This is a genomic window from Rhizobium sp. NZLR1b (assembly GCF_019685155.1).
Lineage (GTDB): Bacteria > Pseudomonadota > Alphaproteobacteria > Rhizobiales > Rhizobiaceae > Rhizobium.
In genome coordinates, this window is the sequence record NZ_JABDWC010000003.1 from 114404 (window position 1) to 458985 (window position 344582).

The following is a 344582-nucleotide window of genomic DNA, read 5'->3' on the forward strand; positions in this document are numbered from 1 at the left end:
ACGGCGGTGGAAAGCGCTGCTTTTTCGGCCGTCATCTTCGAAGTGCGCGGCAATCCCGCCCATTTCGGTCTGACCGAAAGCCGCAGGCTCAGCCTTCGGGCGCGTGCTGCCCGCCGTCCGCTCTTTATTGTCCGTCAAGCCGGGGCGGAGGAGGCGAGCAGCGCGGCCTTCCGTCTGCATGTCGAGCCGGCCCCGTCCGGTCTGCGGCCATTGCCGGATGGATCGAAGCTTTCCGGCAGCATCGGCAATCCGATTTTCCGTCTGACGCTGGAGAAGAGCCGTAACCCGGCCCCGCTCTCCTTTTTTCTGGAGTGGAACCCCCATGAACGCGAATTTCTCCCTGTCGCCGAACCAAACCTCGTTCGTCCTCCAAGCGAACAGTCAACGGATTCTAGCGCTCAGCTTCCCGCATCTGCCAACGGACCGAATCGCCCGCAGGCGGTGGGGGCTCTCCTGGCGTTCGAAAGGGCGTCCTGAGACGCCGCCTATCGTCTGTTCCGGCAAGCTCAACAATGCGATGCGGCTGACGGCTCTGGACGAGTTGGCCGAGAGGCTGGGCCTGAAGAAGGAGCAGGGCGTTGCCGAAGCGCGCGCCATGTACCCATTGCTCGAGGTCGCGGAAGAGGATCCGGAGGCCGACCGCCGGTTGCTGGAGGCCATTGCCGACTGGTGCGACCGCTATACGCCGCTGGTGGCGTTCGACGGCAAGGACGGCCTGTTTCTGGATATTAGCGGCTGCGCCCATCTCTTCGGCGGGGAAAGACGCTTCTCAAGGATGTGTTGTCGCGGCTTTTTCATATGGGGTTCGATGCGCGCGGGGCGATCTCGTCGTCGCCAGGCCTTTCCTGGGCCGCGTCGCGCTTCGGGCAAGGCGGCGTGATCGAGGACGAGGAAACGGAGCATGTGCTGCTGCCCTTGCCGGTCGCGGCCTTGCGGCTGGAAGGACGAACCGTCGATGCCCTGAAGAAGCTCGGTCTGAAATATGTCGGCGACGTCATCGATGCACCGCGGGCGCCGCTGACCCGCCGGTTCGGCCCGGGGCTGCTTCTGCGTCTCGATCAGGCGCTCGGACGTGAAGAGGAGCCGGTCTCGCCCCGGCGTCCGGTTGCCAGTCTCTCGGCCGAAAGCCGCCTGATCGAGCCGATCGGGACGGAAGAACAGATCCTTGCCGTCACCAGGCAGGTCGCCATGTCGCTGCAGCCGTCGCTGGAGGCGCGAGGCGCCGGCGGGCGGGTGTTCGAACTGGTGCTGTTCCGGGTCGACGGCAGGGTCTTTCGTATCTCCGTCGGCGCTTCGCAGCCGCTTCGCGAACCAAAGTTCATTGCCGGGCTTTTTTCCGAGCGATTGCAGGCGGTCTATGACGATCTCGATGCCGGCTATGGTTTCGAAATCCTGCGGTTGAATGTGTTGCGGCATGATCCCTTCAACGAGGCACAGGCTGATTTCGAGGGCGACCGCCAGGGAGAAATCTCGCTTTCGGCCTTCGTCGATCGGGTCTCGGCCCGGCTTGGCGCGGATTGCCTGCAAAGCTTCCAGCTCCGCGAGAGCCATGTGCCGGAACGCGCCGTCATCACGGTTCCTGTGATGGATAGTCTTCCCAGGCGGAAAGCGGCGCAGGACATCCAACTTCCTTTCCGCCAAGAGCGTCCGCTACGGCTCTTTGCCACGCCGGAGCCGGTCGAAATCATGCTTGCCGAAGTGCCCGATGGCCCGCCGCAGGTTTTCCGCTGGCGGCGCATGCAGCATCAGGTGGCAAGAAGCGAAGGGCCGGAACGGATCGCCATGGAGTGGTGGATCGACGGGGATGACGCCGAGGCGCGTGACTATTTCCGTATCGAGGACGAGACCGGACATCGCTTCTGGATCTATCGTCGCGGTTTCTACGGCCGGGAACTTGATCCCCGCTGGTTCATGCACGGTGTGTTTGCATGAAGAGCGGGTCCGCATTTTTCGAGATCGGCGTGAGAACGAATTTTTCGTTTCTCGAAGGCGCCGCCAGTCCGGAAGAGATGGTCGTGCAGGCCGCTCATCTCCGGCTCGGCGGTCTCGGGATTGCGGACCGGAATTCGGTTGCCGGCGTAGTCAGGGCGCATGCGCAGGCGGAGCAGCTCGAGGAGAGATACAAGAACCGCGATGCGATTATGGCCCAGGCGGAGAAGCAAGGGAAAAAAGAAACGATTCTCCATCCGATCCGGGTTCAGCCGGGCGCCCGCCTCGTCTTTTCCGATGACACGCCTGATATCCTCGCCTACCCACGCAATCGGCGGGGCTGGGCAAATCTCTGCCGTCTTCTCAGCGCCGGCAATCTGAAGGAAGAAGCGGTCAAGGGAAGCTGCATTCTCACGGAAGCGGAGCTGATGGAATGGGGGGACGAGATGATGCTTGCGCTCGTTCCCGATCGCACCCTTATCGATCATCAGGCGGGTCAGTCGACGCTGGAAGATTATCTGGAACGATTTCGCAGACGGTTCCGCAAGGCTTTTTTTATGGCGCTGGCGCCAGCCTATGACGGCCGCGACAGGCAGGTCTTTGCGGTGCTTGCCATGCTTGCGGCACAAAATCGCGTGCCGCTGATTGCGACCAACCAGCCGCTTTATCATCATCCTGAACGCCGGCCGCTTTCGGATGTGGTGATCGCGATCCGGGAGCATATACAGATAGCGCAAGCCGGATTCCTGCTGGCGCCGAATGCCGAGCGCTACCTCAAGGATTCACGTGAAATGGTCCGGATCTTCCGGGACTATCCTGGTGCGATCGAAAATAGCCAGGCCTTCTTCGGCAAGCTGAGCTTTTCGCTGAAGGAATTGGAGCATAATTATCCACCTGAAAACGATCCCGGCGAAACACCGCAGCAGACGCTCGAGAGGCTGACGAGGGCAGGAGCCGCAAGGCGCTATCCCGAGGGTGTTCCGCTCAAGGTGGCGACGCAGATCGATTACGAGTTAAAACTCATCGGCGACAAGAACTACGCTTCCTACTTCCTGACGGTTCACAGGATCATCCAGCACGCCCGTTATGACCTCAAGGTCTTGTGCCAAGGACGCGGATCGGCGGCAAATTCGGTCATCTGCTATTGTCTCGAAATTACGGAAGTCGATCCTCAAAAGAGCACGCTGCTGTTCGACCGTTTCATTTCGATGGATCGCGACGAACCGCCGGATATCGATGTCGATTTCGAGCATGATCGGCGCGAAGAGGTCATCCAGTTCATCTACAGAACCTACAAAAGAGAACATGCCGGGCTGACGGCGGGGGTGACCACCTACCGTACCCGTTCGGCCGGCCGCGAGGTCGCCAAGGCCTTCGGGCTGTCGGAGGATGTCCAGTCGGCGATCAGCAGCCTCATCTGGGGCTGGTCGGAGGATAATCTTTCCGAGAGGGATGCAAAGGCGGCTGGTCTCGATATCAAGGATCCGGTCACCAGGAACGTGCTGAAATATGCCTCCGAGCTTCTCGGCTTTCCGCGCCACCTCACCCAGCATGTCGGCGGCTTCGTCATCACGCGGGACCGGCTCGATGAAGTGGTGCCGATCATGAAGACGGCAATGCCGGATCGCTACATGATCGAATGGGACAAGGACGATCTCGACAATGTCAAGATCCTCAAGGTGGATGTGCTGGCGCTCGGCATGCTGACCTGCTTGCGGAAGGGTTTTTCGCTGCTTGAACTGCATTACGACGTGAAGAAGACGCTCGCAGATCTCGGCAACAGGGAGCATGGAGACGAAGGCAGGCCGGTTTACGAGATGATGGGCCGGGCCGATACGCTTGGCGTCTTCCAGATCGAGAGCCGGGCGCAGATGAGCATGCTGCCGCGTCTTAAGCCGAAGGTATTCTACGACCTCGTCATCGAGGTGGCGATCGTCCGGCCAGGACCGATCCAGGGCGATATGGTACATCCCTATCTGAAGCGCCGGGAGCAGCGGGCCAAGAATATCCCGATCGAATATCCGAGTAAGGAGCTGGAAGCGGTTCTGGAAAGAACCCTCGGCGTGCCGTTGTTCCAGGAGCAGGCGATGCAGATCGCCATCACAGCTGCAGGCTTTGCGCCTGGAGAAGCCGACAAGCTTCGCAGAGCGATGGCGACATTCAAGCGAACCGGCACGATCGGCAATTTCGAGAAGCGGTTCCTCGAGGGAATGGTCTCAAAGGATTATGCCCCGGAATTTGCACAGCAGTGTTTCAACCAGATCAAAGGCTTCGGTGAATATGGTTTCCCTGAAAGCCATGCCGCCTCCTTTGCACTGCTGGTCTATGCCTCCTCATGGCTCAAGGCCTATTATCCCGACGTCTTCTGCGCGGCGATGCTGAATTCCCAGCCCATGGGGTTTTATGCGCCGGCGCAGCTGGTGCGGGATGCACGCGAGCACGGGGTAAAAATCCTGCCGGTCGACATCAACGAATCCGACTGGGACTGCGGTCTGGAAGCGGCCGCTTTCGATCCGAATGCCATCGATTTTCGCCACCATGAGATGCGCGGGGTCATCAAGGCACGGCACGCGGTGCGGCTCGGCTTTCGGCAGATCAAGGGCGTTTCGGATAAAGAGATGGAGCTGCTCATCAGAAATCGAGGCAAAGGCTACAGCTCCGTTCGGGATCTCTGGCTGCGGTCTGGCCTGCAGAAATCCGTCATCGAGCGACTGGCGGATGCGGATGCGTTCCAATCCCTCAAACTATCACGACGCGACGCGCTCTGGGCTGTGCGGGCGCTGGATGTGAAGAGCGCCGCCGAGGAGCTGCCGCTTTTCGAGCAGGCCCGTCATCTCGACCTCCAGATCGAGCCTGCAACGAAGCTGCCTGAAATGCTGCCGGGAGAGCAGGTCATCGAGGATTATCGTTATCTCTCGCTGTCGCTGAAGGCGCATCCGGTCTCCTTCCTGCGCGAGGAATTGCGCAAGGTGGGCGTGACGCGCAATGTCGATCTTTTAAAGGTCGCAAACGGGCATCGGGTGACGATCGCAGGCCTCGTGCTGGTGCGCCAGCGGCCGGGTTCGGCCAAGGGCGTGATCTTCATGACGCTTGAGGACGAGACCGGGGTGGCCAATGCAATCGTCTGGAACAAGATATTCGACACATACCGTTCGGTTGTGATGGGCGCCCGGCTGGTGAAAATCCGCGGCAGGCTGCAAAGCCAGAGCGGTGTGATCCATACCGTCGTCGAGCATATCGAAGACATGACGCCGACGCTCGGTATCCTGCAACGCGAGGCCCGGCGTTTCGGGGTCTGCGAGCGAGCAGACGAAGTGCTGAGACCGGGAGTCGATCAGCGGCAGAAAAAGCTTGCACAAGAGAGGGCGGAGCTGGAAAAACGGATGGCTGCCACAGACAGCAATTCCGGCGCAGCGGAAACCGCTGTGGTGATGCCGCGCGGCCGCAACTTCCATTAATAAATATCGCACCGATCAGGGCCATGCGGTGCGCCTTCATCTGCTTTCTGGCTGCATCCCCCTGGAACCGCTACATAATCACCAGCGATATGCCTGTGGCCCGATTCGGACGCCGCTGTTCTCTGATGCGGGGCTCGAATTTTTTCTTGACAGCCACCATCTTCTTTAGCAGAAAACACGATAGTCAGTGTCATGTTTGGAATGAAGACGTGCTTGTCTGCAGCTGCAATTATATAACCGACAAGGAAATCCGGGAGGTTATCACCAACCTTCTCGACGAAGACTGTTGGCAGCTTATCGTGCCGGCGAAGGTCTATCACGCCATGGAAAAACGCGGTCGTTGCTGTGGCTGCTTTCCAAACGTCGTCGACATCATTGTGCAGACAACCGAGGAGTATCATGCCCGTCGCCACTCGACGGAGGCCGAGATATTTGATTTCATGTCCCGCTTGAAGCAATTCCATGAGGAAAACAGGAGAGCGGACATTGAAAGGCGACAAAAAGGTCATCGAGCGGCTTAACGAGGCGTTGTTCCTCGAGCTCGGGGCGGTCAATCAATATTGGGTTCACTATCGTCTGCTTGAGGACTGGGGCTACACCAAGCTCGCCAAAAAGGAGCGCGCCGAATCCATCGAAGAGATGCATCATGCCGACCGGCTTGTTGCCCGCATCATTTTCCTCGAAGGCCATCCCAATCTGCAGACCCTTGCGCCTCTGCGCATCGGCCAGAACGTCAAGGAAGTGCTGGAAGCCGATCTCGCCGGCGAATACGACGCCCGCGCGGCCTACAAGAAATCGCGCGATATCTGTCACGAGGCCGGTGATTACGTTTCGATGAAGCTCTTCGAAGAGCTGCTGATGGATGAGGAAGGCCATATCGACTTCCTCGAAACGCAGCTCGATCTGCTCGGGAAAATCGGCGAGAGCAAATACGGCCAGCTCAACGCCGATTCCGCCAACGAAGCCGAATAGTATTCGATGACAAGCCGGCCGCCTGGGCGGCCGGTTCCGCATCTGACGGTATCAGCTGCCGACCCGTCCGATCATCCGGTATCGATCAGTCTTCCGACTGCAATGCTGCCAGATGCTGGAATTCGGCCACCACCTGGTCGTAGACGCTGCGCTTGAAGGAAACGATCAGCCCCGGCAATTCCTGCATCGGCTTCCATTCCCAGGAATCGAATTCCGGCTCGTGGCCGCCTGGCGGCGGGTTGATGGCGATCTCGCTGTCGTCGCCGTCGAAGCGGAAGGCGAACCAGCGCTGCGTCTGGCCGCGGAACTTTCCCCTTAGCCCGATACCGATCAGTGCCGGCGGCAGATCATAGTTGATCCAGTCTCTCGCTTCGGCAAGCAAGGTCACCGTCTTGATGCCGGTCTCCTCGTAGAGTTCGCGGTAGGCGGCGTCCAATGGATCCTCGCCCTCGTCGATGCCCCCTTGAGGCATCTGCCAGAGCTGCGGCGAGCCGTCATAATCCGAATTGCCGTCGGGAATGCGTCGTCCAGCCCAGACAAGGCCAGCGCGGTTCAGGATCATTACGCCGACGCAAGGGCGGTAGGGCAGATCCTCGGCTTTCACGGTCGCCTGGCTCATCTTCTTCTCCGTTCAAGGATTTTCTCGGGAATTTCAGGGGTTACGGGGATCGGTGGAAAGGGCGGCGACGCCGACGATCTCGATGCCGCGCATCGCAGCCTCCTCGCTCCATTTGGCGATGGCGTCAACACTCTCATCGAAAGCCGAAGCGACGCCGATTGCCTGGCCGTTCTTGCGGGCAATGCGCTCGAGCTCGTCGAGCTTCTTCAGGACGGCGTTGATATCGAGCTGGCCATCGAGCTGCAGATCGGCGAAGGCATAGGGCAGTTCGGTTCCCTTGGCGACCGCCGCCGTCTTCGACTGCGCCGACGTGCCGTCATCGAGAAACAGCAGGCCACGTTTGCCGATATCGCGCATGACAGGTTCCATGGCGGTGGAATCGGACAGGAAACGTCCGCCGAGATAATTCATGACGCCGGTATAATTGGTGATCTCGCCCATCGCCTTGTGCAGGTTCTCGATATTGCGGGCGGGCGGTTTCGTGGTCAGCAGCGTTTCCGGACCGGGATCATTCGTCGGGTAATCAAACGGCTCGAGCGGCACTTGCAGAAGAATTTCGTGGCCGCCGCGGCGGGCTTCCTGCATCCAGCGCTGCAGGCTGTTGCCGCTTGCGGCAAAGGCAAAGGTGATTTCCTCCGGCAATTCAGCGATGGCGCGCTGCGTTCCGGTCTGGCTGAGCCCGAGGCCGCTGACGACGATGGCGATGCGGACACCGCGCGCGCCGGACGCGGGACGGGCATATTGATCCATCGGCCGCCGGCCATCGGGACCGACGATCGGAAGCCTGCCAAACGGGGTTTGTTCGAGCAGTGCTTCATTCGGCTGGGCCGCCATGCGCGGATCCTGGCCGATCTGCATGGCATCCACCAGCACCGGCCCGCTGCCATCGCGCGGGCGGGGGCTGTATTTGGTGACGACGGAGCCGTCGCCGGTGACCATCTGTTCGACAGTGGCGCCTGAGCGCGGTTCGGCGCGCGGCATGCCGTCCGGCGTCTTTGTGGCGGTTGTCGTCGGTGGCGGAGGCGTATTGGGGGGCGTTGCGGCTCGTTCTGCCGCTGGTGGTTTGGTGCGTTCGAGCCCATCGCCGCGAAACGCCGTATAGAGGGAAAAGCCGCCTATCGCGAAAAGACAAAGACTGGCGGCGATGCGGCCCAGGCGCAAAACACCCGGCCGCCGGCTGCCGGTTTTGCGGTTGCCGCCCAAAGGCGCATGCAGGTCCGTTCCCAATTTTTCGCCCGCTCCAAAACCGGGAAACAGCAGAAAGGGTCAAGGCCGGGCAACTCGCCCGGCCTTGAGGTGATCATTACTTGGCGACGACGGCTTTGTCAGGGTTTGGCGGGAAGGCCGGATCGGTCTTCTTGCCGCGCAGCAGATCGAGCGCGTAGTTCAGCTGAACGTCGTCCTTCGGGTCCGGCGGCACATAGGCAACCGAGCCCGAACCTTCGTCCGTCTCGCTCTGGCCCTTGATATGGCCGCGCAGACTGGATTCGCCTTCGGTCACCATCTTGCCCTGCAGTTCCTGCGGCAGCGGCTCCTCGACCTTGATGTCGGGGGTGATGCCGGTGCCTTGGATCGAGCGGCCCGACGGCGTGTAATAGAGCGCCGTGGTCAGGCGCAGCGCGCCGTTTTCGCCGAGCGGGATGATCGTCTGGACGGAGCCCTTGCCGAAAGAGCGTGTGCCGAGAACGGTGGCGCGGCGCAGATCCTGAAGAGCGCCGGCGACGATTTCCGATGCGGAAGCCGAACCGCCGTTGATCAGCACGATAACCGGCTTGCCATCCGTCAGGTCGCCCGGACCGGCATTGAAGCGGCGGGTTTCATCGGGATTGCGGCCGCGCGTCGAAACGACTTCGCCACGCTCCAGCAGGGCATCGGAGACATTGATCGCCTGGTCGAGCAGGCCGCCCGGATTGAGCCGCAGGTCGAGGACATAACCTTTCAGCTTGTCGGCCGGAACGGTGTCCTTGATCTTCTTGATCGCCTTTTCCATATCAGGATAGGTCTTCTCGGTGAAGGAGATGATGCGGAGATAACCGACATCGTCCTCGACACGCGACTTGACGGCCTGGACGGCGACGACGTCACGGACGATCGTCAGCTCGATCGGCTTGTCGGCGCCCTTGCGGATCAGCGTCAGCTTGATCGGTGTGTTGACGGCGCCGCGCATCTTCTCAACGGCGTCTTCCAGCTTCAGGCCGCGCACGGACTGGCCGTCGATCTCGGAGATATAATCGCCGGCGAGAACACCGGCCTTGGCGGCGGGCGTATCGTCGATCGGGGTGATGACCTTGACGAGGTCGTCTTCCATGGTGACTTCGATGCCGAGGCCGCCGAACTCACCCTTCGTCTGGGTGCGCATGTCCTCGGCGTCCTTCGCATTCATATAGCTCGAATGCGGATCCAGCGAGGAGAGCATGCCGTTGATGGCGTTCTCGATCAGCTTGTCTTCAGCCGGCGGCGTCACGTATTGGGCGCGCACTCGCTCGAAGACATCGCCGAACACCGAGAGTTCCTTGTACGTCGAGGATCCGGCCGCTTCTGCCGGCGCACCCGCCGAGTAAATGACGCTCATTGCGGTCGCACCCATCAATGCGCCGACCAGAACAAAAGAAGCCCTACGAATCATTGCGTGCCTTTCCAGTGTCTTTGGCGGTCCACCATGGTCGGGAATCGACCGGTTTACCGTCCTTTCGAAATTCAATGTAAAGCGTTGGCCGGTCCGTTGCCAGCGCCAATGCAGTTGCGCTTGCCACTCTTTTCGCACCCATCACGGCGAGCGGCTCGCCGGAGAAAACGAACTTTCCCTGACGGGTATTGATCGTATCCATTCCCGAGAGAACCAAGTGGTACCCATCGCCGGTGTCGAGGATGATCATCTGGCCGTAACTGCGGAAAGCGCCGGCGAAAACCACCAGCCCATCCGCAGGCGCCGTCACCACCGTCTCCGGATTGGTGGCGACCGTCATTCCCATGGCCTCGTGCCCGGTGCCGTCGGCATCGCCGAACTGGCGCAGGATATCGCCCGCGACGGGCACCTCCAATTTCGCCTTCAATTCTCCGAAGGGATATGCGGGCGCAATGCGGTTTTTATCGGGCACGCCGCTGTCGGCCAAGGCCTTGGCCTGGGCGCGCTGCTCGTCCGTCATCAGCTTGCGGTTCTCCTCCGCCTGGCGGGCAGCGGCAGCAGCGTCGCGCACCGAAGCGATCTCGGATTCCATAGAGGCGACAAGGCCTTCAAGGCTGGTCGCCTTGCCCGCCAGCTCCTCGGAGCGTTTTCTCTCGGCGGTGAGTTCGGTGGCATTGCTGCGGCTGAGCTTGTCGTTTTCGGCAAGCAGCAGGTCCATGCGCCGCTCTTCCTCGATACCGTTCGTCATCGTCGCGGTCAGGCCGGCCTTCTCGGCGGTACTTGCGGTCTGCAATGCGGCGAGGCTTGCAAGGTCTCCGGCAAGCTTGTCAGTCTCCTTGCGGATACCGGGCACGACGGCGCCGAGCAGGATGGCGCTGCGCACCGAGGCGAGCGCGTCATCAGGGGTGACGAGCAAAGCGGGCGGTGGGTTGCGGCCCATGCGCTGGAGGGCTGCCAGCACCTCGGCCAGGAGGCCGCGGCGCTCGTGCAGGGAGCGGCGGATGCCATCCTCCTTGACGCCGAGATCGGCAAGCTTCTTCTCGCTTGCCAGGATCTGCTTGTCGAGCGCCTTGCGGCGGGCCGCGGACTCGATCAGTGCCTGGCGGATGCTTTGCGCGCTCTTTTCCAGATCGGCGATGCTCTGTTTAAGCGCACTCACCTTGTCGGAGGAGAGGCTGATCGTTTTCGACAGGGTTTCGAGTTCGGTACGGGTCTGATCCCGTTTGGCGGCCAGTTCGGCGGCCGGATCGGGAGGCGCCGGCTCACCTGCCGGCTGCGGTGCCGATTGTGCTGCCTCGGGGGCGGCATCTTGCGCCAGGACGATGAAGGGATTTGCCGACACGGCAATCACCGCCACGCCGACCCCGGCTGCGATAGCCGGCAGGATCATGCGGTATCGCCTGGTTGCTTCTCTCGTCATGCGTGTTGGGGCACTTTCTCAAAACGCGTGCAGACTAAGCTGATTTGGCACGCTTTGCCAGAAAGTTTGAAGCATAACAGCCGGCTGACAGAACACGGCTGCGTGACAATGCGAATTGCCGAGCGGCGGGGAATCAGACGCGGTGATAGGGGTGGCCGGACAGGATGGTCACGGCGCGATAAAGCTGTTCGGCGATCAGCGTGCGCACGAGTTGATGCGGCCAGGTCATCTTGCCCAGGCAAAGCGTGGTGTCGGCACGGTCGTAGAGGGATGGATCGAGGCCGTCGGCGCCGCCGATGGCAATGGTCAGCTCGCGTTTGCCCTGGTCGCGATAGGAGCCGAGCAGGTTTGCGAAGGCTTCGCTGTCAAGCGCCTTGCCGCGTTCGTCGAGAAGGATGAGGATGCTGCCATCGGCAAGCGATTTCAACAGCAGCGCCGCTTCCTCGCGCTTGCGGGTTTCCCCGTTGGAAGCACGGCTTTCGGCAACTTCGGCAATACGGGACAGTTCGAGGCCGACGGCAGGGCCGGCCTTGGCGAAACGGTCGAAATAACGGGCCGCAAGATCCTTTTCGGGGCCGGATTTCAGCCGTCCCACCGCAAAAAGACCAACTCGCATTCATCCGCTCCTGCTGATGCGGCACATCTTGCGCACAAGGCGTCACCGGCCGGCTTCTGATGTTTTCCGGCCAGTCAATGCCACGTTTCAGGCGTCGGGCAGAATGCCGGACCGCCTGTCAGTGCCGTGTTTCTTCATCCATATCCGGAGCCGCCCACATCTTTTCGATGTTGTAGAATTCGCGGATTTCGGGACGGAACACGTGCACGATAATGTCACCGGTGTCGATCAGGACCCAATCGCCGCCTTCCTGACCTTCGACGCGGGCCGTACCGAGGCCGTCGTCCTTCAGGTCGGTGAGCAGATGATCCGAGATCGCCATGACATGCCTGCTCGAGCGGCCGGAGACGACGATCATGTAGTCTCCCAGCGCCGATTTTCCGGCAATGTCGATGGTGACGATATCTTCAGCTTTGGAGTCCTCGAGGCTGGCGAGGACGGTTTCTAGGGCGCGGGCGGCGGCATCGGCGCCACGTTCCGCACTCTTCGGGATAACGGCGAACGTTTTTCCCTTGGCGTGTACTGTTGTCAGTGCTTTCCCTTTCCTGGAATGACAAACCATGCACAACACAGATCCGATCGAGACCGGACCATGGTTAAGATAGGCATCAAACCACTAATGTTTCAAGACGCGCTAAGATACAGAACGGTCGAAAATCCGATCTGGCGTCCGAATTGAAGAATATTGCCGCTCGGGCTGCTTGTGCGGCCGGTGTACAGTTTCCGTACCACGGCGTAAAGTGCGGCAAATTTCACGATTTCACGATTCGATGACCGATCCAGCCGCAAAAACCCTCGTGCCCGTCCTGCGAATCAGCTTCCCGGATGAGGATCGGCTCGGCCATGGGAAGATGGAGCTGCTGGAGCATATCCGCCAGACCGGATCGATCTCGGCGGCGGGGCGGGCGATGGACATGTCCTATCGCCGCGCATGGCTGCTGGTCAGCGAGATGAACCGGATGTTCTGCGAGCAGGTGGTGGAGCCGCAGCGCGGCGGGCAGAAGGGCGGTGGCGCAGCGCTGACGCCGTTCGGCGAGGAATTGCTCGAGCGTTTCCGCCGGATGGAAAAAACGATGCGCACGAGCCTTGCCGGCGATCTCGCCTGGCTCGAGGCCAAGCGCAACCTGCAGCAGCGACACGGCTGATCAGGCCTCCAGGGCCACGGTCTTGACGACGGCGAAGACGACACTTCCCGGTTGGAGATCGAGACGCTCGCAGGAGAGTGTGGTGATGCGGGAAAGAATGATATCGCCGCCGCAATCAAGCCGGATTTCCACCGTTCCGTCCTCGTCCGACGATATCGCCGCGATCCTGCCTTCGAGAATGTTCAGCGCGCTGAGGCCCTCGGGTCTGGTGGTCGCCAGCATGACGTCGCGGGACGGAATGCGGATGCGCACCGGTCTGCCTGAAGTAAGGGCCCCACTGGGGATATGCAGCCGGCAGGATTTCAGGGCGACCACCGACAGGCGGTGCAGCGCATCGAAGCTTTCGACCGTGCCTTCCAGCAGCGCACCCGCCTCGCGCCGGTCGGAGGCGGTGGAAAAGCGGCTCAATATGTCGACGGCCGGGCCGGTCGCTTCCACCTTGCCGTCGCGCATGACGACGACCTGGTTTGCCAGCCGCGCCACCTCGGCGATCGAATGGCTGACATAGACGATCGGGATTTCCGTCTCGTCGCGCAGCCGCTCCAGATAGGGCAGGATCTCGGCCTTGCGCGCCTCGTCGAGGGCGGCGAGCGGCTCATCCATGAGAAGCAGGCGGGGCGCGGAGAGAAGGGCGCGGCCGATGGCGACACGCTGCTTCTCACCGCCGGAAAGTTTTGCGGGGCTGCGTTCCAGCAGCGGCTCGATACCGAGCAGGTCGACGATGTGATCGAAGCTTTCACCGCGTGCCGTTCGGGCCGCGAACCAGTGGCCATAGGCGAGATTGGCCCGAACGCTGAGATGCGGGAAAAGCCGGGCCTCCTGGAAGACATAACCGAAGCGGCGGCGATGTTTCGGGACGAAGATGCCGGTTGCTGTTTCGGTCAGGGGCTCGCCGTCGAGGACGACGCGGCCTTCGTCCGGGCGGGCGAGGCCGGCGATGATGCGGATCATCGAGGTCTTGCCGGAGCCGGAGCGGCCGAACAGCGCGGTGACGCCGCGTTCGGAGGTGAAGGCGGCGTCGAGCGAAAAGGTGCCGAGCCTCTGTTTTGCCTCGACGATCAGCGTCATTCCGGGTCGATCCTTTGGCCGGCGAGACGGGCGAGGAATTCGGAGGCGAGCAGCGCGGCCATGGAAATGACGATGGCGACGATTGTCAGGCGCAGTGCGCCGGCATCGCCGCCCGGCACCTGGGTGAAGGTGTATATCGCTGCGGACAGCGTCTGGGTTTCGCCCGGGATGTTGGAAACGAAAGTGATCGTCGCGCCGAATTCACCCATTGCCTTGGCGAAGGAAAGGATCATGCCGGTGATGATGCCGGGCAAGGTCAGCGGCAGGGTGATCGTTAAAAACACCCAGGCGGGACCGGCGCCGAGCGTTCCGGCCACTTCTTCGAGCTTGCGGTCGACCGCCTCGATCGACAGGCGGATGCTGCGCACCATCAGCGGAAAGGCCATGATGGCGCAGGCGAGCGCCGCACCCGTCCAGCGGAAAGAAAAGACGATGCCGAAATACTGGTCGAGCAGGCTGCCGATCGGACCACGGCGGCCGAACAGGATGAGGAGAAGGAAACCGGTGACGACAGGGGGCAGGATCAGCGGCAGGTGAACGATGCCGTTCAACACCGACTTGCCCCAGAAGCGACCGCGAGCAAGCAGCAGGGCGACGAGGATGCCGAAGGGCAGGCTCGCCAGCATGGCGACAATAGAGACACGCAGGCTGAGCAGGATCGCCGTCCATTCCTCATTGCTCAGGCCCAATATATTCAAATGCAGCTATCTCCAAGATCGAAGGCTCGCTCAGGCGAGCCTCAGTTTGACGACAAATCTCGCTCCTTCTCCGACGTCATCCTCGGCCTTGTGCCGGGCAGATGCTCGGGACAAGCCCGAGCATGACGAAAGAGGAGTTGCCGACTTTGAACCTATGTGAGCCTTCACGCTAAGCTGTCACTGTTGATTCCGCAATCAATTCAGCCCATCATTTCAGGACAGTAAAACCCTGCGCCGTGAAGAAGGCGGCTGTCTTGTCGGATTTCAGGAAGTCGAGATAGGCTGTTGCGTCCGGATTCTTGCTCTCGGCAAGTATGGCGATCGGGTAGATGATCGGCGGATGCGAATCGGCCGGGAAGGTGCCGACGATGGCCACACCCTTATCGGCCGCGGCGTCCGTCTGGTAGACGATGCCGTAAGGCGCTTCGCCGCGGGAGACGAGGGCGAGAGCAGCACGGACGCTTTCGGCGCCGGCGACCTTGGTTTCCACCGATTTCCAGACGCCGAGTTTTTCCAGCGCGGCCATGGCGTATTTGCCGGCCGGAACCGATTTCGGCTCACCCATGGCAAGCTTGTCGTCGCCCAGGAGCCCGGCAAGATCGAAGCCCTGCTTGATCTCGACCGGTTTTGCCTTGTCCTTTTCGGCAACGAGCACGATGCTGTTGCCGAGCAGGTTGGAACGGGTGTCGACCTTGATGAGGTTTTTCTTGGCGACGTAGTCCATCCAGTCGAGGTCGGCCGAGATGAAGATATCGGCGGGAGCGGCGTTTTCGATCTGCTTGGCGAGCGCCCCGCTTGCCGCATAGGAGGCAACGGCCTCCTTGCCGCTCTCCTTGGTCCAGGCGGCATTGACGGCGTCGAGCGCATCCTTGAGGCTCGCCGCCGCAAAGACGGTGAGCTTTTCGGCCGCGCCGGCGGGCGCTGGAAGCGCTGCTGCGCCAAACCAAAGCGCGGCGAGCGCGACGGTTGCCAGTTTCATCCATCGGCGGCGGTCTTGCATAAATCATTCTCCAAGGTTCGAAATATTGCGACGAATATAACGGGTAGCGCGCCTTGGCTAGGGATATATCCGGAAAAATATAGCGCACCGGCCGTCTCGTTCGTAGGAACCCAATGCTTCAAACATTCGGCGAGTGCATGGCTTGGACGCAAAATGGGATCTATAGAGCCGGAATATCCAGGCTGCACTTTTGTAAACTTCAAGAATTCTCCGGCGGCAGAACCATGCTCCGTTGATTCCGCCGATAAAAACGGCAGCGCCAAAGCGGCCTATTCGGACAGGATTGCAGTTGGTGCATTGCTGCAATGCACCAATCGATATTCACCTTCGTGCGGAATATGATAAAACACGAGCATCGAAGCGGCGACCTCCTCCTCCCATAGCCGCTCGATAGGGTCGACAACACTCCTCCTCCCAGTTGTCGATCGAGTTTATAAGCCCGACGGATCCTCCCCCGTCGGGCTTTCTCGTTTTCGAACCTTCCTTGAAATTTATTCGGCTTGGCCGTGCGACGAGCCGTTGCGGATTGCCGTCGAGCTCAGGCCGGAGCGCGGCCCGTGGATGAAGGTCCAGGCCGGGGCCTGCTTCTTCCAGAGAATACGGGCATCATCTTCGTCGACACGGGCGAAATCGAAGGTCCGCGTCATTTTCGAGGAGAGGTAGGAGAGCGTCGCGCCCGGCCGGTCGATCACGGCGATCGGGAAGGTGCGGACAATTTCCTGCCATTTCTGCCATTTGTGAAAGGTCTGCAGGCCGTCGGCGCCCATGACCCAGATGAAATGCACATGCGGATTGCGGGCCTTGACGCGGGCGAGCGTATTGGCGGTGTAGCTGACGCCGAGTGTCTGTTCGAAGGCGGTGACCTTGACGCGCGGATCGGCGGCAACACGTTCACTTTCGGCAATACGCTCGGTAAGCGGTGCCAGCTGGTTGCGGCTCTTCAGCGGATTTCCGGGGGTAACCATCCACCAGAGCTGGTCGAGGCCGAGCCGCTTGATGGCGATCTCGGCAACGAGCGCGTGGCCCTGGTGCGGCGGATTGAACGAACCGCCGAACAGACCGACGACCATGCCGCGCTCGCTGTGCGGCATGCGGAGATAATGCCGGTCCAAACTCTCCGCCGTCACGTCAGGGCCGCGTCTGTCCGGCGCCGTGCACCCGATATTTGAAGGAGGTGAGCTGTTCGACACCGACGGGGCCGCGAGCGTGCATCTTGCCGGTGGCAATGCCGATCTCCGCACCCATGCCGAACTCGCCGCCATCGGCAAACTGGGTCGAGGCATTGTGCAGCAGGATCGCCGAATCGACTTCGGTGAAGAAACGCGCGACGACGTGGGGATCCTCGGCGATCACCGCCTCGGTGTGGTTCGAGGAATAGGTCTGGATATGGGCGATCGCGCCCGATATGCCGTCGACGACGGCAACCGAAATGATCGCGTCGAGATATTCGGTCGACCAGTCCTCTTCCGTTGCGGGCTTCAGGCCGGGGGCGACCTTCAGCACGGTTGGCGAAGCGCGGACCTCGCAGCCGGCATCGATGAGAACCTCGAGCAGCGGCGTCAGATGCGTGCCGATCGCCGCACCGTCGACGAGCAGGGTTTCGGCCGCGCCGCAGATACCGGTGCGGCGCATCTTGGCATTGACGACGATCTTCTTCGCCATCTCGATATCGGCCGAGCCATCGACATAGATATGGCAGAGGCCTTCGAGATGGGCAAAAACCGGCACCCGGGCCTCGTTCTGCACGCGGGCGACCAGGCTCTTGCCGCCGCGCGGCACGATGACGTCGATTGCCCCGTCCAAACCGCGCAACATGGCGCCGACGGCGGCGCGGTCGGTGACCGGGACGAGTTGGATAGCATGCTCTGGAAGTCCTGCCGCCTTCAGACCTTCGACAAGGCAGGCATGGATCGCCTGCGATGAACGGCGCGAATCCGAGCCACAGCGCAGGATGACTGAATTGCCCGCCTTGAGGCAGAGGGCGCCGGCATCAGCCGTGACGTTCGGCCGGCTTTCGAAGATGACGCCGATGACGCCGAGCGGCGTGCGGACGCGCTCGATCTGCAGGCCGTTCGGCCGGTCCCAGGCGGCGATGACTTCGCCGACCGGGTCGGCAAGGGCGGCGATGGCGCGGAGCCCCTCGGCCATCTCGGCGACGCGTTTGTTGTTCAGCGTCAGCCGGTCGACGAAGGAGGCAAGCGTCTCGGTGCCTTCGATGTCCTGCAAATCCTTGACGTTCTCGGCAAGAATCTCAGCCTTGTTGGCCAGGATTGCATCGGCCATGGCGTTCAGCGCCCTGTTCTTCGCCTCGGCGGACGCAAAGCTCAGCGGTCGTGCGGCAGCCTTTGCCTTGCGGCCGATGTCATTCATCAGCGCGTCAATGTCAGGGCTTGGCGCAACGGTATCAAGCATAGCTCGCGTCCTTCTTCTGCCTTTCCGATTTCGAACCGACCTGTGCGGTCATCACCATGTCGTCACGATGGACCATGGCCGCGCGGCCGGGATAACCGAGAATGGCCTCGATCTCCGCCGACTTGCGGCCGGCAATCCGGCGGGCGTCCTCGGCGTCGTAGCTGACCAGGCCGCGGGCGATCTCGCGGCCGGCGGGGCCGATGATCGCCACCGGATCGCCGCGGCTGAACAGGCCGGTAACGCTGCGCACGCCGGCGGGAAGCAGGCTCTTGCCGGCCCCGAGTGCGGTGACGGCGCCGTCATCGACATGCAGTTCGCCGGCCGGCTGCAGCTGTCCGGCGATCCAGGTCTTGCGGGCGGTCACCGGTGTGCCGGACGGCGCGAACCAGGAGGAACGCGCGCCGTTTTCGATCGCCGACAGCGGGCTGTCGGTCTTGCCGGAGGCGATGATCATGGCGCAGCCCGATGTCGTCGCTATCTTGCCGGCATCGATCTTGGTGCGCATGCCGCCACGCGAGAGCTCGGAGGCTGCGCCGCCGGCCATCGCCTCGATCTCCGGGGTGATTTCGGAAATCGTCTCCAGGAAGGTGGCGTTCGGGTCGAGATGCGGCGGCGCGGTATAGAGGCCGTCAATATCGGAAAGAAGGATGAGCAGGTCGGCGCCGGTCATCGTCGCGACGCGGGCGGCCAGGCGGTCGTTGTCGCCATAGCGGATTTCGCTGGTGGCGACCGTGTCGTTTTCGTTGATGATCGGCACGGCGCCGATTTTCAGAAGCTGATTGATGGTAGCCCGCGCATTGAGATAGCGGCGGCGCTCCTCGGTATCGCCAAGCGTCAGCAGGATCTGGCCGGCGACGATCTCGCCGCGCGACAGGCTCTCCGACCAGGCGCGCGCCAAGGCGATCTGGCCGACGGCGGCAGCGGCCTGGCTTTCCTCCAGTTTCAGCGCACCCGAGGGCAGGTCGAGCACCGAGCGGCCGAGCGCGATTGCGCCTGATGACACGACGAGCACATCGATGCCTTTGGCCTTCAGGCCTGAGATATCGGCGCACATGGCGTCGAGCCAGGCCTTCTTCAGCCCGGCCTTTCGGTCGACGAGCAGGGCCGAGCCGATCTTGATGACGACGCGGCGATAGCGGCCAAGCGGCTTACGGCTGGTCATCGGCTCCATCCTCGCCAACGTCCTCAGCCTCATCGGTGACAACAATGTCGCGATGGCGCTGCTTCAGCACCTTGGCCGGCTTTTCCTCGGCATTTTCCTCGACGATGATGTCGCGCAGCGCGCGCAGCACCTCGGTCATGCCCTTGCCGGTGACGGCCGAAATCTGGAACGGCGTCTTGCCGCAGGCCTTGGCCAATTCCTTGGTCTTCTTCTTCAGTTCGGCCTCGTCGAGCACGTCGATCTGCGACAGCGCCACGATCTCCGGCTTGTCCGTCAACTCGTTGCCATAGGCTTCGAGCTCGTGCTTCACCGTCTTATACGCCTTGCCGACCTTTTCCTCCTGGGCGGAGACGAGGTGCAGCAGCACGCGGGTGCGCTCGACATGGCCGAGGAACCGGTCGCCGATGCCGACACCCTCATGGGCGCCTTCGATCAGGCCCGGAATGTCGGCCAGAATGAATTCCCGTTCGTCGATGGTGGCGACGCCGAGATTGGGATGCAGCGTGGTGAAGGGGTAGTTGGCGATCTTCGGCCTGGCGCGAGTGACGGATGCAAGGAAGGTCGACTTACCGGCATTTGGCATGCCGACGAGGCCGGCATCGGCAATCAGCTTCAGCCGCAGCCAGAGGGTCTTTTCCTCGCCGGGCAGGCCGGGATTGGCCCAATCCGGCGCCTGGTTGGTCGAGGTCTTGAAATGAGCGTTTCCGAAGCCGCCATTGCCGCCATGGGCGAGGCAATAACGCTGGCCTTCGACGGTGAGATCGCAGATCAGCGTTTCCCGGTCTTCCTCGAAGATCTGGGTTCCCACGGGAACCTTCAGCGTCACGTCGCTGCCATTGGCGCCGGTGCGGTTTCTGCCCATGCCATGGGTACCGATCGTCGCCTTGAAATGCTGCTGAAAGCGGAAATCGATCAGCGTGTTGAGGCCGTTGACGGTCTCGACCCAGACATCGCCGCCACGTCCGCCATCGCCGCCATCCGGGCCGCCGAACTCGATGAATTTCTCGCGCCGGAAGGAAACACTGCCCCCGCCGCCGTCTCCGGATCGAATATAGACCTTTGCTTCGTCGAGAAATTTCATTTTACTTCCAGTATCCGGTGGCAGTTGGACGGCCCGTCTTGGCCCATTCGATATAGGCGGTTCCGACGGAGGTCAAAGATTATCGTGAATTTTGCGAGCTATAACATACAGTACGGCTTTGGTCTCGACGGCAGGTACGATCTCACGCGCATTGCCCGGAGCCTTGAGGGCGCCGATGTCATTGCGCTGCAGGAGGTGACCCGCGGCTTCTCGCGCAACGGTTTTGCCGACACGGTGGCCGACATTGCAGCCGTGTTTCCCGACCATTTCTGGGTGTATGGACCGGCCTGCGACATGTTTGTCGAGGTTGATGAAGGCAGGCGCCAGCGGGTGCCGGGCACGCGCTTCCAGTTCGGCAACATGGTTTTGTCGCGCTGGCCGATCCTTTCGACCCGAACGCTGCTTCTGCCGCGCAGCCGGACGGTCGGCAAGATCAACCTGCAGCGCGGCGCAACCGAGGCGGTGATCGCGGCACCCGGCGGGGCGATCCGCGTCTATTCCGTCCATCTCGACCACGTCTCTCCAGACGAGCGCATCGCCCAACTGCAATTCCTGAACGCCCGTATCAACGCTTTCGTTCAGGAGGGTGGATCGCTGACCGGGGGCGGCGAATTCGATCTGCCGGAGCCGCCGCTGCCGGAGGATTACGTCATCATGGGCGATTTCAACATGGAGCCGGAATCGCCGGAATATTGCGCCTTTGCCCGCGCCGTCGGCGGATATTACGGCCGTATCGCCAGGATCGGCACGCCGGTCGACGCCTTTGCGGCGCTCAAGGCCTACCGCCCGGAGAGCTACAGCTGGATGAATCCCGAGGATCACGGCGAACGCATGCATCTCGATTATTGCTTCGTCAGTTGCGGCCTCGAGGGCCGGTTGAAATCCGCCCGGATCGATACGCAATCCGTTGGCTCCGATCATTTCCCGCTATGGGTCGAGATCGGCAATTGACGGAGACGCCGCCGCGGGGCGGCGACATCTCCTTTTTGATTAAGCCACCTTGCGCGGCTGCAGCATGCCCGGCTGCAGCACGGTTTCGATGTGCGAGACCATGGTGTTGCGGGCGAAACAATAGATTTCGCCGCAACCCGTCATGCGGAAACCGAGCTTCTCCTGCAAGCGCAGCGAAGCCGGGTTGTCGGAGAAGACGCCTGAATGGATCGGCGTCTCCGGCATGCGGCGCGAAAAGCGCTCGATGATCGCCGCCACCGCCTCGCTCATATAACCGCGCCGCCAGTAGTAGCGGTTCAGCCAGTAACCGAGGTGCCAGCGGCCATGCCGCAGCTCGATGGCGACGTTACCGATATGGACATCGTCCTTGCCGGTGATCGCCAGCGGCCAGTCCGGCAGGGCGCCTGATGTGACCGGGACCAGCCAATCCAGCGCATCCTGCCGGTCGAACGGCGCGGGTACGCGGGACAGCATGCGCGTGACGGCGAAATCGGACAGCGATTCCGCAATCGATGGCGCATCGCTCAGCCTGTGAGGGCGGAGCGTCAGCCGGGCGGTCGAGATGACAGGCGCGGGGCCTGGCATCATCGGCTTGGTCTCCGGCCTTTGCAGCGCGGTCGTGCTCATGCGATGTTCCCCCAGCTTCTGAGGGACATCCAGGTCTTGCGGTCGAGCCTGTACCATTCCACAGGCACGTTGCTGCCGAGCGCCAGCGAGGCGGCGAGCCCCGAACCCTGGAACTGGAAGCCGCACTTCTGAATGACGCGGCGCGAGGCGACGTTCATCACCCGGCAACGGGCGTCGATCTGATCGACGTCCTGACGGGTCCTGAACACCATATCGACCAGGGCATGGCAGGCCTCGGTCGTATAACCCTTGTTCCAATAGGGCTCGCCCAGCCAGTAACCAATCTCGACGGTTCTGCCGTCGGCATGCGGCTCGACGCCGCAGCAGCCGACGAAGGCGCCGTTTTCGGCTTTGGTGATCGCATAGACGCACTTGCCAATTTCGCCATTTTTCGTGCGACGCACGAAGTCAGCAGCATCATCGGCGGTATAGGGGTGCGGCATACGCGATACCATGGTGGCGACTTTGGCGTTGTTGGCGAGATGGGCAAGGGCGTCGATGTCTTCTTCGTGGGGCGCGCGCATGACGAGCCTTTCCGATAACAAGACAGGGCAATCGGTCCTTAACCGTTCCGGCCTCAGCCGTTCTTCGGAAGACACCTGGTCTTCCCGGGGCGACCGTGATTGGTCTACCCTTAACAATTCGCCTTGCATGGTTCAGTCCTCCTGTTTGGACAAAGAAAAAGGGGAGATGGCGCCCCATCTCCCCTGTTTTCTAGACTGAACCTGATACGGACAGCCGGGTCGATGAGACGCCGGCTGTTTTTGAGCGCTACCGGCTTATTCCGCTGCTTCCGCTTTCGGCATGACAGACACGTAGACGCGACCGTTGGCCTTGGTTCGGTAGTTCACATTGCCGGCGGTAAGCGCAAAAATCGTGTGATCCTTGCCGAGGCCGACGTTGGAACCCGGATGCCACTCAGTACCGCGCTGACGCACGATGATATTGCCTGCGATGACGGCTTCGCCGCCGAACTTCTTCACGCCAAGGCGCTTGGACTGAGAATCGCGACCGTTGCGCGATGAACCGCCAGCTTTTTTGTGTGCCATTGGAGTTCTCCTTTAAACCCTGTCCCGTTGATCTTACTTGGCAGCCACGATGTCCGTGATACGGACGACCGTGTGATGCTGACGATGGCCGCGCGAACGCTTCGAATTCTGACGACGGCGCTTCTTGAAGGCGATGACCTTCTTGCCGCGGTTCTGTTCGACGACTTCTGCCTTGACAGAGGCGCCGGTTACGAAGGGCGCACCGATCGCAGCGTCGGCGCCTTCGCCGATCACGAGCACTTCGGTGAATTCAATGGAATCGCCAGCGGTGGCTTCCAGCTTTTCGATGGTCAGCACGTCGTTGGCTGCCACACGGTACTGTTTACCGCCGGTCTTGATGACTGCGAACATTTTTTATCCTTTCATGTTCGTTCCAGCTCTCCCCGCTGCTTCAGCAGGGTGGCCGTCTTTTTATCAGTCGAAGTTAAGCAGGGATTTCAGAGGCTAATCCTCGAATTCGTCCTGCCGATGAAGCCCCGCGCGAGCGCGGGACGGCCGAGGCACGGATTACTCCGAACCTAGTGCGCAGCCGAGATACGCGAGTGACAAAAAGGTGTCAAGGCAAAAGGATGGAATGCTTCGACTTTTCGGCTTGCCAACCTGTCATAGGCCCGTTATGAGAACGCCCGCGCCGAACAAGCGCCGACCAGACCGCGGAGAGGTGGCAGAGTGGTCGAATGCACCGCACTCGAAATGCGGCATACCTGCAAGGGTATCGTGGGTTCAAATCCCACCCTCTCCGCCATAAGTTCCCGGGCGTCAACGCCAGCAATTTTTGAACGTCGGCATAGCTGGTGTCACTGGCCCAGCACCTTCTTCACCCAGGCTCCAACCTCATCGCCGCTGCTCATATCTGCCTGCACCAGCCCGTCGATCGTGAAGGTCGGCGAGACGTGGATGCCGTTTTGCCGGGCGTATTTGCAGTGCCATTTGATCTCCCGGTCGAGATTCGGGATTGCGAAGGCGTCCTTCAGCTTGATGCCGCTGTAGCCTTCCAGGCGCTCGATGATCTGGTTCGGTGTCACGTCCATGTTCGCGCCGCCGGCATGACGCTCGAATTCGAATTCCTCGCGATGCGCGGCGATGGCGGCCATCACCTTCCTGGCGGTGTCTTTGCCGCCTTCCAGCGTCGAGGCGGCGATGATGCAGCGGACGAGGACGCCGGAATACATGTGCCACGGCTGCGACTGCAGGCGGATCTTGACGGTGATCTTGTCTTCGCCAGCCTGGCTGAGCAGCGCATCGAGCTTGTTGAAGGCTCTGACCGAATAGGGGCAGGTCGGCTCCAGGAAGATTTCGAAGATACGCGGTCCGGTTCCCCAGGTGAGCGGGTCGGCCTGCCACTGGGCGCCTGTCATGGAATTCCTCTCCGAAAGATAAGCTATCCCGAGCGACTTAGGTCAGCAGGCTCCAGAAGCCATGCTTCTTGCCGTGCCGACGCTTCAGGTCTGTGACATAGGCGTCATGGGATTTGGCGTTGCCGAAGTCGTCGATATGAGGGGCAAAGGATGCGCAGTCGGCAAGATGCCTCGCCGCGTATTTATAGCGGCTGGACCGGCCGCTATCGAGAGTGAAATCGATCATGGAGCGCAAGACGAAGGTTGCTGCGAGCGGATGTTTCTCCGCCAGAACCTCGGCAGCCGGCGGCATCAGCTCATAGAGATCGCCGTCCAGTTCCGCCTTCCGCCTGATCACCAGTTTCGCTGCCTCGGCAGGTGCCGGCCAATTCAGGAAAAACGCCAGTGCCCGGTGAATATCCGGGAAAGCCTGGGCATGGACGAATGCCTTCTCTTCGGCTTCGAGATCGTCGAAATCCGGCAGTCGCTTGAGGAAGGCCTTGAGATGCTGGTGATGCAGCGATTGCTCGAAACACGTCCATCGATAGGCCTGCGCCTCGTCCGCGCGCCCCAGGGCCTCAAGCGTCGCGATGTGAGCCAGCTGCCATTCGAGCGGGATATCGGCCAAGCTTCTCGTATCGACCTCACCCAACACCGCAAGCGCTTCTTTCGCCCGCCCGGCGGTGAGCAGACGATCGGCGATTTCGGCCGCTACAATCGGCGTGCTGCGTGTTTCCGCGGGTTGCTGAGCGATGTAGGCATCGACATCCCCCTGGGCATCGGCAATCTCCTGCAGGGCAATGCGCACCGTCAATTCCCGGCTCGTGGCGTAGATCTCATCCTCGTAAACCGAGCCTGCGCTGCCCCAGCCGATGACCTCGCGCTTGTCCTTCGCCGGTTTGTCTTCCGGTTCCTTGGCCCATTGGACAAGAAGATCTTTCAAGCGATCGAGGCCATCATGACCGAGGGCTGGCGTCATCGCTGCAATCAGGTTTTCGTACAGACCGTAGCCATCGTCCTGCACGGCTCTGAACACCTTGTCGGCCAGGACGTCGATCTCGATCTTTGCGGATGCCGCGATGGCGCCGGCATCCTCGCAAGCCTGCCGAAAGCTTTGGATGAGCGACTCGCTGCCGGCGTTGGATCTCTCGAAAATCGAATCCGCCAGGGCGAGGAACTGCCAGATCAGCTCGAAGGCCTCCTCGGGATTATCGGCGGCAACGCTCTCCGTGATCGTCTTGCGCTGGGTTTCCAGGTCGCTCTTCAGCGCCTTCACTTTGTGCCAGTTGATGAAGGTGCGAGCCCGGGCAATGCTGGCAAGCCGCTTTCGCACCTCCCGTGCGATCTCGACGCTGCCGTGATTGCCGGCAAGCTCCATTCGAAGCCGTCGCTTGTGGGCGGCGCTGCCCGTACTGATTTCGATCAGCAGTTCGGCAAGGCGCTGCGCGCCGAGAGGTTCGAGATTCTTCGCATTGAGTGTTGTCTTGGCTGCCATCGGTCATCGCTGTCGTTTCTGCGATGACCCTATCCCGGAGGCGCTGCGAGGCCAAGGTCTGGAAGTGTGTGCAAGGGGATAATCCCTTGGTACCTAGGTATTATCTAAAAACTAACGCTGCCTCGTAACGACTCCTAAAGCCGGTTTTGGCACCTTGTTGGCTGTCGAATATTGCTTCCAAATTTTCCGCTGGGGTTAATCATGAGTCATAATAGAGACGCCTGGGTCAGCCAGCGCGCTTATTCATTGTGGGAAGCAGAAGGCAGGCCGGATGGGCGTGGGGAAAGTCATTGGGCGCAGGCGCTGAGGGAGTTCGAGCAGCTGGAGCTGACGAAGGCCTCGCCGGATGGAAACGATCTCATCGAGAAGCTGAAGGCAGCTGGGCGGCTGATGCGGATCTTTGACGAGGCGGATCCCGCCGTCGACAACGATCGGCAGCTGAAAGCGGTCCGTTAGGCCGTATTACAATTTCCCGGGTTGCCGAAATATTCAGCGGCATTCCAGGCGGACGATCGGTCAGACGTCTTGCCACTTCAATGAAGCCGGCATCGAGGAATACCGAAAGCGTTGCCGAGATCGGCCACCCTCAAGGCGTGGACTTGGTTGACATCGCCCGTCACCATCCGTGACGCGCGACCCTTCCCAAATCTACTGGCGGGCGGCCCAGCCGAGGCCGCGGCGCAGGATGAGGGGCATATAGGGATGGTCGAATTCGGCGGCGACATGGCCGAGAGCGGAATAGAAGATGCGGCCGGCGCCGAAATGGCGCTTGAAGACGACGGGCATCACGACATTGCGGGCTGCCGGATCGTATGCGCCGGTGAAGGTGGTGGTCGCCAGGATTTCGACTGTCGGATCATAGTGCAGATAATATTGCTCCGAACGGTAGTCGAAATCGGGAATGCCCTCCATGACCGGATCGTCCTGGCGGGTGACCGCAACGCGGAAGTCGATGATATTGCCGGGATGGGCGACCCAAGTGACGCCGGAGACATAGCGGAAAGGGGCGCTTTCCTTGAAGGATGTGGCGAGCGCGCCGTGATGGCCGGCAAGCCCGAGCCCGCCGCGCACCGCCTCGACCAAGGCGCTCGCATGGGTTTTTTCGAGCGTTTCGCCGGTGATGATCGGCACCAGCAGATCGAGCTTCGCCAGCGTCGGAGACCCGAATATGCCGAGATCGCCGGTGACCTCGATCGCAAAATCGTCCTCGCGCAGCAGGTCGGCGACGATATGAGCGCATTGCTCCGGCTCATGGCCCTGCCAGCCGCCCCAAACGACCAATGCCTTCCTCATTCGCGCTCTCCCTGGCTGATGGCCGCGGACGTTGATCATCACATGGCGGTGCAAGCCCCTTAGATCGGGCACTTATGCAAATCACGCGAATAATTCTGAATGCCGCCGGTCTGGCGCAAATCGCACGGGTCGCGCCGGCTTCGGCATTTGACGTATTGTTCGTTCACGCTTATCGCAATTCCTTCTTTTTATTGACGTCTATCTCGTCTAGGCTTCTTTCGTCTTTTTCTAATAATAAGGGTGGTGCATGGCAGGGGAAACGGTTCTTGTCGTCGGCGGCGCCGGCTATATCGGCTCGCATACGTGCCTCGATCTGGCGAACAAGGGCTATAAGCCTGTCGTCTTCGATAATTTTTCGAACGGCCACCGCGAGTTCGTCAAATGGGGGCCGGCCGAGGAAGGCGATATTCGCGATCGCGCCCGGCTGGATGAGGTGCTGGCCAAGCACAAGCCGGCGGCGATCCTGCATTTTGCGGCGCTGATCGAGGTCGGCGAATCGGTGAAAGATCCGGTCTCCTTCTACGAAAACAATGTGGTCGGCACTTTGACGCTGTTGTCGGCGGCGCAGGCGGCCGGCATCAACGCCTTCGTCTTCTCCTCCACCTGCGCGACCTACGGTCTGCCACAGAGCGTGCCGCTCGACGAAACCCACCGGCAGGTGCCGATCAATCCCTACGGGCGGACGAAATATATCGTCGAGCAGGCGCTTGCCGACTACGATCAATACAGAAGCCTGCGCTCGGTGGTGCTGCGCTATTTCAATGCGGCCGGTGCCGATTTCGAAGGCCGGATCGGCGAGTGGCACCAGCCTGAGACGCATGCGATACCGCTGGCGATCGACGCGGCACTTGGCCGCCGCCAGGGCTTCAAGGTGTTCGGCAGCGATTACGAGACCCGCGACGGCACCTGCGTGCGCGACTATATCCACGTGCTGGATCTTGCCGATGCGCATGTGCGCGCCGTCGAATATTTGCTGAAGGGCGGCCAATCCGTTGCGCTGAACCTCGGCACCGGCACCGGAACGACGGTCAGGGAATTGCTCGGCGCGATCGAGGACGTGTCGAACAGGCCTTTCCCTGTCGAGTATATCGGCCGGCGCGAAGGCGATTCGCATACGCTGGTCGCCAACAACGACAAGGCGCGCGACGTGCTCGGCTGGGTGCCGCAGTATGATCTCAGTCAGATCATCCGCTCCGCCTGGAACTGGCATGCAAAAACCAACCAGCATTGAGCCCAGAATTGAGAAGGTTCGCCGGCCGAACATCCTGCTGATCACCGCGGACCAGTGGCGCGGCGATTGCCTGTCGGCCGTCGGTCACCCTTGCGTGAAAACGCCCAATGTCGATGCGCTGGCACGCGAAGGCACGCTCTTCCGGCGGCACTATGCCGGGGCAGCGCCCTGCTCGCCGGCCCGGGCCACGCTCTATACCGGCCTCTACCAGATGAACCATCGCGTCTGCCGCAATGGTTCGCCGCTCGATGCCCGCTTCGACAATCTGGCGCTGGCCGCCCGGCGGGCGGGATACGACCCGACGCTGTTCGGCTATACGGACACGGCGCCCGATCCGCGCGGGATGGATGCAAGCGATCCGCATCTGACGACCTATGAAGGCGTGTTGCCGGGCTTTACCTCACGCCAGCTGCTGCCGGAGCATGAAAGGCAGTGGCTCTCCTGGCTGAGGTCGCGTGGGCATCAGGACGCCGTCAGCCGCGACATCCACATTCCCGTCGGCGCGCGGGCCGGCGACATTTCCGACGCGGCGCCGGCCTATTCCAGCGACGAGACCCAGACGGCCTTCCTGGCCGGCGAGTTTGTTCGCTGGCTCGGCGAACAGGATCGGCCGTGGTTCGCGCATGTCTCGTTCTTGCGGCCGCATCCGCCCTTATCCGTGCCGGAGCCGTTCAACCGGATGTTCAAGCCGGGCGAGGGGCCGGCCTTTGCGCGTGCGGAAAACCGCGAGGCGGAACAGGACGCTCATCCCTATCTCGCTTATGCCATGCGGAGTTCTGACAAAGGCAATTTTATCCGCGGAGCAACGGGGCTGCTCAGCGGCTGGAGCGGCGAGGATTTCGCCGCGATCCGGGCGATCTATTACGGCATGATATCAGAGGTCGATGCGCAGCTCGGCCGGATCTGGCAGGCGCTGAAGGATGCGGGCGCCTGGGACGATACGCTTATCGTCTTCACCTCCGACCATGCCGAGATGGCGGGTGATCACTGGACGCTCGGGAAGGGCGGCTTTTTCGACGGCAGCTACCAAATTCCGCTTGTCATTCGCGATCCCGCAAGCGGTGCAGCGGGCCGGGTCGCCGACGAATTCACCAGTGCCGCGGATATTTTTCCGACCCTTTGCCAAAAGCTCGGCATCGACGCGAAGAACGGCCTCGACGGCCGGTCGCTGATGCCGTTTGTCGACGGCGGGAGCGGGCAGGGCTGGCGGGACGCGGCATTCTGGGAATTCGATTTCCGCGATATCGCCGCGGGCGAGGCGGAGCGGCATTTCGGGCTGAAATCCAATCAATGCAATCTCGCAGTAATCCGCGATGCGCGGTTCAAATATGTGCATTTTGCCGGCTTGCCGCCGCTGCTCTTCAATCTCAGCGACGATCCGATGGAGCTCGACAATGTCGCGGCGGATCCGGCCTATGCGGCGATACGGCTCGAGTATGCCGAAAGGCTGCTGTCGCTCCGGGCGCGGCATCTCGATCAGACGCTCGCCTATACCGAGCTGACGGAAAAAGGGCCGGTGACGCGCCGGCCCTGATAGAGCTTTGTCTTCATGCCATTCCGGACGCAAACCGTGCGTGGAACCGCTTGTTGTTTACCCGAGATAATCGCGCTTGCCGATCGGCGCACCCTGGTTGCGCAGGATGGCGTGGGCGGTGGTGACGTGGAAATAGAAATTCGGGAGGGCGAAGGCGGTGACATATTCATCGCCCGGAAGCACGATGCCGCTCTTGCCCGGCAGGGTGATTTCACGCGTTTCCGTGCCCTCCAGCGCCTCCTGGGAGAAGCTGGCGAGATAGGCTTCGGTCTTTGCCAGCCGTTCGCGCAGCTCATCGAACGTCTTCTCATTGTCCTCGAACTTCGGGGCGTCTGTGGCGGTCAGCCGGGCGAGGGTGAATTTGGCGCTGTCGCTGGCGCGCTGATACTGGCCGGAGAGCGGCAGCATATCGGGCGCAAGGCGCGCGGCGACCAAGATGGCGGGATCGATTTTCTTTTCCTCTGCGTAGGCTTCGGCCTTGTCGAGATAGGTTTTCAGGCTGGCGAGGCCGCGCTGGAACATCGGAACGGTGAGGCGATAGATCGAAATGGACATTTGTCCTGTCTCCAAAATCTTTAAATGACCGGCCGCGTCGAGGATATCGAAGACGCCTGCGGCCGCGGTCTTGTCTTCGAGCCTTCCATAGATGGAGGCGGCGTTGGTCTTTCACAACAGAGGCAATGCGGGCGCTGATGGTGACGTCCGCGGCATTGCGCCTTCATCTATATCTCGTCGCCGCGAAAGAGGCTTGACGTCGTTCCCAGAAAATGGAATGAATATTCCGAAGAGCAAATTTTACGGTTTGTTTGTTCCGTTTTACACGGGACACCGCGGGAGAGGCGGCGAGAAAATTGCGGCTCCAGGGCAATGCCCGGAGCTCCGGCGTGAGGAGGGTGCAGCCGGGCACCGCTTTGTGGAGGAAGTGAAAATGAAAAAGTTTATCCTGGGCACTGCGATGGCGCTCGTCATGTCGACGGCGGTCCACGCGGAAACCGTCGGCGTTTCGATGGCGAAATTCGACGACAACTTTCTGACCGTTCTGCGCAACGGCATGACCGATTATGCGAAGACGCTGAGCGGTGTGACGCTGCAGGTCGAAGACGCGCAGAACGACGTTTCCAAGCAGCAGAGCCAGATCCAGAATTTCATCGCCTCCAAGGTCGATGCAATCATCGTCAACCCTGTCGATACCGATGCGACCACGGCGATGTCGAAGCTCGCCGCCGATGCCGGCATCCCGCTGGTTTACGTCAACCGCCAGCCGGTCAATGTCGATACGCTGCCGGAAAAGCAGGCCTTCGTCGCCTCCAACGAGCAGGAATCCGGCACGCTGGAAACCAAGGAAGTCTGCCGTATCCTCGGCGGCAAGGGCAAGGCCATCGTCATGATGGGCGAGCTTTCCAACCAGGCTGCGCGCATGCGCACCCAGGACGTCCATGACGTCATCAAGACCGATGAATGCAAGGGTCTGGTGATCGTCGAAGAGCAGACCGCGAACTGGGATCGCACCCAGGGCGCCGACCTGATGGCCAACTGGCTCTCCAGCGGCATCGAATTCGACGCCGTCATCTCCAACAACGATGAAATGGCGATCGGCGCCATCCAGGCGCTGAAGGCGGCCGGCAAGGACATGACCAAGGTCGTCATCGGCGGCGTTGACGCCACGCAGGACGCGCTTGCCGCCATGCAGGCAGGTGATCTCGACGTCACCGTGTTCCAGGATGCCGCCGGCCAGGGCAAGGGCTCGCTCGATGCGGCGCTGAAGCTCGCCAAGGGCGAAAAGATCGACAAGAAGGTCTATATTCCCTTCCAGCTCGTCACGCCTGCCAACGTCAAGGACTTCGTCACCAAGAACTGAGACGAGTGCCAACAGGATGCGGGCAAAGCCCGCATCCTTTCCGCCTGTCCGTATCCGGAGGAGATGATATGGCCGTCAGCCCGACAACCATGGCCGCCGTGCGTGCGAGCGGTGCAGTTCCCAATGCGGAATATCTGTTGAGCGCCGAGGGCGTTCGCAAGGAATTTCCGGGTGTCGTCGCCCTCGACGACGTGCAGTTCCGGCTGAAGCGCGCCTCGGTGCATGCGCTGATGGGCGAAAACGGCGCCGGCAAATCGACGCTGATGAAGATCCTCGCCGGCATCTACATCCCCGACAAGGGCGATATTCGCCTGAAAGGGATCGAGATCCAGCTGAAATCTCCGCTCGACGCGCTGGAGAACGGCATTGCCATGATCCATCAGGAACTGAACCTGATGCCGTTCATGACGGTCGCAGAAAATATCTGGATCCGCCGCGAACCGAAGAACCGCTTCGGCTTCATCGATCACGGCGTGATGCATCGCATGACCGAAGAGCTGTTTACCCGGCTCAATATCGCGATCGATCCCGATATCGAGGTCCGGCACCTCTCGGTCGCCAACCGGCAGATGGTCGAGATCGCCAAGGCGGTTTCCTATAATTCCGACGTGCTGATCATGGACGAGCCGACCTCGGCGCTGACCGAGCGCGAGGTCGAGCATCTTTTCCGCATCATCCGCGACCTCAGGGCCCAGGGCATCGGCATCGTCTACATCACCCACAAGATGAACGAGCTTTTCGAGATCGCCGACGAGTTCTCCGTTTTCCGTGACGGCCGATATATCGGCACGCATGCCTCGACCGATGTTACCCGCGACGACATCATCCGCATGATGGTCGGGCGCGAGATCACCCAGATGTTTCCCAAGGAAGAGGTGCCGATCGGCGAGGTCATGCTCTCCGTCAAGGATCTCTGTCTCAAGGGGGTGTTTCGCGACGTCTCCTTCGATGTGAGAGCCGGCGAAATACTCGGTGTGGCCGGCCTTGTCGGCTCCGGGCGGTCGAATGTCGCCGAAACGCTGTTCGGCGTGACGCCGGCAAGCTCCGGCTCGATCGAACTCTACGGCAAGCCGGTGACGATTTCTTCGCCGACCGAGGCCATCCGCCACCAGATGGCGTTCCTCACCGAAGACCGCAAGGACACCGGCTGTCTGCTGATCCTCGATATTCTCGAGAACATGCAGATCGCCGTGCTCCAGGACAGATACGTCAAGGGCGGCTTCGTGCAGCAGGGGGCGCTCGAGGCGACCTGCGAAGACATGGCAAAAAAACTCCGGGTGAAAACGCCTAACCTTTACGAGCGGGTGGAAAATCTTTCGGGCGGCAATCAGCAGAAGGTGCTGATCGGGCGCTGGCTGCTGACCAATCCGCGGATCCTCATTCTCGACGAGCCGACGCGTGGCATCGATGTCGGCGCCAAGGCGGAAATCCACCGGCTGGTCACCGAGATGGCGCGAAACGGCGTCGCAGTCATCATGATTTCGTCCGAGATGCCTGAGGTTCTCGGGATGAGCGACCGCATTATGGTCATGCATGAGGGGCGCGTGACCGGGTTCCTCAATCGCGATGAAGCAACGCAGATCAAGGTGATGGAGCTGGCCGCGCAGTGATGCGCCGCCCGCGATCGCCCAAGGGAGGTTTGACATGACTACCAAGGCAGCAGAGGGAGCGGCTCCGCTCGCAACCCGGCAAAGGCGGCGGCGTTTACCGACCGAGCTGAGCATTTTCCTGGTGCTCGTCGGCATCGCGCTCATCTATGAAGCGCTCGGCTGGATGTTCATCGGCCAAAGCTTCCTGATGAATTCGCAGCGCCTGACGATCATGATCCTGCAGGTCTCCGTCATCGGCATCATCGCCGTCGGCGTCACGCAGGTCATCATCACCGGCGGCATCGATCTTTCCTCGGGCTCGGTCGTCGGCATGACGGCGATGATCGCGACAAGTTTCGCCCAGTCGTCGACCTGGGGGCGGGCCGTCTTCCCCTCGCTGACTGACTTGCCGGCTGTCGTGCCCATCCTCGTCGGCCTGCTGATCGGGGCGGCGGCGGGTCTGGCGAACGGCGCGCTTATCGCCTACACGAAAATCCCGCCGTTCATCGCAACGCTCGGCATGTTCGTTTCGGCCCGCGGTGTCGCGAAGTGGTATACGAAGGGACAGCCGGTTTCCGGGATCACCGAGCAGTTTCACTTCATCGGAACCAAAGCCTGGCCGGTCGTCGTCTTCCTGGTCGTTGCGCTGATCTTTCACATCGCGCTGCGCTACACCCGCTATGGAAAGTTCACCTATGCCATCGGCGCCAACCCGCAGGCGGCGCGCGTTTCCGGCATCAATATCGAGGCGCATCTCGTCAAGGTCTATGTGATTGCCGGATTGCTTGCCGGCCTTGCCGGTATCGTCACGGCGGCACGCGCGGAAACCGCACAGGCAAGCATGGGCGTCGGCTATGAACTCGATGCGATCGCCGCGACCGTCATCGGCGGCACCTCGCTCACCGGCGGCGTCGGGCGCATCACCGGCACGGTCATCGGCACCATCATCCTCGGCGTCATGACCTCCGGCTTCACCTTCCTCAGGATCGACGCCTATTACCAGGAGATCGTCAAGGGTCTGATCATCGTCGCGGCTGTGGTCATCGACGTCTACAGACAGAAGAAGCGCCGCAAGCACTGATCTCAGATGATGCGATCCGATGGTTTTTGCGGGGGCTTCGGCCCCCGTTCCGTTTTTGGCGCGTGAAGACGGAATTTATAAAAAAGAGGTGGCGAATTCCGTCAGCTTTTCTATTCTGGTCTTCATTCTCGCCCGATCGGGCAGCGCAGGAAGATAGATGCAATTCGTATTTGACGGTCACAACGACGTTCTCCTTCGACTTTGGACACATTCAAAAGACGGTAGCGACCCGATTGCGGAATTCGCAGACGGCACGACCGTCGGCCATATCGATGCGCACCGGGCCAAAAAGGGCGGACTTTCGGGCGGTCTCTGCGCCATCTATATTCCCTCGGGCGATCTCGTCTTCGCCGATCCTGATGCCGATGGCCGTTACATCACGCCGATGGCGGCCCCTCTTGATCCGCTGCCTTCCCTTGCCATTGCCAATGAAATGGCGGCGATCGCGCTGCGGCTCGACCAGGCGGGTGCTTGGCGGCTCTGCCGGACGGTGAAGGATATCCGCGGCGCCATGGTCGACGATATTTTCGCCGCCGTCCTACACATGGAAGGCTGCGAGGCGATCGGCGCCGATCTTTCGGCGCTTGAAGTGTTTTATGCGGCGGGGCTGCGGTCGCTCGGGCCAGTCTGGAGCCGGCACAATGTCTTCGGCTACGGCGTGCCCTTCGCCTTTCCGATGTCGCCGGACACGGCACCCGGCCTGACCGACGCCGGTTTCGCTTTGGTGAGGGAATGCAATCGCCTCGGTATCCTGATTGATCTTGCCCATATCACCGAGAAGGGGTTCTGGGACATAGCGAAGACGACGGACCAGCCGCTGGTCGCCAGCCATTCCAACGCCCATGCGCTGACGCCGGTCGCGCGCAATCTGACGGACAGGCAGCTCGATGCAATCCGCGAAAGCCGCGGGCTCGTCGGCATCAACTATGCCACCGCCATGCTGCGTCCCGATGGGCGTTCGGACGGCGATACGCCGCTTGCCGACATGATCCGCCACATCGACTATCTGGTGAACCGCATCGGCATCGACTGCGTGGGCCTCGGATCGGACTTCGACGGCGCCACTATTCCTGAGGAAATCGGCGATGCAGCGGGCAATCAGAAGCTGATTGCCGCTCTCAGGGAGGTTGGTTATGCTGAGGCTGACCTGACCAAACTCGCCCGTGAAAACTGGCTTCGCATTCTGGCAAAGGCTTGGCGGGAAGACCGTGCCTAAGCCTTTCGTATCCAATCAAAAAACAAGGGGAACGGACCATGATGATCACCAAGCTCAGCCGCAATTTCCGACTGCTTTCCGCGGGAGCGGCACTTTCGCTGCTGATGATGGCAGCACCCGCCGCCTTCGCCGAGACGCCCAAGGATACGCTGGTCGAGGGTTTCGCCATTGATGACATCATCACGATGGATCCGGGCGAGGCGTTCGAGCTCTCGACCGCCGAAGTTACCACCAACAGCTACAGCCTGCTCGTCCGTCTCGACATGGACGATACATCCAAGGTGAAGGGCGATCTGGCCGACAGCTGGAGTGTTTCCGATGACGGTCTGACCTATACGTTCAAGCTGAAATCGGGCCTGAAATTCGCCTCCGGCAACCCGATCACCGCCGGAGACGTCGCCTGGTCGTTCGAGCGCGCCGTCAAGCTCGACAAAAGCCCAGCCTTCATCCTCACCCAATTCGGCCTGACCGGCGACAACGTTACGGAAAAAGCCAAAGCGGCCGATGCCGGCACCTTCGTGTTCACCGTCGACAAGGCCTATGCGCCGAGCTTCGTGCTCAACTGCCTGACGGCAACGGTCGCTTCCGTCGTCGACAAGAAGCTGGTGATGGAGCATGTGAAGGCGGTGACGCCCGATGCCGAGCACAAATACGACAGCGATTTCGGCAATGAGTGGCTGAAGACCGGCTATGCCGGCTCCGGCGCCTATAAGCTGCGCGAATGGCGCGCCAATGAAGTGGTCGTTCTGGAACGCAACGACAATTATTACGGCGACAAGGCAAAGCTCAACCGCGTCATCTACCGCTATATGAAGGAAAGTGCTGCGCAGCGGCTGGCGCTCGAAGCCGGCGACATCGATATCGCCCGCAACCTCGAGCCTGGCGACATCGACGCCGTTTCGAAGAATGCCGACCTCGCAACGACGAGTGCGCCGAAGGGCACGATCTATTATGTCAGCCTGAACAACAAGAACGAGAATCTGAAGAAGCCGGAAGTCCAGGAAGCCTTCAAGTATCTGGTCGACTATGATGCGATCGGCGCAACTTTGATCAAGGGAATCGGCGAAATCCATCAGACCTTCCTGCCGAAGGGCCAGCTCGGCGCGCTCGACGAAAATCCCTACAAGCTCGATGTCGCCAAGGCCAAGGAACTGCTCGCCAAGGCAGGCGTACCGGACGGTTTCTCGATCACCATGGACGTGCGCAACACTCAGCCGGTGACCGGTATCGCCGAATCCATGCAGCAGACGCTGGCGCAGGCCGGCGTGAAGATGGAAATCATTCCGGGCGACGGCAAGCAGACGCTGACCAAATACCGCGCCCGCACTCACGACATGTATATCGGCCAATGGGGGTCGGACTATTTCGACCCGAATTCCAATGCCGATACCTTTACCGGCAATCCCGACAATTCCGATGCCGGCACGGTGAAGACGCTCGCATGGCGCAATACCTGGGAAGCGCCGGAACTCGACAAGCAAGCCAAGGCAGCGCTTCTGGAACGCGACGCTGCAAAGCGCGCCGCCATATATCAGGATATCCAGAAGAAATATCTTGAAAACAGCCCCTTTGTCTTCATCTTCCAGCAGACCGAGGTGGCCGGCTACCGCAAAAGCGTGAAGGACTTCAAGCTGGGTCCGAGCTTCGACACCAATTTCGTCGGTCCGATCGCCAAGGAATAGTCCGGCAGGATTGGCCGCTTGAGCACCGTCGAAACGACACAGGCGGCGCGGCCCCGAAAGGGCCGTGCCGGCGCCTTCGCAAAGGCGCTGGGGCGGTTCCTGTTTGCCGCCGTCACCACCTATTTCGGCCTTCTGGCCGTCACCTTCTTCATCGGCCGCGTTGTGCCGATCGATCCCGTGCTCGCCATTCTCGGCGATCGCGCCCCCACCCATGTCGTCGAGCGCGTGCGCGAGGAGATGGGCTTCAACCTGCCGCTCTATCAGCAGTTCTTCATCTATATCAAAGGCATACTGTCCGGCGATTTCGGTAATTCGGTGCTGACGACCAATCCGGTCATGGTCGATATCCGCCGTGTCCTGCCGGCAACCATCGAACTCGCGACACTCGGAACGCTCATCGGCGCCTTCGTCGGCGTGCCGCTCGGCGTTCTCGCCGCCGTGCGGCGCGGCAGCATCGCCGACCAGGTCGTGCGCGTCGTCGGCCTGATCGGTTATTCGGTGCCGATCTTCTGGCTGGCGCTGATTTCGCTCGTCATCTTCTATGCGCGGCTGCGCTGGGTGGCGTTTCCCGGCCGCATCGACATCGTCTTCGAATACACGTTCACGCCGATCACAGGCTTGTATCTGCTGGACAGTGCCTGGCAGGGGCAATGGGATGTGTTTTACGATGTCTTCCGCCACATCATCCTGCCTGCATCGCTGCTCGGCTATTTCTCGCTCGCCTATATCAGCCGCATGACGCGCAGCTTCATGCTGAACGAGCTTTCCCAGGAATATATCGTTGCCGCGCGTGCCAAGGGGCTTTCGGAAACGCGGGTGATCTGGGGCCATGCGCTGCGCAATGCCGCCGTGCCGTTGGTCACCGTCATCGCGCTTTCCTATGCCGGCCTGCTCGAAGGATCGGTGCTGACCGAGACCGTCTTTTCCTGGCCGGGCATCGGGCTCTACATCACCAATTCGCTGCAGAACGCCGACATGAATGCCGTGCTCGGCGGGACGATCGTCATCGGCACGGTCTTCATCGGCATCAACCTTCTGTCCGATCTTCTCTACCGGACACTCGACCCGAGGACGCGAAACCGATGACGGTTCCCGCCAGCCCATCCCAGCCGATGAGCCGCCGCGAATGGCTGCTTTCCGACCGGCCGCAATCGCGCATGCAGGCACGGCTCGGCCGCGCCTACGTCACCTGGCGGCAGTTCACGGCCAACAGGCTCGCCGTCGTCGGCCTGCTGATCATCATCGCGCTGCTTTTCATCGCCGCTTTTGCCGATTTGCTCGCCACGCACAATCCCGTCGTTGGCGATCTGCGCAACGCCCGTCTGCTGCCGCCCGGAACGGGGGAATTCCTGCTCGGCACTGATGACCAGGGCCGCGACATCTATTCGCGGCTGATTTATGGATCGCGATTGACGCTGTTCGTCATCGTGCTCGTCGCGGTCATCTCGGCGCCGATCGGTCTGATCGTCGGCACGGTATCGGGTTATGCCGGAGGCTGGGTCGATGCGACGCTGATGCGCATCACCGATATTTTCCTTGCCTTCCCGAAGCTGGTGCTGGCGCTCGCCTTCGTTGCCGCGCTCGGTCCCGGCATTCAGAACGCGATCATCGCCATCGCCATCACATCCTGGCCGCCCTATGCCCGCATCGCCCGCGCCGAGACGCTGACGGTCCGGCGGTCCGATTATATCTCGGCGGTGAAGCTGATGGGCGCCTCGCCGTTCCGCATCATCCTGCGCCATGTCATGCCGCTCTGCATTTCCTCGCTGATCGTGCGCGTGACGCTCGACATGGCGGGCATCATCCTGACCGCCGCCGGTCTCGGTTTTCTCGGCCTCGGGGCGCAGCCGCCGCTGCCGGAATGGGGGGCGATGATTGCCTCGGGACGGCGCTTCATCCTCGATCAATGGTGGGTCGCGGCGATGCCCGGCATCGCCATCCTCATCGTCAGCCTCGGCTTCAATCTGCTTGGCGACGGCCTGCGCGACGCGCTCGATCCGAAGGAAAGCGGCCAATGACGACACTTCTGACGGTTGATAAGCTCAAGGTCAGCTACCCCACGCGCACCGGCGTGATCGAGGCCGTGCGCGGCGTCTCCTTCACGCTCGGCAAGGAAAGACTCGGCATCGTCGGCGAATCCGGTTCCGGCAAATCGCAGACCGGCAGGGCGATCATGGGGCTGACGCCGAAACATGCTATCGTCACGGCCGACCGGCTGGATTTCAACGGCATCGACCTGATCGAGGCTTCCGCCGGCGAAAGACGCAGGCTGCGCGGCAAGCGCATCGCCATGATCCTGCAGGATCCGAAATATTCGCTCGATCCGGTCATGACCATCGGGCGGCAGATCTGCGAAACGCTGCGTACTCATGAGAGGGTCGGCAAGGCGGAGGCGCGCGAGCGCGCGCTCGCCATGCTGGAAGCGGTGCAGATCCGCGATCCGAAACGTGTCTTCGACCTGCATCCGCACGAGGTTTCGGGCGGCATGGGGCAGCGGGCGATGATCGCCATGATGCTGATTGCCGGGCCTGAATTGCTGATTGCCGATGAGCCGACCTCGGCGCTCGACGTGACGGTGCAGCTCGACGTGCTGAGAATCATGGACAGGCTGGTGGCGGAGCGCGGCATGGGGCTGATCTTCGTTTCCCACGATCTGAGGTTGGTCTCGTCCTTCTGCGACCGGGTCATCGTCATGTATGCCGGAAAGATCGTCGAGGAGCTCGCGGCCGCCGATCTCAAACATGCGCAGCATCCCTATACGAAGGGATTGCTGAATTGTATGCCCGAGATCGGCCAGAGCCGTCATCCGCTGCCGGTGCTCGATCGCAGGCCGGAGTGGGCGGCATGAGCGCCGCTCTTGAGGCCGAAAATCTCAGCGTCGTCTACGATCAATTCCACGCGCTGAAGGATGTCAGCGTCACGGTCGAGCGCGGCGAATCCTTCGGTCTCGTCGGCGAGTCCGGCTCGGGAAAATCGACTTTGCTGAGGGCCGTGGCCGGGCTGGCGCCGATCAGCGGCGGGGCGATCAACATCGACGGCGAAGCGTTGAAGGGCTCGAAACGCAGTAAAATCTTCTACCGCCGCGTGCAAATGGTCTTCCAGGACCCGTATGGTTCGCTACATCCGCGCCAGACGATCGACCGGCTCCTGCTCGAGCCGCTGGCGATTCACGGCATCGACGACGGCGAGGCGCGTATCGCCCGCGCGCTCGACGAGGTCGGCCTTGGCAACGGCTTCCGTTTCCGCTACCCGCACCAGCTCTCCGGCGGCCAGCGGCAGCGTGTGGCGATTGCTCGGGCATTGATCGTCGAACCGTCGATCCTGCTGCTCGACGAGCCGACCTCGGCGCTCGACGCCTCGGTGCAGGCCGAGGTGCTGAATCTCTTGGAGCAGATCCGACGCGACCGCAAGTTGACATTCGTGATGGTGAGCCACGATCTCGGCGTCATCACCCATATGTGCGAAAGGTTGGCCGTGATGCGCAACGGCACTGTCGTCGAACGGTTGAGTTCGGAAGAACTGGCAAGCGGCGCGGTTCGGGAGGACTACACGAAAAATTTGATGATCGCCAGCAAGGGGTTTGTCAAAGCCTGAAAGACAATCTTTTCAACCCGTTGAAAAGAAGGGGTCAGGGTCGGCGTTAAGGATAAGACTTCCCTAAAAGACGACCATTCAACTAGACTATTGACAGTTGCCCTGCTTCTGTCATGATCCTGTTAACGATTGTTAGCTTTCGTGATCGATGGAGGTTGAGGCATGTTCTTTCTCGGCGGGATGACCATGGGCTACCTAGATCCTCCGGTCAAAGCCGATCGCAGGGAACAGATTTCGGTATCTCTTCCCGCGGAAAAGGACCGCCGGCTGATCGACACGTCTTCCAATTCGCCGCAAAGCGAGAACGCCGTCGAGCGCTCGTTGATCTGGGCATGGCGCGTACTCTGCTAAAATGGCGGGCTGCTAAAAGGACTGGTTGAATTTTCTCCTCCGTTCGCGCTGGACGGAATTTTATCTCTACCTACTTGATAGAGAAAATACGAATATCAACGCGAGCCGCACAACCGGCCGCACGAAAACAACGGAGGCGACATATGGCAGATCTGGGTATTTCGCATGCTCACGTGAACCAGTATGGTTCCATCCCGGCCAAGAAGGTGCTCACCACGCGCCATAGGCTTCAGACGCTGCTTCATGGAGCGATCTTCACCGCGGCATTCCTGTTCGTCGTCGCCATGGTTTGCGGGGTCGTCGGGTAATCGGCAAATGGCAGGCGCCGGTGATGCCGGCAGCTGCGGGCGGTTTTCGCCCTTATTGAATTCCGGAACATCTCATTCGGCGTTCTCCCGACACTCGAATGTCAAAGGCGAGTTGCCATAAGGGGGCATCTTTCTCTGGTTGATCGAAGCCGATCCCATCATCATTCTTCCGTCCTTCTTTCATTCATCGAAAACGGCCGCATCGACCTTGTTGGTGCGACCGGAATCGATGAGTTCCTGCCTGCCGGCACCTTAGTGCCGGCATTTTTGAGCCTACCGCCCAGATCAGCTCGCTGAGGGTGGCCGGTGCTTTTTGACTTGAATTATTTCGATACTGTCCAAATTTTCGACATGGCTTTCGCGGAGAGGTATCGATGGTCCCAATACCCGTCGGGCCGCGTCCTTTGCCAGAGCTCAGCCCGTTGCATAGCTTGGCCCAAGTGTCGTTCACCCCGGCTTCATCGATCTTTGAAGAATGGGGCTCCGTTCATGTAGCAGTCATGATAAGCAGTGCAAAAGGCTGCGCAAAACAGCCATAACTTCGTTTGGATCCAGAACCGAACCCATGTCTATTTCCAATCTTTCTCCGAGCCTTCCGCGCGAACCCGAGATTAAGCAGATCGATCATAACGATTCGATCCGCTCGACCTATCTTGCCATCGAGGACATCAAGGCGATGGGCGATGCGGTCGCCCGCAACGGCGTCGACCAGCTGCCGGCTTTCGCCCCATTCGATTTCTTCGCGCGCCATAAGGAAAACGAGAAGGAAATTCTGCGCGTCTACCGGACCACGGCGACCGACGTCGAAGCAGGCGAGACGATCACGCCGGCGGCAGAATGGTTGCTGGACAATCATTATATCGTCGAAGAGGCGATCCAGGAGGTGCGGCGCGACTTCCCCCGCCGCTTCTATCGCGAATTGCCGACCATGGTCGTCGGCGGTGTCGAGGTGCCGCGCACCCTCGTGCTTGCCTGGCTCTACGTCGCCCATACCCATAGCACGATCTCGCAGGAAAGCCTGACGGCGCTGGTCGACGGTTTTCAGGCCAGCGAGACGCTGAGGATCGGCGAACTCTGGGCATTGCCTTCGCTCGTGCGCTACGTGCTCGTGGAAAACCTTCGCCGCATTTCCAGCCGCGTCGAAGCCAGCCGCCGCCTGCGCCGCCGCGCCAACGAGGCGGCCGACGAATTGGTGCGGCTGACCGATCCGGCCGGGGCGGCGGCCTACCTGAAGACGCTGGAACCGCTTGCCGAGGACAATACTTTCTCGACACAGTTCCTCTATCGCCTTCGTGACGGCTCGCAGACGTCGAGTCTCGCCATCACCTGGCTCGACGAGCGGCTGGAAGAACTCGGCCGCAACAGCGAAGAGACGACGACGGCCGAACACAGCCGCCTTTCTTCCGGCAACGTGACGATGGGCAACATCATCCGCAGCCTTCGCGAGATCGACGATGCCGAATGGTCGGTCTGGGTCGAGCAGGTAAGCCATGTCGACAAACTGCTCTGGGAGCATTCCGATTACGGCATCCTCGATTCCGGCTCGCGCAACAAATATCGCAAACAGATCGAAAAGCTGGCCAAACGCTCGCCGCTGACGGAAATGGAAATCGCCCAGCTGGCGCTCGACATGACGGCTGCTGCCAAGGCCTCCGACGAGCCGCAGCCGCATGAACCGAATGTCGGCGGTTTCCTGTCCGGCGCGCAGCGGCCGAAGCTGGAGGCGCGGGCGAATTATCGCCCGACGATCATCCAGCATTTCGTGCGCGCCGTGCGTCGGTTCAACTGGCTGGCAATTGCCGTGCCCGTCATGCTGCTGATGATCATCGCCATGGCGATCGTCGGCCGGTTCATGGCGAATGCCGGCATGGGGGCGATCGAAATCGCCCTGCTGCTGATCATGTTCTCAGTGCCGGCGTCGGAAGGGGCGACGGGTCTCTTCAACACCGTGCTGTCCTTCTTCGTGACGCCGGCGCGCCTCGTCGGATACGAGTTCAAGGAAGGCATTCCGGAGGATGCGCGCACATTGCTCGTCGTGCCCTGCCTGATCTCGAACCGTGACAGCGTCGACGACCACGTGCGCAATCTTGAGGTTCATTATCTTGCCAATCCGCGCGGTGAGCTCTATTTCGCGCTGCTCAGCGATTGGCCGGACAGCGAGGCCGAGGAAACGCCCGCCGATCTCGAGGTTCTCGACTATGCCCGGCGCGAGATCGCCAATCTTTCCGCCCGCTATGCCTATGACGGCAAGACGCGTTTCTATCTGTTGCATCGCCGCCGTCTCTACAATCCCTCCGAAGGCGTCTGGATGGGTTGGGAGCGCAAACGTGGCAAGCTGCACGAGCTGAACATGCTGCTGCGCGGCGACCGCGACACGACCTATCTGCCCGGCGCCAACACCGTGCCGGCCAAGGTGCAATATGTGATGACGCTCGATGCCGATACGCGCCTGATGCGCGATGCCGTCACCAAGCTCGTCGGCAAGCTCTATCATCCGATCAACCGGCCGGTCATCAATCCGAAAACCGGCCGTGTCGAAAGCGGCTATGGCGTGCTGCAGCCGCGCGTCACCCCGTCGCTGACGACGGGCAAGGACGCATCGGTCTTCCAGCGCGTCTTTTCGATCAACCGCGGCCTCGATCCTTACGTCTTCACCGTTTCCGACGTCTATCAGGATCTGGCCGGCGAGGGCACCTTCACCGGCAAGGGCCTTTATCATGTCGATGCCTTCGAGGCGTCGCTGAAGGGTCGGATCGATGAGAACTCCGTGCTCAGCCACGATCTTCTCGAAGGCTCGATGGCGCGTTGCGCCCTCGTCACCGATCTCGAACTGGTTGAGGATTTCCCGATCCGCTACGAGGTCGAGACCTCGCGTCAGCATCGCTGGGCGCGTGGCGACTGGCAGCTGCTGCCCTATATGTTCAATCCGAAATACGGTGTCACGGCACTCGGCCGCTGGAAGATGTTCGACAATCTGCGCCGCTCACTGACGCCGATCGCCTGGTTCTTCGCCTCCGTGCTCGGCTGGTATTTCATGAGCCCGCTCGGCGCACTGATCTGGCAGATTCTGCTGATCTTCTGCCTCTTCGTCGCGCCGACGCTGTCGCTGATCAACGGCATCATTCCGCGCACCAGCGATATCATCGCCCGCGCCCACCTCTATACGGTCTGGTCCGATATCACGGCCGCCAATGCGCAGGTTGCACTGCGTATCGTCTTCATCGCCGATTCGGCCGCCATGATGGCCGATGCGATCGGCCGCTCGCTCTACCGCCTCTTGGTCAGCCGCAAGCTGATGCTGCAGTGGCGGACCGCCGCCAGCGTTCACGCCAGCGGCCAGGGAACGCTGATCTCCTATTACAAAGGGATGTGGCACGCACCGGCGCTGGCGCTGCTGGCGCTTGGGTTTGCAGCCCTCCCCGGCGGCAGCGCCTTCGTCGTCGGCATTCCCTTCGCTCTGTTGTGGATCCTGTCGCCTGTCGTCGCCTGGTATGTCAGCCAGTCGGCAGAGACCGAGGACCGGCTCGAGGTCGCCGATTCGGTGTCGAGCGAACTGCGCAAGATCGCCCGACGCACCTGGCGTTATTTCGAGACCTTCACCACGGCCGAGCAGAACTATCTGCCGCCGGACAATATCCAGGAAACGCCGCATGTGATTGTTGCGGCGCGCACCTCGCCGACCAATATCGGCGTCTATCTGCTCTCGGTCGTTTCCGGCCGGCAATTCGGCTGGTTCTCCTTCGAGGAGACGCTCGAGCGGCTAGAGCAGACGATTTCGACGATCGACAGAATGGAGAAATTCCGCGGCCATCTGTTCAACTGGTATCACACCGATACGCTGCAGACGCTTGGGCCGCGTTATGTCTCGGCCGTCGACAGCGGCAATCTCGCCGGCCATCTGATCGCCATTTCGTCGGCCTGCCGCAACTGGGCCGAGGCGCCGTCCGCTCATATGCAGGGCAACCTCGACGGCGTCGGCGACACAGCCGGCATTCTCGGTGAAGTGCTGGCCGACCTGCCCGACGACCGCAAGACCGTGCGGCCGCTGCGCCGGCGCCTGGAGGAACGCATCGTCGGCTTCCAGAATGCGCTTGCCGCCGTCAAGCGCGAGCATGAATTCGCCTCGATCCGCATCATCAATCTCGCCGTTCTCGCCCGCGACATCGAGAAGCTCGCCGCCAATCTCGACCATGAGGTCAAGTCGAAGCAGAGCGAAGAGGTCACCCAATGGGCGGCCTCCCTGGTGAAGGTCTGTGAGGCGCATATTTCCGACAGCACCTTCGACCTTTCCAAAGTCGATGCGCTGAGGCCGCGCCTGGTGGCACTGCGCGACAAAGCCCGAGATCTGGCGTTCTCGATGGATTTCGGCTTCCTGTTCCGGCCCGAGCGGCGCCTGCTGTCGATCGGCTACCGCGTCGAAAGCGGTGAACTCGACCAGGCCTGCTACGATCTTCTCGCCTCGGAATGTCGCCTGACCAGCCTGTTCGGCATTGCCAAGGGCGATCTGCCAACGGAGCACTGGTATCGCCTCGGCCGCCAGGTCGTTCCTGTGGGGTCGCGCGGCGCGCTGGTCTCCTGGTCCGGCTCGATGTTCGAGTATCTGATGCCGCCGCTGGTCATGCAGGAGCGCGGCGGAGGGATTCTCAACCAGACCAACAATCTGGTCGTCGTCGAACAGATGAATTACGCCCGCAAGCTCGGAATTCCGTGGGGCATCTCGGAAGCGGCCTTCAATGCCCGCGACCATAATCTCAATTATCAGTACACGAATTTCGGCGTGCCGACGCTCGGCCTGAAGCGCGGCCTCGGCCACAATGCCGTCATTGCGCCTTATGCATCGCTGCTCGCCAGCCAGTACGACCCGCCGGCCGCGCTCGAAAATCTGCAGAGGCTGCGCAAGGTCGGTGCGCTCGGCAAGTTCGGCTTCCACGATGCCGTCGACTTCACGCCGACGCGCGTGCCGGAAGGCAAAAAATGCGCTGTGGTCTATAATTATTATGCCCACCATCACGGCATGTCGATCGCCGCCGTCGCCAACGTCGCCTTCAATGGTCATCTGCGCGAGCTCTTCCACGCCGATCCGGTCATCGAGGCAGCGGAGCTTTTGCTGCAGGAAAAGGCGCCGCGCGACATTCCGGTGATGAGCGGCAAGCATGAATCCGACACGCCGGCCAGCATCCAGGACGACCTGCTGCGGCCGGAGATCAGGAAGATCAGCGATCCGGCTTCGCGTGATCGCGAACTCGTGTTCTTGTCGAACGGCCATTATTCGCTGATGCTGACGGCTACGGGCGCCGGTTATTCCCGCTGGAACGGCCTCTCCGTTTCCCGCTGGAAAGCCGATCCGACCGAAGACCGCTGGGGCAGCTTCATCTTCCTGCGCGATACGGCCACGAATGAATGGTGGTCGACGACCTCGGAGCCGAAGGGCGTCGAAGGCGAAAAGATCAAGGTCGAATTCGCCGACGAGAAGGCGCAGTTCACCAAGACGGTCGGCGACCTCACAAGCGAGGTAGAGTGCATTATTGCGACCGAGCATGATGCCGAGGCCCGCCGCGTCACCCTGCTCAACATGGGTGGGGAAGACCGTTTCATCGAAGTCACCTCCTATCTCGAACCGGTGATCACCTCCGACGATACCGACAATGCGCATCCGGCATTTGCCCGGATGTTCGTCAAGACCGAGATCGGCAAGCGCGGCGACGTCATCCGCGCCGAACGCAACAAGCGCGATCCGAACGAACCGAACATCAGCATCGCCCACTTGATCGTCGACAATGCCGGCGACACCCGCCACACGGAATTCGAGACCGACCGGCGCAAATTCATCGGCCGTGGCCGCAGCCTTGCCGATGCGGCAGCCTTCGATCCGGGCGCTACGCTTTCCGGCAGCGACGGCTTCATGCTCGATGCGGTGATGTCGCTGCGTCGCACCGTCCGCGTGCCGGCCGGCAAGAAAGTCAGCGTGATCTTCTGGACGATCGCTGCGCCAAACCGCGACGAAGTCGACAAGGCGGTCAATCGCTACCGTCATCCCGACGCGTTCAACCACGAGTTTGTGCAAGCCTGGACGCGCACGCAGGTGCAGATGCGCCATGTCGGCGTTACCTCGCAGCAGGCAGCGGCCTTCCAGCATCTCGGACGCTACCTCGTCTATCCCGACATGCAGCTGCGCAAGGACGAGGCGACCGTCGAGGCCGGCCTGCAGTCGCAATCGGCGCTTTGGCCGCTGGCGATCTCCGGCGACTTCCCGATCTTCACGCTGCGCATCAACGACGACATGGATCTCGAGATCGCCCGCGAGGCGCTGCTGGCGCAGGAATATCTGCGTTCGCGCGGCGTCACCGCCGATCTCGTCATCATGAACGAACGCGCCTCTTCCTACGCGCAGGATATGCAGCACGCGCTCGACGCAATGTGCGAAAACGTGCGCCGCATGGGCCAGGCCGACGGCTTGCGCCAGCATATCTTTGCTGTTCGCAAGGACCTGATGGAGGAGAGCACCTATCACGCGCTGATTGCGGCTTCCCGCGTCACGCTGCATACGAAGAACGGCAAGGTGGTCGACCAGATCGGCCGCGCCGTGGCGCTGTTTGCGCCCTCCAAGGAGGAGCTGCAGGAGATGGAACGGGCCGAGCGCAACAAGGCCCCGGTCAAGCGTGTTGCGCCGGTGCCGCCGCCTGTCGTGCCCGCCGTCGTCATCGAGGAGGAAGGCGATCTCGACTTCTGGAACGGTATTGGCGGTTTTGCCCGCGATGGACGCGAATATGTCGTTCGGCTGCCCGGAGGTCACGCGACGCCGCAGCCGTGGATCAATGTCATCTCCAATGACAGGTTCGGCTTCCACGTGTCGGCTGAGGGCTCCGGCTTCACCTGGAGCGCCAATTCGCGCGACTATCAGCTGACCTCCTGGTCGAACGATGCGGTGGTCAACCGTTCCGGCGAGGCGTTCTATTTGACCGATCTCGAGAGCGGTGCCGTCATGACGCCGTTCGCAGCGCTTTCCGGCCGGCCGGACATCCGCTTCGAAACCCGTCACGGGCTCGGCTATTCGGTCTTTTCCAGCATTCAGAACGATATCGCTCTCGAGCTGACGCAGACGATCGACCGCGAAAGGCCGGTTAAACTGCAGCGCCTGCGCTTGCGCAACACCGGTTCGACCAGCCGCAAGCTGCGTCTCTACGGTTATGTCGAATGGATCCTCGGCAGCAATGCGGCACGCACGGCACCGTTCATCCTGTCTAGATATGACGAGGAGACTGGGGCGCTGTTTGCCACCAATCCCTACAGCATCGATTATTCCAGCCGCACCGCCTTCTTCGCGGCGAGCGAGGCCCTTTCGAGCTTCTCGGCAAGCCGGCGCGAATTTGTCGGCAAGGCGGGAACGATCCACGCGCCGCAGGCCGTTACCTCCGCCGCCGCCCTTTCCAGCACGGCCGACCTCGACGGTGATCCGGCCGCAGCGCTTGCCATCGACATCGAGCTCGGCGCCGGTGAGGAGCGCGACTTCACCTTCTTCCTCGGCGATACGCCGACGGAGGAAGAAGCGCGCAGAGTCATCGCCGAGATCCGCAAGGCCTCGTTCGACGATGCCGTCGAGGCGAACCGAACCTTCTGGCGGGATTTTACCGGCAGGCTGCAGATATCGACGCCAGATCGTGGAATGAATAATCTCGTCAACACCTGGTTGCCCTATCAGAGCCTCGGCTGCCGCATCATGGCCCGCACGGCCTTCTACCAGGCAAGCGGCGCCTTCGGCTTCCGCGATCAGCTGCAGGACACGCTGGCCTTCGTGCTGCACGAACCCTCCCTCGCCCGCGGGCAGATCCTCAATGCCGCGTCACGCCAATTCCGCGAAGGCGACGTGCAGCATTGGTGGCTGCCCGGAACGGGTGCGGGCGTGCGCACGTTGATCTCGGACGACGTCGTCTGGCTCGCTTACGCGATCCATCATTATTGCAGCGTCACCGGCGATAGGAGCGTGCTCGACGAGCAGATCGCCTTCCTGGAAGGGCCGGCTCTGCTCGAAGGCCAGCACGACTCCTTCTACAGGCCGGAGATTTCCGAGGACAAGGCGAGCGTCTACGAGCACGCGGCGCTGGCGCTCGATCTCGCCATCGCCCGCAAGGGGGCAAACGGCCTGCCGCTGTTCCTTGGCGGCGACTGGAACGACGGGATGAACCGCGTCGGCGTCGGCGGGCGCGGCACCAGCGTCTGGCTCGGCTGGTTCTTGGCGGGCGCATTGCGCTCCTTTATTCCCTATGCCGAAGAGCGCGGCGACACGGCCCGCATAGAGCGCTGGTCGGCGCATCTGATCGAGCTGAAGAAGGCGCTCGAAACTGCGGCCTGGGATGGCGGCTACTATCGCCGCGGCACATTCGACGACGGTGCGCTGCTCGGCTCCAGGGAAAGCCCGGAATGCCGGATCGATTCGATTGCGCAGTCATGGAGCGTGCTGTCGGGCGAGGGTGATCCGGCCCGCGCCGTCACAGCGATGGACGCTGTGCTCGACCAGCTGGTCGACGAGGATGCCCGGATCATCCGGCTGTTCACGCCGCCTTTTGTCAATTCCGCCAGGGATCCCGGCTATATCAAAGCCTATCCGCCGGGGGTGCGCGAAAACGGCGGACAATATACCCACGCCGCAACCTGGGTGGTGATGGCGTTGGCGGAGCTGAAGCGGGGCGATGATGCCTTCCGTTGCTTCCAGATTCTCAACCCGATCACCCACGCGCTCGACAAGGCTTCGGCGGAGCAATACCGGGTCGAACCCTATGTCGTGGCTGCCGACGTCTACGGCCATGAGCCCTATACGTCGCGCGGCGGCTGGACCTGGTATACCGGCTCCGCCGGCTGGCTCTACCGCGCCGCCGTCGAAGGCATCCTCGGCATCCGGCTGAAGCGCGGCCGGCTCTATGTGCGGCCGTCGCTCCCGTCGGAATGGGACGGTTTTGCGGCAGAGGTGGAGCAGGGCGGCGGCAAATACCGCATTTCGGTCTCAAAAGCGTCCAATGACAGCGGCTACACTCTGACGATCAACGGCTGCGAAATCACCGATCCCGAAGAGGGATATCCGCTCGGATAACAGCGTTCTCCACGCTGAAAAACACGGCGATTCGCGGCGGCCAAAAGGGAACCCTTTTGGCCGCCGTCGCGTTTGCAAATCGGATGACAAGGAGACACCCATGGCTAGCACGCCGACCCAAGCCATCGTCACTGGGCGCAGTTCCCTATCCGCCGCCGCGCCAATACGTGATACAAGGCTCGACGTCTTGCGCGGCGTGGCGCTGATCATGATCTTCATCAACCATGTTCCCGGACAGATCTTCGAATATCTGACGACGAAGAATTTCGGTTTTTCCGATGCTGCAGAAGCCTTCGTGCTGATCTCGGGCATTGCCGTCGGCCTTGCCTACGGTTCCGGGTTCCGGCCGGGCAACCGGCTGACGATGGCGATCAAGGCGGTGAAGCGCGCCTTCACGCTCTATCTCGCCCACATGATCACCACCTTCATGACGCTGGCGCTGTTTATCTGCGGCGCGTGGCTGTTTCACCGGCCGGGCTTGCTGGTCGAAATCAACATCCTGGCGGTGCTGATGAACCTGAAGGAAGGCATTCCGGCGTTGCTGCTGCTCGGCCACCAGATCGGCTATAACAATATCCTGCCGATGTACGGCGCGTTGATGTTGATGGTGCCGATCATCCTGCTTTTGAATGCCCGGAGCCCGTTGCTGGCGCTCGGCGTTTCCGGCACGGTCTGGCTGCTTGCGGGCATCTACCAAGTGGCGCCGCACAACATGCTGATCGAAAGCTACTGGTTCCTCAATCCGCTTTCATGGCAGTTCCTGTTTTCGATCGGCATCGTTTCGATGCTGCATATCAAGCGCGGCGGCACCATCCCCCGGCATCGGCTGCTGCTTGCGGCCGCTGCCGGTTACGTCGCGCTGTCCTTTGTCTGGGTGACCGGCCAGCTCTGGGTCTTCGGCAATTCGCTGGCCGCACTTGGCCTGCCGACGGTCATCACCGGTTTCGACAAGACCTTCCTGTCGCTGCCGCGTCTGTTGCACGTGCTGGCACTGACCTATCTGGTCATCAGCATTCCGGCGCTCTCGCGCATTCTGCGCCGTCCTGCAGACCATCCGCTGGCGATCCTCGGCCGCCATTCGCTGAACATTTTCGTCGCCGGCACGATCCTCGCCATGATTGGCCAGGTAGTGCTCTATATTACCAATAAGGATCCGCTGGTCGGTCCGCTCTTGGTGATCGTTGGTATCGCGACGCAATTCGCCTATGCCTATTATCTCGAACGCAAGCGCCAGCAGGGCAAGGTCAAGGCGAAACTGGTCACGGAGCTCGCCAGCGTCCCGGTGCCCGTCCGCATTGGCGGAACGGCCAACGTCTATCGCCGCAACGATCGGAAATAGGCTTTGGATATGCCTGTGAGATGAAGGGAGCTGGCGGCCGATGGCCGCCGGCTTAGTTTTTGTGAACAAGGATGTTCACCAGCTTGCCCAGAGGATCGCGCACATAGAAGCGCCTGACGCCCCAGGGCTCATCGGCCGGGCCGTATTCGATGGGAAAGCCAGCCGCCGACATTGCCTTAAACACGGCGTCGAGGTCGTCGACCTCGATCGAGAGATCCGGTACCGGCGTTCCGGAGCCACCTTCGCTGGCCACGCTGAGTTGAACGGTCATCGAGCGCGGGGCGCCGAACGTCGCGATCCATCCGTGATCCATGATGACGTCAAGACCGAGGATATCCTGATAGAACCGCCGGGCCATGGTGATGTCAGGTGCCTGGACATTGGCAACGATGCGCAGGACCTTCATGGTTTTTCCCTTCGGTAGTCGGTATCAAACCGGAAATTAGGAAGATCGGTAGGGTGGTCAATCGGTTTGGCTTGGAATCGAGACGTTGCTGCGTGTGAGCCCCTTCTGCCCTGCCGGGCATCTCCCCCACAGATGGGGAGATCAGCCAGTGGTTGGCCCTCAATTCCTCTCTACTGCCGTGCGGGACATCAGTTGGTCATTGTTTGGGGAAACCATCGCGCCAGCCGATCTCCCTCCTTGTGGGGAGATGCCCGCCAGGGCAGAGGGGATATCCACACGGCACAGTGCCAATGCATATCGTCCACGGCGGTATTCGGATAAAGCAAAGTCTTAAAGCGTGTCGTAGGAATGCCGTTCGATGCAGCCTCTTAACCCAGCCCAACAAAAAAGGCCGAAAGGGAGTTACCCTCCGGCCTTTGTTTGAAACCCAAGCCGATCAGGCGGCTTCGGTGGTATGGGCCTTGCGGACCTCTTCGTCCGTCAGGATACCGCTGGCGCGCAGCAGGGCGGCGAAGCGGCCGTTGCTGTGGCTGAGTTCGTCGAAGCTACCCTGTTCGACCACGCGGCCGTCGTCTAGGAAGAGCACCATATCGGCTTCGCGGACCGTCGACAGGCGGTGGGCGATGATGAAGGTGGTGCGGTTCTGGCGCAGGTTGTCGATTGCGGCCTTGACGCGGTTTTCAGTCTCGACGTCGAGCGCCGAGGTCGCCTCGTCGAGCACCAGGATCGGCGCGTCCTTGAGGATAGCGCGGGCGATGGCGATGCGCTGACGCTCGCCGCCAGAGAGCTTGTTGCCGCGTTCGCCGACATGCGTATCGTAGCGATCCTCACGGGTCTCGATAAAGTCGGCGGCAGCGGCGGCTTCGGCCGCACGGCGCATGTCCTCTTCGCTGGCGCCTTCACGGCCGAGGCGGATATTGTCGCTGATCGAACGGTTCAGCAGGCCCGCATCCTGGAAGACGGTGGCGATGTGACGACGCAGCGACTTGCGGGTCACCTTGGTGATATCGGTGCCGTCGACAAGGATCTGGCCGCCTTGGGCGTCGTAAACACGCTGCAGCAGGTTGACCAGCGTCGTCTTGCCGGCACCGGTCGGGCCGACGATCGCGACCGTCTGGCCTGCCTTCACCGAGAAGGAGACATTGTGCAGGCCCTGCGAGCTGTTGCCGAAGCCGAAGGAGACGTCGCGGAATTCGATCGCACCCTTGACGTCCTTGATCTCGCCATTGCCGGCCGGTTCTTCGCGTTCACGCACCGAGTCTTCGAGCGCATAGAATTCCTCGAGCTTGGAACGGGCTTCGAAAATCTGCGTGGCGAACTGGCGCATCAGGTCGAGGCGGCCGATCAGCAGGTTGGCAAAGCCGATGAAGGCGATGACGTCGCCGACGCGCAGCTGGCCGGCCTGAACAAGCATGGTGCCGATGATCAGGACCACCATCATTGCAATGGTCGACGCCATGCGGTTCAACGCGCTGGCGATCGCCCACCAGTCGAGCACCGGATACTGGGCTTCGAGCAGGCGGTCGGCAAAGGATTTCAGCGCCTTGGTTTCAGCCTCGATGCGGTTGTAGCTGTGCAGGACAGACACGTTGCTGATCGAGTCGCTGACATGCGAAAAGACGGTGTGATAATGGTTTTCGACCGAAGCCTGGCCGTCTTTGGTGCGGCTCATGACGACGCGACCGATCATCCAGTAGGCGACGGCGAGCACCATGAGCACGGCGGAAAGGCGCAGGTCCATCGCCATTGCCGTCGGTATCAGAAGGGCAAGCGCGATAACCGTCGACAGGTGGTTGCGCATGAATTCCAGCCAGAGACCGAACAGCGTCTCGCAGGCGCGCAGCAATGTATGCAGCGCGTTTGAGGTGCCGCGCTGATGGTGCCAGCCAAGCGGCATGGAGATGATCCGGCCGAAGGCTTCCGTCAACAGCGTCGCGCGCCGGCCATGGGCCAGCCTGTCGGCCTCGCGGGCGACCAGGACGAAGGCAACCGTGTTGAAAACGGCGAAGGTCGCCCACATGAAAAGGATGGGCTTGACCTCACCCTTGCCCGAAATCGCATCGATAATGCGACCGAACAGGATCGGCTCCGCAATGGTAATTGTCGCCAGAACGATGTTTGCGACCACGACCAGGGATACGCGCAGCTTGTAGGCGCTGAGATAGCGCAGAGCTCTTGCATAGACCTTGAATAGCGTCACGTCGAACCTCTTATGCATCTGCGAAACGGGATGATGCGATGCTACAAAAGGTTACCTGAACCGGCGATTAACGGAGTATTCAGGGTCCATCGAGGCGACGAGTAACCCGATCGCATTATCGTGGGATTCGACGAGATGACTATGGCGCTGAATTTTCTGCTCGGTTATATCCCTGCAACAATTTGCGCTTGCATTTTAATAAATATTTAGCGCAGCATTAAATTAGAGACTGCATTTTTTGAAGAAGACCGTTTCGCGACCAATTTGAAAAGCCGCCGACGGCCTCGATGCGGGCATCCGTCCGGGCAAGGGGCATTTTGTGAATATTAATTTGTTAATTCAATTGCTTATCATTCTGGAAGAAACGTCAAATCCTCAGGCCGTGGTTACCGAGCTGGAGCAGGTCATCCAAGATTGCGGCTTCGAATATTACGGCCTACGGCGCCATTTGCCGCAGAATCCGGCGCAGCAGAATCCGGAACCCTGGGCTGCGGCGCTTGCCGGCCGCTGGCCGCAACAATGGCCGCAAATCTATACCGCGAAAAAATATGTGCTGATCGATCCGATGGTGCGCTACCTCGCTCATGCGCAGCGGCCCTTCCGCTGGCGGGAAAGCCTGGCAGCATTCCGCAAGGATGCGCAGAAGCGTCGGATGGAGCAGATGATGGTCGATGCTTTCGGTCACGGACTGGAAGACGGTTATATCTTTCCGATCCACGGACGGAACGGCATTCTCGGCAACCTCAGTCTCGCCGGCAAGCCGATCGAGCTGTCGCCGGTGGAGATCGCCCTTTTCGAGGCCGTGGCACGCAAAAGCTTCTGGCGATTGCTCGAGCTGAAGGATGAGGCGGAGGCGCTGGAAACCGTGCTGCCGGCCGACACGCCGCTGACGCGACGCGAAATGGAGATCCTGCATTATCTCGCCGAAGGCATGACCTCGATGGAAATCAGCAAGATGCTGAAGATCTCAAACCACACCGTCGACTGGTATATGAACGGCTTGCAGAACAAGCTGAAGGCGAAAAACCGGCAGCAGGCGGTGGCGCTTGCCTTCCGTCACCGCTTGATAAGCTAGAGCATGATGCCGAAAGGATGAGCGGTTTTCATGCTATGCCTTTGATTTTGATAAGAAATACGATTTATGCCGATCCGGCCTGACATCATCAGCATTTAGAATGGCGAGAAATTGCATTTCGCAGTCGCAAGAGAAATTGAACTTCCTGTAACAAGAAGTTAAGAATTTCCTTCGCGGGTGCAGCATGCCCGCGTCTGAACGCCTGAGGAGACCGTTTTGCCCATTTCCAAGATACTCGTTGCCAATCGCTCCGAAATTGCCATTCGCGTGTTTCGCGCGGCCAACGAGCTTGGAATAAAAACCGTGGCGATCTGGGCGGAGGAAGACAAGCTGGCGCTGCACCGTTTCAAAGCGGACGAAAGCTATCAGGTCGGCCGCGGCCCGCATCTTGCCAAGGACATGGGCCCGATCGAAAGTTATTTGTCGATCGAGGAAGTGATCCGCGTCGCAAAGCTCTCAGGCGCCGATGCCATTCATCCAGGTTATGGCCTGTTGTCGGAAAGTCCCGAATTCGTCGATGCCTGCAACAAGGCCGGCATCATCTTCATCGGCCCGAAGGCCGATACGATGCGCCAGCTCGGCAACAAGGTCGCAGCGCGCAACCTGGCGATCTCGGTCGGCGTGCCTGTGGTGCCGGCCACGGGGCCGTTGCCGGAGGATATGGCCGAAGTGGCGAAGATGGCCGAGGAGATCGGCTATCCCGTAATGCTGAAGGCCTCCTGGGGCGGCGGCGGTCGCGGCATGCGCGCCATCCGCGATCCGAAGGATCTGGCCCGTGAAGTGACCGAGGCCAAACGTGAGGCGATGGCCGCCTTCGGCAAGGACGAGGTCTATCTGGAAAAGCTCGTCGAACGCGCCCGCCACGTCGAAAGCCAGGTTCTCGGCGATACACACGGCAATGTCGTTCATTTGTTTGAACGTGACTGCTCGATCCAGCGCCGTAACCAGAAGGTCGTCGAGCGCGCGCCTGCGCCCTACCTCTCGGAAGCGCAACGCCAGGAGCTTGCCGCTTATTCGCTGAAGATCGCCTCGGCGACCAATTATGTCGGCGCCGGCACCGTCGAATATCTGATGGATAGCGATACCGGCAAATTCTACTTCATCGAGGTCAATCCGCGTATCCAGGTCGAGCATACGGTGACCGAAGTCGTCACCGGCATCGACATCGTCAAGGCGCAGATCCACATTCTCGACGGCTTTGCGATCGGCACGCCGGAATCGGGCGTTCCCGCTCAAGCTGACATCCGCCTGAACGGTCATGCGCTGCAGTGCCGCATCACCACCGAGGATCCGGAGCACAATTTCATTCCGGATTACGGCCGCATCACCGCCTATCGCTCGGCGTCGGGTTTCGGCATCCGTCTCGACGGCGGCACCTCCTATTCGGGCGCTATCATCACCCGCTATTATGATCCGCTGCTCGTCAAGGTCACGGCCTGGGCGCCGAACCCGTCCGAAGCGATCAGCCGCATGGACCGGGCGCTGCGCGAGTTCCGTATTCGCGGCGTCGCTACCAACCTGACCTTCCTCGAAGCGATCATCGGCCATCCGAAGTTCCGCGACAACAGCTACACGACACGTTTCATCGACACGACGCCGGAACTCTTCCAGCAGGTCAAGCGCCAGGACCGCGCGACGAAGCTCTTGACCTATCTGGCCGACGTCACCGTCAACGGTCATCCCGAGGCCAAGGACAGGCCAAGGCCGCTTGATAACGCTGCCCAGCCGGTGGTTCCCTACGCCAATGGCAACACGGTCAAGGATGGAACGAAGCAACTGCTCGACACGCTCGGTCCGAAGAAATTCGGCGAATGGATGCGCAATGAAAAACGCGTGCTTCTGACCGACACGACGATGCGCGACGGCCACCAGTCATTGCTCGCCACCCGCATGCGCACCTATGACATCGCCCGCATCGCCGGCACCTATGCGCATGCACTGCCGAGCCTTTTGTCGCTCGAATGCTGGGGTGGCGCCACCTTCGACGTCTCGATGCGCTTTCTGACGGAGGATCCGTGGGAACGCCTGGCGCTGATCCGCGAGGGCGCGCCGAACCTTCTGTTGCAGATGCTTTTGCGCGGCGCCAACGGCGTCGGCTACACCAACTATCCCGACAATGTCGTCAAATACTTCGTCCGCCAGGCAGCCAAGGGCGGCATCGATCTCTTCCGCGTCTTCGATTGCCTGAACTGGGTCGAGAACATGCGGGTGTCGATGGATGCCATTGCCGAGGAGAACAAGCTCTGCGAGGCGGCGATCTGCTATACCGGCGATATCCTGAACTCGGCCCGTCCGAAATACGATCTGAAATACTATACCGACCTTGCGGTCGAGCTTGAAAAGGCCGGCGCGCATATCATCGCGCTCAAGGATATGGCCGGCCTCCTCAAGCCTGCGGCTGCGAAGGTTCTGTTCAAGGCGCTGCGTGAAGCGACCAGCCTGCCGATCCATTTCCATACGCATGATACATCAGGTATTGCGGCCGCGACCGTGCTTGCCGCCGTCGATGCCGGCGTCGATGCGGTCGATGCGGCGATGGATGCGCTATCCGGCAACACCTCGCAGCCCTGTCTCGGCTCGATCGTCGAGGCGCTGCGCGGTACGGAGCGCGATCCGGGCCTCGATCCGGAGTGGATCCGCCGCGTCTCCTTCTATTGGGAAGCGGCGCGTAACCAATATGCCGCCTTCGAAAGCGACCTCAAAGGCCCGGCCTCGGAAGTCTATCTACATGAAATGCCGGGCGGCCAGTTCACCAACCTCAAGGAACAGGCCCGCTCACTCGGCCTCGAGACCCGCTGGCATCTGGTGGCGCAGGCCTATGCCGATGCCAACCAGATGTTCGGCGATATCGTCAAGGTGACGCCGTCCTCCAAAGTGGTCGGCGACATGGCGCTGATGATGGTCTCCCAGGACCTGACAGTTGCCGATGTCGTCAGCGCCGACAAGGAAGTCTCCTTCCCGGAATCGGTGGTGTCGATGCTGAAGGGTGATCTCGGTCAGCCGCCCTCAGGCTGGCCGAAAACGCTGCAGAAGAAGGCCCTGAAGGGCGACAAGCCCTATACCGTGCGGCCCGGCTCCTTGCTCAAGGAGGCCGACCTCGATGCTGAGCGCAAGGTCATCGAGACGAAGCTGGAACGTGAGGTCAGCGATTTCGAATTCGCCTCCTACCTGATGTACCCGAAAGTGTTCACCGACTTCGCGCTTGCCTCCGATACCTACGGCCCGGTTTCGGTGCTGCCGACGCCGGCCTATTTCTACGGGCTTGGAGATGGCGAGGAACTGTTTGCCGATATCGAACGCGGCAAGACGCTGGTCATCGTCAACCAGGCGATGAGCGCGACTGACAGCCAGGGCATGGTGACCATCTTCTTCGAACTCAACGGCCAGCCGCGCCGCATCAAGGTGCCGGACCGGGCCCATGGGGCAACAGGTGCAGCCGTCCGCCGCAAGGCGGAACCGGGCAATGCCGTCCATGTCGGTGCGCCCATGCCGGGCGTCATCAGCCGTGTCTTCGTCTCTCCAGGTCAGGCGGTCAGTGCCGGCGACGTGCTCGTCTCCATCGAGGCGATGAAGATGGAAACGGCGCTGCATGCGGAAAAGGACGGGACGATCTCGGAGGTGCTGGTGCGGGCCGGCGATCAGATCGACGCCAAGGACCTGCTCGTCGTCTATGGCGCTTGAGCAACGGGCGGGCGATCGTCGCCGAGAGGCTTCGTTCTGCTGTCCAACGACTGCGGCCAATCACCCGATTGTGTATGATCGGGCGGTGAAAAGCTGATTTTTCGACGAGTTGGCAGTCTCCTTGCCTTGCCCGGCGAGGAGACTTTCTCATAGACTTGCGCTCCCACCATCCGCCCCCAAGACCCATCAGGAAATCATCTCCATGAGCAAGTTGAAGATTGCCGTCATTGTCGGCAGCACGCGTATTGGCCGTTTCGCCGAACATCCGGCCAAGTGGATTGCCGAGCTGGTCGGCCAGCGCTCCGATCTGGAAGTCGAAGTTCTCGATCTTATCGACTATCCCATGCATTTCTTCGGCGAAGCGCGCGCCACCACAGCGGAAAGCGACTCCGCCGAGCGCTGGAAGAAGAAGCTGCGCGAATTCGACGGCTTCATCTTCACCGCCGCCGAGTATAATCATGCTCCGACGGCCGTTCTGAAAAACGCGATCGATCTCGGCGAATTCATCCAGAAGCCGGTCGGTTTTGTCGGTTACGGCGGCGTCGGCGGCGCACGTGCGGTCGAGCAACTGCGTTTGATCTTCGTGGAAATGGGCGCCGCTTCCGTCAAGACCGGTGTCCACATCGCATTCAGCGAATATCTTGCCGTTCTCAAGGAAGGCAAGAGCCTTGGCGATTACGCCCATCTCAACGAGGCTGCCAAGAACCTGCTCGATCAGATCATATGGTGGGGCAATGCGCTGAAGGCTGCGCGCGCCGTCGTCACGGCCTCCTGATTGGAGTTCCAGCAATGCCGGGATGGCCGCATCCCGGCATTGCTTCAAATGTCGTAGGTATGCGCCGCGTTGATCGTCGAGATGAAGCGCTTGGTGCGTTCGCGCTCCGGCGCAGTGAAGATCGCCCTGGCGCTACCCGTTTCCACCACGCTTCCGGCTTCCAGAAAGACGACGTCATTGGCGATCTTCGAGGCAAGCCTGAGATCATGAGTCGCCATCACCATGGTCGTGCCTTCGCGGGCAAGCTGACCCAGCACATCGACCACTTCTGCCGAGAGTTCCGGATCGAGCGCCGAGGTCGGTTCGTCACAGAGAAGCACGCGCGGCGACGGCGCCAAGGCGCGAGCGATCGCCACACGCTGCTGCTGACCGCCCGAGAGCGTCGAAGGCCATGCATCGGCCTTGTGGGTCATGCCGACCTTGGTCAGCAACTCCATCGCCCGCTCGCGCGCCCTTTCCCTCGGCCATTTCAGGACTGTCACCAGGCCCTCCATAACATTCTCAATCGCGGTCTGATGCGGGAAGAGCTGGAAGTTCTGGAAGACCATGCCGGTCTGGCGGCGGATCTTCTGGATCGCCTGCCAGCTCGTTCGTTTGCCCGGCGCAAAGGCCAGCGTTTCCTCTCCGAGGCGGATGGAACCGGCGGTCGGAATTTCGAGCAGGTTGATGCAGCGCAGCAGCGTGCTCTTGCCGCCGCCCGAAGGCCCGACCAGGGCGGTGACGCTGCCTTCGGGAATGCGGATGCTGATATCCTTGAGGATGACGGCGTCGCCGAAGCGCTTTTCGATGTTGGAAAGCTCGATCATGCATTTGCCTCCAGCATGCCGCCATAACGCGCGAAGCGGCGTTCCAGCCGCACCTGCAGCTGCGAGAGGACGGAGCTTAGGGCAAGATAGATCAGCGCCGCCTCGATATAGAGGATCAGCGGCTCATAGGTGGTGGCCACGATGCGCTGCGCCGCCTGGAAGAGCTCCGGCACGGTGATTGCGGCGGCAAGCGAGGTGTCCTTGACCAGCGAAATGAAGGTGTTCGACAGAGGCGGCACGGCGACGCGGGCGGCCTGCGGCAGGATGGTGCGGCTCATCGCCTGGCGCCAGCTCATGCCGATCGAATAGGCGGCTTCCCACTGGCCCTTCGGCACCGAGGAAATGACGGCGCGGATGATCTCGGAACTATAGGCGCCGATATTCAGCGTGAAGCCGATCAGGGCGGCTGGAAAGGCGTCAAGCAGGATGCCGAGGCTCGGCAAGCCGTAGAAGATGACGAAGAGCTGAACGAGCAGCGGCGTGCCGCGGATGACCCATACATAGAAACGAGCGACGGCGGAAAGCGGCGCCGGCCCGAAGAGTCGGGCGATTGCGGTGGCGAGCCCGAGGGCCAGGCCGAAGACGAAGGACAGCAGCGTCAGCGGAATGGTGAAGATCAGCCCCGCCCAGAGGAGCGAGGGCAGCGAATCCGCCATGAGTTGGAGCCAGTGCGGCAAGGGGCGTTCCCTCTCGTCAGTTGGGTGGTGATATCTCGAATACCCCTCCCCAACCCCTCCCCACAAGGGGGAGGGGCCATTCTTGAGTGGGACTTACTTCGAAACGTCCTGGCCGAAATACTTGTCGGCGATTTTCTTGTAAGTGCCGTCGGCCTTGATGTCGGCAAGCGCCTTGTTGATTTCGGCAAGAAGCTCCGGCTCGTTCTTGCGGATGATGATGCCGGAATAATCGGCATTTTCCTGCTCTGCGGCGATCTTCACCGGCGCGTCCGGCTTGTGCTTCTTGAAATCGAGGAAGGAGAGGCTGTCGTTAATCGTGGCGTCGGCGCGCTTGGTCAGCACGAGCTGGATCGATTGATCGAAACCGTCGGTGCCGACGAGTTCGGCACCGGCTTCGGTTGCGATCTTGCCGAAATTGCTGGTCAGCGATTGGGCGGATTTCTTGCCCTTCAGATCGGTGAAGGTCTTGATGCTGTCGTCGCCGTCGCGGATGATCAGCACGGCCTTGGAAGCGATATAGGGTTCGGAGAAATCATATTTCTGTTTGCGGGCTTCGGTGATGCCGACCTGGTTGATGACGGTGTCGTAGCGCTTGGCGTCGAGGCCGGCGATCAGGCCATCCCACTTGCCCTCGACGAACTCGGCCTTGACGCCGAGTTTGGCAGCGATCGCTTCGCCGATCTCGACGTCGAAGCCGACGAGCTTGCCGCTTTCGTCATGAAAGGTGAAGGGCGCGTAAGTGCCTTCGGTGCCGATCTTGAAGACGCCGGCCGATTTGATGGCGGCGAGGTTCTCGCCGGCATGGGCAGGCAGGAGGGCAGCAGCATGAATGAGGGCAGCGGCGGCGACGGTTTTCAACCAGTTCATTGTTTTATCCATCCTTGGGAGGTTGTCATCGGATGAGCGATAGTTCGCAGAAAATTAGGGCGTCGGAAGCGTAAAAAACTGCGAATAAAAGCAGCAACTGCAAATATTTTTCTCAAGCGGCCGGTTAAACCGTGAATCCTGTAAAAACCGGCTCCATCCGCCAACCAGGCTGTCCGGATTCCACTCTGGTCGTAGAGCTTTGTTTCAGACCGTTAGGAAACGTGTGTTTATGCATGTTGTGCGCATGATCATAAGTGTTTATGCACGTTTCTGGTTCCAATGATTTCGACCCGGTAAAAACATGCAGGATTTCCTATTGCGCGAGCGCCAAGGCGTGATTTCCGACAGGCTGCGGATCAACGGCCGCGTGCTGGCGACGGAACTTGCCCTCGAATTCGGCGTCTCCGAGGATACGGTGCGCCGCGATCTGCGGGAGATGGCCGCAGCAGGGCTCTGCGAGCGGGTCTATGGCGGCGCACTGCCGGTCTCGCCGGCGCACGGGAACCTGACGCAGCGGATGGGTTTTGCGGCTGACCGGAAACAGGCACTGGCGCGCGCTGCGGCACAGCAGATTGCCGCCGGTTCGACTGTATTTTTCGATGCCGGCAGCACCAATCTGGCGATTGCCAACGCATTGCCGGCCGAACTGGCGCTGACGGCTGCGACGAATGCGCCGGCGATTGCCTCCGCGCTGATCGATAAGCCTGCCGTCAACGTCATCCTGATCGGCGGAATGGTGGACCGGCAGACGGGCGGTTCGCTCGGCGCCAAAGCCTTGCGGGATATGGAACAGCTTGCGCCCGATCTCTGTATTCTTGGTGCCTGCGGCGTCGATCTTGAGGCCGGCATCACGGTGTTCGGTTTCGAAGATGCCGAGTTCAAGCGGTATGCGGCGTCGAGAAGCAGAAAAGTGCTGGTGGCGGCAACTTCGGAGAAGTTCGGCACGGCTGCCCCGCACAGCATCCTGCCGGTTGCTCATTGTGACTGCCTGGTCGTCGAGCACGATGCCGATCCGGCCATACTCGCCGGTTATCGCGAGCGCGGATGCAGAACTGTTATCGCCGAGAAAACGAACTAGGCGGTTGTCATAGAGTTTAGGGAAACCGGGCGCGTACAAGCCCGGCAATGAGGAAGACCGAGAAATGGATAGTCATGTGAATGCGTCGCCGGGAGCGCGGAGCGGCTTCGTTACCAAAAGCAGGGCGGCGGTTTCCCTGCTTTTTCTGATGAACGGCTTCGTCGTCGGCTGCTGGGCGCCGAAGATCCCGGATTTTGCCGAGCGCCTGGCGCTCTCCAAGTTCGAACTTGGGCTGATGATCCTGGTCTTCGGCGTCGGCTCGCTGGTGATGATGCCGATCGCCGGGGCGCAGATTGCCAAACACGGCTCGCGTGTCGTCGTTCAGGTCCTGGCTGTCTGCGTGCTGCCATTGCTGCTGGCATTGACGCTGGCGCCAAATGTCGTCACCGCGGCAATTTCGCTCTTCCTGTTCGGCGGCTTCATCGGTGCCATGGATGTGGCGATGAACGCCAATGCGGTGTCGGTGGAGAAATCCATGCGCCGCTCCATCATGTCGTCCTGCCACGCTTTCTGGAGCCTTGGCGGGCTGATCGGCTCAGGCCTCGGCGGCATCGCGATCTCCAAGCTCGGCATTCTCGGTCATGCCGAACTGGCGACGGTGCTGGCGGCGATCTTCCTGGCTATCTCCTGGCCTATGATCCTTGCTGATCCGCCGCATCCCGACACAAGGAAGGAAAAGACAAGACTGCCGATGGTGCCGCTGCCGTGGCTGCTCGGTTTGATGGCCTTGTTCAGCATGGTGCCGGAAGGCGCGGTACTGGACTGGGGTGCGCTCTATCTCCGGCAGGAAATGGATGCATCCGTGGCGCTTTCCGGCCTTGGTTTCGCAGCCTTTTCGGCGACGATGGCGATTATGCGCTTTGCCGGCGACCTGGTGCGCGACCGCCTGGGCGGCGTCAAGACGCTGCGGATCTGCACCTTGTTTGCCATCGTCGGCATGCTGCTTGCAGGCCTGGCGTCCAACGCCGAGATCGCCATTCTGGGCTTTGCCTTTTGCGGCATCGGCATTTCCAACATGGTGCCGATCGCTTTCTCGGCGGCGGGCAACATTCCCGACCTCAAGCCCGGCATCGGCATCTCTGTCGTTACCACCATGGGCTATTCCGGCATGCTGGTTGCGCCGTCCTTGATCGGCTTCGTCGCCGAGCATATCGGTTTCGCCATCGTTTTCATGGCGCTGCCGGTGCTGCTCCTTGTTGTTCTCCTGCTTTCCAACCTGGCCCATTATGCCGATGGAGTCTCCGGAGGCGGCCACTAGATCAGGATGATTTTAGGTCGGGACGGCCTAAAATCTCAATCCTGTTCTGAGCCGCCTCCCAACAAAAGTGATATCAGGGGCGGTTGACAAGAAAGCGGTCATGATCCACCTGAAGGGCACTGTTCCTAAAGCGCGTCGCAATCTCTCGGATTCTCTTCTTGCGCTTTAGGTTCTTATTTTTACGCATGTCGTTATCGCAAAACCGCTGCACACTTTTGCGCGACATGCTTTAGGGGTGCAAAAACTCTTCATGTCCTCAGCCGCCGATTTTGATCCGAAACCGCGCCGCGCTTCTATTGCCGTCGATGTCGGCGGCGTCATCGTCGGCGGCGGGGCGCCGGTCGTCGTGCAATCGATGACGAACACCGATACGGCCGATATCGATTCGACCGTTGCGCAGGTCGCTGCCCTCCACCGGGCGGGCTCGGAACTGGTGCGCATCACCGTCGACCGTGACGAGAGTGCGGCCGCCGTGCCGAAGATCCGCGAGCGGCTGTTGCGGCTCGGAATGGACGTGCCATTGATCGGCGACTTCCATTATATCGGCCACAAGCTGCTTGCCGATCATCCTGATTGTGCCGAGGCGCTGGCGAAATACCGCATCAACCCCGGCAATGTCGGCTTCAAGGACAAGAAGGACAAGCAATTCGCCGAGATCATCGAGATGGCGATCCGCTACGACAAGCCGGTGCGCATCGGCGTCAACTGGGGCTCGCTCGATCAGGATCTGCTGACGGCGCTGATGGACAGGAATGCCGAAGCCGGTTCGCCGCTTTCGGCCCGGCAGGTGACGCGCGAGGCGATCGTACAATCGGCGCTGCTTTCGGCAGCCCTTGCCGAAGAGATCGGCCTGCCCCGCAACCGCATCATCCTGTCGGCCAAGGTCAGCCAGGTCCAGGACCTGATTGCCGTCAATTCCATGCTCGCCGAACGCTCCAATCATGCTTTGCATCTCGGTCTGACCGAGGCCGGCATGGGCACCAAGGGTATCGTCGCCTCGTCGGCGGCGATGGGCTTCGTACTGCAGCACGGCATCGGCGATACGATCCGCGTGTCGCTGACGCCGGAGCCGAACGGCGACCGCACGCGGGAAGTCCAGGTGGCGCAGGAGATCCTGCAGGTCATGGGCTTCCGCCAGTTCATTCCTGTCGTTGCCGCCTGTCCCGGCTGTGGACGCACGACGTCGACGGTGTTCCAGGAGCTTGCCCAGAACATCCAGAACGACATCCGCAAGAACATGCCGATCTGGCGCGAGAAATATCCTGGCGTCGAGGCGCTGAACGTCGCCGTCATGGGCTGCATCGTCAACGGTCCCGGCGAAAGCAAACATGCCGATATCGGCATTTCGCTTCCGGGCACCGGCGAGACGCCCGCGGCGCCCGTCTTCATCGACGGCCGGAAGGCTCTGACGCTGCGTGGCCCCCATATCGCTGCCGATTTCGAGGCGCTTGTCGTCGACTATATCGAGAAGCGTTTCGGTCAGCGGACGGCGGCGGAATGAGCGACCGCAAGTTCGGATGAGCCGGTACTGGTCGCCAATCGTCAGCAAGCTGCAGCCCTACGTCGCGGGGGAGCAGCCCCGTATTCCCGGACTGGTCAAGCTCAACACCAATGAAAATCCCTATGGGCCGTCTCCAACGGCGCTCGAGGCGATCCGGCAAGCTGCGGACGATCGTCTGCGGCTCTATCCGGACCCCGCCGCCACGGAATTGCGCCAGACGATCGCCGCCCGTCACGGTTTGACGGCGGAAGAAGTCTTCGTCGGCAACGGTTCCGACGAGGTTCTCGCCCACGCGTTTCAGGCGCTGTTGAAACACGAGCGGCCGCTTCTCTATCCAGATGTGACCTACAGCTTCTATCCGACCTATAGCCTGCTATACGGCGTCGAGACGGTCGAAGTGTCTGTCGATGACAGGTTTCAGATCCGGCTGGCAGATTACGACAGGCCGTGCGGTGCGATCATCATCGCCAATCCGAACGCGCCGACCGGCATCGGCCTGCCGCTTGCCGACATAGAGGCGCTTATCGCCGCCCATCCGGATGCGGTCGTCGCGATAGACGAGGCCTATATCGATTTCGGCGGTGACAGCGCTATCCCGCTCATTTGCAAATATCCCAATCTGCTTGTCGTTCAGACCTTGTCCAAATCGCGCTCGCTTGCGGGTCTGCGCGTCGGCTTTGCGCTGGGGCGGCGGGAACTGATCGAGGCGCTGGAGCGCGTCAAGGACAGCTTCAATTCCTATCCGCTCGATCGCCTGGCGCAGGTTGCCGCGACGGCGGCAATCAAGGACGAGGCGTGGTTCGAGACATGCCGAAAGATGCTCATTGCCAGCCGGGACGGTCTCGTCCGGGAACTCGAAGCGCTGGATTTCGAAGTGCTGCCGTCTCAAGCAAATTTCGTTTTTGCAAAGCATGAGAGCCAGTCGGGTGCAGCGCTTCAAGCGGCTCTGCGGGAGCGTGGTGTTCTCGTCCGGCATTTCGCCAAACCGCGTATTTCGGAGTTTCTGCGCATCAGCATCGGCACGGACGAGGAATGCGCGCGCCTGGTTTCGGCTTTCAAGGAAATATTGTCGGCGTGATCCGACGATTCAGCTCTTCCGGTCGGCGATGAAATGCGCGGTGGCGATGAGGGTCGAGGCGCGGGCGCCGTAGGGGGCAAGCAGTGTCTCGGCATCGCGGACATGCTGATGGAGTTGGGCTTCGGCCCATTCCATGCCGCGTAGCGCTACAAGCGTTCCCTTGCCGCGGGCTGCATCTTTGCCGGTCGCCTTGCCCATGGTTGCAGTGTCCGAGGTCAGGTCGAGGATGTCGTCAGCCAGTTGGAATGCAAGTCCGATCTTTTCGCCGAAGGCGCGCAGGCGGCGGCGATCTTCCGGCGGGCTGGCCGAGATGAGGGCGCCGGCTTCGCAGGCAAAGCGGATCAGCGCGCCTGTTTTCATCGCCTGCAGGCGGATGATGCCGGCCTCGTCAGGCGCTTGTCTTTCTGCCGCGAGATCGAGCGCCTGGCCACCGGCCATGCCGCCGAGACCGGCGGCGCGAGCAAGAGCCAGCACCAGCGATGCCTTGCTCGTTTCGGGAAGGGCTGTTTCCGGCGTGGCGATAATGTCGAAGGCGTAGGTCAGCAGGCTGTCGCCTGCGAGGATCGCGGTGGCTACGTCGAATTTTTTGTGTACCGTCGGTTTGCCGCGGCGGAGATCATCATCATCCATGGCCGGCAGGTCGTCATGCACGAGCGAATAGCAGTGAACGCATTCGAGTGCAGCGCCGACGCGAAGCGCCGCCGCGGCGTCACCGCCGAGAAGGGCGGCACTTTCGACGACGAGGAATGGGCGCAGTCGCTTGCCACCGTTCAGCACGGCATAATGCATGGCGTCGCGCAGCGTCTCAGGTCTGACGATTTCATCGGAGAGAGGGCTCGGTGACAGCAATGCGTCGAGCAGCGCCTCGATCTCGCGGGCGTTGTTCTTCAGCCTCGTCTCGAAAGTGTCCCGGTTCGCGTCCATGGGCGCTGTTTGGCATGAGCGCCCCGGGGCTTGCAACGGAATTGTCGATGGCGCAGCAAGATTTGCCACGCACTCTGGCATAAGCTCCGTACAGGCGCTATGACAACGACAGGGGCGAAATCGGACTGGGGAACATTGGATATAGCGCCGGAGAGAGAGGACAGCGTCGACATGCCGGCTCGTCGGCAATGGTTCGGAGACCGGCGTCTATTGAAACGCATTGTTCTTTCCGTGCTGATCGTGCTGATCCTTCCCTATGCCCTGATCTTTTTCTATCTGCTGCCGTTCATTCACCCGGTCTCGACGTTGATGCTGCGCGATCTCGTGCTGCTGCGCGGTTACGACAGGCAATGGGTGTCGCTTGATGACGTCGCCCCGGCTCTGGTGCAGTCGGTGATGATGTCAGAGGACGGGCAATATTGCTTTCACGGCGGCGTCGACTGGGCGGAAATGCGGATGCTGGTCGAGGATACGCTGAAAGGTCAGGCGACGCGCGGCGGCAGCACCATCCCGATGCAGACGGCTAAGAACCTCTTTCTCTGGAACGGCCGCTCCTTCGTGCGCAAGGCGATGGAGCTTCCGCTCGCTGTCTCCACGGATTTCGTCCTGTCGAAACGGCGGCTGATGGAAATCTATCTGAACATCGCCGAATGGGGTCCCGGCATTTACGGCATCGAGGCTGCGGCCCAGCATCATTTCAAGGTGCCGGCGTCGAAACTGACGCGACGCCAGGCATCGCTGCTTGCCGTTTCATTGCCGAACCCGATCGACCGCAATGCCGGCAAACCAGGACGAGGCCTTCGTCGGCTTGCCGGCGTGATCGAGAGGCGCGCACAGGGCTCGGGCGATTACATCAAGTGCATCTATAGGTGAGATCGGAGCTTATGGTTACAGCGCCGCGCGTCCTTCAGACGCGTACAAGGGCGCTTTAAAGCCTTGAATTGCTGCATAAGTTTGTCCTTGAATCGATCACGCTTTAAGGAATTATGCAGGAGAAGGACCAAACGTCATCTGACATTCTTGGTTCTGCCATATGGGCGAATGCAGTCCAACTGGAGCCCCTGAGTCGCCCATGACCATTACGACGCTTTCGCAAGAGCTTCTCTGTTACTCGAAGACACACAATCCGAACCCGCCTGCGCACCTCGGCAGCCGCTATCGCAAGGTCGGCGGTTTTCTGCCGGAAGCCGGCAATACCATCGTCTGCCATCTCGACAAGGGCTCGCAGACGCAGGCGGCGTTGATCGAGGCGCGTGAGAGATATCTGGCGATGCCCGAAGCTCCACAGTTCCTGTTCACGCCGATCTCCAGCCTTCACATGACGCTGTTCGAAGGGATCATCGAGACCAGGCGCCGGCAGGATTGCTGGCCGGGCGATCTCCCTCTCGAGACGCCGATAGACGACATGACGGAACTGCTGGCGGCGCGGCTTGAGGGTTTTTCGATGGCCGAGCCCTTCAAGGTGGCGATCGTCGAAGCTCGCCCGTCGGGCCTGCTCGTCGACGGGGTGACGGAGAACGACCGCAAGGTCATGCGCGCCTGGCGCAACGCGTTTGCTGATCTTCTGGGCTACCGCCAGCCGAACCAGGAGGACTACAAGTTCCACGTGACATTCGCCTATGCGATCGAACGGCTGGAGGATGAAGCCTTGCCGCGCTGGCAGGCAATGCTCGACGAGGTCGCCGACGATATCCGCCGCAACGCCCCTGTTTTAGAACTGGCACCGCCGGCATTCTGCGTGTTCGAAGACATGAACCATTTCCACGAATTGCTGATTTTCGATTTCGACGCCTGAACGGGAGAGGCTCATGACTAGACCGACGCTCTACATCGCCAACAAGAATTATTCCTCCTGGTCGTTCCGACCCTGGATGGCGCTGACGGGCGTCGGCATCGATTTCGAGGAGGTGCTGATCCCTTTCGACGACGCGGGCGGCAATCCGAATATCAAGGCGGTCTCTCCGACCGGGCGCGTGCCGCTTCTGCAGCATGGCGCATTGAAGGTCTGGGAATCGCTGGCGATCATCGAATATGCCGCCGAGCTTTATCCGGACGCCGGTCTTCTGCCCGCGGATCGTGCCCAGCGGGCGCTCGCCCGTTCGGTTTCGATGGAAATGCTCTCAAGCTTCCGGGCTCTGCGCGGCGCCTGCCCGATGAATATCCGCCGGCCGAAGGCCAGGATCGCGCTGCCGGATGGGGTCGAGGCCGACATCAGCCACATCGAGACGATCTGGCGGGATCTGTTACAGCAATCCGGCGGGCCGTTTCTCTTCGGCGCGTTCGGGGCCGCGGATGCGATGTTTGCGCCTGTCGTCAACCGGTTCGAGATCTATGACCTGGTCAGCGGGGACGACACGCTGGCCTATATGGCGACCATGAAGGCGCATCCGGCCTGGCGCAAATGGGAAGAGGCAGCCCGCGCCGAGGCTTGGATCGTGCCGGAAGACGAAGTCTGATACGGAATCATCGGCTTCGCAAAAAATACGCATGGGGACTGGTCAAGGCCACCCCTTGCATGTATAAGCGCGCGAAATTCCGAAATCGCGACATGTCCGTTTCGGCCGCCGGTGTGGCCGTGGGAATGTTTTGCCCGCAAGTGGAGTAAGAGAAATGGCTGTACCGAAGAGAAAAACAAGCCCGTCTAAGCGCGGTATGCGCCGTTCGGCAGACGCCCTTAAGGCTCCGACCTACGTCGAAGACAAGAACTCCGGCGAACTGCGCCGCCCGCACCATATCGACCTGAAGACCGGCATGTATCGCGGCCGCCAGGTTCTGACGCCGAAGGAAAGCGCATAATTTCCGATCCGGCTTGTCCGATCGAAGTTGCAAGGCCGGCCTCAAGCCGGCCTTTTGCTTTTCGGCGATATGATATTTGCAATGACTTGCAGTGTGGCAGCGGTTTGCGGCAGTATTCTTCCAGCCCGCTACAGCGCCGTGCGTCTTTTCAGGCGCGCAAAGGACGCTGTAGCACTTTGAATCGACGCAATATGCTTTGCGAAAATCGAATCTGATTTGCGCAAAGCATATTGCGCTGGGAGATTGCCGATGATCGCCGCCATGCCTCTGATGATTATCCCGTTTATTCTCTACAATCTGGCGATGCTGGGCCTGATGGGCGATGGCGGCATTCCTGCCCTGCAGCATGATATCATCGTGCTGTCGATGATCTCGGGCGCGATATGGAGCATGGCGCTCGGCGATCTCATTATCGTCATAGCGCTTGTCGTGCTGTTCTTCGAAATCCTGAAGGCAACCAGAACCGGGCCTGGCAACCTTATCAACCACATGCTGTCGATGCTGGTTTTCATCGCCTTCCTGGTCGAGTTTCTACTCGTCAGGGACGCTGCGACGCAGGTATTCTTCATTTTGATGACGATCGCTTTGATCGATGTGATCGGCGGCTTTGCCGTCTCGATCCGGAGCGCCGGGCGAGATGTTTCTATCGGCTTATAGGTTGTCGAGCTTGTTCTGAAGGGCGCGGAGCTGTTCCTTCAGCTCATCGATATCCTTAGCCTCGGCCTTGCGGCTTTCCTTGGCGGGTGGCGTCATGAAGGGCGAGAACATCTGCATGGCCTGCTGAAACAGCTCGGTGTTGCGGCGAACCTGGTCCTCGACCATCTGCATCGGCAGTTGCAGGTTCTTGCCGAGAGGTGTTTCGCCCAAGGCGCGGTTCACCTGCTCGCGCATCTGAGACTGCTGTTCGGCGAAGGCGCGCATCGAATGTTCGAGAAAGCTCGGCACGACCATCTGCATCTGGTCGCCGTAATAGGTGATGAGCTGGCGCAGGAAGGAGATCGGGAGCAAGGTGTTGCCGGTCTTCGATTCCTGTTCGAAGATGATCTGGGTCAGCACCGAATGGGTGATGTCATCTCCGCTTTTTGCATCCTGGACGGTAAAATCTTCGCCCTTCTTCACCATCTCCGCCAGGTCTTCCAGCGTGACGTAAGTGCTGGTGCCCGTATTGTATAGCCGGCGATTGGCGTATTTCTTGATTACGATCTGACCCTCATGCTTCGCCATATCAGTCTCCTGGACCCCCGTCTGAATTATGGATATTCCTCCACTTCAGACTGTAAACGCAAAAGAAGGCCGGTGACAATCTCTTTGTGCGATGCGGCAAACCTTTAACAGAGCAGATGAATCGGGCTTTCGCAGGCTCTGCCGAAAAATGACCGCAGCCGGTCTTCGCGTTTGACTTGCGCTCCAAGCTTTGCCAGTTTCCTCTTATGTAAGTGAGACGAAAACGAGGAGCGTCCCCATGAGCAATTCATCCATCGTCATCGCCAGCGCAGGTCGAACAGCAGTCGGCTCGTTCAACGGCGCTTTCGCAACGGTTCCCGCGCATGAGCTCGGGGCGGCCGTCATCAAGGGTGCGCTCGCGCGCGCCGGCGTCGATGCCGGCGAAGTGGATGAGGTGATCCTCGGCCAGGTTCTCGCTGCCGGGGAGGGCCAGAACCCGGCTCGCCAGGCGGCGATTAAGGCCGGAATTCCGAATGAAGCGACGGCCTGGGGCGTCAATCAGCTCTGCGGTTCGGGTCTGCGCGCCGTCGCGCTCGGCATGCAACAGATCGCCAACGGCGACGCCAAGATCATCGTTGCCGGCGGCCAGGAATCCATGTCGATGGCGCCGCATGCCATGCATTTGCGCGGCGGCGTCAAGATGGGCGACGCGAAGATGATCGACACGATGATCAAGGACGGCCTGACCGATGCCTTCCATGGCTACCACATGGGGATCACCGCCGAAAATGTCGCGCGTCAGTGGCAGCTTTCGCGCGACGAGCAGGATCGGTTCGCCGTCGCCTCGCAGAACAAGGCGGAGGCGGCGCAGAAGGCCGGCCGCTTTGCCGACGAGATCATCCCCTACATCATCCAGACGCGTAAGGGCGACGTTACGGTCGATGCCGACGAATATATCCGCCACGGCGCTACGCTGGAGGCGATGGGCAAGCTGCGCCCGGCCTTCGATAAGGAGGGCACCGTTACGGCCGCGAATGCGTCCGGCCTCAATGACGGTGCGGCCGCAGCGGTGCTGATGAGCGAAGCGGAGGCGGTCCGGCGCGGCATCCAGCCGCTCGCCCGCATCGTTTCCTGGGCAACGGCGGGCGTCGATCCGCAGATCATGGGCACTGGCCCGATCCCGGCTTCCCGCAAGGCGCTCGAAAAGGCCGGCTGGTCGGTCGGCGATCTCGATCTCGTCGAGGCCAATGAGGCTTTTGCAGCGCAAGCCTGCGCCGTCACCAAGGATCTCGGATGGGATCCTGCGATCGTCAACGTCAACGGCGGGGCGATCGCCATCGGCCATCCGATCGGCGCTTCCGGCGCGCGCGTTCTCAATACGCTGTTGTTCGAAATGAAGCGCCGCGGCGCCAAGAAGGGCCTTGCAACTCTTTGCATCGGCGGCGGCATGGGCGTCGCCATGTGCTTCGAAGCGCTTTAAAGTAGCATACGATCCGTCATTGATTGAAAATCTCGCCACAAGGCGGGGCAAAAACAAAAAGGGAGCGGAACATGAGCAGAGTGGCTGTGGTCACCGGCGGTACGCGTGGAATCGGCGCGGCCATATCCATGGCGTTGAAAAATGCCGGATACAGGGTTGCTGCCAATTATGCCGGCAACGACGAGAAGGCCAAAGCCTTCCATGACGTTACCGGCGTCCCGGTGTTCAAATGGGATGTTTCGGATTACCTCGCTTGCGGCGAGGGGATTGCCAGGATCGAAAGCGAGATCGGGCCGGTCGAAATCCTCGTCAACAATGCCGGCATTACCCGTGACGCGATGTTCCACAAGATGACGCCGCAGCAATGGCACGAGGTGATCAATACCAACCTCACCGGTCTGTTCAACATGACGCATCAGGTCTGGACCGGCATGCGCGACCGCAGCTTCGGCCGGATCGTCAACATCTCCTCGATCAACGGCCAGAAAGGCCAGATGGGTCAGGTGAATTATTCGGCAGCCAAGGCGGGCGATCTTGGCTTCACCAAGGCGCTGGCCCAGGAAGGCGCGGCCAAGAACATCACCGTCAACGCCATCTGTCCCGGTTATATCGGAACGGAAATGGTGCTTGCCGTGCCGGAAAAGGTGCTGAACGAACGCATCATCCCGCAGATCCCCGTCGGCCGTCTCGGCGAGCCGGAAGAGATCGCGCGATGCGTCACCTTCCTCGCCTCCGACGATGCCGGCTTCATCACAGGTTCGACGCTGACGGCCAATGGCGGGCAGTTCTTCGCCTAAAGTACATCTCGCAAAACTGTATTGTCGTTTGCGATTACGACATGCGTGACTTTCCGAGTAGATCAGCGGTGGATTGAAGCAAGAGCGCGTCCCGTCGGATGCGCTCTTGCTTATTTCATGCCCCATGCCCGCGCGAGCAGCAAAGAAAAACGGGCGCCGAAGCGCCCGTTGGGAGTCCGATATGCTTTTTGCCGATCAGCAACGGGCCTCGTAGCGGCGGCCGTAACGGTCGCGATAGACGCAGTAGCCGCGGCGTTCGACCGAGTGGCCGATGAGAGCGCCGGTCAGACCGCCGGCAACGGCGCCGACCGCAGCACCACCCCAGCTGTTGGTGACAACACCGCCGATGACCGCACCGGTGCCGGCGCCGATCGCGGTACCTTGCTCGGTCGCTGTGCAGGATGCCAGAGCGCCAACGAGCGCACCAATAAGAACAATCTTCTTCATCATGTCGTAACTCCCCAGGTTTGTTGGCCTTTAGACGCGGCCCATGAGTACAAGAATAATGATAATCACGAGAACTAGCCCCAAACCGCCGGAAGGTCCATAGCCCCAGCCACGGCTATAACCCCAATTCGGCAAGGCTCCGATCAAGAGCAGAATGAGGATAACAAGAAGTATTGTGCCAAGCATGGTGTGTTTCCTTCATTTCATCGGCAATTTGAATGGACGAGAAACACGTATTGGCGATTTTTGTTCCCGGTTAAGCCAGGAAATGTCATGCGTCCTGACCTCCGCCTATCGGAAATTTGCTCGTATGGTTAAAAAGGCGTTTAAATACAATATGTTGCGGTGAACAAAGCGAGAAAGTCCCGATGTCGCCGATTCGTCAGCGATTCGTTCCGTTTTTGATCGGTGCGCCGCCATTGACCATCCCGAGTTAACCGCATCTGAATCCGCCTTGCTAAAGCTTAACGCCAACACGACGAGGCGGAACGGGACATCCGCTACCGATCCGCATCTAGCGCGCCGATTGAAATCCGGCCACCAGATATTGCCGTGAACAGAAGGCGAAACCAATACAGTCGGCGATTCGTCGCCGATTTGTTCGGGCTTTGGTCGACAGGTTAATTACGGGCGCAATTTTCGATTGTTCGTCGCAGGACAGACTCGTCTTCTACGACAGCGAAATACAAAAGGGGAGGGAGTCCAGCGATTCAGCATCTAGTGGGAAAAACTGATTCAAAATCAATACTTAGCCGTGAACAAAAGCTGAATCAGCGCGAGTCAGCGATTCGTCGCTGATTCGTTCTCACGCTGTTCCGAATCGGAAATTCGGGTGTTCCGCAAGACTCGCAAAGGTCGTAATCCCAGAAGCAATTTGAAATCTGCCCTTGCGTTTGCGGTGACAGCTGTCCATGTGTTCTCTAGCTTCCATGAGAAGCCGAGATTTTCCTGGGGGCGCCCGCCCTCATTTGCATGGACCCATGATTCTGACTTCGCAGCCGACTATTCTGAGTGGACGCGGTGTGACCGCGGTGCTCGGGCCGACCAATACCGGCAAGACCCATTATGCCATCGAGCGCATGGTCGCGCATGGGAGCGGCGTGATCGGCCTGCCGCTCAGGCTGCTGGCGCGCGAGGTCTATACGCGGGTGGTGGAGAAGGTCGGCGTCCAGAATGTGGCGCTGGTTACCGGCGAGGAAAAGATTTCGCCGCCCAATGCGCGTTTTTCGGTCTGCACCGTTGAGGCGATGCCGCGCGAGACCAAGGCCGCCTTCGTCGCGATCGACGAGGTGCAGCTCGCCGGCGATCTCGAACGCGGCCATATCTTCACCGACCGCATCCTGCATCTTCGCGGCCGTGAGGAAACGCTGCTGCTCGGCGCGGCGACGATGCGGCCGATCCTGCTGCAGCTTCTGCCCGGCATCAATATCGTCGAGCGGCCGCGGCTTTCGCATCTTTTTTACGCCGGGCAGAAGAAAATCACTCGGTTGCCGCAGCGCTCGGCCATCGTTGCCTTCTCGGCCGACGAGGTCTATGCCATCGCCGAGCTCATACGCCGGCAGCGCGGCGGTGCGGCCGTCGTGCTTGGCGCGCTCAGCCCGCGCACCCGCAACGCGCAGGTGGCACTTTATCAGGCGGGCGATGTCGAATATCTGGTGGCGACCGATGCGATCGGCATGGGCCTCAACCTCGATGTCGATCACGTTGCCTTCGCCCAGGACCGGAAATTCGACGGCTACCAGTTCCGCAATCTCAATCCGGGTGAACTCGGTCAGGTCGCTGGGCGCGCCGGGCGGCACGTGCGAGACGGTACCTTCGGCGTCACCGGACAGGTTTCGCCGTTCGACGAAGAGCTGGTGCAGCGCATCGAGGGGCATGAATTCGACAACGTCAAGGTTTTGCAGTGGCGGACGACCGAGATGGACTTCTCCTCGATTCCATCGCTGCGCGCCAGCCTCGAGGCAGGGCCGCGCGTGCCGGGGCTGACGCGGGCGCTGCCTGCGGTCGACCAGCAGGCGCTCGAACAGCTTTCGCGCTACCCCGAGATCGTCGGTCTTGCCGACAGGCCTGCCCGCGTCGAAAAACTCTGGGAGGCTTGCGCGCTTCCCGACTATAGGCGTATCACCCCGGCACAACATGCCGATCTTATCTCGACCCTCTTTTCCGATCTCGTCCGCTATGGCACGGTGAACGAGCAGTTTCTCGCGGAGCAGGTTCATCGCTCCGATCGGACAGATGGGGAAATTGACACGCTTTCGGCGCGAATCGCGCAGATAAGAACCTGGACCTATGTTTCGAATCGGCCCGGTTGGCTTGCCGATCCGACACACTGGCAGGAAAAGACGCGGGAAATCGAAGATCGATTGTCCGACGCGTTACATGAAAGGTTGACGAAACGCTTTGTTGATCGCAGGACATCTGTGCTCATGAAGCGCCTGAGAGAGAATGCGATGCTGGAAGCTGAAATCAGTGTGAATGGCGATGTCTTCGTTGAAGGACATCATGTAGGGCAATTGAGCGGATTCCGTTTCACGCCGGTGACGGGAACGGACGGGCCGGATGCCAAGGCGGTTCAGGCTGCGTCGCAGAAAGCGCTCGCGCTCGAATTCGAGGCCCGTGCGGCTCGAATCCATGCCGCGGGCAACAGCGACCTGGCGATCGGCTCGGATGGGTTGATCCGTTGGATCGGCGACCCGGTGGCGCGGCTTTCGGGCAGCGATCACATCATGCGTCCGCGCGTGATTCTGTTGGCCGACGAGCAGTTGACCGGCAATGCCCGCGATCATGTCGCCGCCCGGATCGAGCGCTTCGTCAATCATCATATTAGCACGGTGCTGAAGCCGCTCGATGATCTGTCGCGCGCCGAGGACCTGCAGGGTCTTGCCAAGGGGCTGGCCTTCCAGCTCGTGGAGAATCTCGGCGTGCTGTTCCGCCGCGACGTGACCGAGGAAGTGAAGTCACTCGACCAGGAGGCGCGAGCCTCCATGCGCCGTTACGGCGTGCGTTTCGGGGCTTATCATATTTTCGTTCCGGCACTTCTGAAGCCGGCGCCGGCCGAGCTCATCACCCTGCTCTGGGCGCTGAAGAACGACGGTTTGGACAAACCGGGCTACGGCGATCTCATTCCGGTGCTTGCCGCCGGCCGTACCTCCGTCGTCACCGATCCGAGTTTCGAGCGGATGTTCTACAAGCTTGCCGGCTTCCGGTTCCTCGGCAAGCGTGCCGTGCGCATCGACATCCTCGAACGGCTTGCCGATATCATCCGTCCGCTGCTGCAGTGGAAGCCGGGTCAGAACAACCGTCCGGAAGGCGCCTATGACGGCCGCCGCTTCACGACGACGACAGCCATGCTGTCTATCCTCGGTGCGACGCTCGAAGACATGGAAGAAATCCTCAAGGGCCTCGGTTATCGCGCCGATGCCGTGAAGGCGGAAGAGGCATCGGCACATCTTGCGACGCAGGATGCGGTTTCGGCACCGGCTGCCGCCGCCGAAACGCCCGCGGACGAGGCGGAAAAGGCCGATCACGATGACGCCGACGGGGCAGCGGACGAGATTGCCCCCGAGCCATCGGCAACCGAGGCGGTTTCGGCTGACGTCGACACGGCTGTGGCAGAAGCGGTCGAAACCCCCGCTCCTGATGAAGCGATCGAGACGTCCGCTCTGGCGGAAGCCTCCGTTCCCACAGATGCGGCTTCCGCGTCTGTGGAAGCGGTATTGACTCCCGAGGAAGCGGCATCCGCTTCCGGGGAAGCCGGCGAGCCGGCGGAACCGAAGCCGGTTCTTCTGTGGCGCCTCGGCGGCCGCAACGACAATCAGCGCCAGGCGCGCGGCGGGCATGGCGAACGCCGTGGCGGCCAGGGCCAGGAGCGCGGTCAGAACCAGGAGCGCGGCGACCGCAATCGCCGGCCGGGCGGTGGTGAAGGCGGCGAAAGCCGCGACAACAATCGTCAAAACCGCGGCAAGGACGGCGGCAATCGCGATGGCGGCCGGCCGCAGCAGGCAAGAGGCGATCGCAACCAACCACGGGGCGACCAGCCGCGCAGCGACCGGCAGGACCGCAAGGATCGCGGCGAGCGAAATGACCGCAACGATCGCAACAACAATCGCGGCGGTTCGCAGCCGTTGCGCTTCGAGGCCAAGCCGCCGCGCAAGGAAAAGCCGATCGATCCGGATTCACCTTTCGCCAAGCTCGCGGCTCTCAAGGAGCAGATGAAGAAGTAGTCATGAGCGGGGAGACACAGCCGACAAGCGGTTCGCGCCAGCGCATCGATAAGTGGCTGTTCTTCGCGCGCATGGCGAAGTCGCGCTCGCTGGCGCAGAGCCACATCCAATCGGGCCACGTGCGCATCAACGGCGAGCGCTGTAAGCATCCGAGCCAGATGGTCAAGCCGGGCGACCGTATCGAGATGACGCTGGAGCGGCGCGATCTCGTTCTTCTCGTGCGCCTCGCCGGCGAGCGGCGAGGGCCCTACGAGGAGGCACGGCTGCTTTACGAAGACCTGTCGCCGCCGCCCGATGAGGCAAAACGTCTCACGCCCTACGAGCAGGCGATCCGGGCGACCGGCACCGGCCGTCCGACCAAAAAGGAAAGACGGGCAATCGACAGGCTGATGTCGGACGAGGATTAGAAAACTCTGTCTGCGGCGGCGGCTTTTGCAGGTCGTTTATCCTTGAAATCCGGCGTTAAAGCCGATACGTCACTGACAACCTGCCGGAAGCGTGCTTGCCTCCCAAGCCTGCCCACGATTTTCCTCCGGCACGGGGATAGGCGCGACGTTCCAGGTTGCCCGGCCCCATTCGCATGGAATCCTGGAGTTCTTCATGACCTATGTCGTGACCGACAATTGCATCAAGTGCAAATACACCGATTGCGTGGAAGTCTGCCCTGTCGACTGCTTCTACGAGGGCGAGAATTTCCTCGTCATCCATCCTGACGAATGCATCGATTGCGGCGTCTGCGAGCCTGAATGTCCCGCCGAGGCAATCAAGCCCGACACCGAGCCGGGCCTCGACAAATGGCTGAAGATCAATACCGAATATGCCACCATCTGGCCGAACATCACGGTCAAGAAGGACCCATTGCCCGAGGCCAAGGACATGGATGGCGAGACCGGAAAGTTCGAGAAATATTTCTCCGAGAAACCCGGTTCCGGCGATTGAGACGGCGGCCATATTCGGTCGCCGGATTCGGGCGGCCGCGGGGCGAAACGTTTTAAAAGCTGCGGGAGGCATATGGGTGACATGTGTTGCCCGCATGACTCAAGCGAAGCAAATTATTGATTTCCTCATATTTTTATGATAGGTTTCGGCTACTGTTCCATTTGTGGCATGACGCATGCCCAAAACCATCACGAAAGCAAAACCAATCCGCACGCGGTTTCCGTGACATATCAACGCTTTGAGCGCCGGGTCCCAAGATCGCGCGCAAGAAGTTCTTTGCTTTTGCCCGATGGGACCAGAGTGAAGTCACCCGACGGATACTACCGTCTCACCCGGGCCTGACTGACCCGGCTCCGGCCGCCGCCGGAAGCGTAACAGGGAGTTTTTGAATAGAATGACGACTCAGCAGAAAAAGCCTTCCACCGCACGCCATGGCTTCAAGACCGGTGAATCGATCGTCTACCCCGCTCACGGCGTCGGTACCATCACCGCTATCGAAGAGCAAGAAGTTGCCGGCATGAAGCTCGAACTTTTCGTTATCGATTTCGAAAAGGACAAGATGCGGCTGAAGGTTCCGGTCGCCAAGGCGATGAGCATCGGCATGCGCAAGCTTTCGGAAACGGATTTCGTCGAGCGTGCATTGAAGGTCGTGCAGGGTAAAGCGCGCGTCAAGCGCACCATGTGGTCGCGCCGTGCCCAGGAATATGATGCCAAGATCAATTCCGGCGACCTGATTTCCATCGCTGAAGTCGTGCGCGATCTCTATCGTGCCGAAAACCAGCCTGAACAGTCCTATTCCGAGCGTCAGCTTTATGAGGCTGCGCTCGACCGCATGGCGCGCGAAATCGCCGCCGTCAACAAGATGTCGGAAACTGAAGCCGTCCGCCTGGTCGAGACCAATCTCAACAAGGGTCCGAAACGCGGCAAGGCGATAGAAGAAGACGACTCACAGGACGAAGCCGCATAAGGCGACCCTGTTTTTCCCCTATCAAAAAACCCGGCTTGCGCCGGGTTTTTTTTGGAACTTTTTTTCGACTGCCGCGTTTAACACACGTAATTGCGGACTGCTCGCAGGGCAATGGGCCTCGACGGGCGAACTGTCATTCCGTCAATGTTCGATGAGGAGCGGATCATGCCTTTTCAATATTGCCCATCCGGCAACGTGAAGAAACAGGTCCGGCCCGGCCGTCTTAACGGCACATGATAAGAAATAGGGCCTCCCCCTGAAAAGTCCAGGGGCGAGGCCTTTATGCATTCAGAACCCCATTCAGTCCGGACAGCGATGTTCCGGAAGGTACGTTTTATTGTTCATTTAGGGCGAGAGGCCTATTTCAGGAGATCGAAATGAAGAACATGTCTGCAGATCGGCGCATGATCAAAATCGCGATGGCCGCCCCCTATCTCGCCCGTCAGGAAGAGCACGATCTCGCCATTCGTTGGAAGGATCACGATGATCGCGGCGCGCGCAACCAGATCGCCATGGCGCATATGCGTCTCGTCATATCCATGGCGGGTAAGTTCCGCAATTTCGGCCTGCCGATGAGCGATCTCGTGCAGGAGGGCTATGTCGGCCTTCTGGAGGCTGCCGCTCGCTTCGAGCCGGAACGCGACGTACGTTTTTCCACCTATGCGAGCTGGTGGATCAGGGCTTCGATCCAGGATTATATCCTGCGCAACTGGTCGATCGTGCGCGGCGGCACGAGTTCGGCACAGAAGGCGCTTTTCTTCAATCTGCGTCGTCTGCGCGCCAAGCTCGCCAAGGGTGACACGCAGCTGACTCTGCAATCCATTCACCAGGAAATCGCCGCGGCGCTCGGCGTCAGCCTCTCCGATGTGCAGACCATGGACGCCAGGCTTTCCGGCAATGATGCCTCGCTGCAGGCGCCTTCGGTCTCCGGCGATGCCGAGAGTGCGGAGAAGATGGACTTCCTCGTCAGCGATGATCCCCTACCGGACGAGCAGGTTTCCAACATGATCGACGGAGAGCGGCGCCGCGTCTGGCTCGCCTCGGCGCTGACACATCTCAACGAACGCGAAATGAAGATCATCAGCGCCCGGCGTCTGGCGGAAGACGGTGCCACGCTCGAAGAACTCGGCGCCGATCTCGGCATTTCCAAGGAACGTGTGCGGCAGATCGAAAGCCGGGCGATGGAGAAGCTCCGCAGCGCGCTTGTCAGCGCCGATCCGCATATGGCGGCTTACGCCTGAACCGAAACTATTCCCTGCAGCAGCACAGACTGGCCCGGCGCAAGCCGGGCTATTTTTTTACTCGGCGATGATCTTGACGCGATCGCCTGGTGAAACGGCTGCACCCGTGGGCAGGGCGTTGATGAGTTTGAAGAGATCGAGCTTGCGGTCGGTACCCATCATGCGGGCGGCGAGCGTCGAGATGTTTTCACCCAGACGGACGGTGACGACGCGGATGCGCAGCGGCTTGAGCGAGGCTGCCTCTGCCGGCGTCATGCGTCGGAAACTCGCACGCAGGACATTGGCCGTTGGCTCAAGGGCGTCGCTGCCTTTCGGCACGGCGGTGAGGAAGCGGAAGATCTGCGAATTGTTGCGGATCACGGTGACATCGAAATCCCAGCGGTCGGCGCTTGCCCGCGCTGTGGCTGCTTCCATTCCGTTGATGGTGACCGGCTGGATGGTCGACGGGTCGAGGCCGGTCACCCAGCCGCTGGAGATATAGTTGGTGAGGCTCTGGTTCTGATTGTCGGCGACGCCGTCGAAGCGGACGGCGATGTCGTTCGGGCCGGTGGCCATTACGGCTTCGACCTTGTTGTCGATGTGGAAGTCCGGCGGCACGTCGAAGCGGATGCCGAGGCCGCCGTGCAGGAAGGTCTGGCCGCGCACATAGCCTTCCTCAGGGCTGTCGCCATAGAGCAGGCCGTCGATGCCGTCGAGATAATAGTCGCGGCCCTTGTCCCCGACCGAACCCTCCTGGCCGAAGGCCCGGGCATGGGTGCGGGCAAGCTCGATGCGCTGCGCCGAATTCGGATGGCTCGACAGGAAGTCCAGGCTCTGGTCGGCTTCGGGATCGACCGACATGAAGCGACTGTAAGCCGCCATGGAATCGAGGAAGCGGGCAGCGGAATAGGGGTCGTAGCCGGCTTCGCCAAGCATGCGCACGCCGATGACATCGGCCTGCAGTTCCTGCTGGCGTGAGAAGGCGGCGAGCCGCAGCTTGCCGCGGGCCAGCGCCTGCTTGCCGGCGATATCGCTGGAGAGAACCTCGGCGACGACGCGGCTGGCGATGACCTCAGCCTCCTCGCGCTTCTGCCGCTCGATGCCGTGGTTCGCCGTCACGTGGCCCATCTCGTGCGATAGCACGGCGGCGACTTCCGAGGCGTCGTTGGCAAGGGCAAGCAGGCCGCGGGTGACGTAGAGATAACCGCCGGGCAGCGCAAACGCGTTGATCGCCGGCGAATTCAGGATGGTAATGCGGTAGGATTGGCTCGGATTTTCCGACACCGCCGTCAGCGCGCCGGCGATGCGGGCGACGAGGCGCTCGGTCTTGGCGTCCTTGTATTCGCCGCCGTAGCTTGCGACGATGCGTGGATGCTCACGGGCGCCCATCGCCGCGCGCGGATCGTTCTTCTGCACCTCGTCGACGATCTGCGGATTGGAAGAAGGCGAGACGCTCGGCTGGTAGGATTGGTCGATCAGCGTTTGACAGCCATTCAGCGCCATTGCGACGGCCGAAAGCAGCATCAGGCGACGCGCGAAACGCCGCGGCGCGGAGATGGCATCACTGGAAAGCGCGGGCGATTTCCACGTCGTCAAGCTGTCCAGTCTGGTTCTCCGCATCATGTCGCTGTCTTGCCGGTTTGCCGCAGATTGGCACCGACCGTGGCAAGGGGAATTCAACAGGTGCGCACCCCTGATCTCGCGCTGCACAATCGGCCGATACAAGTCCTTGCTGTAGCTGATTTATGCATCGGTTGCATAGCGAGACTCTGTTTAAATGTGGCGCCGTTGCATTTTAGCCAGCCTCGATCGTGAGGCCTTCCCTTCGCTCGGATGAAATTATGGCGAAAGTTCCGTCACAACGCGGAGATTCGTCGGCGGCGAAGAAAAAGAACGGGCCGATTGAAGTAACCGAGCTGATAGCGACAGCGATGCGAGAAAATTGCAACCACCGATAATATCATCGCGGAAGGAACTCCTCCCGATGAGGTATTCTGCGGGGTCGATCCGGTTACTCCGCCGCATTCGCCGTCGTCGGTTGCGGCATCTTCGCTTCACCGGCGCGGGGCAGCTGCACAGGTTTCAGCATGATGGCCGCCACAAGGCCGATCAGGGCAATAGCACAGGAGGTCATGAAGAGCGGCGAGAAGGCGGCGGCATAGACATCGGCGACAGCCTGGCGGCTTGCTTCGGGAAGGGCGGCCATCATCTTCGGCGTCAGCTGCTCGATATCGATAACACCGGGAATGGAGACGCCGACCTTGTCGAGCTGAGAGGCGATGATGGCGCCATAGATGGAAATGGCGATCGATGCACCTCCCATGCGCGACAGCGTCACCGAACCGGTGGCGGCGCCGACATCGCGGGCCGGCGCTGCATTCTGTACGCCGATGATGGGAACCTGCTGGGCAAGGCCGATGCCGATGCCATGCAGCATCATGATCGCCCCGATGAAGGCGATCGGCGTTCCCGCGTGGATCTGCGACATCAGCGCAAAGGCGATGGCGCTGCAGGTCAGGCTTGCGATGGCAAAGGGCTTGTAACGCCCCGTTTTTGAGATGATGCGGCCTGCGGACAGCGATCCGCAGACGAGGCCGCCCGTCAGAAGAATGAAGAGCGCGCCGGCGGCAGAGGGCGAAAGGCCGGTGGTGGTCTGCAGGAAGAGGGCGAGATAGTTGACCATGCCGATGGCGATGGCGCCGCCCATGATCGACATCACCAGGAGCAGGCTGAATGTCGAATTGCGAAAGAGCTGTAGGGGAACGATCGGTTCCGGCGCGCGGCGTTCGACGAGCACCCAGGCGACGGCGCAAACGATACCGAAGGCGATGATGACGATGCTCTGTGGCGAGACCAATGCGCCGAAGAGTTCGCTGCTGTCGGTGGCAAGCACGATGCTGGTCGTCGTCAGGGCGAGAAGCAGCGCACCGGCATAATCGATCTTGGGCCGGCGATGCGGTTTGCGATAGGGCAGCATCACGGCAAGGCCGGCAAGTGCGATTAAGCCGATCGGCACGTTGACGAGGAAAATCGAGCGCCAGCCGAAAAGGTCGCTCATCGTGCCGCCAAGCACCGGTCCGATCGCACCTGACGCCATCAACACGAGGCTGGAATAGCTTTGGTAGCGGGCCCGCTCGCGCGGCTCGAACAGATCGGCATTGACGGAGAAGATCGACACCATGATGCCGCCGCCGCCAAGGCCCTGTAGCACGCGGGCGGCGATCAGCGTGTTCATGGAGACCGCAAGGCCGCAGACCGCCGAGCCGACAGTGAAGATCATGATCGCCGTCATCATCACGTATTTGCGCCCGAAGAGATCGCCAAGCTTGCCATAAACCGGCATGACGGCGCTCAGCGACAGCAGATAGGCCGAGCCGATCCAGCCGAAGCGCTCCAGATGGCCGAACTCGCCGACGATCGTTGGCAGCGCCGTGGAAACGATCTGATTATCTAGTGTCGCCATGAACATGGCCGTCATCAGGAAGAAGAAGAGGATGAGCCGGCGACGAGGATCCGTCACGAGCGGCGCAGGCGCGAGTTGCATATCCATGGAGCATCATTCCGGGTTGGGTAGATTTTTATGTGCTAACAGCATGTATTTGTCAATGGCACATTAATGACATCGGCATATTCAAATTCCGCCGCGGCTCTGTTATGGTCCCGGCATGAACGAAGTGCTGACCAAGACCATTTCCACCGAGCCAGAGCCGGTTGAGGAAAACGTGCCTCGCATCGGCCGGAGCATGGGGCGCATGCGGTTGATGACCGGGCGGCGATTGATCGGCCGGCTGGCGATCCAGAGTGCTGCACCGGGCCTTGAACTTTCGCATCTCGACGTGCTCGATGCGGTGCGGAGGGCAAAGCCTGCCGGCGAGGTCACCGTCGGCATGATCGCGGAGATGCTGCGCATCGATCCGTCACGGGCTAGCCGGGTGGTGGCCGACATGGTCGGGCGGAACGTGCTGCGCCGCGAAGCTTCGCAGGCCGATGCGCGACGGATTGTCGTTGTCATGACCGAGGTCGGCCAGAATCTGCTGGCCGAGATCGTCGCGCAGAAACTCGCGATCATCTCCGAGATCGTCTCCGACTGGCCTGAGCAGGATGTCGCTCGTTTCGCAATGCTTTTCGAGCGTTTCATCGGCGGTTACGAGGCGGTCTTCCGGTCGCGCGACAAGGATACGCCGGGCTAGAGCATGATGCCGAAAAGTGTGTGCGGTTTTCGGGCGACATCCTGTTCTAGTGGCGCTCGAAGGGAAATGGCGCCGATCCGCCGGCGCCCCTTCCCCTCGACCCCCGGTTTGCGCTAAGGGCAATGCCCATGAGCCCATCCACCTTCACCATTCTCCTCGGCGGCGAACTCAGCCTGACGGAGCGCCTGCGCCAAGCCATCGGCGGCAGCCGTTCCATCGCGGCCGATGGCGGCATGCGGCATGCGGTGGCACTCGGTATCGAGCCGGAGCTCTGGGTCGGCGATTTCGATTCGACGCCTGATGATCTCGAGGGTGCCTTTCCCGATGTGCCGAAACAGCCCTATCCCGCGGCAAAGGCGGCGACGGATGGCGAAATCGCCGTGTCGGAAGCGATCGCGCGGGGTGCGCGGCGGCTGATTCTGGCCGGTGCTCTTGGCGGCGAACGCTCGGACCACGCGCTTCAGCATCTGCTGTCGGCCGTCAGTCTGGCGGAGGAGGGTTTCGACGTGCTGCTGACCTCGGGCAAGGAAGAGGCAGTGCCGCTGCTTGCCGGGACGGTCGAGCTGGATCTTCCCAAGGGGAGCCTGTTTTCCGTGCTCGGGTTCAGCGAGCTGACCGGGCTTTCCATCGAGAATGCGCGTTATCCGCTGGCCGATTTCCATCTGCCTTTCGGCTCGTCGCGCACCATTTCCAATGTTGCGGAAAGCAAGATTCGCTTTTCGCTCCGCAGCGGCCGGGCGATCGTGCTCGCCAGGCCCTATGATCTTTCCGGAGTCTGATTTTTGGCCCCTCCCATTCTGAAACTCGACGATATCTTCCTGAGCTTCGGCGGCGCACCGCTGCTGGCTGGTGCTAGCCTGCAGATCGAGCCCGGGGACAAAATCTGCTTGGTCGGGCGCAACGGCTCGGGAAAATCGACGCTGCTGAAGATCGCCGCCGGCCTGGTCGAGGCGCAGTCTGGCGAAGTCTTCCGTCATCCTTCCTCGACGGTGCGCTATCTCGAACAGGCGCCGGATTTTGCCGGCTTCAACACCGTCCATGCCTATGCCGAAGCCGGTCTCGGGCCGGGCGACGACCCTTATCGCGTCACCTATCTGCTGTCGCATCTCGGGCTGACCGGCGAGGAACATCCGAGCATGCTGTCCGGCGGCGAATCGCGTCGGGCCGCCCTTGCCCGCGTGTTGGCGCCGGAGCCCGATATTCTCCTGCTCGACGAGCCGACCAACCATCTCGACCTGCCGACCATCGAATGGCTGGAAGGCGAGTTGCAGAAGACGCGCAGCGCCCTGGTGCTGATCTCGCACGACCGACGTTTTCTCGAAAAGGTCTCGACGGCAACCGTCTGGCTCGACCGCGGCACCTCGCGCCGGCTCGACAGGGGATTTTCGCATTTCGAGGCCTGGCGCGACCAGGTGCTGGAGGCCGAGGAGCTGGAGCAGCATAAACTCGGCAAGGCGATCGAGCGCGAGGAGCACTGGCTGCGTTATGGAGTCACGGCGCGGCGCAAGCGCAACATGCGCCGCCTCGGCGAGTTGCAGACGATGCGCTCGAATTATCGCGGCCATAAGGGGCCGCAGGGCTCGGTGCAGGCGACGGCTTCGGACGCGCAGGAATCCGGCAAGCTGGTGATCGAAGCTCACAAGATCACCAAAAGCTTCGGCGACCGGGCAATCGTCACGCCCTTCTCGATCCGCGTGCACCGCGGCGATTGCATCGGTCTGGTTGGGCCGAACGGTGCCGGCAAGACGACGCTCTTGAAGATGTTGACCGGTCAGCTTTCCCCGGATAGCGGCACGATCAAGCTCGGCACCAATCTGGAGATCGCCACACTCGACCAGAAACGCGAGGATCTCGATCCCGAGGATACGCTCGCCAACTACCTGACGGATGGGCGCGGCGAAAACCTGCTCGTCAACGGCGAACAGCGTCATGTCACCGGCTACATGAAGGAGTTCCTGTTCCAGCCGGAACAGGCGCGGACGCCGATCAGAAGCCTTTCCGGCGGCGAGCGCGCCCGGCTGATGCTGGCGCGGATTCTCTCGCGCCCTACGAACCTGTTGATCCTCGACGAACCGACCAACGATCTCGATATCGAGACGCTCGACCTGCTGCAGGAAATCGTCGCTGGCTTTCCCGGCACCGTCATTCTCGTCAGCCATGACCGCGATTTCCTCGACCGCACCGTGACCTCGACGATCGCACCTGCCATGGCGGACGCACCTGACGGCCGCTGGATCGAATATGCCGGCGGCTATTCGGACATGCTTGCGCAGCGCAAGGGCGCGATCGAGGAGCGCAAGCGGGCCGAGAAGGCGGCGGAGAGGCCGAAGACCCAGGAGGCAGCGTCTTCTGCTGGAAGTTCGAGGGGCAAGCTTTCCTTCAAGCAGAAATTCGCGCTGGAAAATCTGCCGAAGGACATGGCGAAAGCCGAAGCCGAGATCGCCAAGCGCGAACAGGTGATGGCCGATCCCAATCTTTTCACGCGCGATCCCGTAGCTTTCAACCGGCTTGCCGTCGAGATGGAAAAACTACGCGCCGGCCTGATGAAAATGGAGGAGGAGTGGCTGGAGCTCGAAATGCTGCGCGAAGAGCTGGAAGGCTGAGGCTTCGCAAACTCGCAGTCTCACCTTTCCTTGATTGGCCAGTGTATCGACGCGCGGCATAGAGTGTCGCCCGGCAGCTGGGGATAGCGCCGATAGCAATGGCGACAAGGAAAAGTCATATGTCTCGCAAGGCCTATTCCAAGATTTTCACAGCACTTGCCGGCGGCGGTCTTGTCGCGATTGCGCTCTCGCAGGCCGCACAGGCGCGGGATGGCAACCGTGTTCGCGTTCGTGGCACCATCGAAAGCCTCAGTGGCGATAGTCTCGTCGTCAAGACGCGCGAAGGCAGCGATGCGATAATTACGCTGAAAGCCGGCTGGAAAGTCGGCGGCATCAAAAAAGCCTCGGTCGAGGATATCAAGCCCGGCGATTTCGTCGGGGTCGCCTCGCTTCCGAAAGGCGCCGGCCCTGACGGGGCGATCGAGGTATTAATCTTTCCGGCGTCGATGAAGGGGACCGGCGAGGGCAACCGTCCCTGGGATGCTCAGCCGAACAGCCAGATGACCAATGCGACCGTCAGCAATGCCGTCAAATCCGTCGACGGCCACACGATCACGCTGACCTATCAAAGCAAGGAAAAAACCATCACGATTGCCGACGGCACGCCGATCGTGACCTTGGCGCCGGCGACCAAGGACGATCTGAAGGCCGGCGCCAGCGTCATCGTCACCGGCGAGAAGGCGGCAGACGGCAGCATCTCGGCCAGCCAGGTGGCCGTCGGCCTGAATGGCATCACGCCGCCGATGTGACCAGCGTGAAATTCAAAGTGATATAGTGTCTATCGGACGCACGGCGCTCTACAGCGCCGGCGCGGGCATGGCGGCAGCGCCTGTACTGGCGCTGGTGCCGGTCTGAGCGACTTGCTGTTGCTGCTGCGGTTCCTCAGATCTTGCCGGCAGCGCCTGCAGATGCAGTACGCGCGGCTTGAGCGCCTCGAGATAGGCCTCGGAGCGGCCGATGTAAATCATGCCGCTTTCCGGCATGGAGGTCAGCAGTTTGGCCATCATCTCCTGCCATTCCGGCTCCATGCCTTCCAGCACTTCGTCGAAGATGATCCAGCGCGGGCGCACAAGAAGCAGACGGGCAAAGCCGATCGCCTTCTGTTCATCGCTGTCGAGCAGCTTGTCCCAACGGGCGCGGGTATCGAGCCTTGCGATCAGCGAATGCAGGCCGGCTCTGTCGAGGGCCGTCTCGACAGCGGCTCGCTCGTAGGCATCAGGACTTGCGGGAAAGGCCAGCGCCTCGCGCAGCGTGCCGCCGGGAACATAAGCGATCTGCGGGACGAACAGCATGTCGTCGATCGGCGGCAGGCCCATCGTGCCGCTGCCGCACGGCCAGAGGCCGGCCATCGCCTGGAAGAGTAGCTTGCGGTTGACGCTGTGATCGCCGTTGATCATGATTTTTTCGCCGGCCTTGATCACGACATCGGTTTCACGCAGGCGGAAACCGCCGCATTCGTCGATCTCTTCACCGATCTTGGCAACGATCACCACATCCTTCAACGTCAGCGTGTCGGGCGCAGTGTTTTCATAGGCGATGCCGTCCTTCTGGGCGAATTCCTCCTCCATGTCGAGCAGCGCCTGGCGGAAATCGGTGACGCGCATCAGTGTCGCGCGCCATTCGGCGATCGGGCCAAAGTTGGCGACATACCAGCGCAGCGCCGTGTTGACCTGATTGAAGGCGCCGACCGACATCATCAGCTGGCCGAGGGTGAGGCCGCCGGAGAAATAGGCGGGGGCGGCGACGATGATCGGGATGACGATCACCAGCCAGCCGTAGCCGGCCGAAACCCAGGTGAGGTTGGTATTGGCCATGGCGAGCCGCTTGACGACCCTCAGTACCGAGCTGATGTCGGTGTTGATGCGCCGGCGCTCATTCTCCTCGCCGCGGGCGACGGTGATCGCAGGCATGTTCTCGTTGGCGTGCATCAACGTGAAGCGAAGCTCGGCCTCCTTCGAGAAGCGGTCGGCATTCAGCTTGACCAGTTTGCGGCCGACGACCTGGCTCAGCACCGAGGCGGAGGCGGCGTAGAAAATCGCCGCCCAGACCATGTAGCCGGGAATGGAGAAGCTGTGGCCGCTGATGTGGAAGATGAAGCCGCTGGAAAGCTCCCAGAGCACGCCGATGAAGCTCACCAGAAGAATGGTCGACTGCAGCAGGCCGAGAACGAGCCCTGTCGTGCTTTCGGCGAGGTTGCGGGAATCCTCATGCAGGCGCTGGTCCGGATTGACGCCGATCAGACCGCTCGAAGCAAGCCGCAGTGCCCGCTTGCGCTTCAGCCACTGATCGACGAGGTCGCGCGACAGGCCCTCGCGCATATAGAGCGCGGTCATCTGATTCAGCCATGCCTGCAGCACGTTGAGCAGCAGCAGCGTGCCGGCGATCATCGCGAAGATTTCGAGCTGGTGGAAGAATTCACCGAGATCGCGGCGCTCCAGCGAGTCGTAGAAGGGAGCATTCCACTGATTGAGGATGACCTGGCCGTAGGACGTCAACAGGATGACGAGGATCAGCACGGTCGCCAGAAACAGCACCTTGCCACGCACTTGCGAATTCCAGAATGCGGAGAACATAACCCCGAGGCGATTCGTCAGGCTGAGATCATACCCCACCCTATCGTGCCTTCGGATGCCCGGCCTCCCCTCGATCTTATCTGCCATTACGCTTTTCCAACATCGCCCATGCTTACCATTATTAACATGGTGGCGTTACCGGTCTATCAACAGATTCTATCAGTCATTAAACTGTGATGATGCTTGCATGCATCGCTCCTGCGTGCATTCGGCAGTTGATTCGCGGTCCGACTGGGGCTAATTAAAGCTCCGTGGTGATTTGGCCGGCCGGCTTGCAGCCACGTTAAAAAAGTCGCTAAAGGGCCGCGTGCGGACCGGTAGCGATTTTTTTCGCCGCCGGTTTTTTGTTTTTTTGATCGAGTGACCGCAATGCCCATCAAGATCCCCGATACGCTGCCCGCCTTCGAAACCCTGGTTCAAGAGGGTGTGCGGGTGATGACCGAGACGTTGGCGATCCGTCAGGATATCCGACCGCTGCAGATCGGGCTGCTCAACCTTATGCCGAACAAGATCAAGACCGAACTACAGATGGCCCGACTCGTCGGCGCCTCGCCACTGCAGGTCGAGCTGTCGCTGATCCGCATCGGCGGCCACAAGGCGAAGAACACGTCCGAAGATCATCTGCTCGCCTTCTACCAGACCTGGGAGGAAGTGAAGCACCGCAAGTTCGACGGTTTCATCATCACCGGGGCGCCGATCGAGCTTTTGCCCTATGAAGACGTCACCTATTGGCCGGAAATGCAGCAGATTCTCGACTGGACGGAAACGAACGTGCATTCGACGATGAACGTCTGCTGGGGCGCGATGGCGGCGATCTATCATTTCCACGGTGTTCCGAAATACGAGTTGAAAGAAAAGGCCTTCGGCATCTACCGCCACCGGAACCTGAAGCCATCCTCCATCTATCTCAACGGCTTTTCCGACAATTTCGAGGTGCCAGTGTCGCGTTGGACCGAGGTGCGCCGCGCCGATATCGAGCCATCCGAAAGCCTGGAGATCCTGATGGAATCAGGCGAGATGGGTGTCTGCCTCGTGCACGAAAGGAGGGGGCGGCGGCTCTACATGTTCAATCATGTCGAATATGATTCCACATCGCTTTCCGACGAGTATTTCCGCGACGTCAACGCCGGCGTGCCGATCAAGATGCCGCACAACTACTTCCCGCATAATGATCCGGCGCTGACGCCGCAGAACCGCTGGCGCAGCCATGCGCATCTCCTGTTCGGCAACTGGATCAACGAGATCTACCAGACGACCCCCTTTGATGTGGAGGAGATCGGCACGGACCTCTGAAGCGTCGGACTGCGCCTCGGCCGATGCCGGGGCGTTTCTTCTGATCCGACCGGTTGCGGTTTGGAGCAAATGCGGGCAGGTTCCGCTCCTGAAACCGAAAGCGTTGTGGGTCTTTGTGACGCACAACGCTGAAAAACTTTGAATGAGAATGGACGGTCGATCATGTCGGATAAGTTGGAGCGGGAAGTTTTCGGGCAGACGAAGGCAGGCGAGACCGTCTATCGCGTCGAGATCAAGGGCGGCGGGCTGACGGCCAAGATCATCACCTGGGGCGCGGTCATCCAGGATCTGCGTCTTAAGGGACATGAGGCCCCACTGCAGCTCGGTTTCGACGATTTTGACAGCTACCCGCTCCATTCGGCCTATTTTGGCGCGACGCCGGGCCGCTGCGCCAACCGTGTCGGTGGCGGCGCCTTCACGCTCGACGGCAAGGACTGCCAGCTCGAGCTGAACGAAAATGGCGTCACCCATCTGCATGGCGGCAGCGACAATATCGCCAAACGCAACTGGACGGTCGTCGAGCATGAGGTCGACCGGGTGGTGCTGAAGATTGTCGATCCCGATGGCCGCGCCGGCTATCCCGGCAATTGCACCATCCAGGCAACCTTCTGGGTGCACGGCAACGGCGAACTGTCGGTGATCTATGAATCGACCAGCGACCAGCCGACGCTCGCCAATGTCTGCCAGCACGCCTATTTCAATCTCGACGGCCGTGAAGATGCGCTTGGCCACGACATCATGATCGCTGCCGACCACTATCTGCCGACCGACGAGAAACAGGTGCCGACCGGCGAGATCCGTTCCGTCGAGGGCACGGAATTCGATTTCCGCGAGATGGCGCCGATGAAGCGTTTCGTCGGCAGCGAACAGGCCTTGTACGACCATAATTTTTGCCTGTCCGGCGAGCGCACCGCCAAGCGCAGCGTCGCGCTTGCCCGCAGCCTGTATTCCGGTGTGTCGCTGGAAGTGCGCAGCACCGAGCCGGGCGTGCAGTTCTATGCCGGTTTCAAACTGGATACCGGCGCTCCCGGCATCGGCGGGCGCAAGTACGGCCCGTTTGCTGGCTTCTGCCTGGAGACGCAGGTCTGGCCGGATGCCGTCAATCACCAAGGTTTCCCGAATGCGGTGCTGCGCCCCGGCGAAGTGTTGCGCCAGGAGACGGACTATATCTTCACCAAGAGCTGACGTCTTTTTCAGACGCACGGCTCTATGGACGCACGGTTGTCAAATTCTAAAGCGCGTCGCATCAAATTTGATTCATGCGACGCGCTTTAGTCCTTTGTTTTTATGCATGTCGTTATCCCGGAACCGCTGCGCCCTTCTGGGCGACATGCATCAGCGCTATGAACCTCTCCGGTCTCCGGGGAGGTTTTTTCTTGGCCGGGTGCGATTCCGCCTTGTGGATTGGTTCTAGATAGGTTCTATTGTGTGCTTATGGATAGAACCAGTCTGATAGCGGAACTGAACAACCGCGGCCTGCGTGACGAGGCGTTGTCCGGCCCGCTCTATAAGCGGCTGGCGCAGGCGCTGACCGGCCTTATTCAGGAAGGCCTGCTGAAGCCTGGCACGGCGCTGCCAGGGGAGCGCGACCTTGCCGAGGCCTTGAAGCTCGGCCGTGTCACCGTGCGCACCGCCTATCGCGATCTGATGGCTTCAGGTGCACTGGAATCGCGCCACGGAAGCGGTACCTTCGTATCGAGCAGAGTGGAGCGTATGGAGCAGTCGCTCTGGCGGCTTTCCTCCTTCTCCGCCGACATGCGTTCGCGTGGGCGTCTGCCAGCCGCGCTGATCTTGTCGCGGGCGGTCAATACGCCGTCGCCGGAGGAATCCTTCCTGCTGGGCCTTGGCGGCGACGAGCCGGTGTTGAGGCTTGACCGGCTGCGTCTCGCCGACGGCCTGCCGCTTGCGATCGAACGCGCCGTGGTGCCGATCAAATTCTTAGGCGGCGATCCCGGCGGCGAGGGGTCGCTCTATGATGCGCTGGCGGCCAACGGTCACAAGCCCGTACGTGCGCTGCAGCGGCTGACCGCAGTTACGCTCGATCCGTCCTCAGCGGCGATCCTGAACGTCAAATCAGGCGCGCCGGCGCTGCTGATCGAACGCGTCTCGCGCCTGGAAGACCAGCGCGTCGTTGAGTACACCCGCTCGCACTATCGCGGCGATGCCTATGATTTCGTTGCCGAATTGAGAATCGGAGATGACCTATGAATGAGAACCAGTCGTTGATGCTGCAGGAAGCCGGCCAATCCCCAGAGGTGGTGGCCACGCTTCTCGAAAAGGAAAAGCCGGCCTTTGCCGAGATCGCCCGGCTGTTTTCGTCCTCCCGCCCGAGCGTGGTAACGACGGCGGCGCGTGGCTCCTCGGACCATGCCGCCACCTTCTTCAAATACCTCTTCGAGATCACCTGCGGCGTCCCGGTCGCCTCGGTCGGCCCGTCGATCGCTTCGGTCTACGGTGCCGCGCTGCATCTGAAGGGGGGTGTGCATTTCACCGTCTCGCAGTCGGGTGCAAGCCCCGACATCATCGCATTGCAGGATGCGGCCAAAAGGGGCGGGGCGACGACGATTGCCGTTGTCAACGTCGCCGACAGTCCGCTTGCCAAGCAAGCCGATATCGTTCTCGGGCTTAATGCCGGCGCGGAAAAGAGCGTCGCGGCGACCAAATCCTTTATCGCTTCCGTCGCCGCCCTTGCCGGCGTGACCGTTGCGGTCGGCGGCGCGTCCGACCTACAGGCTGCGCTTGGCAGGCTGCCGGAGGCGCTTTCGGCAACCGCCGGGATCGACACGGCGGCAGCCGAGGAGGTGCTTTTCAATGCGACCTCGCTCTATATGGCCGGCCGCGGCCCGGCCTTTGCAATCGGGCTCGAAGCGGCGCTGAAGGCCAAGGAAACCTCCGGCCTGCATGCCGAGGCCTTCTCGCTGGCGGAACTGATGCACGGCCCGATGCGCCTGGTGCAGCCGGGCTTTCCGATCATCGCCTTTGCGCCCGACGATGCGGCCTTCGTCAACAACGTTCAAGCGCTGGAGCGCCTGCAGAAGCTCGGCGCCACCACCGTCGGTTTCTCCACGCAGCCGCTTTCCGGGGTCAATCTGCGCGTGCCGACGACGGGCAATGGCCTTGTCGATCCGCTGGTGTCGCTGCTCGTCTATTACCGGCTGATCGAGTCGGTGACGCGCCGCAAGGGCTTCGATCCCGACAAGCCGGCGAACCTGCTCAAGGTGACGGAGACGGTCTGATGGTCCGCAAGATCTTCATCGGCGCCCGCATCTTCGATGGCGAGCGCTTCCATGACGAGAAAGCACTCATCGTTGCCGACGGCCGCGTCGAGGCGATCGCTGCTGGAAACGATCTGCCGGACGGCGAGACGGTGACGCTTGCCGGCGGGGTTCTGTCGGCCGGCTTCATCGATGCGCAGGTCAATGGCGGCGCCGGGCGGATGCTGAACGACGAGCCTTCCGTCACCTCGATGGAGATCATCGCTGCTGGACACCGGCCCTATGGCACGACATCGCTCTTGCCGACGCTGATCACCGACACGTCCGAGGCATCCATTGCCGCAATCGAGGCCGCCAAGGAGGCGGTGAAGGCGAACCGTGGCGTCGCCGGCTTGCATCTCGAAGGCCCGCATCTGGCGCCTGCGCGCAAGGGTGCGCATCTGGCCGAACTGATGCGGCCGGTCGAGGATCGAGACGTCAAGGCCTTCATCCGGGCACGCGAGGCGATCGGCACGCTGCTCGTCACCATGGCTGCCGAGCAGGTGACGGTTGCCCAGGTGCGTGAGCTTGCCGAAGCCGGCGTCACCGTCAGTATCGGTCATTCCGATTGTTCGAGCGAGGCAGCGGAACAACGTTTCGATGCCGGAGCGCGCGGCGTCACGCACCTCTTCAACGCCATGAGCCAGCTCGGACACCGTACCCCCGGTCTCGTCGGCGCGGCGATCGATCATCCCTCGATCTGGTGCGGCGTCATTGCCGATGGTCACCATGTCGATCCGAAGGCTTTGCGCACGGCGCTGCGTGCCAAACGCGGCGAAGGCAGACTGTTTTTCGTCACCGATGCGATGTCGCTCGTCGGGTCGGAGAAGGATTCGTTCACGCTGAACGGGCGCGCCGTCCGGCGCGAACGGGGCGGGTTCTGCTCGAAGCTGGTACTATCCGACGGCACGCTGGCCGGTTCCGACGTCGACATGATCTCGACGATTCGCTACGGCGTCACCTATCTCGATCTGACGCTGGCCGAGGCTTTGCGCATGGCAACGCTTTATCCCGCCCGCTTTCTCAGACTGGGCGATCGCGGCCATCTCGCACCAGGCGCGCGCGCCGATCTCGTGCATCTCACCGATGCGCTCTCGGTCACCGCCACCTGGCTCAGCGGCGAAGCGGCTTGACTCAAGGAGAAGTGGGATGACTGACATCACGGATGCCTATTTCTCCAACCTGATCGGCCGGCTGGAAGAATTGAAGCAGACGCTTGCCGAGCCGATGGCGCAGGCGGCGGCGGTTATCCTCGATGCTGCCCACGGCGACAAGCGCGTCTATGTCTTCGGCACTGGCCATTCGCATATGCTGGCGGAAGAGGTGCACTATCGTGCCGGCGGGCTCGCCTTCACCGTGCCGGTGCTCGTCGGCTCGGCGATGCTGCATGAGGGTGCGGTCATCAGTTCGGTCTATGAACGCACGCAGGGCCTGGTTCGGCCCATGTTGGAGCGTTACGGCATGCAGCCGGGCGATGTCATCATCATCGCCTCCAATTCGGGCGTCAATGCCGCGCCGATCGAAGCCGCCGACTACGCACGAGAAATCGGCGCAAAGGTGATTGCCATCACTTCGATCGCCTATTCCTCAGCGATCGCCAATGGCCGCCGGCGGCTCGCCGACGCGGCCGATGTGGTGCTCGACAATGGGCTGCCACCGGGTGACGCCGTTCTCGACCTCGAAGGCACGGGGCTTCGGGTCGGGCCGGTCTCGACGGCGGTCGGGGTGACGGTCATCAATGCGATCTTCGCCGAGGTCGCCTCCGAGCTTTCGAAATCCGGCGATGCGCCGGTTTATCTCAGCGCCAACATGCCGGGTGCAGCCGAGATCAACCAGAAGCTTGTCCAGAAATACCGGCCGCGCAACCCGCATCTCTGATCAGCATTGTTGGCGGCGGACACAAAAAAGGCCGGTCGGAACCGGCCTTTTGTATGGAATGAACCAGGGATCAGTCCTTGGCGCGTTCGACGTAGGAATTGTCTTCCGTCGCGATGACGACGCGAGTGCCGGCATTGATGTGCGGCGGCACCATGGCGCGCACGCCGTTCGACAGGATGGCCGGCTTGTAGGAGGACGATGCCGTCTGGCCCTTGACGACCGGTTCCGTCTCGGTGATCTCAAGCGTGACGTGGCGAGGCAGCTCGAGTGCCAGCGGAAGGCCTTCATAGATCGAGAGGATGCAGGACATGCCTTCCTGCAGATAGACCTTCTGATCGCCCATAGTGTCGACATCAACCACGACCTGATCGTAGTTGCTCGGGTTCATGAAGTGGAAGCCTTCGCCGTCTTGATAGAGGTACTGGAAGGACACGTCCTCGACGAAGGCGCGCTCGACCTGTTCGGTGGTGCGCCAACGCTCAGCAACCTTCACGCCGTCAACGATGCGGCGCATGTCGACCTGGGTGACCGGCGTACCCTTGCCCGGATGAAAGTTCTGAGCGGTGAGAACGACGTAAAGCTTGCCGTCGACGTCGAGAACGTTGCCCTTGCGGACCGAAGAGGCGATGACCTTGACCATAAGACTTCCTTGTAACTCGGCTTTCGGCGTCGTAGAGAACTGCCGAGACGCCTCGAAGACGCAAATATTTTTCTTTGGGGGCGCAACTAACCTAAAATCCGGGAAATAGCCATCCCCATACCGGCTTCTCCGGCGAAGAAAGCTTGGAATGAACTCTTCGGCGAAAGTGTCCCCCTGGTGGAACCCGTCCGTACACGCCGATCGCCGTCCGTTCCTGATCGGGCGCAATGCGATCCAGGCGGCGTTGCGCGGGTTTTTCGCGCGCGAGGATTTCATCGAGGTGGATACGGCGGTGCTGCAGATCTCCCCGGGCAACGAGGCGCATCTGCATGCCTTCGCCACCGAAGCACTGACGACGGACGGGCAAAAGACGCCATTCTATCTGCACACCTCGCCGGAATTCGCCTGCAAGAAGTTGCTTGCGGCGGGTGAGGAGCGCATCTCGTGTTTTGCCCATGTCTATCGCAATCGCGAGCGCGGGCCGCTGCACCATCCTGAATTCACCATGCTTGAATGGTATCGGGCCGGCGAAAGCTACGAGAGCCTGATGATGGATTGTGTGCGGATCCTGGCGCTCGCGGCCGAAACGGTAAAGACTGAAAAACTTGCCTATCGCGGTGGCGAAAGCGATCCCTTCGCCGGTCCGGAGCGGATTGGCGTTGCCGAAGCATTCGAGCGTCATGCCGGCATCGATCTTCTCGCCTCGGTCGCCGCCGACGGGTCGACCGATCGCGATCATCTGGCGGCAGAGATGAAGCGCGCCGGCATGCGTGTTGCCGATGACGATGGCTGGGCCGATCTGTTCAGCCGGGTGCTGGTCGAAAAGATCGAGCCGCATCTCGGCTTCGGCCGCATCACCATCCTCGACGAATATCCGATCTCGGAGGCTGCACTTGCGCGTCCCTCGCCACGCGATGCCAGGGTTGCCGAGCGGTTCGAACTCTACGCCTGCGGCGTCGAGCTTGCGAACGGCTTCGGCGAGCTCACCAATGCTGCCGAACAGCGCCGGCGGTTCGAGATCGAAATGGCCGAGAAGGCGCGTGTCTACGACGAAACCTATCCGATTGACGAGGACTTCCTTGCCGCAGTTTCGCTGATGCGTGAGGCAAGCGGCATCGCGCTCGGCTTCGACCGGCTGGTGATGCTGGCGACGGGAGCATCGCGCATCGATCAGGTGCTCTGGGCGCCGGTTGCGGAGTACGGAAGATGAATGCCGTCAAACCGCTCAAAAGCGTCGACGATCTGGTGATGGCAGGGCTGGTCGCGCCCGCCGATCGCGCAACGCTCGAGCAGGTTGCGGCGCGTTACGCGATCGCGCTGACACCTGTGATCAGCGAGCTCATCGACCTCACCGATCCTGATGATCCGATCGCACGGCAATTCGTGCCTGACATAGCCGAACTCACGATCGCCCGAGAAGAACGCGCCGATCCGATCGGCGATCATGCCCATAGCCCCGTCGAAGGCATCGTTCACCGCTATCCCGATCGTGTGTTGCTCAAGGCCGTGCATGTCTGCCCGGTTTATTGCCGCTTCTGCTTCCGGCGCGAAATGGTCGGGCCGCAGGGCCTCGGCACGCTCGATGCGGCGGCGATGCAGGCAGCTTTCGACTACATCAGAGGTCACGAGGAGATCTGGGAGGTCATCCTCACCGGTGGCGATCCGCTGGTGCTTTCTCCGCGCCGCCTCCATGATATCATGCAGGCACTTGCCGGGATCGCCCATGTGAAGATCGTGCGATTCCACACCCGCGTTCCTGTTGTCGATCCCGGGAAGATCGATGCGGCGATGATCGCCGCGCTGAAGGCGAGCGGCAAGACGGTCTATGTGGCGCTGCATGCCAACCATGTCAGAGAACTGACGGCGGAAGCGCGTACTGCCTGCGCCCGCCTCGTCGATGCCGGCATCGCCATGGTCAGCCAGTCGGTGCTGCTCAAGGGCGTCAACGACGATCCCGACGTGCTTGCGGCACTGATGAAGGCCTTCGTCGAAATCCGCGTCAAACCCTATTACCTGCATCATCCTGATCTGGCGCCCGGCACCGGTCATTTCAGAGTGACGATCGAGGAGGGGCAGAGGATCGTCGCCGCGCTGCGAGGGCAGATTTCCGGTCTCTGCCAGCCGGCCTACATCCTCGATATACCGGGTGGTCACGGCAAGGCCGTTGTCAGTGGAAGCGCCATCCGGGCTAGCGGTGACGGGTGTTATTCCGTCTCGGATTATCGCGGCGGCGAACATTCCTATCCGCCCGCGGATTGACGCAAACGGGTGCTTTTCGTGTCATTTCTGTACTCGCTGCGCTCCAAACTGCGGCGTCCGTCGCGCTCGAAACGAGTTTAAACGACTGATATAAAACTATTATTGCCGCTTGCATGGAAATGGTCGCTAAAATTCTAACTGTGAGCGCTAATCATATTTAACCCAATAAATTAGCGGAATTTTCTGTTTTCCGCACTAAAAGAACGCTCATGACAAGGCGATGAACGCCGGTTCGGGATCATGAGAATCTTGGAGTGATGGGATGAATAAGACAATCCGCGACCTCGTAGCCAAATTCGGCAAACTTCCTGCGTCGATCGACCAGGTCGCCGACGATGCCGACCTTTATGCGGCCGGTCTGACATCCTTTGCTTCGGTGCAGCTGATGCTTGGCATCGAAGAGGCGTTCGACATCGAATTTCCCGACAATCTCCTGAATCGCAAATCTTTCGCGAGCATCTCTGCCATCGCCAGGACCGTCGATCTCATCCGGGACAGCCGGAAGGTCGCCTGATGAATTTCCCCGTCAAGATCATGCAGGACGGTCTTGTCGCAAGAGTGGCCCGCGTCGTCGAAATCGCGGCGAAACACGCCGATGCGGTCGACGTCGAAGCCCGCTTTCCGCGCGAAGCCGTGGATGCGATGAAGGCCGAAAGGCTGCTCGGCATCCAGGTGCCGCGCCAATTCGGCGGCGAATCCGCCTCGATCACCGAGATCGCCGAATTGTGCTCGATGCTCGGCCAGGCCTGCGCTGCAAGCGCCATGGTCTTCGCCATGCATCACATCAAGCTGTCGAGCCTTGTTGAACACGGTGCCGACAGCGAATGGCACCGCGACTTCATGCGCCGCATTGCCGCTGATCAGCTGTTGATCGCATCGGCCACCACCGAAGGTGGTATCGGCGGAAACTTGCGCAACAGCATTTGCGCGGTCGAGGTCGATGGTGACACCTGCCGCCTCGAAAAGGATGCGACCGTCATTTCCTACGGTTCACATGCCGACGCCATTCTCATCACCTCGCGTGCCCATGCGCAGGCGGCTTCCTCCGATCAGGTGCTGACGGCCTTCCTCAAGGACCAGTACACGCTCGAGAAAACGCATGTCTGGAATACGCTCGGCATGCGCGGCACCTGCTCCGACGGATTCCTCTTCAAGGGGCAAGCGCCGGCGCATCAGATCCTGCCGAAGCCTTTCGCGGAGATCGCCGCGCAATCCATGCTCGCCTCCTCGCATCTGTTGTGGAGCGGCGTCTGGTACGGCATCGCGGTCGACGCCGTCGTCCGCGCCCAGGCTTTCGTGCGCGCTGCCGCCCGCAAGGCGCCGGATGCGCAGCCGCCGGGCGCGCTGCGCCTGGCCGAGGTTTCGAACCTGCTGCAGATGGTGAAATCCAATGTGGTTGCCGGCCTCAAGGCCTATGAGGATGCCAAGGTCGATGTCGACCGGCTGTCTTCGATGGGATTTGCGGTGGCGATGAACAACGTCAAGATCGCCTCGTCCGAGACGATCCTGGAGATCGTCAACCACGCCATGCTGATCTGCGGCATCATGGGCTACAAGAATGGCACGCCCTTCAGCCTTGGACGCCATCTGCGCGACGCGCACTCCGCACAGCTGATGATTTCGAACGACCGCATCCTCGGCAATACGTCGAGCATGCTTCTTGTCCATAAGCAGGACACTAGCCTACTGGGGTGACAGTCATGGATATGCAGACCTCGTTTCTGGACCGGCTTTTCGAAGCCGGGCTGCTGATCGATACCGGCATCGATGGGCTCTATGGCCGCAGCGGCCAGTTCGAAGAGGTGATCGCTGCCTTCGAGCGCCTAATCGACACGTTCGGCGGCGCCGACGGCGCGGAGGCCATGCGCTTTCCGCCCGGCATGAACCGCGCCTTCTTCGAGACGAGCGGCTACATGAAGAGTTTTCCGCAGCTCGCCGGCACGGTGCACAGCTTCTGCGGCAGCGAACTGGATCATGTCAGTCTGCTGCAATGCATGGAGGTCGGCGAGGACTGGACCAAGGGGCAGGAGGCGACCGACATCGTGTTGACGCCGGCCGCCTGTTATCCACTCTATCCAACGATCGCCAAGCGCGGCAACCTGCCGAAGACGGGCGGCCTCTTCGACCTGCAATCCTATTGCTTCCGCCACGAACCGTCGAAGGATCCGGCCCGCCAGCAGCTGTTTCGCATGCGCGAATATGTCTGCATGGGCACCGAAGAGCACGTTACCGATTTCCGCCAGCGCTGGATGGATCGCGGTGTCGAGATGATGAAGGCCGTCGGCCTCGAGGTGACGATCGATATCGCCAACGATCCGTTCTTCGGCCGCGCCGGCAAGATGCTCGCCAACAACCAGCGCGACCAGAACCTGAAATTCGAACTGCTGATCCCGATCACCTCGACCGCCAATCCGACCGCCTGCATGAGCTTCAACTACCATCAGGATGCCTTCGGGACGAAATGGGGTCTCAATCTTGAAGACGGCAGTGTCGCCCACACCGCCTGCGTCGGCTTCGGACTGGAGCGCATCGCGCTGGCTCTCTTCCATCATCACGGGCTCGATGTGAAGGAATGGCCGGCCAGCGTACGGAAAGCGCTGTGGGGTTGAGCCGGTCGATGACATCGGTATTTTCGGGAATCGACCCGGAGACCTATCGTCAGCACGCGCTGCATTCGAGCGAGCGTACCTGGCCGGAAACCAATTGCTATGTCGATCTCTGGATCGAGGTGCTGGCGACCTCAGGCGTTGCGCCCGAGGCGATGCTCGGTTTCACTCTGACGCAGGATTTCGAGGGCGACCATTTCACCTTCTTCAAGGTGCCGCTCGAAGATCTCGAAGCGCTCTACGGCATTCGCGCGACCGAGCTTGCCATTTACGACCGCGTCGAACGCCATGTCGAAGTTCAGATCGCGCGGGGCCGTCTCTGCCTGATCGAGATGGATTCCTTCTACATGCCGGATACGCGCGGGACCGCCTACCTGTTGGAGCACGGCAAGACGACGGTGGCCATCAACCGGCTGGATGTTGCCGCCAAGCGTGTCGATTATTTCCACAATGCCGGCTATTTCCGCCTCGAAGGCGAGGATTTCAACGGGCTGTTCCAGCTGCAGCTGACGGAGAATGAGCCGCCGTTCCTGCCCTATGCGGAATTTGCCCGGTTCCCGGAAAAGCCCGCTGATGAAAAGTATCTGCGCGCGACCGCCCGGCGGCTTGCCGGCGTTCATTTCAACAGGCGTCCCAGCGAAAATCCGATCCGTGCATTTGCAAGCGTTTTTCCGCAGCAGGTCGAAGCGGTGGCGGAGCGGCCGTTCGGCTTCTTCCACAAATATGCCTTCAATACGCTTCGCCAGGTGGGCGCCAATTTCGAGCTGGCGGCCGATTATCTGGTCTGGCTTTCTGCTGATGAATTCGCCGCGGCCGCCGAGCATGCCCGGCGCATTTCGGATACGGCGAAATCCGTGCAGTTCCAGCTTGCCCGTGCCATCGCTCGCCGGAAGTTCGAACCGCTGCAGGCAGCCCTTGATCCGGCTGCCGATGCATGGGATTCCATGATGGCGTCGCTTGCGGGGCGAATCTGAGGCCGGAGATCTGACCATGCGGGGGCGTTTGGCAAGCATCGGTGCCGAGGAAAGTCTGCTTTCCGAAGGCTGGAACCTGATCCTGACGGAGCCGGGCGCCTGCGCCGTGCCGCACGATATCCCGCTCTCCGCGCGGCTCATCCCAGCGCCCGTTCCCGGAACCGTCGCCGCAGCGCTGGAAAAGGCCGGACTGTTCGATCGGGAAAATCCCGAACCGTTGAACACCAGGGACGCCTGGTATCTCTGCCGGCTCTTCGATGCCGAGCCCGGCGAGGCAATCCTGCGTTTTGCAGGGCTCGCGACGCTTTGCCATGTCTTCCTGAACGGCCAAGAAATCCTGTTTTCCGAGAGCATGTTCACGGCGCACGAGATTCCGGTGACGCTTTCGGGCGGCGACGAACTGGCGCTATGCTTCCGGGCGCTCGGCCCCCGGCTGTCGGAGCCGGGCCCGCGCGCACGCTGGCGGCCGCAGATGATCACGCCGGCGGGGCTGAAGAATTTCCGCACGACGCTGCTCGGTCATATGCCGGGTTGGTGCCCCGATATCCATGCCGTCGGGCCATGGCGGCCGATTTCGATGTTGCGGCGCAATCCCGTCTCGATCGACAATGTCTCCATCCGCGCGGTGTTGGAGGAAAGCGGCGTCGGCCGCCTCAGCGTTTCCCTGCATAGCAATGCCGAGCATCCCGCGATGCTGCTGCACTGCGGCGGGATGGAGCAGCCCTTCGAGAAGATCGGCGACAATCATTACTCGGCTATCCTCAAGCTTTCCGACATCGAGCCCTGGTGGCCGCATACGCATGGCGCTCCGCGCCTCTACGAGCTGACGCTGATTTCCGACGGCGTTGAATATCCGCTGGGCAGGACCGGCTTCCGGCGGATCGACGTTGACCACGGCGAAGACGGCGACGACTTCGCGCTCACCGTCAACGGCGAACGCATCTTCTGCCGCGGCGCGGTCTGGACGACAGCCGATATCGCGCGTCTGCCGGGCGGGCGGGCGGATTATGAGCCGTTCCTGCGGCTTGCCGCTGGCGCCGGCATGAACATGATCCGCATCGGCGGCACCATGGTCTACGAGACGCCCGATTTCTTTACGCTCTGCGACGAGCTCGGCCTGCTGGTGTGGCAGGATTTCATGTTCGCCAATTTCGACTATCCGCGCAACGACAAGGCTTTTCTCGGCCATGTGCATGCCGAGGTCGAGGAATTCCTGCACGGCGTCCAGGCGTCGCCTTCCCTCGCAGTGCTCTGCGGCGGCAGCGAAATCCACCAGCAGGCGGCGATGCTCGGCCTGCCCATGGAATTCTGGAGCGGGCCGGTCACCGATGAAATCATCCCGGCGGTCGTCGCGCGCATGCGTCCGGACGTGCCCTATGTCCCGAACTCGCCCTATGGCGGAGCGATGCCGTTTTCACCCAATGCCGGTATTGCCCATTATTACGGCGTCGGCGCCTATATGCTGCCGATTGCCGATGCGCGTCGCGCCGACGTTCGTTTTGCCTCCGAGAGCCTCGCCTTCGCGCATGTGCCGCAGCAAAGGACGCTGCAACGCCATCTCGATGTGCCGGCTGTGCACAGCCCACTGTGGAAGGCCCGTGTGCCGCGCGACCGCAGCGCATCTTGGGATTTCGAGGATGTTCGCGATTTCTACCTGCAGCTTCTCTACGACCTCGATCCGGCCCAGCTGCGCCGCGAAGATCCGGGGCATTATCTCGACCTCTCCCGCGCCGTCACTGGCGAGGTGATCGAAGAGACCTTTGCCGAATGGCGGCGCAAGGGCTCCTCCTGTAACGGCGCGCTCGTCTGGACGTTGCAGGATCTGCTGCCCGGTCCCGGCTGGGGCGTGATCGATTCCACCGGTGAGCCAAAGCCGGCCTGGTATGCGATGCGCCGTGCATTCCGGCCGGTTCAGGTGGTTTTCACCGACGAGGGAACCAACGGTCTCGACGTGCACATCATCAACGAGACGGATGCCGCTCTCGATGTGGAACTCGAAGTCATCTGCCTGCGGGACGGAAAACAGCAGGTGCTCAGCGGTAGCAGGGCTTTCAAGCTGGCCGCAAGGGACACGGAGCGTATTGCCTGCACCGCGCTGTTCGGCGCCTTTTTCGATACGACCTATGCCTTCCGTTTCGGGCCGCCGTCGCATGATGCGAGTGTTGCGCGCCTGCGTTCGCTGGCAGATGGCGCCATCCTCGCGGAAAGCTTCCACTTCCCGTGCGGACGGGGGAAGGCGTTGCATGATGCCGGCATCGAAGCATCACTCGGCAGGGACGGCGACGACTGGTTCGTCGATCTGAGGACCGACCGGCTGGCGCAATCGGTGCATATCGACGTCGAAGGCTACCGGGCCGACGACGACTGGTTCCACCTCGCCCCCGGTGCGATGCGGCGCGTGACGCTCTCGGCGCTGCCCGGCACCGAAAGCGATATCGCGCCTGCAGGCGAGATTAGAAGTCTGGGAAGTTCGCATCGTGTCGCCCTCTCGGGCTGAATCTCGCGAAAAACGATGCCGATCCATTGAGAAAGACCGCGATTTGAGAACGACATACCGCTTTTTGCGTGCCCATGTGCTGCAGCGGCTGATCCCGCGATCGCGGCTTGCCTTCAATCCGCGCAAGCCGGTGGAAATCGTCGGCTATCTCTCGATGGTTGTCGGCGTCGGCGAATCGGCAAGGCTTTGCGCCGGCGCTCTGTCGGAGGCGGGAAGGGCGATTTCGCTTTCCGACGTCAGCACGCATCCCGACGAAGAGTCCTTCGCCGGATGGACACCGTCGCCTCTCTCGATCGAGGCGCCGGGAAGCCGTATCTGGCATCTCAATCCGCCGATGCTGCCGCGCGCCATTCTGAAGAAGGGCGTTGCGAATTTCACCCGCGCCTTCAATATCGGGTATTTCGCCTGGGAGCTCGAAGTCGTGCCGGCCGAGTGGCGCAACGCTATGCACTATATGAATGCCGTCTTCGTGCCGTCGGAATTCACCCGGCGGGCGATTGCGCCGCTCACCAAGGCACCCGTTATCGTCGTTCCGCATCCCGTCACCGCGGCGCCGGCAACGGAAGGCATGCGGGAGAAGTTCGGCATCGAGAAGGACGCCTTTCTCGTCAGCTTCATTTTCAGCGCCGGCTCCTCGATCAACCGGAAAAATCCGCAGGCGGTGATCGAAGCCTTCAGGATATTCGCCGCCGAGGCCCCAAGCGCTTTCCTGTTGATGAAGGCCAGCGGCGATGTGAACAAGGACAAAGGCCTGCGCGCACTGGTCGCTTCGGTCGCGGGTGACGCCCGGATCAGAATCGTCACTGACAGGCTGTCGAACGCCGAGATCAACGGCCTCATCCGCTCTTCCGACGCCTATCTTTCGCTGCATCGTTCCGAGGGGTTCGGGCTGACGGTTGCCGAGGCGATCATGCAGCGCACGCCGGTTATCTCAACCGCCTGGTCGGGCACGGCGGATTTCTGCGATCCGGACAATACATGGCTGGTCGACTCTCCCCTCATTCCGGTCGTCGATACCCATCCGGAATTTGCCGGGCTCGAGGGCGCGGTCTGGGCAGATCCTTCTCCGGAAGCCGCGGCCGCGCGCCTCGGGGATATCTTCCGCGCGCCCGAGCTTGCGAGAGAGAAGGCTGAAAAGGCGCGGGCCTTCCTGCTGCGCTACCTCGCTGAGAACAGCTATGAGAAAGCGCTTCAGAAGCTATCGGCGATGCAGGCAAGCTAAGGTGAGGTCGCCACTCCGCTTTATTTTAACATTTTTGCATTAGAGGTGGCGGGTATCCGGTTTTAGAGCATGTCGCGCAAAGGTATGCAGCGGTTTTGCGATAACGGCATGTGTAAAAACAAAGGCCCAAAGCGCGAGGCGCGAATCTGAAAGATCGCGACGCGTTTTAGGCCGATCCTGGCGGATGGACAGATGTCGAAGGGTATTATCGCAAATTCGATGATGAATGCGGCGGCAGGCATGTTGCTCTTGCTGACGGGCTTCATTTCATCGATCATAACGGCGCGGCTGCTCGGACCGGAAGCCAACGGCATCGTCGCCTTCTCGCTCTGGCTGGTGGTCACGGGCGCCTCGATCGCCGAACTCGGCTCCAGCATCACGCTGTTGAAGACCCTACCGCAACTTTCTGCGGAAGGATACGACGCGCGCCGCCGGCGCGGTTTTGCCGCCATCCTCGTCAGCTTCATGATGTTCTCGACCGTCGTGCTGCTGGCGCTCTACGCTCTGTTTTTCCTGACCTCCGAGGAGATGCACTGGGCCGATACCGCGCCGTCCGTCGCCCTGGTTACCGGCGTGCTGTTCTTCGTCCAGGCGATCGGATCCTTCGTCAAATTTTACCTGATTGGCGAAAAAAAGCTTGGTGCCTTCTTCCGGCTGACGGTCGCAGTCTCGATTGTGCAGCTCGCCGGTGTTGCCGTCGGCGCCGTTTTCTATGGCGTCGAGGGTGTTCTCGTCGGTTATGCGCTCGGCCAGCTCGTGCTGTTTTTCGCTACGCTGCCGATCCTTCTTTCGCGACGCGACTGGTGCGGGGTTTCGCTGAAATCTCTCGCTTCCTCCTCCGTTATCCTGTCGATCCAGTTCATCATCGATTCCATCTTCCTCAATCGGCTCGAACTGCTCTTCCTGCAGCAGTTCTGGTCGGTGGAGATGGTCGGCTACTACGCCGTCGGACTGTCGATCGCCAATATCGCCCTTCAACTGCCGATCCAGATGACCGGCAGCCTGCTGCCCTATTATTCCGAGCGGCGTCACAACAGCGACGATTCGACCTTGCCGGTCGAGGTCTTCGCAGCCGTTACCCGCAGCATGGCCTATATCGTGTTGCCGATGAGCCTCGGGCTGGCAGCGATCTCCAGCGAGCTGGTGCTTGTGGTGTTCGGCGAGGCGTTCCGCCGCAGCGGCACGGTGGTGGCGCTGCTGGCGCTCGTCGCGCCCGCCTATACCTTCATGCAGATCCTCAGCCTCTATCTGTTGTCGATGGACCGGGCCCGCTCCCGCCTGAACATCAGTGTGATAGGTGGCCTTCTCATGGTAGCGGGTTGTTTACTGATCGTACCTAGGCTTGCAGCCGAGGGTGCCGCACTCGTGCGCATCCTCGTTTTCGTTGCGATGTCGGTGATGATGATCAGACAGACAGGATTCGGATCCCAGCTTTCGGGTCTCTACGCAAGCCTGACGAAGGTGACACTCGCCTCCGTGCTCTGCGCTTGCGCGGCGATTTCCGTGCTGGAATTCCTCCATGGCCCGGTCGGACTGGTCGCTGCAATCGTCGCCGGTACAGTCTGCTATTTCGCGGCGCTCCGCGTGCTGCGCGCCGTGCCGGGCGAGGATGTCGACGTCATGCGCTCCATTCTCGACAAGATGCCGTCGCTGTTGCGCCGGCCTGTGGGGCACGCAATCAATTTCATTGCACCGCGGCTTCCCGGCGATCCCGATCGTGCCAAGGTCGCGCCCGGCGAATTCTCGCTCGATCCGGCTGCGGGTGCCGGACGCAGCGCTGCCCTGCCTGTCGTATTCGACGGCACGGTCGGGTTGTTCATGCCCGAGAATCCTCTAGTGAAGAAACGTTCGGCGGCTGTGCTTTTTGTCAGCCCGTGGGGTTTCGAGGAGATGTGCAGCCGCAAATTCTTCCGCGTTGCGGCCGAGCATTTTTCCGATATCGGCGTACCGAGCCTGCGCTTCGACTATCGCGGCACCGGCGATGCGCTCGATTTCGGCGCGCTGCCGGCAAGGCTGGAGACCTGGGAAAATTCGATCCGTGCGGCCGCCGTCAAGCTGAAGTCGCTGAGCGGCTGCGACCGCGTCATCCTCATCGCCCAGGGCCTTGGGGCAACACTTTCCCAGCGCATAGGCTCCTCGATCGACGGTGTCGACAGCCTGGTCATGCTGGCCCCGGTGCTGAGCGGCCGGGCCTATCTGCGTGAACTCAACATGTGGTCCAGGATTATCGATGCCGATCTCGGCCTCGGCAAGGAGCACGTCCAGACGGCAAAGGTGCAGATCGCCGGGTTGGTCATGCCCGAGGAGATCGCTGCCGAGCTCGGCAAGCTCAGCATCGCTTCACCGCAGGGGCTTGCAGCCCCGCGCTATCTGATCCTCGAACGTCCTGCGAAGGCCGAGGATACCGGCTTTGCCGATGCGCTGAGGGCGCTTGGCGCCGATGTCGAGCAGAGGGCTTTCGAGGGCTATGACGAGCTCGCCACCAATCCGCTGTTTGCCAAGACGCCGATTGATGTCATCGCGCTGTTGACGACGTGGCTGGAGGCAAGGACGACGGAGACGTCCGCAGCCCATTCATCGGCAGCGATCGAGAACCCGCCGCTTGCAGGTGACGGCTTTACGGAAATGCCGGTGCGTTTCGGAAGCCATGATCACCTGGTCGGCGTCGTCAGCCGGCCGCTGGGCGAGATCAAGGGCAATGCCGTGCTGTTCCTGTCGACGGCCTATGACCGGCATGCCGGCTGGGGACGGACGACGGTTGATATGGCCCGCGAGCTCGCGCGGCAAGGCGTCGTTTCGCTGCGCTTCGATTCCGCTAATGTCGGCGACAGCCCGCCGCGGCCGGATGCACCGGAACAGGTGCTTTACTCCGATACGCAGACCGCGGACGCGGTCGCCTCGCTCGATCTGCTCGAAAGCATCGTCACCGGTCCGGTCATGGTCGCCGGCCGATGCAGTGGCGGTTATCTCGCCTTCCGCGCAGGGGTCGCCGATGAGCGTTTGAAGGCCGTCGTGTCGATCAATCCCTTCGTCTACTACTGGGATCCGAAGATCCCGGTGCGCAAAGAGCATGTCGTTTCCGTTCCCCGCAGCCTGGATGACTACGGCCAGCGCCTGGCGCGGCTCGATACGCTGAAGCGGCTGCTGCGCGGCCAGGTGGATGTGGTTTCGGCGCTGCAGAATGTCGTCATCGCCGCCGGCCGCCGGTTGTCGCCGTGGATCGCGCCGCTGCTCGAGCTGCTTCCCGACCGACGCCATATCGCCCGCGAGGTCAGGCATTCCTTCGCGCTGTTCGGCAAACGCAAGGTGCCGCTGACGCTGATTTACAGCGAAGGCGATGTTGGGCTCGATCATGTCTATTTCCATTTCGGGCCGCGCGGCGCAAGGCTTTCCCGCTATCCGAACGTCCGGCTGCTGATGCTGCCGGATGCCGACCACAATCTGACGCCGCCGCAGTCGCGCAAATTCGTGCTGGACGAGATCATTCGTCTCGCAAGAGCGTGACGGGAATTTCAGCAAGCAGAATCAGATGTTTTCGACGGCGACGATATCCAACGATCTGTAGAGATCGATATAGCGTCCGGCGACGATATCCCAGGAATAGCCGCGCGTAGCGTCGAGAAGCCCAGCGCGAATGGTCTCAGGTTGGCGCGAAAGACCTTCATAGGCCGCTTCGATTGCGGTGGCGGCGGCCCCAGGATCGGTGAAATCGGCAAGCATGATAGCAGGATGCCGGCCGGCAAGTGTCGCGAAGGCATCGTTGGCGTTCAGCACCGGCAGCAGGCCGGCGCTCATCGCCTCCAGCGCCACCAGACCGAAACCTTCATATTCAGAGGCGGAGGCAAAGAGCGAGGCATCCGTGATGATCCGTCGGATGGCGCCGTTGTCGGGTGAGACGTGCAGGGTGGCCAGGCCGGAAAGGTTACGGCTTTCGATCGCGGCTTCGACATCCGCCCGGTTCAGGTCGGATTCGGCGCCGACGATATCGAGATGCCATTCCGCATCACGGGTCGTCAGCATGACCATCGCATCGAGGAGATGGTCCAGCCGCTTGTTCACCGAGAACCGGCCGATGGTGACGATGCGGCGCTTTGCCCGGCGCGAAGCGGTGTCGGCGAACTTGCCGATATCGGCGCCGTTTTCGATCAGCAGGCTGTCGGGCACGATTTCCGAAAACTGCTTGAGGTCGGACGCGCTGCAGCAGACGACCCTGCGATAGGCCAGTGCCGAGGCGCGGGTCAACGTCCGGAACCAGATCTTCTTGATCGCCGCGTATTTTCGCGTGTGGAAGAAGCCGCCATGGGTGGTGACGATCATCGGCTTACGATGCAGCAGCCGGCCCCAGGCGAGCGCGTCGAAGAAAAAGTCGATGGCATGGACATGCACGAGATCGGCATCGGCGAGATGACGGAAAACCTTAGGCGCCAGCGGATAACGGCTGCTGCCGGACCAGGGAATGCGCACCACCTCGATGCCGTCGATGTTTTCGCGCGGCTGCAGTTTGTCCTCAGGCGCGGTGAACAATGAATCGAGCGTGACCACGCGGACGCGATAACCGCGCCGGACAGTCTGGCGGGCGAGATTGGCGACCACGTCTTCCAGGCCGCCGCGGTTGGGCAGGAACTGGCGCACGACATGGACGATCAGCGGCGCCGGTTCCGGCTGCGCCTTCTCGCGCACCCTATCTGCCTCGACGATCGCCATTTTCCACCTATAGCTGCGCACGTTGCCCCGAGTTGAGGCGGGACTCTTATAGCAACGACCAGATCTCTCCGGCGTTAAGCCGCGGTTTAAGCGGCGTCCCGAAAGGCGATTCTTCGCGAAAAAGGTTAACCGCGTCTGATTGATTCAGAGCATCTTTGTTTTTACGCAATTCCGGACGTAAAACCGCAGCACACTTTTGTTGGAATTGCTTCAGAAGGCCTTGAAAGTCAGGGTCGTCAGCGAGCGGACGATGCCGGGAATATTGGCGATGTTGTCGTTGATGAACTTGCCGATATCCTGGCCTTCTTCGATGTAGACCTTCAGCAGCAGGTCGTAGTCGCCGCTGGTGGAATAGAGCTCCGAGACCAGTTCGGTCTGGTAGATGGCATCGGCGACCTCATAGGTCTTGCCGGGGGCGCATTGGAGCTGGACGAAGATCGGCTTCATGGGGATTTCCTGCAAAGGGTTGGTTGGTGGCATAATGGTCGAAAGCGCCATGCCGATGCAAGCCGTTCGTCACGCGGCCGGATCGGCGGCCGCTTCCGAGACGATCCAATCGCGAAAAGCGGCAAGCGGCGCATAGTCGGCCCGCTCGGGCGGAAAGGCGAGATAATAGCGTTCGCGGCTTTCCATTTCACGGTCGACAGCGGCGACGAGATCGCCGCGGCTGATCTCCTCTTGCATCAGAAATGTCGGCAGGAGGGCGATGCCGAGGCCGGCGATCGCCGCTTGGGCGGCGGTGGCGAACTGGTCGAAGAGCATGCCGTGCACGCTTTCGAAGGAAACGCCGTTGCCGGCGAACCATTGCTCCCAGGCATCGGGCCGCGTCGTCAGGTGCAGCAGCGGAACCGAAAGCAGATCCTGTGGTCCGGAGATTGCGTAGCGCTTCAGAAACTCAGGGCTGCAGGCCGGCACCGTGCGCTCCGACATCAGAAAAGCCAGTTCGGCGCCCGGCCAGTGCGGGTGGCCGAAATGGATGGCGGCGTCGATCGAATCGAGGCGGAAATCGAAGGGCGAAAGCCGGGTCACCAGATTGATGGTGACGCCGGGATTGGCGGCGAGGAAACGCCCCAGGCGCGGCGCCAGCCAGCGCGTGCCGAAGGTCGGCAGGATGGCAAGATTGAGCGTGCCGCCATACGGATTTGCGCGCAGGTTCAGCGAGGCGCTGGATATGCGCCGCAGCGCCTCGCGGATTTCACGGGCATAACTGTCACCGGCAAGCGTCAGCCGCATGGTCTGGCGTTCGCGCCGGAAGAGTTCGACGCCAAGCTGCTGCTCCAGCGCGCTCACCTGACGGCTGACGGCGCTCTGGGTCAGATCGAGTTCGCGCGCGGCTGCCGTCACGCTGCCGGTGCGGGCGACCGCCTCAAAGGCGGCGAGATGCGAAATCGATGGCAAAAATCGTCTTGAAGCAAACATGATCATTCCGCTTCAGAATGAGCTATTTCCAAAATGTCGATATTTCTGGGTTTGTTACGCTTGTAAAGAGGTTCATCCTGCAAAAGCGGAATGAGCCTGAGTCCCCGATGCCGAAAGCCTTCGTTTCCACAGACCGTATCCGTTCGCTCTTTACCGAGGCGATGTCGCAGATGTACCGGGCAGAGGTGCCGCAATACGGCACGCTGATCGAACTGGTGGCGGATGTGAATGCCGGCTGCCTCGAAAACGACCCCGAACTGCGGGAGCGACTGGCCCGCGCCGGCGAACTGGAGCGCATCGATGTCGAGCGCCACGGCGCCATCCGGCTCGGCACGGCAGAAGAACTTTTCACCATTCGACGGCTGTTTGCGGTCATGGGAATGCAGGCCGTCGGCTATTACGATCTTTCGGTTGCCGGCGTGCCTGTTCATTCCACCAGCTTCCGGCCGGTCGACGAGGCTGCGCTCAACGTTAATCCATTCCGCGTCTTTACCTCGCTGTTACGGCTGGAGCTGATCGAAGACGAGGGGCTGCGCGGCGAAGCGGCGGCCATTCTGGCGGCACGGCGCATCTATACGCCGCGCGCCATCGCGCTGATCGAGCGTCATGAGCGGGACGGCGGCCTGACCGGGCCGGAAGCAGTGGAATTCGTCGCCGAGGCGCTCGAAACCTTCCGCTGGCACGGTGAGGCGACAATCAGCGCCAAGACTTACAAGCGCCTGCACGATGCGCACCGGTTGATCGCCGACGTCGTCAGCTTCAAGGGGCCGCATATCAACCACCTGACGCCGCGCACGCTGGATATCGACGCAGTCCAGGCCCGCATGCCGGAACGCGGCATCACGCCGAAGGCCGTCATCGAAGGACCACCGCGCCGTCATTGCGATATCCTCTTGCGGCAGACGAGTTTCAAGGCGCTGGAGGAAAGGATCGGCTTTTCCGATGACGACGGTGCGATCCGGGGTACGCATACTGCCCGCTTCGGCGAGATCGAACAGCGCGGTGTGGCGCTGACGGCCAAGGGCCGAGCGCTCTACGACCGGCTGCTCGCCTCGGTTCGCGGCGAGGTCCAGGTCGTCGCCGGCGGCGCCAAGGCCGGCGCCTACGACAGCGAACTTGCCGAGCGTTTCAAGGCGCTGCCGGACAGCTGGGAAGAGCTGCGCAGGCAGGGTCTGGCCTTCTTCCGTTATTCCGCCACACCTGCTGGCATTGCCGCCGCCGTCCGCGGCACGCTGCCCGACGATCCGGAAGCGTTGATCACCAACGGTTACCTCGCCTTCGCCCCGATCGTCTATGAAGACTTCCTGCCGGTCAGCGCAGCCGGCATCTTTCAGTCGAACCTCGGCGCCGACCAGCAGCAGAATTATGCGACCCGCTCGAACCGCGACGCCTTCGAGGCAGCACTTGGCGGGACCGTCCAGGACGAGCTGGCGCTTTATGCCGAACGCCAGACGGCATCGCTGGATGCGGCGATGGAGGCGCTCGGTCTTGCGGGCCTGCAACTGAAGACCGTCGCGTAAAATGGTGGCTTCAACCCTTCATCATATGCGTTAGAGTACCGCGATTTCGCTCCGATCGGACTGAGCCATGCTGAATGATCCGCGCTCCCACGGCCTCTGGGAAAAGACCGCAGCCGAACCACCGGCCACCTCGCCGCTTGCAGGCGCGGTGTCGGCCGATGTCGTCATCGTCGGCGGCGGTTACACCGGCCTGTCGTCTGCCCTGCATCTTGCCGAAGCCGGGTCGAAGGTGGTGCTGCTGGAAGCCAAGGAGATCGGCTTCGGCGGGGCGGGGCGCAATGTCGGCCTGATCAATGCCGGCATGTGGGTGATGCCCGACGATCTGCCCGGCGTGCTCGGCCCGGTGCATGGCGAACGTCTGCTCGAGCTGCTCGGCAATGCGCCAAAGCTGGTCATGGAACTGATCGACAGGCACGGGGTTGCCTGTGAAGTCGAACGCAACGGCACGCTGCATTGCGCTGTCGGTGCGGACGGGCTGAAGGAGATCGAAGAACGCGCGGCGCAATGGTCCGCCCGCGGCGCCGCCGTAACGCTGCTCGATGCGGCGGAGACGGCCAGACGCATCGGCAGCGATGCCTATACCGGTTCGCTGCTCGACATGCGCGCCGGAACGCTGCAACCGCTGGCCTATGCGCGCGGTCTTGCCCATGCCGCCGTCAAATCAGGCGTCGTCATTCACACATCCAGTCCGGTCGTTGCAACGGAGCGTCACGGCAGCCGCTGGAAGGTGAAGACCGAAAGCGGCGAAGTCAGCGCCGAATGGATCATCGTCGCGACGGACGCCTACAGCACCGGACCGTGGGAGCAGGTGCGCAGCGAACAGGTGCATCTGCCCTATTTCAATTTCGCCACCGTGCCGCTCGGCCACAATCTGCGTCAGTCGATCCTGGCGGGCCGGGAAGGCGCGTGGGATACCAAGGAAATCCTCTCCTCCTTCCGAATGGATCAGGCTGGACGTCTGGTGTTCGGCAGTGTCGGGGCGTTGCGCAATACCGGGCTCACCGTGCATAAGGGTTGGGCCAAGCGCGCCCTGAAGCGGCTGTTTCCGGTTATCGGTGATGTCGAATTCGAGTGCGAATGGTATGGCCAGATCGGCATGACCGACAATGCGCTGCCGCGCTTTCACAAATTCGCGCCAAATGTCGTCGGCTTTTCGGGTTACAATGGCCGCGGCATTGCGCCCGGCACGGTCTTCGGCCGGACGCTGGCAGAGCATATCCTCGGCCGGCTTGCCGAAGCCGACCTGCCGCTGCCGCTGACGTCGCCGACCGAACCGAGGCTCCGTGCGCTGAAGGAACTATGGTACGAAGCGGGCGCTCAAGTCGCCCATTTCGCCGATGCCCGCTTTTGAGAACCGGTAAACGCTTCCGGGAAGCGAAACTCGCTTCTGAGAATAATAAGATTGGAACCACGACAATGAATATCGCCGTCCTCGATCTCGCCACCGAAACCGCCAAGCTGCTTGCCGAACTCGGCGTCGATGCCGGCCGCTATCACGGCGGCACCCTGTCGGTCAGCTCGCCGGTCACCGGCAAGGAAATCGGCAAACTCAGAGAGCATTCGGTTGCCGAGGCGAATGCGGCGATCGAAGAGGCGCATAAGGCCTTCCTCGAATGGCGTGCCGTACCGGCACCGAAGCGCGGCGAACTGGTCCGCCTGCTCGGCGAGGAACTGCGCGCCGCCAAGGCAGCACTCGGCCGTCTCGTCTCGATCGAAGTCGGCAAGATCACATCCGAAGGCCTCGGCGAAGTGCAGGAGATGATCGATATCTGCGATTTCGCGGTCGGCCTTTCCCGTCAGCTCTACGGCCTGACGATCGCCACCGAGCGCTCCGAACACCGGATGATGGAAAGCTGGCATCCGCTCGGTGTGATCGGTATCATCTCCGCCTTCAACTTCCCTGTTGCTGTCTGGTCGTGGAATGCGGCGCTGGCGATGGTCTGCGGCAATTCCACCGTCTGGAAGCCCTCGGAAAAGACACCTTTGGCCGCCCTTGCCGTGCAGGCACTGTTCGAGAAGGCGCTGAAGCGCTTCATCGCCGAGGGCGGCACGGCTCCGGCCAATCTATCGACTTTGATCATCGGCGGCCGTGAAGTCGGCGAAGTGCTGGTCGACCATCCGAAGATCCCACTCGTTTCCGCCACCGGCTCGACGGCCATGGGCCGCGCCGTCGGTCCGCGGCTGTCGCAGCGTTTTGCCCGCGCCATTCTCGAACTCGGCGGCAACAATGCGGCGATCGTCTGCCCAAGCGCCGATCTCGACCTGACGTTGCGCGGCGTTGCCTTCTCCGCCATGGGCACGGCCGGCCAGCGCTGCACGACGCTGCGTCGTCTCTTCGTGCATGACAGCGTCTACGACCAATTGGTGCCGCGCCTGCAGAAGGCCTATGGCTCCGTCACCATCGGCAATCCGCTCGAAACCGGCACGCTGGTGGGACCACTGATCGACGGCAAGGCTTTCGAGAAGATGCAGGCAGCACTTGGCGAAGCGAAATCGGCCGGCGGCAAGGTGACCGGCGGCGACCGCGTCGACAATGGTTCGACTGACGCCTTTTACGTTCGCCCGGCGCTGGTCGAAATGCCTGATCAGACCGGCCCGGTCGAGCACGAGACCTTCGCGCCGATCCTCTATGTGATCAAATATAGCGATTTCGACGCGGTGCTGGCGCTGCACAATGCCGTGCCGCAGGGACTGTCGTCGTCGATCTTCACCAACGACATGCGCGAGGCCGAAACCTTCGTCTCCGCCCGCGGCTCGGATTGCGGCATCGCCAATGTCAATCTCGGGCCATCGGGCGCCGAAATCGGCGGCGCCTTCGGTGGCGAGAAGGAAACCGGCGGTGGCCGCGAATCCGGCTCGGATGCCTGGAAGGCCTATATGCGGCGCTCCACCAACACGATCAATTACGGCAGGACGCTGCCGCTTGCGCAGGGCGTCAAGTTCGACGTCGAATAAGCCGGCTGCAACGGGCGGCATTCCCTAAAGCGCGTCGCATGCAATTGATTCATGCGACGCGCGTTAGCTCTTTGTTTTGAAGTGTGTCGCTATCCGGAACCACTGCACACTTCCGGGCGACATGCAGGGGGCGTCGCCTTTTTGGCCAATCGCGATTTATTCCACTATAACATGAAACATTTAGTCAAGATATTGTGATGGCTTTTTCGGGCAAGCCAAACTTGAAATCCTCAGTCAGGAAAAATATACGCCTCTCATCACCCGTGGAGACCTCGGGTGACATCGCCACGGAGGCCATCATGAACATTGCTCTTAGCCGTTTTTCCCTCGCGCTTGCCGCTTCGCTTCTCGCCGCCACCGCGCTCGCCGGTAGCGCCAATGCGCAGGACGAAAGTCTCGTCGTCTACAATGCCCAGCATGAAAGCCTGGGCCGCGAATGGATCGATGCCTTCACCAAGGAGACCGGCATCAAGGTCACCATGCGGCAGGGCGGCGACATGCAGTTCGCCAACCAGATCATTCAGGAAGGCGACGCCTCTCCGGCCGACGTGTTCCTGACCGAGAATTCGCCGGCGATGACGCTGGTCGATGGCGCGGGCCTCTTTGCCCCCATCGAAAAGGACACGCTGGACCAGGTTCCCGATCAATATCGCCCGGCTGACGGCATGTGGACCGGCATTGCCGCCCGCACCACCGTTTTTGCCTATGACAAGACGAAGCTCACCGAAGACAAGCTGCCGAAGTCGATGCTCGACCTTGCTGATCCGGCCTGGAAGGGTCGCTGGGGTGCGTCACCTGCCGGCGCCGATTTCCAGGCCATCGTCGCTGCGCTGCTGCAGCTCAAGGGTGAGCAGGCGACCGCCGACTGGCTGAAGGCTCTCAAGGAAAACGCCACGCCCTATAAGGGCAACAGCGTCGCCATGAAGGCCGTCAATGCAGGCGAAGTCGAGGGTGCGATCATCTATCACTATTATTGGTTCGGCGATCAGGCGAAGACCGGCGAGAACAGCAAGAATGTCGGCCTGCACTACTTCAAGAACCAGGATCCCGGCGCCTTCGTCAGCGTTTCGGGCGGCGGCATCCTGAAGTCAACGCAACACATGAAGGAAGCCCAGGCTTTCCTGAAGTTCCTCACCAGCAAGGCCGGCCAGGCGGTTCTCAAGGATGGTGACTCCTACGAATATGCCGTCGGCAAGGACGCGCCCTCCAACGACAAGCTCGCTCCGCTCGCCGATCTCGACGCGCCGAAAGTCGAAGCTTCGACGCTCGACAGCAAGAAGGTTGTGGAGCTGATGACGGCCGCCGGCCTGATCTGACCTTCTGGCGCAGGCGACTTCCGCCAAAACTATTGCTTTTGGCTCAAGAAAACCTTAGGGCATGACGAAATCCGGCAACCGCTCCTCAAAAGCGGTTGCCTTCCTTTTTCAGCGTGTAAAGGCATCGGCCTTGCTGCAGGACAACAGATTGCTCGCATCCGGTAACGCGGCGCCGGTCGCGCCTGGGGGGCGGATGGGTTTGCCGCGCGCGCCCATGCCGCACGCTTCCGTGGTGCTGCTGGCAACCGTCGTCGCGATCTTCAGCCTGGTGCCGCTCGGCTTCATCGGCTGGGTCACCTATGATGTCGGCTGGGAAACGGTAAACGCCCTGGTCTTTCGGCCGCGCGTCGGCGAACTGCTCGTCAACACGGTTCTGCTGGAATCGCTCACCATTCCACTATCGATCGCGCTTGCGGTGACGCTTGCCTGGCTGACCGAGCGGACCGACATTCCTTTCGCGCGGCTCTGCGCCTGGCTTGCGATTGCTCCGCTCGCCGTGCCTGCCTTCGTACACAGCTATGCCTGGGTCAGCCTCGTCCCCGGCATGCACGGCCTGCAGAGCGGTGTCTTCGTCTCGGTGATCGCCTATTATCCTTTTCTCTACCTGCCGGTCGCCGCGGCGTTGCGCCGTCTCGATCCGGCGATCGAGGATGCCGCGGCCTCGCTGGGTCTCAATCCCTGGCGGGTCTTCTTCCGGGCGGTGTTGCCGCAGCTCCGACTCGCCATTTGCGGCGGCTCGCTGCTGATCGGGCTGCATCTGCTTTCGGAGTACGGCCTGTTTGTGATGATCCGGTTCGACACTTTCGCGACGGCGATTGTCGATCAGTTCCAGTCCTCCTACAACAGTCCCGCCTCCAACATGCTCGGCGGCGTGCTCGTCGCCTGCTGTCTTTTTCTGCTCGGCTTCGAGGTGCTGGTGCGCGGCAACGAACGGTATGCACGCGTCGGCTCCGGCTCGCCGCGTCCGACAGATCGCCGCCGGCTCGGCTGGTTCGTGGTGCCGGCCGTTTTTCTGCCTGTCGTCCTGGCGGTGCTGACCCTCGGCGTGCCGCTGGTGACGCTTGGCCGCTGGCTCTATCTCGGCGGCACCGAGATCTGGCGCATCGAAGTCGGCAGCGCTTTCCTGCAGACGATCGTGCTTGCCATTGTCGGCGGCGTGCTGGCGACGATTGCCGCAGCACCGATGGCCTGGCTTTCCGTGCGTGCGCCCGGCCGTTTGCAGCGCGTGCTCGAAGCCTGCCATTACTATGTCGGCTCGCTGCCGGGTGTCGTCGTGGCGCTGGCGCTGGTGACGATCACCGTGCGTCTCGTGCTGCCCCTCTACCAGACCTTTGCAACGCTGCTCGTCGCCTATGTGATGCTTTTCCTGCCCCGCGCCATGGTGGGGCTGCGCGCCAGCATCGCCCAGGCACCGGTGGAGCTGGAGCGCGCCGCGATGGGCCTCGGCCGCACCCCAGGGCAGGCGGTACGGCAGATCACCATGCGGCTTGCCGCACCCGGAGCGGCGGCCAGCGTCGCGCTCGCCGCCCTCGGCATTACCAATGAACTGACGGCGACCCTGATGCTGTCGCCCAACGGCGTCGATACGCTGGCGACGAAATTCTGGTCGCTGACCAGCGAGATCGATTATGTTTCGGCTGCGCCCTATGCCTTCATGATGATCGTGCTGTCGCTGCCGCTCACGCTGATGCTCTATACCCAATCGAAACGGACTGCCGGCCAATGACGCTGCTTACGATCGAAAACATCAGCAAGCGCTACGGGCCTGTGCAGGCGCTGAAGGATATTTCGCTCGATGTCCAGGCGGGCAGCCGCACCGCCGTCGTTGGCCCGTCCGGTTCGGGCAAGACGACACTGCTGCGCATCATTGCCGGCTTCGAGCAGCCCGACGTCGGGAGAGTGACGCTCGATGGCGAGGTGCTTGCCGACGGCCCCGCGACGGTGCCGGCTCACAAGCGCGGCATCGGCATCGTTTCGCAGGACGGCGCGCTGTTTCCGCACTTAAGCGTCGCCGAAAATATCGGCTTCGGCTTCGAGCGGGGTGCGGCCGACCGTGAGAAGCGTATCGTCGAGCTGCTCGATATGGTCGAGCTCGACCGCGGCATGCTGGTGCGGCGCCCGCATCAGCTTTCCGGCGGCCAGCAGCAGCGCGTGGCGCTTGCCCGCGCGCTCGGCCGCAAGCCGCGGCTGATGCTGCTCGACGAACCTTTCTCGGCACTCGACACCGGGTTGCGCGAGAACATGCGCAAGGCGGTTGCGCGCGTTCTCAAGGCGGCCGGCATTACCACCATTCTGGTTACGCATGATCAGGAAGAGGCGCTGACCTTTGCCGATCAGGTCGCGGTGCTCAGAGAAGGACGGCTGGTTCAGGCCGGGTCGCCGCAATCATTGTATCTGCATCCCAGGGATCGTGAGACAGCACTGTTCCTCGGCGATGCCGTGCTGCTTCCCGCGATCATTCGGAACGGTCTGGCCGACTGCGCGCTTGGCCGCGTCGCCGTCGAAGGCAGTCGTCAGGGCAAAGCGGAGATCATGCTGCGGCCGGAGCAGATCCGCGTCGTTGCCGATGAAAGCGATCGCAACCATGGCGGACGTGTCGTCGAGGTGGAGTTCGGCGGCGCGGTCTGCACCGTTGCCGTTTCGCTCGACGGTGTTGCCCTGCCGCCGATCCTGATCAAGACCTCGAGCGTTGCGCTGCCGGCGCGAGGCGATCTCGTTCGCCTCGATATCGCCGGCAAGGCGCATGTTTTCGAGAGCTGAGTGAAAGCGTCGCGCGTCCGAGGACGCTCAGAACCCCCATAACTTCTTGTTTTAACGCAATTCCGGACGGAAAACCGCTTCGCACTTTTCCTGTAATTGCTTTAGCCGAACTTGCGCACCACTTCTTGCGGCTCGATGCCTTCAAGCCAGCCGCCGGTAAAGCCGGCGCGCTCGAGCCCGAGCCGGATGGCCGGCGATTGCCTCATCAGCTTCCAGATGAAGTCGGAGCGCTCGTTCTCGACGGTCATGACGAGAAGACCCTGATCAATGCCGACGGTGCGGTCGTCGACCCAGCCTTCCGGCCGCGTGGTCTTGACCGTCGGGTTGAAGCCGCCGGGAAAGCCGCCTTCCAAGAGCAGGTTCGGATAGCTGGTCAAAAGTGCCTTGGTGCCATCCAAAGCCGCCTGCCGGTCATAGGGCAGGCAGGCGAGGGCTGCCCAGGGTGCGATCGTGCCGTCATCCGGGCCGAGCGGGGCGCCGCGGGCGGCATAACCCAGAACCTTCGGCTGGCGGCCGCCGCGCATGCGCCGCGTCGGCGGCGGGCCGTCGCAGGCGGAGAAACCCCAGATATTCTTGTTATAGCCGACGAACTGGCCGGGATTGCGCTCGGCATAATCACGCTGGACGTTGATGACCGCCTGCGTGTTGCGGAAATAATCCCAGTTCCGCTCCGCCATCGGCTTGTCCTGAATGCCGCGGAAATCGATCCAGGCATGAGAGAACAGGTGGATGAACAGCGGCCCGGCATAGAGATAGGACTGTTCGCCGTGCAGCATCCAGGAATAGCTTGACGTAAAGGCGTCGTAGCAAGACTGCGGGATGGGGTGCGTCGGCGATGCGAGCGCCAGTGCGTAAAGGATGATCGCCTCGTCGAAGCCGTGATAGCGCCAACGCAGGAAGCCGGAAGAGGGCTTCCAACCCATGGCAATGGTGTCGCCCTTGTTCAACGCCCAGCGCCAATCGACGCGCTCGTAGATGAAGGTCGCGAGCTCACGGATTTCCGTTTCCGTCTCGTCGTCTTCGCGGTTGAAATACTGCGCTGATGTCAGGATGCCGGCGACCAGCAGCGCCGTATCGATGGTCGACAGCTCGCTGTTCCAGGCGCGGTGGCCGGTATCCATATGCAGAAAGTGGTAGAAGAAGCCGCGGTGGCCGGTGGCGTGGCGTTCCTCGCCCTGACGCGCGCCGGCGAAAAACCGCAGCGTATTGACCGTGCGTTCGGCTGCTTCCGCGCGGCTGATCCAGCAACGCTCGACACCGACGGGATAGGAGGAAAGGGCAAAGCCGACGGCTGCGATACTTGCCGGCACGCCGCCGATCGAGGTATCGGCCACCAGGCCATTTTCGGGATTGGAATATTTCAGGAAGTACTTGAATGCCGAATGCTGCAGCCTGTCGACAAGCGCTGCATCAATATCTTCAATCCGTTGCAGCATAGGCTCCTACCCAACTGTTGCATCGCCCCATGCTTGAACATGACGGCCGTCCCCCGGCAAATCAAACCTTTTTGATTCGCAGGGATAAGAGAACACAAATGGGCAGAAGTGGTCGTTAATAATTATCGGTGAAATAATATCTAGTAGAAGTCATATAAGCGGTGCAGCAAAAGCAGCGGTTACGCGCCGGTCCGCAGCCGTTGTTTCCGGCGATATTCGGTTCCTCCGATCTTCCGCGGAACGGGTGACAGTCGCTCAATCGTATAGGCTGGTATGAGGCGTCGTAGTCTCTACTGCGCGCATCTACCCCTTGGCATCGCGCCGCGAGGCAGTGAAGATGAAACACGCCTCTCGCCGATCGGTCGTCTCAAGTCCCCGCCGAACGCGCCGACAGGAAGACCTGCGGCTCGAAGGCAAAATCCTTGTCGAAGGGATAGGTTGGATGCTGCTTGCGCAGCCGTGGCAGGCGCTCGACGAACTGATCGACGACACCGGTCGAGAGCGCCATCAGGCTGGGATTTGCAATCGGCGCCAGCTCGGGAGAGAGATAACCCGATTTGACGACAATGATCCTCGCCTTGTGCGGATCGAGGCCGAGCCGGGTGAAATCGGCTATGTTGTGATAGGGCCGGCGTTTGGCGGACAGTACGAGATCGATGCCATCGATCGAAACCACCGCCTGGCGGTCGGCGGGTTCGGCGGTTCCATGCAGGAACTTGACGATGAAACGAGCATTGACCGGCTTGCTGCCCTCGCTGTCGAGTGAGGCGCCAACGCTGAGGTCCAGTTTGGCGCCCACGCCTGCGGCATAGCAGGTCTCGGTTGCCGCCTTGTCGGTGATGCCGGCGAAGACGACGCCGGCAGCACCCCTGCCGATCAACTCGGCCAGCACGTCGGCTCGGTCCCCGACGCCGCCGCCGGTCGGGTTGTCGCCGGATTCGGCGAGCACGACGGGGATTGTCGGGCTTGCAATGGCTCTCGCGACGCATTCCTCCAACGAGCCGGTCTCGCAGCCGAAGACAAAGTCTTCGCGCGCATCCCAATAGGCCTTGGCGAGACGTCTGGCCTCGCGCTCCATTACCGTGCGGTCGGTGCCGGTGATGATGGCGGCGGCCGTGGCGCGCGGTTCGTCGGCCCAGACATAACCAACCATCAGTGATGCATCCCAGACACCATCAATCGCATCGATTTCGGGCAGCATCTCATAGAGGCTTTTCGCCGGCTCATCGACGGTGCTGGTGCGCTCGCCGGGCAGCACGACCGGGACCGGCGCCCAGAGAACAACCGGCCGCACACCTGATTTCAGGCTCTTCACCAGCATGGAGACCGAGCGGCGCATCGTCTCCTCGACATCGATATGCGGCGCAGTGCGATAGGTTGAATAAATATCGAGCGCATCGATGATGCGCTGGGTGACGTTGCCATGCAGGTCGTAGCTTGCCGACACCGTGCAGGCCTCGCCGACGAGCGCGCGGGCCGCACAAATCCAGTCACCTTCGGCATCCTCCATGCCCTCGACATACATGGCGCCATGCATGGCGAGGTAGAGACCGTCGAGCGGCAGCATCGGCTTCAGCCGCTCGAGGAATTCGCCCTTGAAGGCCTCGTAGGTGGCGCGTGAAACCGGGCCGCCAGCAATGGCGCGGGCATGGATCGTCGGTAGGAATTCGGCGTCGTAATCCCTGAGGAAGCCAAAGTAGGGTGATGCCAGCAGTGCGTCCCCGCGCAGCACGCGAAAATCCTTCTCCTCGTTCAGGACGGGATTGTATGTGCTGCATTCGATATGAATGCCACCAACGGCGATGCGCATGGGAAACCTCAGTTGATATTGGGAGCAATCAGGAAGGTAGGGCCGCAATGCCGGCAGCGCCCTGGACCTCGAGGCCGGTGCTGTCGTCAAGAATTTCTCCGGTCATCTGACACCAAGTGAGGGATTGTCGCAAGCGGTGCGGCCCATCTCATTGAGTGCGCCATCTGCTCCTGCCGATGACGATGATCAGAACATCATCTTATGGGTCGAGGCCAAGCAGAGTGGCGTTGCTATGCGGCGAGTCATTGGGTGCACGCAAGATCGCGTCAAACTCAGCAGTTTACGCGCCCCGGCCGCGAGGAGCACACGCCCCTTATTCGCCGATCAGCGAGCTCGCGGATCGGCAAACATTCAGAACAGGCACCCTGCACGGCAAAGGTGCGCTAAGGCTTTGAAAATTTGAGAAACTGGAGCGGGCGAAGGGATTCGAACCCTCGACCCCAACCTTGGCAAGGTTGTGCTCTACCCCTGAGCTACACCCGCTCAATCCACATCGGTCCGGGGTAGTTGTTGGACCGTGGGCGCCGCCTCGCGGCGACCGGCGCTATATGGCCTAACGGGTTTTCAAATGCAACAGGGAAATGACGGAGAGGTGAAGAAAAATTCTCCTGCTCGCGCGGGCCGGGCGGAAAGGCCGCAAATGCGGGGCAAAGCGTCGGCCGCAAAGATTGCCAAACGATGTCGACGGACTTAATCAGGACGCCTTGTCTTTTTCCCTTCCTATCCAATGGATTGCCCAATGTCCGAAAATGTCCCGAAGACCAGAGAAGAATTGTTTGCCTTTCTCGATGGGCTCGGCATTGCCCATAAGACGGTTGACCATGCGCCGGTTTTCACCGTGGCGGAATCGGTTGCGCTGCGCGACGAGATCCCCGGCGGCCACACCAAGAACCTGTTCGTCAAGGACAAGAAGGACAGGTATTTTCTGCTGACCGTCGAGGAAAACGCTGCCGTCGATCTCAAGCAGGTGCATAATGCCATCGGCGGGTCCGGCAGGGTCTCCTTCGGCAGGCCCGAGAAGTTGATGGAATATCTCGGCGTCATTCCCGGCGCGGTCACTGCATTCGGCGCGATCAACGATACTGCGGCGAATGTCACCTTCGTGCTCGATACCGATCTGATGCGCGAGGAGATCATCAACTGCCATCCGCTATCCAACGATGCGACGACATCGATTGCGAGCTCCGATCTCATCCGTTTCATGGAAGCGACCGGGCATAAGCCGCTTGTCTTGAAAGTGACGTCCTGACATACGATTTTAGCGCTAAAGCGCGTCGCGGACTTTCAGTTTCGCTTGCGGCGCTTTAGGCCTTTGGTTTTGTGCATGTCTTGATCGCAAAACCGCTACACTTTTGCGCGACATGCTTTAGCAAAGACGCCGGCAAGATCGGCGCGGCGGGAGATACCTATGAGCGGCAGCGACAACCCCTATAACAGTTCCTTCGGAAATCAGATGACGGCGACGACAAGCTTCGGCGCCACCCCAGAACCCGTGGCTGCAGCCGGCAGCTACATCACCGACACCACGACCGCGAATTTCGGCAAGGACGTCATCGAGGAATCGCGCAATCAACCGGTGCTGGTGGATTTCTGGGCGCCCTGGTGCGGGCCGTGCAAGCAGCTGACGCCGGTGTTGGAGAAGGTGGTCAACGAAGCCAAGGGCCGCGTCCGGCTGGTCAAGATGAACATCGACGACCATCCCTCGATCGCCGGCCAGCTCGGCATCCAGTCGATCCCCGCCGTGATCGCCTTCGTTAACGGCCGCCCCGCCGACGGCTTCATGGGTGCAGTGCCGGAAAGCCAGATTCAGCAGTTCATCGACCGCATCGCCGGCCCGGCCGGCGCCGATGAGGCGGCCGAGATCGAAGCCGTGGTTACGGAAGCAGCAGAACTGCTGGCCGCCGGCAACATCAATGAGGCCGCTCAGCTCTACGCCGCGGTGATGCAGGCCGATCCCGAAAATGCCAAGGCGATTGCCGGCATGGCCGAGTGCATGATCGTCGCAAACCAGCATGAGCGGGCGCGCGAAACTCTGACTGATCTGCCGGAAGAGTTGGCGAAGGACGCCGGTATCCAGGCCGTACTGAAAAAGCTCGAACAGATCGAGGAAGCCCGCAAGCTCGGCGATCCTGTTGCGCTCGAACGTGGCCTTGCCGTCAACCCCGACGACCATGAGGCGCGGCTGAAGCTCGCCAAGATCCTCAATGTCGAAGGCCGGCGCGACGAAGCGGCCGAGCACCTGCTGCTGATCATGCGCAAGGACCGCGCCTTTGACGATGACGGCGCCCGTCGCCAGCTGCTGCAGTTCTTCGAGGTCTGGGGCTTCAAGGATCCGGCGACGATTTCGGCTCGGCGCAAGCTTTCGGCGATGCTGTTCTCGTAAAGCGCCGCGGGTCCGACAGGGCGGCAAGGCGCTGTATTGCTTTGTATCCCTGTCTGATCCTGTTGAAAGGCGATTCGGATTTTCGGAGGTAGGCGCTAAGTTTCGAGCAACTGCCCTTGCGTTTTCGGACGGGGGCACCACATTCTCGTGAGGACGGGCATGCCCGTTACAAGAATGCGGGACGGTTTCATGCAAGTCGGGAATGCCAGATACCTGAAGCCGGGCGATCTGCCTGATACAATCGCCGTCTTTCCCCTGACCGGTGCCCTCCTTCTGCCGGCCGGGCAGCTTCCGCTCAACATTTTCGAGCCGCGTTATCTGGCGATGCTGGATGCTGTACTGACGGGAAACCGGCTGATCGGCATGGTGCAGCCGGCGCTCGGCGAACACGAAGACAAGGGCGGCGATCCCAATCTTGCCGCCGTCGGCTGCCTTGGCCGCATCACCTCCTTCGCCGAAACTGGCGACGGCCGCTATATCGTCTCGCTGACCGGCGTCTGCCGCTTTCGGTTGCTTGAGGAGAAAGCAACCAGCGATCCGTTCCGCACCTTCCGTATCGCGCCGTTCATCGCCGATCTCTCGGCCGCGAACGAGGAGGAGGCGGTCGACCGCGCAGCGCTTCTGACTGCCTTCAAGGCCTATCTCGATGCCAACAAGCTGGAAGCGGACTGGGAGAGCGTCGAGCGGGCGAGCAATCTGACGCTTGTCAATTCGCTGGCGATGATGTCGCCGTTCGGACCGGCTGAAAAGCAGGCACTGCTGGAAGCGCCCGATCTGAAGACGCGGGCCGAAACGCTGATCGCCATTACCGAGATCGTGCTGGCGCGGGTCTTCGGTGACTCCGACACGGTTCTGCAGTAGACTTCAGCCATGGATGAAAAACTCAGCCGCGTCGATCCAAAGCTGCTCGATCTGCTGGTCTGCCCGCTCTCCAAGGGCCGGCTTTCCTATGATCGCGAACACAATGAGCTAGTCTCGGAAAAGGCGCGGCTTGCCTATCCGATCCGCGACGGCATTCCGATCATGCTGGTGTCCGAAGCCCGTCGCCTCGACGAATAGGCGTCTTTAAATCACCATCAAATGACTTGGCCTGCCAGCAGCCGCGGATTGTCCTTTGCCGTCGTTCCAGCCGCCTGGCCGATGAAGAAAGATTTGAGGCGCGGCAGCCGGTCGACGATGCCGAGGCCGACGTCTCGGGCGATGCGGATCGGTGTTGCGTCGTTGGAGAACAGCCGGTTCAGCACGTCCGTCGTCACGCCCATACGGAAGGTGTCGAAGCGGCGCCAGGTCTGGTAGCGTTCGAGAATGTTGATCGATCCGATATCGAGGCCGAGCCGATCAGCCTCCACGATCGTTTCGGCAAGTGCCGCTACATCCTTGAAGCCGAGATTGAGGCCCTGGCCTGAGATCGGGTGAATGCCGTGGGCGGCGTCGCCGGCCAGCGCGAAACGCGGTGCGACGAAGGCGCGTGCCAGAGTCAGGCCGAGCGGGAAGGCGCGTTTGTCGCCGATGATTTTCAGCGCCCCAAGCTTGTGGCCGAAGCGGCGTTCGAGCTCTTCCTCGAAGACCAGGTCGTCGGCGGCGACCAGCCGATCGGCATCATGTGTCCGCTCCGTCCAGACGAGCGAGGAGCGATTGTTCTTGAGCGGCAGGATGGCGAAGGGACCGGCCGGCAGGAAATGCTCCTCGGCGCAGCCATCATGCGGCCGCTCATGTTCGACCGTGGCAACGATGCCCGACTGGCCGTAGTTCCAGGTGACGGTCTTGATGCCGGCGAGATCGCGCAGCGTCGAGCGCACGCCGTCGCAGGCAACCAACAGCCGGCTCTCCAGCGCGCTGCCATCCGAAAGCGTGACGGTTATGTGGCTGTCGTGCGTCTTCAGCTCCGTGGCGCCGAGCCCGTGACGGATGTCGATGCTGAGCCGCTCGCAGACGCCCCGCAGCGCTGCGACCATGGCGACATTCGGGATCATGTGGGCGAAAGGCCGGCCTTCCGCCGCTTCGCCGTCGAAGGTGAGAAAAACCGGGCGCACCGGATCAGAGGTCTTGGAGTCGGTAACGATCATTTTGGTGATCGGCTGGGCTTCCGGCTCGATCTCATTCCAGATGCCGAAGACCTCGAGCATCTTCGACGCCGCCGCGATGACGGCGGAAGCGCGCGTGTCGTTTTTCCAGACATGCTCCGGGGCCGCCTCGACGACGACGACATTCAGATGGGGGGCTGCCTGTTTGACCGCGACAGCGGCGGAAAGGCCGACATAACCCCCGCCCACAACCAGCATGTCCAGCATCGCGCCGCTCCCGTACCTTGTGCCTCAGATGTGACCTATATAGATCATCGCAACTTCACTTCCTACCGCCGGGAGACATACAAAATGACGCGCGAGACGACCGGGTCTTCGGCAATGGAGACACTGCTTTCGACGCTCGACCTGGAGCCGATCGAGGTCGATATCTTCCGTGGACGCAGCCCGCAGGCCGGCTGGCAGCGCGTCTTCGGCGGCCAGGTGATCGGCCAGGCGCTGATGGCGGCGCAGCGCACCATCGAGGGCGAGCGTTTCGTCCATTCGCTGCATGCTTATTTCATGCGGCCCGGCGATCCCTCGGTGCCGATCATCTACCAGACGGAGCGCATCCGCGATGGATCGAGCTTCAATACCAGGCGCGTCGTCGCGATCCAGCACGGCAAGGCGATCTTCACGCTGTCGGCCTCCTTCCAGGTGGAGGAGCCGGGCTTCGATCACCAGATCGTCATGCCTGAGGTGACAATGCCCGAAGCGCTGCTTGGCGAACAGCAGATCAAGGAGCAATATCTCGCGCATGCGCCGGAGGCGATCCGAAAATACTGGCAGCGCGAGCGGCCGATCGAGATCCGTCCCGTCTCGCTGACGCATTATTTTTCTGACAAGAAGCTCGATCCCAAACAAGACGTTTGGGTGCGCGCCACCGGCCCGGTTCCCGACGACCGGCTCTATCAGGCGGCCGTGCTTGCCTATCTCTCGGACATGACCCTGCTCGATACGTCGCTTTATGCACACGGCACCTCCATCTTCGATCAGAGCCTGCAGGTGGCAAGTCTCGATCATTCGATGTGGTTTCACAGGCCCTGCAAGCTCGACGACTGGTTGCTTTATACGCAGGACAGCCCGTCGGCGTCGGGTGCCAGAGGGCTGACCCGGGGTAGCCTGTTTACCCGATCGGGTAAGCTGATTGCCTCTGTCGCACAGGAGGGTTTGATTCGGAAAAAGGCAAATGAATAAAAAATACGCATCTTTTTAAAATTGCGCATTATTTGTGCGATTGATGGCCGGTCATTTGCCGATCATTTGCCTGTTTATTGGCGCCCGGTATTATAATCGTTATTTTTCAATAAGTTATTCCATGCCTCGAATCTGGCACGTCCCTTGAATGTATATCGCCGGTCGCTGTTCAGGAACGTCAGCGGCAAGGAGAGTCGGCTCCGCGCCGAGGATAACGAAGGATGGGAAACCAGATGAAAATTGTGATGGCTATTATCAAGCCGTTCAAGCTCGATGAGGTCCGCGAAGCTCTTACGGCGATCGGCATTCAAGGGCTGACCGTGACCGAAGTGAAGGGCTACGGGCGCCAGAAGGGGCATACCGAAATCTATCGCGGCACCGAATATGCGGTCAGCTTCCTGCCGAAGCTCAAGATCGAAATCGCGGTTGCATCGGAACTCGTCGACAGGGCGGTCGAGGCCATCGCGGCATCGGCCAAGACCGGTCAGATCGGCGACGGCAAGATTTTCGTCTATTCGATCGACCATGCCGTGCGCATCCGTACGGGCGAAACCGATTCAGAAGCGCTGTAAGCGGCAGATCAAGGAGCTTTTTCCAATGTCAATTTCGAAGTTTTCTTCCACCTTTGCGCGGATTTGCGCAGCTTCGGCAGCGCTTCTCGCGCCGGCCGTCGCTTTCGCGCAGGAAGCTGCACCGGCTGCGGCTGCAGCACCGGTGCCGGACAAGGGCGATACTGCCTTCATGTTCATTTCCACGATCCTTGTGCTGTTCATGCTGGTGCCCGGCCTAGCACTCTTCTATGGCGGTCTCGTTCGCGCCAAGAACATGCTCTCCGTTTTGATGCAGTGCACGATGATCGGCGCGGTGGTTATGCTGATCTGGGTGATTTACGGCTATTCCTTCGCTTTCGGCGGTTCGGACAGCCCCTATTGGGGCGGCACAGCCAAGATGTTCCTTTCCGGCGTTTCCACGGCAACCACGGCTGCAACCTTCTCCAAGGGCGTCGTCATTCCGGAATTCATCTTCATGTTATTCCAGATGACCTTCGCAGCGATCACACCTGCCCTGATCATCGGGGCTTTCGCCGAGCGCATCAAATTTTCGGCTGCAGTTCTCTTCTGCGCACTTTGGGCGACTTTCGTCTACTTTCCGATCGCGCACATGGTCTGGGATTCGAACGGCATGCTCTTCAAGATGGGCGCGCTTGACTTCGCAGGGGGTACGGTCGTCCACATCAATGCCGGTATCGCTGGTATCATTGGCGCTCTTCTGGTCGGTAAGCGCACCGGCTACGGCAAGGACATGATGGCACCGCATTCGATGACGCTGACCATGGTCGGCGCCTCGATGCTCTGGGTCGGCTGGTTTGGCTTCAACGCGGGCTCCAACCTCGAAGCCTCCGGCGGTGCGATGCTTGCAACGGTCAACACCTTCATCGCGACCGCAGCTGCCATCGTTTCCTGGACGCTCGTCGAAACCCTTGCTCGTGGCAAGGCGTCTATGCTCGGCGGTGCTTCCGGCATGGTTGCGGGTCTCGTTGCCATCACGCCGGCTGCTGGAATCGCCGGTCCGATGGGCGCGATTGTCATGGGCCTAGCCGTTTCGCCGCTTTGCTACTTCTTCGTATCCGTCGTGAAGAACAAGTTCGGCTATGACGACACCGCAGACGTCTTCGGCGTGCACTGCGTGGGCGGCATATTCGGCGCTATCGCAACGGGCGTCTTCGCCAGCGCGTCGCTCGGCGGCGTCGGCTATGTCGAAGGTGTGACGATGGGAAGCCAGGTCGTTGTTCAGCTCATTGCCGTTCTCACTACCATCATATGGTGCGGCGTCGGTTCGGCGATCCTCTACAAGATCGTCGATGTCGTCATCGGGCTGCGCGTCAGCGTCGAAGCCGAGCGCGAAGGTCTCGACCTCGCGACCCACGGCGAAGCCGCCTACCACTCGTAAATCAGCTTTGCGGCGCCTGGCTTAAGGGCGCCGCTCCACGGCCCGTCGCGGCCTATCTAATCATAGACCGCATTTGGCCCGGACCTCTCAAGGTTCGGGCTTTTTTTATTTCCCTGTCGCGAATGCACGTCCAGGCGTGCATGGTTAACATCGCTTTAACCCGGCTCTGATTAGGTGGAGCGGACGCATTTTGGCATGGCGAAGCTTCGGTGATTCGCCTGCCCTCAGGCATTGGACGGGTTAGACACATGGCAAGAAGCACGTCGCCGGCGATGGATGGCCGTCCGGATCGGTTCTCCCTCTCGGCATTCATGCTGCGGCAGATCCAGGCCCTCATCGGCTTTGCGATCTTTCTGCTATTGGCGCTCTGCGTCGCGGCGCTGGCGACATGGAACGTTGCCGATCCGAGCTATTCCTATGCCACTGCCAATCTGCCGACCAATATCCTCGGTTATAGCGGCGCTGCCTTTGCCGATATCGTCATGCAGTTTCTCGGCCTTGCCAGCGTCATTTCGATGCTGCCGATCGTCGCCTGGGCGCTGACGCTGATCTCGGGCCGCCGCTTCAGCCGTATCCCCGCCCGAGCCGGCGCCTGGCTTGCCGGTACGGTGCTTTCCTGCGCCGTGATCGGCTGCTTCCCGCCGCCGCTCACTTGGCCGATCCCGAACGGGATCGGTGGCGTCATCGGCGACATGATCCTGCGTTTTCCCGCACTCTTCGTCGGCGCTTATCCCACCGGCACCTTCGCCATGGTCGTCGGCTGCATCTTTGCCGCGCCGACCGCCTGGATGATGCTATTTGCGTCGGGCCTCGTCGGCCGCAGCGACTCCGAGGAGGAGATCGAGGAAGATTGCGTCGGGACAACAAGCAAGGTCCGCGTCGTCGGAGACGAGGACGAGGACGACGAGTCGCGCTGGGTCGCTCTTAGCGGTGCGATGACCCATGCTTGGTACATGAGCCAAGGGCGGCTGCGCCGGCTCTTCGGCATGGGGCCGCGCAAGCGCCGCCAGGGCGATTTCGAATCACCCTATGATTTCAACGATGACGAGTTCGGCACCCTGAACGAACCCGTCCGCGCCAAGGCGCCCACCGTCCGCGGCGAGCGCATGGAGCCGTCGATGGAGGCACGCGCAGCATCGCCGCGGCGTATCGTCTCTGCACCGTCGCTTTCCGTCGATGACGACGATGATGACGACGATCTGCCCTTCGATGCCGACATGCCGCCGCGCCCGGCCGATATTCTGCCCGATGATGACGACGACGACTGGATGATCCGCGCACCGGCAAAGGCCGCCGGCAAGCCGGAACCGCGCGTCGTGCCTTTGGTCTCGCGTCCGAAGCCCAGCGCCCGCATCGAGCGGGAGGCGCAGGGCTCGTTCATCCGTCCGGAGGGTTTCCAGCTGCCCTCGATGCATCTGCTTGCCGAACCGAAGAATGTCGTGCGCGACTCGACGCTATCAGCCGATGCGCTGGAGCAGAACGCCCGCATGCTCGAAGGCGTGCTTGAGGATTTCGGCGTCAAGGGCGAGATCATCCATGTCCGCCCCGGCCCGGTCGTCACGCTCTATGAACTGGAGCCGGCGCCCGGCATCAAGTCGTCGCGCGTCATCGGCCTTGCCGACGATATCGCCCGCTCGATGAGCGCCATTGCCGCCCGCGTCGCCGTCGTGCCCGGCCGCAACGCGATCGGCATCGAATTGCCGAACCAGACGCGCGAGACCGTCTATCTGCGTGAACTTATCGCCTCCAGGGATTTCGAAGGCAGCAAGGCTAAGCTCGCCATGGCGCTCGGCAAGACGATCGGCGGCGAAGCCGTCATCGCCGACCTCGCCAAGATGCCGCATCTGCTCGTCGCCGGCACCACCGGCTCCGGCAAGTCGGTCGCCATCAACACGATGATCCTGTCGCTGCTTTACCGCATGACGCCGGAACAATGCCGGCTGATCATGATCGACCCGAAGATGCTCGAACTTTCGGTCTATGACGGCATCCCGCATCTGCTTTCGCCCGTCGTCACCGATCCGAAGAAGGCTGTCGTCGCGCTCAAATGGACCGTGCGCGAGATGGAAGAGCGCTACAAGAAGATGTCGAAGATCGGTGTGCGCAACATCGACGGCTTCAACACCCGCGTCGAGCAGGCCTTGTCGAAGGGCGAGGCGATCTCGCGCACGGTGCAGACCGGCTTCGACCGTCACACCGGCGAGGCAATGTACGAGACCGAAGAATTCGACCTCAGGCCGATGCCCTATATCGTCGTCATCATCGACGAAATGGCCGACCTGATGATGGTCGCCGGCAAGGATATCGAAGGCGCCGTGCAACGGTTGGCGCAAATGGCGCGCGCGGCCGGCATCCACGTGATCATGGCGACACAGCGGCCATCGGTCGACGTCATCACCGGCACCATCAAGGCGAACTTCCCGACCCGAATCTCCTTCCAGGTCACCTCGAAGATCGACAGCCGCACTATCCTTGGCGAACAGGGCGCCGAACAGCTTCTTGGCATGGGCGACATGCTCTACATGGCGGGCGGCGGACGTATCCAGCGCGTGCATGGTCCGTTCGTCTCGGATGTCGAGGTGGAAGAGATCGTCTCCTACCTGAAGACCCAGGGCTCGCCGCAGTATCTCGATGCGATCACCGCCGACGACGACGAAGATGGTGATTACGGCGGCGGTAGCCCGGCCGGTACGTCCAACCTCTCGGATTCGGAAGATCCTTACGATCAGGCCGTCGCCATCGTGCTGCGTGATGGCAAGGCCTCGACCTCCTACGTCCAGCGCCGGCTCGGCATCGGCTACAACCGGGCCGCCTCGCTCATCGAGCGGATGGAGAAGGAAGGCATCATCGGGCCGGCCAATCATGCCGGCAAACGCGAGATTCTTGTTCCGACCGAAGGCGACATCCTCGACCGCTGAAATAATCGGCATATATTTCCAATAGGGCCGGTTTTGCGGAAACCTGACAGCGTCGAAGCCGTTACCTCTCGCGGGCCGATCGCAACGCCTTGAAGACGCCGCCTTTCGGCAGCATGCAGATCGCATAAAGGAGATTTAGATGAGTAACTCCGACCCCTTCCTCTCCGGCCTGGCGGTAACGCGCCGCGATCTTCTCGGCGCCTTTGCCGTCGCTGCGATGGTGAGCGCCATTCCCTTCGGCGCTTATGCGCAGGCGGCAGCTCCCGCCTCCGGCACCGCGCAGGCGATCGCCGACCACTTCTCCGGTGTCACGACGATGCAGGGCGAATTCGTGCAGTTCGGTCCGCGCGGCGAGCAGACCGGCGGCAAGTTTTTCATCCAGCGGCCCGGCAAACTGCGCTTCAATTATGACGACCCGTCGCCGATGCGGGTGATCGCCGACGGCAAAAACGTCGCCATCGGCAATACCAAGCTGAAAACCTGGGACCTCTATCCGCTCTCGAAGACGCCGCTCAGCCTGCTCCTGGCGCAGCACATCGACCTCTCGGCCGGCATGGTGAAGCGCGTGAAGGAAGAGTCGGATCTGACGACGATTGCGCTCGGCAACAACACGGTATTCGGCAGCTCGACCATCACCATGATGTTCGACCCGAAGACCTACGACCTGCGTCAGTGGACGATCACCGACAACCAGGGCAAGGACACGTCGGTGATGATCTTCAACGTCAAGACAGGCATGCAGTTCGACGATCGCGTGTTCCGCGTGCCCTATGAGACCATTCCGGGCACGCCTCAGTCCCGCGACTGACGCCTTTTTGGTTGACTGTCCCCTGTTTTGCACGCGGGCGGTTCCCTCCCATCCGCCTTTGTTCTAAAGCCCTTTCATGAAAGCATGAAAGGGCTGGGAATATGGGCTTTTCGATCACCACCTGGAACATCAACTCGGTGCGGCTGCGCATGCCGATCGTCGAGCAGCTCGTTCTCAAGCACAGGCCCGACATTCTCTGCCTGCAGGAAACCAAGGTGGCGAACGAGCTCTTTCCGGCCGCACCGCTGCGGGCGATGGGCTACGATCACATCATCATCCACGGCCAGAAAGGCTATCACGGCGTGGCGATCGCCTCGCGCATTCCGCTGACGGAGGATCACCGGCAGGATTATTGCGGGGTCGGCGATGCCAGACACATTTCGGCGATTTTCGAGCGCGGCAATCGCCGTGTCCGGCTGCACAATTTCTACGTTCCGGCCGGCGGCGACGAGCCCGACCGTACCGTCAATCCGAAATTCGGCCACAAGCTCGATTTCATCGAGGAGATGAAGCGGCTGAAAGCCAATGGTGAGAGCAACACCTCCGCTATCCTGGTCGGCGACCTGAACGTCGCGCCGCTGGAGCACGATGTCTGGTCGCACAAGCAGCTCCTGAAGATCGTCAGCCATACGCCTGTCGAGACCGACGGGCTGCTTGAGGTGATGAAGCGCGGCGGTTGGCTCGATCTCATGCGCCAGCATGTGCCGGAGAACGAGAAGCTCTATACCTGGTGGAGCTACCGCGCCAAGGACTGGGAGGCGGCCGATCGCGGCCGCCGTCTCGACCATATCTGGTCGTCATCGGATCTCGGGCCGCATCTCCGGCGCATCGAGATCCTGAAGGAGGCGCGCGGCTGGGACCGGCCCTCGGACCATGTGCCGGTCACGGCGCATTTCGATCTTTAGAGCGGTGTGGTGGTTCAGCTTTTCGTGGAAGCGCAGAACCGCTCCAGCAGGCCTCAGCTGAAGCGGTAGAACTGGCTTGCGGCCTTTGCCGCAAGTTCGGCGAGATTGTCGCGGATGCGGTTCTGGATCAGCAGGGCTGCGTCCGGATATTCCTCGATCAGTCGGTGGAAGAGGGCGCGGGTGATGCGGATGATGCCGGTGTCCTCGCGCGCCACCGCGGTGAACTTGCGCTCCACCAGCGTGACCAGCGCCAGTTCGGAAATCATCGTTCCGGGGCCGGCGACCCCCTCCGTCTTCTGCATGCCGTCGCTGCTTGCAGCGCTCAGCTCCAGGCTGCCGCTGAGGACGACATAGGCACTCTCGGCGGGCGAGCCCTGGCGAAACAGCATCTGGCCGGCCGCGATCATGCGCCGATCGGCGCCGAAGGCGATCAGCCGCAGCTGATCCTCGTTCATATCCCTGAACAAAGGAAGCTGCGCGAGCATGTGGATGTCGTCGGTCAGCGCCATGCGGGCTTTTCGCCTAAGAGCAATTCCATCAAAAGCGCGTAGCGGCTTTGCGTCCGGAATTGCGTGAAAACAGAGAGATAGAGCATTTCCGTGATTCGGAGAAAAATGAAAATGCTCTAGGGTATGATCTTGTAGCCGCCGTTTTCGGTGACCAGGATTTCGGCATTGGAGGGATCGCGCTCGATCTTCTGGCGCAGCCGGTAAACGTGGGTTTCCAGCGTATGCGTCGTCACGCCGGAATTATAGCCCCAGACCTCTTCGAGAAGCACGTCGCGGGTCACGACCTTCTGTTCGGCACGATAGAGATAGCGGATGATCGCCGCCTCCTTTTCCGTCAGCCGGATCTTCTGGCCGTTATCGGTGGTGAGCAGTTTCTGGCTCGGCTTGAAGAGGTAGGGGCCGACGGTGAAGGTGGCGTCCTCGCTCTGCTCGTGCTGGCGCAGTTGCACGCGAATGCGCGCGAGCAGCACGGCGAAACGGAAGGGCTTGGTGACATAGTCGTTGGCGCCGGCTTCGAGGCCAAGGATCGTGTCGGAATCGGTATCGTGGCCGGTCAGCATGATGATTGGCGCCTTGAAGCCGCCCTTGCGCAGCAGTTTCACCGCCTCGCGGCCGTCCATATCGGGCAGGCCGACATCCATGATCAGCAGATCGACCGGTGTCGAGCGGGCGGTCGCAACACCCTTGCCGGCGTTGGCTTCCTGCAGAACCGAAAACTCCTCATACAGCGACAATTGCTCCGTCAGCGTCTGACGAAGGTCGTCGTCGTCATCCACCAGAAGAATGGTGCGTGCGGTCATGCCGTCTTGTCCTCGTGTTATCTTCCCTAGTCCTACGCCAAATTCCTGGTTTGGCAAGGATCGGGCGGCGGGCTGTTGCCGCACAGGTTTTCATATGATTTCAATGGGAGCCCCAGACAATGCAAGACATGCGAGAAAAATGGAAAAAACAAGGCGGAAGCCGGGGATGAAGCCGTCGACGATCGTGGTGCGGCCGGCGCCGGGCCAGAAAAGCCGGGCGATCGTCCGGTTCGGCGCCATCACCGTCCCTGCCGCGATCGGCCGCTCCGGACGAACCGCAATGAAACGAGAGGGCGACGGCGCCACACCGATCGCCTCGATGAGGCTGATATCAGGCTTCCGGCGTGGTGAGCGAAACGGCCGGCTCGCCACTTCTCTTCCCATCCGCCGCATCCGCGCCGACATGCTCTGGTGCGATCAGCCCGACAACGCCAGCTATAATCGCCTCGTCAGGGGGCCGTTCGGCCCGAGCCATGAGGAGATGCGGCGTGGCGACGGGCTCTACGATATCTGTCTGGTGATGGACTGGAACATCTCCTCGCGGGCGCGCAATCGCGGCTCGGCGATCTTCTTCCATCTCATCCGGCCGGGCTACGAGCCGACGGCCGGCTGCGTGGCGGTCAGCCTCAGCGACATGCGCCGGCTTCTGCCGCATCTTCGGAAAGGGACGATTGTCCGGGTCCTCTGATTGTCTTCCGGATACGGCCGCCTATATGTTTTCGGTGACCGAGCGCTCAGGCTGAAATGCGTTCCGGGACGCCTAAAAGTGTGGGCGCAATTCATGCCTCGTCCAATTCTCAAACTCCCGGAGATATATTGTGACCGCTCAACCCATCATTACTTTCCATGACGGACATTCCGTTCCCCAGGTCGGTCTCGGCGTCTGGCAGACGCCGCAGGACATTGCCGCCCCGACGGTGCGTACCGCAATTGCCGCCGGCTATCGCCATATCGATACGGCGTCCGGCTACGACAACGAAGAGGGCGTCGGTGAAGGCATCCGCTCTTCCGGCCTCGACCGCAAGGATATCTTCGTCACCACCAAGCTTAGGAATACCGACCAGGGTTACGACAATGCGCTCAGCGCCTTCGACGGCAGCCTGAAGAAACTCGGCTCCGACTATGTCGATCTCTATCTCATTCACTGGCCGTCGCCGCATCGCGGCCTCTACACCGAGACCTGGAAGGCTTTCGTGCGCATCCGCGAAGAGGGCCGCGCCCGCTCGATCGGCGTGTCGAATTTCTTTCCCGAACATCTGGAGCGCATCATCGGCGAAACCGGTGTCGTTCCGGTCATCAACCAGATCGAACTGCATCCCGACTTCCAGCAGAAGGCGGCGCAGGAGGCGCACAAGAAGCTGAATATCGCCACCGAATCCTGGAGCCCTCTCGGCCAGGGCAAATTCATTTCGAACCCGGTTATCGGTGAGATCGCCGGCAAGCATCGGAAGACGCCGGCCCAGGTCATCATCCGCTGGCATATCGACACCGGCCTCGTCGTCATCCCGAAGTCGGTGACGCCGTCGCGTATCGAGGAGAACTTCCAGGTATTCGATTTCAAGCTTGATGCCGATGACATGGCGGCGATCGCCAGACTCGACCGCGCCAGCGCCCGCATGGGACCGGACCCGATGACGGCAACTTTCTGATCGTCGTTTCGATCACGACCCAACCCATCAAAGGCCGCCTCTGAAGAAAAGATCGCCGCGGCGGCGGCCACATGGCACAGGTCACGCAGCCTTCACGTCAGTAATTGCAACTGGACGATCCGTTGGTCGGGGCAAAGCCGTAGTTGCAGGTATTGCCCAGGTTCGTCGGCCGTCTAATCGAGCCGGTATAATCGTCGAAGGCGCGCGAGGGATACCAATAACCGTTCGAGCTCTTGATATAACCGGGTCGGGCCTTGCTGGAGCCGCGATATCCGTTGACTGACGGTACTCTGTTCTGCGCCACCTGCAGCAGTTGGCTCGACGAGACCTGCGTGAGCGGCGGTAGGGTTGGATGCATCGATACGGCGCCCACGGCGTCGATCGATGCCAGCGATGCAAATACGGTCAGGATGGCATGCGCGAGACTCTTTGCCATTTTCCGCCTCATGACGACACTCCCCAAGGCGCAGTGTTCGCCGAAGCCGTCCGTAGCAGGCTGACGGTCTGTCGCGTGTCGCGCCTGATATCGATGAGGCCACAGGAATTTATCGATGTCGATTGCCCGAAAGGATGAAATGGGAATTGCCGGCGACGCACAAATGGGCTCGCCCGCAAGGGCATAGTCAAATCGCAAACGATCTAAGTTTTCATGCAAAACCTTAAGACGCTGCAGATCTTTGTGCGCTTGGGCGGCGCGCCGTGCTGCAAGCCGCAACAGCCTCGCACCGAAGCGACAGGGTCATGAAAGGCGAAGCCGCCCGATGTGCTCTGCAGGCATCGGGCGGCTTTCATTCTCTCCGTCGGACGGATCAGTTCCAGTCGCGGATATCGACGAAGTGACCGGCGATCGCGGCGGCAGCGGCCATTGCCGGCGAGACGAGATGCGTGCGGCCCTTGAAGCCCTGACGGCCTTCGAAGTTGCGGTTCGAGGTCGAGGCGCAACGCTCGCCCGGCTTCAGGCGGTCGTCATTCATGGCCAGGCACATCGAGCAGCCCGGCTCGCGCCAGTCGAAACCGGCAGCCTTGAAGATCTTGTCGAGGCCTTCGGCCTCCGCCTGTTCCTTGACGAGGCCGGAGCCCGGAACGATCATCGCATCGACGGTGGCGGCAACCGTCTTGCCTTCGACCACCTTGGCGACTTCGCGCAGATCCTCGATGCGGCCGTTGGTGCAGGAACCGATGAAGACGCGATCGAGGGTAATGTCGGTCATCTTCGTGCCAGGCTTCAGACCCATATAGTCGAGGGCGCGCCACTTGGAGGTGCGCTTGGTCTCGTCCTGGATGTCGTCGGGGTTCGGGACGATGCCCTGGACGGAGATAACGTCCTCGGGCGAGGAGCCCCAGGAGACGATCGGCGGCAGGCTGGCGGCATCGAGCACGACGACGCGGTCATAGTGAGCGCCTTCGTCGGTCTCCAATGTCTTCCAGTAGGCGATTGCCTGTTGCAGCGCCTCGCCCTTCGGCGCGCGCGGCTTGCCCTTGATGTATTCGAAGGTCTTTTCGTCAGGGGCGATCAGGCCGGCGCGGGCGCCGCCTTCGATCGTCATGTTGCAGATGGTCATGCGGCCTTCCATCGACAGCGCGCGGATCGCTTCGCCGGCAAATTCGATGACGTGGCCGGTGCCGCCGGCGGTGCCGATTTCGCCGATGATGGCGAGGATGATGTCCTTGGCGGTAACGTGCGGCGGAAGCAGGCCGTCGACCCGCACCAGCATGTTCTTCGCCTTCTTCTGGATCAGCGTCTGGGTCGCCAGCACATGCTCGACTTCGGAGGTGCCGATGCCGTGCGCCAGCGCGCCGAAGGCGCCGTGCGTCGAAGTGTGGCTGTCACCGCAGACGATGGTCATGCCGGGCAGGGTGAAGCCCTGTTCCGGACCGACGATGTGGACGATGCCCTGGCGCTTGTCGCTTGCCGAATAATATTCGACGCCGAATTCGGCGGCGTTGGTGGCCAGCGCTTCCACCTGGATGCGGCTTTCCTCGTTTTTGATGCCGAGATGGCGATCGGGCGAGGTCGGAACGTTATGGTCGACGACGGCGAGCGTCTTTTCCGGGGCGCGAACCTTGCGGCCGGTCATGCGCAGGCCTTCGAACGCCTGCGGCGACGTGACTTCATGGACCAGATGGCGGTCGATGTAGAGAAGACAGGTGCCGTCCGGCTGTTGGTCGACCAGGTGATCGTCCCAGATCTTGTCGTAGAGAGTACGCGGTGCGCTCATGGCGTTAAGTCCGTTTTTTGGATGCTTTGGGAAATCGAGAAAAAAGCGGATCAGGCTCCGCCGGCCGTCATTCGATCAACGAAGTCGGCTGCTGAGCGCACCGGACACGCATGCAAAGAACCGCGCCGGCAGGCGATAGTGGTCCTGCAGCACGAAAATATGCGCACCTGTGCATCTGAACTTGGATTCCATCGCCTGCATATAACGATTTTTCGCGGCGGCTTCAATTTGAATCATCAAAGGGCGTCCGCGGTCCCTTCAGCCGTGTCACGGCTATCGATCGTTCACCGCGACTTCATCCACTTCTCCGTCCGCCGCAGCGCCAGCGACAGGCCGATCGTCAGGATCAGGTAGATATAGGTGACGATCGAATAGGTTTCGAAGAAGCGGAAGGAGCCGGCGGCATAGACCTTGCCCATCTGAGTGATGTCGGCGACGCCGAGCACGGAGACGAGCGAGCTGTCCTTCACCATCGAGACGAAATCGTTGGAGAGCGGCGGGAAGATCACCCGGATCGCCTGCGGGAAGACGACGGAACGGAAGCGCCGGTAGCGGGAAAGGCCGAGTGCCTTGGCAGCCTCGATCTGGCCGAGATCGACCGACTGGAAACCGGCCCGGAAGATCTCGGCGATGAAGGAAGAGTAACCGATCGTCAGCGCGATGATCGCTCGCCACATCAACGAGAGATCGCGCACCAGGATGGGCTCGGCCATGCCTGATGTCACCAGCGGCGAAATCAGGACGTTATAGGAAGCAACCAGAGCCGGTGCACCGACGAAGGCGACGTAGAACAGTAGCACGAGGATCGGGATGCCGCGGATGATCTCAATGTAGAATCGCGCGATCTGGCGCAACACCTGGCTGTCGGCCATGCCGAGCAGGCAGATGCCGAGGCCGAGCACGGTGGCGAGCACGAAGGCGACCAGCGTGACGAAGACGGTGATGCCGACACCGTTGACGACGGTGCGGAAAACCTGAGCGTAGATATCGTTGGCGACGATGACGGCAGCAAGGGCGATGCCGATCACGACAAGCGCGATCAGCCACCAGGGATAGTCGTCCTTGACGTGCCTGTCGGGAGATGGTCGCAAAGCCATCAGCAATTGCTCGGCGTCATTCGCCCATCTTGTAGTCGAGGAACCACTTCTTGTTCAGCGCATCCAGCGTGCCGTCGGCCTTGAGAGCGGCGATGGCGGCATTGACCGGGGCGACGAGATCGGAGCCCTTCGGGAAAATGAAGCCGAAATCCTCGGTGCCGAGCGGCTCGCCGATCAGTTTCAGGGCGCCGCCCGAGGCATCGACATAACCCTTGCCGGCAGTGCCGTCTGTCAACACGACGTCGACGTCGCCGGCCTTCAGGGCCTGGACGGTGGCGCCGAAGGTTTCGAACAGCTTGATGCGCGGGTTCTGTTCGTTGCCGTCGAGCACTTCATAGACAGCGGTATAGAAAGGCGTCGTGCCGGGTTGCGCGCCGACCAGGCCGTCCTTGAATGCGCCGAAGGACTTGGCCTCGGTGAAACGCTTCTCGTCGCCGCGCACCAGCATGAACTGTTGCGAGCGCATATAGGGGTCGGAGAAATCGACCTTCTGCTTGCGGTCTTCCTTGATGGTAATGCCGGTCATGCCGATATTGTACTGGCCGTCGGAAACCGCCTGGATCATCGCGTCCCAGCTGGTGTTCTGATACTCGACCTTGAAATTCAGGCGCTTGGCGATCTCGTTCATCGCATCATATTCCCAGCCGATCGGCTTGCCGGATTTCGGATCCACGAATTGCAGCGGCGGATAGGCGTTCTCGGTAACGACGACGACGCTCTTGCCGCCTAGATCGGGCAGCGCAGCGGCCATTGCGGCGAGCGGCAGAAGACTAAGGGCGGCGAAGCTCGCAAGAACGGTGCGGCGAAACAACATTGATCGGTTCCCTAAAATTGAACGGCAAAAACTGTCATGGAAGATAGGTCCGAGGCAAGGCCGCCTGCTGCACGCCGAAGCAAAAAATAGAAAAGGCGACCCGAAGGCCGCCTTTTCAAGCAAAGAATTTTGCTTCAAGCAAAGACTGCGTCACGCAGATGTTATTCTGCTGCCGGTTCCGCGGCGGCAGCGGCTGCTGCTTCAGCAGCGGCCTTGGCTTCCGCTGCTTCTGCTACTGCCTTCTCGGCGGCGAGCGCCTGGGCTGCTGCAACCTTTTCAGCTTCGATGCGTGCCTTTTCCTCGGCAATGGCGGCGCGCTCGGCGTCGTTGAGCTTGCGGGCGCGGACGCCGGTGTCTTCAACAATACGGGCAGACTTGCCGCGACGGTCGCGCAGGTAATAAAGCTTGGCGCGACGGACCTTACCACGGCGAACGACGTCGACGCTTTCGATCATCGGCGAGTAAACCGGGAATACGCGCTCGACGCCTTCGCCGTACGAGATCTTGCGGACCGTGAAGTTTTCCTGCAGGCCGCCGCCGGAGCGGGCGATGCAGACGCCTTCATAGGCCTGAACGCGGGTACGGGTGCCTTCCGTGACCTTCACGTTGACGCGGAGGGTGTCGCCCGGGGAAAATTCTGGAAGCGTGCGCTTGGCTTCGATCTTGGCGACCTGTTCGGCCTCAAGCTGCTGAATGATGTTCATCGTCTTAACCTTTGGTTCTTCTGAAACAGCCAGAGCGCTCGACACTGATCCTTTGGAACTGGCCTCGGGACTTTGCCCTTTCGGGCGGGAGCGGGTTCGCCATTCTTTGTTTGCTGGCAGACGGGGATAAACCCCATTTCCGCGTGCGCCAATACACCAAAGCCCAGGGCTTGTCATCCCTCGCACGACATTTTTGTGAAAAAGGCCGTGAAATCAGCCGTTTTTGTCACTCTCAGCTTTTTCGAGCAGGTCCGGCCGTCGCTCCCGCGTCAGCCGCACCGCCTCCTGATGCCGCCATTTTTCGATGGCGCCGTGGTTGCCCGAGGTGAGAATGGCGGGGATTTCCCGGCCTTCCCAAGCCTGCGGCCGGGTATAGTGGGGATGTTCCAGAAGGCCGCCTTCGAAGCTTTCGTGCAGGCCGGAAAGATCGTTGCCCATGACACCGGGCAGGATGCGGATGATCGCGTCGAGCACGATCAGCGCCGCCGGCTCGCCGCCTGATAGCACGTAGTCGCCGATCGAGACCTCTTCCAGTCCGCGCGCCTCGATCACTCGCTGGTCGACGCCCTCAAAGCGGCCGCAGACGATGATGACGCCGTTGCCGGCCGCAAGCTCGCGTACGCGCTCCTGCGTCAGCGGCCGGCCGCGCGGGCTCATCAGCAGGCGCGGGCGGGTATCATTTTCCGCGGTGCTGTCGATCGCACGGGCGAGAACGTCGGGTTTCAGCACCATGCCGGCGCCGCCGCCAGCCGGAGTGTCGTCGACGGTGCGGTGCCTGTCGGTGGCGAAGTCGCGGATTTGCACTGCATCCAGCGACCATTGCCCTCGCTCCATCGCCTTGCCGGCGAGCGAGAAGCCCAGATGCCCCGGAAACATTTCCGGATAGAGTGTCAGCACGCTCGCCCGGAAGGCCATGGCGTTACTTCTTCTTTTTCGGCTTGTCCGCGGTGAATTTCGAAAGCTCTTCGGAATCGTCGACCAGCCCTGCCGCCAGTGGATCGATCAGCAGCGTTCCGGCCTCGAGATCGATCTCCAGCACCGAGGCTTCGGAGAAGGGGATTAGCACCGGGCGTTTGCCCGGACCCTTGAGTTCCAGCAGGTCGCCGCCGCCGAAATCGAAGACGCCGGTGACCGTGCCATAGCTGACGCCCTTGTCGTCGCGTGCTTCGAGACCTTCGAGATCGGCATAGTAGAACTCGTCGTCCTCCAGCTCTTCGTCCGGCAGGTTGTCGCGCTCGATATAGAGCTCAAGCCCGTTCAGCGCCTCGGCGGCATTGCGGTCGTTGACGCCGCGGAAACGGACGACGACGATATTCTTCGTCTCGCGGATTTCCAGCACTTCGAAGCTGCGGCCGTCCATGCTGTGCAGGTGGCCGTAGTCGCCAAGTGAGCTCGGATCGGCTGTGTAGGCCTTGGCACGCACCTCTCCCCGGAGGCCTTGCGCGCCACCGATCGTTGCCATCAGAACGGGGTTTTCAAGCTTTGTCATGGGTTCCTTCATGTGAAGCCGAAAGTCAGTTTCTCATAAACGAAGTGCGGACGATTGGAAACGAAAACGGGCGGCATGTCGCCATGCCGCCCGTTCGATAAGGGACTGTCCCGATTATTCCGCGGCGTCGGCAGCAGCAGCGGCGGCGTCAGCAACCTTCTGAGCCTTTTCGGCGGCGCGTTCCTGGGCGCGCTTGCCAGGCTTTGCCTTGACCGGGTTGTTCTTGATTTCGCGCTTGGCAACGCCGGCTTCATCGAGGAAGCGCAGAACGCGATCGGTCGGCTGGGCGCCTTGTTCGATCCAATGCTTGATACGCTCGGCGTTCAGCTGAACGCGCTTCTCATCGTCCTTGGCAAGCATCGGGTTCCAGGAACCGAGGCTTTCGAGGAAGCGGCCGTCACGCGGGCTGCGCGCATCGGCGAGAACGACGTGGTAGTACGGGCGCTTCTTGGAGCCACCGCGGGCGAGACGAATTTTCAGTGCCATGTTCTTTACTCCTTAGGCTTTTCTTGATCGCCTGATTAGGCGGGGTTATCGGGCTGCGGCGCTCTGCTCAGCGTGATCCGCAGCGATCTGCTCATGATGCCGGATGACTTCCTTGATGACGAAGTTCAGGAACTTCTCGGCGAAATCCGGGTCCAGATTGGCAGCCTTCGCCAGCTGGCGAAGGCGTTCGATCTGGTATTCCTCGCGCGCCGGGTCGGCCGGCGGCAGATTGTATTTGGCCTTCAGCACGCCGACCTCTTTGGTGCAGCGGAAGCGTTCGGCCAGCATGTGCACGAGAGCGGCATCGATGTTGTCGATCGACTGACGATAGCTCGCGAGCTGGGCTTTGACGTTTGGATCAATCATGGGGCAAGCGATCCTTTCACTTCTTCTTCGGCAATCCGGGCAATCCCGGGAAACCACCGCCAAGGCCCGGCAGCTTGGCGCCGCCGAGGCCCGACAAACCACCCGGCAGACCGCCGAGACCGGGCATACCCCCACCCGGCTTTCCAAGTCCCGCCGCTTCTGCCTGCTTCTGCAAGGCTTCGAGCTGCCGGGGATCGATATTCGAGAGATCGGGCATACCGCCACCCATACCGCCCATGCCACCGCCAAGCCCCATCTTGCCGGCAAGGCCGCCCATCATCTGCTTCATCATGCCGCCTTTGCCCTTGCCGCCCATCATCTTCATCATGTCCGCCATCTGGCGGTGCATCTTCAGAAGTTTGTTGATGGCGGCGGCATCGGTGCCGGAGCCGGAGGCGATGCGCTTCTTGCGCGAATGCTTGAGCAGGTCGGGATTGGTGCGCTCGGCCTTGGTCATCGACTGGATGATGGCGATCTGACGGCCGAAAAGCCGGTCGTCGAGGCCGGCTGCGGCCATCTTGTCCTTCATGCCCGACATGCCGGGCATCATCCCCATAATGCCGCCCATACCGCCCATCTTCTGCATCTGGCGCAGCTGGTCGGCGAGGTCGTCAAGGTCGAATTTGCCCTTGGCCATCTTGGCGGCCATGGCGGCCGCCTTCTCGGCGTCGATATTCTCGGCCGCGCGCTCGACGAGCGAAACGATGTCGCCCATGCCGAGGATGCGGTCAGCGATGCGGCGGGGATGGAACTCCTCGAGCTCGCTCATCTTCTCGCCGACGCCGATCAGCTTGATCGGCTTGCCGGTGACGGCGCGCATCGAAAGGGCAGCACCGCCGCGACCGTCGCCGTCCATGCGGGTCAGCACCAGGCCGGTGATGCCGACGCGCTCGTCGAAACTGCGGGCGAGGTTGACGGCGTCCTGACCGGTGAGGCTGTCGGCGACCAGCAGGATTTCATGCGGGTTCGAGCGCTTCTTGATGTCGGCCATCTCGGCCATCAAGGGCTCGTCGATATGGGTGCGGCCGGCGGTATCGAGGATGACGACGTCATGGCCGCCGAGCTTGGCCGCCTGGACGGCGCGGGCGGCGATATCGGTCGGCGACTGGCCTGATATGACAGGCAGCGTGTCGATATTGGCCTGGGCGCCGAGCTGGCGAAGTTGCTCCTGGGCTGCCGGACGGCGCGTGTCGAGAGACGCCATCAGCACTTTCTTCTTATCGCGCGTCGACAGGCGGTGGGCGATCTTGGCCGTCGTCGTCGTCTTGCCGGAGCCCTGCAGGCCGACCATCATGACGACGACGGGGGCCGCCGCATGCAGGTCGATGCCGACACCTTCGCCGCCCAGCATCTCGATCAGTTCGTCATGGACGATCTTGACGACCATCTGGCCGGGCTTGATCGACTTCAGGATCTCGGCGCCGACGGCCTTTTCACGCACGCGGTCGGTAAAGGAGCGCACGACGTCGAGAGCGACGTCCGCCTCCAGCAAAGCACGGCGAACCTCGCGCAGCGCTGCGGAAACATCGGCTTCCGAAAGCGCGCCACGGCCTGTCAGTCCATTCAGAATGGATCCAAGACGGTCCTGGAGGTTTTCAAACATCGGCTCTTCCTTGATACGTTTCGGGCGGGGGGTCGGATATGCCCGGAAACGTCGTGCTTTTCCTTGACGAAAACAAGACGCAAAGCCAAAAAGCACCCGAGGGCGCATCGCGCTGTCGGGTGTTGACCTCCGGGATCTCAGGTCCCGGTCGGCGGCTCGGAGTCATGCGGCTCGTCGCGGATTGGGCGGGATAAACAGGAAACGCGCGGGAAAGTCAAGGCAGACGGGGCAACGGCTCGTCGCGATTTTTCAGAAGTCGCGTGATGTCGGCGTGCGCGACGGTGCCGTCCTGAAGAAACAACGCAGTCGATCGTCGATTGAACCGATGTATTGGACTTGCGATTCTGCCGGCGAATTCTGCCGGTTTTCAGATTTTACCGCTCAAAATTCCGCTCAGTCGTTCGAATTCGCTGTAGCGGCCAGTTGCAAATTATTCCGCTTGTGATTCTACTTTCTACTTAAGTGCGTCCTGTAAAATGATTCGTGAATATCCTTGATGCCGATGAATCGGCGGAGATATCGAATGTTAAATCCTGATATTGAGAGCTGGGCGCTGGCGCGGGCCCATCATATTGTTTTGAACGAAGGCCTGAACCTTGCAAAGGCGGCACAGGATCTGGATCGCAAGCGGTCCCGCTCGCTGGTCTACGAGCTGAGAAAGGTCATCACCGCAGCTATTGTCGAGGCGCATGCCGCGTCCTTCGATCCAGACGGCGCCGAGCGGTAAAGCCGAACCGGCTTGAAGGGTCGGCGGGCCACAGCGTCTGCCCGGCACTCATCCCACTGGTAATTCTTTCGCATTTCCGCCATATACACCGGAAAGACGGACGGATGATATCATGAGCGCAACGGTCGAATTCGCGAGGATGAACGGGCTTGGCAACAAGATCCTGGTTGTCGACATGCGCGGCCGGCCGGACAAGGTGACGCCTGCGGCGGCGGTTGCGCTCAATGTCGATCCGCAGACCGAGTTCGACCAGATCATGGCGATCCATGATCCGAAGGCCGAGGGCACCGACGCCTTCATCGATATCTTGAATTCCGACGGTTCGAAGGCGCAGGCTTGCGGCAACGGCACGCGCTGCGTCGTGCAGGCGCTGGCCGCCGAGACCGGCCGGAAGGCCTTCACCTTCCAGACGGTCGCCGGCATCCTCAACGCCGTCGAGCACGAGGACGGGACGGTCTCGGTAGATATGGGCCGGCCGGTGTTCGATTGGAACAGGATCCCGCTCGCCGAAGAATTCCACGATACCAGCCGCATCGAACTACAGATCGGACCGATCGACAATCCGGTGCTGCATTCGCCCTCGGTGATGTCGATGGGCAATCCGCATGCGATCTTCTGGGTGGATCGGGACGTGATGTCCCACGATCTCGCCCGCTTCGGACCGCTGCTGGAAAACCATCCGATGTTTCCCGAGCGCGCCAATATCACGCTGGCGCAGGTGACCTCGCCGACATCGATCACGACGCGCACCTGGGAGCGCGGCGCCGGGCTGACGCTCGCCTGCGGCTCGGCGGCCTGTTCCGCCGCTGTCAGCGCCGCACGCACCGGCCGCACCGGCCGCAAGGTGACGGTCAACGTCGCAAGCGCCAAGCCGCCGGCCACGCTTTCGATCGAATGGCGCGAGCGCGACGACCATGTCATCATGACCGGCCCAGCCGAATGGGAATGGTCGGGCAGGGTCGATCCTTCGACCGGTCTCTGGTCACGCGATGGTACCCGAGAGGCGGAGGCACAGTGAGCGGCATCGAGGTCATTACCTTCGGCTGCCGCCTCAACACATATGAATCGGAAGTGATGAAGGCGCAGGCTGAGAAGGCCGGGCTCAACAACGCCGTCCTGGTCAATACTTGTGCGGTCACCGGTGAGGCTGTGCGCCAGGCCCGCCAGGCGATCCGCCGGGTGCGACGCGACAATCCGCATGCCCGCATCATCGTCACCGGCTGCGCCGCACAGACTGAGAAAGAGACCTTCGCCGCGATGGCAGAGGTCGATGCCGTGCTCGGCAACGAGGAGAAGCTTTCGAGCGGCTCCTATCGCAGCCTGCCGGACTTCGGCGTTTCGGCCGAAGAGAAACTCCGTGTCAACGATATCATGAGCGTCAAGGCGACGGCGCCGCAGATGGTCAGGCATATCGACGGCCATGTGCGCGCCTTTATCCAGGTGCAGAATGGCTGCGACCACCGCTGCACCTTCTGCATCATCCCCTATGGCCGCGGCAATTCCCGCTCCGTGCCGATGGGAGCGGTCGTCGACCAGGCCCGCAAGCTCGTCGACAGCGGGTATCGCGAGATCGTGCTGACCGGCGTCGACGCCACAAGTTATGGCGGCGATCTGCCGGGGGCGCCGACGCTCGGATTTCTGGCGAAGACGCTGCTGAAACAGCTTCCGGATATTCGCCGCCTGCGGCTTTCCTCGATCGACAGCATCGAGGCCGATGCCCACCTGATGGATCTCATCGCCGACGAGTCCCGCTTCATGCCGCACCTGCATCTGTCGCTGCAGCATGGCGACGACATGATCCTGAAGCGGATGAAGCGCCGGCATTTGCGCGCCGATGCGCTGCGTTTCATCGAGGAGGCGCGCCGCCTTCGCCCCAATATGAGCTTCGGCGCCGACATGATCGCCGGCTTTCCCACCGAAACCGAAGAGATGTTCGAAAATGCCGTGCGGCTGGCCGAAGAGGCCGACATCGCGCATCTGCACGTCTTCCCCTACAGCCCCCGTCCCGGCACGCCGGCAGCCCGCATGCCGCAGCTCGACCGGTCGCAGGTCAAGGAGCGCGCCGCCAGGCTGCGTGCCACTGGACATAGGCTCCATCAAGCCCATCTCGACGGCATGATCGGCAGCCGGCAATGGCTGCTTGTCGAAAACAGCGGCCTGGCGCATACGGAAAACTTCACGCTTGCCGCGGCACCCGGCCTTCGTCCCGGCGAACTTGTGCCGGCCACGATCACCGGCCACAATGGCAAGCATCTCGACATGCAATTGACGGCCGCAGAGGCGGCCTGACTTCTCACGGAATCCCCATGGCGCTCAGTTTTATCAAAAAGGTCTTCACCTTCGGCAAGGACAAGCCGGCGGAGACAGATACGGTAGAGACTGCCGACGTAAAGGCGCTGCAAGCAGAACTTGAGCCGCATTCGCGCGAAGAGCATCTGCCGCTTGCCGATGATCCGGTTCTCGCCGAGGAAATGGATACGGCTGGCGGCCCGGCTGCCGATGTCGGACAGGGCGGGGCGGAGGAGCCTGCCGGCGAGGATGATGCCGAACCCGCTATCCTGCCCCCTGCTGACCAGTTGAGCGACATGGGTGTGGTGCCGCTTTCGCTGCTGGAGGCCGAGGCCACCGCAGAAGCGGAGACGGAAACCCAGCCGACCAACGGCAACGCTGCGGAAGCACCCCCCTCTGTCCCTTCGGGACATCTCCCCCACAAGGGGGGAGATCGTTCGGAGGCTGACGCGCCGGCTTCGGTCGAAGGGACAGCGGAAGTCGCAGAAGCGCTCTCAGAGGAAATTTCTGCTGAGATCAATGTAGAAGAAGACATTTCCGTTCAGCCGATCTCCCCCCTTGTGGGTGAGATGTCCGGCAGGGCAGAGGGGGGTATCACATCCACCGAGCCTTCCGAGACGATCGCCGAACAGCCGAAGCCGGAATCTCCCAGTCTTCCCAAAGGCTTTGCCACCGGGCCGGCAATCGTCGCGCCGGAACCCATTCTCCCGCAGCCGAAACTCAGCTGGTTCCAGCGCCTGCGCAACGGCCTTGCACGCACCTCCTCGCAGCTGACCGGCCAGATCACCGCGCTCTTTACCAAGCGCAAGCTTGATGACGAGACGCTGCAGGATCTGGAAGACCTGCTGATCCAGGCCGATCTTGGCGTCGAGACCGCCATGCGGGTCACCGATACCCTGGCTTCCGAGCGTTATGGCAAGGATGTCACCGGCGAGGACGTCAGCCGGATCATGGCGTCCGAAATCGCCAAGGTTCTGAAGCCGGTCGCCAAGCCGCTGCAACTCGACCTGTCGCACAAGCCGCATGTCATCCTCGTCGTCGGCGTCAACGGCACCGGCAAGACGACGACGATCGGCAAACTCGCGGCGAAGCTCTCCGGCGCCGGGCTGAAGGTGATGCTGGCTGCCGGCGACACCTTTCGCGCCGCGGCAATCGAGCAGCTGAAAATCTGGGCCGACCGGACGAAATCCGAATTCATCGGCACCAAACTCGGCGCCGATGCCGCCGGCCTTGCCTATGACGCCTTCGAACTGGCGAAAGCAAAAAAATGCGACGTGCTGATCGTCGATACCGCCGGCCGGCTGCAGAACAAGGCCGAGCTGATGGCCGAGCTCGAGAAGATCGTCCGCGTGCTTGGCAAGCTCGATCCCGATGCTCCGCACACCGTGCTGCAGACGCTCGACGCCACCACCGGGCAGAATGCGCTCAGCCAGGTCGAGATCTTCCGCAACGTCGCCGGCGTCAATGGGCTGATCATGACCAAGCTCGACGGCACGGCGCGCGGCGGCATTCTCGTTGCCATTTCCGCCAAGCATAAGCTGCCGGTCTATTTCATCGGGATCGGCGAGGGCGTCGAGGATCTGGAACCGTTCGAGGCTGAGGATTTCGCTCATGCCATTGCCGGACTTCCCCAATGATGCCACAGATATGCCGCCGAAAGCGTGCAAGGCACGGCCGGCAATCAGGTTTTCAGGAATAGCAGGTTTGAAGGACGCATGAGCACCGAAAGCGATATTACCCCGACCGCGGCCGACCGGCATCACCCGTTGCTGAAACTGGCACTGGAACTCGGGCCGCTGCTGATCTTCTTCTTCGCCAATCTGCGCGGCCAGTGGCTGGTGGAACGGTTTCCTGCTCTTTCGGAGCTGGGTGGTCCGCTGTTCGTCGCAACCGGGCTTTTCATGGCGGCGACGGCGATTTCGCTGATCGTTTCGAAGATTGTGCTCGGCCATCTGCCGATCATGCCGTTCGTCTCCGGCATCGTGGTGCTGATCTTCGGGGCGCTCGGCATCTACCTGCAGAACGAGACATTCATCAAGATGAAGCCGACCATCGTCAACGCGCTCTTCGGGGTGGCGCTGCTTGGTGGGCTTGCCTTCGGCAGGTCGCTGCTCGGCTACGTCTTCAATGCCGCCTTTCAGCTCGATCCGGAGGGCTGGCGCAAGCTCACCATTCGCTGGGGCATCTTCTTCCTGTTTCTCGCCGTGCTGAACGAGGTCGTCTGGCGCAATTTCTCCGACGGTACCTGGGTCGCCTTCAAGGTCTGGGGCACGATGCCGATCACCATCATCTTCACGCTGGCGCAGATGCCGCTGGTGCTCAAACATAGCATCAACCTGGAAACGGACGGCGAGAAGTGAGCGCGGCAGACGTCGAATATCGGGCCAGACACCAGACCTTCTGGTTTGTCGCCTGCCTTGCTGTGCTGGTCGCCCAGATCGTCGCCGAATATATGATGGGCCGCGTGCCGATCTGCGCCTGCGGCTACGTCAAGTTGTGGGAGGGCGGGGTCAATACCAGCGGCAATTCGCAGCACCTGTCGGATTGGTACACGCCGTCGCATATCATCCACGGCTTCCTGTTCTACGGGCTCGGGCATCTGATCCTGCGCCGCAAACCGCTGGCAGCGAGGCTGCTGCTGGCGCTGTTCATCGAATCCGGCTGGGAACTGCTGGAGAATTCGCCTCTGATCATCGACCGCTACCGTACGGCGACGATCGCGCTCGACTATTACGGCGACAGCATCCTGAATTCGGCGATGGATACCGTCTTCATGTGCGTCGGTTTCTTCTTCGCAGCGCGTGCGCCAGTGGCGCTCACGGTTGCGATCGCCATCTTCTTCGAGATTTTCACCGGCTACATGATCCGCGACAACCTGACCCTCAACGTGGTGATGCTGATCTGGCCGGTGGAGGCGATCAAGGTCTGGCAGGGCGGCGGCGCGTAAGCTCTTACGAAACCGGCTTCCCCAATGCCTTTTCCATCGCTGGAAACAGCCCTTCCTTCAGGCTGATATCGTCGAAGGGGCCGACGCGTTTATAGAGGATCGTGCCGTCGGGGCCGACGAGGTAACTTTCCGGAATGCCGTAGACACCCCAGTCGATCGCTGCCTTGCCGTTCGGATCGATGCCGATCGCCTGATAGGGGTTGCCAAGCTCACCGAGGAAACGCACGGCGTTGTCGCTCTTATCCTTGTAGTTGATGGCGACGATGTTCAGCCGTCGGTCTTTCGCCAGCTCTTTCAAAACAGGATGTTCGTCCCGGCAGGGGATGCACCACGAGGCGAAGACGTTGACGAGGGTCAGCTTGCCGTTGACGGCGGCATCGGTCAGCGCCGGCAGGTTGGCGCCAGCGAGCGGCGGCAGGTTCAGCGCCGGCGCCTTGGTGCCGATCAGGGCGGAGGGGATTTCGGCGATGTTCTTGCCGTGGAAATCCTGGTCGTAGAGCATCTTTGCTGCCGTTGCGGCAATGCCGCCGAAGACGATCAGCGGCAGAAGCGCCAGCGCGTAGCGGCCAAGTCCGCGCGGTTTGGCGGTGGTGGTTTCAGGCGTCTCGCTCATTCGCCGTCCTTTGCGCGCGCCGAGCGGCGGCGAATGCCCGCGGCTTCGAGCGCTGCGAGTTCACGGCGGCGGGCTAGACCGTCGGCCCAGGTCCATAGCGTTACGACGACCGTCAGGAGCGCCGCAAAGCCATAGGAAGCGTAGACGTAGAAGGCATGCGTCACCGGCTATTCCTCCCGGCTCGCAATGCGGGCGGCAAGACGGCGCTGGGCGGCAATGCGGCGGCGCCAGATCTCGTTGCGCATCGCCATGATATGCAGCGTGAAAAAAAGCAGGGTAAAGGCGATCGCCATGACGAAGAGCGGACGCAGGAATTCCGGATCGATCGCCGGGCCATCGAGGCGCATCACGCTTGCCGATTGATGCAGCGTATTCCACCACTCGACCGAGAACTTGATGATCGGGATGTTGACGAAGCCGACGAGGATGAGCACGGCGCTGACACGTGCGGCTCTCGACGGATCGTCAATGGCGCGGCTGAGCGCAATCAGGCCGAGATACATCAGGAAGAGAACGAAAACCGAGGTCAATCGCGCATCCCAAACCCACCAGGTGCCCCACATCGGCTTGCCCCAGAGCGAGCCGGTGACAAGCGCAAGCAGGGTAAAGGCGGCGCCGAGCGGCGCTGCGGCCTTGGCGGCAACGTCGGCGAGCGGATGGCGCCAGACCAGCGTGCCGATCGCCGAGATGCTCATGACCGTGTAGCACATCATCGCAAGCCAGGCCGCGGGCACATGGATGTACATGATGCGCACGGTTTCGCCCTGCTGGTAATCACCTTCTGTGGAGAAGCTGAGATAGAGGCCGATCGCGAAACAGAGGGCGGTAATGCCGGCCAGCCACGGAATGACGCGCGCCGCCAGCGCCAAGAACCGGGTCGGGTTGGCGAGGTCGCTGAATTTGCTGATGGCAAGGCTGGTTTGGCTCATGTTCGCTTCCTTACCGTGATCCGACTTTTCCCGCAATCGGATGCCAATCAATCCGCCGTGTTTCGCAGCGCAAGGGCCGCGGCAGCCGGGCCGATGACCGCGAAGAACAGCGTCAGCGCGATGAGGATGAGAAAGGGCGGCAGGAACGGGGCGGGATCCTCGACGGCGGCATAGGTGGCGCTGACACCGAAGATCAGCACCGGGATGGTCAGCGGCAACACGAGGATCGAGACCAGCAGACCGCCGCGGGGCAATGCCACGGCGACGGCGGCGCCGACAGCGCCGATGAAGGTGATGGCGGGCGAGCCGACAAGCAGCGTCAGCGCGGTCGCGCCGATCGCCCTCTCGTCCATGTTCATGAAGAGGCCGAGCAGCGGCGAGGCGATGACCAGCGGCAGGCTGGTGGCGGTCCAGTGGGCGAAGCATTTGACCAGGACGGTCAGGACGAGCGGTGTTTCCTGCATCAGCATCAGGTCGAGCGATCCGTCATCGCGCTCGGCCTGGAACAGGCGGTCTAGGCCAAGAAGGGCGGCGAGCAGCGCGCCGATCCAGACGATGGCGGGGCCAATGCGCGAAAGCAGCTTGAGGTCCGGACCGACCCCGAAGGGGATGACGGCGACAATGGTCAGGAAGAACAGCACGCCAATCAGCGCGCCGCCGCCGGCGCGGATGGAGAGTTTGAGGTCGCGAAGGAAGAGAGCGGTCATGCGGGGCGGCTCTTTGCATGAGTTGTGGTCGGGGCGGCACCCCCCTCTGCACTGCCGGGCATCTCCCCCACAAGGGGGGAGATCGGCACGATGCATGGGCTTCGAGAAATCTTAATCGCGCGCCAAGCGGCCGCGTCCATCTGCAGCGTTTGACTGGGGCAAGAGGCCGCCCCTGGCCGATCTCCCCCCTTGTGGGGGAGATGCCCGGCAGGGCAGAGGGGGGGTGCAACGCCTCGAACCATCATCCCCACACTCCCTGATCCACACCGGCAAAGCCGGTCATCTTCAACTCGTGCGCATTCTTCAGCCCCAGCGGCTGATGCGTCGCCGCCAGCACGATGCCGCCTTTGGCCAGATGCGCTTCGATCAATTCGGCCAGCAGCTGGTCGGCGCGGGCATCCAGTGCGGCTGTCGGTTCATCGAGGATCCATAAGGGGCGATGGGCGACGAGCAGCTTGGCGAAGGCGAATCGACGCTGCTGGCCGGCGGAGAGGTAACCGAAGGGAAGGTGGGTGATCCCCGAAAGGCCGACGGCGTCAGCGGCGTCCTCGACGGAGAGACCGGCAGAGCCTCCTATACCGCCAAAAAAGCTGCGCCAGAAATCGAGGTTTTCTGCAACTGTAAGTTCATTCTTCATCGCATTTCGATGGCCAAGGTAGTGGCTGACCTCGGAAGAACGGCGGTCGTCTCCGCCCTCTCCGTCATGGAAGATGACGGCGCCTTTTTCCGGACTCAGGAGGCCGGCGACAACCCGCAGCAAAGTGGACTTTCCCGATCCATTTCTTCCCGTCAGCACAAGCGCCTCGCCGGCTGCCAAGTGAAAGGAAATGTTAACGAAAATGAGATCCTCACCGCGCCTGGCAGCCAGATTTTCGGCGGTGAGATGCATGCGTCGGCTCTTTCTTCGTTTCGGGTCGCGGCGGGGTCAAAAAATCTCCGATTTTGACCGCGCTCGGGTATGGCAAGTTTTTAGGAAATTATCTATAAGAGCCGCAACCACGCCAGCGGTCGGCGTGAATTTCATCCTTGCGCCGAACTTGGAGCATCTGTTCCACGTGCGGACAGCGGAAATGGCCGTACCCGCATCCTGATGTGCATTAAGTGCATAGGCGTTCGCACGACTGTGTTGGCTATCAGAACGGGGTCTCTCGTGTCTAAATCTCTTGACAGCTTCAATTGTCGTTCCACCCTTTCCGTTGGTGGAAAGGACTATGTCTATTACAGCCTGCCCAAGGCTGAGGCAAACGGTCTGGCCGGCGTCTCGAAGCTTCCCTATTCGATGAAGGTGCTGCTCGAAAACCTGCTGCGCTTCGAAGACGGCCAGTCGGTCACCAAGGAGCATATCCTCGCTGTTGCCGAATGGCTGAATAATAAGGGTGCGGTCGAAAACGAAATCGCCTACCGCCCGGCGCGCGTGCTGATGCAGGACTTCACCGGCGTTCCCGCCGTCGTCGATCTTGCCGCGATGCGCGACGCGATGGTGTCGCTCGGCGGCGATCCCGAGAAGATCAACCCGCTCGTTCCCGTCGATCTCGTCATCGACCACTCGGTCATCGTCGACGAATTCGGCACGCCGCAGGCTTTCGCCAGGAATGTCGAGCTGGAATACCAGCGCAACGGCGAGCGCTACCGCTTTCTGAAATGGGGCCAGCAGGCCTTCAAGAATTTCCGCGTCGTGCCTCCCGGCACCGGCATCTGTCATCAGGTCAATCTCGAATATCTCGGCCAGACCGTCTGGACCAAGGAAGAGGACGGCGAGACGATCGCCTATCCGGATACTTGCGTCGGCACCGACAGCCACACGACGATGATCAACGGTCTCGGCGTGCTCGGCTGGGGTGTGGGTGGTATCGAAGCTGAGGCGGCGATGCTCGGCCAGCCGGTCTCGATGCTGTTGCCCGAAGTCATCGGCTTCAAGCTGATCGGCAAGCTCAAGGAAGGCGTCACGGCGACCGACCTCGTCCTCACCGTCGTGCAGATGCTGCGCAAGAAGGGCGTCGTTTCGAAGTTCGTCGAATTCTTCGGCCCCGGCATGGACAATATGCCGCTCGCCGACCGCGCGACGATCGGCAATATGGGTCCGGAATACGGCGCCACCTGCGGCTTCTTCCCGGTCGATGGCGAGACTATCAACTACCTCACCGTGTCCGGCCGCACGCATGACCGGATCGCTCTCGTCGAGGCCTATTCGAAGGCCCAGGGCATGTGGCGTGATGGCGACGGTTCAGATCTCGTCTTCACCGATACGCTGGAACTCGATCTTGGCGACGTGGTGCCGTCAATGGCCGGCCCGAAGCGTCCGGAAGGCCGCATCTCGCTCGAGAACATCGCGACCGGCTTTGCCGGCTCGATGGATGCCGATTACAAGAAGCCGGGCCAGCTCAACAACCGCTACGCCGTCGAAGGCACGGATTTCGATCTCGGCCATGGCGACGTGGCGATCGCTGCCATCACCTCGTGCACCAACACTTCCAATCCGTCGGTACTGATCGCTGCCGGGCTTCTGGCTCGCAACGCCGTAGCCAAGGGCCTGAAGACGAAGCCCTGGGTGAAGACCTCGCTGGCACCGGGATCGCAAGTCGTCGGCGAATATCTTGCCACGTCAGGCCTGCAAGCCGATCTCGACAAGCTCGGCTTCAACCTCGTCGGCTTCGGCTGCACCACCTGCATCGGCAATTCCGGCCCGCTGCCGGCGCCGATCTCGAAGACGATCAACGACAAGGGCCTGATCGTTTCCGGCGTCCTTTCCGGCAACCGCAACTTCGAAGGCCGCATTTCGCCCGACGTGCAGGCGAACTACCTGGCTTCGCCGCCGCTCGTCGTCGCCTATGCGCTCGCCGGTACGGTGCAGATGGATCTGACCAAGGAGCCGATCGGCGAAGACCAGAACGGCAATCCGGTTTATCTCAAGGATATCTGGCCGACCTCGCACGAGGTGCAGGAGTTCATCCAGAAATACGTGACCCGCGAACTTTACGAAAGCAAGTATGCCGACGTCTTCAAGGGCGACGTCAACTGGCAGGCAGTTCAGGTTCCTCCGGGCCAGACCTATGCCTGGGACGACGATTCGACCTATGTCCAGAACCCGCCCTACTTCGTCGGCATGGGCAAGAAGGGCACCGGCATCGCCGATATCAAGGGCGCCCGCGTCCTTGGCCTGTTCGGCGACAAGATCACCACCGACCACATTTCGCCGGCCGGTTCGATCAAAGCGGCATCCCCTGCAGGTGCCTATCTGCTCGGCCATGAGGTCGCCGTTGCCGACTTCAACCAGTACGGCACACGCCGCGGCAACCATGAAGTGATGATGCGCGGCACCTTCGCCAATATCCGCATCCGCAACCATATGCTCGGCCCGAACGGCAAGGAAGGTGGCTACACCATCCACTACCCGTCGAAGGAAGAGACCTCGATCTACGACGCGGCGATGCAGTACAAGGCCGAAGGCGTGCCGCTCGTCATCTTCGCCGGTGTCGAATATGGCAACGGCTCCTCGCGCGACTGGGCTGCCAAGGGCACCAATTTGCTCGGCGTCAAGGCTGTCGTCGCCCAGTCCTTCGAGCGTATCCATCGCTCGAACCTGGTCGGCATGGGCATCATTCCTTTCGTCTTCGAAGAGGGTACGACCTGGCAGAGCCTCGGCCTGAAGGGCGACGAGCTCGTCACCATCGAGGGCTTGGAAAAGATCAAGCCGCGCGAGAAGAAGATCGCCAAGATCACCTATGGCGACGGCACTGTGAAGGAAGTTCCGCTGCTGTCGCGCGTCGATACGCTCGACGAGGTGGTCTACCTCAACAATGGCGGCATCCTGCAGATGGTTCTGCGCGATCTCGCTGCCTGATTGTTAAGAGCTTCATAATATGATGATGGCCGCCGGAGAGCATTTTCCGGCGGCTTTTCTTTGCGGCGACGGTATTTGAGGGACCTCACGATGATTTGTTTTATGCGGGTTCCGGTTGCGCTGCGTCTCACCCGTTCGTGACTTTTCGTTTGGATCCGGAAGGATTATTCGTACGTTCATATGTCAGGGCCTCCGGTCGAACACGCCGTCGGCGCTGAAAAAGAGGTGCAGGTGAATGTCCCCCCGTTTTCTGATTCCGCTGATCGCCGGCGTTGTTCTCTCAGGCCCGCTTCAGGCCGAAGACGGCACGCCGAAAGGTGTCGTCGAACTGTTTACGGCGCAGGGCTGCTCCTCCTGTCCTCCCGCGGATGCTGCTTTCCGTAAGCTGGTGAGCCAGGGCGATGTCATCGCGCTCGCCTATCATGTCGATTACTGGAACTATCTCGGCTGGGCCGATACGCTGAGCTCGAAGGAAAACACCGAGCGGCAATATGGCTATGCGAGGACAATGGGCCGCAGCAACGTCTACACGCCGCAGGCCATCGTCAATGGGCGCGGTCATCTGGCCGGCGCCGATCTCAACGGTATCAACGGCAAGCTCGATACCTATAGCGGCGAAGGCAACGGGCTGACCGTCCCCATCAGCGCGTCGATGCGCGGCGACGAGCTGGAGATCAAGATCGGCGCGGGACAGGGCAAAGCCAATGTCGTGATGGTGTATTTCGACAAGGAAAAGACCATCGACGTCGAAAAGGGCGAGAACAGCGGAAAGAAGATTTCCTATCTGCACAGCGTCACCAATGTCGAAACCGTCGGCATGTGGGACGGCAAGGCGACCAGTCTGACGCTGCCAGCCAGTGTCCTGCAGCGGCCGCAGCTCGAGGGCTGCGCGATCCTGCTGCAATCGGCGACCGACAACGGCGATCCGGCTGCGATCCTTGGGGCGACCGTGGTGATGGCTGGAAAAAACATCTGAGATTTCATCCGCTTGCGGATGAAGTACCGGGCGGCCCGGCTGAGCGTATTCGGGGCTGGGGTTAAGGTCGATACGCTCCGCCGGGCCCTTTGGCGCGCTGGCGCCAAACCGGGATTCATAATTCTCCTGCAAATGAGGCGCTGTTTTGACTGAAATGCGGCGCTACCGAGAAAGCGACAACGCTATTATGCGCATCGGACGATGCGCCGATTCAAAGTGCTACGGCATCCTTGCGCGTCCAACGCGCGGCGCTGGAGTGCGGCCGAATGTGACGGCCGGCACTCTTGCAATTTGCGGCGGCTCGGGCACACTGTCACTCTCCTGTCACATGCAGAGGCCTCGGAGACTGAATGACAGATCAGCCGGATTTGCGACACGGCGAAAGCCGTTCCGTCGACAATAGTTCCTCAGTCGTCGTCGATCTCAGGGAATACAAGCAAAGCAAAGATCCACTTCCGGTGACCTTTCATCGGCGCGAACTGGATGCGATCCTCTGGATCTACGGCCGTATGGTCGGTGACGGCGAATGGCGCGACTACGCCATCGATCATCTGAAAGACAGGGCGGTATTTTCCGTCTTCAAACGCTCCGGTGAAATGCCGCTCTTCCGCGTCGAGAAAAATCCCAAGCTTGCCGCCAAGCAGGGCGCCTATTCGGTGATCAACGTCCACGGCACCATTCTGAAGCGCGGTCACGAGTTGAACCAGGTGTTGAAGGTGTTCGACAAGGCGCTGAAGCTGGTCGATAAGTAAGCCGAAACACTTTTTCTGCATGTCGTTATCCCGGAACCGCTGCACACTTCCGGGCGACATGCATCAGCCGGCAAACAGCGTGCCGGGATAGATGGACGGATCCGGATCGGTCGTCATACCCTCGCCGAGGACGCGCTGCATGAGCATCGTATCCAGCCAGCGGCCATGCTTGTAGCCGGCCCCCCGCATCAGGCCGACCTCCACGAAGCCCGCCTTGAGATGAAGCGCGATCGAGGCGGGGCTGGCGCCGCCGATGACCGCGATCATCTGACGAAAACCGAGACCGGTGCAGCGGTCGATCAGCTCGGTCATCAATGCTTTGCCGATGCCGCGGCCGCGGGCTTCGGGCGCCAGATAGATCGAATCCTCGACTATCCAGCGATAGGCCGGGCGGACGCGAAAGGCCGAGGCATAGGCGTAGCCGAGCAGGTTTCCGTCAGCATCGGCTGCGGCGATATAGGGATATTGCTGGCCGACGATCGCCGCAAACCGCTGCGCCATCTCAGCCTCGGACGGCGGCGTGATCTCATAGCTCGACGTGCCGTTCAGCACGGATTCGCGATAGATTTCGGCGATGGCGGGGATATCGGCTTCGGAAGCATTGCGCAGGAGGAAGGACATTTCGGCGGCAGGTCCATCGGAGGGCAAGGTCTCTCCTAAACCATTCCGCGAAAGCCGGCGCAACAAAAAAGGCGGCCGAAGCCGCCTTTTCGATCTCAGTCTGTCCTGCTTATTTACGGTTGCCCATGAACTGGAGCAGGAACATGAAGAGGTTGATGAAGTCGAGATAGAGCGTCAGCGCACCCATGATCGCCTTGCGGCCGGCCACGGCGACGTCATCGGCTTCCAGGTACAATTCCTTGATCCGCTGCGTGTCGTAGGCGGTAAGGCCTGCGAAGATCAGGACGCCGATCGCGGAGATCGCGAACTGCAGCGCGGACGACGCCAGGAAGATGTTGACGATTGAAGCGATGATCAGGCCAAAAAGACCCATGATCAGGAACGAGCCCATCGCCGACAGGTTACGCTTCGTGGTGTAGCCGTAAAGCGACAGCGCGCCGAAGGAGGCGGCGGTGACGAAGAAGGTCTGAACGACGCTCTGGCCGGTGTAGACCAGGAAGATCGACGAGAGCGACAGGCCGACAAGTGCGGCATAGACCCAGAAAGTCGTCTGGGCGGCGGCCACGCTCATGCTGTTAATGCGGAAGCTCAGGAAGAAGACGGCCGCAAGAGGCGCAAGGATGACGACCCAGCGCAAAGGCGACTGGAACAGCAGCACGCCGAACTGGGTGAGCTGGCCGTCCTGAACAGCGAAGTTGAATCCGAGATATGCGGCCACGCCGGTGATCGCCAGACCCAGCGCCATCAGGTTGTAAACCTTGAGCATATAAGTGCGCAGGCCTTGATCAATCATCTCGCCGGTCTGCGCGCGGCTTTGATAGTTACGAAGGTCAGCCATAGTTTCCTCTTACAAGCTCCGATGGAAATACGGTGTCGGGTTTTCGACCCGGGCGCCGCTGCGGAGCTCCAGCATGCCTGCAGACAATATGAGGCTTTCGCCGATCGCAAACAAGAGGCTTGCAAAGGCTCGGTCGGTTAAATCGCCGTAAGGTGAAGGGTTTGGGCGTCGCTATCCGGTCAGAGTTCGCGCAGGACGGGCGCCGCCTTCTGTCCGAGGATCCGCCAGGTGCCGATGAGGCCGATGCCGACGGTGAGGACGAGCGCGGTCACCAGCGTCAGCCCCGCCACATCGGGCAGGAAGGTCGAGGGCAGGCGCATGATGCGGGCGACGATGAACCAGGCGGCAACGCCGCCGGCGATCAACGCGAAGATTGCGGTTGCCAGCCCGAGGATCAGATATTCGTAGCTGAAGGCGCGGATCAGCATGGCGCGGGTGGCGCCAAGCGTCTTCAGCACCACCGCGTCGTGGGTGCGCGCCCGGTTTCCGGCGGCAAGCGCGCCGGCCAAGACGAGGATCGAGGCGATGAGAGCAACGGAGGCGGCGGCGCGAATTGCGGTCGCAAGCTCGCCGACCATCTGGTTGACGATATCGATCGCGTCCTTGACGCGGACGCTGGTGATCGTCGGATAGGTGTTGGTGACGGATTTCAGGATCGCCGCATCTTCGGCCGGTGTCGAGGAGGGATCAGTGAGGGTCGCCAGCCAGGCATGCGGGGCGCCGCGGAAGGTGTTCGGCGAGAAAACCATGACGAAGTTGATCGACAGCGATTCCCATTGGACGCGGCGCAGATTGGCGATTTTCGCGGTAATATTGCGGCCGAGCACGTTGACGGTGATCTTATCGCCGATCTTCAGGCCGAGTTCATGCGCCTCTTCCGACGAGAAGGAGACGAGCGGCTCGCCGCTGTAATCCTTGCCCCACCAGTTACCTTCCGTGAGGGCGGCATTCTCCGGCAGGGTGTCGGCATAGGTGATGCCGCGATCGCCGTTCAGCACCCAGCGGCCGGCGGCCGGCACGTCCAACTTGGTGACATCTTCGCCGTTGAAGGCGACGATCCGGCCGCGCAGCATCGGCACTTCAACGAGCTTGCCCTGCGGCGCCTGCGCCTTGACGAGATCGCGGAAGGCGTCGACCTCGGCGCTCTGGATATCGACGAAAAAGAAGTTCGGCGCGCCTTCGTTCATGCGGCCGGTCAGCTGCCGACGCAGGTTGCCGTCGATCAAGGTCAGCGTCACCAGCAAAGCCAGGCCGAGGCCGAGCGAGAGCACGACCGAGGGCGTCAGCGCGCCGGGGCGATGGATGTTGCCGATTGCCAGCCGCAATGCCGGCGAGTTGACGCGCGGGCTGCGGCGCGCAAGCCAGGCGATCAGCGCGGCGACAAGGCGAAGGGCGACGAAGGCAAAGACGATCGCGCCGACGAAGACGACGGCGATGAAGCGGTCATAGGCGGTGACGATGGCAAGGCCGGCAAGGGCGGCCATGAACAGCGCGGCCAGCAGGATGTAGGGCCAGGAGGGCAGGCGGCGGGCCTCGAAACCCTGCTCGCGGAAGAGTGCCGTCGCAGGCACTTCGCGGGCGTGGCCGAGCGGCAGGATGGCGAAGGCGAGTGTCGTCAGGATGCCGAAGAGCGTGGCAAGCAGCAGGGCGCCGGGATAAAGGGTCGGCGCAGTCGAGACCGGCAGGAACTGCGCCAGGAACTGCGCGGCGAAGATCGGCGACAGGGCGCCGATGACGAGGCCGATCAGGATGCCGCCAAGCGCGATGATGGCGATCTGGAAGAGATAGATCAACACGACGACCTGCGCCGGCGCACCCAGACATTTGAAGGTGGCGATGGTGGTGCGTTTGGAATCGAGAAAGGCGCGCACGGCATTGGCGACACCGACGCCGCCGACGATCAGCGCGGTCAGGCCGACCAGCGTCAGGAACTGCGAGAAACGGGTGATGTTTTCGGTGAGCGAGGGTGCGGCGCGGTCGCTGGTGCGAACAGCCCAGCCGGCGGAGGGGAATTCCTTGGTGGCGCGCGCCTGGATGCCCGACATCGCGCCCTTGTCTTCCAGCCGGATCTTGTAGGCATGTTCGACTAGGCTTCCCGTCTGGATCAGCCCGGAGGCTGCGAGCGCCCGGCGGCTGACGAGCAGGCGCGGCGCAAAGCCAAAACCCTCCGACAATGCATCCGGCTCGGTTTTCACCGTGCCGGTGATGCTGAGCTTGACGGTGCCGAGCAGCAATTCGTCGCCGACCGCAAGCCCGAGCCGATCGAGAAGCAGCGGGGCTGCGACCGCACCATAGGTGCCGCCTTGGCCTGAAAGCAGGGCTGCGAGCGGATAGTCCGGCTCGGCCACGAAGCGGCCGTAGAGCGGGTAGGCGTTATCGACGGCCTTGACCTCGACCAGCGCCTGATCGGAACCGTCAGGTTTGCGGGCCATCGAACGCAGGCCTGTCGAGACCGAAACGGTGCCCAGGCTTTCGAGGAAGCCCATTTCCTCAGGCGTCGCCTCGCGATTGTTGAGCTCGAAACGGACGTCGCTGGCCAGCAGCTCCTGCCCCTGCGAGGCAATCGTGTCGGTGATCGATTGCGAGACGGAATTGACGGCGGCGATCGCACCCGTGCCGAGGGCGATACAGGCGAGGAAGATGTAGAAGCCGCGAATGCCGCCGCGCAGCTCGCGGAGCGCCAGGCGAAAAGCGAGCGAGACGCGCGGTGTGATGATGCTCATGCGATCGCCGCCTCGCTATGGCGGGCGGCGCTGTCGCCTTCGATCCTGCCGGAGCGGACGCGGATCTGGCGCGAGCAGCGGTTTGCAAGCGAGACGTCATGGGTGACGAGAAGCAGGGTCATGCCGCGTTCGGCCTGCTTGGAGAACAGAAGGTCGGCGATCTGGCGACCGGTCTCGGTGTCGAGATTGCCTGTGGGTTCATCGGCGATCAGCAGGGCCGGAGAGGGGGCAAGCGCCCTGGCGATTGCCACGCGCTGCTGTTCGCCGCCGGAAAGCTGGCCGGGATAATGGTTCAGCCGTTCACCGAGGCCGACCGATTTCAGCTCGCGATGGGCGATCTCGAAAGCGTTGCCGACATTGGCGAGTTCCAGCGGCACGGCAACGTTTTCCAGCGCCGTCATGTTGGCGATCAGGTGGAAGGACTGGAAGACGATGCCGATGTTGCGGCCGCGGAAATCGGCGACCTGATCCTCGCTCAGCCTATGAAGCGGCGTGTCGTTGATGTTGATTTCGCCGCTGTCGAGTTTCTCCAGCCCGGCAAGCACCATCAGCAGGGTCGATTTGCCGGAACCGGACGGGCCGACGATGCCGACGGATTCGCCGGCGGAGACATCGAGATCGATGCCCTTCAGCACATGCACGGAGGCGGCTGCACTGCCGAGGGTCAGATCGGCGCCCTTCAACTCGATGATGGTTTTTGCCAACAGAAATCGCCCTATATAAATCCATAATCGAATGGCCGCATAACAGCACTTCGCCAATCTAGGGAAGCCAGAATGAGATTTAAAGTTGCCGCGCTTCAATTCACCGTCATTGCCGTCTCGCTGGTCTTTGCCGTTGCAGCGGATGCCCGAACGATCAATCTCGTTGGTTTCGGGGACAGTTTGATGGCGGGCTACCAGCTGCCGCCCGGCGACGGCTTTCCGGAAAAGCTGCAGGCGGCCCTGAAGGCGAAGGGGCTCGACGTCGCCGTTGCCAATGCCGGGGTCTCCGGCGACACGACGTCAGGGGGGCTTGCTCGCATCGACTGGTCGATACCTGACGGCACCGATGGCGTCATATTGGAGCTTGGCGCCAATGATGCGTTGCGCGGCATCCCGCCTGAGGAAAGCGAGAAGAATCTCGATCAGATGATTGCTCGGCTAAAGGATCGCGGGATTGCCGTTTTGCTTGCCGGCATAATGGCGCCGCCGAACATGGGGGCGGATTATGCGGCGCGGTTCAATCCGATTTACCAGAGGCTTTCGGAAAAACACGGACTTCCGCTCTACGCGTTCTTTCTCGACGGTGTCGCGCTGGATCCAGGGCTTAAACTCGAAGACGGCATGCATCCGAATACGAGAGGTGTCGAGATCATGGTCGGGAAGATGGAGCCCGCCGTCACAAATTTCGTCGAAGCGATTTCTTCTGTGAAGAAATAGGGGCTTGCGCGGTCGTTGATTGCGTGATTCCGTGTGAGCATCTGCAAAAGATTCGGGGAGTGCTCGTTATGCCGAGACTTTTTACCGCCCTCGAAATTCCGCGCAATGCGGCGATGAGCCTTTCATTGCTGCGCGGTGGCCTCCCCGGAGCACGATGGATCGATGTGGAGAATTACCACATCACCCTGCGCTTCATCGGTGATGTCGACGGCCGCACGGCTGATGAAATCGTAGAACGACTCGACCGGATCGACCGGCCGGAATTCCAGTTCCGGCTCGAAGGCATCGGTTCCTTCGGTTCGAAGAAACCGCATTCGGTCTGGGCCGGTGTTTCGCAATCGCCTGAAATGCATGCGCTGCAGGGTGAGATCGAGCGCATCTGCCAGCGTATCGGCCTGCCGCCGGATCCGCGCAAATTCATGCCGCATGTGACGCTGGCGCGGCTTAAATCGTCGCGGCTCGACGATGTCGTGCAATATCTGGCGGGACGCGGCAACTTCCACACCGCAAGTTTCACCGCGCCGCGCTTCGTGCTGCTTTCGTCGCGCGAATCGGTCGGCGGGGGGCCTTACCTCACCGAGGAAGTGTTCCCTCTGCACGAGGCGCGCTCGACGCCTAGCGTTTCGAGCAGGCTGCTGCAGCCGGTCAAGAGCCTGGTATAGACCAGCTCGAAACCTTCCGGGCCGCCATAATGGGGATCGGGAATATCCTCTCCCGTTCCAAGCGCGGTATCGCCGAAAAGACGGATGGTTGCCTCAGGCCGGCGCGATCTTTTCGAGCGCCGCCACATTATCGCGGTCCATGGCCAGGATCAGATCGAAATCCCTGAAATCGCTGGAGCGGATTCGGCGGGCGCGTTGCCCGGATATATCGATCCCGTGGCTTTTCGCCGTGGCGATCGACCGCCGGTCAGGCGGCTCGCCTTCATGCCAGCCGCCGGTTCCGGCGGAATCGATCGTGAAGCGGCCACTCAAATCCGCCTCGGCGGCGACGTGGCTGAAAATTCCCTCCGCCAGAGCATGATGCCGAAAAGTGTAAGCGGTTTTCGGACGACATCATGCTCTAACTCTTTAATGTAGAACAGGATTCAGATTTTAGGCCGACCCGGCCTAAAATCATCCTGTTCTAGCGGAGAACGGCATATATTGCCCATGCAAACGAAGAGGATGCTGATGCGTTTCATCGGTAGACCTGTCGGACACACAGGAGGAGCATGGCATGAAAATGGAAAGACTGGAACGGACGGCGGTCGAGGCGCAACTGGCGGGGCTTGCGGGCTGGGCGCTCAATGATGCGGCCTCTTCGATATCGAAGAGCTTCAAGTTTGCAAATTTTATCGAGGCTTTCGGCTTCATGACGGAGACGGCGATCACGGCCGAGAAGCTCAACCACCATCCTGAATGGTTCAACGTCTATTCCAGGGTGGATGTGACGCTGAACACGCATGATGCCGGCGGACTGACGGAGCTGGATTTCAAGCTCGCCAAGGCGATGGAGAAGGTTGCGTCGCGACGCGGCGTTTGAAAGCGGGGCCGATTGAAAGGGGTCGATTGAAAGAGTGGGCGCCATCACCATATGTTCGCTTGGACGAAAGGAGGCAGGGATGAACGACGTCAAATTCGGGGAAATCCTGTTGCCAGGCGACGAGGACACCCAGAGCCGACGGGAAAAGACCATACGGCAGAAATTCTGGCCGACTTTCCGGCGGGCTGTGCGGCAAATTCCGTTCTCACGCGATGTCGTCGCCGGTTTCTACTGCGCGCTCGATCCGCAGACGCCGACGAAGGTGCGCGGCGTGCTGCTCGCAGCGCTTGCCTATTTCGTCATGCCGATCGACATAATCCCGGATGTTTTCGCCGTCATCGGCTTTTCCGACGACATCGCCGTGCTCTCGGCGGCCTTCGCCATGGTGCGTGGCCATATCCGCCCGGGCCACTACGAGGCGGCCGACCGCGTTCTGGCCGACCGGACCGAAGAAACGATGAAGACGATCTAAGCCATCTCGCGTTCCAGCACCTTGCGGAGCTTGCCGAAGGCAAGCCGGATTCGCGACTTCACCGTGCCGAGCGGCAGCCCGGTCGCTTCGGCGATTTCCGAGTGCGATTGACCGAGGAAGAAGGCGGCGCGCAGCATATCGCGCTGCTCCTCCGGCAATTGGCCGACGGCGGCGCGTATCCTGGCGTCGCGATCGTCGTTGGCGACGATTTCCTCCGCGCCGATTTCGGCCGGCGGCTGCAGAGCCGGATCGGTTTCATCGAAGATGCGGGTATTGACGCGGCGCTGCATGTCGATGCGGCGATTGCGGGCAATGCGGAAAAGCCAGGTCGAGAGCGAAGATCGCGTGGCATCGTAGAGATCTGCCTTGTGCCAGAGCACGATCATGGTCTCCTGAACCAGTTCCTCGGCCTCGCCTGAGGTCATCTTCTGGCGCATCAGCCAGGCTTTCAGCCGGGGTGCGAAATAGTCGAACAGGATGGAAAAGGCCTGCTGGTCGCGACCTCTGGCGACGGCCTTTGCAAGGGCAGCGAAACGCTGTCTTTCCTCGGCATCCATGTCCCCTCACCAGCCCCCCTGCGCAATAAATTCGTATCGGATTTCCAAGTCTTAATGAGGTACAACGGATTTGGGAAAGGTCAAACTCTTGCCTGAATCTTTGTGTCTTAAATTCAGCGGAACGGACGGCCAGTACCATCGGGACACGGTGTTGCAGCCGATACCGTCAAAGGGTCGAAAATTGACACTCGAGCTGAAATGACACAGGCACATACAAATCGCGGCTATTGTTGACCATTTGGTAACCTGAATTAAGTCAAAATAAAGCAGATCGTGATTATGCGGCGCCCGCTATGATCGCTTCGGGCCTTGATCGCAAGAACCGGCAGGAATCCATGTTTGTAAAAAGTATCGTATCCGCTCTCGCACTCACCCTTGTTATGGCCGGAGTTGCGGCAGCGCAACAGGCCGCCGCGCCGAACCGCATCCAGCAGTTCCAGGCATGGGGCGCCTACTCCTACAAGTCGGGCAATAGCACCGTGTGCTATGTGCTGTCCGTTCCGACGGCAAAGCAGCCGGCAAGCGTTGACCACGGCGACAACTTCTTCATCGTCTCGCAGCGTCCGGGCCAGAACATCTCCTACGAACCGCAGGCGATGATGGGCTACACGGTGAAGGAAAATTCGAAGATCAACGTCGTCATCGACAACAAGACCTTCGTGATGTTCACCAAGGACAAGGCCGGCTGGGTCGAGAATGCGGCGCAGGAGCCAGCCCTCGTCGCGGCGATGAAGACCGGTCATTCGATGACGGTGAATGCCGTTTCGCGCAAGGGCACCGGCACCTCCTACAGCTATTCGCTCTCCGGCATCTCGGCTGCGCTGAAGCAGATCGAAAGCTGCAAGTAAGCAGCCTTTCCCACCGCAGAATTTCGAGAGGGGCCGGCCTTGCGCCGGCCCCTCTCGATTCCATCTAAAGCGCAGCGGGATCTTTCAGATTCGCTTTGTCTTTGGTTTCCACATGTCGTTGTCGCAAAACCGCCGCACAGTTTTGCGCGACACGCTATGTAGTGACGGGCGGGCAAAATGATGCTAAAGCCGGCCCAACAGCGGATAGATCGCGATCAGTCGCCGTTCCGCCATTCAATTTTTGCCGATCTGCCGTCATGCGTCCGCAAGTCTTCCGGTTCACCCTGAAGCATGCGGGCTCGCAGGGGCAGGACATGTTTGAATTCGGGATGAATGCTTATGTCCGTCATGGATGCGATCGTTGTTAACAAGCCGCAGGCGCACACCTCCGCCAGCCTCGAAAAGCCGTCTCTGATCGGGCTGTCGCGCGAGGAGATGGGGGCGGTACTCCGGGAAACGGGAGTGGCTGAGAAGCAGATCAAGATGCGCGTCGCGCAGCTCTGGAACTGGATCTATGTGCGCGGCGTCTCCGATTTCGACCATATGACGAATGTCGCCAAGGATATGCGGGAGATGCTGAAGCAGCATTTCACTATCGAACGTCCGGAGATCGTCGAGGAACAGGTCTCGAACGACGGCACGCGCAAATGGCTGCTGCGTTTTCCCCCGCGGGGCGCGGGGCGCCCCGTCGAGATCGAAGCCGTCTATATTCCGGAAGAGGGCCGCGGCACGCTCTGTCTTTCCAGCCAGGTCGGCTGCACGCTTACCTGTTCCTTCTGTCATACCGGGACACAGCGGCTGGTGCGGAACCTGACGGCAGAGGAAATTCTGTCACAGCTGCTGCTTGCCCGTGACCGGCTCGGCGACTTCCCGGATCGTCAAGCGCCGCAGGGAACGATCATGCCTGCCGAGGGCCGCAAGGTCAGCAACATCGTGATGATGGGCATGGGTGAGCCGCTCTACAACTTCGACGCCGTCAAACAGGCATTGCTGATCGCCACGGATGGCGACGGCCTGTCGCTGTCCAGGCGCCGAGTGACGCTTTCCACCTCCGGTGTCGTGCCGGAGATCTTCCGCACCGGCGATGAGATCGGCGTCATGCTGGCGATCTCGCTGCATGCGGTGCGCGACGATTTGCGCGACATTCTCGTGCCGATCAACAAGAAGTACCCGCTGAAGGAGCTGATCGAAGCCTGCCGAACCTATCCGGGCCTTTCGAACGCACGGCGGATCACCTTCGAATATGTGATGCTGAAGGATGTCAACGACAGCCTGGAAGATGCCAAGGGGCTGATCAAGCTCTTGAAAGGCGTGCCGGCGAAGATCAACCTCATTCCATTCAATCCCTGGCCCGGCACCAATTACCAGTGTTCCGACTGGGAACAGATCGAGAAGTTCGCCGATTTCATCAATTCGGCGGGTTACGCCTCGCCGATCCGCACGCCGCGCGGCCGCGACATTCTTGCCGCCTGCGGCCAGCTGAAATCGGACTCCGAACGTATGCGCAAGACCGAGCGCCTGGCCTTCGAGGCGATGATGATTGCCAATCACGGCGCCGACGACTGATCAGCAGGTTTGATCCTTGCTACAATTCTCCGCGATTGATTTCAGGGCGCCCCTTTCCTAAAACTGGCGCCAAAATCAATCAGGAGGATACAAATGCGCTCGATTTTACTCGCTCTTGCCGCCAGTTTGGCCCTTTCCCTGCCCGCAAAGGCTGACAATGTGACCGTTGCCGTGACGGCGATCGTCGAACATCCGGCGCTGGATGCAGCCCGGAAGGGTGTTCTCGATGCGCTGACGGCCGCCGGCTACAAAGAGGGCGAGAACCTGAAATTCGTCTTCGAGTCGGCGCAGGGCAATCCGGCGACGGCAGCCCAGATTGCCCGCCAGTTCGCCGGCGACGAGCCGAATGTCATCGTGCCGATCTCCACGCCATCGGCCCAGGCGGTCGTCTCCTCGACGCGCGATATCCCGGTCGTCTTCACGGCCGTGTCGGATCCGCTCGGCGCCCAGCTCGTCAAGAATATGGACAAGCCCGGCGGCAACGTCACCGGCCTTTCCGACATGTCGCCGGTCGCCGAGCACATCGCGCTGATCAAGGAAATCCTGCCTGATGTGAAAACCATCGGCTATCTCTACAATTCCGGCGAGGCGAACTCCGTTTCGCTGCTGGCGGTGCTGAAGACCGAAGCCGAAAAGGCCGGCCTGAAGGTTGTGGAATCGGCCGCCACCAAGTCGGCAGAGGTTCAGGGTGCGGCACGCGCGCTCGTCGGCCGCGCCGATGTGATCTACATCCCAACCGACAACACCATCATCTCGGCGCTCGAAGGCGCCGTCGCGGTTGCCGAGGAGAGCAAGCTGCCGCTCTTCACCGCCGATACGGATTCGGTTTCGCGCGGGTCGATCGCCGCCCTCGGCTTCAACTATTACGATGTCGGCAAGCAGACGGGCGAAATCGTCGTGCGGGTGCTGAAGGGCGAAAACCCCGGTGATATTGCGGTCAAGACCGCCGCCGGCAGCGATCTCGTCGTCAACAAGGCTGCTGCGGCCAAGATGGGCGTCACCCTGCCGCAGAGCGTGCTTTCCCGCGCCACTAAAGTCATCGAATAAGCAACGCGGCTGCTGCCATCGGTCAAGTTTTACAGCCGCTCTCGTTCCACACGAGAGTGGCTGATGCTATTGGAAGCTTGAATGTTTCGCACGCATGCGAAACGGAAACGGAAGAAAAGGGGCGGAAGCCTTGAGCCAAATCGCATTCTGGGGGGCCGTCGAGCTCGGCCTGGTCTATTCCTTCGTCGCTCTCGGCGTCTATCTCGCTTTCCGTGTTCTGGACTTTCCCGACCTGACGGTCGACGGCTCCTTTCCGCTCGGCGCGGCGGTGACGGCGGTGCTGATCATCGCTGGTCTCAACGCCTGGCTTGCGGCCTTGGTCGCGATGGCGGCCGGTGCGGGTGCGGGCATGGTAACGGCGCTGCTCAACGTGCGCTTCAAGATCCTCAACCTGCTTGCCTCGATCCTGACGATGATTGCGCTGTTTTCCGTCAATCTGCGCGTGATGGGCAAACCCAATGTCGCCCTCATCAATGCCGACACGATGATCAGCCCATTCTTCGGCCATGGTCTTCGCGATTTCTACGTGCGGCCGCTGTTCGTCGGCGTTCTCGTCGTCATCGCGCTCATCGTGGTCTGGCGCTTCCTGGAAAGCGATGCCGGGCTGGCGATGCGGGCGACCGGCGCCAATGCGCGGATGGCGCGGGCGCAGGGCGTCGATACCAGCCGGCAGATCTATCTCGGCATGGCGATCTCGAATGCGCTGGTGGCGCTCGGCGGCGCATTGTTTGCCCAGACGAACGGTTTTGCCGACGTCACTTCGGGCGTCGGCACAATCGTCGTCGGTCTCGCCGCGGTCATCATCGGTGAGACGCTGCTTGGGCGGCGCGGGCTGCTGATCGCGTTGATCGGCTGCGTGCTCGGCTCGATCCTCTATCGCATCGCGATCCAGCTGGCGCTATCCAGCGACGTCATCGGCCTGCAGGCATCCGACCTCAATTTCGTGACGGCAGTATTGGTGACCGTGGCGCTCATCCTGCCCCGTCTTCGCGGAGGTGCCGCATCGTGATCAGCGTCAAGGACGTCAAGGTTGTTTTCGGGCGCGGCACGCCGCTACAGAAGCAGGCGCTGAACGGCGTCAGCCTGACCATAGAACAAGGCTCCTTCGTCACCGTCATCGGCTCCAACGGCGCCGGCAAATCGACTTTGCTCGGCGTGCTCGCCGGCGATGTGCTGCCGAGCGAGGGGCAGGTGCTTATCGGCAAAAACGAGGTGACGCGCAAGTCGACGGCATCACGCGCCGGTCTGGTTGCGCGTGTGTTCCAGGATCCGCTGACGGGAAGCTGTGGCGCTTTGTCGATCGAGGAAAATCTCGCTTTGGCTGCCAGTCGGGGCAAGAAACGTGGGCTTGCACCGGCGCTCGGCGGTAGCAGGCGCGACTATTTCCGGGAGCGGATCGCCGAACTCAATCTCGGGCTCGAAAACCGGCTGAAGGACCGCATGGATCTGCTCTCCGGCGGGCAGCGCCAGGCCGTTTCGCTCGTCATGGCGACGCTTGCAGGCTCGGAAGTGCTGCTGCTCGACGAACACACGGCAGCGCTCGATCCCGGGATGGCGGAGTTCGTGATGAACCTCACCCAGAAGATCGTTACCGAGCGCAAGCTGACGACGATGATGGTGACGCATTCGATGCGTCAGGCGCTGGACTACGGCCACCGCACGATCATGCTGCATGGCGGCGAGATCGTTCTCGACGTGGCGGGCGACAACAGAAAGAACCTGCAGGTCGAGGACCTGATCGCGATGTTCCGCAAGATGCGCGGCCAGACGCTCGATGACGATGCTTTGCTGATCGGATAAACCGACAGCGTGCTGATCGGCTAGCGCCGACGGCGTGCTGATCGGCTAAGGCGACGGCGTGATCGGCTAAGGCCGACCGTGAGCGGATCGTTTCGCGACCGCGGATTGGCTGATCATCTGGCTTGGGTGAGCAGGATCTTCGCCGCGAAGATCGAGAAGACGCCGGCGAAAGTGTAGTCCATGCCGCGCAACACCTTCTTGTTGGTTTGCAGCCAGGAGGCCAGCCAGTCGGCAGCAAAGACGACGCTGGCATTGACCGGCATGCCGATCAGGATGAAGCAAAGCCCGAGGAAAAGCAGCTTCTGCGTGACGGCTGGATCGCCGGCGCTGACGAATTGCGGCAGGAAGGTCATGAAGAAGATAATGACCTTGGGGTTCAGAAGATTGACCCAGAAACCCGACGAGATGTTGGAAAGCGCCGTGCCTTTCTGCTCCTCGACCCTAGCGACGGTGAGCTTCGCGCCAAAGCGGATCGCCTGCACGGCCAGCCAGAGCAGATAGGCGGCACCGCCGGTCTTCAGGATCAGGAAGGCGGTCGGCGAGGCGGTGATCAGCGCCGAAATGCCGAAGGCGACCAGCATGGTGTGAACGACGATGCCAAGGCTGGTGCCGACGACGACGAAGAGAGCCGCCTTCTTGCCCTGGGCCAGCGAACGGCTGATCGACAGCGTCATGTCTGGGCCCGGGGTCGCCGCGAGCAACAGCGTCGCGGCGGCAAAGGCGAGAAGGGTCGACAGGCTGGGCAGGAAATCCATGGCACACTCTGTAAGCCGGAAAGATCCGACGATTTCTTACTCGGCTTCCAGAAAATTACCAATCAAACCTTGGAATAGTATCGATCACTTCTGTTCCAGGAACGCTTTGAATTTGTCGCCGTAGTCCTTGTGCCAGCGCGACAGTGGCGGGCGGTTCTCGACGATGTCGCCGGCAGCCCAGAGCATGCGACGCTCATCGACCGTGCGTGCCACGTCATTGTCAGGGCAGAGGATATAGAAGTCGCCGCGCTCGAGGCTCTCGACCATGAAATCGACGGTCTGCTCCGGTGTCCAGGCGGCAGGCGGTTTTTCGATGTGGCTGCCCTGGGTCAAGCCGGTGAAGACGAAGCCGGGGATGAGAAGGTGCGCGGAGATCTTTCCGCCGCCGATGTTGCGAAGTTCGTGTTCGAGCGCTTCGGTAAAAACTTTCACGCCAGCCTTGGAAATGTTGTAGGCGGGGTTGCCGGGCGGCGTCGTGATGCCCTGCTTCGAGCCGGTGTTGATGATCAGGCCTGGCTCGCCATGCGACAGCATCTTCGGGCCGAAGGTGCGCGTGCCGTTGATGACACCCATCAGGTTGACGGCGAAGATATTGTCCCAGTTCGCCTGCGGGCTGAAGATCGAAGTTTCCGGGCCGATGCCGGCATTGTTCATCAGCACGTGCACGCGGCCGAAACGCTGGAGCACGGCGCGTTCGAGCGCCTCCAGCGAGTCCTTGGCCGCGACGTCGGTCTCGACCGCCATCACATTTTCCTCGCCGGCGATGGCCTTGAGTTCGTCGGCGGAGTTGGCCAGCCGATCACCGCCGAGATCGGCGATGACGACGCTCATGCCGCGTCCGGCGAAATATTTCGCTGCCGCCAGGCCGATGCCGGAAGCGCCGCCGGTGATGACGGCAACATTGGACTTCTTGAAAATGTCTTGAATATTCGTCACGGCTCAGTCTCTCCAGGAGCGTTGTTCGGACGCAGGCGAATATGGGCTCCGCTTTCGCGCTGTCAAACGCTATCGCCGCCGGTGGCGCCGCACTTGCCCTTGCGTCACGCGCCAATCTCGCTAAAAGTGCCGCGACACCGGGTTTTCGCCGGCCTTTTATGCAACGGACCTCATCATCATGGCATCGTACAAAGACGTGAAGAAAGTCGTTCTCGCCTATTCCGGCGGCCTCGACACCTCGATCATCCTGAAGTGGCTGCAGACCGAGCTCGGCGCCGAAGTCGTCACCTTCACCGCCGATCTCGGCCAGGGCGAAGAGCTGGAACCGGCGCGCAAGAAGGCCGAGATGCTCGGCATCAAGGAGATCTACATCGAGGATGTGCGCGAGGAATTCGTGCGCGATTTCGTCTTCCCGATGTTCCGTGCCAATGCCGTCTATGAGGGCGTTTACCTGCTCGGCACGTCGATTGCCCGGCCGTTGATTTCCAAGCATCTGATCGATATCGCCCGCAAGACGGGCGCGGATGCGATCGCGCACGGCGCGACCGGCAAGGGCAACGACCAGGTCCGGTTCGAATTGTCCGCCTATGCTTTGAACCCCGACATCAAGATCATCGCGCCGTGGCGCGACTGGGCGTTCAAGAGCCGCACCGACCTGCTGGCCTTTGCCGAACAGCATCAGATCCCGGTTGCCAAGGACAAGAAAGGCGAGGCGCCGTTCTCCGTCGACGCAAACCTGCTGCATTCCTCCTCCGAGGGCAAGGTGCTCGAGGACCCCTCTCAGGAAGCGCCGGAATATGTGCATATGCGCACCATTTCGCCCGAGGCGGCACCCGACAAGGCAACGACCATCAAGGTCGGCTTCGAAAAGGGTGATGCGGTTTCGATCAATGGCGTGCGCATGAGCCCGGCGACGCTCTTGGCTGCGCTCAACAATTATGGCCGCGACAACGGTATCGGCCGTCTCGACCTCGTCGAGAACCGCTTCGTCGGCATGAAGTCGCGCGGCGTCTACGAGACCCCCGGCGGCACGATCCTGCTTACGGCGCATCGCGCCATCGAATCGATCACGCTCGACCGCGGTGCTGCCCATCTCAAGGACGAGATCATGCCGCGCTACGCCGAGCTGATCTATTACGGCTTCTGGTTCTCGCCGGAGCGCGAGATGCTGCAGGCGCTGATCGACAAGAGCCAGGAGCATGTCGAGGGCGAAGTGACGCTGAAGCTCTACAAGGGCAATGTCATGGTTATCGGCCGCGAAAGCGAAAAGTCGCTCTATTCCGACAAGCTCGTCACCTTCGAGGACGATCAGGGCGCCTACGACCAGAAGGATGCGGCTGGCTTCATCAAGCTCAACGCGCTGCGCCTGCGCACGCTCGCCAAGCGCAACCTCACGAAGTAATCACGCTTCGCCTGCACACCGGATATGGCCCCGCCGGCATCGCCGCGCGGGCTCTTTCATTGCCCAGAGCCTTGGTGCGCGGATCGTTAATGGCGTTGGCGTAGGTGGGCGACAAGCGCAATCTTCTGGCATCGGTGCTGCGATTAATGGGACTGGATCTCACTGTGCCCGCTGAGCCGACGTGCACGGACATGGCGATCAGCTGACAGGCGGGACGGCCGCAGCGCTTCGATAAAGGGGCCTGTTCACGTCCTCATCGACAGTCCCGGGCTCGAAGTCGACGGTGGTGGCCAGTGGCTGGAAGAGAGCACGGCGCCAAATCCCGTCGCAGCTGGCGGAAACTGCATCTGGCGTTGGACGCGGACAGCGGCGAGATCATCGCTGACGTCATGACCGATCACGAGGCTGGCGATCCCAGGTCAAGCCCTTGCTCGACCAGATCGACGCTCCGATCGGCCAGATCACGGCCGATGGGGCCCATGACGGTAACGACCTACGACGCCGTCGCCAGGCATAGCGCCAATGCGGCTGTTGTCATCCCGGCACGGATCAATGCAGTCGACCGATCCGATATAGAGACCACCAACCAGCGCGACCGGCACATCGCAGCAATCAACACGGACGGCCGGATGAAATGGCAAGCCGCCACCGACTATGGCAAACGGCCGCTGATCGAGACCGCGATCGGCCGCTACAAGTCGATCATCGGACACCGACTGCGGGCACGCTCATTCGGCGCGCAGCAAACGGAAGTTGCCATCGGCTACGCCGTCCTCAATCGCATGCTTGCATGCGCACGCCCGAAATCGTCCGGGCACGGCATAGCCGAAGCATCAAAGAGCGAAATCCCTTTACTCCATGATCGATGTACCAAAGCCATCCCTGAGCGAACCGAATTTTGCAACCTCGACCCGTCGTAGTCTCGGTCGGGCATCGATCATCTCATCGATACCAGCCCAATGACGTTGAAGGTGCGGTGACGCGGGACTGTTCTGTACCGATCAGCGAGGAATTGGGTTGACAGAACTTTGCCCCTGTCTGCTGTCTGAGCAGACGACGGAGAGGACGCTGGCCGCGCGTCAACGCTTTTTTATTTAGTTCGAAGCGGCACCTTCCGCAGCATCTTTGATCAGATCGGCGACTGCCTGGGGTTGGGACACGTACACGGCGTGACTTCCCTTGATCTCGACCGTCGAGCTACCGGCCCGCTTGGCCATATACCGTTCAAAGTCAGGATTAATCTTATGATCTTCCGTCGCAACGACATACCAGCTTGGTTTAGAACGCCAAGCGGCTTCGGTGACTTTTGTACCTAGCGCCTTCTCGCTCACCGGAACCTGAGATCGCGCCATGAAATCCGCGTCGGCTTCAGGCAGGTCTGCGGCGAAGTCCTCATGGAACGTCTTGGGGTCCAACGTGCGAAACCCATCCGAGCTCTTGATCACGTTGTTCGTTGCAGCTGGAAATTTGCCGCGGACCTCAGCCAGATCTTCGTGTGCATCCGGTGCGAGCGCAGCGACATATACCAGCGCCTTCACACTTGGTGCGTTTCCTGCCTGTGTAATCACAATCCCGCCGTAACTGTGTCCGACGAGAACAACCGATCCGCCAGCCTGATCGATAGCCCGGGTCGTGGCGGCGACATCGTCTGCCATTGACGTTTCGGGCTCTTGCACGACCGTGACCTTATATCCTTCGTGCGTGAGAATATCGGAAACTTGACGCCAGCCGGAACCGTCAGCATAAGCGCCGTGAACCAACACGATATTTTTAACAGGCTCAGCGCTGTAGACCGGTGCGGAAGATAAGGCGAAGCCGGCAAGCGCGGCGAAAGCGGAAACCAGGTGATTCATATAGTTCTCCTTTCACGAATAGACGACTGAGCTCCCCCGAGGACTCGTCCGGGGGTGTTCCGCTCAGAAGGGGAGCCACGATGTGGCTTGCCCTGATACATTCAGTGCTGATCGCCAGGCGTTACAAACCTCACAAGCTTGTGATTATCCGCGCCGGCAAATTTGGTCGCTTTTCACCAGCGGGCGTTCCTTAAGAGGAGCTAGCAACGTAGAAGGGCTGCTGGCGTTGCGATGAGAACTACCAACGCAAAAGCATCTTACCGAAGAAGCATCCAAACAGCCCGCTCAACAGGATCCCGAGGGTGTATCGCTAGTCTACAGATCCGAATCGCCGCTTCAGGCAGAAGTTACCGATAGTAGGATTTGCTCATATCCCGCTTTTCGTGGCCACGGAGCGCTCTTGACGGACGCCGGGGATGACTTACTCTGCCGCAATCATCCTCCGGAGTATCTCCATGACGCAGTCTTTGCTCTTCGGCGCCTTTCTGGCGGCGCTCTTCTACGTGCTCATTCCGGGACCCGCCTTCCTGCAGCTGCTCGGCATCGGCGCCGGGCAGGGCCGCAAGGCCGGCGCCTTCTTCATGATGGGGCATCTGGTCGGGGATCTCATATGGTCGTCGCTGGCGCTGATCGCCATCGTCGGCGCAAAGACGATCGGAACCTTCGTCTTCGACCTGCTCGGCCTTGCCTGCGGTTTCTACCTCGCCTGGATCGGCTGGAGCGCTGTCAATGCCAAGCCGAAAGCGGAAGGGCAGGCGCTTGTTGTGGTCGAGCGGCCGTTTCGCCGCGGTCTGATTTTCGGCGTCACCAATCCGAAGGGTTATCCGGTGGCGCTCGCCACCTTCACTGCACTGGTTGCCGGCTCGGCCGGCGCGCTCGATTTCGAGGCGTTGCCGGTGCTGCTCGGCGTGTCGTTCGTCGGTTTCGTGACTGCCGACATCATCCTGATCGGCATCATCGGCGCCGGTACGGTACGGCGCTTCTATCGCGCCCATGAGCGATTGATCGTGCGCTGCTCCGGCGTGCTTTTTATGGGATTTGCCGCCCAGGCGCTCTGGCACGCAACGCCCGGCCTGCTCGGTTGGCGCAAGGCTTAAACGCAATCAGGCATTCAGGAAATTGACGATCGATTTCAGTGTCTGGACCTCGCCAGAATCGCCGATCGACATGGCGATCTGCAGCTGGTTCTTGTAATAATCGAGGAAATTGAAGCTGGTGCCGTCGGTGACGCTGGAGAGATCGACGATGTTGCCGAGTGGATCGATCGCATGCATCGGCAGCGGTTCGGAAATCGCGGCGTAGGTGTTCTGATCGATCAGGCCGCTGTCGAAACTCTGGCGCGCGTAATTGCGCAGTTCTCCAGGGCTGACCGCGGTGAAATCCGGCCCTTCGTCACTATTGTCGTCGATCTGGAACGAGGCCGGGGCGGGCGCCCTGGTCTGGATTTCAATATCAGCGGTCTTCGAACTTTTTGCGTTATTAGGATTGTTTTTAAAGAGCAAACTCTGAGAAGACCGCACAGAAAAAATTTCCATGGCGCATGTCCCCGTAGAAGAAGAAACATGGGAAAGCTAGCGCTAACGCGTGATTCGCGTCAATCGTTAACGATTGGTTAATTTTCGCGCGTCAATTTTTGTCCACCAGATTTTGCAGGCGAGGCAAAAGGTCCTTCCCGGCAACATACCAATTCCGCGATGGCCCTCCTATATTGACGAACCCCGTGCATGCCAAAAAGGATTCTCCGATGCCTTCTCCCCATGATTTCAATCCGGCGCTGGTGACTTGGGACGGCCTTCACGGCCTGCCGCGTTTCGATGCCGTTGACGACGGTGATTTCGCCGCCGCCTTCGAGGCGGCGCTTGCCGCCCATGAGGGGGAGATCGGCGAGATCGCCGGTAACGGCGAGGCGCCGACCTTCGACAATACGGTCGTGGCGCTGGAGATTGCCGGTGACGCGCTGTCGCGGGTTTCGGCGCTGTTCTGGAACAAGGCGGGCGCGCATACCAACGATGTGATCCAGGCGTTGGAGCGGGAGATCTCGCCGAAGATGTCGCGCCACTATTCGAAGATCGGCATGAATGCCGCGCTTTTTTCCCGCATCGACATGCTCTGGGAGACGCGCGACAGCCTTGGCCTGACGCTCGAACAGACACGCGTGCTGGAGCGCCACTGGAAGGGCTTCGTCAAGTCGGGCGCCAAGCTTGAAAAGGCCGAGCAGGAGAAACTTGCGGCGATCAATGAAAAGCTTGCCGGCCTCGGGACGCAATTCGGCCAGAACGTTCTCGCCGACGAGAAGGCCTGGGCACTCACGCTTTCTTCCGGAGCCGAGCTCGACGGGCTGCCGGAATTCCTGCGCGACGCAATGTCTGCGGCTGCGCGCGAACGCGGCGAAGAGGGCAAATATGCGGTGACGCTGTCACGCTCGATCATCGAGCCGTTCCTGACCTTTTCGGAGCGCCGCGATCTGCGCGAGCAGGCTTTCAAGGCTTGGGTGGCACGCGGCGAAAATGACGGCGAGACGGACAATCGCGCCGTCATCAAGGAAACGCTGGCGCTACGCCATCAGGTGGCGAGCCTGCTTGGCTACGGCAATTTCGCCGAGCTGAAGCTCGATAACACGATGGCAAAGACGGCAGATGCGGTGAACGACCTGCTAAAGGCCGTCTGGGCGCGGGCGGTAAAACGCGCCGGCGAGGAGGAAGCCGATATCGCCGCGCTGATCGCCGAGGAGGGGCGAAACCACGAAGTGATGCCCTGGGACTGGCGCCACTACGCCGAAAAGATCCGGGCGCGAAAATTCGATTTCTCCGAGGCCGAGCTCAAGCCCTATCTGCAGCTCGAGAAGATCATCGAGGCCTGCTTCGAGGTGGCCGGCCGGCTGTTCGGTATCCGCGCCGTCGAGAAGAAGGACGTGGCCGCCTATCACCCGGATGTCAGGGTGTTTGAAATCAGGGATCGCGAAGATCGGCTGGTCGCCCTGTTCCTCGGCGATTATTTTGCCCGCGGCTCGAAACGTTCCGGCGCCTGGATGAGCTCGTTGCAATCGCAGCACAGACTGGAACTGAAGAACGGCCACCACGGCGAGCAGCCGATCATCTACAACGTCTGCAACTTCGCCAAGCCCGCCGAGGGCAAGCCGGCGCTGCTGTCGCTCGACGATGCGCGCACGCTGTTCCACGAATTCGGCCACGCGCTGCACGGCATGCTTTCGAACGTCACCTACCCCTCGGTCTCCGGCACCGGCGTTTCGCGCGATTTCGTCGAGCTGCCGTCGCAGCTCTACGAGCACTGGCTGACGGTGCCCGATATTTTGAAGCGCTACGCTGTGCATGTCGAAACCGGCGAGCCGATGCCGCAGGCTCTGCTCGACAAGGTGCTTGCCGCCCGCACCTTCAATGCCGGCTTCAACACCGTCGAATTCACCTCGTCGGCGCTGGTCGATATGGCGTTTCACACGCGTGAGGCGGTTGCGGATCCGATGGCGGTGCAGGCGGAGGTGCTGGCCGAGATCGGCATGCCGAAATCGATCGTCATGCGCCATGCCACGCCGCACTTCCAGCACATTTTTTCCGGCGGTTATTCGGCCGGCTATTACTCCTATATGTGGTCGGAGGTGCTCGATGCCGACGCGTTTGCCGCCTTCGAGGAGACGGGAGATCCCTTCAACGGCGAGATGGCGCGCAAACTCAAGGAGAATATCTATTCCGTCGGCGGCTCTATCGATCCGGAGGACGCCTACAAGGCCTTCCGCGGCAAGCTGCCGAGCCCGCATGCGATGCTCGTCAAAAAGGGGCTTTCGACCTTCGAGGAATTGACAGGCAGCGACGCCTAAGACAATTTGACGACACGCTATGATGCGGCAGGGCGACAGCCATGCCGCAGCTTTTGCGCGTTCCCCTCTTTCGCAAACGCAAAAAAAACTGTATGGACGCCCCAAACCAATAGGCGCGTCCTCAAGAGCGTGCGCCGCAGCCTCAGAGATTTCACATATGGCACTTCGCAATATCGCGATCATCGCGCACGTTGACCATGGCAAGACGACCCTGGTGGATGAGCTTCTCAAGCAGTCCGGCTCGTTCCGTGAAAATCAGCGCGTCGCTGAACGCGTGATGGACTCGAACGATCTCGAAAAAGAACGCGGCATCACCATTCTCGCCAAGGCGACCTCGGTCGAGTGGAAGGGTGTCCGCATCAACATCGTCGACACCCCCGGCCACGCCGACTTTGGCGGCGAAGTCGAGCGCATTCTCTCGATGGTGGATGGCGCGATCGTTCTCGTCGATGCCTCCGAAGGTCCGATGCCGCAGACCAAGTTCGTCGTCGGCAAGGCGCTGAAGGTCGGCCTTCGCCCGATCGTCGCGATCAACAAGATCGATCGTCCGGATGGCCGCCACGAAGAAGTCATCAACGAAGTCTTCGACCTTTTCGCCAATCTCGACGCGACCGACGAGCAGCTCGACTTCCCGATCCTTTACGGTTCCGGTCGCGACGGCTGGATGAACGTCAATCCGGAAGGCCCGAAGGACCAGGGTCTCGCACCTCTGCTCGACCTGGTGCTCAAGCATGTGCCGGAGCCGACCGTCCACGAAGGCCCGTTCACGATGATCGGCACGATCCTCGAAGCCAATCCCTTCCTCGGCCGTATCATCACCGGCCGCATCAATTCCGGTTCCATCAAGGCGAACCAGGCGGTGAAGGTTCTTCACGCCGACGGTAAGACGATCGAAACCGGCCGGATTTCCAAGATCCTCGCCTTCCGCGGCATAGAGCGCGCGGCGATCGACGAAGCGCATCAAGGCGATATCGTTGCGATCGCCGGCCTTTCCAAGGGCACGGTCGCCGATACCTTCTGCGATCCCTCGATCACCGAGCCGTTGCAGGCGCAGCCGATCGATCCGCCGACGGTCACCATGTCGTTCATCGTCAACGATAGCCCGCTCGCGGGCACCGAGGGCGACAAGGTGACCTCCCGCGTCATCCGCGACCGTCTGCTTAAGGAAGCAGAAGGCAACGTCGCCCTGAAGATCGAAGAAGCCGAAGGCAAGGATTCGTTCTACGTGTCCGGCCGCGGCGAACTTCAGCTCGCCGTTCTCATCGAAACCATGCGTCGCGAAGGCTTCGAGCTTGCCGTGTCGCGTCCGCGCGTCGTGATGCACAAGGATGAAAACGGCCAGCTTCTGGAGCCGATCGAGGAGGTCGTCGTCGACGTCGACGAAGAACATTCCGGTGTCGTCGTGCAGAAGATGTCCGAGCGCAAGGCCGAAATGGTCGAGCTGCGTCCTTCGGGCGGCAACCGTCTTCGCCTGCGTTTCTACGCACCGACCCGTGGCCTGATCGGCTACCAGTCGGAACTGCTAACGGATACGCGCGGCACGGCGATCATGAACCGCCTGTTCCACGACTACCAGCCCTACAAGGGTGTGATCGGTGGCCGCGTCAACGGCGTGCTGCTCGCCAACGCTCCCGGCGAAGCCGTCGCTTATGCGATGTTCAACCTGGAAGACCGCGGCCCGATGATCATCGATCCGGGCGAAAAGGTCTATGCCGGCATGATCATCGGCATTCATACGCGCGATAACGACCTTGAAGTGAATGTCCTGAAGGGCAAGCAGCTCACCAACATCCGCGCCGCCGGCAAGGACGAAGCCGTCAAGCTGACGCCGCCAATCCGCATGACGCTTGATCGCGCTCTTTCCTGGATCCAGGAAGACGAACTGATGGAAGTGACACCGAAGAATATTCGTCTGCGCAAGATGTATCTCGACGCAAACGATCGCAAGCGCTTCGAAAAGTCCAAAGCGGCTCTCTGAGAGCGTAATGCATGTCGCCCGGAAGTGTGAAGCGGTTCCGGGATAACGACATGCATAAATAAAGAGCTTTAAAAACAACGTTTGAAACCCCGGCCTTCGTGCCGGGGTTTTTTGTTGTGCGCCGCGTTGATTCCGACTTGTGACAATCGTTAAAAAAGCGTTAAATTTTAGCTGTCGTCCACATATCAAGTCTGTGGGCAATCGATCACGATGCGCTGGGTGCATATGGTTAATTGCCCTTGGCGGGACCAGAGTAAACGTTATGAAGACGTTGTCGATCGATGTTCGGCGGGCCGAACCCAACGATGCCCGAGCCATATCGGAAACCCACAGGCTCGCCTGGCAGCACACTTATGCAGGCATTATTCCGCATCGCGCGCTGACGCAGATGATCGAGCGGCGCGGTGAAAACTGGTGGCGCAAGGCAACGCGTGGACCGGCGACGTTGCTGGTTCTCGATGTCGCCGGAACCGTTGCCGGCTACGCGACGCTCGGCCTCAACCGCGCCCGGGCGCTGCCGCAGGAAGGCGAGATTTACGAGCTTTACCTTCGTCCGGAATATCAGGGCATCGGTCTCGGCCGGATGCTGTTCGGCGAGGCGCGCCGGCTGCTGAAGTCGCTCGGCTGCAACGGGCTGGTCGTCTGGTGCCTTGAGGAAAACGAGACCGCCGGCCGCTTCTATCGTCATCACGGCGGTGTCGATTTCTGCGAAGGCATGGAAAATTTCGACCACAGGCAGTTGAAGAAGATCGGCTTCATCTGGAACTGACGGGGTTGGTTGCGACCGCCTGTTTTCCCATTCGAAAGTTTGAGCATTTTGCGCCGGTGCCATCACGCATCGGTGATCTCAAATGTTGCGTTGCCACATGAAACTGATTATCTGGCTGCGATCAATTCAACCTCGCGGGAGTTTCCTATGCGCATCGACGCCATTTCAATCGGTAATAATCCACCTGAGGACGTCAACGTTATCGTCGAGGTTCCGGTCGGTGGCCATCCCATCAAGTATGAGATGGACAAGGAAGCCGGCACGCTGGTCGTCGATCGTTTCCTCTACACGCCGATGACTTATCCGGGCAATTATGGTTTCGTGCCGCATACGCTGTCTGAGGACGGCGACCCGATCGACGTGCTGATCGCCAGCACCCGCCCGCTGGTTCCCGGCTGTGTCATCAATGTGCGTCCGATCGGGGTCCTGAAGATGGAAGATAATTCCGGCAAGGACGAGAAGATCATCGCCGTGCCGTCGCCGAAGCTGACGCTGCGTTATGAGAAGGTGAAGGACTACACCGATCTTCCCGAGATCACGCTGAAGCAGATCGAGCACTTCTTCGAGCACTACAAGGATCTGGAGCCCGGCAAGTGGGTGAAGATCTTCGGTTGGGGCGATTCCAAGGAAGCCGGCGAACTCATCCTCGAAGCCGTCGAGCGCGCCAAGAAGAAGGGCTGATCGCTCAGCGCATAGAGCGTCCTTAGCGCATCCAGCGGATGCGCGGCGTTCTAACTGAAAAGCATTTCTAGTTTTTTTGCCAAATCCTCCGGGTCGCCTTCGATCCGGAGGATTTTTTTGCGCGCGGTGTCGCCGGAGATGAGGCTGACGCTGGTTTGGGGGATGCGCAGCGATCCGGCGACCAGACGGATGAGGGCCTTGTTGGCCTTGCCTTTTTCCGGCACGGCAGTGACGCGCGCCTTCAGATGGGTTTCGCCCTTGCCATCCGCCTCGATGCCATCGATCGCATCACGCCCGCCATTCGGCGTCAGCCGGACGGCGAGGCGCAGATGATCATTGAAAAGACTCCAGGGACGGCTCAAGCGACCAGCGGGTAGACCGTGGTCCAAAGCAAGGTGCGCAGGAAGAAGATGATCAGTAGCAGGATGATCGGCGAAATGTCGATGCCGCCAAGGTTCGGCAAAAAGCGGCGGATCGGCTTCAGCACCGGTTCGGTGACATTATAGAGGAATGTGCCGACCGAATTGACGAACTGATTGCTGGAGTTGATGACGTTGAAGGCATAGAGCCAGGAAAAAACGGCACTGCCAATCAGGATCCAGGTGTAAATATTCAAAGCCAAATCAATGGTTTGAAACAGCGCAAACATCGTCGTCTCCAATTCGTTGTTGACAGACATGTAGACATTGGCGACTAAACGAGCAAGTGCCGTGTGGAAACACGCGGTGAATCATGTTTAACGGGCTGCCTTGCCGCAATTCCGGCGCGCCCGTCTCCTCGGAAAACACCCATGTCGTTTTCGCCTACCGGAGACCGTTTTGCCGCGTTCCGGCATTCGTCCTACACGCGGTTCTTCTTCGCGCGGTTCCTGCTTTCCTTCTCGCAGCAGATCGTCAGCGTCGCCGTCGGCTGGCAGATGTACGACCAGACGGGCAGCGCCATCTATCTCGGCCTGATCGGCCTTGTGCAGTTCCTGCCGTCGCTGCTGCTCATGCTCGTCACCGGTTCGGTGGCCGACCGGTACAATCGCCGGGCGATTGCGGCCCTCTGCTCGCTGGTGAGCGCGCTCTGCACGCTGGCGCTGCTTGTCATGACGGCGATGGGAACCTTCACGCCCCTGCCTGTTTTCGCGGTGCTTTTGATCTTCGGCATCGAACGCGCCTTCATGTCGCCGGCGGTGCAGTCGCTGGCTCCCAATCTCGTGCCGGAGCAGGATCTCTCCAATGCGATCGCCTGGAATTCGTCGTCCTGGCAGCTCGCAGCAATCACCGGGCCGGTGCTCGGCGGTCTGCTCTACGGCGTCAGCGCACCGACCGCCTACACGGTGGCGGTGATCTTTTCGGTCCTCGGTGCGGCTCTTCTCTACATGATCCCGAAACCGGTGCAGAAGACGACGGGCGAGACCAAGAGCTGGGCGATGATCCTTGGCGGCTTCAGTTTCATCCGCGCCGAAAGGGTGGTGCTCGGGGCGATCTCGCTCGATCTCTTTGCCGTGCTGCTCGGCGGCGCAACCGCACTGATGCCGATCTTCGCCCGCGATATCCTGACCCTCGGCCCCTGGGGCCTCGGGCTGCTGCGCGCCGCACCGGGACTTGGCGCCATCGTCATGGCGATCTTCCTTGCCGCCTATCCGCTCAAGCAACGCGCCGGCATCTACATGTTCATCGGCGTTGCCCTGTTCGGCGTCGGAACGATCATTTTCGGGGTCTCGACCAATACCGAAGTCTCGATCGCGGCGCTGGCGCTGATGGGGGCGGCCGACATGGTGTCGGTCTATGTCCGCGAGAGCCTGATTGCGCTCTGGACGCCGGATCAGCTGCGCGGCCGCGTGAATGCAGTCAACATGGTCTTCGTCGGTGCTTCGAACGAACTCGGAGAATTCCGGGCGGGCACGATGGCATCGATCTTCGGCGCTGTGCCGGCGGTCGTTATCGGCGGGATCGGAACTCTGGCGGTGGCGGCGATCTGGGCTTCGAGTTTCCCGAAATTGCGGCGGATCGATACGCTCGACGCGCCCAGCACGTGAGATAGCGCATGCTGCCGTATATGCAGGTCTCTACGCAGGAAGCGTGATCGGGGAGGCGGCCTTTGCCATCTTGCCTTCGAAGACAATATCGAGGAATTCGTTCAGCCAGGCTTTCAGCGGCGCGTCGAACAGCATGCGGCCTTCGAGGTGTTCGCGGCCCTGCTGGGCGTTCGGCAGAATGAAGCGATGCGCGCCATGCACCACCCAGCGGTGCATCATCACCCGGGTCAATTCGGCGTGGAACTGCAGGCCCCAGGCGTTACCGTCGTAGCGGAAGGCCTGGTTCGGATAAGCATCGCCTTCGGCCAGAAGGTGGGCGCCGTGCGGCAGCTCGAAGCCCTCGCGATGGAAATGATAGACCATCTTCGGCCAGTGCATCAGCAGGCGGCCTTTCTCGGTCGGGCGCAGCGGGTACCAGCCGATCTCCGTCGAGCCGTCGGTATTCGGCTGCACCTTGCCACCGAGATGGTGCACCAGCATCTGCGCGCCGAGACAGATGCCGAGGTAAGGGCGTTTTTCCCGCAGCGGAACGTCGATCCAGCCGATTTCCTTCTTGACGAAGTCATCGGGATCATTGGCGCTCATCGGCCCGCCGAAGACGACGGCGCCTGCATGGTCTTCGAGCGTCGCCGGAAGCGGCTCGCCGAGAACCGGGCGACGGATATCAAGGCGGTAGCCCTTTTCGACAAGCAATTGGCCGACACGGCCGGGGCTCGACCGCTCCTGATGCAGGACAATGAGGATCGGGCGCCGGTCGCGGTTGGGGTTTTGCTCAGTCGGTGTCATCTTGCGCAACCCGGACATCTGTGACCCTGGCGGCGGCCTCCTGCCGCTTCTGGATGCGCTCGCGCGAGGAGACGCCGAGCAGATCGGCGATGCGCCAGATCACATGGTCTTCCATTTCGCTGCGTTCGCCGTCGGCATAGACGATGTCCCAGAGAATGCCGATCAGCTCCAGCCGTTGCTCGGTATTGAGATGGCGTTTCAAGTCGGCGGTGAAGCGATAATAGTCGACGGCGGTGCTTTCGGCCTCAAGGCCGGCGGCGATCAGTGCATCGAGCTGCTTGCCATCGAGTGCATACTGCTCCTTCAACAGCTTGCGCAGCCGCTTCTTCTCGCTGGCTTTGATCTGACCGTCTGCCTCCATGACCTGCATACAGAGTGCCGCCACCGCGATGCGCGGATCATCGGGGGCAAAACCTTTCTTCGGGTGGTCGGCGGTAAGATTCTGGAAGAATGCCTGAAAGCGTTCGAACATGCGGTTTTCGTTCCATTTCAGAAAAGGCGGAGCCGGGTCTTGGGTTCCTGTTCCACCCTGGGATCGCGAACGCCGGGATCATCCGGCCGCCCGCCAAAGAAAGGTTTTGCCTCGCCCGGTGCGGGCGCTTTATCGCTGACGGGTTCGGCGGGCTTCGGTTTTGCCGGTGCCGGCGTCGGGCGTGCCGCCTCGGCAATCGTCGCGGCACGTTCCAGTTCGATGATGCGATGGTCGTTGACCGGGCTTTCCGGCCTGACGTCGCGCAGCGGCGGCAGTGTCTTCAAAGCGGTTTCGATCGAGGCGGGCGCCGAGCCGTCCTCGAGCCGACCTTCGACCTGGCCGAACGGCGCCTTCCATTCGAAGGCGTCTAGGCGGCCGGTCACCGGTGATACCGGCAGCCATTTGTCGGACACGAAGCCGTCCGCCACCCAGGCCGGATCGCGCGGCGCCTTGAGCGCCTGGGCCAGCCAATGGCGCACTCGGCCTTGGTCTCCGGTCTCGGCTTCTTCGATGTCGGCCAACAGCAGGAAGGCGCTCTCACGCGGCTGCATGCGCGCTGCCGCTTCCGCCTTGGCGCGAGCCTTGGCGAATTCCTGCGCGTCGAGCGCTGCCTGGGCGACGACGAGAAGGGATTCGACGTTGTTCGGGCGCAGCCCTTCCAGCCGTTCGGCGCGCTTCAGCCGGTCGAGCGTGGAATCACCACTGCGGGCCGTGACATAAGCTTGGCCGATCTCAGGATGCGGTGCCGATTTCCATGCCTGTTCGAGGATCGAGGCGGCCTTGCGCACACCGCCTTCGCGAAACAGCGCCTTGGCGGCAATAAGGGCTGCCGGAATGAAATCGGCGGCGAGCTTCAGCGCCTGCAACGCGTCGTCGCGGGCACCGGTCGGATTGCTTTCCAGCTTTTCGCCAGCGCGCGCCGTCAGCAGGACGGCGTGCAGACGGTTGGCTTCGGCCTTTTCGACGACGCGGGCGGCCTTCTGTTGTTCGAGGAGGCGGATGGCATCGTCCCAGCGGCCGGCCTGGCTGCGATACTCGAGAGTCGCCTGTGCGGCCCAGGGCAGATAAGGCGCGTTGTCGGCAGCCTTTTCAGCATATTGGCGGGCGGCCTCGTTGGCCCCGAGACGGCGCGCCTCCAGATAAAGGCCGCGCAGGCCGAGTTCGCGTGTCTCGGGATCGTTGGCCATCGCCTCGAACTTGGCGCGTGCCTCATCATGGCGACCCTCGATCAGGGCCGCCTGGGCTTCGAGCAGGTTGATCAGCGGCTCCTGATCGGCACGGATGAGGCCGCGTGAGCGGGCGGCCATCTTGCGGGCAAGCAGCGCATTGCCGGCGCCGGCGGCGATCAGCCCGGTCGACAGCGCCTGATAACCACGGTCGCGCTTGCGGGCGCGGAAAAAACGCGTCACCGAATGCGGCGAGGTCCAGACCAGGCGGACGAACCACCAGCCGATCATCACGGCGGCGATCAGAGCGATGATCGCACTGGCAGCGACGATCAGCTTCGTCTGGTAGATCTGGCCCTCCCAGATCAGCGAGAGGTCTCCGGGACGATCGGCGAGCCAGGAGAAGCCATAGGCGAGAAGCAGCACGAAGAGGGCGAAGACGACAAGGCGGATCAGCATGGTCTCATCCCTCCTTGCCGGTGCCGGAAGCCGCTTTCGACAGCGCCCCACCGACCAGTTCCTCGACGCGGATACGCGCGTCGAGAGATTGCTTGAAGGCGGTGGAAGCCTGTTTGCCGGGAGCCGGCAGATTATTCCATTCGGCAGAAGCGCCCGGCAGATCGCCACTCTTCACCTTATCCTCCAAGCGGGCGGCGATGGCTTCGACGCTTTCGCCCTGGATATTGCCGACGGGACGGACGCTGACAAGCGATTTGGCGCTCGACATCAACCGGTCCGACCAGCTCTCGTTCGGATCCGGCTGGTTGACGGCGTCGACAATCGCGGTGGCGACATCTGGAACCTGGCGCACGAGTTCGGCGCGCGAGGGAATGCCGGTCTCGGCAAAGGCGCGCAGGTCAGCGACCGCGGGATCGTCAGGTGCGACACCGGCGAAGGTGTCGAGTTCGGCCAGGAACGGCCCACCGCGATCGATCGCCGCCTTGAGGGCGACAGCCGCGATCGCCCGGGCAACGGCGACATCCTCGCGCGGCGCGTTCAGCTTCTTTTCTGCCTCTTCGAGGCGCTTGGCGATATCGGCGCCACTCGTCGTCTGCTGCTCGGAAGATTGGGAAAGTGTGGCGCGCAACTGGTCGACCTGACCGGTCAGTTCCGCAATCTTCTGGTTGAGTGCCTCGACATTTGCCGAATAGGCCGGTGCGGCGGCTACCGGGGCCTTCGCCGCCGTTTCCAGCGCGGCGACGCGCTGCTCAAGCGCACCATCATCCGTGCTCGCCGGATTGGCGGCAAGGTTGGCGACGGCCTGTTTCAGTCCGTCGATCTCGCCGGAAAGATCGGCAGTCTGCGGCGAGGTCGTCTGCGGCGCGGAAGAGCCGCCCGGGAGGTAACCGGCATATTGGATGGCGCCGGCGCCAAGCAGCGCCACGAGGCCGCCGACGATGCCGGCGGCAATGAGACCGGAGGTGGCGGCGCTCTTCGGCGCTGGCTGTTCGGCAGGCGTGAAGGAAGGTTCCGGGGCTACCGGTTCCTCCTCCGGCGCATCCATCGCCGGTTTCTCTTCATATTCGGCATGCGACTCAGTGTCGGTTTCGGGCGGCGGGCCGACATCGGCGGCGGCGGTGCTGTCGGCATCGCCGGTTTCATGGTCCACCGGTTTTTCGGTATCGGCTGCGGAGGCGAATTCCTGTGCATCGAGGTCGATCGTGACCGGCTCGTCGGCGCTCTTCGAATGGCGTGGCGGGTTTCCCGATACCATGAGGTCCTCTTTATCCTGCATTGCAACGAAACTAGACAGTGATGCCAGTTAAGGGAAGAGGTTAGATCAAATTTGGGCGGCTAAAGCATTCAAAGCAGCGACAAAAGGCTTTTCTCATCCGTCATTGGCGAAATCATTACGCTTTTTCTCAGAGCCGCGGGAATCGCTTCCGCCACCGCTTCGCTGAGGCAGATAAGGCGGATTCCGCTGTCCTCCGGCAGAGCCGATCGCAGTTCCGGCACGCGAAAGAAATCCTCGGCCGTCTGCCGGGAATAGAAGAGTATGACCTCCGGCCTCCGGCCTGAGAAAATCGCTCCGATCTCTGCCGGGCCGGGGGCGACCGGCTGCATGCGATAACATTCGGCGACGGAAAAGCGGATGCCGCGTTGGCGCAATCCTGCTTCGAAAGTTTCGGCGCGCGGCAAGCCGGCAAGATAGAGCAATTCGTCCGCTTCCCGCGCCGCGACGAGATCGGCGAGATCGCGGCCGTTGCCCTTGGATGAAGCGACCGATCGGAAGCCGAGCTTGCGCGCTTCTTCCGCCGTCGTCTCGCCGACGGCGAAAAGCGGGCGGGCAAGATGCGGACGAAGCTGCTCTTCGAGAGCGGCAACGACCCTGATAGCTTCGGCGCTGGTCACTGCGATTGCGCCGCTGGTTCTAGCCAACGCGGCCGCGGCTGCCGCGCTGTCGTGCAGGGGCCGACGCAGCGGCAGCAGCAGCGGCTCGTGGCCCATATCGCGCAGACGTTGTGCGGTTTTCGTCGCCGAATGCGCGGGGCGGGTGACGAGCACGCGCATGGCCGCGTCAGTGCCAATCGTCGAAAAAGGCGCTGCCGGCCCTTGCGCGCACGTCCTGGCCGGCGCGGGTGCCGAGGGCTGCCGCATCGCGGCGGTGGCCGTCGGTGGTCACCGCATGCTGGCTGCGGCCGTCAGGCGTGATGATAAGGCCGGAGAAGCGGATCAGGTCGCCTTCGCAGACCGCATAACCGCCGATCGGCGTGCGGCACGAGCCGTCGAGAGCGGCGAGAAAGGCACGTTCGCAGGAGACGGTATCGAAGGTCGGCGCGTCGTTGACCGGTGCCAGCAGATCGTCGATCCTGGTATCACCGATGCGGCTTTCGATGCAGATCGCTCCCTGCGCCGGCGCCGGCGGGAAGGTGTCGGGATCGAGGATATCGGTCAGCACCTCGACCTTGCCAAGGCGCTTCAGGCCGGCAAGCGCCAGCAGGGTCGCATCGACCTGACCCTCTTCGAGCTTGCGCAGGCGCGTTTCCACTAGGCCGCGGAAGGTGATGACATTGATATCCGGCCGCATGCGGCGGATCAGCGCCTGGCGGCGCAGCGACGACGAACCGACGGTGGCGCCATGCGGCAGGTCGATCAGTTTGCGCGCGGTGCGGCCGATGACGGCGTCGCGGATATCTTCGCGCGGCAGATAGGCGGAGAGATAAAGCCCCTCGGGTAGCTTCGTCGCAATATCCTTGGCGGAGTGCACGGCAAAATCCAGCTCGCCGGCAACGAGCTTCTGCTCAATTTCCTCGGTGAAGAGGCCCTTGCCGCCGATCTCGGCCAGCGAGCGGTCGGTGATGCGGTCGCCCTTGGTTGTCAGCACGACGATCTCGAACATGTCCTCGGGTAGATGATGCGCCGCCATCAGCCTGTCGCGGGCCTCATGCGCCTGGGCAAGCGCCAGCGGGCTGCCCCGCGTGCCGATCCGGAAAGGTTTTGTTTGCATCCGCTCTATTCCGTTGTTACCGGAGTTCTCGTAAACGGGTTTCCATCCCATCGCAATCAACGAACAGGCTTCATGGTTCCCTTTCTGCGCATCCTTGGCATCGAAACGAGCTGCGACGAGACCGCCGCCGCCGTCGTCGAGCGCGATGCGGAAGGGCATTCCAACGTGCTGTCGGATGTCGTGCTTTCCCAGCTCGACGAGCATAGCGCTTATGGCGGCGTGGTGCCGGAAATCGCCGCGCGTGCCCATGTCGAGGCACTGGACGAGCTTATCGAGGAAGCGCTGAAGCGCGCCAATGTGTCGCTGGCCGATATCGACGCCATTGCCGCGACGTCGGGACCTGGGCTGATCGGCGGGCTGCTTGTGGGGTTGATGACCGGCAAGGCAATCGCCAGGGCAGCCGGCAAGCCGCTTTATGCGGTCAACCATCTCGAAGGTCATGCGCTGACGGCGCGGCTGACGGACGGGCTCTCCTTTCCCTATCTGATGCTGCTCGTCTCCGGCGGCCATACCCAGCTCATCCTGGTGCGCGGCGTCGGAGAGTATGAGCGCTGGGGCACGACGATCGACGATGCGCTCGGCGAGGCCTTCGACAAGACGGCAAAGCTGCTCGGCTTGCCGTATCCCGGCGGCCCGGCGGTGGAACGGATGGCGCGGAACGGCAATGCCGATCGCTTCGCTTTTCCGCGACCACTGGTCGGCGAGGCACGGCTCGATTTCTCCTTCTCCGGGCTGAAGACGGCGGTGCGGCAGGCGGCGCAGGATATCGCGCCGCTCAGCGATCAGGATGTGGCGGATATCTGCGCGTCGTTTCAGAAGGCGATCTCGCGCACGCTGAAGGACCGCATCGGCCGCGGCCTGCAGCGGTTCAAGACGGAATTTGCGGCGGCATTCCCAGCGACTGGCCCAGCGACTGGCGAGAAGCCGGCACTGGTCGTTGCCGGCGGTGTCGCTGCCAATCTCGAACTGCGCGGCACGCTGCAGGCGCTATGCGACAAGAACGGCTTCCGCTTCATCGCGCCGCCGCTGCACCTCTGCACCGACAATGCGGTGATGATTGCCTGGGCAGGACTGGAGCGGATGGCGACCGGAGCCGCGCCGGATGCGCTCGACGTCCAGCCGCGTTCACGCTGGCCGCTCGATTCCCATGCGCAAACGCTGATCGGTTTCGGCAAGAGAGGGGCCAAGGCATGAGCGAAAACATCGCCGTCGTCGGATCTGGGGCTTTCGGCACGGCGCTCGCCACCGTCATCGCCCTTGCCGGCCGTAGCGCGGTGACGCTCGTCGGGCGTAATCCGTCGCTGATGGCCGATCTGAAGGCAGAACGGCTGCATGATGCGGTGCTGCCCGGTATTCTCCTGCCCGATACGCTGAAATTTGCCGCCGAGGCGGAGGCGATTGCCGACGCCTCCATCGTGCTTTTTGCGATGCCGTCGCAGGCGCAGGCCGATGCGGCGCGGCAATACGGCCCCTATCTTTCCAAGGATGCCGTTGTCGTCACCTGCGCCAAGGGTATCGAGCGGGCAACCGGCAATCTTCTGACCGACATGCTGGAACGGGAATTGCCGGACCATTCCGTCGCCGTGCTTTCCGGTCCGGGTTTTGCCGCCGATATCGCCAAGGGCCTGCCGACGGCGATGGCGATTGCGGCTGAGGATATGGAGGTCGCCGAACGGCTCGCACAGGCGATTTCCGGCCGGACCTTCCGGCTCTATGCCTCCAGCGACCGCGTCGGCGTGCAGCTCGGCGGCGCGTTGAAGAATGTGCTGGCAATTGCCTGCGGCATCGTCGAAGGCGGCGGCATCGGCGATTCCGCGCGTGCGGCGCTGATTGCGCGCGGGCTTGCGGAAATGTCGCGTTTCGTCGTCGCCAAGGGCGGCCAGGCCGATACGGTGCGCGGGCTTTCCGGCCTTGGCGATCTGGTGCTGACGGCAACGAGCCATCAATCGCGCAACCTGCGCTTCGGCATAGCGCTCGGGCGCGGCGAAAAGGCCGATCCGCTGCAGGGCGCGCTGGTAGAAGGTGCGCTTGCCGCCTCCGTCGCCTCGCGGCTTGCCGCAGAGCTTGCGGTCAGCATGCCGATTACAGACGCCGTTTCCGCCATCATCGACGGCAGGCTCAATATATCAGAGGCGATAGAGCAACTGATGACGCGTCCGATCACCACCGAATAGGAGACAGACATGCTTTTCGCCCTTCTTTGCAAGGACAAGCCGGGACATTTGAACGTGCGCATGGAGACGCGTTCGATACATGTCGAGTATCTGAACGGGCTGAACGCCGAGGGAACGCTGAAGATCGCCGGTCCATTTCTCGATGACGAGGGCAAGGCCTGCGGCAGCCTGATCATCGTCGACGCTGAGACGAAAGAGGCAGCGCGGGCGCTTGCCGATGCCGATCCTTATGCCAAGGCCGGACTGTTCGAAAGTGTCGACGTCAAGGCCTACAACTGGGTCTTCAACAAACCGGAGGCGTGAGCATGGCGCACTGGCTCTACAAATCCGAACCCGCCTCCTGGTCGTGGGAGCAACAGAAGGCTGCCGGCGAAAAGGGCACGGAATGGACGGGCGTTCGCAACTATCTGGCGCGCAACAACATGCGGGCGATGCAGATCGGCGACAAGGGCTTTTTCTACCATTCCAATGACGGGCTTGAAGTCGTTGGCATTGTCGAAGTCTCAGCGCTGTCGCAGCCCGATTCCACCGCCAAGGGCGACCCGAAGTGGGATTGCGTCCACATTCGCGCCGTCATGGACATGCCGAAGCCGGTGACGCTGAGGGATGTCAAGGCGAGCGAGAAGCTCGCCATGATGGCGCTCGTCACCTCGATGCGGCTTTCGGTGCAGCCGGTGACGGAAGAGGAATATCTCGAAGTCTGCCGCATGGGCGGACTGGACAATCCGCCGCGTTGAAGACCGATCCGGAAGCCTTCATCCGCGCCAATACCAGCCCGATGGCGCCGCCGCACGTGCCGGAGATTTCACTCCATCTGGCGTGCGAGGCGCATGAGCTCTGGTTAAAGACGGAGGAGGAACTGGAAGCGATCGGCCTGCCGCCGCCCTTTTGGGCTTTTGCCTGGGCGGGCGGCCAAGGACTGGCGCGCTACATTCTCGATCATCCGGAGGTGGTGCGCGGCAAACGGGTGCTGGATTTCGCCAGCGGTTCCGGTCTTGTCGGCATAGCGGCTGCTATGGCCGGTGCCCGGGAGGTCACCGCCAATGATATCGATCCCTGGGCGGAGGCGGCAGTCCGGCTGAATGGCGGGGCTAATGAAGTTTCGCTCGGCTTTAGCGGCGCCGATCTGATCGGGCAGGCCGTCGAGGCGGATATCGTGCTTGCCGGCGATGTCTTCTACGACGGCGCTTTTGCCGATGCACTCGTTCCCTGGTTCGCGAAGCTGGCGGACCAGGGAAAGCCGGTGCTGGTCGGCGATCCCGGACGCAGCTACCTGCCTCGGGATCGGCTGGAATTCTGCGCAGCCTATGAGGTGCCTGTGACGCGGGCGCTGGAGGACAGCGAAATCAAGAAGACGACGGTGTGGCGCTTCGTTTCCTAAGTCGGATCGACATTCAGGATTCGATCATTCGCGATCGCCCGGACAAAAAGACGTCAGCCGGCGATCAAAGCGGCTTCATACACCATCGTCGCGGCGGCAAGATCAGCCAACGCCGTTCCGACTGCCTTGTAGAGAGTGATTTCATCGTTGGACGCCCGCGCTGGACTATCCCGACGACACAGCTCGTCAAGTGTCGCACGCACCGCATCCGTAGAAATGACGCCGGCCCTCATCGGCTGAACCAGATCGCCTGCTTCGTGAAGGGCTTCGTGAGTGTCGATATAGACCGATGAGCGCCGAAGCGCCTCGTCATCGGCCTCGCGCATCGCCGGGGTGAAGCCGCCGATCAGATCGACATGGGTGCCCGGCCGTAGCCATTCGCCCCGGATAAGCGGTGCCGTCGCCAGCGTCGCTGCGCTGACGATATCGGCTTGCCGCGCCGCGGTTTCCAGATTCGTAACGGCAGTGGCCTGGAGCCCCTTTTGCCGGAGGCTCTGCACCAGCCGTTCCGCACTGGCGGGATCGATATCCCAGATATCGACATGCGCGATCGGCCGGACGGCGCGGTAGGCATCGGGTATGAGGCTCGCGACGCGACCTGCGCCGATCACCAGCAGACGGCGTGCGTCCTGTCGGGCAAGATAGTCCGCAGCAAGGGCCGATGCCGCTACCGTGCGGCGCGTGGTGATCGTGTTTCCGTCAAGTAGCGCAAGCTGCATCCCGGTCCGGCCATCATAGAGCATGTAAGTCGAGGTCAAACCGGGAATGCCGCGTACCGTGTTGCCGGGAAAGACGGTAACGATCTTGATGCCAAGGTAGCGCTCCGACCGGTGCGTTTCATGCCAGGCCGGCATCAGAAGCAGCGTCGCATCCGGCTCGCCGCTATTGGCTATCGTGTGGTGATGCCGTACCGGCACAACACAGCCTTCGGCAAATGCTTGCCGCAGGGTCGCGACCAGCGCGCCGAATGGTAGGAACTCGCCGGTTGTCTGGGCATCGAGAAGACGGATTTGTGTGTCGGTCATTGAAGCGATCTCTCAGTAAGTTTTGACTGCTGGATAAAGCGAGTTCTGTGTGACTGAACGAGAGCAGCGCCTGAGCCGCGTCGCTGCTCGCGGCGCGCTATCTTTTCAACCGGGATCGGCTCTTTGGACACTCCGTTGCGATCGGAATGCGGAGCAACTCGGCACCGCTCAGCCAAACGCAGCTTTCTTCTCCAGAATTCTGGCGTATTGCGTAAGCGGATAGCACAGGGCGAAGAAGATCAACGCGACGAGACCGTAGACCTTGAAAGGTTCGAAGGTCGCGTTGTTGATGGCGTTCGCGGTTTTCAGCAGTTCTTCGAAGCCGAGGATCGAGGCCAGTGCGGTGCTCTTGATCAACTGGACCAAGAACCCGACAGTCGGCGCGCGCGTGATCCGGAAAGCCTGCGGCAGGATGACAAGGCGAAGTTCGAGGAGACGATGCAAGCCCAGGCTGGCTGCGGCGTCCCATTGCCCGCGCGGCACCGCCTCGACGCCGCTCCGCCAGATTTCCGCAAGATAAGCGCTAGCATAGAACGTCAGGCCGCAGACGGCGGCGGTCCATGACTCGATCCGGAAGCCGACCATCGGCAGGCCGAAAAACATCAAAAAGAGCTGCATGAGGAGCGGCGTTCCCTGAAACAGGGCAATGTAGCCGGACGCGAAGCTGCGCGACCAGCGCGTTTTCGATATCCGTGCAGACAGGATCGCCAATCCAACGATGGCGCCGCCGGCAAAGGCTGCGAGCGAAAGCAGCAGGGTCCAGCGTGTCGCGAAGACAAGATTGCGCAGAATGTCCCAGAAGGTGAACTCAATCATGCCAGACCGGCTCCCAGAAAACGGCGTTTCCCGGCGAAAAGGAGCCGGCGAAGTGCGGCGGACATCGAAAGGTAGATCAACGTCGCCACCAGATAGGTCTCGAAGGAACGGAAAGTGCGCGACTGAAGCAGATCGGCCTCCTGCGCCAGCTCGCGGACTGATATTTGCGAAACCACCGCCGATTCCAGCATCATGATGATGATCTGGCTCGTCAACGCCGGGAAAATGATGGCAATCGCTTGCGGCATGATGATTTTGAAGAACACCAGCCGGGGCCTCAGGCCGAGTGCCTGCGCAGCCTCCTTCTGGCCTCTCGGTATGGCATCGAGCCCGGCCCCGACCACCTCGATCGTGTAGGCCGCCATATTGAGGGTCATGGCAAGAACTGCGGCAGAGATCGGATCGAGGCGAATGCCGAGGCTGGGCAAGCCAAAGAAGATGAAGAACAGCTGCACCAGGAATGGCGTATTACGCATGACTTCCACATACAGGCCGACGACCTTGCGCAACCATGGATAAGGTCCCCGGCGCGCGGCCGCGCCGAGAATGCTGAGAACGATCCCTAGGACCGATGTGGAGGCCGTCAGTGCAAGCGTCGTGCCTGCGCCATAAGCCAAAGCTCCCATTCCGTCCCAAAGCCAATTGAAATCGAGGCTGTATCTCATCGTTTGTCCTTTGGAGCCGGATGATCTGGGCCGGGTCGGCCCGAAATCTCGATCCGCCTCTCAATCAAAGAATTGGAGCATGACTCCACCGGAATCGCTTACAGCTTTCGGCATCACGCTCTGGCGAGTGGGAGGCCGTCCTCGTCAGTCCTTCAGGTTTTCAGGGTTGAGCGGCGCTTTCAGCCAGCTCTTCGAGCTTGCGTCGAGAGAACCATCGGAGATCATTGCGGCGACGCTGTCATTGACAGCCTTTTTCAGGCCTTCCTCGCCCTTGCGGAGCGCGATGTGCGAGGGGGAGCTAAGGAGCTGGAACTTCTGCTCCGGCTTCAGCTCGTCCTGTCGTGCCAGAACCTGCGCACCGACATCATTGCCGACGACCATCAACTGGGTCTGGCCGGATATGAAGGCCTGGATGACCGAATTGTAGTTCTCGAAACGCTGGATCGCAGCCGAGCTAGGGGCGGCGGCCGTCAGCGACGTGTCTTCGAGCGTCCCACGATTGACGGCAACGGTCTTGTCGACAAGGTCTTCCTTGCCGCTCACCTTCAGCGCAGCCGGACCGATGACGGCGATATAGTAGGGGGCGTACGGGGCGGCAAAATCGACAACCTCGGCACGCTCCTTCGAATAGCCGACGCTCATCAGCAGGTCGACGCGATCGTCGTTCAGGTAGGCGATCCTGTTCTGGCCAGTAACGCTCACGAGATTGAGTTTCACGCCGAGGCCGTCGGCGATCTTCTGGGCGACGTCGACGTCATAGCCCTTGATGCTCATATCGGCGCTTGCCGAAGAGAAGGGCGGGAAATCGGAGAAGATGCCGATGTTAATCTCGCCTGCGGCTTTGATATCGGCAAGTTCGTCGGCCTGCGCGGCCCCTGCAAGGATGCCGAACACGGCAATTGCCGCGGTGGCGGTGTAGCGCAATTTCATAAGAGCAGTCATGTCGTTCCCCTTTTTGAGACGTGTTGTGCGGCAGGTGATGGATGGCAGCGGGCACGAGGCACGCTGCCGTTGTGGAGTTGATTCTCAGGTCACCTTTGTCCTGACAGCGGGACTGAACATCGCGAGGCATAGGAGTTCGAACAGGACCTGCGCGGCGATCTGCGCGGTGTTGGTGGTGTTGTCGTATTGCGGCGCGATTTCCACGACGTCGCCGCCGATGAGGTTGATGCCTTTGAAGCCACGCAGTAGGCTCAGAACCTCCCTCGGCTGAAGCCCGCCGACTTCTGGCGTGCCAGTTCCCGGAGCGAAGGCCGGATCGAGGCTGTCCACGTCGAAACTGAGATAGGTTGGACCAGCGCCGACAACCTCGAGAGCCTTTGCGACCACAGCCTTGAGGCCCATCTCCGCCACCTCTTCCGCGTGGATGACGGTCATGCCGGAGGCAAAGGAGAACTCCCAGAGATATTCGCCGCCGCCGCGGATGCCGATCTGGATCGTACGCTTCGGATCGAGCACGCCCGCCAGAACCGCCTCGCGGAAGGGCGCGCCGTGGTGGAACTTAGAGCCCTCATAGGGACCAGCGGTGTCGCAATGAGCGTCGATGTGGATCATGCCTACCGGCTGGCTGGCCGCCAGGCCCTTGAGAATGGCGCCGGAGATCGAATGGTCGCCGCCGACCGACAGCGGGATAACCCCGGTTGCCGCGATCATCCGGTAGCAGGCCTCGATGTCGGCATGGCACTCGGCCAGGTCGAACCGGCTGCGCATCGGCACGTCGCCGACATCGGCGACTGTTAGCCCTCCCATTGGCGCGACTCGCAGAACATGCTCGTAGGGGCCCACACGCTCGATCGCCCGGACGGCCCGCGGCCCCAGCCGCGCGCCGGCGCGATTGGTGACGCCGAGATCCATCGGCACGCCGATCAGAGCTATGTCAAGCGCCTCAAGGACCTCGGGCTGCAAGCCGTTCTCGATGAAACGGGCGTCCAGAAAGGTCGCAGGATCGGCGAAGGGCCATTTGCGGCTGTCGCCGTCCTTGAATACGCTCGCCGCCACGGCGCGGAAGTGCGGATCTTCCATCTCACCGCCTGCAGCGCTGCCGAAGCGCTTTCTCAAGTCTTCCAGAAAATCTCGGTCAATGGTCAAGGCAGGCTCCCGCGGTATTGATGCTGCCATCATCATCGGCGCCACCCGCTTCTCTTGGAACCGCGAAAATTCGAGAGGGGATATAACGATTCTTGATAGCTCGGATCCGCCAAGGCTCCGCGATGCGGGTAGTGCGTTCATCGGGATATTCAGAAAACTTTATAACCCGGCGAGAATTTTCCCACTACCGCGGTTGGCAACCTCCAAGCAGTCTCCGATGCGAACGGTCCAGCAGAGGGCCGACAACAAAGGGGACCTACCATGTTGCACGATATGACACGCCGCCGTTTCCTCGGATCCGCCGCTGCCGCGGGGATTGCCGGCACGATGACCGGGTTTGCGAGATCCGCCGCAGCCGGCAGCGGCAATCTCACCGCCGTTGAATGGGGCGGCGATGTCGTCGAAGCCATGAAGCAGATCGCCGCCGACCAGAATGCGGCGACGTTCAACTGGGTTCTTCATCAGGGCGGCGCGGGCGCGATCCTGCCAAAGATCAAGGCCGTCTGGCCGAATGTCGACTACGACTATGTCGCCGGCTGGGAAGGCTCATTCAACAGTATGGTGAAGGAAGATTGGCTCGAGACCATCAATCCTGCCGATGTTCCCAACCTTGCGAATATTCCCGAGAAAATCATCATTCGTGATGGCAAGGGCAATATCAAAGCGGTCCCACGCGCAGTTGGCGGCATGTATTTTGGATCCCGAACCGACACGGCTCCGATCGCTGTGAAGACCATCGATGATCTGCTCAGCCCCGATCTTAAGGGCGCGATCTGCTGGCCGGGCCCGACACAGAGCATGATGCTCCAGATTGTCGCGCTCGCCCTTCACGCTGGCGGCAGTGAAACGAATATGGAACCCGGGTGGAAGCTCATGAAGGAATTGGCGAAATCCGGCAATATCGGCCGCGTCGCCATCACCGATATCGATTTCACAAATTCGCTGACGTCGGGCGAGACCTCCGTCGGCTTCTTTGCTGAGCCCGGCTGGGCGGCCGTGGCGAAGAACTTCCCGGTTACTCGTTTCACCAAGGACACCAACTTCAGGGCCTTCCTCTACCAGAGCGGTTTCGGCGTACTGAAGAATAGATCGAACACCAAGGCAACGCTCGATTTCGTCAACTTCGCAATCAGCCCGGACATGAATTCGCTCTACGCCAAGGTGGCGGGCGAAGCGCCGTTGAACAGCAAGGCGCTCACGCCCGACAATCTCAAGCATCTGTCCTTCACGTCGGACGAGTTTTCGAGCTTCGTCTATGTGCCGGACTACAATGTCGTTCTCGAACAGCAGGATGCCTGGTCCAAACGCTGGGAACAGGACATCGCCCCGTTGCTCTAAGGCACCTCGCGGCAGGTTATCGAAGGCGCGACGCGGGCTTCGATAACCTCCCTTTCTCGTGGCCCGTAAGGGCGAGGAAAAGGCTGTTCCACCATGACCAAAGCAAAGCGGCAACCCGTTGCCATTTCTATTCCTGATCGCCGAGATGCGGCACTGACGCTCGGGCCAGCCCTCCTGGTGTTCGCATTCGGTTTTCTGTCACCGTTAATCAATCTGGCAATCGAAAGCTTGAAGGAGTTTACGCCGGGGCGCGTCGGCTCCGTTGAAAATGCCGCGGCAACGGTCCAAAACTATTACGAGCTTGCAAACCAGGCGTTTGCGAGTGTCCTGATGACGACCTTCTGGATCGGTGGAGTTGCCGCGATCATCGGTCAGCTTGTGGCATTCCCGCTGGCCTACTTTATCGTGCGGCGCATTTCCCCGCGGATGCGCGCGCTCACCCTCGGCTTTTTGATTACGCTTGTTCTATCCAGCGTCCTGATCAAGACATACGCGATCGAACTGACCTTCGGGTCGGTCAGCATCTTCCGACCCCTCCTCCTGACACTTGGCTTTTCGCCCAACAGCCGCGAATATATTAATATCGTCGTTACTGCGGGTCTGGTTCACTCGATTATACCGGTCGCAACGCTCACGCTGATTGGCGCGATGCAATCGATCGATCCGCGTCTGCTCGATGCAGCCCAGTCGCTCGGCGCGCCGGGATGGAAAGCCCATCTGTCGATCACACTTCCCCTGAGTTTCCCGGCTCTGATCTCAAGCACGCTTGTCTCGCTGACTTTCGCGATCAGCGCCTTCGTCATTCCCATGGTGCTCGGGAGGGGCCGGGTGCTTTTCATATCGAACGTCATCTACACCCGGTTCAGCGATATCGCCAACTATCCGAGCGGCGCGGCGATCTCGCTCGTCATGCTTGCCGCAGCCTTGGCGGTCGTCGCTGTCATAACGTTTGCGCAGGCCTGGAAGGTTTCCCGATGAGCAGACAGTCTCTTGCAGCGCGAACCGGAGACCGGATCGCCGTTTCCCTCGCCTACGGTGTCATCGGCCTTGGATTGGCGTTCCTCGCCATCCCGTTGGCGATAACATGCCTCATGGCTTTCGACGCCAGGACCTACCTCGGTCCACTGCCGCCACCTGCCTTGTCGCTTCACTGGTTCGAACGGCTCGTCTCCCAGGCGGATATCCTTACCAGCCTACGCACCAGCCTCATTTTGGCGGTACTCACGACGGTTCTGTCCGTCACGGTCGGAACTGCGGCGGCTGTCGGCCTTGCCCGGGGCAATTTTCCAGGAAAGGCAGCGCTGACTTCGGCCTTTCTCTCGCCACTCATCGTTCCGCCGGTCGTCATTGGATTCGGCCTCCTGCTTTTCCTTTCCAAGGCCGGTATTACAAATGGTATGGCGCGCCTGCTTCTCGGCCACGTGATCGTGACGTTGCCCTATTGCATAAGGACCAGTCTCGCCAGCCTTCTCGGCAGCGACCAACGATTGACGGAAGCCGCAATGGTTCTCGGCGCCACCGAGCGCCAGGCCTTCTGGACCATTACCCTGCCGCTCATGCGGACGGGCGTTGTCACCGGTGCGATCTTCGCCTTCGCAATTTCTATAGATGACGTATCGATCAGTCTCTTTCTGAGCGATCCGTCCGCAACGACCTTGCCTGTTACGCTGGTCAGCAACATGCGCGCGGCTTTCGATCTGACGATCGCTGCGGCGGCCGTGGCCCTGATTGCCGTCACCGCGTTGCTGATCGTTGTGCTGGACCGTGTCGTCGGCTTCGACACTGTCGTCGGCCAGGGTTTGTTTCGTTCATGAGGACAATACGATGATTTCTGCCGTGGAATTTCAAGGGGTCAGCAAGCGCTTCGGCGAAACGGTCGCCCTCGGTAATGTCTCCTTCTCGGTGAACCCAGGTGAAACAATCGCACTGCTTGGACCGAGCGGTTGCGGCAAGACCACCATTCTTCGGCTCATTGCCGGGTTCGAGCGCCCCGACAAAGGCTCGATCTTGATCGACGGCGAGCCGATGGCCGGATTGAAACCCTATGAGCGCAATGTCGGGCTGCTGTTCCAGCACTACGCTCTTTTCCCGCATATGACCGTCGAACAGAACATCGGCTATGGACTTCGCCATCGCAACCACCCGCCGGGGCAAATACCTCGCCGCATTGCCGAGATGCTCGAGCTCGTCCGACTCGTCGGTTTCGGACAGCGGCGGCCGCACCAGTTGAGCGGCGGCCAGCAGCAGCGTGTTGCGCTTGCGCGGGCGCTCGCCACCCATCCAAGCCTTGTTCTTCTGGATGAACCCCTGTCGGCCCTCGACGCCAAACTTCGCCATGAGCTGCGCACCGAATTGAAAGATGTGCTCGCCGCGGTCGGCTCGACCGCGATCGTGGTAACCCACGACCAGGAGGAGGCGATGAGCCTGGGAGAGCGCATATTCGTGATGAACCATGGAGCAATCATGCAATCCGGCAGGCCGGATGATGTGTATTGGCGTCCAGACTCGCGTTTCGTCGCGGATTTCATGGGGCGGACGAATTGGATTCGTGGCTCGATTTCGGCCGCAGGCGGAACGGCTCGCAAGTTTCGTTCCGAATCCGGCTGGGAGTTTCCGGTCGCGTCCGCCGGAAGCCTTTCAGGTGCCGCCGAGATTTGCGTGAGGCCGGAAAACGTCGAGATATCATCCGGTGTTCCGGGTGCCGGGGCGGCCATGCCCGGACGCATTGCCGACGTTGTGACACTCGGTGCCTTCAGGCATATCGTTCTGGACCTCGTCAGTGGCGACCGCATAATCTCGGCTTGCCCGAACCGTCCAGACATAGCCTTCGCGCGAGGGCAGGCGATCAGCGTTTCCATTCTCCCCGAGGCATGCGTTCTCTTCGCGCGATAAACTGTTATTGACGGGGCGCAGCTTGCACTGCGCCCCGGCTAAGGATCGCCAGTTGCCGGAAGAACATGGTTCGTCCAATATCCGCTTATAGGCAGAGAGGCCCTCAGCACTCGAGCGCCCCAAACTATGGAATGCGGCTTCTGATGCTTGATCTTGATTCCTATCTGCTTCGTGCATTTCTGACCGTCGCGGAGATCGGCACCGTCAATGGAGCTGCCGTCAAGCTGAATAGAACGCAGGCGGCCGTAAGCATGCAGATCCGCAAGCTGGAGGAGCTTGTTGGTGTTACGCTGTTTTCGCGTTCGTCAAAAGGCCTCGAGCTCACGAGCCATGGGCAGATCATGCTGGCTTATGCCCGCGAAATGGTCGCCCTCAGCGACGAGGTCGAGAAAAGGCTGACAGGCAGGATGATCGAGGACCGCATTCGCCTCGGCGTCGTTGAGGACTTCGCAGCTGGCCACCTGATCGACATTCTTAGTGACTTCAGAGCCCAGAACCCGAAGGTCGAGATCGACATCATTGTCGAGCCGAATCGCCGCCTCGCCAGCCTGTTTGAAGACAGGAAGCTGGATCTGGTGGTTTGCGACATCACCTGCCTCTCACGAAAACCGAACCTGATCTGGACCGAATATTTGATGTGGACGGTCAGATCCGACTTTGTGGCGGACGCGGAAAAACCGCTTCCCATCATTATGTTCGAGGAGGAGTGTCCCTGGACGCTTCCGACGCTTGCGGCTCTGTCCCAGCGGAACATCAAGTGGAAGACGGCATGCGTCGCATCGACGCTCGTGGCCATGGCGACCGCGGTTCGCGTCGGTATTGGTATCGCGCCAATGATGCTCACGACAAAACCGGAGGGCTGCCGGACACTTGACCGATCGGCGGATCTGCCCGGTCCGGTGCGCATCGAGATCGGTCTGTATGCTCAGTCCGAGACGGCCGAAGGCGCGCGCTACCTTGTGGACTTCATTTCGCGGCATACGGCCATATTGTCCAGCTAGAGCCTTTCCTGGTCAGATTGAAGCATTCTGCCGGAGCAGGTTTTCGTCAGGGCAGAGGCGATTGGCGGGGGGCATACCCCTTGGTACGTCCGAGCCGTTCGCCTCTGATCCAGGCTAGAGATGCCCGGCCCACCAGACGCATCGCTTCAGCCAACAGAATGATTCAATCTGGAAAGGCTCTAGGAGCGTTCAGCTTCCATTATATCGGGTCAATTTAAATCCCTCTACCGGAATGGCGAGCGAAGCCCCACAGTGATCGGAAGGGTCGACGGCCTAATCTCAAGCATTCATGGAAGTCTGCGAATACGATAATGGGGCAAGCCAAAGTTGACGAAACTCTCCTCGCAAATGCCGCCTATCTGCCCGGCCAGGTCGCAAACCTCACGAGGGGAGCGAGCGTGACGGCGCAAACCAACGAAATATTGGAGCGCATCAATGACATGCTGCTACGCGAAGGTACCGACAAGTCAGAGATCATTCTCGCCAACATTTGGCTCAGGGACCTTGCCTCATTCGAGGAAATGAACAGAGCCTGGGATGCTTGGATGCCGGATAGCGGAACGCCACGGCGGGCAACGTTTGAGGACAAGAATCTCCCGCCGATGTGCGCCATACGTATTGACATAGCCGCGTCGCGAAAGAGTGAGGCCGGGCAAATTTGAGCCGCCCGCGTTCGTCATCATGCTTTAAGGTCGGATGACGCAGACATTGGCCTCATAGGCGCAGGGATCGTCCTGCACTGCAATATCGATAACCTTCGCCTTCGGTGCCAGTTGCTCAGGCCGTGCTGTGGGATAGAAACCATAGCCGTCGCCGCCGACATAGGTTCCGCCATCAGCCTGATAGACATAGGAAGAGCCGGCATAGGTGTCGCCGCCGTCATAACCCAGGGGCTCGGGTGAGCCGATGACGAAATTGCTGCGCCCGACGCGATTGGTCGCCGCCGATGAAAACTGCTTCAGGAACGGCATCCTGTCTCTGCCGGCCCGACGGCCATAAGCATGATCGAAACGGATACCGCGATCGCCGAGAAACAATCCGCCGTGGAAAGCGTGACGATGGCCGGGAAAGCGATGATCGTTATGCCGGTCGCCGGCCGCGGCCGGGAATGCGGCAAGCGCAGACAGGGCAAGCAGGGTGACTGCGGACAGGTTGCGAAACATGGATGCTGGCCTCCGGAATTCCGATCGTTAACAAATCGTTAACGCCAGATTGCGCCAAAAGCCGAAGCTTGTCCATTCAGGCTGCAGAATCGGCACAAATATTGAGCGGAAAAGACCAGTTTCTTTAGCCTGCAAACTTCCAGGTGACGCGAATCGATTAAATTAAAAGCCGACAGCGATTGTGCTTGTCGTCGGCGTTCCTGGTGATTAAACGTCGCAATTGATGCAACGCACACAGAGAATTTGTCATTCGTGTGGTTGACTGAGCATGCTCCGAAATCCGGGAGCGCAGAAAGCCGCCGCGAGGTTCTGATGGCGAACGTGACAAATAACCGGCCCCTATCGCCGCATCTGCAAATTTACAAACCTATTCCCACCATGGTCATGTCTATCGTCCACCGCATTACCGGTGGCGCGCTCTATGTCGGCACGCTGCTGGTCGCCTGGTGGCTGATCGCAGCGGCAAGCGGCCAGGGTTCCTATGACTGGGCCAACTGGGTGCTCGGCAGCCTTGTCGGCAAGCTCGTGCTGCTCGGCTATACTTGGGCGCTGCTGCACCACATGCTCGGCGGTTTCCGCCACTTCATGTGGGATCTCGGCTACGGCTTCGGGAAAGAATTCTCGACCAAGCTCGCCATCGCCAACATCATCGGGTCGCTCTGTCTGACCGTGCTGGTCTGGGTGATCGGCTTCCTCATTCGCTTCTGAAGGTCCTCTCATGGATATGCGCACCCCCCTCGGCAAGGTTCGCGGGCTCGGCTCCGCCAAGGACGGCACGGACCATTTCTGGCGCCAGCGACTGACGGCCGTCGCCAATGTTCCGCTGATCCTGTTTTTCCTCATCTTCCTGCTCACCTATGCCGGCGCGCCCTATGCTGACGTGGTTCGTGCACTTTCGAACCCTTTCGTCGCGGTCATCATGGGGCTAATGGTGATCTCCGGCGTTATCCATATGAAGCTCGGCATGCAGGTCATCATCGAGGATTACGTGCATGGCGAGTTCGGCAAGATCGCGCTGCTGATGCTGAACACGTTCTTTGCGATCGTGATCGCCGGCCTCTGTCTGTTCGCCATTCTGAAAATCGCATTCGTAGGATAAGCTCGATATGGCACCGACCTCACCCGCCCAGAACGGCAAGGCCTACAAATATATCGATCACTCCTACGACGTGATCGTCGTCGGCGCCGGCGGCGCCGGGCTGCGCGCCACGCTCGGCATGGCCGAGCAGGGGTTCCGCACGGCCTGCATCACCAAGGTATTCCCGACCCGCTCGCATACGGTCGCCGCCCAGGGCGGCATCGCCGCCTCGCTGCGCAACATGACGCCCGATAGCTGGCAGTGGCACCTCTATGACACCGTCAAGGGTTCCGACTGGCTCGGCGACGTCGACGCCATGCAATATCTGACCATGGAAGCGCCGAAGGCGGTCTATGAGCTCGAGCATTACGGCGTGCCGTTCTCGCGCAACGAGGAAGGCAAGATCTATCAGCGCCCGTTCGGCGGCCACATGCAGAATTACGGCGAAGGCCCGCCGGTGCAGCGCACCTGCGCCGTTGCCGACCGTACCGGCCACGCGATCCTGCATACGCTCTACGGTCAGTCGCTGCGCAACAACGCCGAATTCTTCATCGAGTATTTCGCGCTCGACGTGATCATGTCGGAAGACGGCAGCCGCTGCACCGGCGTCGTCGCCTGGTGCCTCGATGACGGCACGATCCATCGTTTCGCCGCCAAGATGGTGGTGCTGGCGACCGGCGGCTACGGCCGCGCCTATTTCTCGGCAACCTCTGCCCATACCTGCACCGGCGACGGCGGTGGCATGGTGGCGCGTGCCGGCCTGCCGCTGCAGGACATGGAATTCGTCCAGTTCCACCCGACCGGCATCTACGGTTCGGGCTGTCTGATCACCGAAGGTGCGCGCGGCGAAGGCGGCTATCTCGTCAACTCCGAGGGCGAGCGCTTCATGGAGCGCTATGCGCCGTCGGCCAAGGACCTCGCCTCGCGCGACGTCGTTTCGCGCTGCATGACGTTGGAAATCCGCGACGGCCGCGGTGTCGGCAAGAACAAGGACCACATCTTCCTGCATCTCGACCATCTCGATCCGGCCGTGCTGCACGAACGGCTGCCGGGTATTTCCGAGAGCGCCAAGATCTTTGCGGGCGTCGACGTCACGCGCGAGCCGATCCCGGTTCTGCCGACCGTTCACTACAATATGGGCGGCATTCCCACGAACTATTGGGGCGAAGTGTTGAACGCCGACAGTGCCAATCCGGAACGGATCATCCCCGGGCTGATGGCGGTCGGTGAAGCCGGCTGCGCCTCGGTGCACGGCGCCAACCGCCTCGGCTCCAACTCGCTGATCGACCTCGTGGTCTTCGGCCGCGCCGCTGCGATCCGCGCCGGCGAGGTGATTGATCGCGCAGCGCCGATCCCCCATCTCAATGTCGCCGCCTGCGACAAGATCATCGACCGCTTCGACGGCCTGCGTCACGCCAGCGGCGGCACGCCGACGGCGGAACTGCGCGAGAAGATGCAGCGCGCCATGCAGGAAGACGCGGCGGTGTTCCGTACGCAGGAATCGCTGGAATCCGGTTGCCGGCGCATCTCTGCGATCTGGCAGGAAATGCGCGATATCAAGGTCACCGACCGCTCGATGATCTGGAATTCGGATCTGGTCGAGACGCTGGAGCTGCAGAACCTGATGGCCAACGCCATCACGACGATCTACGGCGCCGAGGCCCGCAAGGAGAGCCGCGGTTCGCATGCGCGCGAGGACTATACCGAGGGTGCATTCGCCGGCCGCGACGACGTCAACTGGCGCAAGCACACGCTTGCCTGGGTGAACGAGGCAGGCGCCGTGAAACTCGACTACCGGCCGGTTCACACCGAGCTTATCGCCGAAGGCATCGATCCGCACAAGATCGAGCCGAAGGCTCGCGTGTACTGATCTCAAGAGGAACCGGACATGGTTGAACTCGCTCTCCCCAAGAATTCTCAGATGCGCGAAGGCAAGGTCTGGCCGAAGCCGGCCGGTGCCAAAAACACCCGCGAATTCCGCGTCTACCGCTGGAGCCCGGATGACGGCCAGAACCCGTCGATCGACACTTTCTACATCGATGTCGACGATTGCGGGCCGATGGTGCTCGATGGCCTGCTTTACATCAAGAACAAGATCGATCCGACGCTGACCTTGCGCCGCTCCTGTCGCGAGGGCATCTGCGGATCCTGCGCGATGAATATCGACGGCACCAACACGCTCGCCTGCACCAAGGGCCTCGACGATATCAAGGGCTCGGTGAAGATCTATCCGCTGCCGCATTTGCCCGTCGTCAAGGATCTGGTGCCTGACCTTACCAACTTCTATGCCCAGCATCGTTCGATCGAGCCGTGGCTGAAGACGGTGTCGCCGGCGCCAGCCAAGGAATGGAAGCAGAGCCACGAGGACCGTCAGAAGCTCGACGGTCTCTATGAATGCATCCTCTGTGCCTGCTGCTCGACCTCCTGTCCGAGCTACTGGTGGAACGGCGACCGCTATCTCGGTCCGGCCGTTCTGCTGCAGGCCTATCGCTGGCTGATCGACTCCAGAGACGAGGCGACCGGCGAACGTCTCGACAATCTCGAGGACCCGTTCCGGCTTTATCGCTGCCACACGATCATGAATTGTGCGCAGACCTGCCCAAAGGGTCTCAACCCGGCCAAGGCGATCGCCGAAATCAAGAAGATGATGGTCGAGCGCCGGGTCTGACCAGCATGCATGCCGTTGGCGGATGAGACGCCTTAGATCTCGAAGCCGTCACGAAGATCAGGTCGTGGCTCGCCTTGGTGCGCGCACAGGGTATCCGTATTGGTACCGGTGCGAGCGTTATTCCGAGATATTGCGGGAGTTCGACAGGGATCCGGACAGAGATCAGCGCGCCCAACACCTTGCTGACAAATTCTATGTGCAGGAAGTTTTGCAGCGGGACAGTTGAACTGTATCGTTTTTTGGTTAGTTGTTGTCACGGGCAATTTATGCGGCTCGACTTGATTAACCAAAGCGAATTACGGTAATCGGACTTGTCTCACGCCCGTTTCTCTGCGGCGCTAGCCGAATTCAGGAGTATGATGATGCAGTTGCGATATGCGATGACAGGTCTGGTGGTTACTCTCGCGCTAGCCGGTTGTCAGCGTACGGCATATGATTACAACTCCGGCTCGAATGCCGGGCCGGCGCCGCTGACGGCGCAGCCGATTCCCTCGGTGCAGGGTGGGCAGCTTCCGCCGGTCAACAGTTCGCAGTTTCCAGCTGCGCCGGCGACGACGGCGCCGATGCCGGGCGCGCAGCCCGGCGCAATGGCCGCAAATGCGCTTGATGTCACCAAGGAATCGATGGTCGGAAGCTGGCGCGTCAATGGCAGCTGCGACATGTTCTTGACGCTGACCAATCTCGGCAGCGGTTCGCGCGGCGGTACGCGCGGCTGCGTCGGCGAGTTGACGGCGATGGGCTCCTGGGAGGTTGCCGGCAAGCAGGTGCTGCTCAAGGACCGTTCAGGCAATCAGCTCGGCAGCGTCTACAAGACGGCTGACAACCGCTTCCAGGGACAGACCAGCACGGGCCAGCAGATCAGTCTCAGCCGGTAAAACGAATCGGCGCGGTAGACGAACCGGCGCGGTAAACCACCGGCGGGCCTCCGCCGATGTCTGACAGGCGGATATGCCCTCATGCAGCCAATGCCCGATTATGCGCTCAGCGTCTGCGAACAGCTTAAAGCCCTGACCGCATCGGGCGCGCTGCAGGTCGACTCCGCCCAGATGGACGTGGCAAAGAGCTTGGATCGGGTGCTGGCCGGGCTGAAGCAGCGGCGGCCAGCGGCAAAATCGAGCGCACTTGGCTGGATGTTTGCCGCCAAGAAGAAATCCGCCGACGGCATCAAGGGGCTTTACATCCACGGCAGCGTCGGCCGCGGCAAGACCATGCTGATGGACATGTTCTTCTCGATGGCGCCGTGCAGGAAGAAACGCCGGGCGCATTTCCACGAATTCATGGCGGATGTGCACAATCGGATCGCGGCGCACCGGCTGAAGCTGAAGAACGGCGAGACGAAGCAGGCCGATCCGATGCCGCCGGTCGCCGCAGCCCTCTACGAGGAAGCGGAACTGCTCTGCTTCGACGAATTCACCGTCACCGATATCGCCGATGCGATGATCCTGTCGCGGCTATTCTCCGAGCTTTTCGCGCGCGGATGCGTGCTGGTCGCGACGTCGAACGTCGAGCCCGACAACCTCTACACGGATGGTCTCAATCGCGGCCTCTTCCTGCCCTTCGTCGCCCTTCTCAAGCAGCATGTCGATGTCGTCACCCTGGGTTCGCCGACCGACTACCGCATGGAGAAGCTGAGCAGCCAGCCGGTCTATCTGGTGCCGATCAACGATCATAACGACATGGCGATGGATGCGTCCTGGACGCAGGCGCTGCATGGGCGCAAGGCGCAACCGCTGGACATTCCGATGAAAGGCCGACACATCCATGTGCCGCTCGCCGTCGACCGTATGGCGAGGTTCTCCTTCGCCGATCTTTGCGACAAGCCGCTCGGGGCGGTCGACTTCCTGGCGATCGCCGAGCGTTACGATATGGTCTTCGTCGATCACATTCCCTTGCTCGGGCCGGAAAAGCGGAACCAGATCAAACGCTTCATCATTCTGGTCGATACGTTCTACGATCATGCCGTGCGGCTCTACATTTCCGCAGCGGCGATGCCGGAGGAACTTCTGGTGCATCGCCGGGGCACCGAGGGCTTTGAATTCGACCGCACCGCATCGCGCCTGTTCGAGATGCGCAGCGCTGAATATCTCGCACTGCACCATGAAAAGCGCGCCGCCGAGTAACAATCCGGTGACATGATATCTTACGTTTACGTAAGAATTTTAGTATCTAAACGATTGAAATTGCTACATCAAAATTAATGAGTTGCCATTTTTGGGCTTTGGGTCTATGCGATTGCGTCATTGGGCTGTGCCTTGCTGCGCATCGCTCGACGAATTTGATCGCAAAGGAAACAGCGAAATGGCGCGTAACAAGATCGCACTCATTGGTTCTGGCATGATTGGTGGCACGCTGGCACACCTCGCCGGCCTGAAGGAACTGGGCGACATCGTCCTCTTCGACATCGCGGACGGCATTCCCCAGGGCAAGGGTCTCGACATCGCACAGTCCTCTCCGGTCGAAGGCTTCGACGTCAACCTGACGGGCGCCAGCGACTATTCCGCGATCGAAGGCGCCGATGTCTGCATTGTCACCGCCGGTGTCGCCCGCAAGCCGGGCATGAGCCGCGACGATCTTCTCGGCATCAACCTCAAGGTCATGGAGCAGGTAGGCGCCGGCATCAAGAAATATGCGCCGAACGCTTTCGTAATCTGCATCACCAACCCGCTCGACGCCATGGTCTGGGCGCTGCAGAAGTTCTCCGGCCTTCCGGCCAACAAGGTCGTCGGCATGGCCGGCGTTCTCGACTCGTCGCGTTTCCGTCTTTTCCTCGCCAAGGAATTCAACGTGTCCGTCCAGGACGTCACCGCTTTCGTGCTCGGCGGCCACGGCGACACGATGGTGCCGCTTGCCCGCTACTCGACGGTCGGCGGCATTCCGCTCACCGACCTCGTCACCATGGGTTGGGTCACCAAGGAACGCCTCGAAGAGATCATCCAGCGCACCCGTGACGGCGGCGCCGAAATCGTCGGCCTGCTGAAGACCGGCTCGGCCTACTATGCGCCGGCCGCCTCGGCGATCGAGATGGCCGAATCCTACCTCAAGGACAAGAAGCGCGTTCTGCCCTGCGCTGCCCAGCTGACCGGCCAGTACGGCGTCAAGGACATGTATGTCGGCGTTCCCACCGTCATCGGCGCCGGTGGCGTCGAGCGCATCATCGAGATCGACCTCAACAAGACCGAGAGGGAAGCCTTCGACAAATCCGTCGGTGCCGTTGCCGGTCTCTGCGAAGCCTGCATCAACATCGCGCCTGCCCTCAAGTAGTCGACGCGCTGAAGTCATCAAACAGGGATAAACCCATGAACATTCATGAATATCAGGCCAAGGCTCTGCTGAAGGGCTATGGCGCGCCGGTTGCCGAGGGTGTGGCTATTCTCAAGGTAGAGGAAGCCGAAGCTGCCGCCAAGGCGCTCCCCGGCCCGCTTTACGTGGTCAAGAGCCAGATCCATGCCGGCGGCCGCGGCAAGGGCAAGTTCAAGGAACTGGGCCCGGAAGCCAAGGGCGGCGTGCGTCTCGCCAAGTCGATCGACGAAGTGATCGCCCATGCCAAGGATATGCTCGGCAACACGCTAGTAACGGCGCAGACTGGCGAAGCCGGCAAGCAGGTCAACCGCCTCTACATCGAAGATGGCGCCGACATCGCCCGCGAACTCTATTGCTCGATCCTTGTCGACCGCTCGGTCGGCCGCGTGGCTTTCGTGGTATCGACCGAAGGCGGCATGGACATCGAAGCCGTCGCCCATGACACGCCGGAGAAAATCCACACGATCGCCATCGATCCGGAAGCCGGCGTGACGGCTGCCGACGTTGCCGCGATCTCCAAGGCGCTCGCGCTCGACGGCGCTGCCGCCGAAGATGCGAAGTCGCTCTTCCCGGCGCTCTACAAGGCCTTCAATGAGAAGGACATGGCGCTGCTCGAAGTCAATCCGCTGATCGTCATGAAGGATGGCCGCCTGCGCGTTCTCGACGCGAAGATGTCCTTCGACGGCAATGCGCTTTTCCGTCACGACGACGTCAAGACGCTGCGTGACGAGACTGAAGAAGACGCCAAGGAAATCGAGGCTTCCAAGTGGGACCTCGCCTATGTGGCGCTCGACGGCAACATCGGCTGCATGGTCAACGGCGCAGGTCTTGCCATGGCGACGATGGATATCATCAAGCTCTACGGCAAGGAGCCGGCTAACTTCTGTGACGTCGGCGGCGGCGCCGGCAAGGAGAAGGTTGCTGCGGCTTTCAAGATCATCACCGCAGACCCCAAGGTCGAAGGCATTCTCGTCAACATCTTCGGCGGCATCATGAAGTGCGATGTCATTGCCGAGGGCGTCATTGCCGCGGTCAAGGAAGTCGGCCTCAAGGTTCCGCTCGTCGTGCGCCTTGAAGGCACCAATGTCGAGCTCGGCAAGAAGATCCTGAACGAGTCGGGTCTCGCGATCACAGCGGCTGACGACTTGGACGATGCAGCCAAGAAGATCGTCGCGGCGATCAACGGCTGAGAGCGATCATGACCTTCCAGTCCACGCCATCTGCTGCTCATATCCGTCTCAATGCCTTTGCCGGCGTATGGGAAGGGGAGGAGCGCGTCGCAGGGTCGGCGTGGACGACTGAAGGTAAGGCCAGTGCTAAACTTTCCGGCGAGGCGCTGTTCGGCGGGTTCTTCCTCGAGCAGCGCTATCGCCAATCGCGCGATGGGGCTGTTTCGTTCGAGGCCCGAAATGTTTTCGGCTTCGATGCTTCGGACCAGACCTACAAGCTCTACCAGTTCGACAGCGCGGGCTTCGCGCCACCGTCGCCAGCTTCCGGCGAATGGAACGGCAAGGAACTCGTGCTGATGAAGGCTTCGCCGCGCGGCAGACAGCGCACCGCATTCACATTTGAAAATGAAGACTGCTACCGGATGGGCGTCAGCTTTTCGCCTGCAGGCAGCGATACTTGGCAGGAGGTCGTCAGCGGCATCTATCGTCGCTCGTCCCCCACGTCTTCCAACCTCTCCTAGACAAAGGCCTCGCATGTCTATTTTCGTCAATAAAGACACCAAGATCCTCGTTCAGGGTCTGACCGGCAAGACCGGAACGTTCCACACCGAACAGGCGCTCGCCTATTACGGCACGCAGATGGTCGGCGGTATCCACCCGAAGAAGGGCGGCGAAACCTGGACCGGCGCAAAGGGCGAAAACCTGCCGATCTTCGCAACCGTTGCCGAGGGCAAGGAAAAGACCGGCGCCGACGCGTCCGTCATCTATGTTCCGCCGGCCGGTGCCGCCGACGCGATCATCGAGGCGATCGATGCCGAGATCCCGTTCATCACCTGCATTACCGAAGGCATCCCGGTCATGGACATGGTTCGCGTCAAGGCTCGCCTCGACCGCTCCAAGTCGCGCCTGCTCGGCCCGAACTGCCCAGGCATCATGACGCCGGAAGAATGCAAGATTGGCATCATGCCGGGTTCCATCTTCCGCAAGGGCTCGGTCGGTATCGTGTCCCGCTCGGGCACGCTGACCTATGAAGCCGTGTTTCAGACCTCCAACGAAGGCCTCGGCCAGACCACGGCCGTCGGCATCGGCGGCGACCCGGTCAAGGGCACCGAATTCATCGACGTCCTGGAAATGTTCCTGGCCGACCAAGCCACCCAGTCGATCATCATGATCGGCGAAATCGGCGGTTCGGCAGAGGAAGATGCTGCGCAGTTCCTCAAGGATGAAGCCAAGAAGGGCCGCAGCAAGCCCATGGCTGGCTTCATTGCCGGCCGCACGGCGCCGAAGGGCCGCACCATGGGCCATGCCGGCGCTGTGGTTTCCGGCGGCAAGGGCGATGCGGAATCGAAGATCGCGGCGATGGAATCGGCAGGCATCAAGGTGTCGCCGTCTCCGGCCCGCCTCGGCAAGACGCTGGTTGAAGTCCTCAAGGGCTAAACCAACTTATACCCGGGCGGAGGAGCGGCATCTGCGCCTTCCGCCCGGTCTTGACGGCACGAGACATGCAGATGCGCCGCAGACAGGCGGCAATCGGAATGCGGCAGCCGGCGAGCAAGCCGGCAAATTCATCAAAGTCAGGAGGCGGGCGGCAGCGTCCGCATATCACCATGGCACGGCAAGAAGCCAACGAGCAGTTTCAGATCACCTCGTTTCTGGATGGCGCCAACGCTGCCTATATCGAGCAGCTGCATGCGCGCTACGAAGAGGACCCCGCGTCGGTCGACGATCAGTGGCGGACCTTCTTCAAGGCGCTGGAGGAGGATCCCAGCGATGTGAAGAGGGCGGCCAAGGGGGCTTCCTGGCGAAGGAAGAACTGGCCGCTGGCGGCCGGCGGCGATCTGGTGTCGGCTCTCGACGGCGACTGGGGTATCGTCGAGAAGGTTATCGAGACCAAGGTCAAGGCCAAGGCCGAAGCCGAGGGCAAGCCTGCCGACAGCACCGACGTGCTGCAGGCGACGCGCGATTCCGTGCGCGCCATCATGATGATCCGCGCCTACCGCATGCGCGGCCACCTGCATGCCAAGCTCGACCCGCTCGGCATCGCCGCTCCCGTCGACGACTATCGCGAGCTGTCGCCGGAGAATTACGGCTTCACGGCCGCCGATTACGACCGCAGGATCTTCATCGACAACGTGCTCGGCTTGGAATACGCGACCATCCGCGAGATGATCGATATCCTCGAGCGCACCTATTGCTCGACGCTCGGCGTCGAATTCATGCATATCTCCAATCCGGAAGAGAAGGCCTGGATCCAGGAGCGTATCGAAGGGCCGGACAAGGGCGTCGCTTTCTCGCCTGAAGGCAAGAAGGCAATCCTCGCCAAGCTCGCCGAAGCCGAAGGCTACGAACAGTTCCTTGACGTCAAGTTCAAGGGCACCAAGCGTTTCGGCCTCGACGGCGGCGAATCGCTGATCCCGGCGCTCGAGCAGATCCTCAAGCGCGGTGGCCATCTCGGCCTCAAGGAAGCCGTGTTCGGCATGGCCCATCGCGGCCGGCTCAACGTGCTCTCGCAGGTCATGGGAAAGCCACACCGGGCGATCTTCCACGAGTTCAAGGGCGGCTCGGCCGCACCCGACGAAGTCGAAGGCTCGGGCGACGTCAAGTATCATCTCGGGGCCTCCTCAGACCGCGAATTCGACGGCAACAAGGTGCATGTCTCGCTGACAGCCAACCCGTCGCATCTTGAAATCGTCGATCCCGTCGTCATGGGCAAGGTCCGCGCCAAGCAGGACATGAATGCTACCGTCTGGGACGGCGACATCATTCCGCTTTCCGAGCGTGCCAAGGTTCTGCCGCTTCTGATCCATGGCGACGCAGCCTTCGCCGGCCAGGGCGTCATTGCCGAAATCCTCGGCCTTTCCGGCCTGCGCGGCCACCGCGTCGCCGGCACCATGCACGTCATCATCAACAACCAGATCGGCTTCACGACGAACCCCGCCTTCTCGCGTTCGTCGCCCTATCCGTCCGACGTCGCCAAGATGATCGAGGCGCCGATCTTCCACGTCAACGGCGACGATCCGGAAGCGGTGGTCTATGCGGCCAAGATCGCGACCGAATTCCGCATGAAGTTCCACAAGCCGGTCGTGCTCGACCTGTTCTGCTATCGCCGCTACGGCCACAATGAAGGCGACGAACCGTCCTTCACGCAGCCGAAGATGTACAAGGTGATCCGCGGCCACAAGACCGTGCTGCAGATCTATGCGGCGCGCCTGGTCGCCGAGGGCCTGCTCACCGAAGGTGAAGTCGAGAAGATGAAGGCCGACTGGCGCGCCCATCTCGAACAGGAGTTCGAGGCCGGCCAGCACTACAAGCCGAACAAGGCCGACTGGCTTGACGGCGAGTGGTCGGGCCTGCGCGCGGCCGACAATGCCGACGAGCAGCGCCGCGGAAAGACCGCCGTGCCGATGAAGACGCTGAAGGATATCGGCCGCAAGCTCTCGGAGATTCCGGCGGGCTTCACTGCACACCGCACGATCCAGCGCTTCATGGAAAACCGCGCCAATATGATCGCCACCGGCGAAGGTATCGACTGGGCGATGGCTGAAGCGCTCTCCTTCGGGGCACTCTGCGTCGAAGGCAGCAAGATCCGCTTGTCCGGCCAGGATTGCGAACGCGGCACCTTCTCGCAGCGCCACTCCGTTCTCTACGATCAGGAAACCGAGGAACGCTATATCCCGCTCGCCAATCTCTCGCCAACGCAGGGTCGCTACGAAGTCATCAATTCGATGCTTTCGGAAGAGGCCGTGCTCGGTTTCGAATATGGCTACTCGCTTGCCCGCCCGAATGCGTTGACGCTCTGGGAAGCGCAGTTCGGCGATTTTGCCAACGGTGCGCAGGTGGTCTTCGACCAGTTCATCTCGTCGGGCGAACGCAAATGGCTGCGCATGTCGGGCCTCGTCTGCCTCTTGCCGCATGGCTATGAGGGCCAAGGTCCGGAACACTCCTCGGCCCGCCTCGAGCGTTTCCTGCAGCTTTGCGCGGAGGATAACATGCAGGTCGCCAACGTCACGACGCCGGCGAACTACTTCCACATCCTGCGCCGGCAGCTGAAGCGCGACTTCCGCAAGCCGCTGGTCCTGATGACGCCGAAGTCGCTGCTGCGCCACAAGCGGGCAGTCTCGACGCTTGCCGAAATGGCCGGAGAATCCGCCTTCCATCGCCTGCTCTGGGACGATGCCGAAGTGATCAAGGACGGCCCGATCAAGCTGCAGAAGGACAACAAGATCCGCCGTGTCGTCATGTGCTCCGGCAAGGTCTATTACGATCTTCTCGAAGAGCGTGAAAAGCGCGGCATCGACGACATCTATCTCTTGCGTGTCGAACAGCTCTATCCGTTCCCGGCAAAGGCGCTGATCAACGAGCTGTCGCGCTTCCGCAATGCCGAGATGGTCTGGTGCCAGGAAGAGCCGAAGAACATGGGCGCATGGTCGTTCATCGACCCCTTCCTCGAATGGGTGCTTGCCCATATCGATGCAAAGTATCAGCGCGTCCGTTATACCGGCCGTCCGGCCGCCGCCTCGCCGGCGACGGGCCTGATGTCAAAGCATCTGTCGCAGCTCGCCGCATTCCTCGAGGATGCATTGGGCGGTTAACACAAGGGGGGCGCAGTGGCTTATTTCTTTCTGAGACTGCTGCCGCCGCGCCCCACTTTCCCGCATGACGGGACCGGAGAGGAAATGGCGGCGATGAAACGCCATGTCGAATACTGGCACCGGCACGCCCTTGCGGGATCGGCGATCGTCGTCGGTCCGGTGTTTGAGGGCGAAGGCGCCTTCGGCATGGCGATCGTCGAAGTCGAGGATCAAGCGGCGGCACAGGTTCTTGCCGACAGCGATCCGATCATCGCTTCCGGTTTCGGTTTCCGTTTTGATATCCTGCCGATGCCCTCGATCATCTTGCGGCCGCCCGCCGTCTGAAACGCATTAAACGAACACACACGAAATCAGGATCTGAACAATGGCCACAGAAATCCGCGTTCCAACTCTCGGTGAATCCGTCAGCGAGGCAACCGTCGGCACCTGGTTCAAGAAGGTCGGCGACGCCATCAAGGCCGACGAGCCGATTCTCGAGCTTGAAACCGACAAGGTGACCATCGAAGTTCCAGCGCCGACCTCCGGTACGCTTTCGGAAATCGTTGTCGCCGCCGGCGAGACCGTCGGCCTCGGCGCGCTGCTCGGCCAGATCGCCGAAGGTGCTGCTGCTGCCGCGCCCGCTGCTGCGGCACCGGCCGCCGCTCCTGTCCTGCCAGCCGCGGCTGCTCCTGCTCAGCCGGCGCCGGTTGCCGCTGCTGCCGCATCGTCGAGCGCTTCCGTCTCCACCATGCCGCCGGCACCGGCGGCTTCGAAGATGCTTGCTGAAAACAACATTTCGGCCGATCAGGTCGATGGCAGCGGCAAGCGCGGCCAGGTGGTGAAGGGCGATGTCATCGCTGCCGTCGCCAAGGGCATTTCGGCTCCGGCGGCAGCACCGGCTGCAACGCCTGCCGCCCCGCGCGGCCCGTCGACGGTCGAGGATGCCTCGCGCGAAGAGCGCGTGAAGATGACGCGCCTGCGCCAGACGATCGCCAAGCGCCTGAAGGATGCGCAGAACACCGCCGCGATGCTGACCACCTACAATGAGGTGGACATGAAGGCGGTCATGGACCTGCGCAACAAGTACAAGGATATTTTCGAGAAGAAGCATGGCGTCAAGCTCGGCTTCATGGGCTTCTTCACCAAGGCGGTGACGCATGCGCTGAAGGAATTGCCGGCGGTCAACGCCGAGATCGACGGCACCGACCTCATCTACAAGAACTATTGCCATGTCGGCATGGCCGTCGGCACCGACAAGGGCCTCGTCGTTCCCGTCATCCGTGACGCCGACCAGATGTCGATCGCCGAAATCGAGAAGGAACTCGGCCGTCTTGCCAAGGCAGCCCGTGACGGCTCGCTCTCCATGGCCGACATGCAGGGCGGCACCTTCACCATCACCAATGGCGGCGTCTACGGTTCGCTGATGTCCTCGCCGATCCTCAATGCGCCGCAGTCCGGCATTCTCGGCATGCACAAGATCCAGGAGCGTCCGGTGGCGATCGGCGGCCAGGTGGTTATCCGTCCGATGATGTATCTGGCGCTGTCCTACGATCACCGCATCGTCGACGGCAAGGAAGCGGTCACCTTCCTCGTGCGCGTCAAGGAAAGCCTGGAAGATCCGGAACGTCTGGTTCTCGATCTTTAAGGGAGCTTTCCATGCGAAACCGGATCATGCGAGCGGCGCGTCTTCTTCTCTGCGCTGCCGCCGCGCATGTCCCGGTTTCAGCAACGGCGGCCGGCTTAGATATCAGCAAGGCAAGCAGCAATTTCGAACTGGTGGCGCTCAGCGACGCCGAACTCTCCGGCCGGTCGATCGGCGTGATCCATATGGGCAATGTCGAGCTGACCTCGGGGCGCATCGTTGCGGCCGATCCGCTCGCTCAGCCCGATCGTCCGGCGCTGGCAAGAACGGTTGCGCAGGGCGAATATCCGGTGACACTCTACCAGGCCTTCGGACGCATCGCGGCCGCCAGCATGCGGTTTGCCGCGGGCAAGCCGGATCACTGGGAGCTTGCGGTCCTGCCCGGGCAGGATGTAGCGACACTGAAGGACGGCGAGATCTTCGGTTACCCCGTCGATGCCGGCCTCGGCTGTTACATGGATGCCGAGACGCTTGGTCTGATCGGAGAACGTGAAGCGCAGGTGCAGGCGCAAAAGCCTGACGCCGACATCAATTATTACGACGACGTGCTGGCATCCGACCTCGACGCCAACAAGGGCAGTTACGCGCTGCACCGGCCGGTCGCCGGCAAGAAGGGCAATGTCGCGATATTCTGGAGCGGTTGGGGCGACGGCTTCTATCCGGTTTTCTGGGGGCTCGATCGCGATGGCCGGGCGCTGGTGCTGCTGACGGATTTCAGCGTTGTCGAGAATGCCGACGGGCGGAAGGAGCCGAAGCTGCAATGAGCAGGAGGATTGGGATCACGGCGAAACGGAAAGGCATGGCTGCGATCGCAGCCGCCGCGTTTTTCGCCGTTCCGTTATCGACGCTCAGCGCCGCCTGCAAGCAGGAACAGGCCATTTACGTCGATCGCGACGGGGCATACGAGTTGCGCTTTGCCCCGCTGAATTCACAGTCGGCCGCGGCGAGCAACCAGTTCAAGGTCAGTGCTCTCAAGACGCCGGTGGTGATGGAAGGCTATGTCATGCCGTCGGAAGATCCGGTGCGCGCCATCGGCATCTTGATGTTCAATTGCCCCGAGGGTGACGCGACCGGTGCCGATCTTAATGCCTGCACCGTCTGGCAAGGCGCCGTCTATGGCATGGATGCCAAGGGCGAGATGGACAATCTGCAGCCGGAAGGTGCCGCGGCGGCCGAAAAGCTCGTGTTCCCCGGTCTCGGTCCCGCCATCCGCCAATCCAGCGCCTGGGGCGAGGGCAAGGCTACCTTGGCGCCCTGGGACGTGCTGACATTCAAGGAGTGCGCGATATGAGTAATGCACCGGTTGTTCTCGTGACCGGCGGAAGCCGGGGCATCGGCGCGGCCGTCTCGCGGCTCGCCGCGCGCCAGGGCTGGCGTGTTGCGGTGAATTACGCTTCCAACCGCAAAGCCGCCGATGCCGTCGTTGCAGCGATTGCCGAAGACGGCGGCGATGCCGTGGCGATTGCGGGCGATGTCGGCAAGGCTGCGGATATCGTCGCGATGTTTGCAGCGGTCGATCGGCATTTCGGCCGGCTCGACGGGCTCGTCAACAATGCCGGCGTCGTCGACTATCCGCAGCGCGTCGACGAGATGGCGGCAGAGCGGATCGAACGCATGATGCGCATCAATGTAACCGGCTCCATGCTCTGCGCCGCAGAGGCCGTGCGCCGCATGTCGAGCCGCTATAGTGGGCGGGGCGGCGCGATCGTCAACGTCTCGTCGATGGCGGCGATCCTCGGTTCGCCAACGCAATATGTCGATTATGCCGCCTCGAAAGGTGCGATCGACACGTTCACCATCGGGCTTTCGCGCGAGGTCGCCGCCGAGGGCATCCGCGTGAACGCTATCAGGCCCGGCGTCATCGAAACCGATCTCCATGCATCCGGCGGGCTGCCGGACCGGGCCCGTGAAATGGCGCCATCGATCCCGATGCAGCGCAGCGGCACGCCCGAGGAGGTGGCGGATGCGATCCTCTATCTTCTATCCCCTTCGGCTTCCTATATAACCGGCGCGATCCTTAACGTGAGCGGCGGCCGCTAAAAGACAGGGCGAAAACAGCATGCCTTACATCCTCGAATTCCTCGGCCTTATGGCCGTCTTCTCGATCTTCATCGTCGTGCCGGGGGCCGATTTCGCCGTCATTTTGCGCCAGAGCATCGTGCATGGGCGGCGCGCCGCCATCATGACCGGGCTCGGCATGGGCTTCTCGCTGCTCTTTCATATCAGCTACACGATCCTCGGCCTCGGCCTGATCGTCTCGAAATCGCTGATGCTGTTTGCGGTCATCAAATGGGCTGGTGTCGCCTATCTGGTCTATCTCGGCATCAAGTCGTTCCGCGACCCCGGCTTCAAGGTGCAGGAGATCGAGGTGACGGCCGAGGATCGCAAGCCGGTCTCGATGCTGAAATGCCTCGGCATGGGTTTCATCACCAATGCGCTGAACCCGAAGCCGGTGCTGTTCTTCCTGTCGCTGTTTTCGACGCTCGTGCATCACGACACGCCGGCGCTGATCCAGTTCTCGTACGGCATCGGCATGGCGACGGCGCTGATCGCTTGGTTTGCCGGCGTTTCCTATTTCTTCACGGTCAAGGCGATCCGTGACCGCTTCATTGCCAGCGGCAAATGGTTCAACCGCATCACCGGAGCGGCGCTCGTCGGCTTCGGCTTCCGCCTCGCGCTGTCGCGCGCGGCCGACTAAACGAAAAATCCAAAGGGAAAGAAGCAATGTCCTACGATGTGATCATTATCGGCACCGGCCCGGGCGGCTATGTCTGCGCCGTCAAAGCAGCCCAGCTCGGCCTCAAGGTCGCTGTCGTCGAAAAGCGCGCGACCTATGGCGGCACTTGCCTGAACGTCGGCTGCATTCCGTCGAAGGCCCTGCTGCATGCCTCCGAAATGTTCCATCAGGCCGGCCACGGCATGAGCGCTCTCGGGATCGACGTCCCGGCGCCGACGCTCAACCTCGGCAATATGATGGCCCACAAGGACGCCACGGTGAAGTCGAATGTCGACGGCGTCGCCTTCCTCTTCAAGAAAAACAAGATCGATGCCTTCCAGGGCAGCGGCAAGATCGTCTCGGCAGGCAAGGTTGCCGTCACCGCCGACGACGGCAAGGTGCAGGAGATCGAAGGCAAGAACATCGTCATTGCCACCGGCTCCGACATTGCCGGCATTCCCGGCGTGCAGGTCGAGATCGATGAGAAGACCATCATCTCGTCCACCGGCGGCATCGCGCTGGAAAAGGTGCCGGAAACTCTGATCGTCGTCGGCGGCGGCGTCATCGGGCTCGAACTCGGCTCGGTCTGGTCGCGGCTTGGCGCCAAGGTCACCGTCGTCGAATATCTCGACACCATTCTCGGCGGCATGGACGGCGAAGTCTCCAAACAGTTCCAGCGCATGCTCGCCAAGCAGGGCATCGATTTCCATCTCGGCGCCAAGGTGACCGGCGTCGAAAAGGGCGACAAGTGCGCCAAGATCACATTCGAGCCGGCCAAGGGCGGTGACAAGGTGACGCTCGACGCCGACGTCGTGCTAATCGCCACCGGCCGCAAGCCCTATACGGCGGGTCTCGGCCTGGAAGAGGCCGGTGTTACGCTTGACAATCGCGGCCGCGTCGAGATCGACGGTCACTTCAAGACCAATGTCGCCGGCATCTATGCGATCGGCGACGTGGTCAAGGGTCCGATGCTGGCGCACAAGGCGGAAGACGAGGGTGTGGCGCTCGCCGAAATTCTCGCCGGCCAGCATGGGCACGTCAATTACGAGGTGATTCCGAGCGTCGTCTACACGCAGCCGGAGATCGCTTCGGTCGGCAAGACCGAGGAAGAACTGAAGGCCGCGGGCATCGCCTACAAGGTCGGCAAGTTCCCGTTCACGGCCAATGGCCGCGCCCGCGCGATGCTGGCGACAGACGGTTTCGTCAAGATCCTTGCCGACAAGGAAACCGACCGGGTGCTCGGCGGCCATATCGTCGGCTTCGGCGCCGGCGAGATGATCCACGAGATCACCGTGCTGATGGAGTTCGGCGGCTCGTCGGAAGATCTCGGCCGTACCTGCCACGCGCATCCGACCATGTCGGAAGCGGTGAAGGAGGCCGCGCTCGCGACCTTCTTCAAGCCGATCCATATGTAATCCTACATATCGTAACAAAGCATACAGCCGCTTGCCGGAAGGCGGGCGGCTTTTTTAGACTAAACCTTCAGCGCTTTCGACGCGGTGCGCAAAGGCGGCATCGAACCGCCATTCCCTGCTTGCAGGTCGATGCCGCTTATTTTGACAACCCTATTCCCCTGCGCCCGACAAGATGGGCACGGCAGGTGGAGGGAGGTTCAGTCGAAAAAGCCTGCATCCTCTTCCCTGAGATATCTCCTGGCTCGTTCAGCGTCGATATCGACGCCCAGCCCCGGCGCTTCCAGTAGGTCCACCATGCTGTCCTTCACGATCTGCGGCGGCAAGCCGATGACAAGATCCTCCCACCAGGGGTCGGAAGCGGTCGGATATTCGAACGCGACGTAATTTGCCGGCAACGTGGCGCAGACATTGATCAACGCGCCGAGGCCCAGCAGGCCGTTAGCGGTGCCGTGCGGTGCCATCAGGATCGAATGCATGTAGGCATGCTCGGCGACCCATTTGAGCTCGGCAATGCCGCCAACGTCGGCTGGATCGGGGCCGATGACGCGTACCGCCTGCGTCTCGATCAGTTCTTTGAAATTGTGCCGCAGGTAGATCTGCTCACCAGTGTGGATTGGCGTCGAGGTGGAGGTTGTCAGTTCCCGGTAGGCCTGCGGATTGACCCACGGCACGTAGTCGCCGGTCAGCATGTCCTCGAGCCACATCAAATTGTACTTCTCGACCGCGCGAGCGAACTTAATTGCATCGGGCAGCATCCAGCCCGGGCCGCAGTCGAGCGCCAGGCTGACTTTGTCGCCTAGCACCTCCTTCATCGCGATCACGCAGTCGAGCATGTGATTGAAACCGCGCTCGCTGATCACGCCTTGATCCATGGCGCCGTGATAGCCGGCCTTGTTCTGCGTCACGCCGTAGTGGAAGCCCTCGATGGTGTCCTTCATGTTGGAGTGGAACGAGATTCCTTGCTTGACCATGAAGAAGTTCTGCGGCTGCTCCATCATCCATTTGACGTCAGCGGCGTAATCCTCCGGCCGGTCGCCGGTGCGCTTCTGGCGAACTGAGCCGTTGTAGACGCGCACCTTGTCCCGCACCTTGCCGCCGAGCAGTTTATAGGCGGGCACGCCCGCGGCCTTGCCAGCAATATCCCACAGCGCATGCTCGATAGCGCTCACCGCCGCGCCGTACGGCTTGAAAGAGCCGCGTTGGCGGATCTTCAGCATGACTCTCTCGACGTCGGTCGGATCCTCGCCGACCAGCGCCTCGTGGAAATGCAGCACAAAGGGCTTGAGGTAGGACTTGGTGAATTCGACTTCGCCCAAGCCATAGAGGCCCTCGTCCGTAACGATGCGCACGATCGGGTGTTTGCCAATAACGGCGCAGCGGAGATCAGTGATCTTCATCTTCGTTCCTTTTCGCCTCAGCTCCAGGTGCGATCCCAGGAATACTCATCGTCCCAGTGATCCGTAGGCTGCCAAATGCCGGTGACGCCCGGCTGCAGATGCTGCGAGATCACCTCGTCGACAACGTCGTCAATCCCCAGGCCGGGCTTGTCCGAAACAGTGATGAAGCCATTCTTCACCAGCGGCCCGGGAAGGCCCGTGACGATATCGTCCCACCAGTCGACATCGGCGGAATGGTATTCGAGCGCCATGAAATTTTCGGTCGCGGTCGCGACATGTGCCGCGGCCATTGCGGCGATTGGACTTTCTGCCATATGGATGGCCATGGCGACGCCCTGGTCCTGCGCCATATCACCAATCTTCTTGGTTTCGAGGATGCCTCCACTGGTGAGCAGGTCCGGGTGGATAACGGAGACGCCGCCGCTGTTGAGCAGAGGCTCGAAGCCCTCCTTGAGGTATATGTCCTCGCCAGTGCAGATCGGCACCGTGGTGGCGTCCTGCAGTTGTCGGTATTGCTCGGTATACTGCCATGGGATCACATCTTCGAGCCAGGCCGGCACGTATTTTTCAATTCGCCGGGCGAGGCGAATGCCGTTCTGCATCGAGATATGGCCGATATGATCGATGGCGAGCGGCACATCCATGCCGATGACCTCACGAACCTCGGCGATGTATTGCTCAAGCAGGTCGAGGCCCTTGTCGGAAAAGTGGAGGCCGGTAAACGGGTGCTGGACGTTATGCAAATCGTACGCAGCGTTGCGGACACGCCGCTCTTCAATGGTCTTCAGCGGCCCGCGACTGGGACCGTCGCGGTATCCTTCCAATGAGCCGGCAGGAAAGACGACGGCTCCGGGCACATCCGCGATCTGCATCAGTCCCAAATCCATCTTGAGGAAGGTGAAGCCGAGTTCCATGCGCTGCTTGAGGCGCTTGCCGGTCTCGGTGCCGCTCGGCACGGTGGCGTCGGTATCGCAGTAGACGCGCACTTTCTCCCGAAACCGGCCGCCGAGCATCTGGTAGATAGGGACACCATAGGCCTTGCCGGCAAGATCCCACAACGCGATTTCAACCGCGGATACGCCGCCGCCTTGCCGTCCGTGCCCGCCGAACTGCTTGATCCGGCGAAACAGGCGGTCGATGTCGCAAGGGTTCTCGCCAAGCAACCGGCTCTTCAGCATCAGCGCATAGGTGGCGCTGGCGCCGTCGCGCACCTCGCCAAGCCCGACGATGCCCTGGCTGGTGTAAATCTTAAGCAGCACTGAGGTGAACGGCGCGCCGACAATTTCGGCTACCCGCATGTCGGTGATGCGAAGATCGGACGGCTTGGAATGCGTGTTCACCCGATTGAGCGCCTCGTCGGCTCCATCTGCCTCTGGCATAATTTATCCTCGTTTTGGTCGGCTGGGCTCATCGCCGTGCACGCTGGGTTGCTAGTCCAGCTCTATCTCGTGGTTTTGAAGGTAGTCGCGGTTCATTTCGACGCCGAGACCGGGCTTGGGCGTAAGCTTGAGGCTACCGTTCGAAACATCGAGTGGTCTGTCGATGAGGTGATCGTATTTACCCAGGTTCCACTCCGACGTTTCGAGTTTGTAGAAGTTGGGAACGGTCATCATCACCTGCGCTCCCGCAACCACATTGATCGGCCCTGCGGCGTCATGCGGCGAGACCGGGATGTAGTAGGCTTCGCATAGGGCAGAAATCTTCTTGAGTTCGGTAATGCCGCCGGTCCATGTGACATCAGGCATGATGTAGTCAGCGAGCTTGTTTTCGAGCACCGGCACGAAATCCCACTTCGTGTGGCCGCGTTCGCCCCACGAGATAGCGGCGCTGACCTTCTCACGGACCTGTCTGAGAGCGTTGAGGCTCTCCGGTGGACAGGGCTCCTCGAACCAGTCGATCTGACCAGCTTCCTCGAGGCTTCGACAAAGGCGAATGGCGGTGGGAACGTCGAACCGGCCGTGCGCATCGATGAGGATGTCGACATCAGAGCCCGCCGTTTCGCGGATCAGAGCAGTGAGTTCGGCGGCTTCGCGCTCATCTTTGCGGGTCATGCTGCCATCGAGGTAGCCGTCCCGCTGTTCGCGAAACTGTCCATCGGCGGTGCGGCCTTGGTGGGGGAAAGGATCGAACTTGAGCGCCGTGTGGCCGGACTCGACAATGTCTCGAATTTCGCGGACCACAGCCTCGTTGCTGGTAAATTTGGCCTGGTTGGGATGGGTGTAGAGCGCAATTTCATCGCGTACCGGTCCACCCAACAGTTCGTAAATCGGCTTACCGAGGACTTTGCCTCGGATATCCCAGAGGGCTATGTCGATGGCGCTCACGCATTCGACTGCGGCACCCCGACTGCCCATGTAGGTGAAGCTGCGGAATATCTTGTGCCACAGATACTCAATACGCGCCGGGTCCTCGCCTGTCACAGCGGCACCGATCTGCCGCAGGATCGTGCAGAGGGCGCGATTAGCGAGCCTTGTCGTGGTGGTGATTTCTCCCCAGCCGCTCACCCCCTCGTCGGTCGTCACTTCGACGAACAGATACTCTCCCCAATAAGAAGCATCGGACTTGATCAGCCACGGCCGAACGCTGGTGATTTTCATCTCAACTGCCTTTATCTGAAGTGGTCGGGATAACGATATTCGAGGCCTCTATCCTGCCCGAGCGGCGTTTCGCGCACGCATGTGTTCGAGGATGTGCCGGCCGGAGCCCTCGACATGGCGTGCGATGAGTTCGCCTGCCTCGTTCGCATTTCCCGCTTTTACATGCGCGATGAGCTCGCGATGCTCGCTAAGGATCGCGGCACGCCGGGCGAGCGTGAAGTTGAAACGCCGGCTCACGGCTCGAAGCACTTCGCGATGCTTCCACCAAAGCTCGGCGGCATGGCGGTTGTAGTGCCTTTGGTACATTACGGTGTGAAAGGCGGTGTCCAGCTCGCTGTGCCTGAACGTGTCGGCGAAGTTGTTCTCTTCGATCAAGCCCTGGATGCGTTCGAGTTCAGCAATGTCCTCGACGGTGGCCATATTCACGAACCATCGCGTCAGTGCCGGCTCGATCAAGACTCCTATTTCGTAGATGTCCCGAACAAAATCCTGATCTATGGGCCGGACGCGCGCCCCGCGGTTGGGAACGAGGGTGACGAAGCCCTCCCCGCGCAATAGTTGCAGAGCCTCTCGCACCGGGTTGGTCGAGGTGCCGTGGCGCCGGGCGAGATCGGTGACGACAAGCCGTTCGTTGGCAGCGAGCCGCCCTTCAATAATGTCGTCCCTGATCAACTGATAAAGCGAGGCGCCCTCGCTGGAGGCCCCGATAGCGTCGATCCCCTCGGGTGGCTGCGCTTTAAAATCGCTTGTTTCGGCCAAAGCTGTCCCCATCAATACATATATTGCTTCGATATCACGCGACGATTATCTAAACAATGTACGATTTCTCCAGTTGACAGGCAATCTTCGATCTGAAAACGTATGATCTGTCCAAAGAGATACATTGGCTGAAAACGACCCGCAGCCAATGAGCAAAGACCGCTCGCCTCGATGCAGAGCGGCATGGGAGAACCTGGAGGATACCTATGTCGAGGATTTCATTCGGTGGTGCCGTCCTGCGCGGCACTGTTTCCACTGCTTTGATGATGTCGTTGATGTCCGCGTCGGCGCTCGGAGCGTCGGTCGACTTGAGCAAGTGGTCGCCGCAATATGTGCGTTCGATTGCTGGCACACAGGATTTTGACACGGCGGCCGATTGCGCCAAGGTCACTCCGCTCGACTATAAGGGGCGACTGACTTTCTGGTATCAGGGCGTGTTCGAGGGCGACCCCGACCTCCTGCGCCAGTATTACAAGGAGTTCTTCGAGACCTTCCGCAAAACCTATCCAAACATCGAGCTTGAGGAACAAGCCCTCACCTATAATGACCTGCTGGACAAGTTCCGGACCGCGCTCCTTGGCAATGCTGCGCCCATGGCGGTCCGCCTGCAAATCCTGGGCGGCACCGAGTTCGCCTCAAAGGGCTATTTGCAGCCGCTCAAACCCGAGGATGTAGGGTATTCGACCGAGGATTTCTGGCCGGGCGCAATGAAGGCTGTAACCTGGGAGGGGGTGACTTACGGCATTCCCACCAACAACGAGACGATGGCGTTCATCTGGAACGCCGACATCTTCAAGCGTGCAGGCCTCGATCCGGATAAGGCTCCGGCAACCTGGGACGACGTCGTCAAGGATTCCAAACAGATCCACGACAAGCTCGGCATTGCCGGTTACGGTCTCGTGGCTCGCAAGAATGCCGGCAATACGCCGTACCGTTTCATGCCGCAGCTATGGGCCTATGGTGGTGGCGTCTTCGACGAAGCTACCGCCAACCCGACCTATAAGGAGGTCGAACTCAACAGTCCGCAGAGCAAGGCGGCATTGCAAGCCTCCTACGATATGTATGTTCGCGACAAGTCGGTTCCGGTTTCGGCGCTCACCAACCAGCAGGCCGACAACCAGCCGCTCTTCCTCGCTGGCCAGCTCGGCATGATGATCTCGCACCCGTCCGACTACAACGTCATGCTCGACCTGCAGAAAAAGGCGACGGATACCGACAAGGACAAGGCGCAGACCGTAATCGACAACATGCGCTACGGCCTGATTCCGACTGGCCCCGACGGCAAGCGTGCCGTCGTGTTTGGCGGCTCCAACATTCACATCCTGAAGCCCGAATATGTCGAGGGCGGCAAGGTAGACGAGGCGGCTGCAAAGGCTATCATCTGCATGTGGACGAGCCCCGAATGGTCGCTGAAGATGGCCTATGCCGGCTCGAACCCGGGAAACCTTAACGGCTTCAAGACCAAATGGATGAAGGAACGTCTTGATAGTATCAAGTTCCTTGATGTCACGACCTCGATGCTTCCATACGGCATCCCGTTCCCGGCGCTGCCACAGTCCCCCGAGATCATGAACATCATCGTCCCGGACATGCTGCAGAATGCCCTGACCGGAGCCATGACCGTCGACCAAGCGGCTGATGACGCAGCCAAGAAGGTAAAAGACCTGATGGACGGCGGACTCTAGTCCAAGCCAGACGATCTGACCGGCTGCGCCTCGATTGCAGCCGGTTTGCTCCGAAGAATAAGGGCGCGGCACTGTGACGATCTTGACTGGCAAGGCCGAGGCTCGACGAAGACCGCAACTCGATAGGTCCGGCGTGCTGCGAAAGATTTGGCAGCATCGCGCTGACTACGCGTACGTGCTTCCTGCGATCGCCGTGATGCTCATCGTCATAGCCTACCCTATCTACTACACGATCGAACTGTCGTTCTTCAACACACCGCCTGGCCTGCAGCTGCGGGACAAGATTTTCATCGGCCTCGACAACTACATCTCCATCCTCACAAGTCCGGTGTTCTGGAAGGTCACCTCGAACACTCTTATCTGGACACTGGGATCCACTTTCATCTCATTTGTCCTGGGGTTTGCCAGCGCCCTGGCGCTCCATCGTGACTTTGTCGGCCGTGGCATCCTGCGCGCCGTCCTGATCATTCCCTGGGTCATCAGCGCGGTCGCCGCGTCCTATATCTGGAAGTGGATCTACCATTCGGACTTTGGGATCATTGGGGCGGTGCTGGTCGGCCTCGGATTGGCCGACCGGCCGCCGAATTTCATCGACAGCGTCAGCACGGTGCTGCCCTCGCTGATCGTCGTCAATATCTGGCGAGAGTTTCCCTTTGCCATGATCATGATGATGGCTGGCCTGCAGACGGTTCCCGACCAGTTGCTACGCGCCGCAAAAGTCGACGGAGCCAATGCATGGCAGCGGTTCTGGCACGTCACCTTCCCGCACTTGAGAAACGTCTCGACTGTGACGATCCTTCTGCTGGCAGTGGCCAACTTCAATTCTTTCATCATCCCCTGGATCATGACCGGCGGCGGGCCGTCGAATGCATCGCATATCTGGATCACCCATATTTATGAACTCGCCTTCGGCCGCCAGCGCTGGGGAGTGGCATCGGCCTATTCGGTGCTGCTGTTCCTGATCCTGATGTCGCTCGGCTACTTCTACGTCCGTGCGCTGAGCGGCAACGAGCAAAAGGACGGGAGTTGATGAGCACGATTGCCGAGACTGCTCATCGAGGCCGGGCGCGTCGCCGTATGCGCATCGATGGATGGCGGTGGGGCGGACGCATCTTCCTTGTGTTCATGCTGCTTTACACCGCATTACCGATGATCTGGATGCTGATCACCTCGATCAAGTCCGGCTTCGCGGCCATGCAATTCCCGCCGCAATGGTGGCCAGACCACCCCACCCTCGCCAGCTACCAAAAGCTGCTCGATCCGCAAAACAGCGTCGGCCAGGACTTCCTGCGCTTCTTTTGGAACAGCCTTTTCGTCTCCACCGCCACGACCATCCTTTCGGTGATCGTGGCAGTTCCTGCGGCCTACGCGTTTTCACGCTTCACCTTCCCGGGCCGGAACTTTCTGTTCTTCGCCGTCTTGCTTCGGAACATGTTCCCGGCAGTGATCTTTCTCGTGCCGCTCTTCATCCTGATGCGCGCGATCGGGCTGGTGAACACGCATGGGTCGCTCGTCCTCACCTACCTCACATTCGGCCTGCCGCTGGCAATCTGGCTCCTCAAGGGCTTCTACGACAATATCCCGGTGCAACTCGAGCAGGCGGCGCGCATCGACGGGGCAACGCGGTTCCAGGCCTTTTTCCTGATCGTGATGCCGCTCTCGGCGCCAGGAATTATCGCCACGGCGATCTATTCCTTCATTGGCGCGTGGAACGAGTACATCTACGCCTACACCTTCCTCTCCAAGAACGATCAGTTGACGCTGCCGGTCGGCATTCAGCGCTTCTTCTCGGAAAATACAACGGACTTTCCGGGTCTGATGGCGGCCAGCTTCATGATGAGCGTGCCCGTCGTGGTCCTGTTCCTTGTCCTGCAACGATACTTCGTACGCGCCCTCACGGAAGGCGCAGTCAAGCACTAGGGGAGTTGCCGGTGGCCCACGTGGTCCTCAAAGATCTGGTCAAGACCTATGGCAGCTTCAAAGCTGTCAACAATGTTTCGCTGACGGTCAACGACGGCGAATTCGTTGCGCTCGTCGGCCCTTCAGGCTGCGGCAAGACCACCACACTCAATCTTGTGGCAGGGCTCATCCCCATCACATCCGGCGACATCGTCATCGGCGACCGGGTGGTCAACGACCTCGACCCCAAGGACCGGGACATCGCAATGGTGTTCCAGAACTACGCGCTCTATCCGCAGAAATCGGTCTACAAAAATCTGGCGTTCCCGTTGCAGATGCGCAAACTGCCAAGGGACGAGATCGACAAGAGGGTCAAGGAAGCAGCGCGCGTGCTCGATATGACGCAGCTGCTCGAGCGCAAGCCACGCGAACTTTCGGGCGGGCAACAGCAGCGCGTGGCGCTGGGCCGTGCCCTCGTTCGCGATCCAGCGGTATTCCTGATGGATGAACCACTCTCCAACCTCGACGCAAAGCTGCGCGTGCAGATGCGGTCGGAGATCAAGCGTTTCCACCAGGACCTCAAAGCAACGATCATCTACGTGACGCACGACCAGCTCGAAGCGGTCACGATGGCCGACAGGATGGCGGTGATGAATGGCGGCTACCTGCAGCAATACGATTCACCGGCGCAGGTCTTTGCCCATCCGGTGAACATGTTCGTCGCCAGCTTCGTCGGCAGCCCGGCGATGAGCCTTGTTCCGCTGGAAGCATCAACGGCAAGCGGCAACACCGTGTTGACCAGCGCGGAGGGCTGGTGCCTCGAACTCTCGCCAAACAACGCCCAGAAGGTCGCCAGGGCAACCACCAAGAAAGTCGTCCTCGGCGCACGTCACTCGACGATCAAGCTGCACAAGAGTGCGATGCCTGGAAGCATCCCGGCAAAGGCCTACACGGTGGAGCCGACCGGGGACGTCACCTTCGTACAGGCGTTGCTGTCCGGCGCCATCGTCAATGTCAGCGTGCCGCCGACCATTGCCGTCGCGCCCGACGAACAGATTTGGCTCGAGTTCGATCAAGAGCGGATGCATTTGTTCGACGGCGAAACAGAAATGGCCCTCAAGGCCAACTGAGACCAAGCCGATGTGTGTGAAACGAGGGCGTTGATGACTACGAAGCTTAAAATCACGGCGATCAAGCCCTATCCAGTATGGGTAGGAACGCGCAACCAGATGCTGGTCAAGGTCGAGACCGACAACGGCATCTTCGGCTGGGGCGAGAGCGGCTTGAGCGGTCGCGAGAAGGCCGTGGCCGGCGCGATCGAGCACTATCGCGAGTTTCTCATCGGCCGCGACCCGATGCAGATTGGTCGGATCTGGCAAGAAGTTTATCGCAGCCAATACTTCGAAGGAGGGCGCGTTCTGCAGGCGGCGATTTCAGCCATCGACATTGCCCTTCACGACATCAAGGGCAAGGCGCTGGGGGTGCCGGCCTACGAATTGCTGGGCGGTAAACAGCGCGACCGCATTCCGACCTTCGCCTCGACCGGTGACGAGGCCGAGGGCGATGTTGCCATCGAGCGAGCCCGCGAACTACGCGCACAAGGGTGGCAGGCGATCCGCTTCTTCCCCATCGGGCAAAACAGCAAGGACGTCTTTGAGCCGCGGGAGTCGATCGGCGCTACCGCAGCTATGCTAAACAAGGCGCGCCAGGCACTGGGCGACGAGGTCGTCCTCGGCATCGATTACCATCATCGGCTGTCGGTGGCAGAAGCGGCGAGCTTCTGTAACAAGCTCGGCCGTGGCGTGCTTGATTTCCTTGAGGAGCCGATACGAGACGAGACACCCGAGGCCTACGAATCCCTGCGCACGATGACCGACATCCCGTTCGCCATCGGCGAGGAATTTGCCAGCAAGTGGCAATTCCTGCCCTACATCGAGCGTGGCATACATCAATTCAACCGGCTCGATGTTTGCAATGTTGGCGGGCTCACCGAAGCGATGAAGGTCGCTGGTTGGAGCGAGGCGCACTATGTGGACCTGATGCCGCACAATCCCCTCGGCCCCGTCTGCACGGCCGCGACCATCCATCTCGCCGCCGCGGTACCGAATTTCGCTTGGCTCGAGACCAGGGCGCCCGAAGCGAAGCTGGGCTTCGATAATTCCGACTTCTTCCCCGTGCAACCACGGCTCGACGGTCCCGACTATCCGGTCAACGATCTGCCGGGGCTCGGCGTCGAGGTCAACGAAGAGGCGGTCAAGGCGGAGAGCTTTCGTTTCTGGGAAGCGCCTCACCTGAAGCGCCGCGACGGTTCTGTCACCAACTGGTAGTTTCATCCACCGGAGCACAAAATGACACATACGCCCGACATTACGCGACCGCCCAAAGAGTTGATCGACGCACTGAAAGAAATCGGCGCCGCGACCGTTGCCGGCACGCTTGGCCACATGGGCTTCCGCAATCCGCACATGGTCGGTCCCGTGGCGCAGAATCACGGGAAGTCGATCGTCGGGCCCGCCCTGACGCTTCAATTCCTGCCGCAGCGGCCGGACCTTTTTAACGAGGGAGAGTATGCAGGTCCGGAGACGCAGTTGCACCGCCATGTGCTTTATCACGTGCAGGAGGGCGATGTGGTCGTCGTCGATGCGCGCGGCGACATGAGTTCTGGCGTCTTCGGCGATATGATGTCGACCTATTTCAAAGGCAGAGGCGGCGCTGGCATCGTGATCGATGGCTGCATGCGCGATCGGCCCAATGTCGAGAAGCTGGATCTGCCTTTATGGCTGCGCGGCTGGACACCCAACTATCATGTGCAGACCGGCATCTATCCCAACGCCGTCAACGTCCCGATTGCCTGCGGCGGTGTCACGGTAATCCCCGGAGACATCATCGTCGCCGACGATGACGGTGTGGTGATGCTTCCGGTCGCAATGGCCTCGAAGGTCATCGAAGAATCGCAAAAGCATCACGATTGGGAGGAGTTCTCGCGAGTGAAGCTTATGGAAGGCGGGTCGTTGCAGCGCTACTATCCGCTGCATGACGATGCCCGCGGAGAGTACGAAGAGTGGCGCAAGACAAACCGCTTGGGAACAACCTAGCCAATGGATTACCCTATAACAGGATGATTTTAGGCCCGGTTGGCCTGGAATCATCCTGTTCTAAATTAAAGAGTTAGAGCATGACGTTGTCCGAAAACCGCGCACACTTTTCGGCATCATGCTCTAGTCTGGTTGTTGAGAATCGCTGAGATCAACATCTGACGAAGGTCGAGAAAATGCAGCAGCCGTCCATCATGGCTTACAGTCTCAGCCAGCGCTTCCTTCATTGGACGGTGGCGCTGCTGATCTTCTTCAATCTGCTGTTTCCCGACGGCATGAATGTCTGGCATCGGCTGATGCGCAGGGGGCAGGTGCCGACGCCGGAGCAGGTTTCGTCGGCGAATATCCATGCTTATGTCGGCATCGCCATCCTGCTGCTTGCGATCGTCCGGCTCGGGCTGCGTGTTACCAAAGGCGTGCCGGCCGAGGCCGCCAAGGAACCGGCGATCTTCCGTCTTGCCGCGCGGCTTGCCCATGCCGGTCTCTATATCCTGATCTTCGCCATGCCGCTTACGGGCATCGCCGCCTACTATTTCGGCATCAATCCCGCCGGTTCGCTCCACGCGGATATCCTGAAGATCATTCTCTGGGCGCTGATCGCGGCGCATGTCGCCGGCGCGCTCGTCCATCATTTCTATTGGAAAACCAATGTGCTGCGCCGCATGACGTTCGGCTGATTGCTGGTTCAGTTCACCGCACTGACCGTGAAGCCCTGCCGGCGCAGCAGTTCGATGACGCCGGCCTTGCCGGGCAGGTGCAGGGCGCCGACCGCCATGAAGACGTTGCCGCCGTCGAGGATCGGGGCGGCGCGCTCGGCCATCACCTTGTTGCGGTCGAGGATGACGCGCTGTTCGAAGGCGGCATAGTCGTCATCTTCGCCTTCCTTCTTCGGCGTCACGGTCTTCAGCATCGGCATGGTCATGCCGATCTCGCCGGAGAGATAGAGGTCGGTAATTGTTTCCACGACATCGCTCATCTTGTCGCCGAGCTCCAGCGTCTCGATCAGCGACTTCAGATGGAATTCGACCGGCAGGTCGGCCATGGCCTGGATCTGTTCGGCAAGGGTTTCCAGCCCCTTCACCTGCTTGCCTTCGGCAACCGCGTCGGTGGCAATCTTCTGGTCGAGGAACTGCACGCCTTTCGCCTTGCGGGCGATCTCGCAGGCCGGCAGGGCAACGGCGCTCGAAATCATCCAAGGCCGCATGCGGGAAACGGCACTGAGCGGAATCCCGCGCTGCTTCAAACCGGCTTCGAGGCGCTTGTAGTCCTCGGGGGAGAGCAGCTTGTCGATCGTCGTGCCGTCGGTGAACATCGTCAGCTCCGGCCTTGCGAGCAGGGCGGCGGTCGCCTTCCTTTCGTCGAGGATCTCGTCGGATTCGATGATGATCGTGTCGGCGGCGTCGTGGGCTGCCTGGGCGCGCGGCGGCAGGACCAGAACACGCGGATCGGTGACGTGCATGCTGCCGAGCAGCCATGACGGCGCAAGCCCCGGCTTCTCGATCTTCCAGAAGATGCCCTTGCCGTTCGGGGTTGCGTCGGCTTCCTTCAGCGCCTCGGCATAGCGGGCGGGGTCGTTCTGCTGCAGCTCGACCATCAGATTGCGGCCGGTGCAGGCCGCCTCTTCGGCCGCAGCCGGTCGCGCAGCCAGAAAGGCCACAAACAGGGCCGCAAGAAGCAGCATGTGAAAGGCGGCAATCAGCCAGAGCAGCAGATTGCCGGGTGCTGCGAGAAAAGTCCGGCGGCCGATCGATGTCGTCATGATGATGTTCCGGTCACATGCCTTGTGGTTTCATGCTCTACGCCCGGCTTGCGCATATTCCTTTAAGAGAATGCGTTAACGAAAGCTTAGAGTCGTTCTTGCTCCGGCAGAATTTTCAATCTGACCAGAAAAGGTTCTAAGCGCGCGGGTGCGCCCGATCATACACCTCGAGCAGCCGCGACGCATCGACGCCGGTATAGACCTGCGTTGTGGAAAGGCTGGCGTGGCCGAGCAGTTCCTGGATGGTGCGCAGATCGCCGCCGCCAGCAAGCAGGTGGGTGGCGAAGGAATGGCGCAACGCATGGGGTGTCGCGGTCTCCGGCAGGCCGAAGGCACTGCGCATCTTCTGCATGGCGCGCTGGATGATCGCCGGCTGCAGCTTGCCGCCGCGGGCGCCGCGAAAAAGGGGCTCGCCGGGTTCGAGGTGATAGGGGCAGAGCGTGCGGTATTTCTCGACGGCGTCGAAAACCACCGACAGCAGCGGCACCAGCCGCGTCTTGTTGCCCTTGCCGGTGATGCGCAGCGCTGTGGCGCCCTTTTGCAGGTCGGAGGGAACGAGACCCAGCGCTTCGGAGATGCGTAGGCCGCAGCCGTAGAGCAGCGTCATGACAGCCGCATCGCGCGCGGCGATCCAGGGTTCGTCATGGAGCTGGGCTTCATTGCTGACGACGGTGATCGCCTGCGTGTCCGACAGCGGCTTGGGCAGCGATTTCGGCTGTTTCGGCGAGCGTATCGCGCTGGCGCCGGCGGCATTGACCAGACCCTTCTTTTCCAAGTGGCGCAGCAGCGAACGAAGGCCGGCAAGATTGCGGCCGAGCGAGCGGGCCCCGGAGCCCTGCTTGCGCCTGGCTGCGAGAAAGGCGCGGAAATCGGCGGGGCGCAATTCCCTTATATCGCCAAGCGTCGCCGGGCCGGCGAGGTGGCCGGTCAGGAAGGTTAGGAACTGGCGGGTGTCGCGCTCATAGGCATCGAGCGTGTGCTCGGAAAGACGGCGCTCGCTGGCGAGGTTTTCGAGCCACGCGGCCCGTTCCGCCATCAGGCGCGAATCGGCGATAACAAGCAGTTCATTCACATCGCTGGCCTTGAATTTGCCTTCAAGTCCGCCAATTTGGAGCAGGAACGGTTATGGAATTGCTAATGCCGGCCAAACCCTTGTCATCCCTAGATCATATTTTACTGCGATAGCTTTATACCCATAGACAGGATCTTTCATGGCACGGCGCGATTCCATGACGGCTTTCGGACAGCTCGCGGAAGCGATCGCTCTCGTTTCACAGGGAAAACCCGGTCATATCGTCGATAGGCTGATTGCCGAACGCGGCCAGAGGATCGTGAAGAATCCGCTCTGGCCGGTTATGCGGCCGTTTCTCTACACGCTGCTGCGCTACAACAAGGCGATCGAATTCGCCAATGCCGTCGCCAAGATGCCGGGCTTCCAGTCGTTCGAATATCTGAGCGACGTGCTGAAACTCGATATCGGCATCACCAATGGCGAACGCATCCCCGATACCGGTGGCTTCATCCTCGTCAGCAACCATCCCACAGGCATCGCCGATGGTGTCGCCGTGTTCGATCTGCTGAAAGCGCGTCGGCCGGATATGATGTTTTTCGCCAATCGCGATGCCATCCGCGTCAATCCGCGGTTTGCCGAGATGATCATCCCCGTCGAATGGCGGGAGGAGTACAAGAGCAAGCTCAAGGCACGCGAAACGCTGCAGTTGACCAATCACGCTATGCGGCAAGGCAAGGCGACGGTGCTCTTCCCGTCAGGCCGCATCGCCTACTGGGCGAACGGCCGGCTCAACGAACGTCCATGGAAAACCTCGGCCGTCGGGCTGGCGCGCAAATACAATCTGCCGATCCTTCCCGTCCATATGACGGCGCGTAATTCCGGCCTGTTCTACTGGCTGGCGAAATGGTCGACGGAGCTTCGCGACATGACGGTGTTCCACGAACTGTTGAACAAACGCGGCGATCGCTTCGATTTCGTCATCGGCAATCTCATTCCGGCCGAACATCTGGACGGCGACCTCAACGACGTGACGAAGGCGCTGGAGAAGCATACGGTGCACGACATGGCAGCCAATGGCGACGCGACTTTCATGCCGGTCGGCCCGCCGGCTGCGGCGATGCCTCGCAAGCTTTCCGTTCCTGCACTCTAATGCATGTCGTCCGGAAGTGTGCTGCGGTTCCGGGATGACGACATGCATAAAACAAAGGACTTTAAATCCATCGGCTTTGCCATGACGGTCGATATCCGCGTGATCCGCGATCGATTGCCGCGGGAGATCGCAGACCTCGAAAGCGAGGCCCGGCAAGAGGGCCATCTCCATATCAGCCGCGTTATCGCCGGATGGTCGGCTGGAGACCTCAGATTCGAGCGTGACGGCGAAAGGCTGCTCGGCGCCTATGTCGGGAAGGCGCTCGCCGGTATCGGAGGCCTGACCATCGAACCCACCCTATCCGGAGCGTTGCGAATGCGACGTTTTTACATCCGTCCAGAGATACGCCGGCATGGCATCGGGCGGATGCTGGCCCTGGCTCTGCTGGATCATGCGCGGGCCTTCTGCAGTATCGTCACCGTTCATGCGGGAAATGCCGACGCGGCCAAATTTTGGCAGGCGCTTGGATTTCAGCTCTACGAGCGGGACGGCGATACACATTGTCTCGAAATCCTCCCCCACATTCCCTCCGGTCGGCCTCATGATGTTTCGGGCTGATTCTTCACGTTTTAAGCCTCACGCACCGATCTCCTTGAGGCGGATGGCCTGACGCGCCAGCAACCGCTCGACATCGGCAACATCGAGCGCCGAGAGCTTGGCGCCCGGCTTGCGCAGGGTGGCGGATTTGATCACGCCGCGCTTGGCGAGCACATATTTGCGCGAGGCAAGGCCGATGCCCTGCTGTTGTTCGTAGCGGGCGAGCGGCAGATAGGCATCGAAAATCGCATGGGCACGATCGAGGTTACCGGCCGCATAGGCCCCGACGACGCCAACCATCATCTCAGGATAACAAAAGCCGGTCATCGCGCCATCGGCGCCGCGGCCCATCTCTTCGGGCAGGAAAAGTCCGCCATTGCCGCAAAGGATGGAGATGCGCCGCATGGTGCCCTTGTCGCTGGCGGCGCGAAGCGCGGTGATTTTTGAAAGGCCCGGCCAATCCTCGTGCTTGAGCATGACGCAATTCGGCACCTCATTGACGATGCGCTCGATAACCTTGGGCGCGATCGTCACGTTGGTGGTGAGCGGATAATCCTGCAGCACGAAGGGCGTATCGCCCAGGACTTCACCGACCGATTGGTAGAAGGCGAAAGCCTGGTCGTCGGTCTTGACGGTCCAGGGCGGCGCGACCATGACGCCGGCAGCACCCTTGCCGATGACGGCTTCGGCAAGTTCGCGCATCGGAGCAAGCCCCGGCGCCGAAACTCCGACGACGACGGGAAGACGTCCGTCGAGGCGCTTCAGCACACGCTCGACCACGGTCCGCGATTCCTCCGCGGTCAGCTTCGGGGCCTCGCCGAGTTGCCCAAGCACCGTCAGGCCGGTGACGCCGGCGCCCTCGTAGAAATCGACCATGCTGTCGATACTGGCGAGATCGAGCGCGCCGTCATCGGTGAACGGGGTTACGGCGATCACGTAGACGCCCTTGGCATCTTCGGTCAGTCTGGCCATTGGTGCTCTCCAATTCAACGGCCGAAGAACAGCGCTTCGGCATTTCGAACAAAGATCTTTTCGGCAATGTATGCGGCCAATCGCTCGTCCAGCAAGCTTTCCGTATGGGAACGGGCGATCGCGCGGAATCTTCCTGCGCCGGATTCTGCGCCCGATGTGCGTCCCGTCTTTGCGGTTCCAATTGCATCGATTTGCGGGCATGGTCTCGCCCGATGAGCACAGATTCGTCCGATCTCTTTGGCGCGCTTTTCGGGGCACCGCCCGCGAACCGAACGGTTCCCGTGCTGGTGCCGATGCCGGCGCCAAAACCCTATTCTTATTCGGTGCCTGATGGCATGGCGGTCGAGCCCGGCTCGGTCGTGCAGGTGCCGCTCGGGTCGCGGCAGGTCATCGGCGTCGTCTGGGACGGCGGCGAGGATGGGGTCGATCCGAAGAAGCTCCGGCCGATCAGCCATGTCTTCGACTGCCCGCCGCTTTCTCGGGAGATGCGGGAATTCATCGATTGGGTCGCGACCTATACGCTCTCGCCGCCCGGCCTCGTCGCCCGCATGGCGCTCAGGGCGCCAAATGCCTTCGAGCCGGAGCCGATGGTGGAGGGGTTGAATCTCGTCGGCGGCGAACCGGAGCGGATGACGCCGGCGCGCGCCCGGGTGCTCGACACGGCCTCCGACGGCTTGTCCTGGACCCGCAGCGGCCTTGCGCATGCGGCGGGTGTGTCGACCAGCGTCGTCGACGGGCTGATCACGCTTGGCATATTCGATACGATATTTTTGCCGCCGCCGCCGGTGGTGGCGATGCCGGATCCGGATTTTGCCGCCGCACGCCTCGAAGGGCCGCAGAAGGCGGCAGCCGAGGAGATCGTTTCCGACGTCCGCAAGGGCGAATTCTCGGTGTCGCTGATCGACGGGGTGACCGGCTCCGGCAAGACCGAGGTCTATTTCGAGGCGATTGCCGAAACGCTGAAACGCGGCAAGCAGGTGCTGATTCTGCTGCCGGAGATCGCGCTGACGGCAAGTTTCATGGAGCGTTTCCAGGATCGCTTCGGGGCGAAACCAGCCGAATGGCATTCCGATCTTGCGCCGCGCATGCGCGAAAAGGTCTGGCGCCAGGCGGTGACCGGCGAGGTGCGCGTCGTCGCCGGCGCCCGCTCGGCGCTGTTCCTGCCGTTCGAGGATCTCGGTCTGATCATCGTCGACGAGGAGCACGATCCTGCCTACAAGCAGGAGGACCGCGTCTTCTACAATGCCCGCGATATGGCTGTGGTGCGCGGCCGGATCGGCGATTTTCCCGTCATTCTGGTGTCGGCGACGCCGTCGGTCGAAAGCCAGGTCAATGGGCAGAGCGGGCGCTACAGCACCGTCCACCTGCCGACGCGTTTCGGCGATGCGGCGCTGCCGGACCTGCATCTGGTCGACATGCGCCGGCACGCGCCGGAACGCGGCGGCTTCCTGTCGCCGGTGCTGATCCGGGCGATCGGCAAGACGGTGGAGAAACGCCAACAGGCGCTGCTCTTTCTCAACCGGCGCGGTTATGCGCCGCTGACGCTCTGCCGGGTCTGCGGCCATCGCTTCCAATGCCCGCAATGTTCGAGCTGGCTGGTCGAGCATCGCTTCCGAAAGCAGCTGCAATGCCATCAATGCGGCCATGCCGAGCGCACGCCGGAGGCGTGCCCGGAATGCGGCACGCTCGACCATCTTGTTGCCTGCGGGCCAGGCGTCGAGCGCATTGCCGAGGAGGTGGAACGGCATTTCCCGGAGGCGCGAACGATCGTCCTCTCCTCGGATATCGTGGGCGGGGTCAAGCGGCTGCGGCTGGAGCTGGAGGCGATCGCCAAGGGGGAGGCCGATATCGTCATCGGCACCCAGCTCGTCGCCAAGGGGCATAATTTTCCGCTGATGACGCTGGTCGGCATCATCGATGCCGATCTCGGCCTGGCCAATGGCGACCCGCGCGCCGCCGAGCGCACCTTTCAGCTTCTGTCGCAGGTGACGGGCCGGGCCGGGCGCACCGGTCTCAAGAGCCATGGGCTGCTGCAGACCTATCAGCCGCAGCACCCTGTCATGCAGGCGATTGTCTCAGGCGATTCCGACGCCTTCTATGAGCGCGAGATCACCGAACGCGAACGCGCTATATTGCCGCCCTTCGGCAGGCTCGCCTCGATCATCGTTTCGGCCGAGACCCGCCATGATGCCGAAAACCATGCGCGCGGCATGCGCAATGCGGCGCCGCAGGTTTCAGGCATTTCGGTGCTTGGCCCGGCCGAAGCGCCGCTGGCGCTGGTGCGCGGCCGCCATCGCTTCCGCCTCCTGGTGCACGGCCGGCGCAACTCGGACATGCAGGGGTTTTTGCGGGCGATGCTGTCGCAATCGCCCAAGGAGCGCGGGTCGGTACAGGTGCAGCTCGATATTGATCCGCAAAGTTTCCTATAAATCATAACGCCGCCATTTCCTCCTTTTCCGGCCCATGTCATAAAACACTAATTCTTCCGGGTGATTTGGGGCGATGCATGGAATTCTATTTTCCGACCGAACTCGGCGAGCAGCTAGCGTTCTGCTCAGCCGCTTTCACGGCGCTCGCCGGCTTCATCATGATGTTTGCGCCAGGCCCTACTTTCCGTCTTCTCGGCCTGCAGGCGCAGGACGGGCGGCCGGAAGGATATGGCGAGGGACGCTCGATGGGCGGTTTTTATCTCGGCTTCGGCCTGTCGGCGATCATGCTCGCCCAAAACTGGATCTACATGGCGCTCGGCGCCTCCTTTGCGATGGCGGCCTTTGCCCGGATCATATCGATCCTGTCCGATAAGGGGAGTAATCTCGTCAACTATTTACTCCTGGTTGTGCAAATTGCTTTGGCGGCGCTGCCACTGCTCTATGTTTTCGGCTTCACCCAGACGTGAATCTATCGGCCGGCCGGCGGCTTCCCCGGCCGGCTTTCAGGCCATTGCGCAATTTTGCCAACAGAAATTCATGTGAAAGGCGTATTCGGGCGTTACGCGTGTTGCGAGTCCGAACATCCTATGTTAGACGGACCCCGAATTTCGGAAGAAGCAAGAGGCTTCTCTTGTGATTTCTGGGGGAAATCAAAACGAATTCAAGATCATAGGTTCGGCGCCCGCCGAGAGCCGGATTTTGGGTTGAAATCAGGGAAATTTGTGCCAGTGGCAGACACGTCCCAGCTTACATCTGGTGTTGCCGAGCGCTATGCGTCGTCGCTTTTCGATCTGGCGCTCGAGCAGGGCGCTGTCGACAGCGTCACCGCCGATCTTGACCGTTTCCAGGCGATGCTGGATGAGAGCGCCGACCTAAAGCGTTTCGTCGCAAGCCCGGTTTTCTCTGCCGAGGACCAGCTGAAGGCGATCACCGCCATCAGCGAGAAGGCCGGAATCGGCGGCTTCTTCGCCAATTTCCTGAAGGTCGTGGCGCGCAACCGCCGCCTGTTTGCCCTGCCGGGCATGATCAAGGCCTTCCGTATCATCGCCGCGAACCATCGCGGTGAAATCTCCGCCGAGGTCACCTCGGCACACGCGCTTTCGCAAGCGCAGGAAACCGAATTGAAGGTGGCACTCAAGAGCGTTACCGGCAAAGACGTGACGATTGCCGTCACGGTTGATCCGTCAATTCTTGGTGGTCTGATCGTCAAGGTCGGGTCCCGCCAGATTGATACGTCTCTTCGTACCAAACTCTCCACTCTTAAGCTCGCATTGAAAGAGGTTGGCTGATGGATATCCGCGCCGCGGAAATTTCCGCAATTCTCAAAGACCAGATCAAAAATTTCGGCAAAGAGGCAGAAGTCTCGGAAGTCGGCCAGGTTCTCTCCGTCGGTGACGGTATCGCCCGCGTCTACGGTCTGGACAATGTCCAGGCCGGTGAAATGGTCGAGTTCCCCGGCGGCATCCGCGGCATGGCGCTGAACCTCGAATCCGACAATGTCGGCGTCGTCATCTTCGGCTCCGACCGTGACATCAAAGAAGGCGACACCGTCAAGCGGACTGGCGCCATCGTCGACGTTCCCGTCGGTCCGGAACTGCTCGGCCGCGTCGTCGACGCGCTTGGCAACCCGATCGACGGCAAAGGCCCGATCAATGCGACGCGCCGTTCGCGTGTCGACATCAAGGCACCCGGCATCATTCCGCGCAAGTCGGTTCATGAGCCGATGTCGACCGGCCTCAAGGCTATCGACGCGCTGATCCCGGTCGGCCGCGGCCAGCGCGAGCTGGTTATCGGCGACCGTCAGACCGGCAAGACCGCGATCCTTCTCGACGCCTTCCTCAACCAGAAGGCCATTCACGACAACGGTCCGGAAGGCGAAAAGCTTTACTGCGTCTACGTCGCCATCGGCCAGAAGCGCTCGACCGTCGCTCAGTTCGTCAAGGTGCTCGAAGAGCGCGGCGCGCTGAAGTATTCGATCATCGTCGCGGCGACTGCTTCCGATCCGGCTCCGATGCAGTATCTGGCTCCGTTTGCCGGCTGCGCCATGGGCGAATATTTCCGCGACAACGGCATGCATGCGCTGATCGGTTACGACGACCTGTCCAAGCAGGCCGTTTCCTACCGCCAGATGTCGCTGCTGCTGCGCCGCCCGCCGGGCCGCGAAGCCTATCCGGGCGACGTTTTCTACCTGCACTCACGCCTGCTCGAGCGCGCTGCGAAGATGAACGACGACCAGGGCGCCGGTTCGCTGACCGCTCTTCCGGTCATCGAAACGCAGGGCAACGACGTGTCGGCCTTCATTCCGACCAACGTGATCTCGATCACCGACGGCCAGATCTTCCTTGAAACCGACCTGTTCTACCAGGGTATCCGCCCGGCGGTGAACGTCGGTCTGTCGGTTTCCCGCGTTGGTTCCGCCGCACAGATCAAGGCGATGAAGCAGGTTGCGGGTTCGATCAAGGGTGAACTCGCCCAGTATCGCGAAATGGCCGCCTTTGCCCAGTTCGGTTCGGACCTCGACGCTGCGACGCAGCGCCTGTTGAACCGCGGTGCGCGCCTGACCGAACTCCTGAAGCAGCCGCAGTTCTCGCCGCTGAAGACGGAAGAACAGGTCGCGGTGATTTTTGCCGGCGTCAACGGCTTTCTCGACAAGCTGCCAGTCGCTTCGGTCGGCAAATTCGAGCAGGGCTTCCTCTCTTATCTGCGTTCGGAAGGCTCCGCCATCCTCGACGCGATCCGCACTGAAAAGGCAATCAGCGACGATACCAGGGGCAAGCTCACCGCTGCTCTCGATAGCTTCGCAAAGTCTTTCGCGTAATCAGGCCCTAAGTTAGGACGGATCACGGATGCCTTCACTTAAGGATCTGAAAAACCGGATCGCCTCCGTCAAGGCGACGCAGAAGATCACCAAGGCGATGAAAATGGTCGCCGCGGCGAAGCTTCGGCGTGCGCAGGAGGCGGCCGAGGCCGCCCGGCCCTATTCGCAGCGCATGGGTGCGGTTCTGGCGAACATCGCCAAGGCCGTCACCGATGCGGACGGCGCACCGACGCTGATGACCGGCACCGGCAAGGACCAGGTTCATCTGCTGGTGGTCTGCACGGCCGAACGCGGTCTGTGCGGCGGCTTCAATTCGCAGATCGCGCGCTTTGCCCGCGATCATGTGCGCAGGCTGCTTGCCGAGGGCAAGACGGTCAAGATCTTCACCGTCGGCAAGAAGGGTTACGACATCCTTCGCCGCGAATATGCTTCGTTGATCATCGAGCGCAAGGAATTGCGCGACGTCAAGCGCATTGGGTTCGAGAATGCGGATCAGCTCGGCAAGCGCATCATCGAGATGTACGAAGCTGGCGAATTCGACGTTTGCACGCTGTTCTATTCCGAGTTCAAGTCGGTGATCAGTCAGATCCCGACGGCGCAGCAGCTCATTCCGGCTTCGACGGGTGCGGCGCAGAACGAAGATGCCGAGCATGCCGGCGCCGTCTACGAATATGAGCCGGATCCGGCATCGATCCTCGAAGATCTGATCCCGCGCAACATCTCCGTTCAGATCTTCCGCGCGCTCCTTGAGAATGTCGCAGGCGAGATGGGTGCGAAGATGAGCGCTATGGACAATGCGACGCGTAATGCCGGTGAGATGATCAACAAACTGACGCTGAGCTACAACCGCCAGCGTCAGGCGCAGATCACCAAGGAACTCATTGAAATCATTTCGGGCGCGGAAGCGCTCTGAGGCTAGGAAAAGAGGGTCAGAAAATGGCTGAGGCAGCTACCCCCAAGATCGGCTCTGTCGGCAGAGTCACACAGGTTATCGGCGCCGTCGTCGACGTTGCTTTCGAAGGCGAACTGCCGAAGATCCTGAACGCGCTGGAAACCAGCAACAACGGCGTCCGTCTGGTTCTCGAAGTTGCACAGCACCTTGGCGAAAACGAAGTCCGTACCATCGCGATGGACTCAAGCGAAGGTCTCGTCCGCGGCCAGGTAGTCAGCGATACTGGTGCTCCGATCATGGTTCCGGTCGGCAACGAGACGCTCGGTCGTATCATGAACGTCATCGGTGAACCGGTCGACGAGGCTGGTCCGCTGGTCACCGCGCACAAGCGCGCCATCCACCAGGATGCACCGTCCTATGTCGAGCAGTCGACGGAAGCGCAGATCCTCGTCACCGGCATCAAGGTCGTCGACCTTCTCGCCCCCTATGCACGCGGCGGCAAGATCGGCCTCTTCGGCGGCGCCGGCGTCGGCAAGACCGTGTTGATCATGGAACTGATCAACAACGTCGCCAAGGCGCATGGTGGTTATTCAGTTTTTGCGGGCGTCGGTGAACGCACCCGCGAAGGCAACGACCTTTACCATGAAATGATCGAATCGAACGTCAACAAGCATGGCGGCGGCGAAGGCTCGAAGGCCGCGCTGGTTTACGGCCAGATGAACGAACCGCCGGGCGCTCGCGCCCGCGTCGCTCTGACCGGCCTGACGGTCGCCGAGCACTTCCGCGACCAGGGCCAGGACGTTCTGTTTTTCGTCGACAACATCTTCCGCTTCACCCAGGCAGGTTCCGAAGTGTCGGCTCTGCTCGGCCGCATCCCGTCGGCCGTCGGTTATCAGCCGACGCTTGCCACCGACATGGGCCAGATGCAGGAGCGCATCACTACGACGACAACCGGCTCGATCACTTCGGTCCAGGCCATCTACGTTCCGGCCGACGACTTGACCGACCCGGCGCCGGCAACCTCGTTCGCGCACCTTGACGCAACGACGGTTCTGTCGCGCTCGATCGCCGAAAAGGGCATCTACCCGGCCGTCGATCCGCTCGACTCGACCTCGCGCATGCTCGATCCGCTGGTCGTCGGCGAAGAGCATTACGACGTCGCCCGTAAGGTTCAGTCGACGCTGCAGCGTTACAAGGCGCTGCAGGACATCATCGCCATCCTTGGCATGGATGAACTGTCCGAAGAGGACAAGATCGCTGTTGCTCGCGCCCGCAAGATCGAGCGTTTCCTGTCGCAGCCGTTCTTCGTCGCCGAAGTCTTCACCGGCTCGCCGGGCAAGCTGGTTGCTCTTGAAGACACGATCAAGGGCTTCAAGGGCCTGGTCAACGGTGAATACGATCACCTGCCGGAAGCTGCCTTCTACATGGTCGGCTCGATGGAAGAAGCGATCGAAAAGGCCAAGAAGCTCGCAGCTGTTTGATGAGCGACGCGCTAGACGAGATATTCTGCTGCGACTCCCTGAAAGGGGTCGTGGCGGATCTTCCGGAGCCGGCAGCGCCGACCGTCTATCGCGCCGATAATGGTGTGCTGATGATGGTGGTGGGCCTTGTCCAGAGCGAAGAAGGCCTCGGTTATCTCGACCAAGCGATAATGCACTGCCCGTTTTGCGGGACCCAATTGCAAGATGCGAAAGCCATAGCCGAGAAGGTAAGTCACTGATGGCTGACAATTTCAACTTTGAGCTCGTTTCGCCGGAGCGTCTGCTGCTGTCGGAGATGGTGACTGAGGTCGTCATTCCCGCAACCGAGGGCGAGATGACTGTCATGGCGCACCACGCGCCGACAATGACGACGGTCAAGCCTGGTGTAGTAAGCGTCCGTTCGGCTTCCGGCAAGAAGCAGGATTACGTCGTATTCGGCGGTTTTGCCGATATCCTGCCGACCGGCTGCACATTGCTTGCCGAATCCGCTGTTCCGGTCGAGGAACTTCACAAGGACGAGTTGACCCGTCGCATCGAGGCCGCCCGCGCGGAACTCGAGAATACCGAGCTGCATGAGCACAAGTCGAAGCTCGAGCATTTCATCATGGAGCTGACGCATCTGAGCGGCGTCGTCCAGCAGGATTGATCGCAATCGACTGCAACGATCAAAGGCGGCTACAACAGCCGCCTTTTTTGTTGGTTCATACCTCGGAATGGTCAGGCAATGTCCATCGGCGGCTTCAAAGGAAGACGTAGCCGTCTCAGTAGCCGGTGCCGCCACGCAGCTCGATGACGAGCGTCTTCAAGAGAATCTTCAAGTCGAGCAGCAGGCTGAAATGCCTGACATAGTAGATATCGCAGGCGATGCGGGCGCGCGCTTGCAATGGCCGTGCCGTCGGGCCGCGCCAGCCGCGTGTCTGCGCCAGGCCGGTGATGCCCGGGCGCATGATGTGGCGTTGGTGGTAGTCCGGCACCAGCTCCTCGTAGAGCCTACCGGCTGCGCGCATATTGACAGCATGGCAGCGCGGACCGACCAGCGACATCTCGCCCAACAGGACGTTGAAAAGCTGCGGCAGCTCGTCGATGTTGGTCCTGCGAAGCACCGCGCCGATAGCTGTCATCCGGCTGTCGCCCTTGACGGTCTGCTGAATGCCGCTCGGATCACAAGCGTCGGCGCGCATCGAGCGGAACTTGAACACCGTGATCTTCCGGCCGTGGAGCCCCCAGCGGATCTGGCGGAAAAATACCGGACCGCCATCGTCGAGTTTGATGAAGACAGCGATTGCCAGAAAAAACGGCGCCAGCACGATGAGGGCGCTGACCGAGGCGACGATATCGAACATCCGCTTCGTGCCCAGCCGCACGATCATCTTTCTTTCGACAAGGGAAAAGCTATCCGGCTGGCGAATGTTGGAGTTGGCGATAACCAGGGTCTTGGTTTTGTCCTGACGCTGAGACGGATCGAAGCGTGAATTCGTCTTCGAAGTAAAAGCATTCATAACGCAAGGTCCACAAGTTTAGATGCGATACTGAACTGAAGAGAGACAAATACATGCTCTCGTATCGTTTGTCATCGGTCTAAATAAGAAATTGCTAACCCGAATGAGACCAAAAATGGGAGTATTTCCTTTTAAAGATAATGCCAGTAGTTGAGCTTGCTGGAGAATTATACTTTAAAAGGAGTAGCCCGATTGGATTGGCGGGATGTCAGGCGATTGCCGGCATCGATCGCAGGCTTTTCCAGCATATGATAGCTGAGACTTGCGACCAGAAGGACGAGCGCGGCTGCCAATCCACAAGACTGCAGCCAGCCGGTGACGACAATTTCCGAGGAAACGCCGAATGAGCCCGGGTCGAGCCTTTGGATCGATATCAGGATGATTTCCTGCCAGATATAGATGCCGAATGAGATTTTCGCGATGTAGCGGACAGGCGCGTTGTCGAGCAGCCTGCCGAGGCGTTGCGAATGGCAGAGCGAAACGAGCGCCGTTGCGATCGCCAGCGGAAAGACCGGGAAGCCATAGGGGATTTCGAGCCAGCCGTAAGCTTCGGCGGAGCCGCCGGGCGATATGACGAGACGGTAACCGGAAACAGCGAGGGCCAGCAGCGCTGCGGCATCGAACCAGGCGGAGGGCCTTCTTGGGAGCATGACTTCGACGCCGGCGGCAAGCGCGCCCAATGCGAAGATGGCGAAGAAGCCGATCGGATTATATCGCGGCATCCACTCCTTTGCCCCGCCTTGGAAGCCGTATTGCCAGCCGCGTCCGATATCGTCGAGCGGAAAGACGGTGAGGATCAGCACATGGGCCAAGAGTACAGCTGTGATGACGCAGAGCCAGGCAAAGCGGGCAAGCAACGGACGCTGCCTCAGGATGGGCAAACGAAATAGCAGGAAAAAGCAGAGAGGCAGGAGCACATAGCTGGTGACCTCGAAAGGAATGGACCAGAGCGGCCCGTCGGCTTCGACGGGAAAGAATGTGCGCCAATGCCACTGGCTCATGAACAGTAGCCCGGAGACATAGCGGAAGGCGAGCTCCGCCGTCAGCGGCAGAGCAAGCAGCGTCAGGCTGAGGGTGAAGCTGACGGTTGCGGCCACCCAGAAGCCCGGAGCGATGCGTGCCGCCCTGCGGATTGTGTAATGGCGGAGGCTGGGCATGGTGCTGCCGTCGTCGATCGCGCGCCAGAAGGGATGGGCAAGAAGAAAGCCGCTAAGCACGAAGAAGATGGCAACGCCGAAATTGCCGAAGCGGAGGATGTTTGCGGTGGGTCCCAGTTCGTCGGGAATTCTGCGCATATCCAGCCGGAGCGCGAGATGGTGGGCGAACACCAGCAGACAGGCTGCCGCGCGCAGAAAGTCCGCTCCGGCCAGTCTCTCCTGTTGGCGCATCTTGTCCCTCGCCTTACAGCGCCGCGCGCCTTTCAGACGCGTGGCACTGTAACACTTTGAATAACTGCATAATTTTTTCTTATATCGATTCCGATTTAAGAAATTATGCAGTGCCCAAGGGCTTTTCCGCGGAAAACCGCGATGGGCAAGGCGGGAATGGCTCAGGCCAGCAGTTCGTTGGTATAATAGGCGGAGAAGTCCGGCTTCTCCTTGAGTACGGCGCCATTCGCGTCGACCAGGATGCCGTTCGCGACCAGGAAGCCGCCGATGGCATCGGCCTTGGCCGGGTCGAGGGTGCCGATTACGCCGGCCTCGGACTTCAGGAAGTGTCCGTCGATCAATGCCTTCTGCGAAGCTTTCACCAGTTCCGTGTTCATCAGCGCGCCGTTGCTTCCTGATATCAGCAGCTCGCAGGCTTCGTCGGGATGATCGACGGAATAGGCATAACCCTTTCGCGTTGCCTGAATGAAAGCGCGGGCATTTTCCTGATTTGCCGAGAGATAGGCGTCGCTGGAGACGATGACCGTCGTCTGTTCGTCGGGAACGCCATAGTCGGCATAGTGGAAGCGGCCGATCTTGCGTTTTTCCAGCTCGGCGGCGATGCCTTCCCAGGTGTAGATCTCCAGTGTGAAATCGATCGAGCCATTGTCCAGCGCCTCGTAGGCGGAAGTGCCGAGCGTGACGGTCTTGACCTCGCCTTTGCCGCCATCGTTGCGGATCATCGCGGAGATCAAAGCGCTCTCCCAGGTTCCGCCGAAGCCGCCATAGGTCTTGCCGTCGAGATCTCTAGGGCTTTTGATGTCGTCGCGTCCGCCCTTGTAGATAAGGCGCGCTGTTTCGGTCTGGACGACGCCGTAGACCATCTTCACGTCGCCGCCGGCGGCGCGCTGCATGAGGGCCTCGATCTCGCTGCTGATGCCGAAATCGGCGACGCCGTTCGACACCAGCGTTCCGGCGCTGGTGTCGGCATAGGGAAGGATCTCGACGTCGAGGCCGGCGGCGGTATAGAAGCCCCTCGCCTTGGCGACATAGATGCCGATATGGTTGGTGTTGGGTGTCCAATCGAGCGCCATGCGCACCTTTGCGGGCGCTGACTGGCCGAAGGCCGGGCGGCCGGCAAGGCTTGCGGCGATGGCGGCTAAGATCGTCTGGCGACGGGTGAGAAGCAGCATGGTGACCTCCTCAGGTCTCTAGAGCATGATGCCGAAAAGTGTGAGCGGTTTTCTCACGACATCATGCTCTAACTCTATAATGTAGAACAGGATTCAGATTTTAAGCCGACCGGCCTAAAATCATCCTGTTCGAGCGGATGAAGCAGTGTTTGCAGGATTTCGGTTTCGATCGCCTGGGCCGCCGGCGAGCCGAGATCGGCAAGGCTTCTCGGACGGGGCAGGGGAACGTGGAATTCGCGGATGATACGCGCCGGGCGGGCCGAAAGCACGTAGATCCGGTCGGAGAGGAACACGGCCTCGCGGACGTCGTGGGTGATCAGCAGCGCCGTCCAGCGGTGTTCGGTCCACATGCTCTGCAGCCATTCCTGGATCTGTGTGCGCGTCAGCGCGTCGAGCGCGCCGAACGGCTCGTCGAGCAGCAGCATGTCCTGGGTCTGGACGACAGTGCGCAGCAGGGCGGCGCGCTGGCGCATGCCGCCTGATAGTTCGGATGGATAATGGTGTTCAAAACCGGCAAGGCCGAAGCGCTCAAACAGTGGCGCCACAGTGGCGCGGGCAGCGCGGCGGCTCATGCCACGCACTTCGAGGCCAAGTGCCGCATTGTCGATGATCCGGCGCCAGGGCATCAGCGCATCGCGCTGCGGCATGAAGGCGAATGAATGCGGCGCCCGTTCCAGCGGCGCGTCCTTGAAAAGCACGGTGCCGGAATCGGGGCGAAGCGCCTGTGTCAGCAATCGGAGCACCGTCGACTTTCCTGAGCCGGACGGGCCGACGATCGAAACGAACTCGCCGTTTGCCACAGTGAGCGAAATATCGCCCAGCACCTTCATGCCGTCGAAGGACTTCGAGATGTTGCGCAGTTCGACCATCGTATCGCTCATCGCCGCGACTCCTGGGATCGTTGCCAGGGCATGACGAGGCGCTGGATCAATAGCGTCAGCCCGAAGAGGCAGAGTGTGAGCGCGGCGCTGATAACGACGGCGGCAAGCACGAGATCGGGGCGGAAATTGTTCTTGGCGTTGAGGATATAGATGCCGAGGCCGCGGGCGGCGCCGGCATATTCGGCAAAGATCGCGCCGACGACGGCATAGGTGATCGAGATCCTGAGGCCGGCGAAGAAATAGGGCAGCGCGGAGGGAAGCCGCGCCAGGCGGAAAATCCGCCAGCGGCTCGCCTTCATCGAGTTCAGCAATTCGGCGATGTCGCGGTCGGTCGATTGATAGCCCTGCAGCAGGGCGACCAACAGCGGAAAGAAGGTGACGAGCGCCACCAGCAGGATCTTCGGCAACAGGCCGAAACCGAACCAGAGGACGACAAGGGGCGCGATCGCCACCAGCGGCAGCGTCTGGCTGGCGATGAAAATCGGTAGCAATGCCCGGCGCATGAAAGACACGAAATCCATCAGGATCGAAGCGGCGAAGGCGAAGGCAAGCGACAGCGCGAAACCGCCGAGTGTCGCACCCAGCGTCGGCCAGGTGTTTGATATCAGCGCCTCACGGTTCAGCCAGCCCTGGATGACAATGCGCGAAGGCGCCGGCAGGATGGAAGGTTTGATGCCGGAAAGATCGACATAGAGTTCCCATGCCGCCAAAAACGCGCAGCCCGCGAGAAAGGCCGGTATGCCCCGGTAGAGAGCGGCGCGGAGCGCGGCAAGGCGCGAATCCGATGGTTGTGGCGATGTCATCAGCGTTCGATTTCAGGCTTTCGTCGGGCACTGCATAATTCCTTAAATCGGAATCGATTTAAGGGAAAATTATGCAGCAATTTAAAGTGTTACGGCGTCCCTTGCGCGTCTGCTAAGACGCGCGGCGCTGTATTGGCGGAGACCGTGATGTCGAGCGTCACGTGTCCCACCGGGTCGCCGAAGCGATAGAAGGCCTCATGAATGGTCGCGAAGACGGCGCCGGCATCTCCCCCCAGCCGGGTACAGAAATTCTTGGCGTGGTCGAAGGTGCCGGAGCGCTTCAAGAAATCGATGCAGCCATAGATCTCGTCCATATGGCTGCCGGTTCCCATGACGTAGAGCGAGAATTGCGCGGCTGCCGGCTGTCCGGTCTCCGTGATGGTTTCAACGGCGGCAAGGGCTGATGTAATCCGGTCGGCAAGCGGCTCCGCCCGGCCGGCAGAGGGCTTGACGCCGCAGATGGCGTCGTCGGGCTCACCTGGGCAGCCGCGTGAGACCGCGGCGGACAGCACGCAATGCTCGCCGGTTTTGGCGGCGACGACGAAAAGATCGCGCATGGCCGCGAAGAGGACATCAGGCGGGCCGACCAGCAGGGTGGAGATATCATCGGTCTCGATGCGAAGCCGGTCGCGATAGGGGTCGAACGCCTTGACGGCATCGAGAATGATGCCGACGAAATTGCCGGACATCGGATAGAGTGACACTTGTGCGCCTGAGAACATCTGAACCTCGCTCCGCTGGCATTACCCAGATCAGCTTTGAAGGGTCCAGAGGCTTGCGCCTCGCATCTCAGCCCCGGCGATACGGAGCTCCCCTGTTATTTCGGCGGAAACTATCATCGCGGTTTTCTTCCCGCAACCGCAAAATTGCAGACCCGTCCGCGTGGTCGGAATGAACCTGATATGACGGACAACACCCGGACCGAGGTCCTGCCCGGGTGTTCCCAGAGGTTCCGTACCTGCTGGGAACGGAACCGGAGCTTTCTGTCTCAGGCGGCGATATCGGCATAGGGACGATCGATACGGGCGGTGGCGAGCGCCCGTGTCCACCATTCCAGCCTTGCCATCATTCGGCCGAGCAAGCGCAGCGCGTCGTCGGGAGTGTCGAGCCTGCCTTCCGCGTCGAAGCGGTTCCATGGCGCAGCGAAGCTGACCGAATCGCGGATCGTGACGGCGTGGAGTTCGGCAAAGACGAGGCGCAGCTGCTCTACCGCGCGCAGGCCGCCGGAAATACCGCCATAGGAAACGAAGGCGACCGGCTTGCCCTGCCAAGGCTCGAAGAAGAAATCGATGACGAATTTCAGCGAGGCGGTGAAGCTGTGATTGTATTCCGGCGTGACGATGATGAACGCGTCCGCCATGCCGAGCCGCTCGGCGAGCCTGGCGATTTCGGGATGTGCCAATTCGCGGGTGGTCGGCAGCGCAAAATCCAGCGGGTCGATGATGTCGATATCGAATTGCGGGAAGCGGATGAGCTCCTCCGTCAGCCACTTGACCACCCGGTCGCAGATGCGGCCTTCCCTCGTGCTCCCGTAGATGACCGCCAGCCTGGTGGGTGTTTTCATGTGTCGCTCCTTGTTGCGATTGGACTTTACGATTGCAGGAGCAACAGGTATAAAACCTCAACTAATATTGAGGTCAATAGGCGATGGATACGATTCCTGCGACGCCGCTCGGCAGGCTCCTGACAGTCGGTGAAGTGGCGGAGCGCAGCGGCCTCGCCGTCTCGGCGCTGCATTTTTACGAGACCAAAGGGTTGATCTCGAGCATCCGCTCCCGCGGCAACCAGCGGCGCTATGGGCGCGATGTGCTTCGCCGTCTCGGCATCATCAAGGTGGCGCAGCGTGTCGGCATTCCGCTTTCGGAAATCCAGTCAGCGTTCGAGTCCCTGCCGCAGGGACGAACGCCGACCGTTGCCGACTGGCAGACGCTGTCGGCGCGCTGGAAGGATGATCTCGACGCGCGAATCAGGCGGCTCAGCCTGTTGCGCGACCGATTGACCGGCTGCATCGGTTGCGGCTGCCTGTCGATCGAAAGCTGTCCGCTGCGTAATCCCTGCGACCGGCTTGGCAAGGAAGGGCCGGGTGCGCGGCTTCTGGAGGCCGAAAACTAGTCCTGGTTTTCCCCGGAAAGATCAGTGCGCGCCTTTCTTTCGGTCGGTGCGCGCTCATATGTTAAGGGCGAGTGACGCAACCGGCGGCACTGTCCGCGAGGAGGACGGCTTCGTGTTTCATCCCAGATTGTTCGAAAATCGCAATGTCGTCGTGACCGGCGCCGGCCGCGGCATCGGCCTTGAAGTCGCCCGGCAGTTTCTGGACTGCGGCGCGAAGGTGATTGTCCATACCGGGCGCAAGCCGGGACGGGATCTGCCGGATTTCCTGCTGACTGCTGAATCGGAAAGACGGGCGCTGCTGCTGCACGCCGATTTCTCCGCCATCGGTGGGGCGGCGCAATTTGCCGACGATGTCCTCGCTTTCTTCGACAGGGTGCATGTGCTCGTCAACAATGCCGGCACCATGCTTGGCCGGTTTCCCGCTGCCACGCTGACCGACGCAGAATATGAGGCAGTCATACGGCTCAACCAGACTTCGGTGGTGGCGCTGACGCGGGCATTGCTGCCGGCATTGAAGGCGGCCGAGGGCGCTGCCGTCATCAACACTGTTTCGATTTCGGCGCTGACCGGCGGAAGCCCCGGCTCTTCGATATATTCGGCCTCGAAGGCCTTTGTTGCGACCTATTCCAAGGCGCTCGCCCGCGAGCTTGCCCCGGATGGCATCCGCGTCAACTGCGTCTCGCCGGGAACGATCGAGACGGATTTCCACGAGCGCTATTCCTCCAAAGAAAAGCTGGAGCAGACCCGGAAATCCATCCCCCTGCAGCGACTCGGCACGGCGGAGGATTGCGCTCCCGCCTATCTGTTCCTGGCAGCTCCCTCACTCTCGGGATACATCACCGGCCAGGTGATCGAGATCAATGGCGGACAGCTTATCTGCTGATTTACTTGGACCTTTTTTGGCATTTCATCACTATTGACCAATTCGCTTGTGCGAATATGCTATTGTACTGATCTACCTCGCCGCCTCCTTCCGAGATATCGAATGCCGTTGCCTAAACCGGAGCCGGGTATGACCGGCCAGGAGTTGCATAAACTCGCTGGAAAAGCCCATGAAGCGAGCGACCTGCTGAAAGCTTTGGCGCATCACACCCGACTTCTGATCCTCTGCATACTGGCGAAAGAGGAGCGAACGGTCGGTGAAATCGAAAATATTCTCGGCATACAGCAGGCGATGGTCTCGCAGCAACTTGCGCGTTTGAGGCTCGAAGGCCTGGTCAATACGCGCCGTCAGGGCAGGCAGGTTTATTACAGCATCGGCAATGTCAACGTGCTGGGTTTTCTCGAATCGCTGTTCGATCTTTTTCCGGCTGCGGAAAACTGTTAAAGCGCGTCGCATAAAACTTGATTCATGCGACGCGCTTTAATTCTTTGTTTTATGCATGTCGTCGTCCCAAAACCGCTGCACACTTTTGGCGGCATGCATTAGTACCCGCCCTTGCGAAGCACGGCTGCTATGTCGAAGATGAGGCCGGACGCGAAATGTCGCGGGAGACCGGATGATCGACAAGCTGGAATTTTTTATCGCCCTTGCCAATGAAAAGCACTTCGGCCGTGCCGCCGAGGAGTGCGGGATCTCGCAGCCGACGCTCTCGGCGGCTATCCGGCAGCTCGAGGATCAATTGGGCGTCATGCTGGTGCAGCGCGGCTCGCGGTTCCAGGGGCTGACGCCGGAAGGGCAGCGCGTGCTGGAATGGGCCCGGCGCATCGTCGGCGATGCCCGCACCATGCGCGAAGAGATGCGCGCCGCGCGCCGCGGCCTTTCCGGCCACATTCGCCTCGCCGCCATTCCGACCGCGCTTGCCATGCTTTCGCGTATCACCACGCCTTTTCAGGAACGGCACCCCGGCGTGACCTTCTCGATCGTCTCGCGCAATTCGCTGCAGGTGCTGAGCATGCTCGAGAATCTCGAAATTGATGCCGGCATCACCTATCTCGAAAACGAACCGCTCGGCCGTGTTACGACGGTTCCGCTTTATGCCGAGCGCTATAATCTGATCACGGCTGCAGGCAGCCCTTTGTCTGATCGCGACAACGTGACCTGGCGCGAGGTTGGTGATCTTCGGCTTTGTCTATTGACGGCCGACATGCAGAACCGTCGCATCATCAACCGGCACCTGACGGAAGCCGGCGCCACGGTACATCCGACGCTCGAATCCAACTCGATGATCGTGCTGTTCTCGCATGTCAGGACCGGGCGCTGGGCGAGCATCATGCCGCGCAACGTCGCGAAATCCTTTGGATTTCCAGTGGAAATTCGGATGATCCCGATCGTCGAGCCGGAGGCGCATCATCTGGTCGGGCTTGTCGCGCCGTATCGCGAGCCGTTTACGCCGCTCGTGTCGGCCTTGCTGCACGAAGCGCGGGTGCTCGTGCAGGATGAAGAACTCTGATAGAAAAAACCTATCGATCCACGAGATAGCTTTATTGATTGCCGGCGGCTTCCCTGAGATGTTGCTTGCGGAATAGCGTTCGGCTGGGGGAGCGCGCCCATTCCGCAACGAGCTAGAGCAATTCCAGCAAAAGTGTGAAGCGGTTTTGCGTTCGGAATTGCGTAAAAACAAAGAGATAGAGCATTTTCGTGATTCGAAGAAAAACGGAAATGCTCTAGCCGCTGGGAGAGCTACCTTATGACCATTCATATCGCCGAAGGCGATATCACAACGCGCACCCGTTCCATCATCGCCGATCTTCGCTTTCTCGAAGGGCCGCTGCTTCCCATTCTGCATGAGGTTCAGGCAGAATTCGGCTATGTGCCGCAGGAAGCCCTGCCTGTGATTGCCGAGGAGTTGAACCTCTCCCGGGCTGAAGTGCATGGCGTGGTGACATTCTATCACGATTATCGCGACCATCCGGCCGGCCGCCATGTGCTGAAGCTCTGTCGCGCGGAAGCGTGCCAGTCGATGGGCGGCGATGCGCTGGCCGAACGCGTCAAGATGCTGCTCGGCATCGATTTTCACCAGACGACGCCCGACGGCAGCGTGACGCTGGAACCGGTCTACTGTCTCGGGCTCTGCGCCTGCGCGCCGTCGGCGATGCTCGACGGCGAGGTCTATGGCCGGATCGACGATCAGCTGGCAATGGAACTCGTTGCGGAGGCACGCCGATGACAATCAGGATTTATGTTCCGCGCGATGCCGCAGCGCTGGCGCTCGGGGCCGAAAAGGTGGCAAAGGCGATTGCCCAGGAGATCGTCGCCCGCGGCCTCGATGCCGAGATCGTGCGCAACGGCTCGCGCGGAATGTTCTGGCTGGAGCCGCTTGTTGAAGTCGAGGTTGCCGGTGAGCGCATCGGCTACGGACCGGTGAAGGCGAGGGATGTGCCTGCTCTGTTCGATGCCGGGATCGTCAATGGCGGCGATCACCCGCTCTGTCTCGGGGAGGTTGAAGACCTCCCGTTCCTGAAACAGCAGACCCGCCTGACCTTTGCCCGTTGCGGCATCATCGATCCGCTGTCGCTTGCCGATTATGAGGCGCATGGCGGCCTTGCCGGCCTTCGCCGCGCCGTTTCGATGACATCAGCCGATGTCGTCAAGGAAGTCACCGATTCCGGCCTGCGCGGGCGCGGCGGCGCCGGCTTTCCCACAGGCATCAAGTGGAAGACCGTTCTCGATGCCGCCGGCGAGCGCAAATATATCGTCTGCAACGCCGACGAGGGCGACAGCGGCACCTTTGCCGACCGGATGATCATGGAGGGCGATCCCTTCGTGCTGATCGAGGGCATGGCGATAGCAGGACTTGCCACCGGAGCCACGAAGGGCTTCGTCTACACGCGTTCGGAATATCCGCACGCGATCACCGTAATGACCGAGGCCGTCGGCATCGCGCGGCAGGCGGGCATACTCGGACTATCGGTGCTCGGCTCGGGCCGCGCCTTCGATATCGAGGTGCGCACCGGTGCGGGCGCCTATGTCTGCGGCGAGGAAACGGCGCTGCTGAACAGCCTCGAAGGCAAGCGTGGCGTCGTGCGCGCCAAGCCGCCGCTGCCGGCGCATAAGGGGTTGTTCGACTGTCCGACCGTCATCAACAATGTGATCTCGCTCGCCTCCGTGCCGGTGATCATGGAGAAGGGCGCCGCCTTTTATCGCGATTTCGGCATGGGCCGCTCGCGCGGCACCATTCCGCTGCAGATCGCCGGCAATGTCCGATATGGCGGTCTCTACGAAACGGCCTTCGGTCTTTCGCTTGGCGATATCGTCGACAAGATCGGCGGCGGCACGGCGACGGGACGGCCGGTCAAGGCGGTGCAGGTCGGCGGGCCGCTCGGGGCTTATTTCCCGCGGGCACTGTTCGACACGCCGTTCGATTACGAAGCCTTTGCCGCCAAGGACGGACTGATCGGCCATGCCGGCCTCGTCGTCTTCGACGACACGGCCGACATGCTGAAGCAGGCGCGTTTCGCCATGGAATTCTGCGCCGTCGAAAGCTGCGGCAAGTGCACGCCCTGCCGCATCGGCTCGACGCGTGGCGTCGAGACGGCCGACAAGATCGCCCATGGCATCGAGCCGGAGAAGAACCGGGCGCTGCTGGCCGATCTCTGCAACACGATGAAATTCGGCTCTCTCTGCGCGCTTGGCGGTTTCACCCCCTATCCCGTCATCAGCGCCATGACGCATTTCCCGGAGGATTTTTCCCCGGCGCCGATGGTGGAGGCGGCTGAGTGATGACCTTCCAAGCTACAGCCGCATGCCCTGACTTGCTCAATTCCATTTCCGTACAGGAGGCCGACCATGTCTCTCATCCATGAAATCGACTACGGCACTCCCGCTTCGAAATCCGAAACCATGGTGACGCTCACCATTGATGGGCAGCAGATCAGCGTGCCGGAAGGCACTTCGATCATGCGCGCCTCGATGGAGGCCGGCATCCAGGTGCCGAAGCTCTGCGCCACCGATATGGTCGACGCCTTCGGCTCCTGCCGGCTCTGTCTCGTCGAGATCGAGGGCCGCAACGGTACGCCTGCCTCCTGCACGACGCCGGTGGCGGCAAACATGGTGGTGCAGACGCAGACGGGGCGGTTGAAGGATATCCGACGCGGCGTGATGGAGCTGTATATCTCCGACCATCCGCTCGACTGTCTCACCTGCGCTGCCAATGGCGATTGCCAATTGCAGGACATGGCGGGTGCCGTCGGCCTGCGCGACGTACGCTACGGTTATGAGGGCGACAACCACGTCAAAGCGCGCAACAACGGTGATATCAATCTGCAATGGATGCCGAAGGACGAGTCCAATCCCTATTTCACCTATGACCCCTCCAAGTGCATCGTCTGTTCGCTCTGCGTGCGCGCCTGCGAGGAAGTGCAGGGCACCTTTGCACTGACGATCGAGGGGCGTGGTTTCGGCTCCCGCGTTTCATCGGGTGCACACGAAAGCTTCATCGATTCCGAATGCGTCTCCTGCGGGGCCTGCGTCCAGGCCTGCCCGACGGCGACGCTGACGGAGAAGTCGGTCATCGAGATCGGCCAGCCCGAGCATTCGGCCGTCACCACCTGCGCCTATTGCGGCGTCGGCTGCTCCTTCAAGGCGGAAATGCGCGGCGAGGAACTGGTGCGCATGGTGCCCTGGAAGGACGGCCAGGCCAATCGCGGCCATTCCTGCGTCAAAGGCCGCTTCGCTTACGGCTATTCCACCCACAAGGATCGCATCCTCAATCCGATGATCCGCGAAAAGATCAGCGATCCCTGGCGGGAGGTAAGCTGGGACGAGGCCTTCGCGCATGTGGCGTCAGAATTCCGCCGCATCCAGTATCAATACGGCCGCGAGGCGATCGGCGGCATCACCTCCTCACGCTGCACCAATGAGGAAACCTATCTGGTGCAGAAGCTGGTTCGCGCCGGTTTCGGCAACAATAATGTCGATACCTGCGCCCGCGTCTGCCATTCGCCGACCGGCTACGGTCTCGGCCAGACATTCGGCACGTCGGCCGGCACGCAGGATTTCGACAGCGTCGAACAGTCCGATGTCGTCGTCATCATCGGCGCCAATCCGACCGACGGCCATCCGGTGTTCGGCTCGCGGCTGAAGAAGCGGTTGCGCCAGGGCGCCAAGCTCATCGTCATCGATCCGCGCCGCACCGATATCGTCCGCTCGCCGCATGTCGAAGCCTCCTACCACCTGCCGCTGAAGCCCGGCACCAATGTCGCGGTCATGACGGCGCTGGCGCATGTGATCGTCACCGAAGGTCTCTATGACGAGACGTTCATCCGCGAGCGCTGCGACTGGTCGGAATTCGAGGACTGGGCCGCCTTCGTCGCCGAGCCTGCGCACAGCCCCGAGCAGACCGAGATCTTCACCGGCGTGCCGGCGGCGGATCTGCGCGGTGCGGCAAGGCTCTATGCCAAGGGCGGCAACGGCGCGATCTACTACGGTCTCGGCGTCACCGAACACAGCCAGGGCTCGACCACGGTCATCGCCATCGCCAATCTGGCGATGGCGACCGGCAATATTGGCCGTCCCGGCGTCGGCGTGAACCCGCTGCGCGGCCAGAACAACGTGCAGGGCTCGTGCGACATGGGTTCCTTCCCGCACGAGCTGCCGGGCTACCGGCACGTTTCCGACGATGCGACGCGCGATATCTTCGAAAAGCTCTGGGGCGTGAAGCTCAACAATGAGCCGGGCCTGCGCATTCCGAACATGCTGGATGCGGCAGTCGACGGCTCCTTCAAGGGCCTCTATGTCCAGGGCGAGGACATTCTCCAGTCCGATCCCGATACCAAACATGTCGCGGCCGGGCTTGCGGCGATGGAATGCGTCGTCGTGCAGGACCTGTTTCTCAACGAGACCGCCAACTATGCCCATGTCTTCCTGCCAGGCTCGACCTTCCTCGAGAAGGACGGCACCTTCACCAATGCCGAGCGCCGCATCAACCGCGTGCGCAAGGTGATGTCGCCGCGCAACGGCTATGGCGACTGGGAGGTGACGCAGAAACTTGCCCAGGCGATGGGGCTCGACTGGAATTACAGCCATCCGTCGGAGATCATGGACGAGATCGCTGCGACGACGCCCAGTTTCGCGCTGGTCTCCTACGACTATCTCGATAAGTTGGGTTCGGTGCAGTGGCCCTGCGACGAAAAGCACCCGCTCGGCTCGCCGATCATGCATGTCAACGGCTTCGTGCGTGGCAAGGGCAAGTTCATCCGCACCGAGTATGTCGCGACCGACGAGCGCACCGGCCCGCGCTTCCCGCTGCTGCTCACCACTGGCCGCATCCTCAGCCAGTACAATGTCGGGGCGCAGACGCGGCGGACCGAAAATGTTGTCTGGCACGCCGAAGACCGGCTGGAGATCCATCCGCACGATGCCGAGCAGCGTGGCATTCGTGACGGCGACTGGGTAAAGCTCGGCAGCCGCTCCGGCGACACCACGCTGAGATCCCTGATTACCGATCGTGTTGCGCCGGGTGTCGTCTATACGACCTTCCATCATCCCAATACGCAGGCGAACGTCATCACCACCGATTTCTCCGACTGGGCGACCAATTGCCCGGAATACAAGGTGACGGCGGTGCAGGTGTCGCCCTCCAACGGGCCGAGCGAGTGGCAGCGCGAATATGACGAGCAGGCGCGGCAATCGCGCCGCGTCGCCGGCAAGCTCGAGGCCGCGGAGTGACGATGCGGGGGTGGTTTGGCAAGGAGAGATTTGCATCATGACCTTCCAGACCACCGCCCGTGCTCCCGAAACCGTCCGCCGCAAGGGCCTCATGCACTCCGGCTCTCGCATCGTGCCGGAAGAAGTGCCGATCGCCTTTTCCTATGGCGGCAGTTCGCATGCGGTGATGATGGCGACGCCCGCCGATCTTAAAGATTTTGCCGTCGGATTCAGCCTGACCGAAGGGATCATTACCGGACCGGCGGAGATATCGGGCGTCGAGGTCGTCGAGGGTGAGCAGGGGATCGATGTGCAGGTGAGCCTTGTCGACGACGTCGCCGATCGGCTGCGGCTACGCCGCCGCAGCATGGCGGGACCGGTCGGCTGCGGGCTCTGTGGCATCGAATCGATCGAGCAGGCGGTACGGCCGGTGCCGGATGTCTCGGCATCGCCCTTGCCGCTGTCGCATGCCGATATCGTGCGGGCCGTTTCGCTCCTGAATGAAGCGCAGCCGCTGCATCTTGAGACGCGGGCGGTGCATGGCGCCGGCTTCTATCTTCCCGGCCAGGGACTGGTTGCGGTGCGCGAAGATGTCGGCCGGCACAATGCGCTGGACAAGCTCTGCGGCGCCGTCATCGGCGCCGGCGAAAGTGGCGGGCACGGCGCCGTCGTCGTCACCAGCCGGCTCTCCGTCGAGATGGTGCAGAAGGCGGCGATCCTTGGCAGTCCCGTGCTGATCGCCATTTCAGCGCCGACGGCCCTTGCCATCCGCACGGCCGAAGCGGCCGGCATGACGCTCGTCGCGCTGGTGCGCGGCGAGGATTTCGAGATTTTCACCCACCCGCACCGCATCTCGCCCGGAAGCATTGCCGATGTCGCATGATACCAAGACCAAGCTCGTTTACATGGCAAACCAGATCGCCACTTTTTTCAAGAGCCAGCCGGCAAGCGAGGCCGTCGAGGGCGTCGCCACCCATATCAACAAATTCTGGGAGCCGCGCATGCGGCGGCAATTGTTCGAAATCCTGGAAACCCAGGAGAATGGCCTGGATGCACTGGTGCTTCAGGCCGCTCCCTTGATCCGGAAGCCCGAGCCGGACGCAAACCAGGCCCGGTAGTATTGATCGGCTCATGGACGGGGGCAAGCTGCGCGTCGCATCGGCCTCCTGCGACGCTCTTTACCGCGTATGCTGCGTAGTACGATCAAAGTGCCGCCGTGCGGCGGCACCGTATAATGGCGATGTGCCGGAAGACTGACATCAAAACTCTTCCCAGCTCTGTGCGCTTGCAGTAGTAGCGCCGTGCGCCTTTGCGACACGCGAAACCAGATGCAGCGCCGGCGAGCCTGCCTGTCTTGCGTCTAGCCTGCCGGCAGTCTGCTGGGCCGGGGTCCGGGTCTGACCGGGCAGGCGGAACCTTGCCAGCAGGACCCGCAGCATTTCGGCTTCCTTTGCCAGGTTATGGCTGGCGGCGGTGCTTTCCTCGACCATGGCGGCGTTCTGCTGGGTTGCCTGGTCTAGCGTATTGACCGCCTGGTTGATTTCCTTAAGGCCGGTTGCCTGTTCCTTTGAGGCTTCGACGATGGCGACGACGTTGCCGTTGATATCGCCGACCTGTGTGACGATCTGCTCGAGCGCCTTGCCGGTCTGGCCGACGAGGCCGACGCCGTTCTTGACGAGATCGCTCGACGTATTGATCAGCGCCTTGATCTCCTTGGCGGCTTTGGCAGAGCGCTGGGCGAGCTCGCGGACCTCCTGGGCCACCACGGCGAAGCCCTTGCCGGCCTCGCCGGCGCGGGCTGCCTCGACGCCGGCATTCAGCGCCAGGAGGTTGGTCTGGAAGGCGATATCGTCGATGACGCCGATGATGTTGGTGATTTCGCGCGAGGACTGCTCGATCTGGTCCATGGCGGCGACGGCGTTGCGGACCACGACGCCCGACTGCTCGGCGCCCTGCTTGGTCACGGCGACGAGGCGGCCCGCCTCATCGGCGCGGCGGCTGGAATCGTTGACGGTGGTGGTGATCTCCTCCAGCGCGGCTGCGGTCTCTTCGATCGATGCGGCCTGCTGTTCCGTCCGCTTGGAGAAAGAATCCGCCGATCCGCCGATCTCGCTCGAGCCGGCGGCGATCGCACTGGCATTCTCGCCGATCGTCTTCATCGTCTCGGCAAGACCTCTGACCGCGGTATTGAAATCCTGGCGCAATTGCTCCATCGAGGGGACGAAGGGTGTGTCCACCGTCCTCGTCAGATCGCCTTCGGAAAGCTGACGCAGCGCGCCGGCGAGCAGGGATATCGCGCTCATCCGCTGGGTGACGTCGGTTGCGAACTTCACCACCTTGTAGACCTTGCCGTCGGCATCGACGATCGGGTTATAGGCGGCCTGAATCCAGATTTCGCGGCCACCCTTGCCGAAACGGACGAATTCGTTGGCGATGAATTCGCCATTGGCGAGACGTCGCCAGAAGCTGCTGTAATCCTCGGTGCGGGTATATGCCGGGTCGCAGAAGATGCTGTGATGTTTGCCGGTGATTTCGGCCAGGGAATATCCCATGGCCTGACAGAAATTTTCATTGGCGGTCAGGATTTCGCCCTTCGGGGTGAATTCGATCACCGCCTGCGAGCGCGAGATCGCTTCGAGCTTGCCGGAATCTTCGACCGCCTGCTTCTTCGCGGCGGTGATATCGGCGGCAAACTTCACCACCTTGTATGGCTTTCCGCCCTTTGAAACAGGGTTATAGGAAGCCTGGATCCATATCTCCCTGTTGCCCTTGGCGAGCCGCTTATAAGCGCCGGCGTCATATTCGCCGCGTCCAAGCCGCGCCCAGAAGGCGCGATATTCGGGCGTCGCTGTATAGGCCGGCTCGCAAAACATGCTGTGATGCTTGCCGACGATCTCGTTCAGACGGTAACCAAGCGCGTTGCAGAAATTCTCATTCGCCGTGAGAATATTTCCCTTGAGATCGAATTCGATGATCGCCTGCGATTTGGAGATGGCGTCAAGAATGTATTTCGAATCGGAGGTAAGACCAAACATTCCTGTCCCTTTGAGATGCACAGCTTTTGCTGTTTCGGCCGGAGAAGCGAGGGGGCGGACAAGGTATGCGGAGCCGGGACGAACCGGTAGTCGGTTATCACTCCCACTGCGCCGGAGACTTATCATCCGTATGCATCACCATGCTGAGGGAGCGTGGTTAAAATTGCGTATAAAAGATATTGCTAATAATATGATGCGACGCTGACACAGCCAATCTGCTCGGGGCGGCAATAAAAAACCGCCCGAAGTGGGCGGTTTTCAATAGTTGAATAGTTTGAGCGGATCACGCGGCCAGTTCGTCTGTTTCGTTTTCCTTGAACATCTTGGCAAGGTTCAGGAAGCAGATCATGCCGTTTTCCGAAGCGATGATGCCTTCACAATAGGCGCGGTCGAAGGACGCGGTCACCTCAGGTACCGGCTGGACCTGGCTGGACGAGATAGTGAGAATATCCGAGACGCGGTCGACGAGCATGCCGATGACCATGCTGTGAACTTCGGCGACGACAATGGCGCTACGCTCGTTGGCAACGGTGCTCTTCATGCCGAGCTTGTAAGCGAGGTCGATGATCGGGATCACCGAGCCGCGCAGGTTCATGACGCCGATGACATCGGCCGGCGCATGCGGGATCGGCGTCGACGGCGCCCAGCCACGGATTTCGCGGATGGTCGTGGTCTTGACGCAGAATTCCTGATCATGCAGGCGGAAGGCAATGATCTCGAGCGTATCGCCGCTGAAGCTAGTGGAATTGATCGTGGCCATAGAATTCTTCCCAACTGTCGTAAGCCAGGGCAGAAGCAGGCGCGCCACCATTGGCACGGACCAGCTTTGCCTTCACACCACGCGATGACTTTGCTTTGTGCGAAGCATCGTTACGGTTATTGACGACATTAACGGAAGAGTGTTGCCCAAATCTAAATTGGCAGACCAGATTGCAAAGGTTTTCTGCCTCGGGTGGAAGCCGGCGCCTGCAAATGCGTGACCGGCGCCGAACAACTCGACGATCCGGCTCAGGTGATCGTCTTTTCAATCTGCGAGACCGCCCAATCCACCTGCTCCCTTGATATGATCAAGGGCGGGGCGAGGCGGATCGTATGGTCGTGGGTATCCTTGGCGAGAAGGCCGCGCTCCTTCAGCGCATGGCAATATTGCCGTGCGCCGCCGGCTTCGGGTTCCAGCTCGACGGCCATCATCAGGCCGCGGCCGCGCACGTCCCTGACGATGTTCGAACGGATCGACTTGAGGCCTTCGAGGAAATAGTCGCCCATATCAGCGGCGTTCTCGATCATGCCCTCTTCCGTCAGTACCTTCAGGGCGGTGCGCGCCACCGCGCAGGCGAGCGGATTGCCGCCGAAGGTCGAGCCGTGCTGCCCGGGCTTGAGCACACCCAGAACCTCGGAATTGGAAAGCACGGCCGAGACGGGATAGAAGCCGCCGGACAGCGCCTTGCCGATCAGCGTCACATCGGCCTCGATGCCTTCGTGTTCCTCGGCCAGCAGCTTGCCGGTGCGGCCGAGGCCGGTCTGAATCTCGTCGAGAATGAGGGTGACGTTGTTTGCCGTGCAGAGCTCGCGGATGCGGGTGAAATAGCCGGCCGGCGGGATGACGACGCCGGCTTCCCCCTGGATCGGCTCGATCAGGGCGGCCACCGTATTGCCGTTGATTGCGGCGGCGAAAGCCTCGGCATCGCCGAAGGGAATGATGCGGAAACCGGCGGTGTAGGGGCCGAAGCCGGTGCGGGCGTCGGGGTCCGTGGAGAAGCTGATGATGCTCAGCGTCCGGCCATGGAAATTATCGGCGCAGACGATGATCTCCGCCTTGCCTTCCGGTACGCCCTTGACCTCGTATCCCCATTTGCGAACCGCCTTGATGGCAGTTTCCACCGCCTCGGCGCCGGAATTCATCGGCAGGATCTTGTGCGAGCCGGTGAGGGCCGCGAGTTCTTCGTAGAGATAGGCGAGCTGATCGTTGCGGAAGGCGCGGGAGGTGAGTGTCAGCCTGCCCGCCTGCTCGACCATGGCGGCGAGGATCTTCGGATGGCAATGGCCCTGGTTGACGGCGGAGTAGGCCGAGAGGCAATCGAGATAACGATTGCCGTCGGTATCCCAGACATGAACACCTTCACCGCGCGTCAGCACCACGTCGAGCGGCTTGTAGTTGTTGGCGCCGAGCCGCTGTTCGGTGGCGATCAGTTTTTCCGAGGTGTTCATGGTTCTTCCCCTTTTTATGCAGCGCGTGTCGGGCGATCGAAGATGCGGCGGCCGAAGAGGCTTGCCGTCAGCTCCACCAGAATGCGGGCGCTCTTGCCGCGATCGTCGAGAAACGGATTGAGTTCAACGAGATCGAGCGACGAAACGAGGCCGCTGTCCGAAAGCATTTCCATCACCAGATGCGCCTCGCGAAAGGTCGCGCCGCCAGGCACTGTCGTGCCGACGCCGGGGGCGATTTCGGGGTCGAGGAAATCGAGGTCGAGGCTGACATGCAGCAGGCCGTTCGCCTTGGCGATGACACTGACGATCTCTCGCATGATGGCGCCGATGCCCTGCTCGTCGATGGCGCGCATATCAAAAACGTTGACGCCATGTTCGTGGATCTCCTCGCGTTCGCGCGCATCGACCGAACGGATGCCGACCTGGAAGACATTCTTCGGGTCAACGAACGGGCGATCCTTCGGCAGGATCTGGGCAAACTCCGCCTCGCCGCAGAAGAAGGCGACGGGCATGCCGTGAATATTACCGGAGGGCGAGGTGGCCGGGGAATTGAAATCGGTGTGGGCATCGAGCCAAAGCACGAAGAGCGGCCGGCCTTTGCTGGCGGCGTAACGGGCCATGCCGGAGACAGTGCCCATGGAAAGGCTATGGTCGCCGCCGAGGATCAGCGGAAAACGGCCGGAGGCGGCCACGTCGTGGACGCTGCTTTCGAGAGCCCGCGTGAAGGCGCCGACGATCCTAAGATTATGGGCTTTCGGATGGTTCGGCAGATCCATCGCCGGCACGATCCTGAGATCGCCGCTGTCGGCGACGTCATGGCCAAGCTCGATCAATGTCTGGTCGACGCCGGCAATGCGCAGGGCCGCAGGCCCCATGGCAGCGCCCCTGCGGCCGGAGCCTTCTTCCAGCGGCGCGCCGATGAGGGTGACAGATTGCGATTGGGCATTCATCTAAGGGGCTCCGTGTTGAGGCCTGTTTGAGGCGATAGTGGGTTAAACGGCTGGCGGCAAAAAGATGGAAAAATGTCAGAAATGGAGTATGATTGCGCATATTGATAAACCACTTTTGACAAAGTGATTAGCGTGGATGATCTCGATACTGAGCTTCTGAGTGCACTTCGCCACAATGCCCGGATTTCCGTCTCCTCGCTTGCGGCGATGACTGGCGCATCGCGGGCAACGGTTGCCGCCCGGATCGACCGGCTGGTCGCCGGCGGCACCATCGTCGGCTTCACCATCCGCACCGGTCACGAGACCCGGTCCGCCGGGGTGCGCGCCATCGTCATGATCGAGGTGCTCGGCAAGCTCGCCGACAGGGTGGCCGATCAGTTGAGGGGGGTGCCGCAAGTGCGCGCGCTTCACAGCACCAACGGCAAATGGGATTTCGTCGCCGAACTCGAGGATCGCGACCTTGCCTCATTCGACGAGACGCTGCGCCGCATCCGGCTGATCAATGGCATCAACTCAACCGAGACCAACATCCTTCTCAAGACGAGCAAGACGGGTTTCTAAGCCGGCTCAATATTCCCGTTCGTAGACGATGCCCGCTTCTCCCGCACCATTGCCGCCGGCAGCGCCGCGCAGTTTGACGCCGCGGCCGACATCGAGGTTGATTATCGCCTTGGCGCCGGCCGAGCCGCCCTGCTGCAATTCGAAATAGGTGCGGTCGTTGAGATAGCGGCCGACGCTGACGCTGGTCTGGCCCTTGGAATCGGTGCTGATGTCGAGATCGTCGACGCCGAGCTGGTTGCGCAGGCCTTCGAAAAGCGAGTTGGAGCGGTTGCCAGCCAGCTGGCTGACGGCGTCGGCGAGCTGGGCGATCTGCACCGGCGAGAGCTTTGACATCGACTGGCCAAAGATCAGCTGCGCCAGCACCTCGTCCTGCGGCAGCTGTGGCGAGGAGGAAAAGGTGATCGCGGGGTCGGTGGCAAGGCCAGCCACGTCGACGGTCAGCGTCGTCGAGCCGGAAGCGGAGGTTGCTTCCATATCGAGCGCCGGCGTCAAGTTGCCGGCAAAGGTGATCCGGCTCTTGTCGGTGAAATCCAGGCGGCGGTTGAGAATGGTCAAGCGACCGCGGCGCATGGTGAAGCCGCCGGTCACGATCGGCGCTGCCGCCGTTCCGCGGATCGTCACACCGCCGCCGAGCTCGGCATCGATGCCGCGGCCGCGCACGAAAATATGCGAGGGCGCGTCGATTTCGAGATCGAGGGTGATCGTCGAGGATTTTTCGCCGGGTTTCCGCTCGCCGTCGTCGCGCAGCTGCGCAAGCACCGCCCGCGGCGCATTCTTATGCCGGATATCGATTTCACTGAGCGAGGTCGGCAATTTTTCTGGGATGGTGATCGAGGTCTTGTCCAGACGAAGCTTGCCGCTCAGCGTCGAATTCATCATCGGCCCGCGCAGGGCGATCGTGCCGTTAACCGTGGAGACGACGAGCGTTCCGTCGACATAGACCGCCTTGTCGAGTTTGATCGAAATGTCGGCGGGAAAGCCACCGGCCGGCTGGATGCCGATGGTGCCGCTTGCCGAAATCGTGCCGCCGCCGCCAACGTTGCCGCTGAGGCGCGAGATCACGGCCTGGCTGCCGTTGAAGCTCACGGTTGCCGCCAGATTGTTGACGGCGAGATTGCGCCGGACGTCGACGAGCTTTGCGCCTGATGTCGAGACGGTGCCGTTGATGACGGGTGCGGCCGCCGTTCCGCCAACCTGCAGATTGACGGTGGCGACGCCGTCGGCGACGAGGCCCTGTTGCGCCAGCGGCGCGCCGAGCACGGCGAAAGGAAGATTGCCGTTGAAGCGCATGTCGATGGCGCGATTGCCTGTGATCACAACACTGCCGCCACCCTTCAGCGACATGCCGGCGTCGCCGGCAAGGCTGGTGTCGACCGTCAGCTTGTTTCCGGCAAGTTTGCCGGATGCACCGATGGTGAATGGCGAAAGGCCGGCGCCTTTTGTCTGGCTCGTCGCGGCGTTCTTCCAGTCGACCTTGAAATCGACTGAGGGCGCCGATAGCGCGCCGGTGGCCTTGACCGTCGCCGAGACCGCGCCCTCGGCTGCAAGGCCCGGAACAAAGCCGTTGGCAATGGCAGCCGGAAGATCGGCAGCGTTGGCCGTGACGTCGATCGACTGGATCGTCGTGCCTGCAATGGCGAGATTGCCGGCGGCCTTAAGCGCAATGCCGCCGCTGCCGTTGAGGGCGGCATCGAAATCGAGCCGGTCACCGGCGTATTTTCCCGTTGCCGTCAGCGCCAGGCGGGAAAGGCCGGCAGCCTTGGTGTGGCTGGTCGCGGCATCCTTCCAGTCGAGCTTGAAATCAACGATCGGATTTGCCGGCGTTCCCGACGTGACGGCGCTCGCCGAAAGCGTGCCATCGGCGCCGAGACCTGGAACGAATGCATTGGCGATATTGGCTGGCAGCGCCGGAATATCGGCATTGATCGAAAGATCCCGGATCGCTGTTCCCGCGATCGTGACACCGCCTGTCGCCTTGGCCAACACCCCGTCTTTGCCGGCGAGGTTGGCATCGAAGTCGACCCTGTCATTGGCGTATTTTCCGGATGCCGCGGCACTCAGGCCGGAAAGGCCGCTGCTTCTGGTCTGAGCGGTTGCGGCGTTCTTCCAGTCGAGCCTGAAATCGACGGCGGGTTTGGGCAGCGCGCCGGAGGCGGATGCCGTTCCGGACACCGTTCCCTCAGCGGCGAGACCGGGGACGAAGTCGTTGGCAAGGGCTGCCGGCAGGTTGGCAAGGTCGGCCTTGACGTCGAGGTTGCGGATCGACGTGCCCGACATGGCGACATTGCCGGTGGCTTTCAGCGAGAGGCCATCCTTGCCGCCGAGATCGGCATCGAAATCGAGCTTGTCGTCGGCAAAGTGTCCCGATGCGGTCAGCGCCAGGCCGGAGAGATGAGCGCTCTTCGTCTGCCGGGTTGCGGCATCGGTCCAGTCGAGCTTGAAGTCGGCATTCGGTGCTGCAGGAGTCCCGGCGGCGGATATCGTGCCTGAGATCGTGCCGCCTGCTTCGAGATCCGGAACGAAGGCGTTGGCGAGAGCGGCCGGAACCTTGGCGATCGCGGCGTCGAGCTTGAGGCTGTCGATCGCCGTGCCGGCAAGCGCGACATTGCCTGCGGCCTTCAGCGACAGGCCATTATCGCCGCTAACTGCCGTATCGAAATCCAGCTTGTTTTCGGCGAATTTTCCCGATGCGGTCACGTCGAGGCTGGCAAGGCCGGCGTGTTTCGTGTGGCTGGTCGCGGCGTTTTTCCAATTGAGGTCGAAATCGGCGGCCGGAGCGGAAAGGGATCCGGTGGCCGAGACCGTTCCGGTAATGGCGCCTTCCGCTGCAAGATCGGCGACGAAGCCGTTGGCGATGCCGGCCGGGACATTGGCCAGTGCGGCGTCGACGTTGACGTTACCGATCGTCGTGCCTGTGATGGCGACATTGCCGTTTGCCCTGAGCGAGAGGCTGTCGGCGCCGCTTGCTGCCGCGTTGAAATCCAGCTTGTTGTCGGCGAATTTTCCGGATGCGGTGACGCCAAGGGCCGCAATGCCGGCACGCTTGGTGTGGCTCGTTGCAGCACCTTTCCAATCAAGGTCGAAATTGGCGGTCGGGGCGGCAAGCGAACCTGCGGCCGAGAGCTTTCCCGAGATCATGCCTTCGGCGGCGAGATCGGCGACGAAGCTATTGGCGATCGCTGCCGGGACATTCGCCAGCGCGGCATCGAGCTTGACGTTGCCGATCGTCGTGCCTGTCATGGCGAGATTGCCGGTTGCGTTTACCGACAGCTTGTCGGCGCCTGATATCGCCGCGTCGAAGTCGAGTTTGTTGTCGGCGAATTTTCCTGAAGCCTTCATCGCGAGATCGGCAAGACCGGCGCGTTTCGACTGGCTGGTCGCAGCATCTTTCCAATCGAGATCGAAATTGGCGGTCGGCGCATTGAGGAGGCCGGCGGCCGAGACCTTTCCGGTAATCGTGCCTTCGGCGGCCAGATCGGGAACGAAACCATTGGCGATGCGGGCCGGCAGATTGACGATATCGGCGTCGACGTCCAGGACCGGCGCCTTCGGGTCGGCGAGTGCGACATTGCCGGCGGCCTTCAGCGAAAGGCCGTCATCTCCCGCGACTGCGGTGTCGAAACCGAGTTTGTTGTCGGCGAATTTTCCGCCGGCGGTGATGCCGAGCGGCCCGATCCCGGCCCCCTTGGTCTGGCCGGTCGTCGCATCCTTCCAGTCGAGCTTGAAGTCGGCAACAGGTGCGGCCGGCGTTCCCGTCACTGCAATCGTTCCGGAAATCGTGCCGCCGGCCGAAAGGTTCGGCACGAAACCGTTGGCAAGCGCTGCCGGCAGTTCGTGGATGTCGGCATCAAGCTTCAGCGTCTCGCCGGCCGAACCGGTGACGCTCACCGAGCCGGTGCCGGTCTTCAGCGTCAGCCCGTTCAGATTGGCGGTGCCGCCGACGATTGCGACCTGTGTCGGTGCCGCGAGTTCGACCGGGATATTGCGCGGGCTGGCCGAGAAGCGATCGAGGTTTACGCCGATCGTGCCGCCTGCCGCCTCGATATTGCCGGCCGCCAGCACCGGATTGCCGTCATAGGCGGCATTGAGATCGAAATCGGTATGGTTCTGCTGCTTGGTAAAGCCGAGCGAAAGGCCGGCAAGCCTGTTCGACCCGGCATTCACCTCGTCGGCCTTGACCGTGCCGTTTACCGCAAGGGCGCTGAGATCGCTGACCGTGACGTCGATATCCGGCTTGACGATAGCAAGCGTATCGCGGCGGATCGAGGCGCCGGTCGCCAGCAGCTTGAGCGCGATCTTGCCACTGTTGCTCGTGACGCCGAGCGAACCCTTGAGGTCGCCGTCGGCCTTCTGTCCGCCGAGTGCGGCGAGCAGGCCGATATTGGGGAAATCGAAGGTCAGTGCGCCTGTCGGCTCCAGGGAGGGCGAGAATTCGACATTGCCGGTCAGCCGGTTGCCGCCGATATCGGCGGTCAGCGCCGGAAGGATAATGCTGCCGTCCTGCGAACTGATGTCGCCGTTGATGCCGATCGGCTGGCCGTCGATCGTGCCGGTGGCGGCGATCCTGCCCTGCGGCGCCTTGGGATCGGCGACACCCGACAGGTCGATATTGAGATTGCCGAGCGTGCGGTCGGCCATATGCAGGCTGGCGGCCTTGAGATTGGCCGTCACGGAGATTGTGGGAAGCTCACCGCCAACTCTCAACGCATAAGCCGCTCCACCGATGGCGCCGGGGATCAGCTTGCCGACGTCAGGCAGCCGGCCGGAGAGATCGGCATTCAACATCGAGCCGTCGAGCACCACGCTGCCGGCGGCCTCAAGCGTGCCGGACTTGAGCACGAGGTTGGACAACACGAATTTCGACGGGATGGTGCCGACGACCTGGCTTTCGAGCGAGATCGGTCCGTCGAACCTGGCCGTCACCGCAGCCGGCAGGGCTGTCGGTGCGATGGTGAGCTTGGCGTTGCCGGTCAGCACTTGGTCCGTCAGCCGATAGGAGCCGTTGAGGCTGCCGTTGATATTGGCGCTTTCGACGGTGGTGCCGTTGAAGCCGATGCTGCCGGGCGTTATCTGCAGAGGCGAGGCGATCGTGACCGGGCCCTGGACGGCGCGATTGAGGTTCGGCTCTGCAAAGGTCGCGTCGCCGGCAACGAGGCGCAGCTGGATGCTGCCGGAACGGGCGGCGAGATTGAAGGCGTCGCTTTTTGCCGTCAGCTTGACATTGCCGATATCGGCCTGAGGCAAGGTTGCGGTATCGAGCGAGCCGCTGACATTCAACCGGGCCGCCTGCGCATCGCCGGTCAGGCCCAGGTTGAGGCCCGATATCAGGAAACGCGCTTCGCCTTCGGCGAGCGGCCAGCGGAAATCGACAGGCCCCGACGTGCCGAGCAGATTGGCGTTCAGGCTGTTGTTGCCGGCCGGATCGAGGGTGCCTGAGGCGGCGATGACGACGCTGCCGGTGGCGATATTGCCGGTCTGGATATCGATCTTGCCGTGGTTGTCGAAGGTGGTGGCAAGATCGATATTGGTCTGGCCGGCAAAAAGCGGCCGGAAAGCCGAGGGAAGCAGCGAGCTCAGGTCGCCGCCGCCCTTGAGGTCGAGATGGTGCAGTCCGTCTGCGCTGATCTGATGCCGGCCTTCGATTGCGGCGCGCTGCTGTCCGTCGAGGGCCGCCTGCAATTTGCCTTTCCAGTCGGATATCGGTCCTTGGCCGTCGAGATCGATGTTGACGGCAGGATCATCAGGCAGGCCAAGAAAGCCCGCCAGCAGCCCACCCTTAGGTTCAGACAGCTGCGCCTTCAGCCGCAGCCGGTTTTCGGCTGGCGCATAGGCGATGTCGGCGGCGAGCCGCGCATCCGGGACGTCATGACGGCTGACATTGACGACCGCCTCGCCGCCATCGCCGTTCGCTGAAAGACTGCCTTCGGCAGCAAGCGCAAAAGCGCGCCCGGCAAAGGGTGCGGCCAGTTTGATGTCGGGCAGCGCGACGCGGTCGATGTCGACCTTGATCGGGAGGCTGAAACCGCCGGCATTTTCTGCTCCGGGCCGCGAGGGCAGGGTGCGCACCGGCTCGCGCAGCACGTCGATCGTTTCGATTTCGAAACGTTTGGCATGGAAGGTTCCAGTCAGCAGCGCCAGCGGATTCCAGTCGATCGCGATGCCATGAATTTCCGCAAACACGCCTCTGGTGTCGGAGATCGAGATCTCTGCGGCGCGAAGCCCGCCGGTCAAAAGGCCTTGCGGTTCACGCACGGTAATCGTCATGTCCCGGTTGGAAAGCGTGGAGGCTATCTTTTCGGTGACGATGCGGGCGCCAAAGGCGGTGAAGCCGAAGATCGCAAGTGCCATGACGGCAAGAATCAAGAACGCGCCCACGCCATAGGCGGTGAGCCGTAGGATCCAGTTGACGATTTTTGCCAGCGTTTGCATCGGCGCGGACACTACCCCGTTTTCATGATGGCTCACAAATCGGAATCGGCAATTCTAGAGCATGATGCCGAAAAGTGTGAGCGGTTTTCGGACGACATCATGCTCTAACTCTTTAATGTAGAACAGGATTCAGATTTTGGGCCGACCGGGCCTAAAATCATCCTGTTCTAGAAGGATTGGCCGATGCCGGCGTAGATTCCATAATCTGTGCCATCTTCGTACTTGTTCAACGGCATGGCAAAATCAAGCCGCAGCGGGCCGAAAGGCGTCGCATATCGTATCCCGGCGCCGGCGCCGGCGCGGATATCGGAAAAGCCGGGAAAGGTGCTGTCCGATACCGTGCCGACATCGATGAAAGGCACGATGCCGATCGTATCGGTGATCTTGATGCGGGCCTCCAGCGAACCGGTCACATAGGAGCGGCCGCCGGTCGGATCGCCATTGTCGTTATAGGGCGAGATTTCCTGATAGCTGTATCCGCGCACCGAGCCGCCGCCGCCGGCAAAGAAGCGCTGCGTGGCGGGAATGTTCTCGATGCCGCCGCCGCCGATCAGGACACCGGCGGCGACCTTGCCGGCCAGCACCACGCCGTCCTCGGCGCCGAACGGCAGATAGCCGGAGATCGAGCCCTGGAATGCCGCATAGGGCGTGGCGTTGAAGATCTCGTAACCGGGCTTAGCCGAAAATGTCGCGCGATAGCCCTCGGTCGGGTTGAACTTGTCGTCGCGTGCGTCGCGGTCATATTGCAGCGGCAGGGTGAAGGTCAGATAGTCGTTGGTGCCGAAGGCGTCGTCGTCGCGTTCCCAGCTGACCTCGCCGCTCGCCGAGATCGTGTCCCGGTCGGTCAGCTCGTAAGACAGGCCGAGCGAGGCGGTGACGAGCGTTGCATTATAGGCATCCGGATTTTCGGTCTTGGCAACGATGCCGGCCTTCAGCGTCGCGGCCGGGAAGAAAGCGCCGGGCTTGGTGAAAAGGATACCGGCGGAATAGTCGAGGTTGCCGACATCCGTGGTTTCGCCAAGCCGCGAGACCGAGCCCTCGATCCGCAGCGTTTCGGCTTCGCCGAACAGATTGCGGTGGCCCCAATAGCCCTGAACGCCGAAGCCGTCGGTGGTCGAATATTGGGCGCCGACGCCGAAATAGCGCCGCTTGCCTTCGGAGACCTCGATCGTCATCGGCAAGGTGCCATCCGGCGCCAGCGCATCGGCTTCATGAATGGTGACGCTTGAAAAGACGCCGAGGGCGCGAAGCCGCTCGCCGGCTTTCTTCAGCGTCTCCGGGGAATAGGCTTCGCCCTTGTCGAGCCGGGAATAACGCTGGATGAAACCTGGCTTGACGGTCTTCTCGCCGGTGATGCCGACATCGCCGATCGGGGCGACCGGGCCACCTTCGGCCGCAAGCACGATATCGACGGTATCGCTGTTGTGATCGGCGACGACCTTGCGTTCGGTCAGCTTGGCAAACGGCCGGCCCTCGCTCTTCAACTGCTCGACGATCTTGTCGCCGGCCTTGATGATGGCAAGCGAGCCGGCCTGAGCGCCCGGAGCCAGATCGTAATCGGCGGGATTGTGGTTTGCGGCATCGCCGCCGAACTGCACCTCCCTGACCTTGAAGATCGGGCCGGGCGCAATGTCGACGGTGACCGGGACCGGCGCGGACCGGTCGAATGTCGGGTTGGGCGGCAGGTCGTCGATATTCTTGCCGTCGATGGTGATCGTCACCACGCCGCCATAACGGGCTTTTTCATACAGGGTGGCGATCAGCCGCTCACGGTCGTCGCGGGCCTTGACGACGACGCCGAGATCGCCCGAAACCGGCTGCTTCTGGTCACCGACAAGACGGGAACTGTTTTCCAGCGCTTCTTTCAGGTCGGGATCGGCGGTATCGGCCTTCAGGTCGACATGGTAGCGCACCGGATCGGGCACCTGTTGACCTTCGTCTTCGTCCTTGCCGAAGATGGTGATGCCGAAAAGCTTGAAGGCGTAAGCGTCGCCGATCAGGACCGGTGAGAACGCAGCTGCCGCTGCGACCACCATCATGGTGCCTGTTCGCCGATACGCAGTACCTGTTTTCGGGCTTGTCCCTCTAATCCGCATACGCCGCTTTTGGTTACGTCTACAATGAAGCTTCGTTGCCCAGCCGTGAACAGCTTAGCGACAAAAACGCGCGGGGTGTACCATTTTAAATTGCCCGCGCTCTAATTTAGTACAAAAAATCCCGGAGGTGTGTCCGGGATTTCCTGAATGTGACGGTTTGTAAGGGGTTCTCAGCGCGGGCAGCTATCAATGTAGCGGCGGCCGTAGCGGTCGCGATAGTAGCACTGGCCGGGCTGTTCGGCGACGCTGCCGATCAGCGCGCCGGATACGCCGCCGATAGCGGCGCCGACCGCAGCGCCACGAACATTGCCGGTGACTACACCGCCGATGACGGCGCCTGAGGCAGCGCCGATGCCGGCGCCCTGTTGGGTCGGCGTGCAGCTTGCGATCGACAGTCCGACCAATGCGAGTATGACAGCTTTCTTCATCTTTTTTTCTCCGAGGTTGTTGCCCAACGGGCAAAGGTCGTCCCTTTTATTTTTCTCAGGCTAGACCGAAAACTATGTCGGAAGAAAGGGTTGTCCACCGGCGCGCCGATTTTTTTGCGATACCGGCCGTCGCCGTGCTTGCGGCGATCGGCAAACTCTGCCGGGTCTGCCGGATCAATTTCATTGATCGCCACATGCAGATTTTTTATCTGGAATCATTCAAAAAACTGGGCCATTTGCCGCAGTTGATGGTAAAGCAAAGGGTAAGCATTGACGCGCGGACGTCCGGTCGGCAAGAACGGCCGCGCGATACTGGAGCATAAGATGGATTTCGAAGCGTTTTTCAAAAACGAGCTAGACGGGCTGCATGCCGAGGGCCGCTACCGCGTTTTTGCCGATCTCGAGCGCCACCGCGGTAATTTCCCGCGAGCGACGCGCCATACGGCCGATGGCGAAAAAGAAGTCACGGTCTGGTGCTCCAACGATTATCTCGGCATGGGCCAGAACCCGAAGGTGATCGAGGCGATGAAAAGCGCCATCGACCACTGTGGCGCGGGTGCGGGAGGCACCCGGAATATTTCTGGCACCACCCACTATCACGTCATGCTCGAACGTGAACTTGCCGATCTGCACGCCAAGGAATCGGCACTGATCTTCACCTCGGGCTATGTGTCCAACTGGGCGGCACTCGGCACGCTCGGCGCCAAAATTCCCGGCCTGATCATCTTCTCCGACGCGCTGAACCATGCCTCGATGATCGAGGGCATCCGTCATGCCAAGTGCGACAAGGTGATCTGGAAGCACAATGACGTCGCCGATCTCGAAGCCAGGCTTAAGGCCGCCGATCCGAAGGCGCCGAAGCTGATTGCCTTCGAAAGCGTCTATTCGATGGATGGCGATATCGCCCCGATCAAGGAAATCTGCGACCTCGCCGACAAATACGGCGCGATGACCTATCTCGACGAAGTGCATGCGGTCGGCATGTACGGCCCGCGCGGCGGCGGCATAGCCGAGCGCGAGGGGCTGATGGACCGGCTGACGGTGATCGAGGGCACGCTCGGCAAGGCTTTCGGGGTGATGGGCGGCTATATCGCCGCGTCGGCAGCCCTTTGCGATTTCATCCGCTCGTTTGCCTCGGGCTTCATCTTCACCACGGCGCTGCCGCCGGCGCTTGCCGCCGGTGCGGTCGCCTCGATCCAGCACCTGAAGGTCAGCCAGTTCGAGCGCGCCCGCCATCAGGACCGGGTCCGCAAGCTCAGGGCGCTGCTCGATCAGCGCGGCATTCCGCATGTGCCCAATCCGAGCCATATCGTGCCGGTGCTGGTCGGCGATGCGGCCAAGTGCAAGTGGATCTCCGACCTGTTGCTCGACAATTGCGGCGTCTATGTCCAGCCGATCAACTATCCCACCGTGCCGAAGAAGACCGAGCGGCTACGCATCACCCCGACGCCGCTGCATTCCGACGCCGATATCGCCCATCTGGTCGAGGCGCTGCATTCGCTCTGGTCGCGCTGCGCGCTGGCAAGGCACGTCGCCTGATTTTTCGATGATCGCTCCGTCATAGTTCAGGACCTCCCATTGGAGGTCCTGACTGCGATCGTCCTGTTTCCGCAAGGGCGCCCCTGCAACTTCCCTGCGCCCGCCTGGAATTTCACTCGCGCTGCTTAGGTCTCAAGACCACGATATATCACCATCGGTTCGATCGATGCGCTCGGATCCTCCTTTGCGTTTGCACTTATCCGCGCACGGTCTTTCCCTGATCCGGATCTCCCGGTTTGCGTGAGAAAACCTTTTCTCACTTGACACAGCAGTTGGTAAAAGCTTTTCTCAAGCCACTTCAGAAGGAGGAAACTCTGAACATAGCGGGAGGAAAAAGAGGCAGGATCACAATCCATGAGGTGGCCTCGGCTGCCGGGGTGAGCATTTCGACGGCGTCGAAGGCGCTCAATGACACCGGCCGGATGGGCGCGGAAACGCGCGAGCGGGTGAAGCGGATCGCCGGCGAAATCGGCTATCGGCCGAATGCGCTGGCGAGAGGGCTTCTCAGCAAACGCAGCTTCACTATCGGGCTCTTGACCAACGACACCTACGGCCGTTTCACCCTGCCTGTGATGGCGGGTATTTCGGACGCTCTGGTCGATCATGGGGTTTCGGTTTTCCTCTGCGCCATCGAGGACGATCCGGCGCTCGCCCAGATCCATGTCGATGCGATGCTCGACAAGCAGGTCGATGGCATCATCGCCACGGGAAAGCGGCTGGACAGGCGTCTGCCTGTCGATCTGTCGAACTTGCATGTGCCTGTCGTCTACGCCTTCACCGAGGGGACGCAGAACAGCGTTACCTTCCGTTCGGACGACGAACAGGGCGCGAGACTGGCGGTGGAATGGCTGGCCAAGGTCGGGCGGCGGCGGATTGCGCATATCACCGGGCCGGAAGAGTTCTTTTCGGTGCGCGAGCGGGCCGGCGCCTACCATGCGGTGGCAGGCCACCGCGAGCCGGTGCTCTACGGCGTCTGGTCGGAAAGCTGGGGCCATGAGGCGGTGGAGCAGCTTTGGCAGAGGCCGGGAGAAAAGCCCGACGCACTGTTCTGCGGCAATGACCAGATTGCCCGTGGTGCCGCCGATGCGCTGCGCGAGCGCGGCGTCAAGGTGCCGCAGGATGTCTCGGTGATCGGCTTCGACAATTGGGAGATTGTCGCGGCCCAGACCCGGCCGCCGCTGACGACGGTGGATATGGAGTTGAAGGAGCTCGGGCGGCAGGCCGGATTGACGGTGTTGGCGCTTGCGGAAGGACGGCCGGTCGAGCCGGGCGTGCGGAAATTGCCGTGCCGGCTGATCGTCCGGCAGTCATGCGGGGGTAAGACCTCGAGGGAATGAGCAAAGGCGCAGGGAGATGCGCCATATCGGGAGGAGTGTCATGATCAAGCGTCTTTTGGCGGCGACCAGCATCGCCAGTCTATGTCTGTTTTCGGCTGCGTCGGCGGCTGAAAATGTCGAAATGTGGGTTCGATCCGGCATCGGCGACGCCTTCAAGAAAGTCGTCGAAGCCTATAATTCCGGCCATGAGAACAAGGTCGTGATGACCGAGGTGCCGTTCTCCGAACTGGTGCAGAAATATGCGACGGCGATTGCCGGCGGACAGGCGCCGGACGCGCTGTCGATGGATCTGATCTATAATCCTGCCTTTGCTGCCGCCGGCCAGCTGGAGGACCTGACGGACTGGGCAAAATCGCTGCCCTATTTCAACTCGCTATCGCCGTCGCATGTCCGCCTCGGCACCTATCAGGACAAGATTTACGGCCTGCCGCTTTCGGTGGAGACATCGGTCTTTGCCTGGAACAAGGATCTCTACAAGAAAGCCGGTCTCGACCCGGAAAAGGCGCCGGCCAACTGGGATGAAATCACCGCCAACGCCGAGAAGATCCGGGCGCTCGGTGACGATACCTACGGCTTCTATTTCTCCGGCGGCGGCTGCGGCGGCTGCATGATCTTCACCTTCACGCCGCTCACCTGGGGTGCGGGCGCCGATATCCTGTCGGCCGACAGCAAAAAGGCGACGCTCGATACGCCGCAGATGCGTAAGGCCGTCGATATCTACCGCAACATGATCAAGAAGGACCTGGTGCCGGCGGGTGCCGCCAGCGACACCGGCGCCAATTTCCTGACCTTCACCAATGGCAAGATCGGCCAGCAGACCCTCGGCGCCTTTGCCATCGGCACGCTGGTGACCGAGCATCCCGATATCAATTTCGGCGTGACCCTCATTCCGGGCGTCGATGGCAAGCCGTCGTCCTTTGCCGGCGGCGACAATTTCGTCATCACCAAGGGCACGAAGAAGATCGACGCGGTGAAGGGCTTCCTCGAATATGTCTATTCGGAGGACGGCCAGAAGATCATGGCAAAGTACGGCAGCCTGCCGACACGCGGCGATATCGCCGACAAGGTGCTGCAAGGTCTCGACCCGCGCATGCAGGTCGGCCTCAAAGCGATCAGTGTGGCCAAGACCCCCTATACGCTGCAGTTCAACGACCTGATCAACAGCGCCAACGGGCCGTGGGCGAGCTTCACCAACGCCGCGATCTTCGGCGACGATGTCGACGGCGCGTTTTCGAGCGCCCAGTCGGAAATGCAATCGATCATCGATAGCGGCCAATAACTCTCTCCCGGCCGCGGCCGGGGAGCGGTGGCAGCTTCCCGGCCAAATCCCAACCGACAGATGCGGAGCGTTTCGATGACCGGTTCCGGTCCAGAGATTCTATTGCCTCGGCGCAGGCGACGACGCCAATCGAACTGGCGCGGCCTTGCCTATATCGCGCCGGCCATGGCGCTGGTCATCGTCTTCTTCCTCATGCCGGTGCTGTTCACCGGATGGATGAGCCTTCACAACTGGCCGCTGATGGGGGCATCGCGCTGGATCGGCTTCAACAATTATTACCGCATGGTCAACGACACCCGCTTCATGACGGCGCTCTCTTTCACCGCCTATTATACGCTCATCGTCACCGTCGCCATCTTCGCCGTCGCCTTTCCGCTGGCGATCTTCGTCGAGAAGGAACGGCAGTTCGTCAGCGCCTATCGCACGGTGATCTTCCTGCCGGTTGTCGTCGGCCTCGCCACCGCCTCGCTGCTCTGGGTCTGGCTTGCCAATGTCGATAGCGGCTTCATCGGCCCGGCCTTGAAAGCGCTCGGCCTGGTCGAAAAGAGCCCCAATCTTCTAGCGACCTTCGACACCGCCTTTCTGACGATCGTGGTGATGGTCGTCTGGAAGATCGCAGGTTTCACCATGATCATTCTTCTGACTGGGCTGCAGGCCATTCCGTCCGAGCTGACCGAGGCCGCCCGCATTGATGGCGCCGGCCGCTGGCAGCGTTTCCGGCATCTGACGCTGCCGCTGATGCGCAAGACGATCGCGCTGGCGCTGATCGTCTCCGTCACCGGCTCGATTCTCGCCTTCGACCAGTTCTACATCATGACGTCGGGCGGACCGCAGAACAAGATGATCTCGGTGGTCTACTACATCTTCAATCAGTCCTTCGTGTCGTTCAATCTCGGTTATGGCGCAGCGCTGTCGATCGTGCTGCTCGCCATCCTGATGGCGATCAGCATCGTGCAGCTCTGGCTGCTGCGCGTCGGGGAGGAGCGTCCATGATCACCTCAAGGGAACGCCGGGCGCGCAAAGCCTTCCGCGTGAAGTCGGCCTATCATCTCACCGGCATCGCCATCTCGATCTTCTTTCTCGCCCCCTTCGTGATCACGCTGTTGTCCTCCTTCCGGCATGGCACGGAGGCCAGCCTGCCGCCCTTGCCGCCGTGGCCGACATCCGGTGTCAGCATCGATTCCTACGCGCTGCTCGATACGTTCGGCGCCGGCATCTGGCAGCATATGATCAACTCGCTGTTCGTCTCGGTCGCCACCGTGGTGCTCACCGTCGGCGTCAGCCTGCTCGCCGGCTATGGCTTCTCGCGCTATCGGTTCCCGCTGAAGAATGCGCTCTTCGTGCTGATCATCACCACTTTGATGATCCCGTTCCAGTCGATCCTGACACCGCTCTTCATCATCCTGGCAAAACTCGGCCTCAACAATTCGCTGCTCGGGCTGACGCTGGTCTATGTGACGCTGCAGCTGCCCTTCTCGGTTTTCATGATGCGCAACGCCTTCGATGCGGTGCCGAAGGAGATCGAGGAGGCAGCACGCATCGATGGCGCGCGTGACCTCCGGCTCTTGGTCCGCGTTCTGCTGCCGCTGGTGCTTCCAGGTGTGGCGACGGTGGCGATCTTTGCCTTCCTCAATGCCTGGAACGAGTTTCTGGCAGCCCTGGTGCTGCTCTCCAGCAATGAGAAATACACCCTGCCGGTGCTGATGACGGCGGTTCGCGCCGGACGGCTCGGCGCCATCAACTGGGGAGCGGTCCAGGCCGGTGTCGTCGTCATGACGATCCCTTGCCTGATCGTCTTCCTGCTCCTGCAACGCTACTACATGCGCGGGCTGATGGCCGGCGCGGTGAAATAACTGAGGGAAAATCGAGCTCATGACCAAATCAAGCAACGACCGCCAGTTTCGTCCCGTCGCCGTTCCCGATGTGGAGCTCGGCGGCTTCTGGGGCAAATGGCAGGACGCCGTCTGCAATTCCACTGCCGAGACCCTGCTCGACCGCTGCGTCGAGGCCGGCATGCTGACGGCGATCGATGTCTCCCAGCCGAGCCCCGGCGTCGTCATCCCCATCCAGCCCTGGGGCGGGACGACGCAGATGTTCTGGGATTCCGACCTCGGCAAGTCGATCGAGACCATCGCCTATTCGCTCTATCGCCGCCCGAACCCGAAGCTGGAAGCGCGGGCCGACGAAATCATCGACATGTATGAAAGGCTGCAGGACAAGGACGGTTATCTGAACGCCTGGTTCCAGCGTGTCGAGCCCGCCCGCCGCTGGACCAATCTGCGCGACCATCACGAGCTTTATTGCGCCGGCCATCTGATGGAAGCCGCGGTCGCCTATTATCAGGCAACCGGCAAACGCAAGCTGCTCGATATCATGTGCCGCTTTGCCGATTACATGATCACGATATTCGGCCATGGTGAAGGCCAGTTCCCCGGCTATTGCGGCCACGAAGAGGTCGAGCTTGCGCTGGTCAAGCTTGCCCGCGTCACCGGCGAAAAGAAATATCTCGAACTGTCGAAATTCTTCATCGACGAGCGCGGCACCGAGCCGCATTTCTTCACGGCGGAAGCCAGCCGCGACGGCCGCAGCCTGTCCGACTATCATCAGAAAACCTATGAATATGCGCAGGCGCACCAGCCGGTGCGCGAGCAGACCAAGGTCGTCGGCCACGCCGTGCGCGCCATGTACCTCTATTCCGGCATGGCCGATATCGCCACCGAATATAAGGACGACAGCCTGACGGCGGCGCTGGAAACACTGTGGGACGATCTGACCACCAAGCAGATGTACATCACCGGCGGCATCGGCCCGGCGGCCTCGAATGAAGGTTTCACCGATTATTATGACCTGCCGAACGCCACGGCTTACGCGGAAACCTGCGCCTCGGTCGGCCTGGTGTTCTGGGCAAGCCGCATGCTCGGGCGCGGCCCGGACCGACGCTATGCCGACATCATGGAACAGGCGCTTTATAACGGCGCATTGCCAGGACTATCGACCGACGGCAAGACCTTCTTCTATGACAATCCGCTCGAAAGTGCCGGTAAACACCATCGCTGGAAATGGCACCATTGCCCCTGCTGCCCGCCGAATATTGCCCGGCTGGTGACCTCGATCGGCTCGTATATGTATGCCGTCGCCGACGATGAAATCGCCGTGCATCTCTACGGCGAAAGCACCGCACGGCTGAAGCTTGCTAACGGCGCTGAAGGGCAACTTGAGCAGACCACCAACTATCCCTGGGACGGCGCGGTGGCCTTTACCACAAGACTCAAGACGCCGGCAAGGTTCGCGCTGTCGCTGCGCATTCCGGACTGGGCGGAGGGTGCCACTCTCAGCGTCAATGGAGCAGTGCTCGATCTCGACGCCAATATCCGCGACGGATATGCCAGGATCGACCGCCAATGGGCCGACGGCGATCGTATCGATCTCTATCTGCCGCTGGCACTTCGCCCGCAATATGCCAATCCGAAGGTGCGCCAGGATGCCGGCCGCGTCGCATTGATGCGCGGTCCGCTGGTCTATTGCGTCGAAACGACCGACAATGACGAAGACCTCAACGCCATCATCCTGCCTCGCGAGCTCCCGGCCGCCGAAACCGTCGTGCTGAAGGATCTCAACGATGCCGTCGCCCTTGATCTCAAGGTCGAGCGCGAGGAGACGTCGAACTGGGGAACACCGCTCTATCGCCAGGCGCCGGCGGAAAGGCAGGTCGCCACCGCGCGTTTCGTGCCCTATCATCTCTGGGACAACCGCGGGCCCGGAGAGATGCTCGTCTGGGTCCAGTCGGACAAGTAGGTCGTTTGGGGATGACGAACGGTATGGCAAACAAGAGCGTCGTGCTCCAGGACGTGCGAAAAAGCTATGGCAATCTGCAGGTGGTCCACGGGATCGACCTCACGATCGAAGAAGGTGAATTCGTCGTCTTCGTCGGCCCGTCGGGCTGCGGAAAATCGACGCTTCTTCGGATGATCGCCGGCCTGGAAGATGTCACCGACGGCGAGGTCGAGATCAAGGGACGCAACGTCACCGATCTCGATCCGTCCGAGCGCGGCATCGCCATGGTCTTCCAGTCCTATGCGCTCTACCCGCATATGAGCGTGCGCGACAATCTGGCTTTCGGGCTGAAGATGGCGCGTACCAATGCGGCCGAGATCGAGACGCGCGTGAAGGCAGCCTCGGCGATCCTGAAGATCGACCATCTTCTCGACCGGCGGCCCGGGCAGCTTTCCGGCGGCCAGCGTCAGCGTGTGGCGATCGGCCGGGCGATCGTGCGCAAGCCCGATGTCTTCCTGTTCGACGAACCGCTGTCCAATCTCGATGCGGAACTCAGGGTTTCGATGCGCATCGAGATCGCCCGGTTGCACCGCGAGCTCGGCAACACGATGATCTATGTCACGCACGACCAGACCGAGGCGATGACGCTCGCCGACAAGATCGTCGTGCTGCGCGACGGCCGTGTCGAGCAGGCCGGAACACCACGGGAAATCTACGAGAACCCCGCCAATACTTTCGTCGCGGGCTTCATCGGCTCGCCCCGGATGAACCTCTTGAATGCCCGCTGGGGCGAGGGAAGCCTGGTCGAAGTCGCCGGCAAGCAGATCGAAAGCGGCCTGCCGCCGGCAGACAGGCCAGTGGGTGCGGCGGTGACGCTCGGCCTGCGGCCGGAGCATTTGAGGGTGGCGTCGGACCTGGCGGGCAGTCTGACGGCCAAGGTGGATTTTTCGGAGTATCTCGGCGGAACGCAATATCTCTATTGCCAGCTTGCCGATGGCCAGTCGCTGACCGTCGAGCATCGGTCGCCGATCAGCATTGCGGCGGGCGAGCAGGTCAGCCTGTTGTTCGAGCCATCGGACTGCCGATTGTTCGACGAAGGTGGCAACCGGTTGCGGTAATAGCGTTGACGATGGCAAGCTGGCCGCTCGGCGAGCGTCCGGCTCGGACCTTCACTCGGCGACCGCGAGGGTCATCAGCTCCGACGCCCGCTGCCGCGCCTGCCTGTCGGCGGCGAAGACATCGTCCATATCGGCTGCCGGCGGCAGGCCGGCTAGGTCGTCCATCACCCTCTCGGTGATCTCGGCCATGGCAAGGAAGGACAGCCGCCCTTCGATGAAGGCTTCGAGCGCCACTTCCTTGGCGCCGTTCAGCACCGCGCCCTGAACGCCGCCGCGCGTCATCGCCAGGCGCGCCAGCCGCAATGCCGGAAACCGCAGCTCATCCGGCGCCTCGAAATCCAGCCTGGCGAGCTTGGCGAAATCCAGCCGCTCGATCGGCAGGTTCGGCCGGCGCGGAAAGGCCAAGGCATAACCGATGGCCGTGCGCATATCGGGGGCGCCGAGCTGGGCCAGCACCGATCCGTCGGTATAACCGACCATCGAATGGATGATCGATTGCGGATGGAAGATGACTTCGATCTGTTCGGGCTTCAGGCTGAAGAGATGCCGGGCTTCGATCATCTCCAGCGCCTTGTTGAACATCGAGGCGCTGTCGATCGAGATCTTCAATCCCATCGACCAGTTCGGGTGGGCGCGTGCGGTTTCCACCGTCACGCCGGCCATCTCCTGGCGCGAGGCGGTGCGGAAGGGGCCGCCGGAGGCCGTCAGAATGACGCGCTCGACGGCGTGGCGCTGGTTTTCTTCCAGCACCTGGAAAATCGCATTGTGCTCGCTGTCGACGGGAAGCAGCCTGCCGCCGCCTTCCCGGATCGTTGCCAGGAAGAGATCGCCGGCCGAGACCAGGCATTCCTTGTTGGCAAGGGCGATATCGGCGCCGCGGCGTGCGGCGGCAAGGGTCGGTGCCAGCCCCGCCGTGCCGACGATGGCCGCCATCACCCAGTCGGCTTCACGGTCTGCGGCTTCCATCAGGCCGGATTTTCCGGCCGCGACGGCAACGCCGCTGCCCGAAAGTGCGCTCTTCAGTGATTCGTAATGCCGGTCGTTTGCCGTCACCGCCATCAGCGCGCCGGATGATTTCGCCTGCCGGGCCAGCAATTCGACATTGCCGTTGCCTGTTAGTACGGAGATTTCGAAATTCTCCCGCCCGCCCAGGTGATCGACGACATTGAGGGTGTTTTGGCCGATCGAGCCGGTCGATCCGAAGATGCTGAGGCGCCGCGGCGCGGTTTTGCCGGTCATCATATGCAATTTCGCGAAAGTTTCTCTCGTAGGCTGAGGCTCTACTAGGCTTTGGAGGGGGCGGCAAGTGTGCGGTGCAGCAGATTTCATCCCTCAAGGGGTTTACAGAGCGGCGGCTGGGTGTGATCCTTGTAGCGTTGCTGGCGGAATCGAAATTCCGTCGCGCCGTTCACGGCCGCATGGTCAATTCGGGGCGCCGAGGCGTCCCAAGAAGCACAGGCACTGAGGTGCCGCTGGCCTTTCCGGTCAAACATTAAAATCGAGGATGAAACCGGGATAGGCGGCTTGGCCGCAATCCTTCATCGCGTTCGCTGCGAGCGCATTCATACGCGTTGCTGCGTCGGTTTCGGCGCTGCGGCGCCATGTCTGGAAACGTTCGGACTTCATGACGACATTCAAAATAGCGTGCATTGTTTTTGCCATCGTAACCTCGCTCGCCACTGCGACGAGGGCGGATGATCTGCTGATCTGGTCGCCGGCCAAACTCTCCGACCGGTCCTACAAGGCGACGATGGGTTTTCGTCTGCCGGCGGAATGGGAAACCAGCGCCGGTGCCGATATTGGCCTGGCGTCGACCAAAGGCGGGGCGCCGCTGCCCGATTCCGGACAGGCGATGCTCTGGGGCCGGATCGACAGGACCAGCGTCACGCCGGCAGGCCAATCACAGCGGGGCGCAAGCATCAACGTCGATACGCTGCGCGGCAGCGGCGCGCTGACGCTCAGCCGCTCACGCAGCTGGATCCTGTCGGACTCGCTCGACATGCAATCGAGCCGATCCATCAGTGTCCAATATGACGCGGTCGATATCAAACAAGCCTCGGTGACGGCCTCGCAGGCGCTGAAGCTGATCCATCCCTGGACGGGAACGTCGCTTTCGGCGGGCGCAGGCGTCAGCAATGCCAGCGGCGACTTTTCGAGCACGGTTGCCGTCAACCAGGCGATCCTGCCGAACCTCAATCTCGATGCCTCGGTCAACAATCCGTTTTCGGCGAGCGAGGCCGGCAGCGTCAATCTGCGCTATCGCCTCAACTGGTAGCGGCGCTGCAACCAAATCCGGCCGACGGGCGTTTCCTCCGCAGGTTTGACGCCCGGGATCGACGCCCTGGCTTTAAGGAGGAACGGATCATGGTTTTCAAGGAGCAGACATTTCACGGGCTCGAGCCCGAGATGGAAGCGGAAATTTCCAATCGCGCATCGGTCGAAGCGGCCGTCGCCAATGCGCTGGCGATTGCCGGCGGCATCGATGCGGCTGATGTCGAAGTGACGATGGAGAACGACCAGATCGTGCTGACCGGCACCGTCGGCACGGTCGGCGAGATCGAACGGGCGACCGCGGTCGCCAAGGCCGTCGAAGGCGTGCATTCGGTGCAGAACCGGATCCTGCTCGGCGGGCCTCCGATCAATGATTGGCATTGACGGGGAGCGCTTTCGCGTCCTCTCTCAATGAGCGCTCAGCCGATCAACCGGCGAAGCGCTCGACGAGGAAGGACGAACCGGCCATACGATCGGTCTTCTGCAGGGCAACCGACCCGTGCGGGTGATAGGCGATGGCAAGCAACACGGCGCTGACGGCGACATAGGCGATTGCCAAAAGACTCATCTTGATACGCATGACACTCACTCCCTTTTGGCGAATAACGCGGCTGATATGGCGAAGTTCCGCATCAAGAGATCAAATAAAAAGCCCGGCTAATCAGCCCAGCCCCTAACCGAAATGTGGAATCCAAGTAGATACTGGTGCCGAATCCCTGTGGCATGGGTATTTGGGGCGGTTCATCTTGCTGGAAATATCTTCGTGAAGCATTCTGCGCACACACCTGTCCCAAACTGTCGCGTTAATTGGGATTTTTGCGACAAGAAGGCAGCCGCAATATGGAATCGACTATCGAGATTGGGACTATAAAAGATGTTGAGCCATGGGCGCAGCTTCGCGTTGCACTATGGCCGCATCACTCGCTTGACGATCATCGAGCTGAGTTGGACCGGGCGTTTCTTTCAGAAAGTGGAGAAGCCGTCGCGTTCATCGCTCGAAATGCTGCGAATGAAGCTGTCGGGTTTGCTGAAGCCACTTTGCGACATGATTATGTGAATGGATGCAGCAGCTCGCCCGTTCTATTCCTCGAAGGGATTTATGTCCGGCCCGTTGACAGGCGAAAAGGTATCGCACGATTGCTGTGCAATGCTGTTGCCGATTGGGGGAAGCCGCTTGGGTGTGTTGAGTTTGGCTCTGACGCGCCGCTTGAGAATTCAGCCAGCCATGCGCTCCATACCGCTTTAGGATTTGAGGAGACACAGCGCGTCGTGTTCTTCCGAAAGCCACTGTAGGCCGGTGTTGCCCTTCCACGAGGATGGCTTGTCGCGAAACTCACTCGCAAAAGTTGGAGTTTCGCGACAGATATTTGCTACAGAAAGTATTCCACATTTCCGTTAGGGGCTGGGCTGATCAGCCGGGCTTCGTGCTTGGATCGCCTATCGGCAGACCCGGGTTTCCTCGATGACCGTATGGCCGTGACGGCGAATTTTTTCCGTCTTGGTGAAGCAATCGCGGGACACGTGGCGCGGCCTCACGTGCTCCCGATAATAGGGCCGTTCCGCATAACGATAGTGGGGCCGTTCGGCATGGCGATAGTAGGGCCGTGCGTCATCCGTGGTGATGGTGACGCTGGCCGCCTGGGACGGCATGGCGGAAAAAATGGATGCGGCGGCGAGTGTGCAGGCAAGGATAATCTGTTTCATGACAAGTCTTTCTTTCTGAGTTGGTCACGGGAGCAACTCGCCGGAAGCGCTCTCGGTTCAATCACATAGCGTTACCGATTGTGTCGTTGCGAAACCTTTGCGGCCGCGGATCGTTAAAGCATGTCGCGCAAAAGTGTCCGCGGTTTTGCGATAACGACATGCGTAAAACAAAGAACTAAAGCGCGACCAGCGTATCTGAAAGATCGCGACGCGCGTTGGCGCTGAGGAGAGCCGGAGGCATCGAGAATGGGACCAATCGCCAGGATCATCGCCATCGTCGCCGGGCTTGCCGGCGGCACGGTCTTTTCGCAGGCGCCGGAATTTGCCCAGCAATACCGCCAGCGGATCGGCGGGGCGATCGACGAATTGCGCATCATCGTCGAGGATTTCAACAGACAGGCAGCCGCACACCACCTCGACCGACAGCAGGCGCTGAACACCTATGCACAATCCTCCGACGATTTCCTGCGCGACCGCGGCGTCTCGATGCAAAGCACGATTGCGCGCTACGAAACGCTGCTGTCGCAGCAGCTGAAACTCGGCACCGCCGCCCCCGTCGCCAAGCCCTTCGTGCTGTTGGGCGAGCCGGATGATGTCGTTTTCGCCAATACCTGGCGGGATTTCGTGCCGGGTGTGCCCGTCAGTTTCGCCGGCCTTGTTTGGGGTGCGATCGGTTTTATCGGCGGCTGGATGGTGGCCGCGCTGTTGGGGCTGGGCACGCGGCGGGTGGTGAGGACGGGGAGGGTCGATCGCCAGGTGCCCTGAACCAAGCGGCGGTAAATGCGGCGCGCCGAAGATCGAACGGTTTTCGCACTAGCCGCGTGCTGGCGATAGACCAATTACCGCAGAGCATATCTAGGCACTGTGATAGTAGGCGGCTGCAGCAGTGCCGATAGGTCAGACTACGGGCTTGATTATCGCGATTCTGTCGCAGCGCTCAGATAGAGTGTGCGCCCGCCAAAATTTGACCCGATGCAGTCTCAGTGAAGTCAGTCCCCGTCATGCGATCAAGCCTAAGTTATCCATGGTCACGCGTGTCGGACGAAGCTTCACATTTATGATCGCAAGTGTTCGATTAGCATCGTTCAACTCTCCGAGTAGACGATCGGTAGAAACACTGAGTTTGCTGATCAGATTGTCGTCTTCCATAAGGCAGAAAATTCTCTCGGGCATCGTAACGCCGCTTGTTCTCAAGTTGTTCACTTCACTTTTGGTTGGCACTCTTAGGCCATCGAAAAGTGTCTTGATGCGATTATCTATATCTCCAAGGTTTTACACGAGCATACCCGGCGGCTGAGCGCGCTGTAGGAGGATATCTAATTCGGCGTGGATGAATAGGCCTTCTGAGGCAATCGCAATGAAGACTTGTTCATCGATCGCGGTTTGAGCGCTTAGATTGCCTGGTTTCTTCTCGCCTTGCCATTCCGGAAGGTGACAAAGCGGCTCATGCTGCAACAACGCCGCTACTTGAGGATGAATCGCCATCCGGATTCGATGGATGTCTTCAAGGTTTGATCGTTTTCGGGGACGGAGGTCACCATCAAATACGAGACGAAATTCCATCCGACTTCCTTTGTGAAAATATCACGTTCTCAGGTGCCGAAGCCGCGTCGGTTTTGTGTGTTTGATCCGTTCTCTTCTAGAACTACAGCTTACGCATAAGCCATGCTGTTCTCGCACCGTGTTGCATGGATTCGTCGTTTTCCTGTGGGATCGCTGGCAACGGAGAAGAATGGCAGTGACACGCAGCAACGGTCTTTTAGTTAAGTCATTGACAAGATGGTGATCCCGACGCGATTCGAACGCGTGACCCCCAGATTAGGAATCTGGTGCTCTATCCTGCTGAGCTACGGGACCACTGAATGCCATGCATACAAAAGGCTTGGCGGGAAGCCAAGCCTTAATTGTTGTCAGACGCCGAGGCGCTGTTCGGCGAGGCGGACCCAGTAGGAGATGCCGTGGGCGATGGCTTCGTCGTTGAAGTCGTAGGCCGGGTTATGCAGGCCGGCGCTGTCGCCGTTGCCGATGAAGATGAAGGCGCCGGGGCGGGCGTTCAGCATGTAGGAGAAATCCTCGCCGCCCATCATCGGGTCGATCTCGGCGTTGACGTTGCCCTCGCCGGCGATTGAAGTGGCGGTGGCGACCGCATGTTCGGTCTCGTCAGGATGGTTGACAGTGACGGGGTAGTTGCGGTGGAAGCTGATTTCGGCCTCGGCGCCGTGGGCTGCGGCCAGGCCCTCGACGATCTGCCGGAACCGCGTCTCGGCCAGCGTGCGTACTTCGGCGTCCAGCGTGCGCACCGTGCCGGCGAAGGTCGCATCGTTCGGTATGACGTTATGGGCGAAACCGGCATTGAACTTGGTGACCGAGACGACGACCGAGCTGATCGGATCGGCGGTGCGCGAGGCGATCATCTGCAGGTTGGCGACGATCTGGGCGCTAATGGCGATCGGGTCGATCGTCCGGTGCGGCTGGGCGGCGTGGCCGCCGCGGCCCTTGATGGTGACGGTGAATTCGTCGGTCGCCGCCATGATCGCGCCCTTGCGCGTGGCGAACTGTCCCACCGGCAGGCCCGGCAGATTGTGCATGCCGTAAACCTCTTCGATGCCGAAGCGCTCCATCATGCCGTCCTTGACCATCAGGTTGCCGCCGCCGCCGCCTTCTTCGGCGGGCTGGAAGATGACGGCGATATTGCCGTTGAAATTGCGGGTCTCGGCCAGGTACTTTGCGGCGCCGAGCAGCATGGCGGTGTGGCCGTCATGGCCGCAGGCATGCATCTTGCCCGGCGTCTTCGAAGCCCAGGGCTTGCCTGATATTTCGGTCAGCGGCAGGGCGTCCATGTCGGCGCGCAGGCCGACGGTGCGGCGGCCTTCGCCCTTGCCCCTGATCAGGCCGACGACGCCGGTGCGGCCGATGCCGGTGACGATCTCGTCAACGCCGAATTCCTTGAGTTTTTCGGCGACGAAGGCGGCCGTGTTTTCCACCGCGAAAAGCAGTTCGGGCCGGGCGTGGATGTGGCGGCGCCATTCGGCGACTTCGTCCTGCAATTCCGCGGCTCTGTTCAAAATCGGCATATTCGCGTTCCTGTTATGAAATCCCGACAATCTTTCATCGCATCACGAGGGTGTGAGCCCGGGGTGTGAGGCTGCGTATGAGGCTGTGGAAATTACTTAGTCAATGACCTTTGCCATGTCATAGCCATATAGGATAAATAGGTGAAGGTTTCGAGATTTTCCGAATATCCGAAGGACGAACCGTGTCGACGAGCCACTTCCGTTTGTTTGCCGCTTTGCGGCCGTTGAGTTTCGTGGTCGCCGCGACTGCCGGTTTTCTTGCCTCCATTCCGCTTGCTCAGGCCAATCCGCATATTCTCGTCGATGTGCAGACCGGCCGCGTGCTCGAGCATGAAGAAGCCTTCCGCAAGTGGTATCCGGCCTCGCTGACCAAGCTGATGACCGTCTATACCGTGTTCGACGCGATCCGCGCCGGCCAGATCAGCCTCGATACGCCCGTGGTCATGAGCAAGCGCGCCGCCGCGCAGCCGGCCGCCAAGATGTATTTCAAGCCGGGCCAGAAGCTGACGCTCGACAGCGCTCTGAAGATCCTGATGGTGAAATCGGCCAACGACATTGCCGTCGCGGTCGCCGAAGCGGTCGGCGGCACCCAGGAAGCCTTCGTGACGCGGATGAACGGCGAGGCGCTGAAGCTCGGCATGACGGATTCGCATTTCGTCAATCCGAACGGCTTGCCCGGCAAAGGGCAGTATACGACGGCGCGCGACCTTGCGGTACTGACCGTGGCGCTGCGCCGCGATTTTCCGCAATATGCCGGGTATTTCGCGCTTGAGGGTTTCACCAACGGCCAGCAGAACGTGCCGAGCCTCAACATGCTGATCGGCCGCTTCGCCGGCGCCGACGGCATGAAGACAGGCTTCATCTGCGCCTCGGGCTTCAACCAGATCGGTTCGGCGACGCGCAACGGCCATACGCTCGTCTCGGTCGTGCTCGGCACCGACAGTCTCGCAGCGCGCGCCGATGCGACGGCGAACCTTTTGCAGAAGGGTTTCACCACGCCGTTTCCCGGCAACGATACGCTGGGTTCGCTGAAGCCTTACGGCGCGGGACAAGACCAGGTTTCCGACATTACCGCCGATATCTGCAGCGCCAAGGGCGCCAAGGTGCGCAGCGAAACGCGCGACGAGGTCGGCCGTATGCGGGTGCAGTCGCCCTATATCCTGGAAATGGATCACGATCCGCGCTTTGTCTTTGCCGGCCTCATTCCCGGCCAGGATCCGCAGCCGGCTCAGCAGCCGGAAAAGGTGGCGACTGGCGATACGGCGGGAGGCATCGCCAACGTGCCGGTGCCGATGCCGCGCCCGACATCTTTCTAAGATAGGTTTTCAAGGTAAAACGACATGAGCGCGCTCAACGACAGGATTCCGGTCACCATCCTGACCGGCTTTCTCGGCGCCGGCAAATCGACGCTGCTCAACCGCATCCTCAAAGATCCGGTGATGAAGGATGCAGCCGTCATCATCAATGAATTCGGCGATGTCGGCATCGATCATCTGCTGGTCGAAAGTTCCGGCGATTCGATCATCGAACTCTCAGACGGCTGCCTCTGCTGCACCGTGCGCGGTGAGCTTGTGGATACGCTGGCAAACCTGATGGACGCTGTGCAGACCGGCCGTGTCAAGCCGGTGAAGCGCGTCGTCATCGAAACGACGGGTCTTGCCGATCCTGCTCCGGTCATGCAGGCAATCATGGGCAATCCCGTCATTGCGACGAATTTCGAACTCGATGGCGTCGTTACCGTCGTCGATGCGGTAAACGGGCTGCAGACGCTCGACAATCACGAGGAAGCGCGCAAGCAGGCGGCGGTCGCCGACCGGCTGATCGTCTCGAAAAAACCGATGGCCGGCGGGACAGCTGGAGTGGATGCTCTGGAAAAGCGCCTGCGGGCGCTCAATCCGCGCGCGACGATGATGGATGCCGACAGCACCGAGGCAGGCAGTGCCGCGGTGCTCGTCAACGGCATCTACGATCCGGCGACGAAGATCGCCGATGTCGGCCGCTGGCTGCAGGACGAGAATGCGCACGAGGCGCATCACAATCATGATCATGATGGGGACCACGGCCACCATCACCACCATGATCACGCGCATCAGGACCCGCATGACGTCAACCGTCACGATGCCTCGATCCGCTCTTTCTCGATCGTCGAGGAAAAGCCGATCGATCCGATGGCGCTCGACATGTTTATCGACCTGCTGCGCTCTGCCCATGGCGAGAAGCTGCTGAGGATGAAGGCGATCGTTTCCGTCTCCGACCGGCCGGACCGACCGCTGGTGCTGCATGGCGTGCAAAGCATCTTCCATCCGCCGGTGCGGCTTGCCGCCTGGCCGGATCCCAGCGACCGGCGCACGCGCATGGTGCTGATCACCAAGGATCTGTCGGAAGCCTTCGTGAAGGATCTGTTCGACGCCTTCCTCGGCAAGCCGCGCATCGACATGCCCGATCGCGCCGCGCTGTCCGACAATCCGCTCGCCATTCCCGGCATGCGAATCTAGATCGCGTTCACATTTGTTGTTACGCGATCTTCTTCAGCTTCTGTGTTTACCGCTGCCTGAAAGCCATCTTGCCTGCTGGCCGCTCAGCAGCTGCGATAGCGGTCAGGTGGGCGCGCATGGCGGCGCGGGCGGCTTCCGGGTCACCGGCCGAGATCGCCCTCAGGATTGCCAGATGCTCGCCGCGCTGCAGGCCTTCCGGATAGTCACGCGACAGCGTGCTGTCTGTGCCCCAGGGCGAGGCTATGTCGCACGGGATCGCCCGCATGCCAAGCGCATCGAGAACTTCCACATAATATGAATTGTTCGTGGCAGCCGCGATTTCTCGGTGGAAAGCGAAGTCGCTCTTACCCGTCGCTTCGCCGCGGCCGAGCAGCCGGTCGAATTCGAAGGAGGCTTCCTGGATCTGCGCCTCCTGTGCTGCATTGCAGCAAACCATATTGTCGATCACGAATTCGTGTTCGTTGCCATGCGTAACAGAAGGCCTTGCCGAACCGCATGGAGAGTTACCCGGCCGATGACCGGCCGGCGGAACATCCAAGAGGAGATCATCCATGAACCGTTCGACGCTCACCCTTACCCTCGCCGGCTCGCTCGCCACCGCTTTTGCGTCCGTTGCTTTCGCCGCCCCGTTGCCGGCTGAGAAAATGGTCGGCAACGAGAAGTGCTATGGCATCGCGCTCAAGGGACATAACGACTGCGCCGCAGGCGCCGGCACGACCTGCGCAGGCACCTCGACGATGGACTATCAGGGCAACTCCTGGAAAGCTGTGCCGACCGGTACCTGCACCAGCATGAATGTCGGCGGCCACATGGGCAAGCTGGAGCCGATGAAGGGCTGACCGTCAAGCGGGGGCCCAGCTACACGGGTCCCCGCCATTGTCCGACAAATCGGGAGGAACCGCGATGTCCGCTTCAAAAATCCCAACTTCCGCCTTGCCCGCCCGTGCCGGCCTTGGTCTCAAGCCCGAGCACTATGAGACTATTCTGGCCAATCGGCCGGATATCGGCTTCTTCGAGGTGCATGCCGAGAACTATATGGGCGCCGGCGGGCCGCCGCATCGCTATTTGGAAGCCGTGAGTGCACTCTATCCACTTTCGCTGCATGGCGTCGGCTTGTCGATCGGTGCAGCGCACGAGCTTGACAAGGCGCATCTGAAGCGGCTGCGCGGCCTGATCGATCGCTATCGGCCGCAGAGCTTCTCCGAACATCTGGCCTGGTCGACCCACGACACGGGCTTTCTCAATGACCTGCTGCCGCTTCCCTATACGCCGGAAACGCTGGCGCGCGTCATCGATCATGTCGACGAAACGCAGCAGGCGCTCGGACAACGACTGCTGCTCGAAAACCCGGCGACCTACGTGCTGTTTGCCGACAGCACGATCGATGAGGTGGACTTTCTGGCGACAATTGCGGAGCGGACCGCCTGCGGTCTGCTGCTCGACGTCAACAACGTGATGGTCTCGGCGGTCAATCACCGGCTCGATGCCGCCACCTATATCGACTGCTTCCCGGTCGAGTTGGTCGGCGAGATCCACCTTGCCGGCTACGACGAGACCCTCGACGACGCCGGCGACCGGTTGCTGATCGACACGCATGGTACGGCGGTCAAGGGCGATGTGATGGCGCTCTACGAACACACGCTTGCGCGCAGCGGACCGCTGCCGACGCTGATCGAATGGGACAACGACGTCCCGGATTTCGTGACGTTGCAGACGGAGGCGGCCCGCGCGGATGCGATGCTCGCCGCCGAAACGCTCCGCCGCAATAAGCGTAGGATCCGGGCGGCATGACAATGGATTTCGCCGCAAGCCAGAACGCCTTTGCTGATGCATTGCTGCATGCCGACCGGCCGGTGCCGGACGGTATCACCACAGCGCGCGGCACGACCGACGCTGCGCGGTTCGCCATCTACCGCAACAATGTCTTCGTCGGGCTGACAAGGGCATTGGCGCAGCACTTTCCGGTGACGGAACGGCTCGTTGGAAAGCAATTCTTCACAGCTATGGCGCGGGCCTATGCCCAGGATCACAAACCCACCTCACCGCTGATTATCGAATATGGCGGCGACTTTCCGGATTTCATTGCAAGCTTCCGGCCGGCGAGTAATCTTGCCTATCTGGCCGGCGTCGCCCGGATCGAAGCGGCCTGGACGCGGGCCTATCAGGCGGCGGACGCCGCGCCGCTCGATCTCGCGGCCCTCTCGGCCTTGGCGCCCGAGACGCTTGCCGACTTGCGGCTGGTGCCGCACCCTTCAGCGGGTTTGATCCGTTCGGACCATCCTGTTGGCTCGATCTGGAGTGCGCATCAGCAGGACATGGTTATGCCGGTCGCCGACTGGCGAGCGCAGGATGTGCTGGTCGTGCGGCCGGAGATGACCGTCCATGTTCATATCCTGCCGCCGCAGGACTCCGTTTTCGCGGCCTGCTTGTTCAAGGCCGCCACGCTGGGTGCGGCAGCAGAGGCGGCATTGATCGCCGCCCCCGAATTCGATTTTGGAACAGCGCTGATTGGTCTTGCCAGTCTCGGTGCATTCGGCGCCCTGCAACAGGATGAAGGAAACGTCCCATGAAGACCGAAGCAGCCTCCTCATACGGCGCTGGCGCTGCCCTTGCCGCTCTCGTCACACGCACCGAAGGCCTGCTCGCCTCCCTTCCCCCATCGCTGCCGCTGCTGGCGCTGCGCTTCGCGCTCGCAATTCCCTTTTTCAAGTCGGGACTGACGAAATGGGACGGATTCCTGACGCTTTCACAAGGGGCAAGATATCTCTTCGAACAGGAGTTCAGACTCCATATCTTCGGCAGCGAGATTCCCTATCCGTTTCCCTTGACGATGGCGACGGCAGCAGGGATCGGCGAACTGGTCCTGCCGGTCCTGTTGATCCTCGGCTTGGGGACGCGGTTTGCCGCCCTCGGCTTGCTGCTGATGACGGCGATTATCCAACTGACCATTCCCGATGGCTGGGCGAATTTCCACCTGCCCTGGGCGGCGATGGCATTGGCATTGGTCGTGTTTGGCGGCGGCAGGATCGCAATTGATCCACTGGTAATGCAACGCCGCAAATGACCTGCGTTGCGACTTGTTCGGGCTGATTTTAGAGCATGTCGCGCAAAAGTGTGCAGCGGTTTCGCGATAACGACATGCGTAAAAACAATAGGCTAAAGCGCTAAGAGCGAATCTGTGTGCAGCGGTTCCGGGATAACGAAATGCATAAAAACAAAGGACTAAAGCGCGTCGCATGAATCAAGTTTGATGCGACGCGCTTTAGCCCTTTCGGATCAGGAAGCGGTGGCCGTTTTCGGTCTTTTCGGTCTCGACCAGCTCGTGGCCGTCCTCATTGCAGAAATGCGGCATGTCGATCACCGCCAGCGGATCGGTGGTGTCGACGCGGATGAGCGTGCCGCTTGCCATGGCGGCAAGCTTCCTGCGTGTCTTGATCACGGGGAAGGGGCATTTCAGGCCGCGAAGATCGTAGAGAACGGGGTTCAAGCCGTTCAGTTCCGCGCCCAGAATTTCCAGAACGGCTTCTTTGCCGCGACTTCTGCGGTTTCCTGCGGTTCGGGTGCCGTATAGGCCAGGGGGTTCGGCATCGGCACCGGCACCACTGCTGGGGTCGCGACGGCCGCAGGGGTCGCAGCAGCGACTGCCATTGGCTGCGGCTGGGCAGCGGCGAGAGGTGTGGCGCCCGGCGCGGTCTTGGCGGCAATGCCCTGCGCGGTGCGCTTGGCCATCATGTCTTCGAGGTCGGCAACCTTGACCATGCGGCCGGCTTCCAGCGAGGTGCCGGTCGGGGCATAAGCCAGTTCGCGGCCCTTGCGGGTCTTGGCGACCACCGCCTTGCGCTCGGCTTCGGACGGATCATACCAGGCCATGCCGTCGAATTTGCCCATCGCCTTGGCATAGTCGGCATCATAGGTCTTGCCGTAGGCGGAAAGCGCTGCCGTCAGCGCCGGCGGTGTCGACATAGCAGGGCACTTGCCGGCGGCATTGAAGGCGCCGCCATCGGTTGCCTGCTGGTTGAAGACGTATTTCTTCTCGCAGACGTTCACCTCGGGCGGGCGCTTGGTCACTTCGAAATTGTCGTAGCCGACCTTCAGCATCTTCCAGAAGTCGTAGCTCGAGTCGAGGCGATGCTTGACCATGTTTTCCGCGCTCATGCGGAAGGGGAAGGCCTGCAGCTGCACGGTCGACTGGCCGCCCTTGAAGGCGTCGCGGGCGAAGGCGTAGATCTCAAGCACCTGCTGGTCAGTCATCGAATAGCAGCCGGAGGACGAGCAGGCGCCATGGATCATCAGATCGGAGCCGCTGCGGCCGTTCGCCGCGTCGTAGCGGTTCGGGAAGCCGGTGTTGATCGCCAGATAATATTTCGAGTTGGGGTTCAGGTTGGCGCGCGTCAGGTCGTAAAAACCTTCCGGCGCCTGCCGGTCGCCGGTCTTTACCTTGGGACCGAGACGGCCGGACCAGGCGCAGATCTTGTAATCGGCGATCTTGTCGAAACGGTTGTCGGTCTTCGCCTTCCAGATCTCCATGGCACCTTCTTCCTTGAAGATGCGGATCATGATCGGCGAATTGCGGTCCATGCCCTTGGCGGACATGGCGGTGAGGATATGGGCAGGAAGCGGCTGCTCGACCTTGTTCTTGACCTTGGAGAGATCGACCTGCGCGGTATCCAACGCATCATTGCAGCCGGCAAGAGCCAGCGCCATGAGGGAAACATAGGCAAAATGACGTATGCGCATCCAAACTAGCCCATAAAGATAAAGCGACCCGGTCCGCCTATGGAGTTCGGGCATTGGAAGGAATCATAGGCGGCTTATACTTTATAAAACCTTACCAGCCTATGACGTGCCCCGAACATCCCCGCAAGCGCGAATGTTACAGATAGTATCAATGTGGCCAAGATTTGGCCCCAATCGGCGAAAGCCGAACTTGTCTCGGACATGATGCCGAAAAGTCTCAGCGATTTCCGGCTGTTTTAGAGCATGATGCCGAAAAGTGTGCGCGGTTTTCGGACGACATCATGCTCTACTCTTTAATTTAGAACAGGATTCAGATTTTAGGCCAACCGGGCCTAAAATCATCCTGTTCTAGAGATTGCGGCCGATATTGAGGAATTTCTGGCGTCGCTCGTTGCGCAGCTGCTCGCCGGAACGCGATGCCATTTCGCCGAGCGCATTGGCGATCATGTCGCCGGTCGCGGCAATGACGCTGTCGGGATCGCGATGGGCGCCGCCCAGCGGCTCGGAAATGATGCCGTCGATGATGCCGAGCGATTTCAGGTCCTCGGCAGTGATCTTCATGTTGGTCGCCGCTTCCCGGGCGCGGGTCGAATCGCGCCAGAGGATGGAGGCGGCGCCTTCCGGCGAGATGACGCTGTAGATCGAATGCTCGAGCATATAGACCTTGTTGCCGGTGGCGATGGCGATCGCGCCGCCCGAGCCGCCTTCGCCGATGACGATGGACACGAGGGGAACCTTGACGCCGAGACATTTTTCCGTCGAGCGGGCGATCGCCTCGGCCTGGCCGCGCTCTTCGGCGCCGACGCCGGGATAGGCGCCAGCCGTGTCCACCAGCGAAATCACCGGCAGGCCGAAACGATCGGCCATTTCGAGGATGCGGATCGCCTTGCGGTAGCCTTCCGGCCGCGGGCTGCCGAAATTGTGCTTCAGGCGGCTCTTGGTGTCGTTGCCCTTTTCCTGGCCGATGACGGCGACGGGCTGGCCGCGGAAGCGCGCGAGGCCCGCCTGGATCGCGGCATCCTCGGAAAATTTGCGGTCGCCGGCGAGCGGCGTGAATTCCTGGAACAGCGTCTTGGCGTAATCGACGAAATGCGGCCGCTGCGGATGGCGGGCGACCTGGGTCTTCTGCCAGGGATTGAGCTTGGAATAGATTTCGACGATCGCCTCGCGGACGCGAACCTCCAGCCTGCCGATTTCATCGGTGGTGTCGATGCTCTCGTCTTCCGTGGCGAGCTTCTTCAGCTCGATAATCTTGCCTTCGAGGTCGGAGATCGGCTTTTCGAAGTCGAGATAATTGTGCATGAGGTGCGTTTCCGTTCCTTGTGCCCGGGGCGTTTTCCTGGCTCCGCCCCTTGTCGCCGGTCCTATTCGTGCTTTTTCGCCTGTTTGGCAAGGGGGTGATGCGTCTGGACAAGCTGCTGCAGCCTCTCTTCCAGGACATGCGTGTAGATCTGTGTGGTCGAAATGTCCGAATGGCCGAGGAGTTCCTGCACGACGCGCAGATCGGCGCCATTGGCTAGCAGGTGGCTGGCAAAGGCGTGGCGCATGACATGCGGCGAGATCAGCGACGGCGTCAGCCCGGCGCGGATTGCCAAGTTCTTCAGGTCGCGGGCGAAAACCTGGCGTGGCAGGTAGCCCTCCTTCGAGGCGGCGGGAAACAGCCACGGGCTTTCCTGCGGCTGCTTCGCCACGGCATTTTCCGCCGCCAGCAGGCGCCCGTAGGATTTCAGCGCTGATATCGCCGAATGCGACAGCGGCACCAGCCGCTCCTTGTTGCCCTTGCCGCGGATCATCAGGAAACGGCCTTCCTGGTCGAGCACACGGGCGGGAAGCGTAACCAGTTCGCTGACACGCATGCCAGTGGCATAGAGCAGCTCCAGAAGCGCCAGCATGCGCAGGCGCTGCAGCTGGCCCGGCGCCGTATCCCCCGCTTCGGCCTCAGCCTGTGAAAGCAGCTTGCCGACCTCGTCGACGCCCATCGTCTTCGGCAGCGGACGGCCTTTCTTCGGCGCGTCGAGAATGCCGGTGGGGTCGTCGGTTCTCAGGCCCTCGGCGTAGAGGAATTTGTAGAATTGCCGCATGGCGGCAAGCCGGCGCGCCTGGGACGAGGGTTTGAAACCCTTTCGGGCAAGCGAGGAAAGATAGGCGGAGAGATCGGCGGAGGCAGCCTCGGTGAGCCGTATGCGACGCTCGTGCAGGAAGGAACTGACATCTTCGAGGTCACGCTCATAGGATTGCAGCGTGTTGGCGGCCGCGCCGCGCTCGGCGCTCATCATCTCCAGGAAGGATTCCACATGGACGCGGCCGAGATCCACCATTTCGGTCACTTCCTGGTCGGAGCGATCGCCCCCGTCGCGGGCGGATTGACCCGCTCGGACGGAATGCGGATCGTCACGTCGCGCGGCTCGGGCTCGACGAAGGTCACAAGCGCCCACATCGCTCCGTAGACCGTCCCGGCGAGGATCGCGCAGACGAACAGAAAACGGAACAGGGTCGGCATCCGGCAACTCCTTCATGCTCTGCTTCTGTTATAAGAAGCGTATCTGCAAGTGCAAGAAGCGGTATTCAAGCCATGATTCCCTTGTCCGCGACTTGACGCTCCAGCTGCATTTGTCGATACGGTTTGCAAACAAAGTGTGAATGGACCGATGAGTGAACCACTGCTGACCGTTGCTGACAGCTTGAAAGACAGAGCTCGCGCCGCGCTCGGTTCACGTAATCTCATCCTTGTCGGCCTGATGGGCGCTGGAAAATCCTCGGTCGGCCGGATCGTCGCCACCCAGCTCGGGATTCCCTTCATCGACAGCGATCACGAAATCGAGCGGGTGTCACGCATGACGATCGCCGAATTATTCGCGGCCTATGGCGAAGTGGAGTTCCGGGCGCTGGAAACGCGGGTGATGAAACGGCTGCTGAAGAGCGGGCCACGGGTCGTCTCCACCGGCGGCGGCGCCTTCATCAACGACCGGACGCGCAGGCATATCAAGAAGGGCGGCCTGTCCGTCTGGCTGAAGGCCGATCTCGACGTGCTCTGGGACAGGGTCGCCAAGCGTGATACGCGGCCGCTGCTCAAGACCGAAAATCCGAAGCAGACGCTCGAAGGCCTGATGAATGCGCGCTACCCGATCTACGCGCAGGCCGACCTCACCGTGCTCTCGCGCGACGTGCGCAAGGAAATCATGGCCGACGAGGTGCTGACGGCCGTGATCGAAGCTCAGAATGAAAGTGCAGCGTCATGAATGCGATACCCTCCGCCTCCGCCGTCCAGACGGTGCATGTGCCGCTCGGCGAGCGCGCCTATGACATCCTGATCGGTCCGGGGCTGATCGCACGGGCCGGCGCCGAGATCGCCTCCCGGCTCAAGGGCCGCAAGGCGGCGATCATCACTGATGAAAATGTCGCTCCGCTCTATTTGAAGGCGCTCGTCGCAAGTCTTGATGAAGCGGGCATTGCCTCGGCTGAGGTCGTCCTGCCGGCCGGCGAGAAGACCAAAAGCTTCGAACATCTGATAACTGTCTGCGACAAGGTGCTCGAAGCCCGTGTCGAGCGCAATGATTGCGTCATCGCGCTCGGCGGCGGCGTCATCGGCGACCTTTCGGGATTTGCCGCCGGCATCGTCCGCCGCGGCGTGCGCTTCGTGCAGGTGCCGACCTCGCTGCTGTCGCAGGTCGATTCCTCCGTCGGTGGCAAGACCGGCATCAATTCCCGCCACGGCAAAAATCTGATCGGCGTCTTCCATCAGCCGGATCTGGTTCTGGCCGATACCGATGTGCTGAATTCGCTTAGCGAGCGCGAATTCCGCGCCGGTTACGCCGAGGTCGCCAAATACGGGCTGATCGACAAGCCGGATTTCTTCGCCTGGCTGGAAGCCAACTGGACGTCGGTTTTTACAGGCGGTTCCGCCCGCATCGAGGCGATTGCCGCCAGCTGTCAGGCGAAGGCCGATGTCGTCGTTGCCGACGAGCGCGAGAACGGCCCGCGGGCGTTGCTCAATCTCGGCCACACTTTCGGCCATGCGCTTGAGGCGGCGACCGCCTATGACAGCTCCCGCCTCGTGCATGGCGAGGGCGTTGCGATCGGCATGGTGCTGGCACACGAATTCTCCGCACGGATGAACCTTGCAAGCCCCGACGATGCGCGGCGCGTCGAGCGGCACCTCAAGGAGGTCGGCCTGCCGACCCGCATGTCCGACATTCCGGGCGAGCTACCGCCGGCCGAAACGCTGATGGATGCGATCGCCCAGGACAAGAAGGTCAAGAGCGGCAAGCTCACCTTCATCTTGACGCGCGGCATTGGCCAGTCTTTCGTCGCCGACGACGTTCCGGCCTCCGAGGTGATCAGCTTTCTCCGGGAAAAACATCCGTGACAACTGTCGAAGGCGCTCTGGCATTTCTTGCAACATATTGGCCGGAGATCCTTTCGATCACGGCGCTCGTGCTGATGTCCGCCTTCTTTTCCGGCTCCGAGACGGCGCTGACCGCTGTTTCGCGCAGCCGCATCCATACGCTTGAAGCCAACGGCGACGAACGCGCCGGCCTCGTCCGGCAGTTGATCGAGCGGCGCGACCGGCTGATCGGCGCGCTGCTGATCGGCAACAATCTCGCCAACATCCTATCCTCCTCGATCGCCACCAGCCTGTTCCTCGGGCTGTTCGGCAATTCCGGCGTGGCGCTGGCGACGCTTGCGATGACCGTCATCCTGGTCATCTTCGCTGAAGTGCTGCCGAAGAGCTGGGCGATTTCGACACCCGACCGTTTCGCACTCGCCATTGCGGCTCCGGCCAGGCTCTTCGTCCTCGTCGTCGGCCCGCTTTCCTCCTTCGTCAACGCGATCGTCCGCCGGATCCTTGCGCTGTTCGGCATCAACCTGTCGCGGGAGACGTCGATGCTGACGGCGCATGAGGAACTGCGCGGCGCCGTCGACCTCTTGCACCGCGAGGGATCGGTGGTGAAGGCCGATCGCGACCGTCTCGGCGGCGTGCTCGATCTCAGCGAGCTGGAACTCTCCGATATCATGGTCCACCGCACGGCGATGCGGGCGATCAACGCCGACGATCCGCCGGAAGCGGTGGTGCGCGCCATTCTCGAAAGTCCCTATACGCGCATGCCTCTGTGGCGCGGCACGATTGACAACATCATCGGCGTCGTGCACGCCAAGGACCTGTTGCGGGCGCTTGCCGAGCCGAACATGGAGCCGCAGAACCTCGATATCGTCAAGATCGCGCAGAAGCCGTGGTTCGTGCCCGACAGCACCAATCTTGAAGATCAGCTCAACGCCTTCCTGCGGCGCAAGCAGCATTTCGCCGTCGTCGTCGACGAATATGGCGAGGTGCAGGGCATCGTCACGCTGGAAGATATCCTTGAGGAAATCGTCGGCGATATTTCCGACGAGCACGATATCGAGATCCAGGGCGTGCGCCAGGAGGCCGACGGTTCCGTCGTCGTCGACGGCGGCGTACCGATCCGCGACCTCAACCGCGCGCTCGACTGGAACCTGCCCGACGAGGAGGCGACGACGATTGCAGGCCTCGTCATCCATGAATCGATGACCATCCCGGAAGAGCGCCAGGCCTTCACCTTTTATGGCAAGCGTTTCGTCGTCATGAAGCGGGAGAAGAACCGCATCACCAAGCTGCGCATTCGCCCGGCCGGGGAAGACGGCGCGAAACCGGCCTGATCCGGCTTGGATTAGAGCATGTCGCGCAAAAGTGTGCCGCGGTCTTGCGATAACGACATGCGTAAAAACAAAGACCTAAAGCGCGAGAAGCGGATCTGAAAGATCGCGGCGCGCTTTAGCGGTTACAGGTAACCATATAAGCTGCTGTGCCGCTACCAGCGGGTCGGCTCGTCAGGTGCTGCCGGTTCGACCGCCAGCGCATGCAGGCCGGCATCGAGTTCCGGTTTCAACAGGTCGGTGATCGCCCGGTGGCGCGCCAGCCGCGACATGCCGGCGAACTTGACTGAGACGATCCTCACCCGCATATGGGTTTCGCCGGTGCCGGTGATATCGGGCTGATGGCCGGCATGCAGATCGCTTTCGTCGATGACGCTCAGGCGTTCGGGGGCGAAGGCTTCGACAAGCTTTTCTTCGATGCGGGTTCTCAGGGTCATCATCCGATCTTGCTGTTTCGCGAAAAAGGTTCCCACCAAGCCAGCAACAAACCCATTTGTCAATTCTTGTTGTCGCGTCGCGACAGCCCCATAATTAGCGCCGTCATGACACTTGATTCCAAATATTTCGATCGCATCCGAACAAGTCGCAAACGCGAGCCTGAGGCAGAGGAGGCTCCGCCTACCTGTCAGTGGGACGGCTGCGACAAGAAAGGCGTGCATCGCGCTCCTGTCGGACGCAATGCGGAAGGCCAGTTCTTTTTGTTCTGCTTCGCGCACGTCAAGGACTACAACAAGGGCTATAATTATTTCTCCGGTCTTTCGGACGGCGAGATCGCTCGCTACCAGAAAGAGGCGATCACCGGCCACCGGCCGACATGGACCGTCGGCGTCAACAAGGCGGCGAAGGACAGTCCGCTGCATTCGGAGGTTCGCTCCGGCGCCTATACACGCGTTCGCGATCCCTTCGGCTTCGTCAAGGAAGGCGGCAAGGGCAGCGGGCCGCGTTTTCCCCAGGCGCGCAAGCTGAAATCGCTGGAAAGCAAGGCCTTCGATACGATGGGCCTCAATGCCAATGCGACGTCGGCGGAGATCAAGAGCCGCTACAAGGAACTGGTCAAGAAGCACCATCCGGATGCCAATGGCGGCGACCGCGGCTCGGAAGAGCGTTTCCGCGCCGTCATCCAGGCCTATCAATTGTTGAAGCAGAACGGTTTTTGTTAGTTCCCGTCCTTGCTCTTAGGCTTCAATCGGGTATGGTCCAAATCGGCTGAGGCCGCAGGCAAACGCGGCTCATATTTGTGCGTTTTCCCGACATCGCCTCCGCCGACCTTCCGGACGCGGCGTTTCTTGTCCGGGACTCTTTCAAGAATGCTCGCACGCGGTCATTATCCCGCCGAGGTTTCGTTTCAGTCCCGGAGAAGCATCGCCGACGTTCCGACCTGGACGAGCGCGGAATAAAATCGCGGCGTCACGGTTGCGACATGGCCTGAGACAGTATGGCCGGGTGGCTTCACCCGCCTTGGAGACATGATGAGCAAGATCGAACTTGATATTTCAGAACTGCCCGATACCACCGTTTCGGTCCGCGAGGCCTTCGGCATCGATTCCGACATCCGCGTTCCCGCCTACAGCAAGGGCGACGCCTATGTGCCGGACCTCGACACCGACTACCTGTTCGACCGCGACACGACGCTCGCCATTCTCGCAGGCTTCGCCCATAACCGCCGCGTGATGATCTCCGGCTATCACGGCACGGGCAAGTCCTCGCATATCGAGCAGGTGGCCGCACGGCTTAACTGGCCCTGCGTGCGCATCAACCTCGACAGCCATGTCAGCCGTATCGATCTTGTCGGCAAGGATGCGATCGTCGTCAAGGACGGGCTGCAGGTCACCGAATTCAAGGACGGCATCCTTCCCTGGGCCTATCAGCACAATGTCGCGCTGGTGTTCGACGAATATGATGCCGGCCGTCCCGATGTGATGTTCGTCATCCAGCGCGTGCTCGAATCCTCCGGCCGCCTGACGCTGCTCGACCAGAGCCGCGTCATCCGACCGCACCCGGCCTTCCGCCTGTTTGCGACCGCCAATACGATCGGCCTTGGCGATACCACCGGCCTCTATCACGGCACGCAGCAGATCAACCAGGCTCAGATGGACCGCTGGTCGATCGTGACGACGCTGAACTACCTGCCGCATGACCACGAAGTGAATATCGTCGCCGCCAAGGTGAAGAGCTTCGGCAAGGACAGGGAAGGCCGCGACACCGTTTCGAAGATGGTCCGCGTCGCTGACCTGACGCGTGCTGCCTTCATGAATGGTGATCTCTCCACGGTCATGAGCCCGCGTACCGTCATCACCTGGGCCGAGAATGCCGAGATCTTCGGAGATCTCGCCTTCGCCTTCCGCGTCACCTTCCTCAACAAGTGCGACGAACTGGAGCGCCCTCTGGTCGCCGAGCATTATCAGCGGGCCTTCGGCGTCGAGCTGAAGGAAAGTGCCGCCAATATCGTTCTCGGAGCCTGAGACCGACCGATCATGGCAGCTCGCGGTGACAATTCGAAAGCAAAGCCCGGCGCCCCTGTCGACGTCGAGCCATTACGCCGGGCGATAACCGGCTGCGTGCGCTCGATCGCCGGCGACGGCGATGTCGAGGTGACCTTCGCCAATGAACGACCGGGGATGACCGGCGAGCGCATCCGGCTGCCGGAGCTTTCCAAGCGGCCGACGGCGCATGAGCTGGCGGTCACCCGCGGGCTTGGCGATTCCATGGCGCTGCGTCTCGCCTGTCATGACGAAAAGGTGCATTCGACGATGGCGCCGCAGGGCTCGGACGCCCGGGCGATCTTCGATGTCGTCGAGCAGGCGCGCGTCGAATCGATCGGCGCGCTGCGCATGGAGGGCATGGCGTCGAACCTGCGCTCCATGACCGAAGAGAAATATTCCAAGGCGAATTTCACCGGCATCGAACGCCAGGAAGACGCACCGGTCGGTGAAGCCGTTGCGATGATGGTGCGCGAGAAGCTGACCGGCCAGCGCCCGCCCGCCTCCGCCGGCAAGGTGCTCGACCTCTGGCGCGGCTTCATCGAGGACAAGGCAGGGTCCGAACTCGACAATCTGTCGAGCGCGATCAACGACCAGCAGGCCTTCGCCAAGGTCATCCGCAACATGCTGTCGGCCATGGAAATGGCCGAGGAATACGGCGACGACGACAGCGACGCCGATAATGACGACCAGTCGGATCAGGAAGACCAGCCGAGCGGCGACGAGCAGGATCAGGACGAGGTCGACGAGGATGCCGGCACCGACGCCGCCCCCGTCGAAGACAGTGAAGTCGCCGACGAGCAGATGGAGGACGGCGAGACCGAAGGCGCCGAAATTTCCGACGACGACATGATGGAAGAGGGCGAGGACGATTCGGAAACGCCGGGCGAGACCCGCCGTCCGAACACGCCTTTTGCCGATTTCAACGAAAAGGTCGATTATCACGTCTTTACCGAAGCGTTTGACGAGATCATCACCGCCGAGGAACTCTGCGATGCCGCCGAGTTGGAGCGCCTGCGCGCCTTCCTCGACAAGCAGCTGGCGCATCTGCAGGGCGCGGTCGGCCGCCTGGCCAACCGGCTGCAGCGCCGGCTGATGGCGCAGCAGAACCGCTCCTGGGATTTCGATCTGGAAGAGGGTTATCTCGATCCGGCCCGGCTGCAGCGTATCATCATCGATCCGATGCAGGCGCTGTCCTTCAAGATGGAGCGCGACACGCAGTTCCGCGACACCGTCGTCACCCTGCTCATCGACAATTCCGGCTCGATGCGCGGCCGGCCGATCACGGTTGCCGCCACCTGCGCCGATATTCTCGCCCGCACGCTGGAGCGCTGCGGCGTCAAGGTCGAGATCCTCGGCTTCACCACCAAGGCCTGGAAAGGCGGGCAGGCACGTGAGGGCTGGCTTGCCGGCGGCAAGCCGCAGACGCCGGGTCGCCTCAACGACCTGCGCCATATCATCTACAAATCGGCCGACGCGCCGTGGCGGCGGGCACGGGCCAATCTCGGGCTGATGATGCGCGAGGGCCTGCTCAAGGAAAATATTGACGGCGAGGCGCTGATCTGGGCGCATAATCGTCTGCTCGCACGCCGCGAGCAGCGCCGCATCCTGATGATGATTTCGGACGGGGCGCCGGTCGACGATTCGACGCTGTCGGTCAATCCAGGCAATTATCTCGAGCGGCACCTGCGCGCCGTCATCGAGCAGATCGAGACGCGCTCGCCTGTCGAACTGCTGGCGATCGGCATCGGTCACGATGTGACACGTTACTATCGCCGCGCCGTGACGATCGTCGATGCCGACGAGCTTGCCGGCGCGATGACCGAGCAGCTTGCCTCGCTGTTCGAAGATCAATCCGCCCCGTCGCGTGGCAGCCGGATACGCCGTGCCGGTTGACCGGCTGGAAGGAAGCATGGCTGGTAAGCGCCTTTACCGCGCAGTGTCGATTGCCCTCTGCATCGCCGCTGGCGCGTGCCCCGCATCGGCGCGCGACGTGCCGGTCATTAGCCGGCAAATCTCTGATTTCAGGATCGGCTCTTCGCAGACGAACTTCGGGTCGCTGGAATTTCTCGGCGGACTGGAGATGGTTTCCAGCCGAGCCCTGTTCGGCTCGCTTTCCGCCATCCGCTTCCGGCCGGACCAGCAACATTTCGTCGTCGTGCTCGATACCGGTCAATGGCTGACGGGCAGCATCGAGCGCGACCTCAAGGGCAGGCTTTCCGGTCTCTCCAATGTCGAGATCACCCCGATGAAGAACATCGCCGGGCGCAGCTTCGAGGGCAAGGGGCATATGGATGCCGAGGGCCTGGCGCTCGATGGTAACAGGATCCTGGTCTCCTTCGAGCAGGATCACCGCGTCGATATCTATCCCGATCCGGGTTTTGCCGATTCCGGCGCGATCGCCACTCTGCCCATCCTCATCCCGCGGAAGATGCTGAGCGACAACCGCGGCATCGAGACCATTGCCGTGGCGCCGGCATCGAGCCCGCTCAAGGGCGGCGTTGTTATCGTCTCCGAACGCGGTCTCGATAGCGACGGCAACCGGGTCGCGGCTATTCTGAACGGCCCGCTGAAAGGGCGTTTCTCGGTGGCGCGGGACGGCAGCTTCGACATCACCGACGGCGCCTTCCTGCCGAACGGCGACCTGCTGCTGCTGGAACGTCGCTTCAATATGGCCGAAGGCATCGGCATGCGGATTCGGCGCATCAAGGGCGGCGATATCAGGCCCGGCGCCGTCGTCGACGGCGAATTGCTGCTCGAAGGCAATTTCAATTCTCAGATCGACAATATGGAAGGGCTGGACACGTTCCAGGCCGCCGACGGTACCACCCATATCGTCCTGGTGTCGGACGACAATCATTCGATCCTACAGCGCAATCTAATGCTGGAATTCCGGCTGACCGAACAGACCGCACACAAAGCGTCAGACTGACGTCATACGCGTCGGCGGTCATGCCGCAGCATCGGTCGGCAGCCTTCGGAGGACATCATAGTGCATATCCACGTCATGGGTGCGTCCGGTTCCGGCACGACATCGCTCGGCGGTGCGTTGGCCGTAAGGCTCGATATCGCCCATCTCGATACAGACGATTTCTTTTGGCTGCCAACCGATCCGCCGTTCACGACGCCGAGGGATGCCGGTGAGCGCATTCGGCTGCTGCTTGAGGAGACGCGACGGCCTGGTGGCTGGGTTCTTTCCGGATCGGCGCTGAAGTGGGGCACCCCGCTGGAGCCGCTCTACGATCTGATCGTGTTCCTCAGGATCGAGCCGGAGCTTCGTATGGCGCGCATCCGCGCGCGGGAGGTGGCCCGATATGGAAACAGGATTGGGCCCGGCGGCGACATGGAAGTAAAAAGCGGGCAATTCCTGGAATGGGCGGCAAGTTACGACACAGCCGGTCCCGAACGCCGCAGCCTTGCGGCGCATGAGCAATGGCTGGAAACGCAGACGGCGCCGGTGTTGCGGCTCGGTTCGTCGCTTGGTATCGACGAGCTGGCTGCAGAGGTCCTTCTGCATCCGGCCATCGCCGCCGGTGCGGTCCGGCGGCGTCCATGAGTTAAATGAAAGCATGTCGCGCAAAAGTGTGCAGCGGTTTTCAAAGCGCGAAGCGCTTTTGCCGCAACGACATGCGTAAAAACAATGGGCTAAAGCGCCAAGAGCGAATTTGAAGGATCGCGACGCGCTTTATCTGGCGCGGGCTGCCTGCATCGGCCGCAGCACGTTCATCAGCGCGCCGTAGGGCAAGAGCATGACGAGGCCGACGATCATCTTGACGGCGAAATCGCCGATCGCCCAGGAAATCCAGCGCGGAGCCTCGGTGGCGAAGACGCCGAGGACGGGGGCTGCTTCCAGCGCGAAGGGCTCGTTCGGGCCGAGGAAGACGAAAAACGCGGCGAAGGACAGCGAGAAGAACATCACCGTATCCAGCGCCGAGCCGATCAGCGAGCCGACGAGCGGCGCGCGCCACCAGGCCTGGCGGCGAAGGCGGTTGAAGACGGCGATATCGAGCAGCTGGCCGGCGAGATAGGCCGAGCCGGAGGCGATGGCGATGCGCGGCGCCGACGTGAAGAAGGAGAGCGTCACGCCGACGACGAATCCGGCAAGGACGACCTTGCGGGCTGCCTGCGGGCCGAACTGGCGGTTGGTCAGATCGGTGATCAGGAAGGCGATCGGATAGGAGAAGGCGCCCCAGGTCAGGATGTCGGCAAGGTTGATGCCGGCGACTTCGGCGTTCAGCGGAAACTGGACGAGGAAGTTGGAAGCGACGACGACGAGTGTCATCAGCGCGACATAGGCGATGGTATAGCGGGTCTTCGGCATTTTTTTATCCTGGGTGATGCCACCAGTTGGAGCGACGATCCGGCAAAGCAAAAGGCTTGTCCGGTATCATCCGTTCAAGCCTTTAAAGCCGTATGAAAGAAGGGCAGAAGCTTACGCAGCAACAGCAACAGCTGCTTCGGCGGTCTTCTTGACGATCTGACGACGCAGCAGGCGCGCGCGCATCGACAGTTCGGTTTCGTTGGCCTTCAGCAGGAAGGCATCGAGGCCGCCACGATGCTCGACGGAGCGAAGAGCAGCAGCCGAAACACGAAGACGATAACGCTGGTTGAGGGCATCGGAAATCAGCGTGACCTGGCACAGGTTCGGCAGGAACCGGCGCTTGGTCTTGTTGTTGGCATGGCTGACATTGTTACCAGTCAGGACGGCCTTGCCGGTCAATTCGCACACGCGGGACATGGAACACCTATTCTTGTTTTTGTCGGGCCATCGAATTGCCATCCCGGTCAAAACCAGGCGCGCAATCCAACGGGCATGATTGGAAAGTTGCGGTTCTATAGTCAGGCAGGCTGCGCGCGTCAAGCCAAACCTTGGCCTTTCCCGCAATTCTGTCAAAAAGCTGCTGTTTTCTTCCCTTCGCGGCAGGAGTATAGAGCGCTGAGCGAAGGCTGCCAGCGCGCGGCAAGACAAGGCTTGATTCATGGCTCATTCGAGCAGACGGATTTTCATTTCGGCGATCGCCGCGCTGCTTGCCATACCGGCAGCGGCGGCCGAAATCCAGCATCGGACGGAATACCGGGTGACGCTTGCCGGCCTGCCGATCGCCCGCGCCGCGTTCCTGACGCAGATCGAGGACGATCATAGCTACAAGATCGCCGGCAGCATCAACTCCGCCGGGCTTGCCGATCTGGTCACGACGATTTCGGCCAAAACAAGTGTCACCGGCGTCGTGCGCGACGACAAGTTGCAGGCGTCGAAATATTCGCTCTACTACAAGAGCGGCAAGAAGGCCCGGGTCTACGAGGTCAGCTACCGCGACGGCAACATCGTCTCGGCGACGACGACACCGCCGCCGAAGCGTCCGAAGAACTGGATCGACGTGACGCCGCGCGACATGCGCTCGGTGCTCGATCCGATCTCCGGCCTGATCTTCACCGGCGACACCAAGGTCTGCTCGCAGACGCTGCCGATCTTCGACGGCGAGACGCGCATGGATCTGGTGCTGTCGCCGAAGGGCGACGAGGATTTCTCGACCAACGGCTTCAAGGGCAAGGCGACCGTCTGCAGCGTGCGCTTCGTGCCACGCTCGGGCTACAAGAAGGGCCGCAAGGACATCGTCTATCTCAGCAAGAGCGACCGGATGGAAATCTGGTTTGCCAAGTCGGACGCGGCAAATGTATACGCTCCCGTCTACGTGCGCATTCCGACCGAATATGGAATGGTGACGATCACTGCCGTCAAATACGGCAGCAGCTGACGGAGATCATTCTCTGTCAAAGGGGGATGGGTGAAGCTTCGCGCGACGTTGATCGGTTTTACCGCCATTTTGATGTGGTCGTTCCTGGCGCTGTTGACGGCCGCCTCCGGGAAGATGCCGCCGTTCCAGCTTTCGGCCGTCTGCTTTGCGATCGGCAGCATTCCCGGCCTCGCCGTGCTTGCCCTCAACCCGTCACGGCTGGCGCTGCTGAAGCAGCCGGCCAAGGTCTGGGTGACCGGTATTTCGGGGCTGTTCGGCTATCATTTCCTTTATTTCACCGCGCTCAGAAACGCGCCGGCGGTGGAGGCGGGGCTGATCGCCTATCTCTGGCCGCTGCTGATCGTCGTCGGCTCGGCGCTGCTGCCGGGCGAACGGCTGCGCTGGTATCATGTGGCCGGTGCGCTTGCCGGGCTGTGCGGCACCTTCCTGATCGTCGGCCGCAACGGCATCGATTTTAACGGCGCCTATGCCGTCGGTTACACGGCCGCTTTTCTCTGCGCCTTCACCTGGTCCGGTTACTCGCTACTGACCCGGCGTTTCGACGCCGTCTCCACCGATGTCGTCACCGGCTTCTGCCTTGCGACCTCGATCCTGTCGCTGTTCTGCCATCTCGGCCTGGAGACGACGGTCTGGCCGGCAACGGGTTTCGAATGGCTCGCCGTCGCCGGGCTCGGGCTCTTGCCGGTGGGGGCTGCCTTTTACGCCTGGGACTACGGCGTCAAGAACGGCGATATCCAGATCCTCGGCGCGGCGAGTTATGCCGCACCGCTGCTTTCGACGCTGATCCTGACGCTGTTCGGATTTGCCGAGCCGGGCTGGCGCATCGCGCTCGCCTGCCTGCTCGTCACCGGCGGGGCGGTGCTGGCCGCCCAGGACATGTTTCGTCGCAAGATCCAGCCGCCGGTTGCGGCGGAATGAGTTCAGCCGCCGGGCGTCCAGCCTGATGGCGCCATCTCGAAGCTCGAAAACGTAAAGCCCGGTGAGACAGTGCAGCCGACCAGGGTGAAATCGCCGAGGCTTTCGGCCGACTGCCACCAATTGGCCGGAATGATCACCTGCGGCCGCTCGCCGGCCGCCAGGTCGGTTCCAAGCGTCAGGGCCTCGCTTGCCGTTCCATCTTCAGAGCGATGCAGCGAGAGCGGCGCGCCGGCGTAATAATGCCAGACCTCCACCGCATCATGGACGCGATGCCAGTGCGAGCGCTGTCCTCTGATCAGGAGATAATAGATCGCCGTCGAGTGGCCGCGTTCTCCGCCCGCCGTATCGCGGAACGTCTCAGCGTACCAGCCGCCTTCCGGATGCGGCTGCATGGCGAGTTCGCGGATGATGTCTTCGGGAGACATCAGAAATTGTCCTTGCGCTTGCGGATCTCGGCAAAGACTTCCTCGTTGGTCTTGCCTTCCATCAGCAGATTGCGGCGGATCGCCGGATCGGCGGCGCGCAGGAACGGGTTGGTCTCCTTTTCCAGCCCCAGCGTCGTCGGGATGGTGAATTTGCCGTCGGCGCGCAAGGCCTCGATCTCGGCGGCGCGGCTCTTCAGGCGTTCGTTGTCGGGATCGACCGTCAGTGCGAAGCGGGCATTGGACAGGGTGTATTCGTGGCCGAAATAGACGGCGGTCTCATCGGGCAGCACGGCCAGTTTTTGCAGCGAATGCCACATGTCGGCGGCCGGGCGTTCGAACAGCCGGCCGCAGCCGAGCGCAAACAGCGTATCGGCGGCAAAGAGCAGCTTGTCGTCGACGAAGTGATAGCAGATATGGCCGGCGGTGTGGCCGGGCGTCTCGATGACGTTGACCGTGTGATCGCCGAAAAGGAAGCTGTCGCCATCGGCCATCGTCCGGTCGAGGCCGGGAATGGCGATCGCCTCGTTGATCGGGCCGATGATCTCGCAGCCGAACTGCTCCTTCAGCGCCAGGTTGCCGGTGACATGGTCGGTGTGATGATGGGTGGTGAAGATATGGGTGATTTTCCAGCCGCGGCGCGTCGCCGCCTGCAGGATCGGCGCCTCTTCCGGCGCGTCGATCGCCGCGGTAAAGCCTGTCTCCGGATCGTGGACGAGAACGCCGAAATTGTCGGTGCGGCAGAGAAAAACGTCTAATTCCAAAGGTTTCATCGTTCAATAATCCCTTGTCATGCGAGTCTCGCGGAAATGTAGAGGTTCCGGCCTTGAAGTCCAACCGCCCGCTGATAACATTTATCGCAATGCACGCCGATATCGTCGACCTACGCCAGTTCTACCACTCCGAGCTTGGGCGCCTTGCCGAGCAGTCGATCGCCATGGCGCTGTCTTCGCTCTGGGTGCGGCTGCCGCAGGAGCGTCTGGTCGGTCTCGGCTATGCCGTGCCCTTCCTCGACCGCTTCCAGGCCGATACCGAGCGCACCTTCGCCTTCATGCCGGCCGGGCAGGGCGCGGTGAACTGGCCGATGGGATCGCTCTCGTCGACGGCGCTGATTTTCGACGAGGAACTGCCGCTGCCGGATTCCTCGATCGACCGGGTGCTGATGGTGCATTCGCTGGAATTCGCCGAAAGCCCGCGCGAGACGCTGAAGGAACTCTGGCGGGTGCTGGCGCCAGGCGGACGGCTTGTCATCGTCGTGCCGAACCGACGCGGCGTCTGGGCGCGGATGGAACACACGCCGTTCGGCTCGGGCCGGCCCTATTCCCGCGGTCAGCTGACGCATCTGCTGCGCGAAACGAATTTCACCCCGGGCGCGACGGCCGAAGCGCTGTTCTTCCCGCCCTCGAAGCTCAGGACCATCCTGCGCCTTCGCCGCGCCTTCGAGCGGATCGGGCGGACGTTGTGGCCGGCTTTCTCAGGCGTCATCATCGTCGAGGCGCAGAAGCGGCTCTATCAGGGGCTGCCGGTTGCGGCGCGAGCCTCCCGCCGCGTCTTCGTGCCGGTTCTGGCACCCCATGGCGTGCCGACCACACGCAGCCGGTGACGCCGCCCGGCTCTCGACAAGAACCGCATTCCGCTTTAATGCGACTGGTAATTTCCGGCAGTTCCAAGGTCGATCCATGAGCGTTGAGATGAGCAAGCCTGTTCCGCGTCCCGGTATTCTCGATATCGCATCCTATGTGCCGGGCAAGGAACATGCACCGGGTGTTGCCCGCGTCTACAAGCTTTCGTCCAACGAAACGCCACTCGGCGCCAGTCCGAAGGCGATCGATGCGTTCAAGGCGGTTGCCGACAATCTGGAGCGTTACCCCGACGGGCAGGCGGTTGAATTGCGCGAGGCGATCGCTGCCGTGCACGGCCTCAACCCGGCAAACATTCTCTGCGGCAACGGTTCCGACGAACTGCTCGGCCTGCTCTGCCATGTCTATCTCGGCGCCGGCGACGAGGGCATCATCACCGAGCACGGCTTCCTGGTCTACAAGATCCAGATCCAGGGCGCCGGCGCCACGCCTGTCGTCGTCAGGGAAAAAGATCACACCGTCGATGTCGATGCGATCCTTGCCGCGGTGACGGAAAAGACCAAGATCGTTTTCATCGCCAATCCCGGCAATCCAACCGGCACTTATGTCCCAGTCAGCGAGATCCGCCGCCTGCAGGCCGGGCTACCGAAGCATGTCGTGCTGGTGCTCGATGCCGCCTATGCCGAATATGTGCGCCGCAACGATTATGAAGCCGGCATCGAGGTCGTGTCTTCCAATGCCAACGTGGTGATGACCCGCACCTTCTCGAAGGCCTACGGACTGGCGGCGCTGCGGGTCGGCTGGATGTATGCGCCGGCCGAGATCGTCGACGCTGTGAACCGCGTGCGCGGGCCTTTCAATTTGAACGCGCCGGCAATCGCCGCCGGTGCCGCGGCGATCCGCGACCAGGCCTTCATCCAGCAGGCCATCTCCTTCAACCAGATGTGGGTGGAGACGCTGACCCAGGCGCTCGAAGCGATCGGCCTGAAGGTGACGCCGTCCGTCGCCAATTTCGTCCTCATTCATTTCCCCGAGATCGACGGCAAGCGCGCCGCCGATGCCGACGATCTCCTGACGAGCCGCGGCTACATCCTGCGCGCCGTGCGCAGCTATGGCTTTGCCAATGCGCTCCGGATGAGCATCGGCCCCGAAGAGGCCAACCGTGGCGTCATCGCCGCGCTCACCGAATTCATGGGACGCAAGGCATGAACGTCCAGTTCGATCGTATCGCGCTGATCGGTATCGGCCTGATCGGCTCTTCACTCGCCTACGACATCAGGCGGCTTGGTCTTGCACGGGAGATCGTCGTCGCGACGCGTAGCGCCGATACGCTGAAGCGTGCCGAGGAGCTCGGTCTCGGCGACCGCTACACGACGTCTTCGGCCGATGCCGTCAGGGATGCCGATCTGGTAATCGTCTCGGTGCCGGTCGGCGCTTCGGAAAGCGTGGCGAAGGAGATAGCGGCTAGCCTGAAGTCCGGGGCTGTTGTCACCGATGTCGGCTCCACGAAGGCCTCAGTCATCGCGCAGATGCTGCCGCATATGCCTGATAATGTGCATTTCATCCCCGGCCATCCACTGGCCGGCACCGAAAAATCCGGCCCCGATGCCGGCTTCCCGGGCCTCTTCGAAGGCCGTTGGTGCATCTTCACGCCGGTCGCCGGTACCGACGAGACGGCGCTGAAGCGTCTGCGCAGCTTCTGGGAAACGCTTGGTTCGAAGGTCGACGAAATGGATGCGGAGCATCACGACAAGGTGCTGGCGATCGTCTCGCACCTGCCGCATATCATCGCCTACAACATCGTCGGCACCGCCGACGATCTGGAGACGGTGACCGAGTCGGAAGTCATCAAATACTCCGCCTCGGGCTTTCGCGATTTCACCCGACTTGCGGCTTCCGACCCGACGATGTGGCGCGACGTCTGCCTGCACAATCGTGATGCGATCCTCGAAATGCTGGCGCGCTTCTCGGAGGATCTCGCCTCTCTGCAGCGCGCGATCCGCTGGGGCGAGGGCGACAAAATCTTCGAACTTTTCACCCGCACGCGCGCCATCCGCCGCTCGATCGTCCAGGCCGGCCAGGATGTCGACGCGCCTGATTTCGGCCGCCACGCGCTGGATAACAAGAAGTAGCCATCCGCGATGGTTGAGGTGGCGCGCGCCAGCCAGGCGGATATCGATTGGCTCGTTCGCGAGGATGCCAGCGCTGGTGAAGCCTGGGTGTCGCGATGCGTGGCGCTTGGCGAATATCTCGTTGCCAGGAAAGTCGGCGAGATCGTCGGTTTCCTGCGCTTCTCCCGCTTCTGGGGCAGAATTCCCTACATGGAGATGATCCGCGTCCTTCCCGGCCACCGCCGTTCAGGCGTCGGAACGGCGCTGTTTGTTCCCTGGGAAGGGGCGATGCGCGGCGACGGCGCCCGCCTGCTGATGACCTCAAGCGAATGCGACGAAAGCCGACCTCAGGACTGGCATCGCCGCAACGGATTTACCGAAACCGGCGCGATCGAGCTGCCTGGGTTGCAGTCGGTGGCGGAGGTCTTCTTCGTCAAGCGGATAAGCTGAGAGGCGCCATAGGTCAGATCGGCGGTATCCGGCCGAGCGGGATGAAGCCGCTGACGGTGGTGTTGCCGTGATCGACGACAAGATCGACGGAGACTTTGTCTTTGCCGCCGGCAAGCGATTTCAAGAGCTTGGTCGCCGTGTTGACGGTCGAGGCGATATCCGGAAAGGCCTGTTTCAGGCTGTCGCCCCAGGGGCCGAGCTGTTCGATTTCCAGCTTGAATTTTCCGGAGAGCAGACCCTGCTCGTCGAAGGAAAAGGGGCCGGTCAGCGTCATCACTTTGCCGTCGCCGATGTCGGCGACGATGCGGCGCAGCTCACCGGCGGCACCGTTGAGGCCGCTCGGATCACTGCCGTCGATCAGGCCGGCTTTACCGGCGACGGTCAGATCGATACTGGCCGACAGCTTCGGGAAGATTTGCGGCCAGTCCTTGATCGCGGTGTTGGCATCCTGCACGGAGATCGCGCCGTCGAGATCGGCACCGTTCTGGCGCAGATGAATTTCGGTGCGAGCGGCATCGAAGCTGATGGTCTGGCCGGTGTAGGAGGAAACCGCCGTCGCCTTCAGGCCCTCGATGACCGTTGAGCTGCGGTTAATGCCCCGCAACCTCGTCGCCAGGCTCGCTTGCAGGTTTGCCCATTGGGCCGAGATCGAAAGGCCATTGCTGGTGCGGATGGCGGCCGGCGAATCGAGCTCCCAGACGATATTGCCGGGCGCGTAGACCTGCGCTGCCGAACGCAACGCGCCGAAGGTGGCCGAGACGCCGTTGACATGGTCGTCGACATCGATCTTGGAGCAGAACAGGCCGATACGGAAAGGATAGCCGCGGAATTCGATATCGGAGCATTCGGCGCTGACGCCTGCCTGGTCGCGCGGCGCGATCGCCTTCAGCACCGTGGTCTTCAGCGTCGATGCCGCATAGAACCAGCCGCCGGTATAAAGCGCGATCACCAGGAGGACGCCGCCACCCAGCAACCAGAATTTCTTGCTGCTGCTGGATTGGCTGCTACCGGATTGGCTTGACGCTGCCATGATGTTCTCCAATGGTGAATCGCAAATGTGATTCCGGTCTGGCGTGCGATATGGACGAAATTTGGGTATTTGGCTACGGTTCGCTGATGTGGAATCCGGGCTTCGAGTTCATGGAGCGGGCAGAGGCTCTGATCTACGGCTACAGGCGTTCGCTCTGCGTCCGTTCCTTTGTCCATCGCGGTACGCGCGACAGTCCGGGCCTGGTTCTCGGCCTCGACAGAGGCGGCGCCTGCCGCGGCATGGCTTTCCGCATTTCCCCGGAAAAATGGGATGAGGTGATCGATTATCTCCGCGCCCGCGAACTGGTTACCAATGTCTACCTGGAGCGCCGAGTGCGGCTGCAGCTTGCGGGAGGCTGTAGGGTGGAGGCGGTTACCTACATTGCTGATCGCGACCATGAGCAATATGCCGGTACGCTCGACGCATTTGAGGCGGCGAGGGTGGTGAGCCAGGCCAAGGGTCAGTCAGGCCCGAATGATGCCTATGTCTTCAACACCGCGATGCATCTGAAGCAGATGGGCATTCGCGACCATTGGCTGGAGCAGGTCGTCGACGAAGTGGAGCGGCTGCGCGCCGCTTGATCCTCACGCGCGTCGCGATTATTATCGCAAAAACCGTTGCGCAGTTTGCGCGACATGCTTCAGGCGGTCGCCGTCTTGAGCCTGCGCAGCTCGGCCAGCCTTTCGACCGCCGTCGGCGGCAGCGGCAGATGCGGATTTGCCTCGACAGTTTCGAGCAGAAGCGCGTCGCTTGCCCGCTCCGACACCTCGATCAGATGGGCGAAAAACGCGTCCGGATCCATTCCCGGCATGATCGGCGGCAGGATCCTCACCTTGAAATGGCCGGGATAACGACGAATGCTGCGCCGCGGCCAGAAGAGACCGGGATGCATGACGATCGGCACTACGGGGATGGCGAGATCACGGTACATGCGGGCGATGCCATACTTATAGACCGGCTCGGCGCCCGGCGGGCGACGGGTGCCCTCAGGATAGATGATCAGCTGGCGGCCGGTCGAAAGCTCCTGTTTCGTGCGCTTCAACACCTCCACCATCACCTTGCCACGGGCGCCGCGATCAACCGGGATCACCCGCTGCTTCTTCGCATACCAGCCGAACAGCGGAATCCACATCAGCTCGCGCTTCAGGATGTAGACCGGGTCCTTTAGCCAGGGCAGCAGCGCATAGGTATCCCAGAAGGATTGGTGCTTCGGCGCCAGGATGTAGCTGCCGTCCGGGAGGTTCTCCAGGCCTTCGATCTCGAAAGTGGTGCCGACGATCACCCGCATCAGCCAGTGGTTGGAGCGTGCCCAATTCTTCGGGATCGCATAGGCGGTCAGGCGCGGCGCCAGGAAATAGTATGGCGAGAGAACGATCATCCGGATGATGAGGTTGGCGTAGAAGATCGTGTTGAAGAGGACGGAACGCAGGGCGATCATGAAACTTTCCCGAGGCATGCTCACGCGACCGGCCTACACGATATTGCTCGGCATAAAAAGCGTTTGATGACGTCCCAGAACAGGATTCAGATTTTAGGCCGGGCCTAAAATCTGAATCCTGCTCTAAATTAAAGAGTTGGAACATGATGTCGTGAGAAAACCGCTCACACTTTTCGGCATCATGCTCTAGCAAAAGCGTCAGTTCTCGCTCGACGCGCTTGCCGAGCGCAGCCCGGTGTGGCGACCGAAGCCGGTGATGTTGCGGGCGCCGGTCAGCAGCACTTTTACATATTCGGCAAGCATGACACGCATCGCATTCGGGTCGGTGAACCAGTTGCGGCTCTTCAAATCCGAATTGACCACGGGATAAGCGATGAACTCGATATCGGGATCGACATAGGAGAGCTCCGCGAGGCTTCGCGGCATGTGGTAGTTGTTGGTGACGATCAAGACGCTGCGGTATCCCTTGGCGTGGATCCAGTTCGAAGCTTCCTCGGCATTGCCGATCGTGTCGATCGCATCGTGGCCGATATCGACACAGCAGGAGAAGAGATCGGCCGAGCCCTGCGTCATCTTGCGGATCTGCGCCGGGGTGGTCGTCGGGTGGACGCCGGAAATGAGCAAACGCTTGCCGGCACCTTTCTGCAGCAGCTCCACGGCCTGATCGATGCGCTGGTAACCCCCTGTCAGCACGACGATCGCATCTGCCTTCGGCTCGGCCGGAGGCTTAAGCGTCGTCACGGAATCGGCGAAACGCAGGAAACCGCCGAACAACAGGGCGATCGCCAGCACGCAGGCAAAGCCGCCCCAACGCAGCAGGCGGCGGATCAGCCCGCGCCGCGGCGGCAAACCCGCCGGGCGGTCAAGCTCGGGGTCCTGATGAATCGGGTTGGGTGTCGTATCTCCCATGGTCATGAATCGTGACTATACGCTGATTGCGGCACGGAACAGACGCTTTCATGGCAAAACGGCATGGTCACGATCAACTCGCGATGCCGTCGGTGCGTGTCGGGTCCGAGCGTAATGTATCGATTTCGTAGATCGTCTGCATGACGGTCAGTCGCGCGGTGATGGTGGTCAGGAGCGCAATGACGATCATCGTCGCGAAGATGCCGGCATAACCGAGCACGCCGACGGAGAAGGTGCCGAAGAGCGCCGTCGCCTGGTCCGTTTCCGGGGTGGCGAGCGTGCGGCTCTGCCAGAAACCGGCGGTGGCGAAGAAGAGGGCGGCAAGGGCGCTGCCGATTGCCGAGCCCTTGAGGCTGATCTTCAGGAAATGCTTCTGGAATTCGGTGGCGACGAAGGAGCTTTCGGCGCCGACGAAATGCAGCACTTCGACGACGTGACGATTGCCCGACAGCGCGCCGCGCGTGGCGAAGACGACGGTGAGCACCATCGCCGTGAAAACCAGCAGCAGGATGCCTGTGCCGATCATGACGGTCGTGTGCGCCATGGACACCAGCCGGTCGACCCAGGTGCGGTGATCGTCGAGGCTTGCCTGCGGGATGCTGTCTTTCAGCAACGCCCGCATCGAATCGAAATCCGGTGGATTGCTCTCGTCGATGGTGATGATGACGAGGCGGGGAACGGGCAGATCCTTGAGATCGAGACCGGGGCCGAGCCAGGGTTCGAGCAGGCGGGCGGTCGCCGCCTCGTCGACGATCTGGCCGCTCTTGGTGCCGACGAAGGTCAGCGCCAGGTCGCGTGCCTGGGTCAGCGCCTTTTCCATGTCGAGATTGTCGTCCGGCTTGATCTGGATGGTGATCTCTCGGGAGATCTGGCTCTCCCAGCTTGCTGCCGTCGAGCGCACCATGCTGACGCCGCCGAGCGTCAGGCAGGCGAGAAAGGCCATGATTGCGATGACCACCATCAACGCGCTGCCCTGGATGTTGGATGGCGGCAGGATCGGCGCGGTCGGACGCACGCGCATTTCCGGTCGTTTCTGCTCAGCCTTACCAGGCGCCTTGTCCGGGTTTCTGGATGGGAGCTCAGTCATAGATATCGAGATGCCCCCCCGAGAGGATCATGCGGCGAGCTTCCACCTGTTCCATCAGCGCCAGGTCATGCGTGGCGATCACAACTGCGGTGCCGAGGCGGTTCAGCTCGAGGAAAAGATTGAGCAAGCGCTTGGCCATCGGCGGGTCGACATTGCCGGTGGGTTCGTCGGCAAGCAGCACCTCCGGCCGGTCCATCAGCGCCCTGGCGATTGCGGCGCGCTGCTTCTCGCCGCCCGAGAGCACGGGCGGCAGCACGTTGATGCGTTCGCCGAGGCCGACCCATTTCAACAGTTCCAGGACGTCGGTCTTGTAGGAGCTCTCATCCTTGCCGCGCACGCGTAAGGGCAAAGCGACATTCTCATAGGTTGTCAGATGATCGAGGAGGCGGAAATCCTGGAAGACGATGCCGACGCGGCGGCGCAGCAACGGCAGTTCCGGGCGGGGGATTTCGGAAATATCGCGCCCGAACATGCGGATCAGGCCGCGCGTCGGCTGCAGCGACATGAACAGCAGCCGCAGCAGCGACGTCTTGCCTGCGCCCGATGGGCCTGTCAGGAACTGAAAGGATTTCTTCGGAATGTCGAAGGTCAGGTCCCGGAGGATTTCCGGGCCCATGCCATAGCGCAAACCGACATTCTCGAAATGGATCAACGTGCAGCTCAGTCTGTTGTGGGTTTCACCGCGTGACTTGTTAACCAACACCGTTAACAGCCGGTAAATTTTGCCGGAAAGACGCCCGTTTGATGGCGATCTTTGCGAAGCATTAACCATTAAAATTTACGACTGAGCGGGATTCGTTTCAATGCCAAGATTTCCCCTGGCAGCGAAACCATGTGGACATCTGCGAGGCAGCCACCATGGAAGCATCCTCCTTCAGTCGCCGGACACCGGGCCAGGCCTATGATTTCCTGCCGCCGGAACCCGCCGCCCGCCAGTACCGTGCGGCGCGTCCTGCCGATATTTCCGACGCCGAATTCGTGACGCTCGGCAAAGTCCGACCGAAGGAATTTACCGCAAGAACCTATAACGACAACCGCAAGCGCGCTGCTGGCGCACACGCAGCACAGCCGCCGCTGACGCCAGTGACTGCAACTGTTCTGCGGGACGTGGAAGCCCTCCTGCAGCGCGCGTCGATGCGGAGCTTCGCGGGGCTGGTGCTGGCGCTCGCCGTGCTGGTCTTCGGGCTTGCCGGCGGCTTTTCCGGCCTTGCCGCCGAGCGGGCCTATTCCGGAGCGCCGCTGCATTTCACCCATGTGACGGTGGCGCCGCGCGACGCGAACGGCATGCGCGTGCTGGTCATCAACGGCATCCTCGAAAATGACAGCGGCACGACGCAGACGGTGCGTCCGATCCGTGCCGATCTCGTGACCGACGAGCGACTGACCGCAAGCATCATCATCAATCCGCCGGCCGATGTCATTTATGGCGGCCAGAGCCGGGGTTTCTCGGCCCGTGTCCAGCATGCCGGCGGAAAACTGCCGGAGGTCCGGCTGTCGTTCCTGCCATAGAGAGCGCTCGAACGTGGATTGGGTGATTTTCCCGCCGCAACGCGCGCCAATCTGGTTAATTTCATGGCGGGTGAGGCTGTTTCACGCTCGCATATGTGCTAACGGCTTACCCTTCTTTTCATGGAGCAAGCCCTTATGCCTGTCGTGCGCGGAAAAAATATCGAGCCGCTCTTTACTGCCGAGCAGATCGCCGAGCGCAATCATTCGATGGCCCGGGAGATCGCCAATGGCCCGACCCAGGACCTGCTTGTCATCGCCGTGCTCAAGGGTTCGTTCATCTTCGCCGCCGACCTGATCCGCGCCCTGCACGATAGCGGGCTTGCACCGGAGGTCGAGTTCATCACGCTGTCGAGTTATGGCATCGGCACGGTCTCGCAGGGCGTGCGCATCGTCAAGGATATCGACAGCGACGTCCATGGCCGCGACGTCCTGTTGATCGACGATATCCTCGAATCCGGCCGGACGCTGCTGTTTGCCAAGGAATTGCTGTTCGAGCGCGGCGCGCGCAACGTCACGATCGCCGTGCTGCTCGATAAGCGCGTCAAGCGCAAGGAAAAGCTGGAGGCCGATTATGTCGGCTTCGAATGCCCTGACTATTTTGTCGTCGGTTACGGCATGGATGTCGCCTATGCCTTTCGCGAACTGCCCTTCGTCGGCGTGGTTACCGGGGACGCCTGAGCGACTTCAAAGTGGTTCGAAAGACGTCCGCCGCTGCCTTGCCGCCCGAGACGGGTTGTTAACCATCTCGTCCATCGCTTCCTGATCTTTACCGATCGAAAAGGAAATCCTGGTGATTTCCGTCGCGGGGCTGACCACGGAGCAATGCACATATGGCAAGAATTCTGATCACGGAAGACGAGGACTCCCTGCGGTCCTTCGTAGCCCGAGCCCTGCGGCTTGATGGCCACGAGACCGATGAGGCGGCCGACGGGGCCGAGGGCCTGGAGAAGCTCAGGGAAGGGGTCTACGATCTGCTGCTTTCAGATATCCGCATGCCCGTGATGGACGGCATCGAACTCGCCCATCAGGCAAAAGACGCCTTTCCCGGCCTGAAGATCCTGCTGATGACCGGCTATGCCGAGCAGCGCGAACGGGCCGACGATCTTGCCGAAAAGATTATCGACGTCGTCGCCAAACCATTCGCGCTTCCCGATATCCGCAAAGCGGTCGCCCGAGCGCTGGTCGCTTAAAGCTCTCTATTTTCATGCATGTCGTCATCCCGGAACAGCTGCACACGTCGTGATGACATGTATCAGAGCATGACGGTGAAAACTGAGTACGGTTTTTGGACGGTATTCCGCTCGTTTTCTTGATGAGATCCGGATTCAAATTTTATGCCGATCCGGCCTAAAATCCCTGCGCCGGTGCGCGTGTCATGTCACGGTGGCGTCAGCTTACTGGATGTCCAGCAACCGTTCGAGATACCGCCGTTCCATTTCCTGCGGCGGATTGTTGCCGAGCTTCTCGCGGATCGCGTCGAGGATTTCTCGGGCGCGCTGAACGTCGATCTCGTCGGGAACCTTCACGCTGTTGTCGCCGAAATCCGGTCCCGGGGGGCGTGGCCGGCCGAGCGGGTCGCGGCCATTTTGGTCGCCGCCCTGGCTCATCTGGCCGTTCGGACCCTGCCCTTGCTGGCCCTGTTGCGCCTGCATCATCTGGTTCATCATGTCGCGGGCGCCCTGGCGAAGTGCTTCGAGCGCGCGGCCCTGGCCTTCGATGGCCGGCTGGCCATGCCCCTGGCCGAGTTCGCGACCGGCGCCTTCCATCTCGCGTTGCGCCTGTCCGAAGCCCGGGCCAGGCTTCATGCCCATCTCGCCGAGGCCCTTCTGCAATTCGCCGAGCTGCCTGCCGAGCGCATCCTGCTGAGCGCGCAGCTGCTTCAATGCCTCGCGCAACTGCTCGGCGGTCATCTGGTCGGAGGGCTGCTGGCCGTCTTTGCCTTGCTGGCCCTGCTGCTGATCCTGCGGTTCGCCGTTTTCTCCGGGGTTCATCTCGTCGAGCAGCGGATCGTTTTCACCCATATCGGGTTCGCCGCGTTGCATGCGGTCCCTGAGCTGCTGATCGAGGCGGAAGGTCTGATCCATCAACTTCTGCTGGTCGCGCAGAATCTCGCCGAGCTTGTCGATCTGCTTTCGGGCCTCGCTGTTTTCCTGGCTCTGTTGGCCGCGCTGCGGGCGGCCGGCCTGCAGATTGTTCATCATCCGCTGCAATTCCGACAGCATCTGCTGGGCGGCGTCACGATTGCCGGAGCGGGCGAGATTCTCGATCTGGTCCATCATCCGTTCCAGATCCTGCTGGCGCAGGATGTTCTGCGCATTCTGGTTCGGCTGCATCGGCGCGTTCTGCATGCGTTGGGCAAGCTCGGTCATATAGTCCTGCATCGCCTTGCGCAGCTCATCCATCAGCTTCTTGATCTCGGCGTCGGGGGCGTTGCGGTCCAATGCGTCGGCAAGCTTCTGCTGGGCTTCGCGCAGCTTGCGCTCGGCAAGCGAAAGATCGCCGTCCTCCATGCCGAGTGCAATCTCCCAGAGATATTGGGCCGTATCCTTGAGTGCATCCTCACCCTTTGCGAGCTTCATGCGCGTCAAAGCGGATTCCAGCAGGAGATAGTTGGTGAGCTTGGGGATGGTCTCCTCGGGACGGATGGTCAGCGCCTCGTTCAGTGCGATCGCCTGCGGCATCTTGCGGGTGTCGAGCGCGAAAACCTGCCGTTCCTCGGCGACGGCGGCGGCAAGCGGCTCGTTGAAGGGCCGCGACGGCAAGGTCATCTCATACGGCGGGCTGCGGCCGGTCTGGCCGGCGCCATCCTTGGCGACGAGCGTCACGCGCACGCGCTTTCCGGCAAGCGGATGTTCGGTCAGGTTGCGGCTGGTCACGCCCTTGGCGTCACGGGCGTTACGGCGGGGAATATCCAGCCGGTATTCCGGCAAGGGATAGAGCGGCGTCGCCGTCGGATCGGTTTCGACGGGAACGATCTCCGCATGCGCCTCCTGGACGCCGTAGTCGTCCTTGACGGTAAAGCCGATTTCAAGCGCGCCGTTGACGCTGGGTTTCGGCATGCCGTCGAAAGCAATTTCCGGCGCCTTGTCGGGGAGAACCTCGAAGCTCCAGCGGCGACCGTTGACTTCGAGGGCGCCATTCTCCTCGAGCTTCATCACATGGGTCTGGGCGACGGGAGCCTGGTTGGCCGGGACCTGGCCGGTTGGGACCGTATTCGGCTGTTGACTGCCGGATGCCGCCGCCTGCTGCGGCTTGGTATCCGCCTGCACGGCGATATCCTGCGCCTCGCCGTTTGCCTTGCGGAATACGACCTTTTCGGCTGTCTTGCCGCCGCTGACGCGCACAGTGAGGCCGGAAAACTGCGGAATGCCGATCGACCCCTGCTCGCTGCCGTCAGCGGTCAGATAGACTGGGGCGCGGCCGGTGTAGGAGGGCGGCGTCACCCAGGCGTCGATGCGCACGGCCGGATCGACGGTGACGTGCTCGGATGCTGCCTGCAACGCGTCACCGATCGAGCCGCCGTTGATCGACAGTGAGTAGGCAAAGGCGGTGACCAGCAGCAGCGCCGGCACGGCGCGCAGCGCGAAACGGTCATGCACGGCGATATCAGGCCGCGGCAGTCCGGCATCGAGTGCAGCGATCTTTTCGGCCATTCGCGTCTGGTGCTCGCGCCAGAGCGCCCGGGCGAAGGGCGTATCGAAGGCCGGCTCGTCTTCCTGGACGGTGACCGGCTGGTGCGGCAGGCCGTTGCGCTCTTCCAGCATGCGGTCGGCTTCGGCGACCTTCGGCCAGCGCAGAGTGCGGAAGGGCAGGAGCGAGACGACAAAAGCAGCGGCAAAGGCAATCAGCAGCAGGATGCGCAGCCAGTCAGGCACGCTGCGAAAGATGCCGAACCAGGAGACGGAGAGATAGAAGGCGATCACTGCCAGAACCGGCATCAAAGGTGGCAGTAACTGCTCGAAAAACAGCACAACACGCGCCAGCAGGCGTTTTGTCGTCACCAGCCGGGCAAGCGAGGGGCGGAGCGCAAATGCACCTTTCCTCTGCCTTGAGGGGCTTGTCATCGGTCCGGTCTCCGCGATCTGGCGTTCTGAAACAGAGGGCGCTTCCGGCGATTGCAGGGCAATACGCTCATGACTGACAAGGATAACACTCTTTGTGGCGAAGGCGAGGGCGAGCGGCCGGCCATACCGGCTTTTCACGTTAATTCGCCAAAAAGTGATGGCTGGTTAAAGCGCGTCGCGATCTTTCAGATTGCTCCCCACGCTTTAAGTCTTTGTTTTACGCAGTCGTGCGCTGCACACTCTTGCGCGACATGCTTTAGAACAGGGTGATGATAGGCCCACTCGGCCTAAAATCTGGATCCTGTTCTAAATTAAATAGTTAGAGCACGATGTCATGAGAAAACCGTATACACTTTTCGGCATCATGCTTTAATCGAGCCAGGCCGGAACGGAGTCGAGGCTGATCAGTTCGGCATAGGTTCTGCGCGGGCGAATCGTATGGAAATCGCTGCCTCTGACCAGAACTTCGGGCACCAGCAGCCGGCTATTATAAGTGCCGGCCTGGACCGCGCCGTAAGCGCCGGCAGTGCTGACGGCCATCAAGTCGCCGGGCTTCGGCATCGCCATCTCGCGGTCGAGTGCCAAATAATCGCCGGTCTCGCAGACGGGGCCAACGACGTCGGCGCGGATGCGCGGGGCGTTCGCCGCCGAAATCGTCACCGGGCGGATCTCGTGATAGGCCTCGTAGAGCGTCGGGCGGATGAGATCGTTCATCGCGCCATCGACGATGACGAAGGTCTTTTCGCCGCCATCCTTCACATAGAGAACCTCGGTCACCAGGATACCGGCATTGCCGACGATCAGGCGGCCGGGTTCGGTGATGATCTTGCAGTTGAGGCCGCGCAACTGGTTCTTGACTATGGCCGCATAGGCATCCGGCAGCGGCGGCGGATTGTTGTCGTCCTTATAGGGGATGCCGAGACCGCCGCCGATATCGACGTGATCGATGGTGTGGCCGTCGGCACGCAGCGTCGCGACAAGATCGTGCAACAGCCTGAAGGCGTCGTCGAAGGGCTGCAATTCGGTGATCTGGCTGCCGATATGCATGTCGATGCCGGTGACCTCGATGCCCGGCAGCTTGGCGGCATGGGCATAGATGGCGCGGGCACGCTCCCAGGAGATGCCGAATTTGTTTTCCTTCTTGCCGGTCGAGATCTTGGAATGGGTTTTTGCATCGACGTCAGGGTTGATGCGGAAGGAGACCGGCGCTTTCGTCCCGGCCTTGATGGCGCGCTGATTGAGGATTTCGAGCTCGGGCTCGGATTCGACGTTGAAACAGTAGATGCCTGCCTCGAGAGCGAAATCCATCTCCTGCGGCGTCTTGCCGACACCCGAAAACATGATGCGGCTGGCGGGAATGTCGGCAGCGAGCGCGCGGCGCAGCTCGCCCTCGGAGACGACGTCGATACCGGCGCCGAGGCGGCCGAGTGTCTTCAGCACCGCCTGGTTAGAGTTCGCCTTCATCGCATAACAAACCATCGAGTCCATGTCCGCGAATGCTTCCGAAAAGACGCGGTAATGGCGCTCTAGCGTTGCGGTGGAATAGACATAAAAAGGTGTGCCGACCGCCTTGGCGATCTCGGGAACGGGGACGTTCTCGGAATGCAGGATGCCGTCTCGGTACTCGAAATGGTTCACGGGCTTGTGCCTTAAAGAAGGGGATCGAGAAGGAAGGGCTTGTCGACGGTTCCCGGCTTTTTCGTCGGCTTGGAAACGTCACCTTCCTTGGTTGCCGCAGCACTCGGCGGATCGAGGTCGCCCTTGCGCCCGCATCCGGCAACGGCAAGGCCGATGACGGCGAGAACCGCCGTCAGGCGGATGAGGTGCGGCAAGCTCTTCTGCATGGATATCCTCTTCGGCGGCATTTGATGGCATCATTCATGGCGGATGATGGAGATCTTCATAGCGAAGTTTATCCGCCTTGTGCACCCTGATTGTTGGACGGTCTTCCCGCGTAGACGACAAGATCGCGGCGGCTTTCGCCGCCTGACATTTCAGTTACGGGCGCGCCAGAAGGCGATCTGCCTGCGTACCTCGGACGGCGCCGTGCCGCCGAAGCTCTTGCGGCTGGCGACCGAGGCCTCGACGGTCAGCACGTCGTAGACCTTGTCGGTGATGTCGGGATGGATCGCCTGCAGGTCGGAGAGCGGAAGTTCGGCAAGGTCGCAGCTCTTGCTTTCGGCAAGTGCGACGGCGCGGCCGGTGACGTGATGGGCATCACGGAAGGGGAGGCCCGCTTCGCGCACCAGCCAGTCGGCAAGATCGGTCGCCGTCGAGTAGCCGGAACCGGCCGCCGCCTTCATGCGCGCGGTGTTGACGGTCATGTCGCGCACCATACCGGTCATGGCGGCAATCGCCAGTTCCAGGCTCTCGGCCGCGTCGAACACCTGTTCCTTGTCTTCCTGCATGTCTTTGGAATAGGCGAGAGGCAGGCCCTTCATGATCGTCAGAAGGGCCACCAGCGAGCCGTTGATGCGGCCGGTCTTGGCGCGCACCAGTTCGGCGGCATCCGGATTCTTCTTCTGCGGCATGATCGAGGAGCCGGTCGAGAAGGCGTCGGAGAGACGGACGAAACCGAATTGCGGGGTCGACCAGATGACGATCTCTTCCGCCAGACGCGAAAGGTGCATACCAGCAATTGCGGCGATCGACAGGAACTCGATGGCGAAGTCGCGGTCGGAGACCGTATCGATGGAGTTGCGGGTCGGCTCGCGGAAACCGAGCGCCTTGGCAGTCATATGGCGGTCGATCGGATAACCGGTGCCGGCAAGGGCTGCCGCGCCGATCGGGCTTTCGTCCAGGTGCTCGATGGCGTGGCGCACGCGCGAGCGGTCACGGCCGAACATTTCGACATAGGCCATGCAGTGATGGCCGAAGGTCACGGGCTGGGCGGTCTGCAGATGGGTGAAGCCCGGCATGACGCTTTCGGCATGTTCCTCGGCGCGGTCGAGGAAGGCGGCGATCAGGCCGGTCAGCATCCGTTCAGTTTTCTCAAGCTCTTCCTTCACCCAGAGGCGGAAGTCGAGCGCTACCTGATCGTTGCGCGAGCGGGCGGTGTGCAGCCGGCCGGCTGCCGGTCCGATCAGCGTCGCCAGGCGCGCTTCGACATTCATATGAATGTCTTCGAGCTGTCGCGAGAATTCGAAATTGCCGCTTTCGATTTCTGACAGGATCGTGTTTAGCCCGTGAACGATCTTGTCCTTATCGTCAGCGGAAATGATCCCCTGATGGGCGAGCATGGTCGCGTGGGCGATCGAGCCGCGGATATCCTGCGCGAATAGCTTCTTGTCGAAACCGATCGAGGCATTTATCTCCTCCATGATCGCGTCCGGGCCGGAAGCGAAGCGCCCGCCCCACATCTGGTTGGAGGATTTGGTTTCGGTTTTGCTCTCGGCCATGAAAGATGCCCGTCCTGGAGAATGAAATGACGACGAGAAAACCCTTCGGCCTGCCGTCCGTAAAATTGATCGCAATCGCCGCCGTTGCAGGCGTTGTTGCCGGTGCGGCAGCGGTATACGTGAAGGAGACGGGGATTGGCAATGGCATCGGCAATACCGCTTCGGCCGAATGCGCGCTGGCTAGGGAACGCGCTGCCAATCTGACGCCGCTGATGAAGGGGCAGGTCGCCGCCATGGTCGCCGCCAACGAACCGCGCAAGCTGACTGCGGTTACATTCAACGGCCCTGACGGCAAGGCGATGACGCTCGATCATTTTACTGGCAAGACTGTGCTTCTCAATCTGTGGGCCACGTGGTGCGTGCCCTGCCGCGAGGAGATGCCGGCGCTGAACGCGCTGGAAAAGGGTATGGGGAGCGACAAGTTCCAGGTCGTACCGGTCAATATCGATACCGGTGACGACGAGAAGCCGAAGGCCTTCCTGAGCGAGATCGGCGTCGATGCGCTGCAGCTTTACCGCGACAATACGATCGGCGTCTTCAATAGCTTAAAGAAGGAAGGTCTCGCTTTCGGCCTGCCGGTGACGCTGCTGCTCGACGACAAGGGCTGCCTGATTTCAGCGATGAACGGCCCGGCTGCCTGGGACAGCGAAGATGCCAAGACGCTGATCAAGGGCGCGATCGGATCCTAAAGCGCGTCGCATCAAATTTGATTCATGCGGCGCGCTTTAGCTCTTTGTTTTGATGCATGTCGTTGCGAATCGCTTACACTTCCGGGCGGCATGCATTAAGGAGCCCGTCAGGAGTCTCCGTCTCCTTTAATGAGGAAGACACCCGCAAGCCCGATGAGCACGCAGCATTGCAGCAGGAACATTGGTGTTTCAGTCGACATGGCGTTCCCTCCCGTTCACGGCAAGAAAGCATTTCGCGGGCGGGCCGTCCATTCGCCCTTTCGGGCGACACCCGCTTAGAACAGGATGATTTTAGGCCCGGTCGGCCTAAAATCATCGTTCTACATTAAAGAGCTAGAGCATGATGTCATAAGTAAACCGCTCACACTTTTCGGCTTCAAGCTCTAGCGCGTCGGGACCGGCACTTCACCCCGATAGTCATAGAAGCCGCGTCCGGACTTGCGTCCGAGCCAGCCCGCCTCGACATATTTCACCAGCAGCGGGCAGGGACGGTATTTCGAGTCCGCCAGGCCGTCGTGCAGCACCTGCATGATCGAAAGGCAGGTGTCGAGGCCGATGAAATCGGCAAGCTGCAGCGGCCCCATCGGATGGTTGGCGCCGAGCTTCATCGCCGTATCGATGGCATCGACCGTGCCGACGCCTTCATAGAGCGTATAGATCGCCTCGTTGATCATCGGCAGCAGGATGCGGTTGACGATGAAGGCCGGGAAATCCTCGGCCACGGTGATGGTCTTTTCCAGCGTGCCGACGAATTCCCTGGCGGCCGAGAAGGTCTTTTCATCGGTCGCGATGCCGCGCACCAGTTCGACCAGCTTCATCACCGGCACCGGGTTCATGAAATGTATGCCCATGAAGCGTTCGGGGCGGTCAGTGGCGGCAGCTAGCCGGGTGATGGAAAGGGAAGAGGTGTTGGTGGCAAGCAGCGCCTCGGGCTTCAGGACCGGACAAACCTGCGCATAGATCTTGCGCTTGACCGTTTCATCCTCGGTGGCGGCCTCGATGACGAGATCGGACGGGGCGAGATCATTGACATCGGACGAGCCTGTGATGAGCGACAAAGTCGACTTGCGTTCCTCTTCGGTCATCTTGCCGTTCGTCACCAGGCGGGCAAGGTTGCCGTTGACGGTGGCAAGGCCGGATTCGATGCGATCCTGGGAGAGATCGTAAATGTGAACCCTGTAACCTGCGGCGGCCGAAACATGCGCGATGCCGCAGCCCATCTGGCCGGCACCGATAATACCAATATTCTTCAACACCGCATTCATCTCCAAACCCCCGCACGGCATTCGCCCCCGCGCTGCCGCATTTTTTAGCAATACTGCCGGACGAAGGATCGCCCGGCAGCAGTAGTAGCCCGATAAAAGATAATTTTCCAGTCATTCGCAAGTGCGAAAGAAAAGCATTTGACGCGTTTAAAGCGCGTTGCGAATCTTTCGATTCGCTTCTCGCGCTTTAGCAGGCTGCTGAAATTCGCTCTGCGTTGGCGCAGTTGCTTGCTGTGGGTCTGATTTTTTTACAGACTGGCTGTCGTGCGGTGGGATTTTGGCCGATTGAGGCGGGTTTTCTGGCCATATCGGCTTATTGATCTCCCTCAAGACACACTTCGCCCGTCGATCCGATCAATTTGGGAAGGCGGATGATGTTGTACGC

325 protein-coding genes, 3 tRNA genes, 3 pseudogenes and 2 riboswitches (1 of these 333 cut by a window edge) are annotated in these 344582 nt (G+C 61.3%); of the genes and pseudogenes, 198 read left to right on the plus strand and 133 right to left on the minus strand.

Annotated elements, in window-relative coordinates:
* The 5 genes and pseudogenes from HJB84_RS33460 to bfr all read left to right on the plus strand — a co-directional run.
* On the plus strand, positions 1-477 hold the 3' portion of the coding sequence (locus tag HJB84_RS33460; protein WP_246762705.1) for an ImuA family protein. It extends 468 nt beyond the left edge of the window; only the last 477 of its 945 coding nucleotides appear in the window; its start codon lies beyond the left edge, outside the window; the stop codon is at positions 475-477.
* Positions 478-517: 40 nt separating this feature from the next.
* Positions 518-1932: pseudogene (locus HJB84_RS05050) on the plus strand (Y-family DNA polymerase).
* Positions 1929-5387, plus strand: coding sequence for an error-prone DNA polymerase (locus HJB84_RS05055; RefSeq protein WP_207582278.1), 3459 nt, complete (start codon positions 1929-1931; stop codon positions 5385-5387). Before HJB84_RS05050 ends, HJB84_RS05055 begins: the two are co-directional and overlap by 4 nt.
* 122 nt (positions 5388-5509) lie before the next feature.
* On the plus strand, positions 5510-5908 hold the full coding sequence (locus HJB84_RS33465; RefSeq protein WP_246762769.1) for a (2Fe-2S)-binding protein: 399 nt from the start codon (positions 5510-5512) through the stop codon (positions 5906-5908).
* On the plus strand, positions 5874-6359 hold the full coding sequence (bfr, locus tag HJB84_RS05065; RefSeq protein WP_003589587.1) for a bacterioferritin: 486 nt from the start codon (positions 5874-5876) through the stop codon (positions 6357-6359). Before HJB84_RS33465 ends, bfr begins: the two co-directional genes overlap by 35 nt.
* A gap of 85 nt (positions 6360-6444) precedes the next feature.
* Here the strand turns inward: bfr and HJB84_RS05070 are convergent, their stop codons facing one another.
* The 6 genes from HJB84_RS05070 to rsfS form a co-directional block, all read right to left on the minus strand.
* Positions 6445-6978 (minus strand): RNA pyrophosphohydrolase, encoded by a 534-nt coding sequence (locus HJB84_RS05070; RefSeq protein ID WP_221115403.1) that lies wholly within the window; start codon positions 6976-6978, stop codon positions 6445-6447.
* A 33-nt stretch (positions 6979-7011) separates the two neighbouring features.
* On the minus strand, positions 7012-8205 hold the full coding sequence (locus HJB84_RS05075; protein WP_207582275.1) for a divergent polysaccharide deacetylase family protein: 1194 nt from the start codon (positions 8203-8205) through the stop codon (positions 7012-7014).
* Between the two features lie 76 nt (positions 8206-8281).
* Positions 8282-9604 carry a S41 family peptidase gene (locus tag HJB84_RS05080; protein WP_207582274.1) on the minus strand — a complete coding sequence of 441 codons (1323 nt, stop codon included), beginning with the start codon at positions 9602-9604 and terminating at the stop codon, positions 8282-8284.
* Complete coding sequence (locus HJB84_RS05085; RefSeq protein ID WP_221115404.1) at positions 9594-10994, minus strand: murein hydrolase activator EnvC; 1401 nt, start codon at positions 10992-10994, stop codon at positions 9594-9596. The genes HJB84_RS05080 and HJB84_RS05085 overlap by 11 nt, the downstream gene beginning before the upstream one ends.
* Before the next feature lie 163 nt (positions 10995-11157).
* Positions 11158-11640 carry a 23S rRNA (pseudouridine(1915)-N(3))-methyltransferase RlmH gene (gene rlmH / locus HJB84_RS05090; RefSeq protein ID WP_207582272.1) on the minus strand — a complete coding sequence of 161 codons (483 nt, stop codon included), beginning with the start codon at positions 11638-11640 and terminating at the stop codon, positions 11158-11160.
* 118 nt (positions 11641-11758) lie between these two features.
* Positions 11759-12202, minus strand: a complete 444-nt coding sequence (rsfS, locus tag HJB84_RS05095) for a ribosome silencing factor (RefSeq protein WP_007632221.1) — start codon at positions 12200-12202, stop codon at positions 11759-11761.
* A gap of 208 nt (positions 12203-12410) precedes the next feature.
* On the opposite strand from rsfS, the gene HJB84_RS05100 reads away from it, so the two are divergent.
* A complete protein-coding gene (locus HJB84_RS05100) occupies positions 12411-12785 on the plus strand; it encodes a winged helix-turn-helix domain-containing protein (protein ID WP_221115405.1) in 375 nt (124 codons plus the stop codon).
* Here the strand turns inward: HJB84_RS05100 and modC are convergent, their stop codons facing one another.
* From modC to obgE, 7 genes are all read right to left on the minus strand, one after another.
* Positions 12786-13853, minus strand: a complete 1068-nt coding sequence (gene modC, locus HJB84_RS05105; RefSeq protein WP_221115406.1) for a molybdenum ABC transporter ATP-binding protein — start codon at positions 13851-13853, stop codon at positions 12786-12788.
* Positions 13850-14551 carry a molybdate ABC transporter permease subunit gene (gene modB / locus HJB84_RS05110; protein ID WP_221115407.1) on the minus strand — a complete coding sequence of 234 codons (702 nt, stop codon included), beginning with the start codon at positions 14549-14551 and terminating at the stop codon, positions 13850-13852. The genes modC and modB overlap by 4 nt, the downstream gene beginning before the upstream one ends.
* A 208-nt stretch (positions 14552-14759) precedes the next feature.
* Complete coding sequence (gene modA / locus HJB84_RS05115; RefSeq protein ID WP_221115408.1) at positions 14760-15551, minus strand: molybdate ABC transporter substrate-binding protein; 792 nt, start codon at positions 15549-15551, stop codon at positions 14760-14762.
* Between the two features lie 491 nt (positions 15552-16042).
* A complete protein-coding gene (locus HJB84_RS05120; RefSeq protein WP_246762703.1) occupies positions 16043-16642 on the minus strand; it encodes a nicotinate-nucleotide adenylyltransferase in 600 nt (199 codons plus the stop codon).
* Between the two features lie 37 nt (positions 16643-16679).
* Complete coding sequence (locus tag HJB84_RS05125) at positions 16680-17963, minus strand: glutamate-5-semialdehyde dehydrogenase (RefSeq protein ID WP_207582266.1); 1284 nt, start codon at positions 17961-17963, stop codon at positions 16680-16682.
* Positions 17956-19125 carry a glutamate 5-kinase gene (gene proB, locus HJB84_RS05130; RefSeq protein WP_207582265.1) on the minus strand — a complete coding sequence of 390 codons (1170 nt, stop codon included), beginning with the start codon at positions 19123-19125 and terminating at the stop codon, positions 17956-17958. Before proB ends, HJB84_RS05125 begins: the two co-directional genes overlap by 8 nt.
* A complete protein-coding gene (gene obgE / locus HJB84_RS05135; RefSeq protein WP_207582264.1) occupies positions 19112-20206 on the minus strand; it encodes a GTPase ObgE in 1095 nt (364 codons plus the stop codon). The genes proB and obgE overlap by 14 nt, the downstream gene beginning before the upstream one ends.
* 84 nt (positions 20207-20290) lie before the next feature.
* Between obgE and HJB84_RS05140 the strand changes: the two genes are divergently transcribed.
* Complete coding sequence (locus HJB84_RS05140; RefSeq protein ID WP_221115409.1) at positions 20291-21157, plus strand: endonuclease/exonuclease/phosphatase family protein; 867 nt, start codon at positions 20291-20293, stop codon at positions 21155-21157.
* Between the two features lie 39 nt (positions 21158-21196).
* Here the strand turns inward: HJB84_RS05140 and HJB84_RS05145 are convergent, their stop codons facing one another.
* The 4 genes from HJB84_RS05145 to rplU all read right to left on the minus strand — a co-directional run bounded on the left by HJB84_RS05145 (position 21197) and on the right by rplU (position 23184).
* On the minus strand, positions 21197-21784 hold the full coding sequence (locus HJB84_RS05145) for a GNAT family N-acetyltransferase (protein ID WP_207582262.1): 588 nt from the start codon (positions 21782-21784) through the stop codon (positions 21197-21199).
* Positions 21781-22437 carry a GNAT family N-acetyltransferase gene (locus HJB84_RS05150; RefSeq protein ID WP_007632239.1) on the minus strand — a complete coding sequence of 219 codons (657 nt, stop codon included), beginning with the start codon at positions 22435-22437 and terminating at the stop codon, positions 21781-21783. Before HJB84_RS05150 ends, HJB84_RS05145 begins: the two co-directional genes overlap by 4 nt.
* A 126-nt stretch (positions 22438-22563) precedes the next feature.
* Entirely contained in the window at positions 22564-22833 is a 270-nt protein-coding gene (gene rpmA, locus HJB84_RS05155; protein ID WP_003543909.1) for a 50S ribosomal protein L27, read from the minus strand.
* Positions 22834-22866: 33 nt separating this feature from the next.
* The gene (rplU, locus tag HJB84_RS05160; RefSeq protein ID WP_003543907.1) at positions 22867-23184 is read right to left on the minus strand and encodes a 50S ribosomal protein L21; all 318 of its coding nucleotides are present in this window, start codon (positions 23182-23184) and stop codon (positions 22867-22869) included.
* A 304-nt stretch (positions 23185-23488) separates the two neighbouring features.
* Between rplU and HJB84_RS05165 the strand changes: the two genes are divergently transcribed.
* A tRNA-Ser gene (locus tag HJB84_RS05165) sits at positions 23489-23578 on the plus strand.
* 52 nt (positions 23579-23630) lie between these two features.
* On the opposite strand, the gene HJB84_RS05170 is transcribed toward HJB84_RS05165, so the two are convergent.
* Positions 23631-24191, minus strand: a complete 561-nt coding sequence (locus HJB84_RS05170) for a thioredoxin domain-containing protein (RefSeq protein WP_221115410.1) — start codon at positions 24189-24191, stop codon at positions 23631-23633.
* Positions 24192-24228: 37 nt separating this feature from the next.
* Entirely contained in the window at positions 24229-25665 is a 1437-nt protein-coding gene (locus tag HJB84_RS05175; RefSeq protein ID WP_207582261.1) for a DUF6880 family protein, read from the minus strand.
* Between the two features lie 201 nt (positions 25666-25866).
* Between HJB84_RS05175 and HJB84_RS05180 the strand changes: the two genes are divergently transcribed.
* Positions 25867-26121: a DUF2934 domain-containing protein gene (locus HJB84_RS05180; RefSeq protein WP_207582260.1), complete on the plus strand. Its 255-nt coding sequence runs from the start codon at positions 25867-25869 to the stop codon at positions 26119-26121.
* A gap of 192 nt (positions 26122-26313) precedes the next feature.
* Here HJB84_RS05180 and HJB84_RS05185 read toward each other — a convergent pair whose 3' ends face one another.
* On the minus strand, positions 26314-26958 hold the full coding sequence (locus HJB84_RS05185; protein ID WP_207582259.1) for a ThuA domain-containing protein: 645 nt from the start codon (positions 26956-26958) through the stop codon (positions 26314-26316).
* A 247-nt stretch (positions 26959-27205) separates the two neighbouring features.
* Here HJB84_RS05185 and galE point away from each other — a divergent pair, with 247 nt between their 5' ends.
* Both galE and HJB84_RS05195 read left to right on the plus strand, forming a co-directional pair.
* Positions 27206-28189, plus strand: coding sequence for a UDP-glucose 4-epimerase GalE (galE, locus tag HJB84_RS05190; protein WP_207582258.1), 984 nt, complete (start codon positions 27206-27208; stop codon positions 28187-28189).
* On the plus strand, positions 28167-29723 hold the full coding sequence (locus tag HJB84_RS05195) for an alkaline phosphatase family protein (RefSeq protein ID WP_221115411.1): 1557 nt from the start codon (positions 28167-28169) through the stop codon (positions 29721-29723). Before galE ends, HJB84_RS05195 begins: the two co-directional genes overlap by 23 nt.
* 57 nt (positions 29724-29780) lie before the next feature.
* Here HJB84_RS05195 and HJB84_RS05200 read toward each other — a convergent pair whose 3' ends face one another.
* Positions 29781-30278, minus strand: coding sequence for a DUF1993 family protein (locus tag HJB84_RS05200; protein ID WP_221115412.1), 498 nt, complete (start codon positions 30276-30278; stop codon positions 29781-29783).
* A gap of 373 nt (positions 30279-30651) precedes the next feature.
* On the opposite strand from HJB84_RS05200, the gene HJB84_RS05205 reads away from it, so the two are divergent.
* The 13 genes from HJB84_RS05205 to HJB84_RS05265 all read left to right on the plus strand — a co-directional run bounded on the left by HJB84_RS05205 (position 30652) and on the right by HJB84_RS05265 (position 51826).
* Complete coding sequence (locus HJB84_RS05205) at positions 30652-31581, plus strand: sugar ABC transporter substrate-binding protein (RefSeq protein WP_221115413.1); 930 nt, start codon at positions 30652-30654, stop codon at positions 31579-31581.
* 68 nt (positions 31582-31649) lie between these two features.
* Positions 31650-33191: a sugar ABC transporter ATP-binding protein gene (locus HJB84_RS05210; protein WP_221115414.1), complete on the plus strand. Its 1542-nt coding sequence runs from the start codon at positions 31650-31652 to the stop codon at positions 33189-33191.
* Between the two features lie 34 nt (positions 33192-33225).
* A complete protein-coding gene (locus HJB84_RS05215) occupies positions 33226-34251 on the plus strand; it encodes an ABC transporter permease (RefSeq protein WP_221115416.1) in 1026 nt (341 codons plus the stop codon).
* Positions 34252-34408: 157 nt separating this feature from the next.
* Entirely contained in the window at positions 34409-35467 is a 1059-nt protein-coding gene (locus tag HJB84_RS05220) for a dipeptidase (protein ID WP_207582252.1), read from the plus strand.
* 38 nt (positions 35468-35505) lie between these two features.
* The gene (locus HJB84_RS05225) at positions 35506-37149 is read left to right on the plus strand and encodes an ABC transporter substrate-binding protein (protein WP_207582251.1); all 1644 of its coding nucleotides are present in this window, start codon (positions 35506-35508) and stop codon (positions 37147-37149) included.
* Between the two features lie 18 nt (positions 37150-37167).
* Positions 37168-38235, plus strand: coding sequence for an ABC transporter permease (locus HJB84_RS05230; RefSeq protein WP_221115417.1), 1068 nt, complete (start codon positions 37168-37170; stop codon positions 38233-38235).
* Entirely contained in the window at positions 38232-39167 is a 936-nt protein-coding gene (locus HJB84_RS05235) for an ABC transporter permease (RefSeq protein ID WP_207582249.1), read from the plus strand. Before HJB84_RS05230 ends, HJB84_RS05235 begins: the two co-directional genes overlap by 4 nt.
* Positions 39164-39997 (plus strand): ABC transporter ATP-binding protein, encoded by an 834-nt coding sequence (locus HJB84_RS05240; RefSeq protein WP_207582248.1) that lies wholly within the window; start codon positions 39164-39166, stop codon positions 39995-39997. The genes HJB84_RS05235 and HJB84_RS05240 overlap by 4 nt, the downstream gene beginning before the upstream one ends.
* Positions 39994-40743: an ABC transporter ATP-binding protein gene (locus tag HJB84_RS05245; RefSeq protein ID WP_221115418.1), complete on the plus strand. Its 750-nt coding sequence runs from the start codon at positions 39994-39996 to the stop codon at positions 40741-40743. The genes HJB84_RS05240 and HJB84_RS05245 overlap by 4 nt, the downstream gene beginning before the upstream one ends.
* 162 nt (positions 40744-40905) lie before the next feature.
* Complete coding sequence (locus HJB84_RS05250) at positions 40906-41094, plus strand: hypothetical protein (protein ID WP_207582246.1); 189 nt, start codon at positions 40906-40908, stop codon at positions 41092-41094.
* Positions 41095-41237: 143 nt separating this feature from the next.
* Entirely contained in the window at positions 41238-41402 is a 165-nt protein-coding gene (locus tag HJB84_RS05255) for a hypothetical protein (protein ID WP_007632282.1), read from the plus strand.
* A 565-nt stretch (positions 41403-41967) separates the two neighbouring features.
* On the plus strand, positions 41968-50487 hold the full coding sequence (locus HJB84_RS05260) for a GH36-type glycosyl hydrolase domain-containing protein (RefSeq protein WP_221115419.1): 8520 nt from the start codon (positions 41968-41970) through the stop codon (positions 50485-50487).
* A gap of 100 nt (positions 50488-50587) precedes the next feature.
* Positions 50588-51826 carry an OpgC family protein gene (locus HJB84_RS05265; RefSeq protein WP_207582244.1) on the plus strand — a complete coding sequence of 413 codons (1239 nt, stop codon included), beginning with the start codon at positions 50588-50590 and terminating at the stop codon, positions 51824-51826.
* A gap of 52 nt (positions 51827-51878) precedes the next feature.
* Here HJB84_RS05265 and HJB84_RS05270 read toward each other — a convergent pair whose 3' ends face one another.
* Complete coding sequence (locus tag HJB84_RS05270) at positions 51879-52232, minus strand: VOC family protein (protein WP_207582243.1); 354 nt, start codon at positions 52230-52232, stop codon at positions 51879-51881.
* Positions 52233-52668: 436 nt separating this feature from the next.
* Positions 52669-54432, minus strand: coding sequence for a glucan ABC transporter ATP-binding protein/ permease (locus tag HJB84_RS05275; RefSeq protein WP_207582242.1), 1764 nt, complete (start codon positions 54430-54432; stop codon positions 52669-52671).
* A gap of 319 nt (positions 54433-54751) precedes the next feature.
* Here HJB84_RS05275 and HJB84_RS05280 point away from each other — a divergent pair, with 319 nt between their 5' ends.
* From HJB84_RS05280 to HJB84_RS05290, 3 genes are all read left to right on the plus strand, one after another.
* Complete coding sequence (locus HJB84_RS05280; RefSeq protein WP_207582241.1) at positions 54752-55507, plus strand: LuxR family transcriptional regulator; 756 nt, start codon at positions 54752-54754, stop codon at positions 55505-55507.
* Between the two features lie 216 nt (positions 55508-55723).
* Complete coding sequence (gene pyc, locus HJB84_RS05285; protein ID WP_207582240.1) at positions 55724-59188, plus strand: pyruvate carboxylase; 3465 nt, start codon at positions 55724-55726, stop codon at positions 59186-59188.
* A gap of 202 nt (positions 59189-59390) precedes the next feature.
* Positions 59391-59963, plus strand: a complete 573-nt coding sequence (locus tag HJB84_RS05290; RefSeq protein WP_221115420.1) for an NADPH-dependent FMN reductase — start codon at positions 59391-59393, stop codon at positions 59961-59963.
* Between the two features lie 44 nt (positions 59964-60007).
* On the opposite strand, the gene HJB84_RS05295 is transcribed toward HJB84_RS05290, so the two are convergent.
* The 3 genes from HJB84_RS05295 to HJB84_RS05305 all read right to left on the minus strand — a co-directional run bounded on the left by HJB84_RS05295 (position 60008) and on the right by HJB84_RS05305 (position 62313).
* Positions 60008-60769 (minus strand): amino acid ABC transporter ATP-binding protein, encoded by a 762-nt coding sequence (locus tag HJB84_RS05295; protein ID WP_207582238.1) that lies wholly within the window; start codon positions 60767-60769, stop codon positions 60008-60010.
* A complete protein-coding gene (locus tag HJB84_RS05300) occupies positions 60766-61446 on the minus strand; it encodes an amino acid ABC transporter permease (RefSeq protein WP_221115421.1) in 681 nt (226 codons plus the stop codon). The genes HJB84_RS05295 and HJB84_RS05300 overlap by 4 nt, the downstream gene beginning before the upstream one ends.
* A 93-nt stretch (positions 61447-61539) precedes the next feature.
* Entirely contained in the window at positions 61540-62313 is a 774-nt protein-coding gene (locus tag HJB84_RS05305; protein WP_207582237.1) for an amino acid ABC transporter substrate-binding protein, read from the minus strand.
* A gap of 301 nt (positions 62314-62614) precedes the next feature.
* Here HJB84_RS05305 and HJB84_RS05310 point away from each other — a divergent pair, with 301 nt between their 5' ends.
* From HJB84_RS05310 to hisC (HJB84_RS05325), 4 genes are all read left to right on the plus strand, one after another.
* The gene (locus HJB84_RS05310; RefSeq protein WP_221115422.1) at positions 62615-63391 is read left to right on the plus strand and encodes a DeoR/GlpR family DNA-binding transcription regulator; all 777 of its coding nucleotides are present in this window, start codon (positions 62615-62617) and stop codon (positions 63389-63391) included.
* Positions 63392-63455: 64 nt separating this feature from the next.
* Positions 63456-64649: an MFS transporter gene (locus tag HJB84_RS05315; RefSeq protein ID WP_221115423.1), complete on the plus strand. Its 1194-nt coding sequence runs from the start codon at positions 63456-63458 to the stop codon at positions 64647-64649.
* A gap of 250 nt (positions 64650-64899) precedes the next feature.
* Complete coding sequence (gene ispG / locus HJB84_RS05320; protein ID WP_221115424.1) at positions 64900-66150, plus strand: flavodoxin-dependent (E)-4-hydroxy-3-methylbut-2-enyl-diphosphate synthase; 1251 nt, start codon at positions 64900-64902, stop codon at positions 66148-66150.
* 16 nt (positions 66151-66166) lie between these two features.
* The gene (gene hisC / locus HJB84_RS05325) at positions 66167-67228 is read left to right on the plus strand and encodes a histidinol-phosphate transaminase (protein ID WP_221115425.1); all 1062 of its coding nucleotides are present in this window, start codon (positions 66167-66169) and stop codon (positions 67226-67228) included.
* A gap of 9 nt (positions 67229-67237) precedes the next feature.
* Here hisC (HJB84_RS05325) and HJB84_RS05330 read toward each other — a convergent pair whose 3' ends face one another.
* Positions 67238-68152, minus strand: a complete 915-nt coding sequence (locus HJB84_RS05330) for a polyprenyl synthetase family protein (protein WP_221115427.1) — start codon at positions 68150-68152, stop codon at positions 67238-67240.
* 135 nt (positions 68153-68287) lie between these two features.
* Here HJB84_RS05330 and mtgA point away from each other — a divergent pair, with 135 nt between their 5' ends.
* From mtgA to HJB84_RS05355, 5 genes are all read left to right on the plus strand, one after another.
* Positions 68288-69025: a monofunctional biosynthetic peptidoglycan transglycosylase gene (mtgA, locus tag HJB84_RS05335; RefSeq protein ID WP_221115428.1), complete on the plus strand. Its 738-nt coding sequence runs from the start codon at positions 68288-68290 to the stop codon at positions 69023-69025.
* Positions 69026-69224: 199 nt separating this feature from the next.
* Positions 69225-69947 carry a DUF1868 domain-containing protein gene (locus tag HJB84_RS05340; protein ID WP_221115429.1) on the plus strand — a complete coding sequence of 241 codons (723 nt, stop codon included), beginning with the start codon at positions 69225-69227 and terminating at the stop codon, positions 69945-69947.
* A gap of 13 nt (positions 69948-69960) precedes the next feature.
* Positions 69961-70608, plus strand: coding sequence for a glutathione S-transferase family protein (locus HJB84_RS05345; RefSeq protein WP_221115430.1), 648 nt, complete (start codon positions 69961-69963; stop codon positions 70606-70608).
* A gap of 154 nt (positions 70609-70762) precedes the next feature.
* Positions 70763-70948 carry a 50S ribosomal protein L32 gene (rpmF, locus tag HJB84_RS05350; RefSeq protein ID WP_003543812.1) on the plus strand — a complete coding sequence of 62 codons (186 nt, stop codon included), beginning with the start codon at positions 70763-70765 and terminating at the stop codon, positions 70946-70948.
* A 249-nt stretch (positions 70949-71197) separates the two neighbouring features.
* A complete protein-coding gene (locus HJB84_RS05355) occupies positions 71198-71605 on the plus strand; it encodes a hypothetical protein (protein ID WP_164007425.1) in 408 nt (135 codons plus the stop codon).
* Here the strand turns inward: HJB84_RS05355 and phaR are convergent.
* A complete protein-coding gene (gene phaR, locus HJB84_RS05360; protein WP_007632334.1) occupies positions 71600-72172 on the minus strand; it encodes a polyhydroxyalkanoate synthesis repressor PhaR in 573 nt (190 codons plus the stop codon). The two genes, HJB84_RS05355 and phaR, sit on opposite strands and share 6 nt — an antisense overlap.
* A 238-nt stretch (positions 72173-72410) precedes the next feature.
* Between phaR and HJB84_RS05365 the strand changes: the two genes are divergently transcribed.
* Together HJB84_RS05365 and HJB84_RS05370 are read left to right on the plus strand one after the other, a co-directional pair.
* Positions 72411-73592 carry an acetyl-CoA C-acetyltransferase gene (locus tag HJB84_RS05365; protein WP_207582228.1) on the plus strand — a complete coding sequence of 394 codons (1182 nt, stop codon included), beginning with the start codon at positions 72411-72413 and terminating at the stop codon, positions 73590-73592.
* A 71-nt stretch (positions 73593-73663) separates the two neighbouring features.
* Positions 73664-74389: a beta-ketoacyl-ACP reductase gene (locus HJB84_RS05370; protein WP_164007429.1), complete on the plus strand. Its 726-nt coding sequence runs from the start codon at positions 73664-73666 to the stop codon at positions 74387-74389.
* Between the two features lie 195 nt (positions 74390-74584).
* Here the strand turns inward: HJB84_RS05370 and HJB84_RS05375 are convergent, their stop codons facing one another.
* Both HJB84_RS05375 and HJB84_RS05380 read right to left on the minus strand, forming a co-directional pair.
* Positions 74585-74839: a YMGG-like glycine zipper-containing protein gene (locus tag HJB84_RS05375; RefSeq protein ID WP_018071981.1), complete on the minus strand. Its 255-nt coding sequence runs from the start codon at positions 74837-74839 to the stop codon at positions 74585-74587.
* Between the two features lie 27 nt (positions 74840-74866).
* A complete protein-coding gene (locus tag HJB84_RS05380; RefSeq protein WP_007632343.1) occupies positions 74867-75022 on the minus strand; it encodes a DUF3309 family protein in 156 nt (51 codons plus the stop codon).
* Between the two features lie 794 nt (positions 75023-75816).
* Here HJB84_RS05380 and HJB84_RS05385 point away from each other — a divergent pair.
* The 5 genes from HJB84_RS05385 to HJB84_RS05405 all read left to right on the plus strand — a co-directional run bounded on the left by HJB84_RS05385 (position 75817) and on the right by HJB84_RS05405 (position 82206).
* Positions 75817-79059 carry a helicase-related protein gene (locus HJB84_RS05385; protein ID WP_221115431.1) on the plus strand — a complete coding sequence of 1081 codons (3243 nt, stop codon included), beginning with the start codon at positions 75817-75819 and terminating at the stop codon, positions 79057-79059.
* 2 nt (positions 79060-79061) lie between these two features.
* The gene (locus HJB84_RS05390; RefSeq protein WP_207582225.1) at positions 79062-79466 is read left to right on the plus strand and encodes an RNA-binding S4 domain-containing protein; all 405 of its coding nucleotides are present in this window, start codon (positions 79062-79064) and stop codon (positions 79464-79466) included.
* Between the two features lie 193 nt (positions 79467-79659).
* Entirely contained in the window at positions 79660-79998 is a 339-nt protein-coding gene (fdxA, locus tag HJB84_RS05395) for a ferredoxin FdxA (protein WP_003543777.1), read from the plus strand.
* Between the two features lie 394 nt (positions 79999-80392).
* Entirely contained in the window at positions 80393-80965 is a 573-nt protein-coding gene (locus tag HJB84_RS05400) for a CarD family transcriptional regulator (RefSeq protein ID WP_003543775.1), read from the plus strand.
* Between the two features lie 377 nt (positions 80966-81342).
* Positions 81343-82206, plus strand: a complete 864-nt coding sequence (locus HJB84_RS05405; RefSeq protein ID WP_164007435.1) for an RNA polymerase factor sigma-32 — start codon at positions 81343-81345, stop codon at positions 82204-82206.
* A gap of 57 nt (positions 82207-82263) precedes the next feature.
* On the opposite strand, the gene HJB84_RS05410 is transcribed toward HJB84_RS05405, so the two are convergent.
* Together HJB84_RS05410 and HJB84_RS05415 are read right to left on the minus strand one after the other, a co-directional pair.
* Positions 82264-83808, minus strand: coding sequence for a M48 family metalloprotease (locus tag HJB84_RS05410; RefSeq protein WP_207582223.1), 1545 nt, complete (start codon positions 83806-83808; stop codon positions 82264-82266).
* Positions 83809-84196: 388 nt separating this feature from the next.
* The gene (locus tag HJB84_RS05415; protein WP_207582222.1) at positions 84197-85735 is read right to left on the minus strand and encodes an MDR family MFS transporter; all 1539 of its coding nucleotides are present in this window, start codon (positions 85733-85735) and stop codon (positions 84197-84199) included.
* A gap of 115 nt (positions 85736-85850) precedes the next feature.
* Between HJB84_RS05415 and HJB84_RS05420 the strand changes: the two genes are divergently transcribed.
* From HJB84_RS05420 to HJB84_RS05435, 4 genes are all read left to right on the plus strand, one after another.
* Positions 85851-86375 (plus strand): MarR family winged helix-turn-helix transcriptional regulator, encoded by a 525-nt coding sequence (locus tag HJB84_RS05420; RefSeq protein ID WP_207582221.1) that lies wholly within the window; start codon positions 85851-85853, stop codon positions 86373-86375.
* A gap of 122 nt (positions 86376-86497) precedes the next feature.
* Complete coding sequence (locus tag HJB84_RS05425; protein ID WP_207582220.1) at positions 86498-87154, plus strand: thiamine diphosphokinase; 657 nt, start codon at positions 86498-86500, stop codon at positions 87152-87154.
* 3 nt (positions 87155-87157) lie between these two features.
* Entirely contained in the window at positions 87158-88978 is a 1821-nt protein-coding gene (locus tag HJB84_RS05430) for an ABC-F family ATP-binding cassette domain-containing protein (protein ID WP_207582219.1), read from the plus strand.
* 119 nt (positions 88979-89097) lie between these two features.
* The gene (locus tag HJB84_RS05435) at positions 89098-89727 is read left to right on the plus strand and encodes a hypothetical protein (RefSeq protein ID WP_221115432.1); all 630 of its coding nucleotides are present in this window, start codon (positions 89098-89100) and stop codon (positions 89725-89727) included.
* A gap of 48 nt (positions 89728-89775) precedes the next feature.
* Here HJB84_RS05435 and HJB84_RS05440 read toward each other — a convergent pair whose 3' ends face one another.
* A complete protein-coding gene (locus HJB84_RS05440; protein WP_207582217.1) occupies positions 89776-91638 on the minus strand; it encodes an ABC transporter ATP-binding protein/permease in 1863 nt (620 codons plus the stop codon).
* A 154-nt stretch (positions 91639-91792) separates the two neighbouring features.
* Positions 91793-91870: riboswitch (SAM riboswitch) on the plus strand.
* Between the two features lie 50 nt (positions 91871-91920).
* On the opposite strand from HJB84_RS05440, the gene metA reads away from it, so the two are divergent.
* The 6 genes from metA to HJB84_RS05470 all read left to right on the plus strand — a co-directional run bounded on the left by metA (position 91921) and on the right by HJB84_RS05470 (position 97976).
* Positions 91921-92844, plus strand: a complete 924-nt coding sequence (gene metA / locus HJB84_RS05445) for a homoserine O-succinyltransferase (protein WP_207582216.1) — start codon at positions 91921-91923, stop codon at positions 92842-92844.
* A 162-nt stretch (positions 92845-93006) separates the two neighbouring features.
* Positions 93007-94029 carry an aldose epimerase family protein gene (locus tag HJB84_RS05450; RefSeq protein WP_207582215.1) on the plus strand — a complete coding sequence of 341 codons (1023 nt, stop codon included), beginning with the start codon at positions 93007-93009 and terminating at the stop codon, positions 94027-94029.
* 249 nt (positions 94030-94278) lie between these two features.
* Complete coding sequence (locus tag HJB84_RS05455; protein WP_221115433.1) at positions 94279-95052, plus strand: GntR family transcriptional regulator; 774 nt, start codon at positions 94279-94281, stop codon at positions 95050-95052.
* Complete coding sequence (locus tag HJB84_RS05460) at positions 95049-96080, plus strand: SIS domain-containing protein (RefSeq protein WP_221115434.1); 1032 nt, start codon at positions 95049-95051, stop codon at positions 96078-96080. Before HJB84_RS05455 ends, HJB84_RS05460 begins: the two co-directional genes overlap by 4 nt.
* Complete coding sequence (gene nagA / locus HJB84_RS05465) at positions 96080-97231, plus strand: N-acetylglucosamine-6-phosphate deacetylase (RefSeq protein ID WP_207582212.1); 1152 nt, start codon at positions 96080-96082, stop codon at positions 97229-97231. Before HJB84_RS05460 ends, nagA begins: the two co-directional genes overlap by 1 nt.
* Positions 97232-97247: 16 nt before the next feature.
* Complete coding sequence (locus HJB84_RS05470) at positions 97248-97976, plus strand: SIS domain-containing protein (protein ID WP_207582211.1); 729 nt, start codon at positions 97248-97250, stop codon at positions 97974-97976.
* A 70-nt stretch (positions 97977-98046) separates the two neighbouring features.
* Here HJB84_RS05470 and efp read toward each other — a convergent pair whose 3' ends face one another.
* Entirely contained in the window at positions 98047-98616 is a 570-nt protein-coding gene (efp, locus tag HJB84_RS05475) for an elongation factor P (RefSeq protein WP_207582210.1), read from the minus strand.
* A gap of 148 nt (positions 98617-98764) precedes the next feature.
* Between efp and epmA the strand changes: the two genes are divergently transcribed.
* The 9 genes from epmA (at position 98765) to HJB84_RS05520 (ending at position 111678) form a co-directional block, all read left to right on the plus strand.
* Complete coding sequence (gene epmA / locus HJB84_RS05480; protein WP_221115435.1) at positions 98765-99826, plus strand: EF-P lysine aminoacylase EpmA; 1062 nt, start codon at positions 98765-98767, stop codon at positions 99824-99826.
* A complete protein-coding gene (locus tag HJB84_RS05485) occupies positions 99823-100875 on the plus strand; it encodes a lysine-2,3-aminomutase-like protein (protein ID WP_221115436.1) in 1053 nt (350 codons plus the stop codon). The genes epmA and HJB84_RS05485 overlap by 4 nt, the downstream gene beginning before the upstream one ends.
* A gap of 262 nt (positions 100876-101137) precedes the next feature.
* Entirely contained in the window at positions 101138-101389 is a 252-nt protein-coding gene (locus HJB84_RS05490; protein ID WP_012559298.1) for an acyl carrier protein, read from the plus strand.
* Positions 101389-102570 (plus strand): acyl-CoA dehydrogenase family protein, encoded by a 1182-nt coding sequence (locus HJB84_RS05495; RefSeq protein WP_221115437.1) that lies wholly within the window; start codon positions 101389-101391, stop codon positions 102568-102570. The genes HJB84_RS05490 and HJB84_RS05495 overlap by 1 nt, the downstream gene beginning before the upstream one ends.
* Positions 102571-102575: 5 nt before the next feature.
* A complete protein-coding gene (locus HJB84_RS05500; protein ID WP_207582206.1) occupies positions 102576-103484 on the plus strand; it encodes an amino acid--[acyl-carrier-protein] ligase in 909 nt (302 codons plus the stop codon).
* Entirely contained in the window at positions 103475-104455 is a 981-nt protein-coding gene (locus HJB84_RS05505; RefSeq protein WP_221115547.1) for a DUF1839 family protein, read from the plus strand. The genes HJB84_RS05500 and HJB84_RS05505 overlap by 10 nt, the downstream gene beginning before the upstream one ends.
* A gap of 16 nt (positions 104456-104471) precedes the next feature.
* Positions 104472-106952 (plus strand): glycoside hydrolase family 2 protein, encoded by a 2481-nt coding sequence (locus HJB84_RS05510; RefSeq protein WP_221115438.1) that lies wholly within the window; start codon positions 104472-104474, stop codon positions 106950-106952.
* Between the two features lie 43 nt (positions 106953-106995).
* Complete coding sequence (locus tag HJB84_RS05515; RefSeq protein WP_221115439.1) at positions 106996-108174, plus strand: glycosyltransferase family 4 protein; 1179 nt, start codon at positions 106996-106998, stop codon at positions 108172-108174.
* 192 nt (positions 108175-108366) lie between these two features.
* Positions 108367-111678: an oligosaccharide flippase family protein gene (locus tag HJB84_RS05520; protein ID WP_207582203.1), complete on the plus strand. Its 3312-nt coding sequence runs from the start codon at positions 108367-108369 to the stop codon at positions 111676-111678.
* 21 nt (positions 111679-111699) lie between these two features.
* Here the strand turns inward: HJB84_RS05520 and HJB84_RS05525 are convergent, their stop codons facing one another.
* The 3 genes from HJB84_RS05525 to HJB84_RS05535 form a co-directional block, all read right to left on the minus strand.
* On the minus strand, positions 111700-112878 hold the full coding sequence (locus tag HJB84_RS05525; protein WP_221115548.1) for a glycosyltransferase family 4 protein: 1179 nt from the start codon (positions 112876-112878) through the stop codon (positions 111700-111702).
* A gap of 210 nt (positions 112879-113088) precedes the next feature.
* Positions 113089-113325 carry an Lrp/AsnC ligand binding domain-containing protein gene (locus HJB84_RS05530; protein WP_003567502.1) on the minus strand — a complete coding sequence of 79 codons (237 nt, stop codon included), beginning with the start codon at positions 113323-113325 and terminating at the stop codon, positions 113089-113091.
* A gap of 69 nt (positions 113326-113394) precedes the next feature.
* Positions 113395-114303, minus strand: coding sequence for a LysR family transcriptional regulator (locus HJB84_RS05535; protein ID WP_207582202.1), 909 nt, complete (start codon positions 114301-114303; stop codon positions 113395-113397).
* 101 nt (positions 114304-114404) lie between these two features.
* Between HJB84_RS05535 and HJB84_RS05540 the strand changes: the two genes are divergently transcribed.
* The 6 genes from HJB84_RS05540 (at position 114405) to HJB84_RS05565 (ending at position 122848) form a co-directional block, all read left to right on the plus strand.
* Positions 114405-115817 carry a VOC family protein gene (locus HJB84_RS05540; protein WP_207582201.1) on the plus strand — a complete coding sequence of 471 codons (1413 nt, stop codon included), beginning with the start codon at positions 114405-114407 and terminating at the stop codon, positions 115815-115817.
* Positions 115818-115884: 67 nt separating this feature from the next.
* On the plus strand, positions 115885-117168 hold the full coding sequence (locus HJB84_RS05545) for an FAD-binding oxidoreductase (protein ID WP_221115440.1): 1284 nt from the start codon (positions 115885-115887) through the stop codon (positions 117166-117168).
* Positions 117169-117233: 65 nt separating this feature from the next.
* Positions 117234-118772: an aldehyde dehydrogenase family protein gene (locus tag HJB84_RS05550; RefSeq protein WP_221115441.1), complete on the plus strand. Its 1539-nt coding sequence runs from the start codon at positions 117234-117236 to the stop codon at positions 118770-118772.
* Between the two features lie 299 nt (positions 118773-119071).
* Complete coding sequence (locus tag HJB84_RS05555; RefSeq protein WP_207582198.1) at positions 119072-120088, plus strand: iron ABC transporter substrate-binding protein; 1017 nt, start codon at positions 119072-119074, stop codon at positions 120086-120088.
* A 61-nt stretch (positions 120089-120149) separates the two neighbouring features.
* Positions 120150-121814 (plus strand): iron ABC transporter permease, encoded by a 1665-nt coding sequence (locus tag HJB84_RS05560; protein ID WP_221115442.1) that lies wholly within the window; start codon positions 120150-120152, stop codon positions 121812-121814.
* Positions 121811-122848 (plus strand): ABC transporter ATP-binding protein, encoded by a 1038-nt coding sequence (locus HJB84_RS05565; RefSeq protein ID WP_207582196.1) that lies wholly within the window; start codon positions 121811-121813, stop codon positions 122846-122848. Before HJB84_RS05560 ends, HJB84_RS05565 begins: the two co-directional genes overlap by 4 nt.
* A gap of 101 nt (positions 122849-122949) precedes the next feature.
* Here HJB84_RS05565 and HJB84_RS05570 read toward each other — a convergent pair whose 3' ends face one another.
* From HJB84_RS05570 to HJB84_RS05580, 3 genes are all read right to left on the minus strand, one after another.
* On the minus strand, positions 122950-124284 hold the full coding sequence (locus HJB84_RS05570) for a glucoamylase family protein (protein WP_221115443.1): 1335 nt from the start codon (positions 124282-124284) through the stop codon (positions 122950-122952).
* Between the two features lie 367 nt (positions 124285-124651).
* Positions 124652-126094 carry a M81 family metallopeptidase gene (locus HJB84_RS05575; protein WP_221115445.1) on the minus strand — a complete coding sequence of 481 codons (1443 nt, stop codon included), beginning with the start codon at positions 126092-126094 and terminating at the stop codon, positions 124652-124654.
* Between the two features lie 408 nt (positions 126095-126502).
* Positions 126503-126577, minus strand: a tRNA-Gly gene (locus HJB84_RS05580).
* Positions 126578-126833: 256 nt separating this feature from the next.
* Here HJB84_RS05580 and HJB84_RS05585 point away from each other — a divergent pair.
* The 4 genes from HJB84_RS05585 (at position 126834) to HJB84_RS05600 (ending at position 129536) form a co-directional block, all read left to right on the plus strand.
* Positions 126834-127343, plus strand: coding sequence for a prolyl-tRNA synthetase associated domain-containing protein (locus HJB84_RS05585; RefSeq protein ID WP_207582175.1), 510 nt, complete (start codon positions 126834-126836; stop codon positions 127341-127343).
* Positions 127344-127502: 159 nt separating this feature from the next.
* Positions 127503-128477 carry a thioredoxin gene (trxA, locus tag HJB84_RS05590; protein ID WP_207582174.1) on the plus strand — a complete coding sequence of 325 codons (975 nt, stop codon included), beginning with the start codon at positions 127503-127505 and terminating at the stop codon, positions 128475-128477.
* 174 nt (positions 128478-128651) lie between these two features.
* A complete protein-coding gene (locus tag HJB84_RS05595) occupies positions 128652-129338 on the plus strand; it encodes an LON peptidase substrate-binding domain-containing protein (protein WP_207584400.1) in 687 nt (228 codons plus the stop codon).
* A 9-nt stretch (positions 129339-129347) separates the two neighbouring features.
* Positions 129348-129536, plus strand: coding sequence for a Trm112 family protein (locus tag HJB84_RS05600; protein ID WP_003589705.1), 189 nt, complete (start codon positions 129348-129350; stop codon positions 129534-129536).
* Between the two features lie 17 nt (positions 129537-129553).
* On the opposite strand, the gene HJB84_RS05605 is transcribed toward HJB84_RS05600, so the two are convergent.
* Entirely contained in the window at positions 129554-130768 is a 1215-nt protein-coding gene (locus HJB84_RS05605) for a ubiquinone biosynthesis hydroxylase (protein ID WP_221115446.1), read from the minus strand.
* 84 nt (positions 130769-130852) lie between these two features.
* On the opposite strand from HJB84_RS05605, the gene tesB reads away from it, so the two are divergent.
* The 6 genes from tesB (at position 130853) to HJB84_RS05635 (ending at position 138318) form a co-directional block, all read left to right on the plus strand.
* Positions 130853-131737 (plus strand): acyl-CoA thioesterase II, encoded by an 885-nt coding sequence (gene tesB / locus HJB84_RS05610; protein WP_221115447.1) that lies wholly within the window; start codon positions 130853-130855, stop codon positions 131735-131737.
* Between the two features lie 221 nt (positions 131738-131958).
* Positions 131959-132309, plus strand: coding sequence for a P-II family nitrogen regulator (locus HJB84_RS05615; RefSeq protein WP_003543684.1), 351 nt, complete (start codon positions 131959-131961; stop codon positions 132307-132309).
* Between the two features lie 25 nt (positions 132310-132334).
* Complete coding sequence (locus HJB84_RS05620) at positions 132335-133687, plus strand: ammonium transporter (RefSeq protein WP_207582171.1); 1353 nt, start codon at positions 132335-132337, stop codon at positions 133685-133687.
* Between the two features lie 248 nt (positions 133688-133935).
* On the plus strand, positions 133936-136605 hold the full coding sequence (locus HJB84_RS05625; RefSeq protein WP_221115448.1) for a DNA translocase FtsK: 2670 nt from the start codon (positions 133936-133938) through the stop codon (positions 136603-136605).
* 139 nt (positions 136606-136744) lie between these two features.
* Complete coding sequence (locus HJB84_RS05630) at positions 136745-137413, plus strand: outer membrane lipoprotein carrier protein LolA (RefSeq protein WP_221115449.1); 669 nt, start codon at positions 136745-136747, stop codon at positions 137411-137413.
* Positions 137414-137514: 101 nt separating this feature from the next.
* Positions 137515-138318: an exodeoxyribonuclease III gene (locus HJB84_RS05635; RefSeq protein WP_207582168.1), complete on the plus strand. Its 804-nt coding sequence runs from the start codon at positions 137515-137517 to the stop codon at positions 138316-138318.
* Between the two features lie 53 nt (positions 138319-138371).
* Here HJB84_RS05635 and HJB84_RS05640 read toward each other — a convergent pair whose 3' ends face one another.
* The gene (locus HJB84_RS05640) at positions 138372-138827 is read right to left on the minus strand and encodes a cyclic nucleotide-binding domain-containing protein (RefSeq protein WP_207582167.1); all 456 of its coding nucleotides are present in this window, start codon (positions 138825-138827) and stop codon (positions 138372-138374) included.
* Between the two features lie 116 nt (positions 138828-138943).
* Positions 138944-139627 (minus strand): response regulator transcription factor, encoded by a 684-nt coding sequence (locus HJB84_RS05645; protein ID WP_003582964.1) that lies wholly within the window; start codon positions 139625-139627, stop codon positions 138944-138946.
* Between the two features lie 166 nt (positions 139628-139793).
* Between HJB84_RS05645 and HJB84_RS05650 the strand changes: the two genes are divergently transcribed.
* Positions 139794-140315, plus strand: coding sequence for a L,D-transpeptidase (locus tag HJB84_RS05650; protein ID WP_207582166.1), 522 nt, complete (start codon positions 139794-139796; stop codon positions 140313-140315).
* 130 nt (positions 140316-140445) lie between these two features.
* A complete protein-coding gene (locus tag HJB84_RS05655; RefSeq protein ID WP_207582165.1) occupies positions 140446-141276 on the plus strand; it encodes an aldo/keto reductase in 831 nt (276 codons plus the stop codon).
* Positions 141277-141373: 97 nt separating this feature from the next.
* Here HJB84_RS05655 and HJB84_RS05660 read toward each other — a convergent pair whose 3' ends face one another.
* The 11 genes from HJB84_RS05660 to ffh form a co-directional block, all read right to left on the minus strand.
* Positions 141374-141724: a cell surface protein gene (locus HJB84_RS05660; protein ID WP_207584399.1), complete on the minus strand. Its 351-nt coding sequence runs from the start codon at positions 141722-141724 to the stop codon at positions 141374-141376.
* A 361-nt stretch (positions 141725-142085) separates the two neighbouring features.
* The gene (gene leuC, locus HJB84_RS05665) at positions 142086-143495 is read right to left on the minus strand and encodes a 3-isopropylmalate dehydratase large subunit (RefSeq protein WP_207582164.1); all 1410 of its coding nucleotides are present in this window, start codon (positions 143493-143495) and stop codon (positions 142086-142088) included.
* Between the two features lie 75 nt (positions 143496-143570).
* Positions 143571-143732 carry a hypothetical protein gene (locus HJB84_RS05670; RefSeq protein ID WP_007632413.1) on the minus strand — a complete coding sequence of 54 codons (162 nt, stop codon included), beginning with the start codon at positions 143730-143732 and terminating at the stop codon, positions 143571-143573.
* A 47-nt stretch (positions 143733-143779) separates the two neighbouring features.
* Entirely contained in the window at positions 143780-144592 is an 813-nt protein-coding gene (locus HJB84_RS05675) for an amino acid ABC transporter permease (RefSeq protein WP_207582163.1), read from the minus strand.
* Positions 144593-144608: 16 nt separating this feature from the next.
* Positions 144609-145406 (minus strand): basic amino acid ABC transporter substrate-binding protein, encoded by a 798-nt coding sequence (locus HJB84_RS05680; RefSeq protein WP_207582162.1) that lies wholly within the window; start codon positions 145404-145406, stop codon positions 144609-144611.
* A gap of 161 nt (positions 145407-145567) precedes the next feature.
* Positions 145568-146110: a 50S ribosomal protein L19 gene (gene rplS / locus HJB84_RS05685; protein ID WP_207582161.1), complete on the minus strand. Its 543-nt coding sequence runs from the start codon at positions 146108-146110 to the stop codon at positions 145568-145570.
* A gap of 213 nt (positions 146111-146323) precedes the next feature.
* Positions 146324-147025 (minus strand): tRNA (guanosine(37)-N1)-methyltransferase TrmD, encoded by a 702-nt coding sequence (gene trmD / locus HJB84_RS05690; RefSeq protein ID WP_207582160.1) that lies wholly within the window; start codon positions 147023-147025, stop codon positions 146324-146326.
* Between the two features lie 4 nt (positions 147026-147029).
* Positions 147030-147599, minus strand: a complete 570-nt coding sequence (rimM, locus tag HJB84_RS05695) for a ribosome maturation factor RimM (protein WP_007632422.1) — start codon at positions 147597-147599, stop codon at positions 147030-147032.
* Between the two features lie 114 nt (positions 147600-147713).
* On the minus strand, positions 147714-148085 hold the full coding sequence (gene rpsP / locus HJB84_RS05700; protein ID WP_221115450.1) for a 30S ribosomal protein S16: 372 nt from the start codon (positions 148083-148085) through the stop codon (positions 147714-147716).
* 45 nt (positions 148086-148130) lie between these two features.
* Complete coding sequence (locus HJB84_RS05705) at positions 148131-148451, minus strand: chorismate mutase (protein ID WP_003543666.1); 321 nt, start codon at positions 148449-148451, stop codon at positions 148131-148133.
* Positions 148452-148467: 16 nt separating this feature from the next.
* Entirely contained in the window at positions 148468-150054 is a 1587-nt protein-coding gene (gene ffh / locus HJB84_RS05710; RefSeq protein WP_221115452.1) for a signal recognition particle protein, read from the minus strand.
* 502 nt (positions 150055-150556) lie between these two features.
* Here ffh and HJB84_RS05715 point away from each other — a divergent pair.
* From HJB84_RS05715 to HJB84_RS05740, 6 genes are all read left to right on the plus strand, one after another.
* Complete coding sequence (locus HJB84_RS05715; protein ID WP_207584398.1) at positions 150557-150781, plus strand: hypothetical protein; 225 nt, start codon at positions 150557-150559, stop codon at positions 150779-150781.
* Positions 150782-150893: 112 nt separating this feature from the next.
* On the plus strand, positions 150894-151799 hold the full coding sequence (dapF, locus tag HJB84_RS05720; protein ID WP_221115453.1) for a diaminopimelate epimerase: 906 nt from the start codon (positions 150894-150896) through the stop codon (positions 151797-151799).
* Positions 151796-153070, plus strand: a complete 1275-nt coding sequence (mtaB, locus tag HJB84_RS05725) for a tRNA (N(6)-L-threonylcarbamoyladenosine(37)-C(2))-methylthiotransferase MtaB (protein ID WP_221115454.1) — start codon at positions 151796-151798, stop codon at positions 153068-153070. The genes dapF and mtaB overlap by 4 nt, the downstream gene beginning before the upstream one ends.
* Before the next feature lie 17 nt (positions 153071-153087).
* Complete coding sequence (ftsY, locus tag HJB84_RS05730; RefSeq protein ID WP_221115455.1) at positions 153088-154707, plus strand: signal recognition particle-docking protein FtsY; 1620 nt, start codon at positions 153088-153090, stop codon at positions 154705-154707.
* A gap of 78 nt (positions 154708-154785) precedes the next feature.
* Entirely contained in the window at positions 154786-155430 is a 645-nt protein-coding gene (locus tag HJB84_RS05735) for a septation protein A (protein WP_007632438.1), read from the plus strand.
* The gene (locus HJB84_RS05740) at positions 155427-156017 is read left to right on the plus strand and encodes a DUF2585 domain-containing protein (RefSeq protein WP_221115456.1); all 591 of its coding nucleotides are present in this window, start codon (positions 155427-155429) and stop codon (positions 156015-156017) included. Before HJB84_RS05735 ends, HJB84_RS05740 begins: the two co-directional genes overlap by 4 nt.
* Before the next feature lie 4 nt (positions 156018-156021).
* On the opposite strand, the gene HJB84_RS05745 is transcribed toward HJB84_RS05740, so the two are convergent.
* From HJB84_RS05745 to ccmA, 5 genes are all read right to left on the minus strand, one after another.
* Positions 156022-156630 carry a DsbE family thiol:disulfide interchange protein gene (locus HJB84_RS05745; protein WP_207582153.1) on the minus strand — a complete coding sequence of 203 codons (609 nt, stop codon included), beginning with the start codon at positions 156628-156630 and terminating at the stop codon, positions 156022-156024.
* Positions 156627-156794: a heme exporter protein CcmD gene (ccmD, locus tag HJB84_RS05750; RefSeq protein ID WP_207582152.1), complete on the minus strand. Its 168-nt coding sequence runs from the start codon at positions 156792-156794 to the stop codon at positions 156627-156629. Before ccmD ends, HJB84_RS05745 begins: the two co-directional genes overlap by 4 nt.
* A gap of 3 nt (positions 156795-156797) precedes the next feature.
* A complete protein-coding gene (locus tag HJB84_RS05755; RefSeq protein WP_221115457.1) occupies positions 156798-157559 on the minus strand; it encodes a heme ABC transporter permease in 762 nt (253 codons plus the stop codon).
* A 47-nt stretch (positions 157560-157606) separates the two neighbouring features.
* A complete protein-coding gene (ccmB, locus tag HJB84_RS05760) occupies positions 157607-158266 on the minus strand; it encodes a heme exporter protein CcmB (RefSeq protein ID WP_207582150.1) in 660 nt (219 codons plus the stop codon).
* Positions 158267-158507: 241 nt separating this feature from the next.
* A complete protein-coding gene (ccmA, locus tag HJB84_RS05765) occupies positions 158508-159155 on the minus strand; it encodes a heme ABC exporter ATP-binding protein CcmA (RefSeq protein ID WP_207582149.1) in 648 nt (215 codons plus the stop codon).
* A 261-nt stretch (positions 159156-159416) separates the two neighbouring features.
* On the opposite strand from ccmA, the gene acnA reads away from it, so the two are divergent.
* The 3 genes from acnA to HJB84_RS05780 all read left to right on the plus strand — a co-directional run bounded on the left by acnA (position 159417) and on the right by HJB84_RS05780 (position 163835).
* Entirely contained in the window at positions 159417-162107 is a 2691-nt protein-coding gene (gene acnA / locus HJB84_RS05770) for an aconitate hydratase AcnA (protein WP_221115458.1), read from the plus strand.
* Positions 162108-162342: 235 nt separating this feature from the next.
* Positions 162343-163083: a thioredoxin family protein gene (locus HJB84_RS05775; RefSeq protein WP_207582147.1), complete on the plus strand. Its 741-nt coding sequence runs from the start codon at positions 162343-162345 to the stop codon at positions 163081-163083.
* 350 nt (positions 163084-163433) lie between these two features.
* Positions 163434-163835 carry a DUF2794 domain-containing protein gene (locus tag HJB84_RS05780; protein ID WP_164007576.1) on the plus strand — a complete coding sequence of 134 codons (402 nt, stop codon included), beginning with the start codon at positions 163434-163436 and terminating at the stop codon, positions 163833-163835.
* 63 nt (positions 163836-163898) lie between these two features.
* On the opposite strand, the gene HJB84_RS05785 is transcribed toward HJB84_RS05780, so the two are convergent.
* From HJB84_RS05785 to HJB84_RS05800, 4 genes are all read right to left on the minus strand, one after another.
* Complete coding sequence (locus tag HJB84_RS05785) at positions 163899-164456, minus strand: GNAT family N-acetyltransferase (protein WP_207584397.1); 558 nt, start codon at positions 164454-164456, stop codon at positions 163899-163901.
* Between the two features lie 109 nt (positions 164457-164565).
* Positions 164566-165294, minus strand: a complete 729-nt coding sequence (locus HJB84_RS05790) for a Bax inhibitor-1/YccA family protein (RefSeq protein ID WP_007632456.1) — start codon at positions 165292-165294, stop codon at positions 164566-164568.
* Between the two features lie 179 nt (positions 165295-165473).
* A complete protein-coding gene (locus tag HJB84_RS05795) occupies positions 165474-168017 on the minus strand; it encodes an ABC transporter permease (protein ID WP_221115459.1) in 2544 nt (847 codons plus the stop codon).
* Entirely contained in the window at positions 168014-168721 is a 708-nt protein-coding gene (locus HJB84_RS05800) for an ABC transporter ATP-binding protein (RefSeq protein WP_221115460.1), read from the minus strand. The genes HJB84_RS05795 and HJB84_RS05800 overlap by 4 nt, the downstream gene beginning before the upstream one ends.
* Before the next feature lie 72 nt (positions 168722-168793).
* On the opposite strand from HJB84_RS05800, the gene HJB84_RS05805 reads away from it, so the two are divergent.
* Positions 168794-169438, plus strand: coding sequence for an arylesterase (locus HJB84_RS05805; protein WP_221115461.1), 645 nt, complete (start codon positions 168794-168796; stop codon positions 169436-169438).
* A gap of 68 nt (positions 169439-169506) precedes the next feature.
* A complete protein-coding gene (thpR, locus tag HJB84_RS05810) occupies positions 169507-170100 on the plus strand; it encodes an RNA 2',3'-cyclic phosphodiesterase (RefSeq protein WP_207582144.1) in 594 nt (197 codons plus the stop codon).
* Here thpR and HJB84_RS05815 read toward each other — a convergent pair.
* Positions 170007-170454, minus strand: a pseudogene (locus tag HJB84_RS05815) (low molecular weight protein-tyrosine-phosphatase). The gene thpR and the pseudogene HJB84_RS05815 overlap by 94 nt on opposite strands.
* 202 nt (positions 170455-170656) lie before the next feature.
* Here HJB84_RS05815 and HJB84_RS05820 point away from each other — a divergent pair.
* Both HJB84_RS05820 and HJB84_RS05825 read left to right on the plus strand, forming a co-directional pair.
* Positions 170657-170962 carry a 4a-hydroxytetrahydrobiopterin dehydratase gene (locus tag HJB84_RS05820; protein ID WP_207582143.1) on the plus strand — a complete coding sequence of 102 codons (306 nt, stop codon included), beginning with the start codon at positions 170657-170659 and terminating at the stop codon, positions 170960-170962.
* Between the two features lie 79 nt (positions 170963-171041).
* Positions 171042-171434, plus strand: coding sequence for a YkvA family protein (locus HJB84_RS05825; RefSeq protein WP_221115462.1), 393 nt, complete (start codon positions 171042-171044; stop codon positions 171432-171434).
* Here the strand turns inward: HJB84_RS05825 and HJB84_RS05830 are convergent.
* A complete protein-coding gene (locus HJB84_RS05830) occupies positions 171431-171991 on the minus strand; it encodes a sigma-70 family RNA polymerase sigma factor (protein WP_221115463.1) in 561 nt (186 codons plus the stop codon). The two genes, HJB84_RS05825 and HJB84_RS05830, sit on opposite strands and share 4 nt — an antisense overlap.
* A gap of 335 nt (positions 171992-172326) precedes the next feature.
* Here HJB84_RS05830 and HJB84_RS05835 point away from each other — a divergent pair, with 335 nt between their 5' ends.
* The 5 genes from HJB84_RS05835 to HJB84_RS05855 all read left to right on the plus strand — a co-directional run bounded on the left by HJB84_RS05835 (position 172327) and on the right by HJB84_RS05855 (position 177252).
* Positions 172327-172839, plus strand: a complete 513-nt coding sequence (locus tag HJB84_RS05835) for an invasion associated locus B family protein (RefSeq protein WP_007632470.1) — start codon at positions 172327-172329, stop codon at positions 172837-172839.
* Between the two features lie 339 nt (positions 172840-173178).
* Positions 173179-174405: a 23S rRNA (adenine(2503)-C(2))-methyltransferase RlmN gene (gene rlmN, locus HJB84_RS05840; RefSeq protein WP_221115464.1), complete on the plus strand. Its 1227-nt coding sequence runs from the start codon at positions 173179-173181 to the stop codon at positions 174403-174405.
* Between the two features lie 93 nt (positions 174406-174498).
* Positions 174499-175452 carry an ABC transporter substrate-binding protein gene (locus HJB84_RS05845; RefSeq protein WP_207582139.1) on the plus strand — a complete coding sequence of 318 codons (954 nt, stop codon included), beginning with the start codon at positions 174499-174501 and terminating at the stop codon, positions 175450-175452.
* Positions 175453-175582: 130 nt separating this feature from the next.
* Positions 175583-176461 carry an ABC transporter permease gene (locus HJB84_RS05850; protein WP_221115465.1) on the plus strand — a complete coding sequence of 293 codons (879 nt, stop codon included), beginning with the start codon at positions 175583-175585 and terminating at the stop codon, positions 176459-176461.
* A complete protein-coding gene (locus HJB84_RS05855; protein ID WP_221115466.1) occupies positions 176458-177252 on the plus strand; it encodes an ABC transporter ATP-binding protein in 795 nt (264 codons plus the stop codon). Before HJB84_RS05850 ends, HJB84_RS05855 begins: the two co-directional genes overlap by 4 nt.
* 113 nt (positions 177253-177365) lie before the next feature.
* On the opposite strand, the gene HJB84_RS05860 is transcribed toward HJB84_RS05855, so the two are convergent.
* Both HJB84_RS05860 and HJB84_RS05865 read right to left on the minus strand, forming a co-directional pair.
* Complete coding sequence (locus HJB84_RS05860; protein WP_221115467.1) at positions 177366-178007, minus strand: LysE family translocator; 642 nt, start codon at positions 178005-178007, stop codon at positions 177366-177368.
* A gap of 84 nt (positions 178008-178091) precedes the next feature.
* Positions 178092-178943, minus strand: a complete 852-nt coding sequence (locus HJB84_RS05865; RefSeq protein WP_221115468.1) for an SDR family NAD(P)-dependent oxidoreductase — start codon at positions 178941-178943, stop codon at positions 178092-178094.
* Positions 178944-179121: 178 nt separating this feature from the next.
* Between HJB84_RS05865 and HJB84_RS05870 the strand changes: the two genes are divergently transcribed.
* Positions 179122-180345 (plus strand): argininosuccinate synthase, encoded by a 1224-nt coding sequence (locus tag HJB84_RS05870; protein WP_221115469.1) that lies wholly within the window; start codon positions 179122-179124, stop codon positions 180343-180345.
* A gap of 293 nt (positions 180346-180638) precedes the next feature.
* Complete coding sequence (locus tag HJB84_RS05875) at positions 180639-181265, plus strand: transposase (protein WP_405049238.1); 627 nt, start codon at positions 180639-180641, stop codon at positions 181263-181265.
* A 174-nt stretch (positions 181266-181439) separates the two neighbouring features.
* On the opposite strand, the gene HJB84_RS05880 is transcribed toward HJB84_RS05875, so the two are convergent.
* Complete coding sequence (locus HJB84_RS05880; protein WP_221115470.1) at positions 181440-182198, minus strand: alpha/beta fold hydrolase; 759 nt, start codon at positions 182196-182198, stop codon at positions 181440-181442.
* A gap of 455 nt (positions 182199-182653) precedes the next feature.
* On the opposite strand from HJB84_RS05880, the gene HJB84_RS05885 reads away from it, so the two are divergent.
* A complete protein-coding gene (locus HJB84_RS05885; protein WP_024320406.1) occupies positions 182654-183295 on the plus strand; it encodes a LysE family translocator in 642 nt (213 codons plus the stop codon).
* A 6-nt stretch (positions 183296-183301) separates the two neighbouring features.
* Here the strand turns inward: HJB84_RS05885 and HJB84_RS05890 are convergent, their stop codons facing one another.
* Positions 183302-183733, minus strand: coding sequence for a hypothetical protein (locus HJB84_RS05890; protein WP_221115471.1), 432 nt, complete (start codon positions 183731-183733; stop codon positions 183302-183304).
* 209 nt (positions 183734-183942) lie between these two features.
* On the opposite strand from HJB84_RS05890, the gene HJB84_RS05895 reads away from it, so the two are divergent.
* From HJB84_RS05895 to ppa, 4 genes are all read left to right on the plus strand, one after another.
* Positions 183943-186030, plus strand: coding sequence for a M3 family metallopeptidase (locus HJB84_RS05895; protein ID WP_221115472.1), 2088 nt, complete (start codon positions 183943-183945; stop codon positions 186028-186030).
* A 157-nt stretch (positions 186031-186187) separates the two neighbouring features.
* Complete coding sequence (gene typA, locus HJB84_RS05900; RefSeq protein ID WP_221115473.1) at positions 186188-188008, plus strand: translational GTPase TypA; 1821 nt, start codon at positions 186188-186190, stop codon at positions 188006-188008.
* Between the two features lie 262 nt (positions 188009-188270).
* Positions 188271-188777 (plus strand): GNAT family N-acetyltransferase, encoded by a 507-nt coding sequence (locus HJB84_RS05905; protein ID WP_207582129.1) that lies wholly within the window; start codon positions 188271-188273, stop codon positions 188775-188777.
* Positions 188778-188924: 147 nt separating this feature from the next.
* On the plus strand, positions 188925-189458 hold the full coding sequence (ppa, locus tag HJB84_RS05910) for an inorganic diphosphatase (RefSeq protein ID WP_011653868.1): 534 nt from the start codon (positions 188925-188927) through the stop codon (positions 189456-189458).
* 50 nt (positions 189459-189508) lie between these two features.
* On the opposite strand, the gene HJB84_RS05915 is transcribed toward ppa, so the two are convergent.
* Together HJB84_RS05915 and HJB84_RS05920 are read right to left on the minus strand one after the other, a co-directional pair.
* The gene (locus tag HJB84_RS05915) at positions 189509-189820 is read right to left on the minus strand and encodes a DUF167 domain-containing protein (RefSeq protein ID WP_207582128.1); all 312 of its coding nucleotides are present in this window, start codon (positions 189818-189820) and stop codon (positions 189509-189511) included.
* Positions 189817-190137 carry a YggT family protein gene (locus HJB84_RS05920; RefSeq protein ID WP_164007631.1) on the minus strand — a complete coding sequence of 107 codons (321 nt, stop codon included), beginning with the start codon at positions 190135-190137 and terminating at the stop codon, positions 189817-189819. Before HJB84_RS05920 ends, HJB84_RS05915 begins: the two co-directional genes overlap by 4 nt.
* Positions 190138-190248: 111 nt before the next feature.
* Between HJB84_RS05920 and HJB84_RS05925 the strand changes: the two genes are divergently transcribed.
* Positions 190249-191484: an MFS transporter gene (locus HJB84_RS05925; protein WP_207582127.1), complete on the plus strand. Its 1236-nt coding sequence runs from the start codon at positions 190249-190251 to the stop codon at positions 191482-191484.
* 30 nt (positions 191485-191514) lie between these two features.
* Here the strand turns inward: HJB84_RS05925 and HJB84_RS05930 are convergent, their stop codons facing one another.
* From HJB84_RS05930 to hemC, 6 genes are all read right to left on the minus strand, one after another.
* Complete coding sequence (locus HJB84_RS05930) at positions 191515-192270, minus strand: glutamine amidotransferase (protein WP_246762701.1); 756 nt, start codon at positions 192268-192270, stop codon at positions 191515-191517.
* A complete protein-coding gene (locus HJB84_RS05935; RefSeq protein WP_207582125.1) occupies positions 192257-192742 on the minus strand; it encodes a TerB family tellurite resistance protein in 486 nt (161 codons plus the stop codon). The genes HJB84_RS05930 and HJB84_RS05935 overlap by 14 nt, the downstream gene beginning before the upstream one ends.
* Before the next feature lie 17 nt (positions 192743-192759).
* On the minus strand, positions 192760-194367 hold the full coding sequence (locus HJB84_RS05940; protein WP_221115474.1) for a heme biosynthesis protein HemY: 1608 nt from the start codon (positions 194365-194367) through the stop codon (positions 192760-192762).
* 4 nt (positions 194368-194371) lie between these two features.
* Positions 194372-195643: a COG4223 family protein gene (locus tag HJB84_RS05945; protein WP_221115475.1), complete on the minus strand. Its 1272-nt coding sequence runs from the start codon at positions 195641-195643 to the stop codon at positions 194372-194374.
* Positions 195644-195711: 68 nt separating this feature from the next.
* On the minus strand, positions 195712-196419 hold the full coding sequence (locus HJB84_RS05950; RefSeq protein ID WP_221115476.1) for a uroporphyrinogen-III synthase: 708 nt from the start codon (positions 196417-196419) through the stop codon (positions 195712-195714).
* Positions 196420-196426: 7 nt separating this feature from the next.
* Entirely contained in the window at positions 196427-197356 is a 930-nt protein-coding gene (hemC, locus tag HJB84_RS05955) for a hydroxymethylbilane synthase (protein ID WP_221115477.1), read from the minus strand.
* Between the two features lie 72 nt (positions 197357-197428).
* Between hemC and tsaD the strand changes: the two genes are divergently transcribed.
* From tsaD to HJB84_RS05980, 5 genes are read left to right on the plus strand one after another with little or no spacing between them, the layout of a single operon-like run.
* Positions 197429-198550 carry a tRNA (adenosine(37)-N6)-threonylcarbamoyltransferase complex transferase subunit TsaD gene (tsaD, locus tag HJB84_RS05960; RefSeq protein WP_221115478.1) on the plus strand — a complete coding sequence of 374 codons (1122 nt, stop codon included), beginning with the start codon at positions 197429-197431 and terminating at the stop codon, positions 198548-198550.
* Positions 198547-199530: an NAD(P)H-dependent glycerol-3-phosphate dehydrogenase gene (locus HJB84_RS05965; RefSeq protein ID WP_221115479.1), complete on the plus strand. Its 984-nt coding sequence runs from the start codon at positions 198547-198549 to the stop codon at positions 199528-199530. The genes tsaD and HJB84_RS05965 overlap by 4 nt, the downstream gene beginning before the upstream one ends.
* A gap of 9 nt (positions 199531-199539) precedes the next feature.
* Positions 199540-199833 (plus strand): YciI-like protein, encoded by a 294-nt coding sequence (locus tag HJB84_RS05970; RefSeq protein ID WP_221115480.1) that lies wholly within the window; start codon positions 199540-199542, stop codon positions 199831-199833.
* A gap of 2 nt (positions 199834-199835) precedes the next feature.
* Positions 199836-200267: an EVE domain-containing protein gene (locus HJB84_RS05975; protein WP_221115481.1), complete on the plus strand. Its 432-nt coding sequence runs from the start codon at positions 199836-199838 to the stop codon at positions 200265-200267.
* Complete coding sequence (locus HJB84_RS05980) at positions 200264-200911, plus strand: methyltransferase (protein ID WP_221115482.1); 648 nt, start codon at positions 200264-200266, stop codon at positions 200909-200911. The genes HJB84_RS05975 and HJB84_RS05980 overlap by 4 nt, the downstream gene beginning before the upstream one ends.
* Before the next feature lie 53 nt (positions 200912-200964).
* Here the strand turns inward: HJB84_RS05980 and HJB84_RS05985 are convergent, their stop codons facing one another.
* From HJB84_RS05985 to speB, 5 genes are all read right to left on the minus strand, one after another.
* A complete protein-coding gene (locus HJB84_RS05985) occupies positions 200965-201936 on the minus strand; it encodes an ornithine cyclodeaminase family protein (protein WP_207582115.1) in 972 nt (323 codons plus the stop codon).
* Between the two features lie 168 nt (positions 201937-202104).
* Complete coding sequence (locus HJB84_RS05990; protein WP_207582114.1) at positions 202105-202752, minus strand: amino acid ABC transporter permease; 648 nt, start codon at positions 202750-202752, stop codon at positions 202105-202107.
* Positions 202749-203417 carry an amino acid ABC transporter permease gene (locus HJB84_RS05995; protein WP_221115483.1) on the minus strand — a complete coding sequence of 223 codons (669 nt, stop codon included), beginning with the start codon at positions 203415-203417 and terminating at the stop codon, positions 202749-202751. The genes HJB84_RS05990 and HJB84_RS05995 overlap by 4 nt, the downstream gene beginning before the upstream one ends.
* A gap of 144 nt (positions 203418-203561) precedes the next feature.
* On the minus strand, positions 203562-204359 hold the full coding sequence (locus HJB84_RS06000) for a transporter substrate-binding domain-containing protein (protein WP_221115484.1): 798 nt from the start codon (positions 204357-204359) through the stop codon (positions 203562-203564).
* An 84-nt stretch (positions 204360-204443) separates the two neighbouring features.
* Positions 204444-205505 (minus strand): agmatinase, encoded by a 1062-nt coding sequence (speB, locus tag HJB84_RS06005; protein ID WP_207582111.1) that lies wholly within the window; start codon positions 205503-205505, stop codon positions 204444-204446.
* A gap of 261 nt (positions 205506-205766) precedes the next feature.
* Here speB and HJB84_RS06010 point away from each other — a divergent pair, with 261 nt between their 5' ends.
* The 6 genes from HJB84_RS06010 (at position 205767) to HJB84_RS06035 (ending at position 211398) form a co-directional block, all read left to right on the plus strand.
* The gene (locus HJB84_RS06010; protein ID WP_207582110.1) at positions 205767-206843 is read left to right on the plus strand and encodes an extracellular solute-binding protein; all 1077 of its coding nucleotides are present in this window, start codon (positions 205767-205769) and stop codon (positions 206841-206843) included.
* Between the two features lie 93 nt (positions 206844-206936).
* Positions 206937-207821, plus strand: a complete 885-nt coding sequence (locus HJB84_RS06015) for an ABC transporter permease (protein WP_221115485.1) — start codon at positions 206937-206939, stop codon at positions 207819-207821.
* A complete protein-coding gene (locus tag HJB84_RS06020; RefSeq protein WP_221115486.1) occupies positions 207818-208657 on the plus strand; it encodes an ABC transporter permease in 840 nt (279 codons plus the stop codon). Before HJB84_RS06015 ends, HJB84_RS06020 begins: the two co-directional genes overlap by 4 nt.
* Before the next feature lie 10 nt (positions 208658-208667).
* On the plus strand, positions 208668-209735 hold the full coding sequence (locus HJB84_RS06025) for an ABC transporter ATP-binding protein (RefSeq protein WP_207582107.1): 1068 nt from the start codon (positions 208668-208670) through the stop codon (positions 209733-209735).
* A gap of 131 nt (positions 209736-209866) precedes the next feature.
* Entirely contained in the window at positions 209867-210736 is an 870-nt protein-coding gene (locus tag HJB84_RS06030; RefSeq protein WP_207582106.1) for a LysR substrate-binding domain-containing protein, read from the plus strand.
* 308 nt (positions 210737-211044) lie between these two features.
* A complete protein-coding gene (locus HJB84_RS06035) occupies positions 211045-211398 on the plus strand; it encodes a RidA family protein (RefSeq protein ID WP_207584395.1) in 354 nt (117 codons plus the stop codon).
* Between the two features lie 24 nt (positions 211399-211422).
* Here the strand turns inward: HJB84_RS06035 and HJB84_RS06040 are convergent, their stop codons facing one another.
* A complete protein-coding gene (locus tag HJB84_RS06040; protein ID WP_221115487.1) occupies positions 211423-211899 on the minus strand; it encodes a hypothetical protein in 477 nt (158 codons plus the stop codon).
* A 312-nt stretch (positions 211900-212211) separates the two neighbouring features.
* Between HJB84_RS06040 and sdhC the strand changes: the two genes are divergently transcribed.
* The 18 genes from sdhC (at position 212212) to lpdA (ending at position 230458) form a co-directional block, all read left to right on the plus strand.
* A complete protein-coding gene (gene sdhC / locus HJB84_RS06045; RefSeq protein ID WP_221115488.1) occupies positions 212212-212607 on the plus strand; it encodes a succinate dehydrogenase, cytochrome b556 subunit in 396 nt (131 codons plus the stop codon).
* A gap of 10 nt (positions 212608-212617) precedes the next feature.
* Positions 212618-212998, plus strand: a complete 381-nt coding sequence (gene sdhD / locus HJB84_RS06050) for a succinate dehydrogenase, hydrophobic membrane anchor protein (protein WP_007632532.1) — start codon at positions 212618-212620, stop codon at positions 212996-212998.
* Positions 212999-213005: 7 nt separating this feature from the next.
* On the plus strand, positions 213006-214847 hold the full coding sequence (gene sdhA, locus HJB84_RS06055; RefSeq protein ID WP_221115489.1) for a succinate dehydrogenase flavoprotein subunit: 1842 nt from the start codon (positions 213006-213008) through the stop codon (positions 214845-214847).
* 18 nt (positions 214848-214865) lie between these two features.
* Positions 214866-215645: a succinate dehydrogenase iron-sulfur subunit gene (locus HJB84_RS06060; RefSeq protein WP_007632536.1), complete on the plus strand. Its 780-nt coding sequence runs from the start codon at positions 214866-214868 to the stop codon at positions 215643-215645.
* Positions 215646-216007: 362 nt separating this feature from the next.
* On the plus strand, positions 216008-216520 hold the full coding sequence (locus tag HJB84_RS06065) for a protease inhibitor Inh/omp19 family protein (protein ID WP_221115490.1): 513 nt from the start codon (positions 216008-216010) through the stop codon (positions 216518-216520).
* A gap of 81 nt (positions 216521-216601) precedes the next feature.
* On the plus strand, positions 216602-217765 hold the full coding sequence (gene zapE / locus HJB84_RS06070) for a cell division protein ZapE (protein ID WP_221115491.1): 1164 nt from the start codon (positions 216602-216604) through the stop codon (positions 217763-217765).
* Positions 217766-217943: 178 nt separating this feature from the next.
* On the plus strand, positions 217944-218906 hold the full coding sequence (gene mdh, locus HJB84_RS06075) for a malate dehydrogenase (protein WP_207582100.1): 963 nt from the start codon (positions 217944-217946) through the stop codon (positions 218904-218906).
* A 35-nt stretch (positions 218907-218941) separates the two neighbouring features.
* Positions 218942-220135 (plus strand): ADP-forming succinate--CoA ligase subunit beta, encoded by a 1194-nt coding sequence (gene sucC / locus HJB84_RS06080; protein WP_207582099.1) that lies wholly within the window; start codon positions 218942-218944, stop codon positions 220133-220135.
* Positions 220136-220143: 8 nt separating this feature from the next.
* Entirely contained in the window at positions 220144-220635 is a 492-nt protein-coding gene (locus HJB84_RS06085) for a DUF1579 family protein (protein WP_207582098.1), read from the plus strand.
* Positions 220636-220648: 13 nt separating this feature from the next.
* The gene (sucD, locus tag HJB84_RS06090; protein WP_221115492.1) at positions 220649-221551 is read left to right on the plus strand and encodes a succinate--CoA ligase subunit alpha; all 903 of its coding nucleotides are present in this window, start codon (positions 220649-220651) and stop codon (positions 221549-221551) included.
* A gap of 170 nt (positions 221552-221721) precedes the next feature.
* Positions 221722-224706: a 2-oxoglutarate dehydrogenase E1 component gene (locus HJB84_RS06095; protein ID WP_207582096.1), complete on the plus strand. Its 2985-nt coding sequence runs from the start codon at positions 221722-221724 to the stop codon at positions 224704-224706.
* Positions 224707-224721: 15 nt separating this feature from the next.
* On the plus strand, positions 224722-225030 hold the full coding sequence (locus tag HJB84_RS06100) for a YciI family protein (protein WP_221115493.1): 309 nt from the start codon (positions 224722-224724) through the stop codon (positions 225028-225030).
* Positions 225031-225070: 40 nt separating this feature from the next.
* A complete protein-coding gene (odhB, locus tag HJB84_RS06105; RefSeq protein WP_221115494.1) occupies positions 225071-226330 on the plus strand; it encodes a 2-oxoglutarate dehydrogenase complex dihydrolipoyllysine-residue succinyltransferase in 1260 nt (419 codons plus the stop codon).
* 11 nt (positions 226331-226341) lie between these two features.
* Positions 226342-227091 carry a DUF4241 domain-containing protein gene (locus tag HJB84_RS06110; RefSeq protein ID WP_221115495.1) on the plus strand — a complete coding sequence of 250 codons (750 nt, stop codon included), beginning with the start codon at positions 226342-226344 and terminating at the stop codon, positions 227089-227091.
* On the plus strand, positions 227088-227618 hold the full coding sequence (locus tag HJB84_RS06115; RefSeq protein WP_221115496.1) for a hypothetical protein: 531 nt from the start codon (positions 227088-227090) through the stop codon (positions 227616-227618). Before HJB84_RS06110 ends, HJB84_RS06115 begins: the two co-directional genes overlap by 4 nt.
* Complete coding sequence (locus tag HJB84_RS06120; protein WP_221115497.1) at positions 227615-228367, plus strand: SDR family oxidoreductase; 753 nt, start codon at positions 227615-227617, stop codon at positions 228365-228367. Before HJB84_RS06115 ends, HJB84_RS06120 begins: the two co-directional genes overlap by 4 nt.
* A 19-nt stretch (positions 228368-228386) precedes the next feature.
* Complete coding sequence (locus HJB84_RS06125; RefSeq protein WP_221115498.1) at positions 228387-229025, plus strand: LysE family translocator; 639 nt, start codon at positions 228387-228389, stop codon at positions 229023-229025.
* 26 nt (positions 229026-229051) lie between these two features.
* Entirely contained in the window at positions 229052-230458 is a 1407-nt protein-coding gene (gene lpdA / locus HJB84_RS06130) for a dihydrolipoyl dehydrogenase (RefSeq protein ID WP_221115499.1), read from the plus strand.
* 197 nt (positions 230459-230655) lie between these two features.
* Here lpdA and HJB84_RS06135 read toward each other — a convergent pair whose 3' ends face one another.
* From HJB84_RS06135 to HJB84_RS06150, 4 genes are read right to left on the minus strand one after another with little or no spacing between them, the layout of a single operon-like run.
* Positions 230656-231855: a mandelate racemase/muconate lactonizing enzyme family protein gene (locus HJB84_RS06135; protein WP_221115500.1), complete on the minus strand. Its 1200-nt coding sequence runs from the start codon at positions 231853-231855 to the stop codon at positions 230656-230658.
* Between the two features lie 17 nt (positions 231856-231872).
* Entirely contained in the window at positions 231873-233234 is a 1362-nt protein-coding gene (locus tag HJB84_RS06140) for a mandelate racemase/muconate lactonizing enzyme family protein (RefSeq protein WP_221115501.1), read from the minus strand.
* A gap of 51 nt (positions 233235-233285) precedes the next feature.
* Positions 233286-234452 carry a mandelate racemase/muconate lactonizing enzyme family protein gene (locus HJB84_RS06145; protein WP_207582086.1) on the minus strand — a complete coding sequence of 389 codons (1167 nt, stop codon included), beginning with the start codon at positions 234450-234452 and terminating at the stop codon, positions 233286-233288.
* A gap of 48 nt (positions 234453-234500) precedes the next feature.
* Positions 234501-235211 carry a GntR family transcriptional regulator gene (locus tag HJB84_RS06150; protein ID WP_207582085.1) on the minus strand — a complete coding sequence of 237 codons (711 nt, stop codon included), beginning with the start codon at positions 235209-235211 and terminating at the stop codon, positions 234501-234503.
* Positions 235212-235417: 206 nt separating this feature from the next.
* On the opposite strand from HJB84_RS06150, the gene HJB84_RS06155 reads away from it, so the two are divergent.
* From HJB84_RS06155 to HJB84_RS06185, 7 genes are all read left to right on the plus strand, one after another.
* Positions 235418-236896, plus strand: coding sequence for a sugar ABC transporter substrate-binding protein (locus HJB84_RS06155; protein WP_207582084.1), 1479 nt, complete (start codon positions 235418-235420; stop codon positions 236894-236896).
* Between the two features lie 73 nt (positions 236897-236969).
* Complete coding sequence (locus HJB84_RS06160) at positions 236970-237926, plus strand: carbohydrate ABC transporter permease (protein ID WP_207582083.1); 957 nt, start codon at positions 236970-236972, stop codon at positions 237924-237926.
* On the plus strand, positions 237926-238816 hold the full coding sequence (locus tag HJB84_RS06165) for a carbohydrate ABC transporter permease (RefSeq protein ID WP_207582082.1): 891 nt from the start codon (positions 237926-237928) through the stop codon (positions 238814-238816). The genes HJB84_RS06160 and HJB84_RS06165 overlap by 1 nt, the downstream gene beginning before the upstream one ends.
* A gap of 11 nt (positions 238817-238827) precedes the next feature.
* A complete protein-coding gene (locus tag HJB84_RS06170; RefSeq protein WP_207582081.1) occupies positions 238828-239925 on the plus strand; it encodes an ABC transporter ATP-binding protein in 1098 nt (365 codons plus the stop codon).
* A gap of 33 nt (positions 239926-239958) precedes the next feature.
* A complete protein-coding gene (locus HJB84_RS06175; protein ID WP_207582080.1) occupies positions 239959-241122 on the plus strand; it encodes a mandelate racemase/muconate lactonizing enzyme family protein in 1164 nt (387 codons plus the stop codon).
* A gap of 21 nt (positions 241123-241143) precedes the next feature.
* Complete coding sequence (locus tag HJB84_RS06180) at positions 241144-241890, plus strand: ribonuclease activity regulator RraA (RefSeq protein WP_221115502.1); 747 nt, start codon at positions 241144-241146, stop codon at positions 241888-241890.
* Between the two features lie 176 nt (positions 241891-242066).
* Positions 242067-242567, plus strand: coding sequence for a cytochrome b (locus HJB84_RS06185; protein ID WP_207582078.1), 501 nt, complete (start codon positions 242067-242069; stop codon positions 242565-242567).
* Between the two features lie 8 nt (positions 242568-242575).
* Here HJB84_RS06185 and HJB84_RS06190 read toward each other — a convergent pair whose 3' ends face one another.
* Positions 242576-243649 carry a TraB/GumN family protein gene (locus HJB84_RS06190; protein WP_221115503.1) on the minus strand — a complete coding sequence of 358 codons (1074 nt, stop codon included), beginning with the start codon at positions 243647-243649 and terminating at the stop codon, positions 242576-242578.
* 136 nt (positions 243650-243785) lie between these two features.
* Positions 243786-244721 (minus strand): tyrosine recombinase XerC, encoded by a 936-nt coding sequence (locus tag HJB84_RS06195; RefSeq protein ID WP_207582076.1) that lies wholly within the window; start codon positions 244719-244721, stop codon positions 243786-243788.
* A 139-nt stretch (positions 244722-244860) separates the two neighbouring features.
* Here HJB84_RS06195 and HJB84_RS06200 point away from each other — a divergent pair, with 139 nt between their 5' ends.
* Together HJB84_RS06200 and HJB84_RS06205 are read left to right on the plus strand one after the other, a co-directional pair.
* The gene (locus HJB84_RS06200) at positions 244861-245811 is read left to right on the plus strand and encodes a GNAT family N-acetyltransferase (protein WP_221115504.1); all 951 of its coding nucleotides are present in this window, start codon (positions 244861-244863) and stop codon (positions 245809-245811) included.
* A gap of 81 nt (positions 245812-245892) precedes the next feature.
* Positions 245893-246369, plus strand: a complete 477-nt coding sequence (locus HJB84_RS06205) for a GNAT family N-acetyltransferase (RefSeq protein ID WP_221115549.1) — start codon at positions 245893-245895, stop codon at positions 246367-246369.
* Between the two features lie 18 nt (positions 246370-246387).
* On the opposite strand, the gene HJB84_RS06210 is transcribed toward HJB84_RS06205, so the two are convergent.
* On the minus strand, positions 246388-247320 hold the full coding sequence (locus tag HJB84_RS06210) for a dihydrodipicolinate synthase family protein (RefSeq protein WP_221115505.1): 933 nt from the start codon (positions 247318-247320) through the stop codon (positions 246388-246390).
* 212 nt (positions 247321-247532) lie between these two features.
* On the opposite strand from HJB84_RS06210, the gene HJB84_RS06215 reads away from it, so the two are divergent.
* The 8 genes from HJB84_RS06215 to HJB84_RS06250 all read left to right on the plus strand — a co-directional run bounded on the left by HJB84_RS06215 (position 247533) and on the right by HJB84_RS06250 (position 255586).
* Positions 247533-249749 (plus strand): primosomal protein N', encoded by a 2217-nt coding sequence (locus tag HJB84_RS06215; protein ID WP_221115506.1) that lies wholly within the window; start codon positions 247533-247535, stop codon positions 249747-249749.
* A 77-nt stretch (positions 249750-249826) separates the two neighbouring features.
* On the plus strand, positions 249827-250216 hold the full coding sequence (locus HJB84_RS06220; protein WP_207582072.1) for a DUF4345 family protein: 390 nt from the start codon (positions 249827-249829) through the stop codon (positions 250214-250216).
* Between the two features lie 255 nt (positions 250217-250471).
* Positions 250472-251038, plus strand: a complete 567-nt coding sequence (locus HJB84_RS06225) for a F0F1 ATP synthase subunit delta (protein WP_207584393.1) — start codon at positions 250472-250474, stop codon at positions 251036-251038.
* On the plus strand, positions 251038-252567 hold the full coding sequence (gene atpA, locus HJB84_RS06230; protein WP_207582071.1) for a F0F1 ATP synthase subunit alpha: 1530 nt from the start codon (positions 251038-251040) through the stop codon (positions 252565-252567). Before HJB84_RS06225 ends, atpA begins: the two co-directional genes overlap by 1 nt.
* A gap of 28 nt (positions 252568-252595) precedes the next feature.
* A complete protein-coding gene (locus HJB84_RS06235) occupies positions 252596-253480 on the plus strand; it encodes a F0F1 ATP synthase subunit gamma (protein ID WP_207582070.1) in 885 nt (294 codons plus the stop codon).
* 23 nt (positions 253481-253503) lie between these two features.
* Positions 253504-254940, plus strand: a complete 1437-nt coding sequence (atpD, locus tag HJB84_RS06240; RefSeq protein WP_207582069.1) for a F0F1 ATP synthase subunit beta — start codon at positions 253504-253506, stop codon at positions 254938-254940.
* Positions 254940-255179: a hypothetical protein gene (locus tag HJB84_RS06245; protein WP_207582068.1), complete on the plus strand. Its 240-nt coding sequence runs from the start codon at positions 254940-254942 to the stop codon at positions 255177-255179. Before atpD ends, HJB84_RS06245 begins: the two co-directional genes overlap by 1 nt.
* Positions 255179-255586 (plus strand): F0F1 ATP synthase subunit epsilon, encoded by a 408-nt coding sequence (locus tag HJB84_RS06250; protein ID WP_207582067.1) that lies wholly within the window; start codon positions 255179-255181, stop codon positions 255584-255586. Before HJB84_RS06245 ends, HJB84_RS06250 begins: the two co-directional genes overlap by 1 nt.
* A gap of 115 nt (positions 255587-255701) precedes the next feature.
* Here HJB84_RS06250 and HJB84_RS06255 read toward each other — a convergent pair whose 3' ends face one another.
* The 7 genes from HJB84_RS06255 to HJB84_RS06285 all read right to left on the minus strand — a co-directional run bounded on the left by HJB84_RS06255 (position 255702) and on the right by HJB84_RS06285 (position 262247).
* The gene (locus tag HJB84_RS06255; RefSeq protein WP_207582066.1) at positions 255702-256439 is read right to left on the minus strand and encodes a sugar transferase; all 738 of its coding nucleotides are present in this window, start codon (positions 256437-256439) and stop codon (positions 255702-255704) included.
* 167 nt (positions 256440-256606) lie between these two features.
* Positions 256607-257827, minus strand: coding sequence for an acyltransferase (locus tag HJB84_RS06260; protein WP_221115507.1), 1221 nt, complete (start codon positions 257825-257827; stop codon positions 256607-256609).
* Positions 257828-257988: 161 nt separating this feature from the next.
* On the minus strand, positions 257989-258999 hold the full coding sequence (locus HJB84_RS06265) for an ABC transporter substrate-binding protein (protein WP_207582064.1): 1011 nt from the start codon (positions 258997-258999) through the stop codon (positions 257989-257991).
* A gap of 74 nt (positions 259000-259073) precedes the next feature.
* On the minus strand, positions 259074-259880 hold the full coding sequence (locus HJB84_RS06270; RefSeq protein WP_207582063.1) for an ABC transporter ATP-binding protein: 807 nt from the start codon (positions 259878-259880) through the stop codon (positions 259074-259076).
* Complete coding sequence (locus HJB84_RS06275) at positions 259877-260683, minus strand: ABC transporter permease (RefSeq protein ID WP_207582062.1); 807 nt, start codon at positions 260681-260683, stop codon at positions 259877-259879. Before HJB84_RS06275 ends, HJB84_RS06270 begins: the two co-directional genes overlap by 4 nt.
* Before the next feature lie 89 nt (positions 260684-260772).
* On the minus strand, positions 260773-261405 hold the full coding sequence (locus tag HJB84_RS06280; RefSeq protein WP_221115508.1) for a Ykof family thiamine-binding protein: 633 nt from the start codon (positions 261403-261405) through the stop codon (positions 260773-260775).
* Positions 261396-261509: riboswitch (TPP riboswitch) on the minus strand. Its footprint overlaps the gene before it by 10 nt.
* A 162-nt stretch (positions 261510-261671) precedes the next feature.
* A complete protein-coding gene (locus HJB84_RS06285; RefSeq protein ID WP_207582060.1) occupies positions 261672-262247 on the minus strand; it encodes an NADPH-dependent FMN reductase in 576 nt (191 codons plus the stop codon).
* 83 nt (positions 262248-262330) lie between these two features.
* Between HJB84_RS06285 and soxR the strand changes: the two genes are divergently transcribed.
* The 9 genes from soxR to HJB84_RS06330 all read left to right on the plus strand — a co-directional run bounded on the left by soxR (position 262331) and on the right by HJB84_RS06330 (position 271501).
* Entirely contained in the window at positions 262331-262795 is a 465-nt protein-coding gene (gene soxR, locus HJB84_RS06290) for a redox-sensitive transcriptional activator SoxR (RefSeq protein WP_207582059.1), read from the plus strand.
* 112 nt (positions 262796-262907) lie between these two features.
* Positions 262908-263678 carry an SDR family NAD(P)-dependent oxidoreductase gene (locus HJB84_RS06295; RefSeq protein ID WP_207582058.1) on the plus strand — a complete coding sequence of 257 codons (771 nt, stop codon included), beginning with the start codon at positions 262908-262910 and terminating at the stop codon, positions 263676-263678.
* Positions 263679-263780: 102 nt separating this feature from the next.
* Positions 263781-264122: a helix-turn-helix transcriptional regulator gene (locus tag HJB84_RS06300; protein WP_221115509.1), complete on the plus strand. Its 342-nt coding sequence runs from the start codon at positions 263781-263783 to the stop codon at positions 264120-264122.
* 172 nt (positions 264123-264294) lie between these two features.
* Complete coding sequence (locus HJB84_RS06305) at positions 264295-265188, plus strand: LysR family transcriptional regulator (protein ID WP_007632598.1); 894 nt, start codon at positions 264295-264297, stop codon at positions 265186-265188.
* A 237-nt stretch (positions 265189-265425) separates the two neighbouring features.
* Positions 265426-265905 (plus strand): formate dehydrogenase subunit gamma, encoded by a 480-nt coding sequence (locus tag HJB84_RS06310; RefSeq protein ID WP_221115510.1) that lies wholly within the window; start codon positions 265426-265428, stop codon positions 265903-265905.
* A complete protein-coding gene (locus tag HJB84_RS06315) occupies positions 265902-267458 on the plus strand; it encodes an NADH-quinone oxidoreductase subunit NuoF (RefSeq protein ID WP_221115511.1) in 1557 nt (518 codons plus the stop codon). The genes HJB84_RS06310 and HJB84_RS06315 overlap by 4 nt, the downstream gene beginning before the upstream one ends.
* Before the next feature lie 66 nt (positions 267459-267524).
* A complete protein-coding gene (gene fdhF, locus HJB84_RS06320; RefSeq protein WP_221115512.1) occupies positions 267525-270404 on the plus strand; it encodes a formate dehydrogenase subunit alpha in 2880 nt (959 codons plus the stop codon).
* Between the two features lie 37 nt (positions 270405-270441).
* A complete protein-coding gene (fdhD, locus tag HJB84_RS06325; protein ID WP_221115513.1) occupies positions 270442-271266 on the plus strand; it encodes a formate dehydrogenase accessory sulfurtransferase FdhD in 825 nt (274 codons plus the stop codon).
* Positions 271256-271501, plus strand: coding sequence for a formate dehydrogenase subunit delta (locus HJB84_RS06330; protein ID WP_207582052.1), 246 nt, complete (start codon positions 271256-271258; stop codon positions 271499-271501). The genes fdhD and HJB84_RS06330 overlap by 11 nt, the downstream gene beginning before the upstream one ends.
* A 141-nt stretch (positions 271502-271642) precedes the next feature.
* On the opposite strand, the gene HJB84_RS06335 is transcribed toward HJB84_RS06330, so the two are convergent.
* The 4 genes from HJB84_RS06335 to rocF all read right to left on the minus strand — a co-directional run bounded on the left by HJB84_RS06335 (position 271643) and on the right by rocF (position 276576).
* Positions 271643-273418, minus strand: a complete 1776-nt coding sequence (locus HJB84_RS06335) for a PAS domain-containing methyl-accepting chemotaxis protein (RefSeq protein WP_221115514.1) — start codon at positions 273416-273418, stop codon at positions 271643-271645.
* 283 nt (positions 273419-273701) lie between these two features.
* Entirely contained in the window at positions 273702-274178 is a 477-nt protein-coding gene (locus HJB84_RS06340; protein ID WP_007632607.1) for a chemotaxis protein CheW, read from the minus strand.
* A 248-nt stretch (positions 274179-274426) separates the two neighbouring features.
* Positions 274427-275626, minus strand: coding sequence for an ornithine--oxo-acid transaminase (rocD, locus tag HJB84_RS06345; RefSeq protein ID WP_207582050.1), 1200 nt, complete (start codon positions 275624-275626; stop codon positions 274427-274429).
* A 14-nt stretch (positions 275627-275640) separates the two neighbouring features.
* Positions 275641-276576: an arginase gene (gene rocF / locus HJB84_RS06350; RefSeq protein ID WP_221115515.1), complete on the minus strand. Its 936-nt coding sequence runs from the start codon at positions 276574-276576 to the stop codon at positions 275641-275643.
* A 123-nt stretch (positions 276577-276699) separates the two neighbouring features.
* Here rocF and HJB84_RS06355 point away from each other — a divergent pair, with 123 nt between their 5' ends.
* On the plus strand, positions 276700-277137 hold the full coding sequence (locus HJB84_RS06355; protein WP_207582048.1) for an Lrp/AsnC family transcriptional regulator: 438 nt from the start codon (positions 276700-276702) through the stop codon (positions 277135-277137).
* A gap of 6 nt (positions 277138-277143) precedes the next feature.
* On the opposite strand, the gene HJB84_RS06360 is transcribed toward HJB84_RS06355, so the two are convergent.
* From HJB84_RS06360 to HJB84_RS06375, 4 genes are all read right to left on the minus strand, one after another.
* A complete protein-coding gene (locus HJB84_RS06360) occupies positions 277144-283566 on the minus strand; it encodes a translocation/assembly module TamB domain-containing protein (RefSeq protein WP_221115550.1) in 6423 nt (2140 codons plus the stop codon).
* Positions 283567-283733: 167 nt separating this feature from the next.
* Positions 283734-285662: an autotransporter assembly complex family protein gene (locus HJB84_RS06365; protein ID WP_207582047.1), complete on the minus strand. Its 1929-nt coding sequence runs from the start codon at positions 285660-285662 to the stop codon at positions 283734-283736.
* Between the two features lie 170 nt (positions 285663-285832).
* The gene (locus HJB84_RS06370; RefSeq protein ID WP_007632613.1) at positions 285833-286090 is read right to left on the minus strand and encodes a YMGG-like glycine zipper-containing protein; all 258 of its coding nucleotides are present in this window, start codon (positions 286088-286090) and stop codon (positions 285833-285835) included.
* Positions 286087-286284 carry a hypothetical protein gene (locus HJB84_RS06375; protein ID WP_207582046.1) on the minus strand — a complete coding sequence of 66 codons (198 nt, stop codon included), beginning with the start codon at positions 286282-286284 and terminating at the stop codon, positions 286087-286089. Before HJB84_RS06375 ends, HJB84_RS06370 begins: the two co-directional genes overlap by 4 nt.
* Positions 286285-286414: 130 nt before the next feature.
* Between HJB84_RS06375 and hemA the strand changes: the two genes are divergently transcribed.
* From hemA to HJB84_RS06410, 7 genes are all read left to right on the plus strand, one after another.
* Positions 286415-287629, plus strand: coding sequence for a 5-aminolevulinate synthase (gene hemA / locus HJB84_RS06380; protein WP_207584391.1), 1215 nt, complete (start codon positions 286415-286417; stop codon positions 287627-287629).
* A 359-nt stretch (positions 287630-287988) separates the two neighbouring features.
* The gene (locus HJB84_RS06385) at positions 287989-288966 is read left to right on the plus strand and encodes a LacI family DNA-binding transcriptional regulator (protein WP_207584390.1); all 978 of its coding nucleotides are present in this window, start codon (positions 287989-287991) and stop codon (positions 288964-288966) included.
* A 40-nt stretch (positions 288967-289006) separates the two neighbouring features.
* Positions 289007-290245 (plus strand): sugar ABC transporter substrate-binding protein, encoded by a 1239-nt coding sequence (locus tag HJB84_RS06390; protein ID WP_207582045.1) that lies wholly within the window; start codon positions 289007-289009, stop codon positions 290243-290245.
* A 75-nt stretch (positions 290246-290320) separates the two neighbouring features.
* On the plus strand, positions 290321-291238 hold the full coding sequence (locus HJB84_RS06395; RefSeq protein WP_207582044.1) for a carbohydrate ABC transporter permease: 918 nt from the start codon (positions 290321-290323) through the stop codon (positions 291236-291238).
* Complete coding sequence (locus HJB84_RS06400) at positions 291235-292098, plus strand: carbohydrate ABC transporter permease (protein ID WP_221115516.1); 864 nt, start codon at positions 291235-291237, stop codon at positions 292096-292098. The genes HJB84_RS06395 and HJB84_RS06400 overlap by 4 nt, the downstream gene beginning before the upstream one ends.
* Before the next feature lie 19 nt (positions 292099-292117).
* Positions 292118-294040 (plus strand): glycoside hydrolase family 127 protein, encoded by a 1923-nt coding sequence (locus HJB84_RS06405; protein ID WP_221115517.1) that lies wholly within the window; start codon positions 292118-292120, stop codon positions 294038-294040.
* Between the two features lie 23 nt (positions 294041-294063).
* Complete coding sequence (locus tag HJB84_RS06410; RefSeq protein WP_221115518.1) at positions 294064-295137, plus strand: ABC transporter ATP-binding protein; 1074 nt, start codon at positions 294064-294066, stop codon at positions 295135-295137.
* A gap of 51 nt (positions 295138-295188) precedes the next feature.
* Here the strand turns inward: HJB84_RS06410 and dxr are convergent, their stop codons facing one another.
* The gene (gene dxr / locus HJB84_RS06415; RefSeq protein ID WP_221115519.1) at positions 295189-296379 is read right to left on the minus strand and encodes a 1-deoxy-D-xylulose-5-phosphate reductoisomerase; all 1191 of its coding nucleotides are present in this window, start codon (positions 296377-296379) and stop codon (positions 295189-295191) included.
* Positions 296380-296622: 243 nt separating this feature from the next.
* Positions 296623-296763 (minus strand): hypothetical protein, encoded by a 141-nt coding sequence (locus HJB84_RS06420; RefSeq protein ID WP_221115520.1) that lies wholly within the window; start codon positions 296761-296763, stop codon positions 296623-296625.
* Here HJB84_RS06420 and HJB84_RS06425 point away from each other — a divergent pair.
* Together HJB84_RS06425 and HJB84_RS06430 are read left to right on the plus strand one after the other, a co-directional pair.
* The gene (locus HJB84_RS06425) at positions 296762-297412 is read left to right on the plus strand and encodes a hypothetical protein (protein ID WP_221115521.1); all 651 of its coding nucleotides are present in this window, start codon (positions 296762-296764) and stop codon (positions 297410-297412) included. The genes HJB84_RS06420 and HJB84_RS06425 overlap by 2 nt on opposite strands.
* Before the next feature lie 89 nt (positions 297413-297501).
* Complete coding sequence (locus tag HJB84_RS06430) at positions 297502-297792, plus strand: BON domain-containing protein (RefSeq protein WP_221115522.1); 291 nt, start codon at positions 297502-297504, stop codon at positions 297790-297792.
* 43 nt (positions 297793-297835) lie between these two features.
* Here HJB84_RS06430 and HJB84_RS06435 read toward each other — a convergent pair whose 3' ends face one another.
* Entirely contained in the window at positions 297836-297988 is a 153-nt protein-coding gene (locus tag HJB84_RS06435; protein WP_207582037.1) for a hypothetical protein, read from the minus strand.
* 260 nt (positions 297989-298248) lie between these two features.
* Here HJB84_RS06435 and aac(6') point away from each other — a divergent pair, with 260 nt between their 5' ends.
* Entirely contained in the window at positions 298249-298701 is a 453-nt protein-coding gene (aac(6'), locus tag HJB84_RS06440) for an aminoglycoside 6'-N-acetyltransferase (protein WP_207582036.1), read from the plus strand.
* A 144-nt stretch (positions 298702-298845) separates the two neighbouring features.
* Here aac(6') and HJB84_RS06445 read toward each other — a convergent pair whose 3' ends face one another.
* On the minus strand, positions 298846-299112 hold the full coding sequence (locus HJB84_RS06445; RefSeq protein ID WP_221115523.1) for a hypothetical protein: 267 nt from the start codon (positions 299110-299112) through the stop codon (positions 298846-298848).
* 246 nt (positions 299113-299358) lie between these two features.
* Here HJB84_RS06445 and HJB84_RS06450 point away from each other — a divergent pair, with 246 nt between their 5' ends.
* Complete coding sequence (locus HJB84_RS06450; RefSeq protein WP_221115524.1) at positions 299359-299877, plus strand: DUF2937 family protein; 519 nt, start codon at positions 299359-299361, stop codon at positions 299875-299877.
* A 507-nt stretch (positions 299878-300384) separates the two neighbouring features.
* Here the strand turns inward: HJB84_RS06450 and HJB84_RS06455 are convergent.
* The 3 genes from HJB84_RS06455 to HJB84_RS06465 form a co-directional block, all read right to left on the minus strand.
* Entirely contained in the window at positions 300385-300675 is a 291-nt protein-coding gene (locus HJB84_RS06455) for a hypothetical protein (RefSeq protein ID WP_221115525.1), read from the minus strand.
* A 217-nt stretch (positions 300676-300892) separates the two neighbouring features.
* Positions 300893-300969, minus strand: a tRNA-Arg gene (locus HJB84_RS06460).
* Between the two features lie 53 nt (positions 300970-301022).
* Positions 301023-302186 carry a M20 aminoacylase family protein gene (locus tag HJB84_RS06465; protein ID WP_207582025.1) on the minus strand — a complete coding sequence of 388 codons (1164 nt, stop codon included), beginning with the start codon at positions 302184-302186 and terminating at the stop codon, positions 301023-301025.
* A 182-nt stretch (positions 302187-302368) separates the two neighbouring features.
* Between HJB84_RS06465 and HJB84_RS06470 the strand changes: the two genes are divergently transcribed.
* Together HJB84_RS06470 and HJB84_RS06475 are read left to right on the plus strand one after the other, a co-directional pair.
* Positions 302369-303502 (plus strand): D-alanyl-D-alanine carboxypeptidase family protein, encoded by a 1134-nt coding sequence (locus tag HJB84_RS06470; RefSeq protein WP_221115526.1) that lies wholly within the window; start codon positions 302369-302371, stop codon positions 303500-303502.
* A 24-nt stretch (positions 303503-303526) separates the two neighbouring features.
* Complete coding sequence (locus tag HJB84_RS06475) at positions 303527-304681, plus strand: GTP-binding protein (RefSeq protein ID WP_221115527.1); 1155 nt, start codon at positions 303527-303529, stop codon at positions 304679-304681.
* 33 nt (positions 304682-304714) lie between these two features.
* Here HJB84_RS06475 and HJB84_RS06480 read toward each other — a convergent pair.
* A pseudogene (locus tag HJB84_RS06480) lies at positions 304715-305105 on the minus strand (FadR/GntR family transcriptional regulator); the annotation flags it as partial.
* A gap of 127 nt (positions 305106-305232) precedes the next feature.
* Here HJB84_RS06480 and HJB84_RS06485 point away from each other — a divergent pair.
* The 4 genes from HJB84_RS06485 (at position 305233) to HJB84_RS06500 (ending at position 307745) form a co-directional block, all read left to right on the plus strand.
* Entirely contained in the window at positions 305233-305520 is a 288-nt protein-coding gene (locus tag HJB84_RS06485) for a DUF2282 domain-containing protein (RefSeq protein ID WP_207582022.1), read from the plus strand.
* A 64-nt stretch (positions 305521-305584) separates the two neighbouring features.
* On the plus strand, positions 305585-306472 hold the full coding sequence (locus HJB84_RS06490; protein WP_221115529.1) for a DUF692 family multinuclear iron-containing protein: 888 nt from the start codon (positions 305585-305587) through the stop codon (positions 306470-306472).
* Positions 306469-307251, plus strand: coding sequence for a DUF2063 domain-containing protein (locus HJB84_RS06495; RefSeq protein WP_221115530.1), 783 nt, complete (start codon positions 306469-306471; stop codon positions 307249-307251). Before HJB84_RS06490 ends, HJB84_RS06495 begins: the two co-directional genes overlap by 4 nt.
* The gene (locus HJB84_RS06500) at positions 307248-307745 is read left to right on the plus strand and encodes a DoxX family protein (protein WP_207582019.1); all 498 of its coding nucleotides are present in this window, start codon (positions 307248-307250) and stop codon (positions 307743-307745) included. Before HJB84_RS06495 ends, HJB84_RS06500 begins: the two co-directional genes overlap by 4 nt.
* Positions 307746-307943: 198 nt before the next feature.
* Here HJB84_RS06500 and HJB84_RS06505 read toward each other — a convergent pair whose 3' ends face one another.
* The 5 genes from HJB84_RS06505 to HJB84_RS06525 all read right to left on the minus strand — a co-directional run bounded on the left by HJB84_RS06505 (position 307944) and on the right by HJB84_RS06525 (position 311918).
* Complete coding sequence (locus tag HJB84_RS06505; RefSeq protein ID WP_221115531.1) at positions 307944-308168, minus strand: sulfurtransferase TusA family protein; 225 nt, start codon at positions 308166-308168, stop codon at positions 307944-307946.
* A 5-nt stretch (positions 308169-308173) separates the two neighbouring features.
* Positions 308174-309418 carry a murein L,D-transpeptidase family protein gene (locus HJB84_RS06510; RefSeq protein ID WP_221115532.1) on the minus strand — a complete coding sequence of 415 codons (1245 nt, stop codon included), beginning with the start codon at positions 309416-309418 and terminating at the stop codon, positions 308174-308176.
* A gap of 348 nt (positions 309419-309766) precedes the next feature.
* Positions 309767-310720: an acetyl-CoA carboxylase carboxyltransferase subunit alpha gene (locus HJB84_RS06515; RefSeq protein ID WP_221115533.1), complete on the minus strand. Its 954-nt coding sequence runs from the start codon at positions 310718-310720 to the stop codon at positions 309767-309769.
* 62 nt (positions 310721-310782) lie between these two features.
* A complete protein-coding gene (gene xerD / locus HJB84_RS06520; RefSeq protein WP_207582016.1) occupies positions 310783-311736 on the minus strand; it encodes a site-specific tyrosine recombinase XerD in 954 nt (317 codons plus the stop codon).
* 5 nt (positions 311737-311741) lie between these two features.
* The gene (locus tag HJB84_RS06525) at positions 311742-311918 is read right to left on the minus strand and encodes a hypothetical protein (RefSeq protein ID WP_204330089.1); all 177 of its coding nucleotides are present in this window, start codon (positions 311916-311918) and stop codon (positions 311742-311744) included.
* A 148-nt stretch (positions 311919-312066) separates the two neighbouring features.
* On the opposite strand from HJB84_RS06525, the gene HJB84_RS06530 reads away from it, so the two are divergent.
* Genes HJB84_RS06530 through HJB84_RS06540 form a run of 3 tightly spaced genes read left to right on the plus strand, consistent with a single transcriptional unit; the run spans position 312067 to position 315094 of the window.
* Complete coding sequence (locus tag HJB84_RS06530; RefSeq protein ID WP_207582015.1) at positions 312067-312657, plus strand: shikimate kinase; 591 nt, start codon at positions 312067-312069, stop codon at positions 312655-312657.
* The gene (gene aroB / locus HJB84_RS06535) at positions 312654-313784 is read left to right on the plus strand and encodes a 3-dehydroquinate synthase (RefSeq protein WP_207582014.1); all 1131 of its coding nucleotides are present in this window, start codon (positions 312654-312656) and stop codon (positions 313782-313784) included. The genes HJB84_RS06530 and aroB overlap by 4 nt, the downstream gene beginning before the upstream one ends.
* Positions 313781-315094, plus strand: a complete 1314-nt coding sequence (locus tag HJB84_RS06540; RefSeq protein ID WP_207582013.1) for an HlyC/CorC family transporter — start codon at positions 313781-313783, stop codon at positions 315092-315094. Before aroB ends, HJB84_RS06540 begins: the two co-directional genes overlap by 4 nt.
* 152 nt (positions 315095-315246) lie before the next feature.
* Here the strand turns inward: HJB84_RS06540 and HJB84_RS06545 are convergent, their stop codons facing one another.
* Entirely contained in the window at positions 315247-315531 is a 285-nt protein-coding gene (locus tag HJB84_RS06545) for a BolA family transcriptional regulator (RefSeq protein WP_221115534.1), read from the minus strand.
* 102 nt (positions 315532-315633) lie between these two features.
* Here HJB84_RS06545 and HJB84_RS06550 point away from each other — a divergent pair, with 102 nt between their 5' ends.
* The 5 genes from HJB84_RS06550 to HJB84_RS06570 all read left to right on the plus strand — a co-directional run bounded on the left by HJB84_RS06550 (position 315634) and on the right by HJB84_RS06570 (position 321127).
* Positions 315634-316251 (plus strand): J domain-containing protein, encoded by a 618-nt coding sequence (locus HJB84_RS06550; RefSeq protein ID WP_221115535.1) that lies wholly within the window; start codon positions 315634-315636, stop codon positions 316249-316251.
* Between the two features lie 309 nt (positions 316252-316560).
* A complete protein-coding gene (cobS, locus tag HJB84_RS06555; protein WP_221115536.1) occupies positions 316561-317553 on the plus strand; it encodes a cobaltochelatase subunit CobS in 993 nt (330 codons plus the stop codon).
* A 12-nt stretch (positions 317554-317565) separates the two neighbouring features.
* The gene (cobT, locus tag HJB84_RS06560) at positions 317566-319467 is read left to right on the plus strand and encodes a cobaltochelatase subunit CobT (RefSeq protein WP_221115537.1); all 1902 of its coding nucleotides are present in this window, start codon (positions 317566-317568) and stop codon (positions 319465-319467) included.
* A gap of 16 nt (positions 319468-319483) precedes the next feature.
* A complete protein-coding gene (locus tag HJB84_RS06565; protein ID WP_221115538.1) occupies positions 319484-320503 on the plus strand; it encodes an esterase-like activity of phytase family protein in 1020 nt (339 codons plus the stop codon).
* A 57-nt stretch (positions 320504-320560) separates the two neighbouring features.
* The gene (locus HJB84_RS06570) at positions 320561-321127 is read left to right on the plus strand and encodes an adenylate kinase (protein WP_221115551.1); all 567 of its coding nucleotides are present in this window, start codon (positions 320561-320563) and stop codon (positions 321125-321127) included.
* Positions 321128-321256: 129 nt separating this feature from the next.
* Here the strand turns inward: HJB84_RS06570 and HJB84_RS06575 are convergent, their stop codons facing one another.
* Positions 321257-321892: a VUT family protein gene (locus HJB84_RS06575; RefSeq protein ID WP_221115539.1), complete on the minus strand. Its 636-nt coding sequence runs from the start codon at positions 321890-321892 to the stop codon at positions 321257-321259.
* 111 nt (positions 321893-322003) lie between these two features.
* Positions 322004-322309 carry a 50S ribosomal protein L28 gene (gene rpmB, locus HJB84_RS06580; RefSeq protein ID WP_007632672.1) on the minus strand — a complete coding sequence of 102 codons (306 nt, stop codon included), beginning with the start codon at positions 322307-322309 and terminating at the stop codon, positions 322004-322006.
* 241 nt (positions 322310-322550) lie between these two features.
* Between rpmB and HJB84_RS06585 the strand changes: the two genes are divergently transcribed.
* Together HJB84_RS06585 and HJB84_RS06590 are read left to right on the plus strand one after the other, a co-directional pair.
* Positions 322551-323327: a DUF3108 domain-containing protein gene (locus HJB84_RS06585; RefSeq protein ID WP_207582005.1), complete on the plus strand. Its 777-nt coding sequence runs from the start codon at positions 322551-322553 to the stop codon at positions 323325-323327.
* A 30-nt stretch (positions 323328-323357) separates the two neighbouring features.
* Complete coding sequence (locus HJB84_RS06590) at positions 323358-324245, plus strand: DMT family transporter (protein ID WP_221115540.1); 888 nt, start codon at positions 323358-323360, stop codon at positions 324243-324245.
* Between the two features lie 2 nt (positions 324246-324247).
* Here the strand turns inward: HJB84_RS06590 and HJB84_RS06595 are convergent, their stop codons facing one another.
* Positions 324248-324670: a cupin domain-containing protein gene (locus HJB84_RS06595; protein WP_207582003.1), complete on the minus strand. Its 423-nt coding sequence runs from the start codon at positions 324668-324670 to the stop codon at positions 324248-324250.
* Positions 324670-325440, minus strand: coding sequence for a hydroxyacylglutathione hydrolase (gloB, locus tag HJB84_RS06600; RefSeq protein ID WP_164007856.1), 771 nt, complete (start codon positions 325438-325440; stop codon positions 324670-324672). The genes HJB84_RS06595 and gloB overlap by 1 nt, the downstream gene beginning before the upstream one ends.
* A 53-nt stretch (positions 325441-325493) precedes the next feature.
* On the opposite strand from gloB, the gene HJB84_RS06605 reads away from it, so the two are divergent.
* The 4 genes from HJB84_RS06605 to HJB84_RS06620 all read left to right on the plus strand — a co-directional run bounded on the left by HJB84_RS06605 (position 325494) and on the right by HJB84_RS06620 (position 328808).
* Positions 325494-326270 carry a class I SAM-dependent methyltransferase gene (locus tag HJB84_RS06605; RefSeq protein WP_207582002.1) on the plus strand — a complete coding sequence of 259 codons (777 nt, stop codon included), beginning with the start codon at positions 325494-325496 and terminating at the stop codon, positions 326268-326270.
* A gap of 88 nt (positions 326271-326358) precedes the next feature.
* Positions 326359-327456, plus strand: a complete 1098-nt coding sequence (gene hisC, locus HJB84_RS06610) for a histidinol-phosphate transaminase (protein ID WP_221115541.1) — start codon at positions 326359-326361, stop codon at positions 327454-327456.
* Entirely contained in the window at positions 327453-328379 is a 927-nt protein-coding gene (locus HJB84_RS06615) for a prephenate/arogenate dehydrogenase family protein (protein WP_207582000.1), read from the plus strand. Before hisC (HJB84_RS06610) ends, HJB84_RS06615 begins: the two co-directional genes overlap by 4 nt.
* A gap of 9 nt (positions 328380-328388) precedes the next feature.
* A complete protein-coding gene (locus HJB84_RS06620; RefSeq protein WP_221115542.1) occupies positions 328389-328808 on the plus strand; it encodes a GNAT family N-acetyltransferase in 420 nt (139 codons plus the stop codon).
* Between the two features lie 13 nt (positions 328809-328821).
* Here HJB84_RS06620 and HJB84_RS06625 read toward each other — a convergent pair whose 3' ends face one another.
* Complete coding sequence (locus tag HJB84_RS06625) at positions 328822-329838, minus strand: DUF2125 domain-containing protein (protein ID WP_221115543.1); 1017 nt, start codon at positions 329836-329838, stop codon at positions 328822-328824.
* A gap of 50 nt (positions 329839-329888) precedes the next feature.
* On the opposite strand from HJB84_RS06625, the gene HJB84_RS06630 reads away from it, so the two are divergent.
* Positions 329889-330419, plus strand: coding sequence for a gamma-glutamylcyclotransferase (locus HJB84_RS06630; protein ID WP_207581997.1), 531 nt, complete (start codon positions 329889-329891; stop codon positions 330417-330419).
* Positions 330420-330478: 59 nt separating this feature from the next.
* On the opposite strand, the gene HJB84_RS06635 is transcribed toward HJB84_RS06630, so the two are convergent.
* The 4 genes from HJB84_RS06635 to ftsE all read right to left on the minus strand — a co-directional run bounded on the left by HJB84_RS06635 (position 330479) and on the right by ftsE (position 333924).
* Positions 330479-331276, minus strand: coding sequence for a 1-acyl-sn-glycerol-3-phosphate acyltransferase (locus tag HJB84_RS06635; RefSeq protein ID WP_207581996.1), 798 nt, complete (start codon positions 331274-331276; stop codon positions 330479-330481).
* A 198-nt stretch (positions 331277-331474) separates the two neighbouring features.
* Positions 331475-332191 carry a YdcF family protein gene (locus HJB84_RS06640; RefSeq protein WP_207581995.1) on the minus strand — a complete coding sequence of 239 codons (717 nt, stop codon included), beginning with the start codon at positions 332189-332191 and terminating at the stop codon, positions 331475-331477.
* A gap of 67 nt (positions 332192-332258) precedes the next feature.
* Entirely contained in the window at positions 332259-333272 is a 1014-nt protein-coding gene (locus tag HJB84_RS06645; RefSeq protein WP_221115544.1) for an ABC transporter permease, read from the minus strand.
* On the minus strand, positions 333265-333924 hold the full coding sequence (gene ftsE, locus HJB84_RS06650; RefSeq protein ID WP_003567051.1) for a cell division ATP-binding protein FtsE: 660 nt from the start codon (positions 333922-333924) through the stop codon (positions 333265-333267). Before ftsE ends, HJB84_RS06645 begins: the two co-directional genes overlap by 8 nt.
* Positions 333925-334130: 206 nt before the next feature.
* Here ftsE and HJB84_RS06655 point away from each other — a divergent pair, with 206 nt between their 5' ends.
* The 3 genes from HJB84_RS06655 to HJB84_RS06665 all read left to right on the plus strand — a co-directional run bounded on the left by HJB84_RS06655 (position 334131) and on the right by HJB84_RS06665 (position 335971).
* On the plus strand, positions 334131-334781 hold the full coding sequence (locus tag HJB84_RS06655; protein WP_207581993.1) for a hypothetical protein: 651 nt from the start codon (positions 334131-334133) through the stop codon (positions 334779-334781).
* Positions 334782-334916: 135 nt separating this feature from the next.
* A complete protein-coding gene (gene hpt / locus HJB84_RS06660; RefSeq protein ID WP_207581992.1) occupies positions 334917-335459 on the plus strand; it encodes a hypoxanthine phosphoribosyltransferase in 543 nt (180 codons plus the stop codon).
* Between the two features lie 152 nt (positions 335460-335611).
* Entirely contained in the window at positions 335612-335971 is a 360-nt protein-coding gene (locus tag HJB84_RS06665; RefSeq protein WP_003582627.1) for a response regulator, read from the plus strand.
* Positions 335972-336175: 204 nt separating this feature from the next.
* Here HJB84_RS06665 and HJB84_RS06670 read toward each other — a convergent pair whose 3' ends face one another.
* From HJB84_RS06670 to argH, 4 genes are all read right to left on the minus strand, one after another.
* Positions 336176-338845: a TIGR02302 family protein gene (locus HJB84_RS06670; RefSeq protein ID WP_207581991.1), complete on the minus strand. Its 2670-nt coding sequence runs from the start codon at positions 338843-338845 to the stop codon at positions 336176-336178.
* A 369-nt stretch (positions 338846-339214) separates the two neighbouring features.
* Positions 339215-340483: a diaminopimelate decarboxylase gene (lysA, locus tag HJB84_RS06675; RefSeq protein ID WP_221115545.1), complete on the minus strand. Its 1269-nt coding sequence runs from the start codon at positions 340481-340483 to the stop codon at positions 339215-339217.
* 11 nt (positions 340484-340494) lie between these two features.
* Positions 340495-340689, minus strand: a complete 195-nt coding sequence (locus tag HJB84_RS06680) for an LPS translocon maturation chaperone LptM (RefSeq protein WP_207581989.1) — start codon at positions 340687-340689, stop codon at positions 340495-340497.
* 150 nt (positions 340690-340839) lie between these two features.
* Positions 340840-342243: an argininosuccinate lyase gene (gene argH / locus HJB84_RS06685; RefSeq protein ID WP_221115546.1), complete on the minus strand. Its 1404-nt coding sequence runs from the start codon at positions 342241-342243 to the stop codon at positions 340840-340842.
* A gap of 26 nt (positions 342244-342269) precedes the next feature.
* Between argH and tlpA the strand changes: the two genes are divergently transcribed.
* A complete protein-coding gene (tlpA, locus tag HJB84_RS06690) occupies positions 342270-342932 on the plus strand; it encodes a thiol:disulfide interchange protein TlpA (protein ID WP_207581987.1) in 663 nt (220 codons plus the stop codon).
* A gap of 383 nt (positions 342933-343315) precedes the next feature.
* Here tlpA and HJB84_RS06695 read toward each other — a convergent pair whose 3' ends face one another.
* A complete protein-coding gene (locus HJB84_RS06695) occupies positions 343316-344197 on the minus strand; it encodes a 3-hydroxybutyryl-CoA dehydrogenase (RefSeq protein ID WP_207581986.1) in 882 nt (293 codons plus the stop codon).
* Between the last annotated feature and the right edge of the window lie 385 nt (positions 344198-344582).

Coding starts and splice junctions, on each gene's coding strand:
- HJB84_RS05460 (WP_221115434.1), top strand. CDS start 95,049: ATGAATGAGAACCAGTCGTTGATGCTGCAGGAAGCCGGCCAATCCCCA.
- HJB84_RS06025 (WP_207582107.1), top strand. CDS start 208,668: ATGATTTCTGCCGTGGAATTTCAAGGGGTCAGCAAGCGCTTCGGCGAA.
- HJB84_RS06095 (WP_207582096.1), top strand. CDS start 221,722: ATGGCACGGCAAGAAGCCAACGAGCAGTTTCAGATCACCTCGTTTCTG.
- HJB84_RS05640 (WP_207582167.1), bottom strand. CDS start 138,827: ATGGCGCTGACCGACGACATCCACATGCTCGCGCAGCTTCCTTTGTTC.
- HJB84_RS05705 (WP_003543666.1), bottom strand. CDS start 148,451: ATGATTGATCCAAACGTCAAAGCCCAGCTCGCGAGCTATCGTCAGTCG.
- HJB84_RS06115 (WP_221115496.1), top strand. CDS start 227,088: ATGAGCAGGAGGATTGGGATCACGGCGAAACGGAAAGGCATGGCTGCG.
- HJB84_RS05385 (WP_221115431.1), top strand. CDS start 75,817: ATGATTCTGACTTCGCAGCCGACTATTCTGAGTGGACGCGGTGTGACC.
- rlmN (WP_221115464.1), top strand. CDS start 173,179: ATGTCCGTCATGGATGCGATCGTTGTTAACAAGCCGCAGGCGCACACC.
- HJB84_RS06410 (WP_221115518.1), top strand. CDS start 294,064: ATGGCAAACAAGAGCGTCGTGCTCCAGGACGTGCGAAAAAGCTATGGC.
- atpA (WP_207582071.1), top strand. CDS start 251,038: ATGGATATCCGCGCCGCGGAAATTTCCGCAATTCTCAAAGACCAGATC.
- HJB84_RS05785 (WP_207584397.1), bottom strand. CDS start 164,456: ATGTCCTTCCTCCTGCGCAATGCTTCCGAAGCCGATATCCCCGCCATC.
- HJB84_RS06695 (WP_207581986.1), bottom strand. CDS start 344,197: ATGAATGCGGTGTTGAAGAATATTGGTATTATCGGTGCCGGCCAGATG.
- HJB84_RS06630 (WP_207581997.1), top strand. CDS start 329,889: ATGGACGAAATTTGGGTATTTGGCTACGGTTCGCTGATGTGGAATCCG.
- HJB84_RS05315 (WP_221115423.1), top strand. CDS start 63,456: ATGGATAGTCATGTGAATGCGTCGCCGGGAGCGCGGAGCGGCTTCGTT.
- HJB84_RS05305 (WP_207582237.1), bottom strand. CDS start 62,313: ATGAACTGGTTGAAAACCGTCGCCGCCGCTGCCCTCATTCATGCTGCT.
- HJB84_RS06595 (WP_207582003.1), bottom strand. CDS start 324,670: ATGTCTCCCGAAGACATCATCCGCGAACTCGCCATGCAGCCGCATCCG.
- epmA (WP_221115435.1), top strand. CDS start 98,765: ATGAACTCTTCGGCGAAAGTGTCCCCCTGGTGGAACCCGTCCGTACAC.
- HJB84_RS05145 (WP_207582262.1), bottom strand. CDS start 21,784: ATGAGCACGACCGCGCTGCAAAGGCCGGAGACCAAGCCGATGATGCCA.
- HJB84_RS05215 (WP_221115416.1), top strand. CDS start 33,226: ATGACTACCAAGGCAGCAGAGGGAGCGGCTCCGCTCGCAACCCGGCAA.
- HJB84_RS05805 (WP_221115461.1), top strand. CDS start 168,794: ATGAGATTTAAAGTTGCCGCGCTTCAATTCACCGTCATTGCCGTCTCG.
- tsaD (WP_221115478.1), top strand. CDS start 197,429: ATGGTTCCCTTTCTGCGCATCCTTGGCATCGAAACGAGCTGCGACGAG.
- HJB84_RS06455 (WP_221115525.1), bottom strand. CDS start 300,675: ATGGAATTTCGTCTCGTATTTGATGGTGACCTCCGTCCCCGAAAACGA.
- HJB84_RS06125 (WP_221115498.1), top strand. CDS start 228,387: ATGCCTTACATCCTCGAATTCCTCGGCCTTATGGCCGTCTTCTCGATC.
- HJB84_RS05485 (WP_221115436.1), top strand. CDS start 99,823: ATGAATGCCGTCAAACCGCTCAAAAGCGTCGACGATCTGGTGATGGCA.
- HJB84_RS06085 (WP_207582098.1), top strand. CDS start 220,144: ATGACCTTCCAGTCCACGCCATCTGCTGCTCATATCCGTCTCAATGCC.
- HJB84_RS05400 (WP_003543775.1), top strand. CDS start 80,393: ATGACGACTCAGCAGAAAAAGCCTTCCACCGCACGCCATGGCTTCAAG.
- HJB84_RS06625 (WP_221115543.1), bottom strand. CDS start 329,838: ATGGCAGCGTCAAGCCAATCCGGTAGCAGCCAATCCAGCAGCAGCAAG.
- cobT (WP_221115537.1), top strand. CDS start 317,566: ATGGCAGCTCGCGGTGACAATTCGAAAGCAAAGCCCGGCGCCCCTGTC.
- HJB84_RS05210 (WP_221115414.1), top strand. CDS start 31,650: ATGGCCGTCAGCCCGACAACCATGGCCGCCGTGCGTGCGAGCGGTGCA.
- HJB84_RS06620 (WP_221115542.1), top strand. CDS start 328,389: ATGGTTGAGGTGGCGCGCGCCAGCCAGGCGGATATCGATTGGCTCGTT.
- HJB84_RS06615 (WP_207582000.1), top strand. CDS start 327,453: ATGAACGTCCAGTTCGATCGTATCGCGCTGATCGGTATCGGCCTGATC.
- HJB84_RS05870 (WP_221115469.1), top strand. CDS start 179,122: ATGGCATCGTACAAAGACGTGAAGAAAGTCGTTCTCGCCTATTCCGGC.
- HJB84_RS06155 (WP_207582084.1), top strand. CDS start 235,418: ATGTCGAGGATTTCATTCGGTGGTGCCGTCCTGCGCGGCACTGTTTCC.
- HJB84_RS06515 (WP_221115533.1), bottom strand. CDS start 310,720: ATGCACAATTATCTCGACTTCGAAAAGCCGATCTCCGACCTCGAAGGC.
- HJB84_RS06060 (WP_007632536.1), top strand. CDS start 214,866: ATGGTTGAACTCGCTCTCCCCAAGAATTCTCAGATGCGCGAAGGCAAG.
- HJB84_RS06310 (WP_221115510.1), top strand. CDS start 265,426: ATGACCATTCATATCGCCGAAGGCGATATCACAACGCGCACCCGTTCC.
- HJB84_RS05420 (WP_207582221.1), top strand. CDS start 85,851: ATGAACGAAGTGCTGACCAAGACCATTTCCACCGAGCCAGAGCCGGTT.
- HJB84_RS05100 (WP_221115405.1), top strand. CDS start 12,411: ATGACCGATCCAGCCGCAAAAACCCTCGTGCCCGTCCTGCGAATCAGC.
- HJB84_RS05835 (WP_007632470.1), top strand. CDS start 172,327: ATGTTTGTAAAAAGTATCGTATCCGCTCTCGCACTCACCCTTGTTATG.
- fdhF (WP_221115512.1), top strand. CDS start 267,525: ATGTCTCTCATCCATGAAATCGACTACGGCACTCCCGCTTCGAAATCC.
- tlpA (WP_207581987.1), top strand. CDS start 342,270: ATGACGACGAGAAAACCCTTCGGCCTGCCGTCCGTAAAATTGATCGCA.
- HJB84_RS06370 (WP_007632613.1), bottom strand. CDS start 286,090: ATGAAGAAAGCTGTCATACTCGCATTGGTCGGACTGTCGATCGCAAGC.
- HJB84_RS05965 (WP_221115479.1), top strand. CDS start 198,547: ATGAGCGAAAACATCGCCGTCGTCGGATCTGGGGCTTTCGGCACGGCG.
- HJB84_RS06405 (WP_221115517.1), top strand. CDS start 292,118: ATGACCAAATCAAGCAACGACCGCCAGTTTCGTCCCGTCGCCGTTCCC.
- HJB84_RS05825 (WP_221115462.1), top strand. CDS start 171,042: ATGAACGACGTCAAATTCGGGGAAATCCTGTTGCCAGGCGACGAGGAC.
- HJB84_RS05355 (WP_164007425.1), top strand. CDS start 71,198: ATGATCGCCGCCATGCCTCTGATGATTATCCCGTTTATTCTCTACAAT.
- HJB84_RS06435 (WP_207582037.1), bottom strand. CDS start 297,988: ATGCGTATCAAGATGAGTCTTTTGGCAATCGCCTATGTCGCCGTCAGC.
- rpmF (WP_003543812.1), top strand. CDS start 70,763: ATGGCTGTACCGAAGAGAAAAACAAGCCCGTCTAAGCGCGGTATGCGC.
- xerD (WP_207582016.1), bottom strand. CDS start 311,736: ATGGTGGATCTCGGCCGCGTCCATGTGGAATCCTTCCTGGAGATGATG.
- rocF (WP_221115515.1), bottom strand. CDS start 276,576: ATGAATGCCCAATCGCAATCTGTCACCCTCATCGGCGCGCCGCTGGAA.
- HJB84_RS05120 (WP_246762703.1), bottom strand. CDS start 16,642: ATGCCGCACAGCGAGCGCGGCATGGTCGTCGGTCTGTTCGGCGGTTCG.
- HJB84_RS05410 (WP_207582223.1), bottom strand. CDS start 83,808: ATGATGCGGAGAACCAGACTGGACAGCTTGACGACGTGGAAATCGCCC.
- HJB84_RS05940 (WP_221115474.1), bottom strand. CDS start 194,367: ATGCTGATCCGCCTTGTCGTCTTCGCCCTCTTCGTGCTGCTTCTCGCC.
- HJB84_RS05055 (WP_207582278.1), top strand. CDS start 1,929: ATGAAGAGCGGGTCCGCATTTTTCGAGATCGGCGTGAGAACGAATTTT.
- HJB84_RS06010 (WP_207582110.1), top strand. CDS start 205,767: ATGTTGCACGATATGACACGCCGCCGTTTCCTCGGATCCGCCGCTGCC.
- HJB84_RS05675 (WP_207582163.1), bottom strand. CDS start 144,592: ATGGCTTTGCGACCATCTCCCGACAGGCACGTCAAGGACGACTATCCC.
- HJB84_RS06270 (WP_207582063.1), bottom strand. CDS start 259,880: ATGAGCGATACGATGGTCGAACTGCGCAACATCTCGAAGTCCTTCGAC.
- HJB84_RS05880 (WP_221115470.1), bottom strand. CDS start 182,198: ATGAATCACCTGGTTTCCGCTTTCGCCGCGCTTGCCGGCTTCGCCTTA.
- HJB84_RS06640 (WP_207581995.1), bottom strand. CDS start 332,191: ATGACCATGGGAGATACGACACCCAACCCGATTCATCAGGACCCCGAG.
- dapF (WP_221115453.1), top strand. CDS start 150,894: ATGAGCGCAACGGTCGAATTCGCGAGGATGAACGGGCTTGGCAACAAG.
- HJB84_RS05530 (WP_003567502.1), bottom strand. CDS start 113,325: ATGAAGCCGATCTTCGTCCAGCTCCAATGCGCCCCCGGCAAGACCTAT.
- HJB84_RS06670 (WP_207581991.1), bottom strand. CDS start 338,845: ATGACAAGCCCCTCAAGGCAGAGGAAAGGTGCATTTGCGCTCCGCCCC.
- HJB84_RS06430 (WP_221115522.1), top strand. CDS start 297,502: ATGGTTTTCAAGGAGCAGACATTTCACGGGCTCGAGCCCGAGATGGAA.
- HJB84_RS05565 (WP_207582196.1), top strand. CDS start 121,811: ATGACGCTGCTTACGATCGAAAACATCAGCAAGCGCTACGGGCCTGTG.
- HJB84_RS05170 (WP_221115410.1), bottom strand. CDS start 24,191: ATGACAGGCGCCCAGTGGCAGGCCGACCCGCTCACCTGGGGAACCGGA.
- HJB84_RS06465 (WP_207582025.1), bottom strand. CDS start 302,186: ATGCCGATTTTGAACAGAGCCGCGGAATTGCAGGACGAAGTCGCCGAA.
- HJB84_RS06145 (WP_207582086.1), bottom strand. CDS start 234,452: ATGAAAATCACCAGCGTTCGGCCGTGGCTGATCAAGTCCGATGCTTCT.
- HJB84_RS06260 (WP_221115507.1), bottom strand. CDS start 257,827: ATGCGCCAACAGGAGAGACTGGCCGGAGCGGACTTTCTGCGCGCGGCA.
- cobS (WP_221115536.1), top strand. CDS start 316,561: ATGAGCAAGATCGAACTTGATATTTCAGAACTGCCCGATACCACCGTT.
- HJB84_RS05535 (WP_207582202.1), bottom strand. CDS start 114,303: ATGATCATGTTTGCTTCAAGACGATTTTTGCCATCGATTTCGCATCTC.
- tesB (WP_221115447.1), top strand. CDS start 130,853: ATGACGCGCGAGACGACCGGGTCTTCGGCAATGGAGACACTGCTTTCG.
- HJB84_RS06140 (WP_221115501.1), bottom strand. CDS start 233,234: ATGCCAGAGGCAGATGGAGCCGACGAGGCGCTCAATCGGGTGAACACG.
- HJB84_RS05820 (WP_207582143.1), top strand. CDS start 170,657: ATGAAAATGGAAAGACTGGAACGGACGGCGGTCGAGGCGCAACTGGCG.
- lpdA (WP_221115499.1), top strand. CDS start 229,052: ATGTCCTACGATGTGATCATTATCGGCACCGGCCCGGGCGGCTATGTC.
- HJB84_RS05990 (WP_207582114.1), bottom strand. CDS start 202,752: ATGATTGAGTTCACCTTCTGGGACATTCTGCGCAATCTTGTCTTCGCG.
- HJB84_RS06015 (WP_221115485.1), top strand. CDS start 206,937: ATGACCAAAGCAAAGCGGCAACCCGTTGCCATTTCTATTCCTGATCGC.
- HJB84_RS06390 (WP_207582045.1), top strand. CDS start 289,007: ATGATCAAGCGTCTTTTGGCGGCGACCAGCATCGCCAGTCTATGTCTG.
- HJB84_RS06365 (WP_207582047.1), bottom strand. CDS start 285,662: ATGCGGATTAGAGGGACAAGCCCGAAAACAGGTACTGCGTATCGGCGA.
- HJB84_RS05995 (WP_221115483.1), bottom strand. CDS start 203,417: ATGAGATACAGCCTCGATTTCAATTGGCTTTGGGACGGAATGGGAGCT.
- HJB84_RS06550 (WP_221115535.1), top strand. CDS start 315,634: ATGACACTTGATTCCAAATATTTCGATCGCATCCGAACAAGTCGCAAA.
- HJB84_RS05510 (WP_221115438.1), top strand. CDS start 104,472: ATGCGGGGGCGTTTGGCAAGCATCGGTGCCGAGGAAAGTCTGCTTTCC.
- HJB84_RS05245 (WP_221115418.1), top strand. CDS start 39,994: ATGAGCGCCGCTCTTGAGGCCGAAAATCTCAGCGTCGTCTACGATCAA.
- HJB84_RS05650 (WP_207582166.1), top strand. CDS start 139,794: ATGAAGCCGTCGACGATCGTGGTGCGGCCGGCGCCGGGCCAGAAAAGC.
- HJB84_RS06020 (WP_221115486.1), top strand. CDS start 207,818: ATGAGCAGACAGTCTCTTGCAGCGCGAACCGGAGACCGGATCGCCGTT.
- HJB84_RS06235 (WP_207582070.1), top strand. CDS start 252,596: ATGCCTTCACTTAAGGATCTGAAAAACCGGATCGCCTCCGTCAAGGCG.
- HJB84_RS05600 (WP_003589705.1), top strand. CDS start 129,348: ATGGATGAAAAACTCAGCCGCGTCGATCCAAAGCTGCTCGATCTGCTG.
- HJB84_RS06400 (WP_221115516.1), top strand. CDS start 291,235: ATGATCACCTCAAGGGAACGCCGGGCGCGCAAAGCCTTCCGCGTGAAG.
- HJB84_RS06360 (WP_221115550.1), bottom strand. CDS start 283,566: ATGCAAACGCTGGCAAAAATCGTCAACTGGATCCTACGGCTCACCGCC.
- leuC (WP_207582164.1), bottom strand. CDS start 143,495: ATGAGCGCACCGCGTACTCTCTACGACAAGATCTGGGACGATCACCTG.
- proB (WP_207582265.1), bottom strand. CDS start 19,125: ATGACCAGCCGTAAGCCGCTTGGCCGCTATCGCCGCGTCGTCATCAAG.
- HJB84_RS06200 (WP_221115504.1), top strand. CDS start 244,861: ATGGCACGGCGCGATTCCATGACGGCTTTCGGACAGCTCGCGGAAGCG.
- sdhD (WP_007632532.1), top strand. CDS start 212,618: ATGGATATGCGCACCCCCCTCGGCAAGGTTCGCGGGCTCGGCTCCGCC.
- odhB (WP_221115494.1), top strand. CDS start 225,071: ATGGCCACAGAAATCCGCGTTCCAACTCTCGGTGAATCCGTCAGCGAG.
- HJB84_RS05440 (WP_207582217.1), bottom strand. CDS start 91,638: ATGGCAGATAAGATCGAGGGGAGGCCGGGCATCCGAAGGCACGATAGG.
- HJB84_RS06450 (WP_221115524.1), top strand. CDS start 299,359: ATGGGACCAATCGCCAGGATCATCGCCATCGTCGCCGGGCTTGCCGGC.
- HJB84_RS05260 (WP_221115419.1), top strand. CDS start 41,968: ATGTCTATTTCCAATCTTTCTCCGAGCCTTCCGCGCGAACCCGAGATT.
- dxr (WP_221115519.1), bottom strand. CDS start 296,379: ATGATGACCGGCAAAACCGCGCCGCGGCGCCTCAGCATCTTCGGATCG.
- hpt (WP_207581992.1), top strand. CDS start 334,917: ATGCCTGTCGTGCGCGGAAAAAATATCGAGCCGCTCTTTACTGCCGAG.
- HJB84_RS05950 (WP_221115476.1), bottom strand. CDS start 196,419: ATGCGCGTGCTCGTCACCCGCCCCGCGCATTCGGCGACGAAAACCGCA.
- HJB84_RS05150 (WP_007632239.1), bottom strand. CDS start 22,437: ATGCAAGGCGAATTGTTAAGGGTAGACCAATCACGGTCGCCCCGGGAA.
- hemC (WP_221115477.1), bottom strand. CDS start 197,356: ATGCAAACAAAACCTTTCCGGATCGGCACGCGGGGCAGCCCGCTGGCG.
- HJB84_RS05715 (WP_207584398.1), top strand. CDS start 150,557: ATGAATCGGCGGAGATATCGAATGTTAAATCCTGATATTGAGAGCTGG.
- HJB84_RS05225 (WP_207582251.1), top strand. CDS start 35,506: ATGATGATCACCAAGCTCAGCCGCAATTTCCGACTGCTTTCCGCGGGA.
- HJB84_RS06185 (WP_207582078.1), top strand. CDS start 242,067: ATGCAGCAGCCGTCCATCATGGCTTACAGTCTCAGCCAGCGCTTCCTT.
- HJB84_RS05195 (WP_221115411.1), top strand. CDS start 28,167: ATGCAAAAACCAACCAGCATTGAGCCCAGAATTGAGAAGGTTCGCCGG.
- HJB84_RS06395 (WP_207582044.1), top strand. CDS start 290,321: ATGACCGGTTCCGGTCCAGAGATTCTATTGCCTCGGCGCAGGCGACGA.
- HJB84_RS06065 (WP_221115490.1), top strand. CDS start 216,008: ATGCAGTTGCGATATGCGATGACAGGTCTGGTGGTTACTCTCGCGCTA.
- HJB84_RS05985 (WP_207582115.1), bottom strand. CDS start 201,936: ATGACCGACACACAAATCCGTCTTCTCGATGCCCAGACAACCGGCGAG.
- HJB84_RS05605 (WP_221115446.1), bottom strand. CDS start 130,768: ATGCTGGACATGCTGGTTGTGGGCGGGGGTTATGTCGGCCTTTCCGCC.
- HJB84_RS06250 (WP_207582067.1), top strand. CDS start 255,179: ATGGCTGACAATTTCAACTTTGAGCTCGTTTCGCCGGAGCGTCTGCTG.
- HJB84_RS05745 (WP_207582153.1), bottom strand. CDS start 156,630: ATGAGCGAGACGCCTGAAACCACCACCGCCAAACCGCGCGGACTTGGC.
- HJB84_RS05615 (WP_003543684.1), top strand. CDS start 131,959: ATGGGAAACCAGATGAAAATTGTGATGGCTATTATCAAGCCGTTCAAG.
- HJB84_RS05945 (WP_221115475.1), bottom strand. CDS start 195,643: ATGCAGGATAAAGAGGACCTCATGGTATCGGGAAACCCGCCACGCCAT.
- thpR (WP_207582144.1), top strand. CDS start 169,507: ATGCCGAGACTTTTTACCGCCCTCGAAATTCCGCGCAATGCGGCGATG.
- HJB84_RS05495 (WP_221115437.1), top strand. CDS start 101,389: ATGAATTTCCCCGTCAAGATCATGCAGGACGGTCTTGTCGCAAGAGTG.
- HJB84_RS06190 (WP_221115503.1), bottom strand. CDS start 243,649: ATGACGACATCGATCGGCCGCCGGACTTTTCTCGCAGCACCCGGCAAT.
- HJB84_RS06655 (WP_207581993.1), top strand. CDS start 334,131: ATGGAAGCATCCTCCTTCAGTCGCCGGACACCGGGCCAGGCCTATGAT.
- HJB84_RS06485 (WP_207582022.1), top strand. CDS start 305,233: ATGAACCGTTCGACGCTCACCCTTACCCTCGCCGGCTCGCTCGCCACC.
- nagA (WP_207582212.1), top strand. CDS start 96,080: ATGGTCCGCAAGATCTTCATCGGCGCCCGCATCTTCGATGGCGAGCGC.
- HJB84_RS05450 (WP_207582215.1), top strand. CDS start 93,007: ATGTCGGATAAGTTGGAGCGGGAAGTTTTCGGGCAGACGAAGGCAGGC.
- HJB84_RS05380 (WP_007632343.1), bottom strand. CDS start 75,022: ATGCTTGGCACAATACTTCTTGTTATCCTCATTCTGCTCTTGATCGGA.
- HJB84_RS06275 (WP_207582062.1), bottom strand. CDS start 260,683: ATGACATCGCCACAACCATCGGATTCGCGCCTTGCCGCGCTCCGCGCC.
- typA (WP_221115473.1), top strand. CDS start 186,188: ATGGCACTTCGCAATATCGCGATCATCGCGCACGTTGACCATGGCAAG.
- HJB84_RS05175 (WP_207582261.1), bottom strand. CDS start 25,665: ATGGCAGCCAAGACAACACTCAATGCGAAGAATCTCGAACCTCTCGGC.
- HJB84_RS06510 (WP_221115532.1), bottom strand. CDS start 309,418: ATGCGCATACGTCATTTTGCCTATGTTTCCCTCATGGCGCTGGCTCTT.
- HJB84_RS05370 (WP_164007429.1), top strand. CDS start 73,664: ATGAGCAGAGTGGCTGTGGTCACCGGCGGTACGCGTGGAATCGGCGCG.
- HJB84_RS05415 (WP_207582222.1), bottom strand. CDS start 85,735: ATGGATATGCAACTCGCGCCTGCGCCGCTCGTGACGGATCCTCGTCGC.
- HJB84_RS06495 (WP_221115530.1), top strand. CDS start 306,469: ATGACAATGGATTTCGCCGCAAGCCAGAACGCCTTTGCTGATGCATTG.
- HJB84_RS05660 (WP_207584399.1), bottom strand. CDS start 141,724: ATGAGGCGGAAAATGGCAAAGAGTCTCGCGCATGCCATCCTGACCGTA.
- HJB84_RS05265 (WP_207582244.1), top strand. CDS start 50,588: ATGGCTAGCACGCCGACCCAAGCCATCGTCACTGGGCGCAGTTCCCTA.
- modC (WP_221115406.1), bottom strand. CDS start 13,853: ATGACGCTGATCGTCGAGGCAAAACAGAGGCTCGGCACCTTTTCGCTC.
- HJB84_RS06335 (WP_221115514.1), bottom strand. CDS start 273,418: ATGTTTGGTCTTACCTCCGATTCGAAATACATTCTTGACGCCATCTCC.
- sucD (WP_221115492.1), top strand. CDS start 220,649: ATGTCTATTTTCGTCAATAAAGACACCAAGATCCTCGTTCAGGGTCTG.
- HJB84_RS05540 (WP_207582201.1), top strand. CDS start 114,405: ATGCCGAAAGCCTTCGTTTCCACAGACCGTATCCGTTCGCTCTTTACC.
- obgE (WP_207582264.1), bottom strand. CDS start 20,206: ATGAAATTTCTCGACGAAGCAAAGGTCTATATTCGATCCGGAGACGGC.
- HJB84_RS06665 (WP_003582627.1), top strand. CDS start 335,612: ATGGCAAGAATTCTGATCACGGAAGACGAGGACTCCCTGCGGTCCTTC.
- HJB84_RS05405 (WP_164007435.1), top strand. CDS start 81,343: ATGAAGAACATGTCTGCAGATCGGCGCATGATCAAAATCGCGATGGCC.
- HJB84_RS06645 (WP_221115544.1), bottom strand. CDS start 333,272: ATGACTGAGCTCCCATCCAGAAACCCGGACAAGGCGCCTGGTAAGGCT.
- HJB84_RS06475 (WP_221115527.1), top strand. CDS start 303,527: ATGAGCGCGCTCAACGACAGGATTCCGGTCACCATCCTGACCGGCTTT.
- HJB84_RS06330 (WP_207582052.1), top strand. CDS start 271,256: ATGTCGCATGATACCAAGACCAAGCTCGTTTACATGGCAAACCAGATC.
- HJB84_RS06120 (WP_221115497.1), top strand. CDS start 227,615: ATGAGTAATGCACCGGTTGTTCTCGTGACCGGCGGAAGCCGGGGCATC.
- HJB84_RS05885 (WP_024320406.1), top strand. CDS start 182,654: ATGACGCAGTCTTTGCTCTTCGGCGCCTTTCTGGCGGCGCTCTTCTAC.
- HJB84_RS05735 (WP_007632438.1), top strand. CDS start 154,786: ATGAGCACCGAAAGCGATATTACCCCGACCGCGGCCGACCGGCATCAC.
- HJB84_RS05070 (WP_221115403.1), bottom strand. CDS start 6,978: ATGAGCCAGGCGACCGTGAAAGCCGAGGATCTGCCCTACCGCCCTTGC.
- HJB84_RS06585 (WP_207582005.1), top strand. CDS start 322,551: ATGGCTCATTCGAGCAGACGGATTTTCATTTCGGCGATCGCCGCGCTG.
- HJB84_RS05200 (WP_221115412.1), bottom strand. CDS start 30,278: ATGTCCATTTCGATCTATCGCCTCACCGTTCCGATGTTCCAGCGCGGC.
- zapE (WP_221115491.1), top strand. CDS start 216,602: ATGCAGCCAATGCCCGATTATGCGCTCAGCGTCTGCGAACAGCTTAAA.
- rpmA (WP_003543909.1), bottom strand. CDS start 22,833: ATGGCACACAAAAAAGCTGGCGGTTCATCGCGCAACGGTCGCGATTCT.
- HJB84_RS05645 (WP_003582964.1), bottom strand. CDS start 139,627: ATGACCGCACGCACCATTCTTCTGGTGGATGACGACGACGACCTTCGT.
- HJB84_RS05390 (WP_207582225.1), top strand. CDS start 79,062: ATGAGCGGGGAGACACAGCCGACAAGCGGTTCGCGCCAGCGCATCGAT.
- rsfS (WP_007632221.1), bottom strand. CDS start 12,202: ATGGTTTGTCATTCCAGGAAAGGGAAAGCACTGACAACAGTACACGCC.
- sdhC (WP_221115488.1), top strand. CDS start 212,212: ATGGCGAACGTGACAAATAACCGGCCCCTATCGCCGCATCTGCAAATT.
- gloB (WP_164007856.1), bottom strand. CDS start 325,440: ATGAAACCTTTGGAATTAGACGTTTTTCTCTGCCGCACCGACAATTTC.
- phaR (WP_007632334.1), bottom strand. CDS start 72,172: ATGGCGAAGCATGAGGGTCAGATCGTAATCAAGAAATACGCCAATCGC.
- ffh (WP_221115452.1), bottom strand. CDS start 150,054: ATGTTTGAAAACCTCCAGGACCGTCTTGGATCCATTCTGAATGGACTG.
- HJB84_RS06110 (WP_221115495.1), top strand. CDS start 226,342: ATGCGAAACCGGATCATGCGAGCGGCGCGTCTTCTTCTCTGCGCTGCC.
- HJB84_RS05180 (WP_207582260.1), top strand. CDS start 25,867: ATGAGTCATAATAGAGACGCCTGGGTCAGCCAGCGCGCTTATTCATTG.
- fdxA (WP_003543777.1), top strand. CDS start 79,660: ATGACCTATGTCGTGACCGACAATTGCATCAAGTGCAAATACACCGAT.
- sdhA (WP_221115489.1), top strand. CDS start 213,006: ATGGCACCGACCTCACCCGCCCAGAACGGCAAGGCCTACAAATATATC.
- HJB84_RS05795 (WP_221115459.1), bottom strand. CDS start 168,017: ATGAGCATCATCACACCGCGCGTCTCGCTCGCTTTTCGCCTGGCGCTC.
- mdh (WP_207582100.1), top strand. CDS start 217,944: ATGGCGCGTAACAAGATCGCACTCATTGGTTCTGGCATGATTGGTGGC.
- HJB84_RS05220 (WP_207582252.1), top strand. CDS start 34,409: ATGCAATTCGTATTTGACGGTCACAACGACGTTCTCCTTCGACTTTGG.
- HJB84_RS06425 (WP_221115521.1), top strand. CDS start 296,762: ATGACGACATTCAAAATAGCGTGCATTGTTTTTGCCATCGTAACCTCG.
- HJB84_RS05920 (WP_164007631.1), bottom strand. CDS start 190,137: ATGTCTGTCAACAACGAATTGGAGACGACGATGTTTGCGCTGTTTCAA.
- HJB84_RS05975 (WP_221115481.1), top strand. CDS start 199,836: ATGGCGCACTGGCTCTACAAATCCGAACCCGCCTCCTGGTCGTGGGAG.
- rplS (WP_207582161.1), bottom strand. CDS start 146,110: ATGAACATCATTCAGCAGCTTGAGGCCGAACAGGTCGCCAAGATCGAA.
- HJB84_RS05345 (WP_221115430.1), top strand. CDS start 69,961: ATGACTAGACCGACGCTCTACATCGCCAACAAGAATTATTCCTCCTGG.
- HJB84_RS06210 (WP_221115505.1), bottom strand. CDS start 247,320: ATGGCCAGACTGACCGAAGATGCCAAGGGCGTCTACGTGATCGCCGTA.
- HJB84_RS05755 (WP_221115457.1), bottom strand. CDS start 157,559: ATGAGCCAAACCAGCCTTGCCATCAGCAAATTCAGCGACCTCGCCAAC.
- HJB84_RS06315 (WP_221115511.1), top strand. CDS start 265,902: ATGACAATCAGGATTTATGTTCCGCGCGATGCCGCAGCGCTGGCGCTC.
- HJB84_RS05470 (WP_207582211.1), top strand. CDS start 97,248: ATGACTGACATCACGGATGCCTATTTCTCCAACCTGATCGGCCGGCTG.
- HJB84_RS06220 (WP_207582072.1), top strand. CDS start 249,827: ATGGAATTCTATTTTCCGACCGAACTCGGCGAGCAGCTAGCGTTCTGC.
- HJB84_RS05255 (WP_007632282.1), top strand. CDS start 41,238: ATGGCAGATCTGGGTATTTCGCATGCTCACGTGAACCAGTATGGTTCC.
- rplU (WP_003543907.1), bottom strand. CDS start 23,184: ATGTTCGCAGTCATCAAGACCGGCGGTAAACAGTACCGTGTGGCAGCC.
- HJB84_RS06300 (WP_221115509.1), top strand. CDS start 263,781: ATGCCGTTGCCTAAACCGGAGCCGGGTATGACCGGCCAGGAGTTGCAT.
- HJB84_RS05970 (WP_221115480.1), top strand. CDS start 199,540: ATGCTTTTCGCCCTTCTTTGCAAGGACAAGCCGGGACATTTGAACGTG.
- HJB84_RS05890 (WP_221115471.1), bottom strand. CDS start 183,733: ATGGAAATTTTTTCTGTGCGGTCTTCTCAGAGTTTGCTCTTTAAAAAC.
- HJB84_RS06215 (WP_221115506.1), top strand. CDS start 247,533: ATGAGCACAGATTCGTCCGATCTCTTTGGCGCGCTTTTCGGGGCACCG.
- ispG (WP_221115424.1), top strand. CDS start 64,900: ATGTCCTCAGCCGCCGATTTTGATCCGAAACCGCGCCGCGCTTCTATT.
- HJB84_RS05235 (WP_207582249.1), top strand. CDS start 38,232: ATGACGGTTCCCGCCAGCCCATCCCAGCCGATGAGCCGCCGCGAATGG.
- HJB84_RS05290 (WP_221115420.1), top strand. CDS start 59,391: ATGAGCAAGTTGAAGATTGCCGTCATTGTCGGCAGCACGCGTATTGGC.
- HJB84_RS05775 (WP_207582147.1), top strand. CDS start 162,343: ATGTCCCCCCGTTTTCTGATTCCGCTGATCGCCGGCGTTGTTCTCTCA.
- trxA (WP_207582174.1), top strand. CDS start 127,503: ATGAGCGGCAGCGACAACCCCTATAACAGTTCCTTCGGAAATCAGATG.
- HJB84_RS05635 (WP_207582168.1), top strand. CDS start 137,515: ATGGGCTTTTCGATCACCACCTGGAACATCAACTCGGTGCGGCTGCGC.
- HJB84_RS06500 (WP_207582019.1), top strand. CDS start 307,248: ATGAAGACCGAAGCAGCCTCCTCATACGGCGCTGGCGCTGCCCTTGCC.
- rocD (WP_207582050.1), bottom strand. CDS start 275,626: ATGAACACCTCGGAAAAACTGATCGCCACCGAACAGCGGCTCGGCGCC.
- HJB84_RS05550 (WP_221115441.1), top strand. CDS start 117,234: ATGAATATCGCCGTCCTCGATCTCGCCACCGAAACCGCCAAGCTGCTT.
- HJB84_RS06265 (WP_207582064.1), bottom strand. CDS start 258,999: ATGCTGCTTCTCACCCGTCGCCAGACGATCTTAGCCGCCATCGCCGCA.
- HJB84_RS06420 (WP_221115520.1), bottom strand. CDS start 296,763: ATGAAGTCCGAACGTTTCCAGACATGGCGCCGCAGCGCCGAAACCGAC.
- rpsP (WP_221115450.1), bottom strand. CDS start 148,085: ATGGCACTGAAAATTCGTCTCGCCCGCGGTGGCTCCAAGAAGCGCCCG.
- sucC (WP_207582099.1), top strand. CDS start 218,942: ATGAACATTCATGAATATCAGGCCAAGGCTCTGCTGAAGGGCTATGGC.
- HJB84_RS06635 (WP_207581996.1), bottom strand. CDS start 331,276: ATGATCGCCCTGCGTTCCGTCCTCTTCAACACGATCTTCTACGCCAAC.
- fdhD (WP_221115513.1), top strand. CDS start 270,442: ATGACCTTCCAGACCACCGCCCGTGCTCCCGAAACCGTCCGCCGCAAG.
- HJB84_RS06565 (WP_221115538.1), top strand. CDS start 319,484: ATGGCTGGTAAGCGCCTTTACCGCGCAGTGTCGATTGCCCTCTGCATC.
- HJB84_RS05630 (WP_221115449.1), top strand. CDS start 136,745: ATGAGTAACTCCGACCCCTTCCTCTCCGGCCTGGCGGTAACGCGCCGC.
- HJB84_RS06525 (WP_204330089.1), bottom strand. CDS start 311,918: ATGCCGACCCTGTTCCGTTTTCTGTTCGTCTGCGCGATCCTCGCCGGG.
- hemA (WP_207584391.1), top strand. CDS start 286,415: ATGGATTTCGAAGCGTTTTTCAAAAACGAGCTAGACGGGCTGCATGCC.
- HJB84_RS05455 (WP_221115433.1), top strand. CDS start 94,279: ATGGATAGAACCAGTCTGATAGCGGAACTGAACAACCGCGGCCTGCGT.
- HJB84_RS06135 (WP_221115500.1), bottom strand. CDS start 231,855: ATGAAGATCACTGATCTCCGCTGCGCCGTTATTGGCAAACACCCGATC.
- HJB84_RS06445 (WP_221115523.1), bottom strand. CDS start 299,112: ATGAAACAGATTATCCTTGCCTGCACACTCGCCGCCGCATCCATTTTT.
- metA (WP_207582216.1), top strand. CDS start 91,921: ATGCCCATCAAGATCCCCGATACGCTGCCCGCCTTCGAAACCCTGGTT.
- HJB84_RS05925 (WP_207582127.1), top strand. CDS start 190,249: ATGTCGTTTTCGCCTACCGGAGACCGTTTTGCCGCGTTCCGGCATTCG.
- HJB84_RS05930 (WP_246762701.1), bottom strand. CDS start 192,270: ATGACACCGACTGAGCAAAACCCCAACCGCGACCGGCGCCCGATCCTC.
- galE (WP_207582258.1), top strand. CDS start 27,206: ATGGCAGGGGAAACGGTTCTTGTCGTCGGCGGCGCCGGCTATATCGGC.
- HJB84_RS05205 (WP_221115413.1), top strand. CDS start 30,652: ATGAAAAAGTTTATCCTGGGCACTGCGATGGCGCTCGTCATGTCGACG.
- HJB84_RS05585 (WP_207582175.1), top strand. CDS start 126,834: ATGTCCGAAAATGTCCCGAAGACCAGAGAAGAATTGTTTGCCTTTCTC.
- HJB84_RS05310 (WP_221115422.1), top strand. CDS start 62,615: ATGCAGGATTTCCTATTGCGCGAGCGCCAAGGCGTGATTTCCGACAGG.
- HJB84_RS05595 (WP_207584400.1), top strand. CDS start 128,652: ATGCGGGACGGTTTCATGCAAGTCGGGAATGCCAGATACCTGAAGCCG.
- HJB84_RS05520 (WP_207582203.1), top strand. CDS start 108,367: ATGTCGAAGGGTATTATCGCAAATTCGATGATGAATGCGGCGGCAGGC.
- HJB84_RS05240 (WP_207582248.1), top strand. CDS start 39,164: ATGACGACACTTCTGACGGTTGATAAGCTCAAGGTCAGCTACCCCACG.
- HJB84_RS06000 (WP_221115484.1), bottom strand. CDS start 204,359: ATGACTGCTCTTATGAAATTGCGCTACACCGCCACCGCGGCAATTGCC.
- HJB84_RS05860 (WP_221115467.1), bottom strand. CDS start 178,007: ATGGATTTCCTGCCCAGCCTGTCGACCCTTCTCGCCTTTGCCGCCGCG.
- HJB84_RS05500 (WP_207582206.1), top strand. CDS start 102,576: ATGGATATGCAGACCTCGTTTCTGGACCGGCTTTTCGAAGCCGGGCTG.
- efp (WP_207582210.1), bottom strand. CDS start 98,616: ATGGTCAAGGTCATCGCCTCTTCGGTCCGCAAGGGCAACGTTCTCGAC.
- HJB84_RS05270 (WP_207582243.1), bottom strand. CDS start 52,232: ATGAAGGTCCTGCGCATCGTTGCCAATGTCCAGGCACCTGACATCACC.
- HJB84_RS05625 (WP_221115448.1), top strand. CDS start 133,936: ATGGCAAGAAGCACGTCGCCGGCGATGGATGGCCGTCCGGATCGGTTC.
- HJB84_RS06545 (WP_221115534.1), bottom strand. CDS start 315,531: ATGATGACCCTGAGAACCCGCATCGAAGAAAAGCTTGTCGAAGCCTTC.
- ppa (WP_011653868.1), top strand. CDS start 188,925: ATGCGCATCGACGCCATTTCAATCGGTAATAATCCACCTGAGGACGTC.
- hisC (WP_221115541.1), top strand. CDS start 326,359: ATGAGCAAGCCTGTTCCGCGTCCCGGTATTCTCGATATCGCATCCTAT.
- ccmA (WP_207582149.1), bottom strand. CDS start 159,155: ATGCATCTCACCGCCGAAAATCTGGCTGCCAGGCGCGGTGAGGATCTC.
- modA (WP_221115408.1), bottom strand. CDS start 15,551: ATGCAAGACCGCCGCCGATGGATGAAACTGGCAACCGTCGCGCTCGCC.
- argH (WP_221115546.1), bottom strand. CDS start 342,243: ATGGCCGAGAGCAAAACCGAAACCAAATCCTCCAACCAGATGTGGGGC.
- HJB84_RS05680 (WP_207582162.1), bottom strand. CDS start 145,406: ATGTTGTTTCGCCGCACCGTTCTTGCGAGCTTCGCCGCCCTTAGTCTT.
- hisC (WP_221115425.1), top strand. CDS start 66,167: ATGAGCCGGTACTGGTCGCCAATCGTCAGCAAGCTGCAGCCCTACGTC.
- HJB84_RS06285 (WP_207582060.1), bottom strand. CDS start 262,247: ATGAAAACACCCACCAGGCTGGCGGTCATCTACGGGAGCACGAGGGAA.
- HJB84_RS05250 (WP_207582246.1), top strand. CDS start 40,906: ATGTTCTTTCTCGGCGGGATGACCATGGGCTACCTAGATCCTCCGGTC.
- aroB (WP_207582014.1), top strand. CDS start 312,654: ATGAATGCGATACCCTCCGCCTCCGCCGTCCAGACGGTGCATGTGCCG.
- HJB84_RS06680 (WP_207581989.1), bottom strand. CDS start 340,689: ATGCAGAAGAGCTTGCCGCACCTCATCCGCCTGACGGCGGTTCTCGCC.
- HJB84_RS06490 (WP_221115529.1), top strand. CDS start 305,585: ATGTCCGCTTCAAAAATCCCAACTTCCGCCTTGCCCGCCCGTGCCGGC.
- HJB84_RS06305 (WP_007632598.1), top strand. CDS start 264,295: ATGATCGACAAGCTGGAATTTTTTATCGCCCTTGCCAATGAAAAGCAC.
- HJB84_RS05895 (WP_221115472.1), top strand. CDS start 183,943: ATGCCTTCTCCCCATGATTTCAATCCGGCGCTGGTGACTTGGGACGGC.
- HJB84_RS06245 (WP_207582068.1), top strand. CDS start 254,940: ATGAGCGACGCGCTAGACGAGATATTCTGCTGCGACTCCCTGAAAGGG.
- HJB84_RS05790 (WP_007632456.1), bottom strand. CDS start 165,294: ATGGCTGACCTTCGTAACTATCAAAGCCGCGCGCAGACCGGCGAGATG.
- HJB84_RS05125 (WP_207582266.1), bottom strand. CDS start 17,963: ATGCTTGATACCGTTGCGCCAAGCCCTGACATTGACGCGCTGATGAAT.
- HJB84_RS06255 (WP_207582066.1), bottom strand. CDS start 256,439: ATGAATGCTTTTACTTCGAAGACGAATTCACGCTTCGATCCGTCTCAG.
- HJB84_RS06575 (WP_221115539.1), bottom strand. CDS start 321,892: ATGCCGAAGACCCGCTATACCATCGCCTATGTCGCGCTGATGACACTC.
- soxR (WP_207582059.1), top strand. CDS start 262,331: ATGGATACGATTCCTGCGACGCCGCTCGGCAGGCTCCTGACAGTCGGT.
- HJB84_RS05545 (WP_221115440.1), top strand. CDS start 115,885: ATGCTGAATGATCCGCGCTCCCACGGCCTCTGGGAAAAGACCGCAGCC.
- HJB84_RS06030 (WP_207582106.1), top strand. CDS start 209,867: ATGCGGCTTCTGATGCTTGATCTTGATTCCTATCTGCTTCGTGCATTT.
- HJB84_RS05830 (WP_221115463.1), bottom strand. CDS start 171,991: ATGGATGCCGAGGAAAGACAGCGTTTCGCTGCCCTTGCAAAGGCCGTC.
- HJB84_RS05555 (WP_207582198.1), top strand. CDS start 119,072: ATGAACATTGCTCTTAGCCGTTTTTCCCTCGCGCTTGCCGCTTCGCTT.
- HJB84_RS05185 (WP_207582259.1), bottom strand. CDS start 26,958: ATGAGGAAGGCATTGGTCGTTTGGGGCGGCTGGCAGGGCCATGAGCCG.
- atpD (WP_207582069.1), top strand. CDS start 253,504: ATGGCTGAGGCAGCTACCCCCAAGATCGGCTCTGTCGGCAGAGTCACA.
- HJB84_RS05365 (WP_207582228.1), top strand. CDS start 72,411: ATGAGCAATTCATCCATCGTCATCGCCAGCGCAGGTCGAACAGCAGTC.
- HJB84_RS05560 (WP_221115442.1), top strand. CDS start 120,150: ATGACGAAATCCGGCAACCGCTCCTCAAAAGCGGTTGCCTTCCTTTTT.
- trmD (WP_207582160.1), bottom strand. CDS start 147,025: ATGGCCTTCCGGGCGAGCGTGCTGACACTCTATCCGGAAATGTTTCCG.
- HJB84_RS06340 (WP_007632607.1), bottom strand. CDS start 274,178: ATGGCCACGATCAATTCCACTAGCTTCAGCGGCGATACGCTCGAGATC.
- HJB84_RS05295 (WP_207582238.1), bottom strand. CDS start 60,769: ATGATCGAGCTTTCCAACATCGAAAAGCGCTTCGGCGACGCCGTCATC.
- ccmB (WP_207582150.1), bottom strand. CDS start 158,266: ATGACCGCTCTCTTCCTTCGCGACCTCAAACTCTCCATCCGCGCCGGC.
- HJB84_RS05080 (WP_207582274.1), bottom strand. CDS start 9,604: ATGATTCGTAGGGCTTCTTTTGTTCTGGTCGGCGCATTGATGGGTGCG.
- HJB84_RS05340 (WP_221115429.1), top strand. CDS start 69,225: ATGACCATTACGACGCTTTCGCAAGAGCTTCTCTGTTACTCGAAGACA.
- ftsY (WP_221115455.1), top strand. CDS start 153,088: ATGGCGCTCAGTTTTATCAAAAAGGTCTTCACCTTCGGCAAGGACAAG.
- rlmH (WP_207582272.1), bottom strand. CDS start 11,640: ATGCGAGTTGGTCTTTTTGCGGTGGGACGGCTGAAATCCGGCCCCGAA.
- HJB84_RS05905 (WP_207582129.1), top strand. CDS start 188,271: ATGAAGACGTTGTCGATCGATGTTCGGCGGGCCGAACCCAACGATGCC.
- HJB84_RS06530 (WP_207582015.1), top strand. CDS start 312,067: ATGAGTGAACCACTGCTGACCGTTGCTGACAGCTTGAAAGACAGAGCT.
- HJB84_RS05845 (WP_207582139.1), top strand. CDS start 174,499: ATGCGCTCGATTTTACTCGCTCTTGCCGCCAGTTTGGCCCTTTCCCTG.
- HJB84_RS05330 (WP_221115427.1), bottom strand. CDS start 68,152: ATGGACGCGAACCGGGACACTTTCGAGACGAGGCTGAAGAACAACGCC.
- HJB84_RS06180 (WP_221115502.1), top strand. CDS start 241,144: ATGACACATACGCCCGACATTACGCGACCGCCCAAAGAGTTGATCGAC.
- HJB84_RS05575 (WP_221115445.1), bottom strand. CDS start 126,094: ATGCGCATCGCCGTTGGTGGCATTCATATCGAATGCAGCACATACAAT.
- HJB84_RS05780 (WP_164007576.1), top strand. CDS start 163,434: ATGACAGATCAGCCGGATTTGCGACACGGCGAAAGCCGTTCCGTCGAC.
- HJB84_RS05935 (WP_207582125.1), bottom strand. CDS start 192,742: ATGTTCGAACGCTTTCAGGCATTCTTCCAGAATCTTACCGCCGACCAC.
- rimM (WP_007632422.1), bottom strand. CDS start 147,599: ATGACAAAGCTTGAAAACCCCGTTCTGATGGCAACGATCGGTGGCGCG.
- HJB84_RS06040 (WP_221115487.1), bottom strand. CDS start 211,899: ATGTTTCGCAACCTGTCCGCAGTCACCCTGCTTGCCCTGTCTGCGCTT.
- HJB84_RS05490 (WP_012559298.1), top strand. CDS start 101,138: ATGAATAAGACAATCCGCGACCTCGTAGCCAAATTCGGCAAACTTCCT.
- HJB84_RS05425 (WP_207582220.1), top strand. CDS start 86,498: ATGCCCATGAGCCCATCCACCTTCACCATTCTCCTCGGCGGCGAACTC.
- HJB84_RS05570 (WP_221115443.1), bottom strand. CDS start 124,284: ATGCTGCAACGGATTGAAGATATTGATGCAGCGCTTGTCGACAGGCTG.
- HJB84_RS05525 (WP_221115548.1), bottom strand. CDS start 112,878: ATGGCGATCGTCGAGGCAGATAGGGTGCGCGAGAAGGCGCAGCCGGAA.
- HJB84_RS05085 (WP_221115404.1), bottom strand. CDS start 10,994: ATGATCCTGCCGGCTATCGCAGCCGGGGTCGGCGTGGCGGTGATTGCC.
- HJB84_RS06165 (WP_207582082.1), top strand. CDS start 237,926: ATGAGCACGATTGCCGAGACTGCTCATCGAGGCCGGGCGCGTCGCCGT.
- HJB84_RS05620 (WP_207582171.1), top strand. CDS start 132,335: ATGTCAATTTCGAAGTTTTCTTCCACCTTTGCGCGGATTTGCGCAGCT.
- HJB84_RS06205 (WP_221115549.1), top strand. CDS start 245,893: ATGACGGTCGATATCCGCGTGATCCGCGATCGATTGCCGCGGGAGATC.
- HJB84_RS06280 (WP_221115508.1), bottom strand. CDS start 261,405: ATGTTCTCAGGCGCACAAGTGTCACTCTATCCGATGTCCGGCAATTTC.
- rpmB (WP_007632672.1), bottom strand. CDS start 322,309: ATGTCCCGCGTGTGCGAATTGACCGGCAAGGCCGTCCTGACTGGTAAC.
- HJB84_RS05375 (WP_018071981.1), bottom strand. CDS start 74,839: ATGATGAAGAAGATTGTTCTTATTGGTGCGCTCGTTGGCGCTCTGGCA.
- HJB84_RS05435 (WP_221115432.1), top strand. CDS start 89,098: ATGTCTCGCAAGGCCTATTCCAAGATTTTCACAGCACTTGCCGGCGGC.
- HJB84_RS05670 (WP_007632413.1), bottom strand. CDS start 143,732: ATGATTCAAATTGAAGCCGCCGCGAAAAATCGTTATATGCAGGCGATG.
- HJB84_RS06175 (WP_207582080.1), top strand. CDS start 239,959: ATGACTACGAAGCTTAAAATCACGGCGATCAAGCCCTATCCAGTATGG.